Source organism: Bacillus sp. FSL H8-0547, from assembly GCA_038002745.1.
Lineage (GTDB): Bacteria > Bacillota > Bacilli > Bacillales > Bacillaceae > Bacillus_P.
In genome coordinates this window covers 2,008,062-2,469,434 of the sequence record JBBODD010000001.1, presented here as the reverse complement: position 1 = coordinate 2,469,434, position 461,373 = coordinate 2,008,062, and the positions used below count along the sequence as shown (strand labels likewise).

The 461,373-nt window shown below is 44.6% G+C and carries 435 protein-coding genes, 1 tRNA gene, 1 other RNA gene, 3 pseudogenes, 11 riboswitches and 1 other annotated feature (2 of these 452 running past the window's edge); of the genes and pseudogenes, 98 read left to right on the top strand and 342 right to left on the bottom strand.

Annotated elements, in window-relative coordinates; all coding sequences use genetic code 11:
* From MHB63_12130 to MHB63_12085, 10 genes are all read right to left on the bottom strand, one after another.
* Window positions 1-476: the 5' portion of an O-acetylhomoserine aminocarboxypropyltransferase/cysteine synthase family protein gene (locus MHB63_12130; GenBank protein ID MEK3807282.1), read on the bottom strand. Its footprint begins 841 nt before the window's first position; only the first 476 of its 1,317 coding nucleotides appear in the window; its start codon is at window positions 474-476; its stop codon lies off the left edge, out of view.
* Between the two features lie 67 nt (window positions 477-543).
* Window positions 544-655: riboswitch (SAM riboswitch) on the bottom strand.
* Window positions 656-729: 74 nt separating this feature from the next.
* A complete protein-coding gene (locus MHB63_12125; GenBank protein ID MEK3807281.1) occupies window positions 730-1,050 on the bottom strand; it encodes a hypothetical protein in 321 nt (106 codons plus the stop codon).
* A 151-nt stretch (window positions 1,051-1,201) separates the two neighbouring features.
* A complete protein-coding gene (locus MHB63_12120; protein MEK3807280.1) occupies window positions 1,202-1,510 on the bottom strand; it encodes a thioredoxin family protein in 309 nt (102 codons plus the stop codon).
* Between the two features lie 20 nt (window positions 1,511-1,530).
* The gene (locus tag MHB63_12115; GenBank protein MEK3807279.1) at window positions 1,531-1,878 is read right to left on the bottom strand and encodes a toprim domain-containing protein; all 348 of its coding nucleotides are present in this window, start codon (window positions 1,876-1,878) and stop codon (window positions 1,531-1,533) included.
* A 131-nt stretch (window positions 1,879-2,009) separates the two neighbouring features.
* Window positions 2,010-2,252 carry a YusG family protein gene (locus MHB63_12110; GenBank protein MEK3807278.1) on the bottom strand — a complete coding sequence of 81 codons (243 nt, stop codon included), beginning with the start codon at window positions 2,250-2,252 and terminating at the stop codon, window positions 2,010-2,012.
* 53 nt (window positions 2,253-2,305) lie between these two features.
* On the bottom strand, window positions 2,306-2,689 hold the full coding sequence (gene gcvH / locus MHB63_12105) for a glycine cleavage system protein GcvH (protein ID MEK3807277.1): 384 nt from the start codon (window positions 2,687-2,689) through the stop codon (window positions 2,306-2,308).
* Between the two features lie 61 nt (window positions 2,690-2,750).
* Window positions 2,751-3,113 (bottom strand): arsenate reductase family protein, encoded by a 363-nt coding sequence (locus MHB63_12100; GenBank protein MEK3807276.1) that lies wholly within the window; start codon window positions 3,111-3,113, stop codon window positions 2,751-2,753.
* Window positions 3,114-3,282: 169 nt separating this feature from the next.
* Entirely contained in the window at window positions 3,283-5,067 is a 1,785-nt protein-coding gene (locus MHB63_12095) for an acyl-CoA dehydrogenase family protein (protein MEK3807275.1), read from the bottom strand.
* A gap of 33 nt (window positions 5,068-5,100) precedes the next feature.
* Window positions 5,101-6,276 (bottom strand): acetyl-CoA C-acetyltransferase, encoded by a 1,176-nt coding sequence (locus tag MHB63_12090; GenBank protein MEK3807274.1) that lies wholly within the window; start codon window positions 6,274-6,276, stop codon window positions 5,101-5,103.
* Window positions 6,277-6,290: 14 nt separating this feature from the next.
* Window positions 6,291-8,675 carry a 3-hydroxyacyl-CoA dehydrogenase/enoyl-CoA hydratase family protein gene (locus tag MHB63_12085; GenBank protein MEK3807273.1) on the bottom strand — a complete coding sequence of 795 codons (2,385 nt, stop codon included), beginning with the start codon at window positions 8,673-8,675 and terminating at the stop codon, window positions 6,291-6,293.
* Between the two features lie 248 nt (window positions 8,676-8,923).
* On the opposite strand from MHB63_12085, the gene MHB63_12080 reads away from it, so the two are divergent.
* Window positions 8,924-9,073 carry a YuzL family protein gene (locus MHB63_12080; protein ID MEK3807272.1) on the top strand — a complete coding sequence of 50 codons (150 nt, stop codon included), beginning with the start codon at window positions 8,924-8,926 and terminating at the stop codon, window positions 9,071-9,073.
* A 212-nt stretch (window positions 9,074-9,285) separates the two neighbouring features.
* On the opposite strand, the gene MHB63_12075 is transcribed toward MHB63_12080, so the two are convergent.
* The gene (locus MHB63_12075; protein MEK3807271.1) at window positions 9,286-10,200 is read right to left on the bottom strand and encodes a proline dehydrogenase family protein; all 915 of its coding nucleotides are present in this window, start codon (window positions 10,198-10,200) and stop codon (window positions 9,286-9,288) included.
* Window positions 10,201-10,301: 101 nt separating this feature from the next.
* Here MHB63_12075 and MHB63_12070 point away from each other — a divergent pair, with 101 nt between their 5' ends.
* Both MHB63_12070 and MHB63_12065 read left to right on the top strand, forming a co-directional pair.
* Window positions 10,302-10,571, top strand: coding sequence for a hypothetical protein (locus tag MHB63_12070; GenBank protein ID MEK3807270.1), 270 nt, complete (start codon window positions 10,302-10,304; stop codon window positions 10,569-10,571).
* A gap of 12 nt (window positions 10,572-10,583) precedes the next feature.
* On the top strand, window positions 10,584-10,922 hold the full coding sequence (locus MHB63_12065; protein ID MEK3807269.1) for a spore coat protein: 339 nt from the start codon (window positions 10,584-10,586) through the stop codon (window positions 10,920-10,922).
* A gap of 33 nt (window positions 10,923-10,955) precedes the next feature.
* Here the strand turns inward: MHB63_12065 and MHB63_12060 are convergent, their stop codons facing one another.
* Together MHB63_12060 and MHB63_12055 are read right to left on the bottom strand one after the other, a co-directional pair.
* Entirely contained in the window at window positions 10,956-11,672 is a 717-nt protein-coding gene (locus tag MHB63_12060; GenBank protein MEK3807268.1) for a gamma-glutamyl-gamma-aminobutyrate hydrolase family protein, read from the bottom strand.
* Between the two features lie 65 nt (window positions 11,673-11,737).
* A complete protein-coding gene (locus MHB63_12055) occupies window positions 11,738-12,286 on the bottom strand; it encodes a GNAT family protein (GenBank protein ID MEK3807267.1) in 549 nt (182 codons plus the stop codon).
* A 110-nt stretch (window positions 12,287-12,396) separates the two neighbouring features.
* On the opposite strand from MHB63_12055, the gene MHB63_12050 reads away from it, so the two are divergent.
* Entirely contained in the window at window positions 12,397-12,612 is a 216-nt protein-coding gene (locus MHB63_12050; GenBank protein ID MEK3807266.1) for a hypothetical protein, read from the top strand.
* 37 nt (window positions 12,613-12,649) lie between these two features.
* Here MHB63_12050 and MHB63_12045 read toward each other — a convergent pair whose 3' ends face one another.
* Genes MHB63_12045 through MHB63_12025 form a run of 5 tightly spaced genes read right to left on the bottom strand, consistent with a single transcriptional unit; the run spans window position 12,650 to window position 16,570 of the window.
* Entirely contained in the window at window positions 12,650-12,913 is a 264-nt protein-coding gene (locus MHB63_12045) for a YusU family protein (protein ID MEK3807265.1), read from the bottom strand.
* Between the two features lie 13 nt (window positions 12,914-12,926).
* The gene (locus tag MHB63_12040; GenBank protein ID MEK3807264.1) at window positions 12,927-13,670 is read right to left on the bottom strand and encodes an IucA/IucC family C-terminal-domain containing protein; all 744 of its coding nucleotides are present in this window, start codon (window positions 13,668-13,670) and stop codon (window positions 12,927-12,929) included.
* On the bottom strand, window positions 13,667-14,479 hold the full coding sequence (locus tag MHB63_12035) for an ABC transporter ATP-binding protein (GenBank protein MEK3807263.1): 813 nt from the start codon (window positions 14,477-14,479) through the stop codon (window positions 13,667-13,669). The genes MHB63_12040 and MHB63_12035 overlap by 4 nt, the downstream gene beginning before the upstream one ends.
* A 34-nt stretch (window positions 14,480-14,513) precedes the next feature.
* Window positions 14,514-15,569 (bottom strand): iron ABC transporter permease, encoded by a 1,056-nt coding sequence (locus tag MHB63_12030; protein ID MEK3807262.1) that lies wholly within the window; start codon window positions 15,567-15,569, stop codon window positions 14,514-14,516.
* Window positions 15,566-16,570 (bottom strand): iron ABC transporter permease, encoded by a 1,005-nt coding sequence (locus MHB63_12025; GenBank protein MEK3807261.1) that lies wholly within the window; start codon window positions 16,568-16,570, stop codon window positions 15,566-15,568. The genes MHB63_12030 and MHB63_12025 overlap by 4 nt, the downstream gene beginning before the upstream one ends.
* Before the next feature lie 179 nt (window positions 16,571-16,749).
* Here MHB63_12025 and MHB63_12020 point away from each other — a divergent pair, with 179 nt between their 5' ends.
* The gene (locus MHB63_12020; protein ID MEK3807260.1) at window positions 16,750-17,748 is read left to right on the top strand and encodes an iron-siderophore ABC transporter substrate-binding protein; all 999 of its coding nucleotides are present in this window, start codon (window positions 16,750-16,752) and stop codon (window positions 17,746-17,748) included.
* A gap of 395 nt (window positions 17,749-18,143) precedes the next feature.
* Window positions 18,144-18,869 (top strand): ZIP family metal transporter, encoded by a 726-nt coding sequence (locus MHB63_12015; GenBank protein ID MEK3807259.1) that lies wholly within the window; start codon window positions 18,144-18,146, stop codon window positions 18,867-18,869.
* Between the two features lie 28 nt (window positions 18,870-18,897).
* Here the strand turns inward: MHB63_12015 and MHB63_12010 are convergent, their stop codons facing one another.
* The 8 genes from MHB63_12010 to MHB63_11975 form a co-directional block, all read right to left on the bottom strand.
* A complete protein-coding gene (locus MHB63_12010) occupies window positions 18,898-20,205 on the bottom strand; it encodes a TrkH family potassium uptake protein (GenBank protein MEK3807258.1) in 1,308 nt (435 codons plus the stop codon).
* 27 nt (window positions 20,206-20,232) lie between these two features.
* Entirely contained in the window at window positions 20,233-20,889 is a 657-nt protein-coding gene (locus MHB63_12005; protein MEK3807257.1) for a TrkA family potassium uptake protein, read from the bottom strand.
* Window positions 20,890-20,992: 103 nt separating this feature from the next.
* Window positions 20,993-21,133, bottom strand: a riboswitch (cyclic di-AMP (ydaO/yuaA leader).
* A 554-nt stretch (window positions 21,134-21,687) separates the two neighbouring features.
* Window positions 21,688-24,105 (bottom strand): heavy metal translocating P-type ATPase, encoded by a 2,418-nt coding sequence (locus tag MHB63_12000; protein MEK3807256.1) that lies wholly within the window; start codon window positions 24,103-24,105, stop codon window positions 21,688-21,690.
* Window positions 24,106-24,448: 343 nt separating this feature from the next.
* A complete protein-coding gene (gene copZ / locus MHB63_11995) occupies window positions 24,449-24,655 on the bottom strand; it encodes a copper chaperone CopZ (protein MEK3807255.1) in 207 nt (68 codons plus the stop codon).
* Window positions 24,656-24,675: 20 nt separating this feature from the next.
* Window positions 24,676-25,002 carry a metal-sensitive transcriptional regulator gene (locus MHB63_11990; GenBank protein ID MEK3807254.1) on the bottom strand — a complete coding sequence of 109 codons (327 nt, stop codon included), beginning with the start codon at window positions 25,000-25,002 and terminating at the stop codon, window positions 24,676-24,678.
* 63 nt (window positions 25,003-25,065) lie between these two features.
* A complete protein-coding gene (locus MHB63_11985; protein MEK3807253.1) occupies window positions 25,066-25,743 on the bottom strand; it encodes a response regulator transcription factor in 678 nt (225 codons plus the stop codon).
* Complete coding sequence (locus MHB63_11980; protein MEK3807252.1) at window positions 25,740-27,098, bottom strand: ATP-binding protein; 1,359 nt, start codon at window positions 27,096-27,098, stop codon at window positions 25,740-25,742. The genes MHB63_11985 and MHB63_11980 overlap by 4 nt, the downstream gene beginning before the upstream one ends.
* Before the next feature lie 129 nt (window positions 27,099-27,227).
* Entirely contained in the window at window positions 27,228-28,475 is a 1,248-nt protein-coding gene (locus MHB63_11975) for a dicarboxylate/amino acid:cation symporter (GenBank protein MEK3807251.1), read from the bottom strand.
* Window positions 28,476-28,636: 161 nt separating this feature from the next.
* A riboswitch (cyclic di-AMP (ydaO/yuaA leader) is annotated at window positions 28,637-28,779 on the bottom strand.
* A gap of 116 nt (window positions 28,780-28,895) precedes the next feature.
* Here MHB63_11975 and MHB63_11970 point away from each other — a divergent pair.
* Window positions 28,896-29,630, top strand: coding sequence for an alpha/beta fold hydrolase (locus MHB63_11970; GenBank protein ID MEK3807250.1), 735 nt, complete (start codon window positions 28,896-28,898; stop codon window positions 29,628-29,630).
* Window positions 29,631-29,698: 68 nt separating this feature from the next.
* Here MHB63_11970 and MHB63_11965 read toward each other — a convergent pair whose 3' ends face one another.
* A complete protein-coding gene (locus tag MHB63_11965; GenBank protein ID MEK3807249.1) occupies window positions 29,699-31,492 on the bottom strand; it encodes a M3 family oligoendopeptidase in 1,794 nt (597 codons plus the stop codon).
* 135 nt (window positions 31,493-31,627) lie between these two features.
* Window positions 31,628-31,804, bottom strand: a complete 177-nt coding sequence (locus MHB63_11960; protein MEK3807248.1) for a twin-arginine translocase TatA/TatE family subunit — start codon at window positions 31,802-31,804, stop codon at window positions 31,628-31,630.
* A 209-nt stretch (window positions 31,805-32,013) separates the two neighbouring features.
* A riboswitch (Lysine riboswitch) is annotated at window positions 32,014-32,191 on the top strand.
* 113 nt (window positions 32,192-32,304) lie between these two features.
* On the opposite strand from MHB63_11960, the gene MHB63_11955 reads away from it, so the two are divergent.
* Window positions 32,305-33,717 (top strand): amino acid permease, encoded by a 1,413-nt coding sequence (locus tag MHB63_11955; protein ID MEK3807247.1) that lies wholly within the window; start codon window positions 32,305-32,307, stop codon window positions 33,715-33,717.
* A gap of 32 nt (window positions 33,718-33,749) precedes the next feature.
* Here MHB63_11955 and MHB63_11950 read toward each other — a convergent pair whose 3' ends face one another.
* The 8 genes from MHB63_11950 to MHB63_11915 all read right to left on the bottom strand — a co-directional run bounded on the left by MHB63_11950 (window position 33,750) and on the right by MHB63_11915 (window position 41,844).
* Window positions 33,750-34,166 (bottom strand): CBS domain-containing protein, encoded by a 417-nt coding sequence (locus MHB63_11950; GenBank protein MEK3807246.1) that lies wholly within the window; start codon window positions 34,164-34,166, stop codon window positions 33,750-33,752.
* Window positions 34,167-34,182: 16 nt separating this feature from the next.
* Entirely contained in the window at window positions 34,183-35,334 is a 1,152-nt protein-coding gene (gene kdpDN, locus MHB63_11945) for a KdpD-like non-kinase potassium sensor (GenBank protein ID MEK3807245.1), read from the bottom strand.
* A gap of 724 nt (window positions 35,335-36,058) precedes the next feature.
* Window positions 36,059-36,643, bottom strand: a complete 585-nt coding sequence (gene kdpC / locus MHB63_11940; protein MEK3807244.1) for a potassium-transporting ATPase subunit KdpC — start codon at window positions 36,641-36,643, stop codon at window positions 36,059-36,061.
* A gap of 20 nt (window positions 36,644-36,663) precedes the next feature.
* Window positions 36,664-38,787, bottom strand: a complete 2,124-nt coding sequence (gene kdpB, locus MHB63_11935; protein MEK3807243.1) for a potassium-transporting ATPase subunit KdpB — start codon at window positions 38,785-38,787, stop codon at window positions 36,664-36,666.
* Window positions 38,788-38,806: 19 nt separating this feature from the next.
* Window positions 38,807-40,483 carry a potassium-transporting ATPase subunit KdpA gene (gene kdpA / locus MHB63_11930; GenBank protein MEK3807242.1) on the bottom strand — a complete coding sequence of 559 codons (1,677 nt, stop codon included), beginning with the start codon at window positions 40,481-40,483 and terminating at the stop codon, window positions 38,807-38,809.
* Between the two features lie 95 nt (window positions 40,484-40,578).
* Entirely contained in the window at window positions 40,579-40,686 is a 108-nt protein-coding gene (locus tag MHB63_11925) for a signal peptide protein (protein ID MEK3807241.1), read from the bottom strand.
* Between the two features lie 18 nt (window positions 40,687-40,704).
* A complete protein-coding gene (locus MHB63_11920; protein ID MEK3807240.1) occupies window positions 40,705-41,088 on the bottom strand; it encodes a hypothetical protein in 384 nt (127 codons plus the stop codon).
* Window positions 41,089-41,241: 153 nt separating this feature from the next.
* Window positions 41,242-41,393, bottom strand: a riboswitch (cyclic di-AMP (ydaO/yuaA leader).
* 61 nt (window positions 41,394-41,454) lie between these two features.
* Window positions 41,455-41,844 carry a hypothetical protein gene (locus MHB63_11915; protein MEK3807239.1) on the bottom strand — a complete coding sequence of 130 codons (390 nt, stop codon included), beginning with the start codon at window positions 41,842-41,844 and terminating at the stop codon, window positions 41,455-41,457.
* Between the two features lie 368 nt (window positions 41,845-42,212).
* A riboswitch (cyclic di-AMP (ydaO/yuaA leader) is annotated at window positions 42,213-42,349 on the bottom strand.
* Window positions 42,350-42,694: 345 nt separating this feature from the next.
* Here MHB63_11915 and MHB63_11910 point away from each other — a divergent pair.
* The 3 genes from MHB63_11910 (at window position 42,695) to MHB63_11900 (ending at window position 46,531) form a co-directional block, all read left to right on the top strand.
* Window positions 42,695-43,063 (top strand): DUF2294 domain-containing protein, encoded by a 369-nt coding sequence (locus tag MHB63_11910; protein MEK3807238.1) that lies wholly within the window; start codon window positions 42,695-42,697, stop codon window positions 43,061-43,063.
* A gap of 250 nt (window positions 43,064-43,313) precedes the next feature.
* A riboswitch (cyclic di-AMP (ydaO/yuaA leader) is annotated at window positions 43,314-43,447 on the top strand.
* Between the two features lie 104 nt (window positions 43,448-43,551).
* Window positions 43,552-44,889: a type I glutamate--ammonia ligase gene (glnA, locus tag MHB63_11905; GenBank protein MEK3807237.1), complete on the top strand. Its 1,338-nt coding sequence runs from the start codon at window positions 43,552-43,554 to the stop codon at window positions 44,887-44,889.
* A 259-nt stretch (window positions 44,890-45,148) separates the two neighbouring features.
* Window positions 45,149-46,531 (top strand): amino acid permease, encoded by a 1,383-nt coding sequence (locus MHB63_11900; protein MEK3807236.1) that lies wholly within the window; start codon window positions 45,149-45,151, stop codon window positions 46,529-46,531.
* A gap of 47 nt (window positions 46,532-46,578) precedes the next feature.
* Here MHB63_11900 and MHB63_11895 read toward each other — a convergent pair whose 3' ends face one another.
* Complete coding sequence (locus MHB63_11895; protein MEK3807235.1) at window positions 46,579-47,757, bottom strand: D-alanyl-D-alanine carboxypeptidase family protein; 1,179 nt, start codon at window positions 47,755-47,757, stop codon at window positions 46,579-46,581.
* A 214-nt stretch (window positions 47,758-47,971) separates the two neighbouring features.
* Here MHB63_11895 and MHB63_11890 point away from each other — a divergent pair, with 214 nt between their 5' ends.
* From MHB63_11890 to MHB63_11875, 4 genes are all read left to right on the top strand, one after another.
* Window positions 47,972-48,541 (top strand): TetR/AcrR family transcriptional regulator, encoded by a 570-nt coding sequence (locus MHB63_11890; GenBank protein ID MEK3807234.1) that lies wholly within the window; start codon window positions 47,972-47,974, stop codon window positions 48,539-48,541.
* Window positions 48,542-49,142: 601 nt separating this feature from the next.
* A complete protein-coding gene (locus tag MHB63_11885) occupies window positions 49,143-49,481 on the top strand; it encodes a multidrug efflux SMR transporter (protein ID MEK3807233.1) in 339 nt (112 codons plus the stop codon).
* Window positions 49,481-49,795, top strand: coding sequence for a multidrug efflux SMR transporter (locus MHB63_11880; protein ID MEK3807232.1), 315 nt, complete (start codon window positions 49,481-49,483; stop codon window positions 49,793-49,795). Before MHB63_11885 ends, MHB63_11880 begins: the two co-directional genes overlap by 1 nt.
* 12 nt (window positions 49,796-49,807) lie before the next feature.
* Window positions 49,808-50,707 carry a DMT family transporter gene (locus tag MHB63_11875; GenBank protein ID MEK3807231.1) on the top strand — a complete coding sequence of 300 codons (900 nt, stop codon included), beginning with the start codon at window positions 49,808-49,810 and terminating at the stop codon, window positions 50,705-50,707.
* Window positions 50,708-50,882: 175 nt separating this feature from the next.
* Here the strand turns inward: MHB63_11875 and MHB63_11870 are convergent, their stop codons facing one another.
* The 4 genes from MHB63_11870 to MHB63_11855 all read right to left on the bottom strand — a co-directional run bounded on the left by MHB63_11870 (window position 50,883) and on the right by MHB63_11855 (window position 53,043).
* Window positions 50,883-51,407, bottom strand: a complete 525-nt coding sequence (locus tag MHB63_11870; protein MEK3807230.1) for an NAD(P)H-dependent oxidoreductase — start codon at window positions 51,405-51,407, stop codon at window positions 50,883-50,885.
* A gap of 84 nt (window positions 51,408-51,491) precedes the next feature.
* Window positions 51,492-51,926: a MarR family transcriptional regulator gene (locus MHB63_11865; GenBank protein ID MEK3807229.1), complete on the bottom strand. Its 435-nt coding sequence runs from the start codon at window positions 51,924-51,926 to the stop codon at window positions 51,492-51,494.
* Window positions 51,927-52,013: 87 nt separating this feature from the next.
* Window positions 52,014-52,562: a hypothetical protein gene (locus MHB63_11860; protein ID MEK3807228.1), complete on the bottom strand. Its 549-nt coding sequence runs from the start codon at window positions 52,560-52,562 to the stop codon at window positions 52,014-52,016.
* Complete coding sequence (locus MHB63_11855; protein ID MEK3807227.1) at window positions 52,552-53,043, bottom strand: sigma-70 family RNA polymerase sigma factor; 492 nt, start codon at window positions 53,041-53,043, stop codon at window positions 52,552-52,554. The genes MHB63_11860 and MHB63_11855 overlap by 11 nt, the downstream gene beginning before the upstream one ends.
* Window positions 53,044-53,298: 255 nt before the next feature.
* Between MHB63_11855 and MHB63_11850 the strand changes: the two genes are divergently transcribed.
* From MHB63_11850 to MHB63_11840, 3 genes are all read left to right on the top strand, one after another.
* Window positions 53,299-53,499, top strand: a complete 201-nt coding sequence (locus MHB63_11850) for a helix-turn-helix transcriptional regulator (GenBank protein MEK3807226.1) — start codon at window positions 53,299-53,301, stop codon at window positions 53,497-53,499.
* Complete coding sequence (locus tag MHB63_11845; protein ID MEK3807225.1) at window positions 53,496-53,951, top strand: DUF3278 domain-containing protein; 456 nt, start codon at window positions 53,496-53,498, stop codon at window positions 53,949-53,951. Before MHB63_11850 ends, MHB63_11845 begins: the two co-directional genes overlap by 4 nt.
* A gap of 262 nt (window positions 53,952-54,213) precedes the next feature.
* Window positions 54,214-55,059: an SDR family oxidoreductase gene (locus MHB63_11840; protein ID MEK3807224.1), complete on the top strand. Its 846-nt coding sequence runs from the start codon at window positions 54,214-54,216 to the stop codon at window positions 55,057-55,059.
* Window positions 55,060-55,061: 2 nt separating this feature from the next.
* On the opposite strand, the gene MHB63_11835 is transcribed toward MHB63_11840, so the two are convergent.
* Complete coding sequence (locus MHB63_11835) at window positions 55,062-56,018, bottom strand: alpha/beta hydrolase (GenBank protein MEK3807223.1); 957 nt, start codon at window positions 56,016-56,018, stop codon at window positions 55,062-55,064.
* A gap of 292 nt (window positions 56,019-56,310) precedes the next feature.
* On the opposite strand from MHB63_11835, the gene MHB63_11830 reads away from it, so the two are divergent.
* Complete coding sequence (locus MHB63_11830) at window positions 56,311-56,508, top strand: PspC domain-containing protein (GenBank protein MEK3807222.1); 198 nt, start codon at window positions 56,311-56,313, stop codon at window positions 56,506-56,508.
* A gap of 150 nt (window positions 56,509-56,658) precedes the next feature.
* On the opposite strand, the gene MHB63_11825 is transcribed toward MHB63_11830, so the two are convergent.
* From MHB63_11825 to MHB63_11805, 5 genes are all read right to left on the bottom strand, one after another.
* Entirely contained in the window at window positions 56,659-57,864 is a 1,206-nt protein-coding gene (locus MHB63_11825; protein ID MEK3807221.1) for a M20 family metallopeptidase, read from the bottom strand.
* A gap of 19 nt (window positions 57,865-57,883) precedes the next feature.
* A complete protein-coding gene (locus MHB63_11820; protein MEK3807220.1) occupies window positions 57,884-58,714 on the bottom strand; it encodes a MetQ/NlpA family ABC transporter substrate-binding protein in 831 nt (276 codons plus the stop codon).
* Between the two features lie 12 nt (window positions 58,715-58,726).
* Complete coding sequence (locus MHB63_11815) at window positions 58,727-59,377, bottom strand: methionine ABC transporter permease (protein MEK3807219.1); 651 nt, start codon at window positions 59,375-59,377, stop codon at window positions 58,727-58,729.
* Window positions 59,367-60,398 (bottom strand): methionine ABC transporter ATP-binding protein, encoded by a 1,032-nt coding sequence (locus MHB63_11810; GenBank protein MEK3807218.1) that lies wholly within the window; start codon window positions 60,396-60,398, stop codon window positions 59,367-59,369. The genes MHB63_11815 and MHB63_11810 overlap by 11 nt, the downstream gene beginning before the upstream one ends.
* 87 nt (window positions 60,399-60,485) lie before the next feature.
* A riboswitch (SAM riboswitch) is annotated at window positions 60,486-60,590 on the bottom strand.
* Window positions 60,591-60,673: 83 nt separating this feature from the next.
* Window positions 60,674-60,779, bottom strand: a riboswitch (SAM riboswitch).
* A gap of 65 nt (window positions 60,780-60,844) precedes the next feature.
* Complete coding sequence (locus MHB63_11805) at window positions 60,845-61,267, bottom strand: DUF4395 domain-containing protein (GenBank protein ID MEK3807217.1); 423 nt, start codon at window positions 61,265-61,267, stop codon at window positions 60,845-60,847.
* A gap of 148 nt (window positions 61,268-61,415) precedes the next feature.
* Window positions 61,416-61,522, top strand: a riboswitch (SAM riboswitch).
* Between the two features lie 70 nt (window positions 61,523-61,592).
* Here MHB63_11805 and MHB63_11800 point away from each other — a divergent pair.
* Together MHB63_11800 and MHB63_11795 are read left to right on the top strand one after the other, a co-directional pair.
* Entirely contained in the window at window positions 61,593-62,363 is a 771-nt protein-coding gene (locus MHB63_11800) for an alpha/beta fold hydrolase (GenBank protein MEK3807216.1), read from the top strand.
* 29 nt (window positions 62,364-62,392) lie between these two features.
* Entirely contained in the window at window positions 62,393-63,127 is a 735-nt protein-coding gene (locus tag MHB63_11795; GenBank protein ID MEK3807215.1) for an AAA family ATPase, read from the top strand.
* 105 nt (window positions 63,128-63,232) lie between these two features.
* Here MHB63_11795 and MHB63_11790 read toward each other — a convergent pair whose 3' ends face one another.
* Window positions 63,233-63,607 carry a YciI family protein gene (locus tag MHB63_11790; protein MEK3807214.1) on the bottom strand — a complete coding sequence of 125 codons (375 nt, stop codon included), beginning with the start codon at window positions 63,605-63,607 and terminating at the stop codon, window positions 63,233-63,235.
* 518 nt (window positions 63,608-64,125) lie between these two features.
* On the opposite strand from MHB63_11790, the gene MHB63_11785 reads away from it, so the two are divergent.
* Both MHB63_11785 and MHB63_11780 read left to right on the top strand, forming a co-directional pair.
* Window positions 64,126-64,275: a hypothetical protein gene (locus tag MHB63_11785; GenBank protein MEK3807213.1), complete on the top strand. Its 150-nt coding sequence runs from the start codon at window positions 64,126-64,128 to the stop codon at window positions 64,273-64,275.
* On the top strand, window positions 64,254-68,654 hold the full coding sequence (locus MHB63_11780) for an Ig-like domain-containing protein (protein MEK3807212.1): 4,401 nt from the start codon (window positions 64,254-64,256) through the stop codon (window positions 68,652-68,654). Before MHB63_11785 ends, MHB63_11780 begins: the two co-directional genes overlap by 22 nt.
* Window positions 68,655-69,233: 579 nt before the next feature.
* Here MHB63_11780 and MHB63_11775 read toward each other — a convergent pair.
* From MHB63_11775 to radC, 6 genes are all read right to left on the bottom strand, one after another.
* Complete coding sequence (locus MHB63_11775) at window positions 69,234-69,932, bottom strand: HNH endonuclease (GenBank protein MEK3807211.1); 699 nt, start codon at window positions 69,930-69,932, stop codon at window positions 69,234-69,236.
* Window position 69,933: 1 nt separating this feature from the next.
* Window positions 69,934-71,226, bottom strand: coding sequence for an AAA family ATPase (locus MHB63_11770; protein MEK3807210.1), 1,293 nt, complete (start codon window positions 71,224-71,226; stop codon window positions 69,934-69,936).
* Window positions 71,227-71,282: 56 nt separating this feature from the next.
* Window positions 71,283-72,731, bottom strand: a complete 1,449-nt coding sequence (locus MHB63_11765; GenBank protein ID MEK3807209.1) for a hypothetical protein — start codon at window positions 72,729-72,731, stop codon at window positions 71,283-71,285.
* Between the two features lie 19 nt (window positions 72,732-72,750).
* Window positions 72,751-73,776 carry a nucleoid-associated protein gene (locus MHB63_11760; protein MEK3807208.1) on the bottom strand — a complete coding sequence of 342 codons (1,026 nt, stop codon included), beginning with the start codon at window positions 73,774-73,776 and terminating at the stop codon, window positions 72,751-72,753.
* Between the two features lie 355 nt (window positions 73,777-74,131).
* Window positions 74,132-74,674 carry a hypothetical protein gene (locus MHB63_11755; protein MEK3807207.1) on the bottom strand — a complete coding sequence of 181 codons (543 nt, stop codon included), beginning with the start codon at window positions 74,672-74,674 and terminating at the stop codon, window positions 74,132-74,134.
* A 108-nt stretch (window positions 74,675-74,782) separates the two neighbouring features.
* Entirely contained in the window at window positions 74,783-75,229 is a 447-nt protein-coding gene (gene radC, locus MHB63_11750) for a DNA repair protein RadC (GenBank protein MEK3807206.1), read from the bottom strand.
* A gap of 817 nt (window positions 75,230-76,046) precedes the next feature.
* Between radC and MHB63_11745 the strand changes: the two genes are divergently transcribed.
* From MHB63_11745 to MHB63_11735, 3 genes are read left to right on the top strand one after another with little or no spacing between them, the layout of a single operon-like run.
* Entirely contained in the window at window positions 76,047-76,298 is a 252-nt protein-coding gene (locus tag MHB63_11745) for a YHYH domain-containing protein (protein MEK3807205.1), read from the top strand.
* A 48-nt stretch (window positions 76,299-76,346) separates the two neighbouring features.
* The gene (locus MHB63_11740; GenBank protein ID MEK3807204.1) at window positions 76,347-76,571 is read left to right on the top strand and encodes a hypothetical protein; all 225 of its coding nucleotides are present in this window, start codon (window positions 76,347-76,349) and stop codon (window positions 76,569-76,571) included.
* Between the two features lie 36 nt (window positions 76,572-76,607).
* Window positions 76,608-76,787, top strand: a complete 180-nt coding sequence (locus MHB63_11735; protein MEK3807203.1) for a hypothetical protein — start codon at window positions 76,608-76,610, stop codon at window positions 76,785-76,787.
* A gap of 207 nt (window positions 76,788-76,994) precedes the next feature.
* Here the strand turns inward: MHB63_11735 and MHB63_11730 are convergent, their stop codons facing one another.
* The 5 genes from MHB63_11730 to MHB63_11710 all read right to left on the bottom strand — a co-directional run bounded on the left by MHB63_11730 (window position 76,995) and on the right by MHB63_11710 (window position 81,918).
* Window positions 76,995-78,026 carry an oxidoreductase gene (locus tag MHB63_11730; protein MEK3807202.1) on the bottom strand — a complete coding sequence of 344 codons (1,032 nt, stop codon included), beginning with the start codon at window positions 78,024-78,026 and terminating at the stop codon, window positions 76,995-76,997.
* A 13-nt stretch (window positions 78,027-78,039) separates the two neighbouring features.
* Window positions 78,040-79,887, bottom strand: coding sequence for a BglG family transcription antiterminator (locus MHB63_11725; GenBank protein MEK3807201.1), 1,848 nt, complete (start codon window positions 79,885-79,887; stop codon window positions 78,040-78,042).
* A 63-nt stretch (window positions 79,888-79,950) separates the two neighbouring features.
* Window positions 79,951-81,063: a PTS fructose transporter subunit IIC gene (locus tag MHB63_11720; GenBank protein ID MEK3807200.1), complete on the bottom strand. Its 1,113-nt coding sequence runs from the start codon at window positions 81,061-81,063 to the stop codon at window positions 79,951-79,953.
* A gap of 79 nt (window positions 81,064-81,142) precedes the next feature.
* Window positions 81,143-81,454: a fructose PTS transporter subunit IIB gene (locus tag MHB63_11715; GenBank protein MEK3807199.1), complete on the bottom strand. Its 312-nt coding sequence runs from the start codon at window positions 81,452-81,454 to the stop codon at window positions 81,143-81,145.
* An 11-nt stretch (window positions 81,455-81,465) separates the two neighbouring features.
* The gene (locus MHB63_11710; GenBank protein MEK3807198.1) at window positions 81,466-81,918 is read right to left on the bottom strand and encodes a fructose PTS transporter subunit IIA; all 453 of its coding nucleotides are present in this window, start codon (window positions 81,916-81,918) and stop codon (window positions 81,466-81,468) included.
* 712 nt (window positions 81,919-82,630) lie between these two features.
* A riboswitch (SAM riboswitch) is annotated at window positions 82,631-82,736 on the top strand.
* Between the two features lie 72 nt (window positions 82,737-82,808).
* Between MHB63_11710 and MHB63_11705 the strand changes: the two genes are divergently transcribed.
* The 5 genes from MHB63_11705 (at window position 82,809) to MHB63_11685 (ending at window position 87,255) form a co-directional block, all read left to right on the top strand.
* Entirely contained in the window at window positions 82,809-83,474 is a 666-nt protein-coding gene (locus MHB63_11705) for an ABC transporter permease (protein MEK3807197.1), read from the top strand.
* Window positions 83,475-83,501: 27 nt separating this feature from the next.
* Window positions 83,502-84,506 carry an ABC transporter ATP-binding protein gene (locus MHB63_11700; GenBank protein MEK3807196.1) on the top strand — a complete coding sequence of 335 codons (1,005 nt, stop codon included), beginning with the start codon at window positions 83,502-83,504 and terminating at the stop codon, window positions 84,504-84,506.
* Entirely contained in the window at window positions 84,481-85,227 is a 747-nt protein-coding gene (locus MHB63_11695) for an ABC transporter permease (GenBank protein MEK3807195.1), read from the top strand. The genes MHB63_11700 and MHB63_11695 overlap by 26 nt, the downstream gene beginning before the upstream one ends.
* Window positions 85,228-85,244: 17 nt before the next feature.
* Window positions 85,245-86,168 carry a glycine betaine ABC transporter substrate-binding protein gene (locus MHB63_11690; GenBank protein MEK3807194.1) on the top strand — a complete coding sequence of 308 codons (924 nt, stop codon included), beginning with the start codon at window positions 85,245-85,247 and terminating at the stop codon, window positions 86,166-86,168.
* A gap of 337 nt (window positions 86,169-86,505) precedes the next feature.
* Window positions 86,506-87,255 carry a PIG-L family deacetylase gene (locus MHB63_11685; GenBank protein MEK3807193.1) on the top strand — a complete coding sequence of 250 codons (750 nt, stop codon included), beginning with the start codon at window positions 86,506-86,508 and terminating at the stop codon, window positions 87,253-87,255.
* 431 nt (window positions 87,256-87,686) lie between these two features.
* On the opposite strand, the gene MHB63_11680 is transcribed toward MHB63_11685, so the two are convergent.
* Window positions 87,687-89,198 carry a PH domain-containing protein gene (locus MHB63_11680; GenBank protein MEK3807192.1) on the bottom strand — a complete coding sequence of 504 codons (1,512 nt, stop codon included), beginning with the start codon at window positions 89,196-89,198 and terminating at the stop codon, window positions 87,687-87,689.
* Window positions 89,195-89,689 (bottom strand): PH domain-containing protein, encoded by a 495-nt coding sequence (locus MHB63_11675; protein MEK3807191.1) that lies wholly within the window; start codon window positions 89,687-89,689, stop codon window positions 89,195-89,197. Before MHB63_11675 ends, MHB63_11680 begins: the two co-directional genes overlap by 4 nt.
* A gap of 395 nt (window positions 89,690-90,084) precedes the next feature.
* On the opposite strand from MHB63_11675, the gene MHB63_11670 reads away from it, so the two are divergent.
* A complete protein-coding gene (locus MHB63_11670; protein ID MEK3807190.1) occupies window positions 90,085-90,780 on the top strand; it encodes an ABC transporter permease in 696 nt (231 codons plus the stop codon).
* Complete coding sequence (locus MHB63_11665; GenBank protein MEK3807189.1) at window positions 90,780-91,703, top strand: ABC transporter ATP-binding protein; 924 nt, start codon at window positions 90,780-90,782, stop codon at window positions 91,701-91,703. Before MHB63_11670 ends, MHB63_11665 begins: the two co-directional genes overlap by 1 nt.
* Before the next feature lie 94 nt (window positions 91,704-91,797).
* Here MHB63_11665 and MHB63_11660 read toward each other — a convergent pair whose 3' ends face one another.
* Window positions 91,798-92,763, bottom strand: coding sequence for a cell wall-binding repeat-containing protein (locus MHB63_11660; protein MEK3807188.1), 966 nt, complete (start codon window positions 92,761-92,763; stop codon window positions 91,798-91,800).
* A gap of 161 nt (window positions 92,764-92,924) precedes the next feature.
* Window positions 92,925-93,182: a binding site (T-box leader), on the top strand.
* Window positions 93,183-93,233: 51 nt separating this feature from the next.
* Here MHB63_11660 and metG point away from each other — a divergent pair.
* The gene (gene metG, locus MHB63_11655) at window positions 93,234-94,850 is read left to right on the top strand and encodes a methionine--tRNA ligase (GenBank protein ID MEK3807187.1); all 1,617 of its coding nucleotides are present in this window, start codon (window positions 93,234-93,236) and stop codon (window positions 94,848-94,850) included.
* 450 nt (window positions 94,851-95,300) lie between these two features.
* Here the strand turns inward: metG and MHB63_11650 are convergent, their stop codons facing one another.
* The 11 genes from MHB63_11650 to MHB63_11600 form a co-directional block, all read right to left on the bottom strand.
* Entirely contained in the window at window positions 95,301-95,930 is a 630-nt protein-coding gene (locus MHB63_11650) for a nitrite reductase (GenBank protein ID MEK3807186.1), read from the bottom strand.
* 63 nt (window positions 95,931-95,993) lie between these two features.
* Window positions 95,994-96,935 carry a formimidoylglutamase gene (gene hutG, locus MHB63_11645; GenBank protein MEK3807185.1) on the bottom strand — a complete coding sequence of 314 codons (942 nt, stop codon included), beginning with the start codon at window positions 96,933-96,935 and terminating at the stop codon, window positions 95,994-95,996.
* The gene (hutI, locus tag MHB63_11640) at window positions 96,907-98,190 is read right to left on the bottom strand and encodes an imidazolonepropionase (protein MEK3807184.1); all 1,284 of its coding nucleotides are present in this window, start codon (window positions 98,188-98,190) and stop codon (window positions 96,907-96,909) included. Before hutI ends, hutG begins: the two co-directional genes overlap by 29 nt.
* Before the next feature lie 11 nt (window positions 98,191-98,201).
* Window positions 98,202-99,854 carry a urocanate hydratase gene (gene hutU, locus MHB63_11635; GenBank protein MEK3807183.1) on the bottom strand — a complete coding sequence of 551 codons (1,653 nt, stop codon included), beginning with the start codon at window positions 99,852-99,854 and terminating at the stop codon, window positions 98,202-98,204.
* Window positions 99,851-101,383, bottom strand: coding sequence for a histidine ammonia-lyase (gene hutH / locus MHB63_11630; protein MEK3807182.1), 1,533 nt, complete (start codon window positions 101,381-101,383; stop codon window positions 99,851-99,853). The genes hutU and hutH overlap by 4 nt, the downstream gene beginning before the upstream one ends.
* A 114-nt stretch (window positions 101,384-101,497) precedes the next feature.
* Window positions 101,498-101,944, bottom strand: a complete 447-nt coding sequence (hutP, locus tag MHB63_11625; GenBank protein ID MEK3807181.1) for a hut operon transcriptional regulator HutP — start codon at window positions 101,942-101,944, stop codon at window positions 101,498-101,500.
* 85 nt (window positions 101,945-102,029) lie between these two features.
* A complete protein-coding gene (locus MHB63_11620) occupies window positions 102,030-102,350 on the bottom strand; it encodes a hypothetical protein (protein ID MEK3807180.1) in 321 nt (106 codons plus the stop codon).
* Window positions 102,350-102,556, bottom strand: a complete 207-nt coding sequence (locus MHB63_11615) for a helix-turn-helix transcriptional regulator (protein MEK3807179.1) — start codon at window positions 102,554-102,556, stop codon at window positions 102,350-102,352. The genes MHB63_11620 and MHB63_11615 overlap by 1 nt, the downstream gene beginning before the upstream one ends.
* Window positions 102,557-102,687: 131 nt before the next feature.
* Entirely contained in the window at window positions 102,688-106,422 is a 3,735-nt protein-coding gene (locus MHB63_11610; protein MEK3807178.1) for a S8 family serine peptidase, read from the bottom strand.
* Between the two features lie 331 nt (window positions 106,423-106,753).
* On the bottom strand, window positions 106,754-108,232 hold the full coding sequence (locus tag MHB63_11605) for a UDP-N-acetylmuramoyl-L-alanyl-D-glutamate--2,6-diaminopimelate ligase (GenBank protein ID MEK3807177.1): 1,479 nt from the start codon (window positions 108,230-108,232) through the stop codon (window positions 106,754-106,756).
* Window positions 108,233-108,591: 359 nt separating this feature from the next.
* Complete coding sequence (locus tag MHB63_11600) at window positions 108,592-109,845, bottom strand: trypsin-like peptidase domain-containing protein (GenBank protein ID MEK3807176.1); 1,254 nt, start codon at window positions 109,843-109,845, stop codon at window positions 108,592-108,594.
* 634 nt (window positions 109,846-110,479) lie between these two features.
* Here MHB63_11600 and MHB63_11595 point away from each other — a divergent pair.
* From MHB63_11595 to MHB63_11585, 3 genes are all read left to right on the top strand, one after another.
* Window positions 110,480-111,148 carry a response regulator transcription factor gene (locus tag MHB63_11595; GenBank protein MEK3807175.1) on the top strand — a complete coding sequence of 223 codons (669 nt, stop codon included), beginning with the start codon at window positions 110,480-110,482 and terminating at the stop codon, window positions 111,146-111,148.
* On the top strand, window positions 111,148-112,491 hold the full coding sequence (locus MHB63_11590; GenBank protein ID MEK3807174.1) for a HAMP domain-containing sensor histidine kinase: 1,344 nt from the start codon (window positions 111,148-111,150) through the stop codon (window positions 112,489-112,491). Before MHB63_11595 ends, MHB63_11590 begins: the two co-directional genes overlap by 1 nt.
* 147 nt (window positions 112,492-112,638) lie before the next feature.
* A complete protein-coding gene (locus MHB63_11585; protein ID MEK3807173.1) occupies window positions 112,639-113,190 on the top strand; it encodes a dihydrofolate reductase family protein in 552 nt (183 codons plus the stop codon).
* A gap of 134 nt (window positions 113,191-113,324) precedes the next feature.
* On the opposite strand, the gene MHB63_11580 is transcribed toward MHB63_11585, so the two are convergent.
* From MHB63_11580 to MHB63_11570, 3 genes are all read right to left on the bottom strand, one after another.
* On the bottom strand, window positions 113,325-113,783 hold the full coding sequence (locus MHB63_11580) for an NUDIX domain-containing protein (protein MEK3807172.1): 459 nt from the start codon (window positions 113,781-113,783) through the stop codon (window positions 113,325-113,327).
* Window positions 113,784-113,852: 69 nt separating this feature from the next.
* Window positions 113,853-115,412: a carboxyl transferase domain-containing protein gene (locus tag MHB63_11575; GenBank protein ID MEK3807171.1), complete on the bottom strand. Its 1,560-nt coding sequence runs from the start codon at window positions 115,410-115,412 to the stop codon at window positions 113,853-113,855.
* On the bottom strand, window positions 115,409-117,067 hold the full coding sequence (locus MHB63_11570) for an AMP-binding protein (GenBank protein MEK3807170.1): 1,659 nt from the start codon (window positions 117,065-117,067) through the stop codon (window positions 115,409-115,411). The genes MHB63_11575 and MHB63_11570 overlap by 4 nt, the downstream gene beginning before the upstream one ends.
* Window positions 117,068-117,217: 150 nt before the next feature.
* On the opposite strand from MHB63_11570, the gene MHB63_11565 reads away from it, so the two are divergent.
* Genes MHB63_11565 through MHB63_11555 form a run of 3 tightly spaced genes read left to right on the top strand, consistent with a single transcriptional unit; the run spans window position 117,218 to window position 119,403 of the window.
* Entirely contained in the window at window positions 117,218-117,526 is a 309-nt protein-coding gene (locus MHB63_11565; GenBank protein ID MEK3807169.1) for a TIGR04104 family putative zinc finger protein, read from the top strand.
* Entirely contained in the window at window positions 117,520-118,404 is an 885-nt protein-coding gene (locus tag MHB63_11560; protein MEK3807168.1) for a hypothetical protein, read from the top strand. The genes MHB63_11565 and MHB63_11560 overlap by 7 nt, the downstream gene beginning before the upstream one ends.
* The gene (locus tag MHB63_11555) at window positions 118,405-119,403 is read left to right on the top strand and encodes a peptide ABC transporter permease (GenBank protein ID MEK3807167.1); all 999 of its coding nucleotides are present in this window, start codon (window positions 118,405-118,407) and stop codon (window positions 119,401-119,403) included.
* 10 nt (window positions 119,404-119,413) lie between these two features.
* On the opposite strand, the gene MHB63_11550 is transcribed toward MHB63_11555, so the two are convergent.
* From MHB63_11550 to fumC, 3 genes are all read right to left on the bottom strand, one after another.
* Window positions 119,414-119,653 (bottom strand): hypothetical protein, encoded by a 240-nt coding sequence (locus tag MHB63_11550; GenBank protein ID MEK3807166.1) that lies wholly within the window; start codon window positions 119,651-119,653, stop codon window positions 119,414-119,416.
* 320 nt (window positions 119,654-119,973) lie between these two features.
* Window positions 119,974-120,150 carry a hypothetical protein gene (locus MHB63_11545; GenBank protein ID MEK3807165.1) on the bottom strand — a complete coding sequence of 59 codons (177 nt, stop codon included), beginning with the start codon at window positions 120,148-120,150 and terminating at the stop codon, window positions 119,974-119,976.
* Window positions 120,151-120,239: 89 nt separating this feature from the next.
* Window positions 120,240-121,625 carry a class II fumarate hydratase gene (fumC, locus tag MHB63_11540; protein MEK3807164.1) on the bottom strand — a complete coding sequence of 462 codons (1,386 nt, stop codon included), beginning with the start codon at window positions 121,623-121,625 and terminating at the stop codon, window positions 120,240-120,242.
* A gap of 197 nt (window positions 121,626-121,822) precedes the next feature.
* On the opposite strand from fumC, the gene MHB63_11535 reads away from it, so the two are divergent.
* On the top strand, window positions 121,823-122,104 hold the full coding sequence (locus MHB63_11535) for a hypothetical protein (GenBank protein MEK3807163.1): 282 nt from the start codon (window positions 121,823-121,825) through the stop codon (window positions 122,102-122,104).
* 51 nt (window positions 122,105-122,155) lie between these two features.
* Here MHB63_11535 and MHB63_11530 read toward each other — a convergent pair whose 3' ends face one another.
* Both MHB63_11530 and MHB63_11525 read right to left on the bottom strand, forming a co-directional pair.
* Window positions 122,156-122,845, bottom strand: coding sequence for a DUF421 domain-containing protein (locus tag MHB63_11530; protein ID MEK3807162.1), 690 nt, complete (start codon window positions 122,843-122,845; stop codon window positions 122,156-122,158).
* 9 nt (window positions 122,846-122,854) lie between these two features.
* Window positions 122,855-123,232, bottom strand: a complete 378-nt coding sequence (locus MHB63_11525; GenBank protein ID MEK3807161.1) for a DUF4363 family protein — start codon at window positions 123,230-123,232, stop codon at window positions 122,855-122,857.
* A 171-nt stretch (window positions 123,233-123,403) separates the two neighbouring features.
* On the opposite strand from MHB63_11525, the gene msrB reads away from it, so the two are divergent.
* Complete coding sequence (gene msrB / locus MHB63_11520; GenBank protein ID MEK3807160.1) at window positions 123,404-124,525, top strand: peptide-methionine (R)-S-oxide reductase MsrB; 1,122 nt, start codon at window positions 123,404-123,406, stop codon at window positions 124,523-124,525.
* 42 nt (window positions 124,526-124,567) lie between these two features.
* On the opposite strand, the gene MHB63_11515 is transcribed toward msrB, so the two are convergent.
* The 5 genes from MHB63_11515 to MHB63_11495 all read right to left on the bottom strand — a co-directional run bounded on the left by MHB63_11515 (window position 124,568) and on the right by MHB63_11495 (window position 132,292).
* On the bottom strand, window positions 124,568-126,412 hold the full coding sequence (locus MHB63_11515; protein ID MEK3807159.1) for a PAS domain S-box protein: 1,845 nt from the start codon (window positions 126,410-126,412) through the stop codon (window positions 124,568-124,570).
* 673 nt (window positions 126,413-127,085) lie between these two features.
* Window positions 127,086-128,195 (bottom strand): Ger(x)C family spore germination protein, encoded by a 1,110-nt coding sequence (locus tag MHB63_11510; GenBank protein MEK3807158.1) that lies wholly within the window; start codon window positions 128,193-128,195, stop codon window positions 127,086-127,088.
* Window positions 128,182-129,273, bottom strand: coding sequence for a GerAB/ArcD/ProY family transporter (locus MHB63_11505; protein ID MEK3807157.1), 1,092 nt, complete (start codon window positions 129,271-129,273; stop codon window positions 128,182-128,184). Before MHB63_11505 ends, MHB63_11510 begins: the two co-directional genes overlap by 14 nt.
* A complete protein-coding gene (locus MHB63_11500) occupies window positions 129,270-130,811 on the bottom strand; it encodes a spore germination protein (GenBank protein ID MEK3807156.1) in 1,542 nt (513 codons plus the stop codon). Before MHB63_11500 ends, MHB63_11505 begins: the two co-directional genes overlap by 4 nt.
* A gap of 146 nt (window positions 130,812-130,957) precedes the next feature.
* Entirely contained in the window at window positions 130,958-132,292 is a 1,335-nt protein-coding gene (locus tag MHB63_11495; protein ID MEK3807155.1) for an FAD-dependent oxidoreductase, read from the bottom strand.
* Window positions 132,293-132,523: 231 nt separating this feature from the next.
* Here MHB63_11495 and MHB63_11490 point away from each other — a divergent pair, with 231 nt between their 5' ends.
* Both MHB63_11490 and MHB63_11485 read left to right on the top strand, forming a co-directional pair.
* Window positions 132,524-133,456, top strand: a complete 933-nt coding sequence (locus tag MHB63_11490; GenBank protein MEK3807154.1) for an ABC transporter permease subunit — start codon at window positions 132,524-132,526, stop codon at window positions 133,454-133,456.
* Window positions 133,453-134,337 carry an ABC transporter permease subunit gene (locus MHB63_11485; GenBank protein MEK3807153.1) on the top strand — a complete coding sequence of 295 codons (885 nt, stop codon included), beginning with the start codon at window positions 133,453-133,455 and terminating at the stop codon, window positions 134,335-134,337. Before MHB63_11490 ends, MHB63_11485 begins: the two co-directional genes overlap by 4 nt.
* Before the next feature lie 37 nt (window positions 134,338-134,374).
* Here the strand turns inward: MHB63_11485 and MHB63_11480 are convergent, their stop codons facing one another.
* From MHB63_11480 to MHB63_11465, 4 genes are all read right to left on the bottom strand, one after another.
* Complete coding sequence (locus tag MHB63_11480) at window positions 134,375-135,142, bottom strand: ABC transporter permease (GenBank protein MEK3807152.1); 768 nt, start codon at window positions 135,140-135,142, stop codon at window positions 134,375-134,377.
* Window positions 135,135-136,040, bottom strand: a complete 906-nt coding sequence (locus MHB63_11475) for an ABC transporter ATP-binding protein (GenBank protein ID MEK3807151.1) — start codon at window positions 136,038-136,040, stop codon at window positions 135,135-135,137. Before MHB63_11475 ends, MHB63_11480 begins: the two co-directional genes overlap by 8 nt.
* A gap of 108 nt (window positions 136,041-136,148) precedes the next feature.
* Window positions 136,149-136,700: a DUF3231 family protein gene (locus MHB63_11470; GenBank protein MEK3807150.1), complete on the bottom strand. Its 552-nt coding sequence runs from the start codon at window positions 136,698-136,700 to the stop codon at window positions 136,149-136,151.
* Window positions 136,701-136,988: 288 nt separating this feature from the next.
* Window positions 136,989-137,615, bottom strand: a complete 627-nt coding sequence (locus MHB63_11465; protein MEK3807149.1) for a lysozyme family protein — start codon at window positions 137,613-137,615, stop codon at window positions 136,989-136,991.
* Between the two features lie 230 nt (window positions 137,616-137,845).
* Between MHB63_11465 and MHB63_11460 the strand changes: the two genes are divergently transcribed.
* On the top strand, window positions 137,846-138,283 hold the full coding sequence (locus MHB63_11460) for a GNAT family N-acetyltransferase (protein MEK3807148.1): 438 nt from the start codon (window positions 137,846-137,848) through the stop codon (window positions 138,281-138,283).
* A gap of 770 nt (window positions 138,284-139,053) precedes the next feature.
* On the opposite strand, the gene MHB63_11455 is transcribed toward MHB63_11460, so the two are convergent.
* The 3 genes from MHB63_11455 to gnd form a co-directional block, all read right to left on the bottom strand.
* Complete coding sequence (locus MHB63_11455) at window positions 139,054-139,854, bottom strand: 6-phosphofructokinase (GenBank protein ID MEK3807147.1); 801 nt, start codon at window positions 139,852-139,854, stop codon at window positions 139,054-139,056.
* 24 nt (window positions 139,855-139,878) lie between these two features.
* Window positions 139,879-141,402 (bottom strand): gluconokinase, encoded by a 1,524-nt coding sequence (gntK, locus tag MHB63_11450; GenBank protein ID MEK3807146.1) that lies wholly within the window; start codon window positions 141,400-141,402, stop codon window positions 139,879-139,881.
* A gap of 285 nt (window positions 141,403-141,687) precedes the next feature.
* Entirely contained in the window at window positions 141,688-142,587 is a 900-nt protein-coding gene (gene gnd, locus MHB63_11445; protein MEK3807145.1) for a phosphogluconate dehydrogenase (NAD(+)-dependent, decarboxylating), read from the bottom strand.
* Between the two features lie 145 nt (window positions 142,588-142,732).
* Between gnd and MHB63_11440 the strand changes: the two genes are divergently transcribed.
* Window positions 142,733-143,578 (top strand): MurR/RpiR family transcriptional regulator, encoded by an 846-nt coding sequence (locus MHB63_11440; GenBank protein MEK3807144.1) that lies wholly within the window; start codon window positions 142,733-142,735, stop codon window positions 143,576-143,578.
* A 248-nt stretch (window positions 143,579-143,826) separates the two neighbouring features.
* On the top strand, window positions 143,827-144,390 hold the full coding sequence (locus MHB63_11435) for a hypothetical protein (protein MEK3807143.1): 564 nt from the start codon (window positions 143,827-143,829) through the stop codon (window positions 144,388-144,390).
* A 28-nt stretch (window positions 144,391-144,418) separates the two neighbouring features.
* On the opposite strand, the gene MHB63_11430 is transcribed toward MHB63_11435, so the two are convergent.
* The gene (locus MHB63_11430) at window positions 144,419-144,736 is read right to left on the bottom strand and encodes a hypothetical protein (protein ID MEK3807142.1); all 318 of its coding nucleotides are present in this window, start codon (window positions 144,734-144,736) and stop codon (window positions 144,419-144,421) included.
* A gap of 134 nt (window positions 144,737-144,870) precedes the next feature.
* On the opposite strand from MHB63_11430, the gene MHB63_11425 reads away from it, so the two are divergent.
* Together MHB63_11425 and MHB63_11420 are read left to right on the top strand one after the other, a co-directional pair.
* Window positions 144,871-145,302, top strand: coding sequence for a MarR family transcriptional regulator (locus tag MHB63_11425; GenBank protein MEK3807141.1), 432 nt, complete (start codon window positions 144,871-144,873; stop codon window positions 145,300-145,302).
* Window positions 145,303-145,306: 4 nt separating this feature from the next.
* The gene (locus MHB63_11420; protein ID MEK3807140.1) at window positions 145,307-146,524 is read left to right on the top strand and encodes an MFS transporter; all 1,218 of its coding nucleotides are present in this window, start codon (window positions 145,307-145,309) and stop codon (window positions 146,522-146,524) included.
* 55 nt (window positions 146,525-146,579) lie between these two features.
* Here the strand turns inward: MHB63_11420 and MHB63_11415 are convergent, their stop codons facing one another.
* The gene (locus tag MHB63_11415) at window positions 146,580-147,068 is read right to left on the bottom strand and encodes a TlpA disulfide reductase family protein (protein MEK3807139.1); all 489 of its coding nucleotides are present in this window, start codon (window positions 147,066-147,068) and stop codon (window positions 146,580-146,582) included.
* Window positions 147,069-147,178: 110 nt separating this feature from the next.
* Between MHB63_11415 and MHB63_11410 the strand changes: the two genes are divergently transcribed.
* Entirely contained in the window at window positions 147,179-147,511 is a 333-nt protein-coding gene (locus MHB63_11410) for a hypothetical protein (GenBank protein MEK3807138.1), read from the top strand.
* Window positions 147,512-148,168: 657 nt separating this feature from the next.
* Here MHB63_11410 and MHB63_11405 read toward each other — a convergent pair.
* From MHB63_11405 to MHB63_11385, 5 genes are all read right to left on the bottom strand, one after another.
* Window positions 148,169-148,996, bottom strand: coding sequence for a carbohydrate ABC transporter permease (locus tag MHB63_11405; GenBank protein ID MEK3807137.1), 828 nt, complete (start codon window positions 148,994-148,996; stop codon window positions 148,169-148,171).
* A 12-nt stretch (window positions 148,997-149,008) separates the two neighbouring features.
* The gene (locus tag MHB63_11400) at window positions 149,009-149,905 is read right to left on the bottom strand and encodes a sugar ABC transporter permease (protein MEK3807136.1); all 897 of its coding nucleotides are present in this window, start codon (window positions 149,903-149,905) and stop codon (window positions 149,009-149,011) included.
* Window positions 149,906-150,044: 139 nt separating this feature from the next.
* Window positions 150,045-151,295 (bottom strand): ABC transporter substrate-binding protein, encoded by a 1,251-nt coding sequence (locus MHB63_11395; GenBank protein ID MEK3807135.1) that lies wholly within the window; start codon window positions 151,293-151,295, stop codon window positions 150,045-150,047.
* A 62-nt stretch (window positions 151,296-151,357) separates the two neighbouring features.
* A complete protein-coding gene (locus tag MHB63_11390) occupies window positions 151,358-153,472 on the bottom strand; it encodes an amylo-alpha-1,6-glucosidase (GenBank protein ID MEK3807134.1) in 2,115 nt (704 codons plus the stop codon).
* A gap of 92 nt (window positions 153,473-153,564) precedes the next feature.
* Window positions 153,565-154,569, bottom strand: coding sequence for a LacI family DNA-binding transcriptional regulator (locus MHB63_11385; protein MEK3807133.1), 1,005 nt, complete (start codon window positions 154,567-154,569; stop codon window positions 153,565-153,567).
* Window positions 154,570-154,764: 195 nt separating this feature from the next.
* On the opposite strand from MHB63_11385, the gene MHB63_11380 reads away from it, so the two are divergent.
* Window positions 154,765-155,256, top strand: coding sequence for an NTTRR-F1 domain (locus tag MHB63_11380; protein ID MEK3807132.1), 492 nt, complete (start codon window positions 154,765-154,767; stop codon window positions 155,254-155,256).
* Between the two features lie 199 nt (window positions 155,257-155,455).
* Window positions 155,456-157,030, top strand: coding sequence for an IS1182 family transposase (locus MHB63_11375; protein MEK3807131.1), 1,575 nt, complete (start codon window positions 155,456-155,458; stop codon window positions 157,028-157,030).
* Window positions 157,031-157,136: 106 nt separating this feature from the next.
* Here MHB63_11375 and MHB63_11370 read toward each other — a convergent pair whose 3' ends face one another.
* The 5 genes from MHB63_11370 to MHB63_11350 all read right to left on the bottom strand — a co-directional run bounded on the left by MHB63_11370 (window position 157,137) and on the right by MHB63_11350 (window position 161,811).
* Window positions 157,137-157,448: an iron-sulfur cluster biosynthesis family protein gene (locus tag MHB63_11370; protein MEK3807130.1), complete on the bottom strand. Its 312-nt coding sequence runs from the start codon at window positions 157,446-157,448 to the stop codon at window positions 157,137-157,139.
* Window positions 157,445-158,341: a YegS/Rv2252/BmrU family lipid kinase gene (locus MHB63_11365; protein MEK3807129.1), complete on the bottom strand. Its 897-nt coding sequence runs from the start codon at window positions 158,339-158,341 to the stop codon at window positions 157,445-157,447. Before MHB63_11365 ends, MHB63_11370 begins: the two co-directional genes overlap by 4 nt.
* A gap of 471 nt (window positions 158,342-158,812) precedes the next feature.
* Complete coding sequence (locus tag MHB63_11360) at window positions 158,813-159,544, bottom strand: exonuclease domain-containing protein (protein ID MEK3807128.1); 732 nt, start codon at window positions 159,542-159,544, stop codon at window positions 158,813-158,815.
* Window positions 159,541-160,521 carry a DUF294 nucleotidyltransferase-like domain-containing protein gene (locus tag MHB63_11355; protein MEK3807127.1) on the bottom strand — a complete coding sequence of 327 codons (981 nt, stop codon included), beginning with the start codon at window positions 160,519-160,521 and terminating at the stop codon, window positions 159,541-159,543. Before MHB63_11355 ends, MHB63_11360 begins: the two co-directional genes overlap by 4 nt.
* Window positions 160,522-160,545: 24 nt before the next feature.
* On the bottom strand, window positions 160,546-161,811 hold the full coding sequence (locus tag MHB63_11350) for an ammonium transporter (protein MEK3807126.1): 1,266 nt from the start codon (window positions 161,809-161,811) through the stop codon (window positions 160,546-160,548).
* Window positions 161,812-162,074: 263 nt separating this feature from the next.
* Between MHB63_11350 and MHB63_11345 the strand changes: the two genes are divergently transcribed.
* Window positions 162,075-163,040: an L-lactate dehydrogenase gene (locus MHB63_11345; protein ID MEK3807125.1), complete on the top strand. Its 966-nt coding sequence runs from the start codon at window positions 162,075-162,077 to the stop codon at window positions 163,038-163,040.
* Window positions 163,041-163,311: 271 nt separating this feature from the next.
* On the opposite strand, the gene MHB63_11340 is transcribed toward MHB63_11345, so the two are convergent.
* Both MHB63_11340 and MHB63_11335 read right to left on the bottom strand, forming a co-directional pair.
* The gene (locus tag MHB63_11340; GenBank protein MEK3807124.1) at window positions 163,312-165,447 is read right to left on the bottom strand and encodes a heavy metal translocating P-type ATPase; all 2,136 of its coding nucleotides are present in this window, start codon (window positions 165,445-165,447) and stop codon (window positions 163,312-163,314) included.
* Window positions 165,437-165,808 (bottom strand): metalloregulator ArsR/SmtB family transcription factor, encoded by a 372-nt coding sequence (locus MHB63_11335; GenBank protein MEK3807123.1) that lies wholly within the window; start codon window positions 165,806-165,808, stop codon window positions 165,437-165,439. Before MHB63_11335 ends, MHB63_11340 begins: the two co-directional genes overlap by 11 nt.
* A gap of 145 nt (window positions 165,809-165,953) precedes the next feature.
* Between MHB63_11335 and MHB63_11330 the strand changes: the two genes are divergently transcribed.
* Window positions 165,954-166,268: a metalloregulator ArsR/SmtB family transcription factor gene (locus MHB63_11330; protein ID MEK3807122.1), complete on the top strand. Its 315-nt coding sequence runs from the start codon at window positions 165,954-165,956 to the stop codon at window positions 166,266-166,268.
* Between the two features lie 49 nt (window positions 166,269-166,317).
* On the opposite strand, the gene MHB63_11325 is transcribed toward MHB63_11330, so the two are convergent.
* The 4 genes from MHB63_11325 to MHB63_11310 all read right to left on the bottom strand — a co-directional run bounded on the left by MHB63_11325 (window position 166,318) and on the right by MHB63_11310 (window position 170,094).
* Entirely contained in the window at window positions 166,318-167,235 is a 918-nt protein-coding gene (locus tag MHB63_11325) for a cation diffusion facilitator family transporter (GenBank protein ID MEK3807121.1), read from the bottom strand.
* A gap of 166 nt (window positions 167,236-167,401) precedes the next feature.
* Window positions 167,402-168,382 carry an ABC transporter permease gene (locus MHB63_11320; protein MEK3807120.1) on the bottom strand — a complete coding sequence of 327 codons (981 nt, stop codon included), beginning with the start codon at window positions 168,380-168,382 and terminating at the stop codon, window positions 167,402-167,404.
* Window positions 168,375-169,292, bottom strand: coding sequence for an ABC transporter ATP-binding protein (locus MHB63_11315; GenBank protein ID MEK3807119.1), 918 nt, complete (start codon window positions 169,290-169,292; stop codon window positions 168,375-168,377). Before MHB63_11315 ends, MHB63_11320 begins: the two co-directional genes overlap by 8 nt.
* Window positions 169,282-170,094, bottom strand: a complete 813-nt coding sequence (locus tag MHB63_11310) for an SGNH/GDSL hydrolase family protein (GenBank protein MEK3807118.1) — start codon at window positions 170,092-170,094, stop codon at window positions 169,282-169,284. The genes MHB63_11315 and MHB63_11310 overlap by 11 nt, the downstream gene beginning before the upstream one ends.
* A 178-nt stretch (window positions 170,095-170,272) precedes the next feature.
* On the opposite strand from MHB63_11310, the gene MHB63_11305 reads away from it, so the two are divergent.
* On the top strand, window positions 170,273-170,938 hold the full coding sequence (locus MHB63_11305; protein ID MEK3807117.1) for a haloacid dehalogenase type II: 666 nt from the start codon (window positions 170,273-170,275) through the stop codon (window positions 170,936-170,938).
* 68 nt (window positions 170,939-171,006) lie between these two features.
* On the opposite strand, the gene MHB63_11300 is transcribed toward MHB63_11305, so the two are convergent.
* The 16 genes and pseudogenes from MHB63_11300 to secG all read right to left on the bottom strand — a co-directional run bounded on the left by MHB63_11300 (window position 171,007) and on the right by secG (window position 182,051).
* On the bottom strand, window positions 171,007-171,621 hold the full coding sequence (locus MHB63_11300; protein ID MEK3807116.1) for a PH domain-containing protein: 615 nt from the start codon (window positions 171,619-171,621) through the stop codon (window positions 171,007-171,009).
* Window positions 171,622-171,736: 115 nt separating this feature from the next.
* Window positions 171,737-172,513, bottom strand: coding sequence for a sulfite exporter TauE/SafE family protein (locus MHB63_11295; GenBank protein MEK3807115.1), 777 nt, complete (start codon window positions 172,511-172,513; stop codon window positions 171,737-171,739).
* 54 nt (window positions 172,514-172,567) lie between these two features.
* The gene (locus MHB63_11290; GenBank protein MEK3807114.1) at window positions 172,568-172,795 is read right to left on the bottom strand and encodes a sulfurtransferase TusA family protein; all 228 of its coding nucleotides are present in this window, start codon (window positions 172,793-172,795) and stop codon (window positions 172,568-172,570) included.
* Window positions 172,796-172,830: 35 nt separating this feature from the next.
* Window positions 172,831-173,965: pseudogene (locus tag MHB63_11285) on the bottom strand (MBL fold metallo-hydrolase).
* 36 nt (window positions 173,966-174,001) lie between these two features.
* Window positions 174,002-174,568 (bottom strand): sulfurtransferase TusA family protein, encoded by a 567-nt coding sequence (locus MHB63_11280; GenBank protein MEK3807113.1) that lies wholly within the window; start codon window positions 174,566-174,568, stop codon window positions 174,002-174,004.
* 42 nt (window positions 174,569-174,610) lie between these two features.
* Entirely contained in the window at window positions 174,611-174,898 is a 288-nt protein-coding gene (locus tag MHB63_11275; protein ID MEK3807112.1) for a rhodanese-like domain-containing protein, read from the bottom strand.
* A 15-nt stretch (window positions 174,899-174,913) separates the two neighbouring features.
* Entirely contained in the window at window positions 174,914-175,273 is a 360-nt protein-coding gene (locus MHB63_11270; protein MEK3807111.1) for a rhodanese-like domain-containing protein, read from the bottom strand.
* A 20-nt stretch (window positions 175,274-175,293) separates the two neighbouring features.
* Window positions 175,294-175,773: a DsrE/DsrF/DrsH-like family protein gene (locus MHB63_11265; GenBank protein MEK3807110.1), complete on the bottom strand. Its 480-nt coding sequence runs from the start codon at window positions 175,771-175,773 to the stop codon at window positions 175,294-175,296.
* 114 nt (window positions 175,774-175,887) lie between these two features.
* Window positions 175,888-176,148 carry a metal-sensitive transcriptional regulator gene (locus tag MHB63_11260; GenBank protein ID MEK3807109.1) on the bottom strand — a complete coding sequence of 87 codons (261 nt, stop codon included), beginning with the start codon at window positions 176,146-176,148 and terminating at the stop codon, window positions 175,888-175,890.
* Between the two features lie 17 nt (window positions 176,149-176,165).
* Window positions 176,166-176,504: a hypothetical protein gene (locus MHB63_11255; GenBank protein ID MEK3807108.1), complete on the bottom strand. Its 339-nt coding sequence runs from the start codon at window positions 176,502-176,504 to the stop codon at window positions 176,166-176,168.
* Window positions 176,505-176,917: 413 nt separating this feature from the next.
* On the bottom strand, window positions 176,918-177,265 hold the full coding sequence (locus MHB63_11250; protein ID MEK3807107.1) for a hypothetical protein: 348 nt from the start codon (window positions 177,263-177,265) through the stop codon (window positions 176,918-176,920).
* A 138-nt stretch (window positions 177,266-177,403) separates the two neighbouring features.
* Window positions 177,404-177,768: a transfer-messenger RNA gene (gene ssrA / locus MHB63_11245) on the bottom strand.
* A 154-nt stretch (window positions 177,769-177,922) separates the two neighbouring features.
* Window positions 177,923-178,393 (bottom strand): SsrA-binding protein SmpB, encoded by a 471-nt coding sequence (gene smpB / locus MHB63_11240; GenBank protein ID MEK3807106.1) that lies wholly within the window; start codon window positions 178,391-178,393, stop codon window positions 177,923-177,925.
* 94 nt (window positions 178,394-178,487) lie between these two features.
* Window positions 178,488-180,881 carry a ribonuclease R gene (gene rnr / locus MHB63_11235; GenBank protein ID MEK3807105.1) on the bottom strand — a complete coding sequence of 798 codons (2,394 nt, stop codon included), beginning with the start codon at window positions 180,879-180,881 and terminating at the stop codon, window positions 178,488-178,490.
* Window positions 180,882-180,899: 18 nt separating this feature from the next.
* Window positions 180,900-181,643: a carboxylesterase gene (locus tag MHB63_11230; GenBank protein MEK3807104.1), complete on the bottom strand. Its 744-nt coding sequence runs from the start codon at window positions 181,641-181,643 to the stop codon at window positions 180,900-180,902.
* A gap of 174 nt (window positions 181,644-181,817) precedes the next feature.
* The gene (gene secG / locus MHB63_11225; GenBank protein ID MEK3807103.1) at window positions 181,818-182,051 is read right to left on the bottom strand and encodes a preprotein translocase subunit SecG; all 234 of its coding nucleotides are present in this window, start codon (window positions 182,049-182,051) and stop codon (window positions 181,818-181,820) included.
* Between the two features lie 172 nt (window positions 182,052-182,223).
* Here secG and MHB63_11220 point away from each other — a divergent pair, with 172 nt between their 5' ends.
* Both MHB63_11220 and MHB63_11215 read left to right on the top strand, forming a co-directional pair.
* Window positions 182,224-183,147 carry a DMT family transporter gene (locus tag MHB63_11220; protein MEK3807102.1) on the top strand — a complete coding sequence of 308 codons (924 nt, stop codon included), beginning with the start codon at window positions 182,224-182,226 and terminating at the stop codon, window positions 183,145-183,147.
* A gap of 186 nt (window positions 183,148-183,333) precedes the next feature.
* The gene (locus MHB63_11215) at window positions 183,334-183,699 is read left to right on the top strand and encodes a nuclease-related domain-containing protein (protein ID MEK3807101.1); all 366 of its coding nucleotides are present in this window, start codon (window positions 183,334-183,336) and stop codon (window positions 183,697-183,699) included.
* Between the two features lie 1,133 nt (window positions 183,700-184,832).
* Here the strand turns inward: MHB63_11215 and eno are convergent.
* The 8 genes from eno to rpoN all read right to left on the bottom strand — a co-directional run bounded on the left by eno (window position 184,833) and on the right by rpoN (window position 193,651).
* A complete protein-coding gene (eno, locus tag MHB63_11210; GenBank protein ID MEK3807100.1) occupies window positions 184,833-186,125 on the bottom strand; it encodes a phosphopyruvate hydratase in 1,293 nt (430 codons plus the stop codon).
* 25 nt (window positions 186,126-186,150) lie between these two features.
* Complete coding sequence (gpmI, locus tag MHB63_11205; GenBank protein MEK3807099.1) at window positions 186,151-187,686, bottom strand: 2,3-bisphosphoglycerate-independent phosphoglycerate mutase; 1,536 nt, start codon at window positions 187,684-187,686, stop codon at window positions 186,151-186,153.
* The gene (gene tpiA, locus MHB63_11200; GenBank protein ID MEK3807098.1) at window positions 187,679-188,440 is read right to left on the bottom strand and encodes a triose-phosphate isomerase; all 762 of its coding nucleotides are present in this window, start codon (window positions 188,438-188,440) and stop codon (window positions 187,679-187,681) included. The genes gpmI and tpiA overlap by 8 nt, the downstream gene beginning before the upstream one ends.
* A gap of 28 nt (window positions 188,441-188,468) precedes the next feature.
* On the bottom strand, window positions 188,469-189,653 hold the full coding sequence (locus tag MHB63_11195) for a phosphoglycerate kinase (protein ID MEK3807097.1): 1,185 nt from the start codon (window positions 189,651-189,653) through the stop codon (window positions 188,469-188,471).
* A gap of 124 nt (window positions 189,654-189,777) precedes the next feature.
* Window positions 189,778-190,785 carry a type I glyceraldehyde-3-phosphate dehydrogenase gene (gap, locus tag MHB63_11190; protein MEK3807096.1) on the bottom strand — a complete coding sequence of 336 codons (1,008 nt, stop codon included), beginning with the start codon at window positions 190,783-190,785 and terminating at the stop codon, window positions 189,778-189,780.
* Window positions 190,786-190,838: 53 nt separating this feature from the next.
* Complete coding sequence (locus MHB63_11185) at window positions 190,839-191,867, bottom strand: sugar-binding domain-containing protein (protein ID MEK3807095.1); 1,029 nt, start codon at window positions 191,865-191,867, stop codon at window positions 190,839-190,841.
* A gap of 198 nt (window positions 191,868-192,065) precedes the next feature.
* A complete protein-coding gene (locus MHB63_11180; GenBank protein ID MEK3807094.1) occupies window positions 192,066-192,323 on the bottom strand; it encodes a glutaredoxin family protein in 258 nt (85 codons plus the stop codon).
* 11 nt (window positions 192,324-192,334) lie between these two features.
* Window positions 192,335-193,651 (bottom strand): RNA polymerase factor sigma-54, encoded by a 1,317-nt coding sequence (gene rpoN, locus MHB63_11175; protein ID MEK3807093.1) that lies wholly within the window; start codon window positions 193,649-193,651, stop codon window positions 192,335-192,337.
* Between the two features lie 78 nt (window positions 193,652-193,729).
* Between rpoN and yvfG the strand changes: the two genes are divergently transcribed.
* Window positions 193,730-193,948: a protein YvfG gene (yvfG, locus tag MHB63_11170; protein MEK3807092.1), complete on the top strand. Its 219-nt coding sequence runs from the start codon at window positions 193,730-193,732 to the stop codon at window positions 193,946-193,948.
* 172 nt (window positions 193,949-194,120) lie between these two features.
* Here yvfG and MHB63_11165 read toward each other — a convergent pair whose 3' ends face one another.
* The 3 genes and pseudogenes from MHB63_11165 to MHB63_11155 form a co-directional block, all read right to left on the bottom strand.
* Complete coding sequence (locus tag MHB63_11165; protein ID MEK3807091.1) at window positions 194,121-194,546, bottom strand: peptidoglycan-binding protein; 426 nt, start codon at window positions 194,544-194,546, stop codon at window positions 194,121-194,123.
* A 93-nt stretch (window positions 194,547-194,639) separates the two neighbouring features.
* Window positions 194,640-195,146, bottom strand: a pseudogene (locus tag MHB63_11160) (N-acetylmuramoyl-L-alanine amidase).
* Window positions 195,147-195,313: 167 nt separating this feature from the next.
* Window positions 195,314-195,389 (bottom strand) — tRNA-Arg (locus MHB63_11155).
* 213 nt (window positions 195,390-195,602) lie between these two features.
* Between MHB63_11155 and MHB63_11150 the strand changes: the two genes are divergently transcribed.
* Together MHB63_11150 and clpP are read left to right on the top strand one after the other, a co-directional pair.
* Entirely contained in the window at window positions 195,603-196,622 is a 1,020-nt protein-coding gene (locus MHB63_11150) for an STAS domain-containing protein (protein ID MEK3807090.1), read from the top strand.
* A gap of 186 nt (window positions 196,623-196,808) precedes the next feature.
* Window positions 196,809-197,408, top strand: a complete 600-nt coding sequence (gene clpP / locus MHB63_11145; protein ID MEK3807089.1) for an ATP-dependent Clp endopeptidase proteolytic subunit ClpP — start codon at window positions 196,809-196,811, stop codon at window positions 197,406-197,408.
* Between the two features lie 863 nt (window positions 197,409-198,271).
* Here the strand turns inward: clpP and MHB63_11140 are convergent.
* From MHB63_11140 to hprK, 20 genes are all read right to left on the bottom strand, one after another.
* On the bottom strand, window positions 198,272-198,529 hold the full coding sequence (locus MHB63_11140; GenBank protein MEK3807088.1) for an HPr family phosphocarrier protein: 258 nt from the start codon (window positions 198,527-198,529) through the stop codon (window positions 198,272-198,274).
* Between the two features lie 25 nt (window positions 198,530-198,554).
* Window positions 198,555-199,505, bottom strand: coding sequence for a DNA-binding protein WhiA (gene whiA / locus MHB63_11135; GenBank protein MEK3807087.1), 951 nt, complete (start codon window positions 199,503-199,505; stop codon window positions 198,555-198,557).
* 104 nt (window positions 199,506-199,609) lie between these two features.
* A complete protein-coding gene (locus MHB63_11130) occupies window positions 199,610-200,569 on the bottom strand; it encodes a YvcK family protein (protein MEK3807086.1) in 960 nt (319 codons plus the stop codon).
* Complete coding sequence (rapZ, locus tag MHB63_11125) at window positions 200,569-201,456, bottom strand: RNase adapter RapZ (GenBank protein MEK3807085.1); 888 nt, start codon at window positions 201,454-201,456, stop codon at window positions 200,569-200,571. The genes MHB63_11130 and rapZ overlap by 1 nt, the downstream gene beginning before the upstream one ends.
* Before the next feature lie 55 nt (window positions 201,457-201,511).
* Window positions 201,512-201,970 carry an 8-oxo-dGTP diphosphatase gene (locus tag MHB63_11120; protein MEK3807084.1) on the bottom strand — a complete coding sequence of 153 codons (459 nt, stop codon included), beginning with the start codon at window positions 201,968-201,970 and terminating at the stop codon, window positions 201,512-201,514.
* Between the two features lie 346 nt (window positions 201,971-202,316).
* Window positions 202,317-203,267: a thioredoxin-disulfide reductase gene (trxB, locus tag MHB63_11115; GenBank protein MEK3807083.1), complete on the bottom strand. Its 951-nt coding sequence runs from the start codon at window positions 203,265-203,267 to the stop codon at window positions 202,317-202,319.
* A 101-nt stretch (window positions 203,268-203,368) separates the two neighbouring features.
* Entirely contained in the window at window positions 203,369-204,838 is a 1,470-nt protein-coding gene (locus MHB63_11110; protein ID MEK3807082.1) for a tetratricopeptide repeat protein, read from the bottom strand.
* Between the two features lie 230 nt (window positions 204,839-205,068).
* On the bottom strand, window positions 205,069-205,698 hold the full coding sequence (gene hisIE / locus MHB63_11105) for a bifunctional phosphoribosyl-AMP cyclohydrolase/phosphoribosyl-ATP diphosphatase HisIE (GenBank protein ID MEK3807081.1): 630 nt from the start codon (window positions 205,696-205,698) through the stop codon (window positions 205,069-205,071).
* Complete coding sequence (gene hisF / locus MHB63_11100) at window positions 205,695-206,453, bottom strand: imidazole glycerol phosphate synthase subunit HisF (GenBank protein MEK3807080.1); 759 nt, start codon at window positions 206,451-206,453, stop codon at window positions 205,695-205,697. Before hisF ends, hisIE begins: the two co-directional genes overlap by 4 nt.
* Window positions 206,450-207,187 (bottom strand): 1-(5-phosphoribosyl)-5-[(5-phosphoribosylamino)methylideneamino]imidazole-4-carboxamide isomerase, encoded by a 738-nt coding sequence (gene hisA, locus MHB63_11095; protein ID MEK3807079.1) that lies wholly within the window; start codon window positions 207,185-207,187, stop codon window positions 206,450-206,452. Before hisA ends, hisF begins: the two co-directional genes overlap by 4 nt.
* The gene (hisH, locus tag MHB63_11090; GenBank protein ID MEK3807078.1) at window positions 207,184-207,819 is read right to left on the bottom strand and encodes an imidazole glycerol phosphate synthase subunit HisH; all 636 of its coding nucleotides are present in this window, start codon (window positions 207,817-207,819) and stop codon (window positions 207,184-207,186) included. The genes hisA and hisH overlap by 4 nt, the downstream gene beginning before the upstream one ends.
* Window positions 207,820-208,407, bottom strand: coding sequence for an imidazoleglycerol-phosphate dehydratase HisB (hisB, locus tag MHB63_11085; GenBank protein MEK3807077.1), 588 nt, complete (start codon window positions 208,405-208,407; stop codon window positions 207,820-207,822).
* A 12-nt stretch (window positions 208,408-208,419) separates the two neighbouring features.
* Complete coding sequence (gene hisD / locus MHB63_11080) at window positions 208,420-209,688, bottom strand: histidinol dehydrogenase (GenBank protein ID MEK3807076.1); 1,269 nt, start codon at window positions 209,686-209,688, stop codon at window positions 208,420-208,422.
* On the bottom strand, window positions 209,685-210,326 hold the full coding sequence (hisG, locus tag MHB63_11075; protein ID MEK3807075.1) for an ATP phosphoribosyltransferase: 642 nt from the start codon (window positions 210,324-210,326) through the stop codon (window positions 209,685-209,687). Before hisG ends, hisD begins: the two co-directional genes overlap by 4 nt.
* Window positions 210,319-211,494, bottom strand: a complete 1,176-nt coding sequence (locus MHB63_11070) for an ATP phosphoribosyltransferase regulatory subunit (GenBank protein ID MEK3807074.1) — start codon at window positions 211,492-211,494, stop codon at window positions 210,319-210,321. The genes hisG and MHB63_11070 overlap by 8 nt, the downstream gene beginning before the upstream one ends.
* A 740-nt stretch (window positions 211,495-212,234) precedes the next feature.
* Window positions 212,235-212,765, bottom strand: coding sequence for an acyltransferase (locus MHB63_11065; protein MEK3807073.1), 531 nt, complete (start codon window positions 212,763-212,765; stop codon window positions 212,235-212,237).
* A 3-nt stretch (window positions 212,766-212,768) separates the two neighbouring features.
* Window positions 212,769-213,410: a pyrophosphatase PpaX gene (gene ppaX / locus MHB63_11060; GenBank protein ID MEK3807072.1), complete on the bottom strand. Its 642-nt coding sequence runs from the start codon at window positions 213,408-213,410 to the stop codon at window positions 212,769-212,771.
* A complete protein-coding gene (locus MHB63_11055) occupies window positions 213,400-214,350 on the bottom strand; it encodes a nucleoside recognition domain-containing protein (protein ID MEK3807071.1) in 951 nt (316 codons plus the stop codon). The genes ppaX and MHB63_11055 overlap by 11 nt, the downstream gene beginning before the upstream one ends.
* Before the next feature lie 4 nt (window positions 214,351-214,354).
* A complete protein-coding gene (lgt, locus tag MHB63_11050) occupies window positions 214,355-215,173 on the bottom strand; it encodes a prolipoprotein diacylglyceryl transferase (GenBank protein ID MEK3807070.1) in 819 nt (272 codons plus the stop codon).
* 23 nt (window positions 215,174-215,196) lie between these two features.
* Window positions 215,197-216,132: an HPr(Ser) kinase/phosphatase gene (gene hprK / locus MHB63_11045; protein ID MEK3807069.1), complete on the bottom strand. Its 936-nt coding sequence runs from the start codon at window positions 216,130-216,132 to the stop codon at window positions 215,197-215,199.
* A gap of 280 nt (window positions 216,133-216,412) precedes the next feature.
* Between hprK and MHB63_11040 the strand changes: the two genes are divergently transcribed.
* Window positions 216,413-217,108: an N-acetylmuramoyl-L-alanine amidase gene (locus MHB63_11040; protein ID MEK3807068.1), complete on the top strand. Its 696-nt coding sequence runs from the start codon at window positions 216,413-216,415 to the stop codon at window positions 217,106-217,108.
* A 33-nt stretch (window positions 217,109-217,141) separates the two neighbouring features.
* Here the strand turns inward: MHB63_11040 and MHB63_11035 are convergent, their stop codons facing one another.
* Window positions 217,142-218,047, bottom strand: a complete 906-nt coding sequence (locus tag MHB63_11035) for a metallophosphoesterase (GenBank protein ID MEK3807067.1) — start codon at window positions 218,045-218,047, stop codon at window positions 217,142-217,144.
* A gap of 113 nt (window positions 218,048-218,160) precedes the next feature.
* Here MHB63_11035 and mscL point away from each other — a divergent pair, with 113 nt between their 5' ends.
* Complete coding sequence (gene mscL, locus MHB63_11030; protein ID MEK3807066.1) at window positions 218,161-218,544, top strand: large conductance mechanosensitive channel protein MscL; 384 nt, start codon at window positions 218,161-218,163, stop codon at window positions 218,542-218,544.
* A gap of 26 nt (window positions 218,545-218,570) precedes the next feature.
* On the opposite strand, the gene MHB63_11025 is transcribed toward mscL, so the two are convergent.
* The 10 genes from MHB63_11025 to MHB63_10980 form a co-directional block, all read right to left on the bottom strand.
* On the bottom strand, window positions 218,571-218,939 hold the full coding sequence (locus MHB63_11025; protein MEK3807065.1) for a phage holin family protein: 369 nt from the start codon (window positions 218,937-218,939) through the stop codon (window positions 218,571-218,573).
* Window positions 218,940-218,941: 2 nt separating this feature from the next.
* Complete coding sequence (locus tag MHB63_11020) at window positions 218,942-219,142, bottom strand: PspC domain-containing protein (GenBank protein MEK3807064.1); 201 nt, start codon at window positions 219,140-219,142, stop codon at window positions 218,942-218,944.
* 6 nt (window positions 219,143-219,148) lie between these two features.
* A complete protein-coding gene (locus MHB63_11015) occupies window positions 219,149-220,267 on the bottom strand; it encodes a DUF4097 domain-containing protein (protein ID MEK3807063.1) in 1,119 nt (372 codons plus the stop codon).
* Window positions 220,268-220,318: 51 nt separating this feature from the next.
* Window positions 220,319-220,639: a DUF4870 domain-containing protein gene (locus MHB63_11010; protein MEK3807062.1), complete on the bottom strand. Its 321-nt coding sequence runs from the start codon at window positions 220,637-220,639 to the stop codon at window positions 220,319-220,321.
* Between the two features lie 910 nt (window positions 220,640-221,549).
* Window positions 221,550-224,426, bottom strand: coding sequence for an excinuclease ABC subunit UvrA (gene uvrA, locus MHB63_11005; GenBank protein ID MEK3807061.1), 2,877 nt, complete (start codon window positions 224,424-224,426; stop codon window positions 221,550-221,552).
* A 6-nt stretch (window positions 224,427-224,432) separates the two neighbouring features.
* Window positions 224,433-226,415 (bottom strand): excinuclease ABC subunit UvrB, encoded by a 1,983-nt coding sequence (uvrB, locus tag MHB63_11000; protein MEK3807060.1) that lies wholly within the window; start codon window positions 226,413-226,415, stop codon window positions 224,433-224,435.
* A 244-nt stretch (window positions 226,416-226,659) separates the two neighbouring features.
* Complete coding sequence (locus MHB63_10995) at window positions 226,660-226,899, bottom strand: DUF2198 family protein (GenBank protein ID MEK3807059.1); 240 nt, start codon at window positions 226,897-226,899, stop codon at window positions 226,660-226,662.
* A gap of 15 nt (window positions 226,900-226,914) precedes the next feature.
* A complete protein-coding gene (locus MHB63_10990) occupies window positions 226,915-228,504 on the bottom strand; it encodes a peptide chain release factor 3 (protein ID MEK3807058.1) in 1,590 nt (529 codons plus the stop codon).
* Window positions 228,505-228,756: 252 nt separating this feature from the next.
* Window positions 228,757-230,157: a HAMP domain-containing sensor histidine kinase gene (locus MHB63_10985; protein MEK3807057.1), complete on the bottom strand. Its 1,401-nt coding sequence runs from the start codon at window positions 230,155-230,157 to the stop codon at window positions 228,757-228,759.
* Entirely contained in the window at window positions 230,154-230,852 is a 699-nt protein-coding gene (locus MHB63_10980; protein ID MEK3807056.1) for a response regulator transcription factor, read from the bottom strand. The genes MHB63_10985 and MHB63_10980 overlap by 4 nt, the downstream gene beginning before the upstream one ends.
* Window positions 230,853-231,040: 188 nt before the next feature.
* Here MHB63_10980 and MHB63_10975 point away from each other — a divergent pair, with 188 nt between their 5' ends.
* Window positions 231,041-232,018, top strand: a complete 978-nt coding sequence (locus tag MHB63_10975) for a zinc-binding dehydrogenase (protein ID MEK3807055.1) — start codon at window positions 231,041-231,043, stop codon at window positions 232,016-232,018.
* Between the two features lie 373 nt (window positions 232,019-232,391).
* Window positions 232,392-233,306 carry a heme o synthase gene (cyoE, locus tag MHB63_10970; GenBank protein MEK3807054.1) on the top strand — a complete coding sequence of 305 codons (915 nt, stop codon included), beginning with the start codon at window positions 232,392-232,394 and terminating at the stop codon, window positions 233,304-233,306.
* 29 nt (window positions 233,307-233,335) lie between these two features.
* Here the strand turns inward: cyoE and MHB63_10965 are convergent, their stop codons facing one another.
* Window positions 233,336-233,656 carry a ribonuclease E inhibitor RraB gene (locus MHB63_10965; GenBank protein MEK3807053.1) on the bottom strand — a complete coding sequence of 107 codons (321 nt, stop codon included), beginning with the start codon at window positions 233,654-233,656 and terminating at the stop codon, window positions 233,336-233,338.
* A gap of 141 nt (window positions 233,657-233,797) precedes the next feature.
* Here MHB63_10965 and MHB63_10960 point away from each other — a divergent pair, with 141 nt between their 5' ends.
* The gene (locus MHB63_10960) at window positions 233,798-233,956 is read left to right on the top strand and encodes a hypothetical protein (GenBank protein ID MEK3807052.1); all 159 of its coding nucleotides are present in this window, start codon (window positions 233,798-233,800) and stop codon (window positions 233,954-233,956) included.
* Between the two features lie 75 nt (window positions 233,957-234,031).
* Here MHB63_10960 and MHB63_10955 read toward each other — a convergent pair whose 3' ends face one another.
* The 18 genes from MHB63_10955 to flaG all read right to left on the bottom strand — a co-directional run bounded on the left by MHB63_10955 (window position 234,032) and on the right by flaG (window position 253,011).
* Window positions 234,032-234,760, bottom strand: a complete 729-nt coding sequence (locus MHB63_10955; GenBank protein ID MEK3807051.1) for a MerR family transcriptional regulator — start codon at window positions 234,758-234,760, stop codon at window positions 234,032-234,034.
* Between the two features lie 99 nt (window positions 234,761-234,859).
* Window positions 234,860-236,038 carry a PDZ domain-containing protein gene (locus MHB63_10950; GenBank protein ID MEK3807050.1) on the bottom strand — a complete coding sequence of 393 codons (1,179 nt, stop codon included), beginning with the start codon at window positions 236,036-236,038 and terminating at the stop codon, window positions 234,860-234,862.
* 88 nt (window positions 236,039-236,126) lie between these two features.
* On the bottom strand, window positions 236,127-236,501 hold the full coding sequence (locus tag MHB63_10945) for a swarming motility protein SwrAA (protein ID MEK3807049.1): 375 nt from the start codon (window positions 236,499-236,501) through the stop codon (window positions 236,127-236,129).
* An 868-nt stretch (window positions 236,502-237,369) separates the two neighbouring features.
* Window positions 237,370-238,836: a S41 family peptidase gene (locus tag MHB63_10940; protein ID MEK3807048.1), complete on the bottom strand. Its 1,467-nt coding sequence runs from the start codon at window positions 238,834-238,836 to the stop codon at window positions 237,370-237,372.
* Between the two features lie 154 nt (window positions 238,837-238,990).
* Complete coding sequence (locus MHB63_10935) at window positions 238,991-240,346, bottom strand: peptidoglycan DD-metalloendopeptidase family protein (GenBank protein MEK3807047.1); 1,356 nt, start codon at window positions 240,344-240,346, stop codon at window positions 238,991-238,993.
* Between the two features lie 90 nt (window positions 240,347-240,436).
* The gene (ftsX, locus tag MHB63_10930) at window positions 240,437-241,327 is read right to left on the bottom strand and encodes a permease-like cell division protein FtsX (GenBank protein MEK3807046.1); all 891 of its coding nucleotides are present in this window, start codon (window positions 241,325-241,327) and stop codon (window positions 240,437-240,439) included.
* Complete coding sequence (gene ftsE, locus MHB63_10925) at window positions 241,320-242,006, bottom strand: cell division ATP-binding protein FtsE (protein MEK3807045.1); 687 nt, start codon at window positions 242,004-242,006, stop codon at window positions 241,320-241,322. Before ftsE ends, ftsX begins: the two co-directional genes overlap by 8 nt.
* 409 nt (window positions 242,007-242,415) lie before the next feature.
* The gene (cccB, locus tag MHB63_10920; GenBank protein ID MEK3807044.1) at window positions 242,416-242,745 is read right to left on the bottom strand and encodes a cytochrome c551; all 330 of its coding nucleotides are present in this window, start codon (window positions 242,743-242,745) and stop codon (window positions 242,416-242,418) included.
* Window positions 242,746-242,798: 53 nt separating this feature from the next.
* Entirely contained in the window at window positions 242,799-243,665 is an 867-nt protein-coding gene (locus MHB63_10915) for a YitT family protein (GenBank protein ID MEK3807043.1), read from the bottom strand.
* Window positions 243,666-244,331: 666 nt separating this feature from the next.
* Window positions 244,332-245,433 (bottom strand): peptide chain release factor 2 gene (gene prfB / locus MHB63_10910; GenBank protein MEK3807042.1). Its coding sequence is split into 2 segments (ribosomal slippage): window positions 244,332-245,360 and window positions 245,362-245,433, totalling 1,101 coding nucleotides; the frame shifts between segments, so codons are not numbered across the junction.
* 55 nt (window positions 245,434-245,488) lie between these two features.
* Entirely contained in the window at window positions 245,489-248,005 is a 2,517-nt protein-coding gene (gene secA / locus MHB63_10905) for a preprotein translocase subunit SecA (protein MEK3807041.1), read from the bottom strand.
* A gap of 255 nt (window positions 248,006-248,260) precedes the next feature.
* Window positions 248,261-248,563, bottom strand: coding sequence for a DUF4282 domain-containing protein (locus tag MHB63_10900; GenBank protein MEK3807040.1), 303 nt, complete (start codon window positions 248,561-248,563; stop codon window positions 248,261-248,263).
* Between the two features lie 127 nt (window positions 248,564-248,690).
* The gene (gene raiA / locus MHB63_10895) at window positions 248,691-249,263 is read right to left on the bottom strand and encodes a ribosome-associated translation inhibitor RaiA (protein MEK3807039.1); all 573 of its coding nucleotides are present in this window, start codon (window positions 249,261-249,263) and stop codon (window positions 248,691-248,693) included.
* Window positions 249,264-249,744: 481 nt separating this feature from the next.
* Complete coding sequence (locus tag MHB63_10890; GenBank protein ID MEK3807038.1) at window positions 249,745-250,134, bottom strand: hypothetical protein; 390 nt, start codon at window positions 250,132-250,134, stop codon at window positions 249,745-249,747.
* Window positions 250,118-250,468, bottom strand: coding sequence for a flagellar protein FliT (locus MHB63_10885; GenBank protein ID MEK3807037.1), 351 nt, complete (start codon window positions 250,466-250,468; stop codon window positions 250,118-250,120). The genes MHB63_10890 and MHB63_10885 overlap by 17 nt, the downstream gene beginning before the upstream one ends.
* The gene (fliS, locus tag MHB63_10880; GenBank protein MEK3807036.1) at window positions 250,468-250,869 is read right to left on the bottom strand and encodes a flagellar export chaperone FliS; all 402 of its coding nucleotides are present in this window, start codon (window positions 250,867-250,869) and stop codon (window positions 250,468-250,470) included. The genes MHB63_10885 and fliS overlap by 1 nt, the downstream gene beginning before the upstream one ends.
* A 16-nt stretch (window positions 250,870-250,885) precedes the next feature.
* Window positions 250,886-252,664 carry a flagellar filament capping protein FliD gene (fliD, locus tag MHB63_10875; protein ID MEK3807035.1) on the bottom strand — a complete coding sequence of 593 codons (1,779 nt, stop codon included), beginning with the start codon at window positions 252,662-252,664 and terminating at the stop codon, window positions 250,886-250,888.
* A gap of 14 nt (window positions 252,665-252,678) precedes the next feature.
* Window positions 252,679-253,011 carry a flagellar protein FlaG gene (gene flaG, locus MHB63_10870; protein ID MEK3807034.1) on the bottom strand — a complete coding sequence of 111 codons (333 nt, stop codon included), beginning with the start codon at window positions 253,009-253,011 and terminating at the stop codon, window positions 252,679-252,681.
* 222 nt (window positions 253,012-253,233) lie between these two features.
* On the opposite strand from flaG, the gene MHB63_10865 reads away from it, so the two are divergent.
* Complete coding sequence (locus MHB63_10865; protein ID MEK3807033.1) at window positions 253,234-254,130, top strand: endonuclease; 897 nt, start codon at window positions 253,234-253,236, stop codon at window positions 254,128-254,130.
* A gap of 23 nt (window positions 254,131-254,153) precedes the next feature.
* Here MHB63_10865 and MHB63_10860 read toward each other — a convergent pair.
* The 17 genes and pseudogenes from MHB63_10860 to MHB63_10780 form a co-directional block, all read right to left on the bottom strand.
* A pseudogene (locus MHB63_10860) lies at window positions 254,154-254,267 on the bottom strand (flagellin).
* 344 nt (window positions 254,268-254,611) lie between these two features.
* On the bottom strand, window positions 254,612-255,613 hold the full coding sequence (locus MHB63_10855; GenBank protein MEK3807032.1) for a flagellin: 1,002 nt from the start codon (window positions 255,611-255,613) through the stop codon (window positions 254,612-254,614).
* Between the two features lie 177 nt (window positions 255,614-255,790).
* Entirely contained in the window at window positions 255,791-256,009 is a 219-nt protein-coding gene (gene csrA / locus MHB63_10850) for a carbon storage regulator CsrA (GenBank protein MEK3807031.1), read from the bottom strand.
* Window positions 256,009-256,437, bottom strand: a complete 429-nt coding sequence (gene fliW, locus MHB63_10845) for a flagellar assembly protein FliW (protein ID MEK3807030.1) — start codon at window positions 256,435-256,437, stop codon at window positions 256,009-256,011. The genes csrA and fliW overlap by 1 nt, the downstream gene beginning before the upstream one ends.
* A gap of 18 nt (window positions 256,438-256,455) precedes the next feature.
* Window positions 256,456-257,010 carry a DUF6470 family protein gene (locus MHB63_10840; protein ID MEK3807029.1) on the bottom strand — a complete coding sequence of 185 codons (555 nt, stop codon included), beginning with the start codon at window positions 257,008-257,010 and terminating at the stop codon, window positions 256,456-256,458.
* Between the two features lie 46 nt (window positions 257,011-257,056).
* Window positions 257,057-257,938, bottom strand: a complete 882-nt coding sequence (gene flgL / locus MHB63_10835; protein ID MEK3807028.1) for a flagellar hook-associated protein FlgL — start codon at window positions 257,936-257,938, stop codon at window positions 257,057-257,059.
* Between the two features lie 10 nt (window positions 257,939-257,948).
* On the bottom strand, window positions 257,949-259,469 hold the full coding sequence (gene flgK, locus MHB63_10830) for a flagellar hook-associated protein FlgK (protein MEK3807027.1): 1,521 nt from the start codon (window positions 259,467-259,469) through the stop codon (window positions 257,949-257,951).
* Between the two features lie 18 nt (window positions 259,470-259,487).
* Window positions 259,488-259,970 carry a flagellar protein FlgN gene (locus MHB63_10825; protein MEK3807026.1) on the bottom strand — a complete coding sequence of 161 codons (483 nt, stop codon included), beginning with the start codon at window positions 259,968-259,970 and terminating at the stop codon, window positions 259,488-259,490.
* 17 nt (window positions 259,971-259,987) lie between these two features.
* The gene (flgM, locus tag MHB63_10820) at window positions 259,988-260,245 is read right to left on the bottom strand and encodes a flagellar biosynthesis anti-sigma factor FlgM (GenBank protein ID MEK3807025.1); all 258 of its coding nucleotides are present in this window, start codon (window positions 260,243-260,245) and stop codon (window positions 259,988-259,990) included.
* Between the two features lie 68 nt (window positions 260,246-260,313).
* Window positions 260,314-260,727 (bottom strand): TIGR03826 family flagellar region protein, encoded by a 414-nt coding sequence (locus tag MHB63_10815; GenBank protein ID MEK3807024.1) that lies wholly within the window; start codon window positions 260,725-260,727, stop codon window positions 260,314-260,316.
* Window positions 260,728-260,783: 56 nt separating this feature from the next.
* Window positions 260,784-261,458: a ComF family protein gene (locus tag MHB63_10810; protein MEK3807023.1), complete on the bottom strand. Its 675-nt coding sequence runs from the start codon at window positions 261,456-261,458 to the stop codon at window positions 260,784-260,786.
* An 8-nt stretch (window positions 261,459-261,466) separates the two neighbouring features.
* Window positions 261,467-261,751: a late competence development ComFB family protein gene (locus MHB63_10805; protein MEK3807022.1), complete on the bottom strand. Its 285-nt coding sequence runs from the start codon at window positions 261,749-261,751 to the stop codon at window positions 261,467-261,469.
* A gap of 80 nt (window positions 261,752-261,831) precedes the next feature.
* A complete protein-coding gene (locus MHB63_10800; protein MEK3807021.1) occupies window positions 261,832-262,944 on the bottom strand; it encodes a DEAD/DEAH box helicase in 1,113 nt (370 codons plus the stop codon).
* A 338-nt stretch (window positions 262,945-263,282) separates the two neighbouring features.
* Window positions 263,283-263,468 (bottom strand): hypothetical protein, encoded by a 186-nt coding sequence (locus MHB63_10795; protein MEK3807020.1) that lies wholly within the window; start codon window positions 263,466-263,468, stop codon window positions 263,283-263,285.
* Window positions 263,469-263,839: 371 nt separating this feature from the next.
* Window positions 263,840-264,682, bottom strand: a complete 843-nt coding sequence (locus MHB63_10790; GenBank protein MEK3807019.1) for a DegV family protein — start codon at window positions 264,680-264,682, stop codon at window positions 263,840-263,842.
* A 183-nt stretch (window positions 264,683-264,865) separates the two neighbouring features.
* Entirely contained in the window at window positions 264,866-265,549 is a 684-nt protein-coding gene (locus MHB63_10785) for a response regulator transcription factor (GenBank protein ID MEK3807018.1), read from the bottom strand.
* 71 nt (window positions 265,550-265,620) lie between these two features.
* Complete coding sequence (locus MHB63_10780; GenBank protein ID MEK3807017.1) at window positions 265,621-266,778, bottom strand: sensor histidine kinase; 1,158 nt, start codon at window positions 266,776-266,778, stop codon at window positions 265,621-265,623.
* A gap of 282 nt (window positions 266,779-267,060) precedes the next feature.
* On the opposite strand from MHB63_10780, the gene MHB63_10775 reads away from it, so the two are divergent.
* Both MHB63_10775 and MHB63_10770 read left to right on the top strand, forming a co-directional pair.
* A complete protein-coding gene (locus MHB63_10775; protein MEK3807016.1) occupies window positions 267,061-267,696 on the top strand; it encodes a YigZ family protein in 636 nt (211 codons plus the stop codon).
* Between the two features lie 19 nt (window positions 267,697-267,715).
* Window positions 267,716-268,720, top strand: coding sequence for an LCP family protein (locus MHB63_10770; GenBank protein ID MEK3807015.1), 1,005 nt, complete (start codon window positions 267,716-267,718; stop codon window positions 268,718-268,720).
* A 75-nt stretch (window positions 268,721-268,795) separates the two neighbouring features.
* Here MHB63_10770 and MHB63_10765 read toward each other — a convergent pair whose 3' ends face one another.
* Entirely contained in the window at window positions 268,796-269,872 is a 1,077-nt protein-coding gene (locus MHB63_10765) for an MraY family glycosyltransferase (GenBank protein MEK3807014.1), read from the bottom strand.
* Between the two features lie 131 nt (window positions 269,873-270,003).
* On the bottom strand, window positions 270,004-271,122 hold the full coding sequence (locus tag MHB63_10760) for a glycosyltransferase family 4 protein (GenBank protein MEK3807013.1): 1,119 nt from the start codon (window positions 271,120-271,122) through the stop codon (window positions 270,004-270,006).
* Between the two features lie 100 nt (window positions 271,123-271,222).
* On the opposite strand from MHB63_10760, the gene MHB63_10755 reads away from it, so the two are divergent.
* Window positions 271,223-272,416 carry a glycosyltransferase family 4 protein gene (locus MHB63_10755; GenBank protein MEK3807012.1) on the top strand — a complete coding sequence of 398 codons (1,194 nt, stop codon included), beginning with the start codon at window positions 271,223-271,225 and terminating at the stop codon, window positions 272,414-272,416.
* Between the two features lie 185 nt (window positions 272,417-272,601).
* Here MHB63_10755 and wecB read toward each other — a convergent pair whose 3' ends face one another.
* The 19 genes from wecB to MHB63_10660 all read right to left on the bottom strand — a co-directional run bounded on the left by wecB (window position 272,602) and on the right by MHB63_10660 (window position 307,932).
* Window positions 272,602-273,747 carry a UDP-N-acetylglucosamine 2-epimerase (non-hydrolyzing) gene (gene wecB, locus MHB63_10750; protein MEK3807011.1) on the bottom strand — a complete coding sequence of 382 codons (1,146 nt, stop codon included), beginning with the start codon at window positions 273,745-273,747 and terminating at the stop codon, window positions 272,602-272,604.
* A 134-nt stretch (window positions 273,748-273,881) separates the two neighbouring features.
* Complete coding sequence (locus tag MHB63_10745) at window positions 273,882-275,096, bottom strand: glycosyltransferase (GenBank protein MEK3807010.1); 1,215 nt, start codon at window positions 275,094-275,096, stop codon at window positions 273,882-273,884.
* The gene (locus MHB63_10740; GenBank protein MEK3807009.1) at window positions 275,096-275,827 is read right to left on the bottom strand and encodes an ABC transporter ATP-binding protein; all 732 of its coding nucleotides are present in this window, start codon (window positions 275,825-275,827) and stop codon (window positions 275,096-275,098) included. The genes MHB63_10745 and MHB63_10740 overlap by 1 nt, the downstream gene beginning before the upstream one ends.
* Window positions 275,828-276,607: an ABC transporter permease gene (locus MHB63_10735; protein ID MEK3807008.1), complete on the bottom strand. Its 780-nt coding sequence runs from the start codon at window positions 276,605-276,607 to the stop codon at window positions 275,828-275,830.
* Between the two features lie 281 nt (window positions 276,608-276,888).
* Complete coding sequence (locus MHB63_10730; protein MEK3807007.1) at window positions 276,889-278,148, bottom strand: nucleotide sugar dehydrogenase; 1,260 nt, start codon at window positions 278,146-278,148, stop codon at window positions 276,889-276,891.
* Window positions 278,149-278,226: 78 nt separating this feature from the next.
* Complete coding sequence (locus tag MHB63_10725) at window positions 278,227-279,867, bottom strand: glycosyltransferase family 4 protein (protein MEK3807006.1); 1,641 nt, start codon at window positions 279,865-279,867, stop codon at window positions 278,227-278,229.
* 40 nt (window positions 279,868-279,907) lie between these two features.
* Entirely contained in the window at window positions 279,908-282,586 is a 2,679-nt protein-coding gene (locus tag MHB63_10720; protein ID MEK3807005.1) for a glycosyltransferase family 2 protein, read from the bottom strand.
* Window positions 282,586-283,584 carry a methyltransferase domain-containing protein gene (locus MHB63_10715; GenBank protein MEK3807004.1) on the bottom strand — a complete coding sequence of 333 codons (999 nt, stop codon included), beginning with the start codon at window positions 283,582-283,584 and terminating at the stop codon, window positions 282,586-282,588. The genes MHB63_10720 and MHB63_10715 overlap by 1 nt, the downstream gene beginning before the upstream one ends.
* 177 nt (window positions 283,585-283,761) lie before the next feature.
* Window positions 283,762-285,510, bottom strand: coding sequence for an N-acetylmuramoyl-L-alanine amidase (locus tag MHB63_10710; GenBank protein MEK3807003.1), 1,749 nt, complete (start codon window positions 285,508-285,510; stop codon window positions 283,762-283,764).
* A 130-nt stretch (window positions 285,511-285,640) separates the two neighbouring features.
* Window positions 285,641-286,948 (bottom strand): UDP-glucose/GDP-mannose dehydrogenase family protein, encoded by a 1,308-nt coding sequence (locus MHB63_10705; GenBank protein ID MEK3807002.1) that lies wholly within the window; start codon window positions 286,946-286,948, stop codon window positions 285,641-285,643.
* Between the two features lie 15 nt (window positions 286,949-286,963).
* Complete coding sequence (galU, locus tag MHB63_10700) at window positions 286,964-287,839, bottom strand: UTP--glucose-1-phosphate uridylyltransferase GalU (GenBank protein ID MEK3807001.1); 876 nt, start codon at window positions 287,837-287,839, stop codon at window positions 286,964-286,966.
* A gap of 1,283 nt (window positions 287,840-289,122) precedes the next feature.
* Entirely contained in the window at window positions 289,123-291,357 is a 2,235-nt protein-coding gene (locus MHB63_10695; GenBank protein MEK3807000.1) for a SpoIID/LytB domain-containing protein, read from the bottom strand.
* A gap of 48 nt (window positions 291,358-291,405) precedes the next feature.
* Window positions 291,406-292,167, bottom strand: a complete 762-nt coding sequence (locus MHB63_10690; GenBank protein MEK3806999.1) for a hypothetical protein — start codon at window positions 292,165-292,167, stop codon at window positions 291,406-291,408.
* Between the two features lie 62 nt (window positions 292,168-292,229).
* On the bottom strand, window positions 292,230-294,338 hold the full coding sequence (locus MHB63_10685; protein MEK3806998.1) for a cell wall-binding repeat-containing protein: 2,109 nt from the start codon (window positions 294,336-294,338) through the stop codon (window positions 292,230-292,232).
* 189 nt (window positions 294,339-294,527) lie between these two features.
* Window positions 294,528-299,162: a cell wall-binding repeat-containing protein gene (locus MHB63_10680; GenBank protein MEK3806997.1), complete on the bottom strand. Its 4,635-nt coding sequence runs from the start codon at window positions 299,160-299,162 to the stop codon at window positions 294,528-294,530.
* Between the two features lie 396 nt (window positions 299,163-299,558).
* On the bottom strand, window positions 299,559-301,427 hold the full coding sequence (locus tag MHB63_10675; GenBank protein ID MEK3806996.1) for a cell wall-binding repeat-containing protein: 1,869 nt from the start codon (window positions 301,425-301,427) through the stop codon (window positions 299,559-299,561).
* Window positions 301,428-301,536: 109 nt separating this feature from the next.
* A complete protein-coding gene (locus MHB63_10670; protein ID MEK3806995.1) occupies window positions 301,537-302,316 on the bottom strand; it encodes an SGNH/GDSL hydrolase family protein in 780 nt (259 codons plus the stop codon).
* A 148-nt stretch (window positions 302,317-302,464) separates the two neighbouring features.
* Window positions 302,465-303,790, bottom strand: a complete 1,326-nt coding sequence (locus tag MHB63_10665) for a cell wall-binding repeat-containing protein (GenBank protein MEK3806994.1) — start codon at window positions 303,788-303,790, stop codon at window positions 302,465-302,467.
* Between the two features lie 143 nt (window positions 303,791-303,933).
* Entirely contained in the window at window positions 303,934-307,932 is a 3,999-nt protein-coding gene (locus tag MHB63_10660; GenBank protein ID MEK3806993.1) for a leucine-rich repeat domain-containing protein, read from the bottom strand.
* Between the two features lie 233 nt (window positions 307,933-308,165).
* On the opposite strand from MHB63_10660, the gene MHB63_10655 reads away from it, so the two are divergent.
* Both MHB63_10655 and MHB63_10650 read left to right on the top strand, forming a co-directional pair.
* Window positions 308,166-309,110 carry a LytR family transcriptional regulator gene (locus tag MHB63_10655; protein ID MEK3806992.1) on the top strand — a complete coding sequence of 315 codons (945 nt, stop codon included), beginning with the start codon at window positions 308,166-308,168 and terminating at the stop codon, window positions 309,108-309,110.
* Window positions 309,111-309,374: 264 nt separating this feature from the next.
* Complete coding sequence (locus MHB63_10650; protein MEK3806991.1) at window positions 309,375-312,695, top strand: cell wall-binding repeat-containing protein; 3,321 nt, start codon at window positions 309,375-309,377, stop codon at window positions 312,693-312,695.
* Between the two features lie 348 nt (window positions 312,696-313,043).
* Here MHB63_10650 and MHB63_10645 read toward each other — a convergent pair whose 3' ends face one another.
* From MHB63_10645 to MHB63_10565, 17 genes are all read right to left on the bottom strand, one after another.
* On the bottom strand, window positions 313,044-314,846 hold the full coding sequence (locus MHB63_10645) for an SEC-C domain-containing protein (GenBank protein MEK3806990.1): 1,803 nt from the start codon (window positions 314,844-314,846) through the stop codon (window positions 313,044-313,046).
* A gap of 293 nt (window positions 314,847-315,139) precedes the next feature.
* Entirely contained in the window at window positions 315,140-315,403 is a 264-nt protein-coding gene (locus tag MHB63_10640) for a hypothetical protein (protein ID MEK3806989.1), read from the bottom strand.
* A 52-nt stretch (window positions 315,404-315,455) separates the two neighbouring features.
* On the bottom strand, window positions 315,456-316,247 hold the full coding sequence (locus tag MHB63_10635) for a metallophosphoesterase (GenBank protein ID MEK3806988.1): 792 nt from the start codon (window positions 316,245-316,247) through the stop codon (window positions 315,456-315,458).
* 100 nt (window positions 316,248-316,347) lie between these two features.
* The gene (locus MHB63_10630; protein MEK3806987.1) at window positions 316,348-316,869 is read right to left on the bottom strand and encodes a competence protein ComK; all 522 of its coding nucleotides are present in this window, start codon (window positions 316,867-316,869) and stop codon (window positions 316,348-316,350) included.
* A 152-nt stretch (window positions 316,870-317,021) separates the two neighbouring features.
* Complete coding sequence (locus MHB63_10625; protein ID MEK3806986.1) at window positions 317,022-317,474, bottom strand: hypothetical protein; 453 nt, start codon at window positions 317,472-317,474, stop codon at window positions 317,022-317,024.
* Window positions 317,475-318,453: 979 nt separating this feature from the next.
* Window positions 318,454-318,720 carry an excalibur calcium-binding domain-containing protein gene (locus MHB63_10620; protein ID MEK3806985.1) on the bottom strand — a complete coding sequence of 89 codons (267 nt, stop codon included), beginning with the start codon at window positions 318,718-318,720 and terminating at the stop codon, window positions 318,454-318,456.
* Window positions 318,721-318,842: 122 nt separating this feature from the next.
* Entirely contained in the window at window positions 318,843-320,402 is a 1,560-nt protein-coding gene (locus MHB63_10615) for an FAD-dependent oxidoreductase (protein MEK3806984.1), read from the bottom strand.
* Window positions 320,403-320,457: 55 nt separating this feature from the next.
* Window positions 320,458-322,758, bottom strand: a complete 2,301-nt coding sequence (locus MHB63_10610; GenBank protein MEK3806983.1) for a family 10 glycosylhydrolase — start codon at window positions 322,756-322,758, stop codon at window positions 320,458-320,460.
* 72 nt (window positions 322,759-322,830) lie between these two features.
* The gene (locus MHB63_10605) at window positions 322,831-324,324 is read right to left on the bottom strand and encodes a DUF4127 family protein (GenBank protein ID MEK3806982.1); all 1,494 of its coding nucleotides are present in this window, start codon (window positions 324,322-324,324) and stop codon (window positions 322,831-322,833) included.
* 48 nt (window positions 324,325-324,372) lie between these two features.
* Window positions 324,373-325,263 carry a carbohydrate ABC transporter permease gene (locus MHB63_10600; protein MEK3806981.1) on the bottom strand — a complete coding sequence of 297 codons (891 nt, stop codon included), beginning with the start codon at window positions 325,261-325,263 and terminating at the stop codon, window positions 324,373-324,375.
* A 4-nt stretch (window positions 325,264-325,267) separates the two neighbouring features.
* Window positions 325,268-326,143: a sugar ABC transporter permease gene (locus MHB63_10595; protein ID MEK3806980.1), complete on the bottom strand. Its 876-nt coding sequence runs from the start codon at window positions 326,141-326,143 to the stop codon at window positions 325,268-325,270.
* A complete protein-coding gene (locus MHB63_10590) occupies window positions 326,140-327,030 on the bottom strand; it encodes an ROK family protein (GenBank protein ID MEK3806979.1) in 891 nt (296 codons plus the stop codon). The genes MHB63_10595 and MHB63_10590 overlap by 4 nt, the downstream gene beginning before the upstream one ends.
* Window positions 327,031-327,057: 27 nt before the next feature.
* Window positions 327,058-327,909 (bottom strand): MurR/RpiR family transcriptional regulator, encoded by an 852-nt coding sequence (locus MHB63_10585; protein ID MEK3806978.1) that lies wholly within the window; start codon window positions 327,907-327,909, stop codon window positions 327,058-327,060.
* Window positions 327,863-328,597, bottom strand: coding sequence for an N-acetylmannosamine-6-phosphate 2-epimerase (locus MHB63_10580; GenBank protein ID MEK3806977.1), 735 nt, complete (start codon window positions 328,595-328,597; stop codon window positions 327,863-327,865). Before MHB63_10580 ends, MHB63_10585 begins: the two co-directional genes overlap by 47 nt.
* Before the next feature lie 71 nt (window positions 328,598-328,668).
* Window positions 328,669-329,970, bottom strand: coding sequence for an ABC transporter substrate-binding protein (locus tag MHB63_10575; GenBank protein ID MEK3806976.1), 1,302 nt, complete (start codon window positions 329,968-329,970; stop codon window positions 328,669-328,671).
* A gap of 4 nt (window positions 329,971-329,974) precedes the next feature.
* Window positions 329,975-330,691 (bottom strand): alpha/beta hydrolase-fold protein, encoded by a 717-nt coding sequence (locus MHB63_10570; GenBank protein MEK3806975.1) that lies wholly within the window; start codon window positions 330,689-330,691, stop codon window positions 329,975-329,977.
* 298 nt (window positions 330,692-330,989) lie between these two features.
* Window positions 330,990-331,478, bottom strand: a complete 489-nt coding sequence (locus MHB63_10565; GenBank protein ID MEK3806974.1) for a hypothetical protein — start codon at window positions 331,476-331,478, stop codon at window positions 330,990-330,992.
* A 318-nt stretch (window positions 331,479-331,796) separates the two neighbouring features.
* On the opposite strand from MHB63_10565, the gene MHB63_10560 reads away from it, so the two are divergent.
* Entirely contained in the window at window positions 331,797-332,552 is a 756-nt protein-coding gene (locus MHB63_10560; protein MEK3806973.1) for a hypothetical protein, read from the top strand.
* A gap of 63 nt (window positions 332,553-332,615) precedes the next feature.
* Here the strand turns inward: MHB63_10560 and MHB63_10555 are convergent, their stop codons facing one another.
* The 3 genes from MHB63_10555 to MHB63_10545 form a co-directional block, all read right to left on the bottom strand.
* Window positions 332,616-333,848, bottom strand: coding sequence for a trypsin-like peptidase domain-containing protein (locus MHB63_10555; GenBank protein ID MEK3806972.1), 1,233 nt, complete (start codon window positions 333,846-333,848; stop codon window positions 332,616-332,618).
* A 203-nt stretch (window positions 333,849-334,051) separates the two neighbouring features.
* Window positions 334,052-334,216 (bottom strand): hypothetical protein, encoded by a 165-nt coding sequence (locus MHB63_10550; protein MEK3806971.1) that lies wholly within the window; start codon window positions 334,214-334,216, stop codon window positions 334,052-334,054.
* 312 nt (window positions 334,217-334,528) lie between these two features.
* Window positions 334,529-336,832, bottom strand: coding sequence for a hypothetical protein (locus MHB63_10545; GenBank protein ID MEK3806970.1), 2,304 nt, complete (start codon window positions 336,830-336,832; stop codon window positions 334,529-334,531).
* A 144-nt stretch (window positions 336,833-336,976) separates the two neighbouring features.
* Between MHB63_10545 and MHB63_10540 the strand changes: the two genes are divergently transcribed.
* Complete coding sequence (locus MHB63_10540; GenBank protein MEK3806969.1) at window positions 336,977-337,375, top strand: AHH domain-containing protein; 399 nt, start codon at window positions 336,977-336,979, stop codon at window positions 337,373-337,375.
* 22 nt (window positions 337,376-337,397) lie between these two features.
* Window positions 337,398-337,907, top strand: a complete 510-nt coding sequence (locus MHB63_10535) for an ankyrin repeat domain-containing protein (GenBank protein ID MEK3806968.1) — start codon at window positions 337,398-337,400, stop codon at window positions 337,905-337,907.
* A 420-nt stretch (window positions 337,908-338,327) separates the two neighbouring features.
* Here the strand turns inward: MHB63_10535 and MHB63_10530 are convergent, their stop codons facing one another.
* On the bottom strand, window positions 338,328-339,398 hold the full coding sequence (locus MHB63_10530) for a permease (protein ID MEK3806967.1): 1,071 nt from the start codon (window positions 339,396-339,398) through the stop codon (window positions 338,328-338,330).
* A 130-nt stretch (window positions 339,399-339,528) separates the two neighbouring features.
* Between MHB63_10530 and selD the strand changes: the two genes are divergently transcribed.
* The 3 genes from selD (at window position 339,529) to MHB63_10515 (ending at window position 342,451) form a co-directional block, all read left to right on the top strand.
* A complete protein-coding gene (selD, locus tag MHB63_10525; protein ID MEK3806966.1) occupies window positions 339,529-340,581 on the top strand; it encodes a selenide, water dikinase SelD in 1,053 nt (350 codons plus the stop codon).
* 21 nt (window positions 340,582-340,602) lie between these two features.
* A complete protein-coding gene (gene mnmH, locus MHB63_10520; protein ID MEK3806965.1) occupies window positions 340,603-341,643 on the top strand; it encodes a tRNA 2-selenouridine(34) synthase MnmH in 1,041 nt (346 codons plus the stop codon).
* 289 nt (window positions 341,644-341,932) lie between these two features.
* Window positions 341,933-342,451, top strand: a complete 519-nt coding sequence (locus MHB63_10515; GenBank protein MEK3806964.1) for an SEC-C metal-binding domain-containing protein — start codon at window positions 341,933-341,935, stop codon at window positions 342,449-342,451.
* Between the two features lie 66 nt (window positions 342,452-342,517).
* Here MHB63_10515 and MHB63_10510 read toward each other — a convergent pair whose 3' ends face one another.
* The 4 genes from MHB63_10510 to MHB63_10495 all read right to left on the bottom strand — a co-directional run bounded on the left by MHB63_10510 (window position 342,518) and on the right by MHB63_10495 (window position 348,291).
* A complete protein-coding gene (locus MHB63_10510) occupies window positions 342,518-343,978 on the bottom strand; it encodes a glycoside hydrolase family 32 protein (protein ID MEK3806963.1) in 1,461 nt (486 codons plus the stop codon).
* A 21-nt stretch (window positions 343,979-343,999) separates the two neighbouring features.
* On the bottom strand, window positions 344,000-345,235 hold the full coding sequence (locus tag MHB63_10505) for an MFS transporter (protein ID MEK3806962.1): 1,236 nt from the start codon (window positions 345,233-345,235) through the stop codon (window positions 344,000-344,002).
* Between the two features lie 128 nt (window positions 345,236-345,363).
* On the bottom strand, window positions 345,364-346,347 hold the full coding sequence (locus MHB63_10500; GenBank protein ID MEK3806961.1) for a LacI family DNA-binding transcriptional regulator: 984 nt from the start codon (window positions 346,345-346,347) through the stop codon (window positions 345,364-345,366).
* A 972-nt stretch (window positions 346,348-347,319) separates the two neighbouring features.
* Entirely contained in the window at window positions 347,320-348,291 is a 972-nt protein-coding gene (locus MHB63_10495; protein ID MEK3806960.1) for an aldo/keto reductase, read from the bottom strand.
* A gap of 97 nt (window positions 348,292-348,388) precedes the next feature.
* On the opposite strand from MHB63_10495, the gene MHB63_10490 reads away from it, so the two are divergent.
* Window positions 348,389-348,829, top strand: coding sequence for a MarR family transcriptional regulator (locus MHB63_10490; GenBank protein MEK3806959.1), 441 nt, complete (start codon window positions 348,389-348,391; stop codon window positions 348,827-348,829).
* 134 nt (window positions 348,830-348,963) lie between these two features.
* Here the strand turns inward: MHB63_10490 and MHB63_10485 are convergent, their stop codons facing one another.
* Entirely contained in the window at window positions 348,964-349,446 is a 483-nt protein-coding gene (locus MHB63_10485) for a hypothetical protein (protein MEK3806958.1), read from the bottom strand.
* Window positions 349,447-349,655: 209 nt separating this feature from the next.
* Window positions 349,656-351,173, bottom strand: coding sequence for a 5'-nucleotidase C-terminal domain-containing protein (locus MHB63_10480; GenBank protein ID MEK3806957.1), 1,518 nt, complete (start codon window positions 351,171-351,173; stop codon window positions 349,656-349,658).
* Window positions 351,174-351,421: 248 nt separating this feature from the next.
* Between MHB63_10480 and MHB63_10475 the strand changes: the two genes are divergently transcribed.
* The 6 genes from MHB63_10475 to MHB63_10450 all read left to right on the top strand — a co-directional run bounded on the left by MHB63_10475 (window position 351,422) and on the right by MHB63_10450 (window position 359,065).
* The gene (locus tag MHB63_10475; protein MEK3806956.1) at window positions 351,422-352,216 is read left to right on the top strand and encodes an SDR family oxidoreductase; all 795 of its coding nucleotides are present in this window, start codon (window positions 351,422-351,424) and stop codon (window positions 352,214-352,216) included.
* Between the two features lie 45 nt (window positions 352,217-352,261).
* Window positions 352,262-353,737, top strand: a complete 1,476-nt coding sequence (locus MHB63_10470) for an FAD-binding oxidoreductase (GenBank protein MEK3806955.1) — start codon at window positions 352,262-352,264, stop codon at window positions 353,735-353,737.
* 13 nt (window positions 353,738-353,750) lie between these two features.
* Window positions 353,751-355,184, top strand: coding sequence for an FGGY family carbohydrate kinase (locus MHB63_10465; protein ID MEK3806954.1), 1,434 nt, complete (start codon window positions 353,751-353,753; stop codon window positions 355,182-355,184).
* A 7-nt stretch (window positions 355,185-355,191) separates the two neighbouring features.
* Entirely contained in the window at window positions 355,192-356,493 is a 1,302-nt protein-coding gene (locus MHB63_10460) for an MFS transporter (GenBank protein ID MEK3806953.1), read from the top strand.
* A gap of 189 nt (window positions 356,494-356,682) precedes the next feature.
* On the top strand, window positions 356,683-357,402 hold the full coding sequence (locus MHB63_10455) for an SIS domain-containing protein (GenBank protein MEK3806952.1): 720 nt from the start codon (window positions 356,683-356,685) through the stop codon (window positions 357,400-357,402).
* 109 nt (window positions 357,403-357,511) lie between these two features.
* The gene (locus tag MHB63_10450) at window positions 357,512-359,065 is read left to right on the top strand and encodes a BCCT family transporter (GenBank protein ID MEK3806951.1); all 1,554 of its coding nucleotides are present in this window, start codon (window positions 357,512-357,514) and stop codon (window positions 359,063-359,065) included.
* A 279-nt stretch (window positions 359,066-359,344) separates the two neighbouring features.
* Here MHB63_10450 and MHB63_10445 read toward each other — a convergent pair whose 3' ends face one another.
* The 17 genes from MHB63_10445 to MHB63_10365 form a co-directional block, all read right to left on the bottom strand.
* A complete protein-coding gene (locus tag MHB63_10445; GenBank protein ID MEK3806950.1) occupies window positions 359,345-360,811 on the bottom strand; it encodes a lipopolysaccharide biosynthesis protein in 1,467 nt (488 codons plus the stop codon).
* A gap of 260 nt (window positions 360,812-361,071) precedes the next feature.
* Window positions 361,072-362,391, bottom strand: a complete 1,320-nt coding sequence (locus MHB63_10440; GenBank protein ID MEK3806949.1) for an O-antigen polymerase — start codon at window positions 362,389-362,391, stop codon at window positions 361,072-361,074.
* A gap of 184 nt (window positions 362,392-362,575) precedes the next feature.
* Window positions 362,576-363,460 carry a glycosyltransferase family 2 protein gene (locus MHB63_10435; GenBank protein ID MEK3806948.1) on the bottom strand — a complete coding sequence of 295 codons (885 nt, stop codon included), beginning with the start codon at window positions 363,458-363,460 and terminating at the stop codon, window positions 362,576-362,578.
* A 45-nt stretch (window positions 363,461-363,505) separates the two neighbouring features.
* Window positions 363,506-364,075 carry an acyltransferase gene (locus tag MHB63_10430; protein MEK3806947.1) on the bottom strand — a complete coding sequence of 190 codons (570 nt, stop codon included), beginning with the start codon at window positions 364,073-364,075 and terminating at the stop codon, window positions 363,506-363,508.
* A 4-nt stretch (window positions 364,076-364,079) separates the two neighbouring features.
* Window positions 364,080-365,057 carry an SDR family oxidoreductase gene (locus tag MHB63_10425; GenBank protein ID MEK3806946.1) on the bottom strand — a complete coding sequence of 326 codons (978 nt, stop codon included), beginning with the start codon at window positions 365,055-365,057 and terminating at the stop codon, window positions 364,080-364,082.
* A gap of 2 nt (window positions 365,058-365,059) precedes the next feature.
* Window positions 365,060-366,445, bottom strand: a complete 1,386-nt coding sequence (locus tag MHB63_10420) for a nucleotide sugar dehydrogenase (protein ID MEK3806945.1) — start codon at window positions 366,443-366,445, stop codon at window positions 365,060-365,062.
* The gene (locus MHB63_10415) at window positions 366,420-367,547 is read right to left on the bottom strand and encodes a glycosyltransferase family 4 protein (GenBank protein ID MEK3806944.1); all 1,128 of its coding nucleotides are present in this window, start codon (window positions 367,545-367,547) and stop codon (window positions 366,420-366,422) included. The genes MHB63_10420 and MHB63_10415 overlap by 26 nt, the downstream gene beginning before the upstream one ends.
* Before the next feature lie 3 nt (window positions 367,548-367,550).
* Window positions 367,551-368,168 (bottom strand): acetyltransferase, encoded by a 618-nt coding sequence (locus MHB63_10410; protein MEK3806943.1) that lies wholly within the window; start codon window positions 368,166-368,168, stop codon window positions 367,551-367,553.
* Window positions 368,165-368,809: a sugar transferase gene (locus MHB63_10405; protein MEK3806942.1), complete on the bottom strand. Its 645-nt coding sequence runs from the start codon at window positions 368,807-368,809 to the stop codon at window positions 368,165-368,167. The genes MHB63_10410 and MHB63_10405 overlap by 4 nt, the downstream gene beginning before the upstream one ends.
* Window positions 368,809-369,924: an aminotransferase class I/II-fold pyridoxal phosphate-dependent enzyme gene (locus MHB63_10400; protein MEK3806941.1), complete on the bottom strand. Its 1,116-nt coding sequence runs from the start codon at window positions 369,922-369,924 to the stop codon at window positions 368,809-368,811. The genes MHB63_10405 and MHB63_10400 overlap by 1 nt, the downstream gene beginning before the upstream one ends.
* Before the next feature lie 262 nt (window positions 369,925-370,186).
* On the bottom strand, window positions 370,187-372,007 hold the full coding sequence (locus MHB63_10395) for a nucleoside-diphosphate sugar epimerase/dehydratase (protein MEK3806940.1): 1,821 nt from the start codon (window positions 372,005-372,007) through the stop codon (window positions 370,187-370,189).
* Window positions 372,008-372,026: 19 nt separating this feature from the next.
* Window positions 372,027-372,173: a hypothetical protein gene (locus tag MHB63_10390; protein ID MEK3806939.1), complete on the bottom strand. Its 147-nt coding sequence runs from the start codon at window positions 372,171-372,173 to the stop codon at window positions 372,027-372,029.
* A gap of 13 nt (window positions 372,174-372,186) precedes the next feature.
* On the bottom strand, window positions 372,187-372,951 hold the full coding sequence (locus MHB63_10385) for a CpsB/CapC family capsule biosynthesis tyrosine phosphatase (GenBank protein MEK3806938.1): 765 nt from the start codon (window positions 372,949-372,951) through the stop codon (window positions 372,187-372,189).
* 127 nt (window positions 372,952-373,078) lie between these two features.
* Window positions 373,079-373,777 carry a CpsD/CapB family tyrosine-protein kinase gene (locus tag MHB63_10380; protein MEK3806937.1) on the bottom strand — a complete coding sequence of 233 codons (699 nt, stop codon included), beginning with the start codon at window positions 373,775-373,777 and terminating at the stop codon, window positions 373,079-373,081.
* A complete protein-coding gene (locus tag MHB63_10375) occupies window positions 373,767-374,516 on the bottom strand; it encodes a YveK family protein (GenBank protein ID MEK3806936.1) in 750 nt (249 codons plus the stop codon). The genes MHB63_10380 and MHB63_10375 overlap by 11 nt, the downstream gene beginning before the upstream one ends.
* A 230-nt stretch (window positions 374,517-374,746) precedes the next feature.
* Window positions 374,747-374,878: a hypothetical protein gene (locus tag MHB63_10370; GenBank protein MEK3806935.1), complete on the bottom strand. Its 132-nt coding sequence runs from the start codon at window positions 374,876-374,878 to the stop codon at window positions 374,747-374,749.
* A gap of 156 nt (window positions 374,879-375,034) precedes the next feature.
* Entirely contained in the window at window positions 375,035-375,178 is a 144-nt protein-coding gene (locus MHB63_10365) for a hypothetical protein (protein MEK3806934.1), read from the bottom strand.
* 258 nt (window positions 375,179-375,436) lie between these two features.
* On the opposite strand from MHB63_10365, the gene MHB63_10360 reads away from it, so the two are divergent.
* The 3 genes from MHB63_10360 (at window position 375,437) to MHB63_10350 (ending at window position 380,088) form a co-directional block, all read left to right on the top strand.
* Window positions 375,437-377,047, top strand: a complete 1,611-nt coding sequence (locus MHB63_10360) for an SWIM zinc finger family protein (GenBank protein MEK3806933.1) — start codon at window positions 375,437-375,439, stop codon at window positions 377,045-377,047.
* On the top strand, window positions 377,037-379,793 hold the full coding sequence (locus MHB63_10355) for a DEAD/DEAH box helicase (protein MEK3806932.1): 2,757 nt from the start codon (window positions 377,037-377,039) through the stop codon (window positions 379,791-379,793). Before MHB63_10360 ends, MHB63_10355 begins: the two co-directional genes overlap by 11 nt.
* Window positions 379,794-379,944: 151 nt before the next feature.
* Window positions 379,945-380,088, top strand: coding sequence for a hypothetical protein (locus tag MHB63_10350; protein ID MEK3806931.1), 144 nt, complete (start codon window positions 379,945-379,947; stop codon window positions 380,086-380,088).
* Between the two features lie 394 nt (window positions 380,089-380,482).
* Here MHB63_10350 and ssb read toward each other — a convergent pair whose 3' ends face one another.
* Together ssb and MHB63_10340 are read right to left on the bottom strand one after the other, a co-directional pair.
* The gene (gene ssb / locus MHB63_10345; GenBank protein ID MEK3806930.1) at window positions 380,483-380,860 is read right to left on the bottom strand and encodes a single-stranded DNA-binding protein; all 378 of its coding nucleotides are present in this window, start codon (window positions 380,858-380,860) and stop codon (window positions 380,483-380,485) included.
* 157 nt (window positions 380,861-381,017) lie between these two features.
* Window positions 381,018-381,416 (bottom strand): hypothetical protein, encoded by a 399-nt coding sequence (locus MHB63_10340; GenBank protein MEK3806929.1) that lies wholly within the window; start codon window positions 381,414-381,416, stop codon window positions 381,018-381,020.
* 396 nt (window positions 381,417-381,812) lie between these two features.
* Here MHB63_10340 and MHB63_10335 point away from each other — a divergent pair, with 396 nt between their 5' ends.
* On the top strand, window positions 381,813-382,268 hold the full coding sequence (locus MHB63_10335; GenBank protein MEK3806928.1) for a YwpF family protein: 456 nt from the start codon (window positions 381,813-381,815) through the stop codon (window positions 382,266-382,268).
* An 18-nt stretch (window positions 382,269-382,286) separates the two neighbouring features.
* Here MHB63_10335 and MHB63_10330 read toward each other — a convergent pair whose 3' ends face one another.
* A complete protein-coding gene (locus MHB63_10330; GenBank protein MEK3806927.1) occupies window positions 382,287-382,562 on the bottom strand; it encodes a hypothetical protein in 276 nt (91 codons plus the stop codon).
* 1,001 nt (window positions 382,563-383,563) lie between these two features.
* On the opposite strand from MHB63_10330, the gene MHB63_10325 reads away from it, so the two are divergent.
* Window positions 383,564-384,532, top strand: coding sequence for a nuclease-related domain-containing protein (locus MHB63_10325; protein ID MEK3806926.1), 969 nt, complete (start codon window positions 383,564-383,566; stop codon window positions 384,530-384,532).
* 35 nt (window positions 384,533-384,567) lie between these two features.
* Here the strand turns inward: MHB63_10325 and fabZ are convergent, their stop codons facing one another.
* The 7 genes from fabZ to MHB63_10290 form a co-directional block, all read right to left on the bottom strand.
* Window positions 384,568-385,002 (bottom strand): 3-hydroxyacyl-ACP dehydratase FabZ, encoded by a 435-nt coding sequence (gene fabZ / locus MHB63_10320; protein MEK3806925.1) that lies wholly within the window; start codon window positions 385,000-385,002, stop codon window positions 384,568-384,570.
* A 67-nt stretch (window positions 385,003-385,069) separates the two neighbouring features.
* Window positions 385,070-385,333 (bottom strand): DNA-directed RNA polymerase subunit beta, encoded by a 264-nt coding sequence (locus MHB63_10315; GenBank protein MEK3806924.1) that lies wholly within the window; start codon window positions 385,331-385,333, stop codon window positions 385,070-385,072.
* A 12-nt stretch (window positions 385,334-385,345) separates the two neighbouring features.
* Window positions 385,346-386,137 carry a flagellar hook-basal body protein gene (locus MHB63_10310; protein ID MEK3806923.1) on the bottom strand — a complete coding sequence of 264 codons (792 nt, stop codon included), beginning with the start codon at window positions 386,135-386,137 and terminating at the stop codon, window positions 385,346-385,348.
* Window positions 386,138-386,147: 10 nt separating this feature from the next.
* Window positions 386,148-386,936: a flagellar hook-basal body protein gene (locus MHB63_10305; protein ID MEK3806922.1), complete on the bottom strand. Its 789-nt coding sequence runs from the start codon at window positions 386,934-386,936 to the stop codon at window positions 386,148-386,150.
* Between the two features lie 192 nt (window positions 386,937-387,128).
* A complete protein-coding gene (locus MHB63_10300) occupies window positions 387,129-388,130 on the bottom strand; it encodes a rod shape-determining protein (protein MEK3806921.1) in 1,002 nt (333 codons plus the stop codon).
* A gap of 149 nt (window positions 388,131-388,279) precedes the next feature.
* Window positions 388,280-388,555 carry a sporulation transcriptional regulator SpoIIID gene (gene spoIIID / locus MHB63_10295; protein MEK3806920.1) on the bottom strand — a complete coding sequence of 92 codons (276 nt, stop codon included), beginning with the start codon at window positions 388,553-388,555 and terminating at the stop codon, window positions 388,280-388,282.
* A gap of 352 nt (window positions 388,556-388,907) precedes the next feature.
* Complete coding sequence (locus MHB63_10290) at window positions 388,908-389,846, bottom strand: M23 family metallopeptidase (GenBank protein MEK3806919.1); 939 nt, start codon at window positions 389,844-389,846, stop codon at window positions 388,908-388,910.
* Between the two features lie 175 nt (window positions 389,847-390,021).
* Between MHB63_10290 and MHB63_10285 the strand changes: the two genes are divergently transcribed.
* Together MHB63_10285 and MHB63_10280 are read left to right on the top strand one after the other, a co-directional pair.
* Window positions 390,022-390,450 (top strand): VanZ family protein, encoded by a 429-nt coding sequence (locus MHB63_10285; protein ID MEK3806918.1) that lies wholly within the window; start codon window positions 390,022-390,024, stop codon window positions 390,448-390,450.
* 6 nt (window positions 390,451-390,456) lie between these two features.
* Window positions 390,457-390,954 carry an N-acetyltransferase family protein gene (locus MHB63_10280; protein MEK3806917.1) on the top strand — a complete coding sequence of 166 codons (498 nt, stop codon included), beginning with the start codon at window positions 390,457-390,459 and terminating at the stop codon, window positions 390,952-390,954.
* 521 nt (window positions 390,955-391,475) lie between these two features.
* On the opposite strand, the gene spoIID is transcribed toward MHB63_10280, so the two are convergent.
* The 16 genes from spoIID to MHB63_10200 form a co-directional block, all read right to left on the bottom strand.
* Window positions 391,476-392,498 (bottom strand): stage II sporulation protein D, encoded by a 1,023-nt coding sequence (spoIID, locus tag MHB63_10275; GenBank protein ID MEK3806916.1) that lies wholly within the window; start codon window positions 392,496-392,498, stop codon window positions 391,476-391,478.
* 106 nt (window positions 392,499-392,604) lie between these two features.
* Window positions 392,605-393,039 (bottom strand): VanZ family protein, encoded by a 435-nt coding sequence (locus MHB63_10270; GenBank protein ID MEK3806915.1) that lies wholly within the window; start codon window positions 393,037-393,039, stop codon window positions 392,605-392,607.
* Between the two features lie 165 nt (window positions 393,040-393,204).
* Complete coding sequence (gene murA, locus MHB63_10265) at window positions 393,205-394,509, bottom strand: UDP-N-acetylglucosamine 1-carboxyvinyltransferase (protein ID MEK3806914.1); 1,305 nt, start codon at window positions 394,507-394,509, stop codon at window positions 393,205-393,207.
* Window positions 394,510-394,541: 32 nt separating this feature from the next.
* Entirely contained in the window at window positions 394,542-395,282 is a 741-nt protein-coding gene (locus tag MHB63_10260) for a YwmB family TATA-box binding protein (GenBank protein MEK3806913.1), read from the bottom strand.
* A gap of 242 nt (window positions 395,283-395,524) precedes the next feature.
* Window positions 395,525-395,755 (bottom strand): DUF1146 family protein, encoded by a 231-nt coding sequence (locus MHB63_10255; GenBank protein ID MEK3806912.1) that lies wholly within the window; start codon window positions 395,753-395,755, stop codon window positions 395,525-395,527.
* A 348-nt stretch (window positions 395,756-396,103) separates the two neighbouring features.
* The gene (gene nuoN / locus MHB63_10250; GenBank protein MEK3806911.1) at window positions 396,104-397,594 is read right to left on the bottom strand and encodes an NADH-quinone oxidoreductase subunit NuoN; all 1,491 of its coding nucleotides are present in this window, start codon (window positions 397,592-397,594) and stop codon (window positions 396,104-396,106) included.
* Window positions 397,595-397,600: 6 nt separating this feature from the next.
* On the bottom strand, window positions 397,601-399,115 hold the full coding sequence (locus MHB63_10245; GenBank protein ID MEK3806910.1) for an NADH-quinone oxidoreductase subunit M: 1,515 nt from the start codon (window positions 399,113-399,115) through the stop codon (window positions 397,601-397,603).
* Entirely contained in the window at window positions 399,115-400,980 is a 1,866-nt protein-coding gene (gene nuoL / locus MHB63_10240; GenBank protein ID MEK3806909.1) for an NADH-quinone oxidoreductase subunit L, read from the bottom strand. The genes MHB63_10245 and nuoL overlap by 1 nt, the downstream gene beginning before the upstream one ends.
* 29 nt (window positions 400,981-401,009) lie before the next feature.
* Window positions 401,010-401,324 (bottom strand): NADH-quinone oxidoreductase subunit NuoK, encoded by a 315-nt coding sequence (gene nuoK / locus MHB63_10235; protein ID MEK3806908.1) that lies wholly within the window; start codon window positions 401,322-401,324, stop codon window positions 401,010-401,012.
* Window positions 401,321-401,833 carry an NADH-quinone oxidoreductase subunit J gene (locus tag MHB63_10230; GenBank protein ID MEK3806907.1) on the bottom strand — a complete coding sequence of 171 codons (513 nt, stop codon included), beginning with the start codon at window positions 401,831-401,833 and terminating at the stop codon, window positions 401,321-401,323. Before MHB63_10230 ends, nuoK begins: the two co-directional genes overlap by 4 nt.
* A gap of 2 nt (window positions 401,834-401,835) precedes the next feature.
* Window positions 401,836-402,255: an NADH-quinone oxidoreductase subunit NuoI gene (gene nuoI, locus MHB63_10225; protein MEK3806906.1), complete on the bottom strand. Its 420-nt coding sequence runs from the start codon at window positions 402,253-402,255 to the stop codon at window positions 401,836-401,838.
* Window positions 402,256-402,460: 205 nt separating this feature from the next.
* Complete coding sequence (nuoH, locus tag MHB63_10220; GenBank protein MEK3806905.1) at window positions 402,461-403,465, bottom strand: NADH-quinone oxidoreductase subunit NuoH; 1,005 nt, start codon at window positions 403,463-403,465, stop codon at window positions 402,461-402,463.
* Window positions 403,465-404,565 carry an NADH-quinone oxidoreductase subunit D gene (locus tag MHB63_10215; GenBank protein MEK3806904.1) on the bottom strand — a complete coding sequence of 367 codons (1,101 nt, stop codon included), beginning with the start codon at window positions 404,563-404,565 and terminating at the stop codon, window positions 403,465-403,467. The genes nuoH and MHB63_10215 overlap by 1 nt, the downstream gene beginning before the upstream one ends.
* A 3-nt stretch (window positions 404,566-404,568) precedes the next feature.
* Window positions 404,569-405,909, bottom strand: a complete 1,341-nt coding sequence (locus tag MHB63_10210) for an NADH-quinone oxidoreductase subunit C (GenBank protein ID MEK3806903.1) — start codon at window positions 405,907-405,909, stop codon at window positions 404,569-404,571.
* Complete coding sequence (locus MHB63_10205; GenBank protein ID MEK3806902.1) at window positions 405,899-406,420, bottom strand: NADH-quinone oxidoreductase subunit B family protein; 522 nt, start codon at window positions 406,418-406,420, stop codon at window positions 405,899-405,901. The genes MHB63_10210 and MHB63_10205 overlap by 11 nt, the downstream gene beginning before the upstream one ends.
* Complete coding sequence (locus MHB63_10200; protein ID MEK3806901.1) at window positions 406,411-406,785, bottom strand: NADH-quinone oxidoreductase subunit A; 375 nt, start codon at window positions 406,783-406,785, stop codon at window positions 406,411-406,413. The genes MHB63_10205 and MHB63_10200 overlap by 10 nt, the downstream gene beginning before the upstream one ends.
* A 216-nt stretch (window positions 406,786-407,001) precedes the next feature.
* On the opposite strand from MHB63_10200, the gene MHB63_10195 reads away from it, so the two are divergent.
* Window positions 407,002-407,505, top strand: coding sequence for a hypothetical protein (locus tag MHB63_10195; GenBank protein ID MEK3806900.1), 504 nt, complete (start codon window positions 407,002-407,004; stop codon window positions 407,503-407,505).
* A 151-nt stretch (window positions 407,506-407,656) separates the two neighbouring features.
* Here the strand turns inward: MHB63_10195 and MHB63_10190 are convergent, their stop codons facing one another.
* Window positions 407,657-408,643 (bottom strand): Gfo/Idh/MocA family oxidoreductase, encoded by a 987-nt coding sequence (locus MHB63_10190; GenBank protein MEK3806899.1) that lies wholly within the window; start codon window positions 408,641-408,643, stop codon window positions 407,657-407,659.
* A 417-nt stretch (window positions 408,644-409,060) separates the two neighbouring features.
* Between MHB63_10190 and MHB63_10185 the strand changes: the two genes are divergently transcribed.
* Window positions 409,061-410,260 (top strand): FAD-dependent oxidoreductase, encoded by a 1,200-nt coding sequence (locus MHB63_10185; protein MEK3806898.1) that lies wholly within the window; start codon window positions 409,061-409,063, stop codon window positions 410,258-410,260.
* Between the two features lie 63 nt (window positions 410,261-410,323).
* On the opposite strand, the gene MHB63_10180 is transcribed toward MHB63_10185, so the two are convergent.
* The 21 genes from MHB63_10180 to upp form a co-directional block, all read right to left on the bottom strand.
* Complete coding sequence (locus tag MHB63_10180) at window positions 410,324-410,596, bottom strand: hypothetical protein (GenBank protein MEK3806897.1); 273 nt, start codon at window positions 410,594-410,596, stop codon at window positions 410,324-410,326.
* 79 nt (window positions 410,597-410,675) lie between these two features.
* Window positions 410,676-412,145 carry a methyl-accepting chemotaxis protein gene (locus tag MHB63_10175; GenBank protein ID MEK3806896.1) on the bottom strand — a complete coding sequence of 490 codons (1,470 nt, stop codon included), beginning with the start codon at window positions 412,143-412,145 and terminating at the stop codon, window positions 410,676-410,678.
* A gap of 89 nt (window positions 412,146-412,234) precedes the next feature.
* A complete protein-coding gene (locus MHB63_10170) occupies window positions 412,235-413,413 on the bottom strand; it encodes a sugar ABC transporter permease (GenBank protein ID MEK3806895.1) in 1,179 nt (392 codons plus the stop codon).
* The gene (locus MHB63_10165) at window positions 413,410-414,933 is read right to left on the bottom strand and encodes a xylose ABC transporter ATP-binding protein (GenBank protein ID MEK3806894.1); all 1,524 of its coding nucleotides are present in this window, start codon (window positions 414,931-414,933) and stop codon (window positions 413,410-413,412) included. Before MHB63_10165 ends, MHB63_10170 begins: the two co-directional genes overlap by 4 nt.
* Before the next feature lie 456 nt (window positions 414,934-415,389).
* On the bottom strand, window positions 415,390-416,433 hold the full coding sequence (gene xylF, locus MHB63_10160) for a D-xylose ABC transporter substrate-binding protein (GenBank protein MEK3806893.1): 1,044 nt from the start codon (window positions 416,431-416,433) through the stop codon (window positions 415,390-415,392).
* A gap of 197 nt (window positions 416,434-416,630) precedes the next feature.
* Complete coding sequence (locus tag MHB63_10155; GenBank protein MEK3806892.1) at window positions 416,631-417,296, bottom strand: TIGR03943 family protein; 666 nt, start codon at window positions 417,294-417,296, stop codon at window positions 416,631-416,633.
* An 85-nt stretch (window positions 417,297-417,381) separates the two neighbouring features.
* Window positions 417,382-418,947: a response regulator gene (locus MHB63_10150; protein MEK3806891.1), complete on the bottom strand. Its 1,566-nt coding sequence runs from the start codon at window positions 418,945-418,947 to the stop codon at window positions 417,382-417,384.
* 5 nt (window positions 418,948-418,952) lie between these two features.
* Window positions 418,953-420,383 (bottom strand): histidine kinase, encoded by a 1,431-nt coding sequence (locus tag MHB63_10145; protein ID MEK3806890.1) that lies wholly within the window; start codon window positions 420,381-420,383, stop codon window positions 418,953-418,955.
* Window positions 420,380-421,327 carry a substrate-binding domain-containing protein gene (locus MHB63_10140; protein ID MEK3806889.1) on the bottom strand — a complete coding sequence of 316 codons (948 nt, stop codon included), beginning with the start codon at window positions 421,325-421,327 and terminating at the stop codon, window positions 420,380-420,382. The genes MHB63_10145 and MHB63_10140 overlap by 4 nt, the downstream gene beginning before the upstream one ends.
* A gap of 318 nt (window positions 421,328-421,645) precedes the next feature.
* A complete protein-coding gene (locus MHB63_10135; GenBank protein ID MEK3806888.1) occupies window positions 421,646-422,050 on the bottom strand; it encodes a F0F1 ATP synthase subunit epsilon in 405 nt (134 codons plus the stop codon).
* A gap of 26 nt (window positions 422,051-422,076) precedes the next feature.
* Complete coding sequence (gene atpD, locus MHB63_10130; GenBank protein ID MEK3806887.1) at window positions 422,077-423,498, bottom strand: F0F1 ATP synthase subunit beta; 1,422 nt, start codon at window positions 423,496-423,498, stop codon at window positions 422,077-422,079.
* A 48-nt stretch (window positions 423,499-423,546) separates the two neighbouring features.
* Window positions 423,547-424,407, bottom strand: coding sequence for a F0F1 ATP synthase subunit gamma (locus tag MHB63_10125; protein MEK3806886.1), 861 nt, complete (start codon window positions 424,405-424,407; stop codon window positions 423,547-423,549).
* Between the two features lie 87 nt (window positions 424,408-424,494).
* A complete protein-coding gene (gene atpA / locus MHB63_10120) occupies window positions 424,495-426,003 on the bottom strand; it encodes a F0F1 ATP synthase subunit alpha (protein MEK3806885.1) in 1,509 nt (502 codons plus the stop codon).
* Between the two features lie 15 nt (window positions 426,004-426,018).
* Window positions 426,019-426,564, bottom strand: a complete 546-nt coding sequence (locus MHB63_10115) for a F0F1 ATP synthase subunit delta (GenBank protein MEK3806884.1) — start codon at window positions 426,562-426,564, stop codon at window positions 426,019-426,021.
* The gene (gene atpF / locus MHB63_10110; protein ID MEK3806883.1) at window positions 426,561-427,082 is read right to left on the bottom strand and encodes a F0F1 ATP synthase subunit B; all 522 of its coding nucleotides are present in this window, start codon (window positions 427,080-427,082) and stop codon (window positions 426,561-426,563) included. The genes MHB63_10115 and atpF overlap by 4 nt, the downstream gene beginning before the upstream one ends.
* A 160-nt stretch (window positions 427,083-427,242) precedes the next feature.
* Window positions 427,243-427,455 carry a F0F1 ATP synthase subunit C gene (atpE, locus tag MHB63_10105; protein MEK3806882.1) on the bottom strand — a complete coding sequence of 71 codons (213 nt, stop codon included), beginning with the start codon at window positions 427,453-427,455 and terminating at the stop codon, window positions 427,243-427,245.
* Window positions 427,456-427,525: 70 nt separating this feature from the next.
* Window positions 427,526-428,260: a F0F1 ATP synthase subunit A gene (gene atpB / locus MHB63_10100; protein MEK3806881.1), complete on the bottom strand. Its 735-nt coding sequence runs from the start codon at window positions 428,258-428,260 to the stop codon at window positions 427,526-427,528.
* A gap of 6 nt (window positions 428,261-428,266) precedes the next feature.
* Window positions 428,267-428,647 (bottom strand): ATP synthase subunit I, encoded by a 381-nt coding sequence (locus MHB63_10095; protein MEK3806880.1) that lies wholly within the window; start codon window positions 428,645-428,647, stop codon window positions 428,267-428,269.
* Between the two features lie 7 nt (window positions 428,648-428,654).
* Window positions 428,655-428,876 carry an AtpZ/AtpI family protein gene (locus tag MHB63_10090; GenBank protein ID MEK3806879.1) on the bottom strand — a complete coding sequence of 74 codons (222 nt, stop codon included), beginning with the start codon at window positions 428,874-428,876 and terminating at the stop codon, window positions 428,655-428,657.
* A 184-nt stretch (window positions 428,877-429,060) separates the two neighbouring features.
* Window positions 429,061-431,307 (bottom strand): S8 family serine peptidase, encoded by a 2,247-nt coding sequence (locus MHB63_10085; GenBank protein ID MEK3806878.1) that lies wholly within the window; start codon window positions 431,305-431,307, stop codon window positions 429,061-429,063.
* 229 nt (window positions 431,308-431,536) lie between these two features.
* A complete protein-coding gene (gene upp, locus MHB63_10080; protein MEK3806877.1) occupies window positions 431,537-432,166 on the bottom strand; it encodes a uracil phosphoribosyltransferase in 630 nt (209 codons plus the stop codon).
* A gap of 319 nt (window positions 432,167-432,485) precedes the next feature.
* On the opposite strand from upp, the gene MHB63_10075 reads away from it, so the two are divergent.
* Entirely contained in the window at window positions 432,486-432,890 is a 405-nt protein-coding gene (locus tag MHB63_10075) for a YfmQ family protein (GenBank protein MEK3806876.1), read from the top strand.
* Between the two features lie 158 nt (window positions 432,891-433,048).
* Here MHB63_10075 and MHB63_10070 read toward each other — a convergent pair whose 3' ends face one another.
* Window positions 433,049-435,175 carry an alpha-amylase family glycosyl hydrolase gene (locus MHB63_10070; GenBank protein MEK3806875.1) on the bottom strand — a complete coding sequence of 709 codons (2,127 nt, stop codon included), beginning with the start codon at window positions 435,173-435,175 and terminating at the stop codon, window positions 433,049-433,051.
* Between the two features lie 365 nt (window positions 435,176-435,540).
* Here MHB63_10070 and MHB63_10065 point away from each other — a divergent pair, with 365 nt between their 5' ends.
* Window positions 435,541-436,362, top strand: a complete 822-nt coding sequence (locus MHB63_10065) for an undecaprenyl-diphosphate phosphatase (GenBank protein MEK3806874.1) — start codon at window positions 435,541-435,543, stop codon at window positions 436,360-436,362.
* A gap of 47 nt (window positions 436,363-436,409) precedes the next feature.
* Here MHB63_10065 and glyA read toward each other — a convergent pair whose 3' ends face one another.
* From glyA to prfA, 10 genes are all read right to left on the bottom strand, one after another.
* Entirely contained in the window at window positions 436,410-437,645 is a 1,236-nt protein-coding gene (gene glyA / locus MHB63_10060; protein MEK3806873.1) for a serine hydroxymethyltransferase, read from the bottom strand.
* Between the two features lie 190 nt (window positions 437,646-437,835).
* On the bottom strand, window positions 437,836-438,414 hold the full coding sequence (locus MHB63_10055; GenBank protein MEK3806872.1) for a TIGR01440 family protein: 579 nt from the start codon (window positions 438,412-438,414) through the stop codon (window positions 437,836-437,838).
* A gap of 13 nt (window positions 438,415-438,427) precedes the next feature.
* Window positions 438,428-438,871: a ribose 5-phosphate isomerase B gene (gene rpiB / locus MHB63_10050; protein MEK3806871.1), complete on the bottom strand. Its 444-nt coding sequence runs from the start codon at window positions 438,869-438,871 to the stop codon at window positions 438,428-438,430.
* 20 nt (window positions 438,872-438,891) lie between these two features.
* Window positions 438,892-439,341 carry a low molecular weight protein arginine phosphatase gene (locus MHB63_10045; protein ID MEK3806870.1) on the bottom strand — a complete coding sequence of 150 codons (450 nt, stop codon included), beginning with the start codon at window positions 439,339-439,341 and terminating at the stop codon, window positions 438,892-438,894.
* 260 nt (window positions 439,342-439,601) lie between these two features.
* Window positions 439,602-440,162 carry a manganese efflux pump MntP family protein gene (locus tag MHB63_10040; GenBank protein ID MEK3806869.1) on the bottom strand — a complete coding sequence of 187 codons (561 nt, stop codon included), beginning with the start codon at window positions 440,160-440,162 and terminating at the stop codon, window positions 439,602-439,604.
* A 90-nt stretch (window positions 440,163-440,252) separates the two neighbouring features.
* Window positions 440,253-441,293, bottom strand: coding sequence for an L-threonylcarbamoyladenylate synthase (locus tag MHB63_10035; protein ID MEK3806868.1), 1,041 nt, complete (start codon window positions 441,291-441,293; stop codon window positions 440,253-440,255).
* A 163-nt stretch (window positions 441,294-441,456) separates the two neighbouring features.
* Entirely contained in the window at window positions 441,457-441,897 is a 441-nt protein-coding gene (locus MHB63_10030; protein ID MEK3806867.1) for a hypothetical protein, read from the bottom strand.
* A gap of 117 nt (window positions 441,898-442,014) precedes the next feature.
* Window positions 442,015-442,740: a stage II sporulation protein R gene (gene spoIIR / locus MHB63_10025; protein MEK3806866.1), complete on the bottom strand. Its 726-nt coding sequence runs from the start codon at window positions 442,738-442,740 to the stop codon at window positions 442,015-442,017.
* Between the two features lie 204 nt (window positions 442,741-442,944).
* Window positions 442,945-443,814, bottom strand: coding sequence for a peptide chain release factor N(5)-glutamine methyltransferase (gene prmC, locus MHB63_10020; protein ID MEK3806865.1), 870 nt, complete (start codon window positions 443,812-443,814; stop codon window positions 442,945-442,947).
* Window positions 443,815-443,819: 5 nt separating this feature from the next.
* Window positions 443,820-444,890, bottom strand: a complete 1,071-nt coding sequence (gene prfA, locus MHB63_10015; protein ID MEK3806864.1) for a peptide chain release factor 1 — start codon at window positions 444,888-444,890, stop codon at window positions 443,820-443,822.
* A 96-nt stretch (window positions 444,891-444,986) separates the two neighbouring features.
* On the opposite strand from prfA, the gene MHB63_10010 reads away from it, so the two are divergent.
* Together MHB63_10010 and MHB63_10005 are read left to right on the top strand one after the other, a co-directional pair.
* Window positions 444,987-445,373 carry a VOC family protein gene (locus MHB63_10010; protein ID MEK3806863.1) on the top strand — a complete coding sequence of 129 codons (387 nt, stop codon included), beginning with the start codon at window positions 444,987-444,989 and terminating at the stop codon, window positions 445,371-445,373.
* A 154-nt stretch (window positions 445,374-445,527) separates the two neighbouring features.
* A complete protein-coding gene (locus tag MHB63_10005) occupies window positions 445,528-446,049 on the top strand; it encodes a MerR family transcriptional regulator (GenBank protein ID MEK3806862.1) in 522 nt (173 codons plus the stop codon).
* Window positions 446,050-446,085: 36 nt separating this feature from the next.
* Here the strand turns inward: MHB63_10005 and MHB63_10000 are convergent, their stop codons facing one another.
* The 9 genes from MHB63_10000 to MHB63_09960 all read right to left on the bottom strand — a co-directional run bounded on the left by MHB63_10000 (window position 446,086) and on the right by MHB63_09960 (window position 454,623).
* Complete coding sequence (locus tag MHB63_10000; GenBank protein ID MEK3806861.1) at window positions 446,086-446,496, bottom strand: hypothetical protein; 411 nt, start codon at window positions 446,494-446,496, stop codon at window positions 446,086-446,088.
* Window positions 446,497-446,575: 79 nt separating this feature from the next.
* Window positions 446,576-447,199, bottom strand: a complete 624-nt coding sequence (locus tag MHB63_09995; GenBank protein ID MEK3806860.1) for a thymidine kinase — start codon at window positions 447,197-447,199, stop codon at window positions 446,576-446,578.
* Window positions 447,200-447,411: 212 nt separating this feature from the next.
* On the bottom strand, window positions 447,412-447,612 hold the full coding sequence (rpmE, locus tag MHB63_09990) for a 50S ribosomal protein L31 (GenBank protein MEK3806859.1): 201 nt from the start codon (window positions 447,610-447,612) through the stop codon (window positions 447,412-447,414).
* 123 nt (window positions 447,613-447,735) lie between these two features.
* Window positions 447,736-449,019: a transcription termination factor Rho gene (gene rho / locus MHB63_09985; protein MEK3806858.1), complete on the bottom strand. Its 1,284-nt coding sequence runs from the start codon at window positions 449,017-449,019 to the stop codon at window positions 447,736-447,738.
* 566 nt (window positions 449,020-449,585) lie between these two features.
* The gene (glpX, locus tag MHB63_09980; GenBank protein MEK3806857.1) at window positions 449,586-450,548 is read right to left on the bottom strand and encodes a class II fructose-bisphosphatase; all 963 of its coding nucleotides are present in this window, start codon (window positions 450,546-450,548) and stop codon (window positions 449,586-449,588) included.
* 48 nt (window positions 450,549-450,596) lie between these two features.
* Complete coding sequence (locus MHB63_09975; GenBank protein MEK3806856.1) at window positions 450,597-451,886, bottom strand: UDP-N-acetylglucosamine 1-carboxyvinyltransferase; 1,290 nt, start codon at window positions 451,884-451,886, stop codon at window positions 450,597-450,599.
* 553 nt (window positions 451,887-452,439) lie between these two features.
* Window positions 452,440-453,084, bottom strand: a complete 645-nt coding sequence (gene fsa, locus MHB63_09970; GenBank protein MEK3806855.1) for a fructose-6-phosphate aldolase — start codon at window positions 453,082-453,084, stop codon at window positions 452,440-452,442.
* Between the two features lie 120 nt (window positions 453,085-453,204).
* Complete coding sequence (locus MHB63_09965; GenBank protein ID MEK3806854.1) at window positions 453,205-454,062, bottom strand: class II fructose-bisphosphate aldolase; 858 nt, start codon at window positions 454,060-454,062, stop codon at window positions 453,205-453,207.
* Between the two features lie 189 nt (window positions 454,063-454,251).
* Complete coding sequence (locus MHB63_09960) at window positions 454,252-454,623, bottom strand: response regulator (GenBank protein ID MEK3806853.1); 372 nt, start codon at window positions 454,621-454,623, stop codon at window positions 454,252-454,254.
* A 292-nt stretch (window positions 454,624-454,915) separates the two neighbouring features.
* Between MHB63_09960 and MHB63_09955 the strand changes: the two genes are divergently transcribed.
* Window positions 454,916-455,449, top strand: a complete 534-nt coding sequence (locus MHB63_09955; protein ID MEK3806852.1) for a DUF2529 domain-containing protein — start codon at window positions 454,916-454,918, stop codon at window positions 455,447-455,449.
* A gap of 60 nt (window positions 455,450-455,509) precedes the next feature.
* Here the strand turns inward: MHB63_09955 and MHB63_09950 are convergent, their stop codons facing one another.
* From MHB63_09950 to MHB63_09935, 4 genes are all read right to left on the bottom strand, one after another.
* Window positions 455,510-457,117, bottom strand: a complete 1,608-nt coding sequence (locus MHB63_09950) for a CTP synthase (protein MEK3806851.1) — start codon at window positions 457,115-457,117, stop codon at window positions 455,510-455,512.
* Window positions 457,118-457,399: 282 nt separating this feature from the next.
* Window positions 457,400-457,948, bottom strand: coding sequence for a DNA-directed RNA polymerase subunit delta (gene rpoE, locus MHB63_09945; GenBank protein MEK3806850.1), 549 nt, complete (start codon window positions 457,946-457,948; stop codon window positions 457,400-457,402).
* 744 nt (window positions 457,949-458,692) lie between these two features.
* The gene (locus tag MHB63_09940; GenBank protein ID MEK3806849.1) at window positions 458,693-459,778 is read right to left on the bottom strand and encodes a toxic anion resistance protein; all 1,086 of its coding nucleotides are present in this window, start codon (window positions 459,776-459,778) and stop codon (window positions 458,693-458,695) included.
* A gap of 73 nt (window positions 459,779-459,851) precedes the next feature.
* Window positions 459,852-461,373 carry the 3' portion of a YceG family protein gene (locus MHB63_09935; protein ID MEK3806848.1) on the bottom strand. Its footprint extends 80 nt past the window's final position, so only the last 1,522 of its 1,602 coding nucleotides appear in the window; the start codon falls outside the window, past its right edge; it ends in the stop codon at window positions 459,852-459,854.

Below are 461,373 nucleotides of genomic sequence, written 5' to 3'. Positions count from 1 at the left end.
TTGCCAATTGTCTCAGCAAAAATCGCCTTCGTTTTTTCTGTAATCGCGCTTCTGAAATTTTCCGGGTTCTCCGGATTAACAAATGTGGTTTCTATGCCGTATTTTGGCAAAGTCGTCTGGAAAAGATTATAGGTTCCCCCGTAAAGACTCGATGCTGACACGATTTCATCCCCGGCACCGGCAATATTCAGAATCGAGAGGGTGATGGCTGCCATACCGCTTGCTACCGCAAGACTTCCGACACCGCCTTCAAGTTCAGCGATGCGCTCCTCAAGGACGGAGGAAGTCGGGTTATGTATACGGGTATAAATGTACCCCTGTTCTTTTAATGCAAATAAGTTTGAGGCGTGCTCAGTGTCATTAAAAACGTATGCATTAGACTGGTAAATCGGAACAGATCTGGCGCCTGTTCCAGGATCAGGATTTAGCCCTCCATGAATGTTGACGGTCTCCAAACGGTACTTTTTTCGAGTCATGATCCATTTCTCCTCCCAAGTTAAAAAAATAAAAAACCCCTTCAAAGAAGAGGCGCGCATCCCGGTCTTCTTATCTTTCAGAGCATATCCACTCTGCTGGAATTGGCACCGTGAGTTACTCGCTGTATCCGGTTGCCGGGCTTCACAGGGCCAGGCCCCTCCACCGCTCTTGATAAGATTTCTTATTATTTCTATTGGGATTGTATCATTTTATTTCTTTTTAAGTCAATTATTTGTTTGAATTTTTAAAAAATTATTTGCAGAGCTGAATGAGTGACTCTACTCGAAGTATATTTCTGAATGACCCTTTTGCCTCCATAGCTCCAAGTTTTACAAGCTGTAAAAGCCTGATTGGCGAATGAAAGCAATCTTGAAAATGCCTTTCTTCCCCAGCAATCTGCACATGAAAGAGTTCATTATCACTGCTTACATGACAGTTGCCTTTTTGCAGAACGAGAGTGGATTTTTGATTGAGGTTTTTAACCCAGAACTCAATTCTTAAGTTTTCGTTTGGAAGCAGCGGCTGTATAAAATGGGCATTATTCATTTTTTCGGCGAAAAAGGTCAGATCCATTGTTTCTCCTCATTTCCGTTCAAGTGGTTATAGGAGAAATTCTATTTTTCCGTACTTTTCCCTTTTAGAAAGCTTCGACATATTCCTTCCTCAGTAAGACAAAATCTTTTCTTTTTCTATTTCCCAAGAAATATGTCAAATGCCGCCCTCATCAGGCGGCATATTTTTTCAATATTTGATAGAGATGTTCGACAGAATGAAAGGCATACGTTTTGCTGATCAATCTTCCTTTTTCAAAAAGAAGCAGGCAAGGAACACTTTCGATTTCCCAGGCAGACGCCTGTTTCGGAAGATAATTCAGGTTGGCCATCTTTATTTCAAGGGCAGGCAGCATCGCCTCAACTACTGTCAGCATCTTTTTAGCGAGCTGACATGTGCCGCAAAAGGGTGTATATAAATAAAGAATGGCAGTATCCCTCTCTGCGAGTCTGCTTACCTGCTCTTCATTGCATTCAATCATTGCCTTTTCACAAACTCCCTTTATAAGTATTTCGCATGCACATCAATGTTTGCACTCAGCAGCACGGCTGCGACATGCTGATCAGGCGCAGTGGCAACTTCCCTGTACATTTTGTCGATAAACAAATGCGCAGCCTCGGGAAATTCACGTTTGAACTGTTTTCTCAGGCGATCCCCGGAATCATCAGAATCCACAAGCACATAAACATCACGGCTGAACAGTTCATCCACCATTTCATCAAGCCGTGTCAGACTGATTGTGCCATTTGTACAAATAATTTCAACCGGTTCGTTGACAACATTTAATACTTTTCGCTTATCAGATGTTCCTTCAACAATTATGACTTTTTCAACCTCAATTGCAGACATCGCCATCACCTATTCAGTTAGAGTATATGTTATCTATAACCTATTCGAAACGCATGAGGTTGTTTCCTTCTAACCTTTAAAACAGGCCGGAACAACAGGAAAAGGCAGTGGAACATTCCACTGCCAAGTCATCAGCACCAGCCGTTTTCTTCATCACAATCGACATACTTCTCATCTTGTTTAGATAGAACGTCTGCATACTGAAAAAAGGAATGATTTTCTTCTTCATATCCATTTTTCAACGACACCTGACCGTCCGGGCCAAGTGACATCGAGCCGATTTGCTCTTTTTCAAAAAACAGATTCATCTGCCCGCCTTCAAATCTGCCGGTGACGCGGTCTGTAATATCCAGCCGTTTCTTTTCAAATGACATGCTGAAACACCCTCCTTTTTACTGTTTAGGGTGTCCAGAAGGTGAATTGATTATCAGTCTTCGTTTGTCATTTCTTCGTATTGCTCAGCTGTCATCAAGTTGTCTACATCACCTGCATTGCTTGGCTCAATGACAATCATCCAGGCTTTTTCATATGGAGACTCGTTGACAAATTCAGGGCTGTCATCAAGGTCTTCATTAATTTCAACAACTGTTCCGCTGATTGGCGCATACAGCTCAGATACTGTTTTTACAGACTCAACGCTGCCGAATGGCTCGTCTGCTTTAATTTCGTCGCCTACTTCAGGAAGTTCAACAAACACAATATCTCCAAGCTCTGATTGTGCAAAGTCCGTAATCCCGATGCGTACTTTATCGCCTTCAACTTTAACCCACTCGTGTTCTTCAGAGTAGCGAAGTTCTTTTGGTGTGTTCATTTTTTCTACCTCCAACTGATTATCGTGTTTTATTTGTAAAAAGACTAAAAGGGTAAGTCTTCTACTTCTCTAGCCAGGTTTCTTTAAACTGATCTTCTTTAAATCCGACAGTTGTCTTGCTTCCGTCCGTTGTCAGCGGGCGTTTAATCAGCATGCCGTCAGATGCCAGAAGGCCAAGAAGTTCATCTTCGGACATGGAGGATATTTTATCCTTCAGGCCAAGCTCACGGTATTTCTGACCGCTTGTGTTAAAGAATTTTTTGATTTCCAATCCGCTTGAATCAAGCATTGATTTCAGGTCTTCCTTTGACGGCGGATTTTCGACAATATGTATTTCTTGTGCCTGCAAATGGTGATCTTCTAACCACTTTTTTGCTTTCCGGCATGTCCCGCATTTAGGATACCAGTAATATTTAAGCGCCACTCTTTTCACCACCTGCAACCGTAATTGAACAACATTATTTTACCACATTCTTTATGACAAGCATAATGACAAGCATCGTCATTCTGCCATCTATTATCTTGGCCTTTTTTTCGCAAAAATCATCAAAAAGACCTTTTCTTTTGAAAAAGGTCTTTTTGAAAGGTATTTATTACGCGCGGTATCCGTTCTCTTCGATCAGTGCAGCAGCGATTTCGCGCTTTTTGGCAATGACATTGATCGGCGTGTGGCGCGTGAATTTTCTTAATGCAGAGATCATCATGCGGAGAGTGTCTCCCTGTTCAATCGCAACAAGAGATTCTTTAGCATGTGCTTCAATTTCGTTGAATGCTTCCTGGCAATACACTTGCGTGTAAAGAAGTTTTTGAGCACTCTTTGCTTCTCCATACTTGTTAATTGCCTTTTCCGTGCGGAGGATGGCAGATTCCATAGCGTATACACTGCTCACGATATCAGCAATGTTCACTAAAACTTCCTGTTCCTTCTGCAGGGACTGGCCGTATTTCTGAGCAGCAAGTCCGGCAATCATTAAACCGATTTTCTTTGCATTTTTCAAAAGGTGCTTTTCCTGCTCAAGAACGCCGTCTCCCGGTTCTTCAGGCATAAGCATCATTAACTCTTCCTGAAGAGCCTGTGCTTTTTGAAGAAGCGGCAGTTCACCCTTCATTGCTTTTCTTAAATATGTGCCGGGAACGAGAAGACGGTTGATTTCATTCGTTCCTTCAAAAATACGGTTAATACGTGAGTCGCGGTATGCTCTCTCTACTTCGTACTCAGCCATGAAGCCATAGCCGCCGTGAATTTGAACGCCTTCATCAACGACATAGTCAAGCGTTTCAGAACCGAGGACTTTGTTCAGTGAACACTCAATCGCATACTCTGCAATAGATGCCGCAACTTCTTTTCCGTCCTTGACTTCTTCAGGAGTCAGGCGGCTCATGCGGTCTTCAAATAATCCAACTGTACGGTACACTGAGCTTTCCATTGCATATGTTTTTGAAGCCATGTTTGCCAGTTTTTCCTGGATGAGCGAAAAGCTGCTGATTGGCGTTTTGAACTGCTGGCGCTGGTTGGCATATTCAACAGATACGTCAATAATGCGTTTAGATCCGCCGATTGTTCCGACAGCAAGCTTATAGCGTCCGATGTTTAGAATGTTAAAGGCAATAACGTGGCCTTTTCCAAGGTCGCCAAGAAGATTTTCTTTAGGAACAAGCGCATCTTCTAAAATAAGCGTTCTTGTAGATGAACCTTTGATTCCCATTTTCTTTTCTTCCGGACCGGTTGATACCCCAGGGTATTCTTTTTCTACGATAAATGCCGAGAAATGCTCGCCGTCAACCTTTGCATACACAACAAACACATCTGCAAAGCCGGAGTTTGTGATCCACTGTTTTTCACCGTTCAGTACATAATGCGTGCCTTCTGCGTTAAGCTTTGCCGTCGTTCTGGCACCAAGGGCATCTGAGCCTGATCCCGGTTCAGTCAGTGCATAGGCTGCAATGCGCTGACCTGATGCTAGATCTGGAAGGTACTGCTGCTTTTGCTCCTCGCTTCCAAAAAGAACGATTGGCAGAGATCCGATACCGACATGAGCGCCGTAGGAAAGAGAGAAGCTTCCTGCACGGGCAAATTTTTCAGTAATCAGCGCCGAGCTGATTTTATCAAGGCCAAGACCGCCGTATTCTTCAGGTACGTCAGCACCGAGAAGGCCAAGTTCGCCTGCCTGCTTCAATAGTTTGACAGACTTATCAAACTGATGGTTTTCAATATCTTCAAGCTGAGGCAGTACATCATTTACGACGAAATCCTCTGTCGTTTTGGCGATCATTTTATGCTCATCAGTGAAATCCTCTGGTGTAAAAACACTTTCATATGTCACATCATCAAGTAAAAAGCTTCCACCCTTTATTAGATTTTCAGTTGTTTTTGACATTGGTCGTTCCCCCATTTTCCTGATTTTTAAGTCTTACACTAATTCAAATACTCCCGCTGCGCCCATTCCGCCGCCGATGCACATTGTGACAACTCCGAATTGCTCGCCGCGGCGCTTCATTTCGTGAATAAGGGAAAGGGTTAACTTAGCTCCTGTACACCCAAGCGGATGACCGAGCGCAATTGCTCCCCCGTTGACATTCACTTTCTCTTCATCGATCCCAAGAGCTCTGATGACTTGAATAGACTGTGAAGCAAATGCTTCATTCAGTTCAAAGAGTCCAATATCAGACAGGCTTAAACCTGCAGCTTTCAGTGCACGCGGAATCGCTTCGATCGGGCCGATTCCCATTACTTCCGGAGGAACTCCGCCTACTGCAAAGGAGCGGAATTTCACGAGTGACTCCAGTCCAAGCGCATCCGCTTTTTCACGGTCCATGACCATTACAGCAGCAGCACCGTCGCTCGTCTGCGAGGAATTTCCTGCTGTAACGGATCCTTTCACATTGAATGCAGGTCTTAATGTTGAGAGAATCTGCATTGTCGTTCCAGGACGGACACCCTCGTCTTTTGAGAACTGGAACGTCTTTTCACGGAGCTTATGATCTGCTCCAACGCTTCTTTGTGTAACTTCTACAGGTACGATTTCATCGTCAAACTTGCCCTCTGCAATGGCTCTTGCCGCTTTCTCATGGCTTCTTACTGCAAAGGCATCCTGCTCCTCACGGCTGACTCCGTATTTGACAGCTACCTGTTCTGCCGTGTGGCCCATTCCCATGTAATACTCAGGCGCACTTTCAGCAAGCACTGCATTCGGACGGACAACGTGGCCCATCATCGGCACCATGCTCATTGATTCGGCTCCACCTGCAATGGCTGTATCCGAGTGGCCAAGCATGATTTTTTCCGCTGCATAAGCAATACTTTGAAGACCTGATGAACAATAGCGGTTGACTGTGATCGCCGGTACTGTATACGGCAATCCGGCAAGCGCTCCGATATTTCGTGCAAGATTCAGCCCCTGCTCTGCTTCAGGCATCGCACATCCAATGATCAGATCATCAATATTTCCTTCGTATCCGCCAGCACGCTTAAGTGTCTCTTTTACGACAAGCGCTCCAAGATCATCTGGTCTTACGGCTGCTAGTGACCCTTTTTTTGCTCTTCCGACAGGTGTTCTGGCACCTGCTACAATGACCGCTTCTCTCATGACAGTGCACCCTCCTAGTTACGTAATGGTTTTCCTTTTACAAGCATGTGCTGCATTCTTTGCTGAGATTTGCCTTCCTTCACGAGACTCAGGAACGCTTCTCTTTCAAGGTCAAGTAAGTACTGTTCATCTACTTCCGTGCCAAACGGCACTTTGCCTCCCGCAATGACATAGGCGAGCTTTTGGGCAATTTTCAAATCGTGCTCTGAAATATATCCTGACTGAAGCATGGATTGTGCTCCAAGAAGAAGGGCAGCATAACCTGTCTCGCCTACGACAGGTACCTTTTTGCGTACAGGTGCCTTATAGCCGTTATCAGACAGCTGCAGAACCTTCTGCTTTGCATCATAAATGAGGTGATCCCCATTGAAGCTTACAGAATCTTTTTCATTCATAAAGAAGTTTTCTTTTGCTTCAGCTGCAGAAGAAGAAACTTTAGCTGTTGCAATCGTTTCAAATACTTTATTGGCTACGTTCTGCAGATCGAAATCGACGCCTTTTGGAACGCTGTTCAGAAGTTTAATGTAAAGCTCTTTGTTGCCTCCGCCGCCCGGGATCAGGCCTACGCCGGCTTCAACAAGTCCCATGTACGTTTCGCTTGATGCCTGAATGCTTGCAGACGGAAGACAGATTTCTGCTCCTCCGCCAAGTGACATGCCAAATGGAGCAGCAACGACCGGCTTTGGACTGTATTTGATTTTCATCATAGCCTGCTGGAAGTGGCGGACAACCATGTCAACTTCAAAGTAGTTGTCATCCTGAGCTTCCATCAGGATCATGGCAAGGTTCGCACCGACGCAGAAGTTTTTGCCCTGATTGCCGATGACAAGCCCTTTAAAGTTCTTTTCAACTTCATCCACGGCAAAATTAATCATCTGGATAATATCTAGACCGATTGCATTATTCGGTGAATGGAATTCAAGCAGCGCTACTCCGTCGCCAAGATCCACCAAACTTGCTCCGCTGTTTTTCTTAATAACGCCTTTTTTCTCTTTCAAGTCTTTGAGATTGATGACTTTTTCGTTCGTCTCAATGCGTCTGTAATCGCCATCATGGTAATAGTAAGAAACGCCGTCTTCTTTTTTATAGAAGGATGTGAAGCCTCTCTCAAGCATGTCTTTGATCCAGGCCGGAACCGTTTTTCCTTCAGCCTCCATCTTTTCAACTGATTTTGAAAGACCGATGCTGTCCCATGTTTCAAACGGGCCGTACTGCCAGCCGAATCCCCATTTCATTGCTTCATCAATAGCAAGGATGTCATCTGCAATATCGCCGAGAAGTTCAGCAGAATAGAGAAGAGTCGGGCTTGTAATATTCCATAGAAGCGTTCCTGCTCTGTCGCCAGAATAGATAAGCGCTTTCATTTTTGCTGCTGAACCCTTGATCTGTTTTGCAGCCTCGACGCTCTGAGCCTTCAGCTTCTTCCGTTCTTGATACTCCAGGGTCTCTGGATTCAGCTCGAGAATCTCTTTTCCTTCTTTTTTGAAGAATCCCTGGCCTGATTTGCTTCCGAGCCAGCCGTTCTCAAGCATCTTTTTCATAAATTCAGGAATGTCGAATACGTCTTTCTCTTCGCCTTCCACCTGGTCATAGACGTTCTTTGCAACATGTGCAAAAGTATCAAGTCCTACAACATCAAGCGTTCTGAAAGTTGCGCTTTTTGGCCGGCCGATAAGAGGACCTGTTACGGAATCCACTTCACCTACACTGTATCCGCCCTTTTGCAGTTCCTTAACGGTAACAAGGAGGCCGTAGGTTCCAATTCTGTTGGCAATGAAGTTTGGAGTGTCCTTTGCTTCAACTACTCCTTTTCCAAGAACATCTTCCCCGAACGTTTTCATAAAGGAAAGAATCTCCGGCGATGTTGCTTTTGTCGGGATGATTTCGAGCAGTTTCAGGTAGCGCGGCGGATTGAAAAAGTGAGTTCCAAGGAAATGCTTCCGGAAATCATCAGAACGACCCTCTGACATCGCTTCTACTGAAATGCCTGATGTATTTGAGCTGACAATGCTGCCTTGTTTTCTATATTGATCTACTTGCGTAAAGACTTTTTTCTTCACTTCAAGATTTTCAACGACTACTTCAATAATCCAATCCGCTTCAGCGAGTCTGTGCATGTCATCATCGAAGTTACCCGCTTCGATTAAAGCCAGATTTCCTTTTGCAGTAAGCGGTGCCGGCTTTTGCTTGAGAAGCTTTTGCACAGCTTCTGATGAGTTGCGGTTTCTAACAGCTGCATCCTGCAGAGTCAGACCTTTCTTCTCTTCGCTGTCAGTCAGCGTGCGCGGTACAATATCAAGCAATAGAACAGGGATTCCGATATTTGCCAAGTGTGCAGCAATGCCTGAACCCATGACTCCGGATCCGAGAACTGCGGCTTTTCTAATACGCTGGTTCATGAATGCTCCCCCTTTAGTCGCTTTGAATGAATGCTCATTCATTTTTTGATGAAAAAAATATCCGGGAAATCTTCCCTCTATCTATTAATATAAAAGATTTAGAAAATTTGTTCAACACATTTACGAAAAATTCACATATTAATTTTTAAAAAAACGATTTGTCCCATTGATTTGACATAAATAAGGGCAGCTCTGATTACATGAAAAAATGGAGCCCGGGAAAAATATAACCGGGGAGGTGATCAATCATGGCAAGACTGAAGAAAGATCCATCGAATGCAGGGATTAGCGCTGCAAGTGTAAAGGGAAGCTCCGGGCCGACAAACGAAATGGCCGGCGGAGGGAAACGCTCAAGCACAAACCAGCAATATAAGAAAAAGAATATGGGACAGGAATAGGGTCTCAGGGTAAAGCTGATTTGAATCAAATCAGCTTTATTCGGCTTGAACTCTCTTTACATGTTTTTTTACATATTGGATTAATGAAAAAGGGATATGCGAAAAATAAACATTTTCAGCACTTCAGCAAAGGCCCCCTTTTCTGCTTCGATCTGTTTTTAGCCGAATGAGGGTCAGTCCCGCCGTCCTTTAAAGCACGGCGGAACTGACCCCTATTTTTTAAAGATACCCTTCAGCACAAATAATGCGTTTGCAGGCCTTTCTGCCAGCCGCCTCATAAAGTAGCCGTACCAGTCTGTGCCGTACGGGACATAGACCCTCATTTTATAGCCCTCTTCTGCAAGTTCAGCCTGGCGCTCGGGGCGGATCCCGTACAGCATCTGAAACTCAAATTGATTACTCGGAATTCTGTTTTCTTTTACAAATTGCTTTGTAAATTCAATGATGGCATCATCATGTGTGGCAACAGCCGTATAGTGACCGTTTTGCATATGCATTTTTATGAGCTTTTTGAAGTTTTCATCCGTATCTTTCTTTTTTGGAAAGGCGACTTGCGGCGATTCCCTGTAAGCTCCTTTTACTAATCGCAGGTTCGGATGATAAGCGCTCAGGTCCTCCAGGTCTTTCGCTGATCTGTATAAATAAGCCTGAATCACAGTACCCAGATCATATTCCTTCTTAAGCTCTTTGAATAATTCAAGTGTCTTCCCGCACCTTGCATAGTCTTCCATATCGATGGTGACAAAGACTCCATGCTGTTTGGCGGCTTCCATAATTCTTTTCATATTCCGATAAACAATTTCATCAGAAAGATCCAGGCCCATTGACGTTAACTTCAGTGACAGCTGGGAATGAAGCTGTTCTCCCGCAATTGTTTCAACAGCCTTTATGGACTGCTCAGCCATTTCATTTGCCTCAATTTCGTTATCAACAAACTCCCCAAGATAATCAATGGTCACATCCAGTTTTTTTTGATTGAGCTCTTTTATAACTTGTGCAGCCTGCCCGATCGTTTCTCCGGCAACAAAACGCGATGCGCCGAATCTCGGGCCGTAGCGCTTTGCGGCCTTCGTCAGCCATTTGTTTTTTGATAAAAACAGGAAAAAATGACGGAATAAAAACTCCAACCGGCATACCCCTTCCGATATAAATTCTTACATAGGTAAACCTGTATAAAATCAGAAGCCTGAGGAACGATAAGGAAGAAAATGTCCAAGGAGGTTTTTCCATGCAACAACAGCAGAACACAGGCCAGCAGCAAGGCATGATGCAGCAGCCGCCTGCCATGATCACAACAAAAGATCACCTTTACTTAACCGATATGCTTTCATGGAATTTGCTCGCCATGAAAAAAGCCCATTTTTTCGCTTCTCACTGCAGCGACCAGCAAATTAAAGCAGAGCTTGAAAAGACCGGAAAGATGCATGAAAAGCATTATACGGCCATTCTTAATCACTTAAATCCAAATCAGGAAGCAAGTTCAACACAGCTTCAATAGGAGGGTTGCAGCATGAACAACAGTCAAAATCAAAATAAAATCGGAAATCCTGAAACACAAGTTCCCAAAACCCCGCAGATGAACGACAGGGACTTTATTAACGAACTGCTTGCAACTGAAAAGTACATGACTGACTCTTATTCCACTGCTATGAATGAAATGAGCAACGATGCTCTTTATCAGGATATTCAGGGGATCTTTAATGAAACACAAAATTGTCAGCGCGAGCTTTACAACATGATGTATAAGTACGGATGGTACAAACTTGAAGCTGCCGACACAACTAAAGTCCAGCAGTCTCATCAGCAGTTTGCAGGCTATTTGCAGCAGCAGTCTCCGTATATTCAGTAAATACAAGAAAAAAGCAGCCGTCGGCTGCTTTTTTTATCTGCACTTCTCAATAAATGTTTTAAAAAGCTTATGCATGGCTTCATCTTCAGCTGCCATTTCTTCTGGATGCCACTGAACAGCTAATACATACCAGTCCTCATAAGTTCCCTCAAGTCCTTCTACAATTCCGTCCGGAGCGGTCGCAGTTGCAGACAGCGTATCTGCAAGTCTGCCTACAGCCTGGTGATGCATGCTGTTTACTCTTACAGAATCCGTTCCGAAAATCCTTGCAAGCTCACTTCCTTCTGATACTTCGACCATATGAGTAGGGTCTGGTCTGTCTGCTGTTTGATAATGTTTAATCGGGTCGTCATACTGGCTTTCAATATCCTGCATGACTGTCCCGCCAAGTGCAGCGTTCAGCATAGCGATCCCTCTGCAGATTCCAAGCACGGGTTTTTTGCTTTCCTCTGCATATTTCACGACAGAAAGCTCCATTTGATCCCGCGCTCCGTTTGTTTTCCTGAGCATCGGATCAGGGTCTTCCCCGTATGAGTGGGGATCAACGTCCTCTCCACCGCTTAATATAAAACCATCACACTTCGAAACAAGGGTTTTTGCAGCTTCGTCGTCCACTAAAGGGATAACGACAGGGATGCCGCCTCCCTGTATGACCGAACTGATGTATTTTTGGTGAACATGGACACTTGGAATGTCCCCATGGTCCACTACTGAACTTGTAATGCCGATAACCGGCTTAGACTGGTCCATCAAGTTTCACTCTCCTAATCTATGTTAGTGGTCTATACCCTCACATAGTAAGTTTGAACCTGATTTTAAACCTGTCTTTTTGCAGAAAGAGCTTCCCATTCTTCTCTTAAAATCCCAACTCTGACTGAATCGTAGTATTTACCCTCCACTACCCTGCATTTTCTCATCCTTCCCTCAACGGTCATTCCAAGCTTTTCTCCAACCTTCATCATTCTGGTATTGCCTGACCAGGTTGTGTATCCCGCTCTGACAATCGGCAGGGATTCAAACAAATGATCAATCCACATTCGAAAAGCTTCCGTACCGTATCCTCCGTTCCAATAAGCGGGATCATAGATGCCGATGCCCATTTCCAGCCACATGGACGGCTCATGTTCCCAGTAATAGCTGACGGTTCCAATTACTTTTTCATCCACGGTAATGGCCCAGTAGTCATCCAGTCCGACAATGCTTTCTTTTTGAGAGAGAAAATCGGCCAGAGTCAAACTTTTATGTTCAAAATAAGGGGCGTCCCATTTTTTCCATTCAGGGTGTTCGTCACTGTATTTTATTTCCCAAAGGTGAATAAGATCTCTGCTTTCAATAGGGCGAATAATTGTTTTTTGCTGCTTCATTTCGTTTATCCTCCGTTTTGGGATGTGATTTTCCATTAAAATTCTTTTACTCTTTTAAACTATACCTTATAATGACAGAAAACAGGGAAAATATGGAGGTTGTTAGGTTAATGAGAAGTATTGCTTCCGCTTTAATCATCTATTTTTCTTTAGTCGGCATTCTTTATGCATGCGGCTATGTATTCGACATTTCCTGGCTTCAGTGGCAAAAAACGGTGTACGATCAGGCTGGAGGAGTGAAAACGGTTACAGGTTCAGTTATTCCTTTTTTTCTTTGTGCACCAGTTCTTTATGTCTTTTCAAAAAAAGCATCGGGACAGCCTTAAAATAAAAAATCCCAGAGTTCTTTTAGTATCTCTGAGATTAGGTGCGTTTTTTATTCGTCTGGGACATGCGGTGCTGTTCATTCAGCTGTTTTATTTCAGCAATCAGTTCTTTCACCATTTCCTTCTCTTCCGGATACGTTTCGTTCCAATGCTTGACTAGGGGCGGCATTGATTTTGCAATGTGAGAATAGAGCACCCACATTTTCACTTTTTCCTTCAGTTCAGGAGTTGCTTCCCCGAGGAGTAGCTCTGTGTATTTTTCAAGTAATCCGTCAAGCGGAGCATTCAACTTGTTCTGCACAAAAATTCCTCCATTATGTAAGGCAATGTTTCGGGCATGTACTGCACCGGTCTCTTTTTTCAGATGTTAAATAATACAGACAGCAGGTTTGCCTGATCGTCGCTCCACCTGACTGCTTTTCTCTGAATAGCGGATGAAACGGATTTTTCAATCCTTCGCCGAACAAAGAGCCGTCCGCCTTCCTTACCACATACTCATAATCTTCCTGTATTTGTTCTATCGTAACACACTCAGGCTTGTTTGCAAGGAGGGTTTCATACATCCAGACAATATAAAGGCCGACGTTTTCCCACAGAATCATTTTAGAAATTCTTGCTTCTTTAGAAACCGTCAGGACAAGCCTGCTCAAATGGTTTTTGAAAAGACTGCGGAGAACTTCGTCCCTCCACTCATCCCTTTTCTCACCCGGCACGGAGCACTCAAGCTTCCGGAAATAAAAAGACGGCAGCCATAGCGGGTCTTCATCATCTGATTCCAGGCTCATATTTTCGGGATCTGTATTGAGACCCTTCTCAAAGACGGTCATTGAGTAAAGCGTAAGTGCTGCAAGAAAGGCATACCTTTTCACAAACAGGGACCCTGTCACATTTAGTCTGTCAGAATGGATTTTAGGCTTAACTGCCTCTAAATAAGAAAGCAGAGCTGCAGGTTCAAACAAACCGGCTGATTCAACAGACAGATCCGACCCGCTTCTGTCTGACCCAAGCCGAAACCTGGACAGGTCCTGAAGCTCCTCTTCACTTAGAAAAACGGTCATGAAATGGCAGCCTCTTTTATGATGCATCGTCCTCTGCCGTGTGGAATGCACAGCGGTGTTCCAAAAAGCGGATCCATCGTGACTTCGCAGTTCATCTGGAAAACATCTTTTACAAGATTGCAGTTAATCACATGCTCCGGACGGCCTTCTGCATAGATTTTCTTATCTTTGATCGCCACAATATGATGGGCGTAGCGGCAGGCAAGATTGAGATCATGAAGTACCATGACAATCGTTCTATTTTCTTTTTCATTCAGCTCAAACAGCAGATCAAGAATCTCAATCTGATGGGTCATATCAAGATAGGTCGTAGGCTCATCGAGCAGAATGATATCCGTGTCCTGAGCAAGAGTCATCGCAATCCAGGCGCGCTGACGCTGGCCGCCTGACAGAGAATCAACCGGACGTTCGGCAAATTCAAGCATTCCAGTAGATGCAAGTGCGTCCATCACCGCTTTTTCGTCCTTTTCAGTCCACTGTTTCAGCCAGTTCTGATAAGGATAGCGGCCCTGCTTCACAAGCTGCAGAACAGTCAGCCCTTCAGGAGCAGCCGGACCCTGCGGCAAAATGGCAAGCTTTTTGGCCACTTCTTTTGTCGGAAGCTTCGCAATAGCCTCTCCCTCCAGAAGAACAGCCCCTTTTTCAGGCTTCAGCAATCTCGCAATGGAACGCAGAAGAGTCGATTTCCCGCAGCCGTTGCTGCCTATAAAGACGGAAATTTCTCCTTTTGGAATCGTGAGGTCAAGTTCATTGATGATCGTTGTATCCCCGTATGATAATGTGAGCGACTTCGTTTGAATAGCTGTCATAGTAGCCTCAGCTCCCTTTCGCATAAGAATGGGTTTAATTGTTTCTGCTTCTGTAAAGCAGATAAATAAAGTACGGAGCTCCGATTGCTGCTGTAAAAACGCCCGCAGGAATTTCGAGCGGGGCGAACAGGGTTCTTCCGATGAGATCTGCTGCCATTACAAGAACAGCGCCTATTAGAGCTGATACAGGAAGCAGGGCTCCAAAGGAAGATCCGACAAGCCTTCTTGCAATATGCGGCGCGATCAGCCCCACAAACCCAATGCCTCCGGCAAATGCCACTGCGCTTCCTGTCAGGGCTGTTGCAATCAGCAGAAGAATGAACCTGTTTTTCTGCACTGAGCTGCCAACACCGGCTGCAAGCTCATCCCCAAGCTCCTGAATGTTGACGTTCCGGACAAAAATAAAGCTGATGATCACGAGCACTATGGTAACAGGCACCATCACTTTCACCTGTTCCCACGTTGCAGAGTACACCGTCCCGGTAATCCATATATTAGCCTGCGCTGCTCTGTAAATCGGACCTTTGATCAGCAGCAGGGTTGTAAGTGACTGAGCAAGCATAGAAAGACCAATTCCGACCAGAACCAGTCTGATCGATGATGAACCGCCCCTCCAGGATAAAAGATATACAAGCAAAGCAATAACCGTTGCGCCGATAAAGGCAGCAACCGGCATCCACTGAATTGGAACGGTCAGCGAATTGTTTTTATCACTGAAAAGCACCAGGAAAAGGACAATCGCGACAGATGCTCCGCCTGTAATCCCGATAATATCAGGGGATGCGAGCGGGTTGCGGATAATGCCCTGCAGAATTCCCCCTGCTATGGCGAGAGATATGCCGACCATCAGCGCAATTAGAATTCGCGGCAGCCTGAACGAATTTATGACGAGCTCATCCATTTCCGTTCCGTATCCGGCAAGCGTCTTTAACACCTGCAGCGGATTAATCCGCATATCTCCCATTCCCGTACTGAACAAAAACGTAAAAGACGTCACGGCAAGAAGGATTAAAAAGACAGCTAGTGCCTTTTTATCAATAAGAAACGAGATAACTCCTTTGCCGATTCTGAAAGATTGATAGCTTTTCATTGTTTTTGGAACCCCCTGCGTGCGATGTAGATGAAAAACGGCGTTCCGACAAGAGCCGTCATCACTCCGACCGGAACCTCTTCAGGCATCGCTGCAAATCTGGCTCCTATATCCGCTATCAGCAGCAGGACTGCACCAAGTACAGCGCAATACGGCAAGATCCAGCGGTGATCATTTCCAACCAGGTAACGCGCTATATGAGGAATCACGATTCCGACAAACCCTACAGGTCCTGCAATGGCAACCGCACCGCCTGCAAGCAGAATAATAACGGCAGCTGTCACCAGTTTAACCGTTCCTGTCTTCTGTCCGAGACCTTTCGCCACATCTTCCCCCATCATCAGAAGGTTGATTTTAGACGCAAGAAACACGCAGATGAAAAAAGCGGCGGCTGTATAAGGCAGCACACTGTAGAGCAGCTCGAGCTTCCTTCCCTGAACAGACCCTGCAAGCCAGAACAGCACCTGATCAAGGGCAGCCTCATTGCTGACAAGAAATCCCTGAGTTAAAGAAGAAAACAAGGCGGCCATTGCAGCACCCGCAAGTGTGAGCTTCATCGGAGTAAGACCTTCACGCCCGAAGGAGCCTGCAAAGTAGACTGTAAACGCTGCAACTGCAGCTCCGGCAAACGAAATCCATGTGAAAGCCTGGAGAGACGTCACGCCGAATACGGACACAGCAATGACTACAAAAAAACCGGCTCCTGCATTGATCCCGAAAACCCCGGGAGATGCGAGCGGATTTTTCGTAAGGGCCTGCATCAGTGCCCCTGCAACAGCAAGACTTGCCCCTACAACCGCAGCAACCAAGGCTCTCGGAAGGCGCACATTTTGAATGATAATATGTTCATTTGATCCGTCAAAGCCTGTAAATGCAGCAATTGCGGTCTGCCAGGAGGTTTGGGTATATCCGAGCACAACACTTGCACAGGCACTTGCAATAAGAAGGATGACTCCAAGAACAAGTCCTCCGGATTTCATTAAATTAGATTGTAATAACATATTTATACCTCTTGATGTTAAACCATCCCAGGATTATTTTTTTCTACCGTTATTGTAACAAAATCAAGTGATTTTGAAAATCATTTTCAATTAAATGTTGACAACGGAAATCAGAAAAATTAATATTTAACTTGTAAATGAAAATCATTATCAAATACAATACGGGGGTAAGAGAACATATGCAAGCTACATATCAAAAAGCATGGCTGGCACTGATTGCAATCGTTTTATCTGCAGTAATGCTAGCAGCATGCGGCAATGGCGAAAAAGAAGAATCAGCCGATACAGGCAGCAAAGATAAAGAAGGCGAATCTTATACAGTTGAACACGCAATGGGCACGACAGAAGTAAAGGGCAAGCCTGAAAAAGTGGTCATCCTTACAAACGAAGGAACAGAAGCACTGCTTGCACTTGGAGTAACACCAGTGGGAGCCGTTAAATCATGGATTGGCGACCCTTGGTATGAGCATATTGCCGGAGACATGAAAGACGTTGAAGTTGTTGGAGACGAAAGTGCTCTTAATGTAGAAGCAATCGCAGCGCTTAAGCCTGATCTCATCATCGGAAACAAGCTGCGCCAGGAAGATCAGTATGAAAAACTAAGCAAAATTGCACCGACTGTTTTTTCAGAAACGCTGAAAGGACAATGGCAGGAAAACTTCAAATTCTACGCAAAAGCACTTGACCGCGAAGAAGAAGGCAAAAAAGTCCTTGCAGACTACGATGCACGCATTGCTGAACTAAAAGAAAAAGGCGGAGAAAAGCTGAATCAGGACGTATCAGTTGTCCGTTTCATGGCTGGCGCTACCCGCATCTACAACAAAGACTCATTCTCGGGAGTCATTCTTGAGCAGCTTGGATTTACAAAGCCTGCAAACCTTGAAAAAGTATTCTCTGATAACCCTAAGGACCTTTTCGCACGTGAAGTAACAAAAGAATTGATTCCTGAAATGGACGGAGACCTTCTCTTCTACTTCACATATGACCCAGCTGAATCAAAAGCTGATGCAGACAAACAGGTGGAAGAATGGACAAATGACCCGCTTTGGAAAAACCTGAATGCTGTGAAAGAAGGCAAATCTTACCAGGTGAGCGATGCAATCTGGAACACATCAGGCGGAGTAAAATCAGCGAATCTTGTTCTTGATGATATTGAAAAGCTGGTTCTTGAAAACTAATTTTTGTCTCCCACTTATCTTTATATAGACCCTTTTAACGAAAAACGTCCTCCTGATGGGGGACGTTTTTTCGTTTCTTCTATATTTATCATTGCGGATCAGCTTCGGCTGTCCTTCTCTGTCTGTGTGTGCAGCGCGCCTGTCAAATTCCCCGTAGCACCGTTTATAAAAAGATGAAAGGCGGGTAACTGTATATTCATACAGTTTCTGATCCATATACTTTTTTAAGTTAAACAGCAGGTTTGCTTCCAATGGTTGTGCATCCCGTTTCAGGAAATGCGTTCACTTCTTATTTTACTGAAAATTCAAATCTTTTACATGTGATTATTCGTATTCTTTTAACAATCTTTGGAAAGCTATAGGTAGAAATTTGGGTGAGGAGGGACTTTAGACAAATGCTGCAGGCCGCATTGTGGGGAGCTTTTGCCGGTTCCTCTATTCTGCTGGGCGCATTGCTTGGCATCTATAAAGAAATACCCCGCAGAATCCTAGGGTGGATTATGTCGTTTGGTACAGGTGTTTTAATAGGAGCAGCTTCTTTTGAACTATTAAGGGAATCTGTAGATGACGGCGGACTGATGACCGCATCAGCAGGATTTATCATTGGTTCGCTCACCTTCACGATCAGCGAACTGCTGATTACGAAAAAAGGCGGCAGTGACCGCAAGCGATCAAACAAAAACCCCGAAAATCATTCTGGAGTCTCGATTTTTATCGGCACTGTCATTGATGCCATACCTGAGTCCGTCATCATCGGAGTCAGCCTGCTTCAGGAAAATGCCGTCAGTTTCCTGATGGTCACAGCTGTTTTTATCAGCAATTTTCCAGAAGGACTGTCAAGCTCAGTCGGACTGCGCAAGGACGGGTACTCAAAAAAGAAAATCCTTACCATGTGGCTCATCGTGCTTATGCTGTCCTCTTTAAGTTCATTTCTTGGATATACGCTCCTGCAGCAGGCAGGCCCTGATGTGATTGCGGGAATAGGCGCCTTTGCCGCAGGCGGAATCATTGCTATGGTTGCTTCGACCATGATGCCTGAAGCCTTTGAGGAGGGAGGGCCTGTAGTAGGTTTTATCGCTTCCGTTGGTGTGCTTGCTTCCCTTATCTTATCGAATTTGTAAAGGCCCCGCTTATAGCGGAGCCCTTTTTTCATCCTGTTAAAATGTCTTCATTTGGATATTTGATTTTTTCCTTTTGAGGTTTTGCTATAGAGAATAAAAGCGTAAGCGGTCCTACTTTTCCTAAGAACATGATAAAGATGATGACTTGCTTTCCAAGGTCAGTCAGCTTTGGCGTAACGGACATGGACAGACCGACAGTACCAAAGGCAGATACCACTTCAAAAACGATTTCCATAAATGTAAGGTCTTCTGATACCGTCAGGATAAAGACAGCTGTAATGACAAATAGAAGACTTGCGACTGTAATAGCAAGGGCTTTTACAATGTATTTTGGATGAAGCGAACGTTTGGCAATATTGAGTGTTTCTCTCCCCCTTAAAAAAGAAAAGGTGGCAAAGAGAATAATAATTGCGGTTGTAAGCTTAATTCCGCCTCCGGTTGACGCACTTCCTGCTCCCACGAACATGAGAATGATCATAAGGAATAAAGTCGAATCTTCAAGACTTGCCATATCAAGGGTATTAAAACCGGCGGTTCTTGGAGATACAGCCTGAAAATACGAGGCAAGGAGCTTGCTTCCTGACGACAGATTTCCGAGAGTTTCAGGGTTTGAATACTCAATAAAGAAGATAATGAACATAGCTGCTGTATTAATAATGAGGGTTCCAACCAGCATCAGCTTCGTATGAAGCGAAAACTTTTTAAAGCTTCTTTTCCGCCATATATCGATGAGCACGGTAAATCCGATCCCTCCGATAATAAAGAGAGATGAAAGCACAAAATTGATCAGCGGGTCTCCCACATATCTCATCAGATTATCCGGCCATAAGGCAAATCCTGCGTTATTAAAAGCTGAAATGGAATGAAAGAAACTGTAAAACAAACCTTTTTCCCATCCAAACTCAGGAACCCACCTGAATGAAAGGAAAATCATTGCAATAAACTCGATGATTAAAGAGAATAAAAATAAGTACTTTACTAAATTAATGACACCGCCTATAGAGGTCTGGTTCAGAGCCGTTTGCATCATTAAACGTTCTTTAATGCCGATTTTACGTCCTAAAACCATGTAAATAAGAACACCAAAAGACATAATACCGAGCCCGCCAAGCTGTATGAGCATGGCGATAATAAACTGGCCCGTATATGTGAATGTCGAACCTGGATCAACAGGCGAAAGCCCCGTTACTGTCATAGCCGAAGTTGCAACAAAAAAAGCGTCGATCCATCTGATTGGCTCATGTGTGGATATTGGAAGCATGAGCAAAGCAGATCCAAGGGAAATTCCCGCTGCAAAAACAATCACTAGAAGCTGGGACGGATTAAAACGAATCATTTTTTGCAGTTTCTGAGAACTGATCACCTACATCCCCTCCTCCTCAAATCTTGATATGTCCTTATTACGTCCAATTACCAGCAGAATATCACCGGTTTTAATGGATTCTTCCGCCGGCGGGGAAACAATGATTTCTTCCTCCCGCTGAATTCCTACAATGTTGCAGCCGTATCTCGATCTAATATCAAGATCAATCAGTGTTTTTCTGTGGATTTTGGATGTAGCGACTAGCTCAGCCATACTATAATCTTTTGATAGTTCAATGTAATCAACCATTTTCTCTGAGAAGATATAGTGCGCGATGCGTTTTGCCATATCACGCTCGGGATGGATGACTTTGTCTACTCCTATTTTGTCTAAAACTTTGTGATGATAGTCATTTTGTGCCTTTGCCCAGACCTGGGGAATCTTCATCTCTTTTAAAATCAGTGAGGTCAGGATGCTCCCCTCAATATCATCGCCGAAAGAAACAAAGGCATGATCCACATTCCGGACCCCAAGCTGCTTCAATGTTGTTTCATCAATCGCATTTGCCTGCACAGCCAGCGTGGCATATTGAGAATAGTACTGCACCTTTTCATCATCTTTATCAACTGCCAGCACTTCAATTCCCATTTCATGAAATTCCTTTACAAGGCTTCCTCCGAAACGTCCGAGCCCAAAAACCGCAAACTGCTTTCCCACCTGATTTTTCCTTCTTTCAATCCATTATTTTTGCACACAAAAAAGACACAGAGGTCCCATGAACCACTGCGCCTGTTTTTTTAGACAGCAATATGTTTCATTTATCCTCTCTCAAGAACGCTTGCGAAGTTAGCTGTCGGATTCGGGCAATGAGAGTAGCCCTACCTGTAAAGGATTCACCCCGAGCTGCAATCTGCAGCAAATTTGGGTCCCCCGCTCCTAATGGATTCAGCGATTTAAGAACATATGAATGTGAGTTATGAGAGTATCTTACTCCTGTTGGAATGGACAGTAAAGAGGCATATTTGGGCAAAAAGCTTTGATTTCAGGTGTAAATCGCTTATTTAAGCGCTTACATATATGTTTTGCTGAGTCTGGCTGTAAATTTCAGGTTTTTTCTCAAGGCATACCTGCGTACTTCGATATAGATTGCTGAAGCGGCAAGTGTGATGTGATCATTACGTCCAACTATCGTATTTTTTCTTCCGGCTTCTGTGTCTTACCTACCGACTTTTGTACTTTTACAACCAACTTCATTCATTTTACATCCAACTCTGTCTACGCAGCCGGATTACCGGGCGTAACTCCGCCTACCGCTGAAAAAAGAGGTCATCTCAGGGGGATCCGGTCTCGCTAACAATCCAAAGTCAGTGTCTAATAGTCCAAACTGCCGTGCTAACAAGCGAAATACCAGGTATAACGATCCAAAACAGGTGTCTAACAGTCCGGGTCCATTTTGGGGTGAAAAACACTGTATCAAAAAAACCAGGCCGCCGCGGCAGACCTGGTTCACACTCTTTATAATTTTGCACGCTGCAGCCTTAAGGCATTCAGTACGACTGATACGGAACTGAAGGCCATGGCTGCTCCTGCAAGCCACGGTGCAAGCAGACCGGCCGCTGCAACTGGAATGCCGAGCGTATTATATCCAAAAGCCCAGAAGAGGTTCTGCTTGATGTTGCGGATGGTCAGCTTGCTCATGTAGATGGCATCTGCAATGCTGTTCAAGTCGCCTCTCATCAGCGTAATATCCGCAGCTTCCATGGCGATGTCCGTTCCTGTGCCAATTGCCATGCCTGTGTCTGCAGCGGCGAGAGCTGGAGCATCATTAATGCCGTCTCCTACCATCGCCACTTTTTTCCCTGCCTTCTGAAGGTTTATCACTTCTTCTGCTTTTCCTTCAGGAAGCACTTCAGCAATAACATGATCAATGCCCGCAGCTTTAGCGATTGCCTGTGCTGTCCGTTCGTTGTCACCCGTCATCATGATGACGTTAAGTCCCATCTGCTTTAACCGTTCAACCGCTGCTTTAGATGTTTTTTTGATCGTATCAGCTACTGCAATCAACCCTGCTAGTTCCCCGTCAATTGCCGCAAGCATAGCCGTTTTTCCATCTGCTTCAAGGCGTTCCTTTTCAAAAAGAGCTGGTTGTGCGTCGATCCCGTATTTCTCCATCAGGCGGATTGTTCCGACCAGCACTTGATGGCCGCCCGCCTCAGCTTTAATACCAAAGCCAGGTACAGATTCAAACTGGCTAGCTTCTGCGAGCTCGACGCCTTTCTCTCTGGCTCCGGCGACAATGGCCTGAGCCAGAGGATGTTCAGACTGATTTTCTGCTGCAGCAATCAGCTTCAGAACCGTTTCTTCATCGCGCTCCCCATACAGAATCACATCAGTTAATTCCGGTTCACCTTTTGTCACAGTACCGGTTTTATCTAAAACAATCGTATCGACAAGGTGTGCCGTCTCCAGGTGTTCTCCGCCTTTGAAAAGAATACCCGCTTCTGCAGCTCGCCCGGAACCTGCCATGATGGAGGTTGGGGTAGCGAGGCCCAGTGCACATGGACATGCAATGACCAGCACGGCAATCATTTTTTCAAGTGCTCCGGCAAAGTTCCCCTGATCAACCCATAAGATCCAGATAAGGAACGTCAGAACGGCAATTCCGACTACGATTGGAACGAAGATGCCTGATATTTGATCAGCGAGACGCTGAATCGGCGCTTTAGACGTTTGTGCCTGCTCGACTACTTTTATGATTTGTGCAAGCGCTGAGTCCTTGCCGACTTTCGTTGCCTTTACCTTTACGAAACCATTTTTATTAATCGTTGCTCCATAGACTTGATCCCCCGGTGACTTATCGGCAGGAATGCTTTCACCTGTCAGCATGGATTCATCAAATGCTGAATTCCCCTCTACGATTTCACCATCGACAGGCACTTTTTCTCCCGGTTTAATTAAAACGGTATCACCTGCTGCGACTTCTTCAAGCGGCACCTCAAGTTCGGTACCGTTCCTGATCACTCTTGCTGTTTTTGCCTGAAGTCCCATCAGTTTTTTAATCGCTTCTGACGATCTTCCTTTTGCTTTAACCTCAAACAGCTTTCCGAGCAGAATTAAGGTAATCAGCACAGCACTTGTTTCAAAATAGAGTTCCGGCATATGACCGGCGTGCCCGATGGATTCTATTGTTAAATAGAGACTGTAGAAATAGGCAGCCGATGTTCCAAGTGCTACAAGAACGTCCATGTTGGCACTCTTATTTTTAAGTGCTTTGTATGCGCCAATATAAAACTGGCCTCCAATTATGAACTGTACCGGAGTTGCGAGAATCAGCTGAAACCACGGATTCATAAACAGTTCCGGCACATACATCCATGAGGTAAAGGAGAAATGACCGACCATTGACCAGAGCAGGGGAATTGAAAGGATAGCCGATAATATAAATTTTCTCTGCTGCTTCACAATCTCTTTTTGCTTGCGGTCCACTGTATCTACATTGTCTTTCTCTGCTTTGACATTCGCGCCATACCCAAGCTTTTCAACCCGTCTAATCATATCCTGAGGGGTAATAACGGAAGGGCTGTATTCAACTGAACCTGTTTCAAGCGCTAAGTTAACCGTTGCTTTTGACACGCCTTCGAGCTTGTTCAGTCCTTTTTCGATTCTTGCCGAACAAGCGGCACATGTCATTCCGGTAATAGTAAATTCAGCTTTTTCAAGACTGACTCCGTATCCCAGATCCTCTACCTTTTGTTGAATGGCTGCGCTGTTCGTTTTTCCCTGATCAAACGTGACGGAAGCTTTTTCGAGAGCGAGGTTCACTGTTGCCTGCTCAACTCCCTCAAGCTTATTCAGCCCTTTTTCAATTCTGTTTGAACAGGCTGCACACGTCATTCCCGTAATTTGAAAATTGGTTTCTTTGAGATTGCTCATATTGAGTCCCTCCATATACCACATAGGGGTATATATTTTTGGAAAAGAAAACGTGCCGGTTTAGCACGGTTTCTTTTGTTAAAAGCGATTCTACATTTCGTATTGTCCAGCTGCGCCTCCCAGGTCCTCAGTCGGAACAAAATCCCCCAAAAAGTCAAACCCGGACTTTTCGTGTGATTTCTTATCCGCCGATCGGAGCTAAACGAGCGATTCCGCTTTTCGTGTTGTCCAGCTCCATCGCCTAGCTCCTCGGCCAGAACGGCTCCGCCAAAAAAAGCAAACCCGGCTTTTTCCGGCGGATCCTTTTCTGTCCTTCGGAGCTGACCGAGGCGATTCCGCTTTTCTATTCTACTTCATACCCCTGATCATCGATAGCTTCTTTGATGGCAGCAAGGTTCACTTTTTCCGGGTTGTACTCAACAGCTACCGTTCCTTCGTTAAGATTGACTTTTACTGATGTGACGCCGTTCAGTTCACCTACGCCGCCCTCTACTGCTTTCACACAGTGGTTGCAGGACATTCCCTGTACATTCAGTGTTGCGTTTTCCATAACAAATCTCCCCTTTTGTTTTATTTCATTAGTCGTTTGACGGTTACGAGCACTTCATCGATGACTTCAAGGTCCCCATCCTGGATGCGTTCGACCAGACAGCTTTTCATGTGGCCTTCGAGAAGGATTTTGCTGACGGAGTTCAGCGCAGATTGGACGGCAGCTATTTGTGTCAGGACATCATCACAGTAGGTATCCTTATCAATCAGCCCTTTTACTCCCCGAATCTGACCTTCGATTCTGTTCAGCCGTGTCACCAAATTCTTTTTAGTTGTCTCCGAATGATGGCTCTTTCGGTCTGATCCTGGAACATGACAGCTTTCAGGTTCATTTGCGTGATCAACCATGTCATGCACCTCCTTGTTTTTAATTTACCATACCCCCCTACCCTATGTAAAGGAAAAAATCGCCTATTTCTTTTCGTCTGTCCACTTGTAGCCTGCTCCCCATACCGTTTGAAGGTGTTCTTCAACCGGAAAGCCTGTTTTTCTAAGTTTGTCCCGGATATGTCTCACATGTGAATCCACCGTTCTGCCATCTGTATCTGCCTCATATCCCCATACTGCTGTAATCAAGTGGTCGCGGTCAAACACCCTGTTCCGGTTTTGCAGGAAAAGGCCGGCAAGCTGGAACTCCTTTGGGGTAAAAGGGATTGGTTTTTCCTGATAAACAGCTTCCTGCTTGTTTTCATCCCACTTTAATCCCCTGAATTCAATAGCGGAGTTGTTTCGCGTTCTTCTTAGAATGGCTTCTATTCTTGCAAGCAATTCGGATTCATCAAAGGGTTTCGTCAGATAGTCATCTGCACCGGCCCTGAGACCTTTTACAATATCAGCCTTCTGATCCCTGGCGGTGACCATAATGATCGGGATATCCGAAAACAGCCTGATTTCCCGGCAGATGTCAAAGCCGCTTTTATCCGGCATCATCACATCCAAGATCACCAGCGCAGGATTTTCGTTTGCTATTAAATCTGCCGCTTTATTGCCGTCAGTGGTTTTCACGCAGGAATAGCCTGAAGGTGCAAGATAAAGCTCCAGCAGATTAAGCATCAGCTGTTCATCATCAATCAGAAGTATTTTTTTCATGCTATTGACTCCTTTTGAAACTCAATAATAATAGAAGTTCCTTTTCCAAGCCTGCTTTCCGCATGGACAGTGCCTCCCGCAGCCTCCACAATTTCTTTCACGATGGCCAAACCAAGGCCTGTCCCTCCGCTGTGGCGTGACCTTGACTTGTCTACTCTGTAGAGCCTGTCAAAGACATGCTGCAGGTCATTTTCAGGTATCCCAATCCCCTCATCAGAATAGGCAATCTTCACGGAATGATGGTCTTCCCGGACTTTCACTGTAATGGCTGAATGTTCCTCTGAATAGCGGATGGCGTTGTCTAAAATATTCAATGTGACCTGCTCAAACCTTGCCTGATCGATAAAAAGATAGACCTCATCTTCCGGGAAGTCCTCTACAACTTTCATCTTTTTGTCTGCCAGAACGGGCTGAACCTGTTCTGCTGTTTTACGGAGAAACGCCCGAATTTCCGTTTTCTCTTTTTCAATTTGAAAAGACAGCTGATCCATCCTTGCCAGTTCAAAAAGATCCTCCACTAATCTTGAGAGGCTGGACGTTTGATCAGTGAGTATTGTCAAATAGCTCGCCCGCTCAGCTTGAGGAAGATCCGGTCTTTTTGCCACATTGGCGTAGCCTTTAATGTACGTGAGGGGGGTACGCAATTCGTGAGCGATGCTCGCCAAAAATTCGTTTCTTTCCTGCTTCAGATGTTCAAGATCATTTGCGAGCTTTTGAATCGATCCGCCAAGCTCCCCAAGCTCATCGTTTCTGTGCATTTGAAGCTTAACGGTAAAATCCCCTGCACTTAACCGCTCTGTTGCTTCTTTCATCTTGAGCAGGGGCTTTGTCACGATTCTTGATAAAAAGAAGACGGCTATAATGGTCAGCAGCACAGAAACCGTCCCGATAAAAAGGAAATGGTCGTTCAGTCTTGAGATCATGGATTGAATGGAGTCTGTCCCTTTAAACATATAGACATATCCGTTTACTTTTTCCCCGTCGCGGACGGGGCTTGCCGTCCAGATATAAGGACTGTTTTTCCAATCTTCCCCTGATTCAGGCGGCTCTTTCAATGCCTTTTTCATATCTGAATTGAGTTCAGCAGATCCATAGAGAACGGTTTTATCCGCTGCTGTCAGCAAAACGTCCGTATCAGCTTCCGATTCCATGAGAACAACATGCTCCATTGTTGTTTCATCACCGTGTTTCTCAAGGACATCACGGTGGCTGTCCCCCCTGATTTGCAGGGCATTCAGCTCTTCCTCCACACGTGTATTTACAAGATTTCTGTATAAAAAGAGAAAGAGACAGGTTTCTACTATTAAGATAATGGAAAAAAACAATAATCCGATTTTGATGGCAAGCTTGTTCACGGTAAATCCCCTTATAACTCTTATTTCTTTTACCATAACAGAAAAATGTGCATATTTTGTGCACTTCATATTAACGTACAGACGAAAAAAGCGGCCATTAACGGCCGCTTTTCCATGAAATCTATTTTTTTACACCGTTTTTTGGTCAACTTCAGGAATCACGTAATCTCCATGCTTCTTCTCTGTTTCAGCAACAATGACAGCACATGCTGCGTCACCAGTGATATTGACGGCTGTACGCGCCATATCAAGAAGGCGATCAATCCCGATGATCAGGGCGATGCCCGCTACCGGAAGTCCGACAGAGTTCAGTACCATGGCAAGCATGATCAGACCTACACCAGGCACTCCTGCTGTTCCGATTGAGGCAAGAACAGCTGTCAGAACAACAGTAATCAATTGTGTGAATGATAAGTCAATGCCATATACCTGTGCGATAAAGATTGTTGCTACACCTTGCATAATGGCCGTTCCGTCCATGTTGATCGTTGCGCCAAGCGGCTGAACGAAGCTTGAAATCGGCTCAGGAACCTTCAGTCGTTTTTGCGCAGTCTCCATTGAAACTGGAAGAGTAGCATTACTGCTCGACGTACTGAAAGCTACTGCCATTGCAGGAGAGAAGTTCTTAAAGAAAGCAATCGGGCTCTGCTTTGCAAGGAATGCGATAGATCCTCCGTATGTGATAATAGCGTGGATAATAAGGGCCAGAATTACAACACCCATATACAATCCCATTGCTTTCAGTGCATCCAGACCCTGGCTTCCTACTGCTGTTGCAATAAGACCGAATGTACCGTATGGAGCAAATTTCATCACTAGATTTACAAGATACATCATTAAATCATTGCCCTGCTCAACAAACTTCAGCAAAGCACTCGCTTTTTTACCAAGGAATGTAATTCCAAGACCTACAAAGATGGAGAATACAATGATCTGCAGCATGTTTCCGTCAGCAAACGCCTTGATTGGATTTGTTGGAATCATGTTTAAGAAGGTTTCAGCGACAGATGGTGCTTCCTTCGCATCATATTCAGCTGATTTTGTATCAAATTCTCCAATATTTCCCGGCTGAATTGTCAGTGCAAGGATTAAGCCGATAACAATAGCTACAGCTGTTGTTACAAGGAAATAAGAAACAGTTTTAACACCAATTCTTCCAAGCTTCTTCGGATCTCCGAGCCCGGCTACCCCAAGAGTGATGGAGAAGAAGACAATCGGCACTACAAGCATGTTGATTAAGTTCAAGAAGATTTTCCCAAGCGGCGTGAACAGGAAAGTATCCAGCTGCTTAAATAAATCCGGTGCGGTTATATTGAGGATTAAACCTACAATTGCACCCAGAATGAGACCAATGATGATTTTCGTTGCTAGTTTCATAGACAACCTCCGTAAAATAGAATAATAAAAAGCTAGTTATTTATTCCCAGTTTAACGGGATGGAGAAACCTGATTGTGAGAGTTTTTCGAAAAATACAAAAAAACCACAGGAGATACCCGCGGTTTGTATTAGTCAATTTGAATAATTATGACTTTTCACAGTTGAGTCTCTCCAGCGCAAGCGAGGTTAGCTGTCGGATTCGGACGAAGAGCTGTCCTACCTCATACTACAAGGATTCACCCCCAGTGCATGTGCACCTATTCGGGTCCCCCGCTCCTGTTAAGGATTAAGCGTATATTTATTAAGTTATACTACTATTCTAAATAATAGTTTGTCTTTTGGCAAACATCAAAATTTGCCTTTAGTTGGATTAAAGCATAAAATTTAGCAGAAATCGCGATAAATTAAGGAGTTTTCCCATGAAAAGATGGATCAAAAATTTTTTTCTGATAGCCGTGGCAGCACTTGTACTTGCCTTTGCAGGCTTTTACATATGGTCACAGCAGACATATAAACCTTCAGATGACCTTTATAACTCCACGAACATTCAGAAGAAAAACAATGCCGATGGCTACTTGCTCTTTGAACCAGTGAATCAAAAGACAAAAACGGGCATCATTTTTTATCCAGGAGCAAAGGTCGAGCCCGAGGCTTACGCTTATCTTGCCGAACAGCTTGCTCAGCGGGGCTATACAGCGGCGATTGTTAAAATGCCTTTTAACCTGGCGATTGCCGGCATCAATAAAGCAAGCAATGTGATTAAGGATCATCCGGAGATTACAAAATGGTATCTTGGAGGGCATTCACTTGGAGGAGCTTCAGCATCCATATATGCCTATGACAACCAGGATACAGTAAAAGGATTGTTCCTTATGGCTGCCTACCCGACTGATTCCAGTGATTTTTCCGGAACGGATTTTCCGATTCTGACAATCTATGCTGATAGAGACGGCCTGGCCACTCTTGAGGATATACGGGAGAAGAAACATTTGCTTTCAGATGACACGTTCTTTTACAGGATAAAAGGAGGAAATCATGCGCAGTTCGGCATTTACGGAAATCAAAAAGGCGATAACGAAGCAGACATCAACGTGTATATTCAGCAGGATCTCATCGTCAGTAAAATTGACCGGTGGATCTTAATGAATCAGTAGATTTCAGAGTGAAACTTACAAAAAAAGCTGCACCCGCGCGAAAAGCTCATGGGTGCAGCTTCTTCTCATTATTTTGTTGCCTCAAGAAACTCCTCTGCATCCTGAACAATAAGAGCCACTGCGTCTTTCCAGAAATCTTCTTTTGTCAGATCAGCGCCAAGATGCTTCATTGCAAGATCTTCAACCTGCATCGAGCCTGTATCTTTAAGTAAGGCAATGTACTTCTGTTCAAAAGCAGCTCCTTCCTCAAGCGCTTTTGCATAGATTCCAAGCGAGAACAAATAACCGAATGTATACGGGAAGTTATAGAATGGTACGCCCGTAATATGGAAGTGCAGCTTTGATGCCCAGAAGTGAGGGTGATACTCGCCTAATGAATCACAATATGCTTCTTTTTGCGCGGCTTCCATCAGCTCGCTGATTCTCTCCGCACTCACCATTCCTTTTTTGCGCTCTTCATAGAACGCATTTTCAAAAATAAAGCGGCCATGTATATTCATCAGAAGCGCCACACTGCGCTGAACTTTATCTTCAAGCAGGGCAAGGCGCTCTTCTTCTGTTTTTGCTTTTTTTACAGAAGCATCCGCCACAATCATCTCGGCAAATGTCGAGGCCGTTTCCGCCACATTCATCGCATAGCTGCGGTTAAGCGGATGAACGCCTGCCATTGCATGCTGATGAAAAGCATGGCCAAGCTCATGGGCAAGAGTCGCAATGTTTGAAGGCGTGCCTGAGAACGTCATAAAAATGCGTGACTGATCGCTTTCCGGAAAGCTTGTGCAAAATCCGCCCGGTGCCTTTCCCTGTCTGTCTTCAGCTTCAATCCAGCGGTCTTCAAAGGCTTTTTTCGTAAAAGAGGTGAGCTCTTCTCCGAAATTTGAGAACTGATCAAGAATAAACTCTGCGCCTTCCTGGTAGGAAACCTTCGACTCTTTGCCGCCGATAGGCGCATCAAGATCATACCAGTTAAGTTTCTCAACCCCAAGAAGCTCTGCTTTTCTTTTTAAATACTTTACTAGAGACTGTTTGTTTTCAGAAATGACCTTCCACATGACATCGAGCGTCTCCCGCTTCATTCGGTTGATTTCAAGCGGCTCGCTGAGCACATCGTTCCAGCCCCGCTTTTCGTACACATTCAGCCTGAAGCCTGCAAGATGGTTCAGCGTCTGGGCAAATAAATCAGCTTTGCCCCCCCATGCTTTTTCCCACTCTTCAAATACAGCCTTGCGGACTTCACGATCTGCACTTGAGAATTTATTGGCCGCCTGACCAACTGAAAGGTCCTTGACTTCTCCATCTTCGCTGAATGGAATTTTCACCGTTGAGACGAGTGTGTCATAAAACTGTCCCCACGCATGATATCCGTCAACTGATAGAGCATTAATCAGCGTTTCCTGCTCCATCGGCAGTTTATTCTTCGCTTTGTGTCTGCGTTCAGTGAGCACATAGCTGAGGTCAGCCAGACTTTCCGTCTGAATAAGCTCTTCCCAGACTCCATCCTCCACTTTTACCAGCTTTTGATCAAGGCTTGCGAGTCCATTCTGAAAGTGAGAGCTGAGCTGCGTTACTTTTCCTCTCAGCACAGCTGCGTATTTGTCCTCTGTATCCTGAGCCTGTAGGCAGCCGACAAATGCACCTGCCTGTCTAATTCTTTTAGCAATTCCCTGGAATGAGTCAAGGATTTGATTAAGGTAAACGTAATCCTCTTTTGAGCTTGGCACATCCAGCCGATCTGCCTCGTCCTTAAATAATGGAACATCCTTTTCAAGCTCTTCTAAGTGACGCTTAAAACTTTCAGACTTGCTGCCTCCTTCAAAAAATACATCCAAATCCCACGTTTCTGCATATGTAGCGGCTTTCATAAAATTCCCCCCTGTTAAGTATTTCGCTTCACTAAATAAACTGACAGGTCTATTATATAACATTCGTTTGAATTTTTGTATAATTCTTACTCTTTTTGAAATCAAAAAAAAAAACAACCCGCAGGCTGTTCTTAGTTACTTCACCGATTTATCTGATTTCACGTCATCGTCATCCATTAAGCCTTTTGTCGCATTTTTAAATTCTCTCAGTGTTTTGCCTGCAGCTTTGCCCAGCTCCGGAAGCTTTTTCGGTCCGAATAGCAGAAGTGCCACAAACACTATTAACATGATTTCGCCGAATCCCAAGTTCATCATGTACCCTTCTTCCATGTATTATTTCATAAAAAAAGAAAACGTTATCTTTGTAAATTATAGTAGATTTTCCCTCATAATGCAAAGTGAAGTTTTTCACGGCACGCATTTGTAACTATTGGAAATACACGATTTTTGTTGACATTTGCTATATGTTCCTGCTAAATTAGCTCTATCAAAATAACATAAAAAAAATCCTCACGTCATCTCAGTGAGGTAGAGGTTGCGCGATAGGAAGAGTAGCATGCATGAAGCCGGTGGGGCTGATGAGAGCATGTTGAAAGGCCTTCGCGCCGAAGTGTAAAACAGCCACACTGTTATACGCTGGGACGGCATCGAACAGGTGCCGGACTGCCGCAGATTGCTCTGCGGAGTGCTATCAGGAGATGATGGTGAGTTTTTGCGTATTTGGCGCACGGACTTTTCCGTGCGTCTTTTTGTTTGTTTCGATTAAAAATGACACAGACTTAAGGTATGTGTTCTCTAGGAGGTTTCATGGTTTGAAACAGAAAAAATGGGGTTTTTGGCTGTTAACAGCCTTCGTTGTAGGAAATATGGTCGGCTCAGGTATATTCATGCTGCCGAGCACACTTGCACAGACAGCAAGTCCACTGGGTGTAACAAGCGCCTGGCTTGTGACTGGATTCGGCGTCCTGATGATCGCATTGGTTTTTGGCAATCTTTCCATCCGCAGACCGGACCTTACCGCAGGTCCTCAAAGCTATGCCAAAGCGCTTTTTGATTCGCCCAAGAAAGGAAACGTAGCAGGCTTCAGCATGGTTTGGGGATACTGGGTCGCAAACTGGATCAGCAATGTTGCCATTATCACAAGCTTTGCCGGATATTTGTCCTCTTTTTTCCCAATTATGTCTGACAAATCGGTTCTCTTTACGATCGGCTCACAGGACGTTCAGCTTGGAAGAGCAATAACGTTTGCCGTCTGCACAATTCTGCTTTGGGGGACTCATACAATTCTTGTCACAAACATGACAGGTGCAGGGAAGCTTAATTTTGTCGCCACAGCTTCTAAGGTGATCGGGTTTATGCTGTTTATTATTGCGGGATTATTCGCACTTGAATCTGCCGCGTTCGGCGAATTCTATTTCCCGGTTGAAACAGACAGCGGCAATACACTGGGACTGACCAGTCAAATTCAGTTTGCTGCCATCTCAACTTTGTGGGCGTTTGTCGGCATCGAATCTGCCGTCATTTTATCAGGACGCGCATCCTCACAAAGAGATGTGAAAAGAGCTACAATTACCGGTTTAATCATTGCGGTTTTCATCTATATGGTTATCACTCTTATTACGATGTCTGTTCTTCCGCATGATCAGCTGCAGGCGTCCGACAAGCCATTCGTCGATGTTCTTTCCGTTATTTTGGGAGATGCAGGAGCGAATGCAATGGCTCTGCTCGCCGTTGTTTCACTTTTCGGTTCCACAATCGGCTGGATTCTGCTTTCATCGGAGGTACCGTATCAGGCTGCAAAATCAGGGATCTTCCCGGCATTCTTTGCAAAGACCAATAAAAAAGGCAGTCCTAAAAATGCCCTGCTGATTACAAATCTGATGTCGCAGATTTTCATTTTCTCAACGATTTCAGGAACCATCAGCGAAGCTTATACGTTCCTGACAACGTCAGCTACACTTGCTTATCTTTTCCCGTACCTTGTATCCTCCATCTTCTTCCTGAAGCTGATTGCTAAAGGAGAAACGTATGATCTGGTAAAGGGTTCACGTGTAAGAGACGGGATCATCGCGTCCATAGCCTGTATCTATTCTGTCTGGGTTATTGTTACAGGAACAGCGGATCTCAAAACGTTTGCTTTAGGCGTTGGCCTTTTCCTTGCAGGTTTTGTCATCTATCCATTCCTTAAAAAATATATGAAAAAAGAAGAATCTGCTTCTGCTTAACCAAAAGGGCTGCACCCATTAGTGCAGCCCTTTTAAATTACTGCCGGAGCAAACATCTGACTTGCACAATACTCGATGATTTCTCTCCTTCTTATGATTCCGATAAAGATTCCTTTGTCATCTGTCACAGGCACAAAATTCTGTTCCATGGCCCTGGAAATGATATGCTCCATTTCAGCCTGAATGGAAATGGGCTCGTTTTTGCGGTGAAAAGAAATTTCCGTCAGCCTGATCTTTTCTGTGTTGTGAAAATTCAGGTTTGGGGTGTTTTTCAGCTTCCAGAGCAGATCTCCCTCTGTCAGCGTCGTGACATATTTGCCTTCATGATCAAGCAGCGGAACCGCCGAATAACGGTGGTATTCCATCTTTTCAAGCGCCTGCCGCATCGTCGACTGGATAGGCAAATAGACAACATCCTTTTTAGGGATCAGGAAAAAAGCAATATTCATTTCTTAAAAGTCCTCTCTATATTTTTCCATCTGAAACGATATGAATATCAATGTTTTCTGTTTTTCGCATAATGGTATTTACAATAGACCCTTTTCGGATTTCTTCCCATCGTGTTCTTGCTGACTGTCCAAGCAGAATCTGTGTCACATGGTATTTATTTGCTGCCTCAATAATAATCTCAGCGGGCTTCCGGTTTCTCTCATGCTCAAGCAAAAAGACGGCATTAAATTGAGAGGAGAGCAGCTGCCACCGTTCTATTTTTTCTCTCATCTCCTGAGTAAATGATTCTTTCGGATATTTTACAGCATGCAGAACATACAGCTGTGCACGGAGGCGGTTCGCCATCCTCCAGCCTCTTCTGATCAGTTTTTCGGCAGTAGGGCCGTACCCGACGCAAACAAGTATTTTTTCATGCACACCAATGGGTCCGTATGAAAGATTTCCGCTGATCTGCTCCATTTTTTCATCTACATCATCCGCCACTTCTCTAAGAGCGAGCTCCCTTAAAGCGGATAAATTCGGAACGGTAAAGAAATGGGAGAGGCTTTGTTCGATTTTATCTGAGCCGTAAATTTTCCCTTCTGTCATTCTTTTTCTGAGCGTTTCAGGCGTCACATCAATCAGCTGGATTTCGCTTGCTCTTTGAACAAACAAATCAGGCACCCTTTCGCGCACAGCCACTCTCGTTATCTGCTGGACAATATCGTGGACACTTTCCAGATGCTGAATATTGACGGCCGACATGACATTGATTCCTGCTTCCAGAATCTCCTCAACATCCATATATCGTTTAAGATTTTTAGACCCTGGAATATTTGTATGAGCAAGCTCATCGATAATGACAACAGCCGGTTTCCTTTCAATTATGGCTTCTGTATTCAGTTCTCTGAATATGCTTCCTTTATACGGCATTTCTTTAAGGGGAATGACTTCAAGGTCTTTTATTAAATCTTCGGTTTCTCTTCTTCCGTGGCATTCAATCAGGCCAATGACTGCATCAATGCCTTCAAGCTTTAAGTCGTGGGCATCCTGGAGCATTTTATAGGACTTCCCAACCCCGGGGGCTGCTCCTACATAAAGCTTCAGCTTGCCCCTGTTCATTTCTGCTATTTCATCAAGCAGCTCCTGAGGGGTTTTCCGTCTGAAATATGGATGGTTTTCGGTCATATTTTAACCTCCTCAATAAAAAACAGCTCAGTCAGCCCTTCACAAGAATCCAGCCTCAGCGCAATCGGCAGCTGAGGCGGATCTTTTATTGTGGCTGTTTTCGCATAGATTGTTGTTATACAGTGGCATCCGTTCCCTTTCGCTCCAGTCACAAGATTACCGCGGGGAGGGCCGGAAGCTTCCCGATATGAACGAAACTGTCAAGTGCTTTCCTAGATGGCTACCCAGAGAGATGAGATACTTTTCAGGCTAAAGAAGACGTGAACTCATTCTCCTCTCTTTTTGATGGCAGGACTGTTTTTATGATGAATCTAAATCTCAAATCATACCCGTTCCCTTGCGCTACAGTCACAAGATTACCGCGGGGAGGGCCGGGAGCCTCCTCAGCTTCGCCTGCGGGGTCTCCCGTACCCTCTTCATCCCGCAGGAGTCAAGTGCCTTCCGCTTCAGTCCACTGGTGCTTAAACTTATATTTAAGAAACAAGGACGAACGTAGCCTGCTTAAAATAGAAGGTATGAGCACGGCACAAAGGTAAAAATCTTAACTTCGGTCAGCACTCTTATATTTGTGGGTTTTCACATTTTATCTTTCCATATAAAGGGCTGTTCCGCTAACTCGCTGCGCTTATGGGATCTTCCGTGCCCACTTCATCCCGCAGGAGGCAGGCGGGTTCAACTGCAGTCCACTATTTTTAAAATACAGGCTAAAGAAACATAGCCATACTTATTGTTTCTTCATGTTTTTCAAGTCCAGATTCAATTTAAGAACATTCACTCTTTCTTCCCCAAACAGTCCAAGTTCTTTTCCCTGCACATGTTTTTCAATCAGCTTTTCAAGTTTAGCTTTTTTAATTCCCGTTGCTTCTGAGACGCGGCTGACCTGAACGTAGGCTGCTTTTGGACTTATGTGCGGATCAAGTCCTGAACCTGAATTTGTCAGCAGATCATTCGGCACATCGCTTATAGGTGTTTCAGGATTATTTTTTTCCCACTCTTTTATCGATTCCTTCGTACGGTTCAGCATATCTTCATTTGATGGTGCGTAGTTGTTCGATCCTGATCCTGCACCGTTGTATTCTATACTTGAGACTCTTCCGTGGAAATAGCCTGCTTCTGTAAAGGACTGTCCGATAAGCTCAGAACCTATTACCTTATCATTCTCATCGTAAATTAAACTCCCATCTGCCTTGTCCGGAGCAGCGGCCTGGGCAATGACTGTTACAGCAGCCGGATATACCAGTCCGCAGAATACCATTAACACCAGGCTCATTCTAATAATCGGTCCTATGATTGATTGTTTTTCTTCCACTTTATGAACCTCTTTTCTTCTTATATAAATAGGGCAAGACAAAGATCAATGAATTTTATGCCGATAAACGGAACCAGGACTCCTCCCAAACCGTATACAAGCAGATTTTTTCTGAGAAGGGCATTTGAACTCATCGGCTTGTAGCTGACGCCTTTCATTGCGAGAGGAATCAGAATCGGAATGATGATCGCGTTAAAAATCAGGGCTGACAGGATGGCTGAAATTGGCGAGTCAAGCCTCATCACATTCAGCATGCTCATTTCCGGAATGGCGAGCATAAACATGGCCGGTATAATCGCAAAGTACTTGGCAATATCGTTTGCGATACTGAACGTTGTCAGGGCACCGCGGGTCATCAGCAGCTGTTTTCCGATTGAGACTACTTCAATGATTTTCGTAGGATTTGAATCCAGATCAACCATATTCGCAGCTTCCTTCGCAGCTGCCGTCCCGCTGTTCATGGCAAGACCCACATCCGCCTGGGCAAGAGCAGGGGCATCATTGGTGCCGTCTCCCGTCATCGCAACGAGCTTGCCTTGTGCCTGCTCATATTTAATGACTTCAATTTTGTCCTCAGGTTTGCACTCTGCGATAAATTCATCCACACCCGCTTCCTTTGCTATTGTGGCAGCTGTGAGCGGATTATCTCCTGTACACATGACGGTTTTGATTCCCATGCTGCGGAGCTTGTCAAAACGCTCCTTCATTCCAGGCTTAACGGTATCTTTCAAGTAGATTAATCCGAATATCTGATCATTCATCGCTACAGCAAGAGGTGTACCGCCTGCTTTGGAAATATCGTCCGTTTTCTTGTCCAGATCAGCCGGAATGGTGCCTCCGCTTGAGAGAACCCATTTTTTCACGGCATCCACCGCACCTTTTCTTACAACTGATCCGTCAGGCAAATCCATTCCGCTCATTCGGGTCTCCGCTTTAAATTCAATGAACGTTCCTCCATCTGCAAGATCCGTTCTGTATGAAAGCTGTTTATTCTTCAGCAGCTCAAGAACCGATCTTCCTTCAGGTGTTTCATCCTCCAGCGAGCTGACGGCCGTCCATTGCGCCAAATCCTGCATTGGGGCATTGCCCACAGGAATAAACTCGCTTGCCATTCGGTTTCCGAAAGTAATAGTACCTGTTTTGTCCAGAATGATTGTGTTAATGTCTCCTGCAGCTTCAACGGCTTTTCCCGACATGGCAATGACATTGAACTGTGTTACCCGGTCCATCCCGGCAATTCCGATGGCAGAGAGCAATCCCCCGATTGTCGTAGGAATCAGACAGACAAGCAAGGCAATCAGAACCGGTATTTCAAGACGAAACCCGAGGTAATCCGTATAAAAAGGAAGAGTCACAACGACAATCATGAAAATAAGAGTAAGGCTTGTTAAAACCGTATTCAACGCTATTTCATTCGGTGTTTTCTGGCGCTGTGCCCCCTCAACAAGAGCAATCATTTTATCAAGAAAAGATTCACCTGGATCACTTGTAATTCTCACCTTGATCTGATCGCTGACCACCTTTGTTCCGCCTGTTACAGAGTTAAAATCCCCTCCCGCTTCCTTAATGACCGGAGCGGATTCACCCGTAATCGCGGATTCATCAACAGAAGCAAGACCGGAAATGATTTCACCGTCTCCAGGAATAAATTCACCCTGGGACACAATGACCACATCCCCCTTGCGAAGCGACGCGGAGTCAACCTTTTCAATATTCCCGCCTGGTTTTACTCTGTTTGCCGTCATTTCTTTCTTAGAATTTTTCAGCGCGTTTGCCTGAGCCATCCCCCTTCCCTCTGCCAATGCTTCAGCAAAGTTGGCAAACAGTACGGTGAATAAAAGAATCAGGGAGACGGTTAAATTAAACGCCGTGCTGACTTCCGCAGGTCCGAATGCATTTGGTGCAAAAGTAAGCAGCAGAGTTAAGAAGAAACCGATTTCTACTATAAACATGATTGGATTTTTGACCATGATCCGGGGATCAAGTTTCAGAAAGGAAGCCTTTACCGCATTGACGATCAGCCCTTGACCTGATTTCGTCCGGTTTACCGGCTTGTGCCCTTCAGGTTCTGTCTGTCCGGCAGCTTCTTTTTGATCATATCTTTCATCAGCAGCCTTCACTGCTGTCGCTAGTGTCTTACTCATTTTGGATCCTCCAATTGAATTATAAAGTTAACAGCTCTGCCACTGGCCCAAGAACCAATACCGGAAAGAAGGTTAATGCTCCGACAATGAATACCGCTCCGACAAAAATGGTTCCAAACAGGCTTGTGTCGGTACGGAATGTGCCAATTGTTTCCGGTACAAGCTTTTTAGCCGCTAAAGATGCTCCTACGGCAAGCATGGCAATGATTCCAAAGTATCTTCCGATAAACATGACAATACCTGTTGAGATGTTCCAAAACGGAGTGGCATCCCCCAAACCTTCAAAGCCTGAACCGTTATTGGCTGCAGAAGACGTGTATTCATAAAGCACTTGGGAAAGCCCGTGGAACCCTGGATTTGAAATACCGTCAGATCCAAGCGGCGTATAAAGCGCCAGGGCTGTTGATCCAAGTATCAAAAACGGATGAATCAGCAGAGTGACCGCAATCAGCTTCATTTCTTTTCCTTCAATTTTTTTGCCAAGGAATTCCGGCGTGCGCCCAACCATAAGGCCTGATAAGAAAACAGCAATAATAGCGTACATGATAATGTTCATGAATCCGGCACCTGCACCGCCGAACACGGTATTCAGAAGCATATTCGACAAGGCCAGCATTCCGGTAATGGGAGAAAGCGTATCATGCATGGTATTGACAGCCCCTGTTTCAGAAGCAGTCGTGACAATCGCATAGAGAGTGGATTGAACGGTACCAAACCGCACCTCTTTCCCTTCCATGCTTCCTGAAGCCTGCTCAAGACCTGCTTCAGCCAGTCTAGGATTCCCCTGAAATTCGGATAGAAGAGCTGTTCCAAGAAACACTGCAAAAATCATTGCCATAGCCGCAAATAAAATTCGTCCCTGTTTTTTATTGCCTACCATTTTTCCATACGTATATGGAAGGGCTGTCGGGATGAGAAGCATTAAAAGCATTTGCAGCACATTGCTCACTGCGTTGGGATTTTCAAACGGATGGGCTGAGTTGACTCCAAAAAATCCTCCGCCGTTATTTCCCGCTTCTTTAATGGATAAGAGAGAAGCAACAGGTCCCCTTGCGATTGTCTGCTCTGCTCCTTCCACTGTGCTGGCCGTGACACTGGCATCAAGCGTTTGAGGAACGCCAAGAAAGACAAATATCAGGCCGGCTGCAAAGGCAAGCGGCAGAAAAACCCTTGTGATCGCACGAATTAAATCAACAAAGAAATTTCCAAGCGGATTACCCGATAATCCTCTAATAAGTGCAATCGCAGCTGCAAAAGCGGTTGCAGGTGCCGTAAACATCATAAACGTGATGGCAATCATCTGTGAGAAATAGGACAGGCCGCTCTCCCCGCTGTAGTGCTGAAGATTCGTATTTGTCATAAAGCTGATGGCCGTATTAAAAGCAAGCGTTGGATCCATTCCGGCAATACCGCTTGGATTCAAAGGAAGCGAACCCTGAAAACGAAACACCAGATAAACGATGAAAATCATAAAGATGTTTGAAAGCAACAGAGCTATAGCATACTGCCTGAAACCTTTATTCTTCTGTTTAATGCCGCTCAGTTTATAAATTGCTTTCTCAAAAGGTCCAAAAATGGAATCAAGCCTTGTTGTTTCATAAGAAAATGCCTGTGCAATATATAGTCCAGCCGGCTTGGAAAGCAGCACAGCTAGCCACAATGTCAGGATAATTGAAAGAATGGATAGTACACTCAAAGTCTTTTCCTCCGCAAGTTAAAATTTTTCCGGGTTAACAAGTGCATAAAGCAAATAAAGCGTTATGGCGGCAATTCCGCCAAGCAAAACAATCATCACTTTTCTTCCCTTCCTTCGTTCACAATCTTTTCAGACCAGCTGATCAGTCCGGCCATTAGCAGCGCAAGAGCTGCAAAAGACACCGCCATGATGATGTCAAGCATAGTAAAATCCCCCCGTTCTTACTGAATCAAAAATTTCACGCTATCTGCTTTTGAATACATGACATGCTGGGCACCGAGAAGTTCATAGAGCCTGGCCGGGTAATTCGCCTTTTTAGTAATAACGGTAATCGGCGCTCTGACGCTTGCTTTGAGTATTTCCATCAGCCTGCAGGTCTCGGCTATTTTGTCCTCGAGAAGAAGCACTCTTGAGACAGGCTCGTTTATTAGCAGATACTGGGCATTTTGCCTGATAAAATAAATGGTTTTAAACCCTTTGGATCTTAAATGACTTTCTACACTGTAATCTCCCGTAATAAAGGACAGCGACGAGTTCTCAGGGAGAATCTCATCCAGGCACCCAAGCCTCGTATAGCTCGGTATGCAAATCAGCATTGCTTCCATAACCTTCCCCGCCTTTTCGCTCCGTCTTTGCTCCGGCAGCCAAACAGCCGGACAGCACCTGAATTCACTCTTTATTCCAGTAAAAAACCGCGGAAGAGGGTTCTTCCGCGGCTTTTAGGCATCACTTAAAAAGCATGCCGCACCTGCAGTTTCGATTTCCCTCATCGCGCTTTCGGGGTTAGCTGTCGGATTCGGGCTATGAGAGCTGCCCTGCCACCATATTCAGATGGATTCACCCCAAGCGGCAATTTGCCGCAAAAGATTGGATCCCCCGATTTCATTGTGAAATTAAGCGATTAAGTATTCAGTTCTGGTTTGATATCTCTTTTAGAGATCCACCTCCTTAATTGATTTTTGCTGTCTGCTTTAGACTTGATTCAATTCTCCGAGCCAATAGGAGCATGATGCCGGCTTGCTGAAAATGACATATCTGGCGCCTAATTTTTTGTAAAGATCATAATGCCTGCTGTCATCTGTCATCACAACAATCCTCATTGTTCCCAGATCAGAGAAAAAAGCCGTCAGTTCAAATCCTTCGTTGATTGAATCCGAGATAATATAGACAGATTGATAGCCGTCAAATCTCTTTTCAAGTTCAAGCAGATTATCCAGCCTTGTATTGCCTCCCTTTGAGTTTGTCAGCTCAAACGCATACTGTTCATAAGACATCACATCTGCGTATTTGCGGTGAACGTTAATCTCCTCTATTACAGAAACGAATAAATCCCCCTTGCCTATAACCAGTGTCTGATTCATCGTTATCCCCCGAATCGTTCCATGATTGACAGTGCATTTTGTTCTCTTGCTGAATTAACCCTTTCAGGATCAATCAGCCATAGAACAAAAAAAGAGACCAATGCTTACTCTTCCCCCAACCCAGTACACATGTAATCAAATCAGCAGGCAGCTGCCCGGCATGATTGATTCTCATATGGCTGTTTTGGAGAAAAAGTACTCATTGGTCTACTTAACGCCCAGCAAGCCGCAGCCCTCTTTGCGTTCCGTCTTCCGTTTTTCCTTTTTCAAACGAATTGCTGAATCAAAAAGACCTTCTACAGTCCCCAGGCCTCTTCTCTGCCTAAAAAAAGGCAGTAAAAAAAAGACTCCTGTTAAGGCGGTCTTTGGACCTCCTTCGCTTTAGCCGACGAAGTTAGCTGACGGGTAGGATGGCGAAAGATCTCATCCTTTCTGCAAAAGCAGAATTAACCCCAAAAAATTGGTTCCTCCGTTCCCGTGTCACGGGACTAGGCCGATATGCAATTCGTGATTACGAGATTATCTTACTCCCGCGATAAAACTGTGTAAACAAGGAAATACACTAAAAAACAGGGACTTTAGTGACCTTTAGTCTATTATTCTCTCTCTTACTCTCATTTCCTCACGTTTTTAAAAAATCTCACTTCTCTCTCCCGCTTGTATCAGCCTGTCAACTGTACACTCTGTTTCCTGTCATTTACAGAATGCTATTGACAGGGTCATGGCGGGTAAGTAAGATAAACTCGTCTAATGATGCAAAGCTCAAGGGGGATCTTCCCATCTTCTAAAATCCTCTTGAACGGCATCCGTTCATCCTAATCAAAAGCATTTGTGCCGGGGGTATAATCAAATGGCTGTGTCGCCTAAAAAGAAATTGGAAATGGAATTAAGTGAAGCCTTTATCAAGCTTCAAAGGGATTTAATCGGACGCGGACCGCAGGAAACAAGAACCTACATTGTCCATGATATGGTCATTGCCCGGTTTAAGGGCGTTCTCACAGTTGAGGAAAAACATCTGGTTGAAAACGAAAATGGCAGAAAACTCGTTAAACAAATGAGACAGGTTCTGCGTGAAATGTACAGTAAAAAATTTGAAGAAATTGTAGAAAACTGCACGGGCTGCAGGGTTCTTTCAAGCCACAGCGATATCAGCACAAAGATGGGCGAACGAATTGAAGTGTTTGTGGTTGATAAGGATCTGGAGCGGCTCCTTGAATGAAAGAACTAAATAACACGAACAAAAAGGGAGTATGCAAATTGAGCATACTCTTTTTTCTTTGCATCTTCTTTTTTTAATCACTGTCTATACCAGACTGCAAAAACGACAGCTGCTCAAATAAAATTGAGATAGAGAGAAAACGAGAGTAAACAGAAGAAAAACAGAGATTGATTTAATATTCATCTATAAAAACCCAGTATTTCATCCCTTTACAAGTAAAATTATCCAGGAGTATGATAGGCTCAATTTATTTCCTAATCCGCAGAATCCGTTAAGGAACGGGGGACCCAATTTTCCGGGGTGAAGCCGCTGAATCAAGCGGCCGGGCGACTCTTACCGTCCGAATCCGTCAGCTAACTCCGTATGCGTTGTTTGAGAGAGGAAGGTGTGACCGTTCAGCGCAGCCTGCTGAAACAAAAAATACAATCCTTCGATTTTTCAAATTCATTCGTAAACGAAATTAAAACTAAAAAATCGGGGTGTTCTTTGTGTTGACTATTTTAGATCCGTTAAGCGAAATAAAAGCAGAAATAGCTGAAAAGCATGTCGAACTGCTGCATCTTCAGTTTGTTGATCTGGAAGGAAATTTAAAGCACGTCACCATTACGGCCGATCAGATTGATGAGGCTGCAGAGGGAAACATGATGTTTGACGGTTCATCCATAAGGGGTTTTTGTCCTATTAACCAGTCTGATTTATACCTCAAGCCGGATTTAAGCACGTTCGCTATTATTCCGTGGTCAGTCGAGGAAAAATATGCAGAAGCAAGATTTCTTTGCAGCATATTAAATCCGGATATGACGCCTTATGAAGGAGATCCAAGATATGTCCTGCAGCTCGCCGCAAAAAGAGCCAAGTCGCTTGGATACAGCATCAGCATCGGGCCGGAACTGGAGTTTTTCCTGTTTAAAACCGACGAAAATGGAAATCCCACGACAAATCCCCACGATACTGGGGGATATTTTGAGCCCGCACATGATCTGGGAGAAAGAGTCCGTCTTGAAATCTACCGCACCCTGAAAGCAATGGGCTTCAAAATTGAAGCATCCCACCATGAAGTGGCCAACGGGCAGCATGAAATCAATTTTCGTTTCAATGATGCCCTGACGTCAGCAGATAATGCCACAACATACAAGTGGGTCGTAAAAAATGTCGCAAAACAATTTAACCTGCATGCGTCATTTATGCCTAAACCTCTGCAAGGGGTAAACGGCTCCGGTATGCATGTTAACATCTCCCTCCTTCAAGACGGGGAAAATATCTTCTTTGATGGAAATGATGATATGCAGCTTTCAAACGAAGCCTATTATTTTATTAATGGGGTGCTCACCTATATTGAAGAGCTGACTGCCATTACCAATCCGCTTGTTAATTCTTACAAACGTCTCGTACCGGGGTTTGAGGCCCCGTGCTATATTGCCTGGTCCACTTCAAACCGGTCAACACTTATCCGTATACCTGCAAAAAGGGGTGCCGCAACACGGATAGAAGTGAGACATCCGGACCCAAGCGCCAATCCCTATCTTGCATACGCCGCAATTGCTGAAGCAGGAATGGCCGGTATCGCGCTGTCGGAATTTCCGAAGCCCGCCGTTCATGATGACATCTTCAGCATGACGGAATCCGCCCGGATGGAAAGAGGAATCAAGCATCTCCCGGACAACCTTGAAACGGCGCTTGATTTAATGGAAAAGGGTCCGCTTGCCAAAATGGTTCTCGGCTCTCATGTATACCGGCAATTTCTTCTTCATAAAAGAGCGGAATGGCACGAATACAGGAATACTGTCCACTTATGGGAAATTGAAAATTATCAGATGAAGTTTTGACTTGAACCAAAAGCCCGATTTGCGTGTGAATCGGGCTTTTTTGGTGCAGAAAGAAGTGCCGGTAAATAAATTCCGTAAATTTGGATAAAGTAAAAGCTGATCATACTGCATAATCAGCTTATTACCTTGAAAAACTTTTTTCAGGAAAAGAAAAAGACTGCTTATAATAAAAGAATATTCTAAAATAATTGACAATTATTATTTTCGACATTATACTACATTTTATTCACTCTCAAGACTAACTCACTGGAGGATATACATGAGCTCACTTTTTAGAAAAAAGTCAATTACTGCCTTGCTCGCGCAAAGTCAGCAAAAATCCCTGGCACGGACTATGGGCGCATTCGACCTGACTTTACTCGGGATAGGCGCGATTGTAGGAACAGGAATTTTTGTACTGACCGGTGTCGTAGCAGCTGAGACAGCAGGTCCTGCCCTTATTCTTTCCTTTATCATTTCCGGTATTGCCTGTGCACTAGCAGCTTTCTGCTACGCGGAATTCGCTTCAACCGTTCCAATATCAGGCAGTGTCTATACTTACACATATGCAACCTTGGGAGAGTTTTTCGCTTTCTTGATCGGCTGGGATTTGATGCTTGAATACTTGCTTGCAACGTCTGCCGTTGCGACCGGCTGGTCTGCCTATTTTCAATCTCTCTTAGCAGGCTTTGGACTGGAGCTTCCTGCAGCCATGACATCAGCTCCCGGAGCTGGTAAAGGCGGAATGATTGATTTGCCGGCGGTCATTATTATCCTGCTGATCACTGCTCTTTTATCAAAAGGAATTAAAGAAAGCACGCGGGTTAATAACATTATGGTTTTTGTTAAACTGGCTGTGATTCTATTATTCATTGTGGCAGGCGTCTGGTATGTAAAGCCTGAAAACTGGACCCCGTTTGTGCCATTTGGATTTGAAGGCATCGTAACCGGCGCGGCTACTGTCTTTTTTGCTTACATTGGATTTGACGCTGTAGCGACTGCTGCAGAGGAAGTGAAAAAACCGCAAAGAGATGTTCCAATTGGCATTATTGCTTCCCTTGCAGTTTGTACGGCACTATATATGGTTGTATCTCTCATTCTTACAGGCATGGTTCCTTATACAAAACTCAATGTAGCAGATCCGGTTTCTTTTGCCCTTCAGTTTGTGGGGCAGAATTCACTTGCAGGCCTTATATCAGTGGGGGCTATCGCAGGAATTACAACCGTTCTTTTAGTGATGATGTATGCACAGGTACGAATCTCTTATGCCATGAGCCGGGACGGACTCCTTCCAAAAAGACTGTCCAAGGTGCACCCATCTTTTAAAACACCCTTTCAAAATACATGGATTACAGGGTTTATTGCAGCAGCAATTGCAGGCTTTGTCGATTTGACAACCCTTGCCCATCTTGTCAATATGGGTACACTCGCTGCCTTCACACTCATTTCGATAGCCGTAATTGTTTTGAGGAAGACTCATCCGAATCTGGAACGTGCTTTTAAAGTGCCATTCGTTCCTGTATTCCCGGCAGTCAGCGCCTTGTTCTGCATCTATCTCATGACGAGCCTTCCGGCTATCACATGGACTTCTTTTATCATCTGGATAGCCATTGGAGCTGTGATTTACTTCGTATACGCAAGAAAAAACAGCAAACTTGCATAAATCGCAAAAAAACCTTTCTCCGTTGCAGGAGAAAGGTTTTTTACTCTTTATGAACGTCTGACCTGCCTGAAAAAGTACCCGACAAGCAGCAGCACTATAGCAAATGAAATCATGACAATGAACTTCAGATGATCATGCAGAACGCTTTTGGTGAATGATGGTTCTACATCTGCAACTGTACTTTTCATCAGCTCATTTTTTTCAAGGTTCACAGGATCAAGAGGATGCTTGGCGAGTTCCCGGCCATCTTCACCGTCAATCGTCAAGTTTCCCTCCGTATCCACATCAGCAGAAATGGTTTCATTTGTTTTTCTGGCATAATACAAAGGCTCCTCCAATGTGAACTCCTGTCCTTCTTGATCCTTATAATATGTTCCAGAAGCGACAAACTCCGATGTAAAATTGGCAAAGCCGTAATCAAGCAGCTTGACCGTATCTTTGTAAGACATACGGTCTGTCTTTGCATTCAGCGTTACAGCGATCAGCCGGATATTTTCTCTCTCAGCAAGAGTTGACAGCGTAAAACCGGACTGGCTGACATATCCGTTCTTCCCTCCCACCATTCCTTCATACGGTGTCGCCTGCAGAAGTTTGTGATGATTGTGGAGAGTTGTATCCCAGGTTTCCCCGTCCCATTTCAGCTCTGCTGTTGAAAAGATCTCGCGGAAGATTTCGTTTTGTGATGCATACTGAGTCAGAGTAGCCAAATCTTCCGCTGTGGTGACATGACTTGGATCAAAAAGACCGTGCGGGTTCGTAAAATGGGTATCCTCAAGCCCTACCTTCGTTTTCAAAAACTCATTCATTTCCTTTGAAAATGTTTCTACATTTCCGCTTATATGTTCAGCAATGGCAATACCGGCATCATTCCCGGAATTGATCATGAGCCCCTGAATCAGTTTTTTCAGGGTCACCTGTTCACCTGCTTCAAGATACACTCTAGTCCCGTCGGCATTTCTGGCATTTTCGCTGACGGTTACGATATCATCCAAATTCCCATTTTCAATCGCATAGATGGCTGTGGCCATTTTTGTCACACTTGCAGGGTACATCTCGGCATCGCTTTTTTTCGAATAGAGAATCTGGCCGGAGTCAGCATCGATCAAGACGGCGGATTCGCTTTCAATCGCCGGTTCATTTGCTGTTAGTTCCTCTGCTGATGGTTTTGAAGAAAAAATCATTCCTAAAAAGAAGCTTGCTGCAAGAATCAAAGGGGTTTTTTTCATCTATATAAATCTCCTGATTGTAGTAGTCTATATTCATTCCGTATACAAGCATAACAGGTAATAAAACGGCATGACAATGTAAAGTTATAGAAATCGATGCATAAACGTTCATTTTACCTGAATTTATAGAAAAATCTGTATTTTTATTGATTTGACTTCCAATTCTGCCTGTCATATACTTCACCTAACGAACGTCAGGAAGGCGGTTTTCAATGTGACCTCAGAACAGCTTAAACAGGCGGCCATCCGCCTATTTGCCGATCATGGCTATGAAGGTACTTCACTGGCTGACATTGCTGCTGAAGTTGGAATAAAGAAACAGTCGATTTACACCCATTTTAAAAATAAGGATGAACTCTTCCTTAAGGCGATGACTGATGTTCTTGAGAAGGAGATTGAGTATGTAAAAGCTTCATTTTCTTCTCCAGAACAGCCCCAGCTTAACGACATTTTGTTCCGTTATCTGACGGATTACGTGCACCGCTTTGAAAAAGAGGCGGAAACAAAATTCATGCTGAGAATCAGCTTTTTGCCCCCCTCACATTTATATCGGGAGGTCATGGAAAAAGTTTATGTGTACCTCGATACGTTCGAAGAACTGCTCATCGGTGTTTTCGAAAAACAGCTTGATCTTGCAGTAAAACCGGCTGAAGCGGCTACGGCGTATATGGGTGTCGCAGATGCTGTCTTCGCCGAAATGCTGTACGGCGGACCTTCGCGCGTGCAAAAACGGCTGAACAGCTGTTTTAAAGTCTATTGGAATGGCATTACCAGAAAAGCGTAATCGCCCGTTTAGCTCCGGGAGTCAGATAAGGAAACGGCGGTAAAGGCGCTTTTTGCCTTTGCCGATGGTTCCGTTCTGACAGAGGAGTTGGGCGGTGGAGCTAGACACCACGAAAAGCGGAGCCGACCGGTTAGCCCTGACAGGCAGAAAAGAAATCACCGGAAAAGTCCGGTTTTGACTTTTGCGGGGATTTTGTTCTGACGGAAGGGCTGGGAGGCGGAGCTGGACACCACGAAAAGCGTAATCGCCCGTTTAGCTCCGGGAGTCAGATAAGGAAACGGCGGTAAAGGCGCTTTTTGCCTTTGCCGATGGTTCCGTTCTGACAGAGGAGTTGGGCGGTGGAGCTGGACACCACGAAAAGCGGAGCCGACCGTTTAGCCCTGACAGGCAGAAAAGAAATCACCGGAAAAGTCCGGTTTTGACTTTTGCGGGGATTTTGTTCTGACGGAAGGGCTGGGAGGCGGAGCTGGACACCACGAAAAACGGACCCGACCGTTTAGCCCTGACAGGCATCCAAAATATTATTCGAAAAAGAAGGCGCTTTTCTGCCTATCATCAATTCTCATTGCCGATATGGAAATATAAGGAAGGGGAAATTATCATGAACAAAGATTGGACAAAAGTATTTATGGCCGGTTTTGTTGAAGTCATTTGGGTTGCCGGCCTTAAGTATTCAGACAGCTGGCTTGAATGGCTTGGAACCATCATCACAATCTGCATCAGCTTTTACCTGCTGATCAGTGCAACGAAAAGACTGCCTGTCAGTACGGTTTACGCTGTTTTTACAGGACTTGGGGCAGCCGGAACCGTGATAGCAGAAATTATGTTTTTTAACGAGCCTTTCCAGCTGGTTAAAATTCTTTTAATCGCCGTTTTAGTATGCGGGGTTATTGGGTTAAAAACACTGTCTGATGACAAAAAAGAGGAGGCTTCCATATAATGGACTGGGTGTTTCTAATTGGTGCCGGTCTGTTCGAAGTAGCCGGTGTTATCGGGATTAATAAAATGAAGGAATCTAAAGGAATTGTTCCGCTGTTGATTATGATTGCAGGTTTTTCGCTCAGCTTTCTGCTGCTGAATCAGTCCCTGCAGACGATCTCACTTGGGACTGCCTATTCCGTCTGGACAGGAATTGGATCTGCCGGGAGTGCGCTGATCGGCATCTTGTTCTATGGGGATTCAAAAAGCTGGAAACGGATTTTATTCATCAGCATGATCATTTCGGCAACGGTCGGCCTCAAACTGGTTTCGTAAGGAGTTGTCACTTTGATTAAATATTCGTTTCTCGTGTTTATTGGAGCGTGCAGCTACGGCATTATTTCTACGATTATCAAGCTTGCCTATAAACAGGGCTATTCAGTGGAAGAAGTCATCGGGAGCCAGTATGTGACTGGCTTTCTTCTCTTTTTGGCCTGCGCCCTTCTCTTTTCGAGAAAAAAAGCAACATGGAAACAGGCGCTTTTCTTAATGCTGACGGGGACGACGACAAGTTTTACAGGAATTTTTTACGGAAAATCACTCGAGACCGTTCCTGCCTCCATTGCAATTATCCTGCTGTTTCAATTTACGTGGATCGGCATCTTAATTGAGGCATTTTATCTGAAAAAGAGACCTGACAGCGCAAAGCTTTTCGCTGTCCTTCTTTTGCTCATAGGCACCTTTATGGCAGGCAATCTGTTCGGGAAAGAAGCCATCAGCTTGACGGATCCGGGGATCATTTGGGGTCTTCTATCTGCCGTCTCGTTTTCTCTGTTTATTTTTGCAAGCGGGAAGGTAGCAGCTGAGCTTCCATCGTTGAACAGAAGCCTGTTCATGTCGTTTGGGGCAGCCATCTTCCTCACCATTCTTTTCACTCCCGATTTTATGACAAATGGTTCTCTGCAGGCAGGACTATGGAAATTCGCCTTGCCTCTCGGCTTTTTCGGCGTGTTTATCCCGGTTGTGCTGTTTTCAGTCGGAACTCCTAAAATCGGGTCAGGACTCGCCACAATTGTCGGGGCTGCCGAACTGCCTGCAGCCGTTCTCTGCTCTGTCTTTTTTCTGAAAGAATCGGTGAACCTGCTGCAGACGGCCGGCATTATGCTTATCCTTTTGGGTATTGCCGTCCCGCAGCTGGTCTATTTTTTCCGGCAGAAAAAGAATGTGAGTCAGACACTGCGAATGTAAGGTGAATATGCACTCGAATCGTACGCTATCTGTACATGGGATGAAGATTATAACGTAAGAAAGATAGATAGAGTGTACGACACAGAAGCCTGATATAGAAAGAAAGGGTGAATTTGTTATTCTCAAATTCACCCTTTTATATTTATATCCCAGCCTCTTTTCTATATGCTGCGCCTTAAAAATCTGCTTTAATGTGGCGGATCAGTGCCTCTGCACTTTCGTTTACTTGTTCCTGATTCAGTGTTCTTACCCCATGCTCGACAAACGCTGGAAGAAAGCGCATGCCCGTCAGGTTAGCCATTGCCTGAAACGGCTTGAACAGTTCACTCATGCTGTAATGGTTGTAGCCTCCTGACTGATACGCAGCTTCCGGTCCTCCCGTTGAAACAGCGAGCATAAACTCTTTTCCGTGAAGCTTTGTTCCCTGTGAGCCATATGCCCAGCCGTATGCCAGCACCACATCCTGCCATTCTTTCAGAAGAGACGGACTGCTGTACCAGTAGAACGGAAATTGAAAGACAATCCGGTCATGTTCAAGCAGGAGCTTTTGCTCGCGCTCTATATCAATTTTAAAATCCGGATATTTACTGTACAGGTCATGAACCGTAACATCTTCTTCTCTATTTAAATGGTTCAACCATGTTTTATTAACGTTTGACCCTGATAAATTCGGGTGGGCAGCTATGACTAATGTTTTCATTATATCTCTCCTTAAATAGTTGTATATGCAAATGATTGCGTAAAAAGAAAACATTTGTACATGCAAATGAATACACAAAAAAATTTACGTTCTTTTCTCTAGTTTATTGCTCGCCTCATGCAGCGACTTGCTTAATTCCAGGCTGAATTCTTTTCCAAGAACAGCGGAGTATTCCTCAAACAGATCCTTCAGCGATGCCCGGAACTGTGTATAAATCTTTTCTCCCTCACTTGTAAGTGAGATGAAAGACTGCTTGCCGTTTACTTTCCGGTTTACAAGCCCCTTCTTCTCAAGCTTGTCGATAAATCTGGTGCTTGTTGATGGAGCAATGGAAAGCTTTTTGCACAGCTCTTTTTGAGTGATTCCCGGATGAAATTTAACGGTCATGATTAAGTATAAATAAGATGGCGCAAGGTCACCCGCATCAAAAACGTCTTCAGCAAGTTTTGTCATGTTTCGAGCGAATCGGCTCGCCGTAAAATACAAACAGTGCATGAGTACTTGTTCTTCTTCGTTCATTTGCATCATTCCTTTTATCATTTGCATATACAAATTAACATGTTTTTAAATGCAATGTCAAGTAAGTAATTAGGAGCAGGAAGAACGTCAATCCCCTGCCCGAAACGTCTTAATTGCTTCCTCTGCCTGCTTTTCTGTTACATACGGTGTATGAAAATAAACACGAACAACTGTCCCGTCTTCAAGTTCCAAGAAATAATGATAGGTCTGCACAGCGGTCATTGTCTTTACGTGCTGAAGCAATCGTTCTGCAGGATAGGCCAGGTTCGTGATCTCCTTTTTCTCAAGTATTCCAGCACCGCCTTCAAGACTTTGTTTTTCCTCAGTCGAACTCAGTACAGCTCCTCCAACTGTGCGCTCTCCCTGTTTAAATACAAGACCTTTGTCACTTTTCAAAATGTCCATTCCCTGAGGCAGATCAATTGTGTACATTTGCTCGCCGCTCCTGCCGGATTCATTTGCAAGATAGACAGAGAAAAGACCAATGCCAAGGAGCAGGACAGCGGCAGCAGCTATCTGAAAAAAACGGTGCATGAGTGTAATAGGAGCCTGCCTTCTCTGCAAGCGTGCACGAATGGACTGTTTTTGTGAAGGAGACATGTTTTTTCTGGGGAATTTCATGTTCTCATAATTCAAGCTCAGCACCTCTTTCCAACCGTGGGTTTTGCTTTAATTTCTGAAGAGCCCGGTAATACGTCCGGCTTACTTTTTTTCTTGGCCACCCAAGAACATGTGCTGTTTCTTCTACTGAAAGTTCGGAGACCATTCTGAGCATAATCACGTCGCGGTATTCTGCCTTCAGCTCTGAAATCGCTTTGTATGCTTCACTCAGCTCTTCATGTTCAACCAAAATCTCGTCCGGTGTTTTTATATCCCGCTGACCGGGCAGCCAAGCAAGCAATTTCTTCCTCCTCCACTGATCGATGACAAGTCTTCTCGCGATGCTGATCAGCCATGTTTTCGGATGGCTCTCTTCCCGGAACCTGCTTTTGAACGCTTTTATAAACACTTCTTGAACATCATCTTCGACATCATGTGTGCCCTTGTAATACACAAGAAAGTGGTGCACATCGTCGCCGTATTCGCTGAACATCCTCTCCAGTTCCTGTCCGTCCATCCCATTCACCCCATTTTGCCCTCTTTGCCCCATTAGACGTTTTCTTTCTTCCATTCTCTCACTGAAACGAAAAAAATTCAGTCTCTTTTCAGACTGAATTTTTTCCGTTTTGATCATCGGTTTAATCTAAGACGGCGGTCGATTATTCAAAAATCGGTCAGTTTAGTTAAATATGATTTGATTTTTCACTTCATTAAATGTAATATATACATTACAAATGCAATGTATATATTACATTAGGTGCAGGGTGGGATAATGAGAAATAATGTCAAAATAACTCGAATCAGCATTTCAATGACCCAGGAACAATTAGCTAAAAAAACGGGTGTAACCAGACAGACAATTGGACTAATTGAGAAAGGAGAATACAATCCGAGTCTTCAACTCTGTATTGCCATAGCGAAAGTACTTAATAAAACGTTAAATGATTTATTCTGGGAGGTAGAAAACGAATGAAATCTTGGATATCTTTACTAATACCGGATGATGAATATAAAGAAAGAAAAATGCTGTATTTTTTATCTGAAGGTGGAATAGTCCTCTTCCTTTTTCTAATTGTGATGGTTATTACCGGCCGGTATTTTGACATAAGTGCAGAGGTAGTATTGCTTTGTTCTATCGCTGTCTTTCTCTTTTATGTATATGGACGATACATCATATCCGGAATTGAATATACCGATATCACGTCAGAAAAGGCATACGTTAAAGAATTAAGGTCCATTTTTATTAAAACAGTCACTTTTATAGTTATATTTATAGCAGCATATATGACTCTTATTAAGGTACCTGACAGTCCGAATGAATGGATAGAAATTTCAGGACTTTTATTAACTCTTTGTACAGTGATGTTCTTCTCCAACTACATTTCCTTAAAGTGTTCCTATAAAAAAAATAAAGAGTTATTATAATGGCTTTATTTTTAATATAGGATTGTGTATTGATTTTAAAATTGAACACACTTTTCAACACCGCCCGATGATGGGCGGTGTTATGGAAGTTTATAGCATTGTATTGAAACGCTCCACTTATACTTGTCCGGCCCTTTCTTTTTTGGCAGCCCGGTTATAAAGGTCTCTTATTTGATTGTATTCTTTCTCAGGAAGATTGCCTTTTGCCGCAAGCTTCTTTATATAATGGAGAAAAGACATGCCTGATCGGAGGAAACACCCTATGAATGAAAAAACAGTGCTCATTACAGGTGCATCAAGCGGTTTTGGGATGCTCGCCGCCTGCAGACTTGCAGCGGAAGGATACCGCGTCATCGCTTCTATGAGGAATACGGAGAAACAAACGGACCTTTTCAGGATGCTTGGAGAACACGAAGAAAGAGTGACGGTTCTTGAGCTTGACGTCACGTCACCGGAATCCATTGATGCATTGAAGAAGTATTTGAAAGAGACCGGCAAAATCGACATACTGATCAATAACGCCGGATTTGCCTTTGGCGGATTTGGAGAGGAAGTAACGGTTGCTGATTATAAAAGCCAGTTTGAAACGAATTTCTTCGGTGTCATTGCTGTTACCCAGGCGGTCCTGCCATATATGCGCAAACAGCGCAGCGGAAAAATCATCAACATGAGCAGCATCAGCGGATTGATCGGCTTTCCCGGCCTCTCGCCGTATGCAGCATCAAAGCATGCGCTTGAAGGATACAGCGAGAGCTTAAGACTTGAAGTGAAGCCGTTCGGCATTGATGTCGCACTGATTGAACCGGGCTCTTTTTCTACGAACATCTGGACAACGGGAAGAAAAGTATCTTCAATAGAAGATTCTCCGTATCTTGTGTATATGAATGCCATTGAAAACGAACTTGAACAGGGAAAGGAAAAGCTTGGGGATCCGGCTGATGTCGCTGAACTGATTGTTAAGCTGTGTGCAAAAAACTCATTGACTAAGCTCAGATATCCGGCTGGAAAAGGCGTCCGGATATCCCTGTTCTTAAAACGGATACTACCCTGGCGCATGTGGGAATCCATTCTTATTGGAAAACTGCTCAGGAAGAAGATCGAATTGTAAACTTACTTATTCAGAAACTCTGTCGTATACTCGTTTATTTCCGCTGACTTTGTCCAGTGGAGATAATGATGTCCTGTAAGCGAAACAAGTTTGTGTTCTTTCACATGGCTCATTTGATCCAGATAGAACGTTTTAATTTTTTCGTCTTTTGCTTTTTGATCCTTATCCTCCGCTTGAAAAATCATAACGGGAATATGCGGGGGGAACGTCATATCTTCTGTTTTTTCCGCACTTCTGCTCAGTTCATTCGCTTCATCTATGACGTTTTTATGGTAGTTTTTCCATGCGGCAATTCGTTTGGTCATGCTTTTATTTTCTTCTGAATATGTTTCTTCCTCTGCAATCGGAAGAAAGTCTTCAGGCGTGAATGCCGCCGCCCACCTGGCAGCACCGAGTACAGAGGCAGCACGAACGAACGAAGGAACCGACGGAGCTTTTTCATTAAAAAAGTCAAAAGCCTTTGGCAGGGTTGGATCAATTCCGATAATAGCTTCAATTTCATCTGGATAGGCATTGGCAAAGTACATACTGTAAACCCCGGAGACTGAGTGCGGCATCAAAATATACGGACCGTTGATGCCGGTTTTTTTCAGTGCCGTCCGCACCTCTTCCACCATGTTCTCCACTGTGCGCACTTCATTCGTTCCATCACTCCATCCATAGCCGAATGGTTCTGCAACAACGACTTTATGGTTCTTTGCCAATTCATTTACCAGCGGCTCAAAATCAAGGACTGGCGCAGCCGTTCCGAGTCCGCTTAATAGCAAAATCGTATGTTCTCCTTCACCCTTTGTGTAAACGTGCATGCTTCTTCCGTCTACTTCGACAAGCTGACCCGGAGCCTGGTATTTCTTCTGCTCATAGAATGTGATCACTTGATGAAGGATGAAGCTCAGCAATATGATTGCTCCAATCAGCATAAAAAGAGTCCGGATGATTTTTTTCCATTTTGTTTTCATGGTTTGTCCCGCTTTCTTTAATAAAGGTATTCACCTAGTTTAGCGGACAAAGTTTAAGACGAGGTTATGATTTGTAAAAGAATTGTTTAAAATTGGTTCTCGCTGCAAAGAAAAACTCATTTGCTTAAAAGGGGTAAAGTTTAGATGCGGCAGATCAGACAGCACAGCAGCGGAAAATAATCGGCTTTGTCCGTCTCCCAAGAAAAATTATGTTAAAATGGAAATAATTTGTTATCAGGCTTTAAGGCAGGCTGGTTGAGCAAATCTTATCTAATCAGATTGGGGTGTTTAGATGAAAAGCTTATATAAATCCACGCAAGATAAGCAATTATCAGGTGTACTAGGAGGCTTAAGCGATAAGTATAAAATTGATGTCAGCATTCTTCGAATAGCTGTTGCACTGTCATTCTTTTTTACTGGCGGAATAACATTATTAATTTATATCATAGCTGCAATTGTCTTGCCAGCAGATAAAGAAATTAAGAGATGACTATATGTAAGAAAGCCAGCAGGCCGCGGGAAACTAACTGGAAAAGGATAAGGGACTCCAGCCAAAAACTGGAGTCCCCTTGTCATGTCAGAAAGATGAAAATCTCTCAATGCTGTTCAACTGGTGCTTCAAGACGGTCCTTTACCCTTCCTATCCCTCCAATTCCTTCCGCTGTCTGAACTCTTCCTTAATCTCATCCAGAAGCACAGGGTCTGTCAGCAGCTGAAGCGCGGTCAGGGCAAGGCCTTTTGCACCGAGCAGAAGCGCTGCGTCCCCCTGCTCTGATTTGGCTGCCTCCCTGAATTCGTCTGTGTGGCCGACGAGGGTATCGGGTCCAATTTTGATGTACGGATGGATCGTCGGAACAACGTGGCTGATATTGCCGGCGTCCGTTGAGCCGAGGCCTTCGCGCTCAGACGTTTCCACTGTTTCTCCGAGACTTTCAAGCTGCTGTTTAAAAACGGAATCAAATGTCCGGTTTAGCACCAGGTTGTCGACTTCATTTTGAAAAGCAATCACGTTCAGCTTAGCGCCTGTCGCCAAGGCTGCTCCCTGTGCTGCAGCTTTGATGCGTTCTGTTGTCTCTGAGCATTTTTTTCTCGTTGCCGCGCGGATGTAGAACCGTGCCTTCGCATAGTGCGGGACAATGTTCGGGGCATCGCCGCCGTGCGTGATGATCCCGTGGATTTTCACATCGTCCGTTACATGCTGACGAAGAGCGTTGATGCTGTTGAAAAGCTGAATGACTGCATCCAGGGCATTGATTCCCTGATGAGGAGCAGCTGCAGCATGCGCCGGCTTTCCGATGAATTCAAAATCGAGCGGATCCACTGCAAGGGAGTTCCCCGTTATTCTCGTAGCGTTCGACGGGTGCACCATTAGGGCAGCATCGATGCCTTCAAGCAGCCCGTGCTTGACAAAGCTTCCCTTCGCACTGCCGTTCGGGCCGCCTTCTTCTGCTGGTGTTCCCAAAACGACTACTTCTCCGCCAATTTCGTCAATCTGTCTGCCGAGGGCAATCGCTGCTGCTGTGCTTGCGGTGCCGATGATGTTATGGCCACATGCATGGCCAAGTCCAGGAAGCGCATCGTATTCTGCCAGAAAAGCAACAGATGGGCCGCTTTTTACTGACGATTTTTTACGGGCCAGAAACGCCGTCTCGTGTCCTGCCACTCCGCGTTCAACTGTAAATCCTTCTGCCTCAAGCAAGTCGGAAAGGAGCTTTGAAGCAAAGTATTCCTCATTGCCGATTTCAGGATTTTCATGAATCGAATGGCTGATCTTCAGGTACTCTGCCTTTCTTGATTCTATTTCATCAATGATTTGCTCTTTGAGCGTAACAGCTGCTGTGCTCATGCTCTTTCCTCCTCAATGGTTATTCTCCAATTTCACTTAGAGGGACAAATGTAGGAATCGTGGCTCCGTCATATTCTTTTTTGATAAAGTCAGCCGTGTCTTCCTCCTGGTAAAGCTCAACGATGCGTTTCAGTTCTTTGCGGTCTTTATCTTCCGTGCGTGCTGCGATAATGTTGATATATGGTGTGGCTGTATCATCTTCATGGAAAATAGAATCTTTGATCGGGTTAAATCCTGCATCAACGGCAATTCCGTTGTTGATGATGGATCCCGCTACGTCGGGAAGGACACGCGGTGTCTGGCCTGCGACGACAGGCACGATTTCAAGGTTCTTCGGATTTTTGACGATTTTATCAAGAGATCCGTTGCCGTCAAAGTCTTCAGGAAGTTCAATTAAGCCTGCTGACTGAAGAAGGAGGAACGCTCTTCCCATGTTAGTCGCTTCATTCGGAACAGCAATTTTTCCGCCTTCGGGAATGTCTTCAACAGATTTGTATTTATCCGAGTAGAGGCCTAGAGGCGCGATGACCGTTGTTCCGATTGGAGTCAGGTCAAGATTATGTTCTTTTTTGAAGGCATTAAAGTAAGAAATCGTTTGAAACGCGTTGGCATCTAGCTCGCCTTCTGAAAGTGCCAGGTTCGGCTGCACATAATCTGAAAATCTGACAATCTCAATGTTAATGCCTTCTTTTTCTGCCTTCTTGGCAACAAAATCCCATATGCGGTTATCAGATCCGCTGACACCGATTTTTACATCCACCTCTTCTTTTCCGCTTGCTGTTTTATTTCCGCATCCTGCAGCAAAAGCAGCAAGTGCTGCAATGAGCGTTAAAATGATCCATTTTTTCATCATTGTTCTCTCCTATCGTCTTCTGATTTTTTTCGATAAAATGTTTCCTGAAGTCTGCAGTCCTTGAACAAGGACAACAAGAATGGCCACTGTTATGATCATGACAACCGTGTCAAAGCGCTGGTAGCCGTATGTAATGGCGAGATCTCCAAGCCCGCCTCCGCCGACAGCCCCTGCCATCGCAGATGCGCCGACAAGTCCGACTGTCGCAATCGTCAGACTCAAAACAAGCGAGCTTAATGCTTCCGGAACAATAAATTTAAAGATAATCTGGCTTGGCGTTGCCCCCATTGCTTCTGCCGCTTCAATGACTCCCGGGTCAACTTCAAGCAGCGAGTTCTCTATTAATCTGGCAATATAAGGACCTGCGTAAAAGACAAGCGGCACAACAGCTGCAGCTGTTCCGATCGACGTTCCGACAATCAGTCTCGTCAGCGGAACAATCGCCACCATCAAAATGATGAACGGCACTGACCGGAAGAGATTCACAATCCCGTTCAGGATGTTAAAAATAATGGCATTTTCCCATAGATGTCCCTTCCGGGTAATGACCAGCAGCACGCCGAGCGGAAGACCGATCAACGTGGAGAAAAGCAGGGAAAAACCGGTCATTGCGAGTGTTTCGACTAAAGCATCAATTATTTGCTGAGAATCAACTAGCATGTGCATTCACCTCTTTCACTGATACGTTCTCCTGGTTCATCACCAGAAGCGCTCTTTTTATTTCACTTTCTGTCCCCTGAAGTTCAACGATTAAGTGTCCAAACGGAATTCCCTGAAGCTCCGTAATGTTTCCGAACAGCACGTTGATATGGAGGTCAAATCGTTTCGCAATCTGCGAAAGGAGCGGCTGGCCTGAGGATTTGCCGACAAAGTTGATTTTGAAAATCTGTGCCTGGCTGTTTTCCTCCTGAACAAGCTTCAGGACCGATTCGGGAATAGAATCATTCAGAACAGAGCTGACAAAGTTTGAAGCGGTCTTTGTTTTCGGATTTGAGAAAACCTCAAACACAGAGCCTGATTCGATGATTTTCCCGCCTTCAATCACGGCCACTGTATCGCAAACCTCTCTGATAACTGACATTTCATGCGTGATCATGAGAATCGTAATGTTGTATTCCTCGTTGATTTTTTTCAAAAGCTTCAGAATCGAAGCTGTTGTCTGAGGATCAAGCGCTGAGGTAGCTTCATCGCACAATAGAATGGATGGCTGGGTAGCAAGTGCTCTTGCAATTCCGACACGCTGTTTCTGGCCGCCTGATAACTGATCAGGGTACTGATTCGCTTTGTCCTCAAGTCCTACAAACGAGAGCAGCTCAGCAACCCGCTCCTTAATGACTTTCGGCGAGGCCTTTGAGAGAAGCAGCGGCATCGCCACATTTGCATAGACCGTTTTTGAATTCAGCAGATTGAAATGCTGAAACACCATGCCAATTTTCCGTTTGACTCCTCGCACATCCTTTTTGGAGAGAGCCGTCAAGTCAAGTCCATCAACAATGATCTGTCCTGCTGTTGGACGCTCGAGCAGGTTTACCGTGCGGATCAGCGTGCTTTTGCCCGCTCCGCTGAATCCGATAACTCCGCAAATTTCCCCTTTTTTCACCTCTAGATCAATGCCGTCAAGGGCTTTCACTTCATTGCCGCCGCTTTCGTATACCTTTGTGACGCCTTTAAATTCAATCATCTATGTAACCTCCCATTTATTTTGCATTAAAAAAACCCTCTTCTATCCGACAAGAAGAGGGCATGGCATAACGGATCACCGGTTCTCTTCTCATCTCCCAGGCAATCGCCTGCTGGAATTGGCACAGTACTTTTTCGAAAGTCCGCTGCCGAAGCATCATGGGGCCAGTCCCTCCGCTTCTCTGGATAAGAAAATCATGATTTAGTTTTGAAAAATAAAAACCTCTCCCTGAAAGACAGGAAGAGGCTGGATCTGCAAAAAAAGACCGTTCGCTCTTCTCATCTCTCAGGCTTCACGCCTGCTGGAGTTGGCACAGTTCTCATAATGAGTCCGCTGCCGAGGTTTCAAAGGGCCATATCCCTCCACCTCTCGTGATAAGAAGCTATATTTTCGATGTGTCTTACTTTACTCTCGTATTTTCTGAAAGTCAACACTTTTTTAAAAAATCAGTTGGACTGCTTAGAAAGTCTGCGGTATTTAAACTGCTGCCACTGAAAACGGATAAAGCAGCCGATGCAAAAACCGAGAATCGCGGTAAATGCAGCAATGGCAACCATAATAGTCGCCGCATAGGCAAGGACCGTCCAGTCAAGCGCGTATCCAGCATATCCAAGGCTCAGGCAGACTACAGCAATTGCCTGATTAAACTGCTGCTGATCAAAATCCTCCTGTATGTAAGCTGAAGGCTCTTTCTTCAAAAACGTCGCGGCTGCTTTCATAATCGGGTTTACCTTTACTAGCAGTCCCATAATTCCGGCCGTAAGAGGCACCAGTAAAAAAGCGCCCATGCCGCTGATCCAGAACGCTGCAGCGGATAGAACGATCACCCATTGATTGACTAACACTAGAGGTTTTGGAATGGTTTTCACACTAAAACCCACCTATCTGATTGGAATATAAGTATTTTACTCCAGGCAGGCAATTTTGTGAAGAGGATTGCACCAGGAAGTGATTGACAGCTATCTCTCCAGCATGATAAGATCATTAAAACCGACTAAACCAATAAGAATTAAATATAAACTATCAAGAGTGAACGAGAGATCTGGCTCCATGACTTCACAGCAGCCGCCGCACGCCGGAAAGGTGCTCCAACCAGCAAAGCACGATGCTTTGGCCGATAAAGACAAACCCTCTCTTGTCAGCTGTAAGCAGGAGAGGGTTTTTTAGTTCAAAATTGATTGGGAGGAAATGATGATGACGACGAAACATGTGCCTGTCCTTGCAGGAGCTGAAAGCTTTTTTCATAAAGGAAATGAGATTGGCATTCTTCTGTGCCACGGATTTGCCGGTACGCCTCAGAGTGTAGGCGAGCTTGGAAAACTTTTGGCCGCAAAGGGCTATACCGTTTATGCCCCGCGCCTGAAAGGCCACGGAACTACTCCCCTCGATTTTGAAGACTGCTGCTTTACAGACTGGATTCAAAATATCGAAGAAGCCTATAAAAAGCTTAGAAAAGTGTGCCGCAGAATCTTTGTCGCCGGACAGTCCATGGGCGGAATATTAGCGGCTCACCTTGCCTGCAGGCACCAGGAAATTGACGGCCTTATCACCATCAATGCAGCACTCAGTGTTCCAGGCTATGAGGTTTTTCAGCACGAAATCGAACCCCGTTTCATTCCAGAAGGAAGACCGGATATCAAAGCGGACGATATTGAAGAAATTACGTATGAAGCCGTTCCGATTAAAGCCGTCCACAACCTGCTGACGCTCATTAATACAACGAAACCCGTGCTTTCTGAAGTAACCTGTCCGGCCCTGATTTTCAAATCAGAAGAAGACCATGTTGTTCCGGCCTCAAGCTCAGATGTTCTTTTCCATGCCATCTCATCTCCTTTTAAACAGATGGTCAGCCTCACGAATTCCTATCATGTGGCCTCAATGGATTTTGACAAAGATATCATTGCAGAAAAAACAGCCGGCTATATTGAACTTTGCTGCTCCAGGGAGTATAAATTGTCTGTCTGAATCTGCTAAACTGTAGACAGGTGATGAACATGTTCTTAAAATCAATCAAACTGCTGAAAGAGAATATCCCCTCTTTTAAAACATATCCCTTTTCCATTCCGGCCATTGCCCGTATGGATGAGCTGAGGCTGACAAGCCCTGTTACTTTTTTCGTCGGTGAAAACGGCTCGGGAAAATCGACTTTGATGGAGGCCGTTGCCTATCAGTGCGGCTTTAACACTGCAGGCGGAAGCCACCATCTCTACAAGCCGAGGAGCTCGCAGTCAGACCTTGGCGATTATATCCGGCTCGGCTGGATGCCCAAAGTGAAAAATGGTTTCTTTCTCAGAGCAGAATCTTTTTTCCAGTTTGCCTCCCATCTTGAAGAGCTCAGTGAAGATCCTCTATCAGGAGATGTCTTCGGTGCATACGGAGGAAAATCGCTTCACGAACAGTCTCACGGTGAGTCGTTCTTGTCCCTGTTCCTGAACCGCTTCGGCAGCAAAGCCATTTATTTGCTTGATGAGCCGGAGGCAGCGCTGTCCCCGTCACGGCAGCTGACCCTCCTCCGCATCCTTCACGACTTGACGAAAAGCGGAGACACTCAGTTCATTATTGCCACTCATTCCCCCATCCTGCTTGGCTTTCCGGGCGCTGACATTCTAAGCTTTGACGATGAACAAATTACAAAAAGGACGTACGAAGATACGGATCACTATCAAATAACGAAATACTTTCTCGAAAACCGGGAGCGGTTTTTGGAGGAGCTTTTTAAAGAGGAATAAAAATGGGAACTCCACCGGAAATTGGAGTTCCCTTTCTTTTATTCCATTGGAGTTCCGGCAGTGGGAGATTCATTCTGATCACCAGTTACACTTTATCAAGGCAGCTCATTTTTCATTCTTAAAGAAATGAACAGGTCGGACTTCAATCCGCCAGCCGAATTCTTCTCCTCGGCTGATTTGCGTTGTTGGATGAAGAGAGGCCAGTTTAATTGCTTCATCCATACTTTCTGCTTCAAAAACAAAGACACTGCCGATCAGATCTTCCGTTTCTTTAAATGGACCATCTGCTACAACAACCTGACCGTTTACACGGCGAAGACTCTTAACTTCAGATTCAAGACCTGCATCAAGAAGCACCTTACCGCTTTCATAAAAATTCTCGATTACAGGCTGGCATTCACTCATAACCGCCTCAATTTCTTCTCTTGGCCGTGCATTCATTTTTTGCGGGCTGAAATAGCCCATACATAAAAAGATCATGATTTCCTCTCCTTCAGCTCTCAAATTTCCAACTAATACTACCGCTGTTTTGTTCACCACAAATGGACTTGGACTGTAAGTGTAAGAAATCCGACTAAAGCTACCAAAACATCAAACTTTTTATAACCTTCTCTATCATTTCAATAATCAGAGGCTATTCTCCTTTTTTAAAAAAAGGAAGAGTTAGAACCGATCCTGCTTAAGCATGCACAAATCCTTAGATGTTACACATAATCATAGGTCATACTTCCCTCTTTCCTTCTTTCCATAAAACAAAAAACATCTGAATCTTCTCCAAATCTCTTAAACTGCCTCATGTTTCAAGGCGAAAACAAAATATCTGCACTCTATACAAAATTCCCTCCCTAACAAATGACTCCATTTAAAGATAGAATGGTCAAATCAAATGAGAGCGCTAACAAACTGTGGGGTGAAGGTTATAGTTCTATAAGACTAGATGTCATTCAACTATTCAAAACGTTTTACGCGAAGAAAAAATGAAATAAGGAGATGAATACATGACAAGAAAGCCTAAAGCAAAGCGGATCCTGATTCTTTTATTGGCCATTCAAATGCTCATATTCAATGCCGGTTTACTAACAGGCAATGCAGAGGGACAAGCAATAATGAGGCCGGAACTGCCGCTGTGCAGACTATTACATCCATGACTCTGGTCGGCGATCCTTCTATAAAAGTAGGATTTGACGGCGGTGCGGGATTTCCATTTCCAACATTCAATAATGGGGCAGCGTTCGATGACGTAAAAGATGATATTGCCCTTTTTGTGAAACAGAATAATGAGTGGGTTTCAATCGATAACAATCCGGACAGCGGATGGATTTATGACTCTAATTTCGGAAACTGGTGGGAAGGTCCGGGCGGCTATTGGTTTAATCCGGTAGAAGAAACCACGCAGGTTAAAGTGGCTTCCAAAACGAATCCAGGCATTTTTGTTGAGTACACATTAAACGTTACACCTGCGGTTCCTCAGCCGATCACATCCATGTCCCCGGCTGGTGCTACTGCACTTGATGTATCACCTTCAGGCGGGGTCGGGTTTGAATTTCCGAGATTTAACAACGGGGCTACCTTTAAAGATGTAAAGGATGATATCGCCCTCTTTGTAAAGCAGGATGGTGACTGGGTTTCGATTGATAACAATGCAGCCAGCGGATGGATCTACGATAAGAATTTCGGAAACTGGTGGGAAGGCCCCGGCGGCTATTGGTTTAATCCGGTAGAAGAAACCACGCAGGTGAAAGTGGCATCTAAAACAAATCCTGATGTGTTTGTTGAATACACGCTGAAGGTTACGGTCCCTGTGAGAAACTCCTTCAAGATCACGAATTTTGACGGCAGATCCACTTTTGAAGCGGATCAAAACGGGGCAATTGGCCTGCCTATTCCTAAAATAGACGGCGGCTCCGCTATAAAAAGTGAAGTTGATAAATTTGTTTATGAAGTGAAGATTGATGGCGAGTGGGTCAATATCCTGGAATCCAGTTTAACTAAATTCAGCTATTCTTCTAATGGATACAACCGGATGTCTTCTGCCAATCAGTGGGGCTACTGGGTGGATTACATCTTTGGGCTTTGGTTCCAGCCTATTCAGGAGGACATGGATTTCCGCATTGGCTATCCGCTGAATGGAGAAAAAGGCGGAGAAATCGGAGACAACTATGTTCAGTACAAATTCATCGGAAATCCGGATGCCTATCGCCCGGACGAAACAAAGTTAGATGATATCCAAATCGGCACGTCTGAGAACTCAGAAATTGCAGGTTGGAATTTAACTTGGGGCGATGAATTTAACGGCACTGAACTAGATGAAACCAAATGGAATTATTCCACAGGATACTATCTGAATGATGACCCCGGCACTTGGGGCTGGGGCAACAATGAACTTCAGCATTATACGGACAGTGAGGATAATGTTTTTGTAGAAGACGGGAAATTAAACATAAAGGCGCTCGACGATCCGAAGACATTCCCGCAGGATCCGAACCGTGTAGCCCCCTACTCTTCGGGAAAAATCACGACACAGGATAAATTCACGTTTAAATATGGCAGAATTGATTTCAGCGCAAAGCTTCCTGCCGTTACCGGAGCCTGGCCTGCACTTTGGATGTTGCCGAATGATGATGTATATGGAGGCTGGGCTTCTTCTGGTGAAATAGATGTCATGGAAGCAAGGGGACGTGTTCCCGAATCGACAAGCGGAGCGATCCACTTTGGCGATGAATGGCCATTAAATAAGTATCTTTCCGGTGATCAAACCTTTGCTGACGGAGGAAGAATTGATACAGACTACCATGTTTACAGTTTAATATGGGAGGAAGATATCCTCAGCTGGTATGTGGACGGCAAGTTTTTTTACAGCGTGACAAAGGAACAATGGTATTCAGCAGCGGCTAGGGAGAATCCGCGTGCCCCATTTGATCAGGACTTTTACATCATCATGAACCTTGCATTGGGAGGATGGTTCGACGGAGGAATAGAACCATCACCGGATGATTTCCCTCTTTCCATGCAAGTAGACTATGTTCGCGTGTATGACCAGGAAGTGAAGGAAGAAGAACCAGTTCCTGTTACAGGCGTAAAAATTAATAAAACGGAAGCTGTATTAACAGCTGCAGGGCAAAAAACAACTCTGTCAGCGGCAGTTGAACCGTCAAATGCAACGAATAAGAAAGTAACCTGGTCCTCAAGCGACGAAACTGTGGCTACAGTTAGCGCCAGCGGTGTTTTAACGGCTGTGAAAAATGGAACAGCGACCATTACGGCAACAACCGAAGATGGACAAAAAACAGCAGCATGCACGGTGACTGTCGCAATTGAACCGCAAGTACCGGCAGATCAGCTATTCCCGTTAAAAAACGGTTCGTTCAGCCAGAAGCTGACTTCATGGTCTGCATGGAGCTGGAAAAACAATGATGCTTTTATCAATGAGATAAACGCAGAGGATAGTAAAGCTGAAATCACCATTCCAAAGTTTGATGCCAGTGGTGCGGGAGCTGAAAAATGGGCTGTACAATTCAAGCAAACCGGACTTCAGCTTCTTAAAGACAAGGAGTATGTAGTCTCCTTTGATGCCAGTTCAACAATTCCGCGGGATATGGAATTGGTTGTTCAAAACGCGGCATATAACAGAGTATTTGAGAAAACTCTATCTTTAACACAGGAAAGTAAAAAATATACCTATTCATTCAAAGCAACAGCAGAAGAAATCGTCGAATTAAATTTCTTATTAGGTAAATATGCTGATTATGACCAGCATGGCATTACCATTGATCATGTCGTCCTTGAAATGAAAAATCCTGCTTCAAACAAGATTAAAAACCCTTCATTTAAAGATGGAAATGCTTCATGGGAAGTATGGTCGAATGTTGGAGCAACTTCCAGCAATGAAGGCGAAAAGAAGCAAATAACGATCCCATCACTGGGCAGTGACTTCTGGAGCATTCAATTCAGCCAGCTTGGCCTTTCATTAGAAAAATCAAAGTCCTACCGACTGGTTTTTGATATGTCTTCTACCATTGGAAGAAAAATAGATGCAATTCTTGAAAGCGCCAGCTATGACAAATATGTGTGGGAAACGATTGAAGTAAATGAAGAGGCAAATACCTATGCGATCGAATTTACTCATGAAAAGAATACCGACCCTGCTGCAAAGCTTATTTTCGCATTAGGGAAAGTGGATGGACAAGACGCACTGGCAGAGCATACCGTAACGATTGATAACGTGCATCTTTATGAAATCCCAGAGCTGCCTGCAGATCCGGCTGATCCTCCAGCGCCGGAAAAAGAAGGCTACGGTGTCGGAACCATCAAGGAAAATTCTGTAGAGTTTTATGTGAATGATGCTCCTTGGGCCATTATTCATTACATTAAAAATGGCACTACGCAGCAGAACATCATGATGAATAAAGCCGGTGATAACTACTCCGTTTACACATTGAATGATGTAAAAGAGGGGGATGTCATTAAATACTGGTTTACCTATGGCTTAGATGCCGGAGGACAAGCAGAATACAGCGAGCAGATTTATACGCATAAGTTTGCCGTCCCTGCACCGACAGCGGATGAAGTATCTGATCAATCGACAGAAGTTACAGGAAAAGCGGAAGCCGGTTCGACGGTGACTGTGACGATCGGGACAGAGAAATATTCGGCAGCTGCAGACTCTTCAGGCGCCTTTAAAGTCACGATTCCTAAGCAAACGGCAGGCACCGTGCTGAAGATTACAGCAGCAAATGCGGCTGGAAATGTGAGCGAAGAACTGAGCATTACAGTAAAAGATAAAACAGCTCCTGGCAAACCTACTGCGGGTGAAGTATCAGATCAATCGACAGAAGTGACAGGAAAAGCAGAAGCAGGCTCGACTGTTACCGTTATGAGTGGACAAGATAAATATACAGCAGCCGCGGATTCCGAAGGTTCTTACAAGGTAACCATACCTAAGCAAAAAGCTGGAACCGTTCTGAAAATGACAGCAGCAGATGCAGCTGGAAATGTGAGCGAGGAACTGAGCATTACGGTAAAAGCAACGGCTGATTCAACGATTCCAACAGCGAACGAAGTTTCAGATCACTCTAAGGAAGTAACCGGAAAAGCAGAAGCAGGCTCGGTTGTAACGGTGACAATCGGAACAAAAAAGAAAAAGTATACGGCAACTGCAAATGCTTCAGGCAATTTCAAAGTGAAGATACCTAAACAAAAAGCTGGAACAGCCATTTACCTTACAGCAACGGATGCAGACGGCAACATCAGTGGCACCAGAACGGTCATTGTCACAGATAAAACGGCGCCTAAAGCTCCAAAAGCAGACAAAGTAGTCAGCCGTTCTACATCTGTCACAGGCAAATCAGAGGCTCATGCCACCATCACAATTAAAGTCGGCAAAAAGGTCATCGGAAGCGCCCAGGCAGACCTTAAAGGGAAGTTCAACGCTGCAATTCCCAAACAAAAGAAAGGTACCACCCTCCGCATCACCGCTGCTGATGCAGCAGGAAATGTGAGCAAAGCTGCGAGTGTGAAAGTGAAATAATAAGCAGGGAAGCAGAATGTAAAAACACAAAAGGAAGGTGAAAAAGCATGCAGGGTTTAATCTGCATGCTTTTTGGTGAGATGTATTTTATGTAACAAAATCTCTGAGAGTACAAAATAGTTACATATTATTTTGTTACACATTTTTGTTACATCCATTTTCTGAGTTTATGGATGTTTTTATAAAACTACTAATCATGTAACAAAAACGACCGTTTTTGCGACAAAGCTACACTATTCTTTTATATACAATACAGCACTTTCGAGAGAATATTGCAAATCATTGAATATTCCGCAAGTTAATTGCCTTAATCAAAAAGCTGGCCCGATTGATGATTAAGTAGATTCTAAAATATGAGACAGCTTATTTTCGCTATATAGCAACTAACATCAAATTTTTCACAAACAAAAAAAGCAGTTTACGCTGCTCTTTTAAAAATCTTTTATTAATAATAATCTGTATTATTGTAAACTGAGTAATTTAACTTTATTCAAAAGAGTAAAATTAGAAATTCCAAAATACCCTGAATATCATTTTCTATTCAATGCAAAAATTTCCTCTTCTTTAAACAAAATCTTATTAACTGGTTATTTTGTTTTCTTCTATATAACTTCCAAATTCATTTAAATAACTTGTATTTTGCTTAACAATCCACCATTTAAATGAAGTAAACGAAGATGCTTTACTTAAATGTCTGACTATACTTATTTTTATCTCTTCTTTTATTTCGTTATCATAGTAAAATTCGTAGTATTCAATTAACAGTTTTTGGAATTTAACTATCTCGGTAAGTAAATGATTTTTTATATTGTATGCTTCAATTTCTTTAAGATTAGTACTGCCATTATAAACTTTATTTAACATTTCAACAGTTTGTGTGACCCTTTTATCAGTAGATAATTTGTAATTATTTATAATTACTTCAACATCTGTAACGGGGAATGGATCCATTTTAAGTCTAATTACATTCTCAACATCATCTTTTAAATTTGTACAATTCAAGATATTATTATATTTTGCTAGTTTAATATTATTACAATGACCACATGCATAAAATAAATTATCCCATTGAAATTTCAACGTATGATCGTCTTTATGCGGAATAAAATGTTCAACATTAATAACAGGAGGATTTTTCATTTCACAAATGTAACATTTATTCTTAAAATCTTCTTTAATTTGGTCTAGTACCTTTGGTGTTTTATAATCTCCATAGGCCTTTTCGCGTTCCTTCTGTAAATCATCTGGTTCCGGTTGTGACTTTATCAATGTAATCATCTTATTTTTTCATTTCCATGTTATCAGCAATTCTAATCGCTTCTAATTCATAAAATTTACTCTTTAACTCCGGAGATAAATAATCAGGTACTTCTTTAAGGTACATTTTTAGATCCATCATTCTATCTATTTCTTCATTATTTAACATATTTAATCTATCCTTCTCAAAAAGTAGTTGATAATCCTTAAATTTATCCTTAGCAATATTAGAATACTTATCTATATTGAAGTAACCTTCTATAATTCCACTATAAGACAATGAAGATAAATCCTCTAATCTTAACTGATGTTCTAAATCGTATATAATTGCGTCTTCTATCGAGTTTAAGACGAATGGCGAATGTGTTGTAATTATAAATTGGATATTCGGAAAGAAATCAGACAAAAATGGGAGTATTTTCTTTTGCAAACTAACATGTAAATGCGTTTCAATTTCATCAATTAAGACTACTCCTGTTATGTCATACGCCTTTGAATTCCTTTTTTCCATTCTCATAATTAAATCAGTTATAATGTTTAAGACTGCCGAATATCCGTCTGACAAAGTATTTAAGTTATATTTCTCTTTTCCCGTTTCAATTATATTAAAATTATAATTTTGATAGTCAAATTCAAGTTTTATGTCTTTTTCAAAAACATCACGTAATCCGCGTTCAAATTTTCTAAACCATCTGTCAATTTTCCTAACTTCATCATGGTGACCCTCATCTCTTGCAAAAGACTTTTGTGCTCGTAAATTTACTAAATATTGAACAAAGCTTATACCCGGATTTTCATCAAATTTATAAGTAGTATTTAGCTCAATCTTTTTAATACCAGAAGGAATGTTCATATTTGAACTTCGTTTTGAATCATAGTATGCCAAAATAAATTGACCATTATCATACATTGACTCTAATATACTTGGATTATTAAAATGAACCCTAACACTATGTTCATATTTATCAACAGATTTGGACATCTGATCTATATCTCTTAAACTATTATTTATGTATTGTTCTAGTCTACTTCTTTCTTCAGTAGGAATTTTTTCTTCTTTAAGCTGCCTTTCTAGGTCTTTAACTATATTGTTTTGATTTAAAATAAAACCTTTCCAATTTTCTACATTCGTAACGTTTTTATCTTCAATTACTTTAAGATTGTTCCTAATAGCTTGAAGAACAGAGGTTTTACCGCTTCCGTTCTTACCAGTTAATATTAAGTGTTTTCTTTCGTGACGAGAAAGCTCTAACGTAATATTTTTTAAATGCCTAGCCTTATTAATCATAATCTTTGAAACGAAGGTATTTTTCATATAATTCTCCTTAGATTAGTGTGTCACAACTACTGCTAATAAAGCTTCATAAAATTCTATTTTTCTATTACAAAGAAATATTGTTTCTTTTCTTGTTGATACATTTTTTCATTATTTTGAAACCCTATATATGTTACTATACTCATTAGGATGATTAGGATTAAAGAAATGATAATGTACCAACGTAAAGTGTTCTTTAATCTTTTAATCGCTGGCATTAAATAAGTATTCTTTATCTTTTCCACTTCTTTTTCCTTAAGAATAGTGAATTGAGCAACATAATTATCGAAGGAGTTCTCAATATCGTATTTCTTGTCTTTATGATGAAAAATATTAATTATAAAATTAATTACAAAATACATTGTATGGAAAACGAGAGCTAGTAAAAAGATGAATTTATCTCCTTTTGAAAATGCGAACACTCCCGTCAAAGATGCTGTTACTAAACCTATCAACATTAAATTAATGTTGTTAATGATTTTATCAGCAACATCCTTTGCTTCTATAGCCACAGAATAAGCTTCTTTAACTAAATCTTTCCTTTGATCAAAAAAATCTTTAATTTGCTTTTGTATGTATGCCTGAAAATGGTCTTCAATAGTACCACGTACTTTTTTTATTATTGAATCTAATTTTTCTATAGAATCATTGTCAGATAAATATAATGAAAATACATTTCGTGTGATTTCGACTTTATCAACAAATTTTTCTTTGTCAGCTATTAAATCAAATAGAAAAGAAAAATCACTTGCATTTTCTGGAGAAAAGAAATTCCCTATTTTAAGTTCAATATTTTGAAACCCTTTAAAAATAAGAGTGTTGTCAGATTCTTTATTAGCTATATATTTACATGTTAGGATTACTAAATTATAGTTTAACACGTTAGCAATATCTGTTTCTTTAACATCATCAAACTTAAATATACTTGGCAACGGAAATTTTTCAAAAGAGTAATAATCTTTAAAAATCTCTCTTGTCATTGTTAATCGATTAAGTAATTTTTTTTCTATTTCACGTAAATAGTTTTCACCCTCATTAAACGTTTGAATAGTGCAAAGGCTAATTATCCCATTAGAATAATTATGTTTTATAGGTAAGAAGATAAATTTTTGATATTTATTTACTTGAAAAAAGTCATAATTATTCTCTTTTAATTTTTCAATAAAAGGTGACATTCTAAAAAAAATTAACAGCGTTTTATTATCTTTATACAAATTTTTTTCTTTATTAAAATGTATTACTAAAGTGGCTTCTTTTCCGACGTCGAATTTTTTACTTGTCAATTCAGAAAAGGTAACAATTCTTTGCTCATACTTAACGAAAAGACTATATACATCAGCTCTAATATCTTCTAATATCCAATGCTCTTTTGTAAGCGCAATGAATGTACTCATTGAAGAAGAGAATTGCACTTTAACATTACAATCATCTTCTTTGTATGCAATTTCCTTAGAAGTATCCCCAATATATTTTAATATTTTCAGAAAAGAATCTATATATGACATACAGATCTTCCTTTTCGGTTTATTTGGTTTTTTGCAGTAATTCCATATCTTCTATTGTAATTATCGTTTTTCCCTGTGTACTTTGATCTATTTTTACAAGTGTACCAAAAAACTCAATTGGAAACTCAATTTTAATTTCTTTTCCTGCACTATTAAAACACATGACTGTCGGTTCTTTTTCAGCTTTAAATTGAAATTTCACGTCTTCAAATTCAGACCTTAATGATGTCTTAAAACTTTCAATAAAATCTGCTCTCTGTTTTTCTTCGTTTATATATGGTATAACCAGTTTTTCGAGATCCAAATCCAAATCAATTTCTTTCCCATTTTGAAATAGCCTATCTATTGAAAACTGAAATGGTAATACCTGCTCTTTAGGAACAATTCTTTCGGCAATTTCATGTAACTTATCCACAACTCTTTTGGTCATTATTTTGTCATTCAATATTTCATTTGATTGTAAAAAACTATTCATAAAGAATTGTGAAACTTCCCCTGATGCTTTTTGTCTATCTAAAATATGTAAATGTACATTCTCGTTCTTAAAATCTGATATTAATTTGATAAATGCACATTTATGTAACTTATCTTCCGGATTAGGTAACATGTTCTCTTGAACTTCCAATGAAAAGGTCACTTTATTTATTTGTATTCCGTTGTTTTGATCCATTTTCATAATTCCAAGATAATCTTCACCATCAATATCATATATTAAGAAAAATAAAGCTCCGCTGCTTTTCGAAGAAGTAGCTTTCATTTTTAAAAATAAGTCTTTTGTAAGTTCATGAGTTTCATTTACAAATATAGGAGTCATAGTTAAATTCTTAGCTATCACGTTAACTTTTGTTTGTACATAAGTAGAGCTATCATTAAATGTACAAGCTTTTATTTGTCGTGCATTTAAGGAGTTTTGAATATGCCTTGTGAAGAAATCAAAAATTACAGTAGGTACACTTGTTAAGTTAATAATGTCAGGTGCTAATAAAGGACTCTCTTTTTTCAAATCCATGTCGTGCGCAATCATTTGTTTAATAGTAATCGACATATTTACCTCCTGGTTTATATTAATTTAGCTGAGACTTCTTCAATTCATATATAAACGCAATTTATTTATAAAGATTAATAGGATTATCATACCATTAAAATTATATTTTTTACTAAAATAGTATAAAAAAACCATATAGAACATCTTTAAATTTAATTTATTTTTCATATATTTTTAGTAGAAATCAGTCTAAAGACAGATTGTAATTTACAAGTATAATTGATTTATAGACAAAATTTATGCTCCTCTTTGCCAAGTTTCTACTATTAAATAGTGGCCATCCAAGAAAAAATTTGTAATACAAGATCTGCTCTTTGTACTATGTGGTATCAAGCAAAGTCATATACAGCTGTTGTTAAATCTCTATCTGCCTTTCTTGTTTAATAAGCATAGGCGCAGTCTTATCCTTTTTTATATTCTCTAAATAACTTAACAGATAAGCCTCTGTTATCTTTCTAGGCACATACCCAAGCCGTTCACGGATAATATTCTCAAGCACAAACATTTTCCTTGTCAGATACTCGTATTCTTTCCCTGACTCTTGTTCCATGTCTTTAAATTCCCCTGTCTGAACCTGCTTTTCGGCTCTTTTAAACACAGACAAATGATGATACATGTCGCTTCTCTCTTTTCTGATAAATTTAAGCAGCTGCAAAAGCTCAAAACTGGAAAGTCCCATAAGATCCGGCGTGGACCTGCTAACATAATGATCGGCCGCAAACTCACGTACCCTCACCTGCAGGCGTTCATGGTTTTCTTTTACAAGGTCTTCTGCAAGCCTCATCTCGCAAAAGTCACAGTAAAAGAGCCTTTCCTTTATCTTTTTCACCTTGCTTCCGCAGTATGGGCATGTCTTGATCCCCATTTTTTTCACATCCTTTGTTGTATTAGTTTTCATGTTTTTGCCTTTTACAGGCTCGATGCCTGTTTTATTCAAAGAAAACGAACGTTTTTCTTACCCTCCCGTAATGTCTAGTAAAACCAAAGGGGCATAAGCCCCTTTGCCTTAGATATGACCCTTTTCTTTCAAGCTCACGTAACTTCCTTTGTGTGTGACAATAATGTGGTCAAGAAGCTGGATGCCCATCGTCTTTCCTGCTTCATTAATTCTTCTCGTCACCTCTATGTCTTCCCTGCTCGGTGTCGGGTCTCCTGACGGGTGCTGATGACTGACGATGATGGAGGCGGCGTTGTTTAAAATCGCGGCCTTCATGACCTCTCTAGGGTGAACGATGCTTGCATTCAAACTGCCGACAGATGACCGGTGAAGCCCGATGACTTCATTTTTCGTGTTCAGCATCATCACAAGAAACACTTCCCTGTCCTCATCAGCGATATAGAATGCCGCAAGCTTCTCTGCATCCATCGGTGACGTGATTTTGTATGACGCAAACTCTTCTTTCGCTTCCCTGATTTCCTGCCTGATGCGCACGACCTCAAAAATTGCTTCCAATTTGTTCATTTCTCATTTCCCCTTTGCTAAGTTTTGTAACGCCTTGTCCTTCCTCCTGCCTTTTATGCCGTCTCTGTCTTCCCTTTGAATCGGAAGCGCTGATGTTCCCCAAAGGGGGATGATTTTTCCCCTTTTGCAAGGAGAACGAAAAACACGCATAGACATCCGGTCAAGGGATTAGTCCTAAAGTTTTTTATGCAAAAGCGCCTATAAAAAAGTTTTGGACCCCTTGACTGGATGGCTCGCCGCCTTCATCTCAGGCCGGATAGGGTCGGGCCCCTGCCGGACTGGGGTGTAGTCGGCCTGCACTGTTTTACGATTCGGATTCAAAAGGGAAAAGTCCAATAAAAATAGCAGCCATCAAGGCTGCTTTCCATGCTTTGTTATGTAAAAAAGTAAGAGAACTTCTGTTGTTGCCCTCCCCGGCTCGTTCGCCGCGGCGGCCTGCCACAAACGGCACAGGAACCTACGGACTGTGGTTATCGGGAGGTTTAGTGGGGAAGCGACACGTTACAGGCTGACGTTCTTTTGATCAGCCTGTCGTGCTGCCGCCTGAAAAGTTTATTTCTTTGATTTACATTTCCAACATCCTCTCCCTGATCACTGTTAGTTTAAATCCATAGCCTATTTAATAGCTTTGCTCTCTGCTGTAAAAACTCCTATTACATGAAACTTGAATTATAGTTATTTTCAGTAAATATTTATCACTAATTGGATAAAAAAAGGGAGATTTTCTGGTACAATGTGAGCAGTCTGGTAAATTAATCTAGTTAATTGTGAATGGATTCCCAGGAGGAAGTATGAGTAGAAAATTTGTTTGTTAACACTCGCCTTTTTGTTCGTTTATGGATTTGTATCATTTGCTCACTCAGGAAGAACCGACAGCAAAGGCGGACATAATTGCATTGCCAAATCACAGGCAAAAGGTCTGTGCACCGGTTATCACTATCATAACGGCGGAGAAACTGCTCCAAGCGAGCCAAAAAGCACAGCTCCGGCAACTGTGCCTCAGCGAAACGATAAAGACTGTACGGAATTTACAAGCTATGATGAAGTCGTAAACTATTGAAACGCCAAAGGATATTTTGCAGAGAATGATCCTGAGAATCTGGATGGCTTGGGCAACGGGATCGTTGACGACGGTATACCTTGCGAAGCCCCTGAGAGCTATGATAAGTCAAAGATCAACAACAGCCCTGAACAAATCCAGGCAAAGCAGGACGCGTCAGATAAGCAAAACGGAATGAAGGACGGCCGTGCAAAAGGCTTGGAAGATGGATACAACGAAGTTACACCTAATGAAGATGCTTCATCAGGAATCATTTCCTATGGAGAAGGTTAGGAAGGTTATACAACAGCATACGCAGAAAGTAAAGAAATGGATGATAAAAAGGAAAAAGCTATGGATGCAGGAACGGCTTTTGGGGGAAAACAAGATTTCAGTACCCTGATGTCCATTGAGAGAGGCAAGCAGCACATGAATAAAGACCAGCTACAATTTATTTGTGAAATATACAATGTAAAAAAGAGTGATCTTATAGCTAAGCCTAAGCCATGATCACCCTTCCTATCCTTTTCTATAAACACCTTTTGCCCTATTAACTGTTTCAATGGGTTCAAACTAGAACCTTGCGTCCTCACTGGAAGTACTTACTGCGGGGCGCGCTTTTTAAGTGAAATTAAATAAACAATACAATAATTTTTTAAGATATGCCCTTGAAGCAGATTATAGTTGGGGCACATATTACAAGATTTGTAATTCCGGCTACAAAGTAACTAAATGAGGTGAATCCCCTGAAACACCTTTATACAAGATGGATATATTTCCAATGATTTCTTCATCTGGTATCAGTTTAGGGTGACCGTGAGTTATTGATTGGTACATATGGTCATAAACGGCTCCATAATCCCCGGTTACTGTCGGGACGACTGTTTCAGTAATTTCATCGCCAGTTGCGTGTCTAAGTACCCCAAACGCCTCTTCCGGGTCTTCTCCAAAATGCACTTCTCCTGGCATCACACCAGCTTTTAAACAGGCTTCTTGCTGATCCATCCCATATTTGATGAAACTGCCTGTGTTCCCATGTATCCGAACGGATGGATAGTCTCCACAAATCAGTTGATTTACTTTCAAAATCACCTTTTTGGTATTATAAAATAATTGCATCTCAAACGCATCATCAGGGTTTCCGGGTTTACGCAGCGTTTTAATATCATAGAAAACTCTTTGCGGCATCCCGAACAGCGCCAGTGCTTTATCGAGTAAATGCACTCCCAATCCGTAAAATTCACCGTCTGTATTGCTGCCTGCAGGTCTCTCGTCAACAGGACGATAACGATCGAAATGCAGCTCCACCTCAATGATCTCACCCAATTTTCCTGATTCTAAGACTTGAAACAGCGTTAAAAACTCACTATCAAAACGTCTATTCTGATAAGGCATTGCAACCAGCTTCTTTTCTTTGGCCAGTTTCAAAATTTCTTCAGCTTCTTCGGCCGTTTCACAAAACGGCTTCTCTACCAGAACATTTTTGCCGTTTTCCAAACAGAGCTTTGCAAGTTCATAGTGAGAAGAAGGCGGAGTACAGATCGATATCAGACTGATTTCGTCGTCTTGAAGAATAGCGTCTAGACTTTCGACATAGGCGCTTTCTGGTAAACCAGCAGCTGCCTTTTTTTCCTCAGTCCAATTTCTCGTGAAAATAGACTTGATCTGGATAGATTTTCTTTGTTTTACATAAGGCATATGGTAACGCAATGTACTTTTTCCGCATCCGATGAACGCCATTTTAAGCATATACTTCATCCCTTCAGGTTGTTAGTCGTTTAATAAAAGGCTCAAATTGTCTGTTGCCTATTACATCATTCACCCAAGATATTTGACTGACTTTTTTATAAATCTGCGGGAAATATTTTTTACTCAGCTTTTCCTTAGGGTTTATGCATCCGAAAAAGACCAATTGGACTTTTTCATTTTTCCATTGAATGGGTTCGTTTAAGATCAACACCGCTATCTGGGAACGGCCTTCAGTCACACAATGCGGAATGGCTGTCAAGTCCCCAATTTCTGTAGGTGCTTTTTCTTCACGCAACATGACTTCCTTTTGGATCTTACTATCTATCAGACCTTCTTCTATCATACGATTAGTTAGGAACAACAAACACTCATCGCGGGTAGAAAAATGCTCATTGGCAAAAAATAATTTCTCTGAAAATGCTCTTATGTAGTCTTTGCTTCCCCCGTACCTTATTGTCTCCAAGAGTCTCTCTGAATCTTTTTCATTTAGAATAGGATTAACGCGAATTACTTTTTTTCCCGTCTCAAACTCAATGTTATTTGTCGAAATGATAAAGTCAATGTTGGATAGATCTCGATTTTTCAACATGTAGTAAGGAAGAACATCAGCAATGAGCAGTTGGGGGAAGTTGCTCTCCAGTTTGCTTTTCAGCACCGTAGAGGTACCAATTCCTCCTCCGCATACAACGAGCACATTTAATTTTTTGACAAGTCCATTTCCTTCCATGCTCGCTTCAAAATGCAAGGCTAAATAAGCGACTTCACTATCATCAATAGCGAGACCCATATTGTTATTTAGTTCCTCTGCAAGGATATAAGCATAATAAGTAGCCATAAAATACCTTGATTGAATCATTTCTTTTAACGGGTTTATTATAGCGATACCCAGTTTTAGTCGCTTACAGGTTGAACTGATATGAGTGATTAATGAGGCCCTCAAAGCGGCTTCTCTTTTAAATTCTTCATTGAAATCAATGGTAATTTTCTTAATGGCATTATCGACCGATTCAGAAATTTTATCCTTTTCAGCCGGAACTACACTGCCTCCGCCAAGTACCATTGTCAAAAAGAGGTGCTCTTCCTCGTTAAACTTAAACTGATATTCCTTATGAAAGTTTTTCAGCACTTGGGAAGCAACACGCAGATGAGTGACATTTAAAGATTCTTCAAGTAAATCGATGGGTTCATTCACCTTGTTTTGTCTTAATACTGAAACAATCATATACTTTAAAAATAACTGCACTTCTTCTGTGCTTTTGATTAAAGATGCTTGTTTTAGCTCCATTGTAAACATGTAAAGCAGCTTATCATAATCGAGTTCTTTCTTTAGCAGTCGTTTTAATTCATGTTGAACGAAGACATTGTCTCTGGAAAAATGCACAGCCATGCATCTCCGTTTCAGAAACTCTTTGCCTTTCACCTTATACCCTTGATGTGGTTTGCTTTCCAATTCCAACTCGAAATTTTCCAGCTCTTGTTTAACTGTTCTAATCTTATTAAAAACAGTGTTTCTGCTGTAATGTAAATCGACTGCCATCTCATCGATCGTTGCTGAGCTGACACTCAGCAGATAAAGAAGAATGTCTTTCGCCGCGTCTCCGGCCTCTCCTGTTTTTTCCGCCATGTTTAGCTGTATCTCATCTTTTAGCTGATATCGGTCAGCGTCAGAAATTTGAACCGCATAGCCTGCCCTGCTCGATATAATCGAAAAGCCCCTCTTTTCAAGCTCATGAGTGACTTCAATCATTTGACGCTTTACAGTCCTGCTGCTTACACCGAGTCGCAATGCCAGCTTCGTACTCGTAACAGGCTGATCTTGTTGCAATAATATGGTTAGAATAGACTGTATTCGGTAATCCACTGGCCTCAAACTCCTTCCAAAAACATATGAGAATCTGACGAGTCAGATTATTTCACTAAAGTTTTATACTGCTTCTATGTTATTTTCTAATTCACCTTGTATCTTTGGTTTCTTCATTAGATGATTTGCTCTAAAGATTGCCCCGAAGCACACCATGAGAGATCCGACCAACACAGCAAGTGCCCAGCCTATTGGATTCGTTGCAAGTGGCCATCCCCATATAGCTGCAGGTACCCCTGTGACCGCGGAAGTTCCTAGCCATGCGGCGATAGCCGCACCGGATGCAGAACTAACGACATTCAATGGAATCATAAACAGCGGATCACGTATGGCAAAAGGAATAGCTCCCTCGGAAATTCCCATAAATCCCAGCATAAAACATGGTATACCATCGGCTTTCAAATGTGAATCAAAGACTGCCTTTTTCACGACGAACTTATCAATGATCGTAGCCAGCCCAATTCCTATCGGTGGAATAACTGCCCCAATCATGGCAGGCACCCAAGTATTAGCTCCTGTGTCTGTATTTAACTGCATGGATATTGCAAGAGCTGTCTTATTAATTGGTCCGCCTAAATCAAATGCCATGCTTCCTCCAATAACTGCTGCAAGTGCTATTTCTCCGGTATTGCCGATTGCAGTTATGATACTGGTGATTCCGCTGATAGCTAGAAGTCCGGCAGGTCCGACTATGTAATAGCTTACTATAATTACAAATAAGGAGGAAAATACCGGCACAATGAACATCGTCTTCACCGGTCGAAAGGTTCGCTTGAATTTAAGCCTGTCATTCAAAAATTTCACAGTATAACCAGCACAGATTCCGATAACAATTGCTCCCAGAAAACCTGAGCCCATTTCTGCAGCTAGTAAACCTCCAATGAAACCCGGAGCAAGTCCAAGCTTGTCAGCAATGCTATAGGCAACGAATGCTGCAAATACAGGAAACATGAGCCCCATCATGCCTGCTCCGGCTACTTGGGTCAGCCATGCGAAAAATTGCTGATGCTTACTGCCGTTTTCCAGTATCTCTTTGCTCCACGGATCAAAATCCATGAGCTGTCCGGCCATAATACCTATTCCAAGTACTATACCGGCTGAAACAATGATTGGGATCATGTATGAAATACCGGTCATTAAATGCTGTTGGAAAACCTTCCACTTTGATTGTTCCAAATGATTCTCCCCCTTATGTTTTAAGATGTCTTGAACTGACGATTCTCAAGCATAATCATATTAGCTGAACATGCCTGTATTATTGCGCAAGCCTTTTTTCAATCAACTCATATCCATTCTTGATTGCACTTTTTAAATCGATTATCATCACTTTCTCCTTGTGATCCTCCCATCTTTCACTGCCTGCAAGTTTGACGGCACTGGCAATCACTATCAAATCGGCTTCCTCAATATCAGAAGGGCTTAGTTTATCTTCGATGCCCCCTGCTCCCTGAGTTTCCACTTTTACTTTGCAACCCAATTTCTTTGCAGCATCTTCTATAGAATCGGCGGCCATATAAGTATGAGCCACCCCCATTGGACATGCACAGATTCCAACTATCTTCTTCATGTTTCTTCCTCCTATTTAGAAATAATGTGATCAATCTCTTTATAGATTTCTTCTTCAGATGAAAGCGTCGTCAATTTATTGATAAACTCATCCTTCATTAAGTTACGGGCTAATTGGGCTAATACGGCAAGATGTGTGTTGCCGGAATCAGCAGATGTAAGTATACCAAAAACAAGCTTCACTCTTTCTTCTTCTCCTTGCCACTCGATAGGGTTTTTTAAGCGGATAAAGAGTAAGGTTGGAGTTTGAATTTTTTCAGATTTACAATGAGGGATTGCAACCCCTCTGCCAACATTTGTCGTAGACATCATTTCTCTTTCCATTATGCTTTCAAATATGTCCTTTTCATCATCAGCCGCACCTAAACCGCAACCTCTTGTTGCCAACGTGGTTAAAATAGAATCTCTGTCGCGCAAGTCAAGATCAAGCATCATATGATCAATTGAAAAAAGCTGAGCTGTCATTTTAACTTCACCTCCTCGGTGTTCTTTAGCTGTATCTTTATTATAGAAAGCGCATTCATACTTTTCATCACAAGATATTTCACCCACTGGTGACATCAACCTAATTTGGTTAAGGCTATGTTTACTGACTTCTCAAGTAAGAAGATAGTAGCGGATACTGAGCTAGTGGCAGTACTAATGAGTACGGCATACAGAAGTACTTTCATTTTTTTCTTCAAAGACAACCAGTGAATTTCAGGGTATTGCCGCAATTGTCTTGTGTCTATTTTAGATAAAAATAGAAATGACAATGCCCTGTCCAATACTTTCTTTCATGAAAGCAATACTAACAGTTAGAGCTTATACATGATGTTCTGTTAAACGCTATACCAATGGGGACTTGTAAACGCATATTCATTTCTCACCCCCAGGATGACACTTAGTTCTTATATTACTATTCAGAGTTTTTCTATAGAAATGAAATACGTCATAAATTATTTAAAATTAATAGTTTCCTGGTTAAACATCAGCTAGGAAATTCTCTACAAACCTCCATACAGAAGAAAATCTTAGTTGACATATGGGAATATACAGCATTATAATTACGTTTGTTACTATTCAGAAAATATATAATTTTAACTATCCTTCCGTACAGTAAAGGAAAAAATTAGCCGTAGTAACAGCAGTCGGAAGACATTCTGCATTTTTTCTAATTAAATAACAAAACTTGGTGTTCTTATCAAGAGAGGTGGAGGGACAGGCCCTTTGAAGCCTCGGCAACAGATTCCAATCAGGAAAACTGTGCCAATTCCTGCGTGAAACTGCGCGAGAGATAAGAAGAGGCTTAATTGTGATTTTAAACTCTTCTTGTGTTCAAATAAGAAGAGTTTTTTTATTTAGGGAGGAAATATATGAATTCCATAGCACAGCTGATAGATTATGCAGCCGGAAACCATACGGAAATACTAAATTTAATCCAAGAACACATCCTCCTTGTTGGTTTGTCTTCTGTGATTGCCCTCCTTCTAGGGCTGCCTATTGGCATAGGATTAACATTCAATAAAGCCTTGGCTGATACATTTCTGCAACTGGCCAATATCATTATGACCATTCCAAGTATTGCTTTATTTGGATTAATGATGCCGCTGCTGTCAGTGATTAATCAAGGAATCGGGTTTACCCCTGCCCTTATCGCTCTCGTTCTTTATTCACAGATGCCGATCATGCGAAACACGTATACAGCAATCTCATCCATCTCTCCTTCTGTCAATGATGCAGCAAAAGGAATGGGAATGAACAAGTGGGAACAGCTGCGGTATGTTCAGATTCCAATTGCATGGCCCATTATCCTTGCTGGAGTGCGAACTGCCGTTGTCATGAACATTGGAATAGGGGCGATAGCAGCTTTTGTCGGAGCCGGGGGACTTGGAGTTTTAATCAATCAGGGAATTGCCAGAACTCACACAGAAATGATCCTAACAGGGGCAATCAGCATCGGAATCCTCGCTCTGCTTGCAGATGGCATGCTGTCCCTCTTGCAAAAGAAATCAACTTCTAAACACATGCGAGTGAAATAAACACGTCTATTTTTGGAGGAGTGCAGCATGATCACATTCAACAACGTTTCAAAAACATACGGATCTTCCGTAAAAGCATTGAATAATGTCAACCTGGCAGTGCCCGAAGGCAAAATTGTCGTACTGCTTGGCCCATCCGGCTGCGGCAAAACCACATTGCTTAGGACAGTCAATAAATTAAACGCTCTGACCAGTGGCGAAATCAAAATAAACGGCCAGGACATAAAGACAATTGATGAAATTGAACTCCGAAGAAGAATCGGTTATGTCATTCAGCATAACGGATTGTTTCCAAATATGACGATTGAAAAAAACATCACCATCATACCGAAGCTATTGGGATGGAATAAGGAAAAGAGACAAACTCGCTACCATGAGCTGATGGAGCTTATCGGTCTGAATGCAAAAGAGCTGAAAAACCGATATCCAAATGAACTATCCGGAGGCCAGCAACAAAGGATTGGAATTGCGAGGGCAATGGCAGTCGATCCTCCCATCTTATTAATGGATGAACCCTTTAGCGCGCTCGATCCCATTGTCCGTTCTAGACTGCAGGATGAATTTTTGGATATTCAAAGACGGCTGAAAAAAACCATTCTCTTTGTCAGTCATGACCTGACGGAAGCATTGAAATTGGCCGATTATATCGCTGTATTCAATCAGGGCGAACTCATCCAGTACGGTACTCCAAAAGAGCTTCTGCAGCAGCCTAAGAATACTTTTATCGAAGGATTTCTAGGTGAAAAACGGACATTCAAACAGCTGTCGTTGTTCAAGGTACAGGATTTAATTGAGCAAGGATTTACGAAAACAGAAGGGTTCAGAAAAGAAGTTGATAGCTCTGTATCTCCTGATACATCCCTGGAAGAAGCACTTGAATTGCTTCTTGAGCAGCCCGGAGACCTGATTTTGTGGAAGAACCAGGAGAATCAGACCTCCGGCTGGATCAGCCATCAAAACATCAAAGAGTATTTAGCATTATCCGCACAAGAAAGGAGAAGGGTTCATGAAGAGAGGAAAGTGGCTTTCTGATTTTTTGAAATACGGAACATCTTTTGCATCCATCTATTTTTTGTACTGGGCTTACTCAAACGGCTATTTCTCTCTTATATTGGATTCAACTGATGAGTTTTTGTTCTTGCTTAAACAACATGTAACGCTGGTCTTTTATTCATCTGTTCTAGCCATCCTCATCAGTGTCCCGGCAGGCATACTGATAACAAGAAAGAGATTTCAACGGCTGGAATGGGTGATTGTTGCACTGGCAAATATCGGTCAGACGATTCCAAGCATAGCCTTCCTAGCCCTGCTCATGCTCGTGCTGGGAATCGGAACACTCCCGAGCATCATCGCTCTTTTTGCCTACTCGCTCCTTCCCATATTGCGTAATACAATTGAAGGAATCAAGGCGGTTGATCCACTGATAAAAGACGCTGCGAAAGGAATTGGACTAACCCCCCTACAAATTTTGTGGAAGGTGGAGATTCCAAACTCGCTTTCCATAATCGCTGCTGGAGTAAGGATTTCCGTGGTTCTAAACATTGGAAGTGCCGCTTTGGCCTATCTGATTGGAGGAGGTGGGCTTGGAGATTATATTTTCACAGGCATTGAAATGGTCGATTACTCCTACCTTCTCTCAGGGGCTGTACCCGTTACGCTTCTTGCCGTAATGGCGGATTTCTTCCTGAGAAATCTAGAAAAAATCCTTATACCACGGGGAATCAATTATTCGCAGAAAACTAACAACTTATGATCACGGAGGATTAGACAATGAAAAAAAAGATTTGGACCGCATTTATTTTATTACTCATTTTTACGGTAACAACAGCTTGCGGAAGCTCAAGCAGTTCAATAGAGAAGGATGAAACCATTACGGTCGGCACCAAGTATCATACAGAATCTTATTTGCTGTCTAAAATTACGGCTCTCTATCTCAAAGACAAGGGATACAAAGTAGAAGAGGCCGGACAGATGGGCGGACAGCTTTCAAGACAAGCCCTCGAAAAGAATCAGATTGACCTGTATTGGGACTATACCGGTACAGCTCTTGTAAACTACTTAAAAGAAAAACCTATTTCAGATCCTGAAAAATCCTATAACTTGCTTTCAGAACTCGATAAAGACAAAAATGCCATTGAATGGTTTGCCCCTGCTGCCTTTAACAATACGTTCTCCCTTTTAGTCAAAAAAGAAAAAGCAAAAGAACTTGGCTTGGAATCAATCAGTGACCTGGCTGCCTATATAAACAAAAACCCTGGAACACTCACCTTTGGATCAAACGCAGAGTTTACAGGACGGAAAGATGACGGATTAGACGCAGTGGAAAAAGTTTACGGATTTGAATTCGGAGCTGAAAACGTCAAGAAAATGGAAACCGGCCTTCCTATTCAGGCTTTGGATAAGGAAGATGTTGATGTAGCTGTTGCTTATTCTACAGACGGAAGAATAAAGGCATACGATCTAATAAACCTGAAAGACGATAAAGTATTCTTCCCAGCTTACAACGGAGCCATTACGACCCGGGAAGATATTCTAAAGCAGCACCCTAAGCTGAAAGAAGAATTGCAGCCTATCGTTGAAAAACTGGACGATCCAACCATTACAGATTTGAATTACCAAGTTGATTTTAAGAAGAAAAGTGTCGACGAAGTGGCAAAAGCATGGCTTGTAGAAAACAAATTAATAAAATCATAAGCATGAGAGGGTGCCCAAGAATTATGTTCTTGGGCACCTTTTTGCACTGTAAAAGCACAGTGCGATATATCCTCTACACCTCAATAATCTTATTGGGAACAGGAGAAGAGAGGTTCATCGTGGTAAGAGGTTCGCTCCATAGGTGAATCAATAGATCCTTACCTATTCTGACGTGCTGCATATCAACTAAGGATTATAGTACCAGTTAAAAGGTCGGACTATATTAAATTATTTTTATATTATTTTTATTGCGAACATAACTATAGTTATGTTTAACTTATCATTATAAGTCTAAAGGACTAAATACGGATAATTCTTTTAAATTAAGGGGCAGAAAATGAAAAAAGGATTTCTCATTTTATTGGTAACAATTTTCCTGTTGATTGCGTTTTTAAATCAGGCTGCATATGCATCTTCAAAGAAGGTAATGAGCAACGCTGGGAATCCAGTTGCCGTCTTTTACGTACCTCACCAGGATGATGAACTTTTAACATTCGGAGTCGGAATATTAAATCACATTGAGAGCGGATACGATGTTCACTTGGTCCTGTATACAGATGGACAGGCATCTAATGTTTTTAAACAGATGAAGATTGAGCCAGAGCAATTTGGCAAGATCAGAGACAAGGAATTTAAGAGGTCGGCTAAATCATTGGGAGTTCATATGAACAATCTTCATTTTATTGACCTGCCAGATGGGAAAGTAACAACGGAGAATATGAGGGAGATTATTTTAACCTACGAGAAGAAGTTTCCGGGAGCATTGCACCGGGGATTTTCCTATTATGATTTACATAACGATCATAGAGTAGCTGGAGAAGCATTAAATGACCTGTATAATGAAGGGGAAATCAGCAAGGATACGAGATTGTATATTAATTACGGCTATTACACTACTCAGGGTACAGAAGACCCAATGAGTGATAGATTCCGGAAAAAGCTGCTTAATGCCAGTAAAGCCTACAAGGTGAATAATCCGCGTTTTGGTTTTCATGCAATCGGTTGGAAATCTGCCAAACCATTATTTTTAAACCTTGAGAGAAATCCGAAGAGCGTATATCATTCTCCGAATTACGTAGAGGAATAAGCAAAAAAGCGTGCAGGATTTTGAGCTGCATGCTTTTTTGTTTTCCTTCTGCTAAAAAGAGCCCTGATTCTTCAACAGGGCTCTCACTCATTATTATTGAAACAGTTTTGCAACCGTGCTGTCAGGCAGTGCTTTTTCTCCGCCAACAACTTGATATCCTTCAACTAAATCAGAAATAGAACTGAACAGTCTCTTTTGTTGTTGTTTTTGGCTCGTTTGAATCTGTCAGAATTACACTGTTGAATAGGCCTGCTGCAAGTGCAGAAGCAGACTGGGCATCGGCAGCAATCGTTATTCAACAAACACCCAAATAGTAGATTCTGAGGTTGAAAAAGAAATTTTTGAATATAGACAAATGATGATACATATCACTACTCTCTTTCCGGATAAATTTAAGGCACTTTATACGGCACACGGGTTTAAGCCACAATTCATTCAACTTCTATTTCCCTTCTCCGCTCCATATACCACTTGTATAGCGAGGCAGCCATCTCCAACGGCACATCACTGACACCGGCATGACGGACCGGCTTAGCCCGGTTGATGGTTCCGATCGATGCGAGGCCGGCCATTTTCTGCAAGATGTTCCGGGTTACTTTTACTTCAATGATTTTATCTCGTTTGGAAACGAATAAACACGTAGTCAGACTGCCGGTTTTGAATTGGACGAAGCGATCGTTCAACGTGTAGCGTGTATTTAAAAAGTCGAGCACCCTTATTCCTTTGATCGTGATGAACAGGACAGCGGATAATATCCACCAAGCTTGTTCCATACCAAGAACGGCCGGTTTGAAATAAAAGAGGGCGGCCGTTGCTGTGATCCAAATCCAGCTCGGCTTAAACATACGGACCCAAAGGGATTTGACTGGCAGGCGAGTCATCTTTGATGTTACCTCATAAGTAGGCAAAATTTCAGATATCATTTCATATGCCCTTTTAACAGGCAAAAATGGATAGAGAGAATTTATCTCAAGGGTATCTTCGCCAAGACTCAGACTGCCTGCACTTATCAGTTTTACTTCTGCAAGTCCTAGCAAGCGTTTCATGATGGATTGATTGATTTCGATCGCCTGCACCTTATCTTTGGATATGGAAAAGGTCGTTTCTTCGATGATACCTTTCGTAATGTAGATGCGTTCATTGTCTGAAGAGATGTGATATTTCCCGTATTTTAAGAATGTCCGCACAATGCCGAAAACTGCTGAAGCAGCAACGAGTATGATGGTGATGACTATAACCAGCCATGCTGAGCTCATGACAGCAGAGAATAGACCTTCTGCTTCTTCTTTCACATGAAAAATCTCATCGATTTTAAAATAAAAAGAGCCGATTATAGGAACAAGCACCAAAAAGCTAAGTGATGTGAAGGATGCTTTTAAAATGGACAATTTGGAAGGTTTAAAATGAGTGGTTCGATTCAAACTCACTCTTTCCGTTTCTTTTTGAGAAGATAATTCGATATTGGCAACGTCAGGAGAGACCGTGGTCGGCCCGCTGTGATCTGCCCTTGCTATATGGGCTTGGATTCGTTCTGAATCTAATTGAGAAATCACTTCAAATTTTACCCCAGCTTCCTCCCCTGTCATTCCCGTTTCAAAACTGGTCGACGTTACATGGAACATCCTGTGAAATAAAGAGGTATGCCGATTCACATTTTGAATGCTCGAAAAGGGGATGGTTCGCTCTGATTTACTGAAAATCCCATTATAAAGGTGAAAAGATTGATCATCCAGTTTGTATTTGTGAGTAAACCACTTCAAGATGATGGAAATAAAGATGATTCCAAAGACCGCGAAAAAAAGAAGCCTGCCATACTCTACAAAAGCAGATTCTGAATCAGCTTTAATTATGAACAAGTAAACAACAAAGAAAATGGAATTCTTGACCAGTTTCCATAAGCGAAAAAGAACAAGCAGTGGATGATATCGTGTCGTCTCTGTCATGATTCGATTTCCTTAATCTTTGCGTAACGGGCAATCTGATGTCTCAATGAAGCAGCTACCTCTTTGGAAAGAGCGGGAATTGTATGGGATGATCCCATCGTTTCAATAGAAATTGTGCAGAGTCCGTATCTTCTGAGTAACGGACCTTGTTTGGTTGCTACCGATTGGATTTTTGTCATTGGGACTAGCTGATGCTCTTCAAATAAGACGCCGGACTTTACTTGCAAAAACTCTTCATCTACATCGTAGCGCCAGTTTTTATACAGCAAAAACGGGTTGATGCATGACCAGACAGAACCTATTACAGAAATCACTGTTAAGCCGATCAGAATCCAGCCAATCCATTCTTTCCATGAAAAGCGGTAATCCAGGTAAAACAATAGTCCAAGGATCATGAATCCAATAAGGTTCGTGATTGCTTCACTAATAAGCCAAACTTTAACCGCATCCTTGGATAATCTTTTTTCAGGTGCATTCATTTGAGTATACATAAATAGTCACTTCCTAAATGTCTAAACTTTTTTGTTTTCAGGAGAAAAAACCTCTGCTTCCACTCCATTTCCACCATCATTCTATCTCTTTATTCTTATCCTCTTCGAAACACATCCTTATTTTTTACTTAATTCCTATTTTCTTCTAGTAAATACGTGAAGGCAGTCGGCTTATTCCATCTTTGAAGACGCTATCATATGAAGGCTTTTGTTCAAGAACCACTCTGTTTATGTCCTCATCTCTTTTGCTTGATGCTTTGTGAAATGAATCATCTGCAAAGCAGGATCCCAAAAATGCACTGCCCCCGTGTTTTTTACAATTTAAGGTAAGTTTAAGCCGTTGTTTGTTTTAGGTTAATTTTTTCGTTGTATGATGAAAAAAAAGGAGGATTATCATGATTGCCATTTGCAGAAGAGAATTTCTTAGCTTATTTAAAAGTATGAAGTCTGTCATTTTCATCCTGATTATAACCGGGATGACATTTTTGATAGGTGATGTAATGTCCGGCATTCCCCCTCAGGAACTAGAAGAACTCGGTCTTAAAAATGGATACATATCAGGCCTGATGTTTTTAATGTATTTTTTTGGACCGCTGTTTGTAACAAGTCTCTCTCACGACATCATCAATAGGGAAACCCAGAGCAGAACAATGAGATTTCTGATAACAAAAGTAAAACGGGATGACATTGTGCTCGGCAAGTTCTTTGGAATAACAGCTTTCTGGACTGCCTGTCTGTTTGCAGCACTGGTGCTGATTTCAATCTTTACTCAATCATTTTATCTTCTTCCTTTTATTGAAAACATCGTTTTCTTATCCTATTTCATCGCACTGAGCCTGCTGATGAGCATCATAATCGGCCGCCCTGCCCTGACGATGTTTTCAGGAATCATATTGAGCATAGCTCTGCCGGTAATCGGAATATGGGGCCTTGTGAGTGACAGCAATATGATCATTAATATCCTGAGTGTTTTTACGCCCTACTATTTCTTCAGTTTTACAGACACTCCGGCTCTCAGTTATTTAACGCTTATTTTAACCTTGCTTATGGTGATGGGATCGGTCATTATCTTCAGAAAGAGGGATTTTTAATGAACGTGATTGAAACGAAGTCTCTGACAAAGAAATATGGAGCAACTACAGTCGTTAACGACATTTCACTAACAATTGAAGCAGGAGAGATTTTTGGATTTCTTGGCACAAATGGCGCCGGTAAATCAACATTTATTAATATGATAACTGGCATCATCCTGCCTACTTCCGGTGAATACAAGCTTCTCGGTTCAGGCATGGACGAGATAGAAAAAATGAAAGACAAAATTGGCGTCCTTCCTGATTATTCATCCTTTTATGATGACCTATCCCCTTTGCAGCACCTGGAGTTTTATTCGAGCATCCTTAAGACGAAAAAAAGCAAAGCTGATCTACTCCATCTGCTGAATCGCGTCGGTTTAAGCGAGGCGGCTCACAGAAAAACCAAGAAATTTTCTTTCGGGATGAAAAAAAAGCTGGGAATTGCGCAGGCCCTCATTAATGATCCTGACCTTATCTTTCTGGACGAACCAACCTCAGGTGTAGATGCGGAATCCATCCTTGACATACACTCCCTGATTCTTGAACTCCATAAAGAAGGAAAAACCATTTTCATGACGTCCCATAATCTTGACGAGGTAGAAAAAATCTGCACAAAAATCGGCATTATGAGAGACGGCACTATCAGCAGTCTTGGTTCGATGGACCAGCTGAAAAAGCAGCATCAAAAAGCGTACAGAGTATCAATCAAACTAAGGCAGGATATAGGCAGCAAAAAGACCGTGCTGAAGAAAGTCCTTTCAGGCATGGCTGATGATATTGTGTATACGAATGAATATGTCCATTTTACAGTAGCAGAAGAACATAAAATTTCAGCCGTCATCCGTGCCATGATTATCTCTGATCTTGATATCTTACGTGTTGAAGTAGAGGAGCCCACTCTTCAGGATATCTTTCTTCGTAAGGAACAGAGCGTTGTTTAGGGGGATAATTGCCCAATGAAATGCTTTTTTCTATAAAAAATAAAAAATGACACTTAAAAAAGCCCTGATTCTTAATCAGGGCTCTCACTCATTCTTATTGAAACAGTTTCGCAACCGTGCTGTCAGGCAGTGCTTTTACTCCGCCGACAATTTCATATTCTTCAACCAGATCAGAATAATACTGAACAGTCTCTTTTGTCGTTGTTTTTGGCTCATTTGGATCAGTTAGAATGATACCGTTCGACCAGCCTGCTGCAAGTGCAGAAGCAGACAGGGCATCAGGGAAATCAGCGCCAGTAGCGATGAACGGATAGTCCATGTCATAGATTCCTTCCTCAAATGCATAATCTACAATCTGAGTGTTTGTTGTATAACGGTTGCTTCCGCCAAGTCTGGTCATATCCGGAAGGGATGCAGCTGCTTTAGCAGAAACGACTGAAGATCCGCCCGCAACAATGGAGTAGTCGGCACCAGCTGTTTTCACATACGTCTTAACAACGCCCGGAAGATCAGCGCTGCGCGTTAGAAGAATTGGAGCTCCAATGATTCCTGCAACAGGAGCGATGGAAAGGGCATCCGGATAATTTTCACCAGAAGCTACAACGATTCCGCCATCAACTCCTACTTCTTTTGCCACTTTTACAGATGTTTCGTATCTGTCATTTCCAGCGATTCGGACAATTGTTTTTACTCCGTTATTTTTCAGTTGAGTTTCAACATCAGCTGAAATAACGCCAGTTCCGCCAATCAGATAAACCTTTGTAACGCCAAGGTCTTTTAATTTTGCCAGCACTTTTGTTGGTACAGCCTTTGTGTCTGTAAGAAGAAGCGGTGCCTCGTGCTTCACAGCAAGCGGAGTAGCACTCAGCGCATCCGGATAATTTCTTCCAGTGGCAAGAACAGCCACCTCTGACTCAAGCCACTCATCAGCAAGCGCCACTGATGTGTCAAAGCGGTTTTCTCCCGCATAGCGGTAAGTAGGTGCTGTTTCATCTGCACTTACTTGAGCAAACGGAAGGCTTAGAGCAAATAACGCAGATAGTACAATCGTTTTTTTCATGTAAAGATCCCCCTGTATAGTCTATCAAACTTCTTAATTATACTTTTTTACCGGGTAAAATGTAATACAATAAATTGCAATATCTTACATAAAAAGTCTAAAATTTTTCGACAAATCCCACCCTTTACAACCTTCCTTCTTTTGGATAAAATGAGAACAAATGAAAAGCGATGAGAAGGAAAAGTACATGCAGGGACACCTCCAAAGAGAGCTTCGGCAGCTGAAAAGAAGCGTGGCAGCCCGCACGGAAAATGACCTTTGAGCTTCACACCGAACGTGCACGTGCACAAGTAGACTGTGACGTGGTTGCCGACGTTACAACGGCATACGTATCAGGCTTTCACGCCCCGTACGGACAAAGGCAGGTCAATTGATCTGTAAACTAAGGTGGTACCGCGACTTCAAACCTCGTCCTTAGACTGTTTCAGTCTATGGACGGGGTTTTTTTGCGTGGAAAAGGAGGAAAAATGATGAGTATTTTTATTGGAGGAGCTTGGCCGTATGCAAATGGATCCCTGCATATCGGACATATTGCAAGTCTTTTGCCGGGAGATCTTCTGGCCCGTTATTACAGGCTGAAAGGAGAAAAGGTGCTTTATGTTTCGGGCAGTGACTGCAACGGAACACCTATTTCAATCAGAGCAAGGCAAGAGAACGTGGACGCAGCTGTTATTGCAGACCGCTACCACCGGGAATTTTCTGATTGTTTTACAAAACTTGGATTTACTTATGACTGTTATACAAGAACGGATTCGCCGCATCACCACAGGACTGTCCAGGAAATTTTCCTGTCCCTGCTTGAGAACGGGGCTCTTTACGAAAAAGAAACCCGTCAGGCATACTGCGGACATTGTGAACAGTTTCTGCCCGACAGGTATGTGGAAGGCGTTTGTCCCTCCTGTTCATCGCGGGCCCGGGGAGATCAGTGCGACGCGTGCTCTGCCATTCTCGACCCGCTTGATCTGATTGACAAGGAATGCAAGCTTTGCGGGCATGAGCCTGAAGCCAGAGAAACCGCCCACTATTATTTCAGTCTTGCTTCCCTTCAGGGAGCGCTGGAAGAGTATGCTCTCGAAAAAGGTTCAAATTGGCGGGAAAATGCGGTGAATCTCACAAAACGATACCTGTCAGAAGGCCTTCAGGACAGGTGTGCCACACGCGACCTGCCGATTGGCGTACCGGTTCCGGTCAAAGGCTATGAAAAGAAAAAAATCTATGTCTGGATCGAGGCGGTATCAGGCTATTTATCTGCAAGCAGGTTCTGGGCGGAAGAAACCGGAGAGGACTGGAAGGACTTCTGGAAGGATGATGCTTCCTCCTACTACGTTCACGGCAAGGACAACATTCCGTTTCACACCATCATCTGGCCTGGTATCCTTACAGCTCTTGGCGGACTGAAACGGCCGGAGCGTATCATTTCCAGTGAATATGTAACTCTTGAAAAAAGAAAGCTGTCAACCAGCCAGAACTGGGCTGTCTGGGCGCCTGATCTTCTTGAACGCTATCATCCAGATTCCATCCGCTATTTTCTGACCATTAACGGTCCGGAAAAAAGAGACACCGATTTTTCGTGGAGAGAATTTATCCATTCTCACAACGGCGAGCTGCTCGGAGCCTTTGGGAATCTGGTAAACCGAACGTTAAAGTTTATAGAAAAGTCATTTGATGGAACCATAGCAGGATCAGCTGATCAAGCGATTGAACAGGAAATGAAGGCTATCTATCATCAGACAGGAGCCCTGATTGAAAGAGGTCAGTTCAAAGCCGCGCTTGAAACCATTTTCGCTTTAATCCGGCACCTGAATAAATACTTTGACGAAAAGAAACCATGGATCTCGGTCAAACAAGATAAAGAAGACTGCCAAAAAGTACTCTACACCTGTACACTGGCCATTGCCAACTTGTCGGTTATCCTGCAGCCTTTTCTGCCTTTTTCCTGCCTCAGGATACAGGAGACACTGAAGCTGTCAGCGGATGAATGGGCTTTTTTAGAGGAGCAGTCTTTTACTGTTCAGAATGTGAAACCGCTGTTTGAACGGATTGATCCGGAGAGGATTGTTGAGGAAACGGAAAAGCTTAAAAAGTGACATTCTCCGCAGCATAAAGGAGAATGGCGGCACTATTGTGTACGCTATCCTTTGAAAAGTGGCTACACTACGGAGAATGACGCCACAATTGGGGAAATCTTCACCTGGAAAGTGGCTGCACTACAGGGAATGGCACCACAAACATGGAAGCTTTCACATGAAAAGTGGCTGCACTACGGGGAGTATTGCCACAAACGTAGCAGCTTTCACATGAAAAGTGGCGACACTACGGGGAGTGGTGCCACAAACGTAGCTGCTTTCACATGAAAAGTGACGGCACTACGGGGAGTGGTGCCACAAATGGGGAAACTTCACCCGGAAAGTGGCAATACTCTGCGATCTTTCGATTACTTCTTCCGATTCTTCCCGCAAAAAAAGACCAACCCTAATGGATTGGCTTCTGCTGTAATTTATTATCGGCCCAGAACGGGGTGAAAAGATTGAGAGAGTCTAGACAGAAACTTCCCCTCTCAGCTTCTCCACCCCGTACCGTTTCATAAACTTTGCAAAATACTCCCGCTTTTTTCCGTTCGCGGCGTAAATATCAATAACTTTCTCTACAGCCTGATACAGCTGCCCGGGTGTGAGTCCTTCGAACAGCAGCGTGCCGGTCTGGGCATTCATGCCTTTTGCCCTGCCGCCGACGTACAGGTCGTAGGTATCTTTCATTTTAATCACGCCGATGTCGTTTACGAGAGGCTCACCACAGGCATTCGGGCATCCGGTGTAGGCTGCTTTGAGCGGAAACGGGACCGGTTTTCCCTGTATTCTTTCGTTCAGTTCGATGGCGGTGGGCATTCCTTCTTCTTCAGCTCCTTTGCAGAAGTTGCAGGTGCGCAGGCTTTTGACAAAGCTGCCGACAGGATACCACTGCAGGCCGCAGAGCTGAAAGGCTGTTTTGGCTTCCTCCAGCCTGCTTTCAGGAATGTCGAGATAGAGCTGCTGAAAGGTTGTGAGCTCAAGTTCCTGGTCCTCTTCCATATAGGCGGCAAGCGTCAAAAGCTGCCTGGCGGTCAATTTGGCCCCGAAGCCGATTCCTCCATTCACCGCCAATTTAACGGTTTTTTCTTCTGTGATCAAAAGCTGCACACTCCCCCGTTTTCTTTTAAGTATACCTTTCTGTCAGAAAAGTGTGAACAACTATTACCGGGTTTGATAGCCTGACAGAAACGTTAAGATGGCATGGGCGGCAAGCCTGCTCGTCATATCTCTGAAGTCGACGGACGGATCAATCTCTACGATATCAAGGGCTTTCACCTGAGGCGTTTCTCCAAGAAAACGCATGGCTTCAATCAGCATCCTTGCATCCATTCCTCCGGGGCCAATCGCCGGACACCCGGGAGCAAACGCCTGGTCCATGACATCCATATCAAGGGATACGTAAATCTGGTCTGTTTCTTTGAGCAATTCGTGAACGGCTGCTTCTAAGATAGGCAGAATGCCGGTTTCATAGACATCCTGCATCGTATAAATGCGGACGCCATGCTGTTTTCCGTAATCCGTGTAGACTTTGCCATTAGAAAAATTGCGGATTCCGATTTGGTGGAGATGCTTCCCTTCAAGGACGCCTTTTTCAATCAGCTGTCTGAAGGGTGTTCCGTTGGACGGGCCGCCATCTTCAAGGTTCCGGAGATCGTGGTGGGCATCAAACTGGATGATTCCCGCTTTGCCCCTTGCCTCTTTAAAGCTTTTAAAAAGAGGGGCGGTAACAGAATGATCGCCTCCAAGGAAGATTGTAAGAATGTCAGAGTGCCTGTTCAGGATGCCTGCTGCTGTTTCTTCAATTCGTCTGATCGAATCTGACAGGTCGGTCACATGCATGGTGATGTCCCCGAAATCTGTGATTGGCTGGATATCCATGTCATCCTGAATAGAATATGTCGTAAAAGCGTTCATCATTTTCCGGATTGTCTGCGGGGCAAAGGATGCTCCCGAGTGGCTGATTGACGGTTTTGACAGGGGGACTCCGATCAGCCCGATGCCTGAAGCGTCTCCCTCTTTCCATTTTTCGAGCAGCTTTCCGGCTTTTTTGATGCCTCTGTCTATGAATTCAGCCTCATGTGAAAGATAGGGAAGCCCGCTCATGACAATCCCCCTTTTCATACACGACAGCGCCTTTTTTTATCACGGTCCCAACATGGTTTACACCGAAATGGTAAGGAATGTACTCATAGTTATCTGCGTTCCAGATGACAAGGTCCGCCTGCTGCATCGGGGCAATCACGCCTCTCTGTCCGCCGAGACCAATGGCATGGGCGGCATTTACCGTGACCGCATTCCAGATTTCCTTCACTGTCATTTTGTACATGACGGCTGCAAATGACATGATCAGCTGCAGGTTTTCAGTTGGGCAGCTGCCTGGATTAAAATCTGTTGCAAGTGTCACCGCAACACCCTCATCAAGCATCTTCCGCGCCTTGGCATGATCCGGTTTGTTCAGGTAAAAAGAGGTTCCCGGAAGAAGACAGGCGATGACGCCGGTCTCTGCAAGACGCTTAATGCCCCCGTCTGACGCGCCTACCAGATGCTCTGCACTGACAGCACCGAGCTCTGCGGCGAGTTCTGCCCCGCCTAACGGGTCAATCTCGTCTGCATGAATCTTAAGCCCGAATCCCTTCTGTTTAGCCTTTGTTAAAAAGGCACGGGACTGTTCGATTGTGAACACGCCTGTTTCACAAAAGATATCAACAAACCGGGCCAGCTCTTCTTTTTCAATGACATCCAGCAGCTGAAGCATTTCGTCTAAGAACACCTGGGGCTGATCCTTGCGCTCTGCAGGAATAGCATGGGCGCCGAGAAAGGTGGAAACGACGTCGACAGGATGTTCCGCGTTTAGCTTTTTGGCTGTTCTCAGCTGTTTAAGCTCAGCATCGGCTTCAAGACCGTACCCGCTTTTCGCTTCAACCGTTGTCGTTCCGTATGACAGCATTTCATTCAGGTGTCCGGCTGCTTTTTTATATAGATCCGTTTCGGTTGCGGCTCTTGTTTTTTCCACGGTCGAAAGAATCCCCCCGCCCCGCTTCAGAATTTCAAGATAAGGAACCCCCTGCTGCTTGAGGCCCATCTCGTGCTCACGGGATCCTGCAAAGACAAGGTGGGTATGCGGGTCGATGAGACCGGGAGTGACGAGGCGGCCTCCGCAGTCAATCCGTTTGTCCGCCTCCCAGTCCGCTGCTGCAGATGCTGCTGCAATCTCTGCTATCTTGCCGTCTTTTACAGCGACTGACATGTTTTCACGTACAACGAGCTGATCCATTTCTTTCCCGCAGAGCGGTCCTTCTTTTCCATAATCCATTGTCAGAAGCTGGCCGATATTCTCAAGTATTAAGTCGAATTGCATAATGCCTCCTTCTATTCCTGCATCGGGATGCGGACATTGTGTTCTTTTGCAAAATCCTGAGCTTCCGCGTAGCCGGCATCTGCATGGCGGATGATGCCCATGCCGGGATCTGAAACGAGTACTCGCTCAAGTTTCTTCTTTGCTGTATCCGTCCCGTCCGCCACCACGACCATGCCTGAGTGGAGGGAATATCCCATGCCGACTCCTCCGCCGTGATGGAAGGAAACCCAGCTCGCCCCTGCAGATGTATTTACGAGCGCGTTCAATACGGCCCAGTCTCCAATGGCGTCGCTGCCGTCCTTCATCGCTTCTGTCTCCCGGTTCGGCGAGGCGACAGAGCCGCAGTCAAGGTGATCACGGCCAATGACAACCGGAGCCTTCAGTTCTCCTGTGCGGACCAGTTCGTTGATGGCGAGGCCCATCTTCACACGTTCTCCGTAGCCAAGCCAGCAGATCCGGGCAGGCAGCCCCTGAAATGCAACGTGTTCATGAGCCATGTTAATCCAGCGCTGCAGTGCTTCGTTTTCCGGGAACAGCTCTTTAATGAGCTCATCCGTCCGGTGGATATCAGCAGGATCTCCTGATAGAGCCGCCCATCTGAACGGACCTTTCCCTTCACAGAAAAGCGGCCGGATGTAGGCAGGAACAAACCCCGGGAATGCAAAAGCATCTTCCACTCCTTCATCTTTTGCCACCTGGCGGATGTTGTTGCCGTAGTCGAAAACGATCGTTCCCCGCTTTTGCAGCTCAATCATGCAGCGGACATGCTCCGCCATCGATGCCTTTGATTTTTGAACATAAAGGTCTGGATGGTCCTTTTTCAGCTGCAGTGCCTCATCTACCGTCATTCCATGCGGGAAATAGCCGTTCAGCGGATCATGGGCAGAGGTCTGGTCGGTCAGAACGTCAATTTTGACCTTTCTTGCCAGCACTTCCTGAAGCACATCCACGGCATTTGCCACAAGACCGATTGAAAGCGCGCGGCCTTCTGCCTTCGCTTCCTCCGCCCACTTCACCGCTTCGTCGAATGAATGTGTGAGCCTGTCGCAGTAATTGGTTTCAAGTCTTTTCTCAATTCTGCTTTGATCCGAATCTGCCGCAATGACGACGCCGCCGTTCATTGTGACAGCGAGCGGCTGCGCTCCTCCCATGCCTCCGAGTCCAGCCGTCAGCGTGATGGTTCCTTTCAGGCTTCCGCCGAAGTGCTCTTTGGCTACAGCTGAAAAGGTTTCATATGTTCCCTGGAGGATGCCCTGCGTGCCGATATAAATCCAGCTGCCAGCTGTCATCTGCCCGTACATCGTCAGCCCTTTTTGATCAAGCTCATGGAAGTTCTCCCAGTCTGCCCATTTCGGGACAAGAACGGAGTTTGAAAGAAGAACGCGCGGAGCATGCTCATGAGTTTTAAAAATCCCTACAGGCTTCCCTGACTGAATGAGCAGCGTCTCATCCCCCTCAAGCGATTTTAGCGAGCGGATAATACCGTCAAGCGCCTCCTTGTTTCTCGCTGCTTTTCCAATCCCGCCGTAAACAATTAAGTCTTCCGGTTTTTCCGCTACCTCAGGATCAAGGTTATTCATCAGCATCCGAAGAGCCGCTTCCTGCTCCCAGCCTTTGCATTCAAGCTCTGTTCCCCGTTTTGCCCCCGTAAATTTCAATGTCATGATACAATTTCCCCCTTTGTGTCGTTATGATTTTTTTCAAAACGCTTCATATTTGTTTTTTTCAGCAGGGCTGCCGCCGCCTCGATATCCTTTGAGAACACACGGTCCTTCGTGATTGCGGGGACAGCATTCCGGCCGTGAAAATAAAAGCGTCTCGTTGTCTCCGCCATTTTTTCAATTCCCCTGTAAGCCGCCGCTTCCATGGCGCAAATGAGTTCAATCGCAAGCACCCTCCGCACGTTTTGGATGATCTGATGGGCATGCCTTGATGCAATGGTTCCCATGCTGACGTGATCCTCCTGATTCGCCGATGAAGGGATGGAATCAACGCTTGCCGGGTGGGCAAGTGTTTTATTTTCAGAAACAAGAGATGCCGCACAGTACTGCATGATCATGGCACCGGACTGAAGACCCGGCATCGGACTCAGGAACGGCGGGAGGTCATTCAGCTGCGGATTGACGAGGCGCTCGATTCTCCGTTCTGAAATATTCGCAAGCTCAGCCATTCCCACTTTTAAAAAGTCCATCGCAAACGCAATCGGCTGTCCGTGGAAATTGCCGCCGGAAAGCACTTTTCTGCCTTCATCAAAAATGAGCGGATTATCTGTTGCTGCATTCATTTCAATTTCAAGCTTCTCTTTTACGTATGAAAGCACCTGAAGGCTTGCTCCGTGTACCTGGGGAATGCATCTTAGCGAATAGGCATCCTGCACCCTAAGCTCTCCTTGATGCGTCACAAGAAAACTGCCGTTTAAGATGCCTCTAATACGCTCGGCTACTTCCGTCTGCTCCTTATAGCCCCTGGCAAGATGAATGTCTTCATCAAAAGCGTCAATGATTCCCCTTAATCCTTCCAGTGTCATGGACGCAATGTAATCCGCCTGAAAGGCGACTGATTCTGCTTCAATGTAATTGACAAGCCCCATTGCCGTCATGGCCTGTGTGCCGTTAATGAGAGCGAGGCCCTCTTTTGCCTGAAGAGTGACAGGTTCCAGACCTGCTTTATGAAAAGCTTCAGCTGTCACCATTTGCTTCTCCTGATAAAGGACCTCTCCTTCTCCTGCAAGCACAAGAGCCATGTGGGAAAGCGGAGCGAGATCCCCGCTTGCGCCCAGTGACCCCTGCTGCGGCACAACAGGGTGAATTTGCTTGTTGAGAAGTTCTGCAAGCAGCTCCAGCACTTCTTTCCGCACGCCTGAAAAACCTTTCAAAAGGGCATTGAGCCTGAGCAGCAGCATGCCTCTTGACACTTCTTCGGGAAAAGGATCCCCGACACCGCAGGCGTGGCTTCTGATCAGGTTGATCTGCAGTTCTTCCACATGTTCCGCATCAATCAGCACATCGCTGAACTTTCCGAATCCCGTATTAATGCCGTACACAACTTTTTTCTGCGCCACAATGGCGTCAACCGCTTTCCGGCTTTTATCGACTTTTCCCCATACATGCTGAGGTATATGCACTGCTTCTTTGTCATAGATAATCTTTCTGGCTGCTTCAATTGTTAAGGAATGTCCCGTTAATTCAATCATACCGCTGCTCCTTTTATAGAAAAATGACAAACAAAAAGGAGGCCATACCAATAGAAACACAAACGTGTTTTCTACTGATACAGCCCCCTGCTATCTCATAACTATGGGCGCATCTTATATGTGGTTAATTCCAAGCCCCATTGCCTCATGCTCGGAGCCTTTCACCGGCGCACCGATGGTCCCGTACAATGCAATGGCAATCCATTCGCCTTCTGTTTCTGCATCGTACGGTTTGCCTCTGACAACCGCAAACCTAAGACCGACTGTCCTGAGCACGCTTCCGAGCTGAATCTGGCCGCGAGTCACACCATGAAGCGCTTCCATAATCGCATGGTACAAAGCATGCGTTTCGCGGTATCCGTCGGGCGAAATCACGCCAGAACGCTTCGCTGCCGTTTCAATGGCCGCCACTACTTTCTGCGTCTCCATTGATCCTGTCTTGCCAAGGCAAAATTGAAATCCCTGTTCTTTCAGCTTTTCTCCGTACAGCTGCTCCTCTTCTTCAAGCAGAACAAACTGCATGGCATTTTTTCCGATACGGTGATCTGGCTGTATGCTCATACGTCATTTCTCACTTCGTACTGAATTTTCTGATAAACTAGTGTCTACCGTTAGTTTATGATTGAATGTGAAAAGTGTCAAGGGGTTAATTTGTGTCTGATCCGGCACTGCTGAAACGGATCGAGAGAATGACTTTTGCAATTGCCCAGCTGCCCAAATGAACAAATAGGAGCAGAGAAAGCATCATCGCAGGGCTCAAATCCACTCCGAAAAGCAGAAGGGTGAAGAAAAAATAGATGGCAATCATCGTAAAGATCCATGCGACTGACCGTGATTTCTGTTCGATGAAGTGAAAAACTTCATCCACTCCCCTTTTTTTCTTCGCAAAATAAAGACCAATCCACCAGGCCATAAGACCCGCTGCCATGCCTCCGTATAACCCGATAAAAGCCCCAGCTGATTCCATCAAACCTCTCCCCCATCCTCAAAAATAAAAATCTCTTCAATTCTGCACGTAAACGAATTGGCAATCTTAAACGCGAGTTCTAAAGACGGATTGTATTTTCCAGATTCAATCGCAATAATCGATTGTCTTGAAACGCCAACCTGAACCGACAGCTGTTCCTGAGTCATTCCTTTTTCTGTGCGCATTTCCCTGATTCTGTTTTTCATGTTCATCCACCTTGTAAAGCTTCCTTTACGTTAAGTTTACTTTACATGGAATAAAAAGTAAATCTTTTTCCAGCTCAACAGAAAAACAGAAGAGAAGCATACGCCCCTCTTCCTGCTTCCCATTCTTCTGATTACCTCAATCCGTATGCCTTAATCACATCCTGCGTAATTTTATTGCCGGCATCATCCCAGGCAGATGCCCTTAGTGAAACATGTTTGCTGTTTTTTGAATTGTTGATTTTAGCGGTCCATTTATTCTCTGCTGTTTGCTCAAGTTTTACTGTCTTCCAAGACTTTCCTTCATTGAAAGAAACTTCGAGCGCAGCACCTTGCAATTTTCCGTATCCTTCAACTCCATCCAGTTTTACTGCAGACAGTTCCAGGTTCGTTGATGGTGCGGCCAATGCATCGCCGTACATATCCGTTTCAACGTTGTAGTCAAGAGAGTAGAACGGAAGGAGTACTTTGAAATCTTTTCCTTTTTCAGACCAGAACGTCCACTCCGAATGCGTGCTTACGGACGTATCCCAGCGGTTTGAATCACGCTTTGCGTCAGTAACTAAGCGATATTGTTTTCTTTCTTCTGATATGCCGCTTGATACATTCATTGCCTGTCCTTTTCCTTCTTTAATCAGTGTGTCCCCTTGATAAAGCTTAAGTGTTTGTGTATTTTGAGCGATGTCATATTCCGAGCCGCCGGTTGATCCAGTTCCCGAATCTGCGAGGGCAGGAATGTTGAACTGAAGTACGTTCCCCTGACGGTTAGGTGTCCAGTAGCCGACTCCAAGCCGCGGACGGACAACCGGAGAGAACCACTCTTCGTTGAGTCTTTCGCCTTCTTCATACGTAACAGCCGGCTGACGGACCTCCCATGGACTGTCAAGAACTCTTGCCTGATGATACCAGCGCGTCCCTTCAACTGCTGAGACCCACTCGGTTCGAACAGAAGGAAACTGCATTTTATACAAGAAACCTACCGCTCTGAATGTATGCGGACGCAGGTCAAAACGGAATTCTCCGCCAGGAGTTTCCTGATCAGACTTGTAGCGTGCATCAATTTTTACAAGCTCACGCGTAGAAGGAGCATAAGTGAGATCCTTAGGAATATGTTCACCATGAACGTCCATTAAATCATAGACATATGGCGTGTTCGGCTCACCTTCAACAAACAGCTTCAGGTTGCCTGAACGTGCAGCCTTTATCACCTTGTCTCCTTCACTTTTGCTGATGCCGGCAACAGCAAGGGGAATGTCTGTATAATCCGGATTTCCTGCATATACGCTGAACTCCGTATTTTCATAGTTGACGATGATTAACAGCTTAGCTCCTGCTGCGTGTGCGGCAACAGCCTGCTGTGAAGGAGTGACATCTGAGTTGCGGTCAACGACAACAGCTTTGCCTTTTGCGTTTAATCGCTCAAAATCAGTCTTGGATCCGTTGCCTGCATAAACTGTTGATAAGTTATATTTTCCATCAAGCAGCGTGCCGCCTGCTAAAGGAATATCATCGAGCACTTTATCTTTAAAGTGAATTTGAAGATAAGGCTTGATTAAACGCCAGCGGGTCAGCATTTCAAATTCTCCATTTTTGACTTTCTTTGTTGGAGCAGCATACAGTTTATCGATCCATACAGGTGCCAAGTACACATGGTTCATCGTTTTGCCGTCAAGAGACCTGTAGTATTCCAGGCGCTGGTAGCTTGGCTCTGTCTCTTTTGGTACATGCACTTTTATTTCGTTTGCTTTTCTGGCATCAAGTTCCAAGGTTTGCGGGCCATCCAGAACGATTTCAGGGTTTCCGACTAATGCAACCCCGCGGCGGTCTGTAGCTGTATCTACTTCCATCATGGACATAGCGGAGTATGTGCCAGGGCGCAAACGGAATTCCGCTTCTCCATTTACAGCAACGAACTCTGGAATCATATCCTTGTTAACAAGACCTACGTATGCAAGAGCCGGGTTGCCGCTGCGGTCTTTAGCTGTCATTTTCAACGTGTATTTTTCCTCTTCTTTCACCATACCCATTGCAGTATGAGCCACTTGTTTGCCGTTTTCCAATGCCGTTAAATGCCCTTCATACCTGCTTCCTGCTTCACCGAATTGCGGATCAAGCGTGACAGAAACGGTTTTTGTTCCTTTTGCGGGAATCGTGATTTCGTTTTCGGAGATCGTCAGCATACCCTCTGGTGCATTGTTCCCGTTTGTATTTTTGAAATCAGCCTGAAGCGTTAATGTGACAGCCGTGTCCAAATCATTTGTGTAGGTGACCGTTTTTTGAACAGGCTGTGCATCCGCGTTCGGCCATTTAAAGAAACCGAATGACAGAGGACCGGTTGCCCGGACTTTAGCTGCTGCAGCAGCCGGCAGATCAAGACGGCCTGTACCGATGTGATAAGGAGAATACGGCAATTTTTTAGTCGTGCTCATCAGTGCTTCTTTTAACTGAGTGCCGCTCCAGCCGGGATTCTTCTGCAAAAGAAGGGCTGCAGCACCGGCAACGTGCGGTGTAGCCATGGACGTTCCGTTTAAACTCTTATAAAAGCCGGTTCCTGCTGAAAGGCCTGAGCGTGCAGCAACGATGCCGACTCCCGGAGCTGACAGGTCAGGTTTCAGTCCCTTATCTCCGTATCGCGGTCCTTTAGATGTAAAGCCTGCGATCTTATCAGACTTATCAACCGCTCCAATTGTTAAGGCGGCATCTGCTGCTCCAGGTGACCCAATCGCCCCTTCCGCTGCATAGTTTCCTGCTGCGATGACAAAGAGCGTTCCTTTTTCTTCACTGATCCGGTTGACTGCCTGTGCCATTGGATCGGTTCCATCAGAAGGTTCAGAGCTTCCAAGACTCATATTCACGATTTTCGCGTTTTCAGCTGCCCATTCCATGCCGTCAATAATCCAGGAATCAAGACCGCTTCCTGAGTCATCAAGTACTTTGCCAACTACTAAACGGGCATCAGGGGCAACCCCTTTATTCTTCCCTTCAGAAGCAGCACCTGTTCCAAGAACGGTTGATGCAACATGTGTGCCATGACCGTGTTTGTCGTCTACCTGCTGGCCTGGAACAAAGCTTTTTGACGCCTCGATTTGGCCGGAGAAATCAGGATGGGCCGGGTCAATCCCCGTATCAAGCACAGCTACTTTTACGCCTTCCCCTGTAAACCCGGATTCCCATACTTGCGGAGCACCGATTTGCGGCACGCTCTGTGCAAGAGATGCTTCTACTTTTCCATCCAGCCAGATCTTTTCAATTCCCTTTTCAAACTCAGCTGTTTCCGGCTTCGCATTTTCTAAAGCCGCTGATTCCGGTGTGATATCTTTCCAGAAGGTATTTGCTTCTTTTTTCGATGCAGAAATCGCAGCCCCGTTTATACTTTCAAGTGTACGTACTGTTTTAGCTCCTTTTGGGTCTGATTTCACTTGAACTGCCCGCGCTTTCGTCTCTTCATATTCCACTATTACGGGAAGAGAAGTGAGACTCTTGTCGTCATAGCCATTTTCAATTAATTCCGTTACGTTAAATAGATTTTTGTCCAATTTATCAGCTGCCAAGTAAGGCATTGCCGAATTTGGAATCACGAACGTTTCTTCACCGATGGTCATGACCTGTGCTCCTGCACCATTTTGATCGGCAGGCTCCACATTGATTGCACTTTTGCCGTCACCAATCTCTTGAACCGTTACCACATCACCTGTAATAAGGGTGATTTTGTGCTCGCCCTTACCCGCTGCTGCATGAACGATGGCAGAAGATTGATTCGTTTTTTCGACACTTGTCTGATCAACAGCTTTGACGCTGCTGAACGTTGAGGAAAGCATAACGGCAGATACAGATGTTGCGATTAGCGACTTTAAAACAGATTTTTTCACCAAACATCCCCCTAAAAAAATTAAATTGGTTCCCTGCGCTCATCTGGATGCAATAGACTTGAAAAGAATGTGATCACATAAGATGATTTGAATAAGTTACTAGAATTGTATATTGCCGGACTGGAAGGTACAATCGGGGTTATTAAGCGGACTTTGAGACCTATTTATCATCAAAATTGAGAGGTATTTGAATAAAAACAGCAGGTATCTGATTCTAAATATCTAGTGCAAGAGGTTTTAAATTGGGGTTTTTGCTTAAACGACCTTTTTCTACACATGAAAAAAGGAACCTCCTTTTAATGGAGATTCCTTTTAGGGTTAAATCTATTTTTTAAAGAGGAAATGATGCTGCCGCTTCTTTTTCTTTTAATAAAAGGTGAAACGTCTCCTGGTCTGAACCTGCAGGAAGTTCGTATGAATCTTTGTACGTTTCACTTCCCTTTCCGGTCACAAGAATCCAGTCACCCGCTTCAGCCAGTTCCCATGCTTTTTGGATGGCAAGCGTCCGGTCAGAAATGACAATGTCTTCTTTTTTACCGCAATCGATAAGATACGTTTTCAATTCCTCTGTCATTTCTTCTGGGTTGACACCATTCAGATCGTCATATGTCAAAATAGAGCAGTCACTCTTCGTTGATGAGATTTCCACCATTTCCGCCCGTTTGCTTTCATCGCGTCCGCCTCTGAATCCAAACACATGATAGATCCGCTTTGCTCCGCAGTCTCTTGCGGTTTTCAAGATGTATTCAAACGCATCCGCCGTATGGGCATAATCAATAACAGCTGTGGCGCCTTCCGGATGATCGTACATTTCAAAACGTCCTGGTACATCTTTAAACGATCTGAAGCCTGCAATCAGCTTCGCACCATCCACGCCGATTTTACGCCCGGCCAAATACGCCATAGAAGCGTTATAAATATTATGAAGACCCGGAATGCTCATGGAAAAATGAAGCTTTTCACCCTTCTCTGTCACTTCAAAATCAGAGCAGTGAACATCATTTTCAGATGTAAACTTTAGATCATCACTTGTCGACGGCCCGAATGTAGACACCTGAATATTCCGCTCCCGCAGAATGCCGGTGAGCTTTTGGCCCCATTCATCATGCGTGCTGACAATAGCCTGTCCGCCCTGCTTCAGTTTTGAAAACAGCTGCTGCTTTACTTCAAAATATTCCTCTATTGTATTGTGATAATCGAGATGTTCATGAGCAAGATTCGTAAAAAGACCGAGATCAAATTCGATTCCTTCCAGCCTTTTTTGAGAAAGGCCGTGAGAGGACACCTCCATAATGACAACCTCGTCTTTGCTTTCAGCCAACAACCGCTGCAGTTCAAGCGCATCCGGCGTCGTATTCTTTGAACTGTATGCCTGTCCATTGATGACATTGTGAACCGTGCCAAAAAGCGCACATGAATACCCGGCGTGCTGCAAAATGTGTCTCAGCATGAAGGAAGTGGTCGTTTTTCCGTTTGTACCTGTGATGCCAATCATGATGTGTTTTCTTGAGGGATAGTCATAAAAATGCGCCGCCAGATTGGCAAGTGAGTCTCTGCTGTTTTCCACTCTTACATACGGCACAGGTAAACCTGTCAGGTCTTTTTCTCCAATAACAGCCGAAGCCCCTCTTCTGATTGCATCCTCTATATAATCATGGCCATCCCGTGCATACCCTGAGATCGCTACAAATAAGCAGCCTTCTTTGACTTTGGCTGAGTTTGCTTCAATTCCCGTAATTTCACAAGCTCCCAGTTCATCCTGATGAAAAATGGAATGACCGGTCTGCTCAAGCAAAGTTAGTAAATTCATCGTTGATCTCCTTATTTCATGGCATCCGTTCTGTTATGTTGCATCAAAAAGAGCATTGTTATCAATTATGCGTTTTGTGATACCATATTTGTTCGAAACCATTCCGTTTTTTTGAGGGAAGCGGAGGATGAAAATGTTGGATATTGTCGAAATGGGTCGTAAGGCTGGTATTTGTGGGACAATGATGACTGCCAAGGACAGGCTAAATACAGCTAAAAGTCCAACAGACCGCTTTAACAAGCCAAATCAGCGCTCTAACAAGCGAATTTGCCTTTCTAACAGTCTAAACTGGCATCCTAACAAGCCAAACAGAAAAAACGGCTCCATCCAAGGAGCCGCCGTCAAAAGGGGGATCTATGTTAACTATTCACAACCTCTTTTTGAGATAGCTTCACCTTTTCAGTGACCTTCTCTCCCTGCCGGTAGAATTCTACGTCTATTTCATCCCCGATTGCCGTTTGTGAATAGAGGAATTTGCGCAGTTCACCTGAGCTTTTGATCTTCGTGCCGTTCATGGCAACGATAACGTCTCCTTCTTTCATGCCTGCTTCAGATGCAGGAGAACCCGGGCTGACACCCTGTACAAACACGCCTTCTGTCACATCATTTGGAAGCTTCAGCGTATTTGTGCGGTACTGCTCCGGCACCTGGCTCAGATCAATCAGGCCGACACCTAGAAACGGGCGGTCAACTTTTCCCTTTTCAAGCAGTTCATCCACAATCGGCTGCAGATCATTGCTTGGGATCGCAAAGCCGATGCCTTCAACACCGTCCTGGGTAATCTTCAGGCTGTTGATGCCGATAACCTGACCGTTCATATTCAGCAGAGGGCCTCCGCTGTTTCCAGGGTTAATCGCAGCATCCGTCTGGATGACGCTCAAATCCCAATTTCCTTCAGACGTTTCAATCGGTACAGTACGGTCTGTTCCGCTGATGATTCCTTCCGTCACTGTGCGGGAGAAATCCAGACCAAGCGGATTTCCAATCGCTACAACCCGTTCTCCTGCACGAAGCTTTCCTGAATCCCCGAACTGCGCGACTGCTTTTGCATACTTGCTGTCAATTTTCAAAACAGCCGTATCTGTCAGCGGATCAGCACCTACCAGTTCAGCTTCTGATTTCTCTCCGTCCGAGTACGTTATTTCAATGCTGCTTGCGCCTTCAATCACGTGATTATTTGTAATGATGTATGCTGTGTTCCCGTCTTTTTTGAAAATAACCCCTGAGCCGGTGCCCGCTTCAGCACTCTGCGTGCCGCCTCCAAAGCTGCGCTGCTGCTGTTTATTTGAAATACCGACAATCGCAGGGGACAGGTTCTCGACCATATCAGCAATATCATTCGTCTGGCTGATCGGCTGCGTATTCACCTCATTCGTGCTGTTTTCCTGAGCCGTGTTGGAATCAACAGAATAAGATGGCTGATTGCTGCCGGTCTCTTCTTCAAAATACGGCTGAACACCAAGTACAAGCGCTCCGCCTACTACACCGCTGATAACCGATGAAAGAACGCCCCGCATTCTGGACGGCTTCTTCTCTGGCTTTGCGGATCTGAAAGTCTCCCGTGATTCCTGCTCCATTGCCTCTTTCCGTTCCGTATCATCGTAATATCCCATCTTCATTCCTCCCGGTGAATTTCTTTGTTGACTCTACTATAAGAAATCTTTTTGGGAGAAAGATGAGAGAAATGTGGGAAATTGTAAGAAAAGCGGAATCAGCCGTTTAGCTCCGATAGGCAGAAAAGAAATCACCCGAAAAGTCCGGGTTTGACTTTTTGGGTGATTTTGTTCTGACAGAGGAGTTGGCTGATGGAGCTGGACACCACGAAAAGCGGAGCCGACCGTTTAGCCCTGACAGGCAGAAAAGAAATCACCCGAAAAGTCCGGGCTTGACTTTTTGGGGGATTTTGTTCTGACGGAAGGGCTGGGAGGCGGAGCTGGACACCACGAAAAGCGGAGCCGACCGTTTAGCCCTGACAGGCAGAAAAGAAATCCCCCAAAAAGTCCGGGTTTGACTTTTTGGGGGATTTTGTTCTGACGGAAGGGCTGGGAGGCGGAGCTGGACACCAAGAAAAGCGGAATCGCTCGTTTAGCTCCGGGAGCCAGATAAGAATCCGGCGGAAAAGTCGGGGTTTGACTTTTTTGACGGATTTGTTCTGGCAGAGGAGTTGAGCGATGGAGCTAGACACAAAAAAATGATTTCCCCCGCTCCACCATAGTATAATGACCAATAAGAGGAGGGTGAATCAGAATGACGTATTCGATTTTCCTTGTTGAAGATGAACAGAATCTCAATGATTTACTGACAAAATACCTTGAAAAAGAAGGATACAGCGTGACCGCGTTTACAGACGGAGAAAGCGCGCGTGGCGCAATAGAGAAGACGCCGCACTTGTGGGTGCTTGATATTATGGTTCCCGGTGTAGACGGATATCAGCTGATTAAAGAGATCAAAGCGGCTTCACCGGATACCCCGGTCATTTTCATATCCGCACGGGATACGGACATTGACAGGGTACTCGGCCTTGAGCTGGGAAGCGATGATTATATTTCGAAACCTTTTTTACCGAGGGAACTCGTCATCCGGGTTCAGAAGCTGTTGACCCGTGTGTATGAATCTGCCCCCGCGAAAAATACGGTGACGCTGCCGCCATACACCATTGACGAAAGCGTCCGCTCCGTTTCGCTTGACGGTCAAAATCTGAACTTAACATCTAAGGAGTTTGACCTGCTGCTTCTGTTTCTGCATAACAAAGGACAGGCCTTTTCACGCGAGCAGATGATTGAGCACATTTGGGGCAGTGATTATTTCGGGACGGACCGGGTCGTGGATGATCTTGTGCGGAGATTGAGAAAGAAAATGCCGGACCTGAAAATTGAAACCATTTACGGGTACGGATACAGGATGCTGACTGCCTGATGAAAAACAAATCCCTCGCCTTTCAGATCTGGATTGTCATTTCAGGCATTCTTTTATTAATTTCGCTTGTTTTAATGATCATTTTCCCTACAACCCTGAGAAACTTTTTTACAAATGAAATCTACAATACGATTGAAAACGAACAGCACATCCTGACGGAATACCGGCTGCAGGGGGATATGGATATGGACCCGCTGAATCCAAACGGAGAAAAGCTGTCTCCGGACCGCTCGGTTCAGCACATCATTCTTCCTGAAAATGCGCCTTTTTTTTATAACGAAAAAAAGTTACCGCTCCGCTTTTTGCAGGAGACCCAGTCTCTTGCAGCGAAACAGGAAGCCATTACAGAGGAATATTCAAGAGTGATAGGCGATGAACGGCTCTTTTTTGTCATCAAAAAAGTCTCGCTCGACGGGCAGCCCGCCTTTTTGCTTTCCTATGCATGGGACTCCTACAGAAACGACCTTGTGCTGACCCTGTTTAAACAGCTTGTCTTAGTCATGATCATCGTCTTTCTGTTCAGCTGGATTCCGTCCATCTGGCTTGCTAAATACCTGTCGCGCCCGCTTGTTTCACTCGAAAAAGATGTTAAACGAATATCTAATGAGGACTGGCATGAGCCTGTCGTTCTTGAGCGCAGCGATGAAATTGGAAAGCTTGGTTCTTCCATCGAACAAATGCGTCAGAGGCTTGTGAAAAAAGATGAAGCCCAGCGCACGCTGCTGCAGAACATTTCCCATGATCTGAAAACGCCCGTCATGGTCATCAGAGGCTATGCCAAATCCGTCAATGACGGCATCTATCCGAAGGGCGACCTGACCAGCACCATGGACGTCATTGAAGAAGAATCAGAACGGCTTGAGAAAAAAATCAAAGATCTTCTCTATATTACTAAGCTTGATTATCTCTCATCCCGGAATGCTTCAAAGGAAAAACTGCATTTGAACCGGATTGTCCAGGAGGTCATCGACCGGATCAGATGGAGCCGGCAGGAACTTGACTACACCATCCAGCTTGAAGAAGCCGTCATCCACGGAGACGCGGAGCTGTGGATGAAACTCCTCGAAAACCTGTTTGAAAATCAGCTGAGATATGCAGGTACAATCATCGGCGCCAGGCTTACCCGTGAAGGCTCTGACTATCTGATGAAAATCTGGAACGACGGCCCTCCGATTGAGGAAGATATTCTGCCGCACCTGTTCGAACCATTTCATAAAGGTAGCAACGGAGAATTCGGCCTCGGCCTGAACATTGTCAAGCGTATTGCTGAGCTGCACGGAGGAAAGGTCTGGGCAGTCAATGAACAGGGTTTGAGTACATTTTATGTGAAGGTTCCGATTTGATAATCTGCAATTTAAAAAAGAACATGAGAAACGAAGCAAACCATTTAACACATGTTATGGTTTGCTTTTTCATTATAAAATGAACTATTTACAGAGAGCACCTATGTTAACATGGAAATATCAGTTATTTTATTGGAGGGATGACAGATGGGTGAAATCATATATCATGTTGCTGTTTCACTGGACAACTTTATAGCAGATCAAGGGATGATAGATGGAAATATAGATAATTCTCTCTTTTTATTCGAAGGGGATCATGTCCCGGATTTTTTATCAGATATTCAGCAATACGATGCAGTTTTAATGGGTGGAAAAACATATGAGTTTGGGTTTCAATTCGGCGCTAAACCTGGTGAACCCGGCTATAAGGGCATAAAACACTATATCTTCTCGAACTCCATGCAATTTGAGTCGAACGAAGAAGTCGAACTGGTCAAAGAAGATGCTATAGGATTTATTGAAAAACTTAAACAAAAAGAAACCGGAAAGATATGGCTATGCGGCGGCGGAGAGTTGGCTGGTTCATTGCTTAAACATAAACTCATAAATCAATTAGTACTCAAGGTTAATCCAATCATGGTCGGTGAAGGCATCTCTTTATTTGGCAGTGAGAAGCCATGTTATGAATTAGGGCTGGTGGACATAAAACAATATTCCAGCGGAGTCTTTAAAGCTACTTACGATATTATTTATCCTTGATGTACATTAAAGAGCATACCAGCAGCTAATTGGTATGCTCTTTTATTTACTATTTATATTGATCAGCGCTCTGCAACTGAACCCGGTAGACATTCAATAACCATCTAGCAGGATCCGCTGTTAGCACAGGTGAGCTAATTAACATCCCCCAAATAAACCTTCTCCGGTTTTTCCCCAAGATGAAGCTTCATAATCTCATCCCTCACAGTGATGGGATACAGCCTATGATCCCTCAATGTTTCTACAGGAAGCCAATCCACCCCAACCTGCCCGTCATCCGGCACCGTTCCCGCTGAAGGTTCCGGCTGGCCCTCTTTGATGGTGCAGAGAAACATCATGTCCAGCTGATGAAATCCCTGATCATCGAATCCGTGGTTTCCGGCAACATAATCTCTGACAAATACCAGTTCGTGAATGTCTACTTCTACCCCTATTTCTTCAAGGCATTCCCTGCGCAGGTTTTCGTGCAGATTCTCGCCCTGTTCCTGTCCGCCGCCCGGGAGAATGTAGTAATAGCCCTGCTCATCCTCTTTCTTGATGGCAACAAGGTTTCCGTCTTTTAAAATGATGGCTTTTGATGCTGTCCGAACCATAGTGAAATCCCCCTTGGAAAATAATAGCTTTTTTATTATAGAGGACTTTCCGATATTCGAACAGGTATTTTAATAGCCGGTCGGCCAGTTGGCAAGCCTGCGCTCGCTTTTCGTTCCGTTTTTGTATGAGGCGTATTCCAGCGCCTTGCACAAATATTTCCTTGTATCTCTTGGATCAATGACATCATCCAGGTAGTGTTTGGAAGCTGCTTTATAGGGAGAACTGTCAAAAGCCCACTGCTCGAGCAGCTTTTTCCGTGCCTCTTCCTGATTGGCTTCTTCCTGCAGCTGTCTTCCATACACGACATTAATACCCACTTCAGGTCCCGTGAAATTAATCTCGGCTGTCGGCCAGGCAAAAACGAAATCCGCTCCCATTGAAGGACCGCACATATTGCCGTATGCTGCCCCGACACTTTTTCTGATGACAACTGAAATCTTAGGTACAGTGGACTGGGCAAGAGCCTGGTTCCAGATCATAATTTTAGTCGGCATTTTTTCACGTTCAGCATCCTGGCTTATTCTGAATCCGGGAGTATCGTGCAGGAAAATTAGGGGAATATGGTAAGAATCACATAAACAAATGAAATCAATGGCTTTATCGCACTCTTTCGGGCCTGCTGCACCGGCAAATTTCTTCGGCTGATTGGCTACAATGCCTGCCGTTCTTCCTCCCATTCTCACAAAAGCCGTGATCAGGCCTTCCCCGTATATCGCTTTATACTCAAACATCTCCCCTGCATCAGCAAGGTCCCTGATAATCTCTTTCATATCATAGACTCTGTTTTTCTGTTTCGGAAGAATGTCAAGAACCCTTTCAAGCTTTCTGTACGGATCGTCATCTGTTTCTTTAAACATGGGTTCCTCCCCGCTATTCAGCGGCATATAGCTGAAGAATTTTTTCATCTGCATGATGCATTCTTCTTCTGTATCGCCAAAAGAGTCTGACTGGCCTGTGTGATCCGCATGAACCCTCCATCCTCCAAGCTCTTCCGTTTCTACTTTTTGCCCGGTAGCTATAGAAAGCATTCTCGGACCTGCAATCGCCATGCAGGTTCCTTTCAGCATTGTGACGAAGTCAGATGAAACGGCCATCCATGTTGGGCCGCCGAAGCTGTCGCCTAGAATTGCCGTCATCAAAGGAACCTCCCTCGAATGAGTCAGCATTTCCTGCGGGAAAAGCTTGTCGCTGATTCCGTCAGACCCCATTCCATCAGGCATTCTGAGTCCTCCGCCTTCATTCAGGTTAAAAAGAGGAAGGCCCCTTTTCAAAGCATATTCATGAACTTTTTTAGATTTGCGGATATGGACGGCCCCCTCTGTACCGGCAAAAACAGTTTTATCACCGGCCATTACAACGGCAGGCCGTCCGTCGACTTTTGCAAGACCTGTAATCAGACCGTCCCCGTAGCTTTTTTCGGCTGCTCCTTCTTTGTCTGAATGATTCAGCATTCCGAGCTCAAGAAAACTGTCTTCATCTGCAAGCAGGGCAATTCTTTCTCTCGCCGTGTAAAATCCGCTGCTGTGCAGACGGTCTATTTTGTCCTGTCCTCCTCCTAGGAGCGCTTTTTGTTTTCTTTTGTCCAAATCAAGTACTGCATAATCGATCTCGTTTAAATGTGTTTTCATTTCGCTGCCTCCCTCGCTGATTTTAATTCCCTTCTCAGCACTTTGCCTGAGCTTGTGGCAGGCAGAGCATCCAGAAATTCAACTTCTGCCGGAGATTTATAGACGGCCATATGCGCTTTTGCCCAAGTTAAAATTTCATTCTCCGTCAATTTGTCTTTGTATTCGGGATCAAGAACGATAAAAGCTTTGACACATTCTCCCTTTTCTTCATCGGGAATTCCGATTGCCGCACTCTGCAAAACCGCTGGATGCTCGTTCAGCAGCGCCTCGACATCTTCAGGAAACACACTGTAGCCTGACGTTTTTATCATTTCTTTCAACCGCCCGTAAAAGTAAAGATAGCCATCCGGATCCAGCATTCCGATATCCCCTGTCCTCACATAGCCCTCTACAATTGTTTTCTGTGTTTCATCCGGTCTGTTCAAATATCCTTTAAAAATTCCCGGATTGCGGACCGCGATTTCTCCGCGCTCTCCCTGTTCGCACGGCTGACCGGTTTCGGGATCCACGATCAGAATGTGATTTTGATAGACGGGTATTCCGCAGCTTCCGAACTTAATCTTATCTTTCGGCATGAAGGTATCACATGTATGGGTTTCACTGAGTCCGTAAGATGCCTCGTGCATCAGGCATCCTTTTGTAAACTCTCTCCACCTGTCAGCAAGCTCCTTTGTTACAGCCGTTCCAAAACTTGTCGCCGGATTATGCTTCAAGGATGATAAATCTCTGTCTTTTGCTCCGGGAGTCTTCAGAATTGCTTCATTCATGGGGGCTATGCTGTACCAGGCAGTCACTTTATAGATTTCAATTGCCTCGGCGGCAGTTTCAGGATCAAACCTTGTCAGGAGAATACACGTGTTTCCTGTATAAACAGGAATGTTTACCCCCATGACCATCCCTGCAATATGGCAGAGCGGCGCTGCGGCAAGAGAAACATCCTGTTCTCTCATCTCATTTGCCTGAGCTGTTGCAGCCGTTTTGTAAAGGGAACTTCCGCAAGAGAGCAGGGCTCCTTTAGGCCTGCCTGTTGTTCCCGAAGTAAAGACCATCAGACCTTCGCCTTCCCATAAATCAATAGGAGCATTCTCTTCCAGCGGGTCCTCATGCTGAAAAATGTCCTGAATATCTTTGGCAGACGATTTTTGTTGTTTTTGCCTTTCCAATTCGGAAGGAAGCTTAAAGATTGGATTATCAGGCAGGAAATCCCCGTAGTGGACCGTTACCGCCAATAGATCAGTCTTATTTGATTCCGCGGCTGTTTTTACTCTTTGAAACAGCTCTTGTCCTGCAATGACAGCTTTCATGCCTGACTCTTTCAGGAAATAAGACAGTTCGGATTCTTTGTACATCGGATTAAGCGGAACAGCCACCCCGCCAATTTTTTGAATGGCATAGTGGGCGATAATATACTGCGGACAATTTTGCATGTAGAGCCCAACGGCATCACCCTGGCCAATTCCATTGCGGCTCAGGTATGCTGACAGTTGGCAGGTTTTTCTGTAAAGTTCTTTCCACGTAATCTTATTTCCATAGTAAATATAGGCTGGCGAGTGAGGCTTTTCTTCGGCGTGCCTCTTCATGTACTCATGAAGAGGTTTCTCTCCTTGTTGATAGACTAACGTTTCAGAAAGATAATCTGGCCAATAGGCTGTCATATACGTTCCCCATTTCATCGAGATTTTCAGACTGACCGGTTAGTATGTTGTCCTCTTATTATACAAATAGATCACTCTCATAGAAATGATTATGTTAAATTTTTCTATAAACATGCTAAAATAAAAAGAAAACAACAGGGGGCTCCACCATTGAAACTGCCAGTCTGCACATCCTGCCGCTATTCCTTCTCCTGGAAGGAAACGCTTATGACATCTCTGAAATTCACCCGAATCCTAACCTGCCCTAAATGCGGCACAAAGCTGTATCCGACACCGAAATCACGGACAAAGGGAACGCTACTTATTGCCGTTCCCATCATCGCTGCAAGCTTTATCAGTACTATGATGGGTGCATCGACCGGTGTGAGAGTCAGCGCCATCGTTGCAGCCGGTCTTTTGTCTGTTCTTTTTTCGCCTTATTACTATGAATATATTGAAGAGGATAAGCCGCTTTGGTAGAGGCAGAGCTTTCTTGGCGCGTGAAATTTTTCGGCAGGCAGCTCCTGCTGCTCGCTTTGCAGATTCTTCTTTCCATCGCGGTTTTCATCCTGATTGGCTCACTTCCGGTACTGATCAATGGCTTTCAATTTGATCCAGCCGGCTATGCGGAAAAGACAGCAGAAATCGCCATGCAGCTGCTCATGCTGCATGAAATGACATATGAAGGAGTGCCCATGGTGCCGATCATCGCGGAACGCGCCGGTATCACCATCCCGATTTTCCTCGGAGGCGCTGCGGCGGCATTCTTTTTTTCGTTTGTTGCAGCCTTCGCTTCCTTATTGCTTATGCGGAGAAAACTGAAAGTAATCACTAACATGCTGGGAATCCTTGAATCTGTTCCGGATGTGATGATTTTCGTCATTTTTCAGATAGGCGTCATTGCCTTTTTAAAAGCTACAGGCATTAAACTTGCCCAGTTTGCAACGACGGGCTCTGAAAATCAGGCCGTCCTTCTTCCCATATTGTGCATTGCCCTGCCAGTCTCTTTTTTCCTTTCAAAAATGCTGATTCAATACATTACAGAAGAGTTAGATAAGAGATACATAGAGCTGGTGCGCTCGATGGGTTTTTCCTATTCTTATATTCTGAACATGCATGTAATGAGAAACATTGCAGGCGCATTGTTCGGTTCGGCAAAAACAGTGTTCTGGTCCATGCTGTCTACCATGGCTGTTGTTGAATACCTGTTTAACTTAAACGGGTTGTTGAGTTTTGTGTTTACTGCTTCTACACCCGAAGTATTTACACTCAGCTGTATCACTCTTTTTATTCCGCTCTTCCTTTTATACAGGGTTTTCGAGAGAATCAGCAGCTCTATTAGAAAGGAAACTCAGTAAATGATTGTCCAATTATTTAAGAAAAAAAGATTTCTGATCAGCTTTCTTTTTCTATCTGCCCTTCTGATTTTAAGTATTGGAAATACACTCATTAATGACGGCGAGATCCAGCAGATCAGATATGTAAAAGATTCAGATGGCGGAATAAAACACGCTCCGCCCTATGCTCCTCTTGAAGTATTTCTGCTGGGCTCAGACCGTTTCGGATTCGATCTTCTTCACATGATAGTGGAAGGAGCAAAGTATACAATTGGCATGACCATTCTGATTGCGCTTTTGAGGATGATTTGCTCCCTGATTTTCAGTTACTTCATCTGCTCCATGAAGCCTTTCTTTTTTAAGCTCATCAAGACTCTAAGCGAACCCTTTTCAGTCGTTCCGCAGACCATCATTGCCTTTTTTCTTCTGCATAGTGTCCTGTGGATGCCTCCCGAAGGATTTCAGTCCACGATGTTTGAAAGAGTTGCTTTTCATACGGCTGTTCTTGTCCTGATCGCTGTCCCGTCCCTTTCGATGCAGCTTTCAGGAGAAATTCGGATGACCTTGGATGAGAGCTTTATCGAAGCCTCAAAAACGCTTGGCGGAAGAAAATCACACCTTTTCATGAAACACATCATCCCTGTCCTCTATGAACGCTGGATGCTTTTATTTGGCCAGCAGCTCATTCAGGTGCTGCTTCTTCTTGCACATTTAGGGGTCTTTAAACTTTTTTTCGGAGGAACCGTTGTCTCGTATGGAATGGGTGGTGATCCGCCGCGGACCTTTTCCTATGAGTGGTCCGGTATGATTGGAGACAGCCTCGGCTACTTGTATGTTCAGCAATGGATTGCCCTTGTTCCCATATCTTTTTTCGCTGTCACGGCCATCTGCTTTGCTCTGATGAATGATGCATTGAAAGAGGTTATTTTTAACGGCGGTCAAACGGGGACATCTGGCACAAGTGCTGAAGAAAGGTCCTCCGGCAAGTCAGGCAGCGGTCCCTTTCACTTTATACAATAGGTGGAAATTATTAAATTAGTTTTTCCATAAGATAAATACAGACGATAAAGAACAAAAACAAAGAACTATCTTTTAAAACAATACTCTTTGATTTCCGGTTAAGGTAAATACTGTATCCAAAGATTGCAGCACCCATTAAATAGATCCATGCGATGTGAGGTATGAATCCGCCAAGAACCAGCGGTATAAAGACCATAAGTCCGGTTATTATCCCAGGCGGACTTTTCTTTTTATTTTCTGTTTCTTCCATTCTATCACCCCATGGATTGTTTAATTTAAGTTAACTCTGAGTGTTTATAAAGACGAAGAAACACTTTCTTACAGCCTTCCAGTCAATTAAAATCCTTTAAAGAATGCATTCAGAACAAAAACCAAAACAAAAAACAGAATAATAAAAAACGCCTCTATCGTGTGCTTCTTTTCATCTTTCTTTTGGCTGATTAACTCTCTGTATTTCTTTTCTATGAGCCTTTTTTTATCGTTCCTTTGCATAATTTCTCCTTCATTCCCGTTGGAAACTTGACGGAAAGATGGGAATTTGCCCGTCGTCATTTCTCTTTTTAACTTCTTCTACGAATTTTTTCTTTCCTGATACCTCGGAATCAGCACAAATCCCGCTATAAAACTCACAAACGAAGCGATTCTCACAGCATCGTACAGTTCGTGGTTTTTAAACCACAGAACATTGACTGCCATAACAATTGCACCAAGTAAAATAAGTGCAGCTCCGGTAAACCTCTTGGACATAATTTTCCATCTCCCTTCAAAAGTGATTATACACTAAAAGTTATATTTTCCCATAAAAATGCCGCTCTATTAGTGAGCGGCACACCTGTCTATTCTCCTCTCGGGCCAATCATATCAAGCGGATTCACATACTCATCGAATTCTGATTCGGTCAGTAGATTAAGCTTTACTGCTGCTTCTTTGAGCGTCATGCCTTCTTTGTGGGCTTCCTTTGCAATTTTCGCGGCATTTGCATATCCGATATGAGGGTTTAAAGCCGTGACGAGCATAAGAGATTCGTTCAGATTTTTCTCAATGACAGCTAAATTTGGCTTTATGCCAATGGCGCAGTGGTCATTAAAGGAATGGATTGAGTCGGACAGAAGCCGGACAGACTGCAGGAAATTATAAATGATCACCGGCTTAAAGACGTTCAGTTCAAAGTTTCCCTGACTGGCTGCAAAGCCGATTGCTGCATCATTTCCCATCACTTGAGCGGCGACCATGGTAATGGCTTCGCTTTGAGTCGGATTGACTTTTCCGGGCATGATGGAGCTTCCGGGTTCATTTTCAGGAATGGTGATTTCGCCGATTCCGCACCTCGGTCCGCTTGAGAGCCACCTGACGTCGTTTGCAATCTTCATTAAATCTGCGGCGAGCCCCTTAAGTGCACCATGCACAAACACGATTTCGTCATGACTAGTGAGTGCATGAAACTTATTTTCTGATGTTTGGAATTTTGTAGCTGTGTATAGACTGATTTCCTCAGCCACAAGCCTCCCGAAATCCGGATGCGCATTAATACCCGTTCCTACCGCTGTTCCGCCGATGGCAAGGTCGCGCATCTTTTCAACGGAAAGCCTGATCATGTCCTTGGACTTGTGAAGCATGTGAACCCAGCCGCTGATTTCCTGGCCAAGAGTAAGCGGTGTAGCATCCTGCAGGTGGGTTCTCCCAATCTTCACGACATCTTCATTTTCCTTTGATTTATTCAAGAGTGTCAGATAAAGTTTATCAATCGCGGGAATGAGAGAATCAAAGACTGCAAGCACTCCCGCGACGTGCATCGCTGTAGGGAATGTATCATTGGAGCTCTGCCCCATATTTACATCATCATTTGGATGAACGGTCTCATCCGTATCTCTCAACAGCTCATTTGCCCTGTTGGCGATGACTTCATTAACGTTCATGTTGCTCTGGGTACCGCTTCCCGTCTGCCAGACAACAAGCGGAAAATGTCCATCCAGCCTTCGGGCCAGAATATCATCACAAACCTGTACAATCGCCTTCTCCTTTGCTTCACTCAGCATGCCAAGGCTGCTGTTCACCTTAGCCGCACTTCTTTTTAGAACCGCAAACGCATCAATCATCTCCATCGGCATACGCTCTGTCCCAATCTTAAAATTTTCTTTGCTTCGCTGTGTTTGAGCACCCCAAAACTTATCAGCAGGAACCTTGATCTCACCCATTGTATCTTTTTCAATACGAAAATCCATGCTACCACCTCCGTCTCTTTTTCTTTACCCTTTTTATTCAAGAAATGTTCATATAAACCTTTCATTCTCCCCATTTTCCAGCTGGTTTTTTTGATAAAATAAAGAAGCAGAGGAAAATCTGCTCATATCAAAAGACCCGTATATCAAGCTTAAACCGGTTAATCAAACGTTTGTTTAAAAATAAATGAGGTGAAAAAATGGGAGATATCGCTGTTATTGCTGCTGCTTTGCTTCTGTTGGTTTTTTCATTGGACTCTCTTGCAAAATTAAAACAATCCGAGAAAAAAGAAGAAGGAATACTTAAAATCTACCTCGGGTTTCTTATTATCGCTTCCATCTCTGTTATCCCTTATAAACTATGGCAGCTCGCCGGAAGCCATCATACTCCGGACGGCATGCTCCTAACAGCTGGTTCGGCTCTTGCGGTCGTCATTTTCATCGGACGCTTTTACTCCCGCAGAGTGAAGAGCCATGCTTGAGAAGAAAAGCGGAAGCGCAAAATAATTTCTGAAAGACAAGAAAGCGGGGCATTACGCCCCGCTTTTTTTAATGTTTGCAAATAAATTCCCCTGGCTGTCGGCTTCAGCATAAAGCACATCCTTGCTCGCTGTTTTGTACTGAGCCATCAGCTCATTGATCAGCCACTCTTTGGACTGCTGAACAGACGCCAGGGCATGCTCCTTGATGTCGCCGTCAATGATGACCGCATAGGAGAGAACATCCTGTTCCGGCTTAAGGTTCATGTCTTCCGGCGTAACCGGCCTTGCGTTCACTTTCGGCAGCACGGACAAATCCCCGCTCGGCTCCAATATGGCGTACTCAACATCCTCTACCTTAAAATAACCCTGTACTCTCAGCATAGATAACAGAGAATAAATACTCATCCGGTTCTTTTTAAGCTGCAGGCGGTCAATCTGCCCATTTGAGATGACAATCGCCGGTTCTGCATTCATTCCGTAAAACATCTTGGATAACGACACTTTTGAAATCAGGATAATACTGATGCCAAGGATCACCATTCCAAACGCTGTTTTGAACGTATCAATGGACACGAGGGGCTGTGCGCCCACATTTGAAAGGATAAATAGGATCGCTATTTCATAAGGCGTCAGCTGTGCGATTGATTTTTTCCCGATAAAATTGGTTACAAGCCACGTTCCGGCAATGACAATCACAGAGCGGATGATATAGATTGATAAATCTGTTAAGAAATCGCCCATAGTTTCCTCCTAAAACCTTGGTGTAACAGAGGTCAGATTTTCAAAAAGCATCATTGAAGTTTCACCCTCCCGGATGGCGGATTTTAAATCTCTTTCATTAATCGCGCCCTTCAGCTGTTTGAGTGAAATATTGAGGAGAGCCTGGTTTGTCCCTCCGCTTTTAATGGATATAATGACCTTTCCGCGCTCCCACATGTTTTCCACGTTCTCTGCTTTTTCCGCAGCCTCTGCCCAGTCACCTTCTCTTGATGATTTCATGACAGCATGAAGCTCATCATAGAACGACTGATGCTTCTGAAAAAAGACAGCCTGCTGCCAGGCAAACAGCCCGATATAGGAAACAAACAAAAGCGCAAACAGGCTGATTGAAATCCGTCTTTGCGACATACTGGCCCCACCTTCTTTTCTTTTCATTTTGGACATGTTGCGGCCCGTGTAATCAGACAGCACATTAAAACTGTCCCTGCTGAAAAAAATTAGGTAGTTTTTATATAGAAAAGTGATCTTTTTTAACTCAATTAACGTTTTACCTTTTATAAAGGTAAAGGATGGGATGATATGAAAAAACGAAACGCGAAAATCATCATGTCGATTGTGCTGATACCAAGCCTTGTTTTTGTCATGGTCAAGGGAGGCGAAGCCCTCTTTACTAGATCGACTGGAAGCACGGCTGTAAAAGCGAGTTATGAGGAAGAAGACCTTGAAGTGGCAACGTTCGCAGGCGGTTGCTTCTGGTGCATGGAACCGCCGTTTGAAAAGCTTGACGGGGTAGAGGACGTCATCTCTGGTTATACGGGCGGTGAAGAAGAGAATCCTTCGTACAACGACGTTTCATCAGGTCAGACAGGACATGTTGAATCCGTCCAGATTGTGTACGACCCGAAAACCATTTCCTATAAGGAAATTCTGGACGTTTACTGGAGACAGGTAGATCCAACCGATCCAGACGGACAGTTTGTCGACCGCGGAAAGCAGTATTCAACCGCCATCTTCTTCCACAGCGAAGAGCAGAAAAAAGAAGCGGAGTCATCAAAAGCCGCGCTTGCCGAGTCAGGACGGTTTGATAAAGAAATTGTCACACCAATCCTCCCTGCCAAAACCTTTTACATGGCAGAGGAGTATCATCAGGATTATTACAAAAAGAATGAAATCAGATATAAATACTACCGGGACAATTCAGGAAGGGACCAGTTTCTTGAAAAAGTCTGGGGGGAAAATGACGGCCAGGCTCCTGCTGATTCCGTCTACTCAAGGCCTTCTGAACAGGAACTTAAAGAAAGTCTTTCAGACATCCAGTATGAAGTGACACAAAAAGACGGAACCGAAGAAGCATATAACAACGAATACTGGGACTTAAAAGACGACGGCATCTATGTAGACATCGTATCAGGCGAACCCCTTTTCAGCTCAAAAGACAAATACGACTCAAATACAGGCTGGCCAAGCTTCACGAAGCCGCTTGTTAATGAGCATATCGTTGAAAAAGAAGACCGCAGCTTTTTCACCGTGCGGACAGAGGTCCGGAGCAAATACGGGGATTCGCATCTCGGCCATGTTTTTGACGACGGACCGGAGCCGACAGGCCTGAGATACTGCATCAATTCAGCCGCTCTCAGGTTTGTTCCGGCAGAGGACCTGGAACAGGAAGGGTACGGTGAATTTGCAGATTTGTTTAAGTGAAAAAACCGGAATATCAAAAACCTTCAGCCGCGGGCTGAAGGTTTATTTTTTTAAAAGGACGGTCACTTTAGTTCCTTTTCCGACTTCACTTTCCATTTTAAATTCGCCATTGTGCTCCGTAATAATCTTATTGCTGATCGTAAGACCCAGGCCAATTCCCTTTTCTTTTGTCGTAAAAAACGGTGTCCCAAGCTTTTTCAGTCTTTTTTCATCGATGCCTGCCCCATTGTCTTCAAACGTAAGTTTATAAAGAGAGCCGTCTATGTCGCTCCCGCGGATTTTCAAAGTGCCCCCATCAGACATGGCTTCAATGGCATTCTTCATGACATTGATAAACACTTGTTTCATTTGATTTCGTTCGCATTCAATGAGCGATTCCTCTGAACCGAATGCCGTTTCGATATGAACATCTCTCAAAGCTGCTTCCGGATTAAGCAGAATCACCGTATCTTTTACAAGCTGAACAATATTCGCACGTTCCTTTAAATGAATCGCCTGCGGTCTCGCAAGCGCCATGAACTCATTGACAATCTGTTCAATTCGGCTTAATTCATCAATAATAACATTCTGATACGTCTGATCTTCTTCATCTCTGTTCTTTTCAGTCAAAAGTTTAAAGAACCCTTTTATCGAAGTCAGGGGATTCCGGATTTCGTGGGCGACTCCTGCTGCAAGTTCACCTAAGACCGTAAGCTTTTCATAATTTTTAATATACTCTTCTACTTTTCTTTTTTCAGTAATGTCCCTCGAAATAAACACAATGCTTTCCGGCTCGCCTTTTTGATTCATGACAGCCATTCCTCTGCCTTCAAAGAGCATGGCTTGTCCTGAACGGCTGATTTTATGATAAGGGAGAGTGACAGGCTCCTTTGTCGTAAAGACGGTGGAGATGATGTCCTGCGTCTGCGCATGATCACTCTCCATTATATACTTGAAGACATTTTCACCAATCATGGCCTCAGGTTCATAGCCAAGGGTTTTCCTGTAGGAAGGGGAAGCATACTTATATTTCCCTTCAAGATCTACGACACAAATCAGATCATTGCTGTGTTCAAGAATGATTCTGTATTTGCTCTCGCTTTTTCTCAGCCGCTCTTCGGTCATCTTTCTCTGTGTAATATTTCTTGAAACAACTATGGCGTGTTTAAGGTGGCTTTGCTCCTGTACAGGAATGCCGTGAGATTCAAGCCAGATATAGGTTTGATCCTTGCAAAGATAGCGGTACTCAACCGTCATCTGCCTGTTTTCTGTCACCATGGTATAAAATTGTTCAGCAATCTGTTCCCTGTCCTCAGGATGAACGAACTTAAACGGACTGGATCCGATGACCTCTTCTGCCTCGTAGCCGAGCACTTCTTTAAAGGACGGCGAAACATACGTGAACAGCCCCTCTTCATCTAGCAGCCCGACGATATCTCTCATGTTCTCCGTAATTAAACGAAAGCGCCTGATCGTTTCTTCATGCTCTTTCTCAAGCAGTTTCTTCTCCGTTATATCCCGGATGATGACCTGGGTTTCCTGTGTATCTCCCCATACATTCGGGAGCGACGTCACTTCAACATATACAGGATGACCTGCCTTCGTATACCACAGCTGCTCCATCGCAGGCGGTGTATACCCGCACGCTGTATCCAAAATTCTCTGTTCAATGTTCTCTCTGTATTGGGAATCTATTGAATCCCATATGGGCTTTCCTAAAAGCTCTTCCCTGCTGCCGTACTGAAGCATCGAAGCAGCAGAAGGATTAACGTACGTCCATTTCCGGTCTTCATGTATCAAAAAAGCAGTTGGAGAATTCTCAAGCTGATTTGTATATGCTTCCCTCAGCGCATCAAGCTTCTCCTGAGATAGGACCTTCCCGCCGCAGTCTTGCTCAAGGTTCTTCATCTGTGTCCATCCCCTCCACTTCTCTCTTTCTTACATTTAATATATCAAAAATTCTAAAATTAAGGAACGAAAAGCGGAAGCGGCTGATTAGCTCCGGGAGTCAGATAAGGATTTGGCAGTGAAGGCGCTTTTTGCCTTTGCTGACAAATCTGTTCTGACAGAGGAGTTAGCCGCTGGAGCTGGACATCAACGAAAAGCGGAATCAGCCGGTTAGCTCCGATAGGCAGATAAGAAATCGAACGAAAAGGCCGGGTTTGCCTTTTTGGGCGATTTTGTTCTGACGGAGGAGTTGGCTGATGGAGCTGGACATCAACGAAAAGCGGAGGCGGGTGATTAGCTCCGGGGAATTACGCCACTTTTCACCTTTCCAACCCTGCACTTGTGGCACCTATCGGCGGAGTTACGCCACTTTTCACCTTTCCAACCTTGCACTTGTGGCACCTCTCGGCGGAATGACGCCACTTTCACCTTTCCTCACCTGGACTTGTGGCACTACTAAGCGGAGTTACGCCACTTTTCACCTTCCCAACTCTGGACTTGCGGCAGCACTCAGCGGAGTTACGCCACTTTTCACCTTCCCAATCCTGTACTTGTGGCACCACTTAGCGGGAGTGACGCCACTACAAAAAAACAGGAGACTGACAGGCGGGTTATGCCGCCTGTCAGTCCACTGTTAATTAATAATTCCATGGTGCATAATCTCAACCGACACGTCGGGTTCGATTGAAATTTCAGGATAGTCTTTTTCCCAGTCAAGTTCTTTCCACAATTCCGGGTGATAGGCAATGAGTTCCCTGCCGATTCCGAGATAGTCGCAGTTTGCTTCTTGGATGATAGAAAGGGTTTCTTCCACATTTTTCTGAAGCTTTTTCTCGATACCTTTTTGGAGATTTTCCAGGACACTTTTTTCATATAAGCGGTCATGCGGGAATTCCATAATATCAAGCTCTGCTTTGAAAGGGAGTTTAACCTTTACTTTATTCAATCCATCCTTCTCTATTTTCAGATTGCCTTTTGAATGAGAGATTTCGTAGGATACCGTCAGCTGTTCATCTTTAAACGGAATCGTATCATTGATCATCATCGCTTTGTTTCGTTTATTGCTTAAGGCAAGCAGCAGTTTCGTCTGATCTGTGTTGATCGTCACACCGGTAAATTTATCTTTGTGGAAAAGTGCGGCGCCTGTGATCTCTGCTGCCTGATTGCTTTCATTAAGCTTCATATAAGGAAGCATTAAGCCTTTTCCTTCATCAAATAAAATGGTGCAGATGGATTGAATGGTTTCAGTTGGAACAGCTGATTCAAACTCCATAGTTTTGATTAATCCGTCAAGGTTTTCCCCAATCAGCTCATCTCCTACCTTCTGTAGCTCCAGTATGGCCTTCGGGTCCTTCTCCACAATGATAAATTTTCCGTTGAGCGGACTTTCAGGCGTACGGTAGAGAACATCTGCGAATTGAAGAAGACCCTTTTTGGCCAGATCATCCTGCAGCAGGAAAACCTTGTTTTTAGCAGTCATTAAAAAACCTGAGGTCTCTTGATTCAATTTGATTTTTGAATCACGGGTTGATTTTGCAACCACTGAATACGTTTTGTTGACCGGCCTCTGCTCCTTCGCTGTATACGTATGAATAGAAGTGGTAACTAAAACCTCATCTTCCGACTTTACCTGAAAAGCGGTTGCGGACATAAACACCGTATTTTTCAAAAGTTTTTGGTCCCAGCACCCGCTTAACAGCATCACCGACAGCCCGGCTAAAAACAGCTGCTTAAGCTTGTTCATTTTTCGTTTTCCCCTTTCTGACAAATGATAGAAGGAGAAGGATGACAGGGATTGCAAACACAAAAACCAGCGAAGACATGTTGACAATGTCGGCAAGCTTTTCTGTGAGCCGGTCACTTTTAGCAGGAGTTAATGCCAGCACGGTGACAGCAAAAACAACGACAGGAACAAACGGACGATGGTTTTTTTTTCCGGAAACGTTCTGCATGCCCTTGCTTGCAATGTAAATATACATCAGTCCTGATGTGATGACCGAAACAACCCAAATGGCGAGAAACACCAGATCCACACGTTCGACAACAGAGTATGAAATAGCCTTCAGCAGATAAAGCGTTGGCTCGGGTACGATCGGCATCTCTTTTGGACTGAAAAAGATAAGGCTTGTAAACGTAATGTACGAATAGAATAGAGTGACAATGAGGTTGCTCAGGGACACCATTTTCAGGCTCTGAGCAGGCTTCCCTTCCACATACGGATAGAGAAACAGCAGGATTTCAAATCCCATGTAGGACATAATCGCCTCTTTGCTGCCAAGCAGAATCTTTACAATTCCGCTTTCTCCAACTGGAAATACATAGCGGATATCCACCGTTTTATAGGCATTGAGGGTCAAAAGAAACAAGAAAATTAGCAAAATAGAGACAAGCACATAAAACCTGGCTAATTTTCGGATGTCTTCCTTTGCAAAGTAGAGTGCCACTGCAGAAAGCAGCAAAATCAGCACCCAGGCTGGCGTAAAGTGATAGATCCACCTTTTCAGAACGTTGACATACAAAACAGCAATCAAACTTGACAGGAAAATATAGAAAATAATGTAGCCGTAATTTAAGAAGGTTCCCATATGTTTGCCGAGGAGCCGTTTATTGATGTCAAAAAGACTGTGTGCGGGAAATTTCTTCACAAGCAGCCAAAATAACAGGATGACAATCTGTGCGGCTGCACCGGCTATTAATGCAGATATCCACCCATCCTTGCCTGCAGTTTTATAAAGGTTATAGGGCAGGGATAAAACACCGATTCCGATCTGGGTCTGAAGGACAAGAAACAGAAGCTGCTTATGCGTAATCGTATGCTTCATTTCTTTTGTCCCGCCCATTTCCTCATTGATTTTTGGCGCCTGATTCTTTGCGGCATTGTATCTCTTGGACGGTCATTCATATACCAGTGGTGCATGCGCAGAACAGAATCTTTCATGTTATCAAACTGCATCGGCACAAGAGGGTAAAAATATGGTGTGCCAAACGATTCAAGAAGACTTAAATGCATAATGATCAGGACAAAAATAAAGACAATTCCCAAATATCCAAAAATCGCTGCCCCGAACATCATTGGAAAGCTTAGCAGCCTCAATGTTGTACTCATGTCATTTGAAGGAACAACAAAAGATGCTATGGCAGTGAGGGCGATGACAATAATCATCATATTGGATACGAGATTTGCTTCAACGATTGCTGTCCCGATAACCAAACCTCCTACAACACCAATTGTCTGGGAGATAGAGGTAGGCAGACGCAAAGCTGCTTCTCTCAGCAGTTCCAGAATAATAACCATGAGCAAAGCTTCAGCCAGAGGCGGAAGCGGCACATTCTCAAGGGAGCTTTTAACCGTCAGAATCAAATCATTTGGAATCAGCTCATAGTGAAATGAAATCGTTGCGATATACAATGCCGGCAGACTAATCGCAATGAAAAAGCCCAATATTCGGATCAGCCGGTAAAAAGAGCCGTACAGCGAGCGGCTGTTATAGTCTTCGGGAGACTGGAAGAATGCAAAGAAATTAACAGGTGTTATAAGAGCTGAAGCACTTCCTGTAGGCAAAATTGCCACTCTTCCTTCCAGTAAATTTGACACAATTTTATCCGGCCGTTCTGTATTTAAAAGCTGCGGAAAAAAAGAAAACGGGTTTTCTTCCAGTGACTCTTCAATGATTCCGGGAGAGTCCAATGCATCTGTTTCTATGTCCTGAAGACGTGTGATAACATCCTTAACCAGCTTCTGATTCGTCAGGTGATTCAAGTATACAACTGCCACTCTTGTTCTTGATACACTCCCAATATGTAAATATTTAACAACCAGACTTCCATCTAAAATCCGCTGCCTGATTAAATTCAGGTTAATATCAAGATTTTCTGTTAATCCTTCATGAGAACCTCTGATAACCTTCTCATTTTGAGGCTGTTCGATTGACCGCGCCTGACTGATGCCGGCATCTATGCAATAAATGACATCTGTTTCTTCAATTAACAGCAAGCACGCACCTTTACATAAATAGTGAATCCCTTCATGAATATCTTTCGTTTTTGTAATAGAGGCAATGGCAACAGCGTCTTCAACTTCGCCTGATTCTGACTGCTGCAGCGGACCAATGACGTCCTGATTGATTTTCTCGGATTGCATCATAGGAACAAAGTAAAGAAGCAAAGCCTGCTTTCCCTGAAACTGAATTCTCCTTTGTCCAAGATCATCGGTGTGATCGAGATGGGTAAGAATTTTTGCGATATTAACGTTAAAATGAGAAGAAACTGGAATGTTGACATCAGCCGGCGACACAATATTCTGAGGCTGCGGCTTCTTTTTTTCCGATTCCTTCTTCTTCTTTTTTAAAAACGAAAACATTCTCTGCTCACCCCTTCTCCTGGCACTATGAGCTTAGTTTCTATGTCTGCTGGCAAAAGTATGCATTTTATATCTTCACTTGTGAACCTGGTGCTTTAGAAAATAGAAAAAAGGCGTCCGATTGTTTTCGGAGCGCCTTTTGTAAATTATGAGTGGATCGCCTGCAAACCAGCCTGATTCAGGAAGTTCCACGGCTTGTTATAGTGCGGCTGGAAGAAAAAGTCGACAAATCCAAGCTCATCTATGGTCATATTGTTTTGAATGCAGACAGACAGTGTGTTGATGGATTGAGTCAGGTCTGCTTTGGACATGACTTGTGCACCGACAATTCTCCGTGTCTCTTCCTCATACACAACTTTCAGCGTAACAGGTTCGTAGGTTGGCATGAATTCCGGACGGTCGTTTTCTAAGATTGTGATACTTTTCACATTCATGTCCGCAAGAGAAGCAGCCGTTTCGGTCATCCCGGTTGATGCGATGTTCTGATCATAGATTTTAATACCTGAGGTACCCTGTGTTCCCATATATTTAATCGTCTTTTTAACAAGGTTTCTTGCAGCAAGAGTCCCCATTCGGACAGCGTTGGTTGCAAGCGGAATATACGCGTGCTTTCCGGTCGGGTTGTAGCGGATCGCACAGCTGTCACCGGCTGCAAAGATATCTTCATTGCTTGACTGCATGTATTCATTCACGATAATTGCCCCGTTATCAAGCATTTCCACCTGTCCTTTGAGCAGTTCTGTATTAGGCTTGAATCCGATGCAGAGAACAACCAGGTCCGATTCATACTCACCATGGGTTGTCACAACCTTTGTCACTTTCCCATTTTCGCCTTTAAACTGTTTGACAGTTTCCCCAAGAGCGAGTGTAACCCCGCGGTTTTCAAACTCCGTTTCAACAACTTCGGTGTATTCTGCGTCGAGATATTTGCTCAGGACTCTGTCCGTGCTGTCGATCAGCGTGACTTCTTTACCGTATGATTCGAACGCTTCTACAAGTTCAATGCCGATATAGCCTGCGCCGACAACCGTAATTTTTTTCGCTTCTTTCGCTTTATCAATAATGGTATTGGCATGCTGATAATTTTTAGAAAGGACGATGTTCTGAAGATTAATTCCTTCAATCGGCGGAACAATCGGCCAGGATCCTGTCGTCATAATTAATTTATCATACGTGTCGACAACTTCTTCGCCCGTTTCCAGGTTTTGTGCCGTCAGAGTTTTTAATTCGCTGTCAATGGCCGTGACAGCATGTCTCATTTTCATCGCTGCCCCCATTTTTTCAAGTTCTCCGGGTGATGAATAGAAAAGCCCCTGCGCATCCTCAACAACTCCGCCTACATAAAGGGCGATGCCGCAAGAGAGAAATGAAACATTATCATTTTTCTCATAAACCGTTATTTTTGCATCCGGATAAAGCTTGGCTATATTAGAAACAGCTGCCGTTCCAGCATGTGTACATCCGATAACTGCGATTTTCATAAAGCAATTCCTCCCTGAGAGTAACTTGGTGAGTTTGTGAAGATTTTCACATTATATTGTGAAGGAATTCACAAATCCTTTATGACCTTATTATATCCCTGCTTCTTTCAAAACGCAAGAGATATTGTGAAGTTTTTCACAAAGACTTTTGGAAAGTTTGTCTCACCTTCTATGCACCAATCAAAAGTCATGGTAAAATTTTTACAATACTCAGAAAATGGATGTGTTTAAATGCAAGCAGCTTTGGCCATCAGCAGGCATATCCTGCTGTTTTTCGTTATTGTCATCATCCTTATTTTAACCGTTCTACTGCCGAGGGATGTTGAGATCGGTGCAGAAGGGAAGCCTCAGACTGTCGTCTTCGAATACGAATTTTCATGGGCTGTTTATTCTGAAAATCTCACCGGTTTTTTCTCAGATATAATCCGTGAAAAATCGTTCGGCTTAACAAAGTATGAACGCTCAGCTGAGGATGAAGCCGTTCTATATTTTTCAAGAAGTCTGAAAGTGATTGTTTCCGCTTTTTTTCTCAGCCTCTCGCTCGGCATCTTAAAAGGCATATATGATGCAAAACGCGGAGGGCCCCTTCGGCTTGTTTTCGGTAAAGGGTTTACGTGGCTGCTGCAGTCTTTGCCTGATTTCTTTCTGTTTCTTTCCCTGCAGTGGATTCTGCTGATTTATTTCAGGGACTATGTGGATCTTTTCGGGCACGAAAGCTGGTACAGTTTTATCTACCCCGCTTTGCTCGTGTCCATTTATCCGGCACTGTACATAAGCAGAATTACAGCGGCTTCAATTCTTGATCAGGAAGGAATGCCGTATATTGCGGTTGCCCGCTCAAAAGGACTGCCTTCCGCCATGATTACCTTCAAGCATATGCTAAAAAACAGTCTCGTCCCGATTTTAACAAACATAAGCTCCCTGATGATTTATCTTCTGTCCAATCTGCTGATTGTGGAGTACCTCACGGATTATAAAGGAGCGGCCTACAGGCTTTTCGAAGCTTTTCATGTCACGCCTGTTTTAAGCGCAGGACTGAATACAGCGATTGAACCAAATGTCATTATTTTATTTGGCATCTGCTTTATGCTCATGGTTCTCACTGTTCAGATTCTGAGCGAAACAGCAAAAAGATGGATTGATCCAAGGGAGGGAAGCGCATGAGGAATATCCCTCTATTATCCGGCCTCTTCATGCTAGCAGTCCTTGTTGCTGTCGCATGGCTGGGTCCGGTGATTCCGTCTGTGAAGGAGGGGATCATTGAACAGAGAATGGTTTTTAAAGAGAGCGGAGCGTTTGAAAGGGCGCCCTTTCCTCCATCGCTGCAGCATCTGTTTGGGACAGATGAAGACGGACGGGATCTGTTAAGCCTTGTCATCATGGGTGCAAAGGAGACGCTGATGCTCATTCTTGTCATCAGCATCATCAGGTATGGAGCGGCTATTTTGCTTGCGCTGCTCAGTTTGCCTGAAAAAAGTCCCGCCCGGGCACTTATCTACAGTCTGAACGGATTTGCAGCAAGCCTTCCGATCGTGTTCGCTGCCATTCTCTTTATCACGATGCCTGTCTTTACCTTCAGCCCCCACCGTGTTTATTGGATTGTCCTGATTCTCTCCCTTTCAGACGTCGGCCGGGTCGCCTATGTGTTTCAGCAGGCCATGAAGTCCATCTCGCATACGCAATATGTAGAAGCCGGAGTAACAATCGGAAACAGTCCGTTTGGCCTGTTTTCCCGTCACTATCTTCCGAACTTGCTGCCTGATGCTGTTATCCACTTTTTTATGGATTTGGGAAAGGTAACTCTTCTCCTCGGCCAGCTCGGCATCCTGTCCATTTTCGTTACGCAGGCATTTGTGCAGCTGAACTACGGGTACGGAGAATTGCAGAATACAAGTCTGAATTGGCCGATTCTGCTTGGCATGGCGAAGTCTAATATGATCAATGGATTTTGGATTCCTTTTTTCCCAGCGCTTGCTCTTACCTATTTGATCTTGACGTTTAATCTTATTGGAGAAGGCTTGAGAAAACATTTCAGCAGGATCTAAAAAAAGCCAATGGGTAACTAACCCATTGGCTTTAGATTTAAATAGAGACATCCCTCTTAGTAAAAGCTGCCCACGCCGCCAGAAGGAAAACGAGCAAATAAACGAACAGAACGGACATTGAAAAACCAAGTGTCATCCCTTCAAACAGCGGCCGGTTTCCTTGCAGGTGCTGCTTAAGATTCGTGTTTGCAAAAAGAATATATTTTCCCCAGTTCATTCCGTAGTGAGCCATCAGCTGCACCATGATTTTGCCTGAAAACGTCAGGACGATGGAAAGCCCGATGGCAAGAGAGCTGTTTCTGAATACAGAAGAAATCATAAAGGCAAAACCCGAAATCAGAACAATTTCAATAAAAGCTGTCAAGTATTGAAGACCAATACTTTCCACCATCAGTTTGTCATCAGGGGCAACGGATGCGCCAAAGAAAACAAGCCCAAGAATGACAGAGAAAAGAAAGTAAGCAAGCAGAAAATAGACGCCGAAAAGAAGGGCCGTCAAAAATTTAGCTGCAAGGATCTTCGAACGGGTTTTCGGACGGATTAAAAGAAACTTGATGGTGCCCCAATTAAATTCGTTTGCCACAATGGCACCTGCAATCACAAGAGAGAAAAACGGCAGGATAAATAGAGTGCCTGTTGAAAAGGAAAGATAACCAATGACGTTTTCGCCCACTCCCGCTCCTGTGAACATCTGCTTTGAACCGGCAGCAAGCAGGAAACTGATAACGGCAAGCGTTATAAAAAGCGCAGCTGTGCTTTTCTGATAGAGCAGCTTTTGGTGTTCCATTTTCAGTAGATTAAACATCCGGCATGCCTCCAGTCAGTTCAATAAATGTTTCCTCCAGTGATTTGGACAGAGGCAGAATCGCAAACACATCAATTTGTTCATTTATAAGCATTTTATTTATGACCGGAATCTCTTCTCTTTTAGCAAGAAGAACAATCTCGCTGTTTTCAGCTGCAGCCGAATAATCATTTAGAAGATCCGCAGCACGAATTGCATCGGACACTTCAAACTTCACCGTCAGAAGCTCCCCCTCACGGCTGCCGATTTCCTGAACAGCAAGAATTTCTCCATCCTGGATGATGGCGGCACGGGAGCACATGTCCTCTACCTCTTTCAGCAGATGAGAGGCAATCACGACGGCCGTTCCCTCTTTTGTGCAGAGTTCTTTCAAATACGTCCTTAGCTCTCTGATTCCGGCAGGGTCCAACCCGTTTGTCGGCTCATCCAGAATCAGCAGTTTCGGTTTATGTAAAATAGCCTGTGCGACTCCTAAGCGCTGCCTCATGCCGAGGGAATAGGTCTCAACCTTGTCGTGGATGGCTTGACCCAGTTTTACGAGCGATACGGCTTCTTTTATTCTGCCTTCATTTATATTGTCGTGCATATATGCAAAATGGCACAGGTTCTGATACCCTGTCATAAAAGGATAGAATTCAGGATTCTCAACGATTGCCCCCGCATGTTTCATCGCCTCTTCAAAATGTGTCTTAATGGAGTAACCGTTGACGGATATTTCACCTTCGTTCATTTTTACGAGACCAAGGACAGATCGGATCAGTGTTGTCTTTCCGGAGCCATTAGGGCCCAGCAGACCAAATAATTCTCCTTCGTATACAGTCAGGTTCACATTATAAAGCAGCTGTTTGTCCCCAATTTCCTTGTTCAGGCCATTTACGCTAAGTACGGCTTTTCTCACGGTGCATTCCTCCTCTACTCCCAAGTATATACTTGTTTTTCTGATTTCGATATGCAAAAAAGTCCATTGAAAAGAGCTGCCAATGAAGAGAAGCAGCCCGACTTGTTTCTATGTATTTTTCGTCAGACCCGGCGGCTGGAAATAAGGCGGCACCTTCAGCCAGCTTCTTTGAATCATTAAGCTTTTCAGCCTTATACTGTACTGGATCACGGCCGTCATAAAAGTAAGGAAAAGGGTAGCAACATCATTTCTGACAGACTCCGATACAGAAGTCCCGCAAAACGTAATATAGGTAGCTGTCTTCACGCTCAGAAAATTTGCGATTTCATTGTCTGTAAATCTGACACCAAACGGAACATCTAAAGGCTCTGACTTCGGTTTTTCTTCTGACGTCGGCGGAAGAGGCACTCCTTCTGCGGCTAAAAATTCTTTCAGTTTCATAACCGTTTCTTCTGTCGCTGTCTTGGCTTCTTCAATCACTTTAATCAGCTCTGCGTCTGTTGTTGTATTCATAAATACATCATAAAAAACGATTGCTTCCTCCATCAGGGTAAGAAGCGTCCAGAGCGCCATCACTTCTCCTACATGCAGAGGAGCTTTCGGCTCTCCATCAGCAGACAGCTTGATCATACTTTTAATGGTTTCGATTACCTTTATCATAAAACACCTCCACACCTATAATTGCCCTTTTTCATTTGAAATATAAGGGGCGCAGGGACTGGACCATGCGCAAAGAAAGATATATAAAAAGGGCCGTGCACCGTCAAAAAATTGACAGCTGCACGGCCCTGCTCGGTCTCTGCTAAGCTCTTCTCTATTTCGCTTTTAAGCGTCTATGCTTTTAAGTGATAAAGTAACTGTTTCTATCTTATCCTGCTTCTTGATCAACGTCAAGGGTTAATTTTACCAGCTGCTTTTTAATAGAAAAAAACTCCGCACTCGGCGAAGTCACATTTGATCATTTGTTTTTTCTGATACAGCCGTCAACGCATTCCTGTTTTCCTGAACCTTGGAGCTGTAAGTAAAGTCCCCGTAGCAGTATGGATACCTGAAGTTGGACTTGTCCCCTCCGCAATTGTATAGTTCCGGCTGTTTTTTCACCTGGATCATTGAAAATTCTTTCGCAAGCTCTTCCGTGTGCATTCCGCCGTTTTCAACCACAAAGTCAATATAGCCGAGGCCCATGTTGTATGCCTGTACAATCGTCATTTCATCTACCTTGCGCTCCTGTCCGTACTTCAGGCTTCTTTGAAAATACTCCACACCCTGCCTGATGCTTTCTTCCGGATTGGTAATGGCATTTCGCGGCAGACCTGCTGACTCTGAAGCCTGCATGGGGTCTCCCCCTCTGCCTTTACTTTCCTGCTGCATAAGTGCCAGAACGAGAGGCGTATACTCTTCAAGCTGATAAGTTGCAAGCTCCTGTTCAATAAGGGGCTCGTACTTTATGACTTCCTCAAACGCATTCTGCTGCATCACAGCCGGCTGTCTTTCTGCCGAATAAAACACGGTCAGCGCAAAAAAACCGGCAAATACAAGCAGCAGAAAGCCTATACTGGTTTTTATGAATTTCATCTCATCCTGCTCCGTTCTCTTATGCCCTTTGCCTACTATTATAATAAATCTGGCAATCTCTTCAACTTAGAACTAGCCCCAGCTTCTCATCTTTTTAAGAATAAGGTAGAATGTACGAAAGCGAAACAGGCTGCAGACTATCACCTTGTCAGGCCCTGGCCCTAGATGAAACTTTTGCCGGCCTGTTTTCGTCTATTCTATGAAACTTCTATTCCAAGTGAGGGATTACCATGTTTGAAATAAAACCAATACAAGCTGAACATACATATGCCTTGAGGCAAAAAGTACTGATGCCCGACTTTTCCATAGAAGAGTGCGGCTATCAAAAGGATTTTGATCAAGATACGCTTCACATCGGTGCATTTAAAGAGGAAGAACTGATTGGAACAGCATCCTTTTTTAAAGAAACACATGAAAAAATAAAAGGGAAACACGCATACAGACTGCGCGGCCTTGCCATTGATCCGGAGCACCGGAACCAGCTCCGGGGCCAGACGCTGCTCCTGCTGGCCGAAAACAAACTATCACAGCTCGAAGCAGAAACGCTGTGGTGCACAACACTTGTCAATAACGTTGAGTACTACCAGCACCTCGGTTTTAAAGAAACCGACTTCCGTTTCCATGTTCCTTCGAAGGGACTGAATGTGCTGATGGTGAAGGGGCTTTAAACGAATAAAAGGATTGACGATACACTGAACAGCAGGCCACATTTGACCTGCTGTTTTTTTATCATGCTTTCTGATCAGGACTTTGTGCTGTTAACTCCTCTTTAGCGCATTTTCGTTTGACCCTGCGCTCCGCTTTCTGCTGTTAACTCTGCTTTAGCGCAATTTCGTTTGAAACCTTGCTGCACTTTCTGCTGTTAACTCTGCTTTAGCGCATTTTCATTTGACCTTGCGCTTCACTTTCTGTTGCTAACTCCGCTTTAACGCACTTCCCTTTGAACTCGCGCTCCACTTTCTGCTGTTAACTCTGCTTTAGCGCATTTTCGGTTGAAACCATGCTGCACTTTCTGCTGTTAACTCCGTTTTAGCGCATTTTCGTTTGACCCTGCGCTCCACTTTCTGCTGTTAACTCTGCTTTAGCGCATTTTCCTTTGACCTTGCGCTCCACTTTCTGTTGCTAACTCCGCTTTAACGCACTTCCCTTTGAACTCGCGCTCCACTTTCTGCTGTTAACTCTGCTTTAGCGCATTTTCCTTTGACCTTGAGCTCCACTTTCTGTTGCTAACTCCGCTTTAGCGCACTTTCCTTTCAGCCTGCGCTCCACTTTCTGCTGTTAACTCCGTTTTAGCGCATTTTCCTCTAGTCACGCACTGCACTTTCTGCTCCTAACTCCGCTTTAACGCACTTCCCTTTGAACTCGCGCTCCACTTTCTGCTGTTAACTCTGCTTTAACACAAAAAACACCCGCAGCTGCACTAGCCGCGGGTGTACATTTACTTCACTTCTTTATTCATAAGGACAAGCTGCCTTGTTACGGCCCCTGATTCTAGCCACTCGGCTGCAGCACGGGCAAGGTTCTTTTCAATGATCCGGTCAGCAGCCGTCGGGCGGGAACTCATGCATTGGGATTCGTCGTAGATAAGCTCTTTGAAATCAAGCTCCATCTTTTTTCCCAAGTAAGCACCAAGCTCCTGCGGCGGAACCGACTCATTAATGATTAAAAAGGAATAAGTAATCCCTTTTTCATCTTTCTGCTTCAAGTACTCAGCAGCATGCTGCCAGGATGATTCATCAGCGGTAACCACAAATCCGTCAACAGCTGCGGCTGCCTCCTTCATCAGGTCTGATACTTCATGCCCGGGCAGCTGCACGCAGCAGACCCTCTGTTTCATATACAGGAGCGAGCTGATCGTATCTTTTACTTTCAGTACATTCGTCACGACTTCATTCAGTGCCGTATCATATCCGAGAGCATGATCCTCGAGGTATGAGACCGGCAAAAAGAGCACGTTCGTTTTTGCCTGGGAAAGCAGCTGTACCGCCTGATCTGATCCTCCGAGGACGAGGACGGCATCATAGGTTTCCATTACAGGCAAGAAGTCATGTTTCTTCTCGGCAACCGTTTTTTCCGGGATGGAACGAATCCATTCGCCAAGCGGCTCTGCCTGCAGTGTTCCTGTGTGCCATTCAAGTGCGGATGCTTCCGTGTTTTTATCCGCAGCAAATGCTTTAATGGCAGCTAAAATCATTCGTGTTTCATTAATAGTATCGATTCCGAAAACAGCGATGCGCATGTGATCCCTCTTTCATCTTGGAAGTTAAATGTGCTTTTGCTGAAAGGCAGCGATGCTTGCATATTCTTCCTTCAGCAGTCTTGAAAGACGTATATAAATCGGTGCCAGTTCCTGATAAACGGCAGCGTTTTCGCGAATTGGCTTATGATGATGAGCAGCCCCCACCATGTCAGAGACAACATCAAGGGAAGATACATGCCCAAGGCCGTACAAGCCAAGAATAGCGGCTCCAAGGCATGAGCTTTCAAAGCTCTCCGGTACAGAAACCTCCTGGTCGAAAATATCGGCCATCATCTGGCGCCATAGTTCAGACCTGGCAAATCCGCCTGTCGCCTGAATGCTTGCCGGCTCTCCGATCAATTCTTCGAGCGCGAGAAGAACAGTATACAGGTTGAAAATAATTCCTTCAAGTACAGAGCGTATCATGTGTTCTTTTTTATGGTGAAGAGAGAGGCCGAAGAATGATCCTCTTGCATTTGCATCCCAAAGAGGCGCCCGCTCGCCTGCCAGATACGGATGAAAAAGAAGGCCGTCTGATCCCGGCTTTACGCGTGCCGCGATTTCTGTCAGCACTTCATACGGATCTTTGCCAAGCTTCTTTGCTAATTCTGTTTCTTCGTGCCCGAGCTGATCTCGAAGCCACCTGAAAATCATTCCCCCGTTATTGACAGGCCCCCCAATGACCCATTTGTCTTCGGTCAATGCATAACAGAATGTTCTTCCTTTAGGATCTGTCACGGGCTTATCCGTCACGGTGCGGATAGCGCCGCTTGTTCCGATTGTCACAGCTGCAGCTCCCGGCTGAACGGCGTTTACGCCAAGGTTGGAAAGCACGCCGTCACTTGCTCCGACGACAAAAGGCGTGTCAGCATGAAGCCCCATAAGAGCCGCATACTGAGCATCGAGTCCAGTCAGGGAAACCGTTGTGCTGACAGGCTCAGACAGGTGCTCAGCAGTAATGCCGGCAACTTCAAGAGCCTCCCAGTCCCAATTAAGCTCATGAAGATTGAACAGTCCCGTAGCCGTAGCAATGGAATAGTCAACCACGTAACGCTTAAACAGCTTGTAGAAAACATATTCTTTTATTGAAATAAACTTAAAGGTTTTCAAAAACAGCTCAGACCGGTCGTGTCTGATCCACGTGATTTTGGATAGCGGAGACATTGGATGCAGAGGGGTTCCCGTTCGAAGATAAATCTCATGCCCGTTCATTTCATTTTTAATTTTCTCCGTCCATTTAGCACTTCTGTTATCTGCCCATGTTATGCAGTTTGTAAGGGGAATTCCCTCCCTGTCAACGGGAATGACGCTGTGCATCGCAGAACTGAATGAGACGAACAGAATATCTGATGGATGAACATTTCCGCATGAAATCACTTCGCGGATGGTTGTCACCACAGCCTGAAAAATTTCTTCCGGATCCTGTTCTGCCGTCTCCGGGTCCGGGGAATGCAGAGGATATTCAATCCCATGCGTAAAAACAATGGTTCCATCTGTCTTAAATAGAACAGACTTTGTACTTGTCGTGCCTATATCGGTGCCGATCATATATTTTTCTATCAAGTTTAATCCTCCCCTGCATTTTCGTACAGCGTTTTCATTTACAAAAGCGGAAGCGCCTTGGTCAGATCCGATAGGCAGATAAGAATCAGGCAGAAAAGTCCGGGTTTGACTTTTTTGCCTGATTTGTTCTGACAGAGGATTTAGGCGCTGGAGCTGGACGAAGATAACTTTATTTTGTTATCCAAAGCCTTTTATTCATATTTTACCTAAATGAAAAAGAAGATGCTTCTAAATAAGCCTCTTCCCTTTCCAATTATGCACGTAAACGCATTAATCTTTATTTACAACAGCGTGTCCGCCAAATTCATTGCGCAAAGCTGCGACTACTTTTCCAGAGAACGTATCCTCATCAAGAGAACGGTATCTCATCATTAGAGAAAGTGCGATGATCGGCGTTGCCGTTTGAAGGTCAAGCGCTTCTTCAACCGTCCATTTCCCTTCGCCTGATGAGTGCATAACTCCTTTAATACCGTCAAGTTTCGAATCCTTGGAGAACGCATTCTGAGTAAGCTCCATCAGCCATGAGCGGATAACAGATCCGTTGTTCCAGACTCTTGCCACCTGTTCATAGTCAAAATCAAACGGGCTTTTCTCAAGCACTTCAAAGCCTTCAGCGATTGCCTGCATCATGCCGTATTCTACGCCGTTATGAACCATTTTCAAATAGTGGCCGCTTCCGGTTTCACCTGCATACAAGTAGCCATTTTCAACACAGATATCCTTAAACAGCTGCTCGATTGATGCGAAAACTTCTTTGTCCCCGCCGATCATTGTGCATGCGCCGCTGCGTGCGCCTTCCATGCCGCCGCTTGTGCCGACATCAAAGAAATGAACGCCCTGTTCTTTCATTTCTTTTCCGCGCTTAACGGATTCTTTATAGTTTGAATTTCCACCGTCAATGACAAGATCACCAGGCTCAAGCAGGCCTTTTAGTTCAGACAGTACATTTTCTGTAATCACACCGGCTGGAACCATCATCCAGATCTTTCTTGGCGCCTCAAGCTTCGAAACCAGCTCCTCAATGGAAGAAGCACCTTCTGCACCCATATTTGAAAGTTTGGCTACTGCTTCTGAATCGATATCAAAAGCAACAACCTCATGTTTATGATCCATTAAATTAAGTGAAAGATTATAACCCATCTTTCCAAGGCCGATTAAACCTACCTGCATCTTTGAAAACTCCTTTTAATAACATGTTTTGTCCTATCCCTATTATACGAATTTTTTTTCGTTTAGCAATCGCTTCCAAGAAATTTTTTTTCACATTTACTTTGTGCTATACTTTTTCTAGTACATGTAAGCGAGGTCATTCTTTATGGGGCAAAATTGTTTAGGTAGCATCCGTTCTCATTATGCGAGGTTGAGTGAAAAAGAAAAAAAGATTGCTGATTTTATTTTGGAAAACCCCAAGGAAATTATTCATAGTACGATAAATGAAACAGCTGACCGGCTCGGTGTCGCAGAAGCGACCGTTTTCCGCTTTTGCAAGCGCATTGATTTTAAAGGCTACCAGGCGATGAAAATCGCTCTGGCTTCAGAGATTATGAGTCCGATCCAGCAGATACATGAGGAAATTACTGAAAACGATAATGAAAAGGCCGTCGCGGAAAAAGTATTTCAATCCAACATCCGCACCCTTGAAAACACCCTGCAGATTTTAGATTTTACATCTATTGAGAAAGCTGCCCGCATCCTTGCAGGCGCGAACCGCGTAGATTTTTACGGAACAGGAGGCTCTGCCATCATTGCGATGGATGCCTATCATAAATTTATCCGCACCGGCATTTCCGCCTATGCGTTTATTGATTCGCATTTTCAGCTGATGTCAGCCTCACAGCTCACGAATAATGATGCAGCAGTCATCATTTCCCATTCAGGGACCAATAAAGACACGATTAAAATCATGAATACGGCAAGAAAGAACGGAGCGAAAACCATCGGGATCACAAGCTTCCCAAAATCACCTGTCGGCCAGAATTCAGATGTTGCGCTGTTTACAAGCTCTGAAGAAACCGAATACAGGTCTGAAGCTCTGGCATCGAGAATCGGCCAGCTCAGTTTGATTGATGCGCTCTATGTGAATATGATGATCCAGAATAAAGAAAAGGCGAATCGGTCTCTTGAAAAAATCCGGAGTGCAATTTCTGAAACGAGAGTTTAGCGGAAGGCAGAATACTCTGCCTCGCGAAAATACACCTGGAACAGTACTAAATAAGCAAATTCAGCACCGTTTCTGCGGTGTTTTTTTGCATAGTAAAATCCCAATGAACTATACCTTGAAATCGAAGGAGCCCTAGACGTATAGATTGATAGATTAACAGCACTCACTTTGTACAGGTTAAATTTGACAATACCAGTATAGTATTCTACATTGTGAATAATTGGAAGAATGAAAGGGGGGCGAAAGAGATGGGATTTTTTCAGCGAATGTTTAAAAAAGTAGAGGAAGTTAATCGCGGAGAAGCAGCAGCCGCTGAGCTGGAGTCGGAAATGGTGCTGATTACAAAAGAGGATGCATACGATTTTTGGATTCCAATGGCTCAAAATATTCTTGTAAATGCTGTCAACGCGACAGGTACGACAGTAGATCGCGCCTTTGTCATTGTCGATTTTCGTAATGAGCCGGCGTTTGAGCTGTTTTATCAGCAAAATGGTTCACTTTTAATGTGGGATGAGCTTGAAGACATGACGATTACAGAAAAAATCCGGACACAGCTTCTGACACAGGCGCCTGACGCAGCGAATGCGATAAATGAAAACTTCCTCGCAGCAGGACACGTTCCAATTGCACATGCAGAGCTCCAGTTTGAATGGGCTACGAAGGCATGGTTTTCCCATATCATATGGGCGGACGGGGAGCACGCCGATATTCCAAGGGATGAGCTTCTTCGCAACTGGTTTGCCCGCATGGAAATAGAAACCGCAAATGTGCCGCTCGACAGCGACCAAAAGCTTTCTTGGTATCCAGAATAAAAGCGAACTTCACCACAATCAAAAGTCCTCAGACGTCTGCCTGAGGGCTTTTCATTTTCAACAAATCCATAACCGTCAGACTGACTGTTTCTTTCCCCCTGGCATAGCTCACAGCATAAAGGATGAATGCAAGAAAAATCGATGTCACTAAATAAATCATCCAGTAGATTGCCGTGCCGGCATACGAAATGCCGAGCACAAACGCTGCCGTAAACCAGAGCATAAGATGAAGAAGATGCTGCAGCTTATACCTTTTTTTCTCTAAAACAGCCGTAAAAAAGGACGCGCAGTATAACGCAGCTATGGCGGCATAAATACCTGATACGATGATAACTGCAAACAGCATAACCGATCATTCCTTTCCTTACTGACTATTTTCGCACAGGCGGCAGGATCAATAAAGAAAGAACTTTCATTACCCAGGTAACTAAAAGGTGTGATATAATTACCCAGGTAACTAATTAAAAGGAGAACTAATACATGACCGCCGAACAGAACCTTTTTCACGCCATTCAGCAGCTTTCGAGGAAGCTGACAAACCGTTTAAATGAAACGCTTCAGCCTTTTGGCCTATACAGCGCGCAATGGACCGTGCTATTCACCCTCAAAAAATCAGGCACTCTCACACAGACTGAGCTCTGTGATTACTTATCGATTGAAGCTCCTCCTATGACGCGCACTATCCAGCGCCTCGTGAAACAGGGCTACGTCCAGCAGGTTCAAGGAGCTGATAAACGGATGAAGCACATCAAACTCACTGACAAAGCGACCCAGGATTATGAAAAATGGGAATCAGCAGTAGCTGAAATGGAGAAGGACCTTCTTTCGGGCATGCCGGAAAGCACTCAGGAGCCTCTCAGGATGTATATTCAGCAGTGGCTTCTTCACATAAGAAATACAGAAAGGAAATGAACATATGAATGAACAAAAACTATGGACCAGAAACTTCCTGTCCATTTCTATAAGCAGCTTTTTTCTCTTTTTGACGTTTTACTATCTGCTCGTAACCCTGCCCATTTATGCCATTCACGATTTAAACGGAAAACCGGCACAAGCAGGCCTGATAGTGACCATTTTTCTAGTTGCAGCCATTGTCGTCCGGCCATTTGCCGGGAAATGGATTGAACGGCACGGAAAAAGGAAAGTGCTCCTTTCCTCCCTTTTGATCTTTTTAATAGGATCCTTGCTTTATTCTTCTATAAACTCAATGAACGGGCTGTTTGCATTAAGATTCCTGCACGGAATTGGCTTCGGAATGGCCACGACGGCTGCAGGAGCGATTGTGGCAGATATCATTCCTGAATCAAGGCGCGGCGAAGGGATGGGCTATTACGCCATGTCGATGAATCTTGCGATGGTCATTGGACCGTTCCTTGGCCTGACTGCTATGGACCAATGGGGCACGGGCATTATGTTCAGCATCTGCATCTTTACAGCTGTTTTCTCCCTAGTGTCAGGATTACTTATGACTCTTCCAAAAGGTACTGCGGATGGAAGCAAAGTCGTTCCAGCTGCCGGCCGCACAGGAATAAAAGGATTCTTTGAGCCCTCAGCTATCTCAATTGCGCTGGTAGCCGGACTATTCGCTCTGGTGTATGCATCCATCCTTTCCTTTGTCTCTGTATACGCCAGGGAAATCGGCCTGATGCAGGCAGCAAGCTACTTTTTTGTTGTCTATGCCGTGGTCATGCTCCTTGCACGGCCTTTTACGGGAAAATGGTTTGACCGCTATGGGGCAAATTTCATTATCTACCCTGCCATCCTGATTTTTGCAGCAGGAATGGTGCTTTTGAGCATCGCTGATACATCACTCGGCTTCCTCACCGCTGCAGGCTTAATCGGCCTCGGATGGGGCACTCTGTTTCCAAGCTTCCAGACGATCGCCATCCAGTCCGCAGAGCCGAAAAAAAGAGGGCTTGCCACAGCAACCTTCCTGTCCATTTTTGATATCGGGATTGGTGCAGGTTCATTTATCGTCGGTGTGCTGACAGCCAAGATTTCGTTCAGCTCCTTGTATTTTGCCAGTTCGTTTTTTATTTTGGGATGCCTGGCTGTTTACTATATGCTGCATGGGAGAAAGGACGCTGCTTTGCGTGCAGCGGTGATGGCGGAGACGGAAAAGCAAAGTGCATGATAAGTCATTTTGAATTAGAACATAAAGAAGAGCCTGCTCCCGTAGAGCCGGCTCTTCAGTGTTCCAGCAAGTAGTTTATCCTCTTCTCCAAAAGCCCTTCTCCCCCATAACCCATCAGCACGTTAACAATTTCTCCGTCCCTGTTGATAAAATAGGTTGTCGGCACAGCCGCTACCCTGAATAGTGAGGCTGCTGCTCCCGTTTTATCCAGCAGGACAGGAAACGTGAAACCATAATCTTTCGCAAACATATACGCTCCTTCTTCTGAATCCTGGGCTGTTAGATTCACGGCGTAAATTTTCACTTTTCCTTCATATTTCTTTGAAAGCATGACTAGCTCGGGAGCTTCCTGTTTGCACGGACCGCACCAGGAAGCCCAGAAATTCAGGACAACGGGCTGATTATATGGAGGTTTGAGATGGTGTTCCTGCCCGCGCATATCCTTTAGTGTGATTTCAGGAGCGAGCGGATCTTTTGCCAGTGCAGGCTGGTGGAATGCTAAGCAAAAACATAAAGACAGTACAAGTCCGATTATTCTCTTCAACGTTTTTCCTCCCTTTTTAAAGCTAGCATTCTCCTTATCAAAAGTGCATATTCCTAAAAAGACAAGCGTACACATGAGATAGGATGGTTTTCTGAAAGGAGCGGCTCGTTTTGCTTTCTAAAACAAGTTCAGCAATCGTTACTTTTCTTTTTTTGGCTTTGTTTATCGGGATGATGGCCTATTTGGATACACCACAGGCAACAAGTGATGAAACTGTTACGTTTCCGATGGCTGCTGAAGAAGAGGATCAGGAGACAGCGGCTTTGGAATCAGAGCTGGTCACTGTTTATGAAGACAAAAAAATCGGCACAAAATGGGAAGACGGCTACCGTATAGAAACGTATCAGGAATTTGAGGTAGTGAAGGATACAGACGGGAAAACGGTAGATGTCAGGCCGACGGGGAACTACAGTTATTTGAAGTATAAAGGTGATGCAGAATAAAAGAAGGGTGTCCCGGCAGCAGGCCGGAACACCCTTTTTTGTTTCTGTTTAGGCAGAAGACTGATGGAACAGCATGAACCATTCAGTGCCATCAATTCATGGTATTGATTTTTTGATGGCACTTATGATGATTTTGAGAACCACCAAAAACCGCAATCCTATTCTTGATGGCACTTATCATGCTTTTTAGAACCATCAAACTCCGTAATCCTTTTCTTGATGGCACTTATATTGCTTTTGAGAACCATCAAAAACCGTAATCCTTTTCTTGATGGCACTAATATTGCTTTTGAGAACCATCAAAAACCGTAATCCTTTTCTTGATGGCACTTATATTGCTTTTTAGAACCATTAAACACCGTAATCCTATTCTTGATGGCACTTATCAAGCTGTTGAGAATAATCAAACACCGTAATCCTTTTCTTGATGGCACTTATCATGCTGTTTAGAACCATCAAACACCGCATTCCTTTTCTTGATGGCACTTATCATGCTGTTTAGAACCATCAAAAACCGTAATCCTTTTCTTGATGGCACTTATCATGATGTTTAGAACCATCAAACATAGCAATCCATCTCTTGATGGCACTTATCCTGTTGTTGAGAACCATCAAAAACCGCTTTCTTCTTTTTAATAGAACCATCCAAACCGAAGATCATTTCCCTCCAGTAAACGATATTCCCTTAATAAAATACCGGTTAAAGAACGCATAAATCAGCAGAACCGGAAGCGTGAACACCATGGATGCCGCCATAATATAGTTCCAGTAGCTGACGTACTGCCCCTTAAAGGTATTAAGTCCGAGCGGCAGGGTGAACATTTCAATGTCGGTCATGACGATCAGCGGTCTCATGAAGTCATTCCATGAGCCCATGAATACGAAGATGGCCTGTGCTGCAAGGGCTGGCCTTGCAAGCGGAAGCACAATTTTAAAGAATGTGCCGAGTCTGCTGAGTCCGTCCATCTCTGCGGCTTCTTCAAGTTCTTTCGGGAAGTTGATGAAAAATTGTCTCATCATGAAAATGAATGTGGCGTTGATCATCGCAGGAACAATCATACCCTGGTAGGAATTGAGCCAGCCGAGCTCTTTTAAAATCAGATAGTTCGGGATCATTGTGACCTGCGCCGGAATCATCAGGACGGCAAGAATCATGATGAACAGAGCTTTTTTTCCGGGGAAACTGAGCCTTGCCAGCGCATAGCCTGCCATGGAGTTGAACAGGAGGTTGAGTGCCGTTCCAACCACTGCAATCAGCACGCTGTTAAACATCCATCTCGGAAAGAGCTCCTGCTCGATGAAGATTTGTTTGTAGTTGTCGAGTGTAAAGTTTTTTGGAATAAAGCTCAATGTGCCGCTTACGATTTCCTGCAGTGTTTTAAAGGACGAAGACAGCGCCCACAGGAAAGGCACAAGTGTTGTGATGGCATAGAGAATCAATATCGCATAGACAATGATCCGTCCGGCTCCAAGCTTTTTCTTCATGTTTCTCCCTCCTTAATATAGCGACTCTTCTTTTGAAAATTTTCTCTGTATCAGTGTAGCGACAAGGATGACGATGGCAAGCATGAGCACAAGTGCTGCTGCGTATCCCATCGTTCCAAGATTTTTGAACGCATATTGATAGACTAATAGAACGACCGTCAGCGTGGAGTTGTCAGGTCCCCCTGATCCTCCTGAAAAAATATATGACTGGTCGAACAGCTGAAACGTTCCGATCAATCCCATGATGGCGACAAATGATGTCACCGGACGCAGCTGCGGGACAGTGATCTTCATGAATTTCTGAATGGTATTTGCCCCGTCAAGTTCAGCGGCTTCATATAAGGAGTCCGGGATATCCTGCAGCGCTGCCAGGTAAATAACCATGAAAAACGGAGCTGTTGACCAGATGTTCATGATCATAATCGCGTTCAGCGCAATATTCGGGTCCCCGAGAAAGTTATACGTCGGAAGTCCAATCGCATCAAGCACGTTATTGATCAGCCCGTTTTTATTGTACATCCACATGAAAATCAGCGTCAGTACGGCTGATGAAGTCAGTGTAGGCAGGAAGTAAACAATCCTGAAAAAGGTCTGTCCTTTCATGCCGGCATTTAACGTTGCAGCCAGAATCAGAGCAAGGATGGTCTGGCACGGCACAACGATGACAACGTACTTGAACGTATTCCAAAGAGCAATTTGCGCCCTCGTATCATTGAGTATTCGCGCGAAGTTTTCAAAGGCCACAAAATCATAGCTTGTTGTTCCAAGCAGCTGAACTTTGTGGAATGACATAAAAATAACGTAAAAGATCGGTCCGATAATAAACAGCAGCAGGACAAATAGTGCAGGCGACATGAAGAAGTAGCCCTGTCCCGCTTCTCGTAATGTTCGTTTTGAAAGGTGTTTCATAAAATGGCCACGCTCCCTGTGCAACGGATTGCTGCACAGCCTCTTTCCATTGAAGCCGTAACTTCAGCAGAAAGAAGCCGTGCAGATTTTATAAAGGGAGAAAGGAAGTTAACGCTCCCTGTTCTCCCGCTTCACCGGTTTATTTTGAATCAATCTCGCTGTTTGCCTGTTTTTCCGCTTCTTTTAAAGCCTCTTCAAGCGGACGGTCTCCCAGAAATGCACTTAAAAACTGATTATTGAAGTTGTTCATAACAATCGGGAGCGACGTGCCTTCAGACCAGACAGTTGCATATTCTGCTCCTGCTACAAGCGGTCCGCGAAGTTCGTCCTTATCAAAACCAAGCTTTTCTGCAACTGATTTGCGTGTTGGAAGTGCGTAGCCTTTACTTGTCCACGTTTCCATTCCTTCTTTTCCTGTCAGGTAAGAAAGCAGTTCCCATGAAGCCTCTTTCTTTTCAGAAGCAGCATTCATGACATACGCAACGCTGTAGGCCATCGTTGATTTTTCACCATTTACAGAAGGCAGCTCGGCTGTTCCGTATTCTACATCCGGGAATGTATCAGCAAGGAACGGGATGGCCCAGTTTCCTTCAATGACCATCGCAGCTTTCTGCTGGCCGAACACTTCCCCGCCCCATGTTGCGCCAACTTCTTTAGGTTCAACCGCTGACTTGTCGACATTGTGCATATCAATAATCGGCTTTAACGCTTCTGCCACTTCAGCTGATGCGAAGTTTGCCTTTCCGTCCTTTACGACGTCTCCCCCGAGGGATTCAGCAAGCCAGAACTGGCGAGCAAGCTCAGGTGCAACCCCAAAGCCGTACTTCCCGTCCTTTGTCAGCTTTTTAGCAGCATCTCGGAATTCATCCCACGTCTGCGGTACTTCTACACCTGCATCAGCAAGCATTTTTTTGTTGTAAAATAACGCTAGAGTTGAGTAATCTTTTGGAAAACCGTATGTTTTTTCGTCCGCAATAAATGCTTCTAAAAGAGGCTTTTCAAAATCTTCCACGTCAAAATCATCTGTAACATACTCATCAAGGGGCTCAATCACGCCCGTTTCAATTAACGCAGGAGCTTCAAAAGCATCCAGGTAAAACACGTCCGGACCCTCTCCGCCAATAAGACGGGTTTTAATGACATCCATGTATTGCTCCGTAATAACCTCAAGTTTCACGTCAATGTTCGGATGCTTTTCTTCAAAGTCTGCAATGGTCTGCTTTAAAAGCTTTTCTTCCGTCGGATTTCCTCCCCAACCGGCAAGTGTCACTTCTGTCTTTTCTCCGTCTGCCCCTTCCTTAGAAGCTCCGTCTGAGCTGCACCCTGAGAGAACACCTGCCATTAACATTGAAGCAATTCCAAGTCCCGCCATCCATTTTCTTGATTTCATGTACTTTTGCCCCTTCCAATTTTTTATGATCTAAAGGAGGTGTCCCTCCAGCAGATAATGGGTTATTTCTGTGCGAGCTGCTTAGATGTGTTAAGTTGAAATCCTGTCGTATTTTTCAGCACTTCTATTTTGTAATCTGTTCCGCTTCGTTTAATAGAAAGAGACAGCTTTCCCTTTCCGATTGCGAGTTCATGTACTTCAAGTGAATTCATTGATGAGAGCAGAACAGGAGAAAGCGTGATTTCTTCCTTTATGCTGTCCGGAAATAACCCGAGCAGAGATTGAATAAACACAAGCGGTGTCCCTGCTGCCCATGCTTGCGGCGAGCAGGCAACAGGATATTTTACCGCTTTGCCCCCTTTGCTGCTGTAACCGCAGAACAATTCAGGCAGACGGTCATATTCAAAGTGTGACGCAGCATCAATCAGTCCGTTTATGACTTTGGCTGTTTCCTGATGGAAGCCGGTCTTGCTCATTCCAAGCAGTGACATGCTGTTGTCATGCGGCCAGATGCTGCCGTCGTGATAGCTCATCGGATTGTAGCCGGCTTCGCCTTCCGCCATTGTCCGGATGCCGTAGCCTGAGAACATTTTCGGCGAAACAAGCATATCTGTTACGGATTTTGCACGGCTTTCGCTGAGCATGCCTGAAAACAGAACGTGACCGGGATTTGATGTTATCGTGCCGACCTGGTCTTTCTTTTCATCAAGAGCGATGGCATAGAACTGAACATCCTCCATCCAGAAAGCTTCTTCAAATCTTTCTTTTAAAGCAGATGCCTGTCTGCGGAGAAGGTCTGCTTTTTCAGTAAGATTCATTTTTTCATAGATATCAGCAAGCCCTGTTTTCGCCTGATAAACATAGCCCTGTACTTCTGCGAGGGCAATCGGCGTTTTCGCATACTCCCCGTCACGGTGAACAACTGAATCTCCGGAATCCTTCCAGCCTTGATTGGCTATGCCCTTGCTCGACTCCTGATGATACTCAACAAACAGATCATCATCGCGGTCTCCAAATTCGTCGATCCACATTAAAGCGTTATCAATGGTCGTCTCAAGCGATTCAGCAAGCTCGAAATCTCCCGTCCATTTCACATATTCCGATAAAAGAATCAAAAACAGAGGTGTAGCGTCAACCGTTCCATAGTATGGGGTAAACGGGATTTGTCCTGTCGCTGCAAGCTCTCCAAACCGGATTTCATGCATGATTTTACCCGGTTGCTCATCTCTCCATGGATCCAGATTCTGTCCTTGGTAGTGGGCCATTGTGAGAAGAGTGCCCTTTGCTATCTCTGCCTGGAAAGGAAGGATCTGAAGTGCGGCAATCAGGCTGTCACGTCCAAATGGAACGCCAAACCAAGGAAGTCCTGCTACCGGGAAAGGTCCAAATCCAACGTCTGTTAGAAGCACTCTCATATCATTCAGTCCGCGGTCAACCAGACGCTGCAGCGGTGCAAAATCAGTCTTCACTGTAGCTGTGCCGTCATTCCAGTTTTCATAGGAAGCCTCAAGCTTTTCAAGAGCCTCTTCTTTTTTCACCATCTTATTTCCGCTGCTATCGCCAATTTTCGGCTGTACGGCAAATGTCACGGAATCTGATTCACCATGTGCCAGTTCAAATTCGAATACAATAGTTCCGTTCTCTTCAGCGCGTTTCGCTTGTTTATCCCAGGTAATGACCGTGCTGCGGTTTACATGGTCTGCACCTTCGTATAGAAACGTAAGGGTGTTTTCCTCAACCTTCTGTCCCGTTCTGCGGCCAAGATCGCCGTTTTGGAATCCGCGGACAACAAACATGTCCAGAAAATCAACATCTGCATGCACACTGATTTCAAATTTTACCGGCTTTGGAAAGTAATTTTTCACTTTCACTTCTTCGTAAAGCACATCATCATAGATAAAACGCGATCGTTCCATTTCAACGGATTCTCTCCACAGAATGAGCTCACCGTCTTTTTCCATATGAGGATTCGTCAATAGAATGCTTGATTTGTAGTTTTTGTCCGCTTCAGATGAAAGAAGAATTGGATCTTCACCGTTGATTTTCAAGTCCAGTTTGCTCAGGAAGCGTGTATCCTTTGTGTAAAGCCCTAAGCCGTACGGATGGTTTTCAGGTATATTCCCGTTTGTGTCTGTTAGAAGAAACAGGTCGTTTTCTTTAATCACTCTGTAATCCATGAATGTCCTCCTTGGTGAATCCGAAACGTTTTGGATTTTGTGTAGCACGTTCCGAAACGTTTCGGTTTTTGGCAGTACCACGTAAGTGGCTTTTATTTTGCAGACTCTCTTATAATCAGTTCTGTTTCAAGTGTAATCACTTGCGCACCGCTTTTTTCTTCAAGCATATCTATGAGTGCATTCGCTGCTTTGTAGCCGAGTTCAAACTTGTTTTGGGCAATGGTCGTCAGTGGAGGTGATGAATAGGCGGCAAGCAGAATGTTATCGTAGCCGATGACAGAAAGCTGCTCGGGCACGGAAAGTCCCGCTGCTTTTGCACTTTTTATCACGCCAAGCGCCATAAGATCGCTTGCGCAGAAAATGGCTGTCAGTTCAGGGTGTTCTTTTAAAAGCATCGTTCCTGCTTCCTCGGCTTTTTCCTCCGTAAAGTCACCGCTCGCAATATACTGCTCGTTTACTTGAAGTCCCGCTTCCTGCAGGGCTTCCATATAACCTTTAAGCCTTTGCTTACTGACATAAGCCTGATCATGGCCATTCACCAGGCCGATGTTTTCGTGGCCGGATTGAATGAGATGCCGAACTGCCCGTTTCGCCCCAAGAACGTTGTCTGTTGTGACATAGCCCACGCTATTTGATGAAATCGGGATATCAATCAGCATACACGGGATGTCGCTTTCTACAACTTCCTTCAAATAAGGATCATCGATTTTCATCCCTTGAAGAATGACTCCGTCAACTCTTCGTTCCCTGCACAGCTGGGAGTACGTTTTCTCCCTCTGCTTTGTCGTTGTCGTACTGAAAAGCACCAGATCATAATCGCGTTCTGAAATGCATTCATTCACGCCCGAGAGAACCTCAAAAGTGAAATTGTCTTTGGAGCTGACCCGGTTCATGCCGGATACAAGCATGCCGATGGTTTTGGACTTTTTCATGACGAGTCCTCTTGCCAGCGTGTTCGGGCTGTAATTGAGCTGCTTGGCAATCTCCATAATCTTTCGTCTTGTCTTTTCATTCACATCGGAATAGCCGTTCAGTGCCCGTGATACAGTCGTTACCGACACGCCTGCCGCTTTCGCAATGTCTTTTATCGTAGTCAAAATACTTTCCTCCAAAACGTTTCGGATGCCTTTGATAGTCATCTTACATGATAATGATAACGTTTGCAAATGTTTTTCATCGGGAATATATTTCAGGTTTGCTAATTGAATATCAGGTTTATAGTTACTAGCACTGTCAAATGATTAGGCACGTACATATAGTAGGGAGACTACTCTAAAGGAGAATATGAACCTATGAACAATCGGATGATAAATGGTCATTTTGATGCGGGGTCCCTGTTGCCGTGGACCTGTACAAATACATCACCTGCAGCACCGTCTGCTGCCAGACTTCATGGCGGTACCGTCAACAGCTGTATCTCACAGTATGTAAAAGTTAATCCCGGGGAGACGCTGGACCTTCTTGTTTCTTTATCAGATGTCAAAGCTCCGCTTACAATCTCTGTTGTTTTTTACAGCGCTTCGTACGCTTTCCTTGGTTACGGCCTTATCAAAAACATTGCCTTTGATGCCGGCAATAAAGGAACGATGAACGTTCGGGAAGCCGTATCTGCAGCACCAGCAGGAACAGCCCAGGCACTGATTTTAATCAACAAGCTGCCTCATGCAGGCTCTTCAGATGTACTTGTAACCGGCGTTGAACTGTTTTCAGGTGCTGAAGAAGAACCTATGGTTGTGGATATTTTCAAACTGATCGAGAGCAGACAGTCGTTAATTAAGAGCTGATGGTGTAATGGTGTGTGTTTCTGCTTTCAGGATGAAAGAAAGAGGCTGGGACAAAACCCTCCTCTGAACTGAAAAAGCCGGTGACATTTTACGACGAGTAAAATGTCACCGGCTTTTATTATGTTTGGGAATTAAAATAAGGACCACTTCTGATAAAATAAAGTTACCACACAAAATTTCATCGGGAAGAAGGGTCCTTATGTTTAAAGATTATATCATGAATCAATTAGTTTTGCCTTTAGATTTGGAAGTGAAATTACAAGATAATGATATTGCGTTTCATGTCCACCACTTAGTTGAAAGCATTCCTCCTGAAGCCTTTGAATCCTTTCTTCGAAAGGAAGGCTGTCCTTCCTATCATCCACGCATGATGCTGAAAATTATCTTATGTGCCTATACGCAATCTGTGTTCTCAGGTCGCAAGATCGAAGCGTTGTTAAAAGACAGCCTTCGCATGATGTGGCTGGCACAAGGATACGAGCCCAGTTACCGCACGATTAACCGTTTCCGTGTTCAATCCGACGTAAAAGAGTTAATCCGCCAGTGTTTTGTGCAATTTCGATGCCAATTGATTGAAGAAAAACTGATTGATCAAGAGGCCATTTTTATTGATGGTACGAAGATTGAGGCGAACGCAAATAAGTTTACCTTCGTCTGGAAGAAATCCGTTGAAAAATACCAACAAAGTCTCGTGGAAAGATCAAACCAGTTATACAATGAGCTGTTGGAAAACGAGATCATCCCTGAGATGAAACGTGAAAGTGATGAACAGTTATCACTGAAAGAACTCACCCAAATGGCTGAAAAAGTAGACGATGTCGTAACCGAGTATGATAAACATAAACAAATCGAAGCTTCAACAGATGTTTCAGAACGGAAAGCGTTACGAACGGAGCGCAAATACCCGAAACAAGTGCGAAAGCAGTTGCTGGACTTTATTTTGCGCAAACAGAAATACCAACGGGACCTTGAGATCTTAGGAAAACGGAATAGTTATTCAAAAACAGATCCGGATGCGACATTCATGCGAATGAAAGAAGATTATATGCAAAACGGACAGCTAAAAGCCGGTTACAACGTGCAGATCGCAACCGAAGCCCAATATACACTTGCCTACAGTCTATTCTGGAATCCCACCGATACACGTACACTGATTCCCTTTTTAGATGAGATGGAGAAGAATTACTTCGAGCTGCCGAATCACATCGTCGCAGATGCAGGGTATGGAAGTGAACAAAATTACCATGATATCCTCTCGAATCGAAACCGCGAAGCTCTGATTACATATAACATGTATTTGAAAGAACAAAAGAAGAAGCACAAACAGAACATTCTTCATCCGGACAACTGGGCCTATGATAAAGAATCCGACAGCTACACCTGCCCAAATCAAAAACAGCTGACATTCCGCTTTTCATCTACCCGTCAAGACCGAACAGGTTTTCAACGGAACTACAAAGTGTATGTGTGTGAAGACTGTTCAGGATGTCCATTTCGTTCATCGTGTACAAAAGCGAAAGAAGAAAACAATCGAAGACTCATGTTGAATGAGGAATGGGAGAAGCAAAAAGAATATGTAAAAGAGAAGCTTTCAGAGGAAAAAACAGGTGCCATCTATCGAAGACGCAAAATCGATGTGGAACCAGTTTTTGGATTCTTGAAGGCTAATTTGCGTTTCGTTCGATTTTCTGTACGAGGAAAATCGAAGGTCGAAAACGAAATGGGCCTCGCGTTAATGGCAGTGAATCTAAGAAAATTCACTGCCAACCATTAAGGTAGCAGAATGACTTCCTTCATAAAACAGAAAAAGGCGAATTTGAGCAAGCTCAAATTCGCCTTTTTCATTATTCGAAGCTAGTTATGTCCCAGCCTCTTTCTTTTTATACATATCTTAAGCCAATTCGATTGTTGAAGGTCTGATTCTTATTTTTAAAAACAAAAAAGTTGTTAGAATAGTCAATGGTCAGCTCATGATCATAGGCTTCTTCAAAATCATGATCAACCAGGATGCTTAGCTTTTCCGCCTCCAGTATTTTTTCATATTCTGCCGGATTGCGCTTAGGGACGACTCTCATTTCATAAAGTGTATTCACAATGTCACAGCTTCCGCGGTCAAGCGAGAGCTGAAGCATTTTATCTTCCGGAATGTCTTTCAGCTGTTCCATTGCAATGTCTGTGACAGTCATTTTCATTTCTCATCCTCCTTCGGAACCAATATTTCAATATGCCGTTTTAAATTTCCAATTTTCACAGGCAGCTTATCCCCTTCATCCCCGTCAACATTCGCAATCATTTCGTATGTAGAGGAAACATCTACCTCGGGAACTTTTAAGTAGACAACCTGCTCGCTTTCTGCCAGATCCCCGGTCAGAACTTTTGGAAGCAGCAGAAGAAATTGAGGCAGGGCCATATCTTTTATGATCATGACGTGCAGTTTGCCGTCGTTGACCTTTGCTTCCGGCGCAATGGTTTCAAACCCGCCCACCGAATTCGTCAGGGCGATCAGCATGAGCAGCGCCTCTCCCTCCCACACGCCCTCTTCATGCTTGACGCGGAGTTCAAACGGCTGCTTTTCCTTCATTTTTTTTACCCCTTCGACAATGTAGGCGAGCGGACCAAGCTTTGTTTTCTGTTCAACAGGCGTTGAAAAAGATGCCTCTGCAAGAGCTCCTACAGCAACAATATTAATGAAATAGCGGTCGTTTATCTTGCCTACATCTGTCCGCCTTGAATGCCGCTGCTCCATCATGGCGATTGCGTCTTCCGGATCCAGCGGGATATTCAGCGCCCTTGCAAAATCATTGACCGTACCAAGCGGGATAAGGCCGAAAAGCGGCCTGTGCTCCTGTTCAGCTATGCCATTGATTGCTTCATTAATCGTTCCGTCACCGCCCATTGCCGCAACAAAATCAAGCCTCCGTTCGCAGGCTTCGCGTGCAAAGTCTCTGGCGTCCCCTTCCCCCTCAGTTTCCCGCAGTTCTGTTTCATAGCCCATCTTTTTCATTGTTTCCAGGGCATGTTCCGTATATTCCGCTCCTTTTTCCTTGCCTGAAGATGGATTAACAATCAGCATCGCCTGCTTCAAACCCGATTCCCCCTTGAATGTGTTCTTTTCTATGGCTTTACCCTTATTCTGTATTATTTGAACCTGTTAGATTGATGGATTGTTGATTTTTCTATGAAAAGAAAGCGTGATTGCACTCCGATTGTTATTTTTGAATTGTACCCATTCCCTTGCGCTCCAGTCACTTGCTTTCCGCGGGGAGTGCCGGAAGCTTCCTCGCTGCGCTTGCGGGATCTTCCGTGCCCTCTTTATCCCCCAGAAAAGCGGAAGCGCCCGTTTTGCTCCGGCAGTCAGATAAGAAATCACCCGAAAAGTCCGGGTTTGACTTTTTGGGGGATTTTGTTCTGACAGAGGAGTTGGGCGCTGCAGCTAGACAAGGAGTCAAGTGCCTTCCGCTACAGTCCACTGGTGCATATAAGTTGTTCCTAGAAACAGCAAAATTCACGAATTGAACCAAAAGAAAAAGCACTGCCAAGTCATATGGCAATGCTTCTAAAGCGCAGCGATCCGTTCATAAATATCCCGAAGGTTACGGCAGCCCTCTTTTTTCACATCTTCAATGTAGCCGCACCAGAGTTTGGCAGTCATGACGGCGTCACCGAGGGCATGATGCCGGTCAGTCACAGGGATCGACCGGTGTTCGCACAGGTCTTCAAGCCTGACATAATCCGTATGGGGTTCAGCAATCCTCTGAAGAAAGGAAGTATCGACGATCCGGTGCTTGAAGGGTGCCCGGAAATGCTTCCAGCTTGCGTGCTGCATAAACTTCTTTTCATGCGATGAGTGATGCGCTACAAGGGTGTCACCTTTCACAAATTTAAAAAACTGAATAAGTGCTTCCTCAAGCGCCGGTGCCCCTTCCAATTCCGCTTCTGTAATCCCTGTCAGCGTGCTGATTTCATCAGGAAGGCCGTTTTCATGACGGACAAGTGTATAAAACCGCTCGTCTTCGAGCATCTCGCTCCCCTTCACTTTCACCGCACCGATTGAGATGATTTCATTTCCCTGTTCAGGAAAAAAACCCGTCGTTTCAATATCAAACACGACAGCGGAAAACTCTTCTAAAGGAACAGACATCACTTCCTCAGCCTTCATCTCCCGCTGAAGCTGCCTTAAAAAGGCAATCTGCTGGGAATTCTGCCCGCCCTGTGCCGTCCCGAAAACACTCGTCTGAAACTTGCCGTGCACTTCCCGGATAAAATGAATAAACGGATTCGACTTCATGAATGAACACCCTTTTCAATGATCACTTGAACGTAGTGATGCAGCTTCTTCCCGTTTTTTAAAATGGTTTTCAGTTCCTTCTTTTCCGCCCGGGTGAGGTCCTGTACAGGCAGATAATGCACATCATCATACTCTTTAATTCTCTTTAAATTCGACATCCGGAACTGAAGCAATCGCTGAAAACTGTCTTTATAGATTTCAAGGTCATTTTTATATTCATCGTGCCGGGAAAGGCCGTTTATCCGGTCAAGGGTGGAGGATTCCATGATCCCTTCTTTAATAGCAAGAATTCTCACCGCATTGACATACGGAAGAAATGCGGCCTGTTTAATGTTCAGGCACCCCTGATAATGGCCGCTGCTTTCTGTAAAGATCTGGCCGAGCGGTCCGACAGACGGTTTGATGTGCATGATGGTATCCAAAAACCGTTTCAGAAGCTTTGGCGACTGCTTTTGATAACTGTCCACTCTTTGCTTTAAACGGATAAGCAGCTTATCATTTCCCGCCATCGTTCTTGCATCAATGAAGATCTGCAGGTATCTCATCGATTCAAAGCTGACATCCTCCATCCATTTGTCGAGCTGCCCTTCATATCCTTCTGCCGACTTGCACCATAAAGGATTTGAGCTCATCACTTTTCCTTCGCAATAAGGGTAGCCTGCAGCATGAAGTCCATCCGATAGTTCTTTTCCGAGAGCCAGAAAATATTCCTCTTCAGCTGCACCGCTTTTTTCATACACCATCCCGTGATCCTGGTCGCTTACGACCGCCTGTTCAAACCTCCCTGCACTCCCCATGACAAACCACGCATAGGGCGAAGGAGGATCCCCTTTCTCCTCCTTCACAATCTGCAGAGACCTTTCGAAAACCGCCCGCATGACCCGGTCATGAAACACATTCAGCGAATACGCATCAGACATATGATTCTGAATCTCTTTCTCTCTCCACTCCCTGATTGACCCGTAGCTATCTCCCATGAACCGCACGTCCCTTTCGCTCCATTACGAGCTGACCTTATCCTCTTTTGATAAGAATACTTCAGGATAGCCGTAACTTCCATGCTCACTCATATCAAGACCCATTATTTCTTCTTCCTCTGTCACACGCAGGCCGCCCATCAGCTTTTTCACTGCGAAAAGAATAACGAATGAAACGATGAAGGCATAAGCACCTGACACCCCAACACCCATAATCTGGACGCCAAGCTGTTCAAAGCCTCCTCCGTAGAAAAGTCCCGGCTTTCCGACAGTTGCGAGTTCCGGTGCTGCAAAGAATCCGGTTGAAATGGTTCCCCAAACTCCTGCCGCACCATGAACAGATAAGGCAAAAATCGGATCGTCTATTCTTTTCTTTTCAAAAAATCTCACACTATAAAAAACTAGAATTCCGGCAACAAATCCGATTAGAACAGCTGCCCACGTTTCAACAAATGCACATGAAGCGGTAATCGCGACAAGCCCGGCAAGTGCCCCGTTCAGCATCGTCGGAACATCTGATTTCCCAAGAACAGCCCATGAAACAAGGAGAGCTGCAACCGCGCCTGCAGCAGCCGCAAGATTCGTATTAAGAGCCACATAGCCGAAAAAGCCATCTTCCACTCCAAGCGTACTTGCAGCATTAAAGCCGAACCAGCCAATCCACAGCACGAGCACACCAAGAGCCGTAAAGACCTGGTTGTGGCCGAAAATATTGTTGGCAGAGCCATCCTGATTAAATTTTCCGAAGCGGGGCTTTAACAGAATTGTAGCAGCTAAAGCAGCCATAGCACCTGTTAAATGAACAACGGTGGAACCGGCAAAGTCCTGCTTGCCGTGCTCTGCAAGCCATCCGCCTCCCCAAATCCAGTGAGCGACTACAGGATACACCAGCGCCGAAAACAGCACAGTGAACACAAGATAAACCGAGAGTTTCGCGCGCTCAGCAAATCCGCCAAGAGCAATGGTAATCGCAATTCCTGCGAATGCAAGCTGAAAAAGAAAGAAAACAGATGATGATAAATTCATCCCCTCAAGCTCATATCCTGAGTAGAAAAAATGAGACAGTCCAACAAAGAAATTGGAGTTGTCACCGAAAATAAATCCGAATCCAACCGCCCAGAAGATAAGCGATGCAAGACCAAACGTAAAGATCGTTTTCCCTGCAATATGTCCTGCATTTTTCATTCTGGTCGAGCCCGCTTCAAGCAGAATAAATCCTCCCTGCATAAGTATGACAAGAATGGCACCCAGCACCACCCATAAACTGTTTAATAAATACACCGAATCCAATTGAATGTCCTCCCTGATGGTTTTTACCTTACATTAGATGTTATAAAATATAACATTAAACTATTATTCTTTATTCTATCTGAATATTAATTGTTGTCAACCAGTTTTCTGTAAATCATGTCATAAATCCTAACATTGATGAATTGACCTATATTTTCATAACGGGAATTGTCCGGCTACGCTTTTCTCATGGACATTTTTCCCTTTTTAAGGTAAAATTATATTGTGAAGTTTTTCACATAATAACGGGAGGGTGTTGCACTGTGGCACAGGAAAAAATAAACCGTGTAGTGCTTGTAGGAACCGGATTTGTAGGATCAAGCTATGCGTTTGCTCTTATGAATCAGGGAATAGCAGATGAACTGATTCTGATTGACGCGAATGCCGAAAAAGCCCTTGGAGATGTCATGGATCTGAATCACGGAAAAGTCTTTGCTCCGAATCCGACTGCCATCAGACTCGGAAACTATGAAGATTGCAAACACGCAGACCTTGTTGTTATTTGTGCAGGCGCCAACCAGAAGAAAGGCGAAACACGCCTTGACCTTGTTTCAAAAAACCTGAAGATTTTCAAAGAAATTACCGAGAGTGTCATGCAATCAGGGTTTGACGGCATTTTTCTCGTTGCAACAAATCCCGTCGATATTCTCACGTATGCTACATGGAAATACAGCGGACTGCCTCAGGAAAAAGTAATTGGTTCAGGGACAATCCTTGATACATCCAGATTCCGCTACCTGCTTGGAGATTACTTTAAAATTGCTCCGAACAACGTTCACGCCTACATCATCGGCGAGCACGGAGACAGCGAGCTGCCTGTCTACAGCACTGCGGACGTCGGAGGCATACCTGTTATGAAAATGATTGAACGAAACAGCACTTATAAAAAAGAAGACCTGGATGAGATTTTTAAAAATGTGCGCGATGCAGCCTATCAGATTATTGAGAGAAAAGGCGCCACGTATTACGGCATTGCCATGGGCCTTGTCCGCATCACAAGAGCCATCTTTCATAACGAAAATTGCGTGCTCACCGTTTCTGCACGTCTCGACGGACAATACGGCGAATCTGATGTTTACATCGGTGTGCCCGCCGTTATTAACCGCGACGGCATCAGGGAAATCGTAGAGCTTGACTTAAGCGCAGACGAACAGAGCAAGTTCCGGCACAGCGCAGGGGTGCTGAAGGAGATCCTGACTCCGTTTTGGCCGGGAGATGCACCTGCTTAAGGAAGAAAGAGAGGAAGACTGAAGCACTCCGGCTCTTGGGAAGCCGGAGTGTTTTGCGTTGGAATGTGAGCTTTTTAGCAGATGAATGAGAGAGAGTATGATTAGAGATTGGATTGTTCCCTTTAGCTGCGGCAGAATTGTCTGAAGAGTCATATAGGCAGAAGTTTGTGACCGCCAGACATGACGAAGACCTCTTAAGGGTCATAAATTCCCAAAAGCACTTATTCCACCCAAAAAAACACGAACCCCGTAAGGTCCGTGTTCTTCCAATCTAGCTGTCTCTTTTTTCTTTTACTCTTAATAGACGCAATCCGTTGGCTGTCACAAGCAGGGTTGCTCCCATGTCTGCGAAAATGGCGATCCAGAGGGTCAGCCAGCCGGGAATGACAAGAAGCAGCGCGAGGAGCTTAAGGCCGAGTGCAAACGCGATGTTCTGCTTGATGATGACAAGGGTTCTGCGGCTTAAGTCAATGGCAAACGGCAGCTTCTTCAAGTCATCTCCCATCAGCGCTACGTCCGCTGTTTCAAGCGCCGTATCGGTTCCGGCTCCGCCCATGGCTATTCCTACTGAAGCTGCTGCAAGAGCAGGAGCATCGTTTACTCCGTCACCCACCATAGCGGTCTTGCCATAGGTCTGCTGCACATCTTTAACGGCTGTTAATTTATCTTCCGGAAGAAGGTCCGCTTTTATATCCGAAACGCCGAGCTGTCTGCCCACCGCTTCAGCAGTTGCTGCATGGTCTCCCGTCAGCATTACGGTCTTGCTGATCCCAAGCTCCTTCAGCTGATCGATCACCCTGATGCTGCTGTCCCGCACCTCATCTGCTGCAGCTAAAAGAGCAAGCGGCCCTTTATCTGTACCCGCAAGCATAACGGTTTTTCCTTCTCTCTGCAGGGACTGCATTCTTTCGGTCCATTCAAAATCCAGCTTAGCGGATTCCTCAAATAAAGACTGATTACCCACATAAACCCACTCGCCGTCAACTTTTCCTTTCAGTCCTTTTCCTGTGACAGATATAAAGTTTTCGACCACTGGAGATTCAAACGAAAGATTCAAATCTCTGGCCTTCTTTAAGACAGCTGATGCAAGCGGATGCTGTGATTTGTTTTCAAGAGCGGCAACCTTTGTGAAAAATTCATCTTCAGAACGGCCTCCTGCAAGAACTTCAAAATCCGTAACAGCCGGTGTTCCTTTAGTTAAGGTTCCTGTTTTATCAAAAGCAACAGCCTTAATGCTGCCAAGCTCTTCAAGGTAAATACCGCCTTTAATAAGCACTCCGTTCCGAGCCGCATTGCCGATTGCCGTTACAATAGATACAGGTGTAGAAATGACGAGTGCACACGGGCATCCCACGACTAAAACAGCAAGCCCCTGATAAATCCACGTCTCCCATGCACCGCCAAGAAGCAATGGCGGAAGAACAGCAACCAACAACGCGACAGCCATAATGGCAGGCGTGTAATATTTCGCAAACTTATCAACAAATGCCTGTGAAGGGGCGCGCTCAGCCTGAGCCTCTTCCACAAGATGGATGATTTTTGAAATAGCCGTATCTTCTGCAAGCTTTGTGACCTCAACTTCAAGAAATCCTTCTTCGTTCAGCGTTCCGGCAAACACATCTGTACCGGGGCTTTTTTCGGCAGGCATTGATTCACCGGTAATCGGAGCCTGGTTAACAGAAGAAAATCCTTTTATAACCCTTCCGTCCATAGCGATTTTTTGTCCCGGTTTGACAATCATTAAATCTCCGACCTCAATGTCATCCACCCCAACCTGCGATTCCTGGCCATTTCTCCTGATCAGGGCGGTTTTCGGGGCAATTTCCATTAAAGAACGAATCGACCGGCGCGCCCTGTCCATCGAATAGGATTCAAGCGCTTCGCTGATGGCAAAGAGGATCACAACAACTGCCCCTTCACTCCACTCTCCAATGATTGCAGCGCCAATGACAGCGATTGTCATAAGCGTTCTCATATCGAATTCGAGGCGCATCAGATTTTTAAATCCCGTGAGGAAAAGCGAATATCCCCCAATGATCATTGCAGCCAGAAAAGCCAGAATAGACGGCATACTTTCTTCTCCATATGCAAAAAGAGAATAGTAACCGAAAGCAATGAAACCTATTGATGCGAGCAATGCCGCATGCTTTTTAATAAAAGGCTCTGCCGGCGTTTCCACAGCCCCTTTTTCAGGGAGTATTTTCAGGTGCTCAAACGCACCGGCTTTCTCAATTTCTTTGATACTGGCTTTCCCTATCACGGTCAGCTTGGCGGCACCGAAGTTCACTTTCGCATCCGTCACTCCGTCAAGTTCCTTTACGTTCCGCTCAAACTTCCCGGCGCAGCCTGCACATGTAAAACCTTGTACCCGGTACACATTCCTCTCGGCTGATTGTTCAGCTTCCATGGATGCTCATCTCCTCTTGATGAACAAAAGCAATCCGAATCTGCTGCTTTACAAGCTCATCATCCAATGAATAATAGACAAGTTTTCCTTCTTTCCGGAACTTTGCAAGACCGGAATTCTTCAAAAGCCGCAAATGGTGCGATGCGGTTGCTGTTGTTGTGCCGGTGATGGCCGCTGCATCACAGACACAAAGCTCGCCCTCTTCTAAAAGAGCACAAGCAATTTTAAGTCTCGTTTCGTCAGCAAGTGCTTTATAGATTCTCACAGCCCTGCCTGTATCCAGCTGTGCAGCCTTTCTTTTTGCCCGCTCCACTTTCTCTGAGTGAACACAAGTGATTTCACAAACATCCTGCAGATTCATTTACATCACACCCCACATTCAAATCATCGTTTGAATAAAGTATATGCATGAAAATATGAACAGTCAAACAATTATTTGAATGTTTGTAAAAACAGAACATTTTCCCTATAATAAAGGAACAATCGCCCGGAGAAGGAGAATATCAATGTCTAATGAAAAACACGGGTCCTATCAGGACTTGGATGAAGAAACGCTGTTTATCGCATCGCAGACATTCAAAGCATTGTCAGATCCTACGAGACTCCGCATCTTAAATCTCCTGACACAGGGAGAACACTCGGTCAATGAAATAGCCGAAACCTTATCTCTCCTGCAGTCAACCGTTTCCCACCAGCTCAGATTTTTGAAAAACTTGCGCCTGGTCAAATTCCGGAGAGAAGGCACCACCTTATTTTATTCACACGATGACGAACATGTTATCGGGCTTCTTAAACAGATGATCGAGCATGCGCAGCATTAAAAAGACAGCAGAAAAGCTCCGGGATTCGGGGCTTTCTTTTAATTGGCTTTTAATTACAGTGCTCATCTCCGCAGCAGCCCGATCCTTTCCAGTCCACCTGAATGGTTGTATGGTGAAGGCCAAATTGGTCATGAAGCAGTTTGTTCGCTTCCCTCAGGACGGCCTGATGTTCCATCCCTTCCTCTACTTCAAGATGACAGCTCAGTGCAGGAAAATCGGATGTAATGGACCAGACATGCAGATCGTGCACCCCGAGCACACGGTCCATGTTCAGCAGAGCGTTTTTAATTTCATCCAGATTCAAGTTGCCCGGAACACCCTCCATCAAAATATGAAAAGAATCTTTTGTGACCCGAAATCCGCTGATGATGATTAAAATGGCCACAACGATACTTGCAATCGGGTCTGCTGCTCCCCAGCCGAAAAACATGATCAGCAAGGCGGCAATGATAGCACCGACAGAACCAAGCATATCCCCGATTACATGGAGGAATGCACTTCTGATATTCAAATTGTCGTCCTTATCACCCTTCATCAGAATAAAGGCAGCTGCAATATTAACCAAAAGGCCGATGCTTGAAATAATCAGCATCCCCGAGCTGACAACTTCCGGAGGATCCACAAACCGCTGATAGGCTTCTACGAAAATAAAAATGGAAATGAGAATCAGCGTCAGACCGTTAATAAACGCTGCAAGTATTTCAAACCGTTTGTACCCGAATGTCTTAGAAGAGGATGCCCCTTTTGCCCCGAATACCAGCGCCAGATAACTTAAGCCCAGTGCAGCCGCATCACTCAGCATATGACCTGCATCAGACAGCAGAGCCAGGCTGTTTGTCAAAAGCCCCCCTATTACTTCCGCGATCATAAAGAGAGCAATAAGCGCAAACGCAAAAAGCAATGCTTTCTTATTGTTCGTATGGTGGTGGTGATGCCCATCATGACCACGGCTGTGCGAATGTCCCATCCAAATCCCTCCGTTCTTCTTATATATGAATATATGCTCATATATATTATTTCAAAACATTTTGTTTTGTGCAAGGTGTAATTAGCTTTTGCATTTCTATTTTAATTATCAGGTTTGTACGCTCGCCAATATGAAAAAACAGCCGCATCCCCTGCGGCTGTTTCTTTTAATAAATATCTCTTCTCGAAAAGACAAAAAACGATACGATGAGACCACAAACGGCCCATACGCCGAGGACGGTCATGGAAAATCCGAGCGACATCCCGCTGATCGGAGGCGACATGCCCGCTACATAGTCTGTGAGCCTCAAGTTGACCATGAACAGGTATTTCGCTGATTCCCATGAAGACACCATATTGGCAAGGATGGCTCCTGCAATCAGAGCAGCAAGCATGACGCCCATGACGGATGCCGTGCTTTTCATGAGCACTGACAGGGTAAAGGTCAGCGTGCCGACTACAACGGCAACGAACCAGACGAGACCGAGCTCCATCAGGATGTACTGCCACTGATCAATCAGCTGGACATTCTCCGTATTCAGATCCTCCCCGCTCACGGTAAATCCCGTCAATATCGGCATCGTCCATCCCCCATATCCAAAGACGACACCGGATATGAGATAGGATAGTACCCCAAGCGAGAGTACAATAAACGATACGGACAAAAGCAGGGTGATGTATTTACTAAGAAGGATTTTCCACCTCTTCACCGGCCTTGTCAGCAGCAGTTTGATTGTCCCCCTGTTCGCTTCGGAGGAGACGAGATCGGCTGCTATGACCATGACCATGAGCGGCAGAAGAAGATCAATGGAATTTTCGGCAAACATCCTCATGAACGTCGGTGCTCCAGGCGCACTTGGATTGATGTCATTGTCCAGGTAGTACTGCTGCTGCTCCATTCGGATCTGCATGTATTTTTTCCATTCAGCCGAAATGCCGCTTGAGCTTAAGCGGTTTTGGGCATTGATAATTTCCTGCTGCAGCTGAGTGCGCCAGTCTGTTGTTCCAAGCTCCTCCTGAAGCTGCTGCGCTTCCTTCATTTGTGCATAGGTGAAAAGGCCGACAAGGACAGCGAGAATACCCGCGATTATGAACAGCCGCTTTTTGCGGATGATTTTGATCATTTCGTTGTAGACAAGATTAATCAATGGTTTCACCTTCAGTCAGTTCAATGAACAGGTCTTCAAGAGTCGGGAGTTTCACCTGTATTTCTTTTACTTTAACGCCGGCTGAAACGAGCTTCCCGTTCCAGTCCGGGATATGTTCTTCTTCATGATATGTGACGACCTGCTGATCGAAGTCTGACAGGATGGCTGTTACCGCTGCCAGCACTTCTTTCCCTTTTTCAGGAGGATCAAGCTTCCAGATGACTCTTTCTTTCTCTGATAAAAGGTGTTCTACTGTATCCACTTTTAAAACAGAGCCTTTTGATATAATCGCCACTCTGTCGCACATCAGCTGAATTTCGCTGAGCAAATGAGAGGATACAAGTACACTCAGTCCTTCTTTTTCCGCCAGGAACCGGATGAATTCCCGCATTTCCCTGATGCCCACAGGATCGAGGCCGTTTGTCGGCTCATCAAGGATGAGCACATCCGGTTTGCCAAGAAGAGCCTGGGCAATGCCGAGCCGCTGGCGCATTCCAAGGGAATATGTGCTTACGCGGTCGTCAATTCTGTTCTGCAGTCCGACAAGGTCCACCACTTCCTGTATCCGTTCCTTTGGAAGCCCGGGAACCATGCGCCAGAAATACTGAAGGTTTTCCCGGCCTGTCAGGTAAGGGTAAAGTTCAGGGTTTTCCACAATGCACCCGATGTGACTGATGGCTTTTGAAAAATCCGTCTTTAAATCATGGCCGCAGATTGTTATCTTGCCTGACGTTGCTTTGATGAGTCCGACAAGCATCCGGATTGTCGTTGTCTTTCCTGCTCCGTTTGGTCCGAGAAAGCCGAATACTTCTCCTTTTTGGAGCTGAAACGATATGCCTTTAATGATCTCTTTTCGCCCGATTTTCTTTTTAAGATCAGTCACTGCGAGCGTTGTCTGCTTACTGCTCATCCTGCTTCTCCTCCCCGCTGAACACAATCAATGATGAAAGCCTCTCTCCGATCAGCTTATAGCCTTCTGAGTTAGGATGAAATTTATCGCTGTAAAGATAGTCATTCACGTTCTGCTCAAATAAATCAAACGTCGGAACCATGATGACATTTGGGTATTTCGCTGCCGTCTCTGCGGATTCAAAATTCCACTGTCTGACAACAGCGGACGTTGTTTTTGCATCTTCAAGGTCATTAAACGGGTTATAGAGGCCGACATAATAAAGCACGGCATCCTTATTTATTTCGCGAATTTCGCTGAAAATGGCATCCAGGTTCTTAACATAGGCTTCTCTTGCAGCTTCATTTGCAGAAGCATTCAGATTTTCCAAAGCCTGTCCGCCCTGGAACAAATCATTTCCGCCAATCGTCATGACAATAGTATCTGCTGAGCGGAGCTGCCTCTTAATTTCAGGCTTTTGGAGCTGACCTATGACGTCGTTTGAGACTTGCCCTTTTACAGCCAGATTAGTCAGGTTAATCTCTTTTTCTGTCTTTTTTCCCAGCTCATCCATCATGTAGCCGATGTATCCTTTACCGGACTGATCCCCGGTTCCCCGCGTTAAAGAATCTCCAAGCGCGACAATCTGATACTCACCGTCGCTCGAAGCGCTTACTTCTTCCTTTTCACTCTGACCGGGAGATTGCATTGCAGCCGGCCCGCTGAAAAAATAATGCTGAATGGTCCATCCAAGTCCAAATATCCATAAAGCGGTTGCCAGCACGGACAAAATGCCGATAAACTTTGCTGCAGTTGGTTTCAAACGATCACCTTTTCCTAACGTGTTATCCATCAATTTACATGAAAACACAAGCACAGTGCAACTTTGAGTACGTTCCATCCAGGACAAATTTGACCATTGTTCAAGCTTTCGCCATATTTTCTCCCTGTTTGTGTATAGTAAAAAAACGGGTATGGCTCAGTAACAGAGGAGGCGCTAAATGAATAAAGAAATAAAGGCTTTCGTATTTGATGTATACGGCACACTTTTTGATGTGCATTCCGTAAAGAAAAAAGCTGATGAACTTTATGATGGAAGAGGAGAAGAGATCAGCAGGATATGGCGGCAAAAGCAGCTGGAATATTCTTTTCTTCGCCAGATCATGGGCAACTATGAAACGTTTTTAACCGTCACAAGAAACGCGCTGGCATACACCCTTCGTTCACTGCATCTGGAGAATTCACCGCAAAATGAAGAGCTTCTTATAGATGAATATAAAAAGCTGGAATGCTACCCTGAAACGGAGCAGGTTCTGCAAAAGCTCTCAGGTAAAAAACTGGCTGTCTTTTCAAATGGATCCCATGATATGCTGGATCCCCTCATTGAACAGTCAGGACTTGCCCCTCTTTTTGACACTATTATCAGTGTGGATCATGCGAAGCAATTCAAACCTTCCCCCGCTTCCTACACCCTTGTCTTAAAAGAACTGGGGGTGGAGCGGGAAAACGTGCTTTTCATGTCATCAAATGGATGGGATATTTCCGGTGCCCGCAATTTTGGATTCCAGACAGCGTGGATTAACCGGGGAGGCATGCCCGCTGAAGAGCTTGGGCTAAAGCCGCACAGTATGTACGAAGATTTAAACGGGATTTTGGAGTGGAGATAATTTTTCGGTTATCTGGCAGGGTACGCAAACCAATAAAAAGCCTGCTCACAGAGAGCAGGCTTTTACTGTCAATTATTAATATACTTTTCAAACACACTGCCAAAATCTTTAATATGATACTGCTCGCGTACAGAAGTCATCCAAGTGAACCCAAAGTCCGTCAGATCTCTGTATGTATCCGCAAGCTTTGCATCATCCGTTCTTGAATTTTGCAGAACGGTTACTGCTTTATCAAGGCTTTGAGACGCCATATCGATGTAGATGGCATTCTCATGTGTAGTTTCAGCGATGCGAAGAAGGGATTTGTACAGGTCCTTCAGCTGTTCAATTTGATCTTTGCGCACGTCAATGTCAAAGCGCTGACTGCCCAGTGTGAACTTGATTTCAACGTCCATATCAATTTTGCCTGCTGTTTCAAGCATCACATCTGAAAACTTATGCTGTGCGTATGGAAAGCGTTTCAATGTTCGCTTTGAAGAGACTGCATTTGCACCATCTACATGGATAAAGGCAAGATTCGTAAAGCAGTACTCGTCTGCTTTTGTCTTAATTAAGAAGTAGATTTTCTCGTTGTCTTCATGCATCACATAATCGTCTGCATCTGTTTTATCAAAGTCTTGAGGGCTGATAATCGTGCCGATATCTGACAGGCCAAGTGCTTCTGAAGCGATCTTTTTAAACATGGTTTTCATCCTTCCTTGTTTAGCATCTCCCTAATTTTAACAAGAGGCAGAAGGATTGGGAACCGTTTTTTTATAAAAGAGCAGCAAATCAACCGATCATCTGCTGCTCTTTCAATTAAAGAATATCGAGCCAGATCTTCACTGCTGTAGCCAAAATCAAGACAGCGAGAATGATCTGAAGCACTTTCGTATTCACTTTTTTCCCTGCTATCGCCCCAAGCGGAGAAGCAATTAAACTTGCAGCGACCATAATCAGCGCAGGATAGTAGTCAACCTGGCCTGTGGTTATTTTCCCGACAGTTGCTCCAATGGATGAAATGAATGTAATTGCAAGCGACGAAGCAATCGTCATTCTTGTAGGAATTTTAAGAACCACGAGCATAATCGGTACAAGCAAGAATGCCCCGGCTGCACCGACAATTCCTGATCCAATACCTACAATCAGTGCTAGAACAGCTGCAAGCCATTTGTTAAACGTTACTTGATCAAGAGGAATATCATCGATGCCCTTTTTAGGAATGAACATCATGACAGCTGCAATTAAAGCGAGTACTCCGTAGATTACATTAATGCCTTCCTCAGACATCGCTTTAGAACCGAAGCCTCCGATAAAGCTACCGATTAAGATACTTGCACCCATATACAGAATGAGCTGCTTATTCAAATATCCGCCTTTTCTGTAGGCCCACACACCGCCGATTGTTGCAAAGAAAACCTGCACGGCACTGATTCCCGATACTTCATGGGCGCTGAAGGCTACAAGCCCAAATAAAGGCGGAATGTAAAGCAGCATCGGATATTTTATGATTGAACCGCCGATTCCAAGCATCCCGGAAATGTATGAACCGATAAAACCGATTAAGAAAATAGTGATAATAAATGCAAAATCCATGGTTGAGTCACTCTCCTTATTAGAAAAGGGAACCCGAACCGGTTCCCTCTCTCTTTATCCTTTTTTAATCCAGAACTTGAAGACACTGTTTTCTTCTTCGTGTTTCACAAGCTCATGGCCGCCCGATTTTGCCCAGGCTGTAAGGTCCGCCTTTGCACCTTTGTCTGTTGCATGTACTTCAAGCACCTGTCCTGATTCAAGATCAGCCATCGCTTTTTTTGTTCTGACGATTGGCATTGGACATGCTAAACCTTTTGCGTCTAATACTTTTGCTATTTCCATTATAAAATTCCTCCCAGAGTTGATTTAAAGTTTGATTATCTTACTGCACAGCGGTTTGGACCGATTTCCATTTCACGCTGCTGCTCTTCGTCCGGGGTGATTTTCCCCATATTTGTTTCGCGAATCTCCTGGTACGCATTTGGCTGCGGAGGAAGATTCTCTGTTACAAGCTTTCTGAACTCATTTTCATCTTCAATGTTTAAGCCATGGTTCTTTTCAAACAGAACACCGAGCTTCTCAGAAACACTGCCATCGTCATTCAACTCATCAATCATCATGAAATGAGCCGGAAGGACAAGAAGATCCTCTGACAGTTCTTTATAGCGCTTATAAAGACTCTCGCGCAAATCGCCAACCCAGTCTTCTGCCATACCCGCAAGATCCGGTCTTCCAATGGAATCGATGAAAAGAATATCACCTGAAAGCAGATATTTCTCATCTATGACGAAGGAAGTTGATCCAATCGTGTGGCCCGGTGAATACAGGGCATGGATAGTGATTGTCGTACTGCCGATTGTCACATCTGTCCCGCCTTCTAAGGCGTTGTAATCAAAGGTTACTTCACCAGCATCCTTTGGAGGCAGCCAGTAGGCAGCGCCTGTTTTCTCCGCGATGATTCTTCCGCCGGAAATATGATCCGCGTGCAGATGCGTATCAAACACATGCTTAATGGCTGCACCCTTCTCTTTTGCAAACTGGAGATAAAGATCCGTCATACGCGTTGAATCAATAATCGCTGCTTCACCGTCTGAAATGACCATGTAGGAAAGACAGCCTTTCCCGATGCGGACGAACTGGTAGATCTCGCCGCCGTTCTTCAAATCTCCGACTTTTACAGGCTCGAGATGCTCACTCCATGCTTTCATGCCGCCTTTTAAATACGACACAGATAAGCCTTCCTCAGCAAGCATTTCGCCGATCATAATGCTCGATCCTTCTTTTGCACAAACGACTAATACGTCACGATCTGTCGGAATCTGATCTAAAATTTCTTCAACCCCATCAAGCAAATCAAAATATGGGATATTTAAATAGCTGAAGTTCTCGCCTTCGATTTTCCAATCCTGAAAATCACTTTCGTTGCGGACATCCAAGATGAATAAAGGCTGTTTATCAAACACCTTTTTCGTTACTTCTTTTGCTGTCATCACATTCAAAGTCATGATCAATTACCCCCTTAGGTATATTTAACGGTAAAAAAAATTGTTAGATGCTTTCTGTTTTCCCAGACCATGCAGTCATGCCGGGAACAACGTTTTTCACATTGGCAAATCCATTGCCTGCAAGTTTTTGAGCGGCAAGATCACTTCTGCTTCCAGTGCGGCATACAACGTAAATCTCGTCTTCTTTTTTCAGCTCGTTCATCCGGTCTTCAAGCTCGCCAAGCGGAATAGAGATTGCATTCGGAATGTGCTCAAACGCATATTCTGCGGCTTCCCGTACATCAAGAATCACAATGTTGCTGTCTTCAAGCTTTGTTTCAAGCTCTTCATTTCTGCTTACATGAGGATACGTTTTCTCTTTTGTTTCCTCTGCTGATGATTTTCTTACGTAGTGCTTCAGCACAGTTCCTTCTTCAATCGTTCCTAAATACTGGTGTCCGGCGCTTCCTGCCCAGGCTTTCAGGTCAGCCTTGGATCCTTTGTCTGTAGCAAGCACCTCAAGTACTTGCCCGGGTTCAAGATCTTTCATCGCTTTTTTTGTCTTTACGATTGGCATTGGGCATGCAAGTCCTTTTGCATCAAGTGTCAAATCTGTTTTCAGCGTATTCATCTTCATTCCTCCTAATGGTCTTAATACATTTTTCTGTGAAAATTACTCCGTTTTTCCTTCCCACTCAAGCATTCCGCCAGTCATGTTAATAACCTTGAATCCCTGGCTTTTAAGAAACTGGGCTGCGCGGCCGCTTCTTCCGCCTGAACGGCAGACCATTGTGTATTCCTTCGTCTTCTCAAGCTCATGCATGCGGAACTCAAGAAGCCCCAAAGGAATGGTCATTGCACCGGGAATTTTGCCGGCTGCTGTTTCATCCGGTTCCCTGACATCAATCACCGTTAAGTCTTTAAGCGACGCTTCCACTTCTTTTGCTGTCATTTGCTTCATTCTCATTTGACCTCCTTAATTCCAGGCGTTCATTCCGCCCTTAACGTTTGTCACATCTTTAAAACCAAGCTTCTTTAATGTTTTGCAGGCACTCTGGCTTCGCATTCCGCTCTGGCAGATCACGACAACCTCACGATCCTTTGAAAGAAGCTGTGCCTTTTGATCCAATTGGTGCAGCGGCATATTTTTAAACCCCTTAAGGTGTCTCCCCTTATACTCTGCAGGAGTCCTGACATCAATAAACTGTTTGCTGCGGTCATCCAGCTGCTCTTTAAGCTGAGCGGTTGAAATTGTATGAATCCCTTTTGCAGGCATGAGCCTTTTAATAAGAAACAATAAAAGTAAGCCAATAAGAACGTATTGCACAATCTCCAACTCTGTTCACACCTTTCCTGTTAGATAAACAGATTGACATTGCCGTCTTCTGCATCTGCCAAATAAGCGGCAACACCGGCATATTCAATGTTATCAAGAAGCTCTTTTTCCTGAAGGCCGAGCAGATCCATCGTCATCGTGCAGGCTACAAGCTTGATATCCTGTTCCTGAGCCATTTCAATCAGCTGCGGAAGCGGTATAGCGTTGTGCTTTTTCATCACATCTTTAATAATTTTTGGACCCATTCCGGCAAAATTCATTTTGGAGAGTCCCATTTTATCTGCACCGCGCGGCATCATTTTGCCGAACATTTTTTCCATAAAGCCTTTCTTAACAGCGATCGGCTCATCTTTGCGAAGGGCATTCAATCCCCAGAATGTGTGAAAAATGGTTACTTCATGATCGTACGCTGCTGCGCCGTTTGCAATAATGTAAGCGGCCATTGCTTTATCGTAATCACCGCTGAAAAGAACGATGGTTGTTTTTTTAGTTTCTGACATGTATTGTTCCTCCTATATTTACCCCTAAGGGTATTAATTCAGATAAAAAAATTTACCTTTACCCCTATGGGTATAAATGTAATGAAAAATAAATAGGGTGTCAACCCTTTTATTTTATCTGCTTCTTACCAGCAGATTAACAGCTTCCTTAACCAGATCTTCCGTGTTATGGCCTTCTTCATTTGCGGCCCGTACACATTCCACCAGGTTAGAGCTTACAACGACACCAATTGTACGGTCAATTGCTGTTCTTGTGGCAGACAGCTGTGTAATCACATCTTTGCAGTCTTTCTCTTCTTCCATCATCCGAAGAATGCCTCTGAGCTGACCTTCAATCCGCTTAACCCGGTTTTTCATTTGATCATTGTACTCCATGTTCTTCTCTCCTTTCTTTAAGCATTTATAGTGGCAATCGTACACCCTTTAACCTGAAATCCTTTTTGCTTCAGAATACGGATGCCGAAATTTCTCTGCACCTTGCTCGATGCAATCACATGAATGTGTTTATGCTGAATTTCCTTATAATATCTGTGCAAATAGGCAACCGGGATATTTCTTGCAACAGGTACAGGATTCTTATAAGACTCATTGTAAGCTCTCAGATCCAGTACCATAATCCCGTCTGCCGGCTGATCCGGCATGCTGCTGCAGGCGATCCCCCGCACAGGAAAGCAGCGGTTATATAGTAAAATACATGATAACATGATTAAACTTAAAAACAAACCAATCAACGATAGCATCTCCCCGTTAAACGATTTGATGTGAACAAGACTTATAATATACCCCTTTGGGTATTTTGTCAACAAGCCGGTTCGAACTTTTTTTAGAAAATCAGTCTAACTTTTTTACCAGCCTGCGTCATTCTTTTGAGTGCTGCCACTTTTTCAGGTAATGGCTATTCATTTCTGGCGTCATTCGCTTGAGTGCTGCCACTTTTTCAGGTGATGGCTATTCATTTCTGGCGTCATTCGCTTGAGTGCTGCCACTTTTTCAGGTGATTAATTTGCTTTTGTGGTGTCACTCACTCGAGTGCTGCCACTTTTTCGGGTGATCAATTCGCTTTTGTGGTGTCACTCACTCGAGTGCTGCCACTTTTTTCACTGAGGTTCCTAATAAATGACGTCACCGGAACGTCACTGCTGATTTAGTCAGCTTCAGAATGAATGGTGACTTGCATACCGTCTGGAGCAGTCAAAGCGTAGATTTTTTCACCTTGCTCAAACATCGGTCCATCAAGCTTGACTCCTCTGGCTGAAGCAAACTCAGCAAACTCGTCTGCATCATCAACAATGAGCTGAAGCATGACGGATTCTAACATGCAGTCACTCTTCTTCCAAAACTCAAGCTGGCTGGCACCCGCAGCAAAAACACCGCCATAATGATCATCTGTTTCCTTTCGCCTATTTGGAATCCCAAGCTTATTCTCAAGAAAATCAGCCATTTCCATACTGTGCTCAGATACTGTTACGTACCGATACCCTAATACGTTCATGCTTCTTAAACCTCCTGCTCAATTTAAGTTCACTACTTGCATTGTCTGTTGATTTTTCAAGAAATATACTCTGCCGATATCTGACAAAACCAAAAACAGACCAGCCTCAAAGGCTGATCTGTTGTCATTTATTTTGTATGGTGGAGACGGTGGGAGTCGAACCCACGTCCAGAAACATCGGCACCATAGCGTCTACGAGTGTAGTTGATATATTTGGGATTCGCTGACTCGTATGCCTATCAACGGGCGTCGGAGCAGCTAGTCTGATTGATCTCTTCCCTTATCCCCAGACGGAGGCATCAGGCGTAGCCCACTTAGAGTGAGTCCCTTACCCTACCACATGGGCGATGGAGGGAGGAACCGCTATAGACTGTTATTAAGCAGCTAGAGCGAAGTTGTTGTTTTGTTTGCCAGTTATTATTGGCTTTGACGTTTTGACGAGGACGATCCCCTCGACTCGCAGCTACAGCTCGAACTATCCCTGTCGAATCCGTAACGTCCCCATGATATAAGGTTCAGCATGGAAATGAATCCAAGCCTCACATGGGTGTTCGGAGACGCTCGATATCAAGCTGAGCGTATATGAAATTGTGTGTTTGTCTTACATGTTTCATTATAGCAGAACGACGCAAAATATCAATTGTAAGTTATTGTCAATCAATAATCCTTCTGACGTTCGCGGAAAGCACGCTCGACTTCTCTTTTTGCTTCTTTCTTCTTCAGGTCTTCACGCTTGTCGTATTTCTTTTTACCCTTTCCGAGTCCGATTAAAACTTTGGCAAAGCCGTTTTTCAGGTAAACTTTTAAAGGGACAAGTGCGTAGCCTTCTTCTTTTGTCAGCCCGATCAGCTTGCTGATTTCTTTTTTATGAAGCAGCAGCTTTCGCGTTCTCAAAGGTTCGTGGTTGTAGCGATTTCCCTGTTCATAAGGTGAAATGTGCATGTTGTGAAGAAAAACTTCACCCTGCTGCACTCTCGCAAAAGAATCTTTCAAATTCACGCGTCCGGCGCGGATCGCTTTTATTTCTGTCCCCTGAAGGACGATGCCCGTTTCATACGTTTCTTCAATGGCATAATCATGGTTTGCTTTTTTATTCTGCGCAACGACTTTTCCGGTTCCTTTTGGCATGCTGCATCCCCTTTCTCTCTCTATGGCGATAGCCTCTATTTTAGCAAAAGATTAAAGGAAAAGGAAGCCTGAGGCTCCCTGTCCATTCTATCTGTTATTGCTTTTTCTTCTTTTTCGTCTTCCTTTTTGCCACAGGGGTATTCTGGAACGACTTCTTTTTCTTTTTCTTCTTTTTGTTGGGATTCTGGTTGCTCCAGCCGTCCTCCACACTGCCGTTTCGTTCAGCAGGCTTCCTTCTGTCATCAGAAGCAGATTTCCTTCTGTTTCTGCCTTCTTTTGCCCCGCTGCGCTTTCCGCGGTCTCCCTTGATGACTTTAGGAGCATCTTTGGCTGAACGGCGTCTTGTGCCTTTCATGCCGACAATTTCAAAATCTACTGCACGTTCGTCTTTATTGACATTCACGACACGTACGGTGATTTCATCCCCTATGCGGTACACAGTTCCCGTGCGCTCGCCGATCATCGCATAATTGCGCTCATCGTAGCGGTAGTAATCGTCTGTCAGATAGCTGACATGGACAAGTCCTTCAATCGTATTCGGCAGCTCGACGAACATGCCGAAGTTTGTGACAGAACTGATGATGCCGTCGTATTCCTCACCGACTTTATCGAGCATGTACTCTGCTTTTTTCAGATCATCTGTTTCGCGCTCAGCATCCACTGCGCGGCGCTCCATGTTTGATGACTGATCCGCGATCATCTCCATCTTTTCAGCCCATTTAGCCTTTGTAGCTTCATCCACTTTGCCTTCAATTAAATAAGTCCGGATCAAACGATGGACAATCAAGTCAGGGTAACGGCGGATCGGAGATGTGAAATGCGTATAGAACTCTGTTGATAAACCAAAGTGTCCAAGGCTTTCCGGATCATATTTAGCCTGCTTCATGGAGCGGAGCATGACGGTTGAAATGACCATCTCTTCAGGCTGGCCGGCTACATCATCCAGAATATCCTGGAGCGCACGCGGATGAATCGTATCGGCTGTTCCTTTTACGGAGTATCCGAAGTTTGTGACAAACTCAAGGAAACGCTGCAGCTTCTCCGTATTCGGCTCCTCGTGAATCCGGTAGATAAACGGAACCTTCATCCAGTGAAAATGCTCGGCAACTGTTTCGTTTGCCAGAAGCATGAATTCTTCAATTAAACGCTCGGCAACGGTCCGCTCCCGAAGAACGACTTCTGTCGGCTTTCCGTCTTTATCAACAAGCACTTTTGCTTCTTTAAAGTCAAAATCGATCGCTCCGCGGCTCATCCGCTTATTGCGAAGGATTTGCGCAAGCTTTTCCATGCGCTTGAACATCGGAATCAGCGGCTCGTATTTTTCAAGCAACTCAGGCTTCTCATCAACAAGAATTTCTTTTACATCTGAGTAAGTCATCCGCTCCGTTGTTTTTATGACACTTTGGAAAATTTCGTGATTCACAACTTCTCCCGCGCTGTTAATTTCCATCTCACACGAGAGTGTAAAACGGTCAACCTTCGGATTAAGCGAGCAGATTCCGTTTGACAGACGGTGGGGAATCATTGGAATAACCCGGTCTACCAAATAAACACTCGTAGCACGCTCTAGCGCTTCTTTATCAATTGGCGAACCTTCCGTTACATAATGACTGACATCAGCAATATGAACGCCAAGTTTATAGTTTCCGTTATCGAGCTCAGTCACCGTGACTGCGTCATCAAGATCCTTTGCATCCGCTCCGTCAATCGTCACAATCATTTCATTGCGGAGGTCGCGGCGGTCCTTGATGTCTTCTTCCCGGATTGTCTCAGGAACTTCATTAGCCTGTTCAAGCACTTCTACAGGGAACGCCTGAGGAAGGCCATGTTTATGGATAACCGAAAGAATATCCACACCAGGATCATTTTTGTGCCCGAGAATCGCTGTCACTTCCCCTTCAGCACTCATTCTGCCTTCAGGGTAGGTTGTCAGCTTCACAACGACCTTATGCCCTTCAATCGCGCCATTAGAGGCTTTTTTAGGGATGAAAATATCATTGGGAATCTTTTTATCATCCGGAATCACAAATCCGAAGTTTTTGCTTTCCGTATACGTTCCGACAACCTCTTTCAGGCCGCGTTCAACGATGCGGATGACGGTCCCTTCCTGCCTGCTGCCGCTTGATTCTGTGCTGACTCTGACAAGCACCGTATCACCGTGCATGGCATTGTTAAGCTCACCCGGCGGAATAAAGATATCATCCTGGCCCGGCTCCTCGGTGACTAAAAAGGCAAACCCCTTGGCATGCCCGCTGAGCTTTCCGCGGAAGAGATTCATCCTTTCCGGAATTCCGTAGCGGTTGCTGCGAGTTCTGACAACAAGCCCTTTTTCCTCCATCACAACAAGAGCCTTCACGAACTCTTTAAACTCAGAGGATTCCTTTATCCCAAATGCCTCTTCAAGCTCCTGAACGGTCAGGGGCTTGTACGCTTCCTCCTTCATAAAAGAAAGCAATTTTTCTATATGTATTTCAATTTGCTGATCCATTTGCGTCCCTCCTTTAATTTACTGCCAGTCAAGACCTTCCAGGAACTCGTAAACGTCTGCATGAAGCTGCTCGCGCTCTTTATCGAGTGTAATGACATGTCCTGATTCTTCGTACCATTTAATTTTTTTATTGTCTGTTTCCACTTCGTTATAAATAATATTTGCACTGTCTGTATTAATCATGTGGTCGTGCCTTGCCTGTGCTACAAATGCAGGCGCGTAAACCATGTCTACATTATTCCTCACATCAGCAATCAGCTCTTGAAGTGCTTTCAGGGTATTCATCGGCGTTTTCTCAAATTGCTTCATTTCCTCTTCGATTTGCGCCTCTGTTTTCCCTTCGAATTTTTTAAAATTGCGGGCATATTCAAGGATTCCTTTATACATCACTTCTTCGCTCTTGATGTACATCGGCGCGCACATCGGCACAATACCCTTTACAGGTACAGTGTAACCCAATTTGACCGAAAACACACCGCCCAGCGACAATCCGGCAACCGCAATCGATTCATGTCCCCGGTCCTTAAGCAGCTGATAGCCCTCCATAACGTCTTTCCACCAGTCTTCAGGACCCGTATGAACAAGCTCTTCAGGCGGCACTCCATGACCCTTGTACTGCGGGGCATGACACGTGTAGCCTCTTTCATTCAAATAGCGTCCAAGCATCCTAACATCCGCTGTGTTCCCTGTAAAACCGTGCAGCAGCAAAACAGCACGGTCTCCCCCTTCAAACGTAAACGGCTTCGGCAAAACTCTTTTCATTTTGAAAAACTCCTTTATGTAAACTAATCATATAAACAAAAGCTTCTATTGTTAAGATTCCTTCTTCCGTTTCTATTTAAACAAACGTTTAATTAAAGGGCAAAAATGCTGTTTTAAAAAATAACAAAAGGGAGTCTGATGGCAATCAGACCCCCGAATGATTAGAAAGATGTATTAAAATCCTGCGTAAGAAACCAAGATTGTAAGTACAAAGAATAAAACAGACAGCACGATCGTCGCGCGGTGAAGCACCAAATCAAGTCCGCGTGCTTTTTGCTTTCCAAAAAGCTGTTCAGCTCCGCCTGAAATGGCTCCTGATAAACCTGCACTCTTCCCAGATTGAAGAAGTACGACTGCGATAAGGGCAAGACTGACGATAACAAGCAAAGTAATCAATACAACGTGCATGGACGACACCTCCTAAAACCCGGTTAGCATTATTTTCAATTTACCATATTGCCGCCCAAATGTCACTATCATTCAAAGTTGTTTTTTATTAGCCTCACGAAACATTCCCTTTGAGGGAAAAGCTTCCTCTGTGATATGCTGTTTAAATAGTTCGCAGAAAGAAGGGGAAATTTTGAACAACACCCGCATCTATCTGATTCTGGTCGGTGTTATGCTCATATGGGGCCTGAATGTGCCCCTGCTTAAAATCATTGTTGACAGCTTTATGCCTGTTACTGTCACCTCAGTGAGAATTTTTACTGCAAGCATTTGTGTCCTGATCATACTGGCTTTTTTAAAACTGCTCCGCAAGCCTACATTAAAAGAAACTTTTTACATTGCAGCCGGGGGCCTGCTGAATGTTGTGTGCCATCACTACTTTCTTTCTGTCGGCCTGACAATGACTTCATCTACAAATGGAGGACTCATTCTCGGCCTTGGTCCGATGCTTACAGCCATTTTGTCCATTATTTTTCTTAACCAGCGTCTGACCGTCATCCGCTTAACAGGATTTATCCTTGGGCTGACCGGTGTCGGGTTCACCATCTTAGCCGGAAGCAAAGGCGTCAGCAGCATGAACACTGGTGATATCTACATTTTCATTTCAATCTTTACCCAGGCATGCAGCTTTATCATAATTAAAAAAGCGTGCCGCACATTGGATCCGCGTCTTATGACGGGTTACATGCTGTTCTTTGGATCTTTCGTTTTATTCCTTATCAGCCTGGTGACAGAGCCTGGCGGACTTGCAAGCCTGACTGAGGGAACGCCAGAAGTATGGGGAGTCTTTTTCACATCCGCCATCCTTGCAACGGCCATTGGACACATGACTTATAACTACGCCATCGGCATGGTCGGTCCGGCAGAAACGTCCATCTTCATGAACCTAAGCACCTTTTTTGCGCTCGCAGGATCTGCTCTGATTTTGCATGAAGCCGTATATGCATCACATTTGTTTGGACTTCTGTTCATTGTGTCCGGGGTCATTTTAGGATCTGGGGCATATGAAGAATTCAGGCATCGCCATCATGAACATGAAGCATCTTCTTCGGGGTGAAGAAGGTGTTTTTTTGTGGTTTTTTAAGTAAGTTCGAAAACCTTCTTAGCTTTTAGCCCCCAGCATACTGCTTGCGAACCGGAATAGGAGACATATGCGAAAATTACCTTTTCGACGAATAAAATTAGATTTTGATGATTTGCCGGATCTTCTGTTCTCGCCTTATGATGAGCAGAGGAGGTGATTATGCTGATTTTAAAAGAGCGAACAGAATCAGCGGAACTGAGAACGTACAGAAGCTTACATGCACGAATTGAATTAGCCCGTGCAGACCAGAAACAGTGCGACTACCTTGAAAGCGGATATGAGGGAGAGAAAACCTTTGATAGATGGGTAGAGCACGCTGGAGAGGGACTGATTTTAAACGATCTTCTATTTGTCACCGGCGGAAGCCACTATCAGATGGATTCCCTTTACATCGCTCCGCAAAAAATCTATCTTTTCGAAGTGAGGAGACCACTACATCGAAAAAGAAGAATGGATCTCATGCACCACAAAATCCGAAGTCAAAAACCCCCTTTTACAGCTGAAAAGATGCGAATCTCTGCTTAGAAGGCAGCTTCAAATTTTAAGGTGCCCGCTTCCGGTTGAAGCCTACGTCGTATTTGTAAACCCGCACTTTCACCTTTACCATGCTCCCCTCCATTCCCCTATGATCTTCCCTTCCCAATGGGACCGTTTTTCCCAAAGACTTAAAAGTGTCCGTATGCAGCATAGCCTTCACTCGGAGCTTGCGGAGAAGCTTTTATCACTCCATGTGGAAAAATCCCCGTATGAACGGCGGCCTGATTTTAGATATGAGGAGCTTCGGAAGGGGATTGTGTGCGGGGGGTGTGGGAGGTTGGGGATGGAGGCCACTAGTGCGACTAACCTCATTTGTGGAAAATGCAAAAACTCAGAAAGATTTAAAAACGGATTTTTACGGAGTTTAGAAGAATTTCGTCTATTGTTTCCTGATAGACAGGTGACAACCAATCAGATGTATGAGTGGTGTGGAGGGATAAAAGATAAGAGAGCAATTCAGAGATTTCTGAGTGAGAACCTTAACCGCATTGGTCATGGACCCGGCAGCCAGTTTATAGAGAAGCAATAAAAAGAACCCAACTTTTGTGTGCAGTTCCTAGATTAGTGGCGGCACTACGCCAAACGATGCCACTTTCCATCTATGATCACACCTCTTTGTGGCGCCACTACGCCGAGTGATGCCACTTTTCATCCGTGATCACACCTCTTTGTGGCGCCACTACGCCGAGTGATGCCACTTTTCATCCATGATCACAACACTTTGTGGCGGCACTACCCCAAGTGGTGCCACTTTCCATCTATGATCACAACACTTTGTTGCTCCACTCCCCCGAGTGGTGCCACTTTTCATCCATGTTCACACCACTTTGTGGCGCCACTACGCCGAGTGATGCTACTTTCCATCTATGATCACACCTCTTTATGGCAGCACTCCCCAGAGTGATGCCACTTTCCATCTATGATCACAACACTTTGTGGCTCCACTCAGCCGAGCGGTGCAAGTTTCCACCTACGATGCCACTCTTTCATTGCATCACTTCGGCTAGTGGTACCAGGAACAAATTCATTTGTGCTGACACCCTAAGTATTCATCCATAACACACAAAAAAACCGCCCCAAGACCAAAGTCTCCGGGCGGTTTTCTATCACAAAAGCTATCCTTATTTTTTAAGGTTGTAGAAAGTGTGGATGCCATCGTATTTAGCTGTGTCGCCAAGCTGGTCTTCGATGCGAAGAAGCTGGTTGTATTTCGCAACACGGTCTGTACGTGATGGAGCACCTGTTTTGATTTGGCCAGCGTTTGTTGCTACAGCGATGTCAGCGATTGTGCTGTCTTCTGTTTCACCAGAGCGGTGAGAGATAACTGCTGTGTAGCCAGCGCGTTTAGCCATTTCGATTGCGTCGAATGTTTCTGTAAGGGTACCGATTTGGTTAACTTTGATAAGGATTGAGTTGCCGATTCCTTTTTCGATTCCTTCAGAAAGTTTTTTCGTGTTTGTTACGAACAGGTCGTCACCAACAAGCTGAACTTTGTCGCCTAGGCGCTCAGTCAGAAGTTTGTGGCCTTCCCAGTCGTTTTCATCTAAACCGTCTTCGATTGAGATGATTGGGTATTTAGAAACTAGGTCTTCGTAGAAGTCTACCATTTCAGCAGATGTTTTCACGACGCCTTCACCTGTAAGGTGGTATTTGCCGTCTTCTTTGTTGAAGATTTCAGAAGCTGCAACGTCCATTGCAAGCATAACTTGCTCGCCTGGTTTGTAGCCTGCTTTTTCGATTGCTTCGATGATTGTTTGAAGAGCTTCTTCGTTTGATCCAAGGTTTGGAGCGAATCCGCCTTCGTCACCTACAGCTGTGTTAAGGCCTTTGCCTTGAAGAACTGATTTAAGGCTGTGGAAGATTTCAGCGCCCATGCGTAGAGCTTCGTGGAAATCTTCAGCGCCAACAGGCATTACCATGAACTCTTGAATGTCAACGTTGTTGTCAGCATGCTCGCCGCCGTTGATGATGTTCATCATTGGTACCGGCAATGTTTTAGCGTTGAATCCGCCAAGGTACTGGTAAAGTGGAAGTCCAAGGAATTCAGCTGCTGCACGAGCTGCTGCCATAGATACGCCAAGGATTGCGTTCGCACCTAATTTACCTTTATTTTCCATTCCGTCAAGCTCGATTAGAAGGTGGTCGATTGCAACTTGCTCAGTTACGTCGAAACCTAGTAGTTCAGGAGCGATTACTTCGTTTACGTTTTTAACTGCGTTAAGAACGCCTTTTCCAAGGTAGCGTGATTTGTCGCCGTCACGAAGTTCTACTGCTTCGTATTCACCTGTAGATGCGCCTGATGGAACCAATGCGCGTCCCATTGCACCTGTTTCTGTGTGTACTTCTACTTCTACTGTCGGGTTACCGCGTGAGTCTAATACTTCGCGTGCAAATACATCAACAATATATGGCATGTTAAAATTCTCTCCTTTTAAATGATTATTTTTTAATTAACGTTTTGCCTGTCATTTCTTTCGGAAGGTCTACTCCAAGCAGGTCGAGCACGGTTGGCGCCAAATCGCCGAGAATGCCGTCTTCTCTCAGGCCTGAAACTTCCTTGGTAATAATTACAGGAACCGGGTTTGTCGTGTGTGCAGTCATTGGTTTTCCTTCAAGTGTGAGCACTTCGTCAGAGTTCCCGTGATCTGCAGTAATGATCGCTGTTCCGCCTTTTGCAATGATTGCATCTACAACCTTGCCAAGGCATTCATCAACCGTTTCAATGGCTTTTACAGTTGGCTCAAGCATGCCTGAGTGTCCAACCATATCAGGGTTTGCATAGTTCAGGATGATTGCATCATGCTTGTCCGCTTCGATTTCGCCAAGCAACGCGTCCGTCACCTCGTAGGCGCTCATCTCAGGTTTCAAGTCATAGGTTGCAACCTTCGGTGAATCAATAAGAATGCGTGTTTCACCCGGGAATTCCGCTTCACGTCCGCCGCTCATGAAGAACGTTACGTGAGGGTATTTTTCCGTTTCGGCAATCCGAAGCTGGGTTAACCCGTTTTGTGAGAGAACTTCACCAAGTGTGTTGTCAAGGTTTGTTGCTTTAAAAGCAACATAGCCGTCAACTGTTTCACTGAAGTGAGTCAGGCAGACAAAATGAAGGTTTTTCGGATGCTTTGGTCCACGGTCAAATGAACGGAAATCTTCGTTTGTGAACGTATTTGAAATTTGAATCGCGCGGTCCGGACGGAAATTATAGAAAATCACCGCATCGTTCTCGCTGATTGTTGCTACAGGTGAGCCGTCTTCTTTTGTAATCACAGAAGGAAGAACGAACTCATCATGAATACCATTTTTATATGAATCCTCCACTAAGTCAAGCGGATCTGTGTAGGTCGGGCCTTCGCCGTAAACCATGGCTTTGTAAGCTTTTTCCACACGGTCCCATCTCTTGTCGCGGTCCATGGAATAGTAGCGTCCTGAAAGGGTTGCGATTGCACCCACGCCATATTCTTCAATTTTCTCATTCAGCTCTTTGATGTAGCCTTCAGCTGTTTGAGGACCAACGTCACGTCCGTCAAGGAATCCGTGGATATACACGTTTTTCACGCCTTCTTCTTTGGCAAGTCTCAGCAGCGCATAAAGGTGTTCAATATGGCTGTGAACCCCGCCGTCAGATAAAAGTCCGAAAACGTGAAGGTTTGTGCCGTTTTCTTTCACATGGTTCATGGCAGAAAGGAAGGTTTCGTTTTTCTCAAACTGGCCTTCGCGAATGGCCACATTTACACGTGTTAAGCTTTGATACACAACGCGGCCGGCACCAATGTTTAAGTGACCTACCTCTGAATTTCCCATTTGGCCTTCCGGAAGTCCGACTGCCTCGCCGCTTGCTGTCAGCGTTGCATGAGGGTACTGATCCCAGTAACGGTCAAAGTTTGGCTTTTTCGCGTGTGCAACCGCATTACCCTTTTCCTCATTGCGCAGGGCAAAACCGTCAAGGATAATGAGGGCGACCGGTTTTTTACTCATGCTTTCCTGCCTCCAGAAGCTGAAGGAAAGATTGTGCCTCAAGGCTCGCTCCGCCGACTAATGCTCCGTCGATATCTGATTCAGCCATGTATTCTTTGATGTTTCCCGGCTTTACGCTGCCGCCGTATTGAATGCGGATTGCTTCTGCCGCTTCGCTTCCGAATTTGTCAGCCAGTACAGAACGGATGTGAGAGCATACGTCATTAGCATCTTTAGCAGATGAAGACTTGCCCGTTCCGATTGCCCAGATTGGCTCATAAGCGATGACAACCTGCTTTAATTGCTCGTCAGTTAAACCTGCAAGAGCTTTTGTTACTTGATCAGCAACAAGGTCGTTTGTTTTTCCTGCTTCACGCTCTTCAAGTGTTTCGCCGCAGCAGACGATTGGAGTCAAACCGTGCTTGAAAGCAGCGGCTGTTTTCTTGTTGACAGATTCGTCCGTCTCAGCAAACATTTCGCGTCTCTCAGAGTGGCCGAGGATGACGTATGATACGCCAAGGTCTTTAAGAGCTTCAGGGCTTGTTTCGCCTGTGAATGCTCCGCTTTCCTCAAAATGCATGTTTTGAGCACCGATTTTTACATCTGTGCCTTTTACAGCTTCTACAAGGCGGTCCAAGAAAAGAGCAGGAGCACATACAACTGCATCCACTTTCTCAGCAGAAGGCACAAGACCTTTTACTTCTTCGATGAAAGCTGCTGCTTCGCCCATGACTTTGTTCATTTTCCAGTTACCTGCAATAATTGGCTTTCTCATTGTGTACACCATCCTAACTTAACAAGAATTATTTATCGTTTAATGCGACGACTCCAGGAAGTTCTTTGCCTTCCATGAATTCAAGTGAAGCTCCGCCGCCTGTTGAGATGTGATCCATTTTGTCAGCTAAGTTGAACTTCGCTGCTGCCGCTGCAGAATCTCCGCCTCCGATGACTGAGTATGTATTCTCAGCTTCTGACAGCGCTACTGCCACCGCTTTTGTACCTTCAGCAAATGCATCAAGTTCAAAAACGCCAAGAGGGCCGTTCCAGATAACAAGCTTAGAGTTTTTAATCACATCAGCATAAACTTCGCGTGATTTTGGTCCGGCATCAAGGCCTTCCCAGTCGCTTGGAATGCTGTCGATTGGAACGATTTTGATGTTTGCATCGTTAGAGAAATCATCTGCAACCACAACATCAACCGGCATGTAGAAGTTTACGCCGTTCTTTTTCGCTTTTTCCATGAACGTTTTAGCAAGGTCAATCTTATCTTCTTCAAGAAGGGATTTTCCTACTTCATGTCCAAGTGCTTTGATGAACGTGTAAGCAAGTCCGCCGCCAATGATCAGGTTGTCTACTTTATCTAAAAGGTGGTCAATGACACCAATTTTATCTTTTACTTTTGCTCCGCCAATGATAGCTGTGAACGGACGCTCAGGGTTGGAAAGGGCTTTTCCAAGTACTTCGAGTTCTTTTTCCATAAGGAATCCTGCAACTGCCGGAATGTGCTCAGCGATGCCTGCAGTAGATGCATGTGCACGGTGTGCTGCTCCGAATGCGTCATTTACATAAACATCGGCAAGCTCTGCAAATGCTTTTGCAAGTTCAGGGTCGTTTTTCTCTTCGCCAGCGTAGAAACGGACGTTTTCAAGAAGAAGCACGTCGCCTTCCTGCATGTCTGAAATTTTCGCTTTTACAGCGTCGCCGTAAGCTTCGTCAGCTTTTGCAACATTTTTACCAAGCAATTCTTGAAGACGCTCTGCAACTGCATTTAAACGAAGCTCCTCAACAACCTGGCCTTTTGGACGGCCCAGATGGCTTGCTAAAAGAACCTTTGCACCTTGCTCTGTTAAGTGCTGAATGGTTGGTAAAGCTGCGTTAATGCGTGTGTCATCTGTTACTTTGCCGTCTTTCATCGGCACGTTGAAGTCTACACGGCAGAAAACCACTTTGCCTTTTACATCGATGTCTCTTACTGACTTTTTGTTCATCTTCAGGAATTCCTCCTTTTATTGGAAATACAAAACAAAAGGGAGGGGGCTGTATTCCCCTTCCCCTTTGCACTCATTATATCGTTAGTTTTCGGTTAAAACCAAACTTCGTGCGACTTAAGAATTAAAGTCCTTTAGAAGCGATGTAGTCTACAAGGTCAACTACGCGGTTAGAGTAGCCTGACTCGTTGTCATACCAAGAGATAACTTTAACCATGCTGTCTTCCATAACCATTGTAGAAAGAGCATCGATTGTTGAAGAAGCTGGGTCGCCATTGTAGTCGCCTGATACTAGAGGCTCTTCGCTGTAGTTAAGGATTCCTTTAAGGTCGCCTTCAGCAGCTTCTTTGAATGCAGCATTTACTTCTTCAGCTGTTACGTTTGTGTTAAGCTCAGCAACAAGGTCAACTAGAGAAACGTTTGGAGTTGGAACACGCATAGCTCCGCCGTTCAATTTGCCTTTTAGCTCAGGCAATACTAGAGATACTGCTTTCGCTGCACCAGTTGAAGTAGGGATGATGTTTTCAGCAGCAGCACGTGCACGACGGTAGTCTTTGTGCGGAAGATCAAGAATTTGCTGATCGTTTGTGTATGAGTGAACAGTTGTCATCATACCGCGCTTGATGCCGAATTTGTCGTTAAGAACTTTAGCGAATGGCGCCAGGCAGTTCGTAGTACAAGATGCATTTGAGATAACATCGTGGCTTGCAGCGTCATATTTGTCATGGTTAACACCCATAACGATTGTGATGTCTTCATCTGTTGCAGGAGCAGAGATGATAACTTTTTTAGCGCCAGCTTCTAAGTGCTTAGCAGCGTCTGCACGCTTAGTGAAGAAACCAGTTGATTCAACAACAACTTCTACTCCGCGCTCGCCCCAAGAAAGTTTAGCAGGGTCGCGCTCTGCTGATACTTGGATTGTTTTGCCGTCAACAACAAGGTTGTTTCCGTCTACTTTCACGTCAGCATCCAGTCTGCCATGAATTGAGTCATATTTTAAAAGGTGAGCAAGCATGTTAGCGTCTGTAAGGTCGTTAACTGCTACAACGTCCACGTTAGGATTTTTAAGTGCTGCACGGAATACGTTACGTCCGATACGTCCAAAACCGTTAATACCAATTTTTACTGCCATGTTGAAATTTCCTCCTTTAAATAAGTGAGAGATTTTTTTGTGTAACTATATAATTAGGGATGAATATCCCTTATTAACTCTTTTGCGGCACCTTCATCCGTTATCAGGATGGAACCCTGTGCCTGCTTCAGATAAGCCTGGATGGCTCCGGCTTTTGAAGCGCCGCCCGCTACTGCGATGACGTTTTGAATCTTCTCAAGGTCACTCAGCTGCATGCCGACAGTCTGCACTTTGTGGACAACTTCCCCCTCCTGGTTGAAGTAGTATCCGAATGCTTCTGCGACAGCTTCGCCCTGCTCAATCTTTATGTAATCTTCAGGCAGCGTTTTACGGCGTTCCGCCATTGTCTTAGCGTCTCCTATTCCGTGAACGACCATACTTGAAGATTTAATGAGCGAAAGCAGTTCTTTTATAGAAGGCTCTTCTGTAATAGAAAGATACGCTTCCTTGCTGAGCTGGTCCGGAACGTGGAGCAGACGGTAGTTGCCCATTGCCCGTTCGGCCATTTTTGCACAGATCGTGTTTGCCTGGTTTTCTACATTTTCACCAAGGCCTCCCCGCGCAGGCACATATAGCTGCTCGCGGTTTTTGCTGTCAGGCGTCATCATTTCTGCGACGGCTGCAATCGTTGTTCCTCCAGTGACAGCGACGATATTTTTCCCGGTAAGACGTTCCTTTATGCATGAGACGCAAGCTCTTCCCATTTCTTTTTTCACCCATGAGAATTGATCGCTGTCTCCAGAAACGACAATAACCTTTTTCAGATTTAAACGTTCCTTTAATGTATTTTCCAAAAACGTTAAACCTAAAACATCTTTCATCGCTTCTTCCAGAACGTTCAGCAGGTGCGATCCTTCTTTTGTCAGCGTCATTCCGGCCGGGAAAATCTCTATCAGGTTCTGATCTTTCAGAAACTGAACTTCTCCCCTGAGAATCCGCTCGCTTATGCCGAGGCTCGATGAAAGGCTTCTTCTGCCGATCGGCTGCATCAGTCTTATGTACTGAAGGATCTGATATCGCTTTTGCATAACAAGAAGCAGATCAGGCAATAATTTTTTTTGGACTTCAATCAGTGATCTCATCGTATTAATTCCTTTCAAATAAGAAATGTGCCTTGATGCACGAATCGGCGCATCTAATTCCGGCTGACCTTTTTAACGAAATTTCTTATTTACTAAGAATCGCGGGACTTCATTTGTCCCTATATGACGTATTGTGTCCCACTGTCCGCAAAAAAAATCATCCCTGCTTCAATTCATATTCTAGCAGGGTGAATTCGCTTATTCAACTATTGTTTCTTGCTTTTTTTCAAGTAACCGCTTTCTTATTAATTCTTTTCTGATACGGCCGTATCCGATGATTTTTCCGTCACATTCTGCCACCGGTATCATGAGCTGATACTTTTCGAGCAGACCATCGTCTGAGTGAATATCGATTACCTGTATGTCCAGGTCCAAATCCGCTTTCAGCCCGTTTAATTCCTCGATGGCCTCCTCACAAAGAGGACAGCCTTCTCTTGAGTACACATTTAAAATCATTCCAACACATCCTAATATCGTTTTCTTGCAGATGAAGATGCAATGCCAAGCTGATCTCTGTACTTGGCTACAGTCCGTCTTGAAACTTCGATTCCGTGTTCCTGTGAGAGTGTGTCTGCAATTCGCTGGTCAGAAAGCGGAGACAGTTTATTTTCGCTCTCGATCATCTTTTGGATGAGTGATTTTACAGCCGATGACGTAATGTCCTGAGAAGTCTGCTCAAGGCCATTTGAGAAGAAAAACTTCAGTTCATACAGACCATGCGGTGTCTGTACGTATTTCTCCCTGACCGTACGGCTCACCGTTGACTCATGCACATCGATCACATCCGCTACGGCTTTTAGTGTCAGCGGTTTCAAAAAGTGCCCGCCTTTTTCAAAGAAGTCCGTCTGTCTTCTGAGAATTTCATGCATCACTTTAAGCATGGTCGCTTTCCGCTGATTCAATGTTTTCATCAGCCATTTGCACTGATTGAGTTTAGACGAAAGATACTGCTTCACATCCGCATCATCAGTGGATGAAAAGGCAGCTTCATACGAAGAATTCACCCCGATTTTTGGTGAACTCCCTTCATTATACATCACTTGCCACTCACCGCTTACTTTCTTTACGATCAGCTCCGGCACAATGTAGCTGTCATGGGCATGATGAAAAGCAAGACCTGGACGGGGATGCAGCTTTTGGATAAAGTCCTGCACACTTTGTATCTCTCTCAATTCCAGTTTCGTTTTTTTTGCAAGCTCTTTCCATGACTTTTCTGCAAAAAGATAGAAATAATCGCGGATAATCAGCTCTGCTGTCTGATTGCGCTCAGGCAGCCGCAGCAGCTGAAGGTAGATGCACTCCTGCAGGTTTCTGGCTCCCACACCTGCAGGATCAAGCTTTTGAAGATTTTCAAGCTGTATCTGCAGTTCATCTTCGCTGATGCTGAATCTTTCTGCCAGCACCTGCAGATCTTCTTCTATATACCCGTTTGGATCCAGGGCATGAATCAGAATGTGCAGCGCTTTTTTCTCCTTAGGCTGCATTTTCATGCCAAGCAGCTGAGATTCCAGGTGCTGCTGCAGAGTCGCCGTCCTGCTCGCTGCATTTTCAAGCAAGTCTCCTTTTTTTGAGGCATTTGCCGTTTTGAGGGCTGAGGTATGATACAATACGCCTGAATCAGGCTTGTCTTTCACATCGATGAGGGGATTTTCAAGGGTAAGGTCCTCTATGTAGGACGCGAGTTCCATAGAAGAGTACTGTAGGAGAGTAATCGCTTGCTTTAGTTCCTGTGTCATATTCAGTTTTAAGGACTGCTCTTGAAATAAACCTGCTTTCATATCCATAGATCGTTCCCCCTGCTGTTCATTTTACACGAAAACGGTCCGTCATTGAATGGAAGAAACTTCAAAGGAGAGATCAATTTGAGCGAATTATTTTCAGTTCCCTATTTTGTACAGAATTTCAAAGAACATCTTAGACACAACGAGAACCAGATTCCTGAGCTTGATGCAATGAACCGGTATTACCGGTCGGTTGTTTCCACTCTTGTACAAGATCAGCTGACCAAAAATTCGGTTGTGCTGAAACGGATTCAAAATCTTGATGAGGCGTACAATAAGGTGAAAGCCACCTTGAAATAATTACCTGTTCACAAAATACGGATGATGATTTATCATTGGTTATGTTGAGTCGCCAAGCGCGGCAATAAACACTTCTTGTCCAGTGCGGCTTACTGGACTGCTTACATAGTATTCACATTCCATTAAAACATGCCCCGCCGGGAATTCCCGGCGGGGCTTTTTTTCCTTATTTTCAGCGGAACAGCCGTGCCCAGGTTGCAGGTCCGACAATTCCGTCAACCTTAAGCCCTTCTTTTCTCTGAAAATCCCTTACTGCCTGTGCTGTGACAGGGCCATAGACCGAATCAGCAGGAACACCAAGTTTCCTTTGGATTTCTCCAATATTGGATCCTCTCATGTACGGAGTCTTCAGTCTGTAAAGAGTCCCCGGAAACGGCTTTGGACGCCTTGGTTTCGCTCTGTTCAGCCTGCTGAACGTTTCCGGTCCGACAATCCCGTCAACGAGGATGCGCTGCTCCTGCTGAAATTGCCTCACCGCAGCCTCTGTTTCAGCTCCAAACGTTCCGTCTGCCCCGAATCTCGGAAGTGAGTATCCAAGGGAAATCAGCTTTTTCTGCAAAAATTGCACATCCGATCCCGAATCCCCGCTTCTCAGCACAGTCGTATCAATTTCACTGCCTGTTTCACGCTCGGGCGGCTGGACTCTGATCGGCGGAGACGTGCTGCTGTCCCACGCATTGTAATAGGCACGGACATCCCTTAAAAACTGCGCGAACGTTACTCCGTTCGGTACAAGCCAGCTTTCAGGGTCTGAGCGCCTGCGAGGGTCAAGCGTACTGTGTGCGACAATTTTAGTCGAAGGATCGAGATCAAACCTGCGGCAAAGGTACGCATGGTACCAGACATACCTGTCATATGCCTCACGAAAAACGCCCGTGCGGCAGAGTTCCACTCCAATTGCCGCATCATTTGCATCAGCCCCGAAGAGCCGGTTGTCCTCAGGATTTGTATATAAATTATGATAGGCTTTTTCATTCAGAGGAATAATCTCAAGAATTTTTCCATCATCTATAAATGTGTGGGCAGACGCACTCGGCTGAGAGTTATTAAAATAGGAAAAATGATCATCAGCATCTGCAGAGTTGTTAGCGGTCTCATGTGCAACAATGAAGAGCGGGCCGGTCAGACCTGTTCCCGGTCTCGAATTTCCAATTCGAATATAGCGCTGCTCGATCTGATATTTATCCGAAACACTCACTTTTATCACTCCTTTATATAGTAGATGATAGAGTGAGGAGTTTTGGAAAGGCACTTACCCTGATGCATGAGCCTGTTTCCTTGAAAGTCTAGCAGTTTCGACTGATCGTTCTTTTAAAAAATGAAAAAGAGCTGCTTCCCTAAGGAAACAGCTCTCTATCATTTAGACGCGCTCGAGAGGATTCGAACCTCCGACAGACGTGGTACCGGAAACCACCGCTCTATCCAACTGAGCTACGAGCGCACGTATTGGCCAGTAGCGCTATTATACGACAAAACCTTTGCCTGTTTCAAGCGTTATTTTTCTTTGTGTCCAGAAAGCGCTATATTTTATGCACTTCCAAAATATACAGGCGGGCAGATTCTATTGTATGATTAGAAATACAGGCTTTACAACAGCGGCAGAACGGGTAAAGGGTTTATAAAAGCAACAGCAGAATAAAGGAGATAAAACATAATGACAGACCGCTATTCAATAAATGTAAACGGTTCTTCCTTTGATTGGGATTTATCACAGGCAGCCTACCAATTTGAAGGAGATGAAGTCGTATTATTCTGGATCAATACGGCATTTAAAACATTTCTTGATTCAATTGAAGAAATTTCCGGGGAACAAGCAGCAAGAGTGGTACTTGAAACGGCAGGGTACCGTACAGGAGAAATTGTCAGCGACTTTTATAAGCGATCCATCGGAAAAACAGAGGATATCTTAAAGAGCCTGCCGAATACATATGTTACAGCCGGCTGGGGTAAAACCGCGATCGATGTTCTGTCCTATGACGACTGCAGAGCTGTAGTGAGGATCGAAAATGGCTGGGAGTATAAGGTGAACAAAGCTCAGGGCAAGACGGTGGAGGGTTCGTTCCTGGCCGGTCACTGGGCCGGCGTCCTAAGCGGACTGTTCGGGAAAACCGTCTGGTACAGAGTGGTGAAAAGCCAGACAAGCGGAGATCCGTATTCAGAATTTGAATTTTCGCCTTCCGGAATCACTCCCCAGCGAAATATCCGCTCACTGATTCAGGAGCAGGAAAGGGCTGACATGATTGCACTGGAACAAAGTGTTGCTAAGCGGACAGCCGATCTTGTTGATTTGGTAAAGGAAATTTCTTCACCAATCATCCCAGTTCTTGACAACATCATCGTCCTTGCGATGATCGGAAGATACGACGAAGCGAGAGCTGAGGAGCTTTTAACAAAAACGCTCTCTAACCTGCCCGAGTATAAAGCGAGGTTTCTTATTCTTGATCTGACAGCTATTTCACAAGTGGACGAGTTTACAATCGACTTGCTTCAAAAGCTTGTTCAGGCTTCTGCGCTTCTTGGAACTTCATGCATTCTAGTGGGCATTTCACCCGAACTCAGCATGAAAATCGTCAGCTCGCGGTATCAGATGCAGAACATTCCATGCCTCTCTACGCTTAAACACGGCATTCACTACGCCCTGGCACAGGAAGGACTGCATATCTCAAAAAAATAGCTCCTTCTTCTCCAATCGTTTGAAAAAAAGAAAAATTGGGTAACATGGTTACAGTTACTAGCTCTGACATATACATAAGAGGTGCCTTAAAGATGCTCAGGCGGCAGCGTTTCGTTTGACCTTTATTGACCTTAGTTGTATGATGAGAGTACATAAATTTACCTTTACTTTAAAGGAGGAAATACGATGAATTTAATTCCTACAGTTATTGAACAGACAAACCGCGGTGAACGTGCATATGATATTTACTCACGTCTTTTAAAAGACCGCATCATCATGCTTGGAAGCGGAATTGATGATAACGTTGCAAACTCAATCGTTTCTCAGCTTTTATTCTTAGAAGCAGAAGATCCGGAAAAAGACATTTCCATCTACATCAACAGCCCTGGCGGATCCATCACTGCCGGTATGGCCATTTACGATACAATGCAGTTCATCAAGCCGCAAGTATCAACAATCTGCATCGGTATGGCAGCTTCTATGGGAGCATTCCTTCTTGCAGCAGGCGCCAAAGGCAAACGTTATGCCCTTCCAAACTCTGAAGTCATGATTCATCAGCCTCTTGGAGGAGCGCAAGGCCAGGCTACGGAAATTGAGATTGCTGCAAAACGCATCCTTTTCCTTCGCGACAAGCTTAATCAAATCCTTGCAGACCGCACAGGCCAGCCGATTGAAGTCATCGCGCGCGACACAGACCGCGACAACTTCATGACAGCAGAGCGTGCACTTGAGTACGGCCTGATTGACAAAGTCATGGACCGCAATACGTTAGCAGACAAAAAATAAAAAGTGCAAAAAGAACGGCATTGTGCCGTTCTTTTTTATTTGGATTTTAGAGCCAAACGAACGCTGGATACCTCTTTTTCCAGCAAGATCTTGGCCATTTGTCAGTTGATTTGGTGCACTGGACTTGGTCGAATAGCTAAAACAGGTACCTGCGCAGTCCTGATTAACAGAGCTCAGTGTGTTACTTCCAAAAATGAGTGGAATACAACCAACTTCGCGCATTTTACAACCAACTTTGATTGCGTATCTACCAACTCTTTCTAATTTACTACCAGCTCCCCATACAGGCGCAAACTACCTCTTTTACTAGTAAGATCTTGGCCATTTAGCAGTTGATTTAGTGCTCTTTAATTGGTCAGGTAACTAAATCAGGCACCTGCGCAGTCCCGATTCATAAAAATAGTTGCATTACATCCAACAATGAGTGCAATACTTCCAACTATGAGCATTTTACAACCAACTTTGTTTGCGTATCTACCAACTTTCCCTAATTTACGACCAACTTCCCATACAGGCGCAAACTACCTCTTTTTCTAGCAAGTTCTTGGCCATTCGGCAGTTGATTTGCTGCACTGTGCTTGATCAGGCAGATAAATCAGGCACCTGCCCAGTCCCGATTCATAAAAATAGTTGCATTACATCCAACAATGAGTGCAATACTTCCAACTATGAGCATTTTACAACCAACTTTGTTTGCGTATCTACCAACTTTCCCTAATTTACGACCAACTTCCCATACAGGCGCAAACTACCTTTTTTCTAGCATGCCTCTCGAGCATTTTCCAGTTGATTTGCTGCACCGGACCATTACAGTCACCTGCCGGTAAACTTGCGCCATAAAAAAAACGGCCCAATGGCCGTTTTTAAGCTTCCTGCTTTACGTATTCCGTTAAAACTTCAAGTGCTTCGTTTTCGTCGTGGCCTTCTGCAATCAGTGTGACGGTTGATCCTGAGCTGATGGCAAGGCTCATGAGCCCCATGATGCTTTTTGCGTTAACCTTTTTTCCATCCTTCTCAAGGAAGATATCTGATGCGTACCTGTTGGCCTCTTGTACAAATAACGCTGCGGGACGTGCTTGTAAGCCTGTTTTCAAACGAACTTCGACCTGTTTTTGAGCCATGTAAATCCCCTCTGCTTTCCCCTTTTTATTTGATTGTTACCGGCTGGCCGTTTCTAAGCTGTTCTGCAATTTCGTCCAATTTTCTCAGGCGATGGTTTATGCCTGATTTGCTGATTTTGCCGCTCGATACCATTTCTCCGAGCTCTTTCAGCGTGACATCCTGATACTCTACCCGCAGTCTTGCAATTTCGCTTAATTTATCAGGCAGAGCTTCAAGACCCATTTTTTCATCAATGTATTTAATATTTTCAACCTGGCGGATCGCAGCGCCAATTGTTTTATTTAAGTTAGCGGTTTCACAATTGACGAGCCTGTTTACGGAGTTTCTCATATCTCTCACGATGCGTACATCCTCAAAGCGCAGCAGCGCCTGATGGCCTCCAATGATACTTAACAACTCGGAGATTTTTTCCGCTTCCTTGAGATAAGTGATATACCCCTTTTTCCGCTCAAGTGTTTTGCTGTTCAGGTTAAAAACATTCATCAGCTCGCACAGTGCATCATTATGTTCTTTGTACAGAGAGAAAATTTCCAGATGGTATGAGGATGTTTCAGGATTATTCACTGAACCTCCTGCAAGGAATGCCCCTCTGATATACGATCTTCTGCAGCACTTCTTTTTAACGAGATCTTCGGAAATGCTTCTAATAAAGGTGAAATTCTCCCCAAGGATGCTTAAATCCTCCAAAATTTCACGGGCTTTCTCTATCAGCCGAACGATATAGACATTATTCTTTTTCAAACGCATTTTTTTCCGGACAAGCAGTTCAACAGAAACGTCATACTGCTTTTTTAAGAGAGTATAAATTCTTCTGGCTATTGCTGCATTTTCAGTCTGAATATCTAGAATCAATTTTCGATTCGAAAAAGAAAGAGAGCCATTCATCCGGATGAGTGCAGACAGTTCTGCTTTTAAACAACATGGTTTAAGTTCTATGTTAGTCAGTTCTTTTTTTGTTTCAGAAGCAAAAGACATCGTTCTGCACCCTCCAATCAGTATGAATGCATTCGTTTGCACTCTTTATTTTTTTGCCGTTTTCCGCGGATTGTTCTGCAGGCTCCGCGGAGTGCCGAAATCTATTAAGTAATCATCTCATACAGGAGCTTTGCTACCTTTACGGTGTCATGCCGAATGACGTTATTTTCATAGGAGACAATCTTATCGTGGACAATTTCAAGACCCAGTTCACGGAGTGCCTCTATATCATAGTTTACCGGTTTTGCCAGTTCTTCTGCATATAATGCTTTCATCATATCAGGAATCACTTCATCATTCACTAAAATTGTATCGATGAACTTGCATTTCATATGGTCGTTGAGTGCTCTAACATGATCAGATGCTGTGTAGTCAAGGGTTTCGCCGGCCTGTGTCATCACATTGCAGATGTACACTTTTTTGGCTTTCGCCTTGCATACTTCATCACCGAGTTTGGGCACGAGCAGATTCGGCAGTATGCTTGTATAAAGACTTCCCGGTCCTATAAGAATCAGGTCTGCCTTTCGGATGACGTCAATTGCTTCCTCGAGGGGCTCGATCGTTTCGGGTGAAAGAAAGACCCGTTTGATCTTTTTCCCTGAGTAAGGAATTTTAGATTCTCCGGAGACAATGGTGCCATCTTCCATCTCTGCATGAAGCACAACGCTTTTGTTTGCAGCCGGAAGGACTTTTCCCCGGACATTCAGCACTTTGCTCATCTCGGTGACCGCGTGGAAGAAATCTCCCGTGATGTTCGTCATGGCGGCAAGAATCAGGTTCCCAAGAGAGTGCCCTGTCAGACTGTTGCCTTTATTGAAGCGGTGCTGAAACAAATTTTCAACAAGGGGTTCCACATCTGAGAGCGCAGCTAACACATTGCGTATGTCACCCGGCGGCGGAATACTCAGTTCATCGCGGAGCCGGCCAGAGCTTCCGCCGTCATCTGCTACAGTCACAATCGCTGTAATATCCACAGGGTATACCTTTAAGCCCCGCAGAAGGACAGATAAACCGGTTCCTCCGCCGATTATAACAACATTTGGCCGATTAGAAGGAGCTGTCATTAATGACGGCTTCTGCGCTCAATATCACGGTGTGATACGTGCGTCTGGTAATCGTTTTTGTAATGCTTCGCAATGTGTTCCGCCAATGTGACCGAACGGTGCTGTCCGCCTGTGCACCCGATCGCAATAACAAGCTGGCTCTTGCCTTCCCGCTTGTAGTAAGGCAGCATGAACGTCAGCAGATCAAGCACTTTTTCAAGGAACTTCTGCGTTTCCGTCCACTTAAGGACATAAGAGGAGACTTCCTCTTCAAGTCCTGTTTTTGGCCTCATATGGTCGATATAGTGAGGATTCGGGAGGAATCTGACATCAAAAACCAGATCCGCATCAATCGGAACCCCGTATTTAAAACCAAATGAAAGCACATTGACCGAGAAGGTATGCTCGGCATCTTCCGCAAACTGCTTCAGAATTTTTTCTCTGAGTTCGCGAGGCTTCAGTTCTGATGTATCAAAAATAAGCTGTGCACGGCCTTTCAGCTCCTCAAGCAGCTCCCGCTCATTTTTGATGCCTTCAAGCGGCAGACCTGTCGTTGCAAGCGGATGGGATCTCCGTGTCTCCTTGTAGCGTGTCACAAGAGTTGCATCCTTTGCATCTAGGAACAGGATCTGCGGGCTGATCCAGGTTGTCTCAGCTATATCATCAAGCGCCTGAAACAGGCTTTCGAAAAACTCTCTTCCCCTAAGGTCCATTACAAGGGCAACCTTGTTCATCTTTGATCCCGATTCTTTCATCAGTTCAAGGAATTTAGGCAGCAGCGTCGGCGGAAGGTTATCCACGCAGAAATAGCCAAGATCTTCAAAGCTCTGAATCGCCACTGTTTTTCCAGCTCCGGACATGCCTGTAATAATGACCATCTTGATGTCCTGAACACTGCCTGTACTCATTTTGATTGCCTCCTCTCACATTCTCGTTACGTGTATATTGGTATGTCTGAGCAGACTACTGCGGATCCAGGCGGTAGGCAAGCAGCTCAAAATCAGGAGTATATGTGAATGTGCCGTAGATCAAGCCTGCCCCCTTCATCATGAATTCAAGAATATGATGATCTCCCGGAGCCATTGGAAGCTCTGTGACTTCTTCAAGTGAATGCCACTTCAGCTTTCCTTCTTCGGACTGGTCCACATTTTCGCCTGTAAATTCAGTAGCGAAAAACGTAAACATCATCCATTCGGAAACAATTTCATTTCCTTCTTTAATAATAAAGGTAAAGATGCCTTTGATTTTTGGGTTTTTTAAATATATGCCTGTTTCTTCGCGATATTCCCGTATGACAGTGTCTTTAATTGATTCACCCTGCTCCATCTTTCCGCCGGGTGCCACCCACCATCCTCTTCTCGGTTTTTGCAGGAGAAGAATTTTATCGTCCTGTACTAATACGCAATTCGTCACTCTTTGCAAAACTCTTCACCTCTGGATTTAATCGGCAGGCCGTCATTGTTTTTCTTCCTTTTTATTATACTATTTTGCGCACAGCCTCACAATGAACGGGGGCTTGCGGCACGATTTTTATTTTCTTGTTTTCTGCTGGAAACAGCACTTAAGTATATATACGGCATGTACGAAGGAATGTTTCAGTTTTTTGGACAAAAAAAAGGAGTACGGGAAAGGGCGCCCGTACTCAAAAAATATTTATAAAAGGGGGTCAATTACTATTTATATAGTACCCCATTATTATTTCAGTGGTGTTACAGGAGAGTTAAAACAGAGTTACGTTTTTATGAACTTGTTTAAAGCTTTAAAGGGATTAGTTTGCCGCTTTAATTTTTTCCATCAGTTCTTCTACGTAATGCTGTACACTCTGTGCGGCAATAGAACCGTCGCCTGTTGCTGTAACAATTTGGCGAAGGGATTTTTCACGGATATCTCCTGCTGCGAAAATACCCGGCACCTTCGTTTCCATGCGGTCGTTTGTTTCAATATAGCCCTCTTCGTTTGTAATGCCGATTGACTGGAACGGTTTAGAAAGCGGCAGCATGCCGATGTAGATGAACACGCCGTCTGTTTTCATGACTGTTTCTTCGCCGGTTTGCGTATTCACAAGAGTGGCACTTCCTACCTTGCCGTCTTTTTCGTTGATTTCTTTCACCGTGTGGTTCCAGATAAAATCAACCTTTTCGTTATCAAACGCGCGCTGCTGCAGAATCTTCTGAGCGCGGAGCTCATCACGTCTGTGGACGATTGTTACTTTAGATGCGAAGCGTGTTAAGTACACACCTTCCTCAACCGCAGAGTCACCTCCGCCGATGACAATCAGCTCTTTGTTTTTGAAGAATGCGCCGTCGCATACTGCACAGTAGGAAACGCCGCGTCCGCCAAGCTCTTTTTCGCCCGGAACGCCGATTTTTTTGTATTCGGCACCTGTTGAGATAATGACGGCACGCGTTTTGTACTGCTTGCTTCCGGCAACAACGGTTTTGTATTCTTCGCCGTCGATGATTTCTTTAATGTCCCCGTAAGCATATTCGGCACCGAATTTCTTCGCATGATCAAACATCTTCGTTGACAGATCAGGTCCGAGAATATGGTCAAAGCCCGGATAGTTTTCCACATCTTCCGTATTGGCCATCTGGCCGCCTGGCACGCCGCGCTCAATCATCAATGTTGAAAGGTTTGCCCTTGACGTATATACAGCTGCTGTCATTCCGGCAGGTCCAGCACCGGCAATAATGACATCATAGATTTTTTCTTCAGACATCGTTCAATCACTCCTTGGGTTCGCACAAATAGTTCGTATACGGGATGCTTCTCCCATACTCCTATCCTATAAAAGATAAGGATTTCATGCCATTTATTTGCTCACGACCAGAGGTTCCGGATGTAAGCTGAATATTTGGACAGGGTTTTGCCGGATATGGAGTATTGTTTAGCCGTTTCCGTCTGTGTCACTTTATAGCCGTTTTCCTTCTTCCATACATACTCAAGTGCTCCTGCCCATGCAAGATGGTTGCTTAAAGGCAGCTCTTCACGTTTTGCTTTCAGAGCCGTCTTAAAGAAGAACAAGTAAAGTCCTTCATTCAGACCCTTGTTGTTTTTGAAGAGAACCTGTGCTGCTTGGTAGGTGAATCTGGATTTCTCAGACACGCTTTTTTTGATCTCCCCATTAACATGCGCAATTGCGAGATCCATAAACTCTCTTTCGAATGCAGACTGGGGAATTTTTGATGTTTTAAAAACCTGAATTTGATCGAGCTGATTCGTTTCAGCTGCTAAAAAAATGGCCAGCAGACGCTCTTCAATCGGCATGGTCATCGGCCGCTCCACTGATTTTTTCTCTTTAGCCCACGGCTCTGATCCCTCTTTTTCGGGATTCATCTCAAGAACGCGGTCAAAGCAGTTTCTGGCAAACTGTTCTCTTCCAGTAAAATAAGCGGAATAAGAAAGCCAGTAGTAAAACGTTTCGTCACCGTCAAATCCCTGTCTGTAGATTGCCTTCAGCCATTTATAAGCAAGCTCGTACTGTCCGACAAGAGCAAATGTCGCACCAAGCTTATATCTGTGTTCAAACAGAATCGGGTGGATTCTCCCCATGCGCTGCGCGAGTTCTTCCACTTTGTCATCCTGGCGCTCATAATAATAAAACACCATCAAGTTGCACAATGCATGAAGGTTGCCGGGATTTTTATCCAGCACCATATCAAGGTGTTCTTTCGCCCGATCGACATCTCCCATGTAAAAATAGGCCAGGGATAAGTTGTTGTAGGCAGACCAGAACTCAGGAAAGTCTGCCGTAATTTCCTTCAGAAGCACAATGGCTTCTTCAAGCTTTCCGTTCTCAAGAAGGGATTTTGCTGCATCCTGCTTCACGATCAGTTCGTCAGAATCAGAAAACAGATCTTCCTCATCCGCGCTTTCAATTGTCAAAAGCTCCAGAAGATCCTCCGTTTCTTCGATAAATTCGCCGTCCGGCTCCTTAGACTGGTATTCTGTCGCACATTTATAGGCTTCATGAAAAAGACCCAGATGCGCGTAATTATTGGCCATAAAGTAATGGCACTCTGATAACCCGCTATCAAGGTTTTTTAGAATATATGTTAAAAGCTCGTTTGATTGCTGATATTTTCCAAGTTCGGTATAGATGGCTGCAAGCTGGCTGAGCATCACGATATGATCAGGCTCAAGCTTTATGGCACGCTCAATCCACTTGCCCGCTCTTAATACGTCTCGCTCCCGATAGGCTTTCATGCCCTTACGGTAAAAGTACTGTCCGTCTTGGAAGAAAGGGACAATCTGCGCTTTCTGTTCACTGTTGGTTGATTGTTTACCCACTGAAATCCTCCATTTCTTTACTTCTGCCGTAGGTTAGTATACCACACTGGGGAAGTACAACAATAGCAGGTGGCAAAAATTAAAAGCTCTTGTTCTATCATGGTCAAAAGAACAGCGGGGCAAACAATTTGCAAGCAGAACAGGATAATCCGCTTGTACCTTTTTTCCCGCAGGATTGCAGAGAACTCAACAGGTCACTCACAACAAAAAAAGCCCCAAAATAAAGGGCTTTACTTTGAAGCATGACGCTCTTTCAACACACTCAGAACTTCATCGAGCGGCAGCTTCTGTTCTCTGAGGAGCACCATGAGATGGAACAGCAGATCGGCTGCTTCCCATTTCAGCTCCTCCGCGTCGCGGTTTTTGGCGGCAATGATGACTTCAGATGCTTCCTCGCCGACTTTTTTGAGGATTTTGTCTACTCCCTCTGTGAAAAGGTAGGTTGTATAGGAGCCCTCAGGCATTTCAGCTTCACGCTCTGCAATCAGCTTTTCAAGAGTGCTCAGGATGTTAAAGCGGTCGGGACCTGATTCCTGCGCCTTGCCGAACAGCGTTTCGGAAAAACAGGAATAGGCGCCGGTATGACATGCAGGACCTGCAGGCTTCACTAATACAAGAAGGGCATCCTGATCACAGTCATACTTCAGCCCCTCAACCTCCTGGGTGTTGCCTGAAGTTGCCCCTTTGTTCCAGAGCTCCTGTCTTGAACGGCTGTAAAACCACGTTTGCTTCGTTTCGATTGTTTTTTGAAGAGATTCCTTATTCATATAAGCAAGTGTAAGAACTTCTTTGCTTGCTGCATCCTGTACGATGGCAGGGACTAAGCCATTTTGATCGAATTTTACGGATTCCAGGTTCATCTGACTAACACTCCCTGCGTTTTTAAGTAGTCTTTTACTTCTTTTACGGACGTTTCTTTATAGTGAAAAATAGAAGCTGCCAGTGCGGCATCCGCTTTTCCCTCTTTAAATGCATCAGCAAAGTGATCGGCATTGCCGGCACCACCGGATGCAATCACGGGAACCGTTACAGCGTCGCTTACCATCCGGTTCAGCTTCAGGTCAAACCCGCTCTTTTCTCCGTCGCTGTTCATGCTCGTAAGCAGGATTTCCCCGGCTCCTCGCTTCACTGCTTCTGTTGCCCATTCGGTTACTTCCCAGTCTGTTTTCTCTCTTCCGCCATGTGTGTACACCAAATAAGTTCCCGATTCCGCATCAAACCTTGCATCGATTGCAACGACGATGCACTGGGACCCAAAAAAGCGGGCGCCTTCTGTAATCAGCTCCGGACGCAGCACCGCCGAAGTATTGACAGACACCTTATCGGCTCCTGCACGAAGAATTCGTTTCATATCCTCTAGGGAGTTGATGCCTCCACCAACCGTAAAGGGAATCGCAAGCTGCGCGGCTACACTCTCCACAACGTCTGCCATCGTTTTTCTGCCTTCATGGGATGCAGAAATATCGAGGAATACAAGCTCGTCTGCTCCCTCTTTGTCGTAAAACTTCGCCAGTTCAACAGGATCTCCCGCGTCACGAAGACCTAAAAACTGGATGCCCTTTACGACCCTGCCGTCTTTGACATCAAGGCATGGGATAATGCGTTTTGTGATCATGCCCGCTTCACCTCTTCCAGCGCTTCCGCCAGATCAAACTGGTTTGTATAGAGCGCTTTTCCGACAATCGCTCCGGCAACGCCGTTTGCCGCGAAGGCAGCTAGAATGACGAGGTCATTCAGTGAACTGACTCCTCCTGATGCGATCACTTCTTTGCCTGTCGCTTTTGCCATTTCACACACAGCATCCACATTCGGTCCGGAAAGCATGCCGTCTGTCGCGATATCTGTGAAAATGAAGGTTTCAGCACCGGCTGCAGCAAGCTCCATTCCAAGCTCAGTCGCTTTCACAGTCGAGGTTTCCACCCAGCCTTCCGTTGAAACAAAACCGTCTTTCGCATCAATGCCGATTGCAATTTTCTCGCCGTACTTGGAGAGCATTTTTTTCACAAATTCCGGATTTGAGATAGCGGAGCTGCCAAGAATGACGCGGGAAACGCTATTTGAAAGGTAATAGTCCACATCTTCCTCAGAGCGGATCCCTCCGCCTATCTGCACCTTCACATTAAGCTTTCGTGCAACTTCAATCACATGATTGTCATTCACACGCCTGCCTGCTTTTGCACCGTCAAGGTCCACCATGTGAATCCACTCGGCTCCTTTTTCAGCAAATACTTTCGCCATTTCAAAAGGAGAATCGCCATACACCGTTTCCTTTGCGTAATCTCCCTGTATGAGACGGACACATTTGCCTCCCCTCATATCAATGGCGGGATAGATGATAAATTCACTCATGGTTTCACCTTCTCTTCAACAATTTTAACAAAGTTCCTCAGAATGCCGATTCCAGTATGACTGCTCTTTTCAGGGTGGAACTGTGTTCCGTAGACATTTCCTTCGCCAACCACTGCCGGTACTTCCACACCGTAGTCTGCGGCTGCAATCACTGTGGCATCAGCTTCTGCTTTTACGTAATAGGAGTGGACAAAATAGGAGTACCCTTCCTCAATCCCATCCAGCAATTCACTCTCTCTGTTCAGGCGAAGTCTGTTCCAGCCCATGTGAGGAACCTTCAGCTGATCTCTTTTCATGACATCTTCCGGAAAATGAACGACGGTCCCCTTCAAAAGGGAAAGTCCCTCTGTGAGGCCGTTTTCCTCGCTCGAATCAAACAGCAGCTGCATGCCAAGGCAAATGCCGAGCAGCGGTTTTTCTGCACGTGCAGCCTCTTTTATGTACGCTGCCAATCCTGTTTCGTTTAAAATGGCCATTGCGTCTTTAAATGACCCTACTCCCGGAAGAATAAGACCGGACGCCCGGTCAAGCTCTTCAGGGCTGTCAGAAATGAAATAGGAAACATTCAGGCGTTCAAGCGCCTTGCTGACGCTGTAGAGGTTCCCCATGCCATAATCTATAATCCCGATCATTTACAACATTCCCTTCGTCGACGGCACTCCTTTGATCCGCGGATCAATCGTTGATGCTTCATCAAGCGCTCTTCCCAGTGCCTTAAAAACAGCTTCAATCATATGGTGTGTGTTGCGGCCGTAATGGACAATGACGTGAAGATTGATGCGGGCTTCAAGAGCAAACTTCCATAGGAACTCATGAACAAGCTCTGTATCAAAATTGCCGACTGTCGGACTCGGAAACTCTCCCTTCAGCTCGAAGTGAGGACGGTTGCTGAGGTCCACCACAACCTGGGCGAGTGCTTCATCCATCGGAACCATCGCCTGACCGTAGCGTTTAATGCCTCTCTTATCTCCAAGAGCTTCTCTGAAGGCCTGTCCAAGACAGATGCCGATGTCTTCAGTTGTGTGATGGCCGTCAATTTCCGTGTCGCCGTTTGCTGCAACGGTCAAATTAAACTGGCCGTGTTTTGTAAAAAGGTCCAGCATGTGCGTCATAAACGGCACGCCTGTATTGAGTTCTGAGATTCCTTCTCCATCTATCGCAAGAGAAAGGGAAATATCGGTTTCATTCGTCGTTCTTTGCAGACTTGCTGTTCGTTCCATTTTGACATCCTCCTATTTTAAGCGCTCCTCAATGGCGCGTGCATGTGCTTCAAGACCTTCAAGACGGGCAAAGGCCGCAATCTTTTCCGCTGACTGCGCAAAAGCTTTTTCACTATATGAAATGATGCTCGTTTTCTTGATAAAATCATCGACAGAAAGGGGACTTGAGAACCGTGCCGTACCGTTAGTAGGCAGAACATGATTCGGGCCTGCAAAATAATCGCCGACGGGCTCAGAGCTGTACCTTCCAAGGAAAATGGCTCCCGCATGACGAATGCTGCCAACCATCTCCATCGGATTCTCTGTCAGAATCTCAAGATGCTCAGGCGCCAGTTCGTTGACAGCCGCAACTGCTTCATCAAGTGAATCCGCGACATAGATATACCCGTAATTTTCAATCGATGCAGACGCGATTTCTCTGCGCGGAAGCGTCTGGAGCTGCTTTTGCACTTCTGAAGAAACGGCCTCGGCAAGCTCCATTGAATCTGTGACAAGCACGCTTGATGCAAGGGCATCGTGCTCGGCCTGTGATAAAAGATCAGCCGCCACTTCTCCCGGAACAGCGGTTTTGTCGGCAAGAACCACAATTTCACTCGGACCCGCGATCATATCAATCGCAACATCTCCAAATACTTCTCTTTTTGCCAGAGCTACATAAATGTTTCCGGGCCCCGTTATTTTATCAACCGGTCTGATAGTTTCTGTGCCGTATGCAAGGGCTGCAACTGCCTGCGCTCCGCCGGCCTTGTAGATCTCCTCCACGCCAAGCTCTTTTGCGGCGACGAGGACGCCTGCAGGCAACGTGCCTTCTTTATTCGGCGGGGATACAAGTACGATCCGCTTCACACCCGCTGCCTGAGCCGGAATGACGTTCATCAGAACAGAGGAAGGATAGGCAGCCGTTCCGCCCGGTACATAAACACCCGCCGCGTCAAGAGGCGTGATTTTCTGCCCGAGCATCGTCCCGTCTTCTTTATACGTCATCCACGACTCGCGCTTTTGCTTTTCGTGAAATGAACGGATATTTGCAGCCGCTTCGCGGATAATATCCGCCGTTTCCTGATCTAATTCCTGATAGGCAGCCTGAGTTTCAGCTTCCGTTACCTTTAAACCAGACAGTGACACGCCGTCAAATTTTTCCGTAAAAGCAAACAGGGCTGCATCTCCCTTTTGCTTCACCTTTTCAATAATTGATTTCACCGCATCACGCTGAGTTTCTGTCCCTGAATCAATGGATCGTTTTAATGATGCGGACGCGCCTGTTAGTCGCTCAATTCTCATAGTGCATCCCCCTCTACAACAGCTGAAAGACGGCTGACAAGCTCATCAATCTGTTCATCCTTCATTCTGTAGCTTACAGGGTTTACAATCAGACGCGAGGTAATGCTGCAAATTTTCTCAAACTCCACAAGACCGTTTTCCTTAAGCGTGCGTCCTGTTGAAACGATATCGACAATCCTGTCGGCAAGCCCGATCAAAGGCGCAAGCTCAATCGATCCGTTAAGCTTAATAATTTCAACCTGTTCTCCCTGCTCCCTGAAATAAGAGGAAGCAACTCCGGGATACTTCGTGGCCACTTTAGGAGCCACTGCACCTGTGCCGCTGCCCCCCGGCAGACCGGCTACAGCCAGGTAGCACTCGCTGATGTTCAGATCTAGCACTTCGTACACATCCCGCTCTTCCTCAAGCATCACGTCTTTACCGGCTATCCCGATATCCGCTACCCCGTGCTCAACATATGTGGCAACATCCATCGGCTTAGCAAGGATAAATCTCATCTTTTCAGCCGGCACCTCAAGAATGAGTTTACGCGATTCATCAAATTCAGGCGGCAGCTTGTACCCTGCTTTTCTGAGCAGATCAGCCGCTTCTTCAAAAATTCTTCCCTTCGGCATGGCAATCGTCAGCATGTTACTCATCCTGCTCTCCCTTTCTTGATCCGATAAAATAACTCACGTCCGTAAACTGCTTCGTATAGGAGTCAACATCATTGACACCCGTAATATCCTGCATCGTCACCTGTTTTCCCTGTCCGCGGAGATGTGCAGCCTGTGTAATGGCTTCTGCTCTTCTCTCCCCGCTGTAAAGGATACAGTGAATGTCAGGCTGTTTGTCTTCTTCTCCAAGCGATTCAATGAGCCTGTCGAGCCTGATACCGAATCCTGTTGCCGGAGCCGGAGTGTTAAAGCGTTCAAGCAGCTTGTTGTACCGACCTCCGCTGCCGACAGGAAATCCGATGTTTCCTGCGTACACTTCAAACAGAATACCTGTGTAATAGCTCATATGGCTGACAATATTCAAGTCAAGCTTCACAGATTCCGCTGCTCCAAAATCCTTCAGATGCAGCCACAGTTTTTCAAGCTCTGCAGCCGCTTCTTTTGCTTCTTTGCTTGAAGCAAGCTCAGACGCAAGTGCGAGTTTATCCTCGCCGCCTCTAAGCTGCAGGAGCTGAAGCAGTCTTCCTTTATCAATGGAAGACAGCGGCAATCCTTTCACATGTTCTCTGTATCCCACGTAGTTCTTTTCGTAAAGAAAACGGCGAAGTACATCTGCCCGCTCCTGATTCCCAAGGATCTCCTTGAAAAGGGCATCAGCAAATCCGATGTGGCCGATGGCAACCTTGAAATCACGCAGACCGGCCTCTTTCAGAACGGCAATCATAAGGGCAATTACTTCCGCATCACCGCTTGTCGTTGCATCTCCAATGAGTTCCGTTCCGATTTGCTCAAACTCTGCCGGACGCCCTCCCTCGCGCTGCTGTGCGCGAAAGACGTTCGCATCATACGCCAGACGCAGCGGATAATCCTCCTGATAAAACCGGGATGCTGCCACACGCGCAATCGGCGCAGTCATATCAGGCCGGAGGACGAGCGTGTGTCCCTGCTGATCGAGAAGCTTAAATAGCTTGCCTTCTGAAATGGCGGATTGAACACCGACAGTATCGTAAAATTCAAGTGTAGGCGTTTCAATAAACTGAAAGCCCCATTTTCCAATTGCATCGGTCATCCGTTCCCTGACCTGTTTTTTTGTATGATAGAGCGATGGCAGTGTATCCCTCATGCCAAGCGGTTTTTCAAACATAAACATCCTCTGCTGCACCTCTTTCACGAAAAGTTCCGAATCCTTTAGTTCGCTAATATAGTAACATGCTACCAAAATAAAGCCGGGTTCGCAAGTCATAATGTTTCTTTCTTATTCTTTCTGTTTGTTTGATTTCCTTTTTAAAAAAGTTTTTAAACAAACGTTTGATTAGGTTTAACTGCTTGAAATCCGGGTATATAGAAAGTAATATTTCCCCCAATGATCATAGAAAACCGGCCTGGATGTTGCAGGCCGGTCCTTTTTTTGTCTTTTTTTAATAGCAGTCTGTTATTAAGCTGATTGTAGATTTCAAAGCGTACCCGTTCCCTTTCGCTCCAGAAACTTGCTTTCCGCGGGGAGTGCCTGAAGCTTCCTCGCTGCGCTTGCGGGATCTTCAGAGCCCTCTTCATCCCGTAGAAAAGCGGAAGCGCCCGTTTTGCTCCGGCAGTCAGATAAGAAATCACCCGAAAAGTCCGGGTCCCGCCTTTTTGGGGGATTTTGTTCTGACAGAGGAGTTGGGCGCTGCAGCTGGACAAGGAGTCAAGTTTCTTCCGCTGCAGTCCACTGGTGATTTAAATTTAAAGCTCTGCTTCGGGCCTAACTCTGGTTTCCCCTCGCTGAAGGGAACAATCCAACTGTTTTTGTGCCCCTCCCACTGTTTTTCGCTCATCGGATTTCCGTTTAAATATACTAATGACGCAAATTTTAAAAAGAAACCAACAAAAAAACACTGGCCGCAGCCAGTGTCATTGTTTTTCGCGAAGCGGATCTTTTTCATTCCGTTCCGCCATTTCTTCTTTTGTGTAGATGATTCTCATCGGGTTGCCTCCGGCGAATGCTCCTGCGGGTACGTCTTTGTGGACAAGGGTGCCGGCAGAGACGATGGCACCGTCGCCTATTTCAACTCCGGGGAGAACGGTGGAGTTTGCGCCAATCATGACTTCGTCGCCGATTACGATGTCCCCAAGCCTGTACTCGCGGATTAAGTATTCGTGGGCAAGCAGCGTGGTATTGTAGCCGATGACCGTATTTCTGCCGACTTTAATTTTTTCCGGAAACATCACATCAAGCATCACCATCAGGGCAAAGGATGTCTGCTCGCCGACCTTCATGCCGAGGAGCCTGCGGTACATCCAATTTTTCATGGATAAGAACGGTGTGTAGCGCGCAAGCTGGATGACAGTGAAATTGCGGACAACCTTCCAGAAAGGTACGGTTTTATAAACGTGCCAGAGTGAATTCGGGCCTTTAACAGGATACCTAGTCGTTCTTCTCAAGAGTTATTCCTCTCCAAGCACGCTTAACAGATCGCTCATCTTGTTAAGCATGTAGTCCGGCTGAAAGCCTTCCAAATACGCTGCTCCCTTGATGGTCCATGCTACACCGGCTGTCTTGGTCCCAGCTGCTTTTCCCGCATCAATATCATGGTAATTGTCGCCGACCATTATCGCCTCTTCGGGGGAAGCATTCAGCTTTTCGAGAGCAAGCAGGACGGGTTCAGGATGAGGCTTCGCATGTTTCACATCATCAAGTGTGACGACCGTTTCAAAGAACTTGCCGAGTCCGGTCAGCTCAAGCCCCATGTTCACGGTGTTCCGGATTTTCGTCGTCACGATGCCAAGCTTGAAGCCTTTTTCATGCAGAGCCTGAACCGTTTCGTACACTGTTTCAAACTGTGTGACAAGCCGGTCGTGCTGATCATGGTTAAATGTGCGGTAGGTGCTGATCATTTCATCTACGCGCATCGGATCCATTTTCACGAACGTCTCATGAAGAGTCGGGCCAAGAAACGGAAGCACATCCTCCCGCCCGTATTGATTTGGATAGTAAAGATTTAACGTATGCAGGAATGATTCAATAATTAAGTCATTTGTGTTGATCAATGTTCCGTCCAGATCAAACAATACGGTGTTAATTTTCATAAGTTGCTTCCTTTCTGCTTGTATGTTCAAATCTGTCCCAGATCGCCCCGACTGCCATTGTCAAAAGAACGGCTGTCACAATCCTGATAATCAACAGCGGAAGCACAGGAATGCCGAGAGGTACGAAAATCAGCGTATCCTCAACAACCGCATGGCAGGACACGAGAAAAATAAAAGCAAGCGTCAGGTCTCTGTAGCTGACCCCGTCCTCTTCCACCGCTTTGATCATGACTCCGGCACCATACGCGAGACCGATTGTTAAACCCGCAACCATCGTCATAGAGGTATTTTCCTTCATGCCGAGCATTCTTGTGACAGGCGCCATCCATCTTGAAAAGGCCGTCAGGAAACCTTTGTCCTTCAAATACTGAATAACGACCATCAGAGGAATGACGATCAGCGCAAGCTGCACGATACCGAGGCCTGCTTTTTGAACGGCGCTGAGCCCAATCTCCAGATAGCCTTCCGGAGCAGCCGCCTGCTTCGGAATAAACCCGTACTGAGCCGTCTCTGCTCCGCCTTTCCACAGGAGATTGATCATAATCGCCGAGCTGACAGCAAGACTGATTCTGACAAGCAGAATCACCCAGATCTTGATGCCGACTTTGGCAGCCACGGTGGATTCAATAATCAAATTATGTGAAAAAGAAAGCATGACAGCTAAGATAAATACTTCTTTCACCGATAAATCAAGCGTTAAAATCGCAGCAATTCCCGCATACAGATTCAGCATATTGCCAAGCACAAGCGGAATGGCCGCTTCCCCTGAAAGCCCGAAAATCCCCATGACCGGCTGAATCAGCTTAATCAGCCAGGGAAGAACGGGTGTGTGCTGAAGCAGGCTGACGATCAGCGTAACGGGGAAAATCACCTTTCCAAGCGTCCAAGTTGTCTGAAGCCCTGCCTGAAATCCCTTTTTTAAGCTAGTAATCAGAAACATCCCCTTATTCAGCTGATTCTAAATAGCGTTCCTTTGAATAGCCTTTGACTCTTCTGAAAATCAAAACAGCAATCGCAGCAGCAATCAGGCCGAGTGAAATAACCTGGGCGATGCGGAGTGACTCAGTCAGCATCAGGCTGTCCGTACGCATGCCTTCGATAAAATAGCGTCCGACTGAATACCAGATGATATAGGTGAGAAACAGCTCGCCGCGGCGCAGATTCGCTTTTCGGAGAAGCATCAAAACGGCGAATCCGGCAAAGTTCCACAGTGATTCATACAGGAACGTCGGGTGATAGTAAGTCCCGTCAATATACATTTGATTAATAATGAACTCCGGCAAATATAACCCTTCAAGGAACTGGCGGGTAACCTCGCCTCCGTGTGCTTCCTGGTTAATGAAATTGCCCCACCGGCCGATCGCCTGACCTAAAATGATGCTCGGCGCGCCAATATCGGCAAGCTTCCAAAACGAAATTTTTTTCACTTTGGCAAACACAAAACCCGTCACAAATGCGCCGATCAGACCGCCGTGAATCGCAAGGCCGCCGTTCCAGATCTTCACGATATCTCCCGGATTCTGAGAGTAATAGTCCCATTGAAAAATCACGTAGTAGATCCGCGCGCAGATAATCGCAATCGGAATCGCAAATAAGACAAGATCAACAAATGTATCCTTATGAAGCCCTCTTCTCTCGCTCTCGCGCACCGCAAGCCACAAGCCGAGAAGCGCTCCCACTCCAATGATCAGACCGTACCAGTGCACCTGAATCGGTCCAAGCTCCAGAAACACCGGATCAATCGGCGTAAAATTCTCCTCCATGCTTTCTTTCCCCCTATAGATGATTATGCGTCATCGTGTTCAGTATCTGTAATGACATCCGTTAATTTATTTGTAAACTGTTCGGCAGCATTCAGGCCCATGCGCTTCAGTCTGAAGTTCATCGCAGCCACTTCAATGATAACGGCAAGGTTTCTTCCGGGACGGACAGGAACTGTCAGCTTCGGAACATCTGTATCAATAATTTTCATTTTTTCTTCATCAAGACCAAGTCGGTCGTATTGCTTTTTCGGATCCCAGATTTCAAGATCGATGATGAGGGTAATCCGTTTATAGCTTCGGACTGCTCCTGCTCCGAAAAGCGTCATGACGTTAATGATGCCAAGACCGCGGATCTCAAGCAGATGCTCGATCAAGTCAGGTGCATTCCCAATCAGCGTATCCTGATCCTCCTGTCGTATTTCTACACAGTCATCTGCGACCAGGCGGTGGCCACGCTTAACAAGTTCAAGAGCGGTTTCACTTTTTCCCACGCCGCTTTTTCCGACGATCAGGACACCGACTCCGTACACGTCAACCAAAACACCGTGCACAGCCGTTGTCGGCGCAAGCTTCCCTTCAAGAAAATTCGTCAGATGACTTGATAGGCGCGTTGTTTTTAACGGGGAACGGAGAACAGGCACCGATTTTTCTTCAGATGCATCTGTCAGTTCTTTCGGAATCTCCATCTCGCGTGAGACAATAATAGCCGGAGTAGAGTCCGTGCAGAGCTGATCCATGCGCTTCATTTTTTCCTCGTCCGTCAGCTTCTGAAAAAATGTCAATTCTGTTTTTCCTAGTATTTGGACGCGCTCTTTCGGATAGTATGTAAAAAATCCTGCCATTTCCAAACCCGGGCGGGACAGGTCACTCGTCGTAATCGGCCGGTTAACACCTTCTTCACCGCTGATGAGCTCTAAATGGAACTTTTCAATTAAATCTTTCGTGCGAACTTTCGCCATGCAAGTTCCTCCTTATTTCTAAAAATAGAAAGTATTTTATGAGCATAAACCTTTGCCTGACTGGCACCGATGCCAGATCATGACTCTTGCATCCATGCCTTTTTTCTTATTCAGAAGGACATTTAAAATCCCTTCTTATTTTAGCACTTTTGCCTTTTAAACGGAAACCGGGATTCCCCGGCCTCCAAATTTTTATAAAAGGGCGGGACAAACACCGCTACTCTAGCATACCGAACGCCATATATTACTAGAGAAAAGAATTTTACTAGGAGGACTGCACGTGAAAATAGCCATTGATGCCGGACACGGCTACACTACTCCCGGAAAACGGACAGTAGACGGGATGAGAGAATACGAATTCAACCGTGCTGTGGCAAATGAAATGAGAACGCTCCTTGCAGGCTACGAAAATGTCACGGTACTGTTTACACACTCAGACGCGCGTGATGTCCCGCTGCAGGAAAGAACCGACAAAGCCAATACGGAACTTTGTGATGCATTCGTTTCAATCCATGCGAATGCATTCGGAAGCGGCACCACATGGAATGACGTAAAAGGAATTGAAACATATGTACATGATTCAAGGCCGCAGCAGGCACTGGCACTTGCAAATGCCGTTCAAAAAGAGCTGATTGAAAAAACGAAGCGGACAGACCGCGGAGTCAAAGCAGCAAACTTCCATGTTCTGCGCGAAACAAAGATGACGGCTATCCTGATTGAATGCGGCTTCATGACCAATCAGGAGGAAGCTCAGGCACTGAAGTCTGCGGCATACCGGAAACTCTGCGCGGAAGCCATCACAGAAGCTCTTGCCGCCTTTTACAAGCTGAAGAAAAAAGCGCCGCCTGCTCCTCCTCCCGCACCTGGAAAGCTTTACAAAGTTCAGGTTGGGGCTTTTGCAGATAAGGCTAATGCAGATGCTCTGGCAAATGAACTTAGAAGCAAGGGATACAGCGTCATTGTGCTGGCTGAATAGCCAAACCGATAGAGACAGCCGCACAGGCTGTCTCTATTCTTTTAATTCAAGCAGGAAGCGCTCTTTTGGAAGCTTCTTTTTGGACCGGAATTTATTTAAATAAGGAGAATACGTATCAACCTGAATCTGATTTTGATCCGGCTTAAAAAAGAGCAGTCTCATAAATCCGTTGCCGCCGTGCTTTTCCGTCTGATAATTGGCAAGCATCTGAAAGACCCTCTGCTCAGGAGATAACCGGCTTTCAAGAAACCCGGTGCCGTAATAGTGTCCTGATAAAACAAGCTGGACATTTTTGTTCTTTAAAACCACTTTCTGATAGAGTTCCTCCCCGGCCGGACTGCGTTCACTTTTAAAGTTCAAGTAATCATGAAAGGCAAGGATCGCTTTGTGGCCTCGGTATTCCCTGAGTACTTTGTTCAGCCATTTAATCGCTCCGCGGTTTAATTCAAAGCCCATATAAATCATAATATAAGGCTGATTCTGGATCGTCAGCAGATCGTAGTGGCCGCGGTTATTTTCAAACGAGCCCCCGTAAAAAGGCTGCCGGATAAACCGGTGATAGCCGAAATTGTCTGTAAACACCCGGTATGGATCGTCTCCGTGAACAAGGTCATGGTTCCCCGCCAGAACACCATAGGGAATACGGGTCATATCAAGCATCTTCATGATCTGATCAGTCCGTTCCCACTGCACCTCATCGTTCGGTTCGTTCACAAGATCGCCTGTATGGAAAACATACTTAATATTGTATTGATCCCTGTTTTCAATAATCCATTGAATTTGCTTGATCATGATTTCAGGGTAGGTTTTTGCATAATACTGTGTATCCGTCAGCCAGACAACCGTCTCATCTCCCTCTTCAAACGAAAAGGCTGCATACGCCGGCCCGGCTGACAGTGCACTAAATAGGAGCATAACGGCAAAACAGATTTTTTTCATGACATTCACCCATTTATAGGGTGCCCACGAGCGTTCTCCTTATGATGACGGATTTACATTTGCCCTCATTGGTCTATACTAGAGATGGAAAAACAGGAGAAGGAGACAGATCTATGCTAAAAGATTTTAAAAAGTTTGCCATAAAAGGCAACGTCATTGACCTTGCTGTCGGGGTTATCATCGGTACAGCTTTCGGCAAAATTGTCACATCTCTTGTCAATGACATCGTAATGCCGCTGATCGGGATTCTTATTGGAGGAGTAAACTTTTCCGGACTGGATTACGCCTTCGGAAAAGCAATCGTAAAGTACGGCGCCTTCATCCAAACCATTATCGATTTCTTCATCATTGCGTTTTCTGTGTTCTTATTTGTCCGCTTATTTGAACGGTTTAAAACTAAGGACGAGCAAAAGCCTGTCCCTATCCTGACCAATGAGGAAAAACTTTTAACAGAAATTCGTGACTTGCTGAAAACACAGCAGGAAAGAGAGCACTGAAAAAGGCGGACAAATGTCCGCCCTTTCTATTTCTTCTTGTTTTCCTGAAGGGGTTCAACAACCCCTTTTTGAATCAGCAGGTGAAGCAGGGAAATTACGATTGAAGCAAGCACCGCGGTGCCAAAACCGTCAATGTTAAACGAGTCCCCCATAATCCCCTGCGCAATCATCAGTGTAATGGCATTGATGACAAACAGGAAAAGACCAAGAGTAAGAACCGTAACAGGAAGTGTAAGCAGAATCAAAAAGGGCTTCACTAAAACGTTTAAAACGGAAATGAGCAAACTTGCTATGATCGCAGCGCCCACACCGCTAATATGAAAAGATTCAAAATACCCCGATACAACAATTAATATTAATGCATTGACCAGGATACTGACTGCCCATCTAATCATGGCTATCTGACATCTCCTTCATTCGGCACAAGGAAGACCATCGCTACATAGATAAGGCCAAACGGGAAGAAAGCTGTTGTAAGCAGGAGAATCACAAATAAAATCCGCAAAAGATTCGCATCAATGCCGACGTAATCAGAAAGTCCGCCAAGCACCCCGCTAATTATTTTCTTCGATTGCGATCTGTACAATTTCTTCTTCATAATGGATTACCTCTCTTTCAGCGTAATAGAACCTGTTTTTGAATCTGCAATCAGATTCATAACCGGACCTTCCTGTGCAGCTGATTTAACACGCAGTTCTTTCTGCATGGAGTCATTCTTTTCATAGAGTACTTCAAGATCCGGCAGATCAGCAGAAACGGATCCAAGATTTGATTTCAGTTCGCCGTTAATGGCTGTCTGTACGGGAACAAGAACTTCCACGTTCCCAGTTGCAGTTTTGGCATAAAGAGTGCGGCATGTTTGCTCTTCAAGCTTCAGCACCATGTTGCCGTTAAAGCTCTGGACATCAAGTCTTTCAGATTTCCCTTCAAATTGAATCATGCCGTGGATGGTTTCTGCTTCTGTATGAGCAGCTTCAATTCCGGCAAGTCTGATCTGGCCGTTTGCCGTTTCGGCTTCAAGCTTTTCTCCCTTAAATGAATAAACGGAGATGAGGCCGTTGGCTGTTTTTGTGCGAAAATCCTTTATCTTTAAATTTTCCCCGCGTATGGGACCGCTAAACAGTTTAATTTTTACAAGCTCATATTGCTGTTCCGGTAAATAAAGAGTCATGCTGACTTTAACGGTTTTCTTTTCTGTATAAAAACGGAATGCGCCATCATCAAGGCTGCAGTTCGTATTTTGGATAAATATCTCCTTCGCCTGTTCGGCGTTTTCAGCTCTGTATACTTTGATATCACATTCTGCCCGGACGTCCTGCTGCGGCCATGACTGCAGCGTGACACTTCCGTTTAAAATCTGAATGTCCAAATCGCGGATATCCGCATTTTCGTAGTGATACACATGCTGGACACTGACCGATTGGCCAAAGTTCAAATCAAGATCCATCTCCTTCACCTTTTTAACGGCGGAATCAATATCGAGTTCTTTGACTTTTTTCACAGCTGTATCAATAAACAAGGCAAGTTTTGACGACAGGGCAGAGGACGGCGCAGCTTTTTCTTTTTCAACAAACGGCCCGCCAAAACCAGTATGATCGGCCATAGATGCCGTCTCTTTTTGGGCATATTCTGATTCAAGACCTTCAATGAGTGTTAACGCTTCGCTTGCTGAAAGCTTACCCTGCTCAACCAATTCCAAGATGCGTTTCTTCTGATCCTTCACAATTCCTTCCCCCTATTTATGTAATGGCAAAGCCTTGAGTCATCTCAAAGCTTATACGGTTTTCAATATTTTAATTCCCTGCACAATGTTGTAGACAAACACCGCAATGTTGACAACCCCAATCAAAATGAACGCAAAAATCATAATCCCAACCGCCAATGCCTCAGGAGAACCGGCAAGACCTGCAAACAGCATCATGAAAAACGGCAGGATCAATGTTAACAGCGGAACCAAATGAGAAAACAGCGACTTTTTAGCGTGCTGCTTCACATCGCGCTCATCCGCAATAAAATACACGATGATCGGAAATAAAAACGGGGCAAAAAAGATACTGAAATAACAAAGTGAGGATAAGAGTTTATTTGTGTTCAATTCATGTCAGCTCCTTATAACAAGTATACGACTGAGTGAAAGATAAGTTTCATTCTTTTTTGGGCTGGAGGCGGAAAAGTACAAACTGCTGGCCATCTCAGGGGTGAGTTGAGTGTGTTTTGATTAGGAAGATGGTCCCTTTCTCGGAGATAAGTGCCGTCAAATTGGAAAATCTGTGGTTTGATGGTTCCTATCTCGGAGATGAGTGCCACCAAATCCGAAAATCTTTGGATTGATGGTTCCTATCCCGGAGATGTGTGCCACCAAAACGGAAAATCTTTGGATTGATGGTTGCTATCCCGGAGATGAGAGCCACCAAACCGGATAATCTGTGGTTTGATGGTTCCTATCTCGGAGATAAGTGCCACCAAACCGGATAATCTGTGGCTTGATGGTTCCTATCCTAGAGATAAGTGCCACCAAATCCGAAAATCTTTGGATTGATGGTTCCTATCCCGGAGATAAGTGCCACCAAACCGGATAATCTGTGGCTTGATGGTTCCTATCCTAGAGATAAGTGCCACCAAATCCGAAAATCTTTGGATTGATGGTTCCTATCCCAGAGATAAGTGCTACCAAACCGGAAAATCTTTGGATTGATGGTTCCTATCCCGGAGATGTGTGCCACCAAACCGGAAAATCTTTGGATTGATGGTTCCTATCCCGGAGATAAGTGCCACCAAACTGGAAAATCTTTGGATTGATGGTTCCTATCCTGGAGATAAGTGCCACCAAACCGGAAAAGCTTTGGCTTGATGGTTCCTATCCTGGAGATAAGTGCCACAAAAAAAGAATATCCGAGGATTGATGGTCCCATCGTATAGTGTTTTGTATCATCAAGCCCGGTGCAAATAGAAATATCCCCTAATATAAAAAAAAGCCCCCGCCTTATAAGGCATGGGGGCTGCAGTTATGCTTTCGCAACGGCTTCTTTTTCTTTTAATGCTTTTTTCATCCGTTCGCGGTCGCGTTCGAGAATCGGTTTTAAATATTTGCCCGTATAAGAGCCTTTTACTTTTACTACTTCTTCCGGTGTGCCTGAAGCAACGATCTGGCCTCCGTGATCTCCGCCTTCAGGGCCAAGGTCGATGAGATAATCTGCTGCTTTGATGACATCCAGGTTATGTTCAATGACCAGCACCGTATCGCCATTTTCAACGAGACGCTGCAGGACTTTGAGAAGACGTGAGATGTCATCTACATGAAGGCCTGTTGTCGGCTCATCCAAAATGTAAAGAGAGCGTCCAGTTGAACGGCGGTGAAGCTCAGAAGCAAGCTTCACGCGCTGCGCTTCTCCTCCGGACAGGGTGGTTGCCGGCTGGCCGAGTGTGATATAGCCAAGTCCCACATCGTAAATGGTTTGAAGCTTTCGCTTGATTTTCGGGATATTTTCGAAGAAGGATACAGCATCCTCAACCGTCATTTCAAGAATATCCGCGATATTTTTGTCTTTGTACTTCACTTCAAGTGTTTCGCGGTTATAACGTTTCCCATGGCAGACTTCGCATGGCACATAGACATCAGGAAGGAAATGCATCTCGATCTTGATAATTCCGTCACCGCGGCACGCTTCGCAGCGTCCGCCTTTTACGTTGAAGCTGAAACGCCCTTTCTTGTAGCCGCGCACTTTTGCTTCATTTGTTGTCGCAAACACATCGCGGATGTCGTCAAACACTCCCGTATAAGTGGCAGGGTTTGACCTCGGCGTGCGGCCGATCGGAGACTGGTCAATGTCGATGACCTTATCCAGCTCTTCTATTCCTTTGATTTCCTTATGCTCACCGGGCTTCGTTTTGGCGCCGTTCAACTTTTGGGCAAGGGACTTGTGGAGAATTTCATTCACAAGTGTACTTTTTCCAGAACCGGAAACACCTGTTACGGCCACAAAAGTTCCAAGTGGGAATTTAGTTGTGACATTCTTCAGATTGTTTTCGCTCGCGCCCTTGATTTCGATATATCTTCCGTCAGGTTTGCGGCGCTCAACAGGCAGAGGAATGAATTTTTTACCCGACAGATATTGTCCCGTCAATGAATTCTTGTCATTCATGACGTACTCCGGCGTGCCTTCGGAAATGATCTGCCCGCCGTGGACACCTGCGCCAGGTCCTATATCAATCAAGTAATCCGCTGCAATCATTGTATCTTCATCATGCTCGACGACTATGAGCGTATTTCCGATATCCCTCATGCTTTGAAGTGTCTGAATCAGCCTGTCATTATCCCGTTGATGAAGGCCGATCGACGGCTCATCCAGAATGTACAGAACACCTGTAAGTCTGGAGCCAATTTGCGTGGCAAGCCTGATCCGCTGGGCTTCGCCGCCGGAAAGAGTACCGGCAGCACGGCTGAGCGATAGATAGTCCAGTCCTACATTGTTCAGGAATCCAAGCCTCTCCTCAAGTTCCCTGAGGATCAGTCTTGCAATCTGCATTTCTTTCTCCGTTAAATTCAGGCTTTCAAAGAAAGCGATGGCTTCATGAACCGAAAGAGCTGTGACCTTTCCGATATGATTTCCGTCAACAAGTACTGCAAGACTTTCTTTTTTAAGTCTGTGACCTTTACATTTAGGGCATGCCTGCTGAGCCATGTATTTCTCCATTTGCTCGCGGATGTAATCAGAGCTTGTCTCTTTGTAGCGGCGTTCTACATTCCGGATTACCCCTTCAAACTGAATGTAGTTTTCACGCACCTGTCCAAAGTCATTTTCATAGCGGAAGTAGATTTCATCACTGCCGCTGCCGTAAAGAACTTTATCTAAAAGGTGTGCCGGTATATCCCTGACAGGAATATCCATCGGAACACCGTAGTGATTGCACACTGCTTCAAGCAGCTGCGGGTAGTACTGCGAACTTGTCGGCTCCCACGGTGCGAGCGCATGCTGTTTTAAAGACAGGTCTTTATTAGGCATAACAAGATCAACGTCCACCTCAAGCTTTGTGCCAAGTCCGTCGCATTCATTGCAGGCGCCAAACGGGCTGTTGAATGAAAACATTCTCGGCTCAAGCTCGCCGATTGAAAAACCGCAGATCGGACAGGCGTGATGTTCGCTGAACAAAAGCTCTTCTTCACCGATGACATCAATAACAACTCTGCCTTCCCCGAGGCCGAGGGCAGCTTCAAGAGAATCTGCTAAACGGGCAGAAATTCCCTCTTTTATCACAATCCGGTCAATTACAACTTCAATCGTGTGCTTTTTGTTTTTCTCAAGACTGATCTCATCGCCGACTTCCATCATTTCCCCGTCGACCCGGACACGCACGTAGCCCTGCTTTTTAATGTCTTCAAACACCTTCGCATGTGTTCCTTTTCTTCCAGAAACAATAGGTGCAAGCACCTGTAGCTTTGTCCGCTCAGGATATTCAAGAATCCGATCCACCATCTGCTCGATCGTTTGGGACGAGATTTCAATATCGTGGTTTGGGCACGTCGGTCTTCCAATGCGTGCAAACAGAAGTCTCAGATAATCATAAATTTCTGTGACAGTCCCTACTGTGGAACGGGGATTCCGGCTTGTTGTTTTCTGGTCGATTGAAATGGCAGGTGACAGACCTTCAATCGAATCAACGTCCGGTTTATCCATTTGCCCGAGAAACTGGCGGGCATAGGCAGAGAGAGACTCAACATATCTCCGCTGCCCTTCTGCATAAATCGTATCAAATGCAAGCGACGATTTTCCGGAGCCCGATAAGCCTGTCAGAACAACAAGCTTATCACGCGGAATCGTCACATCTATGTTTTTTAAATTGTGAGCGCGCGCACCTTTCACACTAATTTTATCGAGTGCCATCTAGTTTCATCCTTCCGCTTTAAGCTCTAGTATCAGATCACGAAGCTCGGCAGCACGCTCGAAGTTGAGCCCCTTGGCCGCTTCTTTCATCTCTGATTCCATTTGCTGTATGACTTTTTCGCGCTCTTTTTTAGACAGCTTGCCGAGTTTTGGAAGAGCTGATTCCAGTTCTTCCGCATCTTCCGGGGCAATAACAGCGCGAATCGTCTCGGCAATTTTTTTCTGGATTGTCTTCGGTTCAATGCCGTGTTTTTCATTGAATGCCTTCTGTGTTTCACGCCTGCGTTTTGTTTCATTTATGGCAATTTCCATTGATTTCGTCATTTTATCGGCATACATAATAACGTGTCCGTTTGAGTTCCGGGCAGCGCGCCCAATCGTCTGAATCAGCGAGCGCTCCGATCTCAGGAAGCCTTCTTTATCCGCATCAAGGATGGCGACAAGAGACACTTCAGGGATGTCGAGTCCTTCCCTTAGAAGATTGATTCCGATAAGAACATCAAACTTCCCGAGGCGCAGCTCCCTGATAATCTCGATCCGCTCGAGCGTTTTGATTTCAGAATGCAGGTAGTTAACCTTAATGCCGATGTCTTTCAGGTAATCGGTCAGATCCTCTGACATTTTCTTAGTAAGGGTCGTGACAAGGACACGCTCGTTGCGTTCAATTCTGGCATGAATCTCTCCGATCAAATCATCAATCTGACCCTGAATCGGCCTTACGTCTATCGTCGGATCAAGAAGCCCCGTCGGACGAATGATCTGCTGCACCATTTCCGGTGTATGATCAAGCTCATAAGGTCCGGGTGTAGCAGATACAAACAGAATGTTATTGATATGCTCTTCAAACTCGCCGAACTGAAGAGGCCTGTTATCCTTGGCAGACGGCAGGCGGAAGCCGTGATCGACAAGCACCTGCTTTCTTGCCTGGTCTCCATTGAACATCCCCCTGATCTGGGGAATCGTCACATGCGACTCATCGACAACAATCATGAAATCCTTCGGGAAGAAGTCGAGAAGCGTGTAAGGCGTTGAGCCGGCAGGGCGGAGCGTCAGATGCCTTGAGTAGTTTTCAATGCCTGAGCAAAAGCCCATTTCCCGCATCATTTCAAGGTCGTATCTCGTACGCTGCTCAAGGCGCTGCGCTTCAAGCAGCTTTCCGTTTTCGTGAAGCTCTTTCAGCCGCTCTTCAAGCTCTTTTTCAATATTTCCGATCGCGACTCTCATTTTTTCTTCGCGGGTAACGAAGTGGGATGCCGGGAAGATCGAGACATGCTCGCGGTCGCCGCGGATTTCACCGGTCAGCGCATCCACCTCGCGGATGCGGTCAATCTCATCCCCGAAGAATTCAACCCGGATGCACTGTTCGTCTCTTGAAGCAGGGAAAATCTCCACAACATCCCCGCGCACCCTGAACGTTCCGCGCTTAAAATCAATGTCATTGCGCTCATACTGTACATCCACAAGCTTCCGGAGAAGCTGATTGCGTTCAATATCCATGCCCGTGCGCAAAGAAACGACCAGGTCGCGGTATTCTTCTGGAGAACCGAGGCCGTATATGCAGGATACACTGGCAATAATAATGACATCTTTCCGTTCAAATAACGAGGCGGTAGCGGAGTGCCTCAGTTTATCAATTTCATCATTGATGCTTGCGTCCTTTTCAATGAATGTGTCCGTCTGCGGGACATAGGCCTCCGGCTGGTAATAGTCATAGTAGCTGACAAAGTATTCGACTGCATTGTTCGGAAAGAACTCTTTAAACTCGCTGTACAACTGTCCGGCAAGTGTTTTATTGTGGGCGATAATCAGCGTCGGCTTGTTCACTTCCTGAATGACGTTTGAAACGGTAAACGTCTTCCCGGTGCCTGTTGCCCCAAGAAGAGTCTGATGCTTCTTCCCGTCTTTTATGCCCTGGACAAGCTGTTTGATCGCCGCTGGCTGATCGCCTTCCGGCTTATAATTTGATACTAACTCAAAACGATCGCTCAACAGGAGGACCTCCATTCGTATGTAATCAGTATTCATATTTTACCATAATCGCAGAGAAAAACACTAAAAATACGAACGATAGTTCGTATTTTTCTTTCGACATTTTGGTTTGATTTTATCATTATCGCCTGAAAAAGCTATTTAAATGCTTGTGTTTCTTATTTCAATACCTTTTTAGGACGGACGGTAAACCGGAAGGCTGTTTTAGACAAAACAAAAAACCTGCTCCCACCGGGAACAGGTTCTAATTGGTTTTTTCATTTCTCGTCCTTTTGGCCATTTTAGCTGCGTACATAAATCCTGCAATTACCGACACCGCATCAAGAGCGATGAGAATCCAGGAATCCATGTAGCCTTTTGTGTAGGCTGCAGCAAGCAGGGCGATTGTCAGCACCGCTGCCACGTAGTGATTATACGTCACACGGGCAAACAGTGTGAGAATGACAAACGGCAGGACGAGAGCCAGAGCTGCTTTCAGTAACATGCGATCAGCCCCCGCTTATTTATCTGTAGCCGAATAGCTTTGATAGTCATTTTCCTGCAGAAGATCGATCAGCTGAATGTCTTTATGGTTTTCACTGAAATGCCTGAAGGTAAATTCGTTTTCAAACAGAACGGCATACTGGTCGTTGCGGTCGCGGACAAGAAGGCTTCTTGAATCGAAGAAGCGCTTTTCGAACTTGTCGTTGCCGATCCATCTTGGAATGCGGTCACCCATCGGCACGAATTCGATTTCGACGTTATATTCCGCTCTCATGCGGTATTCGAACACTTCATATTGAAGCTGTCCGACTGCACCGAGAATAATGTCGTCGGTAGAATCCTGGCGGAAGTACTGAATGGCGCCTTCCTGAACAAGCTGTTCAATTCCTTTGCGGAACTGCTTTGCTTTCATGACGTTTTTCACGCGCACTTTTTTGAACATTTCAGGCGGGAACTGCGGAAGCTCATCATACTGATAGCCTTCCTTACCGGCTGTCAGCGTATCCCCGATCTGATAGACGTTCGGGTCATAGATACCAATGATATCGCCCGCGAACGCTTCATCAACAGTTTCTCTGTCTTTGGCCATAAATACCTGGGTCTGATTCAACTTCAGCGTTTTGTTCGTTCTGCTTAGCTGAACACTCATTCCGCGCTCAAAGCGGCCGGAACACACGCGAAGGAAGGCGATTCTGTCGCGGTGAGCCGGGTTCATGTTGGCCTGGATTTTAAAGATGTAGCCTGAAAATTCTTCAGTTTCAGGAGAAATAAAGCCCTGATTTGTTCTTCTCGGCTGCGGCGGAACCGCATACTGAAGAAACACGTCAAAGAACGATTTAACGCCGAAGTTTGCAAGTGCGCTTCCGAAGAATACAGGCGTCAGTTCTCCGCGCTTCACACGGTCAGTGTCGAACTGGTTTCCTGCTTCTTCAAGCAGCTCAAGCTCATCAAGCGTTTCAAGGTATGTCGGATGGCTGCCGATTTCGCTGCCTTCCACTTCATCTGCAGGAATGATTTCCTCCTGCTCGTTTCCTTTAAACTGAACGACTGTGTGCTGCTCGCGGTCAATAATTCCAAGGAACCGCTTGCCCATTCCAACCGGCCAGTTCATTGGATAGGATTCGATGCCGAGCACTTCTTCAATTTCAGACAGAAGCTCAAGCGGATCTTTTCCTTCACGGTCAAGTTTGTTGATAAAGGTGAAAATAGGAATGCCTCTCATGCGGCAGACTTTAAACAGCTTGATCGTCTGAGGCTCAACCCCTTTAGTGGAGTCAATAATCATCACGACGCTGTCAACTGCCGTCAGTGTGCGGTAGGTGTCCTCACTGAAATCTTCGTGTCCAGGAGTATCAAGGATATTAACGTGGAAGTCATGGTAAGGAAAACTCATTACACTTGATGTAACGGAAATGCCGCGTTTTTTCTCAATTTCCATCCAGTCGGAAGCGGCAAATTTGCCGGTCTTCTTCCCTTTTACTGTTCCTGCTTCGCGAATCACTTTCCCGAAGTACAGGAGTTTTTCTGTTAACGTTGTTTTACCGGCATCCGGATGGGAGATGATGGCAAACGTCCGTCTCTTTGAAATTTCGTTATCTATGCTCATATATGATTACCCTCACAAAGTTTACTTCGTTTGAAATATATCACATTTAGAGCAATAGAACAATTTCAGCCCGTACTTTCTTTTACACAGGAGCTGTGAAGAAAAGAACATTGACCGCAGCCATAATGACAGCGCCTACAAGAATGAAGACCGTATCTTTCTTTTTCATAAATCTCTTCCCCTTTCCTTTATTTCAGCCATATTTGTGATTAGTTTACCAGAGAAGTATGAACAAAGTATGAACAGCGCTCTCTACTTCTCTGGAAATTTGAGGATGAAAGTCGTTCCCTGGTTCTTTTCGCTGCTGATCTGAATTTCTCCGTTATGCATGAGGACAAGCTGCTTTACAATGGAGAGGCCAAGGCCGAACTCACCAAATTGATGGCCTGTGCGTGACATATCCGCTTTGTAGAACCGCTGCCAGATGGATTCCACTTCCTCAGGATCCATGCCGATTCCTGTGTCCTCGATCACAATAATGGTTTCCTTATACCCCTTTTTCCCTATAAGGCAAACGGTCCCGCTCTCTGTAAACTGAATACTGTTTTTCGTAATGTTGATCAGAATCTGAATGAGCCGGTCATAATCGGCATAGATCTCTGTATCTTCATCTGCAGCAATATCCAGCCGGACGTTTTTATCTTCTGCCTGCAGCTCCAAATGTTCTTTTATGATTTCAAAAACCTCAATCAGCTTAATCTTTTCTTTAAAAAGCTTCACCTGGTTTGAGCGGATTTTTTCATAATCCAGATTTTCATTGACGAGCCTTATCAGCCGTTTCGTCTCCTGACTCACAAGCTGCAGTCCCCGCTCTTTTTCCTCTTCCTGAATCATGTTGTTTTTCAAACCTTCAATCACACCGCTGATTGTCGTGAGCGGCGTCCTCAGCTCATGTGAGACATCCGCCATAAATTTTCTCCGGCGGTTCTCTAAACTCTCGATTTCTTCATTTGATTTTTTCAGCTGGCCGGCCATAATGTTGAAATCATTGGCCAGTTCGCCAATCTCGTCGATTGTAGAAGTTGGCACGGAGATGTCATATTTCCCCTCAGCGATCATAGACGATGCGTTTCGGATCCGCTGAATTCTCTTTACGTGGAGACTTGATAGAATCCAGCTGAGCAGCAAGGAAACAGAGAGCGAAATTAGGATTGTGTAGAGCAGGTACCTGTTGATCTCACTAATTGTCGCGCGGGATCCTTTAATTGGAGACACAAGCAGAATCCCTCCCGAGAGCGAGCCGTTCTCTATATACGGAAGGGCAACGAGCGATACCTCCTGGTCAAACCGTTTGATTTCATGTTTGACGACAATCCGTTCACCGGATTTCAGATTTTCCCATTCCTCGTCTGTCGGCTGAAATCTTGGCGCATTTCCGGAGTATGGATAAAAAATCATTCCTTTATCATCGAAAAGGCTGAACCGGATGCCGCGTGCACTCAATACATGTTCATATTCTCTAAGCGCCCTCTCGCCCCTGTTGTTTTTTACGTCTGCAAGAATTCTGTTCCCGAACTGCTCAAGCTCCTCCACCTTATTTTCATAAACAAAGGACTCCGCATATTGTGCAACAACCAGGCTTAATATCATAAATGCGATGATCAGAATGCTGATGTGGCTTAGGAACAGCTGGTAGAGATATTTAATTCTCATTCGGACCCGACCGCTTCATCAAACTTATAGCCGACTCCCCAGACCGTATGGAAAAAAGGACGCGCCTTCGTGCCGAGCTTTGCGCGGAGCCGCTTAATATGGACATCAACAGTCCGTTCATCTCCGTAGAACTGGTAGCCCCATACCCGTTCAAGCAGCTGCTCGCGCGTGAAAACCTGGCGCGGATGCTCTGCAAAATAGCAGAGAAGTTCAAATTCTTTTGGGGTAAGGTTTTCAATTTTTCCGTTATCAAGAAGAACCTCTCGTGTCTGCTTATTAATGTTAAAGTAAGCTGTTTCTAAGCAATCTGTATCTTCTTTAGGCGTCCTCGCGGCTGCGTGTCTCCTTGATACAGCTTTAATCCGTGCCATCAGTGCAAGCGGACTGAACGGCTTCGTTACATAATCGTCTGCCCCCATTTCAAGGCCGAGAACCTGATCTGATTCACTGTCTTTCGCCGTCAGCATAATAATTGGAACTGTTCCCCCTTCCTCCCTGATCTTTCGGCAGAGAGAAACCCCGTCCATCCCCGGCAGCATCCAGTCGATGATCAGCACGTCCCAGTCTTCCTGCTTATACGCTTTGTAGCCTTCAAGGCCATCTTTTATAAAAGCACCCTTAATGCCTTCTTTTGAAAAAAACATCTCAAGCATCTCGCTGACGCTCTGATTATCTTCTATTACTAGAACCTTCATCTTTTCACCTTCCACTTGAATCACTTTCTATTCAACATAATGTGAATTTTGTCATTTCGCAAGTATTTTATAGATTGTCGCCATTTTCAGTATGGAAACGCACGGAGGCACTTCATTTGAAAACAAATCGCCATTCTCCTATAATGGTCAAAGTTCTTGTCTACAAAACTCAGAGGAGTGTTCTACATATGAAAGCATTATTGCTTCAAGGAAAAGGCGAATGGAAAGACATGCAGGTCGGTGAAAGTGAAAAGCCGTCGCCCGGCAGAGGCGAAATTCTCATTAAAGTGAAAGCAGTCGGACTGAATCCGGTTGATTATAAAACAGCAGCAGGCGGCAATCCGCTTTGGAGCTATCCTCATATTCTCGGCCTTGATGCAGCCGGCATCGTGGAGGAAACTGGCGAAGGCGTTGAGCATCTAAAAATCGGAGACCGCGTCGTTTACCACGGCAACCTGACGAAAAAGGGCGGATTTGCAGAATATGCTGTGACAACTGCCCACACAGTATCCATCATTCCGGAATCCGTCTCGTTTGAAGATGCAGCAGCTCTTCCGACTGCAGGCTACACAGCCTATCAGGCTCTTTACAGAAAACTCCGCATCACAGAAGGCGAATCCATTCTGATCCATGGAGGAGCAGGAGGGGTAGGAGGATTTGCCGTCCAGATGGCGAAACGTTCAGGTCTGACTGTCTATACAACGGCATCTGCCTCCAATCATGAGTTCGTGAAATCTCTTGGAGCTGACTATGCGATTGACTACAACAAAACAGACGTTACAGCTGAAATCATGAATCTGACCGGCGGAAACGGGGTCGATGCTGTCCTTGATACAGTAAGCCGAGTGAACGCAACGGAGTCCCTTGACTGCCTCGCCTTCAACGGCCGGATTGCCTACATCGCAGGCGCACCTGATTTTACAAAAGTTAAACCATTTACCAAAGCTATTTCGTATCATGAAATCGCTCTTGGCGCTGTTCACCAGTCCGACAACCTTGAGCAGCAAAAAGATTTGGCGGCAATGGGTGATGACATGTTGCTTCTGCTTGCCGAAAGACAGCTGAACTCCCTGCTTGAGCAGGTTATCCCGCTTGAAGAAGTGCCGCATGCACTTGTTCAGTTATCAGAGCGCCATGTAAAAGGAAAAATTGTTGCTAAAATTTGATAATCAGAAAGACCGGGTTTTTGAGCCCGGTCTTTCTTTTTGCTCCGGACAGGCAATATGCTCATTTCAGGTTTTGAGGATTGACCCGGGATTGCATCAGACACCATAATGGAGAGAGTGCCTTTTTGCAGCGTTATTATCAGAAAAGTTCAATAACGTATAGAAAATGTTCACAAAGATGCGACATCTTTTTGTCAAATCTATCCGTCTATTACTTTCCAGTTCAAATACCTGTTAAGATAGTAGATAATTAGTTAAGTTAGGTAAGAGTTTTTGCATCATAAAAAGCGCATGTGTCTGGTCAGATTCTGCAGGCAGACTATTGCTGCGCGCTTGTATTTATAGTTTTTAACACTTGAAAAGGAGAATTGTGATGAAAAGTTCAGAAGTTATCGTAGAAGATTCTCTTTCTATAAAAAGCATCTTTTCCTGGAGCAATCTTAAAGCCATCGTCAAAGACGGCATCGTAAAATCAAACCTTCTCGGCATGTTCGCAGGTCTTTCTGTGGCACTGTCCGTATATAACGTAAATTTTGTAGACAACATTTTAGTGGTGATTCTTGCCCTGCTTGGAACAGCAGCCGTTGTAGGCGGAGCAGGCGCAATCAATAACTACTATGACAGAGACATTGACTCTCTTATGCAGCGCACGATGGAAAGACCGACCGTTACAGGGTCCATTCATCCTAAGTTTGCGCTCTGGCTCGGAATTGCCCTATCCATCAGCGGGGCAGTATTCCTGTATCTTATTTCGCCGCTGACAGCCTTTATCGGTGTACTTGGTCTCTTTCTTTATTTAGTACCCTACACAATGTGGACGAAACGCAAAACGATCTACAACACGGAAGTGGGAAGCTTATCAGGTGCCATTGCTCCGCTGATCGGCTGGGCAGCCATCTCGCCTGACCTGTTTCATCCAGCAGCTTTCGGCCTGTTCGTTCTTATGTTTTTATGGCAGCCTCCGCATTTTTACGCGATTGCCATCAGACGCTTTGATGACTACAAAAACGCAGGCGTTCCAATGCTTCCGGTCGTGAAAGGAACACCGCGCGCCAAAGTTCAAACAATCGTTTATTTAATCGCCCTGCTTGCAGCGTCATTCCTGTTCCTGTCCTTCAGCAAAGTCGTTGCGTTCTCAATGTTCGCCCTGACTCTTGCATGGATGATCGCAGGCCTTGCAGGCTATAAGAAAATGGACGACTACAAATGGGCGACGATGATGTTCATCTTCTCGCTGAATCATCTGACGATTATTTTCACTATGCTTATTATTGTTTCTTTCCTATAAGAAAAGCCAGCCGCTCAGGCTGGCTTTTTCTATTCCGTCATAACACCCCAGCCGTCCGCGTATCCCCCAAGCGGCTTTACAATCGCATCGAGCTTTTTCTGCACGGCCGTAATTTCGTTGTGCTTCAAATGCATTTTAATGGAACCGAAGCATGTCCACTCTTCCACATCATCATCATATTCCATCATGAACTTATAACCATTATCAGCAAGCGCCTTGATCATCGCTTCCCCGTTCTTCTCATCTGGCACAGCTACATAAAAATCAACATTGTGAGGCTTTTTAAAATTCAGCCCTTCCCTGTAAAGCATGCTCAGGATCTTGCCGTCCTCATCTTTTGGAAACTTCATTCTTATTCCTCCTGCTACTCAAGTCTTTATCCATTATAAAGCATTCCCCTCCTAAAGACCGAGAAAAGTTCAGTCCGATGCCGAATCGGTTTTTCACGCCGGCTCCCATATAATGAAAGTAACTTAAGGAGGCGGTAAAAAATGAATAACCACGATTTTTATGTCATGGAAGAACTTCATAAACTCGAAAAGGAAGCACAGCTTAATAAGATGAGAACTGACGATGCCCTTCAATCCTATTCTAAGGTTCAGCGGAAAAAAGTATGCGCGGACTTTGGGCTATTTAAAATTTGCTTTTGAGGCAGCCGGATTTTTCGGCTGTTTTTATTATTAAGCAAAACAGCGGCGGCTCTATCAAGAACCGCCGCCCCTCTTTTACTTTTTATGAGAATCTGCGTAAACTGCCATGGCATCCCGCATGAAAACGGCAAGACCTTCACCGAACTGGTCGATGTTCTTAGTAAACCGCTCGTCGTCAATATACAACTGGCCAAGGCCCTTGAATGCATCAAGCGAATAGCTGCCAAATTCGTTTAACAGAGTATACCACTCACCGATTGCTTCCTGTGCCTCCTTTGAATTCGGATCCATGTGGCGCACATCTGCGAGCCTTCTGTAGAGACCGTTAAATCTATCCTGCATATCTTGAGTCATCCCTGCTGCTTTTTGATTCGCCTCATCAACCGCTTTATCCCCGTAAAGCTTGCGTGCCTCCTCCTCATACGGATTATGGCTGAAGTCAAAGCCTTCGAATTTTTCTTTTTGTGACATCTCAATTTCTCCTTTCGTATGCTGTATCGTTTTTTCAACCGTCTCAATCATCTGATCCAGCCGCTTCCGCTTCTCGAGCAGCATTCTGCGGTGAAGCTCCAGAGCTTCTCTTCTGTCAAATGTCGGACTGCTGATAATCTCATGGATTTTCTTCAAAGGGAAACCGAGCTCTTTAAAAAACAAGATCTGCTGCAGCGTTTCAAGATTTTCACTGGAATAGATCCGGTACCCGGACTCTGTTACCTCGTCAGGCACTAAGAGTCCGATCTCATCGTAATGATGCAGCGTGCGCACACTGATTCCAGTTAAATCGGTCACTTCTTTTACTTTCATGCTGTGAGCCTCCCTTCACTAGTTACTTTAAAGTATGACGCTGCGTGAGGGTCAATAGACTTTTAAAAAAAAAAAAGACTTTAGCATTTCGCTAAAGTCTTAAACCGCTTCTATTCCCCACTTCTTATCGTCCTGAACAAACAGGATGCCAAGTTCGTGGTGTTCGCCTTTATAGATGGCACCCTGAACAAAGCGGATTTCTCCGTTGTGGCCGATGACTTCCATCTTGCAGAATGCCCCGTTGATCTGCAGGGCCTGATAAAACTCATCGACTGTTTTAACAGGCGTGCCGTTCGTTTTCATAATAATCTCGCCGACCTCAAGCTGGAGCTTGACCGCGGGTGAATTGGGCAGAATGCCAAGCACCATCAGTCCCTGGTCGCGCTTTGAGAAATAGAAAGCCGCTGAGTTGTCGTTCATGCGCTGGCGGACAGTCAGGAACTCTCTGCCGGCAATCGCAAGGATCGCAGCTGCAAACGCAAGCGGAGTAATCCAAATACTCGCTGCAGCGATGGCAGTAATACCTATACCAAGCCAAATGATGCGTTTTGATGTGACCATAATGCTTTCTTTTGGAAGAGAGCCTTGGACACGCTGATGAAATCCGATGATATAAGGAATAAACAAAAGCATGAACGGCTCATTTCCGATTATGACAACAGGCCACCATGGCAGGCTTTCTGTCAGTGTACCGCCAGGAACAAGCAGAAGCAGCGGTACAAGCCATGTACGGTTGGCAACATGATTGCCGATCGGAAGACCCCTGCTGCTCTTCAACAGAAACGGGGATGTCTTCACGTGCCCTGTCTTAAATGCCAGAGATCCCTCAGCGATGAGGAAAAATCCCATAAGCAGCGCAAGAACCGCAAAGCTTGTCCCCTCAAGCGCAAGCCTTCCTGATAATATCCCAGTGTTCATTAGAATGAGCACCGCGAACATAGTAAGTCCAAGCGTATAGGCAGGAGAAAGAAATCTGAGCTGCATCGTTAATGCCAAGAGTAAAGTTACTGCTCCAAGTACGATGACAGCACCGGACGGCATACCAAAGCCAAACGCCAGCGCTGCCGCTGAAAGGACCAAACCTGTAAGCAGCCCTTTTGAATATGTAAACCGAACTTCTTCGTAAAGATCTTGAATTCTTGTGTGAAAGGATCTTCGCTCACGCTTTACGCGGATGTATCCAAGCACAAGACTGTAAATAAGGAAAAAATAAACGAGAGGATGAATAAAAAACCTTCCCATTGCAAATAGAAATTCAAGCAGCCAGTTCTCAAGCAAATCCTGTCACCACCTTATATCCTTTCGTCTGACTCTACTGCTATTTTATCAGATAAAAATGGCATTGAGTATCCTGCGAGAGCAAAGTTTACTTTAATTTGCTCCACAAATGCAGATTCGAAAGGGAAAAATCAAGGAGGGAGTCGTCCACTTTTATTTCCAGCACTTCTTCAATCAGCTGCATTGAACGTTTTATATCCGTGAGGTTTAACGAAAGACGCCTGTAGTTTTCCGTCAAATAGTTAAAGTAGTCTTCGACGCAAGACTTGTTCACTTCCTGAAGATGCTTGACGTCGGTGTAATTAGCAAGGTACATGCAGAACAGCTGTACCCATTTGCTGACCTTTGCATGAGAGGAGTTCGCCGTTTGCAGTCTCATCTTAAATTCCTCTGTTAACTGCCTATACGTTTGTTCTCTCATCACACTTGCCCTTTTTTTCAATTGATCTCCCCATCTTTCCATAGGCTGTTTTCGCTCTTTGTTTACGTGATTTAGGAAGCATAAGTGCTCTTTTCCTTTATAACCAAAACGTTTTTGATTATCATGCAACAAAGGGGCACGAAAAGAGCCGTTCGTATTTAGTGTGTTGTAGAACAGTACTTCCATCGTAAAACGAAATATCGAACTATTCAACTAGCTAAAGATTCATTTTTATGTGCCCGAAAAGTCTGTACTAATTATAAAAATACGGAAATTCCCGCTTTTTTCCGTCGTTTTTTCATTAGAAAGTTAGTAAATCGTCCTAAATGTAGATATTATGTTATTTTTATCCAAAAAGAAGCCAGCTGCAATTTTGCAGCTGGCTCCTCTTCTCTCAATCATATTCAGTTATAGTATACGTTTCTTTCCGCTACAGGCGCTTGCTTTCCGTTAGGAACGCCGGGAGCCTCCTATCAAGTACTTTCCTTGATGGCTAACCAGAGAGAAGAAATCCTTTTCAAGCTAAAAAAGAAGTGAACCCATTCTCCTTTCTTTTTAATGGCAGGCTGTTTTTTGTGATCACTGTAGATTCCAAATCGTACCCGTTCCCTTTCGCTCCAGTCACTTGCTTTCCGCGGGGAGCGCCGGAAGCTTCCTCGCTGCGCTTGCGGGATCTTCCGTGCCCTCTTCATCCCGCAGGAGTCAAGTGCCTTCCGCTGCAGTCCACTGGTGCTTTAAGTTTAAATTTAGAAAACAAGGACAAACATGGCCTGCTTAAAAAGGAAGGTAAGAACACGGCACGAAGGTAAAAATCTCAACTGCGGTCAGCACTTAGTGGGTTTTTCACATTTAATATCTCCGTCTAAAGAACGGTTCCACTAATTCGCTGCAAGGCTATAGAAACAACCTATTATTTCGACATAACTTCAAGTGCTTTGTTGAGCTGGTTATCGTGTTTCCCGTCTGTACGCTGTTTGGAGATTTGCTCATTGATCTCATTTTCTGTTGCGATATCAATGGTTCCTGACTGTTTAAGGTTGTGTTTTTTCTGGAACGACTTTACAGCATCGGCCATTTTCTTGCCGTAATAGCCGTCTTCTCTTCCAGTGTCATACCCTAGCCCTTTCAGCAGTACTTGTGCTACCTTGATTTGTTCGTCATTCATATCAAGGGCAAGCGGCTTTTCAAGCTGAATTGGCGGAGATGTCAGATGCTTCGGCTGAGCAACTTTGACTGTCGGCGCAACTCCTTTTTTATGAATCCAGTTTCCTTCCGGAGTAAGCCATTTGTAAAGGGTCAATTTAATGTTGCTGCCGTCTCCCATCGGTACTGCCTGCTGGACGGTTCCCTTCCCGAAGGAGGTTTCGCCGATAATGTCATAGTTGCCCGCTTCTTTAAGGGCTCCAGCCAGAATTTCCGATGCAGAAGCACTTCCTTTATCAATCAGCACGGCAACAGGATAATCTTTTTTCTCGCGCAGATTAGAGAAATAACGTTTCTTTTCTCCGTTCCGCTCTTCAATTTGAATGTACGGCTGGTCCTTCGTGACAAATTGCTTTAATATCTCTTCAACACTTTGGAGGTACCCTCCCGGATTGCCGCGCACGTCGAGAACAAGGCCCTTTATGTTCTGATCTTCAAGCTTGGCCAGTTCTTCCGTAAAGTCCTCTGCTGTCTCTTCTGAAAAAGAGGTGATTTCAAGATAACCGATTTTCTTCTCGCCCTGCTGTTTAATAGAGCTAAACACTGTCTCAATCGGAATTTCATCACGCGTGACATCAAAGCTCAGTTTTTCCTTTGAGCCTGCTCGCATGACCTCAATTTTAACCGTAGTCCCTTTTTTCCCGCGGATCTTTAACACCGTATCGTTTAAATCACTGCCGACTGTTGATTCACCGTCAATTGAAACAATCTCATCATTCGGCTGGAGACCCGCCTTTTCAGCCGGTGAATTCTTAAACGGGGAAACAATGATGATTTTCCCGCCATCCATTCCAACTTCAGCGCCGATTCCTTCAAAAGAAGAATCAAGGCTGTCCGAAAATTGCTTGGCCGTTTGTTTATCCATATAAACCGAATAAGGGTCATTCAGCGTAGAAAGCATTCCCTGAATGGCACCTTCGAGCAGCTGTTCCTCATCTACTTCCTCAACATACTTGCTCGAAATCAGCTCATATGCCTGTTTTACCTTCTCAAGTCCTTCTGTTTCCTGTGCGCGCTCTTCCTTTAAAACATCCGTAACGGCAGGAACGGAAAGCTCTTTTGCGGCTGCATCCTGCTGCTTGTCATGCTCGTAAAACTGGATGCCGGTGTACATGCCCCCTGCACCCAGGACCATGGAAAGAGCCATCAGTATGGCTGTCATTTTCTGCTTCATCTTGTTCCTCCTTCGATAGGCTTGACGGTTGGTTATGTAGATACCAGTACAGCTAGTATATGTAAATTATGGATCAATCATGTAGGACAAGGCAATCTCTAAGAAAAAAAGTCAAAAAAACTCCTAAAACGCTGTGTTTTAGGAGTTTTCATTCTTATTGAAGGTACTTCATTGGGTTAACTGGGTTTTTCCATGCGCCTTCATGAATTTCAAAGTGAAGATGCGGACCTGTTGAACGTCCAGTGTTGCCCAAATACCCTAGCTGCTGCCCTTTGCTTACAGACTGTCCTGCACTTACGTGACGTGCATCTAAGTGAGCGTATACAGTTGTATACGTCTTGCCGTCGATGTTATGCGTGATAAAGACTGCATTTCCGTAGCTGCTTGAGTAGTATGAACGGATAACTGTTCCGGCTGCTGATGCAACTACAGGAACGTTCGCTGAACGGTTGGCAATGTCAATACCTGCATGCAGTTTGCCCCATCTATGGCCGTATCCTGATGTAAATGTACCTTGTGCAGGCCACATGAACTTGCCGCCTGTGACAGCTGGTGCCGGTGCCGGCTCAGCAGGTGCTGGAGCTGGAGCTTGCGACGAACTTCCGGAAGAGCTGCCTGATGATGATGACTTCTTAGGTGCTGATGCTTTGGCCGCTGCTGCTTGAGCTGCTGCTTCCTGTCTTGCTCTTTCTGCTGCCGCCGCTTCTGCTGCTTCACGGCGTTTGCGCTCAGCTTCTTGTTTTTGACGCTCAATTTCTTTAGCGATCGCTGCTTCCTGCTCTTTCAGGAAGGCTGCTTCGTCTTCAAGCTCGTAAATTGCTGCTTCAGTTGATTTATGCTGAGCTTTCACTTGCTCAATTAATTTATTCTTTTCTGCTGCCTGTTTTTTAAGCTGCTGCTTTAAGGATTCAAGCTCAATTAAAGCCGTTTCCAGATTCTGGAGTTCGCTGCTTAGTTCTGCTTCACTTTGCTCAAGAAGTTTTTTATCCTCTTCATGTGCTTTAATGATTTCTTTATCAGCATCGACGATTTGTGTTACTGCACTTACGCGTGTAACAAGATCACCGAAATCCTGAGCACCGAGCAGCACATCCAAATAGCTCACTACTCCGCCTGTTTCCTGAAGGGAACGGACGCGGTCTTTCAAAAGCTCATTGCGTTCTGCAATGCGTGCTTTTACTTCCTGAATTTGAACCTTCAGTTCCTGGATCTTTTTCTTTGCTTCTTCAATTTCAGCCTGGCGTTCACGGATTTTTTCGTTCGTCTCCGCTGTTTGCTTATCAAGCTTTTCAATGTCTGCGTTCAGCTTTTCTTCTTTGCTTTTAAGCTCAGAAAGCTCGCCCTGTTTTTCTTTTATATTTGAATCTACTCCAGAACGCTCAGTTTGGAGTTCTGATTTCTTCTTTTCTAATTCTGCGTTTGCGTAAGCTTTTTCTTGGGTAACAGGTATAATAACGGAGCTTGTCCCAACCAAAGCCGCCAGCCCAAGTGCCAGTAATTTCTTTCTCACTCTCTAGTTCCTCCCTTTATCTTATCTCTCTATCATTCTCTGAATTTCACGTCATCCAGAGAAAACAAGCAATCCTTAAAGACTGCTTGTTTATACTCTCAAGAACTTGCGGACAGACATTAAGCTTCCCCATACACCGATCAGTGCACCGATCAGGATCAGAATAGCTGACACCTGGAAGGCAAACGGACTGAACGGCAGGAATTGAACAAATGAACCTGCGACCTTTGGTTCGACCCATGTATATAAATAGTTGTAAGTGGACAGTACAAGGATAACAGGGATGATGGCTCCCATTACTCCAAGCATCAGGCCTTCTAAGAAGAACGGCCAGCGGATAAACCAGTTGGTTGCGCCTACGAGTTTCATAATTTCAATCTCATGCCTTCTGGCAAAGATTGTGATTTTAATAGTATTCGAGATAAGGAACATCGCCGTAAAGACAAGTCCGATAATCAGCGCAATACCGATGTTTCTTGAAATTTCAACGAAATCAAAAAGTCTTTTAACTTCTTCTTTTCCGTAAAGAACCCTGTATGCTCCGTCAAAGCTCTCAATTTCCTTTGCGATTTGAGGAGTGTCTCGCGGATTCTCTGTTTTAACGACAATGACGTCATTCAGCGGATTGTTCTGTTCAAACAGCTGATACGATTTACCTTGTTCGCCCATGCTGCTGATCAGGTTATCCAGTTCTTTTTCTTTCGGTGAAAGTTCTACGGATGCAATCCCGCTCAGATTATCCACCCTGTTTCTGAGCTCTTTCTGCTGTTCAGGTGTGCTTGTCACATCAACCAGCACCCTGATCTCTACATCCTCTTCAACCTTTGTAGCAAAGTTGTTTAAGTTCATCATAATGACCAAGAACGTTCCTACAAGGATTAAAGTGACCGTAACGGCACTGACCGACGCAAAGGTCATCCAGGCGTTGCGGGTTAAGCTTTTCATAGTTTCTCTGAAGTGACGCCCAAGGGTTCTAATCATAAATCCCATACTCCCCTCTAGCCTCGTCACGCACAATCTTTCCGCCTTCGATCGCGATGACTCGTTTTTTCATGGTGTTAACAATTTCCCGGTTGTGAGTGGCCATCACAACAGTAGTTCCTCTGTTGTTGATTTCCTCAAAAATGTTCATAATCTCCCACGATGTATCAGGATCAAGGTTTCCTGTCGGCTCATCAGCAATGACTACACCTGGATTGTTGATAATCGATCTTGCAATCGATACCCGCTGCTGTTCTCCGCCTGAAAGTTCGTTTGGAAAAGACCTGGCTTTATGCTTAAGCTGAACAAGATCAAGTACATCAAGCACTTTCTTTTTGATGACTCTCGGCTGCTCGCCGATTACCTCAAGAGCAAATGCAATATTTTCATAGACTGTAAGCTTCGGCAAAAGCTTGAAGTCCTGGAAAACAACGCCGATGCTTCTTCTTAATTGAGGAACTTTTTTTTCTCTTAGTTTTGCAAGATTGACTCCGTTGATCAGGATTTTGCCGTCTGTCGGCTTTTCCTCACGGTACATCATTTTTATAAATGTCGATTTGCCTGCACCGCTCGGACCAACAACATAAACAAATTCGCCCTGATCTATTTTTACATTTATTCCATTAATGGCGAGAACGCCGTTAGAATACGTTTTATAAACGTCTGTCATTTCGATCATATTTTTATCACCCAAAGCTGTTTATTTTGTAGATAACGTGGTGGAATGGCCTGATTTAAGCTAAATTTAAGTATGTAACCATAATTTTCATATATTAATAAGATTTACCCACAAAAGTCATTATACCATCAAAGTTCGGCAAAAATAGACTTAAAAATATTACAGTTTCATTTCAGTGTCGTAAATTGTCAAAGGAAATGAAAACCAGGTCTAAAGAAATGTCGACTGATAGCGCTTTAATGTAAATTTTAGAACTTTCTGACTAAAAAGACAATCTTTTTTTGGGAATAAATAAGTGGAAATCATTTCTGACTTTCGGAGGAAGAACCGGATAATAGGATGCGGCCGGTTATGTCATGCCTTTTAAACAGCAAAACCAGCCGATGCTGCCGGCTGGCTTCTTTTGAAGTTATTTCTTTTGCGCAAGCCATTCAGCTACGACAGCTGCATCTGTTTCGTTAATAAGACCTCCAGGCATGCCGCCCTGGCCGTTATTAATGATGCTTTCAATTTTTTCTTTGTCATATTTTGAGCCGACATTTGCAAGACTTGGTGCGGCCCCGCCGCCTTCAAGATTTTGACCGTGGCAGCTGATGCAGTTCTGCTGAACAATCTCTTCAGCATTCGCTGTATCTTTTGAGCCCGAATCTTTTGGCTCTTCTCCTGCGTTATCTCCTCCGCCGCATGCAGCAAGGACTAAAGATGTTCCGAAAAGAAGGGCAAGTACTTTTGATTTCATCGCCGAAATCCTCCCCAAATAAGGATGTAAAACACACATTTATTATATCCTAACTAGGCCCGCTTGAAACCTTCCCCGAGCACATCAGAAGCATCCATAACGACCACAAACGCAGACGTATCAATGCTTTTTACGAGTTGTTTCAATTTCGTGAATTCTGTCTGATCCACCACGCACATCAGGATCGGCCGCTCGCTGTCTGTGTAGCCTCCGAATGCCGACAGCTTTGTCACTCCCCTGTCGATTTCGCTCAGAATCGCCTTTCTGACCTCTTCCTCCTGATTTGTAATGATCATCGTCATCTTCGAACGCCCCAGTCCCACCTGAACGACATCAATCGTTTTACTTGTGACATAAAGAGCAACAAGAGCGTAAAGCCCAAGTTCAATATCGAAGACCACCGCAGCGGTCAGAACAATCAGCCCGTCAATTAAAGCAACACACGTCCCAAGAGAAAGTCCCGTAAACTTGTGGATAATCTGAGCAGCCAGATCCGTTCCCCCTGTAGAAGCTTTCCCTCTAAAAACAAGGCCAAGACCGAGACCTACTCCAATTCCACCGAAGATTGCACCGAGCAGCGGATCTGTCGTCGCGGGCGCAACATCCTTTGTCAAAAAAACAACAGATGGCAAAAAGATCGTTCCAACCAGCGTTTTTAAGCCGAACTGTTTCCCAAGCAGCAGCACACCTGCCGCAAACAGGGGAATATTAAAAGCCCACTGCACATACGCAGGCTCAAAACCAAATAAAGCATCTGTAATTGTACTGATCCCGCTCACTCCGCCTGAAGCAATCCGGTTCGGCAGCAGGAAGAGATTAAAAGCAATGGCAACGATTCCAGAACCAAGCAGAATAAATAAATACGACGTCACTTTTTCAAGCATAGGATTATATGTACGAGTGCGTTTACGCTGAAACATCCTGCATCCTCCATCTGAATCACACATATTTTTGACATAACCTTACAGAGTATAGCACCCGTCTGATTCAGCTGTAAATAACAGCGGGATAACGTGCTAAAGAGGTAAAGCGGTTATGTTAGTTTTAGCATTGCGGGTGGAATTTAGTCTCGTACAAGTCCATGATTTAGCTGACTTGCACAGGAGGATCGTAAACCCACTGATAAATAGAAAAATTTAGATAAAAAGAAGTGTCTTATGTGATAAAAGGGTGTTAGACGTAAAACTGGGAAAGTTGGTTGTAACGCATGGATTGTTGGTTGTAAATTGGGTGAAGTCGGTTGTGTTTGCCGGATTGTCGGTAGTAACTCACATGTCCTGATTTGAAATAGGAATAGGTGTTCGCGAATCGGACCAGGGTGGCTCCGGGGTGGGTGAAATGCAGCCCTATATTCTGCTCACTCTGATTTATAAGGTACTATTTTTCCATTTTGGTGCCTTATATTCCGCTCACTCCGATTTATAAGGCAGCATCTCATCTTTTTGCTACCTCATATTCCGCCTCACCCCATTTATAAGGTACCATTTCGTCCTTTTACTAACCCATATTACACTTCACCCCATTTTTAAGACATCAAAGTCCACAAAAAAACAGCCGCCCCTACAGGGACAGCTGCCTCATTTTTCTTATGAAAGTTTTGAACGCAGATACGCATCGATAAACGGATCGAGGTCTCCGTCCATGACTCCCTGTACGTTTCCGCTCTCGGTGCTTGTGCGGTGGTCTTTGACAAGAGAGTACGGGTGGAATACGTAGGAGCGGATCTGGGAGCCCCAGCCGATTTCCTTTTGTTCGCCGCGGATCTCATCAAGCTCGGCCTGCTGCTCGTCAAGCTTGAGCTGGTAAAGCTTCGCTTGAAGCATTTTCATGGCGCGCTCGCGGTTTTTGATCTGGGAGCGCTCTGTTTGGCACGATACGACCGTATTGGTCGGCAAATGCGTGATACGGACGGCGGAATCCGTCGTGTTGATGTGCTGTCCGCCGGCGCCGCTTGCACGGTATGTGTCGACTTTGAGGTCCTCTGTTCGGATATCAATCTCAATTTCATCGTTAAACTCAGGCATCACTTCGCATGATACGAATGACGTATGGCGGCGGCCGGATGAATCGAACGGCGAAATGCGGACAAGACGGTGAACCCCTTTTTCCGCTTTCAAGTAGCCGTAGGCGTTGTGGCCTTTGAAAAGAAGCGTGACGCTTTTGATTCCCGCTTCATCACCTGGAAGGTAGTCAAGAGTTTCCACTTTGAAGCCCTTCTTTTCGCCCCAGCGCGTGTACATGCGGAGAAGCATTGAACCCCAGTCCTGGGATTCTGTTCCGCCTGCTCCCGGGTGAAGCTCCAGGATGGCGTTGTTTTTGTCATGAGGTTCACTTAACAGAAGCTGAAGTTCATAGTTGCTCATCGCTTCAGTCAGCTCGGCAATTTCACTTTCAAGCTCCGCATGAAGATCGGCGTCAGGCTCTTCTTTTAAAAGTTCATGCGTGATTTCAAGGTTTTCATGCGTTTCGCTCATTTCTGTGAACTGAACAACTGCCTCTTTCAGCATATTGCTTTCGTTTATTACGGTTTGTGCTTCATTCTGACTGTCCCAGAAGTTCGGGTGGGACATCATTTCATCTAGCTCCTGAATGCGAGCCTGTTTGCGGTCGAGGTCAAAGAGACCCCCTGAAAGCCGCTAATTTCTTAGCCATTTTTTCAAGTTCGTTTCGAATTTCTGCAAGTTCCATATTCATTCTCCTCTAAAATGGGGTAAAGAGAGGCAAAGTGCCCCTCTTTGAAAAATTATTTTCCGCTGCCGCAGCAGTTTTTGTATTTCTTTCCGCTTCCGCATACACATGCGTCGTTGCGGCCGATTTCCATCTGCTTTTTAACAGGCTTTTTCTTTGGCGCCTCGTCTCCCTCTTTCGGGTGAACCGCCTGCTGGCCTTTTGCGACTTCCTCGCGCTGAAGGTTGTTTCTGATTTCTGCTTTCATGATGTATTTTGCAGCATCCTCTTCAATCGATGCAATCATGCTTTCAAACATCGCGAAGCCTTCCATCTGATACTCGCGGAGAGGATCTGTCTGGCCGTAGGCACGAAGGTGAATACCCTGGCGCAGCTGATCCATGGCATCAATGTGATCCATCCATTTCGTATCAACCGCACGAAGAAGGATGACCTTTTCAAACTCGCGCATCTGCTCTTCTCCGAATGCCTCTTCTTTTTCATTGTAGCGGGCTTTCGTTTTCTCAAGCACAAGCTCTGAGATCTCTTCGGATTCTTTTCCTTTAAAGTCGTTCACTGTGAATGTGCCTTCTTCAAGAAGGTTGGCATTCAGGTAGTCAATCAGCCCTTCAAGGTTCCAGTCCTCCGGAAGCTCTTCCCTAGGCGTGTACATCGCAACCACACGTTCAACTGTTGAAGTGACCATGCTTTCAACAATCCCGCGCAGATTTTCAGAGTCAATCACGTCAAAGCGCTGCTTGTAAATAACTTCACGCTGCTGGCGAAGAACGTCATCGTATTGCAGAAGCTGTTTACGGGCATCAAAGTTGTTGCCCTCTACGCGTTTTTGCGCAGATTCAACAGCTTTCGTAACAATTTTACTCTGAATCGGCTGTGAATCATCCATGCCGAGACGGTCCATCATCGCCATCATGTTCTCAGATCCGAAGCGTCTCATCAGTTCATCTTCCATAGAAAGGTAAAACTGAGTCACACCAGGGTCTCCCTGACGGCCGGAACGTCCGCGAAGCTGGTTATCGATGCGTCGTGATTCATGGCGTTCTGTTCCGATAACAGCCAAACCGCCAAGCTCTCTTACACCAGGTCCAAGCTTGATGTCTGTACCGCGGCCCGCCATGTTTGTCGCGATCGTTACCGAACCCTGATGGCCGGCATTCTCAATGATTTCCGCTTCTCTTTCATGGTTTTTCGCATTCAGCACGTTATGCGGAACGCCTTTTTTCTTTAGGAGTCTTGAAATAAGCTCAGACGTTTCTACCGCAACCGTACCGACAAGAACCGGCTGGCCGGCAAAGTAACGCGTCGTTACATCGTCAACAACGGCTTTGAACTTGCCTTCCATAGAACGGTACACAAGATCTGCGCGGTCATCACGCACAACATCACGGTTTGTCGGAATCGCCACAACCTGCATGTTGTAAATGTTGCGGAACTCCTCTTCCTCCGTCTTCGCTGTACCTGTCATACCGGAAAGCTTTTCGTACATGCGGAAGTAGTTCTGGAATGTAATCGTTGCAAGCGTCATGCTCTCGTTCTGAATCTCAAGGCCCTCTTTCGCCTCGATTGCCTGGTGAAGACCATCACTGTAGCGGCGGCCTTTCATTAAGCGGCCTGTAAATTGGTCGACGATGACAACATTGCCGTCTTCAACAACGTAATCAACGTCATTGTGCATCACAACGTGGGCTCTTAATGCCATATTAATATGATGGTTGAGAGACACATGTGTTAAATCGAACAGGTTTTCAATATTAAAGGCTTTCTCTGCTTTAGACATTCCGTCTTCAGTCAGCTGAACCCCTTTTGTTTTTTCATCGAAGGTATAGTCCTCATCGAGCTTCAATGAACGGACAAAGCCGTTGGCCTGTACATAAAGCATCGTGGATTTCGCAGCAGACCCCGAAATGATCAACGGCGTACGCGCCTCGTCAATCAGGATGGAGTCAACTTCATCAATAACCGCATAATGAAGCGGGCGCTGAACCATCTGCTCTTTGTAAAGAACCATGTTGTCGCGCAGGTAGTCAAAGCCAAGCTCATTGTTAGTCGAATACGTAATATCGCACGCATAGGCAGCACGCTTTTCCTCTTTGGAAAGACCGTTTGAATTGAGTCCGACAGTCAGGCCGAGAAACTCATACAGCTTGCCCATCTCAACAGCATCACGGCTCGCAAGGTATTCATTGACCGTCACAACGTGAACGCCTTTTCCGGAAAGAGCATTCAAATAAACAGGCATCGTGGAAGTCAGTGTTTTACCTTCCCCTGTTTTCATCTCGGAGATATTCCCTTCGTGAAGAGCGATACCCCCCATCAGCTGAACCGGGTACGGATAAAGTCCGAGCACTCTCTTTGAAGCCTCGCGCACAACGGCAAAAGCCTCTGTCAAAAGATCATCCGCACTCTCGCCTTTGGCAACGCGCTCTTTAAATTCCTGCGTCTTAGCCTTCAGCTCTTCATCAGAAAGCCTCTCCATGTCGCCTGCCAAAGATTCTATTTGATTCGCCATTTTTTCGTATCTATTCAATGCACGTTTATTAAAATCAAACACCTTATTTAAGATTCCAAGCATTCTAAACGCTCCTCTGTTAGTGAAGTGCCATACGTGAAGCTATTCATAGGCAGGATAATCATCCGTCCTGCAAAACTACCTTCTATTTTACCATATATTAAATAATATCAACAGTTTATCCTGTTTCAAAGCGAAAAACCGTTCTCCATCAACTTTTTTAAAACGTTCTCTTCAGGTTTGCTGAAGAAGCTTATGTATATTTTTTAAAAAAACAAAAAAATCCGGCATGGCCGGAATTCCCTTCTATGTATACCTTTATAGAAGATCAGCGGAGGAACTGCTTTTCTGTTCTGCAGTAACATTCCTGGTTATCACTTGTAGATTTTCATGCATTTTGAACATGACAATTAACAGCTCACAGTAGATCCTGATGACAAAGGGACCAAACAGCAGTGTCAGAAGCCCGGCAAACACTTGAGCTCCACCCCCGAAATCAGCGCTCGCTCCTGTTGCAATCGAGATAAATCCTGCGATGATGCTGAGGGCCGATCCCACATAAAAGATAACGGTAATAATAGTGGGGGTAATCATTTTATTGAATTTTAAAAAGTCCTGCATGCTCATCTCCTCCTTCTCTAGAGCATATGACTTTAGAATCATTGAATATGTCTCATAAAAGTAAAAATATGTAAATAAAAACAAATGAAAAGCAGCCTCTGTAATGAGAGACTGCTTTATGTTGTCATTATTCAGTCGGTTCAATAATCGCGTACTTACCGTCTTTGCGCTGGTACACAACGTTTGTTGTGTTGGTTTCAGCATTTGTAAAGACGAAGAAATTATGACCGAGCATATTCATTTGAAGAATCGCTTCCTCGCTGTCCATCGGCTTTAAGTTAAAGCGCTTTGTGCGGACAACCTGGATTTGGTCTTCTTCTTCCTGAACAGCTGTCTGGGTCTGTGCCCCTTCAGCTTCTTCCGTGCCTGCTGCAAACATGAATTTAGGTGATCCCTGCTCGCGCAGCTTGCGGTTTACTTTTGTTTTATGTTTACGGATCTGACGCTCGAGCTTGTTTGTCACAAGATCGATGGCAGCGTACATATCCTCGTTATATTCCTCAGCACGCAATACTAGATTGGTCATGGGAATGGTTACTTCAATTTTTGATTCCTGATCGCTGTAGAATTTCAAATTTACGTTTACGTTTGCTTCAACTGAATCCTCAAAATAGCGTTCCAGTTTGCCGATTTTCTTCTCGACATACTCTCTTAATGCTGGAGTTACCTCAATGTTTTCGCCTCTGACGTTATAATTCAAAATGAACTCCTCCTTTGTTAAGGATATGTAAACTTAATTCTTCCTTTCCCTTTAGAATTCCTGCTGAAACGTAAAAATAATGTTAAATCATTGTGAAATTTGTTGAAGTTTGCGGTTCAGGAGGAAAGGATGTGAATAGAGTATGCGGGGGGCGTTTGATTTATTCTATGAAAAAAGGACTGTCTCTATAGAAGATATTGTTACTTTCCGAAAAGACGCCGGGTATTTCTTGAAATGAACGAAACTATTAAGGCTCCTCCCGGACACTTTTTTAAAACATCTTTAATAAAAGAAGCTATTTTCAGCTTTGTTAGAGATAAAGAGGAAGTGAACTCATTCTCCTCTCTTTTTAATGGCAGACTGTTTTTATGCTGAAAATGAATTTCAAATCGTACCCGTTCCCTTTCGCTCCAGTCACTTATGCATGTGCCATTACATCGAATCCTAATAAAACAAAAATCCCGTCCTTATTCTGGCGGGATTAGTGAAGCAGATAGGGAAGCAGGCACATCTGAATGTCTCTCTTCCAGGCTGTATAGAGATGGGATAATCTTTTTAAATAGGCATGGAAAAGATGGGAACCGCCTTCTGGCGCCGGCCTTAATTCTTCCAGCATATCATCAAAGAGAAGAATGCTTTTCTGGAGAACTGAATTGTCGCGGGCCGCATGCATCATCGAGCTGTGAACGGCATCCACCTGGATAAAAGCATCGATTAGATCGTCCATGATTTGCTCGCGATTTGTATATTCCATGCCTTCAAAGCTTTTGATCAGATAATAAAAACATTCTTCGATAGTATTCAGCAGCTCGTTATAGGAAAGGAAAAGCTCGTAATCGCTTTGAGTTATGGCGTCACTTGCGCTTATCATAATACATTCCGTCAATGGCTGTGCTCTGGTAGGGGTTTGCATATTTCTGGCCGGAGGCTTTTTGCAGCTTTAATTTTGTCATATCTTCTTTGATCTCGTGCTGCACGGCTTTCAGCTTTTCATGAATAACCGCGTTCCATTCTGTGATTTCTTTTCCCAGCTGTTTTTCCTGAGGGGTGTATGGCGGCTTCAGGTTTGAGATCAGCACTTCCCGCTGTTCGATCCACTGCTGGATGTTCAGGATATAGCTGTCCCTCATATCCTTTTGCTGCGAGCCGTTCACTTCACTCAGCAGCTGATGAGTAAGCTGATGCAGTTTTTCAACAGCGCTCATCAGATCGGGCCGCCCTGTCCGAACTGCTGCCTGCGGGCAGATTGAATGACCTGTTTCCACGCATCGCGGAATTCAGTTACATATCCCTCTGCTTCAGAAAGAATCTCCGGATCATTTGAGATATTCGCTTCTACGAGCCGGCGGTTGATATATTCATACATCTGCATCATCGATCCGGAAACCTCAGCTTCAGGGTTTAATGTGATCATAAGCTCCTGAATAATGCGCTGCGCCTTTTGAAGATTGATGTTTTTTTCCTGAACCTGTTTCTGTTCCATCGCTGTCCGTGCCTGCTTAATAAATTTAAGGCAGCCGTTATAGAGCATTAGTGTCAGCTCGCCTGGAGACGCCGTGCTGACAGAATTCTGCTGGTATGCCTGATAGGGATTTGTCAATGCCATCGTGTTAACTCCTTTTTTAGCCGAATTGCTGCATTAAATAACTCATTTGTTCATTGGATCGTTGAATTGCTTTTTCCATCGCCGTAAACTGTGACCAGTAACGATCCTCTACTTGCGTCAGCCTGTCTTCAAAACGCGTGATCTGGTTATCTATGGATGAGAGGTTTCTTCCAATCGTAAACTGCTGGCTTGTGGAACTGGACGTGCCGGCTTTGGCATTCAGCTTGTCCATCGTTGTTTTTAAATTGTCGTACAGGTTAGAAATGATCCCTTTTTCCCCGCTTGTCGGGCCATTGCTTGTAAACAGCTTTTCTACACCGTCCGGATTTTCTTCAATTGCTTTTTTCAGCTTGGCCTCATCAATGATCAGCTTTCCGCCCTCGCGGTAGTTCGTAGATGTCGTGATTCCGATATTGGAAAGATGGGTAAAAGATGTCCCTGATGCTGAAGACAGCGTTGAATAGAAATCTGTGCGCATCTGGCTGAGTGCACCGGTCAGGATCGAATCTTTTCTGAGCATCCCGCTTTTCGCCTTTTCATCCCACTGCTCCTGCTGCTTGTCTGATAGAGCTTCGCGTTCTTCGTCAGATAGCGGCTGATAGTCGCGGTAGCGGGTTTCATCTGTTTTCGTCTGGATTTTTGCAATGGTTTCGTTGTAAAGGGTGACGAATTTCTTTATGTTATCAAAAACGGCATTTGTATCGTTTGTAACATTTATGGCGACCGGCGGTTCTGCTGTTGTGAACGTATTTTTCAGCGTAAACGTAACTCCGCTCATTTCAAACGTGTTGGATGTCCGCTCTGTTTCAAGTCCGTTGATCGTGAACTTCGCGTTTTGCCCGCCTGTTTCTGTACCTGAGCCGAATCTCAGGACGTTATTCAGGAAGCCCGAAGATGTAATAATTTCATTGCCGCCCTTGTTAAAATCCCCTGTTTCTTTTCTCGTCAGCGTAATCTTATCTGAAAATGAATCATAAAGCGCCGTCACGCCAAGCGATGATGAATTGATCTTCGTAAAAACATTATTTAATGATTCTGTGCCCTGAATCAGGAAATTCTCTTTTTTGAGACCTGTTGAAGTGTGCGTCTGCATGTCAAAAGAGAAGTACTGATCCGTACTCTCAATCACGTAATCCGCCTTGATGACGCTTCCTTTTTTGATTGTTTCACCGAATGTCAGGTTGCCGTCTGTATCAATTGCAGCTTCTCCTGCTTGAGGAGTACCAGTCACAAGCTTGAAGGATTTGCCGTCTACTTTCATAATCGCGTCTTTATCAACATTTTTCAGCACTTGCCCGGTTTCGAGTGTCAACTTAAATGACGTCCCGTCATCCGCGGCGGTGACTGTCTGATTTTTAACGGTTCCTGTCTGCCAGTTGAAGTTCGTGTTGGCAAACGAATCTTTTATATCCTGGAGAGCTTTGGACGTGTCGACCTTTTGGCCGGATGCAGAGATCGCTCCGGCATTTACCTTTGTCGCTGCCGTTGCAAGCTGATCCACTTTCGAGATGCTGTAGGACGCCTGGCTCGCCGCGCTCGTTGCAGTGGCCGTCACTCTATCAGCATTGGAGCTGTTCGTCGTCCGTTCCCGGTAATTGCTCGTCAGCTTCATATCAAACGCAGCATTCCTGAATGAAAACAGCAGGCTGTTCATCTCGCGGTAGCCGTCGCGCTGCCACTCAAGCACCTGCTTGTTCTGCTTCAGCTTATCAAGCGGCATTCTCTCCGCCTTCATTAAATCTGCCACGAGCGAATCAATGTCCATTCCGCTCGCCAAACCGCCGATTCTGACCATGTACCTTCACCTCTCTAGATTTTTTTATCTACTACAAATCCCAGGAACTCCGTTAATGCTGCGTACAAATCCAGCATCTTCTTCGACGGAATCTCCCGGACAATTTCCTTCGTCTGACTGTCTACCACCGTCACATAATACTCATTCAGCTTCTCATGCAGCTGAAACTGAATCGACGTGTTCGCCGGCTGCAGAAACTCATTGATGCTCTTCACCGCTTTCTCAATCTCTTCTTTCGGAAAAGCAGGAATATATTCTTCTTTACTTCCTTCTTGTATGGTTACGGGCTTCGTGTCAATCTCTGAGATGCGCGGACCAGGCTGGGATGACATTTTCTCAATCATCATGATGGGTCGCTCCTTGGGTATATGTTCTATTGGTTATATCGGAGAGATTGAGGAGATTTGAAGGTTTGGGGAGTTTAAATTGGGCTTAAATGTGTAAAGGAAGATTATTATTCTTTACAGAAATAAATATAATTTAGTAAAATAAAAAAGAACAAACGTTCCCTTTTTTAAGGAGGTATTTAGATTAATACTTTTGAGACTACGCCAATAGAAGTCATGCAAATGCTGACAGGTAAACTGTTAGGAGACGGAAACTTATCTATTGAAAAAGGAAAAAGACCAAGATTTCGTTTTTCACATTCTTCTGCAGATTCTGGCTGGTGTTTTCACTGCTACGAAACACTTAAAGCACACATCCCGCTCAGTAAACCTAAATACAGGAGGATCTCTGACAATAGAATAGAGGCTGGGTATACCGAACAATTCTATGTTCAATCCAAATTATCGCCTCTCTTTGATAGCTTACTTCCACTTTGGTATGAAGAAAGAACAAAGAGTATCCCATTCCACCTTCTTGAACAGGTTATTAATCCTCTAACCTTAGCTTGGTGGTATCAGGATGACGGACATTTAAAAATACAAAACAACACCCCTAAAAAAATTATCCTATCCACAGATTCGTTTACTCAAAAAGAAAACATATATTTACAAGTGTTACTTTACACTCAATTTAAGCTTCACTTTAAACTAGATGGGCAAAATCGTCTGGTCATCTACGATCAAAAACAAATTCTGCTGTTCCTGAGAATTGTATACCCGTACATTCATCATTCTATGAAACGAAAAATGCTGTCTCCTCCACAATTAGAAATAGCTTTCCCTGACTACAAGAGAACTTCGATTCAAATTCCTATTCAAATACTAATTAAAAAGCCTACGCAAGAAATTAGAGACGTTCTTAATAAATTCATGAATCTTAACCCACTAGCACTGTATGAATCATATTTTTCACTTTCTAACACTAATGAAATGAAGAAACGAAAATCCTATCAAATTGTTTTAACAAGGAAGCATCAGGAGTTCCTTGATTTGATTAAAAGAGAAACAGGTATGAATATGAGCGAAGCGGTAAGTACAATGCTTACTCTGAATGCACATGTTAATAGAAAAAGACTCTAGCTGCGCTAGAGTCTTTAATCCAATTAACGAAGTAATTGAAGAACACCTTGAGGCTGTTGGTTGGCTTGAGCAAGCATAGCTTGAGCAGCTTGAGAAAGAATAGAATTCTTTGTTTGGTTCATCATTTCTTTCGCCATCGCGCGAACATTTACTTTCATAAATGACCAGACTATATCTTCACCCTCTGATTTAGCAGTAGGGGTTGGGCACTTCGGATCCTCAATGCTGAACCACATTGATTCACCTACGGATTTCATCACCATAGCTTGCGCCTTAGATGGTCTATCCTAGTCGTTGAACCTTCTCCAGAGTTTCCTCACAGGAGCTTGGCTGCTGATTGCCCAATCTTCTCTTTTTTCAGACCTTCACGCTTGTCGTTTCCGACTGCGTTGTGGCAAGAAAAGCTCTAAGGGGTTCCCAGCAATTCACCCAATTATGATCTCTGGCCGTTACCAGCCAGGACGACTGTGCTTGTCACTGCTTAGGCAGCTAAAGCATAATCTACGTCACGAACACGTGATTCTGCAGCAGTTAAGTTTTCAGAAGATGTGTTCAGGTTGTTGATTGTGTGTTCTAAACGGTTTTGGTATGCACCGAGTTTAGAACGCTCTTTTGAAACTTCTTCAATTGCTGAATCAATGTTAGTGATAGTAGCTTTTGCAGCATCATGATCTGTAACATCTACTCTTCCAGCTGTAGATAGGTTGATTGCAGCACCTGCAGTAGTCATATCACGAATTGCTAAACTAATATTTTGATCTTCGTTTGCTCCAATTTGGAAAGTAGCGGAGCCAGCTTCTACTACTACGTTACCAATAGCATCATCCGCTGTGTAACCAGCGTTTGTTTTGATTGTAATTCCAAAGTCAGAGAAATTTAGTTCTTGTGCACCATCTGCGTTAGTGATCGTTTGAGTTTTAGTACCAAACGTCATTGTTAACTCACCGGCTGTACCGCTTGTAATTGCATATGTTCCAGCAGTAGCACCAGAAGTTTCAGCAGAAGCTACACCAGTAACTGCAAGAACAGTGGTAGTAGCAGCGTCTTGATCTACTGTACCGCCAAGGTTACCTTTTAGAAGTTTTTGAGTATTGAATTCAGTAGTATCACCGATTCGATCGATTTCACTCTTTAACGCATTTAGTTCTTCTTGGATAGCTGTTCTATCTTCAGTTACGTTTGTGTCATTTGCACCTTGTACTGAAAGTTCACGCATACGCTGAAGAATTTCATGAGTCTCATTTAAGGCACCTTCAGCCGTTTGAATCATAGAAATAGCATCTTGTGAGTTACGAGAAGCTTGGTCTAAACCACGAATTTGTCCACGCATTTTTTCAGAAATCGCAAGTCCAGCTGCATCGTCACCTGCACGGTTGATACGCTGACCAGAAGCTAATTTCTCCATTGATTTAGATTGAGCGCCAGAAGCACTGCTCAATTTGTTGTAAGTATTAAGAGCCGCAATATTATGATTAATTCTCATTACAAATTTCCTCCTTGAATTGTATGTTTTCATCCACATCCTTGTGGAAGATGTCAGACTGGGCCGAGCCGGCCGTCTGCAGTCCTGCCTGACACTTTTTATATCGACAGGCAGAGGTATTGTTTAATAGAATTAGAAAAAAATTCATAAAAAAACCTCAAGCCGATGTGCTTAAGGTTATCTGTTTCTTAGCTGGGACAAGAGGTTTAGCGATACGTCCGCCGCTTTGCTGTTTTCTTCCTGAATGGAAAGGTAGATTTCTTTCCGATGGATGTCAATGTGTTTTGGGGCGCTGATGCCGATTTTGACCTGATCGCCTGAGATGGAGATGACGGAGATCTCGATATCGTCGCCGATTTTGATGGCTTCCCCTGTTTTTCTTGTGAGTACGAGCATCAGGCTTCCTCCCATAGGCGGTGTTTGGTTGTGTAGTCTGTTCCGCTCAGGATGAGCTGCTTGCCTGTTTTTTGTTTACGGTTGATGATGACCGGACCCTGGAGATTGGCGGTTGAAGCATTGAATGGGTCTGTTACGGTCAGGATGACGTAAACTTCCACGTCCTTTTCGCTATCAATGGACAGGGTTTCTTTGGAGGATTCGTCAATCTCAAATTCATAGTCTTTGAAAAAGAAAAACGGACTTGTGACGACGAAGGCAGTGGAGGGGCTCTTAACAGACTGAAGAATGTAAAAGGATGAGTCCTCTTCAAGCGGCAGAAGGATAAACGACCTTTCATCCAAAAATCCGGGTATGCCATGCTCAAAAGCTAGTTTTTCGCCTTCATCTATATCAACCGTTCCGTGGTACTTCGTTTCGATAACCATGCTTCACGTTCCTTTCTGTTAAATGACAAAATCAATTTTCAGCTGATTGCGCTCAGCAAGATGGATCTTTACGTCTCCGGCTTCATAGTCCATGTCCGGCTTATTTGCCGTGCTTTCAATGACGGGTTTATTCGTCTTCACATCAATCTCAACCTCTGCAGGCTGATAGGCAAGCTTCACACTGAAATGCGACGGAATAAAGCCGATGTTAAATTGCTTCTCCGGGCGCTCGCTGTTCACTTTTGCCTGGGCAGTCAGAGGACGGCCGCCGTTTTCAATCCGCATCTGCTCATCACCCTGCCTGATGCGCCTTGCAATTCCGGATAAAAGATCCTGCCGGCCCATATCCGCGGCTTCTTCGATACGCTTTGAAATATGCTTCAAGTCGACATCTTCCCGCGCCTTTGACTGATCAATTGTCAGTTTTCCAGGTGTGGTACGGATAGACACTTCTGCCTTCGGCTGCTGAATGGAAAGGTCGGCAGGCTTTTGTTCAATGGAAAGCTTCGCGTTCACGGTTTCAATTCCAATTCTGGCAAACCTGCTTTCAAGTCTGATTTGAGGAATGTTCATTCATGTTCCCCCTCCTAGTAAAAAAGCTATCTCGCAAAAGATAGCTTTATCTTATAAAGTCCATCAGCGTCGGCTGCATGATCCTCGCACCGACTGAAAGCGCAGCTCTGTGAAGGCTTTCCTGTGCTGTGAGACTCATGATGACTTTCTCAAGATCTGCGTCTTCGTTTTCCGAAAGAATACGTGTAGACACAACTTCCTGCTTCATCACCCGGTCTTCAATCAGCTCAAGACGGTTATACCTAGCGCCAAGCTCCGCGCGTTCAGCGGTCATGGCGTCCATTTTCCCGTCCAGGTCTGAAAGCAGTCCATCCAGACCGGACGCATCACCTGATGACAGTGCTTTTTCAATTGACCCCACAACGGCGAACAAATCTACGCTGAATACGTTATCTGAATTGATATTCGCTTTGAGTGAAACTCCTTTTGATACTTCTACTTCAAAGGGAGATTTATCAACGAGGACGGTTACCGTACCGTCAGCATTCAGTGTCACCGGAGCCTTTTTCGTTTCCGTTCCGTTGAAAATATAATTCCCCGCTACCTGGGTATTGGCAGACCCGACCAGGTCCTCTTTCAGCTGCTTGATTTCAGCGCCGATCGCTTTCAAGTCCTCGGGGCTGTTGGTGCCGTTGCTTGCCTGCACGACAAGCTCGCGGACACGCTGAAGAACCTGCGTGCCCTGCTCGATGCCCGCTTCTGAGTTTTCCATCCACTGATAAGCTTCGGAAATGTTACGCTGGTACTGTTCAACTTCTGTCAGGTTTGTACGGTAGTGCATGCCTTTCATGGCAACGACCGGATCTTCAGACGGCCGGCTGATTTTTTTGCCAGTTGCGAGCTGGTCCTGGTACGTTCCCATTTTTTCATAGCTTTTGCTTAAATTCCGGAGAGAATTTGCTGCTAGCATACTTTGTGTGACGCGCATGGTTTTTCACCTACCTTCTTAATCCATTGATAATGGTGTCAAGCATCTCGTCCTGCAGCGAAATCATTTTCGCCGAGGCATTATAGGCGTGCTGAAATTGAATCATATTAGTCATCTCTTCATCAAGTGACACAGCACTTACCGACTGGCGGCGCTGGTCAACTGCCGAACGGAGGACATCTGTGTTGCTTGAGAGGCGGTTTGCTTCCTGGGCATCAACGGCCATTCCTCCAATTAAGCTTTCGTAGAAGTCCTGGATGGTCGTCGTTTTTCCGCCAATGGAAAACGTCTGATTTTTCACTTCTGCAAGCGCCAAAGCATTTTTTCCGTCTCCGATGTTTCCATTGGAAGACGCTGCGATGTTGTCGGTTGAATCGAGAATATCCTGGTGCAGCTGAATAAGGGCAGCGGCACCTTGAGGAGGATTTGTCAGGCTGCCGAGATCGAAGAATGGAGAGCTGACTGCTCCACCTTCTTCTATTCTCTTGATGCTGTAGCCCGCTTCCTGAACTTTGTTGACTTCGGTTGCAAAGCTGTAGGCAAGCTGGTCAAGCTGCTGAAGCATTTCCGGGTAAACTCCCTTAGCAGAACCGCCCTCATTGTATCCGTACGAATCAATTAAACTGCGGATCTTGCCCGCGCTGCCGAAATCCTTTACATCTAAAGCTGTTCCGCCAATCGAGACGGTATCAGCAAGACCGTTATCAGAAGAATATCCGACGCTTATTTCATTCACTGTTTTTGTCTTGCCGTCAACAAGTGTTCCGAGAGATTTGCCTCCAGCGTCCACGATTTCAATAGAAACGGATCCTTCCGCGATCGGAAGCGCATTTCCCCCGCTTTTTTCATAGGAGATTTTCACGTTGGAGAGGCCCGACAGCTGATCTAGCAGACGGTCCCGCTCGTCGTACAAATCATTCGCCAGATAGCCGTGCGGCTCTATTTCCGAGATTTGTTTGTTGATGCTGTTAATCTGGTTTGCAAGGGAGTTGATCTCTTTGACTGAAACTTCAAGTTCGCTCTTCAGCTCACCCTGCACAGCTTTCAGAGATGTAGAAAGATAGTGGAACGTTTCGGCTACCGCTTTTCCCCTCTCGCGGACAACTGAACGGGCGCCTGCGTTCGTCGGGTTCAGGGCCAGGTCCTGCATTGACTGCCAGAAACGGTCAAAGCTTTTGGAGAGACCGGTCTCAGACGGCTCATTCATGATTTCTTCCATCTTCAGAAGAGCATCGGCGCGGGAATCCCAATACCCGCTTTTGTTATTTTCATAGCGGAACTGCGTGTCCAGAAAGCTGTCCCGCACACGTTCAATTGTCCCTGCCTGAACGCCGGTTCCGGTTTGCCCCGGGATATGCGGACGGTTGATGGACGCGTTAGGATAGGGCTCCGTCTGTTCAAAATTAACACGCTGCCTTGTGTAGCCCGGTGTGTTGGCATTGGCAATATTGTGGCCTGTTGTGTTCAGGGCGCTTTGCTGTGTAAACATTCCTCTTTTGGCAATTTCAAGACCTGAAAAAGTCGAGCGCATGGTTCATTCCTCCGAGCTTTATGCTTTTGAATCAAATAATGATTTTCGTTTCGGCTGAGCTGCCGCAGTTAAGCCCGGAGGCTTGTAGGCCGGGGACTCTTCCTTAGGCATGAGCATATCAAGAGACAGGGAGACAAACTGAAGGGCCTGAACGGTCAGCTGCTGATTGAGCTTGTTTGCATGTTTCAGCTTGTCCATGACATCTGTCAGGGAGGATAAAAGCTGAGCAAACTGGACCTTGTCTTCTCCCTCTGCTTTTTCAATGCATGCCGACAATGTAAGATCATAATCTCTGCCCAGATAGGCTGAGGTGAGCGGAATCCGCTCCTTCTCTGCAAGCTTAATAGCGCTTACGCAGATGTGCTCCTGCTTCAGGGTTTGCTGAAGCACAGCCAGATCTTCTTTTTTCAGAGCTTCTGTTTTGGCTTCGGCTAGCTTCAGAAGCTGCTGATTGAGCCTGAGAAGCTTCTCGAGTTTAAAAATTAATGGCTGTGCTGACACGGCAAATCCCCCTGGTTCTATTTCTTATAGTGATTAAAAAGGCTTTCGGCAACAGCTTTCGGGTCCGGCTGGTAAGTGCCGCTTTCAACCTGCTTTTTCAGAGCTGCCACTTTTTCCTGTCTTGCGGCATCGATGCTGTTCTGCTGCTGAAGTTCTTTCGCTTTGGATGAGATCTCTACCTTATCCTGTTTCTGTGCAGCCTGCGGGAGCTGCTGCTTTTCCGCACTTCTTTGGTAGGGATTGATTGAAGCTGAATTCAGATGATTGATTTTCATCTCTTATCCTCCTCCATTCCTGTGATGATATCTTTATCGGCCCTATTTGCCGGCCATTAATAGTCTTACTAGTTTTTGGGCTGAAAGGTATAGAAAGTCGCTTTCTCTTCTGTGACTTTCTGACGGCGTTCTTCCTCCCGCTCTAAGTCGAACAGCTGAGTTTTCAAGTCTTTTGAACATGTGAGGCACAGCTTGTTCTCCCTGATCAGCGTTCCGCATTTCTGGCACGGGTAGCCAAGATTCGGGAAATTGGCGAGCTGGATTCTTCCCTGTCTGATGAATTTCAGAATCGTGTCTTCAGAGACTTCTGTTTCCTCTGCAGTAGTCACCAGTGTTGCGCTGCGGTTTTTGCTTTGCTTTAAATAGCCGTAAACAGCTTCAAACTGACGCTCTTCTTCTTTGCTGCATGTATCGCAAACTGTTTTAAACGTGGTTTTTACAAATAATGAGTAGCATTCCGGACAATTTGATAGTTCCACAATTATTTCTCCTATCATTGTACTATATATCAATATTATCGGTTCGTTTTTGAAAACGTTTAGCCCCTGATGAGAGTTAAAGAGGAGACCTTTTTTGCCCCGTTTTGGATCAGCACGTTTGCCGCTTGCCTGATTGTCGTGCCTGTTGTGTAGATATCATCGATTAGAAGGATGTGTTTTGAGAGAATGTCAGAAGGGTTTTCGATAAAAAAGACATTTTCACTTTGAAGGCGTTCTTCGCGGGTTTTTTTGGATTGTTTTTCAAGATGTTTGCGGTTTAAGGGAGAAAGGACGGGGCGGCCGAGAAGTTCGGCGAGGAGGAGTGCCTGATTAAATCCTCGTTCATAAAGTCTTTCGCTGCTCAGAGGGACCGGAACGATGAGGCCGGCCTCTTTAAAGTGCTGAAGGAAAGCTTGCCGGAAGGAGTCTTGAAAGACACGCACTAATGCTGCGTCACCCCTGTACTTGTATCTGGCAATCACATCCTTCATCCAGTCATTGTAGTGGTAAACCGAGCGGTTACTTGTGAGAACGTGGCCTATTTCATCGGACTGCCATCTTTCACAGTCATAACAAATCTGTTCATCTGCCTGAGGCCGGCCGCAGGTTTGACAGACCGGTCCTTCGATCAGAGTGAAATTATCAAAGCATTCTGAGCAGCATGCTTCTTCCTTTTCCAAGAAAAAAACGCTTCTCCAGGTAACCGTCTTTTCCAGTTCTGCTGCGCAAATCAGACAAAGGCTCACTCTTCACCTCTTTCAAATCTCCGGCAGCGCGGCATGTCAGAAACCATTTTCGCCGACTCCGCAAGCTTGACGATCAGCGTTGTCATCTGCTGTTTGTCTATGAATTCCGCTTTGACGTAGGCGATTTTGCCGGCGTCTGTCACATATCTCGGCTGGACTCTGTTCAAGACAAGCGCGAGCACGTCATTCAGACATTCATCGCACGTGCAGCTCATCTGAAGAGCCTGCTTATATTCAAATAACAGGTCTGACATAATTTGTTCCATTGCATTAACAGCCAACGTCCTGTCCCCTTTCTTGCTGCTACTAACCGATTATGCCACAACGTAAAAATGTTGGATATATTTAACATGCTAAACAGTCAGAAAGTCACTTTCGCAGCTTGCGAGTTCATCATCTGAATATGCTTTTTGGCACGAATCATCGCCTCTGTTTTCCCGTAGTGAAAAAAGCGGACATCCCCATCAGGGTGTGCAGCGCTCCTGCCGACTCGTCCTGCTATCTGGACAAGTGCGCTTTCAGTAAAAATACCTGCTTCTGCACCGAGCACTGCCGCATCCGAATTGGGAATGGTGACTCCCCTCTCTAAAATGGTCGTTGTCACAATGATTGGAATGGCGCCGTCTCTGAACTTCTGCACCTTTTCTTTTCGGTCAGGATCCTCTGCATGGACCCCTTCTATCGCTGGGTGCTGCTCTTTCAGGATCGCCACAGCGTCTTTTAAAACGGAAATTGAAGGAACAAATAAAAACGCCTGTTTGTTTAAGCTAAGACGGTCAGTGACCCATTGCTGAAGCGGTTCAGGGAGTCTCTGTTTCTGAAGCGCCCGTTTGTAATGCCCGCACCAGGTGAAGGATGGAACAGGGAGTGGATGGCCGTGGTATCTTTGCGGAATTTTCACATGAAGACTGATGGTTTCTTTTAGTTTTTCAGAAGGGGTGGCGGTTAAGTAAATCAGGGAACTTTCCGGTTTTCGCGCTCTGGCTGCAGCAAACTGGAGTTTTTCGTCGGCTGAAAATGGAAAGGCATCCACTTCGTCAATGATCAAGACATCAAATGCAGCGGTGAAGCGCATGAGCTGATGGGTCGTTGCGATGACGAGATCCGCTTCCTGAAAGCGTTCTTCACTTCCGCCGAATAGGGAGGCGATCTTCACTTCTGGAAAGGCAGCACGCAGTCTTGGAGTCAGTTCAAGGATGACATCCGTTCTCGGGGCAGCAAGGCAAACTTGTTTATTTTCTGATAGCGCTGCCTCAATTCCGTGAAACAGCATCTCGGTTTTACCCGCTCCGCATACGGCCCAGAGCAGCAGATCCTGCTTATTTCTTACAGCATAAACCATTTGGTCAGACCCTTTTTGCTGGGCATTTGAAAGCCTTCCATCCCACTTCAGGCCTGTAAATGCTGCCTCGCTCTTCGGCCGGCACGGGCCTGTCCATTTGATGAGAGGCGTACATTCGCTTACTCTTCCCATCTGAATGCAAGCCCTGCAATAGGAGCAGCTTTCACTGCATCTCGCGCATGGAAAGGAGTCAATGAGCCGGGGATCGTTATTTCCGCACCGGGAGCATACGCCATCTTTCACGCCGTATTCATAGCTGACATAGCCGTGTTCAACATGTGATTGGATAAGGGCAAAGGGGAAAGGAAGCTCATCAGGAAGCAGCAATCTGCCTTGAAGGTATGTTTGGAGGTCTTTGGAGAATAAAAATGATGGATTGGTTCGGCTGACACGGAGGCTGTGTTTGGCGACCTGAAGTCCTTCATTCACAATCTCTGCGGGTTTCAGCAATCCATTTTGGACCGAAAACCTCACTCCTGATCGAACTTCGTTTTTTCAATTTTTCTGAAGCGCTTTTCAACACTGATCGGCGTACGGTTCAATTGTTTGGCAATCTCGCGGAATTTGATGTTCTGTTTTCTAAGTTCAACCAGCTTACGGTCCTCAAGTGTTGTCCAGTGTCGATACGACCGTTTTTGAATATCAATTTCCTGCATATGATCTCTCCTCTATATGGATAATGAAGTATACATATCCAAGTATGGGAATAAATGCAGATATTGTCTAGTCATGTAATAAAAAAAGTATTGAAATAATGAAAATTTTCGGTGGGAATTTCGTCTTTTTTTCGTTGTTTTTCGTCCTTCTCTTCGGATACCGAAGAAAAATTGCAGGAAGAGAGTCCTGTGTTGACAAAAAGAGAAGTGGGTACTTATGCGGACAAATGATGCACCGTGGGAATGGAGTCAATTTTTAAAGGAGCTTTCTTATTATTTATCGGTTTAGCCAGCCGTTTTTTTATACTAAATTTCATCCAAAGAGAAAACCGCTCGGCAGCCGCTCTAAGGCGGCCGGCAGAGCGGCTTCTTTATCTCGTATACCAGCCAAGGCCCATAGCCCCTTCACCCAAATGGGTTCCGATAACGGGTCCGAAATAGCTGATGGAATATTCGACGTGGGGATATTTTGCTTCGAGTTCTGCTTTCATGCTCTCTGCCTCATCAGGACGGTTTGCATGAATGATGACAGCGCGCATCGGCCTGCCTTTGCTTGCCTCTTCGTCAAAAAGGTCATAGATGCGGTTGAGCGCTTTTTTGCGTGTGCGGATTTTTTCAAATGGCACGATGAGTTTGTCTACAAAGTGCAGAATAGGTTTGACTTGTAGCAGGCTTCCAATCAGGGCCTGCGCACCGCTCAAGCGTCCTCCGCGCTGCAGGTGGGAAAGATCATCCACCATAAAATAGGCGCTGATTGATTGCTTCACTTCGTTTAAGCGTTCGATAATTTCCTCAGGCGTTTTGCCCAGAGCTGCCATTTCTGCTGCTTCAATTGCGTAAAAGCCCTGCACCATGCAGCTGACTTCTGAATCAAACGCATAGACCTTGATGCTTTCCGCCATTTGTCCTGCAGTGACGGCTCCATTATAGGTTCCGCTGATGCCGCTTGATAAGTGAACGCTGATCACTGCGTCATATTCTTTTGAAAGCTCCTGAAACAGCTCGACAAATTTTCCGACGGGCGGCTGTGACGTTGTCGGGAGCTCGCCCTTGCTTTTGACTTCCTCATAAAATTCGGCAGCCGTTATTTCGACTTCCTCCTGATACACTTCCCCGCCAAAAATAACGCTGAGCGGAATCATATGGATGTTCAGCCGCTCGCGGGTTTCTTTCGGTATATAAGCTGTACTGTCCGTAACAATTGCCGTTTTCATAAAATGTACCTTCCTTGTCATCGACTTCTCAACTTGTTCTTTCATTCTATAAGATAATGCTATAAATTTCATTAATTTTTCATGTAAATAATTGGTGCACAGCAAAAACCCCTGTTACCTATCATAACAGGGATTCGCTTTATAGAAAAATTTCAAAACGAAAAAAACCCGCCGAAGCAGGTTCTATCGCACTTCCACCCAGCCGTTTTTGATGGCAACGACTACAGCTTGTGTACGGTCATTAACGTTCATTTTCTGAAGAATGTTGCTTACGTGGTTTTTAACGGTCTTTTCACTGATGAAAAGAGCTTCGCCGATGCCGCGGTTGCTTTTGCCGTCAGCAAGCATCTGCAGCACTTCACACTCTCGGCGCGTCAGGATATGTAATGGACGCCGAATTTCCGTTGCGATTGTGGCCGTGCCTCCGCCTGAACCGCTTGTCGCGAGGCGTCTGAATTCATTCACAAGGTTGTGAGTGACTTTAGGGTGCAGGTAAGAACCGCCGTCAGAAACAACTTTAACCGCTTCAATCAGCGTATCTGCATCCATTTCCTTCAGCAGGTAGCCGCGTGCCCCCGTTTTCAGCGCATGAGTGACATAGTTTTCGTCATCATGAATGGATAGAATAATGACTTTCGTTTCAGGATTTGCTTCTACAAGCTGCTTTGTTGCTTCCACGCCGTTTACTTTCGGCATGTTGATGTCCATGATGACGACATCAGGCTTGCTGTCTTCAACGATTGAAAGAGCATCCTCTCCGTCATCGCCTTCTGATACAACTTCAAAGCTTGGTTCAAAATCCAGGATCCGCTTAACGCCTTCCCGGAATAATTGGTGATCGTCTATAATTGCAATTCTTGTCTTCATGCATACGCCTCCCATTTTTTATTCTAGTCTAAAACAAGGTCATGCCGTCAATATGCCTTTTGTCTCCTTTTTCAGACGTTAAGAGGCACCTGTATCATAATGAATGTCCCAAGACCTATTTTCGAATCAATGGTCATTCTTCCGTTCAGGAGCTCCACCCGCTCCCTCATGCCGAGCAATCCGAATGACTTTTTCTGATTTTGAATGGTATCCCTCGTATCAAAGCCTTTTCCATTATCTTTGATCATGAGGACAATATTATTCTGATTCACTTCGACTTTCACCTGTATCTCGCGGGCCTCAGCATGCTTGAGGGCATTTGTCACAGCCTCCTGGGCAAGGCGGAACAGCGCAACCTCAAACCGCGGAGGCAGCCGGTTTTCCTCAAATTCTCCAAGGCTCGAGAACAGGATTCGTGTTTTCCCGTTATACTCCTCAATCGTATACAGATACTTCCTGAGCGTCGGAATCAGGCCAAGGTCATCCAGGGCCATTGGTCTCAGGTCATAGATGATGCGGCGCACCTCATAAAGGGCATTCCGGACATTCTGCCTCAAAGAGCGGATTTCCTTGAATCCCTCTTCAGAACCGCGCTCTCTGAAAATCCGCTCAATTAATTCAGAGCGCATCATCACATTTGCAAGCATCTGTGCAGGCCCGTCGTGAATCTCACGCGAAACGCGCTTACGCTCTTCTTCCTGCGCTTCAATAATTCTGAGGCCAAAATCCTGCCTCTGCTGGGCATCTTCAATGAGCAGGCCAACCTGCCGCAGATCCTGATGCAGATAGTTCAGGACGACGGTAATCTGGCTGACAAGCACCTCAGCGCGTTCAATCGTCTCCTGAAGGCCGAGCAGCCTTCTCTCAAGGTCATCACGGCGGTCTCTAAGCTGCTTTTCCTTCTGCTGCAGCATCGTCAGCTCCACCTGAAGCTTGTGGGCCTTCTCATACGCCTCCCGAATTTCCTCTTCGCTGAACTGCTTGAAGTGCTTGCTGACCTCTGAGAGGCGCTTTCTGGCGAATCTCGCATGCACCTCAAGCTTGTCCCCCTGCTCAATGACATCATTCACCTGTATTTTGATTTGCTTTAACTCTTCGACGAGCGATTCGTATTGATGGCGGGACTGTTCGCCGATCTTAAAGATCTCGCCTTTGCTGCCGTCCACGGTTTTTACCATTTTATCCAGAATCTGATCGAGCACTTTGCAGTCGAGCTTTTTGGAGTCCACTATATCTCCTCCGCTAATGGGTTAAAATAAACTTCACACAATATCACACAATATAATGATTGAAGTGAAAATTTTGTCGCTTTATAATAGAAGAATGTGCTTAAGAAATGCGTAAGCGCCTGTTCAGCTCCGAAAGCCAGATAAGAAATCACCGGAAAAGTCCGATTTTGACTTTTTTGGGGATTTTGTTCTGGCAGAGGAGTTAGGCGCTGAAGCTGGACAGCGCACAATATACTCATAAAAAATGCTGCCTTCTGCAACCCTTTAAGGAGGTGTACAAGCATGCTTTCACACTATTATACCGTAAAAGGATACGGAGAGCATGAAATATCCATACAGAAATCCCGTTTTATTTGTTATCTTACCCGTGCTGAAACAGAAGAAGAGGCACAGGCCTTCATCCAGGAAATTAAAAAGAAGCACTGGGACGCAGCGCACAACTGTTCCGCCTATCTGATCGGGGAACAGGATCACATCCAAAAGGCAAACGATGACGGAGAACCAAGCGGGACAGCAGGAGTGCCCATCCTTGAAGTTCTGAAAAAAAGGCAGCTGAAAGATACAGTCGCAGTCGTGACGCGTTATTTCGGCGGCATCAAGCTCGGCGCAGGCGGTCTGATCCGCGCATACGGAAGCTCGGTATCAGAGGCGTTAAATGAAATCGGCATTGTGGAGCGTAAGTTGACCCGTGTGATGCATACTAAGATTGATTATACATGGCTCGGAAAAGTGGAGAACGAACTGAGAAACTCCAGATTTCAGCTCAAAGAGATCCACTACCTTGATACCGTTGAGGTTGAGACCTACACAGACGAGGGCCAGAAAGAAGCATTTACAGAATGGATGACTGAGCTGACAAACGGCCAGGGAGAAATTACAGAAGGCCGGCAGCTTTACTTAGAACAGCCAAAAATTTAAGAAAAATGAGGAGTATCTTATGAATAGGCAAGAAGTAAAGAAAATAAAGAAAAAGAAGAAGAAAAGTATTTTTAAACGCATCTTATTTTTGTTCTTCATCCTCTTTTTAGCTGTAGGAGGATATGCCGGCTACGTGTTCTACCAAACCTATCAGGCAGCAAACAATTCCTACGATGATCTCGGCAGGGATAAATCGAAGCTCCGCGATGAAGCCGTTACCATATCAAATGATCCGGTTTCGATCCTTCTTCTCGGCGTTGAGGATTATTCAAGCGGCGGAAAAGGCGGCCGTGCAGATACACTGATGGTCGCAACCTTTAACCCAAAGGATCAGACGATGAAGCTGCTTAGTCTTCCCCGCGACACACGCGTAAACATTCCGGGAAAAGAATCAAAGCGTAAAATTAACTCAGCCTACTCCTCCGGCGGAAAAGAGCTGACGATTGAAACAGTAGAGGATTTCCTTGATATCCCGATTGATTATTATGCAACCGTAAACTTTGAAGGTTTTAAAAACATCATTGATATCGTCGGCGGCATCACCGTTGATGTTCCGTTTGATTTTGAACAGAACAGTGATGATCCTAAAGCTGAAGTGCTCGAATTCAAAGAAGGCCCTATGGAGATGGACGGACGGTACGCTCTTGCTTATGCCCGGATGAGAATGGCGGATCCAAACAATGATATCGGCCGAAACGAAAGACAGCAGCAGGTCGTGAAAGAAGTCATCAATGAAATAGTTTCTGCAGGTACCCTGCTGAAGGTTGATCAGCTGACAAACGAAGTTGGGGAAAATGTTGAGACGAACATGAGAATGTCTGAGCTTCTCGGCTTTTACAAGAAATACAACAATTTCAACACCAATAAAATTGAGACGGTTAAACTTGAAGGCGTCGGCGAATACATCGGAAATGCCGCCTATTGGATTCCGGATGATACAAGTCTTGCCAATACTCAGATTGAGCTCAAAAAACACCTTGAGCTTGAAACAGATAACGATACACTCAGCAGTACAAACGAATAGGAAAAAGCTCCGGCCGGTGCCGGAGCTTTTTTCATGCACAAAAAAAATCCGTACAGCGCGTGCTGTACGGATTTATTAATTGTCTTTTTGAGGCTTTGCCGTCAGTTTTCTGAAGGCATTGATAAGCGGCTTATGACCTTCGCCAATCAGGCCGACAAGCTCTGCTGCAATTTGAATGAACAGAAGCAGAATCATCATGATGAATAGCGCCATCCACATCGTTGCATTAGAGAAGATGATGGCAGATAGACCAAAGCATGCGCTGAAGAAGTAAATAAGCAGAACCGATTTTCTGTGGCTGAAGCCAAGATCGACCAGACAGTAATGCAGGTGAAGCTTGTCAGGCGCAGCAATATTCTGCTTGTTCACAAGCCTTCTGACAATCGCGAATAGCGTGTCGAAAATAGGTATAGCCAAAACAATGATCGGGATAATAAAACCGAACAACGTGATGTTTTTAAACAATCCCATCGTGGAGAGTATGGCGATCGAGTAGCCTAAAAACAGCGCCCCGGTATCTCCCATGAAGATTTTGGCCGGATAGAAGTTGTGCACCAGAAAGCCAAGCGAGCTTCCGATTAGAATGACGCACAGCGACACAACCGCAAATTGAAAGTTTGTAAAGGCCATAATCAGGATGCTTGTCATCGCAATGGATGAAACACCTGCAGCAAGCCCGTCCAGTCCGTCGATCAAATTGATCGCATTGGTTACCCCAACAATCCAGAGAATCGTGACAGGATAGCTCCAGTAATCAAGGTAAATGAGCCCGAAAAACGGAAGCGTGATTTTGTTGATCAGCAAACCTGATGATACGACAACTCCGGCAGCTGCCAGCTGTCCGATAAGCTTATATTTCGCTTTAAGCGTAAAACGGTCATCTAAAATACCGACAAGAACAATGATGAACGCGCCGATGATGACTTCATTCATATACATGGATTCGGGCTTAAGATAAAGGAAGCCTGCAGCGGTTCCGATAAAGATTGCAAGACCGCCCATCCTCGGCATCAGGCCCTGATGGATTTTTCGACTGTCGGGCTTATCAACTGCACCCATTTTTATTGCAAGTTTTTTAATAAGTGGTGTGATCGATACAGCCACTATAAAAGAAACTATAAAAGCTATAATATAATTAGAATAATCTAACATGTCTGCACCAACTTATGTGTGATATTTTCACTTCCTCCATCATAGCAAAAATATTTAAACTTGCAATTATTATTTTGTTAAGAATCTGTTGCGGCTATTCTAAGTTTGAACGCTTTTTGAACAAATTCCTGCTACTTCAGGAGCTTCCGGTAAAACGCTGTCAGTTTCTTCTCTTCTGATTCCCAATTATAGACGGTTTCGAAACTTTTTCGGCCGTTCCAACCAAAACTTTCTGCCTGTCCGGGATTCTCAAGCAGGGCGGAAAGCGCACCGGCAATTGCCGAGGGACTCTCAGGGTCAACGAGCCGTCCGCTGTTTGAGTTCTCCACTACTTTTCTGTAGTGCGGAAAATCAGAAGCCACTACCGCTATTCCAGCTGCCATATATTCAAACAGTTTATTTGGCAGACAGACTAAATGATTGGGCTCAGGCAGATAAGGAATTACGCCAATGGATGCTCTGGACAAATACGATTCGATCTCAGAGTAAGGCACGCTTCCGGCAAATGTGATTCGGTCAGAATGCCCGCTTTTCTCAACCATTTCCTTGATCTCTCTTTCAAACGCTTCTGATTCAAATCTCCCTACAAATAGAAAGGCTGCATCAGGATGCTTGTCCGCCGTCATGATGAACGCCTCCGTCATCTGCCTGATCCCCCGGATTGGCGTTATCCCTCCAAGATATAAAACAAGGCTGCGGTCCTTTTGGCTATCATGACGGACGCTGAACATATCTGTCAGCGGATAATTTTCAATTTTGCATGACCGGTATTTTTGATATCTCTCCCCTACCTCATCCGTTGTATAAATCACGCCGGATAAAATCGGAAGGCAGATTTTTTCGATCATCTCATACGCAAACCGCACCGGCTTCTTAAGCCAGCGTTTTAAATATTTCTTGCTCATGATGGCATTCGGATAGTGCTCATGTGCATCAAAAATGACGGGCTTGCCTGTCATGATGCGCAGCAGTGTACCCGCAGGGATCAGCTCAGGGTCATGAAAATGATAGAGATCCGCACCCGTTTTTCTGGCCGTTTTCATAACCGTCAGTGTATGTAAAAACCGTTTAAGCTCTGATTTCGGCTTTTCGACGGGCACTATTTTAATGGAATCATCCAGAACAGCATCAGGTTTTGGCGCGACAAGCGTCACATCATAACCCGCCTTCTGCAGCGACTTGCATTGTTTATGGTAAATGCGTCCGTCATACGCCTGGTGGACAGAGGTGATGACACATATTTTCTTCATGGGCTTATCCATTCCTTTTCAGATCAAAGTTGTAACTTTTCCATTAATACTTTACACTAATATATTGACATATCCTAATATTTTATGGAAAGGGATTACTATGCGAATTATTTACATTACACAGCACTTTCCGCCTGAAATAGGTGCAGCTCAGGGACGTGCATTTGATATGAGCACAAACCTTTCAAACTTGGGCCATGATCTGCATGTGCTGACGGCCTTTCCAAAGCCATCCTCAACATTATTCAGCAAAGAGAAGGTAAATAAACTGTCTGTTTACCGATCTTTTCAAATACGTGATACGAAAAAGAGCTCCATACGCCGGCTCGCCAACTATTTATCCTTTATGGTATCGAGCATTTTCAGCGGTTTCAGAGTCAGAAAGCCGGATATTGTATATGCGACCTCCCCTCAGCTTTTCCAGGGTGTGACGGGATATATACTGAGCAGGATCCACAGAACAAAGTTCGTCTTTGAAGTCCGCGATTTATGGGTCGACTTCGCTGAGATTCTCGGCCAGTTCAAAAACAAGCGCCTGCTGGACCTTGCAAGAAAGCTTGAAAGGTTCATTTATAATAGAGCGGATTTGATTGTTGTCGTGACGCACGGCTACAAAGACCGTCTGATTGGCATGGGTATTTCAGCCGATAAAATCATCGTGATTCCAAACGGCGTCAACCCGCCGTCACTTGAAGCTCCCGCGCATGCACATGATGTAAAAAAAGATCTTGGCATCGAAAATCAGTTCCTTGTCCTCTACACTGGAAATATCGGTGCTGCCCAAGGTCTTCAAACCATCATTGAAGCAGCAGACAAGCTTAAACATGACCCAAGTGTCTGTTTCCTTTTCATCGGGGAAGGCGTTGAAAAAGAACCCTTAACAGAAAAGGCCGCTTCGATGGGACTGACAAATGTACGTTTTCTTGAGGGCAAACGAAAAGAGGATCTTGCCTCCTACTACGAAAGTGCGGACCTTGGCATCGTCAGCCTGAAAAAACATCCGCTGTTTGAAATTACAATTCCATCAAAGATATTTGATTATATGTCCGTCTCGCTGCCTGTCCTGATTGGCGTGGAAGGTGAGGCAAAGGAAATCGTTGAAGCAAATGGGGCCGGCTTCCCATTTGAGCCTGAAAACGCAGATGACTTTATCCGCGCTTTAAAGCTTGCTCAAAGTCAGCCTGAACGTCTCCTGACCATGAAAAAAGGACTGCGCGGCCACCTGCTTCAGTCGTTTAACCGGGAAACGCAGGCAAAGGAGCTGTCTGATGCTCTTCAAAAGCTGCAGAAATGACCGTTACTTGCCGAAGTGGACGTTTTAGTTGCCGAAAATAACTCTTTAGTTGCCGGCTAGACCATTTCACTTGCAGCTTTTCATGGATTACTTGCCAAATCTGCTTCATTACTTGAATTTTCCCATCCGCTTCCAATGAGAAGCAAACAAAAGACCTGATGCCGCAGCATCAGGTCTTTTGTTTTTTACACTTCAAATGGAACAGGCTTATCGCTGCGCTTCTCGAAATGATGCAGAATCGCTTCCACAATTCGTCTAGAAGCTTCGCCGTCGCCATATGGGTTGGATGCCTTAGACATCGCCTCATAGCGTTCTTTATCGTTCAGCAGCTCATAGGCAAGCTGATAAATGGTTTCTTCTTCTGTACCTGCAAGCTTCAGTGTGCCTGCTTCAATACCTTCAGGGCGCTCAGTTGTGTCGCGCAATACTAGAACAGGAACTCCAAGTGAAGGAGCCTCCTCCTGCACGCCGCCTGAATCTGTCAAAATGATGTGAGCTTTAGCTGCAAAGTTATGGAAATCATAGACGCCAAGCGGCTCAATCAAGTGAATGCGAGGATCATTTCCAAGCACCTCATCCGCAACCTCGCGCACTGCAGGATTTAAGTGAACAGGGTATACAACCTGAACATCTTCATGCTCTGTAATCAGGCGTTTAATCGCACGGAACATGTTTCTCATCGGCTGGCCAAGATTTTCCCGTCTGTGTGCTGTTAAAAGAATCATGCGGTCAGATCCCACTTTTTCAAGGACTTCATGCGTGTATTCTTCTTTTACCGTTGTTTTCAGTGCATCAATCGCTGTGTTTCCAGTTATGTAGATCGTTTCGCCCTTCTTATTTTCCTGAAGCAGGTTTTGCTCCGCTTTGTTTGTCGGCGCGAAATGAAGATCAGCAATAACGCCTGTGATCTGGCGGTTCACTTCTTCAGGGAACGGAGAATACTTGTTCCACGTTCTGAGCCCTGCTTCAACGTGTCCTACAGCAATCTGGTTGTAGAATGCTGCTAAGCTTGCGACAAACGTAGTGGTTGTGTCGCCGTGCACAAGAACAAGATCAGGCTTCACTTCTTTCATGACTTCATCAAGGCCTTCAAGCGCCTTTGTCGTAACACCGGTAAGAGTCTGGCGGTCCTTCATAATGTTCAGGTCGTGATCCGGTTTGACTTCAAACAATTCCAGAACCTGATCAAGCATTTGACGGTGCTGGGCCGTTACCGTAACAATCGAATCAATTTCATCCGGATATTTTTCAAGCTCCAGTACAAGCGGCGCCATTTTGATCGCTTCCGGTCTTGTCCCGAAGATTGTCATGACTTTTAATTTGCGGTCCATATATTCTAACTCCTTTTATGTCCAATTAGGATGATTATATCATTAAGCAGAAAGAGAGTTGTTTTCTATAGTATTAAGATTTGTCTTCAATAATATTTCAGGTCTTTCAAAAAAGATGCGGTATTAAAACCGCATCACAGATTATTATACATCTCAGCAAGCTTTCTGCTTTCTGCTTCCCAGGTTAAAACTCTCCTTGCCTGCAGGCAGTTTTGCCGGTAGTACTCGTAATTGTTCTTCACTTTCATGATCCCGGCCTTGATGCCTTCTGTTGTTTCTTCAGCAAGAACACCTGTCCTGTACTCATCGATTACGACCGATTTACCGGGATGGTTAGAAGAAACAGCAGGAACGCCGGCCTGCAGATATTCAAACATTTTGTTCGGTGTGGAGTAATAGTTGTTTTTTGAAACTTTCTCATACATCACAAGGCCAATATCCGCCTTCCGAGTGTAATAGAAGAGATCCTCTGACGGCACCTGGTCATGAAAAAACACACGGTCTGATAAGCCGAGAGACTCAGCAAGCCTCATCAGTTCCTCTTTAAGTATGCCGGAGCCGATCATGACGAGCTTAAAGCTCTCAGGCAGTTCAGCCATTGTTTTAAGAATCAGATCAAGGCCGCGGTATGGAGAAAAACCGCCCTGATAAAGCAGTACCGTATCTTCTTCTCTGAAGGGATAATTCCAGTCAATCGGCTTATTGCCGGCCAGCATCTCTTCAGAAAAAAGCGGGATATTTTGAATGAGCACGCATGGCTTTTCTCCGTTGCGTTCAAACAAATAATCTCTCAAATACGGATTCACCGTCACAAGCCTGTCTATTTTCCGGAAAAGATGCTTTTCCATCTTATAGCCGACAAAGCGGTCAAGCTCATTGCGGCCTGCCATTTCATTGAAAATTTCATGGGCATCATAAATCAGCTTAGCGGAGAAATCCTTTGCAAGCATGCTGCCCTGCCATAGCGTATTCAGGTCATGACAGTGAACAGCATCTATTTTAAGGTCTCCCACTTTGCTTTTTACTTTTTTATAAAACTCATAATACGCCATGTAATCTTTCAGTATTTTGACTAAGGGCAGTCTGGCAGCCCGTACGACTGCACGTTTCAGACCCGACCGTTTCGGCGCCTGTCCCTGATTTGTACCCGAAATGGCCGCCTTCATGCTTTTAACAGAAATAGGGAGACGCATCAGATGAATATTGGTATGTAGAAAAGGGTCCTGCTCCTGAAACTCGCGGACGCAGGCAAGGTAAACGTTATGTCCCGCTTCCGCAAGAGCCAGGGCCTCCCTTTTTACTCTGGCATCATAAGGAATATCCTTATACAGCAGCATGAGGATGTTCATTATTTTGCCTGTTTCATGAACTCATCGTATTCTTTGACGATCGGTCCTGTTTCACCGACTGCTTTTTGCTCGCCGAGATGAATCCAGACGACGCGGTCGCAGATGGCTCTTACAAGGTTTGATGAGTGTGTGACTAAGATAACGGTTCTGTCCTGCTTGATTTTCTCCATAATGGCATTTCGGCACTTTTGCTGGAAAGCTGTGTCTCCAACTCCAAGTACTTCGTCAATCAGAAGAATTTCAGGATCAAGCGAAATCGCCGTAGCAAAAGCAAGTCTCGATTTCATCCCTGCCGAATAGGTGCGGACAGGCTTGTAAATAAAATCGCCAAGCTCGGAAAACTCAATAATGTCATCAATCTTCTCATCAATCTGCTTCTTTTTATGGCCAAGGAGGAGTCCATTCAAATAGATGTTCTCGATTCCGGGAAGCTCAGGCTGGAAGCCCGCTCCAAGTGAAAGAAGAACCGGATGCTCGTCATCCTTGATGTTAAATGTGCCTTTATCAGGCGAAATCAGGCCGCTGAGCAGCTTTAAAAGCGTACTTTTCCCAGAGCCGTTCCGTCCGATGACACCTAAAACCTCGCCTTTTTTCACTTCGAAATTAAGGCCCTTCAGCGCCCAGAAACGATCATCTTGCTTATGCATATTCAATAATTTCTTTAACGGCTTCTCCGTAAATTCCGGATAAGAAACCCAAAGATCTTCAACTTCGATTATAGTATCAGTCAATTAAATCACCTTAGCATATTCTTTTTCATTTTTGTTCAGCAAACGAATTCCGAAATACAGGATTGCAAGAGAAACTACCGTTAAAATAAGGAGCGGGATCCACTCAGGCGCTCTGCCGTAAATCAGCACGTCTCTATAGGATTCCAGAATCGTTGTAAAAGGATTCAGATAGAGCAGCGGAACAAGCTTGTCCGGCACTGTGCTCATTTCAAATAAAACGGGTGATAAGTAAAGTAAAACACGGGAAATATACTGCATCATATTTTTAACATCCCGAATAAAAACACCTAAGTGTGCAAGGAAAATCATAACGCCAAGCAGGCAGAATGCATTGATAATAAAAATCAGCGGGAATAAGAGAACATAAGGTGTAAACTCTGTTCCGAAAATAACCAAAAACAAGATAAGCACGACGGCGCTAATTAAAAACTTAATGCAGTTTACAAGCAGCCGCACAACAACAAAAATAATTTTGGGCACATACACCTGCTGCAGAATATTCCCTTTGGATGAAATCGAGTTCGTTCCATCAACAAGTGCAGCTGTAACGAATTTTAAAGGAATAAGCCCTGTGAAGATAATGATCGGGTAGTTTGGCGTACCCCGGTCAAGAATGACCACGACCAGTAAATAAAAGATTGCCATATAAAAAATTGGATCAAGGATCCACCATAAAAAACCGAAATACGTTCTTGAATTGTTCGCTTTAAAGTCAGAAGCAGTCAAGTGATAGATCAGGTCTTTGTTGGATTTAATGGCCTTAAATGTATCAAGTAGCATAAGATGTTCTCCTAACTCACAAAATGTTGCACCTTCCTAATAATATACCTAGTCCAAAGACCTTTCAAGTTTTAGAGGGATTTGTAAAAGTTTTGACATACCCAAAAATAGCAGGTTCCCTTATAACATCCAGTGCCTCTTCTTACTCCAGTATCCCCGCTTTCCCTCTATTCAGCCCCTGTGCAGGATTTACCCGCAATGCGCTCCATTTAATCAATGGAAGGAAGCTCCGGAATAAAAAAAGACCATAAACTAATATGGTCCCCATTTCGTCTTTTTTCTTACTTAACGAATTTGTAAAGGTTGCCGAAGTTGATGTACGTGATCTCTTCAGGGCAGTTCTTTACAACGTTTTTCGTGTCAAAGATACGTTTTGTTTTCATTGCTGTGAAGTCAGAAGCATCAAGTGCTTTGAATTCGTTATGGTCTGTCAGAACAAGTACAAGGTCTGATTGCTCTGTTGCTTTTTTGATGTCTTTTTCTACCCAGTCTTTTTGAACATGCGGGTCGTATGCGATGACTTCGTTTGCACCGGCCATTTTAAGCTGCTGGTAGATGTCCATTGCAGGACTTTCACGGATGTCATCGACGTTTCCTTTGTATGTTAATCCGAAGACTGTAATTTTCTTGTCGTCAAGTCCGCCAAGCATTTTTGATACGTTTTCTACAACAAAGGAAGGCATAGAAACGTTAATGTCGCGCGCCTGGTAGATGAGTTTAGCCTGCTCCGGAGCTTCTGCCACGATGAAGTACGGGTCAACTGCAAGACAGTGTCCGCCAACGCCAGGTCCAGGGTGGTGAAGGTTTACACGCGGATGCTTGTTGGCCATTTCGATAACGTCAAGAGCATTGATATCAAGCTCCGTACAAATTTTCACAAGCTCATTTGCAAGTGAAATGTTGACGTCGCGAAATGTGTTTTCCATAAGCTTGGACATTTCAGCTGTTTTAGCATCTGTCAGGATCAGTTCGCCTTGAACGAATGTTCCGTATACTTTTGATCCTGCTTCTTTACAAGCTTCTGTCACACCGCCGATGATGCGGTTGTTGTGAATAAGCTCATGCATGATTTGTCCAGGCAGAACGCGCTCAGGACAATGCACAAGGAAAATGTCTTCGCCGATTGTATAGCCGTGCTTTTCAAGAAGCGGCTTTACATGGTCGTCTGTTGTACGCGGTGCGATGGTTGATTCTACGATGACCGTGTTGCCTTTTTCAAGGAAAGGAATCATCATTTCAACTGCGCTCAGTACATATTTTAAATCGACTGATTTATATTGATCGTCTTTATTTGGAGTTGGAACGGCAATAATGAATACGTCTGCTTTTTCAGGCTGTGTTGATGCTTTGAATTTGCCGGAAGCCATTACTTCTTCAAGCGCTTCCTGCAATCCAGGCTCTTCAATATGAATTTTGCCTTGGTTTAATGAATCAACAACATGCTGCTGGACATCTACGCCTAGCACGTCAACGCCATGCTTTGCAAACATAATAGAAGTCGGCAGTCCGATATAACCAAGACCTAGTGTTGCGATCTTCATGTGAATTCTCCTCCAGTTGGTTGTTCAAAAATTTCCCTCATACCACATTACAGCTTAGGAAACACTGTGTCAATGATTTCAGCTGCCCTGCTCTAAGAGAACTTTCTCTTCCTTTTTTTCTTTAATTTCATTCAGTTCCGCCTGAATCATTTTATGCTTGCCGCACTGGAACCTGACGATATGCGCAGCTTCCTCTGATTTTTGCAGAAAGGCTTTTGGATTGTAGTAAAGATATTCAATAGCTTCTGCAAGTCCCATGTAGTCTTCCCCTTTTGCAAGGAAACCGCATGAATCATCAATAAATTCAGGGATGGCGTAAACGGCTGATGTTACTGGCACAAGACCGCTTGACATAGCCTCTCCCAAAGATACCCCTTGCGAATCCATCCGTGATGGACTTAAAAAGACGCCGTGGGATTTATGCTGCTCTGCAATTTCTTTCTGGGACAGGAAGTAATTGTGCAGGTGAACGTTCGGAATCCCTTTAAGCGGCTCGACTGTTTCGTTCCACAAAGGACCCTGGCCGAAAATATCAAAGGTCAGATCTTCGAAGAACGGTTTGTCCTTCAGTGCAAGGATTGCTTTCACGGTCTGGTCATTCGCATACGTTCTTGAAGCAAACGGGCGAATCGTTAAGATCCGTTTGCGCTGCTCTTCTGTCTTTTCTACATAATCAAACAGCTCGTCATCAATGGAATTATGAATGATGCTGTAATTTTGGATGATGGTGTTTGTATCTTTTTCAGCAACGTTCTCTTTGTACCATTTCGAAACGAAGATGAATTTTATGTCGTCATCTTCCGTGGTGTAAAGATCTGCCATGAAATCAAGCTGCGCCTGATTGCGCTTCGCATATTCAAGGCTATTGCGGATTTCTTTTGTGCTCTGGTAAAAGTTGAACCAGCGGCGGTACCATTTTGTTGTCTCAAACCCGTGCACCCATACAAGCTTTGGCGTGTAGCGCGCTTTTGACTTGCGGACAGCACGGTACATTCTTTCATTGATAAAGTGAAACATCACTTTCTTATATGGCTTCGCATTTAAAAGGTTTGTCAGCGCATCCTCTCCGCCAATATAGACGGGCACACCTTCATAAACGTAGTGAGCGATACTTGCCGGAGATGTGTTCAATCGGTAGATGGCGCAATTAATGCCATTTTCCCGGTACCCGAGCACACGTTTATGAACGAACATGTTCTGGTAATACGTGTTTTTCTCGGGATACACATTCGTGACAATCAGGTAGTCAGTTTCAGGATGTCTTAAAAACAGTTCTTTCTGACTGTCTGAAGTCAGCACGTTGTAAGCTGAAACAGAAAAGTCTGTAATAGCTGCTTCTCCTGACCCTGAAAGTCTGATACCAATGGAATAGCTCGCCACATTCGCAGGGAAGCTTAAATTCATTTCACTTCCAAGCGGATTGTACTGAACATATACCTTATCGTCATTTCTGTCATAGCCGACAATGACCTGCTGCACCTGAACCCCGCTGCTTACTGTACCGTCAATTCTTGCGATGTACGTATAGCCCGGGTTCAGACTGCGGTCAACCCTATTGCCTTTATTATAATAAAGAATGATCGGACCGGCGTCTTTTGTCAGCTGGGCAATCTTGATGTCCAGCTGTGCGCCTCCGTCAATCTGAACATCAAAGCTTTTCTTTGTATCTTTCGGCCATTTATCAAAAAAAGTGATTTTTTTAACCGGCTCTTTCAGCATGATGTCCCCTCCCGTCAATTGAAAAATATGAGACATACCTTTATTTTCTGCGTTTTAGTCCCCAATATTTCAACTGTAATTTTCCAAGTTTGGAATTTTGCAGTTTTGTCAATTTTGTCTGCAGCTGGCTGATGGTACGCTCTTTTTCCTCAAGAAGCTTTTTCTGCTGTTCCTGTCCTGCTGAAATCATTTCTGGAGAGATGCCGGATCTTTTCAGTCCTGCAGCTTCCTGTTTGCTGATCAGCTCGCCAAGGTTCTCCCTTGACTCCACATCATCGGCAATAGCTGTCAGGATTGTTTTAAATTCCTGCTCCATTTCTTTCTTGTCCTGAATCAGGCGGTCGGCAAGCTGGCTTAGTCTCTCAAGCTCCTCTTGATCTGTGCCTGCTGTATGCTGAAGTTCCATTTCCTTCTTTTTAACCCAGCTCTTTTCGAATACTGTGTCAGCGGCTGATCCGCCGTCAGCAGCTGCGGGTTTAGGCGGAGCGATCGGTGCTTTTTCCAGTTTTCGTGCTTTCTTTCCGGAAAATTTCTTCGCTACCATTTTGTCAAAAACAGTGCCTGCAGCTCTTGCATCATTTAGTGGAGACAAATAAGTGATGCCTTCACTTTGACCGAGAATACTGCCTTCTTCATAAACGCCCCAAATGTCCGTGCCGCTACCTTTATAGTCGCTCAATTTAGACGGCAGATAAGGATTGATCGGCTTGTTGTCTTTCGTTGTTGAATCATTGACAACCAGGCAGTCGAACTTTGTGCAAAGGTTCAGGAACGTGTAGAAATCGACAAACCCGTTGACAATAATGGAGTCCTCAAGCGGATCGTTTTTAAGCTGATCTTCAAGCTCTGTCGGTTTGGCCGTAAAGACATGGATCAGGACTTTGCGCTGAGTATCCGCGTGTGCTTCTTTTAAACCCGAGAACAAGTCGTTCAGGTTCCGCTTGCTGTAGAAGTTTCCAAAGTAAGCAACGTTCACATGGTCTTCCGATAGAAGCGGATAATCGAATTCCTCCATGTGGTAATAGCTTTCCGGCAATGTCGGATGCGGCTCGATGACAACTTTCTGCTTAATGATCGGCTTAATTTCCTCAATCGGGAACATGTCCATCATGTACTGATACTGATTTTTGTTTGTGAAAATCAGTTCATCTGCAAAAATATACGGAAGGTATTCGCACCATACAAATAGACTTGCATCGTTTGGAGACGGGAACCCTGCTTTTTTCACATCTGCTTCAAGCTGCTTTAAATATCCCTGATCCGTAATATCAACAAGACGTTTCTTAGCCTCGATGTCGTAGATCAATGGATCGGAGAATTCAGCGACCCATTTTGTCTGAGGGTATTTCTTTTTGTACTCATACGCCAGGAAGTGGGAGGCTGCCCACATCGCACGGCTGAATACCTGCTTATGAACGCCGTTTTTCTCAACTAATTCGTTTGCGCCTTTCATCCCCATGTCTACGAACGTTTTAATATGGGCCCAGTGTGAAAAGCTCGACGGTGAATTAATTGGAAGTCTTGTATGAATTAAATCATCCACCATTTGGTTCAGGGATGCATTTTTTGTCCGGACTTTGTCCATCGTATTGTAGATGACATCTGAAACCTTGCCTGCCTCTCTCATACGCTTCGCCATAACATTCCCGGCTGTGTCGTTATAAGGAGGGAAGCAGTATGAAACAACCAGCTGCTCAACGCGGTCCTTGTTCAGCAGATGGTACGGGAAGTAAACAGGTCTTCTTGACGAAATCTCTTTCATGATGCGGTCATATTCATCTTTATGCTCTTCATAGTATTTCACGATGAACGAGACCTGTGCATTGATCTTTCTTTCGATAAAGTCGCGCTTTTCAAAAGGCAGATCGGGAACGAGAAGGCTGTTCATCTTCTCAATACAGTCAGCGCGCTGTATCACGTTAAAATCAAACGTCATTGCCTGGCGGGAAATCGAATTTTCCCGAAGGGTTCTATAATAGACAGCCTTTTTGGTTAAAGGAGCCACAACAAACTGAAGGTCATTTTTAACAAGCAGCTCTGTGAAAAAGACAACGTCTTCTCCGCTCTTTAACTTTTCATCAAATTTGTATTTTTGAACATACAAAGTCGGAATAAGTTTGCATGCATTGATTGTCAGAACAGAATGCAGCTTCATATACGGACTTTGTTTGCTGATGACGGACTTTAAAATCTGGCGGTTGATCGGATTGGAAGATTGAATGTTTCCGCTCGGCTCAACATTGTAAATTTGAGAAATAACAACTGTATCAGGCTTTGCCTGCTTGTACATTTCCTCAAGGAAGTTGGCAGACAGATAATCGTCATCGTCAAGGAACGTGACATATTCACGTGCTGCAAGCGAAATTCCCTTATTGCGCGCAATCGATGCTCCTGCCTCGTCCATTGTCACAACACGGATATTGGACATGTTTCTTTCCAGAGCAATCTGTCCGATCATCTCTTCTGTATTGTCTTTTTCGCCGTTAATGACAATGATCACTTCAAACAAGGAATGATCAATTGTCTGATCAGCCAATGAAATCAGGCATTTTCTGATGACATTTTCACCTTTATAGGTTGGGATAATAACGCTGATGCCTTTATCGTAGAGGGGCTTTTCATTTTTCCGCACATGCTCCTCTTCGATGTCATACCCCATTTTCTTTGCTCTAGTTAGTCGGACTTTCTCTAAACGTTTGAGTATTTCCACTTTAAGCATTATTTCTTACCTCTTCCGGCTAGTTTTTTCTTCAATGCCCAGTACTTCAGCTGAACTCTGCCAAATCGGGATTTTTTAAGGACATTATAGCGGTGCTCAATATAAGATGCTTTTCGGTTCGCATCTTCAATTTTATTAACGGCTGCAAGAGCTGCTTTCAGGGCATCTTCTTCGCGGTTTAAAAGCTCAACTGTCTCAATCTGAAGCTGGCGGATATATTCCTCCTGCTTTGCAATCTGTGCTTTCAGCTCTTCATAATGCCTGTCGCCAGATTCTTTAGGCTGCTGAAGCTCTTTCAGCTCTTTTTCCTGTTTTGCATTCTGCCCTGCAAGTGTTCCGATGCGCTGCATATAATCTCTTTCCAAGGCGTAGAATCCCTGTTCAAGCTTCTGCAGATTCTCTTTTGTATAAAAAGGCAGATTTTCTTCAGGAGAAGCGGTGCAGACAACGCCTGACCATCTTCCTAAATAATCAAAGGACTCAATTTTAAAATGAGCGCCGATTTGTTCTGCCAATAATGAGTAATAGTACGTTCGTTTATGGTCGATAAAATCATTTATGCCAAACGGGACGGTGACAATCAGTCTGCCGCCCGGCTTAAGATGAGCCAGGGTTTTCTTAAGGAAAGCTTCAGGATCACTGATATGCTCAAGCACCTCTGTCAGAAGGATCGTATCATAATCCTTTTCAATTTCGTCATCAGTCATGAAATTCGATACTTTGAATGTGACAGAAGCTTGAACGGACGGATGTTCCTTGCCAAGCTCTTTAATGGCGTAATCGATCGATTCCCGGGAGATATCGATTCCATCTACTTTTTTGCCTTCCCGTCCGAGGAGGATGGCATTAATACCTTGTGAACAGCCAATATCCAGCACCTTGTTTCCAGTAACACGTGTCACAATCCAGTTGATGCGTTCTCTCGTTTTTTTGCTGAAATCCGTTCCTAAAGCTCCATAATAAGCTTCATTGACGCGATCTATGATATTTTTACTCAAAAAAACTCCTCCAATTAGCTAATGGCTTAACGTAAGTTGTATAAGTTCTATATGTAGTTTTTGCATAATTTTTCGACGTATTCTGCAAGGACCTACTTATTATATCGAATATAGTCTTTCGTTAACAACCATAAAAAAACCTGAAACCGCGGATCACGTGTTTCAGGTCTTTTTGTTTCACTTGCCGTTCTTCCACAGGTAGAAATCGTTTACGCCCTGTGTGATGGCTTCTGCAGCTTTGTTTTTGCCGTCGTATGTTTTGAAAATGGCCGCGTCTTTTGTATTTGAGATAAAGCCCATTTCAACAAGGACAGATCTTGTGTAGTTTTTGTCGATCACGTAAAACTCTGCTTTTTTTGTGCTTCTGTCTCTTGTGCCGAGTGCCTTGATTAATCTTGCCTGAATAAATTCCGCAAGCTTTGCACTGTCATCCTTCTCACCTTGGGTAAGAGAAGAAGTCCTGAAGCTATTACTTGCTTTCGAACTGTTTGCAGATGCAGCTGCACTTGCATTCGAACCGTTTGTTGCAAAAGTTTCTGTGCCGTTTGCTGATGCAGCTGTACTCGCATTCATGTGAAGACTGACAAAGACACCGGCATTTTTCGTATAAGTAAAGTCCGTCCGTTCATTTAATGAAAGAAACGTGTCATTATCTCTTGTCATGTAGACATTGTAGCCAAGCTTTTTCAGTTTATCTGAAGCAAGCTTTCCGACATCAAGCACAACCGCTTTTTCCTGAAGACCGTTGCCGATGGCGCCAGGATCTTTCCCCCCATGCCCCGGATCAAGCACGATCGTCTTAGAAAGAGCTGTTTCTTTAGGCTGCGGTTCAAGAGTCAGGTAGCTCGTCTTCACAAACCCCGTTTTTCCGCTGTATCTGACAGAAATCCATTCTTCCTTCAGTTCTTCAGGATTCAGGATTTCCACTTGCTTCCCTTGAGGAATGGTCAGGATAATGCTTGAAGCGGTTGTTTTTTGAGAGCGGAGATTTAATCCCTCTCTTACGTAGTAAGTAAGATCTTCCGCTTCAACAGGTATAGGCTTGTTCACAATGTCAGCCGATGGCACATAGGCATCTTTTCCGTTAAAAGATGTTACAGCCCAACCGTTAGAAATGCTGCCTTTTTTAATTTTCAATTGATTATTTAGTAAAAGAGAGGCAAGCTTGCCTGAAGATGTGCTGTTTGAATGGTAAATGCCCGTATTTTTATTGGCGTAATATGTAAAATAAACGGCCGCAGCAGGCTTGCTTGCAATGCTGCTGTACGGGGCGTATCCTTTCAGGCCATTGTACTCAATCCGGCTCCACCCGTTTTGAACGCTGCCTTTTTTCACTTTTACTGCAGAATCTAATGATACTGTTCTTTTCGGTGTGGCCGTATTTCTTTCATTATATAGAGTGAAATCTTTCACCGCATAATAGGTAAAGTAGACTGGAGCCTTGGATGTCAGCTTGGAATAGTCCGCAAAATAGATTTTTCCGTTGTGCAGAATTTCCACCCATCCATTTAATACCGTTCCTTTTCCCACTTTGATGATCGCATCTTCCGCAATCGATCCGTAGCGTTTCGCATGAGTCCCTCTTCCCGCGTAAAAACTCACCGGTTCTTTTGTATAGTAGCTGAAATAGATTTTTGCCGGCTTTTTGTTAGTAATAAAAGATGATTTCGCATAAAGCGTTTTGCCGTTCAGCTGAATTTTTGCCCAGCCGTTCTTGATTGCGCCTTGTTTTACAGCAAAGGCAGTCTGAAATGGAACATTTAATGCTTTGGCATAATGATCGCCAGGTCCTGTCCGTGCTTGAAAGTCATTTTTGGCATAGTAGGTAAAGGCGGCAGCTGCTTCTGCCTGATGAGCCGGCATTGCCTGAAAGACTCCAGCAGTCAGCAGTAAAACGGCCAGCATGCTGGCGAAAAGCTTTTTCATTCTATTTGTTCCTCCCGGTTGATTGATACTGGGACTTTTTTCCGCACAGTCCACTCCTTTTATATATCGCATCCAACTGGGAAAACTTTAGAAAAATCCCCAAAAAAATGGCCCTCAAATTTGAGGGCAGTCATGCACGTACAATTTCTTTTCTTCCTACAGAAATGTAAGTCATCCAGGCCGGAATATCCCGGAGACTGTAAATGTTTCTGCCGTCAAAGAGCAGCGGCCGCTTCATTTTTTCACGGTAAAGATCCATCGGATAAGAAGTGATGGAGTCCCACTCTGTCACGATAAAAGCTGCGTCAGCCCCTTCAATCGCTTGTGAAACGGAGTCACAGTAAGTGATGGAATCTCCGAGGACTTTACGGGCCTCTTCTGCTGCGATTGGATCATAGCCCGAAACATCCGCCCCCTGTTTAACAAGCTCTTTGGCAAGGACCAGAGATGCCGCTTCGCGCACATCATCTGTATTTGGCTTAAAAGCGAGACCAAGAAGGGCTACTTTTTTCCCGGAAAGGCTGCCCATATGCTTTCTGGCAGATTCAATCAGCTTCAGCGGCTGGCGGTTGTTAACCGAAATAACCGAATCGAGCAGATCAAACTGGTGCTGCACATTTCCCGCAAGCTGAACGAGGGCTTTCGTATCCTTTGGAAAACAGGAGCCGCCGTACCCGATGCCTGCTTTTAAAAACTGCGGTCCGATCCGCGCATCTTTTCCGATGCCTTCTGCCACATCCTCAATATCCGCTCCAAGCTTCTCGCAGATGTTGGCAATTTCATTGATAAAGCTGATTTTTGTGGCCAGAAACGCATTTGCTGCATACTTAATCATTTCTGCACTCCGGATGTCAGTCCGGACGACAGGAATGCCAAGTGGCTTGTAAAGTTCTTCAAGCAGGTCACCGGCCGATGCCGTCTCTGAACCGACGACAATGCGGTCTCCATGGAACGTATCATGAATCGCTGACCCTTCCCTTAAGAATTCAGGGTTGGATACAATCTCAACTTTAACGGAGAGAGGCTTATGCTGATTGATCACATTCAGCACATGTTCATTTGTCCCGACCGGAACGGTGCTTTTCACCGCGACCACGACATCCTTTTTCAGCTGTTTCGCCATTTGCTCGGCTGCGGCGTTTACATATGTAAGATTAGCTGAGCCATCCTCATTCTCAGGTGTCCCAACCGCGATGAAGATCACGTTGCTCTCCCCGTATGCCTGTGCTGAATCAGTCGTAAAATCAAGACGGCCAGCCTCATGATTTTTCTTCATCAGCTCTTCTAAACCCGGTTCATAGATAGGTGAAATCCCCTGAGTCAGCTTTGCGATTTTCTCCTCGTCAATGTCCACACATGTTACGCGGTGCCCGATTTCTGCAAGGCACACACCTGTAACCAGTCCTACATATCCTGTTCCGGCTACTGATACTCTCAAAAGAATCCTACCTTTCTACTTTGAAACTTTGCTTTTAATATACGTCAGAATATCATCTCTGAGCTCTTCATTATCCATCGCAAAATCAATTGTCGCCTGGATAAAACCAAGCTTATCTCCCACATCATAGCGCTTGCCGACAAAATGGTACGCTGTTACCTCTTCTTTTTGGGAAAGCTCTTTCAGCGCGTCTGTCAGCTGAATTTCCCCTCCTGAACCCGGCTTTAAATTTCCGAGTATCTCAAAAATCTCAGGGCGAAGGATGTATCTGCCGAGAATCGCAGTATTCGAAGGAGCTTCTTCACGCTTTGGCTTTTCAACCAAGTCACGTACCTTGTAGACGTTATCGGTTTTCTTTTCGTTTAAATTATAGCTGACAATTCCGTACTTAGACACATCTTCCGGCTTGACCTTTTGCACGCCGATGACTGTGCTCTGGAACTGATCGTACACATCAATCAGCTGCTTCAGGCAAGGCACGTCAGACTGGACAATGTCATCCCCGAGCATAACAGCAAACGGCTCATTGCCGATAAAACGTCTCGCACAATAAATAGCATGCCCAAGACCAAGCGGCTCTTTCTGGCGGATATAATGAATGTTCGCAAGCTCGGAAATACCCTGAACCTTGCTGAGCAAATCCCATTTCTCTTTCTTCACAAGCGTCTCTTCAAGCTCATACGATTTATCAAAATGATCCTCAATGGCACGCTTCCCGCGGCCGGAAACAATCAGAATATCTTCAATCCCGGACGCAACCGCCTCTTCAATAATGTACTGAATCGTCGGCTTATCCACAATCGGCAGCATCTCTTTCGGCTGTGCCTTCGTAGCCGGCAAAAACCTCGTACCAAGCCCCGCCGCCGGAATAATCGCTTTCCTCACTCGCATGTCAAAATCCCCCCGGTAATGTCGTATAGAGTCTCTCCTATAATAGTACAACACCGGGAGGATTGATTCCTTTAATGTTTTATGAAAGTTTGGTAAACCGAAAAGCGGAGCCGACCGGTTAGGCCTGGCAGTCAGATAAGAAATCACCGGAAAAGGCTGGGTTTGCCTTTTTCGGGGATTTTGTTCTGACAGAAGGACTGGGAGGCGGAGCTAGACAATGCGAAAAGCGGAATCAGCCGTTTAGCTCCGATAGGCAGATAAGAAATTACCCGAAAAGTCCGGGTTTGACTTTTTGGGGGATTTTGTTCTGACAGAGGAGTTGGCTGATGGAGCTGGACAATGCCGAAAAGCGGAATCGCCCGGTTAGCTCCGAAGGACAGAAAAGGATCCGACGGAAAAAGCCGGTCTTGCTTTTTGCGGCGGAGCCGTTCTGGCCGAGGAGTTGGGCGATGGAGCTGGACAACGCGAAAAGCGGAGCCGACCGTTCAGGCCTGGCAGTCAGATAAGAAATCGACCGTAAAGGCCGGTTTTTGCCTTTATGGGCGATTTTGTTCTGACAAAAGGACTGGGAGGCGGAGCTGGACAATACGAAAAGCGGAATCAGCCAGTCCTGCTAAAATTTTCACAACACTTTTCAATCTCTCCATCAACCACAAAGTGTTACTAAAACCTGTTTACTACACTTTCCAATCACTCCCTCAACCGCAAAGTGTTGCTAAAACCTGTTAACTACACTTTCCAACCACTCCCTCAACCACAAAGTGTTGCTAAAACCCGTTTACTACACTTTCCAACCACTCTCTCAACCACAAAGTGTTACTAAAACCCGTTTACTACACTTTCCAACCACTCTCTCAACCACAAAGTGTTACTAAAACCCGTTTACTACACTTTCCAACCGCTCTCTCAACCACAAAGTGTTACTAAAACCCGTTAACTACACTTTCCAACCGCTCTCTCAACCGCAAAGTGTTGCTAAAGCCTGCTAACTACACTTTCCAACCGCTCTCTCTACCACAAAGTGTTGTTAAAACCTGTTTACTACACTTTCCAACCCCTCCCTCAACCACAAAGTGTTGTTAAAACCTGTTTACTACACTTCACAGCCACTCCCTCATACCAAAAGTGCCATTAAAAAATCAAACCGTCTTCCCCCTCTTTCTCTAACTGTAGTTGGGCATTTTGCTTTTAGCAGCGCAGCAAGGACTAAAGGAACCTGCATCGCCGCAATCCCGCAGGCACATAAAAAAACCGGCTCTCCCATAGAGAGCCGGCTGAATAACCTACTGCAAAAACCAGTTTTGCAGATTGATTCGGTTTTGTGCTGTGATTGCACCTTTTCCGCCAAGGTAGTGAATATGCGGGATAAAGGTCATATTTTCGTAAATATAGCTTGATACTGGCTTCGGAACAGAATCCTGGTCAACAAGGAGGATCGGCGATCTTGTGTTGGCTGCAAGCACTGAGCCCGGAAGAGCATCAATGAATTCAGTTCCTTGTGCAAAGAAGATTTTGCGGGTATCAAGGTTATATTTCTTGACGATATTGATGCTGGTTTCGTAGCGGTTTTTGCCGTCTACACGATCTACATTTCCTTTACCGACAAGTGTCTCAAGGTCAGCAAACACTTTGGCAGACACAGCGACATCTCCGCCGATAACAGTCACTTTGCGCACTCCGCTGTCTTTTATATAATCAGAGACAGCTTTTGGAACGGCATCTTTTTTTGCAAAAAGAATGGGAATCTGCTCGGCTGCCGCATAAGAGGCAATGGACAATGCATCAGGTGAATCGCTGCTGTCGGATGTGATGAAAATTTCACCTGAGTGTCCGACCTGTCTTGCGACCATGGCTGCCGTTTCATAGCGTTCAGAGCCGCTGATGCGCTCAACCGCCGGTGCGATGTTTCTTAATTCTGATTCAACTTCTGCGGATACAGCCGTTGTTCCGCCCAGAATGATGATGGCAGCTGGGTCAAACGCATTCAATGTCTGTCTGACTGAATCTGATAATTGATTCGGGTTTGTCAAAAGCAGAGGAGCATTAAACTTCTTGGCAAGTACGCTTCCTGTCAAAGCATCAACAGGGTTGTCTCCTCTGCCGATGAAGACGGTTTTAGCAGTGGACCAGCCAAATTTGGAGATTTCCGAACTTGTTTCGTAGCGGTCTTCACCTTCAATTTCTTCAGTAACACTGTGAATGTAGTTATCATAATTCGTTCCAGGATAATAGAAGTCCGTAATCTGCATATAATTCTGATTTTGGTCTGCCATGGCCTTGGCACCGTACTGGCTCATGCCGACGCCATGTCCATACCCGCGGCCGCTGAACGTATAGACGCCTTTTTCAAATGTTAGCGAGTCAATGAGGTGGCTTTTAAAATTCGTTGTTCCAAACATGGAACGGAGGATGGAGATATTGACATTGACGCCTTCTTTGACGACCGTCGCAATTTTTCCATCTTTCATCTGATAGGTTCCATTTGCATTTTTCACATAAAATTCAAGACGGTAGCTGCCCGTTTTTCTCCGGTCGCCGCTTGTTTTTTCACTTGATACTGCAAGGTTTTTCACATTGACAATCTTAAGGTCTTTGCCTGTATAATTTTTATCTGTCTTCAGCCAGGTTTTTATGGCTGCTGCGTATTTTTCATCTTTTTCTTTTACAGCTGTCCACCATGATCCCGGATTTGCAAGGTTCAGTGACGCAGGGTTGATCTGGACTTCGTTTACAGCGACTGTCCAGCTGTTCACCGGATCAAAAGGATCTTTTTTTGCAGGAAGATAGGATAATGGCGTTCCCGACGTCCATACATTGGCATTGTTTTCCGTCCGGCCGCCGTTGCTTGAGCTGTAAGTAGCGTCAATAAGCTTGCCGTCCGCTTCTAGAACTTGGCCTTTCGTACGGTTTACAGCTGTATTGGTGTTGCCATAAGCGGAAGCTGACCAGATATAGCCCTCGTATTTTTGAAAGCTGACGGTATCGTCTATTGTCTGATTGATTCTTTTCAGGGCAAACGTTCTGGCTGCTATACTCTGCGCCTTCAGGGATTCAACAGGCCAGCTTGGAAACATTTCTCCCGGCACGACGCCTTTCAGGTAATCCTCAAGCGGAAGCTGGTTCACAGGGCGCACATAGACGCTGTTCTCAACGGTAAACTTCATCGTGCCCAAATATGGACGCCCGTTAATGCTGATCACATTGTCCGTTCCATACTTCACCGGATTAAACGTGCCTGAGCTGCCGAGAGTTTTCGCTTTAGCGCTTCCGCTGTAAAGCACCAGCACTCCGTTTTCATTTTTCACTTTATACGTACTGCCTTTTTTCAAAAGATAGCCGGATTCCCCTGACAGCATATATTCACCGTCAACTGTGACCGTAACTTCCTTTGCTTTTCCGACATAGTTTTTCAGACTGACAGAGACTTCTGAAGGATTACCAGAAGCAGCGAACGCATTTTCTTCAGAAAACAAAAAGAAGAGTGTTAACGCAACAATTGACATAAAAACCTTATTCAACAGTAATTCCTCCGCAATAATAGATTGAGAGCTTATAGAATTACTAGTTTATTCAACAGAGGACAGACTTGACTCACCCTTATACCCATTTTCGCCTGTAAGCTCAAAATCTTCTTTTACCAGTCCAAGGCCGGGTGCATAATACCTGGTGAAAATCGTTTCTTCTCCCACTACCTCATTTGATGTTTTCTGAATGACAACCGCGTTCTCTATCTTACCGTATGGGGTTTCAACCGCTGCTGATGAATCAAGCAGCTTCCAGTCAGCACCTTCACCGAGCAGCTTTTCATTCATATTCGGTTCAAATGTATCAAGCAGATCTGCCGTGTGATCCTGAAGCTCTCTGTCCTCATAGACGAGTGTCATTTCAGAGCCTGTCCACTTATAGATCTGGGTAGTTGTTGAATCTCCTAATCTCAGAGCAATCTGAACATAGTCATCGTTGGCTGCGGTAATTGTTTCAGTCAGCAAAACGGTGCCCTGTTCCTCAAATTGCTTGGTTGCTCCGGTCTTAGGACGGTAGGCCTTGTAAGGACCGTCCAAACTATTCTTACTCTCTTTCTTTTTATCGGAATTTCCTGTCATTTCTTTAGAACTTTCATCGCCTTCTTCTTTCTCTTTTTCTTCCTTTGCCTGATCTGACGGCTCAGTGTCTTCTGATGGCTTGCTCTCTTTTTCTGGTTCTGCCGCAGGTTTTTCGTCCTGTACCGGAGCTTCTGATTCCGGTTCTTGTACAGCTTCTTCCGGCTCCTGAGAACAGCCGGCTGCAATTAAGAGAGTCAAACCCAAAATAAACATCCATTTTTTCATATTTATCATTCCTTATCTAAAAAAAGATCCGGGCATATGACTTCAAGCCCGAATCTTTTCTATTATCTGATTCTGTTGAAGATCTCACTGCTCATTTCAGCAGGGACTGCCCCGCCTACAAGCGTCATTTCCTCCATGTGGTGCTTGCCGCCATATTCCATAATGTACGTTTCAAGAGGACGGTTGATCGCCGGGCCTGTCAAAATCAGCGGTGCTTTCGTTATGATGGAAAGCGGTGCTGCGGCCAGAGCATCCGGGAAGTTCGCTCCTGTTGATACCATGATAGAATCTGAGCTTAAACTAGAATCGAATTTCCATAATACTTTAGCAAGCGTTTCATACCGGTTTTCCCCGGCTAAACGCGTGTAGCTTGACGGTCCAGCGTTTTTAACCTGCGTATCGACCGCAGATGTCAGCACACTAGTCCCTCCGACGATAAGAGCCTGTTTGCCTTTCAGCTTTGCACTTGACGCGCTTGGAAGTGATTTTGTATCTGAAAGCATGATGGCCCAATTTTTCTGGGCTGCGATTGGTGCTGCCCCCAATGCATCGGGATAGTTTCTGCCCGAAGCAATGAAATAGCCGTCAACATTTCCGACCTCGTTCAGGATTTTCTGATTCGTTTCAAAGCGGTTTGCTCCGCTGATTCTCTGTGTCGAGAGTTTCATTGATTGCAGCTGTGTTTCAATGCCTTTTGAAACCGCGACTTCTCCTCCGAGAATAATCGCTTTTTTCGCTTTAAGGCGGCTGATTTCATTTACGGTGTCCGTCCCAAGCGAGGTTCCTTTCACTAAAAGAATCGGCGCTGCGCCGTGCTTGCGTGAGAGCGGTCCGGCAGAAAGAGCGTCCGCATATTCTGTGCCTGTTGCAATAAGAATCGTTTTGTCAGGCTTGCTGTCTGCAAAACCTGCAGGGTACATTTTCCGCGACACGCTGATGGCTGTCTTGTAGCGGTCATCCCCGGCAAGCTTTGTGACAGGAAGCTTTCTTGTCACTTTGTCGTTTGCGATATTTGTAAAGACAATTTCACCCGAAACTTTATTAATGACTCTTGCATTCGGAGCATTCTTCTCTGCAATATAGCGCGCATGTTCAAAGTCTACGTAGCTTCCTTTCTTCGTGCCGCTTACGTATAGCTCGTATTTAGCAGGAAGGAAATTAGACCATAGTGTAAATCCTGTACTTTTATAGACCAGTCTTGTATTGCGGTAGCTCTGTGCATATTCCATGGCATCCGGTGAGGTATAGAAGTCTCCCAGTTTGCCGATGGTACGGTGATGCACCTCATAGAGAGCCGTTGTTTTGTAGATATCTTTTTGAGCATTTTTGTCAAAAACTCTGACCGGTTTTGACTGTTTTTTCGCGTATGTAAGGGCCTGATCTTTTGATTTTGACGTATAAAGCTTTTTATTGCTGTTCATGTCATAAACTTCAAAAACTTTAAAATAATTGACCACAGATGTGGCAAGCGCCTGTGCAGCTTTGTTCTGGAAATCAGCTGTTTTGATGCGCGCTTCTTCTTCACGATTTGTCATGAAGCCCATTTCTACAAGGACTGCAGGCATCTGCGCATTGCGGATGACGTAAAAGCTCTGATCATCCATAATGCCTCTGTCGATGGATCCAAGCTTCGCAAGCACTGTCGGATGAATTTCATTCGCCAGTCTGCGGTTGTCTCCCAAGTACTTGATTTGCATCGGATCGTGCGGATACTCTTCCTTTGCATGATCAACACCATTGTAGAAATAGGTTTCATAGCCTTTTACATATGGATTGCTTGGATGTGCGTTATGATGGAGAGAAATAAAGACACTGTTATCATTGTTTCCGCTTGCAAATGAATTGGCGGTTCTCATGCGGATATCAAAGTCCCCGCCGTCTGTACTTCCGTCCGCTTTTTTCAGGTAAGAAGCAAATTCCATATCCTTGTCTCTCGTAAGATAAACTTTGATCCCACTTGTCTTAAGTAAATCTCTTACTTTTTGAGAAACAATCAGGTTGGCGTTTTTTTCACAGAAGCCGGTCGTATTCCCCGTCAGTCCGCACGTGCCGCTGAATTTGCCTCCATGACCCGGATCAATCACCAGCACTTTTTCTGCAAAACCGGTGTTCGGGGCCAAAAATAGCATGACAAATAGAAGGATGCCAAGCATCCATGACTTGCTTTTCATCGTTCACTCTCCTTTTTTCTGCATGATTCGCTAGTACTCTCCTATTATAGCACCGGCTATCTGCCAATTTTATTAAATTTTGAGAATGAAAAAGAAATAGGGAAATCTGCTTTTCATAAACCGTTACTTTTGTCATGAAAACAGGAAAAAGCTGCCGGATGATCAAATCCGGCAGCTCTTTCTTATTTCTTAGCGTACAAGCTGGTTAATTTCAGCAAGCACGTCATTTGAAACGGCCGTTTCACCGCCAAATACTTTTACTTCGCCGATTTCATTTTCTCCAAAGAACTTGCGCACATCTGAAGAAAGTGATTTGCCGACTAAGATTACTCCGCTTTCATGCTTGGCTGCAAGTGCTCCGCCTGCTAATGCATCAGCGAAGTTAAGACCTGTAGCTGCATAAACAACGTCTAATTCCGGCTCGAAGAATTCGGCAAGCTTCACGCTTGTTGCATAACGGTCTTTGCCGTAGATTCTCTCAGCGCCAGGAAGGTTTTTCACTACACTGTCAGCAAGGGCCACTGGTCCGCCGACTGCCAATGTGTTTTTAACACCAAGCTCTTTAAGAACTTTGCTTGATGCACCAGGAAGCTTATCTTTCTGCGACAAGACAACCGGCATGCCGTATTGCCCTGCATAAGAAGCTACAGCAAGAGCATCTGCAAAGCTTGTGCCATTGACTACGACTGCATCTTCAGATCCATCCGGAGCTACTTCTTCTGCAATAGCAGCAGCCGTTGTCCAGCGGTCTTTACCTGCAATACGGTCAACATCATAACCAAGCTTCTCAAGCTGATCTTCTACAGCCTGTGATACAGCACCTGTTCCTCCAAGGATGACAACAGTTTCTGCACCAAGTCTGTCAAGTTCTGCTTTTGTAGCACCTGACAAACCTTTTGAATCTGTCAGTAAAATTGGAGCGTCATATTGAGCTGCGAGAGGAACACCTGCTAAAGCATCTGCAAAGTCCTGTCCTTTTGCAAGGAAGACAAGCTCTGAGCTTTCCCAGCCCTCTGCACTGATTGCTGCAGCTGTCTCATAGCGGTTCTTTCCGCTGATGCGGCTGACTTTATCATCTCCGCGGTATACTTTTACTTCTTTTACTGTCTTGTGTCCCGCGAGGTCAGTTGCTTCAACCATGAATGTGTTTTCTCCAGGCTGAAGGGCAACATCCGTGCTTAGCGTTTTCGTAATTTTGTTCATTCCGTAAGGCTCTTTCAGAAGGTTAACGAAAACTTCATCTCCGTCAACTGTCACACGAAGCTCTTCGAAATTGTCTGATGCTGTTGTTTTAAGCGTTACTTTTTCAGTTGCTTCACTAACAGAAGAAGGTGCTTCAACAGTCAGTTCAGGAGCTGTCGTATCTACGAAGAAGCGTTTGATGAAGGAAATCTTGTTTCCTGCCTCGTCTTCTCCCGCCATTGTCACGCTGTGATAGCCGTCTTCAAGCGTCAATTTTACATCAAATTCATAGCGTTTTAATTCAGCGTTCCATTTCAACTCTACAGGTTTGCCTGCAACTGTAAAGTTCGTCACTTTAGACTCATCTGTGATATAGCCTTTTACAGGCACTTCGCTCGTATCATACGTTCCCAGTGCTTCAGGAAGCTCAGCAATGATTGAAGGAATGGTTCCGTCATTCACGCCTTTAAATTCTTTAGCAGAAGTGTTTCCTGCATGGTCTGCTGCAAGAACCGTTACAGTTGAACCGGCCTTAAGATCTGCAATCTTGAATTCCTTTGTTGTCGGTGCAAGAGTTAGCGGGTTGCCGTCTTTATCTTTGCCGATAACAGACTCGCCGTTAACAAGGACATCAAAGTATGCAAGACCTGAACGGTCATCTGATCCTTCAAATGTGACTGTATCTTTGTTGAATTCAGCTTCTAAAGTCGGCTGAACCGTGTCAACGATAACAGGCACGTGTACTTTTTGAGGAGCTTTACCAGGGAAATCGACCGCAGCAGCGATTTCATAGTAATACTGCCCGTCTTTAACAAGAGCATTTTTCACTTTTCCATCCCACTGTGCAGCAGGATTTAATGAGTACGTCGGACCTGAGCCGCCGTCAAAATAATGCTTGCGGACTTCAAGCTCTGTGCGGATTGTACGCAGCTGATTTTTGTTCTCGTCAAGAACGTTGAATTTCACTTCTTTCGCATTTCTCAGGAAGGACAGAACAGGAATGATCTCGTCCTGGCTTCCATCACCATTAGGTGAAATCGCAATTTTGCGTGCATCAAACGGCATTTTGCTGTTGAATGCATCAAAACCAAGGTAGTTAAAGCTGTTTCCGTCGCGTGTCACTACCCCTGCATCTCCGTAGAACGTTTCGTTCTCTGTGTCAAAATTCATGGCATCAAGGATTGGCGCTTTGCCCCAGTCGCCGTTAAATCCGACATAAGGAACAGTAAGCTGTGATAAGCCTTCAGCCGAGAATGTGACGAATCCTTCTACAAAGTACCCGTTTTTGAAGACATCTTTTACAGATACTGGTGTTTCGAAATCATCACCTAAAACTTTAGCATTTGAAGTATCAAGAGTAACTTTTACAGTTTTCGTTTCACCGGCAGCAAGATCAACTTTCGCTGTTTCTTCGCCGTTTACTTTGATTACCGCGTCAATCAGTTCCTGAGCTTCAAGCTCGTCGTAATTGTATCCAAGTGACCCGCCGTTAGCGAAATCTGTTTGAACATTAGCTTTCACATCATAAGAAACAGCCTGCTTACTGAAGTTTTTAATATCAAGAGTAAATTCCACTTGATCGCCAACTTCTTTAAGAGCTACTTTGCCTTCACCTGTTTTTGACTCTGTAACTACAGCAGGTGTGTTAAGCGCTGAGTAAAGCTTCATCAGGCCTGCACCCTGACGGCGCGGGGAATATGGAACTTCCCACCCTAATGCATCATTTACAAGTCCCTTATCCATTACTGGCTGAGACGTATTCATAAGAATGTTTTTCGCCATCTGAACTCGTTTTGCCCCATCAAGATCAAACAGCTCGTCCACTTTCTCAAGAACAATTGCAGATCCGCCGGCAACGTGTGGAGCAGCCATAGATGTTCCGCTCATGATACCGTACTGATTGTCTTGGAATGTAGACAGAATTTTACCGCCCGGTGCCGTAATTTCAGGTTTGAAATCAAGGTTAGGCGTTACACCCCATGAAGTAAAGGCTGACATTTTTCCGGCTTCCGCATTTGGAGCCGCTACTTTATCATCACCAAATGTTACTTCAAGCTTTTTGCCTGCTTTCGCCTGTGCTTCAAGCGCGTTTCCGTCAGCTACACTCAGGGAGATGATTGGAATAACCGGCTTATCAAGAGCCATATTCACGTAATCGCCATGTGCAGGCAATCCGCGGATGATGACACCTGCAGCACCCTGTGCTTCAGCGGTTTTCTGGATATTTGTATAGAAATAGCTTCCAGTCCGTACAACAAATACAACTTTACCTTTAACATCTTTTCCTTCATAACCTGCAGGCTGACCGTCGCCTACATATACAATTTCAAGCTTTTGCCCTTTAAATTTATCAAGGAACTTAGGTCCGTCCTGTTTTTGGTATCCGATTGTACCAAATGGAGCACCATCTGCATCCACCTTCATTGCATCAAGGTCAATTTTAGAGTTTTCAAGGGAAGCGACCTGAAGTGAATCGTAAGACAGACCAGGAGCTCCTACTACTCCAACGTCAGGGTTGCTTGCATACGGGTTTGCAAAGCCATTCCCTAAATGAGCAGAGTTACCGGCCGAAACAGCCATAACGACGCCATTTTCAACAGCTCTTGCAATGGCCATCTGCTCAGGATCTTCAGGAAGTACAAACGATGCTGTCGAGCCTAAGCTCATGTTCAGTACATCGGCTCCAAGTCCAATGGCATCATCGATTGCTTTAATATAAATATCGCCCCATGTAGAAGGCATTTCAGGATCATTTCCAAAAACTTTAAGAGCTAAAAGCTGTGCCTCAGGAGCCACACCTTTTAATCCGCCGTTATCTTCATCGCCATTTGCACCTACTGTTCCGCCGACATGCATGCCGTGCATGGAAGCGCCAGGTCCAAGGTCAAGGATTTCTTCATTTTCATCCATATAGTTATAGCCATATGGCACTTTTGCTGTATAGAACTTGCCCGGAAGGCCAAGCTCAGACTTAGCGTCATTTACAGCACCTTCAGAAAGGGCAGGAACTGTATCTTCGCTTAAAATCATGTCTTTGTGGCTTGGATCCAGACCTGTGTCGATGATTCCGACGATCATGCCTTCTCCGTCATAGCCAAGGTCCCATGACTCGCGCGCTTCAACCAGTTCTTTACTGTACTTCATATCAGGCTTTGCTTTTGGACGCTCATATTGATGAGCAATTGTTACATTATTTACACCAGTCAGCTTCTCAATGAGAGCAATCTTGCCGTATTCAACTTCTCCGGAGAAACCGTTGACGACTGTTGTAAATTCCTGTTCGAATTTCATTCCAAGATTTTTGGAAGCGATTTGATTTTTGACAGCTTTTTGCTCTTTAAGAGCATCAGCTTTCAGCTCGTCCTGTTTAGCTTTCGGCAGAGCATCAAATTTCTTCCCTTGTTTTGTTGCATATGTAATTGCAGGTTCGCCTTCTACTTCGACAATTACACGTACTTTATCTGAACTCTTATACTGTTTTCCTGTATCAGGATTTTTAAGTGTCTGCTTGCCGAAATTTTTCTGCACTTCGGTATTGGCGTTCCCTTTTTGAACCGTTGGACCAGCTGCCATAACAGCATTTGAGAAAACCAGCAAGAAAGCGAACATTAAAAATAACGATCTTTTCAGCTTAACTTTCAACTACTTGACCCCCCTAGTAAATTAGCCTCGCAATTCTCAAAAACTTCTAATTTATCCCTCCTTTTACATAGATAGAATATATTTACTCTCTTATTCTATTTGCAAAATATTGAATAGTCAAACATTTATAAAAACTTTTATTCATTAATAAAAGAAAGACAAATTGCGACATGGATAAAGCCTCAGAAAACCCTGTTATCCTTTGATGCATCGATGTTTAAAAGCAAAAAGCAGAAAGGTGCCAGATGACAGTCTCCGAGTTTTTATGCACATTCCATTTATATTTTGGTATAGGATTTCCAGTGAGGAATTGGTCCCGGCATGTTTTGTCATAAGGCGACATGTTTCCCGGGGAATATTGAAAAAGCCTGCCGGAGGTGTCCGGCAGGCTGGGGTTTATTTCAGGAGGTTGATCATATCCGATTCCATCTTAGGTGTAATCAAGGTCGGTCCTCCGAGAATCGTGACTGATTGATAGATATCGATAACATCTAAACCAGGTTTAGTCGGTTTTACCAGCAGGATAGAAGAATTGTTTTTGGATGCAAGAACAGCACCTGACAGAGCATCAGGAAAGTTCTCCCCGGTTGCGGCAAAAATTTCATTGTTTCCAAGAGGCAATTCCTGCGCAATGACTTTGCTTGTTGCATATCGGTCCTTGCCGCTTAATCTGACAGGGTTTTTGCCTGCAAGAGAATCAAATACTTCTTTTGAAATGACGCTTTCCCCGCCAATCACGTAAGCTTTATTTGCTGCGGCCAGGGCCGGTTTGACGGCTGTCGGGATACTCGACTTTCTTGTAAGCAGAATCGGATGGCCATTCTTGGCTGCAAATGGTGCAATTGAAACAGCATCTGCAAAGTTGTCGCCGATTGCAAGAACAGCTGTAGCTGATGAAAGCTGTTCTGCAATTTTAGCAGATGTTACATAACGGTCTGAACCGGCAATCCTTGAAACGCTCAATCCTAATTCTTTTAAAGTGTTTTCAGTAGTAGAGCTTACAACGTTACTTCCGCCAAGAAGAATGGCTTTGGTTGCTTTAAGTCTCTTAATTTCGTTAAAGACCGCAGTGTTTGCAGCATTCGGATTACTGTTAACTAAAAGTAGAGGAGCGTTGTATTTAGCTGCCAGGGGTGTTCCTGAAAGAGCATCGGCGAAGTTTTGTCCGGTTGCGATTACAACTGTACCTGACTGCTTCCAACCTTCTTTTGATATTTCAATGGCTGTGTTGTACCTGTTGTCTCCTGCAAGTCTTGTTGTGACACGTTTCAGATAGCTTGAGGCAATATAGCCTTTTGTCTGAGAATCTTTGAGCTGAACCGGATACCAGACAAACTGATTCGTAGAACCAGAAGCTGTGTCATAAACAAATTCGCCCGCTGTCTTTACAGCAATCCCCTTTCCTGCTTTTACAAGGGGCGCTGATCCAGTCGCTCCAGACCGGATTTTCGGATCGGCTGTATCATCGTTGTATGTAATGAGCGTATCGTTTTTATTAAATAAATGCTTTGTCTCTGTCATCGGTCCATTCAGTGTAAAACTTGTTTTATTAAATATAATATTGTCTGCTGATCCGCACGTATAGGAGAAGTCTGAAGGCGCCATATCGATGTGCGATATGCGGGTTGTTATATCCTGTATGCCTTTTCCGCTGTCTGACTGCAGCAGGGAGTAAAGTTCTTCCTGATAAGCCCCTGAATTTCTGCTGCCATCTCCTCCGCAAATCAATAGAGGGCTGTTTTTAGGCTTTATGCCATTATAGCGCAGTGCTGAAAAATACCATCTCTCAAGATAGGCTGCCGGATCATCTCCCTGGACAACCGGAGCAGGCTTGCCAGTTCCAATTGGAACAATCATGTAATCTTTCAGTCTCTTAACACCTGAGTAAATATTAAATACCGCATTTCTCTCAAGCAGTTCTTTATCACCTGCAGGATACACCGTTATTTGCATAATGCCGATCCCGCCGTCCCCTGAAATAATCGGGTCTCCATTAGCGTCGAACTGCTGCCAGTCCACACTTTCTTTAGTAGCGACCGCTTTTACTATTTCTGCAGGAACTTCAAGTTCCAGTGCAACATTCGACAATAGACAATTTCCCGTTTGATAAGGAATGAATTTTCCCTCTTGTGTTTTTGGATCATAGTTACACTTCTCACTAACCTTTGCCTGCACAGAACCAAAATCAGACGCAGCCTGCGATAAGGCGGGCGACATCAGAAAAAAAACAGCCGTCATAAATGTTAAAACCAGCATCTTTTTCATTGCACGCACGTTCCTCCAAATAATAGATTCTAGTAAAATACTAACATAAAAACCAATCAATTATTGTATAAATTTCCAATAAAAAGAAAAATAGACCCTTCTTAAGGATCTATTTCTCGGTATTGATAAAGTAGGAGGCGAGATACTCTGCCCAGACTTTATTGCCCTCAACATTCGGGGCCTGCTGATCTTCTGTCAGCATCGTTTTCATTTTTTCATCTTTTCCGTCCGGCCAGTTTGCCCAGTGATCGAGGTATGTAAAGTCTTTTTCTTCTGCAAACTCTTTTAAAGCATCCACTTCTTTGGGGTAGAAGGTTGCATTGAAAATGGGATGTGACGGCTGAAGGTAAATGACTGCCCCCGGACTTGACTGCTTAATGTCTGAGAGAATCTCTTCAAGGTTCAGAAGCGTATTGTCCAGGCCGACATTTCCGTTGTCATTCAATGAAAAAGGCTCCAAAAGCAGGATATCCGGCTTTTGCTTGCTGATATCTTCCATATGGTTTTCATTCAAAAACGTTCTTGTGGTTCCCTCCGGGTAAGATAGGACCGTGATTTTGAAAATGTTTTTTCCGTAAGCTGCATCAAGCTTTGACTGAAGCAGAGCCGGCCAGCCTGTGCTTTGAATCGACGTGCTCTCAGAACCGGCCGCAACCAGTTTAAGAGGCGCGCCTCCCTCTTGAGCTTTCTTTATTTTTTCTTTAAGAGGCGCGGAAAGGTTAGCCGCATACTTTTGCCATTTTGGCTGTTCTTCCTGCTGAGTCTCTTCGGACTTAGCTGGATCTTCCTGCGCCTTTACGGAACTGATTTTTTGATTCCAGTGATGATTTCCAAGTATAAGGGCGCACAAGGTCAGGATGACGACACATGCTGTAACGATTTTATTCATTTCCGTATTCCTCCAAAATATGAAAAGTACTACAATCTATCATAGTTATGCATCGGCATACCTGCAAGACTATTAAGGATATTTATGAAAATTTTACGTAATTTTGGGGATTAATCTCAATCAAAAAAGCAGTGAGTAGCCTCACCGCTTAATTAATGACTTTTTTTGTGCCCAGATATCTTGGTTTAAAGTAGACATTCTCCATCGTTGTGATCGATACGCCTTTCGATGAGCTCGCATGGATAAATTCATTGTTTCCAATGAAGATCCCCACGTGAGACGGGCCTGCTGAAACAGTTTCAAAAAAGACAAGATCTCCTTTTTGAGGAACAGCCACAACCGTGCCTGTATTCCATTGATCCTTTGTTGTCCTTGGCAGGTCAATGCCGTGCTTATTGAACACATATTCTGTGTAGCCGCTGCAGTCAAAGCCCGAGGTTGTCGTGCCGCCGTATTTATAAGGCACGCCCTGCAGGGATTTGGCTGTTTCAATCAGCTTGTCCACTGGAAAATAAATCGAGGCTAAAACGCTGTTTGAAACAGCAGCTGTACCGCCGATAACGGTGACAGTTCCGATATTTTTAGTGTCGATTAAGTTTCCAATAGCTGTCGGAAGAGCCGAAGATTTTGTTAAAAGCATCGGAATGTTCTTTTGGGCTGCATAGACAGAGCCTGTAAGGGCGTCTGCATAATTTTGCCCTGAGACTACTAAGGCGTGCGACGCAGAAAAACTCGCAAACTTAGAGGCTACTTTGGCTGATGTACCGTAACGGTCTGCCCCCGCAATGCGCTCTGCATATGGAAGCTTTGAAAAAGCAGATCCATCGATGACTCCAGTTCCGCCAATTACGTACGATTTTGAAAATCCTTTTAGAAAGGTTTGAACAGATGACGGCACGCTGCTTTTTTGAACGAGCAGAATCGGTGAGCCCTGCCTCGCTGCTATGGCAGATGCTGAAAGGCTGTCAGGATAGTTCGAGCCATTGGCTATGAATGCTTTTTTCGTTGCTGTTCCAACATGTTTGGCAATGGCAACGGATGTTTCGTAGCGGTCTGAGCCTGATATTCGCTGAACCGTTAAACCCATTAAAGTCAGCTTGCTTGCTACGGCTTTAGTGACGGCATTTTCACCGCCAAGTATGTATACGTTTTTGGCTCCACGCTGTTTCAGCCTGACAATTTCATTGTTTACAGCTGTTGGGATAGAGTCTTTCTTTGTAAGAAGGATTGGCGCTTTCAATTTATATGCAAGCGGTCCTCCTGCCAGTGCATCCGGAAAATTGGTTCCGACGGCAATCACAATATTCGCCGTGCCATTTGGAAAGGCTTTCTTTGAAACTTCCACAGACGTCTTATACCGGTCTTCTCCGGATATTCTTGTTGTCGTCCCTGCCTGAGCATGCTCCGGCTGAGAAATAAGAAAAAGCATCACTAGACTAAGACAGCTCAACAATGTAAGTGTTATTTTCTTCATACCATTCTCCTATGATGTTTTTACCCTTCTCATTATAGCACCGGAGGAATAGTCTGATAGTTTACAAGTACATTACAAATAATGGGGAAAAACGACTATAGACAGCAAAAAAACAGCATTTCTGCTGCTTTTCGACTATCTGTTTATCCTCTTTTTCGACGAGCTGCGAGAAAAGCTGCACCTGCCATCATAAGTATGGTTCCGAAGAAAACGTATTGGTACATCAAAGATGCCGTTTTTGGAAGCTCGTTCTCAGCTTTGATTTTACCCGGTTTATTCGGATGATTGCTGACCGGTTCTCCTTTTTCCTGATCTGGTTTTACAGGTTCTGGTACCTTGATTTCTTTTTCCTCTTCAGACAAGGTTGTGACTTCTTTCCAGGCTGTATTAACGAACTCTCCGCTTTCACCAAAGACTTCTATAAAATACACCGTATCAGATTCCAGTCCCGTTAGTTGATAGGAAGTCTTTTCAGCAGGAAAAGGCTCATCCCCCTGCATTTCACCGTTAACGTAAACCGTATAGGTTCCGTCTCCTTCCAACATGTTATCCCAAGAGAAGGAAATGGTCGTCTGCGTGACGTCGCTGATGTGTATTTCAGGGTAAAAAGAGGCTTCCGCCCAGACTTTCACACCTCGTGCCCTGAGCTCCTCCACAACGGCGGCAGCCCGTGAGCCCGGCGACAAATCAAGCGTTTCGATTCCAAACAGCGAGACCAATTCCAGGTTCTCTAAATTAAGCAGCAGATCAATGTTTGTCAGCTTTGTTCTCTCAAAAATCAAAGTCTTAAGAGATTCGGATGCTTCTATTCCAGACAGATCTTCCAGAGGATTCCCTGCAAGTTCAAGGTGCTGGAGATTCTCGAGTTTCAACGTTTTGCTGATGCTCTTAACCTGATTCTGATTAAGGTGCAGCATTTCCAATTGGCCGAGTCCAGATAGAGCCGTCAGGTCTGTGATGTTATTTTGGGACAGATTCAGATAGACGAGCTGACCTAGACCGCTTATAAATGACAGGTCCTGGAGCTGATTGTTTTTAATGGCCAGAAAAGACAGATCTGAAAGCGACTGAATCACTTTGTAACTCTTGATCTCTGTGTTTTCAATGGATAGATCTACTAGATTGAGCCCTTTTAATGGCTGCAGATTAAGTTCGCTTCCATTGTTATGAATGAAAAGAGACTGCAGATTTTCCGCAGATTCCAGTCCTTTTAAGCTTGTAACGTCCAAATCCAATAGAAATAATTCAGTCAGCCGCTCCATATCACTTTGGCGGATTTCCCGGACAAGTCCAAGCTGCTCTCTGATCAAATCACCAAGCTTCTTGTCTTTAAAAATAACAGCAGGGCCTTGAGGAGCTGCCTCTGTTGTCTCTTCCATTGATTCACTGAAAAGAAGCTCTCCTTCTTCATCATATGCCTTAACTTCAATGTCATAGGCCGTCTCAGGCTTCAGTCCACTGATCCAGTACCTGAATTCATAGCCTTCCACGCGTTTTGAAGCTGTCTCTCCATTCACTAAAACCTTGAAGAAATCGATATCCTTTTCCCCGAAATAGTCCCAGCTTACTTCTATTGAATCCTCCGTCTTTCTGCTTGTATAGATGGAAAACAAATTTCCGGAGTCATCGTATTCAACATAGACGCCTTTATCAATCAGCTGCCCGATGACCTGCCAGGCGTCCGATCCTTCTGAAAGATCGAGCGTTTTCATGCTGAAAAGAAGAACCGTCACCAGTGAATCCATGGACAGCAATGGTTCAATCTTGTTCACAGAAGTCATCGACAGATCTGCAAATTGAAGATGTCTTAAGACAGTGAGCGGCTCAATGTCTGTGATTGGATTGTCCTCAAGACTGAGCTCAGTGAGGTTTTGAACCTTTTCAATTCCTTTAAGCGAAGACAGCTTATTTCCGTTTAAATAGAGAGCTGACAGTTTTTCGCTTGCAGGTATGGCTGAAAGATCAGCAATCCCGTTGTATGCGAGGCTTAGCCCCGTTAAGTCTTTCAATCCCGCAAGTGCTGAAAAGTTCTTGATGCCCGTGCTGGACAAATTCAGTACCTGCAGACTCTGCATTTTAATGATGGAAGACAGGTCTTCAAGACGGTTGTCATCAAGGTGCAGCGAAGTGAGGCTCAGAGTCTCTATCGGTTTAACCGTTTTTATACCATTGCCGGATAAGACAAGGACTTTAAGGTTCTTTGCACTCTCGAGTCCAGTCAGGTCACTGATTCCCTCCCCCGTCAAATCAAGTTCTGTCAGAGTTTCCATATCACTTTCATAAATGTCGCGCTTCAAACCGAAATGGTTTTTCATTGCGGTTCTCAAGTTCGCATCCGGAAAAACGGCTTTTTCTCCAGCAGGCGTTTTTAGCGTTGTGAAAAAACCGCTGTCAAATCCGGTCATGACGCCATTTTGCTCAAAAGCCTTAATGGAGTAGGAGTACACGGTTTCAGGCTTCAGACCCGCCGTCTCATAGTTGATGACCCGTTTGGCTGTTTCGGTTTTTTGAGTGATTCCATCAACCGTAATTTCGTAATAAGCAGGAATATTATCTCCCTCATATTCCCACTCAAATGCAGCACTTCTATCCCCAGGCTTTACATGTAAGAGATGGATGTTCAGACTGTCGTCATAAATGATCTCAAGATTTTTGCCAAACTGCTGGAGCTCATCTTTCACCTTTAAGTAAATCTCTCCGTACAAGATGATTTTTTTAAGAGAAGCCAGCGTTTGAAGCGGCTGAATCGTTTGAACTGGTGTGTAGGAAAGACTGATTTCTTCCAGTTGAGAGAGCGAACTGAGGGAAGAAACACTTTTCACATTTGTGAAACTTAGGTCCAGCACTTTGAGCTTCGTCAGATTCTGGATGTTTTTCGTGTCTTTAAAAGAAGAATCTGCAAGCACAAGACTTCTCAGATTCACGAGGTCATTAAGAGGAGAATAATCGACTGAACCCGTCATTGAGAGATCCAAATACTCAAGATTTGTCAGCAGTCTCAATGGTTCAATGCTCCTCAGGCTGTTGCCTGCAAGCACCAGATGCTGAAGATTCACAGCATGATGGAGTCCTGTCAGATCTTTGATATCATAAGCTGATGCATTCAAATACGTCAGCTTATGGAGATCGCTTTCTGTTACATCGCGCTGAATCCTCAGCTGATCCTTGACCGCACGTTTGAGTGCACTGTCTTTAAATTGGACTGTTTGACCGTTTGCAGCTTCCTTTGTTTTCCCTTTTACAAAAGCCTCATTCAGCTTTTTGCCGGCTCGATCAAACGCAGTGACCTTCACTTCATATTCTGCCGCAGGCTTTAAGTCTGTAAATTGGTACTCTGTTTCTTTCGTTTTTTCAAGCATCAGCTTTCCGTTGAGATACACATCAAAGAAAGCCGCACCATCTAAAAACCAGCTTGTTTCAAAAGTGGTATCATTGACGGGATAAAAGAAAACCGTGTAGGCAGGCTTTCTCTCCGCTTCCGTTTTCACACGCACTTCCCTGCTGTCAATCAGCTTCTCGCCAGCAACAATTTTAAGTGTAAATGAATAATCGGTATCAGGCTCCAGGTCTCTAAAGATGTGTTCGCCTGCATCCGGGTAGCTTCCAATGAATGTTCCGGATTGATAGAGCTGATAGGTTGCTTTACTGCTGCTTTTATAGGCAGGCCAGGAAACGGCAATACTTGTCCCCTCTGCACGTGCATGCAATAGAAATGCTTCATCTGCCGGATTTGCAGGATCAACAGGAGTAGCGGTTCCGCCATTTTCTTTTTGATGGACAATCGTTATGGTGTCTGTTTGAAGCATTGCATCATTTTCAAGCTTAATGGAATACGTATAAACCTCTTTATCTGCAGTATTTGTGTCCAAGTATTCATACGTTCTTGCAGTTGAACCGTCTCTGTTTATCAGTTCATCTGCAAGTGAGGCCTCAATCTTTTGTTCTGCACCGTTTTTCACAAGAAGAAAAGACTGCGGATCATTTGAAGACGAGGTCACGGTCCACACCAGCCTTATTCCGTTTTCTGTGTTTGTATAGGAATGAAAGGCGATTTGCGTTCCCGTTTCAGCTGCTGCCGCATAAGGCAAGATCATGGTTATAAGCAAAAGTAGAGTCATGAGAACCGACAGCATCTTTTTCATCGTAAAATATTTTCCCCCTGGTTTTTATCAACATATTAAATCCATTATAGATATGGCCGATAATAAAGTATATTTGATTCACAAGACAAAAATCTACAAATTTATGAAACTTACCGCTTATACAATACGTCAAATTGGTGGAACCTCTATTTTTTTACAAAAAAAGTATTGTTTCCATGATACGGCAAAAATATAATGTGTATAGGCAATTACTTCTATTAAAGGATGAGACGATGAGAGAACAAAAACACAAAAAGCGCAAATGGCTCTGGATTACCCTAAGCATCATAGGTCTGCTCGTACTGGGTACCGGTGGCTACGCCTTCTATTTGTATAAAACGGCAACGGACACTGTTGCCAAGATTCAGGAAGATATCGGCAGAGAAAAGTCAGACAAGCGCCCGCAGGCAGTGGCATTTAAAGAAAGAGATCCGATCTCGATCCTGCTTATGGGTGTGGATGAGCGAAAAGGAGACCGCGGACGCTCGGATTCTCTCATTCTCTTAACCGTTAACCCGAACAAAAAATCGATGAACATGGTCAGCATCCCGCGTGACACCCGCACCGAAATTATCGGTAAAGGCAAAGAAGACAAAATTAACCATGCCTACGCCTTCGGCGGCACGGAAATGGCGATTGATACGGTCGAGCATTTCCTCGACGTTCCTGTTGACTACTTCGTCAAAGTGAACATGGAAAGCTTTAAGGATATCGTTGATGCAGTAGGCGGAGTGGAAGTAAACAACGACCTGTACTTTGAATATGACGGCAAGACGTTTAATGAAGGCCTCATTCAATTAGACGGTGCAGAGGCACTAAGCTACTCAAGAATGCGCTATGAGGATGATCGGGGCGACTTCGGCCGCCAGCTGCGCCAGCGCCAGGTCATTGAAGCCGTTATCGCAAAAGGAGCAAACATCTCCTCCATCTCCAAATTCGGCGAGATGTTCAAAATTGTTGAAAACAACGTCAAAACGAACCTCGGAATGGACGAAATGTGGAACATCCAGGAGAACTACAAAGATGCACGCAATACAATGGAACAGCACCAGATCAAAGGCACCAGCGACACAATCGGCGGGATCTACTATTACATCGTTCCTGAAGAAGAGCGAACTGCTTTATCAAATCAGCTGAAAGAGCATTTGGAGCTGTCCGGGACGACTGCTTCGAATTAATAGAATGAGAGAGCAAACCTCGGGTTGAGGTTTGTTTTTTTGTACTAATTTTCAGAGACTCAGAAGAATCAGATTGCTGAAGGGGCCGGTTTTGCTTATTAGTGAGCTGAATTGGCTGAAGAAAAGATTGTTCCTTTAATCTTAAACATGAAAAAATACCTATAAAAATATAGGAATTTTTGATTTATTTGGTCATTTACATGAAATATATTCCAATATAATGGTATATTAGTAGTGAAAATTTATTTCAAGGAGTGAAAAAAGTTGTTCAAACTGATTTCAAAGAGTTTTATTGCATTATTTATTTGTCTACTTATTTTTTCTTTTTCAGAAGGAACCATGTCTGCTGAATCGGGCGGAAATGCACGGATAGCAGGAGAAAACCGTTATGAGACTGCTGCCGCTATTTCAAAAGCAGGCTTTTCAAGCGGGTCTGACATAATTGTTCTTGCGAGGGGAGATGAGTTTCCTGATGCTTTGACAGGTGCACCTCTCGCATTCAAATTACAGGCACCAATCCTATTAACCTCTCCCAAAAAGCTCCCTGCGGCTACAGTCACAGAGCTTAAGCGATTAAAATCCAAAAAGGCCGTCATCTTGGGAGGACCTGTTGCGATATCCGATTCCGTCAAAAAAGAAATTGAAAAATTGGGAATGACGACCGAACGCGTTTACGGAGAAACCCGGTATGAAACATCTATTAAAGTAGCGGAGAAACTTGGCGCTTCTAAAGAACAGGCAATCATAGCAACCGGCAAAAACTTTCCGGATGCTCTCGCAATTGCTCCCTATGCTGCAGAAAAGGGATATCCTATTTTACTAACTTCCCCTGATAAACTCAGTAAAGACGTTTCACGGTATCTCCAAGGTGTTAAAAACACCCTTGTTGTAGGTGGGGTAGAAGCTGTAAAACAGTCTGTGGAAGCCGATTTGCCAAATCCTGAACGCATTTCAGGTTCCACAAGGTATGAAACAGCTGCTCAGATCTTAAGGACAAAATACGATAAAAATCCTCATATTTACATAAGCACAGGCAGCACTTTCGCTGATGCATTAACCGGCTCTGTTCTGGCAGCCAAAAACAAATCTGCTGTTCTATTAACAAAACCAGCTGACCTGCCAAAAGGAACAGATCAGCTGATTGCTGAAAAACAGATGAAGAGTTTTAACGTTTACGGAGGAAAAGTGGCCGTTTCTGACGAGGTCGTTACCCAGCTGGATGACCTTTTTGCACAGTTTAAAGACAGCCTGGGAACAGCTTCATTTTCTGACGGTTTAGAAATTATGGATGAATCTGAAATAAATTCACTGGAAAAAGCTTCTGAAAGCATGGTTTATAATGCGGATGAATCATTTTCAATCAAGCTGCCGGCGGCACAGGCTCAAATGTATAAAAAAACAGACCTTTTCTACTTGCCGCCATCTGATGAACATCCTTCAGGCTTTTTTGGACAGGTTTCAGATGTTCAACCAGACGGAACCATAACGGTTGATCAGCCGGCACTTGATGAAGTGCTGGAGGAATTCAGCATCGAAGGCGAAGAAATTCTCACACCTGACCGTTTAGTTGACGTCGATCTTGAGGAAGGCGTTGTTTTAACGGATGATGCTGGGGAGCATCAGTCCCTTTCAAGATGGAAAAGTGCAGGCATGTCTTCTGCTTCTGAAAAAAAACCATTCATTCTTGCAATCGATAAAATTCTATATGACAACCCATCAGCAGCTAACAGCAAAGTTAAACTTTCCGGAAGTATTGCTGTAAAGTCAGCAAAAGCTCAAGTAGATCTTGAAAAAAAATTCGGTCTTATATCGGGTTTTGATTACCGCTTCGACAGCAAACAGGATTCCTCAATCAAGTTCCTGATAGAAATGAACGGCAAGATGGAAACGGTTGATCAATCAAAAAATAAAGAATTCGGCAAGTGGCTCAAGCTTGAAGGAGTCGACCGCGAGGGAAGAGTCTCACTTGCAACATTGACGTATCAAATTGGGACTGCCAACGTATTTGCCGGAGCAGGAAATACAGGATACGTAAACATTCCAATTGGGGTCACAGTCTTTGTTACGGCAAATGTGAAAGGTGAAGCAAAGCTTTCAATGGAACTTGGCATCGTTGAAAAATCCTCTACTGCCGTTAATGTGAAATGGAATGACGGTGCATTTGACTCTGATTTCGATATGAAAATTGACCGCTATGACGCCACCTTAGAAGCAAAGGGAGAAACAACGACATTTATCGGCACTGGATTTGAACCGGCCGTTAATATCGGAGGCCTTCTCCCGGCAGTGGTGCAAAATGACTTAACGATTGCTCATGAGATGAAAGGCAACGCTAAGGCATTATACAATTTTAAAGACGGGAACTTTAGCCTCTCTGGGTGCTTTGAGGACTCATTTAAAGCTGGATTTGAATCAAGCTTAAAAATCCGGCTTAAAGCATCCTCTGAAAAATGGAACATTGAAGAAAAAGTAGAATACGAAAAAAGTTTCTTCAAAAAAGAGCTTTTCAAAGCGGGAAACAAATACTGTGAACACGCAGGCAAGGTCAAAGGCTCCGTTACTGATGCTGTAAGCAAAGAAGCTCTTAAAGATGTAGTGGTCAGTGCCTATCAGAAAGACAAATTCATCACCAAGACGGTTACTGACGCAAATGGAGACTATGAATTGCAGTTGTCAGACGGTACGTACAATTTAAAGTACAGCAAAGAAAACTATAATGAGGAAGAGCACAACAACGTTGAAATTAATGAGAACGAAATTGAATACAGCCCTTCTCTTCGTATGGTTGACTCCAGCCATTCCGGGGACGGAGAAGTTAGCGGCAAAATAAAGAATTCCATTGACGGCAGGCCTGTAGCAGGGGCTTCAATTACCATCCGATCAGGCTTAAACTCTTTCACTGGACCTGTAAGCGCTCAAACTGTTACTGATGCTGCCGGTCAGTACAAGGTCACTCTTCCGGCGGGCAATTATACAGCCGCAGTATCAAAAGAAGGATATATACCATCATCAGTACAGATTTTATCTGTCGGTATGAAAAAGACCGAAAATCAGAATACCACCCTCAGCCCGATTCTAGATCAGGCGGAAACACGCATTGTTCTTAAGTGGGGTGAACAGCCAGCTGATCTTGATGCACACTTAACCGGACCTTCTGAAGACGGAGACCGATTCCATCTTTATTATAGTGAACAGGAGACGTATGAGAATGATGAACTCATGGCACAGCTGGATATAGATCAAAGAGAATCCTATGGGCCTGAGACCGTTACCATTCATCACCAAAAGGACGGAGTATACCGTTACTCCATCCATGATTACACCAACCGCAGCAAATCAGCCAGCGATGAACTCTCCAAATCAGGAGCAGTCGTAGAAATTTACCGCGGGAGCTATCTAGTGCGGACATTCCACGTCCCTGCCAATCAGACTGGAACACTTTGGACTGTTTTTGAAATGAACGGAAGCACCATTGTTCCAATCAATACCGTTTCTGACAGCGATGTTTTCACTCAAGCAAGCAGACAGGCACGGGGAAATTCAATTGATCGGATGATTATTCCTGCATTAGACGAAGTGAAATGAAATAATTAAATCGTGCACCCCAAATGTAAGATTCTAAATCTACTATTTGGCGGTGCATTTCTTTTTGTGGCTTTTTCACGGGCTGCTTTCTGCTAGGTCCTGGGTGGTTTACCGGATCACAGATTAGACAGGCAAGTTCATTCTTGGATTGTTAGATCCCGAATTTGGACTGTTAGACAGCCAGTTCGGATGATTACATGCCCCATTTGGATTGTTAGACAGCAAATTTGGACCGTAAGACTAAAAAAACCCTCGGCGCAGTGACGAAATCGAACGCTTTGAGCCCTGCCTCACAATGTCTCACTAAAAAAAGCCGGTTTTCAAATGAAAACCGGCTTCAACCTTGCATTATTCAGACATCCACTCAACCAGTTCCGGATGATTGGACCAGACAAATCCATATTCCATGAAGTACTCAACCGCTTCATACTCTTGCCCGAATTCCTCCGGCTCTTTCGGCAGCTTGCGTTTGCCGGCCAGAACATCGTAGATGACCGGATTCACGTTTTTCGCCTTTTGAGCAAGTCTTTCAACCGCAGGAGTCATTCCTTTTAACGCGAATTCCACAAGCAGCATGTTGTAGGCGCCTGCCGCAAAGTCCGTTTCATCGAATTTTTTGAGAAGAGCTTTCGCTTTTTTGTGCTCTCCTGCATCCATGTACATGACAAACAGCGTATAGCGCACGCCCTGACTGTCCATCTCGTTCAGCTCGAGCAGCTCCTCGCACTGTTTGATTGCTTCTGCCAGGTTGCCCATTGCCGCTTCAAGAATCGCATAGTTGAACTTGGAGCGCATATAAGGTCTCGTTTCGATCAATCCCCAGAACATGCCTTTATCCTGCTTGAAGATTTCCTTGCCGAGGTCCGCCTCGCCGGCTTCCATTCCCTGTTTATAAAGCTCAAGCTGCTTGGCAGGATCACTCTCTGCCTCTCCCAGCATATTGAAGGCATCAGGGTGGAACGGGTAAATCTCCATCGCCTGTTTGGCCAGTTTCACTCTTTGCTGAGGAGAACTCTCCATTGCTTCATAGATCAGTTCCTGAGCACGCGCGCGGTCTGCATCGCTGTACTTCTTCGCATCACCTTTTTCAGCCACTGTGATGCTGTCCTCAGTGAGGTCCGCCTCAAGCTCAGCTTTTATTTCTTTATATACCTTTGAAAGAGAGCTTGTGCTGACTTCGTAAAGCTCCGCAATTTTTTTCTGGGTCATTCCCTGCTTGTACATATGCTTTTCAACAAAGTAATGCATACCCGCTGAGTAAATGACCTCTTTTTTGATGGTTGGCTTTACACTGTGAAGATATTGGTGCATCAAAGTAAATGCCTTTTCGGCAGTTTCCAGTGGCACCTGGGCTCGCAGAAGATTATTTTGCATTTTAAATGCAGCCATTTTATACAAGGGCTCATCCCAAACCAGCTCATCTGCTTCTACCTGAGGTTCTTCTTCCACTACCTCAGACTCTTCTTCCACAGGCTCCGTCAGCATGGAAATCAGCATTTCCGGGAACTGATCCGCCATAAATGCGCCGATGTCGTCGAACGTGCTCTCTTCGAAAAGCTTGAGCGTCAGTTTTTTGTTAAACTCCGTCTGCGCTTCTTCAAATTCAAGCTGCATCATGAAATACGTATAGTAGTCTCCAAATGGCAGCAGGTACCCAAGAAGCATCGCGCCGGATTTAAAGGAATGGGTTCCCTCGTCCACGCGCACATCTTTCACTTCTTCTGTAAACAGATCTTTCACTGTGTATCTTTCATCGTCTGTTACGTGTTCCACGACAGAGAACGTCGGAACAGCGCCAGCCCATTTTTCAAGCTGTGTCATCGTTACCGGTCTCACGTTTTCATGGCGTTTTTTCTCTATAAAGGCTTCTAAGACAGTCCCGCTTCCAACATTCACTGAAAAAACAGCCCAGACAAGGAGTGAACCGTAAATCTGCTGATCCTCGCCTATGTTAAATTTGCTCATCTTCTCTCTGACAGCCTTGTCCATTTCTCTTGAATAAACAGAGGAGGCGAACTGCATCAGCTCTCCCTGCATCTTTTCAAGGTCAGCATGACGAATCGCTTCAATTGACGTTACTTTATTCATACAGCATTTCTTATATTTTTTTCCGCTGCCGCAGTGGCACGCGTCATTTCTTCCAATATCCATTTGTAGACTCCTTTAAATCCTTATTCCCTCATCTATTGTGCCAGTTATCGGGGAATAATTCAACGAGCATATCAAAAGCGGAAGCGCCTCGTTCAGATCCGAAAGGCAGATAAGAATCCGCCGGAAAAGTCCGGTTTTGACTTTTTTGGCGGATTTGTTCTGACAGAGGATCTAGGCGCTGGAGCTGGACGCAGATAATTTCTTCATTAAATTCACGACTTTATATTCCTTATAATTTCATAAATAATGAAAAAACCGCAGATGGAGGTCTGCGGTTTTGTAAATCAAGCAGCTTAACCAACTTGATCTGATTTCTTATAAATATACATGCTTTGATCTTCACCGTAGGCAAAATGAATATCATGTCCGACGCGGTTCAGTGTCGGAATAAGCGTATTGTGATACTCTTCCTCTTTAATATCATTAAAATAAAGCCTGAGCGCTTCTGCACATTCGGAGTCTGTCAGAGATAAATCCTCAAAGCAGGCGCGGAGAAAGTTTTTGTTCAGGATGAAATATTCATGTACATCATAAAGAATATGGTCCAGATTAGACAAAGGATTCACTCCCTAAAAAGAATTACTCTAATTATGGACAACTTTTTGAAGTTTATACATGTTTTCCTGCTTTCCGTAAATCTACAAGCGTTATTTCACTTCGCACCCCGAACCTCAGATTCCAGTGCGCCTGGCCGATTCCTTTTGAGATGTACAAATAACGTCCGCCCACTTCATGAAATCCCTTATAAATTCCGCGCTTTGCAAGCTCTCCCTTAGAGATGAACTTAAAAAACAGTGGAATGTTAAATTGCTTTCCGTGAAGGTGCCCGGACATCATAAAATCAAATGGTTTATCCACTTCTGCAAGGTCGTTAGGATCGTGGCACAAAACGATTCTCGGTTTATTCGATGATACATTTGAAAAGGCTTTTTCCACGCCAAACTCGTCTTCTCTGTAAAAATCCAGTCCAATTAACGAAAAATCCTCAAGCTCAATTGACTCATTAACCAGCACTTGCACTCCCTTTTCCTCAAGCCACTCGCGCAGCAGGAGACTCAAATGAAATGTCCGGTAGTCATGATTTCCAAAAACCGCATAAACAGGAATATCATGCTCCCTAAAGGCTGTGAGGTACGCCTCAAGGCGCGGAATGTAACTTTCCCGAGCCGTAAAATCACCGGTGACAAAGACATAATCAGGGTTTTCACGCTTTACAACGTCTCTAATTTTTTCAGAAGGAATCCTGTTTCTTTCAATATGAATGTCCGACAAATGAAGAATTTTTTTATCAATCCCTAGCGGTACGTCCACTCTTTCAACCTTCAGCCATTTTGTCGGCACAACGAACAATAAGTAAAACACCCCTGTGCATCCAGCAAGGAACCAAATGAATTCAGCCATACGATCCCCCATTTTTTCTATTTCCTACAGTTTACTAAAGGTTGCCGGGAATTAGTATTAAAAAACAGCCAAGTTCCATCAGGAACCCGGCTGCAGCATACTAATATACGTCGTATCCTTCATAAGACTCTGCCACATACACAGGCAGCTCCCACATTTCCTCCTGCCTGTCGAGATAATTCAGGACAAGCTGCTGGGCATGTCCGGATTTCAGCTGAAAGCTCTCCACACTGCCTTGAATTTCGATTTGCTCTCTGTTTTGAAATTCAATCATTGTTTTGCTGCCTTTCAGAAACGGCTTTTTTGCATACCGATAGGAAATCCACATGCAGTCCTCATGATCCGGCGACAGCGTCGGCAGCATGCAGATCCGGTAACCAGGAGACAGACAGATCGGCAACATTTTCTTCCCCGGCAGTATCAGCTTTGCGGCGTCCACCATTCCCTGATACGAAGCACCTGCATGAACACAGCTGCGCTCCATAATCGCTCTTGGAGACATTTTGATCATTCTTTTTTTGTACAGCTCATGAACAATCGTCCAGCGTTCTCCTCTCTCAGAAAAAATCGGCTTTAATACCATCGTTTCTCTCCATACCGTATAGCTTTCTTCAGCAAGCATTCTCTCCACCTCTTTTTTGTTTTTATGAAATATTTTCCACCCTCCTGTTCATCATACAAAATTTTGCTTTAATAGGTAATATTGACTATTAAAAATTTACTATATTAAAACAATCCTTTACAATCCAAACAAAAAGACCTCAGCTAGAGGCCTCATTCAAACTCCCACACAATCTTCCAATCTCCCTTTTCCTTAACGGCATAAACATTCTGGCGGACATCAAACGTGCCGAATTTGCTTTTAAACGTCTGCCTTACCTGAACAAGGCGCGCCTCATTAAACACCGGGGCTCCCTTCGCCATCCTCCATCTCCTGACTTTTTTCTGCTTCTCAATCTCAAACGTAAACGTAGACACTCCGTAATGGCTCATATAAATATGAGCACGCTCCGTTACATAAGCATTTTTCGTAAACCGGTCCTTCATCAGAGGATGAAACAGCTCCCAGGCATCTCCGAAGTTTCCGTTCTGCTCCATCCTGTAAAAATCCTGCACAGCCTCCTTCGGCGATGAAGGAGAAAACAAGTGAAACACACCATAGATTAACAGCCCTGCCGCACAAACAAGCAGCACGGGAACAACCGGCCATTGCCTTCGTCTTCGCATTGGGGACGTACCTCCTGTGGATGCTAAGACAAGTTTATGAAGGGGGGAGGTGAAAAAGAACTGGGTGAAGTCCTGCTTTATAGTTCCCTCACCAGATAAACTTTCAACGATTGATGGCTTTATTCCCTCTTTTTAGTGCCCTCAACGGCTTACTTTCAGATCTTGATGGTTCTATTACCGCTTATCAGTGCCATCAACAGCTTACTTTCAAAGCTTGATGGTTCTATTACCGCTTATCAGTGCCATCAACAGCTTACTTTCAAAGCTTGATGGTTCTATTACCGCTTATCAGTGCCATCAACAGCTTATTTTTAAAGCTTGATGGTTCTATTACCGCTTATCAGTGCCACCAACAGCTTACTTTCAAAGCTTGATGGTTCTATTACCACTTATCAGTGACCTCAACAGCTTATCTTCAGCGCTTGATGGTTCTATTACCGCTTATCAGTGCCATCAACAGCTTACTTTCAAAGCTTGATGGTTCTATTACCGCTTATCAGTGCCACCAACAGCTTACTTTCAAAGCTTGATGGTTCTATTACCGCTTATTAGTGCCATCAACAGCTTACTTTCAAAGCTTGATGGTTCTATTACCGCTTATCAGTGCCATCAACAGCTTACTTTCAAAGCTTGATGGTTCTATTACCGCTTATCAGTGCCATCAACAGCTTACTTTTAAAGCTTGATGGTTCTATTACCGCTTATCAGTGCCATCAACAGCTTACTTTCAAAGCTTGATGGTTCTATTACCGCTTATCAGTGCCATCAACAGCTTACTTTCAAAGCTTGATGGTTCTATTACCGCTTATCAGTGCCATCAACAGCTTACTTTCAGATCTTGATGGTTCTATTACCGCTTATTAGTGCCCCCAACAGCTTATCTTCAGCGCTTGATGGTTCTATTACTTCCAGCTCCCAACTCCTTCAATCCCAACAAAAAAAGATGCACTGCTAACGGCGCACCTTTTCTTTCACTCTATTATTTTTCACAAGCAATAAAATCTTTATCCCGGTCACTCTTTTTGTTGGCTTCATATAAATCTTTTGAAACATGCGGCTTATACTTTGTTTTGCCGCCTTTGTTTTTTACGCTTGAAGACTTGGCCACTCCGCCTTTGTAGTCTTTGTTAAGCTCTGTGCAGTTCTTGTACGTTTTTACTTTCGCTTTCGCTTCTGCTGAATCCGGTGCAGCGGAAACGCCCAACGCCAGACCCATAGATAGAGTTACAGCTAAAAATCGCTTCATATGTAGTTATTTCCTCTCATGTCTTTTTCCTTATAATAAGGCATAAATTGTATTTAAACAAGACACAATTTAATTTTTTCTAATGAGGAAAAATAAGAGAGAAGCAGCAGCTAAACTACTAATCAGATTGCCCCAACCTCCGGCCAATGCAGCACAACCCCATTCTTCTCAAGCATAGATTGATAGCTTCGCAACAAATCTTCCTGCTCAAGAACCTCCTTAGGCGTCACATTGTGATCAGCTGCAAATGCTGCAAGGTAACCTGCACTTTCACCGATATTCCATTCAACTGGATGGACTCTGAAGCATCCGTTTGTCAGGTGGGTTGTGCCGATGTTTTTGCAGGCAGGAAGCAGGTTTTGAAGCCGCACAGGAATAAGCGAGCCGAGCGGGATTTCAAACGGGAAGCTTTCTGCATAGAAAAAGGTATTTGTTTCAATGGTTGGATGCAGATCGATCCGGTAACAGCCGATGCCGACGCTGTCTTTTACTTTTTTAATGGAGTCCCGCAGATTTGCATTGATATCTTCTTCCACTACGGTGTGAACCGCTTTGATTCGGCGAGATTCCCGTATATACGGATACTTCGCAAACCCGTCATCCGTTCCAAGTACATCTCCTCTCATCCGAAGCCCCGGGTAGCCTTTGCCGCCATCTGACCTAGGTGCCTCAGTCTGCAGCCAATACAAGAGCGAGTAGCCGAGCTGCTTGGACTGATACAAATGCTTTTCTTTTTCATCTGCATCCACATCAATAATGGAACCGAGCCAATAATCGTTTTGGGGCCAGTTGATTAGAGAAATATCCCCTTCATAGAGGTCCTGATAAGATGATTGATCCGCAATTCTCCGGTAGTCCCACAGCCCCCATGAATCTCCATGAGAGAACATTGAAAACTCCTTTGAGCTGCCTGTATGAGCATCCGGAATAAACCAGCACAGCTGCTTATGCTTCAAAAAGGGAGCCTGATACTCCTTCCAGAATTCATACTGAGCCGGCTTTTCAATGGTGAAATCCTCTCCCTCAATGTGCTCAAGAGCAAAGACAAACGTAAAGGACTGCATATCCTGCGGACGGCTCACTTCACCTGCATGCTCCTCACCCGTTTCCGCTCGTGACTCCGCACCGGTTACGTATTCAGCACCTGTCAGGGGAAGTAAATCTCCGCATTCTGTTGCATCAATGAAAAAAGGTCCCTTTAACAAAATACGTTCACCTGTTCCGGTCTTTTCAACGGTAACAGACTGAATCACATCGTTTTCAACCTCCGCATCAACAGGCACAGCTGAATATATAACAGAAATGCGTCCGCTGTTCACATAAGGTGACAGCATTTCGTTCATAATGCTCAAAGCCACTTTCGGCTCGTGTGACAGTCTGCTGACCCAGGCATTCCCAGGGTTAAGAACTGGATTTTCTTTTTCCTCCTGCTTCAAGGGATAGTTTTTCCGGTAATACTCCCTTACACGATTGCGAAACTCCCTGTATGTTCTTGTGCAGCCAAACTGCTCAATCCACGGGTGCTCATCCGGCGGAACAGCCTGACTCGTCAGCTGACCCCCAAGCCAGTCTGTTTCTTCCGTTAAAATGACCTTCTTGCGAGATTTGGCTGCAGAAAATGCGGCGAGTGTTCCGCCGAGGCTCCCGCCAATAATGATGATATCCGCCTTCATTTCCGTCATGGCTGTTTCCCCCTATGTAAAGATGTCCTCCCGCATGTTGGGGAGGACCTTTCCATTATTGAGCCAGGTACCTTCTGGCATCATCAAGCTGCTTTTCAATCTGAGTTTTCACATTCGGATCTGCGTGCATATTGACCGTGTTTAAAAGCTTTTCGGCTTGATCAATATGTTTCAGCGCTTGTTCTTTCTGCGATTTCTCTAATTTAGCCCGTGCCTGCTTCAGCTGAACATCAATGATTTTTGCATGCTGCGGTTCAAGTCCCTTTTTCGCAACGTAAATTTCACTCATTTTACGTGAAAGCTCCTCTAACGCGACAGTGGCTGACTGAACCGGATTTCTGTGCGGCACAATCGCGCTGTTCCGCTGCGGTCCAAGAGCAAGCGCATGGAAATGCTGGTCCTGAAGCGTATGGTAGGCGAACTGAACCTGCCCTGCTGCTCCTGTATTGCCTATTGCGTCCGCCTGGCTGACGAGAAGCTCATCGTCAAACCCTACAAACGGGGCAAGTCCAATGTAGGATAAAACAGGATATGTCATGCGCTCAATGAATTCACGGGATGTCCGCTCCACATAGTTTGTATCCACTGAATAGACCATCGGTGTGATAAAGTCCAGCTGTCCGGCGTTTACCCATTCCACCCAGTTTTGGAATTTCGCATCAATGGCATCTGATACTTCCGGGAAAACGGCAGTTGAAAGATCGACTTGTTTGCCGTTCATTTCACCGCGAATCCGCTCAACAAATGTAGAAATCTGCCTTTCTCTCCATTTGTTCCACTTATCCCAGTTTTCAGGATCACTTGCAGGCGTTATCTCAAGCGGGTCAACACCTGCTTCTTTCTTAAATTCTCCGCGTGTATAGTCATCATAGCTGAAGCCGACATCGTACGGCTGGCTCACAGGATAGCGGATATAGTCTAAATGCAGGCCTTCTACCTCATATTCATCCGTCATTTCATTAAAAACAGTTGATAAAAAGTTCCGCGCTTCAGGATGTGCCGGATTCAGCCAGTAGTAGCCAACCTCTTTCTTAGATGGCAAATCACCCTGACGGTCAACTGCCGCCCATTCCGGATGTTTTTCTAAAACAGGGCCGGGAGGATTCAGTGATTCATGTCCGACAAAAAAGGTATGAACCCACGCGTGCACTTCAATACCGCGTTTTTTAGCCTCTTCGACAAATACATCTAACGGATCCCAGCCCTTAAACTGCGGGTTCTGTTCAGCTTTTGTGCTTGGGTAAATCGTATAGCCGTGGAAGTACGTTTCAAGGAAAAGAAGGTTATAGTTTGCAGCTTCCAGACGATCAAGCGTTTTTATAATCTCCTCACGATTCTTTTCAATAGGGCGGTGCCAAACTCCCCGGGCATCTACTTTTTTAGATTCTACACTGTAAAAATAAGCTTCTTTTGAAAGAAGGGCCGCCTGTTCGGAAAGCTCCATCGTGCTCTCCCAGTTCTCATCTGCAAAAGCACGTCTCGCTTCCTCAATCACTTTTTCCGCTTCAGCAATTTTAGCTTCAGCATCCGCTTCCGGAATATCAAGGAATTGTTCTTTTGCAGAGGCAAGTGAAGCTTTTGCTTTGTTCAGAACCAGTTCCGCTGCATTGATATAGGCACTCGCATCAATGACAGCCGTTACAGTCTTATTTTCCTCATTAAATGTCACTTTAGCTCCAACCTGTGTATATTTCAGCAGCCAGTCCTTCCCCTTTCCGTGTCCTGACAGCACAAAGCCATCATCCGGAATCGGCGAGTTGCTTCCGGACATTTCAACAACAATGCCATTGCGGACAATGACTTCAGCACCGTACTGATTGGTTCCGGTTGTGTCATAGCCGTAATCCTTTGTATAAACGATTAGCTCATCTGCGCCGCGTCCGCCCGGGAATTCAAACGGCGCCTCCGGATTCAGCTTGTTAAAGGAGGTTGTCGATTCTTTTCTCGGTTCTGAAATCACGTCATAGAGGATCTCAGTCCGTTCACCCAGCTTCACATTGGCTAAAAGCCACGTGCGGGCTTCACCGTGTCCGGAAAGGACATATCCGTCTGCAGGAATCTTTGCATCCGCCAGTCCCAACCCGGCATCTCTAACTTCTGTCACCACATCATTTTTAACAATAATCTCAATACCCCACTGATTGTTTTTAGTAGAGATCCCAAACTCCGGTGTATACACAATCAGCTGATTTGCCTCGCGGATTTTGTTGAACCCGCTGATTTGGTAGGTCTGTCCATTTTGCGCCTTTATCAGATTTTCCTTAAATGCTGCCTGCGGCTGTAAACTTGGGTAGTATGAAAGAACAAATGCAGCAATCACAGCAAAAACAATCCACGTTTTAACCCGTTTGCTCATGAAAAATTTCTCCCCTTCTCACCTTTGATAAAGAACATCCCCATTGTTCTTTTTCGTTCAGCTTCCCCCCGCTCACCTCCTCAAAGTAAACCCGATCTCAAACGTCCGATTCCAAGGCAAATGAATGTCCTCTACATCAAAATAAAAACCTGTTTCACCTTTAAAACTTTCCACCGTCTTTAAAAATTCAGCGCTGACAAGCTTCACAAGTTCCTCTAGATTCGCATTCTCTTCATCAATCTGCTTTCTCACGGCCTGCCTCACAACCGTTTGATACAGATAATCCTCAGCCGCTCTCGCTAAGAGCTGCTCCTGGTGCTTCCTTTCTGTATGAAGCCCTTTCTTTACAGCTAAATGCCGCAGACAAGCCTGTGATACAACCGTTCCCAGAGTGTTTCCCGCCGTATTCCATGCACCAAATCCTGAAAGCTCCAGCAGATTGACTTTTTCCAAAAGCGGCTTCATCATCGCAGGATCTGCTCCATTTGCATAGGCAAGGTCCGCGACAGCAACCGGTTTTGTACGGAGATAGTACTTCAATCGCGCAATCCACTCACCCACGTTCCGGTCAGCTGTATGAACGCCGCCAAGATGCTTCTGCAGGGCAAGATCTCCCTGCGCTTTTCCCGGAACATTCACGGCGAGCAAGATCTCGGCTTCAGCTGCCGAATCAACCGTATGGCTGCCGGCTGCAAAAATCTGGCCTTTTACAGACTCCGCGATCGGCCTGTCTTCATACATGGCGTGAAGAAGTGCACCCTTCTCACCGCTGTAGAACGGGTAGAAGCGAGGCTGGATTTCGTTTTCAAGCTGATAAATCATCCTCGCGGCGAGTGTTGAGGCCACCTCATCTGCTCCAGGGTATATGAGCACTCTGGATGATAGCCCGCGCTCCAGCACTTCACCTGCAAGCACTTCCTGTTCCCTGATATTAAAGCCATATTCAGCTGTATCATCCTGGGGGAAAACAAGAAAATCGAGAATCTCATCCTCCACATAATCAAGCAGCTGAAGATTGATTTTGAAATTCCTCTCTCTTGTTTCGGTATAATCCGACAAAATTCCCTGGGGAATACGAAGCTGATCCACTGTCTTTTTTGACACTTCATCCCCTGTCTTTTCATAGCGGTGACTGTGGTACGAATAAGTCCAAAGCTCTTCCCCGTACTGATTCCAATACTCTTTTTCTTCCTCATTCACATAATTGTTGGAAATCCTCATTGTGGAGCTAAACGCATAGAGCGGTTTATCTGGATACCGAACTTTTATTTCTTTCAAAAGTTGCAGTTTTTTCGCCAGTTCTTCTATCAAAGCAGCACTGACCCTCGAAGGTACAAGCCCTCCATATAGCAGCATATCAATAGAAAGAATAAACCCGCCCACTTCATCCGCTGTCTGAAGCAGCCACTTCCTGTGATCTTCAATCTTCCCCGGCTCTTTCAAAAATCCCAGGGATCCTTTGTCCGGCGCAATGATCTCCCATCCACCAATCTGCGCAAGATGGATAGGCAAATCCCTTGTCACGGGGCGCGCATCAACAGGCAATAAAGCCAATTTACAGTTCACACTCTCACCTCATTTGAAAAGGGAGATGATCATCCACCTCCCCTTCTTTTATCCTTTCACAGCACCTTTCATGGCACCGTCAATAAAGTATTTCTGCATCGCTACAAAGAAAAGAATAATTGGCAAGATCGAAATGATGGAACCTGCGGCAATCAGCCTCCAGTTGCTTGAAAAGCTTCCTGCAAGCATGTTCACTCCAAGCGGCAGTGTGTACATGTTCTGATCATTTGTAATGATCAGCGGCCACAGAAAATCTCCCCACGCCATGACAAAAATAAAGATCGCAAGCGTCACGACAGAAGGCTTCACAAGCGGCATAAGGATTTTCCACCAAATCTGAAACGCATTCGCTCCGTCCATCCTCGCAGACTCATCCAGCTCATACGGAATCGTCAAAAAGGCCTGCCTCATGAGGAAAATACCAAACGCTGTTGTCGCATGAGGAAGAACGAGACCGGCATACGTGTTCTGCAGTCCAAGATCAAGCGACAGCAAATAGATCGGAATCATGAGCAGTTGAAACGGAATCATCATCGTACTGATGATCAGCAGGAAAACAAGGTTTTTCCCTCTGAAGTTCATCCGGGCAAGTGGATACGCAGCAAGTGAGCACAGCACAATGTTTAGCAGAACCGTCAGCACCGATACGATGACGCTGTTCCCCAGATACCGCCAAAACGGGAAGGTGTCCATCACCTGCGTGTAATTGCTGAGCGTCGGGTTTTCCGGAATGAACTGCGGCGGATAGGCAAAAATATTTTCACTGCCCGATTTTAAAGATGTTGCAAGCAGCCAAAGAAATGGACCGACTGTCAGGAAAGTGACGAAGATCAGCAGGGCATACGTCAAAGTCAGCCGGACGATCTTTTTCGCATTCCATTTTTTCTTCATGTTTACTTTAACCCCGACTGCACTTGATTGATTTCGCTGAAGTTCCATTGCCTCACCCCCTCATCGCCGTTTCGCGTTTATTCATGAACTTGATATTCAAGATTGAAAAGACAAGTGTAATCAGGAATAAAATGACTCCCCCGGCACTCGCATATCCCATCTTTAAATTCTCAAATGCTTCTTGGTAAATATAGAAAACCAGCGTTTTTGTACTGTTCAGAGGTCCGCCGCCTGTCATGACATAAATCTCTTCAAACACCTTCATCGCTGAAATGGAAGACATAATCGTCACGATCATAATGGACGGCATTAACAGCGGAATCGTAATATGGAGAATCTGCTTCCACTTGCTTGCACCGTCGATGTCGGCCGCCTCATAGAGATCTCCAGGAATGGCCTGCAGTCCCGCCAAATAAATAACCATATAATAGCCAAGGCCCTTCCAGACTGTTACCGCCATAACTGCAAATATTGAGGTTGAGGTTGAAGTAAGCCAGTGTACCGGTTCTCCGATAATCCCAAGTGATTCAAGAAAATAATTCAGCACACCCTGATCTGCGTACACCCATTTCCATGTAATCCCGACAACGACCATTGATGTAACAACAGGTATGTAATAGGCGGACCTGAAAAAAGCAATTCCCCTGATCTGCTGGTTTACAAGAATCGCAATAAAAATAGGAAGGATGACAAGTGCGGGAACCACTATGACCAAATAAAGCAGCGTCTGCCCGAGCACCTTCCAAAACAGCTCATCTTCAAACAAATTCTGATAATTTTCCGTTCCGATAAATTCCGCCTCTGTCACCATGTTGTAGTTGGTGAAGCTGAGCCAGATTGCCTGCAGCATCGGATAAAAAATGAATGCTCCAAGAATGACGCAGCCCGGAAGCAGGAACAGATACGGTGTTATTTTCCCTTGCTTCATCGCCCGCTCACCCCGCTTTTTAATGAATGGAAAACAAGCTGTGCCGCGCCAATCATTCCCGCCTGGTTTCCAAGAACAGCGGGAATAACCCTGACACCTTCCACCCGTTTCAGTAATCGATTCCACCAGTGCTCCTTGGACTCAATAATTCCTCCGCCAATGATCACAGCATCTGGATCGATGCCATGAGCAATATTTTCAATAAAAACCCCCAAATACTCCATATATTCCTCAACAACCGGAACCACTTCCTGATCGCCACCTGCATACAAATCAAAGACAGCTGATCCCCGGACCTGCTTCCAGCCGGTGCGTTCATTGATCATGGCGTTCAGAGCCGTTCCTGACAGGTACTGCTCCGCACAGCCTCTCCGTCCGCAGTTGCACGGACGTCCATTTGGAACAAGGACAACATGTCCCCACTCGCCGCTCTGGTGATGAGCACCAGATAGCACGGTTCCCCGTATTCGGTTTGCCCCGCCAACACCCGTGCCAAGGGTCAGCATCACCAAGTCTTCCTCCCCATAATGCAAAGCCTCTCCCCACAGAGCAGCATTTGCATCATTAACAGCAAACACCGGCAGCTTATACATATCTTCAAAAACCTTCTTAAGATTGACTCCCTGCCACCCTGGGAGGTTTGACGTTGCAAAAACAACCTCTCCCGTCCGTTCATTGATTCTGCCGGCTGATCCAATCCCAATTCCAATCACCTTGTCTGTTTCTGTGAGAAGGGAATCAATGACGAACGAAGCAGCAGACACGATCCCTTCTCTGCCCTCATCGACAGGTGTTACGGTTTCAAAACGATTTAACATAACCCCACGCTGATCCGTTATACATCCTTTTATTTTCGTCCCGCCAATATCCAGTCCTATCACGTACACCTCTGCCATCCCCCCGGAAAACATGCGTCAGTAGATTTTCTTTACAACGGCCTGTGCCGTTTTTTCTTTCATGAGCAGAGACGCAGATTTGTTTCGTAATGCAAGCCCTGTACACAACAAATCAATCACAAAAAGCTGGGAAATCTTTGCCCCAAGTGACCCGCCTTCAAGCGGGGATTCCTTCCCTCCGCTAATCAGCACACAGTCTGCAAGCCTTGTAATCGGTGAACGGGCGTAATACGTCACGGCAATCACTTTCGCTCCGTTATCGCTGGCAATTTTCAGCGATTCCAGCGTATCCTTCGTGCTTCCTGACACACTCAGGCCAATGACAAGATCTTCTTCAGTCAATGTCGCTGCCGTCATCGCCTGAATGTGCGGATCAATAATGGCATCCGTCCGTCTCCCGATCCTCAAAAAACGGTTTTTAGCATCCTGAGCGGTAAGCCCTGAAGTGCCGACTCCGAAAAAATGAACCGATTTTGCTTCAGACAAAAGAACGAGTGCTTCCTCCAGCTTTTTTTCATCCAGCAGCTGAACCGTTTCATCGATAACTTGCTTCGTGTGAGCCGCAATGGACGTAATCAGTCCGTTCGGCTGCTCTCCGCTGTCTTCTTCCTGCTCCTGCTGGGACAAATCCTTCGCAATCGCAAGCTTGAACTCCTGGTATCCCTTGGTCCCGATTTTCCGGCAGAACCTGAGAACCGTCGTGTCGCCGACCTCAGCCGCATCCGCCAGATCCGTTACCGAGAAATACAGAATTTGATCCATGTGTTCAAGAACATAGACAGCCACTTTCTGCTCTGACTTTGTTAAAGAGGGGTAATAGCTGTTAATGAGACCAGCTAGCTTCCCTTTTGATGTAAATGTTTCCGTCAATTCGATCTCCTCTTTCCAGTAAACCGTCAGTAAAAGTTTTCGTAATCAGCTGCGGCCTTGTAATGGCAGAGCCGACAACGACCGCATGGGCGCCGGCTGCAAGAGCCCTTGCCGCATCCTTCGGTGTTCCGATCCTACCTTCTGCAATCACCGGAACGTTCACGCTTTGTGCAGCTTCTTGTATTAATGTAAAATCAGGACCCGTTTCCTGTCTTGAATAGGAGGTATAACCCGAGAGCGTCGTCGAAACGCAGTCACACCCGATTTTATCCGCGTAAAGAGCCTCTTCAAGCGTAGAAATATCCGCCATGACAAGCACATGGTGCTGATGGATATAAGAGACAAGCCCTTCTAGTGTCTCACCCGATGGACGTTTTCTCTTCGTTGCATCCAGAGCAATCATCTCAACACCTGCTGCTATCAGCTCATCCGCTTCCCGCTTTGTGGCGGTAATGTAGATTTCGCTGTCCCCATAATCCCGTTTGACAATGCCAATCACCGGCAAATCGATTTCCTGTTTAATCGCTAGAATATCCTCTTTACTGTTGGCCCTGATGGCAGCTGCTCCGCCTTCTTTTGCCGCCTTTGCCATCTTTGCCATTATAGCCGGACCGTGCAGCGGCTCTTCTTTTAGCGCCTGACAAGAAACGATCAACTTTCCCTTTATCTGACTGAATAGATTCTCCATCCTGTGCTCCCCGTAACTTTGACATGAACCCGTTTGTGGAAAAAAGAAGGGAGTTTCCCCCCTTCCCTGCCTTATTGACTTAAAATTTCATTCCATTTATCTTCTGCCTGCTTGAGAGCATCATCAACGGACATTTCTCCAAGCATCGCAGCCTGCATCGCTTCATTCATGGCATTTTTCAGTTCATCGTAGCCCTTTATTGGCGGAACAAGCACTTCACTTTCTTTCAGCTGCTCAGCTGAAACGATGCGTGCCTCATCAATCGGAGTCGCATTTTCAGGAAGCTCTGTGAAATAAGGGTCCTCAAGCGCTGACTCAACGGACGGCAGGATTGTAGTCAATTTATCAAACTCAATTTGGTTCTCAGCATTCGTCAGGAAAACAGAGAATTCAACAGCCGCATCCTGATGCTCGCTCTGCTTTGGCACCACAAGGTTCATAGCCGCTACGTTCTTCTTGTTCGTTTCACCGGTAATCGATACAGCCGTCTTTGTCGCTGCAAGCACATCCGGCGCATTTTCTTTAACTGTGTTCAGGAACTGCGGACCGCTCGCAAGAATGGCAAGCTGGCCTGCCTGGTACATATCAATCGCTTTTCCATGGCCTTCTGTCAGCACTTCGCGCGGGATCAGATCCGCTTTGTATAAATCCATATAATATTGAAACGCTGCTTTTCCATCAGGAGTATTGAATGCAGCCTCTGTCATCTCTTCATTTGTCAGATCGACGCCCTTCATCACCATCGTTTCAAGGAGGTGGCTTCCGTCAAACGGAGGGAAGAACGCATATTTACCCGTCTTTTCTTTAATCGTTTTAGAAACTTCTGCAAGCTCTTCGAACGTTGCAGGCGGCTTATTCGGATCAAGCCCTGCCTCTTCAAAAATCTTCGTATTGTACATAGTTACCTGCGAAGAAAGGTACCACGGAATGCCGAACGTTTTTCCGTCAAACGTATTGGACTTCCATACGCCTTCAAAATACTGGCTCTTCACATCATCCGCAACCGCCTCATCCATGTCGACGAGCGCATCAAGCTCAGCAAGCTTTGCCGCAAACTGCGGGTTCAGGTTTGCTACATCAGGAGCCGTTTTAGAGGCAACAGATGCAAGAATCTTTTTCTCCATGTCTCCCCACGGAACATCCACCCACTTGACCTTAATGTTTTCATTCTCTTTTTCAAAATCAGCAATGACGCCGTTAATATAGTCATCAAATGTCGGAGACAGCTGCATCGTCCAGAATTCAATCTCAATCGGTCCATCTGATTTCTTATCATCTGAACTCGCTTTCTCTGTGCCGTCGCTGCAGGCTGCTGCAAACATCAGCATAAATACGGTCAATCCAAGAATAAGTAAACGCAAGCTTTTCTTCACCTTTTCATCCCCCTTGATTGGCAAAAAATAATAACGCTTCTTCTAAGTGATCCTTCCAGAAAGTCCATACGTGATCTTCGTCTTTTTCTATGTACGACAACTGAGCCTCTTTTTCAGTCCATGCCTTTCGCATCAGGCGATTGCGCGTAAGAATCCATAAGCGCTGACGGCTGATCGGAGTAACAAAATCATCCTCCTTCAAACCAACAAGCTGATGAACATGGAGATTTCTGTGCTTGCCGAGCGCGTTTACCTCCTCCAAATGAACAGGAGAAAATGCGGCAGACTGCAGCAGCAAATGCGTCCAGATCTTAGGATCCCTAAGAAAAATGGAAACACTCACCGCTCCCCCGAGCGAATCACCAAGCATCCCCTGCTTCACCGCACGCTTACCGCAAAGCACTTGATCAGCCACAAATGGAAGCAGCTCCTCCAGGAAGAAAGTCACATATTCGCCGTGAGTATCCCCATTCGGATGGTAGCAGGCGTACCTTTGCATGGAATCACCCGGCGGAACAAGCACAATCAGCAGCGGCTTCCCCATAAGCCCGCCGAGCTTCTGCTCGAGCTCCCCAATCTCCAGATAATCCAGCCCATCCTGCACATACAGAACGTAAACGCTCTCATTTTGCTCAAAGGCCTGATTCGAAAGCAAATAAAACCGCATCTCCCTTTGCAGACATCGACTGAAAAAATCAATTTCTCGAAGTTTAAAAGACACATCGAACTTCCTCTCACCCCTGAATCATAGACAGCCGCCTATTGATAAGAAGTATAACACTTATTCTGAATTGTGTGAATATTCTCTTCAAATTTTTTTTATTTGGTGGAGAATTGCTCCAAAAAAAAAGGTTCAGTCCACTTAGCATTTACGTGTTAATGCAGTGCGAAACTGACGGCTTCTTGAGAAAAGGAAAAGAGCCAATCATTTGATTGGCTCAAGTTTAATAGTTGAATAGAAATGACTTGAAGTTTTTCAAGAAGAAATATTTATTTGAGGATTTATAAGGTTGCGGGGATCATTTCGCCAATTTCTTCATCACGGCGATGTCTCTTTCGTTCATCACTGTTTTTTCCCAAGTATGCTCCTGATTGGCTTCTAAAATTTCGAATCTGGCGATGATCTCTGAGTGACGCTCGTTGTCTTCCTCGCGTATTTGTCGGAGTTGTTCCTGCACGGAAAGCTGCGAGTTTTTTATTCCGTCTATTTCAGTTTTCATTTCAGTTATGTCTGTTTTCATTTCTTTGATTTCTTTCTTTACTCCAGTTATGTCTGTTTTCATTTCTTGGATTTCTGTCTTTACTCCAGTTAGTTCTGTTTTCATTTCTTTGACTTCTGTCTTAATTCCGGTTATTTCCGTTCTCATTTCATGTATTTCTGCTTTCACTCCGGTTAATTCTGCTTTTACTTCAGTGATCTCGCTTCTTATCTCGCTCTTAAAGCTTCCCATCATTGTGATAAGAGTTGAGATCATTTCTTCCATTCGATCTGCTTGTTCCTGATTCATTCCTTCACCTCCATTCTTCTTTCATTATACGTCTCCTTACCATACTGTCAAAAATTCAAAATTGATTTTTCTTCACTTAAAAGTATACAACTCTTATGAGAATATACCCATTATTACCTAAGATAGATATAAGTAAAAATGCCTTAATCTGGAATACGATTCACCTTTGCATCATAAATATTGAAAAGACAATTGTGAATGCTTTTTTCCATATTACTTTAGGAGGTTATGATGGGAGCATTTTTATTTTTTATTGGTTTCCTGACTCTTCTTACTTGTTTTGTTTGGTTAGTTGTAAATCTCATTAGGAAAAAGCCAGTGAAGAAGCTGGGCATAGGCATAGCGGCTGGAATAATTCTTGCAGCTGCTGGTATATCTTTGCCGAGAAGCGAAGAAGAACTTACTGTCATGATTGAAGACGAAAAAGTTACTTACACCGAGCTGGCAGAAAAGATTGAGCAAAAGGAAGCTGAGCTTATTGAGGTTAAAGAAAAGAGCAGAAAAGAAGAAGCAACGTTTAATGAAGAAGTTGACAGTATAAACAAAGAGCTTGAATCCAGGAAAAAAGAGCACGGCGAAGTGATTGCACTAATAGAAACAAAAAGTAAAATCGAAGAAGAGATAAAAGCAGCAAATGAAAAACTGAGTACGATTCAAGGCCAGCTCGATCAACAGGTGAAAGATGGACAGGCTATCATTGACGCAAAGTTAAAAGAATCGCAAACGGAATTGGAAGCTGCACAAGGAAAAGTAAAAACGTTAAACAATGAAATTGAATCAAAGAAGAAAGAGTTATCAGCCATCGAAGGCGGGATAAAAGAGAAGAAAGATGCTCCAAAGATCTTGCCTGCAGGATTTTTTACAGTAGGAAAGGACATTCCCGAAGGACGCTATAAAGTGGTGGCTGTCGGACAGGGGAGTAATTTTGTTGTCTATGACTCAACTGGAGGATTAATCGCCAATACCATCATAGGCAATATGGAGGGACTCGGGGTAAAAGAGTATGTAATTGGAATTGTTGAAGGGTATATGATTGAGGCAAATGATTCCTTTAAGTTTATTCCGGTAGAATAGTTTAAGGGTCAGTCCCGCTTCGCATTAACGTGTTAATGCAACGCGGGACTGACCCCTTTTCTATTAAAACCCTTCCCCATCCTGAGCTTCGTCAGCCACCTCTTCCTCAGAATCGGCTGGTTCTTCAAGTTCCGGATTTTCTTCAACAGGTACATCTTCTGCAGGCTGCTCTTCATAGTACCCATCCGGATATTCAGGATTTTCTTCTATATACTCGTCTTCGGCTGCCGGCATGTCTTCAGCCGGCTCATCCCACATTTCTTCAGTGTAATCATCTGCGGGGACATCCTCATACTCTTCGATGTACTCATCATCCGTATAATCCTCATCATAGTATGGATCTTCAGGTGTTTGGGAGTCATACTCTTCGTAGTATTCATCTTCAGGAGTACTGGAATCCTCATACTCCTCACTGTATTCACCGCCGTCGAAATAATACTCGTTATCATATAGATCCTGATAAAAATACAGTCCGTCCGCTGTATAGAACAGTGCTGCCACTTCCTCTGCCGTCATCGGCTGATTGACCCATTCTGTGACCTGATCCATCACTTGATAGAGCGGAATGCTGAACCCGATGTTAACCTCCTGATTATCCCGCGCAGAGTTAATCGCAATGGCCTTTTCAGTATGTTTATCAAGGAGAGGCCCTCCGCTGCTGCCGGGAGCAATAGGAGCTGAAATCTGATATATCCCCTCGTATTCATGAGGAGGAATATAGAATGTCCGGCCGACCCCGCTGATATTACCCAGTGTCGCCGTGTTCTCATAACCCTTTGGGCTTCCAAGCGCAATCACTTCGTCCCCTAACTTAGAAGGTTCTCCAAGCTCCAGTTCCAGCGGCTCCTGACCGGCAAGCTCAGCCACTCTGATTACCGCAATATCCACTTCATTGCTGTAGCCAATGACCGAACCCGTCAGCTCCTCCCCCTGGCTGCTTCGGACTGTGACATCCAGACTGCCTTCAACAACATGCGCATTTGTCAAAATGTCACCTGATCCATTAATCAAAAAGCCGGATCCCTGGCTGTAATCACTGAAAATCGTGAACACCTTTGGCTGTGCATCCTGGATGATCTCCGATACTTCTTTCGGCGCTTTTTTCACTTCCGCTGCTGCCGGCACCGCCTCCGGTTTCTTTACCGGCTCCTTTTTCACTTGAGATTCAGTCGGCTGCTCCCTGATTGTTTTTTCTGCCGCCATTTTCTCCACCGGCTTTTGTTCCGTTAATTCCAGTCCTAAATATCCGATGACCCCAGCACAAATGAGCAGCATCGTGATGGTTAAAGCCCACAATCCCTTGCCTGCCTTCTGCTTTCTCTTATTTCCGCATCCCGTACAATACGCAGACCTCTGCGATACCGGACTTCCACATTTCGGACAATACAATCCGCCACCCCCGTAAAAGGACTATTTTACTAGTTTCATTGTATAAGAGCTTAGTTGATTTTACAACTTTTACCTTTATACAATTTAGCGTCTTTTTGCCATCTTTATATTCACCCTTTTTTCTTCACCAGCTCCAGAACACGTTTATCAAATTCAGCATCCGTAATTTCTTTCCTGATAACCTTCTCCACCAATTCTTTTTGTTCGGCAGTAATGTAATTACCTTCGAGCTCAATGCTTGCCTTGGCCTGTTCCAATGCCTTTTTAACTAACATATACCTATGACACATCCTTTACTTAGCAAATGAAAATACAGCAGAATGAGCAATGATTTTTAAAAAAATGGTTTCTCATTAATTGCATACACATATTTTTTGAAAAATAATCCCTATATATAGTAAAACATTCTTTATTTTTCTTTTCGTTATATTCTCTATTTCTTGAACGGGCATTCGACCATTGGAAGAAAACATTTTTAATCCGAAAGAGGGCAAGTACATATATATATCGCAGTCTTAAAGAAACAAAATTAAAAAGAGCTGCTAGAAAGTCAAATTTCATTGACTTTCCTAACAGCTTCTTTGTTCTTACTCTGCTTTAAATGAGGCAGCAGTTCTTGAGCTTTCCTGCTGCTCTGTTTGGGTGACACTCACGTAAACCTTGCCGCTTTTTTTACCTAACTGCTTAATAGAAACAACAGCTGAAGAACCAGTAGAAGTCTTTGAACCTAAGTGGGTTCCTTTTGACGCTGCGTTGTAAACTTTGATGACACTGCCTTTAGATACTCCGCTGACCGTCACAGTGTCTGCTTTGTTTTTATTGTTCACAACTTTAATGTTTGAAGCTTTTGGGGCATCAGAAACTTCTCCCAGGAAAGAGGCGGCTGTTCTGCTGCTTTCACTCATTCCAGATTTCGTTACTGTCACATACACATAACCTTTTTTGACACCAAGCTGCTTAATGGACACAGAAACATTTGATCCCGAAGATGTAGCCTGTCCAAGCAGTGTACCTTTTGAAGAAGCATTATAGACTTTAACGATATCGCCCTTGGCAAGACCAGAGACAGCCACAATGTCTGCCTTTCCCTTATTGTTAGTTATTTTCATTTGAGACGTTTTTAGTGCGCTAGAAATTTCACCGTTAAAAGATGCTGCGGTACGGCTGCTTTCTAACATTCCCGGCTTTGTCACAGACACATAGACTTTTCCGGATTTAGTTCCCAATTGCTTTATGGTTACGGTAGCTGACGTTCCTGCAGATGTTACCTGACCAAGTAATGATCCCTTTGAAGAGGCATTGTACACTTTCACTATGTCCCCTTTAGCTATTCCAGAAACGGAGACGGTGTCTGATTTCCCAGTGTTATTGGTAACTTTGATTTGTTCTGTTTTAAGATCAGTTGATTTCATGGAGATTTTAAATTCGTATGGTTTACCCGCTGTTGAAGAAGCGTCCTCTATTACATAATAATAAATACCTTTTTTCAAATAAAGTTGATGGGTTGCATATCCCGATGCCAAATCCCCATAATCTGTATACAATTCGTCAGCAATTACTGTATTCCCACTTTTAATACTTCCCTCCCATTTAGTGCGGGGAGTTTGCTTCATGGATAGCACAATATTGCCATCCGCTGGGACGGTAAATTTAAATACATCCAGATCACTCGAATCAACGAGAGTACCTTTATAAATTTGATTTAATACAATTGAGTTTGCAGATGAAAGAGTATTATTATTTTCTTTTTCGTAATAAGAAGATGCCGTAAAACCTGCTTTGATTTCATATGGAGTATCTTCAGAACTGAAGTTGTCTTCAATGTTTATGTAGTAAGTTCCTTTTGGCAAACCTACTTGAACTGAAGCATCCCCTTCTACAAGTTCATCTCCCGACGATCGCACCATCTGATACACATATCCCTCACTGTTAAGGATTTGAGCATCCCAAGAAACGTTAGCCTTCTGCTTTACATTTAACGTGACGTTTCCATCTGAGGGCAGGATAATTTTATATACATCCCGATCAATGCTTGTAGATAATGTTCCCTTGTAATATTCGTTCAAATTCATATGATTAGCAGAAGATAAGGAGTCATTAAATTCTTTTTCATAGTTTTTGCTAGAAACAAATCCCACTCTTACTTCGTAAGGAACATTTATTGAATTATTATTCTCTGAGACATTAATGTAATAGTCTCCTTTTGGAAGACCAACTTCTGCTGTTGCAAAACCTTCTACTAATTCGCTATCGTTTGTAATAAATACTTGGTAAACGTCCCCCTGTTTATTCTGAATGTGCGCCTCCCAGCGAACACCGGCTTTCTGTTTTACGGATAAGGTTACGTTTCCGTCTGAAGGAAGAGATACTTTATAAAAGTCGTTATCATATTCACCCTGGATGATTCCATTGTATGTTTGGTTCAGCGCAATTGGATTTGAATATGCAATACTGTTGTTAAATTCTTTTTCATAGGAATTACTCTCTTTAAAATTCAATTTAAATTCATATTTTTGCTGATCGGCATAATACTCATCAGCAATTTCTAGATAGTAGGTTCCTTTTGGCAGTCCTGCTTCTATTGTTTTGTAACCATCTACTAATCCACTGTAATCTGAATATCCATTATTTAAAATCTCTCCAGCGCCATTAAGAATACTGACCTTCCATTGAACACCAGCTTTATTTTTAATATCTAATGAAACATTGCCATCTTTAAGTATAGTAAACTTGTAATAATTACTTTTATCATCCTTCAGCTGACCTGTGTATGTTTTATCAACATCAATTAATACAGCATTACCAGAAGCAGAGACCTCTGGACTTTTGACCCCTAATATGTAAGTAAAAAGTAGAAAAACAACAATAAAGCCTTTAAACATTCGTTTCAATAGATTCATCTCCTATAGGTAATTATTCATGAGTATTTTATACTATTATCCGCATATTAGATATACTTTCGTGAATAAAATTAAAACATACAAGACATATATTTTTAATCCAGCAACTCAAAAAAGCACAAGATCTTGTGCTTTTTGAGTTACAAAGTTTTCAAGTTAATTTATTTATTTCCTGTAACTGTTACATTTCTTACACCATTAACATTTCCTACCGCATCTGTAGCTGTTACCACTAGTTCCATGATTAATCCACATGCCCATCATACCCATCATATTTTGTTTAAGAAAGGCCTTGGTGAGACTCAACAAAAACTTGTCCAAGAAGGGCAGGAAATACTAAAAAGGTATGGTATAGATCCAATAATCTGTAAAGAAAATCTGGTTTGGGCACCTAATTCAGTTATAGGCCAGCATAGTCTTGATTCTCTAGAAAAAGTGGTGAACCGGTTAAAAACTGTGGAAGAAATGGGCGGCGACATTGACGATATAGTAGAAGCTCTCGATGATTTAGGAGATATTGCAAGTACAAGATAAAAAAGATTAAGGTGGTATGGTTATGGATGACAAAAGTTTAAATAAAAGCATAAGAAATGCTATAAAGTTGGGTGACAGCAGTGAAGTTAAGCGTTTAATTGACAATAATCCAGAATCTTTACACACTATGACTCCCTTCGGTACGTGGTTACATGTAGCAGCAAAAAAAGGGCATTTAGAAATAGTAGAATACTTTATTAATAAAGGAATTGATGTAAATACTAAAGGAGATATTTTTGATGCATCTCCATTAAGAGTTGCCGCTGGAGCCGGTCATTTGGAGATAGTGAAATATTTAATAGAGAATGGTGCGGAATTAGATGTAAGCTTAGCTAAAAGAAATCCATTATTCGGGGCAATCTACGGAGGGCACAAAGAAATAGCAGAATTTCTAGTTGAAAACGGGATTAACATTAGCATTAGATATACCGGAGAAAATAGTAAAGATATGAATGCCGATCAATATGCTAGAGAGTTTGGCCAAACAGAAATCGCAGATTACTTAAAACAAAAGATGGAGGGAAACAAATAGTTAAAAATTTAAAGACACTTGTTTTCCATTTTGGAGTCATGTTTCTGCTACAGAGCTATCAGACTTCCATTTACTGGTACAGTTGAATATAAATAAATAGAAACTTGAAGGATACTCTTATCTTTCAAGTTTTCTTTTCATGCATACCTAAGATACAGCAAAAAGTTAACCCTATAACTCCAACAAATCCCCATACATAGCCTCATTCGAATGAATATAACTCCCCTTGCCGTCTCCAGCCAGCAGAGAACAGTTCCACTTGCTCATCTCACAATGGAAATAAGCGGACAGCAGCTGCAATCTTTGTCCTATTCCCGAGAATGCATGGGTACGATATTGTTAAAATTGTAAATTATTTTCCTGCAAACAAAAACCAACCCCCTCCCGCCAAAGAAGCAGAAAAGAATTGGTTTTTTATCTTTACAAAATCATCATCGCTATCAATCCCGCTGCTATCCCTAGCAAAACGGTAGATCCGGCCACAAAGGCGAGCACTTTCTTCGGGAACGAGCCTGCGACGATCAACAGGGACGGGAGGCTGATGGCCGGGAGCGTGATGAGGAGCGCTCCGGCCGGGCCGGCTCCGAGGCCTGCTGCCATGAACGTTTGGATGATCGGGATTTCAGCTGCGGTCGGGATGACGAAAAGCATACCGGCGACAGCGAAAAAGATCAGGATGAGAATGCTGTTTGCCGCAGCTTCCCCGACATTCGGGAACAGCCAGACGCGTGCTGCACCAAGCAGCAGAACCGAAAGGACATAGGCCGGTACGACATAGAGCAGCATCGTTCCGAGGCTTTTACCCCATCTTGAAAGGAAAGAGCCGGTTGGTGCCTGTTCGGCTTCTTTCATGAGCTTTTCAGCCGGAAGCGGTGTGTCCTCTTTCATGAACCGGTTGGCCAGGTAGCTGACGCCGAATGTCAGTATGAGGCCGAAAACGAGCCGGAGCACGGTGAACTTCCAGGAGAGCACAAAGGTCATGAAGACGAGAACGGCCGGGTTCAGCACCGGATTGCCGATCCAGAAGGCAAGACTCGCTCCCGCCGACACATTCTTTTTCCGCATACCTACCGCCATCGGGGCGGCGCAGCATGTGCACATCATGCCTGGAAGGGAAGCGAGACCGCCGGCTGCCGTGCTGCCGAACGTCGTTTTCCCTAGCACGCGCAGCAGCCAATGGGACGGCAGCAGCACTTGAATGAGCGAGCCGAGGACGATACCCAGAATGGCCGCTTTCCAGACCGCTTTAAAATAAACAGTGGCATATTCCCATGCACTGTTCCACGATGGAGCGGCGCCTGCCTCCGGATTGCCGAGAATCGAGTCGCCGATTGAGTGGGTGGAAGCAGCGATCCATGATTTTTCAACGTATGGCACCCATTTTACATAGGATAAACCTGCAGCAGCGATGACAAGAAACAAGATCACAAGCCAGACCGTTTTTTTGCCGGACGGACTGGTCTCCTGAAGAGCACTTTGAGCCAATTTCATTCCCCATTTTTTATAGAATAAGAACAAGATCACATTATATCATGGCTGCAGCCGTGCATGCCTCTTCCATGCTTTTTTGAGGAAGGTATTTTATAATGAAGAGAGTGATAATAGAAAGGTTGGCGTCATAATGACTCAAAATATAAAATTAACATCCCTATCAACGAAAGGCGGCTGCGGCTGCAAAATCGGACCGGCTGATCTTCAGGAGGTTATCCGCACTCTTCCCCCTGCCGTACCGAACCCTGATTTGCTTGTCGGCCTCGACACAAGTGACGATGCCGGTGTGTACCGTCTGACGGACGAGCTTGCGATTGTTCAGACGCTTGATTTCTTCACCCCGATCGTTGACGATCCGTATTCCTTCGGCCAGGTAGCAGCTGCGAACGCAATCAGCGACATTTATGCGATGGGAGGAAAACCGCTGACAGCACTGAATATCGTTGCTTTCCCGATCGCAGATCTGGACAAGCAGATTCTTGCTGACATCCTACGCGGTGCAGGCGATAAGCTGAAAGAAGCCGGTGCAACGCTAGTCGGCGGCCATTCCATCGAGGATAAAGAACCAAAATTCGGTTTGGCGGTAACCGGAACGGTCCATCCTGATAAAGTACGCGCCAATGCTGGCGCAAAACCAGGTGACAAATTGATCTTAACGAAGCCGATCGGTGTCGGCATCCTGACTTCTTCTATTAAAAGAGATCTGCTCACAGAGGAAGAAATTGCCCGTGTCACCGAAGTGATGGCGACGCTGAATAAAACAGCAGCCGAAACGATGGCACAATATGACGTGCACGCATGCACCGATGTAACAGGCTTCGGGCTGCTCGGCCACACATCTGAAATGGCAAAAGGGAGCAAAGCGGGCGTCCGGATTGCAAAAGAAGCGGTCCCTGTCCTCCCGAGAGTGCGGGAGCTTGCCGAACAAGGCGTTATTCCAGGCGGAACGAAAAACAACTTCGCTCATCTGCAGGGAGACGTAACCTTCCCGGAGAGCATGGATCAGATTGATCAATACATTTTGTGTGACGCAGTGACGTCCGGCGGGCTGCTCATTTCCGTGGCAGGCAGCGAAGCAGATGCTTTACTGAAGGATCTTCTCGATGCAGGTGTGGAAGCGGCCATAGTCGGAGACGTTACTGCAGATCATCCGGGTCACATCACAGTTTCGGAGAAGCTTTAACGGGAGAAGGGCGGAATGACGGTGTTTCAGGACTTACATGTTGACCAGTTATTAGAGATGCAAAATGAAAAGAAAATTACGGCGGTGGATGTCCGATCCCCGTCTGAGTACAGGGAAGCGACCATCCCAGGCGCCTTGAACATTCCTCTTTTTAACGATGAAGAACGTGCCGAGATCGGCACCATCTATAAACAGGTCGGCGTTCAGGCAGCTAAAGACCGCGGCCTCGAAATCGTGTCGGCAAAGTTGCCGGAATTTATCAAGACGTTCAGCGCAATCCCCGGACATAAGGCCGTCTTCTGCTGGAGAGGTGGGATGCGGAGCCGGACGTCTGCGACAGTGCTCGACCTGATGGGCCTCAAAACGTTCCGGCTCGACGGAGGCGTCAGAGCCTACCGCCGCTGGGTTGTCGACAAAATCGAAACCATCGACTTCCTGCCGGACGCCTATGTACTGAACGGCTATACCGGCTCAGGCAAAACATGGCTGCTTCACAGGCTGAAGGAGCAGGGCTATCCGGTTCTGGACCTCGAAGGAATGGCAAACCACCGGGGTTCAATTTTCGGCCAGATCGGGCTTGAGCCCCATAACCAGAAGACCTTCGACTCTCTCTTGATGATGGACACCCTTCCGCTCCAAACCTCTCCTTTCGTTGTCCTGGAAGCGGAAAGCAAGCGGATCGGGAAGGCTGTACTGCCTGAGTTCATCGCCAAAAAGAAAGAACAGGGCTCCCAGCTGTTCCTCGACATCCCAAGAGCCGAGCGCGCCCGGTTCCTCGTCGAAGACTACAAACCATGGGAGCACCACGACGAATGCATGAAAGCCTTCAGCCGGATCAAAACCCGAATCCACACCCCGGCCGCAGCGCAGATTGAAACCTCCCTCCAAACCGGAGATTACACTGAAGCAGTTGAGCTGCTGCTTGAATACTATTACGACCCGCGCTACGAGCATACCGCCCAGCAGTATCCGGAGGAGAACAGAATCACAATCTCTGTGAAAAATGCTGAGGAAGCGCTTGGGGAATTGGTAAAGGTTTTGCCGGTGCCGGTTAGAAAATGATTGTTGATTGAAGCACTTTGCTGGGGACAGTGGGGTGCTTTTTAAATTACGCCAGTTTAACACTTCAAGACGATTACTCTTTCATCTGATATCATCGTAATAATTAGAGACTAAAATCATTCAAAGAAGCATTAGCCATATGACTGCCTTTCTAAAAACGATCCAGCCCCACATTTTAAGCGAGGACCCAACCATTCAGCATACCTTGTTCCATTGGCAAACATAATCAGATTAAATTACCTTTCAGTTAAAGAACTTCAGGACGAACATGCCGGGGTCTTGGAGAAAATTGAAAAGAAGCGGTTTTATGACCAAACTTTTTTTCCTTACCGAAGTCGATCCCTATGCACTGGATCCAAATGAATTTCACTCCCCCATTGCGGTTCTGAAAAATATTAAATCTAAGCTTGCTGTCGAAAAACTTTTATCCTTATTCGATCAAGCCACTGACCTTACAGCAAAATCACTGATGGCAGAAGCATTATGCAGCCAGCTCTCAACCGAGGCCATTCCCAAAGTGGCAGGCTTTATGGAAGAAGGATATGACGATTGTCTTCTTGAATTGGAAGATGATATCTACTCAAACTGCATAATTAATGGCGTAGACCACCCGAAACTGCAATCATGGAAGTCCTACATAGAGAAAAGAGAAACGAGAAGAAACAATCAGAAGATGGTATTCACCCCGCCACCGCCCAAGCCCACTGAACCAACAGAAAAGATCAGCCGCAATGCTCCCTGCCCGTGCGGAAGCGGGAAGAAGTATAAGAAGTGCTGCGGGAATGAAGCAGCTTATGAAATAAAATAAGAAAGCCGGAGAGAAACAGTTTCTCTCCGGCTTTTTGGTTTGCAGGTATTCACTTGCAGCTCAGTGTTATTTCCATATATCCTTCAGTGTCCAGCTGGTCAGGCTGCTTACATGTGCTTGTCCATCTTCTGCAAACAACTCGATACCCAGTCTTTCTTCTTTAGGGTATATGCGGCTTGACATCGTGGCCTGTCCTTCGTTGGCGAAAACCTCAATGGAAGAACGGTCCAGAAACACCCGAAGGGAAAGACGGCCGGACGCTTCAAGAGATGTGGTACGAATACCGTCTGCTTCTTTTCCTATATGGGAACAGTCCAGGATGAGCTTTTGCTCCTTGATTAGGTAAGTAATTGACACCGCTTCGCCATTTTCACCACGAACGGCAACTCCTACGGATCCGGCATCCGTTTTGGAAAGATCAAAATCTGCCTGCAGTTCCATTAGATCCTCTTTTACTTCCTTTAAGGAGCGGCCGGAGACGATTTGCTCTTCACACAAAAGGGTTTCTGATTGTCTGAGTAAGGCCAGTTCCTCTACCGGATTCATGCGGAGTTTACCGTCTTCCCCCAATGTCAGTTCCCGGGGAAGTGTCAAAGCACCGGCCCATCCATCCTCTTTCGTTGGCATATTCGATTCCCACATATCCATCCAGCCGATTGCAATCCGGCGCTGCTTGTCGTCAAGGAACGTTTGAACCGCATAGAAATCATGACCATAATCAAGCTCAGTGAACGTTTCGTGGACAAATTCATTCTTCTCGTAATCATAGGACCCGATCAGATATCCTGTCTGAAACAGATTTTTATAGGATTCACCCTGAGCCTCGATTCCTTGAGGAGAGAAGAGCAATACGTGCTTGCCTCCAAGTTCAAAGAAATCCGGGCATTCCCACATGTACCCAAGAGTGCCGTCACTTTCAGCCAGAACCCCGCGATATTCCCAGTCCCTTAAATCTTTTGATTTATACAAAACGACTTTCCCGATCTCTTCTTTTCTTGTACCAAGTACCATGTACCAGTCATCCTCGTGCTTCCACACTTTTGGATCCCGGAAGTGCCCGGATCCCTCTGCCGGAATTTCTGAAACTACCGGATTCAGGGGGGATTTTGTGAAATGGATTCCATCAGTTGAAGTGGCAATGCACTGAGACTGATCCAAAATATCTTTTTCACGGTCAACAAACAGATTGGCTGTGTAAATTAACGTGAGAATACCGTTATCATCAACTGCACTTCCGGAGAAGCAGCCGCCTTCTTCATACTCTTCAGTCGGAGCAAGCGCAACCGGCAAGTGTTCCCAGTGAACCAAATCCTTGCTTTTCACATGACCCCAGTGCATAGGGCCCCAATTTGCATCGTAGGGATGATGCTGGTAAAAAACGTGATACTCTCCCTTAAATTGAATGAGGCCGTTCGGATCATTTATCCAATTGGCCGGAGCCATAATGTGATATCCCAATCTGTACCGATTATTTACTTTTGATTTGGCCCTTTGAACTGCTTTATCCGCTTGTTGAATTTCATCTATTTTCTGCATGCAATAAACCTCCTAGATTGCTTTTCCCAATTTGGCTGTATGTTTCATTTTTTCCCCCTTGGCATTTGCCAGAGTAAAGATTGAAAGGATGGTGAAGATGAGAACAAATACTCCCATGATCATGTAAGATTGGCGGAAACCGATTTGATCATATAAGGTACCGGCCATTGGCGAGAGGATGGATGCACCAACCTGAGAGGCAAATTGAAAGCCGACCAGATAAAGGATGGACGAAAGCCGGGTATCAAAGTTGGCAGCCAGGTATTTAAAGATCGCAATCAGCATGATCGGCAGCTCCAATGCATGAATGAGCTTCATAGACGAGATTCCAATCGGTTCAAATACAAGACCTGATCCAATGATTCTAAAGGACATCAGAAAGCCTGCCAGAATCAGGCTTCTTTTAGCTCCGATTTTGTTAACGATTGCCGGAGCCAGAAACATCATGCCCGCTTCAAGGAATACCTGGAATGAATTTAAATAGCCGAATACCTGATTCCCCATCGCTTCGGTCGGGAACAAGGACGAATAATAAACCGGAAACTGCTGGTCATAAACCGAATAAACACAAGTAACTCCGATGACATACATCATAAGCATCCAAAAGTCCTTTAAGAGAAACAACTGACCTACATCCTTAAGGCTGATGGAATCCGCTCTCTCAATCTCTGAATACGTCATTTCAATCTTGATAGAAAGGATAATGGCAACCAATACAACGGCTGAAGCCGATGCTACCCAAAAGTTGATAGCGGGGTCCACATTGTATAGCTGTCCGGCAAAAAAAGTCGCGGCGGCCCAGCCTAAAGATCCCCACATTCTTGATTTTCCATATTCAAAATCATATTTCCGGCTGACCTTCTCTATGTAGGACTCTATAGCCCCGATCCCGGCAAGAAAAGCTGCGCCAAGATACAGCCCTCCGACAGCTGCGCCAAGCATAACATTGAATTTAAGCAAAGGTCCATAAACATAAATATAGAAAGGGCCAACGAATACCAGCATCATACTGATAAAAAATAAAATATTTTTCTTCAATCCGATTTTATCTGAAATGTATCCGTACAGCGGCTGCATACACAACGCAAAGATAGCGTTTACAGAGAAGACAATACCAGTTTCAGTCCCGTTTAGATTAATTTCCTGTCCAAGCCAGATGGAAAACAGTGAATAACTTGAGGACCATGTGAAAAAGAAAAAGAAAAAATATGCACTCAGCTTAAAATAAAGACCCTTTGAACCTTTCATCTTCATTTCCCCTTTTAGAAAAAATTCTCATTGAAAACACTTTCAACACCATCTTATGTCAAGCGCTTTCATATGTCAACCGGTTGACATATTTTTTCCTAAAAAAACACCGCCCTCGATGCGATGCTTTACAAAGTGGTCCCTCTTATCACCTCAATTGGAAGTGTGATTTCACGGGGAAGATCAGAGAATTCTCCGGAGATTTCTTTCATCAGAATGTCTATGGCCGCTTTCCCTATCTGATCAACAGGCTGCTTAATCGTGGTCAATTGCGGCATTAATACCCGAACCGTTTCTGTTCCATCATAACCGACAACTTTCAAATTGCCCGGTACTTCCTTCCCGTAATTCCGAGCTTCATTTATAATCGTGGCAGCAAATAAGTCGTTTGCCGCAAACACACCGTCTACTTCCGGCCATTCATTATACATTTTTGTGACGACAGCCCGCTGGCTTTCCGGGTTGAAAACCTCAGGAATTTCATAAATCACCGGTTCTCTTCCGTGTTCCTTCATTAAGTCAAGATAGGCTTTTCTTCTCAGTCTCGCAGGTGTTTCCAACTCTCCAACCCCATCCAGGAAAACGATGCATTTACACCCATTCGACAGCAATAATTCAGTTGCACTCTTCCCGCCAGCATAGTTATCTGAGCTCACAACCGGAATCGTATCGGACAGGTAACGGTCAATTGCGACAACAGCCAAGCCTCGTTTATGATAATCCAGAATACCTTGATTATGGGTGCCTACAATAATGCCATCCACCTGATTCCTTAGAAGCATCTCCAAGTATTTTTCCTCTTTATCGATTTGGTTTAAACTATTGCAGAGCAGCACTTTATAGCCCATGGAAGCACAAATGCTTTCGATATGAAAAGTAAGCTCCCCAAAAAACGGATTGGACGTCGTAGGCAGGATCAGACCGATGATATTTGATCGTTTACTGAACAGCGAACGAGCTACATCATTTGGAAAATAATTCAGTTCATTCATTGCCTTCTCGACTTTTTCTTTCGTCTGACTGCTTATGTAACCCCGGTTATTCATAACCCTCGAAACCGTTGTCGGCGATACACCCGCCAATTTTGCCACATCTTCTATTTTTGGCTTCATTCTCTCGTCCTCCTGTCAGCCAACATCCTCTCATCTGCACCCCTCTGTCCAAATTTCTTTTAACCAGAAGGAATTGTATGATACGATTTTGAGCTGCCTGCTGCTTAGCTTCGCTTAAAATGGGAATTGCCTCGAACACCGAATGTAGACTCCAGTTATCTTAGCAGCTCTGCGTGTCTCCCCCACCTATAAAACGTCATGTGTAAGGGAGCTCGCCGCATAGTCTTCCTGTCTTGGCTTTTGTCCTAATTTCATGCATGCAGGGCCAGACGATTGTTGACCATCTCTCCTGCTCCCGCATCTGATCGTTCAATTCAGGGATATCTTACCATACAAACAGGTGTGTCGCTATCGCAAAAATCCTGTGGAATATACTTGTGAAAAAACCACCTAGTTGGGTAGTTTTTGTATGCTTCAGTACAAAATTTTCTCTCTCTTCTTCATAGACTCTCTCTGCCACACACTGCTTTAGCAGCGTCTGATAGGATGAATTTTCCTTTCACCTTCTGAAGCCGGGAAAATAAGTCGCTATCTATTCTAAGATTGATGGGCTTAGTGGAATGCTTTCCGGGTTCAATATGAGTGGCATTCAGTAAGCCTTCGCTCAATGCATGGTTCCCCAAAAAATTGCTTTGTTTCTTCTTCTGTCATATTTTGAGAATTATTTTGGTCATCAATAAAAATTCTGCCTGGCTCATCCATTCTTTTCTCAGTTCCTCGAGCCACGTCCATCTTCACTCTCTTTTTTCCTTTTTTATCATCTTCGTTCTATTTTCTTATCATCATTTACTTGATCCTTTTATTCTTTCTTGCATATCCACCTTGGTATATACATTGTAGCTTCAATTAATGTTTAACACCAATTTCAGACTGAACCACATCATGTTCCCTCTACAAAACCTGTGATTCCGAAAAAAAAAAACGCCTCCACAGCGTTTCATTCTTCCATCTATAGAATTAGTAAGGCTATAATCACACCAGCCCATGCGGCACATACAACTCTTCCATACTCCTAATCTCTTCATCCGTCAATCTTACTGACAGCGCCTCCACTGCATCTTCAAGATGCCTTACCTTCGTTGCTCCAATAATTGGGGCGGTTACTTCTTCCTTTTGCAGCAGCCATGCCAGTGCAATTTGGGCACGCGGGATCCCTCGTGCAGCTGCCACTTCAGCTACTCTTTCCGCCACTTTCCGGTCCACTTCCTCCGATTTAGAAAATAGCCCTTTAGCAATCTGATCACTTTCTGACCTTACAGTCTTTTCATCCCAATCCCTCGTCAGCCTGCCGGCTGCCAATGGGAGATAGGGCGTGACTCCGATGCCTTCTTCTTTGCAAAGAGGCAGCATCTCCCTCTCTTCTTCCCTGTAAAGCAGGTTCAGCCTGTTTTCCATCGAAATGAACTTTGTCCAGCCGTTGCGGTCTGCGGCATGCTGGGCTTTCAGGAACTGCCAGGCAAGCATGGAGGATGCGCCTATGTACCGCACCTTGCCCGCTTTCACTAAATCATGCAGTGCTTCCATCGTTTCTTCAATTGGTGTATAAGGATCCCACCTGTGAATCTGGTACAGATCCACATAATCCGTTCCGAGCCTCCGCAGGCTATTGTCAATCTCGGTCATGATCGCTTTTCGGGAGAGCCCCATTCCGTTCGGCCCATTCCGCATCGCAACGAAAACCTTCGTTGCCACCACCACTTCATCACGCCGCGCGAAATCCTTCAATGCCCTTCCAAGAATCTCCTCACTCGATCCGTCTGAATACATATTCGCCGTACTGAAAAAATTGATTCCCAGATTCAGTGCTTTTTCAATAATCGGCCGGCTCTCCTCTTCCTTCAGCGACCACGGTGCATTTCCCCGTTCAGGCACCCCGAAGCCCATGCATCCAAGACACAGCTGCGAAACATCCAATCCCGACCGGCCAAGCTTTACATACTTCATCAAGTTAGCATCCCCCATCCCTAATCAGGTTGACACGTCAACCTAAACACATTGTAGCGCCTTGAGGTTGATACGTCAACCATGATATGATGTTCTTATGAAAAAGAATCTAATCAGTCAAGAAGAAATGAATATATGGCATATGTGGAAAGGGTCCTACAAGACCATCTTCGGCCGTGTCGTCAAACACCTCACCGACAAAACCGGGCTCTCTGAAGGAGACTTCGGCATCCTCGACCGGCTCGATCTATTCAGCAATGGAGAGCTTCGCCAGCAGGAACTTGCAGACTCCATGGACTGGGACAAAAGCAGACTATCCCACCACCTCACCCGCATGGAAAAACGCGGACTCGTCCGCAGAAAACCAGCAGACACAGACCGCGGGGTACAGGTCATACTTACAGCTGCCGGAAAAACGGCGTTGGATGAAGCCAGACCCGTTGTTTCAGCAGCGATTAAGGAACATTTTTTGAGTGTGCTGACGGAGGAGGATGTGGCGTCGATTGGGAGGATTGGGGAGAGGGTTAAAGAGGACTAGCCCATAAAAAAACAGGGAAGCAGCGGGACGGTTCTCGTGCTTCCTTACCCTGATTCTTTTACACCACATTAGGCTGCCCAAGAAAACAATCTCAGCTATGATAAAAAGTTAACTATTCAACTCCAACAAATCCCCTACATAGCCTCATTCGGATGAAAATAACCACCTTTGCCGTCTCCGGCCAGCAGCGAACTGATCAACTTGCTCATCTTCACTTGAACAATTGAATCTATTTCCAGAAATTTTTCGCCGAAAAGGACATTTTCACATTGTTTATTTAACCTCGCAACCAGAGTCCGGTTTTTCGTTTTAGCAAACGTCAGGTGTGAGAGGGCGTTTAGATATTCTTTAATGACTTCTTCATCAATAGCTTCAGATTGGAAAACCTCGTGAATTGCTTTTCTGAACAATTGATCTAAATTCTTTTTATCCTTTGCTTTTAATCCATAAAGAACGATGGCGTATCGGTTTTTGTCGTTAACAAGCACCAGGAATTTATGCCTGCCAATCTTTATTGAATTGGCATGCCACGATAGGATAGGATTTATTTCTTCAGCCTGTTCAGCAGGGGTAACTTTCAGTTCGTCGAGCAGTTTTTTGGTACATTGGATTAGCATTGGACTCTCCTTTATGTATCGAAACTATATAAAACACTTTGCACAGTAGATATTTCCTTATTATACTTCTTTTCACCCTATCTAAATCCTCTATCATCGAAGACAGGTGACTAAAGTATGAGATGTGCGCTCAACTTTGCTCAAAAATAAAAGCAGGAAGCCATTTATTCAAACAGCTTCCCACTTTTTACTTTATTCACTGATTACTCCTACCGAACTACACTAATTCTACCTTCCGTCTCCACATCAATGACCTCTAAATCCTTCGCATACTCTATCAAAACTTCCGCATCCGTCCGTGCACTTTGCTCATCAACCAGTAACTGACTGTCTTTAAACATCGTGTATCCGTCTCCGCCGTTAAATACATAGTTCAACATGGCTACTTTGTACGTTTTTTGCATGTCAATCGGTTCGTTTTTGACTAAGATCGTTTCTACTCTTGATCCCACTGGTTTAGCAGGATTATAGGAATAGGTCATGCCTGATATTTGCATAAATCCGCCGCCCAGGTTTTCGACTCTTGATACTCCGTTCTCGAGAGCAGCTTTAATGGTTTCTCCTTTTACGTCTGCCAGGATCACTTTGTTTTGAAAAGGAAGAATGGAGTAGGCATCACGCAATGTGAATTCTCCGGCAGGAATACTTGTCCGGATTCCGCCGCCATTCATCATGCCGATATCCGCGTTGTAAAAAGCACGGTAGCTGTCCGCTACAAAATTGCCGATATTTGTTTCCTGAAATCTCGTTTCATGGTTATCTCCATAAATGAGAGGAGTCTCTAATTTGGCTATCGGTTTGCCTAGCTCCTCCTCCAGCTTATTCTGATAATAATCTGCGAGCTTTTTCAATTCCGGATCTTGAGGTACCGTATGATCGACCTCTATTACTGATGGTTTCAGCTGAATCTCTTTGCCGTCTTTTGTGATATCCAATCGGATCATTGAGCCTAAGTTTCCTTCTGGAGCAAGGATGTAACGATTATTTTTGTATTCATGGATAAAAGATTGTTCTTCAGCCTGTTCTTCCGTAAACACGGCATTAATTTCAGGGACTGCTGCCAGTAGTTGTTCATCCTTCTTTAATGACTCTTGTGTTAGCGCAATAACAGCGTCCACTTTTTTTGTTTCTTTCATTTTTCCAACTGCATGTTTGGCCGACTGAATAAGATCTTGCTGAACGACTTTCCCGTCTGAAGATGTAGTGTTCATATCATCCGTAAGACTAATAACGCCAATTTTAACTCCCTGTTTATTTATAACCTTGTAGGTTGGGACATCAGCAAACGGCTTTCCTTCTTTATCTGTAAGATTAGAAGACATCCATTCAAAGTCAGATTGCTCAACCAGTTTTTTTGTCACATCAGATCCAAAATCAAAATCATGCTGACCGAAGTTTGCGAGATCAATGCCAATTTTATTAAAGGCTTCTACCATTGGAAACCCTTGGTACACAGCGCCAAATAAGGTACCGCCGCCTAAGTCTCCTCCAAATGCCACTGCCGTATGTTTATTCTCACTTCTGACAAGGTCAATAGCTGTTTTCAGCCTTGCGACACCGCCCCGGTCTCCCAGTTTATTTACGACAGGACTTATTTCATGTGCATCGTTAAAATATAGGACTGTTGCCTTTCGAGGCTGCTCTTTAGCATCTGCACTTACGCTGCTAATTAACAAAGAGCTGACGGCCATGACGAAACTCAATAGGACAAGAAAAAAGCGATTCATAAACACTCTCCTTTTTTATAATTGGATTCAATCCTTTTAAGTGTACAAGGAAGGTGTGAAGCGGATGTTACAGGTTTGTTAAAACGGTCAATCCCCTTAGGCGCCCGCCAGAAAATGAGGAAAATTTTCCTCGTAAACGCTTAAATTTAATAAAAAACAAGAAATTTTCAATAAAATGATTGATTTTTCGTGTTTTTGGATTTAGACTGAGTTTAGCCTAAATTATCTGAAAGGTGGAAAGATTATATATGATCACCGAAAAAAATAAATTGACTGATTTTAATATGAATTTTTTTAGTCTTAAAGGAAAAGCAGCCATCATCACTGGAGGAAATTCAGGGCTGGGGCAGGGATTCGCGCTTGCACTTGCTAAAGCCGGTGCTGATATTTTTGCAGTCAGTATGGCAGAAGACGATAATCAGACAAAGGAACTAATTGAAGCCGAGGGAGTCAAGTATCACTTGATGATTGCTGACATTACTAAAGAGGGTGCCTGTAAGCAGATCATTGATGAATGCGTACAGACATATGGGAAGGTCGATATCTTGATGAATAATGCCGGAATCGGCATTAATGTAAAAGATGTGACACAGTTTACTAGACTTCAATGGGACAAGATGGTTTCAGTCAATCTGACGGCAGCGTTCGAGCTTGCGCATGAAGCGGCTAAGCATATGATCGAGCAAAAAAGCGGAAAAATCATCAATACGTGCTCTTTATTTTCATACCTCGGAGGACAATGGTCACCGGCTTATGCAGCGACAAAACACGGTTTAGCCGGTTTTACGAAAGCATATTGTGATGAATTGGCACAATTTAATATACAAGTTAATGGCATTGCGCCTGGATATTTCGCGACAGATGTTACGAAAGATACAAGAGCAAATCCAGAAAGCAATCAGAGAGTTTTGGATCATATACCTGCAAACAGATGGGGTAACATTGTTGATTTAATGGGGACGGTTGTCTTTTTAGCAAGTGACGCGTCTAATTATGTAAACGGTTCCTTAGTAAATGTAGACGGCGGTTACCTAGTCCGATAGATTCGAATGCAGCCTATAAAAATTAGAATTAAAGGAGAATGAACTATGCACACACAAATGATCGAAGAGTTAAAAGCACTGCTATCAGCTGAACAGGTCGTAACGAATGAAGAGGCGTTATACGATGCTTCTGCAGACCGTTATAAAAAATACGCAAAAACAAAAAACGCACTGAATGTTCCAGCTCCGATTGCCATCGTCTATCCACTCGCTACGGAAGATGTGAAATCGATTCTTATGTTCTGTAATGAAAACGATATCAACGTGATTCCAAGAAGCGGAAAAACAGGCACTGAGGGCGGCTTGGAAAACTGGAAAGAGACATCAATCGTAGTAGACGGATCGAAAATGAACGAGATTATTAAGATTGATACTTACAACATGCAGGCTACTGTGCAAACAGGCGTAAAGCTGCAAAAACTCGAAGATGAGCTTCGCAAACAAGGCTATACAACAGGACATTCCCCTCAATCTAAGCCAGTTGCACAGCTTGGCGGATTGGTCGCGACGAGAAGTATCGGACAGTTCTCTACACTATATGGCGCAATCGAGGATATGGTTGTCGGATTGGAATGCGTATTCCCTGAAGGACAAGTTTCTAAAATTAAAAACGTGCCAAGACGTTCAGGCGGACCAGACATCAGACATATTGCGATTGGAAACGAAGGCGCACTTTGCTACATCACGGAAGTGACAGTGAAAATCTTTAAATATATGCCTGAAAACAACGAGTTCCACGGCTACCTGATTAAAGATGTAGAAACTGGAATCAAGATCCTTAGAGAAGTCATGGTAAACGGCTTCCGACCGTCCGTTGCCCGTGTTTACTCGGAAGAAGATGCAAGACAGCATTTCGAACATTTCTATAAGGACAAATGCGTCTTAATTTTCACAACTGAAGGCCCTGCCGGAATCGTTAAAGCGACAAACGAAGGAATCATTGAAGCTGTTGAAAAGTTCAAAGACGGTGTCATTGAAAAGGTAGATCCTTCTCTAATTGAAACATGGTTCAATCACTTAAACTGGGATGAAAGCAGAATCCAAAAAGAGATTCAGGACATGATTGATTACAATTCACATGATGGATTTACGACAGAAGTATCTGCTGACTGGGACAGCATCGTGAAAATCTACAACAACGTCATTGCAAGAATTAAAAATGAGTTTGACAGAGTGGAAGATTTGACGATGCTCGGCGGTCACTCATCCCACAGTTACCTGAACGGAACAAACATGTATTTCGTCTACAACTACAAAATCAACTGTGCGCCGGAAGACGAGCTACGCATCTATCACCACCCGATTCACGAAATCATTATTGAAGAAACACTGAAGCTTGGCGGATCTATGTGTCATCACCATGGTATCGGAAAATATCGTTCTGAGTGGACGAAAGATGAACACGGTTCAGCTTACTACATGCTTGAGAAGCTAAAAGAAGCCTTCGATCCAAAAGGCATCATGAACCACGGCACGATTTTCCCGCAGCCAAATGAAGTGAAGAAATATATTAGAAGCTGATAGGAGAGCTATTATGAGCAAAAGATATATCATGGGGATTGATAACGGCTCACAGAGCACGAAAGTAGCCATCTTCGATTTAGAAGGCAATGAAGCTGCTTTCGGCTCATGCTCGTTAAAAGAAACGTTAACTCCCCAACCAGGTGTTGTTATCCATCCGGATGAAGACTTGTGGGACAGTGTTTATCATGGCGTGAAAAATTGTTTAGAGAACTTTAAAGGTGACCGGACAGCAATCGAAGGAATCGGATTGTGCACGATTCGCTGCTGCCGTGTCTTATTAAAAGAAAATGGTGATTTAGCCCATCCAGCGATAAGCTGGATGGATGCTAGATTATCAGAGCCTTATAAACATGAAGATGATCAGGTGAAATTCGTCACGACTACATCAGGTTATTTAGGACTGAGACTAACCGGAGAACACAATGATACAGCCGGCAATTATGAAGTACACTGGCCTCTTGACCGTGAAACGCTGGACTGGTCAAAAGACGACGAAGAGATAAAAGCCATGGGCCTGACAAGAGACATGCTGTTCAACCTTGTAAAGCCGGGTGAAAAACTGGGTTCTATCCGCAAAGAACTTGCGGATGATTTTGGTTTAAAAGAAGGCATTCCAGTCGTTGCGACATCAAATGATAAAGCGGTTGAAGTGCTGGGCTCTGGCATCAACAAAAAGAACTCCATCATGATTTCACTTGGAACATTCATTTCAGCCATGGTTTTGCGAGATGAGTATTATGAAAACGCTAACAAATTCTTCCCCACTCTTGCATCCGTCCCATTTAAATACGTGTATGAATCCAATGGAATCAGACGCGGATTATGGACCGTCAGCTGGTTTAAGAAGTTAATCGGAGAAGAACTAGTGACGGAGGCTACTAAGCTTGGAATATCAGAAGAGGAATTCCTGAACCGTAAAGCTAAAGACGTGCCTGTCGGCAGTGATGGCCTGATTACCATCTTAGACTGGCTGGCTTCTCCCGCTGCACCTTACCGAAAAGGGATCATGATCGGTTTTGACCAAAGACACACAAGATATCACATGTACCGCTCCATATTAGAAGCCATTGCTTTCAACATTAAAAACAACATCGATGACATGGCAGAAGAAATTAGCCTCGAAATCGATGAAGTAGTGGTCAACGGCGGCGGTTCAAAAAGTGACGTCATGATGCAGATCATTTCTGATTTATTCGGGCTGCCGGCACACCGGAGAACAGGAAGCAGCAGTGCCTGCTTAGGTGCAGCCATATCTGTTGCCGTCCACCTATCAATCTATGATGACTTTTCTGAAGCCATCGAAAAGATGGTTAAAACGGAAACGACATTCTACCCGGATTCGAACAGCCATGCTTTTTACAGCGAATTGAATCAAACAGTTGTTAAAAACGTCAGACAGCATACGGATAACATACTAAAACTATCGTATCCGATATTTAATTAAGAAGTGGATGGTGCCCATGCAATCAACTAATGTTAAAAGATATTTGCAGTTTTTCCTTATCGTTTTAGCAGCAGGTGCTATATTTCCGTTGATCTATCTTCGCACCAATTATCAGGGAACCATCTTAGAAGTGTATGACATGACACTCCCTCAGTTAAATACCATTTTCTCGGCCCTTGGCATTGCGTTTATCGTGGGATATTTTCCAAGCGGATGGATTTCCGACCGGTTTTCTGCCAAGAAATTAATTTCGATTTCCTTGTTGTTTGTTGGTCTTGCAGGAATTTGGTTTGCCCAAGTGCCAAGTTATCCAATCGTCATCTTGATCTTCATTATCTGGGGAATCTTCTCCGTTCTGACGTTTTGGTCTGCCCATCTGAAAATCGTTAAACTTATTTCCAAACAAGAAGAAGAAGGCCGCTTTTTTGGCATGCTGGATGGCGGAAGAGGCGTAGTCGAAGCGATATTAGCAAGCATCGCCGTCTTTATTTTCTCAAGTGCGCTGGGATCAAGTACGGCAATTGAAGATAAAAAAGACGCTTTAGTGAATGTCATCTATATGTACTCCGGTGTCCTGATTGTTGTATCCGTTCTCATTATGCTTTTTGTAAATGTTGACGGGAACGCTGAAAGAACCGAAGTGGAAGCTCCTAAAACGGGATCGGGCAGCAAAAGAAGTTCTCTCAAAGATGTATTTTCAAACAAGTTTGTATGGCTGCTCGGCGGAATTATTTTCATGAGCTATATTGTCACTTGGACAATCTACTACTTTGGAGGGTTTTTACAAACGAACATCGGCATGAGTGCTTCTATCGTAGGCACGGTCACAGTTGTCATGCTCTGGATGAGGCCGCTTGGCGGAGTTGCAGGCGGATTCCTGGGAGATAAGTTCGGAAAAAGCAATATCCTGATCATCGCCTTAGCTTTAGCAGCTGTATTCTTAACGTTGATTGCGTTATTGCCTGCCGCACTGCCTTCTAATTTCTTTTACGCTCTTGTTATCTTAAGCGGTTTGTCCGTTTACACAATACGCGGCCTTTATTGGTCCCTGCTCGGTGATTGTCAGATTCCTGACGAAAAACTGGGTCTTTCCATCGGACTCATTTCATTTATCGGATACTTGCCGGATATCCTTCTGCCTCTAGTCATGAGCATGATGATCTCATCGTTTGGAGATGCAGGCGGATACAATGCGTACTTCCTGTTCAGTGCAGTCGCCGGTGTATTAGGTATTCTTATCACCGTCATGTTCAAAATAGGAGTCAGCAAACGCGCAGCTATTACAGTGAACGATGACATTTCAGCTTAATACAGCAGCAATGCGATTCAGAAGTATACTGTCCCAGGTTGTTATCTCCCCAAATTTTTGGGGCAGATAGCAGCCTCATTTTTCGTTACACCCGCTCTCTCCTATTAAGCAGATACATAACTTCCTGTATAATAAAGATAATTCAAAAGAGATGATGGGTGATTTTCTAAAAGAAAGGAGTGTCAGCACATGATAAAAGTAGCCACCGACAAATTAACAAAGCTTGAAGAAGAACTGCATGACAAGCTCTCTAAGGCGGTTTCTGTAAACGACAAAATTAAAATCATTGAAGCCGCTGAGATAGGGGAAGTCTCTCCTTCAAAGGTGTCAAAACTAGTCCGGAAACTGGGCTTTGATAACTTCAAACAATACAAGCTGTACTTCAGCGGTCAGGAAATGACCAGTAAAAAGCAGAAAAAATCAAACGAAATCGAGCGGCTGAAGCTTTTTCTGGAAACGTTTGATACCGGCATTATTCATGATTTCATTTCAATCTTTCAGAAGTACGATAAGATCGTGTTATTTGGACTCGGCCCATCCTTTATCAGTGCAGAATATTTCGCCTACAAACTTGCCACCGTATCGGATAAAAATGTCACGGTCACACAAAGCGAGGATTTTGCGGAACGATTAGCAGACGAAAAAACGCTGCTCATCGTCCTTTCCGTAACCGGAAAATTTTCTTCCTTCCACCCTTTGTTTGAAAATGTGAAGAACAACGGATCAAACATCATGCTGATTCTTGAAGAATATGTAGATACACGTGAATTTCTTGCAGACTACATTTTTCATTTATCGAAATTTAATCAGGATGATGCCCTGCTTCCATTTGAAAAAACCAGAACGGTGTTCTTTATTTTTATAGAAGAAATTATAGCTAAGCTGACTAACTCGGGCACTTCTTCATGAAGTGCTTCCGTTCTATGATCCAAGTTTATTGAATCAAAAAAAGAGAATTGAATACAGAGATAAATAAAACGTAAGCGTTTTCTTACAGGCATCTTGGAGGAGGAGCAAAATGAAGTCATTGAAGCATTGGGTGTTTTGGCCACCTTTTTTATTAGTATTAGCAGCAAGTATAGTAAGTTTCACAAACAAAAATACGTTTATAAACATCACGACTGGAGCGAATGACTGGGTCATAGCAAACGTAGGCTGGGTTTTCAGTTTAGCCGGACTTTTTATGGTCGTTGTATGTGTCGGTGTCTACTTCTCTAAATTAGGAAAAGTAAGAATAGGAGGAGAAAACGCGAAACCTCTTCTATCCTTCCGCAATTGGTTTGCGATTACATTGACCACAACCATTGCAGCAGGCATTACATTTTGGGGAATTGCAGAGCCTATTTACCACCTGGTTGAGCCTCCAAAAAGCTTGAATCTGGAACCTAACAGCGCGGGGGCAGCGATCTTCTCGATGTCCACCATGTACCTTCACTGGACCATCACTCCCTACGCCATTTACTGCATACCTGCATTAATGTTTGCGTTTGCCTATTACAACATGAAACAGCCTTTCAGCATAGGCTCAACACTTGCTCCGCTCCTTGGAAATAAGATACACGGCAAATGGGGAAAAGCACTTGATGCCGTGTGCCTCTACACATTAGCTTTAGGGATGGCAGCAGCAATGGGGACAAGCATTCTCAATTTAGCAGGCGGAGTCAATTACTTATCCGGCCTAAAAAGTGCCCCGCTACTCTGGGCTGTCATTGCAGCAGTAGTAATGACAACATTCATCATCTCAGCTTCAACAGGACTCATGAAAGGGATCCGCATCCTTTCAGACATCAATTTTAAACTATTCCTGTTTATCATTATCTTTATCTTTTTAGTCGGACCTACTTCTTATATCTTGAACCTAGGAACGGAGTCTTTTGGCCATTATTTAACCCATTTCTTTGAGAAAAGTTTATTTACCGGTGCAGCAGCAAGTGACCAATGGCCGCAATGGTGGACCACCTTTTACTGGGCCAACTGGTTTTCGTGGGCTGCTCTTACAGCCCTGTTCTTAGGAAGAATCGCATACGGGCATACTGTAAGAGCCTTTATCATCGTCAACTTTGCTTTGCCTGCCGCTTTCGGCGGAATCTGGATGACCATCTTCGGCGGCACCTCCATCTATCTGCAGATGGACGACGGGAAATTCGGAGAAATTCTAACCAACAGCGGACCTGAAGCACTGGTCTATGCTGCACTGGAAACCCTGCCATTATCAGAAATGATCATCCCGCTCTACCTGTTTATAGTCTTCATATCCTTCGTAACCTCAGCAGATTCTACACTGGCCGCAATGGGAGGAATCAGCTCCAAGGGAATTACACCGGAAAGCCCAGAACCAGGTGTATTCATTAAGATTGTTTGGGGTATCACCATTAGCGCGGTCGCTTGGGTGATGATCAGTTTTGCTAAAATAGATGGAATCAAAATGCTTTCTAATTTAGGCGGAGTGCCTGCTGTTTTCTTGGTTATTGGGATTGTATTCGCTCTTATAAGAGTGGCTAAAGAGCCTGGGAAGTATGATAGGACGATGGAGGAGTTGGTTGGAGAGAAGAAGCGGGATAGAGCTGGGTGAAAAATCTTTAGGGATAAAAAATACGCACATAGATTGAAGTGCGTATTTTTATTCCTATCTGCAGATAAGAATCAATCAAATATCATTCTCTTTTAAGAGTTTCTTCGGAAAATTCTACATTGTCCTAAAAAAATTGTAATGGCTTACGAAGCAACGAGGGAAAGACAACACCTTTCCCTTTCTAAAAAAAAGAGAAATTGAATTGAAACGAATATATGCATGCATTGCATATTTTGTGGATAATAACTACTTTAATAAACTTGCTTTCCATCCTTTTCCTCAACGCCTTACTATATCTTTGGCTAGTTTGAATACCGAAAAAGTTCTTTCTTTGTTTAAAACAATGTTTAGCAAAATATATACTACTCCTCCACAACAGACAGAAAGGATAAGTAATATGGAAGTATGGAAATAAGTCTCCAAAACTTTTTGTAAAAAAATCACTGTTATAGCCATCACTATCGTTGAAATTAGGCTTTCTTTAAAGATGTTTACATAATTTTTATAATTTAAAGTTAAGATTTTCCCTAAAAAATATTGGCTAATAATGAATTTCAAAATAATATAACCACTATATAAATAAATAATATTATCTAAGTCATTATTATTAAAAACAAATAAAAGGCCTAAATATCCCAATGCAAATATTAAATCTATAATAAATACTAAGATGGTTTTGTTTTGAGAATAAAGTAAGGAACTAGTTATACCTGCTGATAGTACTTCAAAAATGACTGGGATTGATAGTAATTTAAATACCCCTATACTTAACTCCCACTCTTCACCGAAAATAAGAGGAACAAAATACTGAGCGGTAAGTATTATTCCTATGAATACAGGAAAACTTAGGAAAGAAACTACGAAAAGTATATTCACATAGTATCTTTTCAGTAAGTCTAAATCGTTTTTCAGTTTAGAGAATAATGGCAATAACACTTGACCAAAAGAAGTAGTTATCAATGTTTGACATTGTAGCAGGATATTTTTAGCTAAATAGTAAGCCCCTAGAATTTCAGCTGAAAGTAACCCCCCAATAATTACTTCATCTATTCTATGACTGATAAAAGTAAGCGTTTTTTTTCCGCTTACAAATATTCCAAAGTTTAAAAATCTAGAAAGGCTTTTGATAGAGAAATTGAAACCGATTCTAAAGTCAGTTTTTTTAAAAACAAAATAGGCAAGTAAAATTGCATGTACAGCATTTGAAACTAATATTCCAATAACATAACCCCAAATACTGTATCCAATTACAATCAGAATTATAGACATAAGAATCTCAAACGTTATTTTAATAACTTGTATTAATGTAGTTTGTTTGAAAAGAAACTCTTTATGTAAATAAAACTTAAATAAGCTAGTAGATCCATTTAAGATGACTGTAATTGAAAGAACTTTAACTATCTGATCTAACTCATTCATAGAATAATAGGATGCGAAAGTACTAGAACTCAAAAACAAAAGACCTGCAATAAAAAATGTAATGATAAGATTGAAAAAAAATAATGAAGATAAATCCTTTTTTGTGACATCATCCCTTTGAATTACTGCTTCTCCAACCCCAACATTATTTAACATTTCTGCAAATGATATAATCAAAGTAATAACTGCTATATATGCAAAATCAGAAGGAATCAGTAAAATTGCTAAGAGGATTCTGTAAAAAGGTTGAATAATTGAATTGAATAAAGTTTTTATTGCTGTCCATTTTAAACTCTTTTGAGCTTTTTTATTTATAATGTTAGTCATGTTTATCCCTTCATGAAATGCAATACGTGTATCTCTGTGAAATTAGGTATATTTCAATAGCATTTATACAGAAAGTAATTTAAATATATACAAATATTATTAGGATTAAGGAAGTAATTTCAATACCATTTACTAGATTTTATTTCATAATTTGTTAGCTCTCGAAAGACAGTTTAACTACATTTTTTGCTTTCCAGTTTTCTATTAAAATATAGTTCGTCAGTCTATTCTTTCAAAAATCCTAAATCAAATTAATTAATTTAATTTTTTTGTATTGTCTTTTTAGCTCTATTATTAATTAACAAAAATAAAAATGCGTGTATTAAAATACTTAACAAAGCTATTCTTGTTAATCCTGTATACACTGTTCCAAGAGTTGACCTAAATGCAGATATTATTGTCGGAATAGAATAAATATAGAGAACTAACCAATAAACGTTTTCCGTTGTTTTAATATAAAGAAATTTTATACCAATACCTAAGATCAAAAAGATTGCGATAATACCTACAATCCCTCCCATAACGTAGCCTTGTCCTACTAAGGTAAAGGCCCTAGAATAGGAATTAGGATAAAAGGTATAATTGAACCAAGCTCCTACATTTAAAAATGATCCCCCTGGTAGAAAAGGAGAAATAACATCAGTAACAATTAAGGAGAATCCATGAAGAGATTTAGTCCAAGTATTGTTTAATAGGATTTGTAGGTTTTCTCCTGCTGCAAGGAAATCAGTAGAAAAAAAACTATATATAAAGCTTTCTTCTTCAAAGGAATCTTTAAGTTCTCCAGTAACAAAATAATATTTAAAATATCTGCTTGCAATTAAAAATATAACCCCTATTGGTATGAGGGATATTATTGTTTTTTTACTAATTTTCCTCAATACATATAAGGTAATTATAAGGATAACAAAAAACCTAAACATTGCATCCCGATCACCGGTAAATAATGACAGTAAAATGATTAGAATAGAAGAAATTAAAATAAATAATTTAGTCTTCTTCTTATCTATATCTATGAATAACAACATATAAAAACAGCAAAAAAAGGAGATAAATCTAGTGCTATAAACACCTATTATAAAAAAGATATTTTTGTTCGCAAGCAAATCATTCTTACTTTCAAATGGAGTAATAAATAAGACTGCAACACTAACAAATAAAATTAAAATTAAAAATAATAAAATAAATTCGATTAATTTTTTATTTTTATTGTTTCTTAATAAAAAAGAGTTTTTCTTTTCATGAAATTGCGGGCTACCATACTTTCTTACACCTACTACTAATACAACAACAGTTAAAGCAACTAACGGCATAAAAATGTTTTCTTTGTTGTACCCAGAATTAAGATATCCCAAAATATATAATATAGCATAACCTGTACTATAGAGAACAAAAGAACTAGAAAACCATACTAAAGGATGCGATATTTCAAATTTAACAATTAGAATAGCAACAGTAGCGGTTATCCAGAGTGCAAGTACATGAAAAGTTGGATTTTCAGAAAGAAAAATAATGCTAAAAGAAAAGAAAATCGCAAATAATAATATACTAAAATTATATAAGTCTTTTTTACTTAACATTTAATTCTTCCTTTTTTGAGTATTACCATCAAGATACATTCCAAATCACAGGAAATAGACATATCCACATTTAATTTACGGTTTTATTTATCCAAAAAAATACATTTTTTATTCTGCAAAGTGTTTTATTTGAGAATTGATAAGAAAAATAACCTGAACACAGTTTAGCTTTTTATAATTAATATCATTTCTTTTTCCACATATAAAATAATATTAGTCCAGGAAAATATGAAAGCACGAGAAAAATGGGATTGCTAACTGAGTTAATAACTTCTGAAAAAGATTTATTAGCTATTTTGGCATAAGGCCAAATAGATATAGAATATTTTAGTTGTTTAAATAAACTTACTTTGGGAGTGATCATTAAATTGCAATAATAAATCATCCCTTGAGGATTTTCCAGTCTTAATTTTCTACCACTTTTTGATAATCCTCCTATCAAATATTCTGCTACCCCCACCACTTTAGGCGAGAATACAAATTTATACTTGTCTGACATCTCCATTTGAATGACTGTTGGTCCTACATATTTTTCCCCATCAAATTCAGGATATCTATATTTATCTATGGCTTTTCCAAAATAACATACACATCCATCATTTTGTTTGTATTTTTCATTGTAATCATAGCGAGTTAAAATTTCATCTTTGGTAATCTCATTGCCACTAAAGTTTAATAATTTACCATCAGGTGTATTATAATGAAAAAATAACCCACCTACTTCTTCATTATTTTCATATTCATTATTGTATTCTAGAAAAGTGTTTATTGCTGTGGGAAGTAGATAATCATCACTATCAACCACTATAATCAATGTATTGATGCCACATTTAGAAAAACCTTTATTCAATGCTCTCGCTTTTCCACCGTTATTCTGATAATAATAATTTATATTAATTATCTTTTCGTTAATGAAATCTTCAATTAATTTTCTCGTACCGTCGGTACTCCCGTCGTCTATTATTAACCAATTAAAATTATAATTTTCTTGCTTTTTCAAACTCTCATATAATTTTGGTAGAGTATTGGCTCTGTTATATGTTGGGGTTAAAATTACTATATCATTCATAACCTTACTCCTTAGCTTTTTTCGCTATTTTTAGTTCTTAATCTCTTATCTATTTTTTATTTTTTTTGCTGGTACTCCTCCTACAATTGTATCTCTTTCGACGTTCTTTGTGACAACAGCTCCAGCTGCTAGAACACTTCCACTATTCACTTCCACACCAGCTAAAATTGTCACTTTTGCTCCTACCCAAACATTCTCATAAATATCAGTTTTTAATGCATCAACAGGTTGATCTTTTATTGATATTTTTAAGTTACTATACTGATGGGTTGATGACATGATTGTCACCCCATGCGCTATTGAAACATCATTTCCAATATTTATTTCTCCTAGTGCATCTATATAACACATAGGATGAATACTTACATTATTTCCAATAGATATTTTTTGAGGATTCAAGATGTAAACTCCGGGGTGTACGGAGACATTATCTCCACATGATTTAGCTAATGATTTTAATAATATGTATCTTATCAAAAGTCCCTTATTTCCAGTTGTCAGACGAAATAACACAAAAAGTTTTTGTCTTATAACTTCCGGAAATAAATTACATATAGTCACTAAACTGCTAATAATAGGTTTATATCTACTAAATTTTTCCCTACCTCTTACCATACTCTCACCCTAAATTTGACTTATACCACTCAATAGCAGCCTGAATACCTTTGTCAAAATTCCATTGAGGGTTGAAACCTAAATATTTTTTTGCTTTGCTTATATCAGCATTACTATGCTTAATATCCCCTTTACGTTCAGGTCCAAATATTGGCTGAATATCTTTTCCTAACGCATTTAACAAATGGACATAAATATCAATCAAATACTCTCTACCGCCACACGCAATATTATAAGCCTGTCCTGCTGCTTCATGCGATGCAACACAAGCTTTCAAATTAGCTTCAATTACATTATCAATATATGTAAAGTCCCGGCTTTGTTTTCCATCCCCGTTTATTGTAGGAGCTTCATTATTTAGCAATTGTTTAATGAATTTCGGAATGACAGCTGCATAAGCTCCCTCTGGATTTTGTCTCCGCCCAAAAACATTAAAGTATCGCATACCATAAGTATCTAAGCCATACAATTTTGTATAGAGTTTTCCATATTCCTCATCTACCTTTTTCGTAAGTGCATAAGGTGACAAAACATTTCCCTCTCTTCCCTCTTGTTTTGGAAGATTTGGCTCATCACCATACACTGATGAACTAGAAGCATAAACAAATTTCTTTACTCCAGTTTGTCTTGCTGCTTCCATCATATTTAAAGTTCCTTTAATATTAACCTCTTCATAAAACAAAGGCATTTCAATGCTTCTTGGAACACTTCCCCATGCAGCTTGATTTAGCACGAAATCGATTCCTTCACAAGCTTTCATACAGGTATCCAAATCACGAATATCTCCTTCGATAAATTCGTAATTTGGATTGTTTATAAACTCTTCTACATTTTCTTTTTTTCCAGTTGAAAGATTATCAAGCCCTCTGACTTTGTACCCCAGATTAAGAATGGCTTCTACTAAATTAGATCCAATAAATCCTGCAGATCCAGTGACTAAAAATGTACTCCCCTCAGGGAACTTTATATTTTCATAACCCATTTTTATAGCCTCCAATATGCAAATCCATTAGCTGCAGCTTCTTCTCTATTAAATAACCCTTTAAGATCGATTAGTACACATTCTTTTTCTTTAGGAATACTTATACCTAACTCTGATGTTGCTGCTACTTCTTTCATAGCTTCTGAAATCAAAGACTCACTTCGTCCAAACATCTCTTTTACATCTTCTAATTTGATAACTTTAAATTCATCATGTGGAACAGCGAAGATTACAGCATCCATCTCATTTATATCTTCTACTTCAGAAAGGTTGATTTTATATTCATGCCATAAATCTTCCTTATCTGCCTGAGGGTCTACAACTTTGACATCTACACCATATTCCTCCAGTTCATTGATTACGTCTATCACTTTTGTATTTCGAACATCTGGACAGTTTTCTTTAAATGTAACGCCAAAAATAGCTACCTTCGCTCCGTTTACTTGCTTGTTTGCTTTAATCATCTTCTTAACTGTACTTTCAGCAACATATTTACCCATATCATCATTTATTTTTCTACCTGAAAGGATAATCTGGGAATGATACCCCATTTGCTCTGCTTTGTAAGTTAAGTAGTATGGATCAACCCCAATACAGTGACCTCCAACTAAGCCCGGGGAAAAATTGAGGAAATTCCATTTAGTTCCTGCTGCTTCAAGTACTGCTTTTGTATCAATTCCCATTTTATTAAATATGATAGACAGTTCATTCATAAAAGCAATGTTGATATCACGTTGGGAGTTCTCAATAACCTTTGCTGCTTCAGCAACTTTAATACTTGCTGCTTTATGTACACCTGCTTCAACAACTAATTCATAGACTTTTGCAATAATGTCTAACGTTTCTTCATCTTGACCTGCTACAACTTTAACAATTGTTTCAAGTCTATGAATTTTGTCTCCGGGATTAATTCTTTCAGGAGAATAGCCAACTTTAAAGTCAATACCGCATTTTAATCCAGACTCTTTTTCTAATATTGGTACACAAATATCCTCGGTAACCCCTGGATATACTGTAGATTCAAAAACAACTATTGCTCCTTTTGTTAAATTTCTGCCAAGAGTTCGGCTTGCGGATTCAACAGGAGTTAAATCAGGAGTATGGTCATCTTTTACTGGCGTAGGCACGGCTACAATATGAAATTTCACTTCTCTAAGTCTTGCTTCGTCTGATGTAAACTCAACAGTTGTGTTCTTAATAACTTCATTTCCTACTTCTTTAGTTGGGTCTATACCTTTTTTATATAATTCAATTTTGGGTTCATTAACATCAAAACCGATTACATTAACTTTCTTAGCAAATGCCACAGCTATCGGCATTCCAACATAACCTAATCCAACTAAAGAGATCTTCTCTTCTTTATTAACTAACTTCTCGTATAAATTCATTATTGTTCTCCTTAATCATAATCTTATTTATTTCTTGCAGGTAAGCATTAATAACTATATTCCTATTAAATTCATTTTTCATTTTTCTTCGACCAGATACTCCCATTTCTTTTTTTTGATCGTAAGGTAAGTTTATAAAGTTTATAATGGCATTCACGAGGCTTTCGACGTTCTTAGACTCAAAACCATAACCCGACAAACCTTCTTCAAAAGTTTCTACACAACCAGGAACTTTTGAAGACAAAACTGGCCTTCCTGATGACGCCGATTCAAGAAGAACATTAGCTAAACCTTCATGATAAGAAGGGAGTATTGTAGCATGGGAATTTTTTATAAATGAATGGACATCATCTTGCTGTCCATGATATTTGATAATATCCAGGCTCTCTAATTTATCTATTTGTTCAATGTAATTTTCTTCTATTCCACCAATCAAATCAAATTGGACATTTGGATATTTCGCTTTCACTAACTTAGAAGCTTCCAGTAATTCTTCTATTCCTTTTGATTTCATAATTCGACCAATAAAAAGGAATCTTATTTTTTCATCATTCAGAGGGTATGATTCGTATTTATGCTGTTGTATATTTACCCCTGATCCTGGAATTAACCTTGTCTTACTACTTACAATTTTATTGTCTTCAAAAAACATGCGATTAGTTTTATTTTGAAAAAAAACACAAGAAGCTTTCCTTAAACCTATCTTATAGAGCATTAGAGTAATTTTTTGAATAAACCCTTTATTTTCAACAGCTGTGCCAAGACCTGTTATATTCGTAATAAACGGAGTTTTGGTTATCGCACATGCTATTCCACCATAAATATTAGGTTTAATCGTGTATGTTAAAACGACATCTGGTTTAATTCGCTTTATTATTCCGATATAGTCAAGTAACAGCTTAAAATCTCTAAATGGATTTGTTCCTCTTCTTTCTAGATGAGTATCTATAAACTGACAGCCTATTTTTTCTAACCTAGGAACGTAATCATCATGAGGTAAAGAAATGTAAACTTGATTGTCTTGTTTAATTAGTTCCTCTAATAACTCTTTCCTAAAGTTATATAATCCCATGCCAAAATTAGCTAATACAAGTATTTTCACAGCCTATACTCTCCTAACTGGAACACCAATATAAACTCCAGGTTCAGTTATATCCTTAACCACAACAGCCCCAGCACCTACTTTACATCCTCCAGTGATGGTTATATTATTACTGACTGCACTTCCTATCCCTATCCAGGTCCCTTGTCCAATTTTGACCGATCCTGCTAAATGAACTCCAGGGGATATATGAACAAAATCTTCAATACAGTTATCATGGTCAATTGTAGAGCCAGTATTAATAATGCAGCCTTTGGCTATATTGCTACAGCAATTAATTATTGCCCCAGCCATAACAACTGTTCCAAGACCCAGTCTTATATGTGATCCTATAACTGCATTCGGATGAACTAATACTGGAATACTAGCCCCAGCATCCTCCAGCATTTTATGAATTCTTTGTCTTGTAGCATTGTTGCCAATACCAACAAAAACATCCCATTCTCTTTTATGTGCAACTACCTCATCTGAAGAACCAATGACTTCTAACCCCATTGATGAAGTGATACTTTCGTCATCATCTAAAAAAGCAATGGTATGCCATTTATTCATTTTCAATGCGATGTCCGCAACAACTTTTCCATGGCCGCTAGCACCTATTATTAAAAGTTTGTTCTTCATATTTTAATTGTTTCCTCTTGGGATCCTTTGAAAGGTTCGATCGTAGCAGCAGTACCTGAATTAATACCTTCTCTAACAAAAACCTTTTTAACGGTTAAAAAGATGATCTTCCAATCTTCAATAAACCTTACATTTTCCACATATTCAACATCGAGATTAAACTTATCTTCCCAGCTAATCGCATTTCTTCCATTGACCTGAGCTAAACCAGATAGCCCTGGCCTGACTTCGTGACGTCTTTTCTGGTGGTCGGTATACAGCTGTAAATACTGCACCAATAATGGTCTAGGACCTATAATGGACATATCACCCTTCAAGATATTAATGAGTTCTGGTAATTCATCAAGAGATGTAGAACGTAATAACCTGCCAAATTTCGTTAACCTGACATGATCTGGAAGCAGATTACCGTTTTCGTCTCTCGCGTCCGTCATAGTCCTGAACTTATACATCATGAAAATCTCTTCATTTAATCCAGGTCGTTTTTGCTTAAATAATACCGGACTACCTAACTTCGTTCTTACTAGCAAAGCAACAATTAGTAATACTGGACTAAGAACAATAAGTGCAATTAAAGAAAGGATGAAATCCATTGGTCTTTTTACAAACCTTCTATAAATACCCTCTCTAGAAGTCCCCATTATTTCAACCACAACCCCTTAATAGTCTTTATAACTCTTTCTAAATCCTCATTCGTCATTTTCGTATCAGATGGCAGACAAACACCATTCTCAAACAATTTCTCCGATACACCTTCTCCTATAAAATCATACTTTTCAAAGAATGGCTGCATATGCATCGGTTTCCAAACTGGTCTTGACTCTATATTCTCAGTTTCCAATGCATCAAATATATCAAAAGGTCTTACTTCACCAGTCAACACCATTGAGCTTAACCAAAAATTCGGTTCATCCCATTCATTGCTAGGCATAAACTCAACACCTTCAAGCCCTCCAAGTTCTCTTTTGTAAAACTCAAAAATATAGTTCTTTTTAGAAACTCTTTGATCTAACACCTTTAGCTGCCCTCTCCCAATCCCTGCAGCAACATTGCTCATACGATAATTGAAACCTAATTCACTATGCTGATAATGTCTAGCTTGATCTCGGGACTGTGTTGCCCAAAATCTCGCCTTAACAATTCTCTCTTCATTATTTGAAACAAGCATCCCCCCGCCAGAAGTTGTGATAATCTTATTTCCATTAAATGAGAAAATACCATAATCACCAAAAGTACCTGTATGCTTACCCTTATAGTAAGTCCCCAAAGACTCAGCAGCATCTTCAATAACGGCGACATTGTGTCTTCGGCAGATTTCCATAATCTTGTCCATATCTGCTGAGAGACCATAAAGGTGAACGACAATTACTGCTTTTACATTTGGATATTCTATAAAAGCCTTCTCCAAAGCTGCAGGGCATATATTCCAAGTTGCATAATCGCTATCTATAAAAACCGGAGTTGCATGTTGATAGATGATTGGATTTGCAGTAGCAGAAAACGTAAGCGTTGGACAGAATACAATATCTCCTTCTCCAACTCCCGCTGCTTTAAGAGCTAAATGAATAGCAGCTGTGCCTGAAGAAAGGGCTGCAGCCGCTTTTGAGCCAACCTTTTCAGCTAGTTCTTTTTCAAATCCATTTACGTTCTCGCCTAGGGGGGCAATCCAATTTGTATCAAAAGCTTCCTGCACATATTGCATTTCAAACCCTTCATCACTCATATGTGGTGATGAGAGGAATATTCTATTTCCCATTTTTAAGTCTTCCTCCTGTTGTGGATGTAATTAAATGCACTAAATTTTTTAGTAGTTTATTACTTAATTGAAGTTTCATATATTATCCAATGAACTAATAGGCCACTAAATTTGCATTAATATAGGGATTGAATAATTATCATTCCCTATATTAAGTGCATTCTCAATAAAGTCCTACTTTTACCGCTGGATATAAAAGCTTGATAACAAGTCCAGCATTAGTATTTAATTTTTACGTTAGCTTGTGCATAGCTTCCAATCATTAATTTATGTTATTAACTAAATGTCTTTCTTTCTTATTCGCTAACTCCAATACATAATTGGCTAAATACTCTGCTTTAAAATCTGCATGATTTTCAATCAAGTTTGAAACTCTTCCATACTCGAACTCTACTGTTTTCCCAATAAAAATCTTAGGAAAAACAGCTTTACCATGAACTTCATTTTCCCCAAGAAGTTCCTCATACATTTTTTCTCCAGGTCGAATTCCAGAGAATTTCAACCCAATTTCCTCCTCTGAATAACCAGACAAGCGAATCAAATTCTTTGCCAAATCAACAATCTTAACTGGCTCTCCCATGTCAAGAACGAATATCTCACCGCCGCGTGCAAGTGCTCCAGCTTGCATTACAAGTCTTGAAGCTTCAGGGATGGTCATGAAATATCTGGTCATATCAGGATGCGTTACCGTAACCGGTCCGCCAGCCTGTATCTGTTTCTTAAACAAAGGGATTACGCTTCCGCGGCTTCCTAGTACATTCCCGAATCGGACAGCAACGAAGTTTGTTTGACTTTCCTTATCTAGTTTCTGAATGACCATTTCCGCTATTCTCTTTGTGGAACCCATAACGTTTGTTGGGTTTACGGCTTTATCAGATGAAACTAATACAAATGTATTCACTCCGAAAGTATCAGCGGCTTCGGCAACATTTTTTGTACCAATCACGTTGTTTTTAACAGCCTCTTTAGGATTATATTCCATTAAAGGAACATGCTTATGGGCCGCTGCGTGATAAACAACATTCGGCTTGTGATTTTCCATGATTTCAAAGATTCTGAAACGATCTTGTATATCTGCTATGACTGGAACAATTTCAAATTCGTTCTGATACATATTCCGAAGTTCCATATCAATTGAATAGATAGAATTTTCACCATGACCGAGTAGCAATAGTTTTTTAGGTTTGAATTTACTTACCTGTCTGCAAATTTCAGAGCCTATCGATCCGCCGGCACCTGTAACTAATACTGTGTTTCCTGTTATTTTCTTTGAAATTGACTGAATATCAAGCTCTACTGGCTCCCGTCCAAGCAGATCCTCAACTTTCACGTCCCTGAATTCATTAACAGAAACTTTCCCAGTCATTAAATCCTCAATTTTAGGAATGATTTGAGTTTTAGCATTTGTTTTGCCGCACTCTTCAAAAATTCCTTTTAACCCTTTTTTATTTAGAGATGGGATTGCAATGACGATGTTCTCAATCTTATATTTTTCAACAATTGTTGTGATATTTTCTGTCTTGCCTTCTACTGGAATGCCCATAATGTGAAGGTTCAGCTTTTTAGGATCATCGTCTGCAAAGGCAATAGGATATAGGTCGTTATCCGTATTGTTTAATAATTGACGGGCAATCATCGTACCCGCTGCACCTGCGCCAATAATAAGGGTTCTCTTTTTATTAATTGCTTTTCCGATTAACCGGTGTCTTACCATTCTCCATGAAAATCTAGATCCTCCTATTAGGAGAACATGGAGCATCCAGGTGATGAAATATACACGTACATAGATGTGGCCAAATACCAGTGATTGTGCAACTGCTGCAAGTACAATTGATAAAGATACGGCTTTCACAATACCTACTAACTCACCGACGCTTGCATACTGCCATGCTTTTTTATATAGGTGGTAGAAATGAGCAAAGATATGATGGCTGATTAATAGTGTAATGGAGCTAAAAAATAAAATGGGCATGGTGAAGATGTTTAAATATGGATGCAGAATAAAGTACCCTAAATAGATGGCTGTCAGGACAATGACGGAATCAATGGCAATCAGCATGGCAATTCTTTTTTTGTAGGTCATTTATTTCCCTTCCTTTCTTTTAGATTTTCTTTATTTTTTCTTTGAGGCGAGCCTCAATTGTTTCTTTTAACAGTTTTTCCAGCTGTAAAACTTGCTGATCACTGGCCTCTCGTTTTATATAACGAACGGTTTTGGCAATCGTTTTCGGAAATTGATCTACGTTCAATTTTTCTTACCCCTTAAAATAACCCCAGGAATTTTTTCTTTTTAATCCTTGAAGGATCGGTTTTATAAACGGTTTGGTTCTTAACAAGTAATTCTGCATTTTCTCTAAATATGTATAATGCTTCCTGACCAAATTCTTTGGCTAGAGCCACATAGCCCTCACTCAAGCGAAACGGTCTGTTTTTCAGACTGTGAACATCCGACGCAAGGAAATGAGTAAGCTGCGCTTCTACAAGCTGCAAGGTGAATTTCTTGATGTTTTTTCCGAAATGTCCCGTAATACTGGATGAGGTAATCTGAGTAAGTGCCCCGTTGCTGACAAGCCTGTACAGCAAATCAGGGTTTTCAATAAATTCCCCGTTCCGTTCCGGATGCACAATAATTGGTGTAAGTCCCTTGAGCTGAAGATCAAACAGCATCTGCTCAGTGTATCTCGGCACATGTCCTGACGGGAGTTCAATGAAAATATAGTTTGTGTGGTTGAGCGGCAGAATGACGTCGGTTTCCAATTCATTCATCAAGTCTCCATGAATTCTTGTTTCCTGCCCAGGCAATATGGTTAGGGGAATGTTTTCATTTTGAAGTAGTGTGTTTAATGCTTCAACATTTTCTAGAATGGTCTGTTTGCCGTTTATGTATTTGCCGTTTTGGTGATGGGGTGTGGCAATAATTGTTGTAATACCTTCTTCAACTGCCGCTTTAGCAATTTGAATTGCTTCTTCAGAAGTTGCCGCTCCGTCATCTACCCCAGGTAAAATATGTGAATGTATATCAATCATAAGAACCACCGCCCGTATAGATAGAATAGGCATTAAGAGTGTTAATGCCTATTTATATTTATAAATCCTTTGGAATATCACCATATTATGAACTAGTCCAAAAGAGGTGTATTTTGTCGAAACTCCGTTATTTTGATGCGTAATAATAATACTGATTGTCCTGCTGCTTTTTATTGTTTAAAACTGTACCTAATATCTTAGCTTGTGATTGTACCAATGCATCTTTCGCTTTTTTCGCTCCCTCAAGGTCTGTTTTACCGCTGCTGACTACAAGCAGAGCTCCATCGACTATGTTGGAAAGAATCTGTGCATCTGTTACAACAAGTACTGGAGGCGTATCAAAAATAATCATGTCAAAGTCTCTTTTTGCATCTTCAATTAGCTGCTTCATTCCTTTTGAGGCCAGCAATTCAGATGGGTTTGGAGGAATCGGCCCGCTTGTTAAAAGATAAAGATTCTCTTGATCCGTGTATTTCGCAGCTTGAGTAACGCTTGTTTGCTTTGTCAGGACGTTAGTCAATCCTGAGAGGTTGTCCACTTTAAATGTGTAATGTGCTGTTGGTTTTCTTAAATCTGCATCTACCAATAAGACTTTTTTACCTTGTTGGGCAAACACGACTGCAACGTTCGCTGCTGTAGTTGATTTTCCTTCGCCTGGTCCAGCTGACGTGACGATCATAGATGTAATCTCTTCATCAACCGTTGAGAATTGAATGTTCGTACGGATTGTCCGGTACTGCTCTGCAATTGGCGATTTCGGAGCTGTCATTGACACTAAACTTCTGCTTTGTACCTGAAACAATTGCTTGCGGTCTTTACGAGCCAAAGCTCTCACCTCTCGTTCTTGCAACATTCGTTTGCACGTTCTTTTGATTTTGCATTTCCTGCTCCATATCAATGCGAGTAATTGCTCCTAATACAGGAAGACCAAGGTGTTTTTCAATATCTTCTTCTGTCTTAATCGTGTTATCCAAATATTCGAGTAGAAACGCAAGTCCCACACCTGCCATAAGGCCTATAACAATAGCAATTGCAATGTTCATTAGGGGTTTAGGCTGAATAGGAGAAGGATCTGTCCCTAAGTCTGCTTTTGAAAGAATACTTACATTGTTGACATTCATAATTTTAGCGATGTCATTTTGGAAGACCGTTGCAATCGTGTTTGCAATTTTAGCTGCCTGCTCCGGCTTTTCATCCTGTACAGATATGGTTACTACTTGAGAGTTCTGCTCACTGGCAACTGTTACATTTGAATTTAATTGACTGCTTGACATGTCTAAATCAAGTTGTTGAACGACTTTGTCAAGAATCGCTGGACTTTTAATGATTACGTTGTACGTATTAATGAGTTGAAGGTTCGTTTGTACTTCGCCTGGATTAAATGCCTGCTGATCACTTTTCGCCTGATTCACGAGAATTTGAGTAGAAGATTGATAGATAGGAGTAAGAACAAAAAAGCTGATAAGTCCACTTGTAGCTGCGGCGATGGCCGTGATAATGATGATGAGTGAAAGACGTTTCTTTAAAGTTTGAAACAGCTCTTTCAAGCTGATGGTTTCTTCCATGTTGACCTCCATTTTTGGTATGTAATAGAAAAAGCACAAAGAGAATTATAATAAAAGACCTAGTGGTTTGCTACAGATTTTTACAGTAAAAGTGATAATTTCCTCATGTTTTATCAATTATTGGTTTTTCTTGAACAATAATGACAATTATAACAAGGATTTGTAAATTGTGTATTAATTTTTTTCCAATGCAAAAAGGAGACCCGCAAAAACGCGAATCTCCTGACGAATTATAGGCCGTTTATTAAAACGGTTACAAGCGCTGTGATTGCTATTGTCAAAACAGGAATGGTTACTGTAACGACGCGCTTTTTCAGCTCTCTCTTCCGTTCCATTTCTTCCGGTGTAATCCATTGACTCATTGAAAATAATCCCCCTCGAATCTTGTCGACAAATGTCTAAATGTTTATGTCTTAATTATCGGTGAGGATTAATAATAGTTTAATAGAACTTTGGTAGGATGTAGACGAAAAAAGTCCGCACACTTTTCACTGCGGACTCTTTTCGGTGTTCATTTATTAAGAGGCATATACTTTTCTGAATTGGAGGATCAGCTCATCGAGCAGTTCTTTGGTGGTAATTTCATTTGAATGCTCGCCTTTCTGGTAGGCGCTCATTAAAATTTGCAGAAGTTCTTCTTGTTTCAAACTGTTTTCTTTCATTCTACAAATTTCCTTTCTCTTATTTTACAAAAATATACAACAAGCAGATTATACTGCGTTTTGTGTCGGCTGGCAACTATAAATAGCATTCGTGTCGAACTATTGTTTATGTCCCCGAATTTTCTTTCCGCTAAACCTAATTTGATTATGTTGCTGACATTTTCTGATTTATTCTTTTTACGTTATAATGTAGAGATGTACTTATCGTGAATATCAGAACATTTTCATTTTACATAAAACAAAAAGGAGCGGTACGCCATGCTTCAGCACGAACTGGATAAAGAACTGATTCTGCATGCGGGTGAGCAGCTGCAGGATATGCTTTCGCCGAATTCGGAGGATGATCGGCAGCTGATGAAAAAGGGTTTGATGCTGTATCGGCAGGGCAGTGTTTATAATGTCAAGATTGACGGGCACACGGTGAAGGCGAATGTGCAGGATGTGACGCCTGTGCGGGTGGTGCTTGAGCTTGATTTTTTCACGATGAGCTCGTGCACGTGCCCTGCGGCTTTTCCATGCCGTCATGCTGCGGCTGCCTTTCTTTATTTATATGCAAGTACCGATACAGTCGGAACGTATATGGACGCCTGGAATGCCCAGGCCCAGAGGGCAATTCTGGCCCAATTGAAGCCGGCGAGCCAAATGATTTCTCCTGTGAAGTGGAAGGACGATTCGCTTGAGAGCTGGCTTGCATACTTTGAGTATGAATACGGGCGATGGGCCGGAAATCGGCAGCGCACAGTGCAGCAGCTTCAGAGCCTGTACAATCATTATTATCCTGCGCTTAAGAAAAAGGCTCCGAAAGATGCGGATCTCAGACGATTTTATTTGATTCACGCGAATCTCGATGTATTGTTCCGAATGCTCCGTCTGATTAATGAGACGATTCCGGGCGGTCATATGTTTCAGAATATGTATCATTCTTATACGGAAGAGTGCATTGATACTATTACTTACGAGCTGCGTGAGATGCGGAAGTTTGCGCTGCCGTTTTCGATTGACGGTCTGTTGAAGGATAGTATAGAAGTTTTCCGGAATCTGCTGGATGTGAGTCCACATATGCAGTATGAACGGCTGAATATATACCGTTCGCTTTGGACCGCTCTTTTGAACCAGAAGAAGTGGGTCGTCGAGGAGGCGGAGTGGCTTCAGAAGAAGCAGAGTGAGGAAATGAAGCCTGAATACGGGCTAGCCCTTCTGCATATGGAGTACTTGCTTGGAAATGACGATGTTCTGTTTGAAAAGATGGAGATGTTTTCGGATGCGGGCTTTGTCGTTTTGTATGATTGGGTGGAAGATATTATTTCCCGGAAAAACTGGAAACGTGCCGGCAAGTGGTTTTCGGTTATGCACGGAAAGATTGACGCCTATATCAACAGCGAGATTCCTTATGAAGAAAAGCGGAGAGCGATTCGCTATTTTCTTGATCTACTTGCGGATTATTCGATGCAGACGAAGGATGAGCGCATGTATGAAAACGCCTGCCGCACTTCCCTGCCTTTCAGCTATGCGGAGTATCACCATTTTCTGATCAACCGCAAGCAGTTTAAAAAATGGGCGGAGCTGCAGCTGCTGCTTGGGTTTGAGCTGTATGAGATTGACCGCGATCTGCTGAAGGTTGTCGAGAAGGAAAGTCCGGAGTCTCTGCTGACTGTGTATCACCATGCGATACGCCATGAGATTGCGCAGAAAACACGTAGTAATTATAAATTTGCCGTGCGGTATTTGAAAAAAGCGCGCACGTTATATAAGAAGCTGAAGAAGGAAAGTCAATTTGAGATCTATCTTGAGAAGCTTGCGCATGAGCACCGGCGCCTGCGGGCTTTTCAGGAGGAGCTGAAGAGAGGAAAGTTGATTCATGCTGAATGATTTGAAGATCTCCGTTCATACCGAACAAATCGAGGATTTTCATTTTTACATCTGGTGTACGACGAAAGATGAGAAAGTGCTCGGCACCAATCATATGAGGCGCTATCTTTTCGCCTGGCATGAATCCTCTTTTTTCGGATCAATGCTTGAGGACGTGAGCTATATCGGCGTCCCTTCTGTCCTCCTCTCGCCGTGGATGATGGTCGAGCTGATTGGAAAAGACACGACGAACTCGCTTGCTGATATCGAGTACAGCGGAGATGCCGTATCGCTGATCGATGCAGCGGAAGCGATATACGACTGTATCGTCTCTGGCGATTTTATGCCGGATTATGAGCGCTGGAAAGGCGGTTCTTTCGGATGGCGCGATACTGCCGGTGAGTTTGAAGGGTTTACGGCTGACTGGCTGTCGGCTGCTGTGAATGATCTGATTGAGCAGAACCCGGACCTCGGCGTAGCGTGGGGCGATATAGTGAATGCTTACGGAGCTGCCGAGACCTTTGAAGGGCATTTTCTCGATGAACGCGACTGGCTTGAGAAAATCGGTTACCTTGTCGATGATGCGCCGTTTACGATTGGCCTGCGTCTGAATGAGCCTGATTATGACGGGGATGACTGGAAGCTTGAGCTGTTCCTGCGTGACCGGAAAAACCCTGATTCGTTTCATCTTTTCCAGGGGCTGAAGGATCTTCCTGCTCCGTGGCGCAGCTATATGGACCGGATTGAAAGGGAGCAGCAGCGCTTCGAGGAGATTGTGCCGTGGCTGTCGTTTAAGAATGGAAACACGCATATATCAGAGGATGAGGCGTGGCTCTTCCTGACGAGTTCTAGTGAAACGTTCGTGAACACCGGAGTTGAGATTCTTCTGCCGTCGTGGTGGCAAGTTGTCCGCGATTCTAAAGTGATGCTTAAGGCGAAGATGTCTTCCTCCCCTCGCGGCCAGTCCTTTGTCGGCATGAGCTCGCTGATTGACTTTAACTGGCGGTTTTCGACCAACGGTGTGGAGCTGAGCGAGGATGAGTTCATGCAGATGGTGAACGAGAACCGCCGTCTTGTGAATTTTAAAGGACAGTGGATCAAGTTAGACCCCGCTTTTATCAAGCATGTGCAGTCGATTTTGAAAAAGGCGGAAAAAGAAGGCCTGCATTTTTCCGATATTCTGCAGCAGGAGCTTGCGGATACGCGTGATGATGAGGATGAGATTATGGATGCGCGCGCATTTGCGAATATTCATATTGAGCTGAATAAGCAGATGAAGTCCATGCTGCGGCAGCTGACGCAGACTACGGATATACCGAAGCATGATGTGCCTGCTTCCTTTATCGGCGAGCTGCGTCCGTATCAGCAGCAGGGCGTTGACTGGCTGCTGTTTCTCCGGAAGTTTAAGTTTGGCGGATGTTTGGCAGATGATATGGGTCTTGGAAAGACGATTCAGATGATCGCTTATTTTGCCTATGTGCTTGAGCACGAGAACATGAAGGCGCCGTTTTTGATTATTGCCCCTACCTCTGTTCTAGGCAACTGGCAGAAGGAAATCGAGAAGTTTGCGCCGGGTATGAAGGTGCAGCTCCATTATGGTCCTAACCGGGCTAAAGGTGAGAATTTTGCCGCATCGATAGCCGGTGCCGATATTGTGCTGACGTCGTACGGCCTGTCTCACGCGGATCACGAAGAGATTGCAGCTGTTCCATGGAGCACAATTTGCCTGGATGAGGCGCAGAACATTAAAAACGCCCATACGAAGCAGTCGCGGGCGATCCGCAAGCTGAAGGGCCATCACCATATCGCCCTGACAGGAACGCCGATGGAAAACCGCTTGACGGAACTGTGGTCGATTTTTGATTTCATAAATACTGGGTTCCTGGGCAGTCTGCACAGCTTTCATAAAAAGTTTGTGCTGCCAATCGAGAAAGACCGCGACCCGAAAATCATCGGCAACCTGCAGCAGCTGATTAAGCCGTTCCTGCTCCGACGCACGAAGCGCGATGAGCAGGTGGCGCTGAACCTGCCTGAAAAGCAGGAGCAAAAGGAGTACATCCCGCTTACTGTTGAGCAGGCATCGCTCTATGAGCAGCTTGTGAAGGATACATTTGCTCAAGTTTCCCAGCTTGCAGGGATGCAGCGGAAGGCGCTGATCCTGAAGATGCTCGGGAAGCTGAAGCAAATCTGCAACCACCCTGCTCTGTATTTGAAGGAAGAGCGTGCTGCGTCTGTGACGACGCGCTCTCATAAAATTGAGAAGCTGCTGGAACTCGTTGGTGCAATCCGCGAGCAGGATGAGAGTCTGCTGATTTTCACCCAGTATATCGGGATGGGGGAAATGATTCAGTCGCTGCTTGAACGCGAATTCGGCGAAAAAGTGCTGTTCTTGAACGGCAGTGTGCCAAAGGCTGCGCGCGATAAAATGGTCGAGCAGTTCCAGAACCGGGAGTATACGATTCTGATTCTGTCCCTGAAGGCCGGCGGTACCGGGCTGAATCTGACGGCTGCCAATCACGTCGTCCACTACGACCGCTGGTGGAATCCCGCTGTCGAGAACCAGGCAACCGACCGTGCGTACCGGATCGGCCAGAGCCGCTTCGTGCACGTACACAAGCTGATCACAACCGGCACCATCGAAGAGAAAATTGACGTCATGCTGGACAAAAAACAGTCCCTGAATGACGAAATCATCCAGAGCGAAAGCTGGATCACCGAGCTCTCAACAGACGAACTCGAAGAGCTCTTCACTCTATCCATGAGCTAGGAGGCGCGCGACATGGCCAAGAAGAAAGAACAGGAAAAGCCGAAAGAAAAAGACACCATGAGTCCCGAGTGGCGAAAGCTGTATGAGCTGATTGGGAAGAAGGTTGGGAAATAGATTTGTGTGGCCAGTTCCTATTGAGGAGCTGGTTTTTTTGTTTGCAGTTGGATCCGGAAGCCGGTTTCTTGCCGGAATTGGCGTTTTACTTGAAGGAATGGCTCTTTTACTAGAAAAAAGCATTTCTTTACTTGCCTATTTTGCAGAGTTACTTGATTTTTTCCAGTGGACTCCTAGTTAGGTGTAGGAGCTGGGGTATGTAGATTGGACGAAGAATCCTTTTCTTGCTGTGATCGGCTGTTTACTTGCAGAAATACCTCTTTTACTAGAAAAGAGCTCTTCGTTACTTGCCTAGTTGGCAGGATTACTTAATTTTTTCCAGCCGCCTCCTAGTTCGGCGTAGAAGCTGGGGTATGTAGATATTATGAGGACTCCTTTACTTGCAGGGATCGGCAGTTTACTTGCAAGAATACATCTTTCACTAGAAAAGAGCTCTTCGTTACTTGCCTGGTTAACAATGGATTCTGTACAAGAAATCAAAAACGACCAGCCAGATTCAATCCGGCCGGCCAAAGTGTGTGGGTAAACGGGGCATTCATTGATTCTCTGTCTGTGAGGAAGTGTGCAGCCTGTTTTTACTGCGGCTGGGTTCGCTGCAGGGGCTGCGGTTTTTCGGTTACGGCCAGTTCTCGGGTTTGTCCGCCCATAAAGCGGACGGAATCGGCTACGACTTCGGTGACGTAGACGCGCTTGCCTTCTGTGTTTTCGTAGTTGCGGGTTTGAATGCGGCCGGAGACGCCGACGATGGAGCCTTTGCGGCAGTAGTTTGCCGTGTTTTCTGCGGTTTTTCTCCAGAGGGTGCAGTTGACGAAGTCTGCTTCCATAACACCTGATGCGTTCTTAAAGGTGCGGTTAACTGCAAGTGTGATGTTGGCGACGGGGGCACCGTCTGCTGTGTAGCGCATTTCCGGATCTTTCGTTAAGCGTCCGACGAGCACAACTGAGTTGATCACGAGATTCCTCCTTTCCTTAGCTTGCATGACCATTGTAACGGGTTTTGGAGCCAAGGAAAAATCGTGAAAATCGAATTATGCCGGGTGATAATGAAGTTTTTACTTTAGGAAAATATCGTTTTGAATTGGATTAAAGCATGATTCATTTCGCATATAGCTATTTTTTATGAAGCTGAAAGAGATAGGATTGCTGATCACTGCCTGAAAACGTGATGCTTTGGAGAATAGTTTGAAAGGCCTTTGATGTAATGAGCTGTTCTTCGATGGCTGTTTGTTCATAGCGGTTTGTTTCATTCGTCCACATGTACGAGTGGATGGATAGGTGATTTTGTAGCAAATCAAGCTGAACACGGATGAATTGCTGCTTTTCCCGTATTTCGTAGAGGATCTCAACGGAGGATTCCCGGTTGACTTGGAAATGGTGGTGTTTTACTTTTCCGCAGGTGATCTCTCCCACTCTGAGTGTCATTGGTACATCATTGAGCCTTTCACGCACAATTCCACCTGATGCCTGAAGGTCTTTTACTGATATCGTTTTAAGCTTGAAGGTTTCCACTGATCATCCTCTTTTCTTAAATGTTTACTTTTCCAAAATAACAAATAGAGAAGAGTTTGAAAAACACCAATAATGGGTATATTTGCTTATTTGTTGTCAAAATGTGTAATAAATCTCATTAATACTCTGTTATCCGCTTTTAGAATGGATTTTCCTCCCTTTTTTCTGTATGTGGTACAGAATTAGCTCCTAAGCGATAGGAGCAAAGTGCTTGATACACGGAAATAAAGGTGCTTGGGCAGGCCTCAGGCATTCGCAGAACGTCATTAATTCAGGAGATACAGAAGATAATTGAATAATTCGGCTCATCCCTTCCTTTGGTACCCCGCTCCTTTCGTATGGTATAATGTAACAATAATCATATAAGAACGATAAACTGGACCAAGGAGGGTGTTTATGAAAACGTTTAGACTCGTGGGACTGACAATTGAAGTTGAGGGAGAAAACGGCGTAAGCTTTGACGAAATCTCCCTATCGGACGGACTGATCATCAACAAAGAAGACGGCGAAAATCACTGGATGATTGAAGCGCTGCTGCCAAAAGACCAGAATGAATACTTTGAATCGCTGTCAAAGCAGCAGGACGAACTCCGCCTCTATGTCACCATATCCAAGATAACGAACAAGCCTGCTGAAATCATGGCGAACATCAAATCCATTATGGTCCTTGAAGAGCATATATCTGTTTTATTTGAAGGCCGCATGCTAGCCCGGAAATCCAAAAGCGAGCCCGAAAAAGTCCTTGGCGACCTGCTCACCAAAGGCCTTCACGGCGAAGACCTCGTCCACGCCTTCAGACAAAAACTCAACGAACAGCGAGAAATCCACACTAAAAAGTCCCCTCAAACGTGAAGGGACTTTTTGTTTTGCTTATTTCATGTCTTTTTTCATATCTTCTTCCATGTGCTTCTCGTCTTTTTGCATCTCATCTTCCATCTTGCCTTCATCTTCCTGCATATCCTCTTCCATATCCTGCTCCATATCGTCTTCCGTTTCTTCCTCAGCAGGAGGCGTCTCGTCGTTAGGCACTTCCTCCTCCATGTTGTTATCCTCCGGAGGCGCCGGATCCTGATCATCCTGACATCCCGCTGCAAGCATCATCGCAAGCAGAGATCCTGCTGCTATTAGGTACCATTTCTTTTTCATGTTGGGTTGCTCCTTTCGTGGTGGTTGTTCGGGGTTAGGGTGTGTTAGTTGGGGGGATTTTATGTGGGCAGTGACACGCTTGGATTGGCGTTTGGATTGTTAGATGCCGGTTTCGGATTGTTAGACACGGATTTGCGCTTGTTAGAGCGGCGATTCGGATTGGTAGACGCACGGTTTGGATTGTTAGCTCGTTTGAAGACCTTGAGATGACCTCTTTTTTAGCTTGGTGCACAAATCGTGGTCACAAGGTTTCTAGGAAAAGAGGCATCCTCGCCCTTTTTACAGCGGCTGATCCCTGTTTTTATTGAGATTTGGACAGGAATTGGCGCTGGACTGTTAGATGCCGGTTTCGGATCGTTAGACCGGGGATTGCGCTTGTTAGAGCGGCGATTCGGATTGTTAGATTAACGGTTTGGATTGTTAGCTCGTTTGAAGACCTTGAGATGACCTCTTTTTTAGCTTAGTGCACAAATCGTGGTCACAAGGTTTCTAGAAATAGGGGCATTCCGGCCTTTTTTCTGTGCATGGCTGCTGTTTTTATGGAAATTTGGACCCGATTTGGCTTTGGACTGTTAGATGCCTGTTTTGGATTGTTAGACATGAATTTGCGCTTGTTAGAGCGGTGATTCCGATTGTTAGACGCACAGTTTGGATTGTTAGCTCGTTTGAAGACCTTGAGATGACCTCTTTTTTAGCTTAGTGCACAAATCGCGGTCACAAGGTTTCTAGAAAAAGGGGCATTTCGGACTTTTTTATGTGGATGGCTGCTGTTTTTATGGAGAATTAGCACTGGACTGCCGAATATCTTTTCCAGCTCAAATTTTTTTCGATCTTGGTTCACTGTAAAATCACTTTTTCACCACTTAAAATGCTGTTATGCCCCCAAATAGTGTGCTGATCCACTGGAGATTCTGCGGTATTCCCCGCTAATAATCTTATTTCCTATCATAAGAGGATACAGGGCCTGCACAACGAATTGATGTAGTGTTAGGAGTGAAACCATGATTAAAAAAGAAAAGACATTTTCCATGAGAATACTAAAGCTGCAGGCCCTGTTAAGAAGGCTGCCTGTAAACCATTTCAGCAGAAAGAGGATTGAGGAAGAATTAGCAAAGTGCCTGGCTGGTCATTACGGGGAGAAATCCATTGAATACCATCTTTCTGAGGTAAACGCGAAAGACTATTTTCTATTCCACGATTTAAGGATGAGTCTAGACCAGGTTCACTTTTTTCAAATTGATATCCTCATTATGACTAAGGGATTCATCCTCATTCTGGAAGTGAAGAATATGAAAGGAATCCTTCTGTTTGATCAGCATTACCATCAGCTGATCAGAACTTACAATGGCAAGGAAGAGATCTTCGCTGATCCCATTCTACAAGTGAAAAGACAGCAAAACTCCTTGAAACAGCTTCTTCAAAAAGGAAATTTCTCCACTATCCCCATCTATTCGCTCGTTGTCATCGGCAGCAAAGCCTCCGGTTATAAGTCCATTCCTGCATTTTCAGAGACCGTTAAGAAGAACGTGATACATGCAAATCTCCTTAAGGAGAAGATGGATGTGCTTACTCTCCGCAATCCTAATGAGATCCTCACAAAGAAAGAGATGAATAAAGTAACAAGGTTTTTGCTGAAGGAAGATACCCCTCTTAATCCGGATGTCATGTCCCAGTTCCAGATCCCTCCTTCTGATATTAGAACAGGCGTCCACTGCCAGAGCTGTTTTCATCTGCCAATGAAGAGGCAGCGGGGAACGTGGAAATGCGGCGAGTGCGGCGTGAGCGACAAGAATGCACATGTAAAGTCGCTGGAGGATTACTCACTCCTTCTCTCCGGTACAATAACAAATAAGGAATGCAGAGCGTTCTTAAAAATTGATTCCCCATCTATCGCTTCTAAACTGCTGGGACAGCTAAACCTCGAACACAACAGTGCCGTGAAATACCGAAAGTACCAGTTAACGCCATAAAAAAACGACCCCACCCAGGATCGTCCTTCAAACCACTATTCTTTTTTCTCACCCAATGCAAACATTAATTCAGTTTCACAAACAACCTCACCGTTCACGGTTGCGACGCCTTTTCCTTTGCCGAGGGAGCCGCGGAGGCGGATGATTTCGACTTCGAGGCGGAGCTGGTCACCAGGGGTGACTTGTTTTTTGAAGCGGCAGTTGTCGATGCCTGCGAAGAAAGCGAGGCGGCCGCGGTTTTCTTCTTTGATGAGCATGGCGACTGCGCCGACCTGGGCCAGTGCTTCTACAATCAGGACGCCAGGCATGACAGGGTATTCCGGGAAGTGTCCGTTGAAGAATTCTTCGTTAGCAGTTACGTTTTTGAGTCCGATTGCGCGCTTGCCCTCTTCGACTTCGATGACTTTGTCCACAAGCAGGAATGGGTAGCGATGCGGGATGATTTCTTTGATTTGATTGATGTCGAGCATTTTTAGGACCTCCTCCTAGTACAACCTAATAGTTCTATTATACACAAAAAGGAGGGGTTCGCCCTCCTTATTTTTCGGATTCTTTTTCGACCAGGTCGATAACGTGCTGCCACGTCTGTTTGTCGAAGATATCTGTTGGTTTTCCGTCGCCGAGTACACCGTATCCAATCATCGCGCCGCTGGTGACGGCAATGGCCATGAAAAGTAGCAAAAGAATGATTCGCAGCCAGATCGGAATCAGCCTGATTCTGATTTTCGGACTTTTTTGGCTCGTTTCTTCGCTTTTCTTTTTCTGTTTCACATGTTCACGAGACTGTTCGTTTGCACTCACTGTAAAAACCCCTTATCTGACGCTATTGATTAACCCGAGCATTTGATCGCCCATGGTGATTGATTTTGAGTTCAGTTGATAAGACCGCTGCGCAATCATGAGGTCGGTCATTTCTTTTGACAGATCGACGTTGGACATTTCAAGGGCACCCTGTTTGATGCCGACTTGTTCCGGCTCTAAAAAGGCAACCGTTCCATTTGGAGCGATCTCTTTTAAAGCGTACCGATTTCCGCCCTGTTTTTCAAGCATTGTTTGCTGGGTAATTCCTACAATTCCAAGCTGGACCGTTTCACCGGATGGATTTGCCGTCAATCTTCCGCCTGCTGATAAGGTGCTGTTTTTAAAAGAAGCATCCAGAAAAATCGGATTCTGATTCTCATCTAAAACAGCGTGCCCCTCAGACGTGACAAGCTGAAGACGTCCGTCCTGAGCAGGATTCAAATACATTGCGCCATCCCGTGTATATTGAATTTCCCCGCCTGCTTCCACCTGCAGAAATTGTCCAGGCTTAGTCAGCGCAAAATCAAGCTCGCGGTCCGTAGTCTTGATGCTACCCTGCGAAAAGGCAGTCTGAGCCGTCAGCACCGCACCGGATCCGGAGCGCACGCCAAGCGGAGTCGACCTGCCGGCGAGGCTGTCATCCGGGCCGCCGTTGTTCATTTGCTGATGCAGCAGGTCAGAAAAACCGGTCTGCGTGCGTTTATAGCCTTGAGTGTCGATGTTGGCCATGTTGTTTCCAATCAGGTCAAGCTGCTGCTGCAGCTGGCCGAGTGTGTTCGATGCGGTAATCATAGATCGCAGCATACTTTTCCTCCTATCTGACTCTGCCGATTTCGTTGACGGCTTTGTCCATGCTTCTGTCGTAGGCCTGCAGCACTTTCTGGTTCGCTTCAAAGGCGCGGTAGGCCGTCATCATTTCCGTATAGGATCTTGATACATCCACGTTGGATCCTTCAAGGAAGCCCTGTTTCAGCTGGTAGGCAACGTCCGGGTTGCCGGCAGCCGCACCAAGCTCAGTTCCATCCTCTGTCCGGTATAAACCGTTCCCTTCTTTCACAAGACCTGCTGTATTGTTTGAAAAAAAGATCCCGATCTGTGCCCCGGCCGCACCATTTACTCTGACAGTACCGTCCGGCAAAATTTCAAACTCGTCAGATGCAAGGGCAATCGGCTGTCCGTCCGTACCGAGCACCGGGTTGTCTGCAAGGGAAAGCTGCCCGTTCTCGTTTCTTGTAAACTGCCCGTTACGCGTGTAGCGGACCTCGCCGTCCGAAAGCTGCACGCCGAACATCAGCGTACCGTTTTCAGGCACAGCCGTTTCAAGCAAAGCTATATCTGTATTCAACCCAGTTTCGCGAAGGTCTCCCTGAGCGAACTGAGGGATCATTTCCTGAAGATAGACACCTGTGTTAATTGAGCCAACCTCCTGAGGCAGTTTGTTGTCCTGCACTCTTTTCAGAAGCATTTCAGGAAACGCTTTGAGCGCAGCCTGATCGGTTTTATAGCCCGGGGTATTGGCGTTTGCAATATTATTGGAGAGCATTTCCGTTCTCCGCTGCTGGGCGAGCATTCCCGCCGAAGCAGTATAAAAGCCTCTTAGCATCGTTCCACCTCTTAAGAGTATTTAGGCAATTTTCTCTATTTTTCATTATAGCGGAGTTCACGGCTCCGCACAGTATAAATTTGTAAATCTCATAAAGTTAAGCTGCTACACTCTTAAAATCGGCTGGGAGGGCGAAAGGTTTAGGGGAAGAAGAAAAAAACACCAGCCAGCATGACTGATGTTTCTCATAGATTATACAATTTTGCGTCTAGTCAGACGGTCGACGTTATCAAGCATGATGCCTGTTCCGATTGCTACACAGTCCATTGGGTTTTCTGCTATTAAGACAGGAACCTTTAATTCTTCTGCCATTAACTGATCAAGGCCGTTCAGGAGGGCTCCGCCGCCTGTTAAGATAATACCGCGGTCAATGATGTCCGCAGAAAGCTCCGGCGGAGTGCGCTCAAGGACGCTTTTCGCAGTTTGAACGATGAGGGCTACTGATTCGCGCAGTGCGCCTTCAACCTCTTCAGAGTTGACTGTAATGGTTCTAGGCAGACCTGACACCATGTCACGTCCGCGAATGGCGATTTCTTCGTTGCGTGCGCCTGGGAATACTGTCGCGACTTGCGTTTTGATATCCTCAGCCGTACGTTCACCAATCAAGAGCTTGTACTCTTTTTTGATGTAGTTCAAGATTTCCATGTCGAACTTGTCCCCAGCCATCTTAATAGAAGAGGCGGTGACAATATCGCCCATTGAAAGCACTGCGACATCCGTCGTTCCACCGCCAATATCTACAACCATATTTCCGCTAGGCTGAAAAATATCCATACCGGCGCCGATTGCGGCAACCTTTGGCTCTTCTTCAAGAAATACGTCTTTTCCGCCGCTTTTTTCAGCAGCTTCCTTGATGGCTTTCTGTTCAACAGAGGTAATGTTCGTCGGACAGCAAATAAGCATCCGGGGTTTCGTAAATAAACCCTTTACATTTAATTTGTTGATGAAATGCTTGAGCATCGCTTCTGTTACTTCAAAATCCGCGATGACTCCGTCTTTCAGTGGACGGATCGCAACAATATTCCCAGGAGTACGTCCAACCATTCTTCTGGCTTCCTCGCCAACAGCAAGAACCTTGCCAGTATTCTTATCCAGTGCAACTACAGACGGCTCGTTCAGAACGATGCCTTTTCCTTTTACATGAATTAGTACATTTGCAGTACCAAGGTCAATTCCAATATCCCTTGCAAACATTCTTTCCATATCCTCCTTGCAATCTGATCCCAGCATTTCCTACTTTGTGCCCTAATTTCATATTGTATCACAATTTACTAAAAAAAGGTTGAAATTGTAAAAGGTTTTGTAGGGATTTGTCGAAATTGCAAGAAAGACAGGCAGAATTCTTATTTCACAGGCTCTTCTTGTAAAATATCCTCTTTCCGGTACTTCAGCTTCGTCGCTTCCCCGCCCCTTAAATGACGGATGGATTTATGATAATCAAGAATTTCTTTTACCTCATTCGCAAGCTCTGGATTGATTTCAGGCAGCCTTTCCGTTAAATCCTTATGGACAGTACTTTTAGAAACGCCAAATTCCTTCGCAATCACGCGAACAGTTTTCTTCGTCTCCACGATATACTTTCCAATCTTGATAGTACGTTCTTTGATGTAATCGTGCACACCACTCGACCTCCCTAAAATGGATGTGAGAAGTGTGAAATGAGACTCGCACCAAGACGCAGCTGCGCCTATGTATAAAACTTACGATCCCTCACCTCAGACACTCTCTTTGTTAGGTTTGTAACATTTTATTAGCTTGGTTGAAGATATATGCTAAAAAGTCAAGAGGGACAAGGGATTTGTGCGATTTTTTTTATGAATTGCATTTTGTAGCACTTTGAAATTGCATTTTGGAGCTCTGGCGGAGGGGGTATTCCCTGAAAGATTTGTCGAATCTGTACAACCCTTTTCAAAAACAAACAAAAAAATAGTCTATCCCTAAGCGGATAGACAATCTATAGAGTGATGCTTATTATGCGTTTTTAGTGCTGATTGAAGCTTCGGACTGGTCGTCAGAGTTGCCTTTTTCTTTGCCCTCTTTACCAGCGTCTTCTTTTTCTTTGCCTTCTTCAGAACCTTTTTCATCTTCGGTTCCTTTTTCAGCATCTTCAGTGCCCTTTTCTTCTTCAGCACCTTTTTCTTCTTCAGCGCCTTTTTCTTCCTCAGCGCCTTTTTCTGCGTCTTCAGTACCTTCTTCTTCTTTAGCAGGTGCTTCTTTTTCAGCGTTGATTTCGTTCAATGCTGAAACTGGCTTATCCATGTAGTCAACTGGATTTACTGCTGTACCGTCTTTGCGGATTTCAAAGTGAACGTGTACGCCATCTTCTTCGTGGATCAGGCTTTTTCCAGCTTGTCCGAGGATTTCGTTTTGCTCAACTTCGTCACCGACTGCGACAGTCATGCTTGATAATGATTGGTAAACTGTAGTTACGCCGTCTTTGTGCTCGATTTCAATGACATTTCCGAGTAATGGATCTTTTTCAGCTTTAGTAACTGTACCGCTTAGAGCTGCTGCGACTTCGAATTCCTTGCCGTCTTCTCTTGCCAGGTCAATTCCTTTGCTAGGCTCGTACGTATTATTATAGGAAACGAGTGCTGCTTCTTGCTCTTCTGCTGTTGCATCTGCTTCATAGAAACTGCGGATGACAGATACTGAATCTGCATCGGCTGCCGGCATTGCGAAGTTTTCTACTGCTGAGTTTACTTCACGTGTCGGCTCATCCTGATACGATGTTCCATAATCACTTGGATCGTTTGCTGAGTTACCATTGCCGATTGACTGATACCATAACACGGCTGTCAAAATCAATGCTGCACTTACTAAGTAGATTGCTGGGAATACCCAACGCTTTCTGAAAATTTGTTGCATTTTTGAGTTTTGAGAAGTACGTTTAGTTTCTTCCTCTCTCATTCTATCATCACCTCAGCAATCATTCTGAACAGAATTCTGAAAATATATACATCTGGTCCAAAAAAATTCAAAAAGTTATTTTTTGCTGAAGGTTATAAAATTATGTATGGATTCTAAAATTTTTTCCGCACACGTGGTATACTATGTTCCATCAGCACGCTAAAGGAGCACGTTAATGAAGAAGCCGATTTTCAAATGGGCGCTCACAATCGCCCCCATTCTCTATATGATCCTCATTTGGATACTCTCTAGCCTGCCTGCGGATGCCATCATTAAGACGCCGTTTTCGTTTGACCGCTTAATGAAGGAATCGCTTCACTTAATTGAATTCGGCATTCTCTACTGGCTCATCGCGCTGGCGTTTGCAGCAAATGGACGCTGGACCGCAAAGGCGAGTGTCCTTGCTGCAGTGATCTCCATTCTTTACGGGGCTACAGATGAAATTCACCAGTACTTCGTTCCGTACCGGTCCGCTACAGTGATCGATCTGGTGAAGGATACCATCGGTGTACTTGTGTCTTTCTACATAATGAAGGTGACGTATTTTGCAGAGCGCCCTTCGTTTATCACCTCTCTTTTTAAAAAGTTAAATGATTCGGAGTGATCATCTATGAGTTTTCCTATTCGAAAAGCTGTCCGCAGCGACTTGCCAGCCATCGTTGAGATCTACAACTCGACAATCGAAAGCAGAGCGGTGACAGCAGACCTGACTCCGGTTACGGTTGCCGACCGTGAAGCCTGGTTCAACAACCATACGGATATGCGCCCGATATGGGTGATGACAGATGAAGACAAAGTGGTAGCCTGGCTCAGCTTTGAATCCTTCCACGGACGTGCCGCCTACCAATATACCGCTGAAGTCAGCATCTATATTGATCAAAACGTGCGCGGAAAAGGCATCGGCACAACGTTTTTGCAGGCTGCACTCGATGCATGCCCTGAGCTCGGCATCAAAACCCTGCTAGGACTTGTATTCGGGCACAACGAAGCGAGCCTGCGCCTGTTCAAGCGCTTCGGCTTTGAACAGTGGGCGAACATGCCCGGCGTCGCGGAACTCGATGGAGTGGAGCGCGATTTAGTGATAGTAGGAAAACGAGTGGTTCAATAGGAAAACGCGCCTGTGGAGGGCGCGTTTTTTTGTATGGAGTTTGCCTTGGATTGTTAGAAGCCGGATTCGGATCGTTAGCGCACCATTTCCGCTTGTTAGAGCGGCAGTTTGGATTGTTACACGCCGCTTTTGGATTGTTAGGCCGCTGCACGGCGTTTAGATGACCTCTTTTTAACGTGGAGCACTGAACCTGAAGACAAGGTTTCTAGAAAAAGAGGCATTCTGCTCTTTTTTCTTTTAGTTTGGAGTGAATGGCAGACTGGATTGGCCATTTTCCCCGTTGGACTGTTAGATGCCGGATTCGGATTGTTAGAGCATCATTTCCGCTTGTTAGAGCAGCAGTTTGGATTGTTACACGCCGCTTTTGGATTGTTAGGCCGCTGCACGGCGTTTAGATGACCTCTTTTTAACGTGAAGCACTGAACCTCAACACAAGGTTTCTAGAAAAAGGGGCATTCTGCTCTTTTTTGGTTAAAAATGAATGCTGAAAAACCCGCAGGACCCCTCCCGCGGGCAGAAACTTAGTTTTTAGCTGTGTACTGGGCAATAAACGGTTCGGCGCTGCCGACTTTGGCTCCCTGGTAGTAGTAGCTGACGATGTCTTTGTATTTTTTGCCGTCCTGGGCCATGAAGTTGGCGCCGTATTGGCTCATGCCGACGCCGTGGCCAAAACCTTTTGTGGTGATGACCACCTGGTCGCCTTTGAGCTGCCAGGCGAAGTCGCTTGAGCGGAGGCCGAGCTTTTCACGGATTTCGCGGCCGCTTAGCTTTTTGCCGTTGAAGTCGACTTGGGCGACCCGTTTGCCGGACGTGCGCTCAATCACTTTGCCGACTTCTCCTCCCGAACCGAGCTTCACTCCGAGCTTTTTCTCGAAGTCACGTACGCTGATGACCGTTTGATCATGATATTTAGGAGATTTTTCATCCCACGGACTTTCCACGCTTTTTAAGTAAGGCAGTGCTGCTGTCCAGTATTCATCCGAGTTTTCGGTGTAGCCGTTGCTTGTCGAGAAAAAGGAAGCATCAATCGGTTTATTGTCATAGGTCAGAATTTGCCCCTGAGTGGATGCTACCGCATTGTAGATCTTTGTCATTTTCCAGTTATAATCCTTGCCCCACTGTTTTTTCAGCTGGTCGTTGTTTTTGTAAACCTGATGGGAGGTTGTGTCACTGACGACCGCTCCTTCAGGAACTTTCGGAAGCTTATCAAACATCATCTGCTTCACCACATACGTCCTCGCTGCAAGCGCCTGCGCCTTCAGCGCTTCTTCTTCAAAATCAGCCGGCATTTCTGAGGCGACTACGCCGATGACATATTCTTCGAGCGGGATGTTTTCAATTTTCTCCGAGCTGCTTCGGTACACTGGTACATCGATCATGGATTTTCCGAGCATAAGCTGTTCACCCTTTTTGGTTTGAAGGTCTTCTGATAGTTCTCCGCTTGATGGATCGTTCATAAAGGGGGCTACGAGGAGTGTTGGGATCATTAATATGATGAGAAATAATCCGGCGAGTACTAAAACGATTGGTTTCAAAGATTTCATCTGGGCCTCCATATCCGATATGTCGTTTACCGTCTCTGTTCAATTCTATGGAGGTGGACAACCGTTTATGACTCCAAACATTGGAAAGTTCACGCACTTCTATTATTCATTTCGGCACGCTGCGGCGATTTCCTTCGACAATCCCGGCGCTCTTTTTCATGATGAAAAGTATGAGTATGGCAGCAGCAGTTCCGGTGAGATCATAAAGCATATCGACGATTCTTCCGCTGCGGTTTGTGTACAGCTGAAGAAATTCGGATGAAACCGCAAGAAAGAGAGCCCAAAGGAGAGCCGTGCGCATACGATACAGAAACGTCATGATCAGTGTGAAAAAAAAGAAGTACAGCGCGTGTCCCGTTTTGGAAACTACATAAAACGTGCTTTGCCAGTCGATATCCGCGGTCATCAGCAAATCTGAGAAATCAGGATCGCTCCTGAAGATAAATCCGATATAGTCCCCAGTCAGCAGAGACTGCAGGTCGCTCGTAAATGAAAACAATGAAAATGCGGTGATCAGGCAGCATGCAATGATAACTTTCATCTCTTTCCCTCCTCCGCATTTATCGTGGTCATTTACTGTGTTTTTTATAAGTATCTATGTATAAATCATAAGGAAAACACCCAAACTAATAAAGTCTTTCTTTTTAAGAAAAACAAAAAGAAACCGGAGTAGATCTACCCCGGCTTCCTGAAAAAACACGTATATTTATGCGTTCATGTCACTGACAGCTTTTTCTGATTTCACAGTGCTTTCTTCTGTGATGCGTTCGATGTCTGCACCGATAGAAGCAAGTTTTCCGTGGAAGTCTACATAGCCGCGGTCAACGTGCTTAAGCTCCGTTACACGCGTGTAGCCTTCAGATACTAAGCCTGCAAGAACAAGTGCTGCACCAGCGCGCAGGTCTGTTGCTGCCACTTCAGCGCCTTGCATGTTGGCTGGACCATTGATGATGACAGAACGGCCCTCAATTTTAATTTCTCCATTCATGCGGCGGAATTCTTCCACGTGCATGAAGCGGTTTTCAAAAACCGTCTCCGTAATCATAGAAGTGCCTTCAGCTTTCAGCAGCAATGCCATCATTTGAGATTGCATGTCTGTCGGGAAGCCTGGATGCGGCATCGTCTTGATGTCGATGGCTTTTAGTTTTTCAGGGCCAATGACACGAAGTCCGTCTTCCTCTTCCGTGATTTGGATGCCCATTTCTTCCATTTTTGCAATTAAAGATGCTAAATGTTCTGGCACAGCGCCGCGAACAAGCACATTTCCGCCTGTGATTGCTGCTGCTACCATGAATGTACCAGCTTCAATGCGGTCAGGAATGATGTGATGCTTAACGCCTGTCAGTTTTTCCACACCTTCAATGCGGATTGTTCCAGTTCCGGCTCCGCGCACTTTGCCGCCCATCGCGTTGATGTAGTTGGCAAGGTCGACGATTTCCGGTTCTTTTGCTACGTTCTCAAGGACGGTTGTTCCTTCCGCAAGAGCCGCAGCCATGATGATGTTTTCAGTTGCTCCAACACTTGGGAAATCAAGGTAGATTTTGGCGCCGCGAAGTCTTCCTTTGACTTCAGCGTCGATGAATCCGTTACCTACTTTAATTGATGCTCCCATTGCTTCAAAGCCTTTTAAATGCTGGTCAATTGGACGTGATCCGATCGCACATCCGCCTGGCAGAGCCACGCGTGCACGGCCGTTTCTTGCTAGTAATGGCCCCATGACCAATACAGAAGCGCGCATTTTGCGCACATATTCAAAAGGAGCTTCCATATTTAGCTCGTTTGATGCATCTACAAACACTTGGTTATTTTCAAAGTGAACTTCTGCACCAAGATGGCGCAGCACTTCATTGATTGTATACACATCGGAGAGCGTAGGCACATCACAGATTATGCTTTTTTGTTCACTGGCTAATAAAGATGCAGCGATTACTGGTAAAACGGCATTTTTAGCACCTTCTACTTTTACAGTACCGTTTAACTTACGACCGCCGCGGACGATGATTTTTTCCAAGGTCTTCCCCTCCGCGTCCCAATTTCTATATATTAATATTCAGACGTTATGATTGGGGTTCCTACTGTAACGCTAGTATTACCGCCCAATCCTGCGCTTCTGAGCGCAATTTGAATGTTCATGCTGCCTGAGTCTGCCGGAATCACATGATTCCAATCCGTCGTGAGTGCGGACACGGATATGAACGACTTCTCTTTAAGCTGTTCCACCGGCACCGCGTTAAATTGTTTAAGCAAAGCATCCACTTTAAGTTGCAAAACACTACTCATCTTATCATCAAGCTGTCCATTGACACAAGTGAAAATTGTAGGATTTTCATGGAAAATGTCGAAGCTTCTGGCCTGCGCATGCCCATAGATCTCCGCCCACTTTTTTCCGGAACCCTCTCCGCTCAGCTCATACAAGATATACGATTGCTGAAATCCATTTGTGTCGGTTGCTTGAATCTGGAGCTTTTCGGTAAATCCCGAATCCTTGTCGAAAAAGGTCCCTGTCATTTTATGTAGTTTGCCATCAGCACGGTCCTCAGACCACTTAAACTGACGAAATTGATTTTGGAAAAGTTTCACTGTATCTTCAAAAGAACGAGTCTCGTCTGAAACCATCTTCTTAGAATACATTGACCATTCTTTTACATCAATTCCCTGTGCTTCCATGCCATCTACAATGGTTTCAAGCTCCGTTTCCTTCTTTGCTCCGAATGTCTGGTGTGCAGCAAATGCACCTGTAAAAAAAATAAAAAATAACATAATGGCAAGACTGACTTTTTTCATTATATCCCCACGTCCTCTCCCTAGTAACAGTGTTACCGTTTGAGACCGCGGCATACGTGGAAAAAGTCGTCATTGTTAGACAAGCTCGTGCTGTTCACTTCCTAATCTGTAGGACATATTCCCCTGTTGTCATAGATATAAACGTAAGATCTCAAGGAAAAGATGCATTCAGCGCGCTTGCCTGATCTATTGGCTAAGTGAATTTGCTGTGTCAGTGCTGAAATAAACCGGTAAAAAAGGCCCTAAAATAAAAAAGGCAGCTGGCGGGACCATATTAAATAATCAAGAAAAAAATTGCTGACAGCACCTGAGATGGCAATCGTGAGCAGGATCAGCAGCGCACGCGCTTGCATGACCTTTCCTTTTTTCATGGCTTTTTCAATATGAAGCGCCTGCAGCGCCCACCAGGTAACCGGAATAAACACGAGGTGAGACATAAGGCCAAGCAATGCCTGCTGATTAAAATCAAGCATAGGTTAAACAACTCCTATATGTAGCTATATTTCGAAAAGAAGGCTTTTGCTTATCTTCTTTTTTAAAGCAAAAAAAAGAAGAGGCTTTTACACCTCCTCTATTATATAAAATTCTGTGCGTGCAGTGATGTTTTTTTTGTGAAGATTCGTGGCAAATTTATGAAATGTTTGCGCCAATGGTTCGAACTGTGACCGTTCCTTTCCGCTGCAGTCACTTGCTTTCCGCGGGGAGGCAGTGGAGCCTCCTCAGCTTCGCCTGCGGGGTCTCCACATCCCTCTCCATCCCGCAGGAGTCAAGTGCCTTCCGCTGCAATCCACTATGTGTAAAAAATTTTTCCCCAAAAGTTTCTATGAAATATTAGCATTCAGAAAATCAAACGCCGCACCCGGGAAGATTCCGAGCAGGATGGTTGCAGCGACGCAGACGGCGGTGACGATGATCAGCGGCGCGCTCCATGTGAACGGCTCGTCGGTTTCTTTTTTTCGGGAGAAGACCTGTGTCAGGATTCCGAAGTAGTAAAAGTACGAGACGACGGTTGCGGCGATCATGATGCTTGCCAGAACGATTTGTGGCGTGCTGTTTGTGAATGCGTTCATGAAGATGGTGACTTTTCCGATGAAACCGGCTGTTCCGGGCAGCCCTGCGAGTGAGAGCAGGAAAACCGCGACGGCAATGCCTGCTGCCGGCGATCTGCGGTAAAGTCCGGCAAAGGCCGAGATGTCTTCTGATCCTGTTTTGCGGGAGACAGCCTGAACGATGGCAAAGATCCCGACGTTCATGATGACGTAGGCAAGCAGGTAGAACCAGATGGCATCAAAGTAAAAGTAGCCTCCAAACGCGACGAAGCCGACAAGGACGTACCCTGCATGGGCAATCGATGAGTAGGCGAGCATCCGCTTGATGTTTTTCTGCCTGAGGGCGACGGTGTTTCCGACGATCATGGTCACTGCGGCCAGGATGGCGATAAAGCCCTGCAGCGACTGGAGAATCGACTGCATGCCGCCTTCATCCGGAATGTTCCCGAAGACGGAAAGGCAGATTCTTAAAATGATGACGAAGCCTGCCGTTTTTGAGACGACGCTCAGGAATGCCGTAACAGGTGTCGGTGCGCCTTCATAAACATCAGGTGCCCACATGTGAAAAGGCACGGTTGCAATTTTAAAGGATAAACCGACAAAGACCAGCAGGAATGAGATCGACGATATGTAAACGTAGCCTGATTCCGTCAGCCCGTTCAGCTGGGGAATCATTTCAGACAGACTTGTCGTTCCTGTCAGTCCGTAAATATAGCTCATTCCAAACAGCGTAATCGCCGTTGAAATACCGCCGTTAATGACGTATTTCATGGCCGATTCGTTTGACTTTAAATCCCGCTTTCTGAGCCCGGCCAGTATATAGGAAGAAATGGACAAGAGTTCAAGTCCGGTGAACAGGGTAATTAAGTCTCTGCTCGATGCCATCATCATCGCGCCTAGAAGGGCGGCAAGCAGCAGATAATAAAATTCTCCCCGCTCTTTCATGCCTTCGCGCGGTTCATAGTCGATGGCGAGCAGAAAGATCAGCGCCCCGCCAAGGAGCAGAATAAATTTGAACGCCTTTGCGAAAGAGTCGAGGACAAAAGTGTCATAAAGAATAACGGCATCCTCTGCCCCAATCATGAGCGTCAGGCTGACAATCGCGCCGACAATTCCGGCAAGTCCAAGCCATCCTAGCCACCTGCGGCTGCTTCCCTCTTTCATGAAAAGGTCGGCAAGCGACAGGATAAGGGCGGTCCCGAGAATGATGAACTCAGGTATCATCGCGCCCCAGTTATAGCTGAGCAAGGTTTCCATATCCATGATTCATCACCCTCCTATCCCTTTCATGATCGTTTCAATCGTCAGCTGCAGCGGGACGGAAAGTCCATTTGGAAACACGCCGATCAGCACAATCAGCAGCAGCAGGATGGAAACCGGAATCGTTTCATGCCACTTCAAATCAGACATGATACCGGGGCTCTTTTCCGCTCCAAACGTGATCGTAAGCACCGCTCTCAGTAAGTAGGCTGCGGTAAGAATGATCCCGATTGCCCCAATCGCACCAAGCTCCGGATGCTGATCAAAGACACCCATAAACGCGGTCAGCTCGCTGATGAAGCCTGACATCCCCGGCAGTCCGAGCGATGCCATGGCCCCTGCAAGCAGAAAGCCCGCTGCAAGCGGCATCGATTTTGCAAGGCCTGAAAGCTTCCCGAGCTCTGTTGTCCCGGTCCGTTCCAATAGAACACCGACGAGGAAAAACAGCAGCGCTGAAATCAGTCCGTGCGAAACGACCTGAAAAATCGCCCCTTGAATGCCCGCTTCATTTAATGCGCCAAGGCCAATGAGCACAATGCCCATATGCGAAATACTAGAGTACGCAAGAACCATTCTGAGTTCATTCTGAATCAGGGCAAGGAATGCGCCGTACAGCAGGTTCACAAGTCCGAGCACAATGACAATCGTGCCAAGCTTTGAAAACTCAGCCGGAAACAGCCCAAGGCCAAACTTGATCAAACCGTACGCCCCGATTTTCAAAAGAATGCCTGAATGCAGCATGACGATCGGCGGCGGAGCCTGAACGTGCACCCTGAGCATCCATGTGTGCAGAGGGAAAATCGGGAGCTTTACGCCAAATGCAACGAGCAGGGCAATTAGAAGGCCTAGCCTGAAATCCTCTGACATCGGGCCAATCAGCTGAGCATCCGACATCGTCATGAGCTGTGTGAGCAGCGGAAAATTTGTTGTTCCTGTTTTTGAAAAAAGAAGGATGATCACAATCAGCAGGATAGCAGATCCAAACCCGTTATATAGAAGGAACTGATAGGCTGCCTTTTCCCGTGCAGCGAAGCCCCACTTGCCGACGAGGAAAAACATCGGGATCAGCGTGATTTCGAAAAAGATGAAAAAGAGCACGAGATTCTGCGCCAGGAACACGCCGAGCATACCTGTTTCAAGAAGCAGAAGCAGCATGAAGTAGCCCTTCCAGTCCTTCTTGATTGAAACCGATGCGGCTGCAGCCAAAGCGGCCAGTATAGCCGTTAAAAGCACCATGACAAGCGAGAATCCGTCCAGGGCAAGCTCGTAGTCGACCGTGAACACGCCTGGCTGCATCTCATGGTACTGGCCAAACGTGATCCAGCGGACCTTTTCAGAAAAGCGCTCCAGCTTTTCCCCTGCAAGATACTGCGCAAAAACAATGCCTGACAGCAGGACGGCAGGAAGAGTGGCGAGGAATCCAACCAGCTTCAGGGAGGATTCCTGATCGCGTTTCATAAATGAGAGTACGAGAATGCCAAGGACAGGCGAGAAAACAAGGGCTGTCAGCAAGATTGACGTCATTATAAGTTCCCTCCTGTCACAGCGTACAGCACAAGCAGCAGGGCAAGCCCGACAAATGCAACCGTTCCGTACATCTGAACCTGGCCATTCTGCATTTTTGAACCGAGTGCCCCTGCAGAGCGGACGATCCCGGCCACTCCTTTTACAGCACCTTCTACAAGGAACTTCTCCAGGTATTTGCAGAGCATGCTGACCGTGTTCGTCAGCCAGACCACAGTGACACTGTAAAGCTCATCGATAAAGTATTTGTTTTTCAGAACCGAGTGAATCATCGGCATGCGGGCTCTTGCTTTTTCCGGTGAAATGGAGCCTTTCTTGTACATCAGATACGCAAGCAGAATGCCGAGCAGCGAGACAGCTGTTGCCAGAATCATGATCCAGGCAGGACCTTCAATGTGTCCGTGGCCGAGCTGAGGCGCGCCTTCTGTCAGCCAGTCCCCGAGGAATGTTCCGAACCAAGGCGTATTGACGTAGCCTGAAAAAACAGCAAGTACTGCCAGCACACTCATCGGAATCAGCATGGAAGGCGGTGATTCATGAACAGAAGCAAGCTCGGTTTTCGGACGTCCCGTAAAGACGAGGAAGAAGAGCCTGAACATGTAAAAGGCAGTAAAGAAAGCAGCGATGACCGCAAGCCAGAACAGCGCAGGATTTCCGTGCTCCCAGGCGGCAATCAGAATCTCATCTTTACTGAAGAAGCCTGAAAAGAGCGGAACGCCGCTGATGGCAAGGGTTCCGATTAAAAACAGCGGACCGGTGAATTTGAGTTTTTTCCACAGACCGCCCATCTCGTCAATGTTCTGAGTGTGGACTGCGTGGATGACGCTTCCGGCTGCGAGGAACAGCAGCGCTTTGAAAAAGGCGTGCGTCATCAGGTGAAAGACGCCGGCGACATAGCCTGCAGAACCGAGGGCAAGCATCATGTAACCAAGCTGGCTCACAGTCGAGTAGGCCAGCACGCGTTTGATATCTTTTTGAACAAGCCCGATGCTTGAGGCAAAGATAGCGGTGAAGGCGCCAATCGTTGCAACAACGAGAAGCGCCGTTTCACTTGCGGCAAACAGCGGATACATAAGGGCAACAAGGTAAACCCCCGCTGCAACCATCGTCGCGGCGTGGATGAGGGCGGAGACCGGCGTCGGCCCCTCCATCGCATCAGGCAACCACGAATGGAGCGGGAACTGGCCGGATTTCCCGATGGCCCCGATGAAAATCAGGATGCTGGTCAAAGTGATCATATCGAGCGAAATCATACCATCTGCAACACTTGCAAAAATGCGGTCATATTCAAAGCTGCCAACCTGCCAGAACAGAAGAAGCATCCCGACAAACAGGCCGACATCCCCGATCCTTGTCATAATGAACGCTTTTTTCGCGGCAGCCTTCGCTTCTTCTTTGTAAAAGTAGAATCCGATCAAAAGGAAAGACCCCACGCCGACAAGCTCCCAGAATATGTAGAGCTGCAGCAGATTGGTCGTCATGACAAGCCCGAGCATGCTGAAGGTGAATAGGCCAAGATAGGCATAAAACACATGAAAGCGGGGATCTCCGTGCATGTATCCTTTGGAATAAATATGTACAGCTAAGCTGACGAGCGTGACGATCACAAGCATCAGCGCATTGAGCGGCGTAATCTCAAAACCTGCCGTAAGCTCCATGCTGCCGATTGTAAGCCACACAGCTTCAGCTTTATAGGTATTTTGTGCGAACCGGTCTGCGAGCACCGCAAGTGCACCGGCGAATGAGAGGGTCATCAGGATGCCTCCCACATAGACGCTTCCTTCTTTCAGCCGTTTCCCGAACAGGAGCAGCACGAGAAAGGAGACAAGCGGAAACAGCGGGATGATCCAGGCGTATGGCATCATTGTATTCAATCCCCTTCTTGTTAGAGGTGTTAATGCTTCATAGATTCATAGTCATCAATATTGACAGATCTCCGGTTGCGGTAAAGGGCAAACAAGATGGCAAGTCCAACGGCCGCCTCCGCTGCAGCAATCGTGATCGTAAAAAGCGAGAACACCTGGCCGGTAATGGACGGAATCACTCCGTACTTGCTGAAGGCAACCAGATTGATATTTGCCGCATTCAGCATCAGCTCAATTGAAATCAAAACGATCACTGTGTTCCGCTTCGTCAGGGCCCCGTACAGTCCGATGCAAAAAAGGATCAGAGCGAGCACAAGAAAGGCCGATAAAGGAATCGAGCTCATTTTTCGTCCTCCCCGTTTTCATCTTTTCTCGCCAGGATAATGGCTCCTATTAACGCCACAAGCAGAAGAACAGACGTCAGTTCAAACGGAATCACAAAGTGAGAATAAAGCGAGATTCCGATCTGTTCGGTATTTTTCACATGCAGATCTGCCTGCTCTTCCCCGAGCTGCAAATCATAGATTCCTAGATACATCACGAGGGCAAACGCCGCAATGCCAAGAAACACGATGAGCTTTTTGCCGATGCCGGCAGACGGCTCATCCTCATCCTGGTGGCGCGTCAGCATGATCCCAAACAGCATGATGATCGTAATCGCACCCGAGTAAATCAGAATCTGGACCGCTGCCACAAATTCCGCCGAAAGGAGAACGTACAGACCGGCGATACTCACAAATGTGAACACAAGGGATACGACCATATGAACTACTTTTGTCACATTCAGCATGAGGATGCCGCCGCCGATGGCCACCATGGCGAGTGCGACAAAGGCAACAAACTCTCCGGTTATACTCACACCTTATTCTCCTCCCTGATGTTCTCATCATTTTCATCCAGCCACTCCAGATTCTTAAACAGCTGATCGCGGCTGTACTCGGCAAGCTCAAAATTGTTCGTCATCACAATCGCTTCTGTCGGACACACCTCTGTGCAAAGATCGCAGAGGATGCAAATTTCAAAATTAATATCGTATGTGTCGATGATCTTCCCTTTTTTCGCCGGATCCGGATGCTTCTTGCCAGTTAGCTCTATGCAGTCAGTAGGGCAAATAGCCGCACACTGATTGCACACAATGCACTTCTCCGGATAAAACTTCTGAATGCCCCGGAACCGGTCAGGCAGCGCAAGCGCCTCATTCGGATAATCATACGTCACTTTCTTCTTCGTCAGGCTGTTCAGGGTATACGTCAAACCTTTTGCTAAACCTCGCATGTTTTCACCCCTTGTTTGGTTGCTAGTTGTTATATGGATTGCGGCCGGGACGTGGTTTACTTGCCGGAATATCGGTTTTACTTGAAAGAATGCCTCTTTTTCTTGAGAAACTGTTCCGTTTACTTGCCGGGACAACGGGTTTACTTGAATTTTTCCAGATGTCTCTTGGTTGGCAGTGTGCGTATTCCAATTTTTCGACATTTTGTTACTTAAAGAAAATCTCCTTCACAATCGCTGTTACAAATATGTTCGCGAGTGCGACAGGCAGGAGCACTTTCCAGCCGAATTCCATGAGCTGGTCGGCGCGGATCCTCGGGAAGGTGACGCGGAACCAGATCAGGATGAAAATGACGACACTGAATTTCAGTCCGAACCAGATGGCGCCCGGAATGAAATCAAGGAAGGCAACAGGCTGCCAACCGCCGAGGAAAAGCACGGTCGTCAGCGATGCCATGGCGAAAAAGTATACATATTCCGATAGCATGAAAAACGCCCAGCGGAAGCCGGAATATTCGACATGGTAGCCGGCGACAAGCTCTGATTCCGCCTCAGGCAAGTCAAACGGCGTCCGGTTCAGCTCTGCGACAGATGCAATCAAGAAGATCAAAAAGCCAATCGGCTGCAGGAAAATAAACCAGACATTCTCCTGTGCATCGACGATGGTGTTCAAGTTCAGACTTCCGGATAAAAGCACGACGCCGATGACTGACATCACAAGCGGGATTTCGTAGGAAATCATCTGGGCCGCGGCCCGCATGCCGCCGAGCAGCGAGTATTTGTTGTTCGATGCCCAGCCGCCGGTGACAATGCCGATTGTCGTCAGCCCGGAAATGGCGATATAAAATAGCAGTCCGACTCCAAGATCCGCAAATTGAAAGGAATCTGTAAAGGGGATTGTTGACAGCACGATAAAGGCAGGTGCAAAGGCAATGACTGGCGCGAGAATAAACAGCGGTTTATCTGCAAGCTTTGGAATCGTGTCCTCTTTTATCAGGAGCTTCAGAACGTCAGCCACTGTCTGCAGCAGGCCCCACCTGCCGCCTACCTGATTCGGTCCGATCCTGCCCTGCATGAAGCCCATGACTTTGCGTTCAGCCAGGATGCCGTAGGTGACAAATCCAAGGACAACGAACAGGAAAGCTGTTGCGAGTCCGAAAAAAATGGCGAAATTGCCTAGGCCAGGGGACGATTGCAGCAGATCCTGCACCATCAGCCGTCCACCTCCCCGAGCACGATGTCAATGGCGCCGAGAATGGTAATGAGGTTCGCCATGTTTTCACCCTGCAGCAGCTTTGGCAGGATTTGCAGATTGTAAAAAGACGGCCGTCTGAATTTCAGGCGGTACGGCTCTTTTTTTCCGTCACTGGCGATATAGCAGCCGATCTCGCCGCGCGGGGATTCAATCCGCACATACGCCTCTCCTTTTGGAGCCTTAATGATTTTCGGCACCTTAGCCATGATCGGCCCGTCACCAGGAAACTGTTCAACCGCCTGCTCCAAAATTTTCAGAGACTCCTCGATTTCAGCCATACGGCATTCATAGCGGGCAAAAGCGTCGCCTTTTGTCCTGACCGGAACGTCAAAATCAAAACGGTCATAAATGGAATACGGCTCATCTTTGCGGAGATCCCATTTCACCCCGGTACAGCGAAGGTTGGCGCCGCTCAGGGAGTACTCAAGAGCCTCTTCTTTTGTATAAATGCCGACCCCTTTTACACGGTTCAGGAAAATTTCGTTCCCTGACACAAGATCATGATAGCCCTTGAGCTGCTCTCTCATGTACGGGATGAATTCGGCGACTTTTTCAATCCAGCCCTCCGGTGCATCCCACTTCACTCCGCCTACACGCATGTAGTTAAACGTAAGGCGTGCACCCGACAATTCCGCCAGCAGATTAATGATCATTTCCCGCTCGCGGAAAGCATATAAGAACGGGCTTACCGCACCGATATCAAGCAAATACGTGCCCCACCAGACTAGGTGACTCGCGACCCGTCCAAGCTCCATCGCAATGACGCGCAAATAGTCCGCGCGTTCCGGAACCTGAATACCCGCCATCGTCTCCACTGCATGGCAGATCACGTAGTTGTTGGTCATCGCGGACAGGTAATCCATGCGGTCTGTGTACGGTATGATCTGCGTATACTGCAGATTTTCCGCGATTTTTTCCGTGCCTCTATGTAAATAGCCAATCACCGGTGTAGCCTCTTTAATGATTTCTCCGTCAATTTTTATGACCAGCCTGAATACGCCGTGCGTACTCGGATGCTGCGGGCCGACATTCAGGAGCATTTCTTCTGTCCGGATCAAAAGCTACACCTCCACATCATAAGGTTCATAATCTTTTCTTAGCGGATGCCCGATCCAGTCATCCGGCATCATGATTCTCGTTAAATTCGGATGGTCCGTGAAATGGATGCCCAGCAAATCATAGGCCTCGCGCTCAGGCCAGTCCGCCCCTTTCCAAAGAGGCACAAGCGACTGGATTTCAGGCTGGTCACGGTCAAGCTTCACCTTCAGCACGACTGTGTGCCTGTGTATATAGGAAAAGAGGTACACGTAAATTTCCATATGGGTCTGAAAGTCGGTGCCGTGCAGTTCGGATACATAATCAAACTGTAAGTCTTCCTGTTCTTTCAGCAGTTTTGCTAATGTAAAATAGGATTCTTTCTTTGCAGTAAGGGTAGGAACATCTTTCGACAGCCTATTGATGCCTGACTCTTCCAGGACATCCCGGCCAAGATGCGTTTCAATGATGCTGATGTATTTCTGCAGGATTGGTTCATTCGGTGAGGGTTCTTCTTGCTGCGGTTCTTCCTTGACTGCCATTTGCTTCGCTTTAGCAGCAACGGCAGCCTTTGCCTTGGCAGCAGCAATCGCTTTTGCCTTTTCTTTCGCCAAGTCGTCTTCTGACATATTTTCACGGGATGCCTTTGCTTTTGCGGCTGCAGCGGCTTTTGCTTTGGCGGCTGCGACAGCCTTTTGCTTTGCTAAAGCAAGGTCGTCTCCTGAGGATTCGCTTGCTCCCGCTTCTTTCGCTTTCTGCTTAGCCAGTGCAGCGGCTTTTGCCTTTGCTGCTGCGACAGCCTTTTGCTTTGCTAATGCCAGGTCGTCTCCTATGGTTTCACTTCCACCCGCTTCTTTTGCTTTCTGCTTAGCCAGTGCAGCGGCTTTTGCCTTTGCTGCGGCGACTGCTTTCTTCTTCGCTAATGCCAGGTCGTCTCCTGAGGACTCGGTTTCTCGGGCTTCTTTTGCTTTCTGCTTAGCCATTGCAGCGGCTTTTGCCTTTGCTGCGGCGACTGCTTTTTGCTTCGCTAGTGCCAGATCGTCTCCTGTGGATTCGCTTTCTCCGGCTTCTTTCGCTTTTTGCTTCGCGATGGCTTCGGCTTTTGCTTTGGCGGCTGCAAAAGCTTTTTGCTTCGCTAATGCGAGGTCGTCTCCTGATAATTCGCTTCCGCTGGATTCTTTCGCTTTCTGCTTAGCCAGTACGGCAGCTTTTGCTTTGGCAGCTGCGGCGGCCTTTTGTTTGGCTAGAGAGTCTTCGCTTGCGGGTTCCTTCCCGGCCTGCTTTTCTGCAAGTTTTTTCAGGGCAGCTTCCTTTGCCTTTTGAGCGGCTTCTCTCTTTTGCTGCTGGAGGTCTTTTTCATCGCTCATGGATTATTTCACTCCCTGTTTTTGCCTCGTAACGGATTTTTTCTTTCAGCTTGTTGATTCCGTAGATGAGGGCGGCAGGATTGGGCGGACAGCCCGGGATATAGACGTCAACCGGCACAATCTGATCGACCCCTTTTACGACGGCGTAGGATTTGATATACGGTCCGCCTGCCGTTGCACAAGAACCCATGGCAATCACCCATTTCGGTTCAGGCATCTGGTCGTACAGACGCTTTAAGACCGGGGCCATTTTTTTCGTAACGGTCCCTGATACGATCATGACATCCGATTGCCGGGGCGATGTTCTAAAAAACGAGCCAAAACGGTCGAGGTCATAGTGTGATGAGCCGACACCCATCATTTCAATGGCACAGCATGCAAGGCCGAATGTCAGCGGCCAGAGTGAATTGCTTCTCGCCCAGCCCTTTAAATCCTCAAGTGTCGTCAAAAAGACGCTGCGCTTGAGCTCTTCCATTTCATCCTGAGGGATATTCGTTAGCTTTAAGTCCATTTCAGCACCTTCTTCTTCCATGCGTAGACTAGCCCAATCACGAGCATGATGACAAAAATAAGCATTTCAATCAGAGCAAAAACACCAAGCTTCTCATATGCGACAGCCCACGGATACAAAAACACCGTTTCTACGTCAAAAATGACAAACATCAGACCAAACATATAGTACCGGACATTAAATTGAACGCGTGAATCATGAAATGGATCAATTCCGCTCTCGTAAGTAGTGGCCTTCGCCTCACTCGGCTTGTGGGGCCTTAAAATCCGGCCGATTCCGAGCGCCACGACCGGCAGCAAGATACCAAGCAGCAGGAAAACAACAACAATTAAGTAGTTATTCAAATAGACGTTGAGTGATTCCATCCCTTTCCCCCGTTATGTGAAAGTTGGTAAAACTTTTATAATATTCAAAATGTAACCGCTAACATTATAACACTGTTGCCCAAAACGTGTCGATAAGGGATATTTTCATAAGAACATATCCAGTTTCATCCTCTTTTGTAGCATTGCTGTAAGCTGCTCTTTTATGGCCTTCAGGATGTTATACTAGCTCATGAATAAAAAACGCGAGGTGACAGAATGCCAGAATCATATCAGCATGACTTTGAAACGGATTACGGCAAGAATCTGCCTGTGTTTGAATCAGAAGAAGCGGCTAAAATCTATTTTTATGAACAGCGGAAAGAGAACTTGTCTCTTTTAGAAGATATATATGCAGAACTTGGCTTACCATTAACCTATTCTCCAAAAAGTTTGATTGAACTTGAAGAAGTCTACTTTGATTTTTTCAAAGAAAATAAATTCCGTGATTTTCAACTGACGGTCGCCGATCTTGAGGAATGCATGAGCATTTACTTTGGTGAGGTGGCAGTGATACATCTTGAGCATGCTGCATGGGCTGTGAAGGAATACTCTTTCACAGAAAATGCGTATGTTTCAGGAATCCAGTGCGGGCGCACCGTCACTTATTTTTCAAATCTGTTTGAGAATCATTTTTTATCTGCAAAAGATGCGTCTGAGCAGAAAATTTATGAGCTATATCAAAAATATGAGCGAAAAAGCAAAAAGCTGGGACCAAACTGAGCGTTTGGTTCTTTTTTTGTGCGCCGGATTGTTAAAGGCGGCTTTTGGATTGTTAGCATGCTGATTTGGATTGTTGGAGCACGAGTTTGGATTGTTAGAGCACCAATAAGGAGCAAATCCGGCCGGAATTACGATTTCCGGCCGGATTCTTTTAACATTCGACGGCCACTCTGCGCTTTTCTGCATTGGATTTGATCGCCGCTTCATTAACTGCGGTCAGGAACAAGGCATCCTCGTTCGTAATAAATGGCGCTGTCCCAGACAGAATCGCGTCAGCCCATTGCTCCATCGGAATCGGGAGTTCTTCAGGCAGATTCTCCATAATGCGGACGCCTTCTGCATTCCGAAGCTCGATTTTCCCGTCCTGAATCAGGAGACACCCTTCTGTTCCGTACAGTTCCAGGGAAAACGGACTGCCGAATGAAACGAAAGATGTTTCCAGGACGGCTGTGGCACCGTTCTCATACGTGACAAGCACGGATGCCTGGTCTTCCACTTCCTTGCCATACACATAATCAAAATGCGCGGAAACTTCTTTCGGTTTTCCTGCAAGTCTGTTCATTAAATAGATCGGATGGGCACCCAGGTCGATCAGCGCCCCGCCGCCGCATTGCTCGGCGTTGTAAAAGTGTGCCGGCAGCCAGCCCTGCGGATTTTCTTCTGTCGGAACCGATCCATTATGGGCTACGCGGCATCTCGCATTTTTAACCTCTCCGAGCATACCTTCCTTTACAGCTTTTTCTGCAAAAAGGTAATAGTCTGTACTCAGCCTTGGCATAGAAACAACCAGGGAAACGCCCGCTTTCTCGACCGCCTTAAAAATTTCATTGCAGTCTGCTGCTGTCAGTGCCAGCACTTTTTCCGTGAAGATGTGCTTTCCGTGTTCTGCTGCCTTCACAATGACTTCCTTATGCATATTTGTCGGCGTGTCTACCACGACTCCCTGAATCTCAGGATTACCGAGCACCGCCTCGAGGCTCGCCTCAAACGGCACGCCAAGCTCATTTGCCCACTTCTCTCCTCGCTCTTTGTCTTCATCCCAAACCATCGCAATTTCCACTTTCGAACTGTTATGTATATCCCGTGCATAATCAACGGCATGCACGTGCCACTTGCTCAGCATCGCTGCTTTTATCATGTCTGTTCCCTCCTAAACGTTGTCCCTATACTATTTCCTTTTCGCACCGGTGATTTCCTTTTCTTTAATTGGATAAAATGAAAAGAAAAGCGGAAGCGGCCGTTTAGCTCCGATAGACATATAAGAAATCACCCGAAAAGTCCGGGTTTGACTTTTTGGGGGATTTTGTTCTGGCAGAGGAGTTGGCCGCTGGAGCTGGACACCGGGAAAAGCGGAAGCCCCTTGTTCAAATCCGACAGGCAGAAAAGGGTCCGGCAGAAAAGTCCGGGTTTGACTTTTTTGACGGAGCCGTTCTGACGGAGGATCTAGGGGCTGGAGCTGGACACCAAGAAAAGCGTAAATGATTTTTTTCACCAAAAGGTTTCCCATCTGGATAAAAGAGGGAATATCCCTGTATGACTTCTAGGAGGAAAATGAATGAAACTGCATAATGGTTCACTTTATTGGCCAAAAACGATCAGCAGCACACAAAAGTATCCAGAGCTCAGCGAATCAATCACATGCGATGTTCTTATTGTTGGCGGGGGGATGTCCGGCGCATTATGCGCCCATACTCTTTCTTCCTATAATCTGAATACCGTGCTCGTTGAAAAAAGAATCGTCGGAAGCGGAAGTTCGTCTGCCAACACCGGGCTGCTTCAGTTTTCAAATGACAAAATGCTGCATGAATTTATAAAGGAAATCGGCAAGGATCAGGCCGTACGCTTTTACAAGATGTGCCTAAAAGCGGTGGACGAGCTTGAAAAAACGGCTAAGAGCCTGTCTCAGCCGGTTGATTTCATCAGACGGAAAAGCTTGTACTATGCGAGCGATGAGAAAGATGTGTCAAAGCTTAAAAAAGAATTCAAGGCGCTTTCCAAGCATGGCTTTCCAGTCTCTTTTTTAGAAGAGGATGAGATTGAAGAACGGTTTGGATTTAAAAAGCCTGCAGCGCTTCTGACTGACGGCGATGCAGAGGTAAATCCCTATAAATTCATCCAGACCCTTATGAAGGATGCACATCAAAACGGTGTGCAGATTTTTGAGAACACAGCGGTTGAAGAACTGGACCGGGATGATGAATATATCACGATGCAGACTTCCCACGGAACCATTCGGGCAAAGAATGTCATTTACTCAACCGGATATGAAACCATTCCATTCGCCAAAAAGCTGGGTGCGGATGTAAACAGGACATACGCTATTGCCACCACACCTGTTGCATCTTTGGAAAAGTGGGAGGATCGGAGCTTAATTTGGGAGACGAAACGGCCCTACTTTTATATGAGGACAACGGTCGACGGAAGAATTGTTGCCGGCGGACTTGATGAAGACAAGATGGAAGCCCCGAGCAATGAAGACATCATCCGCGAGCGCGGCCAGCGTCTTCTTGATAAGATTAAAGAGCATTATCCTTCATATGACATGGAGGTCGACTCCGCCTGGGGAGCAAGCTTCGGTGAATCAGACGATGGCCTGCCCTTCATCGGACAGCATCCGAAAAAAGACAATATCTACTATTGCCTTGGGTTCGGCGGCAACGGCACCGTTTATTCGATGCTTGGAGCAGAAATCATTAAAGATCTGATTCTATATCAATCCCATCCGGATGCTGACATTGTCCGGCTGGACAGATAGGGAAAGCTGCGGCTTTTCCTTTTTTTCTGCAGCAAAAAAACCGGCACAGAGCCGGTTTTTCCATTACTTTTGCTTTTCATCATAATATTGAACGGGATACATGGAGCCTTCTGAGACCATTTTGTTGTCATCGATGTCTTCCGGATCCGGGTTGCCCGCTTTTTCAACAGGGAATGAATCTGTGTTTTTGCGCGAGAAATACGGGATTTTGTTCTTCGTGCTTTGTACGAATTCAGTTACCTTTTCACGGTTTGCTTTGTCCTTTAATAGGTAGGATGTGACGCCGACTCCGACTGTCGAGATCGCAATGCCTGAAATTAATGCTTTTTGTCTCATGCTTGATGCTCCTTCCGTTTTGCATTTTTTTAAGTGTTTCTTACTTTTACCCGCTTATCAAAATGCAAAACATAGGCGCTTACGATTTTAGGATTGATTCCGCACTTAAAGCCGTTTCGTTCATGAGGTCAGCAATTTTTTTATTATCGTCACTAAGGGTTTCAATCGTCGCGCTCATCTCCTGCATGCTTGCAGATGCCTGTTCGATGATGGCCGCAAGTTCATTGGTTGAACGCTCGACATTTGCCGTGTTTGTCTCTACGTCGGCCGAGATGGCTTCAAAGCCTGTGAAGCTCTCTGTCATATTGGCCAATTTCTCTTTCAGCTGCTGGAAATTCTCGTGGACTTCACGTGTTGCCTCAACACTTGTCAGCAGGTTCGCGCTGCTTGCCGCCATTTTTTCTTCCGCTTCCCCGCTCGTTTGATTGACCTGTTTCAGATTCTCCGTGATTTTTTTATTGGCATCATTCGTTAATTCAGCAAGCTTGCGAATTTCCTGGGCAACGACCGAAAATCCTTTGCCTGCCTCTCCTGCTCTTGCCGCTTCGATTGATGCATTTAAAGCGAGAAGATTTGTCTGTTCGGTAATCTGGCGGATCGTGTTTGTGAACTGATTGGTTTCTTCAATCTTCAGGTTCAGGTTTTTAAACGTCGCATTCAAAGCCGTAACGATTTGATTCAGGTCATTCATTTCTGTCATCAGCCTGCTCACTTTTTCACCGCTTTTGTCCGCAATGCGGCTGGCTTGTCTTGAGTCTTCGTTCAACAGGGAAGAAATCTCGTTCAGTTCGTTCATGGAAAGCATGTTGTTGTGGGCACTTTCAGCAATTTCGCTGATCTGCTCGCTCTGGATTTGGCTCCCGGCAGAGACTTCATTAATGGCAATCGTCATTTCTGCCTGGGCGCGTGTATTCATCTGCACTCTCTCGTTCGCTTTTGCCACACTGTCAGCGATCCGGGAAGCCGCCTGTTCGAGCTTGTGCCTCTGCTCTTCTTTTCGGCCTGCTTCAGCTTCGGCATCCGCTATGAACTGCTGCAGCACATTGAACTGTTTTTTATTCAGATGGATGAGCACGCCAAGCAGGACCCCTGTTAAAAGATAGGCCAGAACAATGGCGCCCATGCTGCCTGCAATCATTTCCTGTTCTGCAGAGGGAACCGATGCATTGACAAAAAGGGTCACAAGGCCAAGGCCAAATCCAGTTGCAAAAACCGTCGAGTAGTAAGGGACCGCTGAAAAAACGGCCTGAAAAAAGAGGACTGGAATAAGTGCAAGATTCGCGCCGGTTATGAAGATCGAGGCGCATGCAAGAATAGAAATCATCACAACCGTGAAATACGGAAACAGCCTGTCCCTTTTCAAATACCGGAACAATACATAAAAAACAATCAGCATCACACATTCAGCTGAATAAATCGGCACCTGCTCCATCTGCCCCGTGACCAGGACGTAAATCAGAGCAAATAAAGATGACGCGCCAAATGTAAACAGCATCAGCTTGTTTTTGCTTAATAAATCATCGTGTTTTACCTTTTCAATCGCTGTCATACATGTTCTCCCCTGTGTTCAAATTGGTTTACTTACTATATCGACAGCGCTTACAACTTTTTTATATAACAAAAAAAGAAACGCTGCATTCAGCGCTTCTTTTTATTCCGGCTGTAGATATCAAACCAAACGGCAAGAACCAGAATACTTCCTTTTACAATCAGCTGCCAGTAGGCATCAATGTTCATGATGCTCATGCCGTTATCCAGGCTCGCCATAACAAGAGCTCCAATGATGGCTCCCGGGATGGTTCCGATTCCGCCCATCAAACTTGTGCCCCCGATGACGCAGGCTGCGATGGCATCGAGCTCATACATGTTTCCTGCTCCAACGGTAGCCGCGTTCACGCGCGCAGTCAGGACAAGACCTGCGATCGCTGCAAGTGTGTTCCCGAGAACGAAAACGAGGAGAATTCTGCGCTTAATGTTAATGCCTGAGAGAACAGCGGCCTCGGGATTGCCCCCAATGGCATACACCTGTCTGCCGAATACCGTCTTTTTGGCGATAAAGTGGAAAAGAACAGCGAGGATGATGACCGTTATAAATGGAACCGGAATTCCCTGGTACTGATTCATCAAGTATATGAACGTAAAGATCAGAAGACCGATGCCCACTGAAGCAATCAGCGTCCAGTTCATGGAAAGAACATCAAATCCGTACTTGATGCGCGCGTTTCTTTGTCTGATCAAAAAGTACACGGCAAGGATAAACGCAATAGCTCCCATGATCAGGCCTGCAGCAGGCGTCACATATCCCTGTCCGATGATCTTAAGGCTAGGTGAAAGCGGAGCTACGGTCATGCTTCCGGTGATACCGGTCAGTATTCCCCGGAAAATAAGCATTCCTCCGAGCGTGACGATAAAGGCCGGCACGGCCATGTAGGCAATCCACCATCCCTGCCACAGACCAATCAGCGCACCCAATACCACTGTTGCAATAATAACGGGTATCGTATCCCAGCCAAGCCAGACGTTCAGGATCGCTGCAACGCCTCCCGTCAGTCCGACAAGTGAGCCGACTGAGAGGTCAATCTGTCCGGATACGATGATCAGGACCATGCCAATTGCTAGAATGGATGTTACAGACATCTGCAAAAAGAGATTGGATAAGTTCCGCGGGGTTAGAAAGGTATCATTTAAGACGGAAAATAAAATCCAGATGATGAGAAGGGCGCCAATCATGGAGTATGCGCGGATATCGATTGTAAACAAATTGATTTTCTTTTCTTTCACTGCCGGCTGTTTAACGGTTTCAAGGTTTGTGCTCATCCTGCAAGTCCTCCTGTCGCTGCTCTCATAATGTTTTCCTGGGTAGCATTTTCTGCATGGAATTCACCTGTGAATTTCCCTTCTGACATCACCAGAATTCTGTGGCTCATGCCAAGTACTTCAGGCAGCTCAGACGAAATCATGATGATGGCCACTCCCTCGTTTACGAGCTCATTCATAATGTGATAGATTTCAAGCTTCGCTCCAACGTCAATTCCCCTCGTTGGTTCATCAAGGATCAAAATTTTAGGTTTCGTCATCAGCCATTTTCCGATGACAACCTTCTGCTGGTTCCCCCCGCTCAGTGTGCCGGTGACTGTTTCAACAGATGGCGCTTTTATTCTCAGCTGTTTTAAATACTGATTCCCGCTGCGGATTTCTTCATTCTGGTTGATGATGCCGAGGGATGAGACGCGCCTCAGGCTCGGAAGCGTCACGTTGTTCTGGATATCCATGTTCAGGACAAGGCCGAATTTTTTCCGGTCCTCCGATACGAGCGCCAGTCCGTTTTCGATTGCCTGCTTGACGGATTTGTTTTTCGCATTCTTTCCGTTGATTTCCACATTGCCTTTTGAATAGCCTGCGTAAGCGCCGAACAGGCTCATCACAAGCTCCGTTCTTCCTGAACCCATCAGCCCTGCAATTCCAAGGATTTCACCTTTTTTCACTTGAAATGAGACAGAATCTATAACTTTTTTTCCAGGCATATCAGGATGATAAACCGTATAGTCCTCAACCTTCAGAATGGTCTCTTTCGGATTTGCGGCCATTCGGGGATAGCGGTCTTTGATCTCGCGCCCCACCATGTATGCGATGACTTTATCCTCCGTGAGATCGGCCGCTTTTTGGGAAGTGACCGTTTTTCCGTCGCGGAGAACCGTGATCGTATCGGCAATATCAAACACTTCTCCGAGCTTGTGGGAGATGTAGATGCAGGTGACGCCCCGCTCCCTGAATTCTTTTAAAATCGCAAGCAGAATCTTGACTTCCTGTTCAGTCAGAGCAGCAGTCGGTTCATCTAAAATCAGGATTTTGGCCTTTTTTGAAAGAGCCTTTGCAATTTCGACAAGCTGCTGCTGGCCGATGCCGAGTGTTCCCGTAATCGTATCTGGGCTTACGCCTTTCAGGCCGACCTCAGCAAGCCATTTCTCACACATTTGAATCATCTTATTTTGATCAATAATGCCGAAGGTTGCCGGCTCATTGCCGAGAATGAGATTTTCTGCCACCGTCATTTGCCGGACAAGAGCGAGCTCCTGATAGATGATGGAGATGCCCGCTTTTTCAGCATCCTTAATCGTTTTAAAAGACTGCACTTCTCCGTCCACCGTTATCTCACCTGAATAAGAGCCTGAAGGATACAGCCCGCTCAGCACCTTCATAAGCGTGGATTTCCCGGCCCCGTTCTCTCCGCAGAGTGCATGGATTTCGCCTTTTTCCACTTGAAACGTGACATCATCAAGAGCCTTCACGCCTGGAAATTCTTTCGTAATACTCGTCATTTCAAGAACAGATGACACGACTTCCCCCTCCAATTCATTAAAATGTCTAGAAAAAAATGCGGAATTATCGAGAATTCCGCATTTTTCAATGTATGGTAAAGCTTTAAAAGTTTCATGCTTGAGCCGGGTGTGCTGAGCGCCGGCATCCGCCTGAGTAGGGGCACTTTTGCGTACTCACCAATTGGATTTTTGGTGGCATTCGCCTAAGTGGTGCTACTTTTGCATACCCACTGACTGGTTTGTGGCGGCACTCGCCCGAGTGGTACTACTTTTACACACCCACTGACTGGATTTGTGGCGGCACTCGCCTGAGTAATGCCAATTTTGCATACTCACGTACACGATTTGTGGCGCCACCTGCCTGAGTGGTGCCACTTTTGCATACCCACCGATAGGATTTGTGGCGGCACTCCGTCAGCCTTTCTATCCCATTTCCACCCGACCGGTCATCATTTGCACAAATGACCCAGGGTTTTACTTATACACATCCTCTTTCTTATGGAACCCGTCTTTAATGATGGTGTCATCGATGTTGTCTTTATTTACCGCTACCGGATCAAGCAGAAGTGATGGGACATCGATTTTGCCGTTATTGACTTTGCCGTTTGTTTCAACTTCTTCGCCATTGGCCATTTTCACTGCAAGGTCGGCAACTGTTTCTGCGATCAGGGTGATTGGCTTGTAAACCGTCATCGTCTGTGTGCCTTCTACGATCCGCTGTGCAGCCGCAAGCTCGGCATCCTGTCCTGAAACAGGTACTTTTCCTGCAAGTCCCTGAGCGGCAAGCGCCTGAATGACACCGCCGGCAGTGCCGTCATTTGCTGCTACAACAGCATCGACTTTGTTGTTGTTCGCTGTCAGAGCATTTTCCATATTGGCAAGGGCATTTGCCGGATCCCACTCTTCTGTCCACTGGTCGTAGACGATTTTAATGTCGCCGCTGTCAATCAGAGGCTGAAGCACGTTCATTTGTCCCTTTTTGAAAAGATGGGCATTGTTGTCAGTATCCGCGCCTTCAATCAGCACATAGTTTCCTTTAGGTACAAGCTCAGTGATGGCTGTTGCCTGCATTTCTCCTACACGTTCATTGTCAAAGGATACATAGAGATCCACATCCGAATTTTTAATCAGACGGTCGTATGAGATGACTTTAACGTCTTCCTGGTGAGCCATTTCGACGATTGACGCGGCAACCTCCGCGTTGTGAGGCACGACAACCAGAATGTCCACACCCTGGCTGATCAGGTTTTCAGCCTGTGCAATCTGCTTTGCATCGTCCCCGTTTGCTGCCTGTACATTAACTTTTGCGCCAAGCTCCTCGGCTTTTGCAACAAACAGATCACGGTCGCGCTGCCAGCGCTCTTCTTCAAGCGTGTCCATTGAGAATCCGATGACAAGCTCATCATCTTTGCCAGCCTTTTCGCCGTCCCCTTTTGTCGGCTCTGAGCCCGAGCTGACACAGGCAGTAAGACCAAACACAAACATCATCAGCATAAGCAGTATTAACCCTTTCTTCATTTCCCCATTCCCCCTTGGAATATCAATCTTACAAGACTAACTTTATCACCTTTGTAAGCGGTTTATTTTATATGATTTCTGTACTTTTTTAAGATATCTAGCATTATTTTCTACATTTTAGAAACCGCTTTCTTTTTTCCCTAAAAAGACTGTACCTCCAATTGTTCATTAGCGGTACAGTCTTTTTAATAGGCCAGTCAATGAGAATGACCCTCTTCTTTTTCCTTATAAACATATGGCTGTGAAGGAGGATCTATCTTTGAGATTTTCTTAATTTGCAGATAGGGAATCTCAGTAGATGAATACTCTGTTGTCTGCAGCTCGCCCGAGACACTGACCCACTCCCGGTCTTTAAAATCCTTTGCTTTTTCTGTCGCGGAAAAGAGACCGTATAACCCGTCATGCTCATCCGTGCAGCACGGATCACCGCTTCTTGCAACGACAAACTGTGTAGGTTTAAAATCTTTTTCGCGGTGGACAAATCCAGTCAGTTCAATCTGTTTCCCCTCAAATTCCCTCGGAAAACGGTCCAGAACATCCAGGACGGACGTGTAATTTTCATTTGTAAGTATGATTGTATCCATCTTCAATAGTTCATTTTTTTGATTCTGGTAATAATCATCCGGCTTCTCTTCTGCATGATGATCATCTTCAAGCTCAGGCTTGTATTTTTCATCAAGCTCATTCATATAGCTATCTGGATCTTCTAAATACTCTTTCGCATTTGCGAATGGCTCTTCTGTTTTCTGAGAAGCTTCTTGTTTTTCTGGCTCTGCTTTTTCCGGCTGCATGCTCATTCCAAAAATAAAAACAATGCTTCCTATTATGAGGAGACCAAAAGCGGCCATAATAAAATTTTTCACTCGATTAACTCCCATTCCATTTATAAGAATTGCTCTTTTCAGTGTAACAAAAAAGAAGGGAGTTTCGTTAAGAAGAAACTCCCAATTACTTATCTTTTTGTCCGATGGAGACCAGCGAATCCTTATACTGGCTGGGAGACTTTTTGCATACTTTTTTAAAGACACGGCTGAAGTAGTTCGGGTCGTTATAGCCTACCTCAAAAGCAATTTCCTTTAAGCTGCGGGAGCCTTTTTCCATTAACTTTTTTGCTTTATCAATCCGGCATTTTGTCAAATAATCGATGTAGCTGATGCCGAGCTCTTCTTTGAAAATTTTGCTAACGTACTGAGGAGAGAGGTTAAATTCCTTTGCCATTGCCTCAAGCGACAAATCGGTGTGGCAGTTTTTCCTGATATGCTGCTTCATGCGGTTCGGGATATCCTCCTGAAGATTTTCAGTCACCCGCTTGTATTGGCTCATGACATCTTCCAGGATAAAATTCACTTCTGTTTTCATTTGCAGATAGGATGCTGCGCTGAATGAAAAAACTGGTTTTCTGATCACAAAGCCCATTTCATCCAAGTAGCGGATCATTAATGTCATAGTGTCATAGACTTTTTGCTCTGCTTCAGCAAGCGGATGCTGAAATTTCTCAAAATAAGCGGTCATTGCCTGAAAATGACTGCGAACTCCTTCCCACTCACCGATCCGCAATTCCTCAAGAATCAGCTCTTCAATGTGGTGCATGTCTCTGTCTTTGATTTTTTCATTGGAAATGATATCGCTGTAAAAGCTGTATCTTGCTTTAGAACCTGCTGATATAGAGGCACGGAGCGCTTCGTAGTACGACTGTCTGATTTGCTCGAGCGCCGGGTATGCCTTGCCGATTCCAATCGCTGCTGATGCAGAAAATACACCGCTTAGATTATGCAGAATTTTTTGCACGAGCGATACCGCGTTCCGGCGGTACTGGTGAATCTCTCCTTCTGCAAACACAATAATCGGCACCTGCAGGCCGGACATCGGCCCTACCCAGCCTTTTGTATGCAGCTGGATGGTCCGTTTCAGCTCTCCGTACATTTGCTCGAGCCGTCCGGTAAGCGTATCCTGGGGAAAGTGGATCAGAACCACATAGGAAGGCTGCTTCTGGTCAACATTCAGCAGGCCCATGCACTCATGGAGATGAACATCGTGAACATGATCAAATAAGAGCTGTGTGACGAGGTCCGCCTCTACGATCGGGATCATTTTCTGCATGCGTTCTTCTGTCTGCTGCTTTCGTTCAGATTCGAGCTTGTCTTTTTTAATATCATCGATGACCTTCTGAATCGTGGAAAGAATGACCTCCCGCTTGCTCGGCTTCAGCAGATAATCTTTTACCCCGAGCCGCAGCGCCTGCTGGGCATAGTCAAACGTATCGTAGGACGATACAATCAGGATTTTGGCGTCCGGCACGATTTTCTGGATTTCCTTGATCGCTTCAAGCCCGTTGATCCCGGGCATTTTGATATCCATGAGCAGAATGTCGGGCTTATGCTCTGCCGCAAGTTCAATCGCTCTCCTGCCGTTTTCCGCGAGTCCGACAATTTGAATGTCCCTGAATTCTGTTTCAATGATTTTCTTTAACGCGATTCTTTCAATCTCTTCATCTTCCGTGATCAAAAGCTTCATTTTTTTCACCCCTCTGAAGGAAATTTGACCGCGATGACTGTGCCCTCAGCTGATGACTGAATGTCCATCACATCCCGTTCGTTTGTAAAAAGGCGCAGTCTCTGAACAACGTTTCTCAGACCTATTCCGGTTGATTTGCTTTGAATGATCCCTGTCTGCTGCTCTGACAGCACCTGTTCTTTCACAGTATCTGTCATCCCAAGGCCATGGTCCTCTACGGAAACAACAACCTCTCCGTTCTCTCTAAACACCTTTATTCCGATGTATCCGCCCTCTTCAAACGGCTCCACACCGTATTTAAACGCGTTCTCAACAATCGGCTGCAGAAAAAACGGCGGAACTTCAACGTCCAGACACGCTTCTTCCACCTTAAAATCATAGGAAATCCGGGATGAGAACCGCGCTTTTAAAATCGTCAAGTATTCCTTCACAAGCTCAAGCTCATCGCGGAGTGACACATTTTCATCCACACTTCGAAGGTTATACCTCAAAAGGTTTGCGACTGTCGAAATTAAGTCGCTGGTCTCAAGGGCATCCTCCAAATACGCTTTTTTCGACAGGGTATTCAGCGTATTGAACAGAAAATGCGGATTGATCTGATTGTGCAGTCTCTTTAACTCACTTTCTTTTAAAAGCAGCTGATACTCTTTGATTTCTTTTTCAAGCTTGGCTTTCTCCTGAATTTCGGCAACCAGCTCTTTGATGTTTTCACGCATCCTGTCAAACGTCTTGGCCAAAAACGAAATTTCATCGTTGCTTTTGACCCTGATCGGATGATCAAAATTCCCCGCGGCCACTTCTTTTGCTCCCTGAGTTAAAAGATAGATCGAGCGGGTGATGCCTTTTGAAAACCAGTACGAAAATCCAATGGAGATGATCAGAACGATCCCGAGAATCCAGAGGCCGAGAGACCTGAGTCTGTTTGTGACCTCAATCATCGATTCATAAAACTGCTTCTGATTCGTCAGTTCTTTTTTAAACAGCAGCAGCGTCGTTTCATCAATGAATTTAGAGATCTGCAGCGCTTCGTCGTAGGCAGCCTGTGAGTTCTGCCGCTTATCGAGCTTATGCATCATCATTGTTAAATCCATGGCTTCAATTTGGCTGTCGAGCATGAATATATAATCTGTCAAAGCAATCGCATTCGCCTGATTCTTAAGCAGATCCAGCTTCTTTTTGGAGTCATTCAGTCTTTTGCGGTGCATTTCATAGCTTGCCTGATTGGCAGGAGAAGGGGTGCTGACATACTGGCTGAGCTTTGCAAGCGCAGCCTGGCTCGTCGTTGAGACATGATTCAGCAGCAGATACCGTTCAAGGATATTGTTGTACTCATAAATGGATTTTTGATTAATATAGCTGATGGCTGTCCAGAAGGCGCCCATGATCATGATAATGATGAGCGACATCGTGAGGATTTTTCTCTGAATTCTCGTCACGGCCTGGTTCCCTCCGTCATGACGCCTGTTTTCGTGTAAGTCGTGACGGGCAGAGGCAAGTCCTTCTTTTCAAGCCATTTCACGATGGTTTCGACGCCTTTTTCACCCATTAAGGCATGACTGTGGCTGATTGTGCCTTCAATCTTTCCGCTCCGCAGAAGATTCATCGTTTCCTGGGTATTATCAAATGTATAGACCTTAAACCCTGAAAGGGCCGATCTCGCTTCAATTGTCCGTACGATGATGTCCCCGTCATCCACTCCCGTCCCTATCAACGCCTTCATGGACGGATATTGATTAAGGAGCTCATTGGTCTGGTCCTCAGGATGCTGTTTATTTGTTTCAGCCAGTTTAATAGAGGAGCCCTTAAGGCTGTCCGTCAGTCCTTTCATTCTCTCGTTTTCTATAGATGTCACCATGTTTCCTTTAATCATGCCGATCGTTTCACTGCCGGTGAGAGTCTTTTTTAAATAGTTTCCAAGCTCGAGGCCGGTCTCATAGTGATTGGATCCGATGTAGGATTTCCGGAGACTGTCAGGCAGGTCCGCCATGATTGTCACCACCGGAATCCCCTGTACCGTGGCCTTTTGGATCGTCTCTTTAAAAGAAGCATCGTCAATGCCGAGCAGCAATATGCCGTCAACCTGCGAGGAAATTGCCATATTCATCGCTTTTTGCAGCTCTTCATTATCAGGCAGATTGGTCCCTTTAATGTCGAGGCTGACCTTAGCCTGAACGGCGGCCGATTCTACCCCTGTGATCACCTGATTCCAGTAGGCATCGCCAAGATAAGGGGAAATCAGCACAAGCCGGTACCGGTACTCCTCCGCTTCAGCCTGCGCAGAAAACGATTGACTGGATTGATAGATTTGAAAAAGCTGATAGAGAGGAAAAAGAGAAAGAAGAATAAAAGCAAACAGAACCAGTTTTATACGACGTGTCATGAAATCACCATTTTTATAGGACTTTTCATTCATTATAAGGGATTGGGCAGTATTGTAAACGCTTTTATTTTTAGCGTTATGCTCTAATATGGGGCTGCTGCTTTGATAACAGTCATGTTTTGAACGGTTACAGTCCAAAACAGGCTGCTAACAATCCAAACCAGTCGTTTAACAAGCCAAAACGGCAATGTAACAAGCCAAACTCACGCTCTTACAAGCCAAACCATGCAACCTAACAAGCCGGCGGGAAAACTGGCGGGGTGTACCTTCGATTTCAGCCCAAAACAAAAACCCCCGGGAAATCCGGGGGTTTAATGCTCAGATCTTATTCTGTGATACGTTAATACGATTCATTGCCCGGCGCAGTGCAAGCTCGGCGCGCTTGAAGTCGATGTCGTCTTTGTTTGTGTTCAGACGTTCTTCAGCGCGTTCCTTTGCTGCTTGTGCACGAGTTAAATCAATATCTTCTACAGTCTCGGCAGCCTGTGCCAAGATTGTGACTTTGTCAGGCCGTACTTCTAAAAAGCCGCCGCTAACAGCCACGAGTTCCGTGGATTTGCTTGTTTTCAAACGGACAGCGCCGATTTGAAGTGGAGCTACCATTGGAATATGACCTGGCAAGATTCCAAGCTCACCGCTTTGAGCTTTTACACTTACCATTTCGACGTCTGCATCGTAAACTGGGCCATCGGGAGTAACGACATTGACTTGTACTGTCTTCATACTCTATACCCTCCTGCGTCCCAAAATTAGACTTCTACACCCATGCTTTTCGCACTTTCGATGACATCTTCAATGCGTCCCACAAGACGGAAAGCATCTTCAGGAAGATGATCGTACTTGCCCTCAAGGATTTCCTTGAAGCCTTTAACTGTCTCTTTAACAGGTACATATGAACCTGCCTGGCCAGTAAACTGCTCAGCAACGTGGAAGTTTTGGGACAGGAAGAATTGAACTCGGCGTGCACGGTGCACGACTAATTTATCTTCATCAGAAAGCTCATCCATACCAAGGATCGCGATGATATCCTGAAGCTCTTTATAACGCTGCAGTGTCTGCTGTACTTGACGTGCAACCGCGTAGTGCTCTTCTCCAACGATTTCAGGAGACAATGCGCGTGATGTCGAAGCAAGCGGATCCACTGCCGGGTAAATACCCATTTCAGATAGTTTACGCTCAAGGTTCGTTGTTGCATCCAAGTGAGCGAATGTTGTTGCAGGAGCCGGATCCGTATAGTCATCGGCCGGTACATAGATCGCCTGGATCGATGTAACAGAACCAACGTTAGTAGACGTGATACGCTCCTGAAGCTGACCCATTTCAGTTGCAAGTGTCGGCTGGTAACCTACCGCAGATGGCATACGGCCAAGAAGGGCTGATACCTCTGAACCTGCCTGTGTGAAACGGAAGATGTTATCCATGAAGAAAAGAACGTCCTGTCCTTGGTCATCACGGAAGAATTCAGCCATTGTAAGACCTGTCAGTGCAACACGCATACGTGCGCCAGGCGGCTCATTCATCTGTCCGAATACCATGGCAGTCTTCTTGATAACACCAGAGTCTGTCATTTCATGGTAAAGGTCGTTTCCTTCACGAGTACGCTCACCTACGCCGGCGAATACAGAGATACCGCCATGCTCCTGAGCGATGTTGTTGATAAGCTCCTGGATAAGTACTGTTTTACCTACACCCGCACCACCGAAAAGACCGATTTTTCCGCCTTTGATGTATGGAGCAAGTAGGTCTACTACTTTAATTCCAGTTTCAAGAATTTCTACCTCAGTAGAAAGCTGATCGAATTTTGGCGCTTGTCTGTGGATTGGATCACGACGAGCTTCAGCAGGAATTGCTGCATCCAAATCGATATTGTCTCCAAGTACGTTGAATACACGTCCAAGTGTAACGTCTCCAACCGGTACAGAGATTGCCGCACCTGTATCCAGTACTTCACTTCCGCGCACAAGACCGTCTGTTGAAGCCATTGCAACAGTACGAACTGTGTCGTCACCAAGGTGAAGGGCAACTTCCAATGTTAATTCTGAAGCTGCTTCGCCTTCAGTGCGTCCCTGGAAAGTAACTTTAAGGGCGTTATAGATTTCAGGAAGCTGACCGCTTTGGAACTTTACGTCAACAACCGGACCCATAACTTGAGTAACGCGTCCTTTATTCATCGTTTTCCCTCCTAACTTGCTGTCTGAAAGCCCTTTATGGGCGTTATTCTATTCGAGTGCCGCAGCCCCGCCGACGATCTCCGTAATTTCCTGAGTGATCGCAGCCTGACGTGCACGGTTGTAAGAAAGAGTAAGACTGTTAATAAGTTCTTTTGCATTGTCTGTCGCATTTTTCATTGCCGTCATACGGGCAGCATGCTCAGAAGCCTTGCTGTCAAGTAACGCGCCGTAGATGAGACTTTCAGCATATTGTGGTAACAGTACTTCTAAGATCTCTTCTTTGGATGGTTCGAATTCATAAGATGTTTTCTTTGCTGATGACGCACCAAGATCAGTAAGAGGAAGAAGCTTTTTCTCTGTTACGTCCTGCTGGATGACACTTACAAAATGGTTGTAGTACACATAGATTTCGTCGAATGTGCCATCATTGAACATATTCACTGTATTTGCTGTAAGATCTTTTATCTCAGAAAATGACGTGTCATCTGCAATTCCTGTTACCTCAAGTGCGATCTGCACACCGCGTTTTTTGAAGAATTCGCGTCCGATCTTACCGATTGCGATAACAGCATATTCATCTTTAGACGAATGACGCTTTTGGATTGCCTGATGCACAGTACGCAGTACGTTACTGTTTAAGGCACCTGCAAGTCCGCGGTCAGACGTGATGACGAGATAAGCTGTTTTCTTCACAGGTCGGCTGACGAGCATCGGGTGGGATACATCCGTGCTGCCAAGTGCAATGCTTGCAACGACTTCTTGAATCTTATCCATGTAAGGTCCAAACGACTTTGCATTGTTTTCGGCACGGTTCAGCTTCGCTGCTGAAACCATCTCCATCGCCTTTGTAATCTGGCTCGTCTTCTTTGTTGAGGTGATTCTTGATTTAATGTCGCGTAATGATGCCAAAGGTTCTCACCACCTTTTTATAAAAATCAACCTGATCCATTTACGTGAAGATAAAGTATGAAGGCAAACCTTCATACTTTACCAAGTTTATTCAGAAATCGCGAATGTCTTTTTGAATGCTGTGATCGCAGACTGGAACTCACTGTCTTCAGGAAGATTGCCAGTTGTGCGGATGTGATCAAGCATTGCTTTGTTGTTTTGCTCGAGGAATGAGAAGTACTCTTCTTCAAAGCGTTTAATATCTTCAACTGGAATGTCATCCAGGAATCCTTTAGTCAATGCATAAAGAATGGCAACCTGCTTCTCAACTGCAAGCGGTTTGTTCAAGCCCTGTTTTAGAACTTCAACTGTACGCGCACCGCGGTTAAGTTTAGCCTGAGTCGCTTTATCAAGGTCAGAGCCGAACTGAGCGAATGCTTCAAGCTCACGGTATGAAGCAAGGTCAAGACGCAGTGTACCTGATACTTTTTTCATTGCTTTGATCTGAGCAGATCCTCCAACACGTGATACGGAAAGACCGGCGTTAACCGCTGGACGCACACCTGAGAAGAAAAGGTCAGACTGAAGGAAAATCTGTCCATCAGTGATGGAGATAACATTTGTCGGGATGTATGCAGATACATCGCCCGCCTGCGTTTCAATGAACGGAAGGGCTGTAAGTGAACCGGCACCTTTTGCATCACTGAGTTTTGCAGCACGCTCAAGAAGGCGTGAATGCAAGTAGAAAACGTCACCAGGATATGCTTCACGGCCTGGAGGACGGCGAAGAAGCAAGGAAAGTTCACGGTATGCAGATGCCTGTTTTGTTAAGTCATCATACACAACAAGAACGTGCTTGCCATTGTACATGAAATGCTCACCCATTGTTACACCGGCATAAGGAGCTAAGAACAATAGCGGTGCAGGCTGTGAAGCAGATGCAGTAACAACGATTGTGTAATCTAATGCGCCATTTTTACGCAGTGTTTCTACTACGCCGCGGACAGTCGATTCTTTTTGTCCAATAGCAACATAGATACAGATCATGTTTTCGTCTTTTTGGTTAAGAATGGTATCGATGGCTACAGATGTTTTACCAGTCTGACGGTCACCGATGATAAGCTCACGCTGTCCGCGGCCAATCGGAATAAGAGCGTCAATCGCTTTAATTCCTGTTTGAAGCGGTTCATGAACAGATTTACGATCCATAACGCCTGGAGCAGGGCTCTCAATTGGGCGTGTATGTTTTGTTTCGATTGGACCAAGGCCGTCAACAGGCTGTCCCAGAGAGTTTACAACGCGTCCGATCAGTTCCTCACCTACAGGAACCTCCATGATGCGTCCAGTGCGGCGCACTTCGTCGCCTTCACGGATGTCTGCGTATGGTCCGAGGATGATGATACCCACGTTGTTTGACTCAAGGTTTTGAGCCATACCCATTACGCCGTTTGAAAATTCAACAAGCTCTCCAGCCATGACATTGTCGAGGCCATGAGCACGGGCGATACCGTCACCAATCTGGATAACTGTACCTACATCACTAACTTTGATATCAGACTGATAGCTTTCAATTTGCTTTTTAATCAGTGCACTAATTTCTTCTGCTTTGATGCTCATGAGTTTCACCCCTATCTACGATCTTTTTGCAACTAATTGTCGCTCTATACGTTCAAGCTTACCGCTTATGCTTCCATCATAAATGCGATTGCCGATACGAAGCTTCACTCCGCCGATCAGATTCTGATCAATTACGTTTCTTAAACGAAGAGAAGATTTGCCGATTTTTTTGGCAAATGTATCAGACAGCGCTGTTAATTCATCCTGATCAAGCAGTCTTACAGAATAGACGATAGCATCCTCTGTGCCCCGCTCGTCGTTTGCAAGTTTCACAAAATGCTCGGCAAGATCAGGAATCACACTGATCCGCTGACGCTCAATCAATAGAAGAATCGTACTTAAAACAGGTTGAGATAAAGAAGCGAACGCTTCACTCATCATGGATTTTTTCTTTTCTAGCAGCACTTTTGGATGTGTAAGCACGTTCAGTAATTCAGGATTCTCTGACGTCACCTTCTGGATGACAAGCAGTTCCTCTTCAATCTGGTCAATCGTGCCGTTTTCCTTAGCGATTTGAAAAAGAGCCAATGCATAGCGAGCTGCAACTATTTCTTTACTCATCGACCTTCGCCTACCTCTTTGATATAATCGTGGATAAGCTTTTCTTGTTCTTTCTCATTCAATTCTTTTTCGATAACTTTTGTTGCAATTAATACAGAGAGTGATGCAACTTGCTCACGAAGAGCGGTAATAGCCTGCTCTTTTTCCGTAGCAATTTCCTGAATAGCGGCTTTTTTCATACGATCTGACTCAGCGCGGGCGGCAAGAAGAATTTCTTCTTTTTGCTGTTCGCCGATTTTCTTCGCGTTCTCTACCAAGCTCTGAGCTTCAGTTCGAGCCTGCTTTAGCAGATCCTTTTGCTCTTCAACAAGTCTTTTCGCTTCCTGATGTGTTGATTCAGCAGAGCTAATTTCATCAGCAATGTATGTTTCACGCTGCTTCATAATATTCATAACAGGGCCAAACGCGTATTTTCTAAGCAAAGCCAGTAGAATCAGGAACATGACAAGCTGGAAAATGGCATCTCCTCCATTAAAAGTTCCTGCACTTGCTCCTAATACAAAATCCATTGATAACATAGCTCGGTTTCACTCCCTTCAAGAGTAGCATGATGGGTATGGCAAAAATCAAAGGCTTCTTTCAGCCTGAAATCATTAAAAATTGTTTACATAAAGGAAAGGCGAAGGTTCGCTATGAATGATCTTCGCCATTTTGGAACGTATTGTAAGCGCGGGATAATTATCTTCCCATTACGATGAATGCAATTACTACTGCGATGATTGGAATCGCCTCTACTAGTGCAACCCCGATAAACATTGTTGTTTGAAGCATGCTCTTCGCTTCCGGCTGGCGGGCCATCCCCTCAACTGTACGTGAAACGATAAGTCCGTTACCAATACCTGCACCAAGTGCGGCTAGTCCAATTGCAATTGCAGCTGCTAATAAACCCATTGTAAATGTCCTCCTTTTAATGTATGAAAAATGGTATTAAATGCTTTGTCCAAATGAATGAACTTTTATATTAATGGTCATGACTCACTTTGTGTGCCATATACACCATCGTTAACATAACAAATATAAACGCCTGAATTGAACCTACAAAGATACTGAATGCCTGCCATATCATCATTGGCACGGCAGCAATGGCTGTGCCAAGAATTCCGCTGCCAAATCCTTCTGCATATCCTGCTGTTGCAAGACCTGCAAGAAGCGTAAGCAGAATTTCACCGGCATAAATATTACCGTATAAACGAAGTCCGAGTGTAAGGGTGTTTGCAAATTCCTCTATGATTTTAAGAGGGAAAAGAAACGGGAGCGGTTTAAGAAAATCCTTGCCGTATTCCGCAGCACCCTTCATTTTGATGCCGTAATAATGCGTCAGTGCAACGACCATAACTGCGAGTGTTAATGTAATGATCGGATCGGCAGTAGGTGATTTCCACCATAGCTCATGCCCCACTACAATCGCAAAAGGCAGTCCCAGCATATTCGCTACGAAAATATACATAAATAATGCGATTCCAAGAGTCAGGAAACGGCCGCCTGTCTGCCAGTCCATCGTGCTTTTGATAATGTTGCGGACAAAGTCCACTATCCATTCTACAAAGTTCTGTGCACCTGTCGGCTTCATAGCAAGAGTGCGTGTACACAAAACCGCAATCAGGAAAACAATCAAACTGGCGATCGTTATCATTAAAACATTGGATAAATTGAAGTTAAGTCCTAGAAATTCAACTATAGGAGCACCGTGATCCAACTATATTCACCTCTCTTCCCGGTTAAATGCTGCATAAAAAAAATAATCTATCATAATAACAATATAGATTGTCATTAATCCAATAACCAAGCCTATTAGATGTACGTACTCGGGATATTGTGCTGAAATGAGCACACCAAAACCCGCAGCAGCCATCCGGGCAGCTGTCCCCAGAGATCTGATTTTCCGACCGTGCTCCATCGCCTGCGAGAACTGATGGTATTTGCGCACGAGAAGCCATAAACTGTAAAAACTGATAGCTGTTCCTACTATAAGACCAAGAAATACAGACTGATATCTCGTAAAGCCCCAGCCTAACACATAGATGGCAAGCAGAAAGAATATGTATTTGCGCTGCCTTTTAAATATCTGGTGCAAATCAAACATGAATGATTCAGTCTCCTGAAAAAAAGTGGTGGACAAGCTTGATCATGCCGGCAATTCCGGCTGCAAGGCCCAGTAAAAGGCCTATGATCATAAAAAGCGGTTCTGTATGGAAATAACGGTCGAGCCATCTTCCTGAAAAGATGCCAATTAGTGTTGAACCGACTAGCTGAGACAGAATGCCTGTCATAAGGGCCATTGCCTGCATGGGATGACGCTCTTTTTTGCGCATTCGACCGCCTCGCTAATAGATTAATAAAGGGTTTATCTGGGGATAGAAACGGGTAATTGAAAGCGGTATGAAAACCTTATCATTTACCCTCGTCTAGCATACAATAGGCTCTATTTAATGTCAATTGCTTTAAAACCAAAAACTTGACAATCAAAAAAGCCTATCACAAAAAGTTCACATTTACTCAGTTTCCCAGTTTTGTCTTGGGATTTTCTAAGATCAGGTCCGTTTCAAACGTGTCCTCCCTGTCCCCTTTTCTGGCAAAAACGACTGCTTTGTAAAGCCCGTCCTCAAGACCTAGATCCTTTTGTCTGAACGTCTTTTTAACCGCACCCTTCTGAAGATCCCTGCCCCAGTCCAGAAACGCAACAAACCTAAGAGTGTCTGGATCATAGAGCGCAATGCCCATTTCATCCGCGCCTCCCGGCAGGTACAGTTCATACTGATAGACTCCTGCAGAATCTCCGAATCCGAACTCAAAGCCCATCACCCGCGGGTAATCCGGTTCATCCACAACAAACAAGTACGGGAGTTCCCTGACCGTTTCGTCCGCTTCTGCTTTTATCCAGCCCTGATGCAGGCCTTTTTCCAGTTTGCTTGCATAGATATTCAACTTTACGTATATCTCTCTTTTTCCGCCGGCGGGAACTGTCACTTTTCCAGGCATATCCCACTGCACACCTTTTTTATAGAAAGGATACGAGAACGAATAGACGACTTCTTTGTCTGATTGATTATCAAGTGTCAGCTTTACCTTTTTCTGAATGCTTCCCCCGCCTTTTGAAATGACTTGGCCGAATGACAGTGTACCCGGATACATCAGCGCTTCTGTTTCAAGTGCTTTCATGACGTCTATTCGTCCGGCACCCTGTTCGATCGGCTGGTAATAATCCGCCTTTTTCCCGCTCAGAGGCCTGGACGAATTCATGAGGGCAGCCTTGATTTGCTCCGGTTTCCATTCCGGATGGGCCTGCTTAATCAGTGCAGCAGCACCTGCCACATGAGGGGCTGACATACTTGTACCTTGAAGGCTTAAGTACCCTTCAGGCACTGTACTGTCAATTGCTACTCCGGGGGCAACAACGTCAGGCTTGATTTCCCATGTGCGGGTAACAGGGCCCCTTGAACTGAAATCAGCCATCTGATCTGATTCGTTCCGGTAAACTGTTCGAATCACCGGTTTTTTGTCCAGTTGTTTTTTCAGCCACAAGCCGTCTTCCTTTGAAATGGAGACAACCGGAATGTTTGCCGGAAGTTCAAGGTTGCCCGCAAAGCTTCCTTTCATATTGTTATAAATCACAACCGCTTTTGCGCCGATCTTTTCAGCAAAAAGAGCTTTTTCGGTAAAGGTGATTTTCCCGCGCTCAACAAGCACTACTTTCCCTTTCATGTCTGGGGAATACTGATGTTCCTCGCCAATTCCGGCAAATACCATCTCTTCTCCCTGATGCAGCGTCCACTCTTTTGCACCCGCCATCTGAGTGACCGGTATTTCTTTCCTTGAACCGCTTGCTGTGAGGTAGGGAATCCGCTGCGGAGGAGTTGAGGCGCCAACAGAAATGGCCTTGCCGGACGTACCCGGTGAACCGACTGTCCAGACACCGGGACCGGAATTTCCGGTGGATACAACAGCAGTAATGCCGTGTTCTACCGCACGGTCAAGCGCAAGACTAGTCGGCCAGTCCGGTCCATTGACCATATTGCCGAGCGACAGATTCAGCACATCTACTTTGTCTTCAATCGCTTTTTCGATCGCCGCAATGACCTGTTCGCTTGTCCCGAATCCTCCCGGGCCAAGTGCGCGGTATGCAATGATTTCCGCTTCAGGCGCTACCCCTTTCAGCCTGCCGTTTGCCGCAATAATCCCTGCCACATGTGTGCCATGGAGAGTTTCTGTGCCGTCAGTCGCTTTTGTCTCCATTGGATCATCGTCACCGTCAATGATGTCTGTCCCGCCCGCATAGCTGCGGGATAAGTCCGGATGAGTGTAATCGATGCCTGTATCAATAATGCCTACTTTGACTCCCTCTCCTGTCAGGCGGTGCTGCTCAGAATCAAAAAGCCCCCTCACATCGTCACCGCCAATAAACGGCACACTTTCCTCAAGATCCACCCGATAAGACGCAACCGGACTGGCATGGATAATATGAGGATCCTTTTGGAGAGCGATTAAATCGTTATGGCTGCCTTCTAGCGAATAGCCGCTGAACACTTTTTTGAACGTTCGGCGGATTTTTACTCCAGGATAGTTTTCTTTGATTTTTTCAGAGAAGGCCTGCGCATGAGCTTCTTCCACGATAATCATTACCGTTTCTGTGCGGTTGGGAGAAACGTCCGGTATGGCAGGCACATCCGGATAATTTACTGCACTTGTATGTATTGGAAAAATAGATGCTATGAGAAAAAAAGAGAGAATGAATTTCCTTGTCATCACCGTCACCTCTCTTTTATCCTTCTCAAACGGGTATAAAAAAATCCCCCTTGTGTAAGGAGGATTCGCGGTACATATAAAAAGAATAACGTTATAAAGTTATCCTCGGCTAGCGGAAGCGCCTAGCTCCTCTGTCAGAACAAATCCGCCAAAAAAGGCGGGAACCGGACTTTTCTGACGGATTCTTATCTGCCTATCGGAGCGGGCCTTGGCGCTTCCGCTTTTGTCTCTACTTAGTTCCAAACATACGGTCTCCGGCATCACCGAGGCCAGGGACAATATATCCGTGATCATTTAATTTTTCATCAAGTGCCGCAATGTAGATGTCGACATCAGGATGAGCTTCTTTCACAATTTCAACGCCTTCAGGAGCTGCAATCAAGCACATGAACTTGATGTTCTTTGCGCCGCGTTTTTTCACGCTGTTAATCGCCTCTACCGCTGAGCCGCCAGTAGCAAGCATTGGATCGACGACGATGAACTCGCGCTCTTCTACGTCTGATGGAAGCTTTACGTAATATTCAACCGGTTTTAGCGTCTCCGGGTCACGGTATAGCCCTACATGTCCAACTTTTGCAGCCGGAATCAACTTAAGGATACCGTCTACCATTCCAAGACCGGCACGCAGAATTGGAACAATCGCAAGCTTTTTGCCTGCAAGCACCATGGATTTTGCCATCTGAACAGGTGTTTCAACCTCTACTTCTTCAAGAGGCATGTCTCTTGTGATTTCAAACATCATCAGGCTCGCCACTTCATCAACAAGCTCGCGAAACTCTTTCGTGCCTGTTTTCACATCGCGGATATATGTCAGTTTATGCTGAATAAGTGGATGATCAAACACGTAAACTTTGCCCATCAGCTCATCTCCTTTTCTAATACACTTCAATAGATTTTACAGAAAAAGAAGAACCGTTTCAAGGAGGATCGGAGATTTATTTTTATGGGTTTATATGGGATGCATCTTCACGGTGTTCTTGAAAGGATGGAGACTGATGCTTGAACTATTGACAGCCTCTATCATTTGGCAGTGTTATCAATTGGGAAAGGAATTCTTATGGAGAGCCGCAATTTCATGTAATGGCAACTTTCATATAACATACACAAATTGAAAAACCCATCTATGTTAACATAAAGCTATTCTGGCTATATATTCACTTTATGGAGATGAACGATAGATGACAATCGGTATTATCATTCTGACAATTGCAATTAGTATGCTTAAAGTAATTCTTGCAAGTCCGCCAACCTTCGTTGTCGAATGGCTGCTCGGCAAATTTGCCCTTCATTCCAAGCTTAGTGAAGAGAGTGCCACTGTAACCCTCAGCGGAAAACGTTTGGAAGGCGAAGACAAAACTCAATTTATCCGCATGTTTAATGAAGCAACATTTTTTGATAAATATAATGAATATAATCTGCCTGCAAGCAATACGGGCACTCCTTTTATTATTAATACAAATACGGGTAAAAGAGGTGTAACGCTGTCTGTGTATATTTACAGCGGTCATGCAGATGTGTTCAAGCACGGAAAAAAGAAAACAGTGGCTTATAGCCTGCGGTCTGAGAGCCTGCAAGAATGTTGAATGCAGCAGCTGGAAATGGCCATATTTATGCTGCCGGCATCGTGTCAGGCAGCTTTTTTTGTTTATTATGCTTCATGTTGATCTCCTTCCATCAGTATCATGTTCACTAAAAGAAAAAGCCCCAAAGGCCATTCTCTTTTGGGACTTCTTTGCAGTAATTAATTCTGAAAGCTTGAAACCGATGTTCCCGGTCCGCTTGCCGGAGTTGTGTAGACGTGGTTTGAGCCGCTTTCCCATACAACGTTTCCACTTGCGTCTTTTTTAATAAACTTGAATTCGACTGAACGTCCGGACGGCACGCTTACGTCGTAGTACCAGCTAGGATATTTGGTGATAACCTGATTGTAGAATGGTCCGACTGCTTTTGCAGCATCCCAATTGCCAAGCTCGCTTACGTTTCCTACTATATAAATGGCCTGGCCGAGATTGGTGGAAGCACCGTTTACGATAAATCGAACGGATGACTGCTTGCCTGAAAGAACTTCAACTGGTCCGTACGCGCCGCTTGCCGCACCGCCTGATGTGACGACAGATACCTGGTAGTTTCCGGCTGAAGCTGTCGGGATTTTGACGGTGATTTCCGTATTGGACCATGAAACGACAGAGGCATTGACGGTTCCGAATTTCACAGTGCCTGCTGTGGATCCGAATGATTCTCCGCTGATGGTTACAGTCGTTCCAGGCGCTCCCATAACAGGACCGACCTGCCCGATTGATGGGGCTGCTGCGCTTCCATTAAAAGAATAAACAGCTGCTTCTCCAGGCGAGAGGTCAAAAGCTGATACCGCTCCTCCGCTTCCTACTGAAATGCTGCTTCCTCCCAGGAGTGCTGTGAGCTGGTCAGTATATGTGCCTGCAGGCAGCGTTGATGTGAGGCCGCTGATGTTGTAAGATGCTGTTTTGCTTTTGTTGACTGCTGTTAAAACGACGTCTTTTCCGAATGTGCGTTCATAAACGTATACGTCATTATTAATCCACTTTTCTTTAGTTTTTCCATAGCCTAACGCCTGATTATTCTTGCGGAGAGCAGCAAGCTTACTGATAATCTGGTAGGCTTTTGTTGTTTTATTGAAGGATGTTTGCTTTTTACGGTTGTTTGGATCGCCGTTTCCTGTCATGTACTGCTCTGTTCCGTAGTAAATATTCGGTACACCGCGCGAGGTAAGCATAACAGCGAGGGCAAGGTCTGTATTTTTCACATCGGCTCCGTCAAAGTGGAAACGGTCCATATCATGATTATCAAGGAAGGTTACTTGATCGGCGGTCTGCTCATACTTCGCCTCTGATTCTGCTATCATGGCATTAAAACCGTACCAGTTGTCAGAACCGTTGCGCAGCACCTGTCTCAGCTTCTGGCCGTAGCGGAAATCAAGCAGGGACATGCCTGTGCTGTTGGCAAAATTGTAGTAGTTCTGATCGACTTCATTCTCTCCAAGGAACCATTCCCCGAAAGTGAACACCGGCTTGTGGCTGTAGATCGTCTCCATAAAGGTCTTCTGCCAGCCAAACGGCATGTGTTTCACAGCATCAACGCGGATCCCGTCGATTCCCATATCAAGCCACAGCTTGACGGCATCTTTCATATACTTGTCGACAGTCGGATTCTGGTGATTAAAATCGGCCAGATCATAGAGATTTCGGTAGATTCCGTCTTCAATAGATGAAAAGTTCGTGCCGCCATTGTGATGAAACAGACCTTTCGTATCATTTGTATAGCCGCCGACAAGCGTGCCGTTATCATAAAGCTTTCCGTTTTCCATATAGGACGGTGTGTCCTCTGACGCTGGCGATGTATGGTTCGGTGCGAAATCGATAATGACTTTTATTCCTTTCTGGTGTGCCGTGTTTATAAGCGTCTGAAACTCCTGCATCGTCCCGTAGAAAGGGTTTGTCTTTTTAAAATCCCGTCCCCAGTAACCGTGATAGGAAGTTGTTCCCGCCGCATCATTCAGTACGGTATAGACATTTTCAACAGGCTGGGAAATCCAGAGAGCGGTAATCCCGAGATCCGTGAAATAGCCGTCATTCAGTTTATTGATGATTCCCTGCCAGTCTCCCCCGCAGTATTTTCTGAGATTTGAACAGTCTGAGCTGAAAAGAGACCCTGTCGGATTGTTCGCCGGATTTCCATCAACGAAACGATCCGTCATAATTTGATAGATGACATCATTTGAGTAGTTGACCTTATTGTTTATGGAAGCGTTTGCATAATTGTCCGTAATAGGTCCAAAACTGCCTAATACCAGTGCTGCTGCAAAACCGAGACTTACCGCTTTTTTCAACATTTCCCCATCTCCCCTGATAGTAATAATAAGAATACGAGACTTTACTGCCCTCCTTTTCCCAAAAATAAAACCCCGCTATTCATAAATGAATAACGGGGTTGTTGTCCGGAGACAATGCATGGCCCTCAAGTTAAGATGATCGCGCTCGCTGTTTTTATCTATCCTGATCGTAATAAGTTTTCAGAATATACACAAACTTCTATTTTCCTATTTTCTAAAAATGAAAGTTGTGTCCATTTGCCTACTCTTTTTTTGACACAGATTTACAATTTCATGAAATTCATAGACTTCTACCTGGTTAACGTTTAAAATCATCAAAGAGTGTTTTTTAAAAAGACAGACATGAGGTGAATGGAATTTTGAATTTGTGGGAGATTTTTGTTGCAGTTGTACTTGGCATTGTGGAAGGATTAACAGAGTTTGCACCGGTATCTTCTACTGGACATATGATTATTTTTGATGATCTGCTGTTTCAGTCAAAAGACATTTTTGGCCGGGAAGTTGCCAATACCTTTAAAATTGTCATTCAGCTTGGTTCCATTTTAGCGGTTGTAATCATCTTCAAAGACAGATTTCTAAGCCTGCTTGGATTAAAGAAGGAAACGGAAGCAAGGAAAGAATCAAAACTGAAGCTGTCTCAGGTTATCATCGGTTTGCTGCCGGCAGCGGTCCTTGGTTTTTTGTTTGAAGATATCATCGATAAGCATTTATTTACGATTAATTATGTCGTTTTAAGTTTACTTGCAGGTGCCATTCTGATGATCGTTGCCGACTTTGTTCAGAAACGCCGCACAATTACGACGAAAAGCGTGGACCAGATTACAAATAAACAGGCTTTAATTGTCGGTCTTGTACAGTGTATTGCATTATGGCCGGGATTTTCACGTTCCGGATCGACGATGTCTGCAGGCGTCATGCTCGGCATGAACCACAGAACAGCATCAGACTTCACGTTTATTATGGCCGTGCCGATTATGGCCGGAGCAAGCGGACTTTCCCTAATAAAAAACTGGGAGTACTTCACCCTTGATGCTCTGCCGTTTTTCATTGCCGGATTCATCAGTGCATTTGTTGTTGCACTCATTTCCATCCGCTTTTTCCTGGCTCTTATCAATAAAATAAAGCTCGTGCCGTTTGCGATTTACCGCATCGTGCTTGCAGCCGTTATTTATTTCGTATTCTTGTAAGAAAAAAGAGCAAATCCGCGGGGATTTGCTCTTTTTGTATGGAAAAATCACACGTATAAATCGAATTTAGCTGTCAGAGATTCTACACGGTTTTTCGCTTCCTCAAGTTTTGTCTCATCTTCAGTGTTGCTGAGGGCAAGCACCATTATAGAAGCAATTTCATCCATGTCCTCAAGACCGAAGCCTCTGCTTGTTACTGCAGCCGTTCCGATGCGCACTCCGCTTGTTACAAACGGGCTTTCAGGATCAAATGGAATCGTGTTTTTGTTGACTGTAATGCCGACATCATCAAGTACTTTCTCAGCCACTTTTCCAGTCAGGCCAAGTGAGCGGACATCAATCAGAATGAGGTGGTTGTCCGTTCCATCAGATACGAGATTCAGACCCTGGCTTTTCAGACCTTCTGCCAGACGGTTTGCATTGGCAATGATGTTTGAAGCGTACGTTTTGAAATCTTCCTGCAGGACTTCTCCAAACGAAACAGCTTTTGCAGCGATCACATGCATAAGCGGACCGCCCTGAATGCCCGGGAAGATGGATTTATCAATTTTTTTAGCGTATTCTTCTTTGCAGAGAATCATGCCGCCGCGCGGACCGCGAAGCGTTTTATGCGTTGTTGTTGTCACAAAATCAGCATACGGGACAGGGTTCTCATGAAGGCCTGCAGCAACGAGGCCTGCAATGTGGGCCATATCGACCATAAAGTAAGCGCCGACTTCATCTGCAATTTCACGAAACTTCTTGAAATCAATGGCACGCGGATAAGCACTCGCACCTGCTACAATCAGCTTCGGCTTGTGAAGGCGTGCTTTTTCAAGGACGTCTTCGTAATTGATGCGGTGTGTTTCTTTATCAACGCCGTACTCAACGAAATTGTACTGAACTCCGCTGAAGTTAACTGGGCTGCCGTGAGTTAAATGGCCGCCGTGTGAAAGGTTCATGCCAAGAACAGTATCCCCATGCTCAAGAATCGTGAAGTAAACAGCCATATTCGCCTGTGCGCCTGAATGAGGCTGCACATTGACGTGCTCAGCACCAAAGATTTCTTTCGCGCGGTCTCTTGCAATGTTTTCCACAACATCTACGTGCTCACATCCGCCATAATAGCGGCGTCCAGGATAGCCTTCTGCATACTTGTTTGTTAACACAGAGCCCTGGGCTTCCATGACTGCTTCTGTAACAAAGTTTTCAGACGCGATCAGCTCAATTTTCGTGCGCTGTCGCTGCAGTTCATCCTGAATTGCTTCAAATACACTAGTATCCTGCTTGCTTAAATGTTTCATGCTAAGAATCCCCCTATCCAATTCAAACGATTTTGCTGACAGTTTCACATTTTCATTCATCTACATTGTACACGTTCAGAAAGAAGAATGTAATAGATTTATGCGTGATTTTCGTCTAATTGCGTTATTTTTGATAAAAAAGCACTAAAATAACGAATAAAACACATCTATATATATTTATCGTTCGTATTTATGACGTGCATTGTTCATTCTCTTTTTTTGAAGCAGAATAGACCGCTCTCTCTCCGCCAATCAGCTTGGGACGGGTTTTGGCCATCGTCACATGGGCATGCCCGACTTGATTTATAGAGCTTCTCACCGGAACCGCCACATGCTTGAGGTGCATGCCGATAAAGGTATCACCTATATCTATTCCGCCGTCCGCCTTAATAAACTCAACAACGGCAGGATTTCTAAAAACTGAATAGGCGTATGTGGCCATTGCCCCTCCCGCTGAGCGGACAGGTGTAACCGTTACTTCATCAAGCCCGTATTTCTCAGCCGTTTCCCGCTCCACCACAAGGGCTCTGTTTAAATGTTCACAGCACTGAAAAGCGAGATGCACGCCAGTCCGCTCTTTAAAAGCCTCAAGCTCTGAAAAAATCATCTCTGCCACATCAGTGGTGCCTGCTGTACCAATCTTTTCGCCAATCACTTCACTCGTGCTGCAGCCGACCGCAAACACCATGCCGGGTCTGAAAGAGGACTGCTCCTCCAAGTCGGCAAGCATGGTTCCAAGCTGAACCTTCCACTCCTGAATGTCAGTCATTTTCTCTTCACCCTCAGAGCTTATTTTCAAACTCAGTGATTTTATTCACGCGGTTTTCATGCCGTCCGCCTTCAAACTCAGTTGTCAGCCAAATTTTCGCAATTTCACGTGCAAGTCCGGGCCCTATGACGCGCTCGCCCATCGCAAGCATGTTGCTGTTGTTGTGCTCACGCGTTGCCTTCGCACTGAACGTATCATGCACAAGCGCACAGCGTATGCCCTTCACTTTGTTGGCAGAAATGCTCATGCCGATACCAGTTCCGCAAATCAGAATGCCGCGGTCAAATTCCCCGCTTGCCACTTTTTCAGCAACAGGAAGTGCATAGTCAGGATAATCAACCGACGTTTCGCACTCACAGCCGAAATCTTCATATGGAATATTCATCTCGTCCATCAAGCTTTTTATTTCCTCGCGCAGTCTTAGACCGCCGTGATCAGATGCAATCGCAATTTTCATGAAAATACCCTCCACATTAATTAGTCTTTGAGCTTATCCATTAATCGTACAATCATCTTCTCCAAGTCTTCGCGTGTCATTCTGTATACCTCAAGCGACCCGCCGAACGGATCCATCACATCCCTGCGTGAATGCTCATCTTCGGCGGTAAATTCTGAAAGCGTAAACGTTTTTTCAATCGCCTGCGGATACCTTTCAAAAATCAGCTCTTTATGGCTTTCCGTCATCGTCAGAATGTACGTCGCCCACTTGATGTGCTCTTCGTCAAGCAGAGACGACTGATGACTGCAGGCGATGCCTTTTTCATCAAGCGCCTGTTTCGCAAAATGCGAGGCATCGCTGCCGTCGCTTGCAAACACACCGGCAGACTTAACGGACAGCTGCCTGTCTTCTTTCATATGATTCAACAATGCTTCAGCCATCGGGCTTCTGCATGTATTTCCCGTACAAACAAAAAGGATATTCGTCATTCGTGTTCCCCCTTTTCTGTTATTATAACCTGAAAAACGCCGGGAACATAGTGACCCGGCTCTAACAAAAGCGGAGGCGCCTTGGTCAGATCCGATAGACAGATAAGAATCCGACGGAAAAGTCCGGGTCCCGCCTTTTTTGGCGGATTTGTTCTGACAGAGGATCTAGGCGCTGGAGCTGGACGATGATGCCTTTGTCATGTTATAGACTAAATAATTTTCTGGTGAACAACAAAAAAAGCCCGTTTCCGGACCCTTCCCTACATCGGAAAAATAAGCTTCAGCCCAAAGCCGAGCAGAATACTGCCCCCAAGAGCTTCGCCGTATGTACCAAGCCAGGTTTGAACGCGTCTCCCAATCAGCAGGCCGGTCCACGTGAGAAGCATGCTCACAACACCAAACATCAAAATGGTCAAAAGCGTCCTCGCCCCATAAATCCCAAGCGTCAGGCCAACTGAAAAACTGTCGAGGCTGACACTGAGCGCGAAAAAAAGCAAGCCGAATCCAACTGGAGTGATCATTGATTCTTGGTCCTTTTTAAATGAGGCAAGAATCATCTGGACCCCAAGAATGATAAGCAGTGCCCCGCCTGCAAGCGAAGCTATATGGCCGAAAGTTCCTGAAAGGACTTTGCCGATCCACATGCCGGCGAGCGGCATCCATATATGAAACAGGCCGATTGTCAGGCCAATATAAAAAATCTGCCGAAGCCTGAGTTTGATCATCCCCATGCCAAGTCCGACCGAAAATGCATCCATTCCAAGCGCAAATGCCATCATAAATAACGTAATCAGTTCGCCAATCAATGCTTCCAGATTCATATACAAGCCTCCCCGGACACGCCTCAATCAAACTTATGCATGTCCGGGAAGGCTTAGAACATTTCAATTTTCCGGTTTGGACAATTCGTCCTATTCTTTTATTAAACGGTGGCCAGCCGCCTTCATAAGCCTGTTCATCACTGCCTGGCCGACACCGGCCGACGAAAAACTTTCGCTGAAAATACAGTCTACATCCGTTTCATTAAATGCCCTCAGAACGTCATATAGCTCTGAAGCGACTGTCTGCATGTCCTCTCTGCTTCCGCAGGAAAGGACGACGTCGGCCTCATAGCTACCTGCCGTTTCTGCTGCAGAGAGAACGCCGACTTTTTTTCCTTCGCTTTTTGCCTCGCTGATTAATTTCTGAAGGAAGGAAGGTGTGCCGTCAACAATCGTCATCGGTGCAGCGGGGGCATAGTGTGTATATTTCATTCCCGGTGATTTTGGCGCCTGGTTCTCGTCGACCAGCGCCTGGTCAACGGTGACTTCTCCAATCAGTGTTTCAAGCTGTTCCTTTGTGACGCCGCCCGGTCTCAGGATGACAGGGATTTGCTGGGTGCAGTCCAAAACGGTGGATTCCACGCCTACGCCTGTTGATCCGCCGTCTACTATTCCAGCAATTCTTCCATTTAAATCATCAAAAACATGCGACGCCCGTGTCGGGCTTGGTTTTCCCGAGAGATTCGCACTCGGTGCTGCTACCGGGAGATTCGCTTCCTTTATAAGTGCAAGCGCAAGCGGATGATCCGGCATTCTCACTGCCACTGTATCAAGTCCGGCTGTTACACGGTCTGACAAACCGGCTCTTTTGGGCAATACAAATGTAATTGGCCCCGGCCAAAGAGCGTGAATCAGTTTATCCACATAAGCAGGCACATGCGATGCAATCTCATGCAGCTGTTCAATGGATGCAATGTGGACAATCAGGGGATTATCACTAGGTCTGCCTTTAGCCTCATAGATTTTACCCACAGCTTCGTCCGATTTTGCATTGGCACCAAGGCCGTAAACCGTCTCCGTAGGAAAAGCAACAACCTCATTTTCCCTTAATTGTGCTGCTGCCTGTGCAATTTGTGGATAACTTGAAGATAAATCCTCCAAATTATCCACAATCCAAACATTTGTCTTCATTTTCCTTACTCTCCTGTCTAACATGTGAATAACTTTGTATTTCCCGCACTTTTCATTCATTCCTCATGAAAGTATAAAAGAACCCCTAAAAGAATACAAGCCTTATCCACAAATTGTGGATAAGGCGAGTGAATTAGTGGATAACTATGTGGATATATCCACATCAGGATGTTTTTGCCATCACTTCTGCATGTTCCTTGCTGAAAGACTCTTTAAAATGCGCTGACTGCAGCAAATGCTGCGGAATGTTTTCTTTTTCCACAGCCTGAAAGCCAATGATGCTTAGAAAATCAACTGCACTTCTGCTGTTTGCCACAAGATAACAGCTCCCCATCCCCTTTTCTTTCGCAAGCGCATAAACACTCTCAAAAAGAGAAAGCAGGTGCGCCTGGTTCATAGATTCCGAAACGGCAAGCGACCGCAGCAGGCCGTCCCCGCCGACCGGTTCCACTCCCAGCGTAGCGGTGATCTGTCCATCACTTTCCAGCAGGGCAAAATACTCCGCAAACTCTTCAATTCCGTCCGATCTCAAGCCGGCTTTCTCAATAAACGCTTTTATAGCCTGTACATCCTTTTTTTCAGCAATTCTTAACTGATAGTACATCCAATCCCCCCGTTTTTCGTTTCTACTTCAACTCTATGACGAAAAATGATGGGATATGACTCAAGGTACAATCTAGTCTCTGAAAAAAGAGAGACGTACGGTCAAACCGTACGCCTTTTACGAAAATACTCCTTCAAACCACTCTACTAGAAAGAATTTCACTTCTACTTCTTCTTTTTCCTCTTCTTCATCCACAACCAGGGATGTCATCTCTTCAGATGCTTTTTCAGCTGTCTCTTCCTCATCTGCAAGCAACGAAGAAAGCTCCTCAGATGCATCTGCCTCTTCAGCAGCAGGCGGCGCTTCTTCCTCCAGTTCAGCTGCCTGAACAGCCTGCCCGTTTGAAAAATCGAGGAAACATAAAGGCGGGAACAGCACACACCACCAGTTGGCACCATTTCCTTCGCCGAGCGTAATCAAAATCGCCTCATAATCACCAGCAGGGTAAATGTAGCTGCCATACATCTTCGTCGGAAAGCTTACATTATTGAAATCAACCGTAAACTCCTGAACCATGTTCTCCCTCACAAGTGTCGCCTGGACAATCTTCTCAATTTCAGGAAGCCTTGACTTGATCAGCTCTCTTGCCTCTTCAACCGATGTCAGCTTCTCCACCCAAACAGTAATTTCCTTGTTTACCTCATCGCGGATCTTGCGCTTCAGCACCTGATCCTCTTCAGAGTCACTATTTGCAAGAATCCGCAGGCGAATCGCCTCTTCCGGAATCACAACCGCCTCATTCACCTGCTGCGCACCAGCTGCAAGCGGCTCCTTATACACGTTCATAACCGCCCCGATCATTAATAATGAAATATATATAAATGCCATATAATGCTTCTTCATTTTCATCACCATCCCCTTCTAGCAACCAGTATGGACAGGGAGGCAGAATCTTAAACTAGCTTTTTGAAAACTAGTAATCTATTTTTTTGAGTGTTTTGCAACTGGAAAGTGTTCGACTCAGTTTAGGACTGAAAAGAAACTGATGAATGGTAAAGATCTTGCTAGTAAAAGAGGTAGTTTGGGGTTGGGTGTAAAAAAAACGCCTCAATCATGAGGCGTTCCTTCTACAACAGCAAATACCATTCTGTCCTTGCCATTGATGTCGTATCTGACTTCAGCCTGTGCGTGCGGAAGCTGTTCAAGCAGGAGGGCTTTAACGTCTTCACCCTGCCCTGCTCCGACTTCGAACGCAATTAAGGCACGGGTGCTGATGACGCGCGGGATGTCAGCTGCCAGCCTGCGGTAAAAATCCAGTCCGTCTTTACCGCCTGCAAGGGCGCGGTGAGGCTCGTGGTCCCTTACGACCGGTGAAAGCTCCAGCACTTCTGCATCCGGGATATACGGAGGATTCGAGACTACCACATCCATTTTCGTTCCGCTTTCCATCACCGGCGCAAGCAAGTCTCCATGCATGAACTCCACTTCAGCTCCGAGGCTTTCTGCATTCATGCTTGCGACTTCAAGCGACTCAGGTGCAATATCGACAGCCCTTACTTTAAAAGCAGGATTTTCAAGCGCGAGGGAAATGGCAATAGCTCCGCTGCCTGTCCCGATGTCTGCTGCAGCAATCGTTTCATAGCCTTTAAACAGGCTTTTCGCTTTAAGCAAAATCCCTTCAACCAGTTCCTCTGTTTCAGGGCGCGGAATTAACACTTCTTTATTGACCGTAAACGAACGGCCGTAAAATTCTTCTGATCCAATCATGTGCTGTACAGGAACTCCGTCCGCATGACGGTGAACGTCTGCTTTGAATAGTTCCCAGACTCCGTCAGGCAGTTCCATCCTCAGGGAGGCAAGCATTTCTGAACGGCTCATGTTCAGATGGTGGCGAAGCAGGAGCTCTCCCGCATTATGATCACGCTCTGCTTCTGCCAAAAAAGAAGAAGCCCACTTCAGGGCTTCGTACACCTTAATCATGCTTAACGGTCTGCCTGGTCAAGTCTGCTTGACTGATCCTCTACGATTAGAGCATCGACAAACTCATCCAGTTTCCCCTGCAGGATTTGATCAAGCTTTTGGATCGTCAGGCCAATGCGGTGGTCTGTTACACGGTTTTGCGGGAAGTTGTACGTGCGGATCCGTTCTGAACGGTCACCAGTACCGACAGCAAGCTTCCGGTTTTGATCGTATTCAGCCTGTGCCTCGCGCTGGAATTTGTCATATACGCGCGCGCGGAGTACTTTCATGGCTTTTTCTTTGTTTTTAATCTGTGATTTTTCATCCTGGCAGGAAACCACTGTTCCTGTCGGCAAATGCGTCAGGCGTACGGCTGACATTGTCGTGTTGACACTCTGTCCGCCCGGTCCGCTTGAAGTAAATGTATCTACGCGGATGTCTTTATCATGAATTTCCACTTCCACTTCCTCCGCTTCCGGAAGGCAGACAACCGTCGCTGTAGACGTGTGAATTCTTCCGCCGGATTCTGTTTCAGGGACACGCTGCACACGGTGTGCACCGTTCTCATATTTAAGCTTTGAGAATGCGCCGTTTCCGTTGATCATAAAGATGATCTCTTTGTAGCCGCCGACACCGGTCGTGTTGGCTTCCATGACTTCTGTCTTCCACCCTTGAGCTTCGGCAAAACGGCTGTACATGCGGTAAAGGTCTCCTGCAAACAGGGCTGCCTCGTCTCCGCCTGCAGCACCGCGAATCTCCATGATAACGTTTTTGTCATCGTTCGGGTCCTTTGGAATCAGAAGAATCTTCAGGCGTGCAGCCAGGTCTTTCTCCTGTGACTGCAGCTCAGATAGCTCCTCCTTAACCATATCGCGCATATCAGCGTCCAGCTTGTCATCAAGCATGGCTTTGGCGTCGTCAATCTGTTCTTTTACTGATTTATATTCACGGTATACGTCAACTGTTTCCTGCAAATCGGATTGTTCTTTTGAATATTCGCGGAGCTTCTTTGAATCGTTGATAATATCAGGATCCATCAAGAGTCCGTTTAGCTTTTCGTAGCGGTCTTCTACGGATTGTAAGCGGTCCAGCACGTTATTCACCTCTATTTTCGTCCATAACGTTATAATTATAGTATAGGTTATTCAAAGCGTCAAAAGCAAATTGACAGAAAAGAAAGGGACAATTCCATGAACATCAAAAAAGTGCACCACATCGCCATTATCTGTACAGATTATGAGGTTTCAAAGGATTTTTATGTGAACAAGCTTGGTTTTGGCGTTCTAAACGAGGCTTACAGGTCAGAAAGAGATTCATACAAGCTTGATCTTGCTGTCAGCGGTCACACACAAATTGAGCTGTTCTCTTTTCCCACCCCGCCGGAGCGTCCATCGCGTCCTGAGGCGGCAGGTCTCAGACACCTTGCTTTCTCTGTTGAAAATATAGATGATGCAGTCGCAGAGCTTAATGCGCTGGGCATTGAGACAGAACCGATCCGGGTGGATGAGTTTACAGAGAGAAAATTTACGTTTTTCCAGGATCCGGACGGGCTGCCGCTTGAGCTGTATGAGGATTAAGTCGAAAGAGTTGGCGGAATTCGTAAAATCAGCACTTTCTTTGGCGAATTGATTCTTCTTTTGTCTGGCCGGAAGGGATCGGACTTTCTCTTATCGAACATGTTGTTCATCGTGTTTTGTATGTTTCGGGAAAACTGGACAAGGGGGAATGGAGATGAATACAAGCCAGGTTGCCAAACTGCTGGGTGTTTCGCCTAAAACCGTTCAGCGCTGGGTAAAGCAGCTGAATCTTCAGATGGAGCGGAATGAGCTTGGTCATTACTTTTTTACGGATGAGGATATTAACACGCTTCGGGATATTAAGGATCAGCTGGGTAAGGGGATTCTTTTTCAGGAAGTAAAAGTAACGGAGAAAAAACCGCCTATAAAAGCGGTCGTAAAAACAGCGGAAGCGCCACCCGCTGATCTTAATTATGAGGAAATTATGCAAAAGCTGAAGGCGCTGGACCAAAAAATCAGCAGCAAGGCAGACAGCGTCGTCTCCTATCAGCTTCTCCAGCACCGGAGAGAAATTGAAGAACTGAACAGCCGCATTGAAGAGCTTGAAGCTAAAGTACAGACACTTGAGAAGCAGAAAGAAAAACATCCGATGGAGCACGCTCTCGTGTTCGACCATGTAAAACCGCCTAAAAAACAGAAGCGAAGAAGTCTGATCAGCTCTCTTTTCAGCTTCTGAACAAAACAAAAACTCGTTTAATCAGAAACGAGTTTTTTATTTTGCCTCCAAGTCGACATGAACGTCATATCTCGGGATGATGTTCTGCATTTTCCTCTGCAGTTCTTTCTGTTTGTCACGCATCTCCTGATCGGTCATATCTTTTGAGGACACGACATCCACGCTGATTTTTCCGCCGTTCATCGTGGTGTTCTCAATTTTCAGTGACGGGTCATTGCGGATGACCTCACGAAGCTTATCCATTTCATCCTCATTCTGCTCCCTGTTTTTGGACAGATTCAAGAAGTTCGGGTTCTGCTCAGTTGTTCCCCGGTTATTGGAAACACTCTCCCCTGTCCTTCTCAGCTCGCTGCCCTTGTCTGATTCAGGCTGGATTTCAGACTGATTCGATGGATTGTCGCATGCGCCAAGAACCAGGATTAAAAAAAGGATCCATAACATTTTCATAAAAACACCTCCATTTGTAAGGTGCCCAAAAGGTTATGAAAAAAAGCTGCCCTATAAAAAATTCAGGCAGCTTTCATCTTTATGACAAATTTTGTGTTTCCGGCTCTGATTGTTTTGACTGAGCCGGCTTTTCCGGCACCTCGTGATGGTGGCGGCATCTTGGTTCGTATGATTCAGAAGCTCCGACCAGAATGATTGGATCATGGTAGGATGCAGGCTTTCCGTTGATCAGCCTCTGCGTTCTGCTCGCAGGTGAACCGCACACTGAGCAGACGGCCTGAAGCTTTGTGACGAGCTCCGCAACGGCCATCAACGCAGGGACGGTGCCAAAGGGCTCTCCTCTGAAATCCTGGTCAAGCCCTGCAGCGATGACGCGGTAGCCCTGATTGGCAAGTGATGTGATGACCTGGACAATTTCATCGTCAAAAAATTGCACTTCATCAACCGCAATCACGTCTGTTTCTGGTGTAATGTATTTAAAAAGGTCGCTTGAAGAAGCAACGGCATGACTGATGACGGCCGTGCCATTATGCGAAACAACCTCATCTTCACTGTAGCGATTGTCGATGGCAGGCTTGAATACTTTCACTTCCTGCTTGGCAAACTGCGCACGGCGGACTCTTCTGATCAGTTCTTCAGATTTACCTGAGAACATGCTTCCGCAGATGACCTCAAGCCACCCGCTTTGTTTCATAACATACATGAAAACGGCCTCTCCCTTCATTTCTTAAACGTTGTTCTATGGTCCCGAGCCTTTTGCTGCTTTCTATCTTTAAATGAACGGAATGCCGTTCATTGTAAGGTTCCATATGTACATGGATACTGCTTATTATGGCTGTTTTTCCCAAAAATAGCGGGAAACGGCGTAAAAAAACAGGCAAGACAGAAATCTTGCCTGTTTCCTTCAATCTATAATTATTTAAGACCGTATTTTTTGTTGAAGCGATCAACACGACCGTCAGCAGAAGCGAACTTTTGACGTCCTGTGTAGAATGGATGGCACTCAGAGCAAACCTCGATGCGCACCTCGTCTTTTACAGAACCAGTTTCAAATTCATTTCCGCAAGCACATTTAACCATAACTTTTTTGTAGTTAGGATGGATAGCTGCTTTCATTCCGTTTCATCTCCTTCCGCCCTGATTCGTTTACCGAAACAGAGTTATCATTTCCAGAAGAGGTTCTTCCGGAAAAGCACATAAAAAAAGTATAACAAGCTTCCAGTTAATTTGCAACTAATTTTACAATCGTTTTCCGGAAACGCCTGCTGCCTTCCATTCCGCATCAAGAATACTGAAGAATTCTTCGTTGGATTTGGAGTTGCGCAGTTTTTTCAGGAACTTTTCAGCAAAATCAGGCGAATCTGACATTGATTTCCGGATGGCCCACAGCTTCTCAAGGTGGTCTTTCGGAATAAGCAGTTCTTCCTTGCGGGTACCTGAGCGGCGAATATCAATGGCCGGGAAGATGCGTTTTTCTGCAAGGGAGCGGTCAAGATGAAGCTCCATATTGCCTGTTCCTTTAAACTCTTCATAGATCACATCATCCATGCGGGATCCTGTATCAACAAGAGCAGTCGCAAGAATGGTGAGGCTTCCACCCTCTTCAATATTCCGCGCAGCCCCGAAGAAGCGCTTTGGACGATGGAACGCAGCCGGATCAATACCGCCTGAGAGTGTACGTCCGCTTGGCGGAATCACAAGGTTGTACGCACGGGCAAGACGTGTAATGCTGTCCATAAGGATAATAACGTCCTTCTTATGCTCGACAAGGCGCATCGCACGTTCAAGAACAAGCTCAGCAACCTTGATGTGGTTTTCAGGAACCTCATCAAATGTTGAGCTGACAACGTCTCCTGCTACAGAACGCTCAATGTCCGTTACTTCCTCAGGACGCTCGTCAATGAGGAGAACAATCAGTTCAGCTTCCGGATGATTTGTTGTCACGCTGTTGGCGATTTCTTTCAGCAGCATCGTTTTACCTGCTTTTGGAGGCGCAACGATCAGTCCGCGCTGTCCGAATCCAACAGGAGCAATCACATCCATGATGCGTGTTGAAAGGTCGCTCGGTTTTGTTTCAAGGATGATTTGGCGGTTCGGATAAAGCGGCGTCAAAGCCGGGAAATGAACACGCTCTTTCGCAGACTCAGGGTCATCTCCGTTAACGGCTTCCACATGAAGCAGGCCGTAGTAACGCTCGTTTTCCTTTGGCGGACGGACTTTTCCGGACACCTTGTCCCCATTCCGCAAATCAAAACGGCGGATCTGTGAAGCCGAAATATAAATATCCTCAGAGCTTGGAGAATAGTTGATAGGTCTTAAGAACCCGAATCCTTCAGACTGAATGATTTCAAGAACGCCTTCCATGAACAATAAGTCCTCTTGCTCAGCGTTCGCTTTTAAAATGGCAAAAATCAATTCTTTTTTCGTCAGCTTGCTGTAATACGACACTTTGTAATGACGTGCAAGCTCATATAATTCTTTTAATTTAAGATGTTCGAGATTGGAAATAGAAACCTCGCTCATAACAGCACCACACTTTATAAATTATAAATACAGTTGTTCTTCCATCTATATGCGAGAAAAAAACTAGTAAAAGGATCAGATATAGAGAAGAAAGAGAAGATAGGCTAGAAGTAGGAAAAGCAGTGTGAAAGGCAGCCCTTTCAAATTACGCAGCACTCTTTAGTTTTACCTTATTTGATGGATTTAATCAACAGATTTCGGGTTTTGAAATGAGATTGAAACATTGAAATGCAGAGCCGACTGATCAGGCCTGGCAGTCAGATAAGAAATCACCGGAAAAGTCCGAATTTGACTTTTTCGGTGATTTTGTTCTGACAGAAGGACTAGGAGGCGCAGCTGGACACCACGAAATGCGGAATCGCCTTGGTCAGCTCCGAAGGGCAGAAAAGGATCCGGCAGAAAAAGCCGGGTTTGCTTTTTTTGACGGAGCCGTTCTGGCCGAGGAGTTAGGCGATGCAGCTGGACACCACGAAATGCGGAATCACATTGGTCTTCCCCACAAGAAAAAACAGCCGGAAATAGAACAAACCATTTCTATACCCGGCTGGCTGCAGCGTAGCTGCGTTTTACTTTATGACAAGGTTCGGTTTTTTGCTTAGGCTGTGAGTTCCGTCGATAAAGCGGACGGTTCCTGATTTGGCACGCATGACGAGAGATTGAGTCGTTCCCGCGGTGCCTGTAAACTGAACGCCTTTCAGCAGCTCGCCGTCAGTAACCCCGGTTGCTGCGAAAATCGCGTCATCGCCTTTTACAAGGTCCTCCATGCGGAGAACTTTGCTTGTGTCGATTCCCATTTTCTCGCATCGTGCGATTTCTTCGTCATTTTGCGGAAGAAGCTTGCCCTGGATTTCTCCGCCGAGGCATTTTAGGGCAACTGCCGCAAGAACGCCTTCAGGTGCGCCGCCTGAACCGAACAGGATGTCGACGCCTGTGTGGTCAAAAGCCGTATTGATGGCACCTGCGACATCACCGTCATTGATCAGCTTGATGCGTGCGCCTGCATCGCGAAGCTCTTTAATGATATGCTCATGTCTTTCGCGGTTTAAGATTGTGGCGACGACATCTTCCACATTTTTGTTTTTAGCTTTTGCAACCGCCTTAAGGTTGTCAATGATTGGAGCGTTAATATCAATGCAGCCTACTGCTTCAGGACCGACTGCTATTTTGTCCATGTACATATCCGGTGCATTTAGAAGGTTGCCGTGGTCTGCGATTGCGATAACAGCAAGGGCATTCCAGCCGCCGGAGGCAACGATATTTGTTCCTTCAAGCGGATCAACGGCCACGTCAACGCGCGGGCCATAGCCTGTCCCAAGCTTTTCACCGATATAGAGCATCGGCGCTTCATCCATCTCGCCTTCCCCGATCACAACCGTTCCTTTCATCGGAATGGTGTCAAAAACATCTCTCATAGCTGATGTTGCAGCATCGTCTGCTTCGTCTTTTTTCCCGCGTCCCATCCAGCGTGCAGATGCAAGTGCAGCCGCTTCTGTTACACGGACTAACTCCATTGATAAACTTCTCTCCATTGTTTCTTCCTCCCCATGTATCCCCTGTTGTTATAGGTATCTATTTACTTAAGAACTTTGAAGCTGTTCAATTTCCTGTTCTGTCAGCTTTTCGCGCCAGATTGTCGCGCCAAGGCTTGTCAGTTTTTCTTCAAGCTGGCTGTATCCGCGGTCGATATGCTCAAGTCCTGTTACCTCGGTTACACCTTCCGCCATCAGGCCTGCTGCGACTAGCGCAGCTCCTGCACGAAGATCACTCGCTTTCACTTTCGCACCCTGAAGCTTTGTCGGGCCTGTAACAATAGCAGATCTGCCTTCCACTTTAATTTTGGCTCCCATTCTCCGGAGCTCATCAATATGCTTAAAGCGCGCAGAATAGATTGTATCTGTCACGACACTTGTTCCGGTTGACTTTGTAAGGAGTGACGTAAACGGCTGCTGCAGATCTGTAGGAAAACCAGGATAGACGAGTGTTTTAATGTCGACTGATTTCAATTCCTTCTGTCCGCCGACAATCCAGATCTGTTCGTTGTTTGTTTCAACATGAATCCCCATCTCTCTGAATTTTGCAATGAGAGATTCAAGGTGAAGCGGAATAACGTTGTCAATCAGCACTTCCTGCGCCATGGCAGCTCCAATAATCATATACGTGCCGGCTTCAATCCGGTCAGGGATAATAGAGTGTCTGCAGCCGTGAAGGCTTTCAACGCCGTCGATACGGATTACATCCGTTCCGGCTCCCTTAATTCTTGCACCCATGCTTGATAAAAGCGTGGCGACATCGATGATCTCAGGTTCCTTTGCTGCATTCTCAATAATGGTCTGTCCTTTAGCAAGCACAGCTGCAAGCATGATGTTGATGGTTGCACCAACACTGACGACATCAAGATAAATGCGGGCCCCTTTAAGCTCCTCGGCACGCAGATAGATTGCGCCCTGTTCATTTGTGACCTGTGCTCCGAGAGCCTCAAAGCCTTTGATATGCTGATCAATCGGGCGCGGACCAAGATGGCATCCTCCTGGAAGGCCGATCACTGCCTTTTTGAAGCGGCCGAGCATCGCTCCCATCAAGTAGTAGGAAGCGCGGAGCTTTTTCACTTTTCCGCTTGGCAGAGGCATTGAAATCATTTCCGCAGGATTCACATACATCTCGTTATTCTTAAACTCTGCGGTTCCCCCGATTTCCTCAAGCAAGTCCTTTAAAATATGTACATCTGAAATATCGGGCAAACCTTCAATGGTGACGGGTGACTGTGCCAGTATTGTCGCCGGTATAAGGGCAACTGCACTGTTTTTGGCGCCGCTGATGCTTACCGTCCCTTTTAAAGGGTAACCGCCTGCTATTTTTAATTTTTCCATGATAGTCTCCTTTCTCAAAGAAGTTGGCTTTTCGATGTCTTGTCAGGTTTCGCCCTCTCAGTTTCATTCAGAACTGAAAAGCCGGCTCCTTTTTGAAAAGCCATCATGTTATGAGAATAAAATGGTGGTACTGTGACCAAAATCAAGCTGACGTTTCGGGTTGAGACGAAAGAGCAACAAAAAATGCCTCTTTTCAACAAATATTTTCCATTAATCCGACAAAGAATACAAGTTCAAGTTTTTTTTCTTTAACCTATTATGACATATGAAATTATTTTAGTGCACGATATGGTTCCTGTGGAGGCATGTAAAATGAGGGTCATTGCCTGAATGGATGGAAGAATCGCATTGTTTTATCTAGTGCGGTGCTTTTCACATTGTCCAGCTGCGCCTCCTAGCCCTTCTGTCAGAACAAAATCCCCGAAAAAGGAGGGACCCGGACTTTTCCGGTAATTTCTTATCTGACTGAAAGAATTAAACAGTCGGCTCCGCTTTTCTAGTAGAGAATGGCAAGCCTAGGCTTGCCATTCCTGTTATCTATTTATCTTGCAATCTATTGCTGTCTGCTGTTCCAGTCTGCCAGAAACTTTTCGATGCCCTGATCTGTCAGGGGGTGTTTGCAGAGCTGTTTGATGACGCTGAATGGAATGGTCGCAATATGGGCGCCGTGCAGCGCTGCTTCTGTCACGTGCATTGGATGTCTGATTGATGCCGCGATAATCTTTGATTCAATTCCGTGTAAATCAAAGATCTGTGCGATGGTAGAAATCAGCTCCATGCCATTTTGGCCAATATCATCAAGACGTCCGACAAACGGCGATACATATGTCGCTCCTGCTCTTGCAGCAAGAAGCGCCTGGTTCGCGTTAAAAATCAGGGTCACGTTCGTTTTGATGCCAAGGTCCGTTAAGGCTTTTACTGCTTTTAAGCCGTCCGGCGTCATTGGCACTTTCACTGTGATATTAGGGGCAATTTCAGCAAGCTCTTTGCCTTCTTCAATCATTTCCTCTGCCTTTAAGGAAATGACCTCAGCACTGACAGACCCGGATACGATTCCGGTAATCTCTCTAAGGCGGTCATGGAAGGATACGTTCTCTTTAGCTACTAAGCTCGGGTTTGTTGTTACTCCGGATAAGACACCGAGTGCCTGTGCTTCTTTAATTTCTTCGACATTTGCTGTATCAATGAAAAATAACATTCTGCCATCCTCCTAAGATATCAGAAAAATAGAACTTGTTTACGCTTACTTTCACTTAAAAAGGAAACCGCCTTGTCGTTTCCTGTGTATCAGAGGCGGTTTTTCTTTTTTCAAAATAAATTATGCTCTTCCCGCAGAACCGAATTCTTTCATTTTGCCTGCAACTGTTGCTTTGATTGCATCGCGGGCAGGTCCAAGGTATTTGCGTGGGTCATATTCGTTCGGCTTAGCTGCAAGTGTTTCGCGAACAGCTTTAGCAGAAGCGATTTGGTTTTCAGTGTTTACGTTGATTTTAGCTGTACCGAAAGAGATTGCTTTTTGGATATCGTGAGTAGGGATACCCGTTCCGCCGTGAAGAACTAGAGGCATGCCAGTAGCTTTGCCGATTTCTTCCATCTCTTTGAAGCCAAGGTTAGGTTCGCCTTTGTAAGGGCCGTGTACAGATCCTAGTGCAGGAGCAAGGCAGTCGATGCCAGTGCGGTTAACAAGCTCTTCGCACTCTTTAGGGTCAGCGTAGATAACGCCTTCTGCGATAATGTCGTCCTCTTGTCCGCCTACTGTTCCAAGCTCAGCTTCAACAGAAACGCCTTTTGAATGAGCATATTCAACAACTTTAGCTGTTGTTTCAATGTTCTCTTCAAATGGGTGGTGAGAAGCGTCGATCATTACAGATGTGAAACCTGCATCGATTGCTTCTTTACATTTGTCAAAGCTTGAACCATGGTCAAGGTGAATCGCAACAGGAACTGTTACGTTCAGGTCTTCCATAAGACCTTCAACCATTTTTACAACTGTTTTGAAGCCGCTCATGTAACGTGCAGCGCCCTCGGATACACCAAGGATAACCGGTGATTTTTCTTCTTCAGCAGCTTGAAGAATCGCTTGAGTGAACTCAAGGTTGTTCAGGTTAAACTGACCTACAGCGTAACCTTCTTCTTTTGCTTTATTCAACATTTCTGTCATTGATACTAAAGGCATGTCGAAATATCCTCCCTATGCAGCTAATTTGCTAAACCCGAAAAGCTTACGTAACATCTAGCATGACCAGAACGATTGCAATGTATGTAATCTGATTAAAATGTACACGGGCTTTTCTCATTCACTAGCATACCAACTTCTGAGAAAAACGGCAACTTTTCGACATAAGTTTGCCGATTTAGGGCGGCGTCAGTTCGAGCGGATTGGAAGGTACTTGCGGACAGCGTCGCGGATCTCGTCAATATCAAACGGCTTTGCGAAATGCGTTAGAGCCCCAAGGTCTTTCGCCTCCTGAATCATGTCCAGTTCACCGTAAGCAGTCATGATAATGACGCGGATATCCGGCTCAACCACCCGCATTCTTTTCAGGATTTCTATTCCATCCATACCAGGAATTTTCATATCAAGAAGCACAAGATCCGGCTTATGCTTGTCTACAATCTCCAGAGCCTGAAAACCGTTTGCTGCCTGGAAGGTCTGATATCCCGCTTTTTGAAACACTTCGTTTAGTAAAATACGGATTCCATATTGATCGTCTACAATTAAGATTTTTTCATTCATCTTCCTGCACCTCTTCATATTTGGATTATCCAGCTATTCTGCCGGTCAGCATGTATTGCAAGGAACCAAAACGTCCGGAAAACTGTTTGCATCATAAAAACAAATAAGGCGCCTAACGCATGCCCGATTTGCCTTTCTTTAGTATAAAACAGTCCGGTGAAACATACGATAGTTATTCGGTTGTGTGTATTCTTATTCCTGCTTAAACTTATCGACAAATTTCTGAACCTGTCCGGTTAGGTATTGGCTCTCTCATTCGTTATAATGGAGTCGTAAAGGAGTGTTCAGACAGATGATGAAGATATTTTCAACCCAGTTAACCGGCCATTTCAGCCGCATTCATGAGCAGGAGGAAGAAGCCATTGAAGACGGCGCAAGACTGCTCGCTCAGGCTGCAGTCGGAAGCGGCACGATTTATGTGCACGGCTTTGGAGAGCTTGAAGGGATTACGCTCGAAGCAACAGCAGGTTCAAACCCCCTGCCAGGTGCAAAACCGCTTTTTCTTACGGACGGCACAATGAATGCACTGACGGATGCTGACCGCGTGCTTCTATTCTCGCACCGTTCAAATGACAAAGAAGCGGTTGAACTTGCGAAAAAGCTCCGCGAAGACATGATCGGGACCGCGGCAGTCTCATGTTATATGAAAGAAGAACCGGGCGGCTTGGAAGAGCTTGCCGATGTCCATATTGATTCAAAACTGAAAAAAGCCCTTATTCCGGATGAAGACGGCAGCCGCTACGGCTACCCCGCTCTGATGACATCGCTTTTTGCCTATTATGCCCTGAGCTTTACGATCAAAGAGATGGTAAGTGAGTACGAGTAAAAACAATGCCGCATTTATGTAAAAAACCCCTGACAGGCGTGTCAGGGGTTTTGTTTATTGTTATTTCTTTTCAGATGCTGTAAGCGATGCATTGATAAACTCGCGGAACAGCGGCTGCGGTCTTGTCGGTCTTGATGTGAATTCCGGGTGGAACTGGGAAGCCACGAACCAAGGATGATCTTTAAGCTCAATGATTTCAACAAGTCTGCCGTCAGGGCTTGTACCAGAGAAGATGAAGCCTGCATCTTCCATAGCCTGGCGGTATTCGTTGTTGAACTCATAACGGTGACGGTGACGCTCATAAATCACTTCGTCCTGGTAAGCTTCAAATGCACGTGAAGACGTGTCAAGCTTAGCCGGATAAAGGCCCAGGCGGAGTGTTCCTCCAAGATCCTCGATGTCTTTTTGCTCAGGAAGCAGGTCAATGACAGGATACGGCGTAGCGACGTCAAGCTCAGAAGAATGTGCTCCTTCAAGGCCAAGAACGTTGCGTGCATATTCAATAGAAGCAACCTGCATGCCAAGGCAGATTCCAAAGAACGGCACCTTGTTTTCGCGCGCATATTGAGTTGCAAGGATTTTACCTTCCACTCCGCGGTCTCCGAATCCGCCAGGGACAAGGATTCCGTCTACATCAGAAAGAAGCTCCTGTGCATTAAGAGCATTTACTTCTTCTGCATTGATCCATTTGATGCTGATATCTGCATCAAATGCATATCCTGCATGACGAAGAGCTTCAACAACAGAAATGTAGGCATCCTGAAGTTCAACGTATTTTCCGACGATGGCAATACGAACGTTCTTTGAAAGGTTGGTTACTTTTTGAACGAGTTCAATCCACTCCGACATTTCAGGCTCGCGTGAATCAAGTTTTAAGTGATCGCAAGTGATTTGATCAAGATGCTGCTCCTGAAGCGCCAATGGAATAGAGTAAAGCGTATCTGCATCACGGCACTCGATAACTGCATTTGTATCAATGTCGCAGAACAGCGCAATTTTGTCCTTCATATCCTGTGAAATCGGCATTTCTGTACGCAGAACAATCACGTTTGGCTGGATGCCGAGGCTTCTTAATTCTTTTACGCTGTGCTGTGTCGGCTTTGTTTTCATTTCGCCCGCTGCCTTGATGTAAGGAACAAGTGTACAGTGAATGTACATCACGTTGTCGCGTCCGATATCGCTCTTCATCTGGCGGATTGCTTCAAGGAATGGAAGAGATTCGATGTCCCCTACTGTTCCGCCGATTTCTGTAATAACAACGTCTGCGTTTGTTTCTTTTCCTGCACGGAAGACGCGGTCTTTGATTTCATTTGTAATATGCGGGATAACCTGTACGGTTCCGCCAAGGTAGTCGCCGCGGCGCTCTTTTTTAAGGACAGAAGAGTAAATTTTACCAGTAGTGACGTTGCTGTATTTATTTAAATTGATATCGATGAAGCGCTCATAGTGTCCAAGGTCAAGGTCTGTTTCTGCTCCGTCGTCTGTTACGAAAACCTCACCGTGCTGATACGGACTCATTGTTCCCGGATCCACGTTGATGTATGGATCAAACTTCTGGATTGTCACCTTTAATCCTCTGTTTTTAAGCAAGCGTCCAAGAGAAGCTGCTGTAATCCCTTTACCAAGTGAGGATACAACGCCTCCTGTAACAAAAATATACTTTGTCATTTGTTCTTCTTCTCCCTTCAAAAGATGTATAAGATTAATGTGCACAAAAGAAAACATTCCCAATCGAATGGGAACGATTTATCTTTTATAAGTGTTGTCAGGGGGTCTTTCATGCCTAAAAAAAGGAAAAGCGCCTATGTCAGCCTGAAGGCTTAACTGCGCTAAAAAAAGAAAGCTCCCTTGCGCGTTGCGAAAGGGAGCATGGTATATATAAACCATTGGTATAGCTTTTAAAGAGCCCAAATAAGATTCTACCTAGTTGGACCTCTAAAGTCAAGACGATTATTTATCTTCTTCTTCGTCTTCTTCAAGATCTTCATCAAGGTCTTCGTCAAGCTCTTCCTCTTCAAGATCAAAATCTTCGTCTTCAATGACTTCGTCGATTTCTTCTGCATCATCTTCGAGATCATCGTCGTCCAGATCGTCGTCCGTATCATCTTCATACTCTTCAATATCATCGTATTCTAGTTCTTCTTCATCCACTTCATCGAAGTCTTCAAGCTCAAGCTCATCAACCGCTTTTTTCGCCTTTTTCTTCTTAGGTTTTGCAACAGGCACAACCTCTTCTTCGATTTGCTCGTACGGGTACCAGCTGCGCAGTCCCCAAGTGTTTTCTCCAACACAAATATAACGGCCGTCGATGTTAAGATCTGTGTAGAATTGCGAAATTTTATCTTCCACCTGGCTTTTCGTAAGACCGATAATCTGGCTGATTTCCTTTACCAGGTCCATGAAAACGTACGGCTGTTTCTTTTCAGTCATCAGGTCGTAGGCTACTTCAACCATTGACAATTCTTTAAGCTGGTCCTTAGAATATTGTGAAATACTCAAAGTGAGGCACTCCCTTTCTAGTCGTTCATCTATTTGTAGATAAGAGCAGGTTCTATTCTCATCTTTTAAGAAATCCGGAAGTGAGATTGCTAGTACTGTCCGAATCCTATGTATTCAAGTCATACCATTCATTATAAACAAATTCTAACACTTTATGCTACCTTAATCTTCTTCCTTCTAATAAATCGGAATAATTTTTGTCAAAACTGCGCAGACTCATGTTTTTATAATGTCTTTCCCCATAGATTGTTGAACTTTGATTTCATTTGTACCCGTTCTCTTTCGCTCCAGTCACTTGCTTTCCGCGGGGAGTGCCGGGAGCCTCCTCAGCTTCGCTTGCGGGGTCTCCCGTGCCCTCTTCATCCCGCAGGAGTCAAGTGCCTTCCGCTGCAGTTCACTGGAGTTTTAAATTTACATTTAGGAAACAAGTAAAAGTGATCATTCGGTGGGAGTGTAGCCACTAATTGAGGTTCCACCATTGGTAAAAGTGGCTGCACTCGGGGGAATGACGCCACTTTTGAGGTTCCATTACCAATAAAAGTGGCAGCACTCGAGGGAGTGACGCCACTATTGAGGTTCCGCAACCGACAAAAGAGGCTGCACTACTTCCAGATTTTAAATCTCTCCCCCTCTTGAACGTTCTATTAGATTCACAAAGAGTACACTGGTCAATATAAAAGGATTCCCATAGAAAAAATCCGGACTGTTTAAACCTCAGTCCGGATTATTATTTGCTATTAACTATCAGCGGCCATTATTCAGCTGCTTAAAGTTGTTCTGCAGTTCTTCAAGGCGCACTCTTCCTTGTTCACGAAGCTGTTTGTTTTCGTCTTCGATGGCTTTTGTTTCGTGCATGCCTTTTAGGATGATGCTCCATGTTTCTTCGATTGTTTCCATTTTAATGCCGGGGCTTCCTGCAAGTCTTGCAATGTCCACACTCTGTTTTGATATATTCTGTGCGTTTCGGACAAGCATTTCATTTGTGCGTTTTTCAAGCTCATTCATTGAATCTGCGACGAGCTTCTGTCTTTTAGCTGCTATTGCGTTGATCAGGCCGGTTTTGAAGATAGGAATTGTTGTGACAAACGCAGAATTGATTTTTCCAATCAGCTTTGTGTTCCCTCTTTGCAGAAGACGGATTTGCGGTGCGGACTGGTAGGCTACCTGTTTGGCAAGTTCGAGATCGTATACCCGCTGCTCAAGCACCTCAATTGAGTTCCGCATCGTATCAAGCTCCATTTGAGCAAGCTGGTTTCCCTCCGCAGCTTTTGCTTCTAATGCCGGCAGCTGCTGCTTTAGTTCAGCTGCTTTCATATCTCCTGCCACAATATATTTTTCAAGCTCCATATAATAGTTGAAGTTCTGTTCGTAAAGCTGCTCAAGCGTATTTGTTGAACGCTTCATTTCATCCTCGTATTTCACAATTTCAAGGTAGACTTTATCAATTTCGCCGCCCATTGTCTGATACTTCGACATGATTTTCTCTACCAGCTTCTGGCCGCGGCTGAAGAATTTCTTTATTCCTTTTTGCTCGGCAAAGTCTTTCGGGTCAAAGCGGTCCATGATTCTCCCGAGATGTTTCAGGAGGGCGCTTGATTCTTCCATGCTGCTTGACTTCATGGTGTTCAGGATTTTTCCTGAAAAAGCTGAAATTTCATCAGCAGGTGCTTTTCCGTATTCAAGGATTGCCACCTGGTTCTTGTGGTCAATGCTCTCTGCAAGCTTTTGAACCTCAGGCTCTTTTTGAAGCTGAAGCTTCATATTGTTCGGTCCTTGTCCGAGAACCTCTTCCATCTGATCCGTTTTGCTGAGTCCAGGTACTTGAGACATACGCGAAATCCTCCTTCAATATAGTTTGGATGCCCTTTCACACAGGCAATTCTGCGCGCATAAATGATGCGGCTTAAAAGATTTTCCGGATGAATTTTTTGAATTTCGACGGCTCCTGGTAGACTTCATTAAAGCTCATTTCCTCTAGCCAGTGGCTGTCGTAATGCTTTTCATCGACAAAATTTTCAATGTCATTATGGCCGGGAGGATTACAGATCACGATATCCAGGCCGAATTCATTCATCAGCATAAGCATCGCAGCGTCTGAGCGCGTCATGTAGCCGTTGTTTTCATTATTATAAAGAATGAGCCGGGGCACATGCTGGGAGTAATCAAAATTCTGCATCAATTTAATAAGGGTTTCCGGAATATTAAGCGCCTGATTGAACAGGTAAAGCTGCAGATCATAAGGACTTTCCTGTTCCAGCCTTTTAAGTTTTGGATCAGCACAATACCTCGAAATCGCATCAGCCAGCCCTTTTTGAAGGCCGGTCGGAAGGTTTGAATACTTCCACCAGTGGCTTCCCATCATTTTATCAGCCTGCAGCACCTGACTTTCGTTCAGAGCGTTCTGATAATGAAAATGAGGATTGCCTTTAGCCTCCCAGGTAAACGGAAAGTACTTTACGACAGCCGCATGTTCATAGTCAGCAAGGTCCTGAATTTTGCCCCAGTACGAGCGTCTGTTTTTTGTCACCCCGAAGATTTTTGAAAAAATAGCGGGTATATGAACCATGTTATCCCGGACTTCAAAGTCCGGACGCAGAAATGCTCTTTCTTTTATAAGAATAAAAAGTTCATCATACGTTGTTTTCAGCGTCCGTGCATTTGGGGAATAATTTTTGAATTGCCATGGCTTATAGAGCATGGATTCATCTGAATGAAGAACCTGGTCAATTTGTTTTGAAGCTTTGTATGCCACAGTTGATGTGCGCTCAGGCCTTACCTTTGGGAACGCTGTCAGTTCGTGAGTCCCCGGAAAACGGACGATTTTGCTGACCGTTTCTTCCGGATCTTCCTCCTTCAGGATGTCTATCCCCTCCGGATGGGCAATGATGACATCGCATCCGAACCGGATCAGGAAATGAAGGAAGAACTGTTCGCTTTTCGTTGCATTTCCGTACCAGAAAAACGCAGGCGGCCGGAGGCCGTCTGTTTTTCGCAGCTCAGGATGCAGGTGGTTCCAGGTCCATTTGATCAAATCAACAATGATGCGCCGGAAATCGGCACTGTCGTTCGCTTTGTCAGGAAAGAAGCGCGAAAGCATATGAATGACACAAGTCCGCAGGTGGCGGTTTAACTCCGGATCGGAAAGAACCGGAAGCAGGCGGTCTCTGTCCATAAAAGCAACAAACCGGTTCACGGAGAGCTTTTCGTTTTTATGCAGAATCAGCAGGTTCTGTATCGCCTGAAATTTTTCCTGCGGGATGTTTTTATCTAAAGATTCACTTAGAAAATGCACACCGAGTTCCTCGTGATGAACAAGGTCAAAAAGCATTTGATAGTATTCGTCGTCTGTTAATGGTGTTCCAAGCAGACGGATGGCGACTTGCGGAATTTTCACTTCAGAGGGAGTGTTCACATAATCCGGACGC

Coding starts and splice junctions, on each gene's coding strand:
- MHB63_12125 (MEK3807281.1), bottom strand. CDS start 1,050: ATGGATCTGACCTTTTTCGCCGAAAAAATGAATAATGCCCATTTTATA.
- MHB63_12120 (MEK3807280.1), bottom strand. CDS start 1,510: ATGATTGAATGCAATGAAGAGCAGGTAAGCAGACTCGCAGAGAGGGAT.
- MHB63_12115 (MEK3807279.1), bottom strand. CDS start 1,878: ATGTCTGCAATTGAGGTTGAAAAAGTCATAATTGTTGAAGGAACATCT.
- MHB63_12110 (MEK3807278.1), bottom strand. CDS start 2,252: ATGTCATTTGAAAAGAAACGGCTGGATATTACAGACCGCGTCACCGGC.
- gcvH (MEK3807277.1), bottom strand. CDS start 2,689: ATGAACACACCAAAAGAACTTCGCTACTCTGAAGAACACGAGTGGGTT.
- MHB63_12095 (MEK3807275.1), bottom strand. CDS start 5,067: ATGTCAAAAACAACTGAAAATCTAATAAAGGGTGGAAGCTTTTTACTT.
- MHB63_12090 (MEK3807274.1), bottom strand. CDS start 6,276: ATGAGAGAAGCGGTCATTGTAGCAGGTGCCAGAACACCTGTCGGAAGA.
- MHB63_12085 (MEK3807273.1), bottom strand. CDS start 8,675: ATGAACCAGCGTATTAGAAAAGCCGCAGTTCTCGGATCCGGAGTCATG.
- MHB63_12080 (MEK3807272.1), top strand. CDS start 8,924: ATGGCAAGACTGAAGAAAGATCCATCGAATGCAGGGATTAGCGCTGCA.
- MHB63_12070 (MEK3807270.1), top strand. CDS start 10,302: ATGCAACAACAGCAGAACACAGGCCAGCAGCAAGGCATGATGCAGCAG.
- MHB63_12065 (MEK3807269.1), top strand. CDS start 10,584: ATGAACAACAGTCAAAATCAAAATAAAATCGGAAATCCTGAAACACAA.
- MHB63_12060 (MEK3807268.1), bottom strand. CDS start 11,672: ATGGACCAGTCTAAGCCGGTTATCGGCATTACAAGTTCAGTAGTGGAC.
- MHB63_12055 (MEK3807267.1), bottom strand. CDS start 12,286: ATGAAGCAGCAAAAAACAATTATTCGCCCTATTGAAAGCAGAGATCTT.
- MHB63_12050 (MEK3807266.1), top strand. CDS start 12,397: ATGAGAAGTATTGCTTCCGCTTTAATCATCTATTTTTCTTTAGTCGGC.
- MHB63_12040 (MEK3807264.1), bottom strand. CDS start 13,670: ATGACCGTTTTTCTAAGTGAAGAGGAGCTTCAGGACCTGTCCAGGTTT.
- MHB63_12035 (MEK3807263.1), bottom strand. CDS start 14,479: ATGACAGCTATTCAAACGAAGTCGCTCACATTATCATACGGGGATACA.
- MHB63_12030 (MEK3807262.1), bottom strand. CDS start 15,569: ATGAAAAGCTATCAATCTTTCAGAATCGGCAAAGGAGTTATCTCGTTT.
- MHB63_12025 (MEK3807261.1), bottom strand. CDS start 16,570: ATGTTATTACAATCTAATTTAATGAAATCCGGAGGACTTGTTCTTGGA.
- MHB63_12020 (MEK3807260.1), top strand. CDS start 16,750: ATGCAAGCTACATATCAAAAAGCATGGCTGGCACTGATTGCAATCGTT.
- MHB63_12015 (MEK3807259.1), top strand. CDS start 18,144: ATGCTGCAGGCCGCATTGTGGGGAGCTTTTGCCGGTTCCTCTATTCTG.
- MHB63_12010 (MEK3807258.1), bottom strand. CDS start 20,205: ATGATTCGTTTTAATCCGTCCCAGCTTCTAGTGATTGTTTTTGCAGCG.
- MHB63_12000 (MEK3807256.1), bottom strand. CDS start 24,105: ATGAGCAATCTCAAAGAAACCAATTTTCAAATTACGGGAATGACGTGT.
- copZ (MEK3807255.1), bottom strand. CDS start 24,655: ATGGAAAACGCAACACTGAATGTACAGGGAATGTCCTGCAACCACTGT.
- MHB63_11990 (MEK3807254.1), bottom strand. CDS start 25,002: ATGGTTGATCACGCAAATGAACCTGAAAGCTGTCATGTTCCAGGATCA.
- MHB63_11985 (MEK3807253.1), bottom strand. CDS start 25,743: ATGAAAAAAATACTTCTGATTGATGATGAACAGCTGATGCTTAATCTG.
- MHB63_11975 (MEK3807251.1), bottom strand. CDS start 28,475: ATGAAACTAGCAACGAAAATCATCATTGGTCTCATTCTGGGTGCAATT.
- MHB63_11970 (MEK3807250.1), top strand. CDS start 28,896: ATGAAAAGATGGATCAAAAATTTTTTTCTGATAGCCGTGGCAGCACTT.
- MHB63_11965 (MEK3807249.1), bottom strand. CDS start 31,492: ATGAAAGCCGCTACATATGCAGAAACGTGGGATTTGGATGTATTTTTT.
- MHB63_11960 (MEK3807248.1), bottom strand. CDS start 31,804: ATGAACTTGGGATTCGGCGAAATCATGTTAATAGTGTTTGTGGCACTT.
- MHB63_11950 (MEK3807246.1), bottom strand. CDS start 34,166: ATGAATATTGCTTTTTTCCTGATCCCTAAAAAGGATGTTGTCTATTTG.
- kdpDN (MEK3807245.1), bottom strand. CDS start 35,334: ATGACCGAAAACCATCCATATTTCAGACGGAAAACCCCTCAGGAGCTG.
- kdpB (MEK3807243.1), bottom strand. CDS start 38,787: ATGAGTAAGACACTAGCGACAGCAGTGAAGGCTGCTGATGAAAGATAT.
- MHB63_11925 (MEK3807241.1), bottom strand. CDS start 40,686: ATGCTTGACATCATCATGGCGGTGTCTTTTGCAGCTCTTGCGCTGCTA.
- MHB63_11920 (MEK3807240.1), bottom strand. CDS start 41,088: ATGGAAGCAATGCTGATTTGCATACCGAGCTATACGAGGCTTGGGTGC.
- MHB63_11915 (MEK3807239.1), bottom strand. CDS start 41,844: ATGAATCAGACACTGGTTATAGGCAAGGGGGATTTATTCGTTTCTGTA.
- MHB63_11910 (MEK3807238.1), top strand. CDS start 42,695: ATGGCTGTGTCGCCTAAAAAGAAATTGGAAATGGAATTAAGTGAAGCC.
- MHB63_11900 (MEK3807236.1), top strand. CDS start 45,149: ATGAGCTCACTTTTTAGAAAAAAGTCAATTACTGCCTTGCTCGCGCAA.
- MHB63_11895 (MEK3807235.1), bottom strand. CDS start 47,757: ATGAAAAAAACCCCTTTGATTCTTGCAGCAAGCTTCTTTTTAGGAATG.
- MHB63_11885 (MEK3807233.1), top strand. CDS start 49,143: ATGAACAAAGATTGGACAAAAGTATTTATGGCCGGTTTTGTTGAAGTC.
- MHB63_11880 (MEK3807232.1), top strand. CDS start 49,481: ATGGACTGGGTGTTTCTAATTGGTGCCGGTCTGTTCGAAGTAGCCGGT.
- MHB63_11870 (MEK3807230.1), bottom strand. CDS start 51,407: ATGAAAACATTAGTCATAGCTGCCCACCCGAATTTATCAGGGTCAAAC.
- MHB63_11865 (MEK3807229.1), bottom strand. CDS start 51,926: ATGAACGAAGAAGAACAAGTACTCATGCACTGTTTGTATTTTACGGCG.
- MHB63_11855 (MEK3807227.1), bottom strand. CDS start 53,043: ATGGACGGACAGGAACTGGAGAGGATGTTCAGCGAATACGGCGACGAT.
- MHB63_11850 (MEK3807226.1), top strand. CDS start 53,299: ATGAGAAATAATGTCAAAATAACTCGAATCAGCATTTCAATGACCCAG.
- MHB63_11845 (MEK3807225.1), top strand. CDS start 53,496: ATGAAATCTTGGATATCTTTACTAATACCGGATGATGAATATAAAGAA.
- MHB63_11840 (MEK3807224.1), top strand. CDS start 54,214: ATGAATGAAAAAACAGTGCTCATTACAGGTGCATCAAGCGGTTTTGGG.
- MHB63_11835 (MEK3807223.1), bottom strand. CDS start 56,018: ATGAAAACAAAATGGAAAAAAATCATCCGGACTCTTTTTATGCTGATT.
- MHB63_11830 (MEK3807222.1), top strand. CDS start 56,311: ATGAAAAGCTTATATAAATCCACGCAAGATAAGCAATTATCAGGTGTA.
- MHB63_11825 (MEK3807221.1), bottom strand. CDS start 57,864: ATGAGCACAGCAGCTGTTACGCTCAAAGAGCAAATCATTGATGAAATA.
- MHB63_11820 (MEK3807220.1), bottom strand. CDS start 58,714: ATGAAAAAATGGATCATTTTAACGCTCATTGCAGCACTTGCTGCTTTT.
- MHB63_11815 (MEK3807219.1), bottom strand. CDS start 59,377: ATGCTAGTTGATTCTCAGCAAATAATTGATGCTTTAGTCGAAACACTC.
- MHB63_11810 (MEK3807218.1), bottom strand. CDS start 60,398: ATGATTGAATTTAAAGGCGTCACAAAGGTATACGAAAGCGGCGGCAAT.
- MHB63_11800 (MEK3807216.1), top strand. CDS start 61,593: ATGACGACGAAACATGTGCCTGTCCTTGCAGGAGCTGAAAGCTTTTTT.
- MHB63_11795 (MEK3807215.1), top strand. CDS start 62,393: ATGTTCTTAAAATCAATCAAACTGCTGAAAGAGAATATCCCCTCTTTT.
- MHB63_11790 (MEK3807214.1), bottom strand. CDS start 63,607: ATGATCTTTTTATGTATGGGCTATTTCAGCCCGCAAAAAATGAATGCA.
- MHB63_11785 (MEK3807213.1), top strand. CDS start 64,126: ATGACAAGAAAGCCTAAAGCAAAGCGGATCCTGATTCTTTTATTGGCC.
- MHB63_11775 (MEK3807211.1), bottom strand. CDS start 69,932: ATGATTACATTGATAAAGTCACAACCGGAACCAGATGATTTACAGAAG.
- MHB63_11770 (MEK3807210.1), bottom strand. CDS start 71,226: ATGAAAAATACCTTCGTTTCAAAGATTATGATTAATAAGGCTAGGCAT.
- MHB63_11765 (MEK3807209.1), bottom strand. CDS start 72,731: ATGTCATATATAGATTCTTTTCTGAAAATATTAAAATATATTGGGGAT.
- MHB63_11760 (MEK3807208.1), bottom strand. CDS start 73,776: ATGTCGATTACTATTAAACAAATGATTGCGCACGACATGGATTTGAAA.
- MHB63_11755 (MEK3807207.1), bottom strand. CDS start 74,674: ATGAAAACTAATACAACAAAGGATGTGAAAAAAATGGGGATCAAGACA.
- MHB63_11735 (MEK3807203.1), top strand. CDS start 76,608: ATGGATGATAAAAAGGAAAAAGCTATGGATGCAGGAACGGCTTTTGGG.
- MHB63_11730 (MEK3807202.1), bottom strand. CDS start 78,026: ATGCTTAAAATGGCGTTCATCGGATGCGGAAAAAGTACATTGCGTTAC.
- MHB63_11715 (MEK3807199.1), bottom strand. CDS start 81,454: ATGAAGAAGATAGTTGGAATCTGTGCATGTCCAATGGGGGTGGCTCAT.
- MHB63_11710 (MEK3807198.1), bottom strand. CDS start 81,918: ATGACAGCTCAGCTTTTTTCAATTGATCATATGATGCTTGATCTTGAC.
- MHB63_11705 (MEK3807197.1), top strand. CDS start 82,809: ATGAATTCCATAGCACAGCTGATAGATTATGCAGCCGGAAACCATACG.
- MHB63_11700 (MEK3807196.1), top strand. CDS start 83,502: ATGATCACATTCAACAACGTTTCAAAAACATACGGATCTTCCGTAAAA.
- MHB63_11695 (MEK3807195.1), top strand. CDS start 84,481: ATGAAGAGAGGAAAGTGGCTTTCTGATTTTTTGAAATACGGAACATCT.
- MHB63_11690 (MEK3807194.1), top strand. CDS start 85,245: ATGAAAAAAAAGATTTGGACCGCATTTATTTTATTACTCATTTTTACG.
- MHB63_11685 (MEK3807193.1), top strand. CDS start 86,506: ATGAAAAAAGGATTTCTCATTTTATTGGTAACAATTTTCCTGTTGATT.
- MHB63_11680 (MEK3807192.1), bottom strand. CDS start 89,198: ATGACAGAGACGACACGATATCATCCACTGCTTGTTCTTTTTCGCTTA.
- MHB63_11675 (MEK3807191.1), bottom strand. CDS start 89,689: ATGTATACTCAAATGAATGCACCTGAAAAAAGATTATCCAAGGATGCG.
- MHB63_11670 (MEK3807190.1), top strand. CDS start 90,085: ATGATTGCCATTTGCAGAAGAGAATTTCTTAGCTTATTTAAAAGTATG.
- MHB63_11665 (MEK3807189.1), top strand. CDS start 90,780: ATGAACGTGATTGAAACGAAGTCTCTGACAAAGAAATATGGAGCAACT.
- MHB63_11660 (MEK3807188.1), bottom strand. CDS start 92,763: ATGAAAAAAACGATTGTACTATCTGCGTTATTTGCTCTAAGCCTTCCG.
- metG (MEK3807187.1), top strand. CDS start 93,234: ATGAGTATTTTTATTGGAGGAGCTTGGCCGTATGCAAATGGATCCCTG.
- hutG (MEK3807185.1), bottom strand. CDS start 96,935: ATGAGCGGGCTTCCCTATCTTTCACATGAGGCTGAATTCATAGACAGA.
- hutI (MEK3807184.1), bottom strand. CDS start 98,190: ATGCAATTCGACTTAATACTTGAGAATATCGGCCAGCTTCTGACAATG.
- hutU (MEK3807183.1), bottom strand. CDS start 99,854: ATGACATTGAAATTTACGGGGGCAAAACGGGGAACAGAGCTTGAATGC.
- hutH (MEK3807182.1), bottom strand. CDS start 101,383: ATGATTGAATTAACGGGACATTCCTTAACAATTGAAGCAGCCAGAAAG.
- hutP (MEK3807181.1), bottom strand. CDS start 101,944: ATGAGCATACAGCCAGATCACCGTATCGGAAAAAATGCCATGCAGTTT.
- MHB63_11620 (MEK3807180.1), bottom strand. CDS start 102,350: ATGGAATCAGCTGGGGCTTTTATCGGGTTATACGGAGGCATGGCAGCG.
- MHB63_11615 (MEK3807179.1), bottom strand. CDS start 102,556: ATGAAAAACAGAATCAGGGAAATGCGCACAGAAAAAGGAATGACTCAG.
- MHB63_11605 (MEK3807177.1), bottom strand. CDS start 108,232: ATGAATTTACTAACTTTGCTTGAGCAGACCGGTCATTCCATTTTTCAT.
- MHB63_11600 (MEK3807176.1), bottom strand. CDS start 109,845: ATGGGATATTACGATGATACGGAACGGAAAGAGGCAATGGAGCAGGAA.
- MHB63_11595 (MEK3807175.1), top strand. CDS start 110,480: ATGACGTATTCGATTTTCCTTGTTGAAGATGAACAGAATCTCAATGAT.
- MHB63_11590 (MEK3807174.1), top strand. CDS start 111,148: ATGAAAAACAAATCCCTCGCCTTTCAGATCTGGATTGTCATTTCAGGC.
- MHB63_11585 (MEK3807173.1), top strand. CDS start 112,639: ATGGGTGAAATCATATATCATGTTGCTGTTTCACTGGACAACTTTATA.
- MHB63_11580 (MEK3807172.1), bottom strand. CDS start 113,783: ATGGTTCGGACAGCATCAAAAGCCATCATTTTAAAAGACGGAAACCTT.
- MHB63_11575 (MEK3807171.1), bottom strand. CDS start 115,412: ATGAAAACACATTTAAACGAGATCGATTATGCAGTACTTGATTTGGAC.
- MHB63_11570 (MEK3807170.1), bottom strand. CDS start 117,067: ATGACAGCCTATTGGCCAGATTATCTTTCTGAAACGTTAGTCTATCAA.
- MHB63_11555 (MEK3807167.1), top strand. CDS start 118,405: ATGATTGTCCAATTATTTAAGAAAAAAAGATTTCTGATCAGCTTTCTT.
- MHB63_11550 (MEK3807166.1), bottom strand. CDS start 119,653: ATGGAAGAAACAGAAAATAAAAAGAAAAGTCCGCCTGGGATAATAACC.
- MHB63_11545 (MEK3807165.1), bottom strand. CDS start 120,150: ATGTCCAAGAGGTTTACCGGAGCTGCACTTATTTTACTTGGTGCAATT.
- fumC (MEK3807164.1), bottom strand. CDS start 121,625: ATGGATTTTCGTATTGAAAAAGATACAATGGGTGAGATCAAGGTTCCT.
- MHB63_11535 (MEK3807163.1), top strand. CDS start 121,823: ATGGGAGATATCGCTGTTATTGCTGCTGCTTTGCTTCTGTTGGTTTTT.
- MHB63_11530 (MEK3807162.1), bottom strand. CDS start 122,845: ATGGGCGATTTCTTAACAGATTTATCAATCTATATCATCCGCTCTGTG.
- MHB63_11525 (MEK3807161.1), bottom strand. CDS start 123,232: ATGTCGCAAAGACGGATTTCAATCAGCCTGTTTGCGCTTTTGTTTGTT.
- msrB (MEK3807160.1), top strand. CDS start 123,404: ATGAAAAAACGAAACGCGAAAATCATCATGTCGATTGTGCTGATACCA.
- MHB63_11515 (MEK3807159.1), bottom strand. CDS start 126,412: ATGAAGAACCTTGAGCAAGACTGCGGCGGGAAGGTCCTATCTCAGGAG.
- MHB63_11510 (MEK3807158.1), bottom strand. CDS start 128,195: ATGAACAAGCTTAAGCAGCTGTTTTTAGCCGGGCTGTCGGTGATGCTG.
- MHB63_11505 (MEK3807157.1), bottom strand. CDS start 129,273: ATGAAGCATACGATTACGCATAAGCAGCTTCTGTTTCTTGTCCTTCAG.
- MHB63_11500 (MEK3807156.1), bottom strand. CDS start 130,811: ATGTTTTCGTTTTTAAAAAAGAAGAAGAAGGAATCGGAAAAAAAGAAG.
- MHB63_11495 (MEK3807155.1), bottom strand. CDS start 132,292: ATGAAAATCGCAGTTATCGGATGTACACATGCTGGAACGGCAGCTGTT.
- MHB63_11490 (MEK3807154.1), top strand. CDS start 132,524: ATGCAAGCAGCTTTGGCCATCAGCAGGCATATCCTGCTGTTTTTCGTT.
- MHB63_11485 (MEK3807153.1), top strand. CDS start 133,453: ATGAGGAATATCCCTCTATTATCCGGCCTCTTCATGCTAGCAGTCCTT.
- MHB63_11480 (MEK3807152.1), bottom strand. CDS start 135,142: ATGTTTAATCTACTGAAAATGGAACACCAAAAGCTGCTCTATCAGAAA.
- MHB63_11470 (MEK3807150.1), bottom strand. CDS start 136,700: ATGATAAAGGTAATCGAAACCATTAAAAGTATGATCAAGCTGTCTGCT.
- MHB63_11465 (MEK3807149.1), bottom strand. CDS start 137,615: ATGAAATTCATAAAAACCAGTATAGGCTTTCTGCTGCTTGTATTTGCC.
- MHB63_11460 (MEK3807148.1), top strand. CDS start 137,846: ATGTTTGAAATAAAACCAATACAAGCTGAACATACATATGCCTTGAGG.
- MHB63_11455 (MEK3807147.1), bottom strand. CDS start 139,854: ATGCGCATCGCTGTTTTCGGAATCGATACTATTAATGAAACACGAATG.
- gntK (MEK3807146.1), bottom strand. CDS start 141,402: ATGATCGGCACCGATATAGGCACGACAAGTACAAAGTCTGTTCTATTT.
- gnd (MEK3807145.1), bottom strand. CDS start 142,587: ATGCAGGTAGGTTTAATCGGCCTTGGAAAGATGGGTTATAATCTTTCA.
- MHB63_11440 (MEK3807144.1), top strand. CDS start 142,733: ATGGGGCAAAATTGTTTAGGTAGCATCCGTTCTCATTATGCGAGGTTG.
- MHB63_11435 (MEK3807143.1), top strand. CDS start 143,827: ATGGGATTTTTTCAGCGAATGTTTAAAAAAGTAGAGGAAGTTAATCGC.
- MHB63_11430 (MEK3807142.1), bottom strand. CDS start 144,736: ATGCTGTTTGCAGTTATCATCGTATCAGGTATTTATGCCGCCATAGCT.
- MHB63_11425 (MEK3807141.1), top strand. CDS start 144,871: ATGACCGCCGAACAGAACCTTTTTCACGCCATTCAGCAGCTTTCGAGG.
- MHB63_11420 (MEK3807140.1), top strand. CDS start 145,307: ATGAATGAACAAAAACTATGGACCAGAAACTTCCTGTCCATTTCTATA.
- MHB63_11405 (MEK3807137.1), bottom strand. CDS start 148,996: ATGAAGAAAAAGCTTGGAGCCGGACGGATCATTGTCTATGCGATATTG.
- MHB63_11400 (MEK3807136.1), bottom strand. CDS start 149,905: ATGAAACACCTTTCAAAACGAACATTACGAGAAGCGGGACAGGGCTAC.
- MHB63_11395 (MEK3807135.1), bottom strand. CDS start 151,295: ATGAAATCAAGAAAATGGATGGCGGGACTTGGAATTGCTTCAATGTTA.
- MHB63_11390 (MEK3807134.1), bottom strand. CDS start 153,472: ATGGATTACAGAGTGATTAAAGAAAACGACCTGTTTCTTCTAACAGAC.
- MHB63_11380 (MEK3807132.1), top strand. CDS start 154,765: ATGAACAATCGGATGATAAATGGTCATTTTGATGCGGGGTCCCTGTTG.
- MHB63_11375 (MEK3807131.1), top strand. CDS start 155,456: ATGTTTAAAGATTATATCATGAATCAATTAGTTTTGCCTTTAGATTTG.
- MHB63_11370 (MEK3807130.1), bottom strand. CDS start 157,448: ATGAAAATGACTGTCACAGACATTGCAATGGAACAGCTGAAAGACATT.
- MHB63_11360 (MEK3807128.1), bottom strand. CDS start 159,544: ATGAAGTCGAATCCGTTTATTCATTTTATCCGGGAAGTGCACGGCAAG.
- MHB63_11355 (MEK3807127.1), bottom strand. CDS start 160,521: ATGGGAGATAGCTACGGGTCAATCAGGGAGTGGAGAGAGAAAGAGATT.
- MHB63_11340 (MEK3807124.1), bottom strand. CDS start 165,447: ATGGAAGCTGAACAATCAGCCGAGAGGAATGTGTACCGGGTACAAGGT.
- MHB63_11335 (MEK3807123.1), bottom strand. CDS start 165,808: ATGAATCTGCAGGATGTTTGTGAAATCACTTGTGTTCACTCAGAGAAA.
- MHB63_11330 (MEK3807122.1), top strand. CDS start 165,954: ATGTCTAATGAAAAACACGGGTCCTATCAGGACTTGGATGAAGAAACG.
- MHB63_11325 (MEK3807121.1), bottom strand. CDS start 167,235: ATGGGACATTCGCACAGCCGTGGTCATGATGGGCATCACCACCACCAT.
- MHB63_11315 (MEK3807119.1), bottom strand. CDS start 169,292: ATGAGCAGTAAGCAGACAACGCTCGCAGTGACTGATCTTAAAAAGAAA.
- MHB63_11305 (MEK3807117.1), top strand. CDS start 170,273: ATGAATAAAGAAATAAAGGCTTTCGTATTTGATGTATACGGCACACTT.
- MHB63_11300 (MEK3807116.1), bottom strand. CDS start 171,621: ATGTTTAAAAAGATCGCTTCAGAAGCACTTGGCCTGTCAGATATCGGC.
- MHB63_11295 (MEK3807115.1), bottom strand. CDS start 172,513: ATGGATTTTGCATTTATTATCACTATTTTCTTAATCGGTTTTATCGGT.
- MHB63_11290 (MEK3807114.1), bottom strand. CDS start 172,795: ATGGAAATAGCAAAAGTATTAGACGCAAAAGGTTTAGCATGTCCAATG.
- MHB63_11280 (MEK3807113.1), bottom strand. CDS start 174,568: ATGAATACGCTGAAAACAGATTTGACACTTGATGCAAAAGGACTTGCA.
- MHB63_11275 (MEK3807112.1), bottom strand. CDS start 174,898: ATGAAGCAAATGACAGCAAAAGAAGTGGAAGCGTCGCTTAAAGACTTA.
- MHB63_11265 (MEK3807110.1), bottom strand. CDS start 175,773: ATGTCAGAAACTAAAAAAACAACCATCGTTCTTTTCAGCGGTGATTAC.
- MHB63_11260 (MEK3807109.1), bottom strand. CDS start 176,148: ATGGAGTACAATGATCAAATGAAAAACCGGGTTAAGCGGATTGAAGGT.
- MHB63_11250 (MEK3807107.1), bottom strand. CDS start 177,265: ATGAACGTATTAGGGTATCGGTACGTAACAGTATCTGAGCACAGTATG.
- smpB (MEK3807106.1), bottom strand. CDS start 178,393: ATGCCAAAAGGAACCGGAAAAGTCGTTGCGCAGAATAAAAAAGCAAAC.
- rnr (MEK3807105.1), bottom strand. CDS start 180,881: ATGGATCAGCAAATTGAAATACATATAGAAAAATTGCTTTCTTTTATG.
- MHB63_11230 (MEK3807104.1), bottom strand. CDS start 181,643: ATGAAAAGAGTTTTGCCGAAGCCGTTTACGTTTGAAGGGGGAGACCGT.
- secG (MEK3807103.1), bottom strand. CDS start 182,051: ATGCACGTTGTATTGATTACTTTGCTTGTTATCGTCAGTCTTGCCCTT.
- MHB63_11215 (MEK3807101.1), top strand. CDS start 183,334: ATGCTGATTTTAAAAGAGCGAACAGAATCAGCGGAACTGAGAACGTAC.
- eno (MEK3807100.1), bottom strand. CDS start 186,125: ATGCCATATATTGTTGATGTATTTGCACGCGAAGTATTAGACTCACGC.
- gpmI (MEK3807099.1), bottom strand. CDS start 187,686: ATGAGTAAAAAACCGGTCGCCCTCATTATCCTTGACGGTTTTGCCCTG.
- tpiA (MEK3807098.1), bottom strand. CDS start 188,440: ATGAGAAAGCCAATTATTGCAGGTAACTGGAAAATGAACAAAGTCATG.
- MHB63_11195 (MEK3807097.1), bottom strand. CDS start 189,653: ATGAACAAAAAGTCAGTAAGAGACATCGATGTAAAAGGCAAAGTGGTT.
- gap (MEK3807096.1), bottom strand. CDS start 190,785: ATGGCAGTAAAAATTGGTATTAACGGTTTTGGACGTATCGGACGTAAC.
- MHB63_11185 (MEK3807095.1), bottom strand. CDS start 191,867: ATGAGATCACTGATTGAAGTCCAAAAAAAATTATTGCCTGATCTGCTT.
- MHB63_11180 (MEK3807094.1), bottom strand. CDS start 192,323: ATGATTTTAAATGTGTACTCAAGAGAAGGCTGTCCTCTTTGTGAGGAG.
- rpoN (MEK3807093.1), bottom strand. CDS start 193,651: ATGGATATGAAAGCAGGTTTATTTCAAGAGCAGTCCTTAAAACTGAAT.
- MHB63_11150 (MEK3807090.1), top strand. CDS start 195,603: ATGACAGACCGCTATTCAATAAATGTAAACGGTTCTTCCTTTGATTGG.
- clpP (MEK3807089.1), top strand. CDS start 196,809: ATGAATTTAATTCCTACAGTTATTGAACAGACAAACCGCGGTGAACGT.
- MHB63_11140 (MEK3807088.1), bottom strand. CDS start 198,529: ATGGCTCAAAAACAGGTCGAAGTTCGTTTGAAAACAGGCTTACAAGCA.
- whiA (MEK3807087.1), bottom strand. CDS start 199,505: ATGTCTTTTGCTTCTGAAACAAAAAAAGAACTGACTAACATAGAACTT.
- MHB63_11130 (MEK3807086.1), bottom strand. CDS start 200,569: ATGACAGCTCCTTCTAATCGGCCAAATGTTGTTATAATCGGCGGAGGA.
- rapZ (MEK3807085.1), bottom strand. CDS start 201,456: ATGAGTACAGGCAGTGTTCAGGACATCAAGATGGTCATTATTACAGGC.
- trxB (MEK3807083.1), bottom strand. CDS start 203,267: ATGTCTGAAGAAAAAATCTATGATGTCATTATTGCCGGTGCTGGACCT.
- hisIE (MEK3807081.1), bottom strand. CDS start 205,698: ATGAACCTGGAATCCGTAAAATTCGATCAAAATGGCTTAGTCCCTGCC.
- hisF (MEK3807080.1), bottom strand. CDS start 206,453: ATGATCACAAAACGCATTATCCCATGCCTTGATGTCAAAGACGGCAGG.
- hisA (MEK3807079.1), bottom strand. CDS start 207,187: ATGAGTGAATTTATCATCTATCCCGCCATTGATATGAGGGGAGGCAAA.
- hisH (MEK3807078.1), bottom strand. CDS start 207,819: ATGATCGGGATTATAGATTATGGCATGGGGAACCTCTACAGCGTCAGC.
- hisB (MEK3807077.1), bottom strand. CDS start 208,407: ATGGAACGAACAGCAAGTCTGCAAAGAACGACGAATGAAACCGATATT.
- hisD (MEK3807076.1), bottom strand. CDS start 209,688: ATGAGAATTGAGCGACTAACAGGCGCGTCCGCATCATTAAAACGATCC.
- hisG (MEK3807075.1), bottom strand. CDS start 210,326: ATGAGTAACATGCTGACGATTGCCATGCCGAAGGGAAGAATTTTTGAA.
- MHB63_11070 (MEK3807074.1), bottom strand. CDS start 211,494: ATGTTTATGTTTGAAAAACCGCTTGGCATGAGGGATACACTGCCATCG.
- ppaX (MEK3807072.1), bottom strand. CDS start 213,410: ATGAAAATTAACACCGTATTGTTTGATCTGGACGGAACATTGATCAAC.
- MHB63_11055 (MEK3807071.1), bottom strand. CDS start 214,350: ATGTTTCTGATTACTAGCTTAAAAAAGGGATTTCAGGCAGGGCTTCAG.
- lgt (MEK3807070.1), bottom strand. CDS start 215,173: ATGGAGGAGAATTTTACGCCGATTGATCCGGTGTTTCTGGAGCTTGGA.
- hprK (MEK3807069.1), bottom strand. CDS start 216,132: ATGGCGAAAGTTCGCACGAAAGATTTAATTGAAAAGTTCCATTTAGAG.
- MHB63_11035 (MEK3807067.1), bottom strand. CDS start 218,047: ATGAAAAAAATCTGTTTTGCCGTTATGCTCCTATTTAGTGCACTGTCA.
- mscL (MEK3807066.1), top strand. CDS start 218,161: ATGCTAAAAGATTTTAAAAAGTTTGCCATAAAAGGCAACGTCATTGAC.
- MHB63_11025 (MEK3807065.1), bottom strand. CDS start 218,939: ATGATTAGATGGGCAGTCAGTATCCTGGTCAATGCATTAATATTAATT.
- MHB63_11020 (MEK3807064.1), bottom strand. CDS start 219,142: ATGAAGAAGAAATTGTACAGATCGCAATCGAAGAAAATAATTAGCGGG.
- uvrA (MEK3807061.1), bottom strand. CDS start 224,426: ATGGCACTCGATAAAATTAGTGTGAAAGGTGCGCGCGCTCACAATTTA.
- MHB63_10995 (MEK3807059.1), bottom strand. CDS start 226,899: ATGTTACTGAAAGCAGCTCTGGCTCTCGTCCTGCCGTTTGTCATTCTC.
- MHB63_10990 (MEK3807058.1), bottom strand. CDS start 228,504: ATGAGCATAGATAACGAAATTTCAAAGAGACGGACGTTTGCCATCATC.
- MHB63_10985 (MEK3807057.1), bottom strand. CDS start 230,157: ATGAGAATTAAATATCTCTACCAGCTGTTCCTAAGCCACATCAGCATT.
- MHB63_10980 (MEK3807056.1), bottom strand. CDS start 230,852: ATGAAGGTTCTAGTAATAGAAGATAATCAGAGCGTCAGCGAGATGCTT.
- MHB63_10975 (MEK3807055.1), top strand. CDS start 231,041: ATGAAAGCATTATTGCTTCAAGGAAAAGGCGAATGGAAAGACATGCAG.
- cyoE (MEK3807054.1), top strand. CDS start 232,392: ATGAAAAGTTCAGAAGTTATCGTAGAAGATTCTCTTTCTATAAAAAGC.
- MHB63_10965 (MEK3807053.1), bottom strand. CDS start 233,656: ATGAAGTTTCCAAAAGATGAGGACGGCAAGATCCTGAGCATGCTTTAC.
- MHB63_10960 (MEK3807052.1), top strand. CDS start 233,798: ATGAATAACCACGATTTTTATGTCATGGAAGAACTTCATAAACTCGAA.
- MHB63_10955 (MEK3807051.1), bottom strand. CDS start 234,760: ATGAAAGTAAAAGAAGTGACCGATTTAACTGGAATCAGTGTGCGCACG.
- MHB63_10945 (MEK3807049.1), bottom strand. CDS start 236,501: ATGGAAAGATGGGGAGATCAATTGAAAAAAAGGGCAAGTGTGATGAGA.
- MHB63_10940 (MEK3807048.1), bottom strand. CDS start 238,836: ATGAAGCAGAAAATGACAGCCATACTGATGGCTCTTTCCATGGTCCTG.
- ftsX (MEK3807046.1), bottom strand. CDS start 241,327: ATGATTAGAACCCTTGGGCGTCACTTCAGAGAAACTATGAAAAGCTTA.
- ftsE (MEK3807045.1), bottom strand. CDS start 242,006: ATGATCGAAATGACAGACGTTTATAAAACGTATTCTAACGGCGTTCTC.
- cccB (MEK3807044.1), bottom strand. CDS start 242,745: ATGAAATCAAAAGTACTTGCCCTTCTTTTCGGAACATCTTTAGTCCTT.
- MHB63_10915 (MEK3807043.1), bottom strand. CDS start 243,665: ATGTTTCAGCGTAAACGCACTCGTACATATAATCCTATGCTTGAAAAA.
- secA (MEK3807041.1), bottom strand. CDS start 248,005: ATGCTTGGAATCTTAAATAAGGTGTTTGATTTTAATAAACGTGCATTG.
- MHB63_10900 (MEK3807040.1), bottom strand. CDS start 248,563: ATGCAGGACTTTTTAAAATTCAATAAAATGATTACCCCCACTATTATT.
- MHB63_10890 (MEK3807038.1), bottom strand. CDS start 250,134: ATGATAAGCGCAAGTGACGCCATAACTCAAAGCGATTACGAGCTTTTC.
- MHB63_10885 (MEK3807037.1), bottom strand. CDS start 250,468: ATGAGCGCTGTTGAAAAACTGCATCAGCTTACTCATCAGCTGCTGAGT.
- fliS (MEK3807036.1), bottom strand. CDS start 250,869: ATGGCATTGACAAATCCCTATCAGGCATACCAGCAGAATTCTGTCAGC.
- fliD (MEK3807035.1), bottom strand. CDS start 252,664: ATGGTCAGAATCGGCGGTTTGGCGAGCGGAATGGACATTGATTCGCTC.
- flaG (MEK3807034.1), bottom strand. CDS start 253,011: ATGATGATTGAGAAAATGTCATCCCAGCCTGGTCCGCGCATCTCAGAG.
- MHB63_10865 (MEK3807033.1), top strand. CDS start 253,234: ATGCTGACAGGTAAACTGTTAGGAGACGGAAACTTATCTATTGAAAAA.
- MHB63_10855 (MEK3807032.1), bottom strand. CDS start 255,613: ATGAGAATTAATCATAATATTGCGGCTCTTAATACTTACAACAAATTG.
- csrA (MEK3807031.1), bottom strand. CDS start 256,009: ATGCTCGTACTCACAAGAAAAACAGGGGAAGCCATCAAAATCGGCGAC.
- fliW (MEK3807030.1), bottom strand. CDS start 256,437: ATGGTTATCGAAACGAAGTACCACGGAACGGTTGATATAGATGAAGGC.
- MHB63_10840 (MEK3807029.1), bottom strand. CDS start 257,010: ATGAACATTCCTCAAATCAGACTTGAAAGCAGGTTTGCCAGAATTGGA.
- flgL (MEK3807028.1), bottom strand. CDS start 257,938: ATGCGCGTCACACAAAGTATGCTAGCAGCAAATTCTCTCCGGAATTTA.
- flgK (MEK3807027.1), bottom strand. CDS start 259,469: ATGCGCTCGACTTTTTCAGGTCTTGAAATTGCCAAAAGAGGAATGTTT.
- flgM (MEK3807025.1), bottom strand. CDS start 260,245: ATGAAAATCAATCATCTGAATTCAGCTTCAATCAATCCCTACCAAAGA.
- MHB63_10800 (MEK3807021.1), bottom strand. CDS start 262,944: ATGGGAAGAGTAAGCGAATGTACGCCTCTCATCAAATGGACAGGCCCG.
- MHB63_10795 (MEK3807020.1), bottom strand. CDS start 263,468: ATGCAGGAAATTGATATTCAAAAACGGTCGTATCGACACTGGACAACA.
- MHB63_10790 (MEK3807019.1), bottom strand. CDS start 264,682: ATGAAAACGGCAATTGTTACGGACAGTACAGCTTATATACCGAAAGAA.
- MHB63_10785 (MEK3807018.1), bottom strand. CDS start 265,549: ATGAAGACAAGAATTGCAATTATAGACGATCACCAATTATTCCGGGAA.
- MHB63_10775 (MEK3807016.1), top strand. CDS start 267,061: ATGCTTTCACACTATTATACCGTAAAAGGATACGGAGAGCATGAAATA.
- MHB63_10770 (MEK3807015.1), top strand. CDS start 267,716: ATGAATAGGCAAGAAGTAAAGAAAATAAAGAAAAAGAAGAAGAAAAGT.
- MHB63_10765 (MEK3807014.1), bottom strand. CDS start 269,872: ATGTTAGATTATTCTAATTATATTATAGCTTTTATAGTTTCTTTTATA.
- MHB63_10760 (MEK3807013.1), bottom strand. CDS start 271,122: ATGAAGAAAATATGTGTCATCACCTCTGTCCACCAGGCGTATGACGGA.
- MHB63_10755 (MEK3807012.1), top strand. CDS start 271,223: ATGCGAATTATTTACATTACACAGCACTTTCCGCCTGAAATAGGTGCA.
- wecB (MEK3807011.1), bottom strand. CDS start 273,747: ATGGACCGCAAATTAAAAGTCATGACAATCTTCGGGACAAGACCGGAA.
- MHB63_10745 (MEK3807010.1), bottom strand. CDS start 275,096: ATGAACATCCTCATGCTGCTGTATAAGGATATTCCTTATGATGCCAGA.
- MHB63_10735 (MEK3807008.1), bottom strand. CDS start 276,607: ATGCTACTTGATACATTTAAGGCCATTAAATCCAACAAAGACCTGATC.
- MHB63_10730 (MEK3807007.1), bottom strand. CDS start 278,148: ATGAAGATCGCAACACTAGGTCTTGGTTATATCGGACTGCCGACTTCT.
- MHB63_10725 (MEK3807006.1), bottom strand. CDS start 279,867: ATGCTGAAAGAGCCGGTTAAAAAAATCACTTTTTTTGATAAATGGCCG.
- MHB63_10720 (MEK3807005.1), bottom strand. CDS start 282,586: ATGCTTAAAGTGGAAATACTCAAACGTTTAGAGAAAGTCCGACTAACT.
- MHB63_10710 (MEK3807003.1), bottom strand. CDS start 285,510: ATGAAAAAGCTTTTCGCCAGCATGCTGGCCGTTTTACTGCTGACTGCT.
- galU (MEK3807001.1), bottom strand. CDS start 287,839: ATGCGAGTGAGGAAAGCGATTATTCCGGCGGCGGGGCTTGGTACGAGG.
- MHB63_10690 (MEK3806999.1), bottom strand. CDS start 292,167: ATGAAAAAATGGATGTTTATTTTGGGTTTGACTCTCTTAATTGCAGCC.
- MHB63_10685 (MEK3806998.1), bottom strand. CDS start 294,338: ATGAAAAGCAAGTCATGGATGCTTGGCATCCTTCTATTTGTCATGCTA.
- MHB63_10675 (MEK3806996.1), bottom strand. CDS start 301,427: ATGAAAAAGATGCTGGTTTTAACATTTATGACGGCTGTTTTTTTTCTG.
- MHB63_10670 (MEK3806995.1), bottom strand. CDS start 302,316: ATGAATAAAATCGTTACAGCATGTGTCGTCATCCTGACCTTGTGCGCC.
- MHB63_10665 (MEK3806994.1), bottom strand. CDS start 303,790: ATGAAGAAAATAACACTTACATTGTTGAGCTGTCTTAGTCTAGTGATG.
- MHB63_10660 (MEK3806993.1), bottom strand. CDS start 307,932: ATGAAAAAGATGCTGTCGGTTCTCATGACTCTACTTTTGCTTATAACC.
- MHB63_10655 (MEK3806992.1), top strand. CDS start 308,166: ATGAGAGAACAAAAACACAAAAAGCGCAAATGGCTCTGGATTACCCTA.
- MHB63_10645 (MEK3806990.1), bottom strand. CDS start 314,846: ATGGATATTGGAAGAAATGACGCGTGCCACTGCGGCAGCGGAAAAAAA.
- MHB63_10635 (MEK3806988.1), bottom strand. CDS start 316,247: ATGGCTGAATTCATTTGGTTCCTTGCTGGATGCACAGGGGTGTTTTAC.
- MHB63_10630 (MEK3806987.1), bottom strand. CDS start 316,869: ATGCTTGCTGAAGAAAGCTATACGGTATGGAGAGAAACGATGGTATTA.
- MHB63_10625 (MEK3806986.1), bottom strand. CDS start 317,474: ATGCGAAGACGAAGGCAATGGCCGGTTGTTCCCGTGCTGCTTGTTTGT.
- MHB63_10620 (MEK3806985.1), bottom strand. CDS start 318,720: ATGAAGCGATTTTTAGCTGTAACTCTATCTATGGGTCTGGCGTTGGGC.
- MHB63_10615 (MEK3806984.1), bottom strand. CDS start 320,402: ATGACGGAAATGAAGGCGGATATCATCATTATTGGCGGGAGCCTCGGC.
- MHB63_10610 (MEK3806983.1), bottom strand. CDS start 322,758: ATGAGCAAACGGGTTAAAACGTGGATTGTTTTTGCTGTGATTGCTGCA.
- MHB63_10600 (MEK3806981.1), bottom strand. CDS start 325,263: ATGGAACTTCAGCGAAATCAATCAAGTGCAGTCGGGGTTAAAGTAAAC.
- MHB63_10595 (MEK3806980.1), bottom strand. CDS start 326,143: ATGAAGCAAGGGAAAATAACACCGTATCTGTTCCTGCTTCCGGGCTGC.
- MHB63_10580 (MEK3806977.1), bottom strand. CDS start 328,597: ATGGAGAATCTATTCAGTCAGATAAAGGGAAAGTTGATCGTTTCTTGT.
- MHB63_10565 (MEK3806974.1), bottom strand. CDS start 331,478: ATGAATCAGGAACAAGCAGATCGAATGGAAGAAATGATCTCAACTCTT.
- MHB63_10550 (MEK3806971.1), bottom strand. CDS start 334,216: ATGTTAGTTAAAAAGGCATTGGAACAGGCCAAGGCAAGCATTGAGCTC.
- MHB63_10535 (MEK3806968.1), top strand. CDS start 337,398: ATGGATGACAAAAGTTTAAATAAAAGCATAAGAAATGCTATAAAGTTG.
- MHB63_10530 (MEK3806967.1), bottom strand. CDS start 339,398: ATGAAATTGGCTCAAAGTGCTCTTCAGGAGACCAGTCCGTCCGGCAAA.
- selD (MEK3806966.1), top strand. CDS start 339,529: ATGACTCAAAATATAAAATTAACATCCCTATCAACGAAAGGCGGCTGC.
- MHB63_10505 (MEK3806962.1), bottom strand. CDS start 345,235: ATGAAAGGTTCAAAGGGTCTTTATTTTAAGCTGAGTGCATATTTTTTC.
- MHB63_10500 (MEK3806961.1), bottom strand. CDS start 346,347: ATGAAGCCAAAAATAGAAGATGTGGCAAAATTGGCGGGTGTATCGCCG.
- MHB63_10495 (MEK3806960.1), bottom strand. CDS start 348,291: ATGAAGTATGTAAAGCTTGGCCGGTCGGGATTGGATGTTTCGCAGCTG.
- MHB63_10490 (MEK3806959.1), top strand. CDS start 348,389: ATGAAAAAGAATCTAATCAGTCAAGAAGAAATGAATATATGGCATATG.
- MHB63_10485 (MEK3806958.1), bottom strand. CDS start 349,446: ATGCTAATCCAATGTACCAAAAAACTGCTCGACGAACTGAAAGTTACC.
- MHB63_10480 (MEK3806957.1), bottom strand. CDS start 351,173: ATGAATCGCTTTTTTCTTGTCCTATTGAGTTTCGTCATGGCCGTCAGC.
- MHB63_10475 (MEK3806956.1), top strand. CDS start 351,422: ATGATCACCGAAAAAAATAAATTGACTGATTTTAATATGAATTTTTTT.
- MHB63_10470 (MEK3806955.1), top strand. CDS start 352,262: ATGCACACACAAATGATCGAAGAGTTAAAAGCACTGCTATCAGCTGAA.
- MHB63_10465 (MEK3806954.1), top strand. CDS start 353,751: ATGAGCAAAAGATATATCATGGGGATTGATAACGGCTCACAGAGCACG.
- MHB63_10460 (MEK3806953.1), top strand. CDS start 355,192: ATGGTGCCCATGCAATCAACTAATGTTAAAAGATATTTGCAGTTTTTC.
- MHB63_10455 (MEK3806952.1), top strand. CDS start 356,683: ATGATAAAAGTAGCCACCGACAAATTAACAAAGCTTGAAGAAGAACTG.
- MHB63_10450 (MEK3806951.1), top strand. CDS start 357,512: ATGAAGTCATTGAAGCATTGGGTGTTTTGGCCACCTTTTTTATTAGTA.
- MHB63_10445 (MEK3806950.1), bottom strand. CDS start 360,811: ATGACTAACATTATAAATAAAAAAGCTCAAAAGAGTTTAAAATGGACA.
- MHB63_10440 (MEK3806949.1), bottom strand. CDS start 362,391: ATGTTAAGTAAAAAAGACTTATATAATTTTAGTATATTATTATTTGCG.
- MHB63_10435 (MEK3806948.1), bottom strand. CDS start 363,460: ATGAATGATATAGTAATTTTAACCCCAACATATAACAGAGCCAATACT.
- MHB63_10430 (MEK3806947.1), bottom strand. CDS start 364,075: ATGGTAAGAGGTAGGGAAAAATTTAGTAGATATAAACCTATTATTAGC.
- MHB63_10425 (MEK3806946.1), bottom strand. CDS start 365,057: ATGGGTTATGAAAATATAAAGTTCCCTGAGGGGAGTACATTTTTAGTC.
- MHB63_10420 (MEK3806945.1), bottom strand. CDS start 366,445: ATGAATTTATACGAGAAGTTAGTTAATAAAGAAGAGAAGATCTCTTTA.
- MHB63_10410 (MEK3806943.1), bottom strand. CDS start 368,168: ATGAAGAACAAACTTTTAATAATAGGTGCTAGCGGCCATGGAAAAGTT.
- MHB63_10405 (MEK3806942.1), bottom strand. CDS start 368,809: ATGGGGACTTCTAGAGAGGGTATTTATAGAAGGTTTGTAAAAAGACCA.
- MHB63_10400 (MEK3806941.1), bottom strand. CDS start 369,924: ATGGGAAATAGAATATTCCTCTCATCACCACATATGAGTGATGAAGGG.
- MHB63_10395 (MEK3806940.1), bottom strand. CDS start 372,007: ATGACCTACAAAAAAAGAATTGCCATGCTGATTGCCATTGATTCCGTC.
- MHB63_10385 (MEK3806938.1), bottom strand. CDS start 372,951: ATGATTGATATACATTCACATATTTTACCTGGGGTAGATGACGGAGCG.
- MHB63_10375 (MEK3806936.1), bottom strand. CDS start 374,516: ATGGAAGAAACCATCAGCTTGAAAGAGCTGTTTCAAACTTTAAAGAAA.
- MHB63_10370 (MEK3806935.1), bottom strand. CDS start 374,878: ATGAGTCAATGGATTACACCGGAAGAAATGGAACGGAAGAGAGAGCTG.
- MHB63_10365 (MEK3806934.1), bottom strand. CDS start 375,178: ATGAAAGAAAACAGTTTGAAACAAGAAGAACTTCTGCAAATTTTAATG.
- MHB63_10360 (MEK3806933.1), top strand. CDS start 375,437: ATGCTTCAGCACGAACTGGATAAAGAACTGATTCTGCATGCGGGTGAG.
- MHB63_10355 (MEK3806932.1), top strand. CDS start 377,037: ATGCTGAATGATTTGAAGATCTCCGTTCATACCGAACAAATCGAGGAT.
- MHB63_10335 (MEK3806928.1), top strand. CDS start 381,813: ATGAAAACGTTTAGACTCGTGGGACTGACAATTGAAGTTGAGGGAGAA.
- MHB63_10330 (MEK3806927.1), bottom strand. CDS start 382,562: ATGAAAAAGAAATGGTACCTAATAGCAGCAGGATCTCTGCTTGCGATG.
- MHB63_10325 (MEK3806926.1), top strand. CDS start 383,564: ATGATTAAAAAAGAAAAGACATTTTCCATGAGAATACTAAAGCTGCAG.
- fabZ (MEK3806925.1), bottom strand. CDS start 385,002: ATGCTCGACATCAATCAAATCAAAGAAATCATCCCGCATCGCTACCCA.
- MHB63_10310 (MEK3806923.1), bottom strand. CDS start 386,137: ATGCTGCGATCTATGATTACCGCATCGAACACACTCGGCCAGCTGCAG.
- MHB63_10305 (MEK3806922.1), bottom strand. CDS start 386,936: ATGCTAAGAGGCTTTTATACTGCTTCGGCGGGAATGCTCGCCCAGCAG.
- MHB63_10300 (MEK3806921.1), bottom strand. CDS start 388,130: ATGTTTGCAAGGGATATTGGAATTGACCTTGGTACTGCAAATGTACTA.
- MHB63_10290 (MEK3806919.1), bottom strand. CDS start 389,846: ATGAGAGAGGAAGAAACTAAACGTACTTCTCAAAACTCAAAAATGCAA.
- MHB63_10285 (MEK3806918.1), top strand. CDS start 390,022: ATGAAGAAGCCGATTTTCAAATGGGCGCTCACAATCGCCCCCATTCTC.
- MHB63_10280 (MEK3806917.1), top strand. CDS start 390,457: ATGAGTTTTCCTATTCGAAAAGCTGTCCGCAGCGACTTGCCAGCCATC.
- spoIID (MEK3806916.1), bottom strand. CDS start 392,498: ATGAAATCTTTGAAACCAATCGTTTTAGTACTCGCCGGATTATTTCTC.
- MHB63_10270 (MEK3806915.1), bottom strand. CDS start 393,039: ATGAAAGTTATCATTGCATGCTGCCTGATCACCGCATTTTCATTGTTT.
- MHB63_10260 (MEK3806913.1), bottom strand. CDS start 395,282: ATGAAAAAAGTCAGTCTTGCCATTATGTTATTTTTTATTTTTTTTACA.
- MHB63_10255 (MEK3806912.1), bottom strand. CDS start 395,755: ATGCTTGATTTTAATCAGCAGGCATTGCTTGGCCTTATGTCTCACCTC.
- nuoN (MEK3806911.1), bottom strand. CDS start 397,594: ATGGATATGGAAACCTTGCTCAGCTATAACTGGGGCGCGATGATACCT.
- MHB63_10245 (MEK3806910.1), bottom strand. CDS start 399,115: ATGACGTCAATCTTGCTGACAGCCCTTGTTTTCTCGCCTGTCCTTGGC.
- nuoL (MEK3806909.1), bottom strand. CDS start 400,980: ATGATGCCATACGCCTGGATCATCCCGCTGTTTCCGCTTGTCTCCTTT.
- nuoK (MEK3806908.1), bottom strand. CDS start 401,324: ATGAGCTCGATTCCTTTATCGGCCTTTCTTGTGCTCGCTCTGATCCTT.
- nuoI (MEK3806906.1), bottom strand. CDS start 402,255: ATGCGAGGTTTAGCAAAAGGTTTGACGTATACCCTGAACAGCCTGACG.
- nuoH (MEK3806905.1), bottom strand. CDS start 403,465: ATGGTGCAGGATCTGCTGCAATCGTCCCCTGGCCTAGGCAATTTCGCC.
- MHB63_10210 (MEK3806903.1), bottom strand. CDS start 405,909: ATGAGCGATGAAAAAGACCTCCAGCAGCAAAAGAGAGAAGCCGCTCAA.
- MHB63_10205 (MEK3806902.1), bottom strand. CDS start 406,420: ATGGACTTAAAGCTAACGAATATCCCTCAGGATGAAATGGAAGAGCTC.
- MHB63_10200 (MEK3806901.1), bottom strand. CDS start 406,785: ATGGAATCACTCAACGTCTATTTGAATAACTACTTAATTGTTGTTGTT.
- MHB63_10195 (MEK3806900.1), top strand. CDS start 407,002: ATGCCAGAATCATATCAGCATGACTTTGAAACGGATTACGGCAAGAAT.
- MHB63_10190 (MEK3806899.1), bottom strand. CDS start 408,643: ATGATAAAAGCAGCGATGCTGAGCAAGTGGCACGTGCATGCCGTTGAT.
- MHB63_10185 (MEK3806898.1), top strand. CDS start 409,061: ATGAAACTGCATAATGGTTCACTTTATTGGCCAAAAACGATCAGCAGC.
- MHB63_10180 (MEK3806897.1), bottom strand. CDS start 410,596: ATGAGACAAAAAGCATTAATTTCAGGCATTGCGATCTCGACAGTCGGA.
- MHB63_10175 (MEK3806896.1), bottom strand. CDS start 412,145: ATGACAGCGATTGAAAAGGTAAAACACGATGATTTATTAAGCAAAAAC.
- MHB63_10170 (MEK3806895.1), bottom strand. CDS start 413,413: ATGAGCACAAACCTTGAAACCGTTAAACAGCCGGCAGTGAAAGAAAAG.
- xylF (MEK3806893.1), bottom strand. CDS start 416,433: ATGAAGAAAGGGTTAATACTGCTTATGCTGATGATGTTTGTGTTTGGT.
- MHB63_10150 (MEK3806891.1), bottom strand. CDS start 418,947: ATGAAGCTTTTGATCACGGAAGATGAAGAGATTGAAAGAATCGCGTTA.
- MHB63_10140 (MEK3806889.1), bottom strand. CDS start 421,327: ATGACACGTCGTATAAAACTGGTTCTGTTTGCTTTTATTCTTCTTTCT.
- MHB63_10135 (MEK3806888.1), bottom strand. CDS start 422,050: ATGAAGACAGTACAAGTCAATGTCGTTACTCCCGATGGCCCAGTTTAC.
- atpD (MEK3806887.1), bottom strand. CDS start 423,498: ATGAATAAAGGACGCGTTACTCAAGTTATGGGTCCGGTTGTTGACGTA.
- atpA (MEK3806885.1), bottom strand. CDS start 426,003: ATGAGCATCAAAGCAGAAGAAATTAGTGCACTGATTAAAAAGCAAATT.
- MHB63_10115 (MEK3806884.1), bottom strand. CDS start 426,564: ATGAGTAAAGAAATAGTTGCAGCTCGCTATGCATTGGCTCTTTTTCAA.
- atpF (MEK3806883.1), bottom strand. CDS start 427,082: ATGTTATCAATGGATTTTGTATTAGGAGCAAGTGCAGGAACTTTTAAT.
- atpE (MEK3806882.1), bottom strand. CDS start 427,455: ATGGGTTTATTAGCAGCTGCAATTGCAATTGGACTAGCCGCACTTGGT.
- MHB63_10095 (MEK3806880.1), bottom strand. CDS start 428,647: ATGTTTGATTTGCACCAGATATTTAAAAGGCAGCGCAAATACATATTC.
- MHB63_10090 (MEK3806879.1), bottom strand. CDS start 428,876: ATGCGCAAAAAAGAGCGTCATCCCATGCAGGCAATGGCCCTTATGACA.
- MHB63_10085 (MEK3806878.1), bottom strand. CDS start 431,307: ATGACAAGGAAATTCATTCTCTCTTTTTTTCTCATAGCATCTATTTTT.
- upp (MEK3806877.1), bottom strand. CDS start 432,166: ATGGGCAAAGTTTACGTGTTTGATCATCCACTTATTCAGCATAAACTG.
- MHB63_10075 (MEK3806876.1), top strand. CDS start 432,486: ATGACAATCGGTATTATCATTCTGACAATTGCAATTAGTATGCTTAAA.
- MHB63_10070 (MEK3806875.1), bottom strand. CDS start 435,175: ATGTTGAAAAAAGCGGTAAGTCTCGGTTTTGCAGCAGCACTGGTATTA.
- glyA (MEK3806873.1), bottom strand. CDS start 437,645: ATGAAACATTTAAGCAAGCAGGATACTAGTGTATTTGAAGCAATTCAG.
- MHB63_10055 (MEK3806872.1), bottom strand. CDS start 438,414: ATGACTGACATTCAGGAGTGGAAGGTTCAGCTTGGAACCATGCTTGCC.
- rpiB (MEK3806871.1), bottom strand. CDS start 438,871: ATGAAAATTGCGATTGCATCTGATCACGGCGGTCTAAGACTGCGCGAG.
- MHB63_10045 (MEK3806870.1), bottom strand. CDS start 439,341: ATGACGAATATCCTTTTTGTTTGTACGGGAAATACATGCAGAAGCCCG.
- MHB63_10040 (MEK3806869.1), bottom strand. CDS start 440,162: ATGAATCTGGAAGCATTGATTGGCGAACTGATTACGTTATTTATGATG.
- MHB63_10035 (MEK3806868.1), bottom strand. CDS start 441,293: ATGAAGACAAATGTTTGGATTGTGGATAATTTGGAGGATTTATCTTCA.
- MHB63_10030 (MEK3806867.1), bottom strand. CDS start 441,897: ATGTACTATCAGTTAAGAATTGCTGAAAAAAAGGATGTACAGGCTATA.
- spoIIR (MEK3806866.1), bottom strand. CDS start 442,740: ATGAAGAAGCATTATATGGCATTTATATATATTTCATTATTAATGATC.
- MHB63_10010 (MEK3806863.1), top strand. CDS start 444,987: ATGAACATCAAAAAAGTGCACCACATCGCCATTATCTGTACAGATTAT.
- MHB63_10005 (MEK3806862.1), top strand. CDS start 445,528: ATGAATACAAGCCAGGTTGCCAAACTGCTGGGTGTTTCGCCTAAAACC.
- MHB63_10000 (MEK3806861.1), bottom strand. CDS start 446,496: ATGAAAATGTTATGGATCCTTTTTTTAATCCTGGTTCTTGGCGCATGC.
- MHB63_09995 (MEK3806860.1), bottom strand. CDS start 447,199: ATGTATGTTATGAAACAAAGCGGGTGGCTTGAGGTCATCTGCGGAAGC.
- rpmE (MEK3806859.1), bottom strand. CDS start 447,612: ATGAAAGCAGCTATCCATCCTAACTACAAAAAAGTTATGGTTAAATGT.
- rho (MEK3806858.1), bottom strand. CDS start 449,019: ATGAGCGAGGTTTCTATTTCCAATCTCGAACATCTTAAATTAAAAGAA.
- glpX (MEK3806857.1), bottom strand. CDS start 450,548: ATGGAGAGAAGTTTATCAATGGAGTTAGTCCGTGTAACAGAAGCGGCT.
- MHB63_09975 (MEK3806856.1), bottom strand. CDS start 451,886: ATGGAAAAATTAAAAATAGCAGGCGGTTACCCTTTAAAAGGGACGGTA.
- fsa (MEK3806855.1), bottom strand. CDS start 453,084: ATGTTATTTTTCATTGATACAGCAAATGTCGAAGAAATTAAAGAAGCA.
- MHB63_09965 (MEK3806854.1), bottom strand. CDS start 454,062: ATGCCTTTAGTATCAATGACAGAAATGTTGAATAAAGCAAAAGAAGAA.
- MHB63_09960 (MEK3806853.1), bottom strand. CDS start 454,623: ATGAATGAAAAAATCTTAATTGTAGACGATCAATATGGAATCCGTATT.
- MHB63_09955 (MEK3806852.1), top strand. CDS start 454,916: ATGATGAAGATATTTTCAACCCAGTTAACCGGCCATTTCAGCCGCATT.
- MHB63_09950 (MEK3806851.1), bottom strand. CDS start 457,117: ATGACAAAGTATATTTTTGTTACAGGAGGCGTTGTATCCTCACTTGGT.
- MHB63_09940 (MEK3806849.1), bottom strand. CDS start 459,778: ATGTCTCAAGTACCTGGACTCAGCAAAACGGATCAGATGGAAGAGGTT.